The following is a 461,373-nucleotide window of genomic DNA, read 5'->3' as shown; positions in this document are numbered from 1 at the left end:
GACGCCAGCGGCGCGACTGGGTTTCGTCGGGTCGGGTCATGACTGCTCCTGTTGATCGAGCGGGAATTCGGGATGCGTGGTCATCCGGCGGCACCGAGGATGGCGGTGGCGGCTCGCAGTGCCAGTTGACCGCGGACCGGATCTGTCGCGGTGCGCCCAGGGGCGGTGGTCGGCGCCGAGCCGGTGTCGCGGAGGGCTTGGCTGATGGCTCGGCGTTCGCCGGATTCGAAGGAGCCGAAGGTGCGGCGCAGCAGGGGGAGGGTGGCGACGAACTGGTCTTCGTTGAGATCGCGGAGCCATTCGTCGATGCGGCGCAACAACTCTCGGTCGTGGACAAGGAGGAGGCCGCGGCCGCCGAGGAAGCCGTCGATCCAGGCGGCCTTGGCGGCGGGGGTGTTGCCGATGGACAAGGCGGCGGCGAGGCGGCGGGCGGAGTCGGCGTCGTCGATACGTTCGGCGTCGCAGAGCAGGCGCACCGCGCGGCCGCCGATCGCGCCGTGCACATCGTCGCGGTCGGCGATGCGTTGCAGTGTCGCCAGCCATTCGGTGGTGGCGTGTTCGTCGTCGCGGGTGCTGATGGCGGTGTGCGCGGCGTCGATCTGGGTGCGCAGGGCCTGCGCCGCATCGGTGTCGAGGCCGGTGACGGCGCCGGGCAGGCCAGCGCAGATCCGCACCAGGAGACCGTCGGCGACATGCGCGAGGGCCTTGGTGTCGGTGCCGCGGACATCGCCGTAGCGCAGGGTGCGGGTCAGGCCGGGTAGGGCGCCGAGCAGGTGGGTGACGTCGTGGTCGAGTGCGGCCGCCGCTTCCAGCCTGATGATCAAACCTTCGGTGGCACCACCCAGGTCGGCGAGCAGGGCCATTTCCAGTGCATCGGCCAGCGCGGTGACGGTGACGTCGTCACGGCCGGCGGTATCGAGGATCTTGGTTTCCGCCGCGGTGCGCAAAGTCGTGCCCCAGATCGCGGCTTCGACGATGCGGACTTCGAATTCCGGTTCCCAGCGCAGCGTCCAGGTCTCCCGGAAGGTGCCGGTGCTGCGGACCTCACCGGTTGTCGGAGTGCCCCAGCCGATGCCGAGCAGGCGCAGGCGGTGCAGCAGATGCGAGCGCTCGACGTCGCGTTCCTTGCGCAGGTCGAGGTCGATGTTTCGGGCGAGTGCCTCCTGCTTGAGCCGCAGGGTTTTGCTGCGCGCCCGCAGATCGGCGGCCAAGGGGACCGTCGGGGTGTCCTCGGGGACGCTGCCGAGCGTTTCGCCGACCACGAGCTCGTCGATGACGAGGCGCAGCATGGTCTCGTCGCCACCACACATCACCGACCGCACGGCCTCGGTGACTTCGGACAGTCCGGGCAGCGGTCGGCCGCGCAATGCCGCCAGGGTGTCCGCCAGTCGCACCGCCTCGATGATGTGCGCACTGGAAACCGGCAGATCGTGCTTGCGCAGCACCCCGGCGACCTTGGTCAGCCAGCGCGCCACCGGCCGCTCGGTTTCGGTGAACAGATGGTGATACCAGCCCGGCGAGGTGACACCTGCCCCGTAGCCCGAGCCGGCCGCCAGCCGTGAATGTGTCCACGGCACCCAGGTCAACGCCGCCTTGGTCTTCGGTAACCCCTTGAGCAGCCGCATATCCGGAGCCGCGGGACCGAGCGGTTCGACCAGTGCTGGAGCATGCCAAGCGCCACACACCACGGCCAATCGCTTCGCGCCGCCCTTGAGTGTCTGCCGCATCACCTGGCGCATATGCGCCTCGCGGACCAAGGTGTGATGGTCGACGATCAGTGGCGCGATCGCGGCGTCATGTCGTTCCACGGAAGCCGGTAGCTCGAATCCGATTGCCGCCGAGGGGTTCTCCGCAGGCTTCGGATCATCGGCCGGTATCGCAGCGGTCGGCTGAGCCGTATCGCTCGGCGGTGCTGATGGGTCGTCACCGGGCGATGCGTCCAGCTCGGTGTGGGCGGCGTCCTCGCGCAGAGCCGCCATCGCTTCGGTGATCGCGTCGAAAGCCGCACTGTCGGCGACAGATTCGACGACGGCGTCCCACCAGCGTTCGGCGTCGTCGTAGCCTGCGGCGGAAGCCAGGGCGGCCAAGGGGTCGGAGCCGCCGCCGCGGGTGTCGTCCTCGGTGGCGAGGACGTTCGTGGCCGGGAGGTCGCAGAAGCGGACCGGGACGGCGTGGTCGACGCCGTAGCGCATGGCCTGCCACTCGGGGGAGAACACCGCGAACGGCCAGAATGCCGCACGCGCAGGCGAATCCGGGACATAGGCGAGCAGCGCGACCGGTGGGGTCATCGTCTCGGCGGCGACGAACCCGACGAGCGGATCGGCGTCGGCGGGACCTTCGATGAGGATCGCGTCGGGCCGGAACTCTTCGAGCGCGTGGCGCAGCGAGCGCGCGGACCCCGGCCCGTGGTGACGAATGCCGAAGACCCTCGTCACCGGGTCGGTATCCGCACCCGTGCCCGCACTCCTGCCCGCCGGATCGGTCGGCATGCCGACGTCGGGCGTTGATCGGGCGTCGCCCTTGTTGTCACTCATCGAAAACCCCATGTGTGCTGTGTGTCCGTCCTCCCCGGCGGTGGGTGTCAGCCGGCGATTTCGCGGCAGGCTCGGTAGAAGTCGGCCCAGTCGGGGCGTTCCCGGACCACGGCCTCGAGGTATTCGGTCCAGACCACGGTGTCGGCGACCGGGTCTTTGATCACTGAGCCGAGGACGGCGGCGGCGATGTCGGAGGCGCGCAGGACGCCGTCGCCGAAGTGGGCGGAGAGGGCGAGGCCGTTGGTGATCACCGAGATCGCCTCCGCGGTGGACAGGGTGCCCGAGGGGGATTTGAGTTTGGTGCGGCCGTCGGCGGTGATGCCGGAGCGCAGCTCGCGGAAGACCCGCACCACGCGGCGGACTTCCTCGGCGGCGGCGGGGACGGTCGGCAACTCCAGTGCGGCGCCGAGCTGTTCGACGCGACGGCTCACGATGGCGACCTCGGAATCCTCGTCGGCGGGCAACGGCAACACCACGGTGTTGAAGCGGCGGCGCAGCGCCGAGGAGAGATCGTTCACGCCGCGGTCGCGATCGTTGGCGGTGGCGATCACGTTGAAACCCTTGGCCGCCTGCACTTCTCCGCCGAGTTCGGGGACCGGCAGGGTCTTCTCGGACAGGATGGTGATGAGCGCGTCCTGCACATCCGAGGGGATGCGGGTGAGCTCCTCGATGCGCGCGATGGCGCCGGTGCGCATGGCGGTCATCACCGGAGAGGCGACCAGGGCAGCGTCACTCGGTCCTTCGGCGAGCAGCCGGGCGTAGTTCCAGCCGTAGCGGATCGCTTCTTCGGCGGTGCCGGAGGTGCCCTGGACCAGCAGCGTCGATTCACCACTGATAGCGGCCGCGAGATGCTCGGAAACCCAGGTTTTCGCGGTACCGGGCACACCGAGCAGGAGCAGCGCCCGGTCGGTGGCGAGGGTGGCGACCGCGACCTCCATCAGCCTGCGTGGGCCGACGTATTTGGGGGTGATCACGGTGCCGTCGTCGAGGGTGCCACCCAGGATGTAGGTGACCACCGCCCAGGGGGACAGTTTCCAGGACGGCGGGCGCACGCGGTCGTCGGCGCGGCCGAGGGCAGCCAACTCGTCGGCGAAGGCCTGCTCGGCGTGGGGGCGAAGCAGGGTGGTGGACGGTTCGATGGTGGTCATCGCAGCTCCTCGAGCATGGTGGCGCGGTCGGTGAGATCGTGGGCGAGTCGGTGGAAAGCCTGTTGCCAGGCGGGGTCTTCGGTGGTGTCGGCGAGCGCGGTGATCCGCGAGGCCAGCGCGACCGGCAGGTGGACGCTCGCCGCGGTGAGCAGCGCCCGGTCGGTGTACACGCCCGCATTGGCATGCGGCGCACGCGCGGTGGTGCGGGCGCGCTCGCCGAGCAGGCGCAGCACGTGGGTGGCCACCTGGGCCGGCCATGGGTGATCGAGGCCGGGCAGGATCGCGTGCAGTTCGTTGAGTTGGTGCGCGTCGAGGTCGAGCACGTGCTCGATCCGGTCGGCGGCATCGAGCAGGGTGAACAGTTCGCGTCGCCGGAGCACGGCCTGCTCGGTCGGGGTCGCGTGGGCGAACAGCGCACGGGCCCACCCGGTGTCGCGCTGGGCGAGCGTGGCATCGACCCAGCCGTCCACGATCGCCTTGGCATAGCGAGGCGGCAGGGACAGGGTCAGCGCGGTGCTCGCGGCTTCGGCTTCGGTGGTGTGCACGATGGGAGCCCACGCCGTGAGCGGCGTCGCGGCGATCGCCTGGTGCAGGGTCGTGATCGTCGAATCGGGCGTGTCCCACCGCAGTTTCGCCTGGTCGGTCGCGTCGGTGATGCCGTCGCGCCGAGCCTGCGCGTCGAGTTCCGCGGGCACCGCCACCTCGACGGTGCCATCGCCGGCCACCCGAATCCAAGACGCCACCAGGGCCGCCATCCGCTGCCCGAAAGCGGCGTCGGGGAGCTTGTTCAGCAGCGTGGTCGCGGTCCGCCGGACATCGCCGCGCCGATCGTCGAGTGCCCGCTCGAGCAGCGCTTCGTCCGCTGAGCTCAGCCCATCGGCGAGCAACGCCAGCAACTCCGCCTTGACCGGCCACGACTCCTTGGGCCACGCCGAGGTCAACACGGCGAGGGCGGACGCCGGATCATCCCGGCGAATTCGCGTGAACCAGTCCTTGCGCTCCCCGGATGTTCCGAACAACCACACATCCTGTGCCATAACCGCACCCGCGTCGTTGGTGGCCGGCGTTTGCGTGCGCGAGGTGGATGTCTCGCTGGGGAATTCGTCGACAAGTTTCGCCCAGGCCGGATTACGGGCGGCCAGCCATCGTCCGCGGCGGCCCGTCAAACGGAGCAGCGGCGCTCGCAGGGCGGCGTCGGAGGCGGCGGCGGACAGCGCCTGGACGCACAGCACATCGGGCAGTCGGAAGTCGAAGGGTGTCGCCGCGGCGAACCACTCGGGCAGGAACGGCGATTTGTCCGCGAGGAGACGGCTCAAGCGGTCGGCGGCCGGTCGTGGCAAAAGCGGGCGCGAATCATCGACGGCGGGTTCGGGTTTCGACGCGGTGCGGGGGAGTTGTCCGCCGCGCAGATACAGGTCCTGGAGGGCGGCGGTGTGGAGCAGCCGAGTGGCCGGTTCGCCCGCGTGCTGCGGAACGGCGGTGGCGACCGCGGCGTCGAGGTGGACGCCGTCGGCGCTGCGGCGGGCGGTACCGAGCAGGGCTACCGAGACCAATTCGGCCAGTGCGGGAGTCGGGGTGGTGTCGGTGGGGAAATCGGTTTCCAGATCGCTCACCTCACCACCGGAGAACACCGAGACCGGGTCGAAGCCGTCGGCTCGCCACTCGCCGCACACCGTCACCGGATGACCACCCGCGACGGCGATCAGCCGCCACGGGCGCACCCCGGCGGGCAGCGGTAGCGCGGTGCCGTCGGCGGCGACGAGCTGCCAGCCGTTCTCGTCGAGCACCGGCACGACATCGGTGAGCAGCGCCGGCCACGCGCGCAGCCATGGGTCGTTGCTCAGGCCCGCGGCGTAGGCATCCAGCGCGGCATCGATCGTGGTGCCGCCGACAGCGGGAATGGTGGTGAACGGCTCTGGCACACCGTGGCGGGTGCCCCACTGGGCGCGCAGGGACGCCGCGCCGGGGTAGTAGTGCAGTTCGGCGTCCACCTCGCTACCGGGGGCAGGCACCTCGCCGGTGAAATTCGGGGTGGCGAAGGAATGCTCGATGAGCAGGGCCCATCGTCCGCTGCTTCGCCCGCGCAACCAGGTACGCCGGGTGTGCAGGCGTTCCTCTTCGCTCACCCGCATGCCGAGCACCAGCCAGCGGTCCCGCACAGCGGGTTCGGTCAGGACCGACTCGGCCGTCGTCGGATAGCCGACATGCGTTCGAATACCCGCTTGCAGCGGCTCGGGGAGCGCGTCGAGCCGGCGATGGGCGAGCACTAGCAGATGCAGGCGGGCGTACTCGCGCAGGAGCAGCTCGGGCCAGTGCTCGGTGGTGACGACCGCGGTGGGCAACCTGCGCAGGGTCTCGGCGATGCGGGGCGCCTGGGCATCGACCATCCGTGCCGCGATCGCCTCGTAGGCGGCGTACGAACGGTCGGTCTGGGCGAGGCCGGTCCGGATCTGGTCGGTCAACCAGACCTCCAGTTCGGTGAGCCCGGCGGCGACGCGGGTCCGTCGTTGCTCGACGGTCGCCTGCGACGGCGTGCTCGCGGCCTTGGCCTTCGGCGGCGCGGCGGCCTTCGCGGCCCGCCCCGCCAGCCATTCGGCCGCGAAATCGGCGGGGGCGTCCCGGCCGGGCGTCTGGCCGCCCGACCACGTGAGCAGCAGCGACAACGTGTGTTTACAGGGGAACTTGCGGCTCGGGCACGAACACTTGTACGCGGGTCCGTCCAGGTCGACGATCGCCTGGTACGGCTTGGCGCCACTGCCCTGGCACAGCCCCCACACCGCGTTGTCGGCGGTGCCGGTTTCGCGCCAGCGACCCGCCAGCTTGCGTGCGGCAGCCAGCGAGCTCGCGTCGGGCGCGAGCGCACGGACCTGGTCCTCGGTCCACGGCGTGCGTTGCTCGGTCATCGGTTCCCCCGTTCTCTGTTCGCCGAAATATCTACCCCAACCCACCGACAACTAGCGGTCGTGGCGGCGAAGAACCTCGAAAATGCTGGTGCTGTAGGTATTTCGTGCGCCAGCCCTTGCCGTCAGCGGTGATGTCTGGCATTCTGATCTGTTCGGCACCGCCCGGACCGCCCGCGCTACTCGACGCAGCGTAACGCGGGTGTGAACACCTCATCGAGCTGCCCGCCGGGGTGGGCGAGGGGTGGACATCGAGGGCCGTCGTGGTGCCGCGATGGCCATTCCACTCCCGCGGGCAGATTCGCTGAGGCCCCGTGCATCTCCTGGGCGAACGTCCGGCGATCGGGTAGCGTTTCCAGCACAATCGTCGCGTTGCGCGCGGGCGCGAAGGGGGAAGTCTCGGAGTGTGCTCGGATCGGATCGCCGAGGTGGTCGCGCGCGAGCTCGCCGCCGACCCGGCAGTGGAGGAACGGGTCGCCGATTGCGTGCTCGCCGCGCTCAGCGCTGTCGACAGTGACTCGGCCGCAACGGATTCCGGTGACACCGGGGTCTTCCTGCGGTCGATCACCGTCCAGGGTTTCCGAGGCATCGGGCCCGCGGCCACGCTGCGATTGAACCCAGGGCCAGGCCTGATACTGGTGGTCGGGCGCAACGGCAGCGGGAAGTCGAGCTTCGCCGAGGCCGCGGAATTCGCCTTGACCGGCGGGAATCGCCGCTGGGACGGCCGCTCGACCGCATGGCGGGAGGGGTGGCGCAACCTGCACGAACCCGATACCGCCCGGATCGATGTCGAACTGCTCACCGCGGGCGAGCAACCCCAGGTCACAGTCGGCACCAGCTGGGACCCGAATGCCGAACTGGTGCAGGCACAGTGGACCGAACGTCGTGGCTCCGCACCGGCCGTCGGCATCGACCCGCACGGCCGCAGGCAGCGGCTCGATCTGTACCGGCCGTTCCTGTCCTACAGCGAACTCGGCGCGCTCGTGGACGGGAAGCCGAGCGACCTGTTCGACGCGCTGCATCGCCTGCTCGGCCTCGACGAGTTGGCCGCCGCGGCCGAACAGATCCGGCTGCGCAAGCTCGAACTCGAACGCGCCGTCCGGGATTCACGCCAGTCCCGCGCCGATCTCCTCGTCGATCTCGCCGAAGCCGACGACGAACGTGCCCGCGACCTTGCCGACCTGCTGCGCACGCCGGAGCCCGACCTCGACGCGGTGGCCGGGGCGGTGGCCGACTCGGTCCTCGGTATCGACGGACCCGAAGGTCTGCGTGCGATTCTGCGGCTGACCCTGCTCGACACCGCTCAGGTTGCCGCGACAACCGACCGGCTCGCCGAAGCGGCTGGTGCGGTGGCGCGCTACGCGACCTCCGACGCGGAGGGTGACCTGCGAGTCCTCGAATTGCTCACGCGCGCACGCGAACACGTCGGGGTGGGCGGGCAGTGCCCGTGCCCGGTCTGCGGACGGGGTGACCTCGACGTGGAGTGGCTCGCGGCCGCGGACACCGAAATCTCGCACCGAAGTGCGGAACTCGCGGCATTCCGGGCAGCGCGAACGGAGTTCGATACGGCCCTCATGGCAGCCCGAGCGCTGCCGACGAGTGTGCCGATCGAGGTCGCCGACGCCATCAGCGCGCGCACGGCGGCGTACTCGACCACCGGCCGCGCGAATCCTTACCGAGAACATGCCCGACCACTCGCCGGGAGCGCGGATTCGCTGAGTAAACAGCGCGAGATCGTCGGGCAACTCTGGTCGGAATGGGCCGCGCTCGCCGCGGTCGACTACGACGATCAGCTCCCGGCTCGACTCCGCACCACCCATGCCGCGCTGGCAGCGGAACTCGGTGCTCTACAAAGGGATACGCGGACCGAATTGGAGCGACTCGACGCGGTGTGGTCGCCGCTGGTTCCGCGCATTCTCGCCTGGCTCGACCCCGCTCGTGCCGTCGCCGACCACGCGAGCGAACTCCGCGTGGTGAAGAAGGCGGCCGACTGGCTCAAGGCGGCAACGGCGACGATCCGTGGGGAGCGGATGCGGCCACTGGAGACCACGGCGCGCTGGGTGTGGAGCACGCTGCGACAGCAGAGCAATGTGGAGCTCGGCGCGATTCGATTGCAGGGCAGCGCGGGCACGGCGCGGCGGGTGTTGCTCGATGTCACCGTCGACGAGGTGGACGGTGCGGCGCTGGGGGTGATGAGTCAGGGGGAACTGCACGCGCTCGGGCTCTCGCTGTTCCTGCCGCGAGCTACGGTGGCGCACAGTCCTTTCCGGTTCGTGATGATCGACGACCCCGTGCAGGCGATGGATCCGGCGAAGGTCGACGGGCTGGCCAGGGTCCTTGCCGAGGTGGCGGCGTCGCGGCAGGTGGTGGTGTTCACCCATGACGAGCGACTCGCCGAGGCGGTGCGCAGGATGCAGCTCGACGCGACGGTACTCGAGGTCCAGCGGCGCGAGCGTTCGATCGTCGAGGTGCGGGTGACCGGCGACCCGGTTCGCCGCTATCTCGACGACGCCCGATCACTGCTGCGCACGCCACAACTGCCCGCCGCCATCGCCGACGAACTCGTTGCCACCTGTTGTCGTTCCGCGATCGAGGCCGCCGGCTTGGCGAAAGCCCGCCAGGAACTGCTGGCGGCGGGCCTCGAACACGGGGAAGTGGAGCGGCGCGTGCGCAATGCCCACACCACCCGCGCCATGATCACCCTCGCCATCATGGGTGTCGGTGCGCGGGTCGACGACCTGAACAAACACCTGAGTGCGGTCGGTGGACGCTGGCTGGTGGGTGTGCTCCGTGACGCGACGGCGGGCGCCCATGTGCCGATCGATCGGCCGATGCGCGAATTGATCAGCGACACCGAACGATTCATCACCTGGCTGCGAGCGCACGAACCTGCCGTGGTGCGCACGTGAATCGTCGTGGCAGGCCTGCCCGCGCGAAGTTCAGTCCGCGGCCCTCGGTGGCACAGCGGCTGGAAGCGGCCGAGAATCTGCTGGACGGTTCGGTGTCGGACGCCGGTGGGGTGTGGTCGCGCGCGGTGGCCTGGATTCTGCGGCTCGCGCTGGAGCAGGCGGTTGATCAGCTGTGGGCACAGGTCGCGCCCGAGTTGATGCGTTGTCCGATGCGTGCGCAGCTGCTCGCGTTGCGGGTGTACGCGGGGCCCGAGACCGCCGGGCAGGTCGGTGCGTTGTGGGCGGCGCTGTCGCGGGCGGCGCATCATCTCGACTACGAGATGGCGCCGAGTGTCACCGACCTGCGGCGATGGCGGGATCAGACCACTGAGCTGGCGCGGGTGTTGGAGATGGTGCCGCTGGCACATCAGCCGTTCGGCTGATCCGGCAGGATGACGGTATGGGTGAAGTGAAACTGTGTCCGTGCCGTCGTGGTGAGCCGTTCGATGGCTGTTGCGGGCCGATTCTGGCGGGGGACAAGGCCGCGCCGACGGCGGAGACGCTGATGCGGTCCCGCTACACCGCCTATGTCGTCGGCGATGTGGACTATCTGCTGCGGTCCTGGCATCCCAGCACCCGCCCCGCCGTGCTAGAGCTCGACCAGGATCAGCGGTGGCTGTTTCTCGAGATCGTCGGAACCCAGCGTGGGGGGCCGTTCGACGACAACGGAACCGTGGAGTTCATCGCCCACTACAAGCTCGACGGCGTGCGGGACGCGATGCACGAGATGAGTACCTTCGTCCGGGTCGACGGGGCGTGGGTCTACCTCGACGGGACGTTCCAGGCCTGAAGCGCGATACTGCTCACGTGCCCCGTATCGCGATCGAGTACTGCACCCAATGCCGCTGGCTGCTCCGCGCGAGCTGGATGGCGCAGGAACTGCTGACCACGTTCGCCACCGAACTCGGTGAAGTGGCGTTGGTTCCCGGTCAGGGCGGCATCTTCCGGATCACCCTCGATGGGGAACAGCTCTGGGAACGCAAGGCGGACGGCGGTTTTCCCGATATCGCGATTCTCAAGCAGCGGGTGCGCGACCGGATCGCACCTGATCGCGACCTCGGCCACGTCGACCGCCGCGACTGACACCTCGGCCGACCGCTGCCAGCCTCAGCCGCAGCCGCCACCACCGCAGCAACCGCCACCGGCCGGACGTGGTGCGGGCGCGGGAGCGGGGGCGGCGCCGCGTCCTGCCGTCGCGAAGGTGGTGAGCAGTTTGACGGTGTCGTCGTGGCCCGAGGGGCACGTGGCGGGGTCGGCGGACTGCGCCATCGGCCGGTTGACGTCGAACGTGTCGCCGCAGGAACGACACCGGAAGCTGTAGTTCGGCATCGGCACAGTGTAAGCAGCATCGGCGCCCGAAGGATCGGCAGTCGATCACTTTGTCGTACCGTGGAGTAACTGTTACCTGGGGAAATGGCGTGGAGCCGCGCGTTCGGGCGGTGCGCACGTACTCTCGTATGAAGTCACCAGGTGCTGCGGCCCGCGGGAGCAAATGCACAGGCACCCGTGGATCGCGCCGGCTAGGAGGTGTGCGATGAGCATTCAGCCCGATCTCGACCACGATATGCGGACGCACGAGGCCGACCCACTGGCCGATACCGAGTACGGACTGGTCGGCGGAACCTGGGACGGGCCGGTCGCCGTCTGGCGCAGCATTCCCTACGCCACCGCACCCGCCGGACCTGCCCGATTCGCCAAGCCGGAGCCCCCGAAGCCCTGGGACGGCGTGCGCGACTGCGTGGTGTTCGGTGACATCGCACCGCAGGCCATGGGCGCGATGGTGCCGGTCGACTCCGACCTGCAGATGGGCGAGGACTGCCTGTGGGTCAACGTCTGGTCGCCGCGGCCCGAGCCGAGTACCGACGAACCACGCCCGGTGATGGTGTGGTTGCACGGCGGCGCCTACTGCCTCGGCACCGCCGCCCAGACCATCTACGACGGGCGCAAGCTGGCCGAGGCGGGCGACGTGGTGGTCGTCTCGGTGAACTACCGACTCGGGGTGCTCGGCTTCCTCGATCTGTCCTCGTTCGGTGAGCAGTTCACCGCGAACCTCGGCCTGCACGATCAGCTCGCCGCGCTGGCGTGGGTGCGCGACAACATCGCCGCCTTCGGTGGCGATCCGGGCAATGTGACGCTGTTCGGTGAGTCCTCGGGCGCGGGATGCGTGACCGCGCTGCTCACGTCGCCCGCCGCGGCCGGTCTGTTCCACAAGGTGATCGTGCAGAGTCCGCCCGCCACGACGGTTTTCGGGAAGGAACGGGCCGCGGTCGTCGGCCGCCGGTATCTGGAACTGCTGGAACTCGGGCCGGGCGAGGCGAATCGGTTGCTGGAGTTGCCGATCCAACAGCTCATCGAAATCGGCGCGGTGCTGTTGGACGAGGTGCCGACCAAGGAGCCGGGCAGGCTCGCCGCGGCACCGGTCGTCGACGGAGATCTGTTGCCGGGCTACCCGATCGACCGATTCCAGCAGGGGCGCTCGCATCGGGTGCCGTTGCTGATCGGCACCAATCGTGATGAGGCGTCACTGTTCCGGGTACTGCGCTCACCGATCATGCCGGTGACGCCCGATGCGGTGAACGCGATGCTGCGCGATGTCGCCGCATCGCATCCGGAGATGTCACCCGAGCGGATCGCCGAGATCACTTCGGCCTACCCTGATCTCACCAAAACCCGTGGGGCGCTGGCGATGTCGACCGACGCGGCCTTCCGAATGCCCGCGGCCTGGGTGGCCGAGGGTCATGCCCAGCATTCGCCGACGTGGATGTACCGCTTCGACTACGCGACCCCGATGTTGAAGGCGGCCAGGGTCGGAGCGGGGCACGCTACCGAATTGCCTTATGTCTTCGGCAATTTCGGCACCTTCAACCACGACCCCACCTTCTGGCTCGGCGGCCGCAAAGCCTCGGTCGCGGTCTCGGGCCGGATGCAGCGCCGCTGGCTGGCCTTCGCCGAACACGGCGTCCCCGCCGCCATCGACGGCTCCAAACACTGGCCCCACTACCGCCCCACCGCCCGCACCACCCTGCTCATCGACACCATCGACCGCGTGGTCGACAACCCGGACGCCGACCTGCACACCGCCTGGGGCGACCAAGCCGTCGGCTTCAGCTAGCGGCGACGACGGCCGGACAGCACAACGCCGGGTCACCCGTCGAGAGAATCGGCGGTGACCCGGCGTCGGGCCGATCAGACGTCGGTGGAGAAGCGGATGCCGCCGTCGGGGATGACCACGCCGGGCCACACCCGCGCACCACGCAGGAGTTCACAGCGCGCGCCGACATTGGCACCGTCACCGATCACGCCGTCGCGAACCAGCGCGCGAGGGCCGATGCGGGCACCGAAGCCGATGATGGAGCGTTCGACCGTCGCGCCCGCCTCGACCACCGCGCCGTCGAAGATCACCGCACCGTCCAGCCGCGCGCCCGCGCCGATCTCGGCACCGCGCCCGACCACGGTCCCGCCGATGAGCAGCGCGCCCGGTGCCACACCCGCGCCGGGATGGACGAGGGACTCGCCGCGCTGGCCGGGGAGAGCGGGAGAGGGGGCGATACCGCGGACCAGGTCCGCGGAACCGCGCACGAAGTCCTCGGGCGTGCCCATATCGCGCCAGTAGGAGGCGTCGACGTGGCCCTGGACGCGGGCGCCCTCGGCCAGGAGCGCGGGGAAGACCTCGCGTTCCACCGAGACCGGACGACCCGTGGGGATCTTCTCGATGTATTCGCGGCGGAACACGTAGCAACCGGCGTTGATCTGGTCGGTCGGCGGATCCTGGGTCTTCTCCAGGAACGCGGTGACGCGTCCGTCCGCGTCGGTCGGCACGCAACCGAAGGCGCGCGGGTCGCTGACGCGGACCAGGTGCAGGGTGACGTCGGCGTTGGTCGACTCGTGGGTGTCGAGGATCGCACCGAGGTCGGTACCGCCGAGCACGTCGCCGTTGAACACCATCACATTGTCCGCGCGCAGCTTGGGCAGCACATTGCGGATACCGCCGCCGGTGCCCAGCGGCTCGGTCTCGGTCACGTACTCCAGGTCGAGGCCCAGTTCGGACCCGTCACCGAAGTGATCTTCGAAGACCTCGGCCTTGAAGGACGTGCCGAGCACCACGTGGGTGATCCCGGCCTCGGCGATCCTGGCCAGCAGGTGGGTCAGGAACGGCAGCCCGGCCGTCGGCAGCATGGGCTTGGGCGCCGAGAGGGTGAGCGGACGCAGCCGCGTGCCCTGTCCGCCGACGAGGATGACCGCGTCGGTGCCTGCATTGCCTGCCATCGAGTTTCCCCTGTTCACAGTGGACCGGTGCCTACTCAGGCGCCGGTTCGCGCTTGCTCACGCAGCGCCGATCGAACCGCAATCTTGGAGCGAACCGCAAGTCCGGCCCGCAACGCGCCCCGCAACGGTGCCTGCCACCAGTGCGGATGCCGGTCCGCCTGAAAGCGGTAGGCGCTGGCGTGGTGGGCGGGCAGCATCAGCTCGGGATGCTTGCCCGCGGCGTGACCCTTGGCGTGGGTCACCTCGGCGTCCGGGACGAATACATTGTGCCAGCCCGCCTTGCCCATGCGGTCACCGAAGTCCACGTCCTCCATGTACATGAAGTAGCGCGAGTCGAAACCGTCGATGCTGTCGAAGGCGGCGCGGCGCACCAGCAGGCAGGAACCGGACAGCCAGCCGACCACGCGCTCGGAGATCTGCTCGTTCTCCTGGCGGTAGCGCACCGACCACGGGTTCTTCGGCCAGACCGAGCCCAGAACGGCGTGTCCGGCGCCGTCGGCGAGCCCGGGGACACGACGTGCCGACGGGTAGATGCTGCCGTCGGGCTCGCGAACCATCGGCCCGATCGCGCCCGCGCGCGGCCAGCGTTCGGCGGCGGCGAGCATCTTGTCGATGGAGTCGACGCCCCAGCGGATGTCCGGATTGGCCAGGATGACGAATTCGACCGACGGATCGATCTCGGCGACGGCCCGGTTGATGGCGCCGCCGTAGCCGATGTTGCCGCCGGTGTGCAGCAGCGTGACGTGCGCGTTGGCCTCGGCGACGAGTTCGGGGACGCCGTCGGTCGAGCCGTTGTCGGCCAGGATCACCTGCGGCTTCTCGCTGGTGGCGTCGGCCAGGGTGGTGATGAAGTGCTCGAGGTGCTCACCTGGTGAATAGGTCACCGTGACCACGGCGAGGCCGGCGGGGGCTGGAGATTCGGCTGCGTCGTTCACGAGAGCGGAGCCTAGTCGGACAACCCGCTCAGTGTGTCGGTGAGTGCGATACGCCAGGGCCGCAAGGGGGTGAGACCGGCAGCATTCCAAGCCGCGGGCGAGAGTACCGAATACGCCGGGCGCGGTGCGGGTCTGGGGAATTCGGTGGACGCGCAGGGCAGCACGCGAGCCGGGTCGGCGCCCAGGTCGGCGAAAACCGCCGCGGCGAGATCGAACCAGGTGGCGGTGCCGGAATTGGTGGCGTGCAGCACACGGGGTGCGTCGGGGCGGGTGCTCAGTTCCAGGAGCGCGGCGGCCAGGTCGGCGGCGCTGGTAGGGGAGCCGAGCTGGTCGTTCACCACGGTGACGGTGTCGCGTTCGGCTTCCAGCCTGCGCATGGTCGCGACGAAATCCCCCTCGACACCGGCGTATACCCAGGCTGTACGCACAACCTGTGCGTCCAGCGCGAGCACGGCCTGCTCACCGGCCAGCTTGGACCGGCCGTAGACCGTGCGCGGTCCGGTGGGGTCGCCTGGTTCGTACGGTGTGTGCGCAGTCCCTGGGAAGACGTAATCGGTCGATACGTGGATAAGCCGCGCACCGGCGTCGGCACAGGCGGTCGCGAGCACCGCGGGCCCGGTCGCATTGGCGGCGAAAGCGGCCTCGACATCGGTTTCGGCGGCGTCGACCGACGTATAGGCCGCGCAGTTGATCACCACAGCACCCGGAGTGAGGACAGCGTCGACGGCAGTGCGGTCGGTGATATCGAGTTCGGCCCGCCCGAAGCCGCGCGCCTCGGGGGCCAGACGCAGGATCTGTCGCCCCAGCAGACCGCGTGCGCCGGTTACGATCAGGTGAGCGGGGGCGGGGAAATCGGCGTTCACGCGGCAAGTCTGGCACGCCGGGACACCTGCGGTTGGGGCCGAGTGTGGTAACTGTTGGTTAGCCTGACGACAAGGCGGTGTTTGCGGGGGGAAGAGCGGACCGGGTGCGGAGTTCGTCGAGAGGATGCACGAGTGCGAGAGTCGACAAGGCCGGTCAGCGCGTCTGCGGGCACCTTCGGTGCGGCCAAACTGATGGTGGCGATCTCGGCGGTGCTGGTGCTGTGCCTCACCGGATTCGCCTGGCGCAGTGTCGACAACCTGATCGCCAACATCGACCGGATCGGTGGCCTCGGGCTCGGCGGTGAACGTGACGGCGCGGTCGACATTCTGCTGGTCGGCGTCGACAGTCGCACCGACGCGCACGGCAACCCGCTCACCAACGCCGAACGCGCCATGCTGCACGCGGGCGACGAGGTGGGCACCAATACCGACACCATCGTGCTGATCCGCGTGCCCAACGACGGCCGCTCCGCCACCGCGATCTCCATCCCGCGCGACGCCTACGTCGACGTCGGCGGTGGCCAGGGCAAGGCCAAGATCAACTCCGCGTACGGCGCGACCAAGGAGACCGAACGCGCCGAACTGCTCGCCGACGGCAAGTCCGAGGCCGAGGCCGAACGCGCGTCGACCAAGTCGGGCCGCCAGGCGCTGATCAAATCGGTGGCCAATCTGACCGGCATCACCGTCGACCACTACGCCGAGGTGAGTTTGCTGGGCTTCGTGCTGCTCACGAACTCGGTCGGCGGGGTCGAGGTGTGCCTGAATCAGGCGGTGGACGAACCGATGTCGGGCGCGGACTTCCCGGCCGGGCCTCAGCGTCTCGACGGTGCGGAGGCGTTGAGCTTCGTGCGTCAGCGCCATGATCTCGAACGCGGTGACATCGACCGGATCGTGCGTCAGCAGGTGTTCATGGCGCAACTGGTCGGCCAGTTGCTCAATGCCAGGATCCTCGCCAATCCGGGCAAGCTCAGCGAGATCAGCGAGGCGGTCGGGCGCACCGTCGTGCTCGACGACGACTGGGACGTGCTGGCTTTCCTGCAGCAGCTCAAGGATCTGTCCGGCGGCAAGGTGGCATTCGAGACGATCCCCGTCTCCGATCTCAACAGCATGACCTCGGCGGGGGAGTCGGTGGTCAAGGTCGATCCGAAGACGGTGCAGCGCTTCGTCGCCGGGCTCATCGGCGAGGAGGAGGACAAGCCCGCCGACGCACCGAAGCTCGACCCGTCGACGGTGACCGTGAGCGTGCTCAACGCGGGCGGCGCCACCGGGCTCGCGGGCAAGGTGTCGACGGCACTGACGGGCAAGGGCTTCAAGGAGGGCACGGTCGGCAACTACGCCGGTGGCAGCGTGAGCTCGAGCCGCGTGCTGGCCGCCGACGCCGACGATCCGAAGGCGGCGGCCGTCGCCGAGGCACTCGGCGGCCTCACCGTGGTCGCGGATTCGTCGCTGTCCGCGGATACGGTGAGCGTGGTGCTGGCAAGCGACTACTCTGGTCCCGGCTCGGCCGCGGCGAGCATGTTCGATCTCGACGCGACATCCTCCGCGACCGCGGCACCGATACCGCCCGCCCCGCCGATCGACGCAGGCCAGAACGGACCGAAATGTGTGAATTGACCCATGCGTGAGCCGAACTCGACCCTGACCGACGCCCTCCTCGACCCGATTCTCGAACGTGATCCCGCCGGACCACGTGTCACCTGGTACGACGACGCCACCGGTGCCCGGATCGAACTGTCGGGGCTGACGTTGGCCAACTGGGCCGCCAAGACCGCGAACCTGATCCGCGACGAATTCGCGCTCACCCCCGGCGCCAGAGTCGCGGTGCTGTTGCCCGCGCACTGGCAGACCGCCGCGGTGCTGCTCGGATGCTGGTGGGCGGGCACCGAAGTGGTACTCACGCCCGATCCCGATGCCGACCTCGCGCTGGTCACGCCCGACCGGCTCGACGATGCCGAGGGTGTCGGCGAGGTGGCGGTGCTGTCGCTGGACGCCATGGGGACGCCGGTGCGTGAGGTGCCGGTCGGTGTCACCGACTTCGCGACCGCGGTGCGGGTGCACGGTGATCAGTTCCTGCCCGGTGGTTTTCGCGCCGCGCTCGACGGCCTCTCAGTGCCCGAAGTTCTCACCGCGGCACGGAAATCTGCTGCACTGCAAGGGTTCTCCTCTGGCGATCGGGTGTTGTCGAGTACGCCGTGGGAGACGGTGCAGGAAGTGATCGACGGCTATGTCGCGGTCCTGTTCGCGGGAGCTTCGCTGGTGCAGGTCGTCAATCCCGATCCGGGTGCGATCGAGCATCGGGTCGTCACCGAGAAGGTGACCATCCGGCGCTAGCTCCTACCCAGGTATAGGTTCGGGTCCTCCTCGAGGACGTGTCGGGTGTCACACCCTGTCCGTACTGTGGAAGCCAGTCTTCGACTTCAAGGACAGGGGCGGCGATGATGGCGCAGTACTGGGTTCGATGGTCGGCCGAACACGGGTTGCCGCGGGCGATCCTGCGATGGCACGTGCGTCGTGGCGATCCGTTCGCGACGTTGCTCAGCGGCCGGCAGGGATTGCACGACCCCTATCCGCTGATCGATGAACTGCGCGGGTCGGGTGGAATGATCAAGACGCCGCTGTCCGTCGCCGCGTTCGATCACGCACCCGTTCGCGCGATTCTGCGTGACCCCAGATTCGGCGTTCGGCCCGCCCTCGGCAACGATCTGCCCGCGCCGTTGCGCAAGCTCGCCGAGCGGGTCACGCTGCCACCCAATCCGGTTGAACCACCATCGATGCTGGTGATCAACCCGCCCGAACACACGCGCATGCGCAAGCCGGTGGCCTCGGCGTTCACCCCGCGCGCCATCGCCAGGCTGCGAGACCGGGTGGAGGTGGTCACGGCCGAACTGCTCGACGCGATGCCCGCGAACGGCTCGGTCGACCTGATCACCGACTTCGCCGCCATGGTGCCGATCGCGATCATCGCCGAGATGCTCGGCTTCCCCTCCGCGAACCGCGACAGGTTCCTCGCATGGGGCGACAAGGTGACACCGCTGCTCGATATCGGCACGCCGTGGCGGTCCTACCGTGGCGCGATGAGCGCGATCGAGGACATGGACGAGTTCCTGGCCGAGCACATCGCCACGCTGCGCCGCGCACCGGGCGAGGACATCCTGTCCACGCTGGTGAGCTCGGGCGAGCTGAACCTGGCCGAACTCCAGGCCGGTGCGAGTCTGCTGATGGGCGCCGGTTTCGAGACGACAGTCAACCTGATCGGCAACGCGGTGGCCGCGCTGTCGGCGCATCCCGATCAGCTCGCGCTCGCGCAGGACGACCCCGACCGCTGGCCCGATGTGGTCGAGGAGACGCTGCGGTTCGATCCGCCGGTGCAGACCACCGCGCGCCAGGCGCTCGAGGACGTCGAGATCGCGGGCGGTCGGGTGCGGGCGGGTACGACCGTGATCTTGTCGCTGGCCGGGGCCAACCGCGATCCCGCCGTCTTCCCCGACCCGCACCGGTTCGATATCGACCGGCCGAATCTGCGGGAGCACGTGGCGTTCAGCAGCGGCATCCACGCCTGCCTGGGCGCGAGCCTGGCCAGGATGGAAGCGGTGCACGCCCTGCGCGCGCTCTACACCCGCTACCCGAACCTGCGGTTGCGCGGCGAACCGATCCGCCGAAACCTGTTCACACTGCACGGTTTCGAGCACATGCCGGTCGATCTGGGTCCGGTCGCGCGAACGTCGGCGCCCGACGACATGGCCGGGGCTTCGCGTCCGGCGTGAGTTACGTGCTCGCGCGCCAGCGGTAGCGGGTCTTCGGGCGACCGGCACGGCCGTAGTCGGCCCGCCGCTCGGCCAATCCGTCATCGGCGAGCTTTTCGAGATACCGCCATGCCGTGATCCGCGAAACACCGACGGCCGCAGCCGCATCGGTGGCCGTGATGCCGAATTCGGTCGAGCGCACCGCCCGTGAGACCTCCTCCAAGGTGTGCTGCACAACGCCTTTCGGCGCACCGGCCTTCTGGTCGGCGGTGCGCAGCGCACCGAGCGCGCGGTCGATGTCGTATTGGGACAGCGCGGCTTCGCCCGCGGGCAGCGCGGTGTTGAAATCGCGATACCGTTCCAGCTTTTCGCGGAAGGCGGCGAAGGTGAACGGCTTGAGCAGATACAGCACCACACCGTGGGCCACCGCGCTGCGCACCATGTTCAGCTCGCGCGCCGAGGTGATCGCGATGACATCGGGGCGCGGCGTGAGTCCGTTGAGCGCGGCAGCCACATCGAGCCCGCTGATATCGGGCAGGCCGATGTCCATCAGCACCAGATGGAACGGATTGCCGTCGGCGATCGCCTCGGCGGCGACCCGCAGCGCGTCGCGTCCGGTGTGCACGAGCGCACCGGTGACGAAACCGTCGAGCCGCTCGAGATAGGCCCGATGGGCCTGCGCGATCAACGGCTCGTCCTCGACGATCAAGACCCGGAGCATGGCTTCTCCCTCAGCGGAATGCGAACGATGACCGCGCTGTGTGGTGCGGCCGTGGTGGTGATGGTGCCGCGATGTCGATCGACGAGGCGGTGCACCAGAGCGAGGCCGAGGCCCGCGTGGTCGGATTTCGTGGTGTAGCCGCGTTCGGCGGCGCGCGAGAACATCTGGGCCGACATGCCGGGGCCGCTGTCGGACACCCGGACCCACAGCGCGCCGTCGCGATGACACACCGACACCTCGACGCGCTTGTCGACGGTGCCGGCCGCCGCGTCGATCGCGTTGTCGATCAGGTTGCCGACCAGGGTCACGGTCTCGTGGGCCGAGAGCGGATCGGTGGAGTCCAGCGCGGTGTCCTCGCTGATGGACAGGCTCACCCCACGCTCGGCGGCCTGGTCGACCTTGCCGAGCAGCAGCGCGGCCAGTGCAGCGTCGCCGACGGCGGCCAGCAATCGGTCGATCAGCACCTGCGAGAGCTGCAGTTCCTCGGTCGCGAAGGCCACCGCCTCGTCGGGACGGCCCAGCTCGACCATGGTGACCACGGTGTGCAGCCGGTTGGCCGCCTCGTGTGCCTGGGCCCGCAGTGACTCGGCGAAGCCACGCACCGAGTCGAGCTCACCGAGCACCGCGCGCAGTTCGGTCTGATCGCGGATGGTGAGCACGGTGCCGATCTCGCGGCCCTCCCAGCTCACCATGTCCTGGTTGACCAGCAGAATGCGGTCGGTGGTCACGTGCGTCTCGTCGCGCACCACACCCTCGCTCATCTGCTGCAGCGAGACGGGCAGATTTCTGCGGAACACCGGGCCGTCGGGCAGATCGAGCAGGGTGCGCGCCTGATCGTTGACCACCTCCGCGGCCTCGGCCTGGGCACCGAACACCACCAGACCCTCGTGCACGGAGTGCAGGACCGCGTCGTGATGCTCGTAGAGCGCGCGCAGTTCGTCGGGGTCGAGACCGTGGGTCTGGCGCCGCAGCCTGCGGCTGATCAAGAACGCCGACAACGCGGCCAGCGCGAGACCCACCGCGGCCACCCCGAGGATCAGGGGCAGCTGGGAGGCGACCTGGGTGCTGATCTTGGCGCGGGTGACCCCGGCCGAGACCAGCGCCACCACCCGGCCGTTGTCGTAGACCGGGGTCACCGCGCGGATCGAGGGACCGAGGGTGCCGGTGAAGGTCTCGGTCAGCGTCTGGCCCGCCAGCGCGCCGTCGATGCTGCCGACGAACGGCTTGCCGATCAGATCGGGGTTGGTGTGGGTGTAGCGGGTGCGGTCGGGTGCCATCACGACGATGAAGTCCATGCCGGTGGCCGCTCTGATCCGCTCGGTGGTCGGCTGCAGCAGGCCGCTCGGATAGGGCGAGTTCACCGCGGCCAGCGTCGATGGCGACCGTGCCACCGTCACCGCGACGTCCCTGACCTGCATCTCCGCGGCCAGATCATGGTCGCGCCTGGCATCGAGCACGGCCAGGATCGTGCCGACGGCGATGAGCAACGCCAGCACCACCAGCTGCCATACGAAGGCCTGTCCCGCGAGCGACAGTCGTCCTCGTCGCACCTCTTGCCTCCGACCTGGATTTCTCGACGTTATGCACTGATATGAAACTTATGGACCAAAGTGACGGCCGTCACAATAGTTGCTCATGCTCGTCGGCATGAGTGATACCACCGCAGCGCGGAAACGCGACCATACCCACTGGCTGTACATCGCGGTGATCGTCGCGGTCGTGGCCGGCGTCATTGTCGGCCGGGTGGCCCCGGAATTCGGTCAGTCACTGGCGCCGCTGGGCACCGTGTTCGTGAACCTGATCAAGATGATGATCGCACCCGTCATTTTCTGCACGATCGTCCTGGGTATCGGTTCGGTGCGCGCGGCCGCCACCGTCGGCAAGGTCGGTGGCCTGGCCATCGGCTATTTCCTGGCGATGTCGACGGTCGCGCTCGGCATCGGGCTCGTCGTCGGCAACCTCATCGATCCGGGCGAGGGACTGAATGTCGGCGCCTCGGGAGCGGGTGCGCAGTACGCCGATCAGGCGCACAGCGCGGGCGGCACGTGGGAGTTCATCCAGAACATCGTGCCCACCACGCTGGTGTCCGCACTGACCGCGGGCAGTGTGCTGCAGGCGCTGTTCGTCGCGCTGCTGGTCGGGTTCGCGGTGCAGGCGATGGGTGATTCGGGCGCGCCGATTCTGCGCGCGGTCTCCCTCGGTCAGAAGCTGGTGTTCCGGATCCTGTCGATGATCCTGTGGCTGGCGCCGATCGGCGCGTTCGGCGCGATCGCGAATGTGGTCGGCCGCACCGGTTGGTCGGCGGTGGTGCAGTTGGCGACGCTGATGATCGCGTTCTATCTGACGTGTCTGGTGTTCGTGTTCGGTGTGCTCGGCGTGATCCTGCGGTTGGTCTCGGGCGTCTCGATCCTGAAGCTGTGCCGCTACCTGTCGCGGGAGTATCTGCTGATCGTGGCGACCTCGTCGTCGGAGTCGGCGCTGCCGCGACTGATCGCCAAGATGGAACACGCCGGCGTGGAGAAGACCACCGTGGGTGTTGTTGTGCCGACGGGCTATTCGTTCAACCTCGACGGCACCGCCATCTACCTCACGATGGCCTCGATCTTCATCGCCGACGCCATGGGCAAGCCGCTGAACCTCAGCGAACAGATCGGCCTGCTGCTGTTCATGATCATCGCGTCCAAGGGCGCCGCGGGTGTCACCGGTGCTGGTCTGGCCACCCTCGCAGGCGGCCTGCAGAGTCATCGCCCCGACCTGCTCGACGGTGTCGGCCTGATCGTCGGCATCGACCGCTTCATGTCGGAAGCCCGTGCGCTGACCAACTTCTCGGGCAACGCGGTGGCCACGCTGCTGATCGGCACCTGGACCAAGACCGTCGACGTCGACCGGACCAAGCGCGTGCTCGACCGCGAACTGCCGTTCGATGAGGAGACGATGGTCGACGACCATGAAGTCGACCGTCCCGTCGACATCACGAAACCTGTTCCGGCGCAGCCGGTCGACGCGCGGTGAGACAGGCGAAAGGCCCCGCGACGAGAATTCGCGGGGCCTTTCGCCGGGACCTGAGGCCATGGCCTGGAAACAGGCGAGCTAAATTCTGGACCACTTGCCCGGGTTGAGGTGGAACTGCACCAGGGCGTTGGCGTGTCCGTGGCCGAGGCCGTGTGTTGACTTCAGGCCGCGACGAGTGGGCTTTCGGTCGAGCTCACGCGACGCTCGCGGATCAGCAGCACACCGGCGAGCGCGACCAGGACCGCGGTGAAGCCGTGGACACCGAACGCGGTGGCGGTGGAACCCTGCCAGCTCAGGACGGTGGCCATGTCGCCGAACGGGGTGAGCGAGGTGGCCAGCATGGCGACGCCGAGCGCGAAGCGCTGCTTGGTGGCCAGCAGACCGAGGATCACCAGGCCGCTGACGATGTCGCGGACGCCCTTGAGGTTCAGGAACGCCACCGCGTCGCCCTCGGGCACGGCGGGTAGGCCGAAGCCGGCGGCCGTCGCCTCCGGGGCGATCAGGTAGTTGATGCCGATGTAGATGATGAAGAGCCCGCCGAGCAGGGAGAGGCCGGTGGCGATGCGCGAGGTGGTCATGAGGTGCTCCTGAATCTTTCACTGTGCTCTAAAATCTAGCGGCGCTAGGTGTTGGGAGAACCATAACCCAGCCTCGCTATCTTGTCTAGCGCTGCTAGAATTTCAAGTATGAGTACGCAGCAACGCAAGGAACGCGAACGCGCCGAACGGCATCAGCGGATCATCGACGCGGCACGGGAGATGGCCGAAGCGGACGGCTGGGACGCGGTCACCATCCGAAAGCTGGCCGACCGCATCGAATACAGCCAGCCCGTGCTCTACAGCCACTTCGCGAACAAGGCGGCGATCGTCGGCGCCGTGGCCCTACAGGGCTGCGTCGAGTTCGCCGAGCAACTGAAGCTGGCCAGGGAGGCGGCGACCACCCATTCCGAGGTGGTCGCCAATGTCGCCCGCGCCTACCTCGACTTCGCCACCGACAACCCGGCCCGCTACGACGCCATCTTCGAGCAGAAGACCGACCTCGAGTTCGGCCTCGACGCTCCGCAGCCCCTGCGCGACGCCTTCGCCGGTCTGGAAGCGATGTTCACCCCGTACGCCGACGGTGACGACCTCGGCGCCCGCACCGAAGTCGCCTGGGCCTCCCTGCACGGCCTCGCCACCCTCGAACGCAACGGTCGGTTGCGCCCCGAACTCCGCGAACGGCGCATCGCCCTCCTGGTAGACGGGGCTGTGTAGAAGGAGCGCTGGCGCGCTCGAGGCGGGGCCCTTCGGGCCCCTGATCTTCCCTCCCTCCGGGTACTCCTTCGTCGCACCCTCCGGTCAGTCCAGATCAGGGCGGGCCCCGCCCTCGAGGGACATTCGGCGGATAGGTGAGTGAGCACTCATCGGCGCGACGACCATTTCCGCGTAGGTTGGAGCAGGATGGCGGGCGTGCGAAGGGACGGCAATGGCTGAAGTCATAGTGGTCGGGTCGGGGCCGAACGGTCTCGCCGCGGCGGTGATCGCCGCTCGTGCCGGGTTGTCGGTGCGGGTACTCGAAGCGCAGGATCAGGCGGGCGGTGGATCGCGGACGGCCGAGCTGACGCTGCCGGGCTTTCATCACGACATCTGTGCCGGTGCGCATCCGATGGCATTGGCATCACCCTTCTTTCGCGCGTTCGACCTCGAAGCGCACGGGGTGGAGCTGCTCGCCCCGACCGTCTCCTACGCACACCCGATCGATGGTGGGATCGCCGGATTGGCTTGGCGCAACATCGAATCCACGGTCGCCGATCTCGGGCGCGACGGCCGTGCCTGGCACAACCTGTTCGCGCCGCTGGTCGAGCACTGGTCCGATGTGGTCGACCTGGCCATGTCGGATCTGCGACACCCACCACTGCGGGTCGGCACCGGCATCAAGTTCGCGACCCGCCTGCTCGAACAGGCATCTCCGCTGTCGGACAACCGTTTCCACGGTGACGTCGCGCCCGCCCTGTTCAGCGGTGTGGCCGCGCACGCCATCACCTCACCGCGGGCGTTCCCGGCGGTCGGTGCTGCGCTGCTGCTCGGCACCCTCGCGCACGCGGGCGGCTGGGTGATCCCGCGCGGCGGCAGCCAGGCGATCCCGAACGCGATGATCGCCGAGATCGAAAAACTCGGTGGCGAGGTGATCACCGGGCACCGGGTCGACGACTTCGCCGAACTCGCCACCGCGCGCGCGGTGCTGTTCGACACCTCGCCCGCCGAACTCCTGCGCATCGCCGGCGACCGTCTGCCGTCGCGATACCGCAACAGCCTCGGCCGTTTCCGGTACGGCAACGCCGCCTGCAAGGTCGACTTCGCACTGTCGGGACCGGTGCCATGGGCCGCGCCGGGCGCTGACCTGGCAGGCACGCTGCACCTGGTCGGTACAAGGGCCGAGGCCATGCACGCCGAACATCAGGTCGCCACCGGCACATTCGCGGATCGGCCGTTCGTCCTGACCATCGTGCCCGGCGTGGTCGACCCCACTCGGGCGCCCGAAGGTCAGCACACGCTGTACACCTACGCGCATGTGCCCAACGGATCCGATCGCGATATCAGCGACCAGGTGATCGACCAGGTCGAACGCTTCGCCCCCGGCTTCCGCGACCTGATCCTCGCGAAACACGTGACACCGGCGGCTTTCATGCCCGACCACAACGCCAACTACATCGGCGGCGATATCTCGGCGGGCGCGATGACCACGCGCCAGACCCTGTTCCGCCCGCTGGCTCGCTGGAACCCGTACTCCACTCCGATTCCGGGCACCTACCTGTGCTCGTCGTCGACCCCACCGGGGCCCGGCGTTCACGGGATGTCGGGCTTGCACGCGGCGCGACACCTGCTGCGCAACCGTTTCGGCATAGTCACCGACCCGCTCGACCTGTTGCGCGGCGAGGCACCCGCCTACCGGTAGGGCTTCGTCGGCGCGTCGTTGACCTTGTCGGGCTCGAACACATCGGGCTCGAGGTAGATCGTGCTCGTGTTCGGCACGGCGGCGTGAATACGGTCGTCCGCGGCGTCGATCGCCTCGGCTACCTGCGTGATGTCGAGCCCGGCGTGCAGCGCGATCTTGGCGTTGATCAGCAGATCCTGGGGCCCGAGGTACTGGGTCTGAATCCGGATGACGCGCTCGATCCGCGGATCGGCCAGCAGCGCCGACCGAATCGCGGTGTCGTCCTTGGCCGTCGCGCCCTCACCGATCAGCAGGCTCTTGGTCTCCACGATCAGGATCACGGCGTTCACGCCGAGCAGGATGCCGATGCACAGGGTGCCGACGCCGTCCCACACCGCGTTGCCGGTGATCATCGACAGACTCACGCCTGCCAGCGCGAAAAGCAGACCGGTGATCGCGCCCGCGTCCTCGAGCAGCACCACCGGCAGTTCGGGATTGCGGGTGTTGCGGATGAAGTGCCACCACGAACTCTTGCCCTTGAGCAGCGCCGACTGCTTGCGCGCGGTGACGAAACTGGCGCTTTCGAGAATCAACGACACACCGAGGATCGTGATCGCGACCCAGGCCGACGTGATCTCCTCGGGGAACCTGATCTTGTGGATCGCCTCGTTGATCGCGAACAAGCTGCCCATCACGAACAGCACCAGCGCGACGACGAACGAATAGAAGTACCGGTTGCGCGAATACCCGAACGGATGCAGCGTGTCCGGCGGCTGCTCGGCCCGGTTGCGTCCGACCAACAGCAGGGCCTCGTTGCCGGTGTCGGCCACCGAGTGCACCGCCTCGGCCAACATCGACGACGAGCCGGTGATGAACGCACCGATGAACTTCGCGACCATGATCCCCGCGTTCGCCCCGAGCGCGGCGAGGATCGCGACCTTGCTGTCTCCACCCTGCTCGGCCATACCGGGCACCGTACCGTCGGAATCCACCCACACTCCTGACCTCGGACCCGTGTCGGCGGCCCTTGGCTCGGTTACGTCGTGCGGTAGAGGTCTGGTTCGAGGTAGATCAGGCGGGCGGTGGGGACGGCGGCGCGCACGCGCGTCTCGGCGGCGTCGATCGCCTCGGCGACTTCGGCGATGTTCATGTTCGGTGCGAGGGCGACCTTGGCGGCGACCAGCATCTCCTCCGGGCCGATGTACTGGGTCCTGATGTGGATCAGCGAGGTGATCTTGGTGCCGTCGACCAGGTTCTCGCGGATGGCACGACCCTGGTCGGGGGTGGCGCCTTCGCCGATGAGCAGGCTCTTCATCTCGATGATCAGCACGATCGCGATGACGCCGAGCAGGACGCCGATGCACAGGGTGCCGATGCCGTCGAAGATCGGGTCGTCGGTGACCATGGTCAGCCCGACGCCACCGAGGGCGAGCACAAGACCGACCAGCGCGCCGGTGTCCTCGAGCAGCACCACCGGCAGCTCGGGGCTGCGCGAGTTACGGATGAACTGCCACCAGCTCGCAGTGCCCTTGAGTGGCCGGGATTCGCGTACCGCGGTGAGGAAGCTGTAGGTCTCCAGGCCGATCGCGATCACCAGGATCACGACCGCGACGATCGGCTGATTCAGCTCCTCGGGATGCTGGACCTTGTGGATGCCTTCGTAGATCGCGAACACCGAGCCGAGGGTGAACAGCACCAGCGCCACGACGAACGAGTAGAAGTAGCGGTTGCGGCCGTACCCGAACTGGTGCAGCTCGTCGGCGTCCTTGGCGGCGGCGCGCTGCCCGAACAGCAGCAGGCCCTGGTTCGAGGTATCGGCGACCGAGTGCACGCCCTCCGCCATCATCGACGCCGACCCCGTGATGAACGCGCCGATGAACTTCGCCACCGCGATTCCCGCATTGGCCACCAACGCCGCGACGATCGCTTTCCTGCCACCACCAGCCGACATGCCGGCCCGCCCTTCTGCTCACTGAACACGACTCGCCACAGCCTAGTAGGGGCGAGGGTGAAAAGGAGGTGTCGGTATCAGTTGTCCCCGACGCAGGCGCTGAAGAGCTGGGCGGGGCCGCGGACCGCGCGCGCTTTGATGTCGGTGTCGGCGGCCGAGATCCAGGCCGCGCCACCACGTTCGATGGTGAGAGTGCGTCCGTTCTCGGCGAGTTCGATCGTGCCCGCGGTGCACAGCACGATGCCGGGCCCGGCGTCGGCGAGCACCACCGGCTCTTCCTCGGTGCCGAGGTCGAAGCGGCACAGCGCGAATTCCGGTGCGGGCGTGCGATACCGGATGCCACCGTCGCCGCCGGGTTCGGGTTCGATCACCGGCAGGTCGAGCGGCTCGAAGTCCAGCACCCGCAGCAGCTCGGGCACGTCGACGTGCTTGGGGGTGAGTCCGCCACGTAACACGTTGTCGGAGTTGGCCATGATCTCCACCCCGACCCCACTCAGGTAGGCGTGCAGATTGCCGGCCGCGAGGAACAGCGCTTGACCCGGTTCGAGGGTCAGCCGGTTGAGCAGCAGCGCGGCGAGTACCCCCGCGTCTCCGGGGTAGACCTCGGCCAGTTCGAGCGCGGTGCGCACCTCGGCGGTGAATCCGCGCGCGCCCTTGCCGGACAGGTACTGCACGCACCCCTCCAGCACCGTGGGCAGCAGCTTCGACAGCGCGGCGGGCGGCAGCGTGATCCAGGTGGTGAACAGCGTGCGTAGTCCGGCCGAATCAGGCTGGGCGGCGAGCAGTTCCGCGTACACGTTGAGGCCGGGCACGTCGAGTGCGCGCAACAACTCGACGGTGCGGTGCGGATCGCGGAACCCGGCCAGCGCCTCGAAACGTTCCAGTGCGACAACGAGTTCTGGTTTGTGGCTGTCGTCGCGGTAGTTGCGCAGTGGCGAATCCAGTGCCACCCCGGTGCGGTTCTCCCGTTCGAAACCGGCTTGCGCCTGCGCCGAACTGGGGTGTGCCTGCAGCGACAGTGGTTCCTCGGCGGCGAGGATCTTCAGCAGGAACGGCAGCCGGGTGCCGAAAGTATCGGCCACCGTGCCCAATTCGCCGACGGGGTCGGCGCTGAGCACCTCGAGCAGCGAGCGTCTGCCCGTGTCCGTTTTCACGTGCGCGGGATCGGCCGGGTGCGCGCCGAACCAGAGTTCGGCTTCCGGATGGGCCGATGGCACCGGTCTTCCGCACAGCTGAGCGAGCGCGGTGCGCGACCCCCATGCGTAAGAACGCAGCGCACCAACGAGTTCCTGCACTAGTAGCGTCCCCCGTCATATCGATCCGGTTCGGGCGCGGCGGTACCGCGCGCACCGGTCAGTCGAAGATAGGCCGCGGCCATGTCGAGCCGTATCGCGAGCACTGCCAGCTGCTCGAGCTCACTGCCGTGTCCGCCCCCCGCGGCGGATTCGGCGGCAGTCCGTTCGATCGCGGCACCGGGGTCGGCGAGCCGGGATTGCAGCACGTCGACGTCGGCATGGACCAGATCGGCGTCGACCAGGCCCGCGCCCGCGCCTTCGAAGACCGCGAGCTTGCGCCGGGCGGCGGCCTGATCGGGATGCACGCTCAAGGTCAGCACCCGCACTCGGTCCACCGGGGCGGGTCCGTCGAGTTCCTCGTCGTGGAACAGCGGATCGAAACCGGGCGCGGTGCCACCGGTGGCCGCGGTCAGGCGCCCGACCGCGGCGACCGCGTCGGCGAGATCGGCGGCCGTCGCCAGCTTGCCCGCGGATTGCAGCAGCACCTCGGCACCGTGCCCGGCCAGTTCGACCGCGGCGGGCGAGTCGCCCGCGAGGACGACACCGACACCGAGCATGCGCGCGGCCAGCGTTTTGGCGGGGTTGTTGAAAACCTCGTTGGTCGGGCCGTCGCGCAGCGCTTCGGCGTCGAGCATGTCGGCCAGCGCGGTGAGGTCGGGTGTGGCCGGACCGCTGCGCTGGGCGTCGACACCGCGCAGCACCGCGATCCCGACCGCGAGGAAACGCAGCAGCCGGTTGTGATCGAGCACGGGCACCCTCGGTTCGAGCACGATCGCGCGACCGGCGGCGACCGCGCGCAACGGACCCTCGTTGGGCGCCGCGATCACCACTTCGGCACTGCGGCGGATGGCTCGGTCGACGGCGTCGATGAGCCGCGGATCGCCCGCGTCGTCGCCTGCCACCAGGACCACATCCAGCGGGCCGACCCACGGCGGCACCGCGGTGACGGGCACGATCGGCAGCCCGGCCCGATCACCGAGCGTGGCGATGAGCAGCCCGGCCGCGCGTGCGGCGCGACCCGAGCCCGAGACCAGCACCAGACTGCGCGGGCGCAGGTCGGAGAGCCGTTCGATGAGCGAGGTTTCGGCGACCGCGGCGGCCGTGGCCCGCACCTGGGCGCCGCCCGAGGCAGCCGAGCGCAGGGCGCCGCCGGTGTCGGCCGCCGCCAGCGACTCGGCGTCGTCGAGGTCGAATACCGGTGTTCCAGCGATCATCGCCGAAGCCACCTCCCCTCATCGCGCTGTGTCGTCTGTGACTCCACTATTCCAGTAGGGCTCCGGCAATGCTCGTAATCCGCCGTCGCCGAATACCGGGCATGTGATTCCACTGGTACTGGTTTCATCTTCCCAGTCAGGCGCGGACGATGCTCAGGATCTCGGTCACGAGTGCGTTTACTTCGGCCTGCGATCCGGCCTCGACATTGAGTCGAAGTAGCGGTTCGGTATTCGAGGCGCGCAGGTTGAACCAGGCATGGTTGCCCAGGTCGACGGTGACCCCGTCCATCCGGTCCACCGACTCGGTGCGATCGGCGAAGGCGGCCAGCACGGCGGCGGTGCGGTCGGCGGCGTCGGCGACGGTCGAATTGATCTCGCCGGAGGCGGCGTACACCTCGTAGGCGGCCATCAGATCCGAGACCGGGCGGTCGCCCTCGCCGAGTGCGGCCAGCACGTGCAGCGCGGCCAGCATGCCCGAATCGGCGCCCCAGAAATCGCGGAAGTAGTAGTGCGCCGAGTGCTCGCCACCGAACACCGCGCCGGTCGAGGCCATCTCCTGCTTGATGAACGAGTGCCCGACCCTGGTGCGCACCGGCTTGCCGCCGAGCTCTTCGACCAACTCCGGTACCGCGCGCGAGGTGATCAGGTTGTGGATCACGGTGGCGCCCGGTTCCTTGGCCAGCTCACGCTGCGCGACGATGGCCGTGATGGCCGAGGGGGACACCGGTTCGCCACGCTCGTCGACGACGAAGCAACGGTCGGCGTCACCGTCGAAAGCCAGGCCGATGTCGGCGCCACTGGAACGGACCAGCGCCTGCAGATCGACGAGGTTCTTCGGGTCGAGGGGGTTGGCCTCGTGGTTGGGGAACGAGCCGTCGAGTTCGAAGTACAGCGGCACGATCGTGACCGGGGCGAGGGTGCCGAGCACGGCGGGCACGGTGTGGCCGCCCATGCCGTTGCCCGCGTCGACGGCGATGGTGAGCGGGCGGATCTCGTCGAGGTTCACCAGTTCGCGCAGGTAGTCCGCGTAGTCGGCGAGTAGATCGGTGCTGGTCGCGGTGCCGGGTGTGCCGTCGTGGGCGGGCACGCCCTCGATCACCTCGGCGGCGATGGTCGCCAACCCGGTGTCCTGGCCGACCGGCAGCGCGTTCGCGCGGCACAGCTTGATGCCGTTGTACCGGGCCGGATTGTGGCTGGCGGTGAACATGGCGCCGGGACAGCCGAGCTTGCCCGAGGCGAAGTAGAGCTGGTCGGTGGAGGCGAGGCCGATGTGCACGACATTCAGGCCCTGGGCCTGCACGCCCTGCGCGAAAGCTTCGGCGAGAGCGGGGGAGGATTCGCGCATGTCGTGACCGATCACGACGCGCTCGGCGCCTTCGGTGCGCATCAGGCGAGCGAAGGAAGCGCCAACGTCGCTGACGAACGCCTCGTCGATCTGCTCGCCCACCACCCCGCGGACGTCATAAGCCTTGATCACGGCATTCACGAGTTCGCCAGAGCGCGCGAGGGTCGTCATGGCGACAACCCTAGCGGCCCGAGGCGTAAACCTGGCCCGATGGGTCGGTCGATGGTGTCTTTACGGATCGGGTAGGACGCGCAGATGGCCGCGGCGGCCGGTGCGCGTGGTGCGCGCGGCGGCGGGGGCGTTGTCGCGGTAGCCCGGCTGGTCGGGTTCGGCGGGGCGGCGGCGTAGGCCTGCTTCGCGGACCGCTTCGGCCAGGGCCGTCAGATCGTCGTCGTCGGGAGTGCTCGACGAGAAGCCGCCTTCGTGGCGGACCAGTTCCCAGCCCTTGGGCGCGGTGATGCGGCAGGCGTGCGTTTCGCAGAGATCCCAGGAATGTGGTTCGGCGACGGTGGCCAGGGGTCCGACGACGGCGGTCGAGTCGGAGTACACATACGTCAGTGTCGCTACAGCCGGGTTCTTGCAGCCGGGTCGGCAGCAACGACGCATAGGGATCACGACGTCGAGATTAGCCCTCCGCGCCCCGAAAGTGGATACGGACACGCCCTAAAGGGGCGCAGTCGCGTATGCGTTCGACAGTCTTGCGCACGGCCGGAGCCAAGGCGGAGGTACGCCTATTCGGGCTCGGGATCGATCAGGTCGGGATCGACGCCGAGATAGGTGGCGATCTGCTGGACGAGGACCTCGCGCAGCAACTCGACCAGATCGTCGGGGTCGGCCGCCCGCAATTCCAGCGGCTTGCGGAACAACACCACCCTGGCGCGGGTGGCCGCACCGTGGCGGTCGACGCCTGCCGGGATGAGCCGCGACAGCGGCACCGGACCATCGGCCACGACCTCGTCCGGCCAGGTGACCGAATCAGGATGCAGCGGACGGATTTTCGGTACATCGTCGACGGCGATATCGAGCTTGGTGAGGCGATCGTGCCACCGAGTGTCCAACGGGGCGAATGCCTCGAGCACGAGTCGATCGAATTTCTGTCCCCTGGTGCGCCACGCGGGCACCGTGGGCGGGAGCATGGGGCCGCGGACTCCGCGGCCGCGGCGGGTCACCGAACGAGCGGTGGGTGCCGGAGAATGACGCCGGGAACGTGCCATGGGTCTTCACCTCTCTCGCCTGCACCGCGTGGACAAAGGGCGTTCGCCCGGAGACACCGACGTACTGCGCCTGCGTGGCTCCGGGCCAGGCCTGGAGAGAGTCTACTTTCGAACAGTCACTTAACCGATTCCGCGCTTCAGCCTGCGACGCTCTCGTTCCGAGAGACCGCCCCAGATGCCGAAGCGTTCATCATGTGCCAGTGCGTATTCCAGGCACTGGTCACGTACTTCACAACCCAAGCAGATTCGCTTGGCCTCACGCGTCGAGCCGCCCTTCTCGGGGAAGAACGCCTCGGGGTCGGTCTGAGCGCAGAGGGCACGTTCCTGCCACTGCTCTTCGATCGACTCGAACATTTCGTCGAAGCCCGTAACGACCAGACTCAGCCGGGGAGCCGCGACTTCGCTTACCACGTCCGGTTCCTGCCAGCTCGAGTCAGCGCAGACAGCGTGAGCTGCGCCTGCTGTGGAATCGGTCGGCGAGACCAGATCTTCGGTCATCGTTCCGCCTCCTCACTATGTGTTAGCGCAGAATGTTTCTTTCCGTCGGATCAGATGCAACCCCGACGGCCCAACACCGCGACGTAGTCTCGCGGGCTTCCCCGAGCCTGCCTTCCGGCGAGGTGGAACCCTCTCGCGAACTTTCCGCTGCGCTATCTCGTCGCGCAGTGGCCTTTTCAGGCGAGTTGGAACCCTCTCGCAAACGCCCCCGCGCTATGCCTTCTCGCGGTGACCGGAATGACATGTCTGTGATTAGACACGCCGCACTTGCCGGTGGTCAACCCGCCGTCACCCTTCCGTTACACTCCGGACCCGCCTTTCGTGTTGATCTTGTTATGTGCCGTGGCAAATGACCAGCAACTTCACTGGAATTCGCCGCGAAATACCCGGGCAACCGTCACCACTAGGCTGTGACCCTGTGACTGCACAACACTCCGTGCGCGAGCCCAAGATCGCCGTTCTCGTCGGCGGCGTCGGCGGTGCCCGGTTCCTCCAAGGCGTCCGGCAGCTGCTGCCCGAAGCCGACATCAGCGCCATCGTCAATGTCGGTGACGACGTCTGGATGCACGGCCTTCGCATCTGTCCCGACCTCGACACCTGCATGTACACCCTCGGCGGTGGCATCGATACCGAGCGCGGCTGGGGCCACGCCGACGAAACCTGGCATGCGAAAGAGGAGCTGGCGAAATACAACGCCCAGCCCGATTGGTTCGGCCTTGGCGATCGCGATATCGCTACCCACCTCATTCGCACCGAAATGCTGCGTGCCGGATATCCGCTGTCCGCGGTCACCGAAGCGCTGTGCAATCGGTGGCAACCGGGCGTGAAGCTGATCCCGGCTACCGACGATCGCTGCGAAACCCACGTGGTGGTCAGCGATCCCGACAATGCTGGCGAACGTCGCGCGATCCACTTTCAGGAATGGTGGGTGAGGTATCGCGCGGCGCTCCCGACCCACGGATTTGCCTCGATCGGCGCCGAGCAAGCGTCTCCGGCGCCGAATGTGACCGAAATCATAGCCGCCGCTGACGCCGTGTTATTGGCCCCGTCCAACCCCGTGGTGAGCATCGGCGCGATCCTCGCCGTGCCCGGAATCAGGGGCGCGCTGCGCACCACCGAGGCCAAGGTGATCGGGCTCTCGCCGGTGATCGACGGAAAGCCGTTGCGCGGCATGGCCGATGAGTGCCTGTCGGCGATCGGCGTCGAATCCACCGCCGAAGCGATCGGCCGCCACTACGGCGCCCGCTCGGCCACCGGCATCCTCGACGGCTGGCTGGTGCACTCCACCGACTCCGCCGAGGTGCCCGGCGTCGAGGTGCGCAGTGTGCCGCTGTTGATGAGCGATCCGGCGGCGACCGCTGAAATGGCGCGCGCCGCACTGGAATTGGCGGAGTGAAGGCATGAGCATGCCGGACAGTGGCAGCGTCGGCGCGTTGCCCGACCATGCCGCCGACGAGCTGCGGATACTTCCGGTGACCGGGCTGCCGGAGTTCCGGCCGGGTGACGACATCGCCGAACACCTTGCGGCACAAGCACCCTGGCTCACCGACGGGGACATCGTCGTGGTCACCAGCAAGATCGTGTCGAAGGTGGAGGGTCGCATCGTCGCCGCCCCGCTCGACCCGGAAGAGCGCGACACCGCTCGTCGCAAGCTCGTGGAGGACGAAGCCGTTCGAGTGCTCGCGCGCAAGGGCCGCACCCTCATCACCGAGAACCGGCTCGGCATCGTGCAGGCGGCTTCCGGTGTCGACGGCTCCAATGTGGCCGAGGGCGAATTGGTGCTGCTGCCCATGGATCCCGACGGCAGCGCGAAATCCCTGCGCACCGCGCTCGCCCAGCGGCTCGGCATCGACGTGGCCGTCGTCATCACCGACACCATGGGCCGGGCCTGGCGCAACGGGCAGATCGATGCCGCCATCGGCTCAGCCGGACTGCGCGTGCTCCACGACTACGACGGCGCCGTCGACGGGCAGGGCAATGAACTGCACGTCACCCAGGTGGCCATCGCCGACGAACTCGCCGCGGCCGCTGACCTGGTCAAGGGCAAGCTCGGCGGTGTCCCGGTGGCGGTGGTGCGCGGGCTGGCCACCGACGACGACGGGTCGACCGCGGCGGCGCTGCTGCGCGGTGGCGTCGACGACCTGTTCTGGCTCGGCACCGCCGAGGCGATCGAACAGGGTCGCAAAGAGGCTGTGCCGCTACGTCGTTCGGTACGCGCGTTCGTCGACGAACCCGTTGACCAGGAACGGATCCGCGCCGCCGTCGCGGTCGGACTCACCGCGCCTGCGCCGCACCACACCCGCCCGGTGCGCTTCGTCTGGCTGCGCACGGCGACCCTGCGGGCTCAGCTGCTCGAGGCCATGGCCGATAAGTGGAGCGCCGACCTCACCGCCGACGGGCTCGACCCCGACCGTGTGCGGCGTCGAATCGCGCGCGGTCGCATCCTTTTCGACGCGCCGGAAGTGATCATCCCGTTCTGCGTGCCCGACGGCGCCCATGACTATCCCGATGCTCGTCGCCAAGCCGCCGAGCAGACGATGTTCACGGTGGCCGTCGGCGCGGCGGTGCAGGGCCTGCTGGTGGCGTTGGCCGCCGACGGTCTCGGCAGCTGTTGGATCGGCTCGACCATCTTCGCGCCCGAGATCGTCCGCGAGGTCCTCGGCCTGGACGAGGACTGGATGCCGTTGGGCGCCATCGCGATCGGGCATCCACGGGAAGTACCCGCACCGCGCGCCGTCGGCTCGGCCGGCGCGGGATTGGTGGAACTGTGACCGCGGAATCGCTGCATGCCTCGGCGACCGAGTTGCTCACCCTATGGGAGCCCGACACCGGCGCGGATCACTCACTGCGCGAAGCGATTCTGGCCTTCCTCGGCTCGGCCCCCCGCGGCTGCCTGCGCGAACACGCGCCCGGCCACATCACCGCCTCGGCCATCGTGCTGTCCCACGATCGCCGCGACATCCTGCTCACCCTGCACCCGCGCGTCGGCCGCTGGATCCAGCTCGGCGGGCACTGCGAACCCGACGACAAGACCGTGCAGGACGCCGCGCTGCGCGAGGCGGTGGAGGAATCGGGCATCCCCGACCTGGTTCTCACACCCGGTCTCCACGGTGCGCAGGCGCACCCGATCACCTGCTCGCTCGGCGTGCCGACGCGCCATCTCGACCTGCTCTTCGAGATCGTGGCACCGCCGGACGCGGTCCCGGTTCGCAGCTCGGAATCGACCGATCTGCGGTGGTGGCCGGTCGACGGGCTACCACCGGGCGCCGATGTGCTGCTTCCGGTCAGAGGCCGAATGTAAAGGCCCCTGAAAAGGTCACTGACCTGTAACGACGGCGACCGTGCCCTGTTCGGGCACGGTCGCCGTCGGCGTTCTCGGACCGTCGCAGCTTTACAAATTGGTGAATTTGTCTAGACAACGGACGCATCCGGACATATCGTCTGTGACAGAGAGTTACGCACATCACAGATGTGAGATGTGCCTCAGAACTGGAGACGATGATGTCGACCGATGCCAACGCGCCCGTGCAGCGGGTAGCGCCGCCGCAGTGGCGAGATTCCAAGCGATACCTGTGGCTGTGGGGGTTGTTCGCCCCGACCGGCCTGTTCACGATCGGGATCCCCCTGATCTGGGTGATCAATCAGTTCGGTTGGCATCGCCTGGCCGAAGTTCCGTTCTGGCTCGGCCCGATCCTGATCTACATCGTGATCCCCCTGGCCGACCTGTTCTTCGGGCCCGACGGCGACAACCCGCCCGACGAGGCCATGGAGTACCTGGAGAACGACAAGTACTACCGGTACCTCACCTACCTGTACCTGCCGTTCCAGTACGCGTCGCTGATCTTCGCCTGCTACATCATCACCGCGCCGAACCTGCACTGGCTCGGCTTCCCCGGGGGCGCCAACCTCGTCGACAAGATCGGTATCGCGATCAGCGTCGGCATGATCGGTGGCATCGGCATCAACACCGCGCACGAACTCGGCCACAAGAAGGTCGAACTGGAGCGCTGGCTGTCTCGGGTCGCGCTGGCGCAGTCGTTCTACGGGCACTTCTACATCGAGCACAATCGCGGTCACCACGTGCGTGTGGCCACCCCGGAGGATCCGGCGAGTTCGCGGCTCGGCGAATCGTTCTGGGCCTTCTGGCCGCGCACGGTCCTTGGCAGTCTGAGCTCGGCCTGGCATCTCGAGAAGGACCGCCTCGGCAGGCTCGACAAGAGCCCGTGGACGCTGCGCAACGACGTGCTCAACGCCTGGGCGATGTCGGTGGTGTTGTGGCTCGGGCTGATCGCGGTGTTCGGCGTCGAGGTGCTGCCGTACCTGATCCTGCAGGCTGTGATCGGATTCAGCCTGCTCGAGTCGGTGAACTACCTCGAGCACTACGGCCTGGTCCGGCAGAAGACGCCGAGCGGACGCTTCGAGCGGCCCGCGCCGGAACACAGCTGGAACAGCGACCACATCGTCACCAATATCTTTCTCTATCACCTGCAGCGGCACAGCGATCATCACGCCTACCCGACCCGGCGGTATCAGACGCTGCGCAGCTGGGACGGTGCGCCGAACCTGCCGAGCGGCTACGCCAGCCTGATCCTGATCGCCTACTTCCCGCCGATCTGGCGCAAGGTGATGGACAAGCGCGTGCTCGCGCACTACGACGGGGATGTCACCCGCGCCAATATCGAACCCAGGCGCCGGGAGCAGCTGCTGGCAAAGTACGGAACCGAGGTCGGATCGTGAGTGCCTACAGATGTCCGGTGTGTGACTACGTCTTCGATGAAGCCAAAGGCGCCCCACGCGAAGGATTTCCGCCTGGCACACTGTGGGCTGCCGTCCCCGATGACTGGTGCTGTCCGGACTGTGGGGTGCGGGAGAAGATCGACTTCGAGGCGGTAGGAGAATCGGTGTGACCGACTACAAGCTGTACCAGTGCGCGCAGTGCGGTTTCGAATACGACGAAGCCCAGGGCTGGCCCGATGACGGCATCGCGCCCGGCACCCGCTGGGACGACATCGCCGACGATTGGACCTGCCCGGACTGCGGTGCCCGCAAGTCCGACTTCTTCATGGTCGAGATCGAACGTTCGTGAGCGTCGCGGGTACTCCGCGCACCGGTTCGCGCATCCCGTACCAGGAGGCCGCGCGCGAACTGCTGCGCACCTCGGTCCTCGACGGGATGCGCGAACTGCTCACCGAGCGTGACTGGTCCAAGGTCACGCTCGGTGACGTCGCGGCCAGGGCGGGGGTGAGCAGGCAGACGCTCTACAACGAATTCGGTTCACGCGCGGGGCTTTCGCAGGCTTACGCGTTGCGCCTGGCCGACGACCTCGTCGACCATGTGCGCGAGGCACTCGACGTCAATGTCGGCGACGCGCGTGCCGCGATCCAGGTCGGGATGACGGGTTTCTTCCTCTCCGCCGCGGGCGACCCCTTGGTCCGCTCGCTGCTGAGCGGCGAGATGAAGCCGGACCTGCTGCGCTTGATCACCCTCGACGCGACCCCGCTGCTCGAGCACGCCTCCGCGCGCCTGACCGAGGTTTTCGTGCACAGCTGGGTGAACGCGACGCACGCCGAGGCCGATGTGCTCGCGCACGCGCTCGTGCGCATCGCGCTGAGCTATATCCCGAATCCGCCGGTCCCCGAGCGAAACGCCCCCGCCGAGATGAGCGCACTGCTCGGTCCGTATGTGGAGGCGATTGTGCAGGTGCGAGGCATGCGCGTCCCGTCGAGTGAGCTGGATCACTGAGAGAAGTCACGAGCTCTGATTCACTCCTATGTAACCGTCACCACGTTTGAGGATGTGCCGCTGTGTAACGCACCTATGGTCTGTCAGTATTCACATCGGTCGGCGAATGGTCTTTTTGTAGCGGAGCATGTGTGCAAACGGTTGGCAAACCGGTGGGTTTTCGTGATCCCAAACGGTATCTCTGGGCTTTAGGGCTGATCGCCCCGGCGTGCGCGCTGCTGCCCTCCCAACTGGTGTTCTGGACCAAGGCCGAAGTGTTCTGGTGGATCGGCCCCGTGATCGTCCTGATCGCCATCCCTGTGCTGGACTGGATCGTCGGTGAAGACGGCAACAATCCCCGCGACGAGGACTACGCGGCGCTCTCGGCCGATCGCTACTACCGGTGGTGCACCTACCTGTTCCTACCGATCCAGTTGATCAGCCTCGGCGTGGCCTGTTTCATGTGGACGAGCCCCGAGCTGGCCCTGGTCGACAAGCTCGGATTGGCCGCCACGGTCGGCTTCGTCAGCGGCATCGGCATCAACGCCGCGCACGAATTGGGCCACCGGGTGGAGAGTGCTGAAAAATTGCTGTCGAAGATCGCGCTCGCCCAGTCGGGGTACGGGCACTTCTTCGTCGAGCACAATCGCGGCCACCACGCCCGCGTGGCCACCCCCGAGGATCCGGCCAGCGCCCGCATGGGTGAATCGCTGTGGGAGTTCTTGCCGCGCAGCGTGATCGGCGGGTTCCGGTCGGCCGTACACCTCGAGCGCGCGCGCCTGTGTCGACAGGGTCGCGGCTGGTGGAGCGCCCAGAACAACATCCTGCAGGCCTGGGCGATGACGGCGGTGCTGTTCGGTTCGCTGACGCTGGTCTTCGGCCCGGCGATCGTGCCCTGGCTGATCATCCAGGCCGTGATCGGCTTCGCGCTGCTCGAGACCGTCAACTACGTCGAGCACTACGGGCTGCTGCGCGCGCGCAAGCCCAACGGCCGCTACGAACGGTGCTCCCCGCGCGACAGCTGGAACTCCGATCGCCTGGTCACCAATATCTTCCTGTTCCATCTGCAGCGCCACAGCGACCACCACGCGAACCCGGGGCGCCGCTATCAGACCCTGCGCAGCACCGAAGAAGCGCCGCAGCTGCCCGCCGGGTACGCCACGATGATCCTGCTGGCCGCCGTTCCGCCGCTGTGGCGTGCGGTGATGGACCCCAGGGTCGCCGCTCATTACGACGGCGACCTGAGCCTGGCCAATGTCGCGCCCGAGAAGCCGCGGCGGTTGCTGGCCCGATACCGCGCCGCGGCCTGAGGCTCGACTCGACGGAGCGGGGAACCCGCGCGGCCCCACCCGGTAACCTAGCCAACGTGACGACCTCAGAACTCCCCGCGCGCACCGAGCTCACCCCCGACGTCCGCAACGGCATCGACTACAAGGTGGCCGACCTCTCGCTGGCCGAATTCGGCCGCAAGGAGATCCGCCTCGCCGAGCACGAGATGCCGGGCCTGATGGCGCTGCGCCGTGAATACCACGACGTCCAGCCGCTGAAGGGCGCGCGAATCTCCGGATCGCTGCACATGACGGTGCAGACCGCCGTCCTGATCGAAACCCTCGTTGCCCTCGGCGCCGACGTGCGCTGGGCCTCCTGCAACATCTTCTCCACCCAGGACCACGCGGCCGCCGCCATCGTGGTCGGCCCGAACGGCACCACCGACGCGCCCGCCGGTATCCCCGTCTTCGCCTGGAAGGGCGAGACGCTGGAGGAGTACTGGTGGGCCGCCGAGCAGATGCTCACCTGGCCTTCCAAGGACGGAGCGCCGCTTCACGCCAACATGATCCTCGACGACGGTGGCGACGCGACCATGCTCGTGCTGCGCGGCGCGCAGTTCGAGAAGGCCGGCGTGGTCCCGCCCGCCGACGCCGACCACTCCGCCGAGTACACGGTCTTCCTCGACCTGCTGCGCGAGAGCCTCGAGGCCGACAAGACCAAGTGGAGCACCATCGCCGAGTCGGTCAAGGGTGTCACCGAGGAGACCACCACCGGCGTGCTGCGCCTGTACCAGTTCGCCGCCGCGGGTGAGCTGGTGTTCCCGGCGATCAACGTCAACGACTCCGTCACCAAGTCCAAGTTCGACAACAAGTACGGCACCCGCCACTCGCTGATCGACGGCATCAACCGCGGCACCGACGTGCTCATCGGCGGCAAGAAGGTGCTGATCTGCGGTTACGGCGACGTCGGCAAGGGTTGCGCGGAGTCGCTGGCGGGCCAGGGCGCGCGCGTGCAGGTCACCGAGATCGACCCGATCAACGCGCTGCAGGCGCTGATGGACGGCTACGACGTGGTCACCGTCGAGCAGGCGATCGGCGACGCCGACATCGTCATCACCTCGACCGGCAACAAGGACATCATCACCCTCGACCACATGAAGGCGATGAAGGATCACTCGATCCTGGGCAACATCGGCCACTTCGACAACGAGATCGATATCGCGGCGCTCGAGCGTTCGGACGCGACCCGGATCAACATCAAGCCGCAGGTCGACGAGTGGACCTTCAAGGAGTCCGGCAAGGCGATCATCCTGCTGTCCGAGGGTCGTCTGCTCAACCTCGGCAACGCGACCGGCCACCCGTCCTTCGTGATGAGCAACAGCTTCTCCAACCAGGTCATCGCGCAGATCGAGCTGTGGACCAAGCCGCAGGAGTACGACAACGAGGTCTACCGCCTGCCCAAGCACCTCGACGAGAAGGTCGCCAAGATCCACGTCGAAGCCCTCGGCGGCACCCTGACCAAGCTCACCAAGGATCAGGCCGAGTACATCAACGTGGACGTGGAAGGCCCGTACAAGCCGGACCACTACCGCTACTGATCACTGACAACGGTGGCCCGTCGAACCCACTGGTTCGACGGGCCACCGGCGTGTCCACGTCGGCTAGCCGATGATCAGACCCGTACAGAAGATGTTGTGTTCGCTGCTGATACCGAGCAGCGCGCACATCACCGAGTTGAAGGCCGCCGATGACCCCGCGTCGGGGCCCGCGGTCGGGCTGCCGGTCTGTGCGGATGCGGTGCCGCCGGTGAGAGCGGCGGAGATGGCCAGCGCGGCGATGGTGGTGCGAACGATCGTTTTCATAGCGGGATCCTCGTCGGCCGCGCGGGGTCGGACCAGACGGCAATTCTGGGGTGGTCGACGGGTAATCTGCTGCGCATGGGCGTACTGATTGCGGTCGAAGGGCTCGATGGTGCCGGCAAACGGACTTTGATCGATGGGCTGATCGCCGACTTGTCCGCGAAGGGTTTGCGGGCGGACAGTCTGGCCTTTCCGCAATACGGGCACTCGATCCACGCCGATCTCGCGGCAGAGGCGTTGCGCGGGGGCAACGGCGACCTGGCGGGCTCCATCAACGCGATGGCGATCATGTTCGCGCTCGATCGGGCCGCGGCGCGAACCGAACTCGTTGACCTGTTGAGCGGCAACGACATCGTCATCCTCGACCGGTGGGTGGCCTCCAACGCCGCCTACTCGGCCGCGCGGGCTCAGCAGGACGCCGATGGTGAAATCGTCTCGTGGGTGGGCGATCTGGAGTTCGGCAGACTCGAATTGCCCGCGCCGGATCTCACCGTCCTGCTCGACGTGCCCACCGAGGTGGCGGCCGAACGGGCCCGTCGCCGTGGCGAACTCGACGGCACGCGTGCCCTCGATGCCTACGAACGGGACGGCGGTCTGCAGCAGCGCACCGGCGAGGTCTATCGTGAACTCGCCGACCGCGACTGGTTCGGCCGGTGGTGGATATACCGATCCGATGACGATAGGCCCGCGTTACTCACCCTCTGCTCGGAAATCTTTTCCGGATAAGGTTGGATACGCGACGGGTTCGCACCATTAATGGCGTGGCGGCCCGATCCTGGCCTGGGAGATGACAACATAGGACTATGAAGCCCAAGATTCTGGTCGTCGACGACGATATGGCACTCGCTGAGATGCTGACCATCGTCTTGCGCGGGGAAGGGTTCGACCCGCATGTGGTGGGCGACGGCACACAGGCCCTGTCAGCGGTGCGGGAGATCCGCCCCGATCTGGTTCTGCTCGACCTGATGCTGCCCGGCATGAACGGCATCGACGTATGCCGGGTGCTGCGGGCCGATTCCGGCGTTCCGATCGTGATGCTCACCGCCAAGACCGACACGGTCGACGTGGTCCTCGGCCTGGAGTCCGGTGCCGACGACTACATCGTCAAACCGTTCAAGCCGAAGGAACTCGTCGCCCGCGTCCGAGCGCGCCTGCGCCGCACCGAAGACGAGCCCGCCGAGCTGCTCTCGATCGCCGATATCGTCATCGACGTGCCCGCGCACAAGGTGACTCGCGGTCCCGGTCAGATCTCGCTCACCCCACTGGAGTTCGACCTGCTGGTCGCGCTCGCGCGCAAGCCACGTCAGGTGTTCACCCGCGAGGTTCTGCTCGAACAGGTGTGGGGTTACCGGCACGCCGCCGACACCCGCTTGGTGAACGTGCACGTGCAGCGACTGCGCGCCAAGGTCGAGAAAGATCCTGAGAACCCGGAGATCGTGCTGACCGTGCGCGGGGTCGGATACAAGGCCGGACCGCCGTGATCGGTCACTGCGGGGCGCCGCTGTGACCACTGGTCCAGTGGCGCAGCTGCGGCGGTGGGCGACTCCGATCATGGCCTGGTTCCAGGCCGTCGGGACCGCACTCGGCCATCTGTGGCGCCGTTCGCTACAGCTGCGAGTCATCGTTTCGACGTTGACCCTGTCGCTCATCGTGATCACGATCCTCGGGGTCGTGCTGACCGGTCAGATCACCGACCGTCTACTCGAAGCCAAGATCAACGCGGCTGTCGAGGAGATGGATCGTGCCCGCAGCACGATCGAGAACAAGATGTCGGGCGTGCAGTCCGGGATCAGCCAGGACCAGCAACTCGCCGACGCGCGCGCGGCCCTGTCGAGCCGTGGCGGCACCGGTCAGTCCACCGGCGCCGCGGGCAGTTTCGTTTCCGCGCTGGCGATGGTCGGCGGCACACCGCCGCACGAGATCCAGGCGGGCCCGCTCGGCGAGGTGCCACAGGAGCTGCGCCGGTTCGTCCAGCGCAACCAGGTCTCCTACCAGTTCACCACCGTCGCCGACCCCGACGGCTACCGCGGGCGCGCGCTGGTGATCGGTAGTCCGAGCGCCGAGGTCGCGACACTCGAGATCTACCTGATCTTCCCGCTGGCCAGCGAGGAATCGAGCCTGTCGCTGATGCGCGGCACGATGCTCATCGGTGGCGTGGTGCTGCTGGTGTTGCTCGCCGCAATCACCGCCCTGGTCACCAGGCAGGTGGTACTGCCGATCCGGTCGGCGGCGCGGATCGCGGGCCGATTCGCCGACGGCCGACTCAAAGAACGCATGCTGGTGCGCGGCGAGGACGACATGGCGCGGCTGGCGCAGGCGTTCAACGAGATGGCCGAGAGCCTGTCGAACCAGATCACCCAGCTCGAGGAATTCGGCAATCTGCAGCGCCGCTTCACCTCCGATGTCAGCCACGAACTGCGCACCCCGCTCACCACGGTGCGCATGGCCGCCGACCTCATCCACGGCTCCAGCGACGATCTCGATCCCGCGCTCGCGCGCAGTTCCGAACTGCTCGTCAACGAGCTCGACCGGTTCGAGGGCCTGCTCAACGATCTGCTCGAGATCTCCCGGCACGACGCGGGTGTGGCCGAACTGCAGGTCGAATCGTTGGACGTGCGGATGTGCGCGCGGGCCGCGATCTCCACGGTCCGCCACCTGGCTCGTGACGCCGAGATCGAGGTCGTGATCGACCTACCGGAGGAGCCGGTGGTCGCCGAGGTCGACCCGCGCCGCGTCGAGCGCGTGCTGCGCAATCTGCTCGCCAACGCGATCGACCACTCCGAGGGCAAGCCGGTGCTGATCCGCATGCGCGGCGACGCCGAGGCCAACGCCGTCGCGACGGTGGTGCGCGATCAGGGCATCGGGCTGCGACCGGGCGAGGAAAAGCTGGTGTTCAACCGATTCTGGCGCTCGGACCCCTCGCGCGTGCGTCGCTCGGGTGGCACCGGGCTCGGCTTGTCGATCAGTGTCGAGGACGCGAATCTGCACGAGGGCAGGCTCGAAGCATGGGGCGATCCGGGTGTCGGCGCGAGCTTCCGGCTGCTGCTCCCGATGGTGCGCGGCCGCAAGCTCGGGCAGAGCCCCCTTGCCCTGGAACCGATGCTGCGCAAGGTCCCGGCGCTGCCGGAAATCGAACCCGCGGGGCCGACGGTTGTCGAGGTGCCCGCTGCCGAGGTGCCCGTTGCCGAGTCCACCGGAGCCGAGCCGACGATCGTCGAGCCCGACGGACATGAGATGGTCGAACCACTCGACACCGAACCCTCGGTGGGGGAGCCCGGCATCGAGCCGCCTGCCGCGAACGACCGGACCAACGGTCGCGGCGCCGTCCCCGCTGACAAGTCGATGCCCACCGAGACCCGAGACGGAGAGTCATGACCAGTGCGCGTGGTGATCGTCGGCACGGTGCCGCACTGGTCGCGGCGGTACTGGTCGGCCTGATGACGCTCACCGGGTGCGCCAGCCTGCCGGAGTCCTCCGCGCCCCAGGCGCTCGGCACGATCAACCGCGCCCCCACCTCGGAGGGCCCGACCCCGCCGATCTCCGGCCGCGACCCGGACCTGCTGCTCAGCGACTTCCTCACCGCCAGCGCCGATCCCACCAGCAGGCACGCCGCGGCCCGTCAGTACATGGCCCCCGAGACCGCGGGCAGCTGGAACGACGAGGCGAGCACGACCATCGTCGACGACCGCCCCGACACGCTGCGCGAGTCGCGGTCGGGCGACAAGGCCAGCTACGTGCTGCGCGCCCGCAAGGTCGGCGAGCTCGCAGGCGACGGCGGTTATCGCGCCACCGAGGGCACCCTCGAGAACAAGATCGAGATGAGCAAGATCGACGGCGAGTGGCGGATCACCGAGCTGCCGCCGGGCGTGGTGATGGACAACGACGCCTTCGTCAAGTCCTACCACCGCTACGTCCTGCACTACATCGACCCGGGCAATTCGCTGCTCGTCCCGGATCCGCGCTGGATCTCGGTACCGCGCGCCCAGCTCACCGAGCAACTGATCGGCATGCTCGCCGAGGGACCGCAATCGGCGATCGCTCCGGTGGTGCGCAACGAGTTGGCGCAGCCGGTCTCGCTGCGCGGCCCGATCACCAAGGCCAACAACGAACCGGGCGATGTCGGTGTCGGTATCGGCGGGGTGCGCATCGACTTCGCCGGAATCGGTGGGCTCGGTCAGCGCGAGCGTGAACTGCTCGCCGCGCAGGTGGTGCTCACCCTGTCCGGCGCCGAGATCCTCGGCCCGTACGTGCTGCTCGCCGACGGCAAACCACTCGATGACCGATACGCGGCCAACGGCTGGTCGGTCGCCGATGTCGATCAGTACAGCGCCTCGGCGCCCGGCCAGAACCGGATCGGCCTGCACGCTCTGCGTAACGGCACCCTGGTGCAGGTCACCCCCGACGGCATCGTCACGCCGAGCGGTTCGTTCGGCGAGGCGACCAACCTGCAGTCGGTCGGCATCTCGGCCGACGGCCAGTTCGTCGCCGCGGTCGCCGACTCCGGCAAACCGGCGCCCGAGCCTGCCCGCACCCTGCTCATCGGCAACTACGGCGCAAGGGCGTTCGCGGTCGCCGAGGGCGCAAGCATCGCCCGCCCGTCCTGGACCAGCGACGGCGGCGCCGCGTGGACGGTGATCGACGGTGAGCGGGTGATCCGCGCGGTCACCGATCGCGCCACCGGCAACGTGTCCACCGAAGACGTCGACATCACGGCCATGGTCGAAGGCCCCGACGCCCCGCGGACGCCGATCAGCGAGGTGGTGATCTCGCGCACCGGCGTGCGGGCGGCGCTGATCGCCGACGGCAAGGTCTACGTCGCGGTGGTCGAACGGCGCCCCGACGGCAAGTACGCGCTCACCTCCCCGCTGCCGCTGGCGCTCGGCCTGAGCACGCGCGCGGTCTCGCTGAGCTGGGTCACCGGCGACACGATCATGGTCGCCCGCGAAGGCAACGTGGACCCGGTCTTCACCGTGTCCATCGACGGTTCCCAGTTCAGTGCCGTGACCTCGCAGAACCTCACCCCGCCGGTCCGGGTGGTGACGGCGGCCCCGGCCACGCAGTACGTGGCCGATTCCCGGGCCGTCCTGCAACTGCAGACCGCCGATCCGACCCGCAACGACCGTTTCTGGCGTGAGGTACCCGGATTGACCGGAGAACAGGTTGTGCCGGTCCTGCCGAGTTGAGTGTGTGTCAGTACCCGCTGTCATACTCGCTCGCTATGAAGGCGCTGCTGGATCTGATCCTGCCCGACCGGTGCGGTGGCTGTGGTGTGCTCGGCGAGCAGTGGTGTGCCCAGTGCGCCGCCGAGCTCGGTCGTGACCCCGTCCGGGTTCGGCCACGCGCCGATCCCGGCGTGCCGTGCTGGGCGCTCGGGCCCTACGCGGGCGTGGGCAGGCGGGCGGTGTTGGCGGCGAAGGAACACGGCAGGCGCGATCTGACCGCCCCACTCGGCCTGGCACTGGCCAACGCACTGGCCCGCTTGCGCGCTCCTGACCGCCCGCTGGTGCTCGTTCCCGCGCCGACCAGATCCGCGGCGGCCCGCCGTCGCGGCGGCGACCCGGTGGCCAGATCCGCGGCGATCGCGGCACGGTGGCTGATCGATTGCCGTACCGCGCCGCTGCTGCGGATGGGTCGAGGGGTGCGCGATTCGGTGGGTTTGACGCCGCAGCAACGCATCCTCAATCTGCGCGGCAGGATAACGACTGTTCCCGATCTGGACGAATGGGTCACAATCGGTGCGAAAGCGCAGGTGGTACTGGTCGACGACGTGCTGACCACCGGTGCTACCGCCTGCGAATCGATACGTGTTCTTAGCCGAATCGGCATAGTTCCGCGCGCGGTTTTGGTGACCTGCGCGGCTTGACTGAGGAAAGTTCGCGTGAACAGTGGCGGACTTGCCCGTGGCGGACTAGCGTCGCGGGCACACACCGAATACGGCGCCGGAGACGGCGGGCCGCAGGCGGAAGCGCCGCGAAATCACGCAGGCTCACGCGAAGGCGCCGGTTCGAAACCAGCTTTGGGAGGTGGTGCCGCGGAGACAGGTGCCGGGCGATTCCCGATCGGCACAGCTCAATCCCGCCGCCCTACAGTTCGTAGTTGTGCGGCCATATCCGGGAGGTACGCGTGACGACTTCTTCACGGGCAACAGTGCAAGATGCTGAACCCACGGCACTGATCAACGGTGCCACCGAGACGACCGATTCCGAGACACCGAACGCCGAAGTTGTGGTCTCCGGTCGTAACGTCGAAATACCTGACCACTATCGAATCTACGTCGCGGAGAAGCTGTCTCGGTTAGAGCGCTTCGACCCGTCGATCTTCCTCTTCGATGTGGAACTGTTCCACGAACGCAACCGTCGTCAACGCAAGGCCTGTCAGCGCGTGGAGATCACCGCGCGCGGCCGAGGACCGATCGTGCGCGCCGAGGCCTGTGCCGACAGTTTCTACGCGGCGCTCGAATCGGCCACCCAGAAGATCGAGAGCAGGCTGCGCCGGACCAAGGACAAGCGGCGCGTCGTGCACTACGGCGACAAGACGCCGGTCTCGGTTGCCCAGGCCACGGCCACACTGGTCGACGAGTCGCTGTTCACCCCGCCGGACGGTTCCGCTGCCCACGACCACGATGAGACCGCCGACGACGCCGGGCCCGGCCACATCGTGCGCACCAAGGTGCACACCGCGACACCGATGTCGGTCGACGACGCCCTCTATCAGATGGAACTGGTCGGGCACGACTTCTTCCTGTTCCACGACAAAGAGACCGACCGCCCATCGGTGGTCTATCGCAGACACGCCTTCGACTACGGCCTGATCAAACTGGCCTAGCACTGTCACCGTTCCGGGCATCCGCCACAAGCGGGTGCCCGGAACTCTGCTCAGCCGCCGAAGGTTTCGCGATGCACGGCCTCGGCCAGTGCGCGCCCCGCACGCCAACCGAACCGTTCGAGGTCGGGCACCTGCTGGAATTCGCGCACCGGCCCCACACACAGCCAGGCAACCGGCTTGATCGCGGCGGGCAGGCCGACGAGCTCGCGCAGGAATTCCGGGTCGTAGAACGACACCCAACCGACCCCCACCTGCTCGGCGGTCGCCGCGAGCCACAGGTTCTGGATCGCCAGCACGGTCGAGTACACCCCGGTCTCCGGTACATTCGCCCGACCGAGCACCTGCGGCCCGCCACGCGAATCATCGTGGGTGACAACAACACCCGTGCCGCTCTCGATGATCCCGTCGATCTTGATCGGCGCGAAGGTCGCCGCCCGCTCGGCAGGCAGCGACGCTTCGAACTCGACCCGTCTGTCGGCCACGTGCTCGGCGAAACGGCGCAGCGTGTCCGCCTGACGGACTACGACGAAGTCCCACGGCTGGGAGTTCCCGACGCTGGGCGCACGATGCGCGGCGTCGAGAATCCGCAGGAGGGTGTCGTCGTCGATCGGCTCGCCGGTGAATTCGGCGCGCACATCACGACGCAGACGGATCGCGTCGTAGACGCTCAGTTGATCGGCACTCACGCCGACCATACAACCGCAACCGGGTCAGGCCATCGTCCGGCGGGCCAGCTTGCGGCCGGTGGCCAGCGCGGTACGCAGGCCCTGACGACGCCCGGTCACCGGGTCGATCGAGGGGGTGGTCCGGCCGGCGAACAGCCGCTCGGACTTGGTCTCCGGCGCGTCGTCGGTGGTGTGGCGCAGGTACTTGTTCGGCAGCGAGAGCTTGAGGATGGTGCGCCACGACTTGAAGTACTGCACCGGCAGCGAACCGGTGGTGTAGGGCAGGTCGTACTTCTCGGCCAACTCGCGCACCCGCACCGCGATGGCGGCGTAGCGGTTGCTCGGCAGGTCGGGGAACAGGTGGTGTTCGATCTGGTGGCTGAGGTTGCCGCTCATGAAGTGCAGCAGCGGTCCGCCGCTGATGTTGGCACTGCCCAGCATCTGGCGCAGGTACCACTCGCCCTTGGTCTCGCCCTCGATGTCGGCCTTGGTGAACTTCTCGGCGCCGTCGGGGAAATGTCCGCAGAAGATGATCGCGTTGGTCCACACATTGCGCACCACGTTGGCGGCGACGTTGGCGGTCAGGGTGGTGAGGAACGCCGGGCCGGTGAGCAGCGGGAAGACCACGTAGTCCTTGGCGGCCTGCTTGCCGATCTTCTTCAGCACCAGCGTGCGGTCGGCCTCGAACTGCTTCCACTCGGGAGAGTCCTTGTCCCACTTCTTCTTCGCGACCTTGCCCAGCTCGAGGTGCTGGATCGCCACGCCGTACTCGAACAGCGCCTGCAGCAGGAAGTTGTAGATGGGATTGCCGAGGTAGAACGGCATCCAGCGCTGGTCACGGGTGACGCGCAGCAGGCCGTAGCCGATGTCGTCGTCCATGCCGAGGACGTTGGTGTACTTGTGGTGCAGGAAGTTGTGGGTGATCTTCCAGTGCGCCGAGGGCCCGGCGTTGTCCCATTCCCACGAGGTGGAGTGGACTTCCGGATCGTTCATCCAGTCCCACTGCCCGTGCATGACGTTGTGCCCGATCTCCATGTTCTCGATGATCTTGGCGGAGCCGAGCAGGGCGACACCGGCCAGCCAGGCCGGGGGCAGGAAGCTGGCGAACAGCACCGTACGGCCGCTGATCTCGAGGGCTCGCTGTAACCGGATGACGTTGCGGATATAGCGCGCGTCCGCCGCGCCGCGGGAGGATTCGATCTCCCGGCGGATCGCGTCGAACTCCGCACCTAGTGCTTCGACATCCGCCGCGGTGAGGTGCGCGTATTCCTTGACATCCGAGATCGCCATGGCGGCTACACTACCGTAAGTTACGAGAGCGTAGGTTGGTGAATTTCGGGGCGAAATGTGTGATAAGTCCTATTGCGTAATCGAAACGCAAATGTTATCAGGCGTGTCGGGCCATGCGGCGAGCGGCTTTGTCGCGCAGCAGGCCACGCTCGCGCACAGCCCGTTCGCCGAGCGCCCGCTTGGCCTCGCGCAAGGCCAACTTCTCCTGCCTGGCCCGCGCCTTGAGCGCCATTTTCGCCTCGCGCAGCACTTCTTTCTCGTGCCGTGCCTTGATCTCGAGCGACACCTTCGCATCGTGCATCGCCGAGCGCAGACCGAAACGCTTACCGGTCTCCGGGTCGACCCGCAGGCTGTCGGGCAGCGAGATGCCGGCGAACTTGCGCTCCGATGACGTCTCGGGCGCATCGTCGGCGGTGCGCTTGAGGAAGCGATCCGGCAGTGCCAGCTTGTGGATGGTGCGGAAGGCCAGCAGGTACTGCTTGCCCAGCGATCCGGTGGTATAGGGCAGGTCGTACTTGTCGCACAGCTCGCGCACCCGCACCGCGACCTCCGAATACCGGTTGCTCGGCAGATCGGGGAACAGGTGGTGCTCGATCTGGTAGCAGAGGTTGCCGCTCATGAACGCCATCACGGGGCCTGCCTTGAAGTTGGCGCTGCCCAGCATCTGACGCAGGTACCAGCCGCCCTGGGTCTCCCCGTCGAGATGCTCGACGGTGAACTTCTCCGCGCCGTCGGGGAAGTGCCCGCAGAAGATCACCGCGTACGACCACAGGTTGCGCACCAGATTCGCGGTGGCGTTGGCCTTCAACGTCGACTTCCACGCCGGCCCGGTCAGCGCCGGGTACAGCACGAAATCCTTGGCGACCTGACGGCCCGCCTTGCGGTAGAACTCGATGTCCGGCGCCGAGGTGTGGGCGCTCATCGGAATCCCGGCCAGCTCCTTCTCGATGCCGAGATCGTGGAGTGCGATCCCCCACTCGAAGGTGGCGGCCAGCAGCAGATTGGCGGCGGGCTGAGCCAAATGCAGTGGGCGCCACTCCTCGTCGCGCGTCATCCGCAGAATGCCGAAACCGAGGTCCTCGTCCTTGCCGAGGACGTTGGTGTAGGTGTGGTGCGAATAGTTGTGCGCGCGCCGCCACTGCGACGAGGTGCCCGTCATGTCCCACTCCCAGCTGGTGGAGTGGATCTCGGGGTCGTTCATCCAGTCCCACTGGCCGTGGCTCACATTGTGGCCGAGCTCCATGTTCTCGATGATCTTGGCGACCGAGAGCATCGCGGTACCGCCGAGCCACGCCCACCGGTTACGGCTGCCGAACAGCACCGCTCGCCCAGCGACCTCGAGTGCGCGCTGGGCCGCGATCGTGCGACGGATGTACTTCGCGTCGCGTTCGCCGCGAGAGGTCTCCACCTCGCGGCGAATCGAATCGAGTTCTTTCCCCAGGGTCTCGATGTCGGCCGCCGTCAGATGGGCGAAGGCCTGAATATCGGTGATGGCCACCCGGGGTCCTCCTGTGTTGATCTGGCGGCTGGCGCCGCGGGTTCTCGGCCTGTTCCCTCGATCTTCACTCCCGGCGGGCACTCCTTCGTCGCACCCTCTGGTCAGTCCAGATCGAGGCGGCCGAGAACCGCGCGCTGCGCGCCGTGGTTCTCGCCCTGTGGCCTCAGCTCTGCTGAGCTGTGAGTGGTCCTAAGTTGTGGTCGCCGGAGGCTGATCGAGGTCGAAGGCCTGAGCGATGGTCGTCGGTCAATGATTATGGCCGACGCATACTCCGAGGGTACCCGGTACCGGGTACGTCAATCGGTTAGATGTCCAGCGTGCAGTCGCCCGCGGCGGCGGAAATGCAGGTTTGGACCTTGTCGCCCGGCTGGCGTTCGTCGCCGTTGCGCAAATCGCGGGCGTGTCCGGCGGAGAGAGTGACCACGCAGGTCTGGCAGATTCCCATCCGGCAGCCGAAGGGTAGCTGCACGCCGACGGACTCACCGGCTTCGAGCAGGCTGGTCGCGCCGTCGACGGTGAGGGTGCGTCCGGTGGTGCCGAAGGTCACGGTGCCGCCCTCGCCGGTCGCGGAGCGTTCCACCTCGAAGCGTTCGATGTGCAGCTTGTCGGCCACACCCGCGTGCTTCCAGTGGTTCTCGATCGCGTCGAGCATCGGGGCGGGTCCACAGGCCCAGGTCTCGCGTTCACGCCAGTCGGGGTAGAGCTCGTCGAGGCTGGCCAGTGAGAACAGGCCCTGCTCATCGGTGAGCTGCAGGTGGGAGACGAAGCTGGGGTGCTTGTCGTGCAGGGCGCGCAGTTCGGCACCGAACATCACATCGGCGTCGGTCGGCGCGGAGTGCACGTGCACCACATCGTGGACACCGTCGCGGCGGTCCATCGTGCGCAGCATCGACATGACCGGGGTGATACCGCTGCCCGCGGTGAGGAACAACACCTTCGCCGGCGGCGGCTCCGGCAGCACGAATCCGCCCTGCGGCGCGGCCAGACGAACGATCGTGCCCTCGGCCACCCCGTTGACGAGGTGGCTGGACAGCTTGCCTTCCGGCATCGCCTTCACCGCGATGGAGATGAGTCGTTTGCCGCCCTCACCGGTCCAGTCGGGCGGGCAGGTGAGCGAGTAGGAACGCCAGTTCCAGCGGCCGTCGATCAGGATGCCGATGCCGATGTACTGCCCGGGCCGGTACTTGAAATCGAAGCCCCAACCCGGCTTGATCACCAGGGTCGCCGAGTCGGCGGTCTCTTTGCGCACCTCGACGATGCGCCCGCGCAGCTCGCGTGCCGACCACAACGGGTTGGCCAGGTGGAGGTAATCGTCGGGCAGCAGCGGGGTGGTCACCCGGGCTACCGCGCCGCGCAACACATTCAGCTTGCCGCCGCGATCGGCGACCTGCGCCGCCGGTGCTTCGAGCCATTCCCGGAACTTGTCGATGACCATGCTGTGCGATGTCTCCCTGTCATGCATCCGGCCACCGTGGGGTAGCCCGCTCGCAGCTAGGTTACGGCATCGTAGGTTCAGCGCCAGTTGTGAACAGTGAGCAACCGTGCCCGCCCGCGGCCAAAAGTTACAACAGCTCGAGCAGGAACGGCACTTCCTGGGGTGCGTACCAGGCAAGCTGGTGGTCCTCGGCGTCGCCGAGCACGAACTCGGCGTCGGTGTCACCGAGGTCGGCGGCGTCGATGACGTCGACGGCCTTGGCCACCTGCGGCTCGGCCTCGGCCAGGTCGACATGCACCGCGGCGACCTGCTTGAAGGTGATCGGCCCCGACAGCTTCACCACGGCATCGTCGAGATCCGGCCGCAGCTTCGCCCCCGCTACATCCGCCGCGATCACCGCGCGCCGGTACACCGGGCTGCCCGGGTCGGCCGTTTCGCCATCGACGTCGTCCACATCGTCGCGTTCGGCGCCGATCAACCGCATGGAGGCCCGTGCGGCTTCCTGCATCGCCACTTCCGCGAGTTCGTCGTCGTCGCCCGCGGCGTAGGCCTCGCGCAGCGCGGGCGTCACGGCGAACGCGGTCGCGCCGAGCGGGAGCAACTGCTGCTCGTCGACGAGTTGGCGCAGGATCGGGATCGTCGCCGGGATGTAGACGCGCATCGTGTCGTTCTCAGAGACAGGCACCGAGCAACTCCTCCATCGATTCGTGCACCGAGGCCGCGAGGACATCGATATCGGCCATGGCGTCGCGGTCGGCGTTGAGTCCGTAGAAGACCTGACCGTCGTACGAGGTGAGTCCGAAGCTCAACGTCTGATTGCGCAGCAGCGGCGATACCGGATACATCTCCAGCATGCGCGCCCCGCCGATGTACATCGCGGTCTGTGGTCCCGGCGCGTTGGTGATCACCAGATTGAAACTGTTGTCGGCGAAGGTACTCGCCGCCCGCACACTCATCGCGTGCAGGCTCGCGGGCGCGAATCCGGCCAGGTGCACGAGCGTGCGCGCCCTGACTCCGCGACGCTGCCTGCCCGCGGCCTCGGTGGCGTGCGAGATGTGGGACAGGCGCATCGTCGGATTCGGTTCGCCCACCGGCAGATCGATGAGGAACGAGGACACCTCGCTGGCCGGGGTCAGCTGGTTGTCGCCGTCGACGTAGACCGACATCGGTACCACCGCACGCAGATTGGTCGACTCGACCAGCGCCTCGTTGCGCGAGAGCAACCAGTTGCGCAGCGCCCCGGTGACCACCGCGAGCACCGTGTCGTTGATCGAGCAGTCGAAATGCCTGCGGATCGTGCGGTAGTCCTCCAGGTCGGTGCGCACCACGTCGAAGCGCCGGCTGCGCGAGGTGCGGGCGTTGAGCGGACTGTCCGGCACGCCGCCCGAGGTCGCCGCGCGCACCACATTGGCCGCCGCCTTCACCGCCATCTGCGTACCGCGCACCACCCCGAACGCGTTCGACCCCGCGTCGCGGATCACGCTGTAGGCCTCGCGCGGCTGCGCGGCCAACTGCGACAGCGCCCCAGCCAGCAGTTCCACATCGGAGGGTTCGCGCGGTGCCCGCCAGGCGTCGTCGGCCAGTTCGCGCGGTAGTGGCGAGTTGTCGAGGATCACGTGCCCGATTTCCAGGGCGGTGTCACCGTCGACGAGCGCCGAGTGCGACTTGGTGAACACCGCGGCGCGCCCGTCGGCGAGCCCTTCGATCAGATACATCTCCCACAGCGGTCGCCCCTGATCCAGGGGACGCGACGCGAGCCGGGCGACGAGATCGTAGAGCTGGGAGTCGTTGCCGGGACCGGGTAGCGCGGAGCGCCGGATGTGATAGCTGATGTCGAAACGGCTGTCCTCGACCCAGACCGGTCTGCCCATGGACAGCGGGATCTCGCGTACCTTGCGGCGGTAGCGCGGCACCATCGGCAGCCGGGATTCGACCAGGTCGACGAGGCGTTCGTAGTCCAGAACCTGGCCCGCGGTGTCGGGGGAGGAATTGTTCAGGATCGCGAGAGAGCCGATGTGAATCGGGTTGCTGCTCGATTCGAGCCGATAGAACGACGCGTCCTGCGGCGTCAATCGCGTGATCACGCGCTCCGAAGCTCCTTCCGGTGCCGTAGCACGCTTCGCGCGGCATGGCGCTGATCGGGCACGCGCTACATCCTACGTCACGGCAGGTGAACAGCAGTGCCGGGCAACGAGGCTCGCCGGGCGTCGTGACCTGGGGCAATGACTGCGGCGGTACTCGGGCACGGGTCCACGCCGCCGGGTACGGTGGTCTGCGGACTACCATCGCCGTTGAACACAACTCCGACCAGAGGACTGACGAGACCCGTGCCTGCGCTGACACTGACGAGGTTGCTACGGATTGGTGAAGGTCGCATGGTCAAGCGGCTCTCGAACCTCGCCGATGAGGTCATCGCGTACGGCGACGAGATCGAGGCGTTGACCGACGCCGAGTTGCGCGCCAAGACCGATGAGTTCCGCCAGCGCTACGCCGACGGCGAAACCCTCGACGACCTGCTGCTCGAGGCCTTCGCCGTGGCGCGTGAGGCGTCGTGGCGGGTGCTGAACCAGAAGCACTACAAGGTCCAGATCATGGGCGGCGCCTCGCTGCACCTCGGCAACATCTCGGAGATGAAGACCGGTGAGGGCAAGACCCTGACCTGTGTGCTGCCCGCGTACCTGAACGCGATCTCCGGCGACGGCGTGCACGTGGTCACGGTCAACGACTACCTCGCCAAGCGCGACGCCGAGTGGATGGGCCGCGTGCACCGCTTCCTCGGTTTCGAGGTCGGCGTGATCCTGGGCGGCATGACCCCCGCCGAGCGTCGGGTGGCCTACGCCGCCGACATCACCTACGGCACGAACAACGAGTTCGGCTTCGATTACCTGCGCGACAACATGACTCACTCCCTGGACGATCTCGTCCAGCGTGGGCACAACTTCGCCGTGGTCGACGAGGTCGACTCGATCCTCATCGACGAGGCCCGCACCCCGCTGATCATCTCGGGCCCGGCCGACGCCTCCTCGAAGTGGTACGCCGAGTTCGCGCGCATCGCGCCGCTGCTGAAGAAGGATGTCCACTACGAAGTCGACATCAAGAAGCGCACCATCGGCGTGCACGAGGCGGGCGTGGAGTTCGTCGAGGATCAGCTCGGCATCGACAACCTCTACGAGGCCGCGAACTCGTCGCTGGTGAGCTACCTGAACAACGCCATCAAGGCCAAGGAGCTCTACCAGCGCGACAAGGACTACATCGTCCGCGACGGCGAAGTGATCATCGTCGACGAGTTCACCGGCCGCATCCTGGTCGGCCGCCGCTACAACGAGGGCATGCACCAGGCGATCGAGGCCAAGGAGAAGGTCGAGATCCAGCCGGAGAACCAGACCCTGGCCACGATCACCCTGCAGAACTACTTCCGCCTCTACAGTCGGCTGTCCGGCATGACCGGTACCGCCGAGACCGAGGCCGCCGAGCTGCACTCGATCTACAACCTCGGCGTGGTCCCGATCCCGACGAACAAGCCGATGATCCGCAAGGACCAGGCCGACCTGATCTACAAGTCGGAAGAGGCCAAGTTCGCCGCGGTCGTCGACGATGTGACCGAGCGGCACGAGAAGGGCCAGCCGGTCCTGATCGGTACCACCAGCGTGGAGCGCTCGGAGTACCTGTCCAAGCAGTTCACCAAACGCGGTGTGGCGCACAGTGTGCTGAACGCGAAGTTCCACGAGCAGGAAGCCCAGATCATCGCCGAGGCCGGTCGTCCCGGCGCGGTGACCGTGGCCACCAATATGGCCGGTCGTGGTACCGATATCGTGCTCGGTGGCAACGCCGACATCATCGCCGACATCCTGCTGCGCAAGCAGGGCCTTGACCCGGTGAACACGCCCGACGAGTACGAGGCCGCCTGGCACTCCGCGCTCGAGCAGGTCAAGAAGCAGACCGAGGACGACGCCGAAACGGTTCGCGAGGCCGGTGGTCTCTACGTGCTCGGCACCGAGCGCCACGAGTCGCGTCGTATCGACAACCAGCTGCGTGGTCGTTCCGGCCGTCAGGGCGACCCGGGCGAGTCCCGCTTCTACCTGTCGCTGGGCGACGAGCTGATGCGCCGCTTCAACGGTGCCGCGCTCGAGTCGATCATGACGCGCCTGAACCTGCCCGACGATGTCCCGATCGAGGCGAAGATGGTCTCCAAGGCCATCAAGAGCGCCCAGACCCAGGTCGAGCAGCAGAACTTCGAGATCCGCAAAAACGTGCTGAAGTACGACGAGGTCATGAACCAGCAGCGCACCGTCATCTACGGCGAGCGCAACCAGATCCTGCGTGGCGAGGATATGGAGGGTCAGGTTCAGAACATGATCACCGACGTGACCACCGCCTACGTCGACGGTGCCACCGCCGAGGGCTATGTCGAGGACTGGGATCTGGACAAGCTCTGGACCGCCCTCAAGACCCTCTACCCGGTGACCCTGGATTACAAGGAACTCGCCGGCGAGACCGCCACCGGCGACGCGGGCGAACTCACCCGCGACGAACTGCGCGAGATGCTCCTCGAAGACGCCCACAACGCCTACGAGAAGCGCGAACAGGAAATCGACGGCCTCGCGGGCGAAGGCGCCATGCGCAACCTGGAACGCCAGGTGCTGCTCTCGGTCCTGGACCGCAAGTGGCGCGAACACCTCTACGAGATGGACTACCTCAAGGAGGGCATCGGCCTGCGCGCCATGGCCCAGCGCGACCCGCTTGTCGAATACCAGCGCGAAGGTTTCGACATGTTCGCCGCCATGCTGGACGGCCTGAAGGAGGAGTCCGTCGGTTTCCTCTTCAACCTCCAGGTAGAGGTCCAGCAGCCGCAGCCCGAAGGCGTCTCCATCGACAAGGGCCTGCGCTCCCCGGTCGGCGCCCGTCCCCAGGACACCCCCGCGGAAACCCAAGCCCCCCCGGCCTTGCGCGCCAAGGGCATCACCGACCAGGCCCCCCGAGCCATGAACTACTCGGGCCCCGCCGAAGACGGCCACGCCGAATCTCATTCCGACGCACAGGAATACGGCGGCCAGCAGTCGTCCGGCACCCGCCGCGAACGCCGCGAAGCGGCTCGCACCGACTCGAAGGGCAAGCGTCGCCGCTGATTGCAGCCACTGACGCAACGAGGGCTCTCACAATTCACGATGTGGGAGCCCTCGTTTGTTTGGTTTACCGGCTCATATCGACGCCTTACATGCGCTTCCGTAGATTCTCGATCCATCTGCGGGTGCGGAGTGTGTCGGGGTGGTCGGGTCCGAGGATGCGTTGGTGGTCGGGGAGCAAAAGTTCGAATTCGGCCAGTGCCCCAGCCAGGTCCCCTGTTTCCCCGCGCCAGGCGGCGATGTTGTTGCGGGTGCGCAGTGTGTCGGGGTGGTTGGGTCCGAGGATGCGTTGGTGGTCGGGCAGGAGGAGTTCGAAGGCAGTCAGTGCTCCGGCCGGGTCCCCTGTTCTCCCGCGCCAGGCGGCGATGTTGTTGCGGGTGCGCAGTGTGTCGCGACTGTCTGTGGCTGGGAGTTCGGGTAACAGGGCAGTCCAGCGGGTGAGGTTGTCGACGGGGCGATCGCTTTTCATGGCGTTGACCAGTGCGACTGCTTCGCTCGCACGTCCGCCCAGCGCGAGATGTCGGGCGCCTGCCTTAACGCGGTAGGCCAGCATCTGAGTAGATCCTTGGGGTGCAAGGCTATTGGCGATTGCTAAGTGCGCTGCCGTGAGGTCGACCGTGATGTGCTCAGCAACAGGCCCGCTGAAAGCCAGGTGCGCCAAGCCAATTTGCTCTTCAACGGAATTCGGTGCAGTGCGCGCGATCAGCGAGCCGAGCGAAACGATCAGGTCGCGGAGTGTGGACTCGGAGATCTCGGTCGCGCCGAGTCGGATCAGCGCGGACCTGGCGACTTCGAAAGGAAGCACCGGCCCGACACCGACGGCCACGAGTACCGCGAGCAACTGGCGGATGATGGGGGCGGAATTTTTGGATGGGGTGCCGTCGCTTGCAGGGGCGGAGGAGTCATCGATGCGTTGCGCGACGGCGCGGGCCAAGACCGAATCGTCTGCACTGGACCAGTTTTCGGGGAGCTGGGAAATCTCGGCCAACAACCGGGAGATCAGCCAGCCACCAGCAACCGGTGCGTCCGAAACCGTCGTTCCCGCAAGATCTTCCTTGGTGATGCCCTGCCGCACTTCGACAGTCGCATCGACGACAGCTCGCACAGAAGGCAACTCGACGGTGACCCGGTGGGCGCGCGCGAGTCGCGGATCGTCTTCTACCTCCGTCCCTGCCCGAACACCGACGATGACGCACAGGTGCCGTCCGGCTTCCTCGGTTGTCATCGCCGAAATCGCGTTCAGCAGTGCATCGCGGTTGCCGTGGTCGGGCTGATCGAGTCCATCGACAATGATGTGCACCGCACGTCTGGTCGGGACCGTCGCGACCGGCAACATCACGAGCCGTTCGAGCGCGCCCAAACTCCGCTGTTGGATGTCGGAGAGCGTCGCGGCGACCTGCTCGGCCGCCTCGGCGAATCCGGGAAGCATGCGCGACAGTTGTGCCGCGAGTTCCTCGGCCACCGATAACGGACTGCTCGCCGCATCGAGGAAAACCGCCGCGCTCACGTACTTCTCGGGAATGAATTGCTGCGTCGCGCGAATGAGAACGCCCATGATCGCGGACTTCCCCGACCCCGCAGGCCCGACAACGACGCGCAAGCGGGGCGGCTTGTGGTTGACGAGCTCAGCGACGACCTCCTCGGTGTTATCCGTCCACGCCAAGTCCCTGGTCAGCTGGTCGACCAGGTCGGCCGACGGCCGCCCCTTCAAACAGTCCGCCCGCGCCTCGTTGGGCACCAGCCACAACCCAGGGTCACCACCGCGCGTCGGTAGCGCCGCGCCCGACATCGTGAGGCTCAGATGTCCAGGTTGCTGTCTCGGGCAGCCCGATGCGATCGGCGCCCGCAGCGCATCGACAGTGACCAGGTAGTTGCCGTGCCGATCACCATCGCGAAGCGATTTGATGATGGTGCGGGTGAAGCAGGCGTCGAAAGCAGGCTCTTCGTCGGCAGAAGCAGTCAGCAACTCCATGCGAGCGGCGTTTCGTGGAATAACGTCCAGCCATCGGCCCGCGCCCTGACTGATCGCTTGCCCGGACGCACATGCGTCAACAATCACGATGAGTCCGTCGATTTTTGACGAGTCTTTCGGCTTGAGTCCCACTTTTATTCGGCTGCCGAGGTTGATCGCATCATCGTCGTCCGGCGATTCGGGCGAGTCCGTCGCCAACAGGAAGTACTCCCCGGCGATATGTTTGCCGTGCCCGATGAAGCTGATCAGCAGCGTGGCCTCCTGCCGCGCAGCGGCATCGAAGGCTGCGGAAATCGCCGTACGGAGCTGCTCGTGCCCTGGGTCGAGCAGAGGCCCGCCATCGTCGGTCGCCGAGACCCATCCTCCATTGGAACTCAGCTCAGCGAGCAACTCCTGTGCCAGTACGTCGATGCCGCCGATCCGCGGCAGGTTCGAGCATTGCGACGCCACCACCAACGCCAGCCGTCCACCCATCCCACGAACCTAGCGCTCCTGCCGCGGCACTGCTCCCGCTAGCTGAAACAGAACGGCTGGTTCATATTTCACCTATCAGTCGCCGGCTCCGGGGCATCCCGAACAGTCGTTAAGCGTTGTCCAGCGCATCCAAGGTGATCGCCAACGTGACCGGGGTGTCGAGTACGAGCGCGGTGCGGTGCACCCGATGCGGCATGTACCGCATCCCCGACCAATCGAGCCGGTACTCCTCGATCCGGTCGATCCGGCTCCAGCTCTTGTCGAAATGGACGATCAGATAGACCGGAATTCCGGCGCGCGCATAGAGCTGGCGTTTGACGCCGGTGTCGGCATCAACTGTCGCGCGCGAGGCGATTTCGGCGACCAAGGAGATGTGCTCGCGCACAGTGTTGACGTCGTACGGCTCGCAATCGCGGACGAAGATATCCGGGTAGCGAACATTGAGCCGTTGGTCGGCAGGCGCGTCCTCGGTATCGGCGAACCGAACCGCCACGTCGGACCCTACCCGCAGGCACGGCCCCGCCGGGTCGCGCGCGTTCTCGATCGCCGCGGCGAGGCGGCGCACCACCAGACTGTGAGCCTCGCTCTGAGCCATCGCCCGAACCACTAGCCCGTCGACGATCTCGAAGTCCCCGAAGGTGGTGCTGAGCGAATCGGGCTCGGCCCCGAGAAACTGCTCGGTCGTGATGCGCTGCGGCTCGTCTGGGTGCGCTGCGGTCATGGTCAGCTCCTCGTCCTCGACAGCACAGACGAGCCTACTGTGACAATCCCGCCAATCGTGTGTTCGTCGCTCACCGCCCACGCTGCGACTTCGGCAAGCTTCTATGCCATTGAGCCTCGCGGTTGATGGCCCGCCCAGTTCAGGGCCTACATCTGACTCTGTAGATATGCGATCCATTTCTGGGTGGTCAGGGTGTCGGGGTGGTCGGGTCCGAGGATGCGGTGCTGGTCGGGGAGGAGGAGTTCGAAGGCGGTCAGTGCCCCGGCCTTGCCCCCCGCTCGCCCGCGCCAGAAGGCAATGTTGTTGCGGGTTCGCAGGGTCTCGGGGTGGTCGGATCCGAGGATGCGTTGGCGGTCGGGGAGCAGGAGTTCGAGTTCGGTCAGTGCCCCAGCCGGGTCCCCTGATTGTCCGCGCCAGTAGGCGATGTTGTGGCGGGTGGTGAGGGTGTCGTCACTGTCAGTGGTCGGGAGTTCGGGTAGCAGGGCAGTCCAGCGGGTGAGGTTGTCGATGGGGCGATCACTTTGCACCGCGTCGACCAGTGCGACCGCGTCACCGGCACGTCCGCCCAGTGCGAGGTGTCGGGCACCGGCTTTGGCTCGGTAGGCCAACATCTGGGAAGACCCTTGGGGCGTAAGGCTGTTGGCGATTGCTAGGTGGGCTGCCGTGAGGTCGACTGTGATGTGCTCAGCGACAGGCCCGCTGAAAGCTAGGTGCGCCAGTCCGATTCGTTCATCGTTGGTACTGGGCGCCGCTCGCACGATCAGCGAGCCGAGCGAGGTGATCAAGCCTCGGAGGGTGGGGCGTGAGATAGCGTCGGATCCGAGATTGCCGAAGGCCGCGTGGGCGACTTCGATGGGGAGCACCGGTCCCACGCCCGCTGCCGCGACGATTGCCAGAAATTCATGAACGCGTTCGGTGGAGATGACGGAATGCTCGGGCAGGGCTGACGCGTCCTCGATGCGCTGACTGATAGCGCGCGACAAGGTGGAACTATCGTCAGCCGACCATTCGGGCGGGAGCTGGGAGATTTCGGTGAGCAGTCGAGCGATCAGCCATCCGCCGACAATGCTGCCGTGCGGCGATGTCACGGCCCCAATTTCGGTTCTCGCCAAATCCTTTCGCTGCTGTGCGACAGCCTCCATGACCACCTGGGTTGACGGCAACCCAATTCGCACGGTCGATCCGTGTCCCAATCGCGGATCGACCTCGACCCCGGTTCCTTCTCGAACACCGACGATCACACACAGGTCGGGCAGTTGTGCGTTCGTAGTCATTGCGGAGATCGCGTCGATCAGCGACTCACGGTTACCGATGTCTGGTTGATCGAGTCCGTCGATGATGATGTGGAACGGCTCGTCGGTGCGCACTGCGGCCAACGGCAGCGTGACCATCCGGTCGAACGCGCCCAACGAGCGTTGCTGATTCTCGGTCAGTGTGCGAGCTGTGGTCGCCGAAGCCTCCTTGAATCCGTCGAGCGTACGGGTCAATTGCGTGGCGAGTTCCTCGGCAACAGACTCGGGCCCACTCGCCGCGTCGAGAAAGACCGCGGCGCAGATGAAATCGACCGGAATGGTCTTGCGTTCGGTCGCTCGAATCAGCATCCCCATGATCGCCGACTTGCCCGACCCGGCAGGTCCGATCACCAGCTGTAGGCGCTCGGGTTCCCCGGTGACGATCTGGCGCACGCAGGCCCGAACCTCCTTGGTGATGAACAGGTCTCGGGTCAATTGATTGACATGACCGGCTGACGGACGCCCGGTCACCGCGTCTGCCCTGGCCCAGTTGGGTACCAGCCATAAGCCCGGGTCGCCACCAGCCGACGCCAATGCCGCACCGGACAGCGTGAGGCTCATATGCCCGGGCTCTTGCCTCGTGCAGTTGGCGGCACTCGCAACGCGCTGACGAGCATCTGACTCTCGCCCCGCGGATCGCCGGTGCGCAACGCATGGATCGCGGTGCGGGTGAAGCAGGCGTTGTAGGCGGGTTCGTCTCCAGCGGAAGCCGTGAGCAGCTCCATGCGGGAGGCATTGTGGGGAATCAGAGCGAGCCACTGTTGCCCGGCACGGTTGATCACCCCGCCTGATTGACAAGCATCGACGAGGACGATGAGTCCGTCCAGGCCCGTCTTCCCGTAGAGGTTGAGCCCTTCCTTGACCTCGTATCCGAGATCTAGCGCCGACTTTCCCGTCGGCGTCATGGCGGGCGAGTCGGTCGCCAGTAGGTAGTACGCACCGGCTGCGTCATTGTTGAAGCCGTGGCCGACGAAGCTGATCAGCAGCGTCGCTTCCCGCTCGGCAGCGGCAGTGAACGCCTGGTCAAACGCATCGCGCAGTTGACTGTGGGTCGGATTGACCAGTGGTGCCCCGTCGTCGGTAGCCGACGCCCAGCCGCCGTGCTGGCTCAGCTCGCTGAGCAACTCTCGCGCGAGCACGTCGATGTCGTTGATCCGCGGCAGTTCATCGCATTGCGACGCCACTACGAGCGCAAGTCGTCCAGCCACCCTGAGCAACCTAATCGTTGCGTGACCATATCGGTGATGTGCCAGGTCAAAACCTATCTGCCGGTATCGTTTTCGTGAGCCGATAGAGCTGGCGACGACGGACTGACCAGGGCAGAATCTGGGTGCGCAGCAACCTACACAATCTGGGGGATTAGACGTGTCAGAAGTTGTCCTCGTTCATGGAATCGCGCAGGAGCCGTACGACGCGGAGCTGCTCGAAAACAAGTGGATCCCCGCTATGGCACAAGCCCTGCGTCTCGTCGGGCAACAACGTCTTGCCGACCAACTGTGGTGCGATGACCGGCGAGGCGTAGTCGAAACGCGAATGGCCTTCTACGGGAATGCGTTTCTCGGGGCAGGTGCCCAAGGTGCTGCTGGACCGATGGACCTCACCGGCGCAGAACTCGACTTCGCCGAACAGCTTGCACACGAGTGGCTCACCGCTGCGGCTGCCTCGGCTCCCGATCCCGGCGACCGGGCTCAGGCGCGGATACAGCTAGAGATCCTCGCCGACGACACCGCTCAGCCCCAGGGCGTCGGAGCCGCACTTCGCCCGGCAATCAACGCCCTCACTCGCCTGCGCTGGTTCGCTCCCACCGGCTTCAACTTCGCCGCTCGGTTCGTCGTCGGCGCACTCGGTCAAGTCACCAAATACTTCACCGACCCCGGCATCCGCGAGTTCGCCCAACAGCAGGTTCTCGAACACATCGGCCCCGAGACCCGCCTGATCATCGCCCACTCGCTTGGCTCGGTCGTCGCCTACGAAGCGCTGCACCGCATCGACCATCCTGTCGCACTCCTGACCGCAGGATCACCGCTCGGTCTGCAGTCGATCATCTACCCACGATTGAACCCGAGCCCCGCCGAAGTCCCCCCGACGATCACCAGTTGGGACAACATCGCCGATCGCGACGACATCATCGCAACGACTCTGGACTTGGCTCCGCTGTTCAAGGTTTCCAGCAGCGGCATCTCGCCGACCCGCACCGTCGTCGACAACGGCGCGCAGCCACACAGTGCCGTCGAATACCTCACCAGGGAGTACACCGGCAAGGTGATCGTCCAGGCATTCTGCTAGCAACAACGGTTGCAGCCTCTTCCGGCGGATCGTCACTCGATCCCCTGGCAGATCCGCGGTGGAAGTCCCGGCGAATCGGTGTCCGTGGCCGCTCGCGACCAACCATCCGGTGCTACCTCTCACTGGCCGGTCTATCCTGCCTTTACCGACTCCGTACGCAGCGGTGCGTGACCCCAGAGGGCGGACAGCGGAAGCGACAGAATTCGGTCACCGTACGAGAATCCTTTGGTCCCCAAGTGGAGGACGATTCCGGCGGTGAAGCGGTCGCCGAGTTTGTCGCGGAGCCAGGTAAGGTGGCGGGCGTCGTCGGAGTGGGGGGAGGCGGAGGCTTTGACTTCGATGGCGTAGATGCGACCGTCAGGGGTTTCGAGGATGAAGTCGATTTCTCGGCCGTCGCGGTCGCGGTAGTGCATGATCTCGAAGGCGTCGCAGGTCAGGCTTTTCAGTTTCAGCAATTCACTGAAGACGAAAGTTTCGACCAGTGCGCCGAGGCTGCGCTGTCCTGGACGGCGGAGGGTGTCGATATCGGTATTGGTGAGGTTCGCTGCTATGCCCGAGTCCGTGAGAAAGACCTTGGGGGCCTTGGTCAGTCGGGTGACGAGGTTTGTCGACCAAGTCGGGGCGCTCGCAGTCAGGAATACGGTTTCGAGGTATTTCAGGTAAGTGCGGATAGTTTCGCCGGCAAGGGTAAGTCCGTTGCCCACATCAGTGGCGACAAACGGGCTGCCTGCTCGGGCGGCGATCATCGCCGCGAGTCGCGGTAGAGCCTGGGCGTGCCGGATGTCGGCGAACTCGGTGATGTCGCGTTCGATGATCGTGCGCAGGTAGCTGTTGAACCAGCGTCGCCGCGAGCTGGCGTTGCGCATGCCGATCACTTCGGGGAAGCTGCCGGTGATGAACAGTTCGAGGTAGTCGTCCCGTGTCCAGGGTGAGGTTTCGCCGACGAGTTCGGCAGGTCGACCGAACCCGGTGTGTAGGAAGTCCGCACCGCCGCTAGTTCTTTCGGTCATCGACAGCGGCCAGAGATCCACAAAGGCGGCACGGCCGGCAAGTGATTCCGACAGCGTCGGCACGGTCAGAAATCGAGTTGAGCCCGCAAGGACGAACTGTCCGGGTGTGCGGTTCTGATCGACTCTGCGTTTTACCGCCAGGATCAGGCGTTCGCCGCCGCGCTGCACCTCGTCGATGATCAGGGGCCGCTCGCCGTTGTCGACGTAGGTGACGGGATCGGCTAGGGCTGCCGCGAGTTCTTCGGCGTCGTCGAGTGAGCGGTAGGTGCCGCCGTGTGCTGCCTGGAACATTTCGAGCAATGTCGTTTTGCCCGCCTGCCGTGGACCGTTTACCACGGTGACACGGAGGTCCCCGACTGCATCGGCGAGCTGTTCGGTCGCGGCACGTGGGACGAGTTCCAACACAGTTATCCCCTTCGGCGTCTAGCTCGACCAACACGGAAAATCAAAGCTTTGACCAGCCTACATGCAATCTGCCGACCATATAACCAGTATTTTGCCGATCATTTATCTACAATCTGCCGCGTCCTTATTCGTAATCTGCCGGGCTCCAATCGGCGTTCTGCCGCTCTCAGGGCGCACCGAACAACCCGTCCACGTCGGCGTGTGCCTTCTCGGCGGCCGCCTGTGCATGTACTATTGCATGCATGGTTGCCTTGCAGATTCGAGATGTTCCTGAGCCGCTGCGTGATCAGTTGGTGGCGCTGGCGCAGCGGCGGGGGCAGTCGTTGCAGGCTTTTCTCTTCGATCTGGTTCGCGACGAGGCCCGCCGGCAGGACAACATCGCGGTGCTCAAGCAGTTCAGTCCTGTGACGTGGGATGTTGCGTTCGCCGCGCGGGATGTAGTGGTGGCGCTGGATGCTGAACGCGCTGAGCGGGATTCGGTGCTCGGCGGGCCGGAGATCGTGGAGTGATCGTGGTCGATGCTTCGGTGTTCGCCCATGCGCTGTTGAATCCCGATCCGCTCGGTGACAGCTGTCGCGAGGCTCTCGAAGCTGATGACCGGTGGATCGCGCCTCAGCACTGGACCGTCGAGGTTCTCTCGGTGATTCGCCGTTTCACCCGTGCGGGCACGATCAGCACCGAGCAAGCGGCCCGAGCGGTAACGGCCGTGGAAAAACTCGACCCGGAAGTCCCTGTCACCCGCGTTCTCGTTCGCAGGATCTGGGACCTACACGACAACCTGACCGCCTATGACGCTGCCTACGTCGCGGCCGCGGAAGCCTACGGTTGCGAACTACTCACCACTGACTCGCGACTGGCGAACGCGCCAGGGGTCAACTGCGCGGTGCGTGTCCTGACGGCACCGGCGGGTGCTTCGCCCCGATAGACAATTTCAACTAGCCCGGTGGATCGGGTGGACGCGGGAGAGGGCGCGTTTGGCTTCGGCCAGGGAGATCATCTGGTCTTCGTCGTCGATTTCGGCGACGGCTGCTTCGGCCCATTCCCGGAGGAGGGTGGAGACGCCGACGCGGCGTTCGTCGGCGAGGGTCTTCAGTCGGCTGTGCAGGCCCAGAGGTAGGCGCATCGACGTGGTCACCATGATGTCTTCGTTGACAGGAAGGCGTGGTGGGGCATCGTCGGTGGGCTCGTCGGAGAAACTCAGCCGATCCATGAAGTCGGCGAGTTCTTCTTTGCTGGACGGGAGTCCCTGCTCGCTCATGATCGGTTCCCACTTTCCCACTGCTCGAATTGCGCCAGTTCCTCGGCGCGCAGCGTGCGTGCGCCGATGATCACCCACGTCCAGTCCTCCCGCTGTCGCATCACCACGATCAGCGGGCGGCCTGCCGTGGTGCGCCCCCACACCGTCAGGACGGTCACCTGGCCGTCGTAGGCCGGGCGTGGCCACCGTCGTGACGCTGCGAGGACCTGCCGAACCTCGCTGGGTTCGATGCCGATCAGGTGAGCGATCGCCCAATCAGGCCACTCGAAACCCATAAGTCCATAATACGCATGTAGTAACTCCATGTGAAAGCACTGAGTATCGGTTCGCTACTCTCGCGGTAACCGCAGTAGTCGAGAACGGGAGGCCGCGGTGTGTGAGGTGAGGCGGCCGCTATCGGCATCGGAGCGCTGGTTCTGGCTCGTCGATCAGCTGTCACCGGCGAATTGTGTCGTCCGCTTGCGGGTGCGGGGCTCGATCGGCGCCTACCGCCTCGAAGACGCCACGGACGCACTGCTCGCGGAATTCCCGCTGCTGCGAACCACGGTGGTCGACGGCCCATGTTTCGCCCCGTCCGCCGACCCGCACCTGCCGGTCCTGCACCGCATTGTCGAAGGCCCCGACGAGTGGCGCACGATCTTCGACGAACAGCTCGGCGAACCCATCGACCTCGCGACCTCGCCCGGACGTCTCATCGATTTGGCTTGGCGCCCAGGTACTTCCGACGAACACCACGACCTGATCCTCGTTCTGTCCCATGTCCTGCTCGACGGCCGTTCCATGGCGGCACTGGCCTGGCGAATTCTCGCCTACGCCTTCGGATCTCCCGTCCCCGTCGCCGCCCGCCCACCGATCCCGGCTGCCGACGACCTCATCCCGCCCGCGTACACCGGCCCGCTGCACTGCCTGCGCACCAACATCACCGGCCAACTCACCGCGATGGCCCGCCGCCCGGCCGGCCTCCCCGGCACGCCACCGCCGCTACCGATTCGACGGACGCGCACGGTGATTCGCACCGTCGAGGGCGCTGCGCTCACCGAACTCCGCACCCGCTGTCACCAGTACGGCGTCACCGTCAACGCCGCGCTGGCCGCTGCCCTGGCAGATGCGCTGGGCGAACTCGCTCCCCGAACCTCCGGCGTCGCGGGCATCGGCATCCCGGTAGACATCCGCTCCCGCCTACAGCCCCCAGCGGCCGACGACGAGCCCGGTATGTTCACCGCGGTAGTCCCCACCTTCGTCCCCTACGGCCCGATCCATTCGCTCTGGGACGCAGCCCGCGTGGCGAAAAGCCAACTGAACCAACGCTTATCGAAGAAGAACGACCTCACCGCCCTGGCCGCCATCCGTTACGGCTGCCCCCGCACCCTCGAATCCGGCAGGCGCACCATCGAATTCATCGACCGCCGCGCCCCGTGGAACGTCACCCTCAGCAACCTGGGCAGACTGTCCCCTCCCGAAACCCCTGAGCCGCTACACATCACCGCGCTCACTATCGCCGGAACCAACTCCTGCGCCAGCGCCCTGACAGTCGCCGTAGCCACCCTCGACACCACGATGTCGATCACCTTCTGCTACGTCGACACCATGCTCCCGCGAGCGACCATCGAATCCCTCGCCGACCGCACCATCCGCTCGGTCACTCGATGAGCCGACAGTTGTCAACGCGTGCGTACCGAGTTCTCGAACGGCCGACCTGACAACGCGTTGTGAATACTCGGGCGAGATGCCGCGTGCTCAGGCGAGCAGCTCGTCCACAAGCTTCCGCAGGGCCGCCCGGTCGGGCTTGTTGGTCCGCCCGCTGACCGGAATTCGATCCACCACCACGATGTCGTCGGGGACGGCTGAGGTGTCGATGACCTGCGGCAGTCGTTCGTGAAGCAGTGCGACGACATCTCCGGCGTCCGGGTCGACCACCACCGCGAGCACGATCCGCTCATCGCCGATCTCGTCCGGTAGACCGACCATGATCGCCTCGCGCACCCCGTCGATCGCGGTGATCAACGGCTCGTACAGCCCGGGGTAGATGTTGGTCTTCCCCCGGATCATCATGTCCTTCTTGCGACCGGTGAGGACGAGGTCCTTGCCGTCCCAGCGTGCGAGGTCGCCGGTCGCGATCTCGGTCATGGCTTCCGCGCCGAGATATCCGTGACACAGGTTCGGGCCGGACAGCACGAGTTCACCGTCGTCGGCGATCCTCGCCTCCACTCCCCGCACCGGCGTTCCGAGTAGATCCCCGTCGTGTGCGAGCTTGGCGGCACCGGTCGCGACCGCTACGGGCAGGATCTCGGTCATCCCGTAGATGGCGAGAAACTCGGTGTCGGGCAACGATTTCTGTGCTCGGCGAAGCAGAGACGAGGTGACGGGAGCTCCGCCGAGTGCGACCTGACGCAGGTTCGGCGGCACCGGGAGAGTGTCGGTTTCGATCGCATCGAGGGCGACAGCCAGATCGGCCGGGGTATAGAAAGCGTGCGTGGCGCTGCGCAGATTCCGGGTGAACCGGATCGGGTCGATATGTGTGCCGAATCGCGGATAGCGCGGCATCGCCCACCGTGCCCCCGCCATCAGCGCGGGTAGCCCCATCATGAGTTGCTCGGTGTGCAGGAAGGCGCCGGGTGCGAGGCTGGTCTTTCCGCCCATCGCGGACAATCCGGCACTCAGCGAAGCGCGGGTGTGCACAACGGCTTTCGGCTCCGCTGTGGTGCCGGAGGTGAAGACGATCAACGCCGCCGCATCCGGCGCTGCGGCGGGCAGTGCGGTCTCGCGCGCGTCACCGGTGAACCGCCGCAACGGAATCGACCCGAGCGGTGTGCCGGGCAACCACACCCCGCTGTGGATATGCCGTACATCGAGCGCGCCGAACCGCGGCAGTTCCAGCCCCCTCCTGCGTCCGAACCGGGACAGCGGCCCACTTACCGCATACAGCAGCGATTCTGTTGCAGCCCAGGCTGGTTCGACCATCCCGACACGCTTGGCGAAAAGTTCGGGACCCACCCCGGGATCGACGAACACGACGGTCCCACCCGCCGCGATCACCCCGAAGATCAACATCACCGACGACACGCTCGGTCGAATGGAGAACAGCATCCGGTCGCCCGGTACGAACCCCGCCTCGCCGAGGTTGTGCGCCACCCCGCCGACGGTCTCCACCAGTTCCCGGTAGGTGAGCGCACGCTTGCCGACAGTCCCGAGGGCCGACGCGTCCGGAATCCGTTCAGCCTGCGCGGCAAGCCTGTCGAGAAAGTCGGTCACCGGTGCTCCCCTCCACTGTCAGCGGCGTTCACCGAATATCGACCACCTCGGGCCGATACCGATGATCGGCATACCAGGCCAGAGTCTTGCGAATACCCCAGGCCCGCACCCGCCGATTCGAGCCGTACACCCGCACGTCCCGGCGCAAACCATAGTCGGTGGTGATCGTGCGCACCGCGTTGACCAGTGCCCGGTCCTCGTGCAGATCCTCGATCGCGGTCCGCGGAAATCCGCCTGCCGCACCATACAATTCGGCGGTGATGGCCATATTGCACCCCGGCGTCATCACATACGGCCCGAGATACTTCGGATCCCGATTGCCCGAACGCACCTTGCCGAAGGTCGACGCCACTTCCAAGGCCACCCGAATGATCGTGCGGTCGATCCACGACACACCTTCGTCGGTGCGCGGAATCAGCTGACCGCTGACCAGCCGCAACCCCGAGTCGAACCCGGCCTTGATCCGTCGCGTCCAGTCGGAGGCGGGCAGGCAATCGGCGTCGGTGCGGGCGAGGTAGGTCGCGCCGTGCGACATCGCGTGCCGCATACCGGTATCGGCCGCGGCGCCGGTACCCTTCTGCTGCTCGTCGATCACCACGATGCGTGGCATCGGATGCTTCGCAGCGAAGGCGCGGACCACTTCGGCGGTGCGATCGGTCGAGTTGTTGTCGACTACGACCACTGTGAAGTCTGTGTCCTGTTGCGCTGCAATGGCATCCAGTGTCCTACCGATGCCGAGTTCCTCGTTGAAGGCGGGAATCACCACCCACAGATCGCTCACACTTCCTCCAGCAGCCGATCGAGCCCGCCGACCTGGTCGACCCAGCGGTGGAAGTTGTCCAAGCCCGTCGCGAACGGCACCGTCGGCTGAAAGTCGAGTTCCCGTGCGGCGCGCGAGATGTCATAGGTCGCCGTCCGGGTAACCAGCGCGACCGCGTACCGCGAGAGCGGGGGAGTCCAGCGCTGCGCGACCGCCGGTATCCGCCACAGTGTTTCGATCGCCGCCAACGCCCCACCGAGCACCGGTGCGGGCACCGCGCCACTCGGTCCGGCCAACCCGAACCGCTCCGCCACAACAGCCAATGTCGGCCACACCGACACCGGCTCCGCATCGGCGACGAAATACGCGCGCCCACCGACATTGTCGGCCTCCAGCGCGCGAGCGATAGCGTCGACGAGATGGTCGATGTAGCACAGCGAAGCCCGAACATCGCGCCCACCGGACAGATCCGGCAACCGCCCCGCTCGCAACTTCGCCAGAATCTGCACGATCGGCCCACGCCGATCCCCGGGCCCCCACACCGCCCGTGGCCGCAACGAGCACGTCGTGAACCCCGGTGCATCAGCCTTCAGCACCAATTGCTCAGCCAGAGCCTTGGTTTCGCAATAGCTGTTCAGAAACCGCGATGGATAGGGCACGGTCTCATCGATCCCCACCTGGTCCCCACCATCGGGCGCCATCAACGCACTCGGACTCCCGATGAACACGAATCGCCGCACCCCGGCCGCCGAGGCTTCCTGCATCAGCCGATCGGTGCCCGCCACATTCACCGCGAAAAACTCCGCGGGCCTACCGAATTCGCCGAGCAGAGCGGCCGCGTGCACAACGGCACGCACCCCCGACACCGCCGCCGCCAGCGCAGCCGCGTCCGCGAGATCGGCAACCGCCACCTCGACGCCATCCGGTGCCGCCGCCGAATCCCGGACCATCGCCCGAACCGGCACCCCACGCGCCACCAGCCCGCGCGCGATCGCCCCACCGACGAACCCCGTCGCGCCTGTCACCAGCACAGTCATCGCGCCACGCCGTACCTTCGGCGAACTCGCGAGCCGACCAGTGCCGCCGTACCGAGCCTCGGCCCGCCGGTCGCGCGCATGCCCGGCCCGAACCCACCGCCGCCCGGCGCACCGATCACCGCCGCGCCTCGCCCAACGTCTTCCACCAGGTAGCCCCGAACAGCATGGTCATCACGGCCGCACGCCGACCCGAGATCCCTTGCTCGGCAGCCACTTCCCGAGCCGCCGGAATCTGCGCCGCATGCACCCCGATGCTCAGCACCACATCGATCCAGAACGCCACCCGCAGCCACCGGGCCCGGAACGGCCGCACCACGCCGACGATCAGGAACACCCACCCGACCACCGGAATCGACCGCAAGGCCAACACCGTCGCGCGGCTCGGCACTCCCTCCGTGGCGTCGGATGACACCGCACGATGGCGACCAGGCCCCGGCACGCTCTCCGGATCCGGAACAACATGCAGAGACCGCGTCACCGCACACCAACCCCTCGATAGGTCACGGCCGCCGCGGTGGGTCCACCATCGGCGGCGACGAACAACAACGGCCGATCAGCCAGTCCCGCATCGCGTGCCGCGACAAACGCGGTGGTCAACGCGGAAGTGTGTGCGTCCCCGGCGAACTCATCGGTGACCACCGCGCCGACGCCCAGCTCGGCGGCCAATGCCTCGGCGAAGTCCGCCGTCGGTTTACCGCAGAGCAGCACCACCTGCCCGGCGTCGATCCCGTCCGCGGTCAGCGCGTCTCGCGCCGCGATGGCGGCATGTTCGACCAGTTCCGCTGTTCCGGCGCGCAATTCGACTGTCAACGAAGACCGCCCCTGTGTACCCATCGCAGACAACTTCACGTACCCCTGCGGGTCGGACGGCTCGTCACCGGCGCTCACATGGACTCCGCCGAAACCTGCGGCCTCGGCGTGATTCTCGAGGACGAAAGCGGCACCGACCGGCTCGAACGCGAACTCAGCGTCAGCCAGGCCCGACGGATGCGCGTCCCCCGACACGACCACCACATGCCCGGACGGCAGATCGGCGAGCAGCGAAGCGGCCACGCCCACCGCGTTCACCACCCCGCACGCGCCATTCATCAGATCGAACGACAGACACGGCACGTCACCGCGCCGATAGTCCAACCCGATCCCCGCGGCCTGCTGGATCAGCGCGGCGACCGCCGGTTCCACGAGGTTCGCATCGCGATAGATCCCCACATTGATCAGCGCGTCGACCTGCTCGGGCCGACAACCGGCGCCGGTCAACGCGTCGCGCGCGGCATCTGCCGCCTGTCCTACCGAGCTGACCCCGCCGCTGCGCGTCGTGGCAGAAGAAATGATGATTCCCATACTGTCCTATACCCGCAGATCGCCGATTGTCACCGACAAGAATCCGGCGACCACCCCGGAAGCGGCCGGTACGAGCAGTACCTTCGACCCCGGCGCGATCAATCCCTGCCGTAATGCGTCGTGCAACACCACGAAATGCGAGGTCGACGCGGTGTTGCCGTACCGGTCCAGCACCGCGAGCCCCGGTGGCATCGCCGCGTCGAATTCGCGCTCGGCGATCTTGTTGATCAACTCCACCGCAGGCCCGCTGAATTGATGATGGATCAGGTAGTCGTAGCCCTCCGCGGCGAAGCTCGATCCCCGCGCGGCGAGGAACTCCTGGTGCCGTGAGGTCCACAGCAGATACCGGGACTCGTTGTGCATCGCCCGATTGTCGGTGTAGAGCGCGACGCCCGGCCCTTGATCGCTGGGCATCCCGAGGCACAGCTTCGCGAACGCGGCGCTGGTGTTGAGTTCCACATAGTCGAGCCCAGGCCCGTCGGTGCCGTCGAGCACCACGGCCGCACCGGCGTCGCCGACGGTGAGCGAGGCGAACTGCGGGTCGTACTTCTGCGAGATCTCCCGCACCGCGGTATCGGCGATCGGCGTGATGCATTCCCCCGACACCACCATGCCGCGACGCACCGCGCCGGATCGAATCATCCTGTCCAGCAGCAGAACTCCGGTCATCATCCCGGCGCACGCATTGGACACGTCGAAGTGGATCGCCCTACTCGCCCCGAGCGCGGTCCGCAGCATCAGAGCGAAGGACGGTTCCAGGCAGAAGTCCTCGCCGCGGGTGCGGGTGATCGAGCAGGAGATGATCACGTCCAGATCGGCGGCGTCGTAGCGCGAATTGTCCAGCGCGCTGCGGGCGGCGGCCATGGCGATGGTGAACGAATCCTCGGATTCGCCGCGCACCCTGCGCGCCCTGACCCCGCTGACCTTCTCCAGATCCAGCGGTGCGTCGATCGCCAGTTGCTCCAGTAGTTCCGCCGTGGTCACTTCCGTGGCCGGCAGATACGCGCCGACAGCTTCGATCGTCGATCTCATCATGCTTGTTCACTTCCAGATATCGCGTGATGCACAGATCACCACCAGCGCATCTCGCCGATCCTAGCCACAGACCTTCACTAATCGGGCCGCCTCGATTAGATTCTGCCGGGGTGTGGAGCTCCGCCCGACGCCATGAACTAACCCTACTCGCCGCAGGTCAACCCTGGCTGCCTGGATTACTGCTGCTGGGACGGCTCGCGCGGCCGATCCGCAAGGTGCCAGAACTCGGCTGGTTCGTCGCCGATCCGCTGGTGGCGCGCCAGATCTACAACGACAGCACGCATTTCAGCATCGTCTCCGAAGGCGCCGCCGGACACTGGTGGGCGCAGGTCATCGGCGACTGGGTCGAGGATCTTTTCGAAGGCCCCGGCCATACCGACCTGCGGACCAAGGTGCGCGACCTGTTCACCCTCACCCACACCGATGCCCTGGTCGAGCGGGTGATCGGTGCCGACCTGCGTGACCTGCGCGAACGTCTCGCCGCGGGGGAGACCGTCGACATCGCAGCCCGCGCGCAGATCCTGGTCGGCCGCAGCGTCTCCGACCTGGTCGGCATGCGTCCCGAGGACATCGCCGCGGCCATCGGCGGCGACGCCACCGATTCCACCGACGACGACGCCCTGTTCCTGCGGCTGTTCCATCACGTCGAAGAGCTGGTCAACCTGGGTTTCGGCACCATGGCGTCGACCACCCTCGATCCCGTCGCGCTGGCTCGCGCCCGTGAGCTGGCCGGGCAGCTCGCCGTCAACGTCCCCGATGCGTACGCCCGCGCCGACCCCGACACCACGCTGGGCCGCTGCCGCGAACTGGGCCTCGACGTCGAGCACGCGGGCGGTCTGGCGATCCTCATGGCCGTCGCGGGCACCGATACCCTCGCCAGCGCGATGACCAGAATGGTCGCGATCATGCACGACACCGATCAGCACCGCGCGCTGCTCGCCGCCCCTGACCGCCTGCCCGACGCGGTCCGCGAGACCCTGCGCGTCACCAGTCCGGCTTATCTCGTGGGACGCTCGGTGACCGCGGACGTCCGGGTGGCCGACCGCGATCTGCGCGCAGGCGAGCACGTCAAAATTCTCACCTGGACCATCAACAATGCCGCGGGTGAGTTCCGTGTCGACCGCGACTACAACCCCGAGACCCGCCAGCTCTGGTTCGGCGGTGGCCGCCACCTCTGCCTCGGGGCGCAACTCGTCCACTCCGAACTCACCGCGCTACTCGAAGCACTGACCGCCGCCGGTCGCCCCTGGGAGATCGTCGAACGTCGTTACCGCCGAAAGGTTTTCATTCCCACCTACGAAAAGCTGCGCATCCGTCTCGCACACTGATCGGCACAGGGCGGAGTGGTGAGCTGGCTCGCGTCCTTCCAGGTCCACCTGCGGAGACGCTCACCGCGGAGTCAGGGTGCCTTCGCGCATCGTGGCGATGCGGGTGCAGGCGGTGTCGAGGAGGGGTTCGTCGTGGCTGATCAGCAGGACGCCGAGGTTGTCGGTGGCGTGGGTCATGACCAGGCGGATGATGCTGGCGGTGGTGGCTGCGTCGAGCATGGCGGTGGCCTCGTCGAGGATGAGGTAGCGGGGGTGCTGGGCGAGGGCGCGGGCCAGGCAGGCGCGTTGGAGTTGGCCGTCGCTGAGGGCGTGGGGGCGGCGTTCGAGGAGGTCGGGGGTGAGGCCGACGGTGGTGGCCATGGCTGCGAGATCGGGGGGTGGGATGCGGCGGATGCGTGCCGGTTCGGCGATGATCTGAGCGACGGTGAAGTGGGGATTCGTTGCGGCACGGGGGGATTGGAAGACCATGGCGATGGCACCGCGGGCTCGTCGGGGTGTCTGCCCGTCGACGGTGACCGTCCCGGAGGTGGGCGTCAGCAGTCCCGCCATGGTTCGAGCGAGTGTGGTCTTCCCTGAGCCCGAGTCGCCGGTGATGCCGACGATCTCGCCCGGGGCCACCCGCAGGTCGACCCCGCGGATGACGGGTTGCGCGCCGTAGCCGGCGGTGGTGGAGTCGGCGATCAGCACCCGGACCTCCGCTGGCGAATCATGCGCTCGCGCTGCGGAATCCACTGCGTCGGGCCACCCGCGTAGGGGCAGATCTCGGACAGATTCGTCAGCGTTCCCGGGGGATGGGGGAGTGGGCGCAGGCCGCGCTCGGGCAGGGCGGCGAGCAGGTCGCGGGTGTAGTCGTGCCACGGATCGTCGAGCACATGCGCGCCGGGGCCGACCTCCATCAGGCGTGACGCGTACATCACCGCGACGGTGTCGGCGATGTCGGCGCGGATCAGATGCCCGAGATCGTGCGTGATCAGCAGGACCGCGGCACCGCCATCGGCGCACTCGCGCAACAGTTTTCCGATCTGATCAGTGCGTGCGCGATCGAGCCCGGAGGTGGGTTCGTCGGCGATGATCACGTCGGGGTCGCCTGCCAATGCGGTTGCTATGGCCGCCCGTTGGGCCATGCCGCCGGAGAGTTCGTGCGGGTACAGGTCGAGTGCGGTGGGGGAGAGTCCGGCCCGTTCGACGAGGTCAGCGGGGGTGTGCGCGGTGCCGAGTGCCGCGATCGTCTCCGCGAGCTGGGAACCGATGGTTCGGACGGGGGTGAAGTAGGTGCTCGGCGACTGAGGGACCAGGGCGATGTGGCGACCTCGATAGGGGTGATCGCCGGTGAGGATGTCGATCGATCCGTCTGCTGAGTCCGTCCGGCCCGAGTCGGTGGGTTCGCGGTCACCGTCGGAACGGACGGGGCCGGTGTTTCGATGGAAGTCGCGGCCCACCAGGCGAATGGTCCCGGTCGTGATGGCCTCGCGGGGTAGCACTCCCATCACCGCACTCGCGACAATCGACTTCCCACAACCGGATTCGCCGACGAGCGCGGTAATCGCGCCCGCCGCGATGTCGAGGGACAGGTCGGTCACCGCGTGCACCATGTCGCCATGACTTACCGGAATTCGCACGGTCAGCGCGTCGATAGCCAAGCGGATCCTGGTCACCCGGCGTCCTCAGTCGTGGCAGCGCGGCGCCGGCGGGCGCCACATCCTGACGGCGGCGATTGTCGTCCCGCATCCCGGCGCGCGGAATCGGACCTGTGACGTCTCATCGCGGCATCCTCGAAGGTTTCGGCGGGGCAAGTAACCCGCGCAGTGACGACCCCGCGACAGCGACCGCCACCGTCGTCAGCACCAGGAACCCCGCGGGAAACACCAGCGTCCACCACCCGCCCAGCAACAGTGACGTACGCGCTTCCTCCAGCAGTGTGCCGAGGCTGGGTTCGTGCGGTGGTAGTCCGAACCCGAGGAACGACAGCGTCGACTCATGCCAAATCGCGTGCGGCAGCAGCAGAACCACCGCGATCAAGGCTTGCGGAGCGACAGCGGGCAGGAGATGTCTGCTCAGCAGGTGAGTGCGACTCGCACCCGCGAGCACCGCCGCGGACACGTACTCGCGTTCACGCAGACTCAAACTCTCCGCGCGCACGATCCGCGCCACCTGCACCCAGTGGGTGAGCCCGATCGACAACACCACCGCCACCGCGTTCCCCCGGAACAGCGCCACGATCACAATCCCGAGCAACAGATGCGGCAGCGCGTTCGCGGTATCGGCGAACCGCATCAACACCCGATCCACCCACCCACCGGCCAGCGCGGAGACCGCCCCGACCAGCACCCCGAGCACCGTCGACACCGCCGCCGCACACGCCGCGACGATCAGCGAGGTCCGTAACGCCGCGGCGATCCGCACGAACAGCGACCGCCCCGCCGAGTCGGTTCCGAACCACCACTGCCCAGACGGCGCCTGCCGCGCACTCGCGAAATCGGTCAGCCGGTCATCGACCCCATCGACCCACGGCACGATGACGGCATACAGCACCACCGCCACCAGCACCGACAGCGCGACAGACAACCGCCGCTCACCCATCGGCGCGCACCCGCGGATCGAGCAGCACCACCGCGACATCGGCCAGCAGCGACCCGAGCATCACCGCGCAGGTCGTGCCGACGGTGAGTATCGCCAAGAGCGCCATGTCCAGATCCTTCGCGGACTGCACGAACGCCCCCGCGATCCCCGGCCACGAGAAGATCTCCTCCACCAGCACCGCCCCCACCACGACCTCCGGCAGTCGCGCGCCGAGGATCGTCACGAACGGGGCCAGCGACGACGGCAGGATGTGGTTGCGGGTGATCGTGGCGGTGTCGATGCCGCGCGTGGCCGCCCCGGCCGCGAAGTCCTCACCGCGATTGCCCGACACCGATTCCCGCACGGCCAGCAGTAGCCACGGCACCTGAGACACGGCCAGCGCGGCGGCAGGCAACACGAGATGCCGCACCACTTGGCCGAACCCGACCTCGGCCCCGGCATCGGTGAGCCCCGCGGGTGGCAACCAGCCGAGTCCCACCGCGAACACCGCGATCGCGGCCAGCGACACCACGAACGGTGGCAGCCCCTGCATCACCAAGCACGATCCGGTGACCAGCCGGTCGACCAGCCCCCCACGATGCATGCCGGCCCAGACGCCCGCACCGAGCGCGACCACGATCGCCGCGCTCATCGCGACGACGACCAGCAGAACTGTCCACGGAATCCGTTGGGCGAGCAGGGTACTCACCGGCTGCGCGAACCCGCGCGAGACACCGAGGTCGCCGCTGAACAGGTCGCCGATCCACCGGCCGTACAGCTGATACCACGACGCGTCCAGTCCGAGTTGATGCGTGAGCAGCACCCGATCCGTCACGCTCGTCGACTCGTAGCGCGCGCCTAGGTACCCGACCAGCGGATCGAACGGTGACACCGCGGCCGCGGCGAACAGGGCGGCGGATACGGCGGCGAGCACCGGAATCAATGTCACCAGGCGCCACCCGATCATCGCGCCGAGTCCGCGTCCGCGACAGCGGCTGCGCCCCATCAGCGGGTCCACGTCTGTAGCGACCACCACGGTCCCCAGGTGACGCCGTGCGCGTGCGGCTCGAGAATCGGTCCCGACATCTGCCAGGACGAATCCTTCACCACATAGGTGTGATCGAGATGCACCAGGAACACGTGGCTCGGGTCCTGGGCGTAGCGGCTCTGCACCTCCCGGTACGCTGCCGCTCGCACGGCGGGATCCGTGCTGCGCCTTGCTGTTTCGAGCTGCGCGTCGATCGCGGGATCGGCGTGGCGGCCTGCATTGTCGTACGGGCTGCTCGCGCTCGGGTCGAGTAGTGGTGAGTGCAGGGTGTTGTAGGCCTGGGTGTCGGGATCGTAGGGCTCGCTGCCGCCACCGAGCAGGATTGCGGCCTGCGCGATACGCGGCTCGATCCGATCCCAGGAGAGCGCTTCGAGATCCACCTCGATACCCACGCGCCGAGCATCGGAGGCGAAAGCCATTGCGAGGTCGCGGCGCAACGTGTCGGTCGAGTTGTACATCACTGTGAACCGGGCGCGCACACCATTTTTCGCGCGCAAACCATCGGCGCCTGTTCGCCACCCTGCGCCATCGAGGATCTGCTCGGCGCGCGGGCGATCGAAGGCGAAAGAGACGGCTGGGTTGTGGGATTCGCCGTAGATGTCGGCGAAAGGTGTGTAGGCCGGGCGCCCGTAACCACCGAGAATATTGTCGATCATCCCTTGGCGGTCCACGGCGTAGTTCAGTGCCAGCCGGACGGCGGAGTCCCCGGCGACGGGATCGGCCTCTGGCATGGATACCCCACGCCAGTCCGCGGAAGTGTTGGCCTGCACAGTCATGCGCTTGTCGAAGGTCGCAGCCAGCAACGGCGGCAGTGATGTCCCGTCGAGTTCACCGCTGGCCATTCGTTGCGCACGGGTGTTGTCGTCGGGGACGTAGAGAACCGTCAGCTTCTTCACCGAAGGCGCACCACCCCAATAACTCTCGTTCGCCTCGAACACCGCCCGCGTCGGCTCCAACGCAGTGAGTCGATAGGGGCCGGTACCGATCGGGGCGGCATTGAGCGGCGACTCGGTCGCGGGCCCGGGCGTCGCGACGGCCTCCGACGGAACGATCCCGATCAGCAGCTTGGCAGGGAACGCGGCATAGGGATGACGCAGGGTGAACCGCACCGACAGCGGGTCGACGGCTTCGACCCGCTCGATCATCGAAAACGACGACCGCACCTCCGAGGCGGACGCCGGATCCAGAATCGCCCGGTACGTTGCCACCACATCCTCGGCGTCGAATGCCGACCCGTCGCTGAACCGCACCCCGGGGCGCAGCGGCGCCGTCCAGACGGTGGCATCGGTATCAGGCGTCGGCGGTTCCGTCGCCAGTGCGGGCGCGAAGCCGGGCATCCCGGTGCCGCCGGTCAGCCGGAGCAGTCCGTCGTAGATCTTGGCCCCACCGGCCGCTCCGTAGCCGGCCACCGGGTTGTATCCGCCCAGTTCGGCGGCATCAGCGAGGATCAAGGCGTCGGTGGACCCGCTGTCGGGCGCGCCGCACGATGTCAACGCGATCGCGCCCGCGACCCCCACAGCGACCAGCGGCCGAACGCGCATCCATCATCCCAACTAATGTTTATCTGAACAGATGGACAGATAATAGTCGCGTGCGGTGCCGTCGTGTCCACTCGGCGATTAAGCTGGCACCGCCATGGGAGAGCCACGCACACCGCACGGGTCACCGGTCGAACTCGGCCGTCGCGCGATCGGCGATGTCGAGATCCGGGAATGGGCGCAACGCTTCGACCTGCTGTCCGACCCGGGCCGCCTGGAAATCCTGCTGTGTCTGCACCGCTCGCCCGGCATCAGCGTCGGCGAACTGGCCGCCGCCATCGGCCGCAACGAGAACGCGATCTCCCAGGCCCTCCGCGTGCTGCGCCACGAGGGCTGCGTCACCTCGAGCCGCGAAGGCCGCTCGGTCACCAACCGGCTCACTGACCCGATCATCCACGAAATTCTCCACACCATCGGCGCCAAACACTGACTCGTTCAAGAGAATTCGGCGACGACCTCGTTGCGGACCGAATTCCTGCTTTCAGTTGGCCGAGCCGGGGCGAACGATCATGAGGACGACCACAGCCGTCCAGAGCAGGTTGTAGATACCCGCGAGCATCGACAGCACACGCAGGCGCCTGCCGTCGTCGGGCTTGTCGAGGGCATCGCGCTGCATCGGAACGATCTGCACGGCGAGCAGTCCGCCCGCGATCGCGGTGGTGATCATCGCGATGGTGATCCAGATTTCGTTCATCCGGCCCTGGACCGTGGCCAGCACGATGCCGATCACCGGCACGATGATCGCCAGTTTCGCGTAACTGCGGGTGATCCGGTGCATGGCGACCGCCACCGATTCGCTGCGGATCGCTTCCGGGTCCGGTCCCGCTACCGGCGCGTATCGAGGAAACAGACTGGCGGCGACCGCTGAGCCGCCGACGAAGACGATGCCCGCGAGCACATGCACGGACAACAGGACGTGTTCCATTACCGACTCCTCCGACCTTCAATGTGACTGAAGCCTAGCTCGAGCTTCAGTCACATTGAAGGTTGGATTCGTCACGCCCGGGGTCGAGGGGGGATCTGCCCGGCGAACGCGTCGACGATCGCTACGCCGACCTGCCGCAGAATCGGGTCGGATTCCGCACCGAACAGCTCAGTGTCCACCCGCGCCACCGCCTTCCGTGCCTCGGCGAGCAACTCGGTCCCCGCCCCCGTCAACTCGATCGCCGACGCCGACCCGGCCCTGGCCGTCCGATCCTGCACCAAACCTGCCCCTACCAGGCCCTTCACCGCGGCATGCACACTCTGCACACTCGTCCCCGACATCCGCGCCAACTCACTGAACGACGCTCCCGGCACCCCATTGATATGCCCGAGCAACCCCAACCGGGCCACCGTCAGATCCAACGCCCCCAACTCCGCCCCCAACGCCGCTTCCACCCGCCGCGACATCGTGATCACCAAAATGCTCGGGCTCATCGTCGGCGGTCCAGGACGCTCGTTCTCGGTGGTCACCACCTCATTTTCGCGCACGAGACCGCGATCGTCGTGTTCCGGGCGGTGTACGGCGCGAAACAGTTTCGGGCCCAGCGGAGTTCGCTGGGCCCGAATCCGTTGCGGGATTACTTCAGGGCGACGCGGGTTCCGTCGGAGAAGGCCGAGTCGTGGAATTCGATCGCGGTGGGGACTGTGCCCACCGGGACGTCGAAGACGAGGACCATCGAGGTCTTGTTGCCGGGGTTGATCTCGGCGGAGAGCTGGTCGTTGACATTGATCTCGGCGGTGGTGTCGTTGGCGAACTCGCGGCCCTGATCGTCGATCAGCTTCTGATTCGAGCCGAAGTAGCTCTGGGCGACATTCGAAATATTCGCCACATCGACAGAGACCAGAATGAATTCACCCTGCGCGGTCTTCTGCAGAAACTGATTGTCGCCGACGGTCGTGACCGGCGGATCCACCTTCGTCACCGTGAATCCGAACTTGCCATCGCGCACCTCGGTGCCGGCGGGCGCCGCGACCGATCTGCTCTCCTCGACCTTGGCCACCTCGTTGGCTGCCGTGCCGATCAACGCCACACACCCGCCGAACAGGACGAGAACGGCAAGGGCGAACCCGCCGAGCACCCACGGCCACACCTTCTTCTTGCGCGGCGGCTGCGGGTAGTAAGGCTGTTGCGGGACATGGGGATTGGCGGGGTACTGGGGATTGGTCATGATGATCTTCCTCTTTCCGGGGTGATGACGGCACGACCGATCGCGGCCTGAACGGGCCGTGGGGTGCGGGACTGTGAATCGACGAATGGCGCTGCGAGATCTGTTGTCTCACAACAATGTTGGTTTCTTGCGGGCGGGCTTCTTGACTGTTCCGCTCCGTTGCAAATGACGCTACACGCCCGCAACGTCGTTAGCAACAGAGAAACAATGTTTTCACTGTGGACGTTGAAGTAGTGTTTACTGACGTCGGGTTATGTCAACGATGGTGTGTAAGGTTTGACCTTGACCAGAGGAGACCGATGTCGAGCTCGAGCCCTACTGTCGCCGCCGCTGAGATCTCCCGGCTGGCCGGTGTCACCCGCGCCACTGTGAGCAACTGGCGTCGCCGGCATGCTGATTTCCCCGCGCCGGTGCCGGGGGGTTCCGAAACACGGCCGCTGTTCGACCTCGCGGAGGTGCAACAGTGGTTGCGCGGACACGGGGTTACTGCGGCGGATTCGCCGGTGCAGCGGCTGCGTACCGTGCTGCGCTCCGAGGTCGCGCCCGAGGAGGTCACGGGGTTGATGGCATTCGTGGCAGACCCGGCACGCAAGGCCAAGGGGGCAGTGCGGGAGGCAGTCCGTGCGGCGATCGAGGAGGTCGGCGTGCAGCAGACCCTCGCGGTGCTGGCGGAACGTGGACTCGACGGGCCGAGTACCGGTATCTACCCGACTGATCAACCCGTCGCCGCGCTGATGGCCGACGTGCTCGCCGCGTCCGCGTCGCCTGCCCCGCGCTCGGTGTTCGATCCGGCGTGTGGTGGTGGCACCCTGTTGCTCGAGGCGTCCCGGATCGGCGCCGAGAAGCTCGGCGGTCAGGACATTCTGCCGGTCCAGGCGAGTCGCACGGCCGCTCTGCTCAGCACGCTCGCTCCGAAGGCCGAGGCGGATATCCGCGCGGGCGACGCCTTGCTCGCCGATGCGTTCACCGATGTCGAGTTCGACGCGGTGCTGTCGAATCCACCCTATTCACAACGTGATTGGAGTGCCGACGAACTGGCGCTCGATCCGCGCTGGGTGTATTCGGTACCCCCGCGCAGCGAATCCGAACTCGCCTGGGTGCAGCACGCCATCGCCCATCTGCACCCCGGCGGCACCGCGGTCGTGCTGCTCCCACCCGCCGTCGCGGCCAGGTCTTCGGGTCGCCGGATTCGCATGGAACTGTTGCGGGCGGGCGCATTACGGGCCGTGATCGCCTTGCCGCCCGGCGCGTCGACTCCGCGACAGGTAGGGCTGCAACTGTGGGTTTTGCGGCGACCGGGCGTAGGGAATCCGAAGGACACACTGCTCTTCGCCGACACCACCCGCCTGCCCGATCATGGTGGGGATCAACCCGATTGGCAGGTGCTCGCCGAAACAGTTGTCAACGCGTGGCATGCCTTCGACAAGGGTGCGGACGCCACAGTCCCCGATGTGACCGCCGTGGTCCGGGTGATGGACGTCCTCGACGACGACGTCGACCTCACACCTGCCCGCCAGGTACGCGCCGCCGTCGACCCCGACAGCGCCTCGGCCTCGGCCCGCGCGGCCATCGGCCACCTCGGCGAGAACCTCACGGAGCTGCATTCCGTCGCCGACGCTGTGCGCGAATGGGATTCGGCGCCGGGCACCGTGTGGCGATATGTGGCCGTCGGCAACCTGATCGCAGGCAAAGCCGTACGCATCGTCACGAGCAGCACCGACGCCGTCGCCGGCGACGCCCCCCAACGCCCCGTCCTCACCGGCCACGACCTGCTCAACAGCCGCGCCCCCTCCGGCCTCACCGCCCCCGGAGCCCCCGTCGGCGACCCGATCGAAGAAGGCGACGTCCTGGTCTCGCGCCTACGCGACGACCACGGCGCCGCCCAGGGCACCCGCGTCGCCGAAGGCACCGACATCGGCGCGGTCCCCGCCCCCGGCGTCCTCGTCTTCCGCACCGACCCCACCCGCATCGACCCCTGGTTCTTCGCCGGCTTCATCGGCAGCCCCGACAACGCCGCCGCCATGTACGGCACCACCACCATCCGCCTCGACCCCGCCCGCCTCCGCATCCCGATGCTCCCGCTCCCCGCCCAGAAGCACTACGGCGAAGGCTTCCGCCGCCTCCATCAACTCCGGGTCACCGCACGCTCGACGGCCGAGGCTGCCCACCGCGCCGCTGATCTCATCGCCACAGGGTTGACAGCCGGTGCACTCGAGCCGGTCGGCAGGCTGTGAATGCCCAGACCGCGCCTTCGATCGTGCGGGTGGTGCCTGCCGCTGGAACGTATTCTGTACCACAGTGATCCGAGTGGCTGCCGGCGTGTAGGGCCGCCGATGTCCCAGGAGCCCCGATGAAGCCGCAACCCTCAGGTGCCGTGATTGCTCTCAGGACGCTGGCAGCCGGCTGGTTCTGTTTCGTGGTCATCGCGGCCGTGGCCAGCGCATTCTACCCGTCGAGTTCAGTTCACGAAGGTGACCTCGTCGAAAGCTTGACAGCTCTGATGCTGGGCGTAGTCGTAGTGGGATTGGTCCCGGCAGCCGGAGTGCTCATCCACGAACGGTCTCTGGCGCGCAGGAGCCGACCGGGCTCACCCCGCCGATTTTCGCCCCGCCCAGCGCCTCCACAACAGTTGATCCAGCCCTCGCCGCCCATGAACGTGCACTCGCCACAGTTGCCGAGCCGATTACAGCCCCATTGGAATCGGCTCAACCAGGCATGGAACGTGATCGCCGAACTGCAACGTCAAGGTTGGGTCGATGCGGACAGCACGCGCGGTGTTCCGCAATCGATGGCCCGTCTGCACCAGTTGGGCGTCGCGGACGGCATGACCGACAACCTCGGCGGACGAAGGTCGACTGCGGTTGAGCAGCAGCTCAGTCGTCTCGCCGACCTCCTGGTGGCCCTGGCAGACGAAGCAGTCGACCACCAAGCCACGATCAGCGCCACGGACTTCGCTCCGACCACCCTGACAGCGGCCGCCCAGCGCCTCGCCGCAGACAGCGCGGCCTACCGCGAACTGATGGAACTCGGCGGAGTGTGGGCGCTCGAGTAGCTCCGTTGTGTTCTTGGCTGTTCCAGGAAGACCACGCTCGTGAGGAGTAGGAACATTTCTCGAGCACCTGCGAGCCGGGTTCTGATGCATCAACTGGCTCGACGATCTCCCGGCGGGGCGCAGTATTGTGCGGGGGTCTTGTCGGGCGGTGGGCTGGAGGTTCCGGGTGCGGGAGGTTGTCGACGGGCGGTACGAGATCACCGGGGCGTTGGGGGCCGGGGGGATGGGGGAGGTGCTGTTGGGTTATGACGTGGTGCTGGATCGGGCGGTGGCGATCAAGCGGATCGCGGTAGGGCAGTTCGCTTCTCGGGGGGATTTGGCTGGGGAGTTCGTCGCGCGGTTTCGGCGGGAGGCCAGGGTTACGGCGCGGATTCGGCATCAGGGGGTGCCGCAGGTATTCGATGCGGTGCTCGATAAGGACGCTGACAGTGTGTATTTGGTGATGGAGCATATCGAGGGGGTGACGCTGCGGGACTATTTGGCCGGGGCGGGGGAGTTGCCGATCGAGTGCGGGGTTGCTGTCGCGGCGCAGATCGCGACGGTTTTGTCGCATGCGCACGTGTTGCCGGTGGTGCACCGGGATTTGAAGCCGGCGAATGTGCTGGTGGCGGTGGACGGCACGGTGAAGGTGATCGACTTCGGGATCGCGGCATTGCTCGATGGGAGTACGAGTCGAATCACTCGGACCGGGTCGGTGCTCGGGACGGCCGCGTATATGTCGCCGGAATTGGTGAACGGGCAGGACGTGGGGCCGCGGGCCGATCTGTATGCGCTCGGGTGCATCATGCACGAGATGTTCAGTGGGCGAGCAGTATTCGAGGCTCGGTCGGAGTTCGACACGCACAATCGGCATCTCTCGGAGGCGCCGACGCCCTTGCGTGTGTTGCGCCGCGAGGTGCCCGGGCAGATCGAAGAGCTGGTCTTGGAGTTGCTCGCGAAGGATCCGGCGGACCGGCCCGCCACCGCGCATGCTGTCTACGACCGCCTGCTGCCGTTCCTCCCAGGGCCAGGAACGCCTGAAATCCCCGCTTCAGCTGGATATCCCGATCCGACAAGGATCTTCCGCCGCCCCAACCCACCCGCCGACACGGCACCCACGGCGCCACGGCCCGCACCGAGCAAGCCCGCGGCCGCGACGAGCGGACTCGTCGACATCGCCGCCCGCTACCGCGAACTGTGCGAGCTCGGCCGATTCGCCCAGGCCGCGCAAGCGTTGGTCACCGTCGTCGACGAGGCCGAGCAACGCTACGGCCCACACAGCCCCCAACTCGGCGAACTGCACCGCGACATCGCCACCGCCTTCGCCCACAGCGGCGAACACCGCCGTGCCCTGGTCGAATGGGAGCGCGTCGAGGCGATCGAGCTGCGCGCGGGCTCGACAACCGGCAGTCGGATCTGGCGGGCGCGGGTCGCCGCGATCGAGTGTCGCGCCACCCTGGGAGATGTCACCGCATCCACCGCGGTGGACGACCTGTACCGATTGTTTCGTGAAATACGTTCCGTCGAAGACGAATTCAGTGATGATGCCGTGCACATTCGGCTCGCGATCGCGGAACTGCTTCCCGCAGTGGGCGATCGATCGCGCGCGCAACGGTTCCTCGACCAGCTGCGTAGCGACCTCGAAGTGCTCCGGCCCGCGCAGGATCCGGTACGTCGGCGAGTCGAGCAACTGATCGCGGACCTCCAGCGCTGACAGGTCCAGTCGTCGGCGCCCACCGCACCGCATCAGGGTGCTCGGCGCAACTGACCTGTCCGAGCAGCCGAGTATGCTCCTCGCATTCGCCGACGGGGGATCGCGTCGGCTGGCGGTGCGGCCGTTGACCAGGCGGTTCGCACGAAAGGGGAGTGGGTCGGGTGCAGTGGTTCGGCAGAGTCGGTTGGGTCGTGGGACTGCTGGCCGGCGTCTTCGGCGTGCTACTCGGTGCGACCGGTTACTTCAGCGGAATCGGCAACGCGAGTACCGCCGAGATCGTCCTCGCGGTCGGATTCCTGGTGGCGGGGACCGCGCTCGCGGGCGTCTCGATCTGGCAGCTCGTGGTCAGCGACCGGCACAAGCGTCGAACCTTCACCCATGACAGCAAGCGTGGTGTGCACCCGTACGGGTACGGTCCGCCCTCGCAACCTCGCCCGGAAACACCGGCGAACCCCTACCCGCAAGTGCCATACCTGCCTCAGGCGTCCCCGCAATTGCATTACACCCCACCATCAGCCCCGATCGCACCCACCGTCGCCCAGGCCCCCGACTGGCAGACCCGCACCCGCACCGCCCACCACTGGCTCCCCACCGGCATCCCCTATGCGAGCGCACCCACCAGCGTCCTCGGTTCCCCCGCCGACCTCGACCGCGACAGCTCCGCCACCATCCCACTCCGCGTCCGCGATGCCGTGCGCGAAACGGTCGCCATCGAAGGTCCGATCGAACGAAATCAGTTGGTAGCGCGGGTCGCCCAACGATTCGGTGTGCACAAACCGTCGGAGAAACAGCAGATCTGTGTCCTGGGCGAGGTGCCGGAATCACTCATGCGCGCGACATCGTTGGGCGTTTTCGCCTGGCCGTCGGATCTGGACCCGGCAACCTGGCGAGGCTTCCGGTTCACCCCGCCGACCGTATCGCCGCGCACCATCGACACGATCTGCGCCGAGGAGATCGTCAACGCGATAACCCAGGTGGCGCATCGCAATCGTTGTACTTTCGACGAGATCGTCTGGGCGACGCTCACGCAATTCGGGCACGAACGCACCGGTGCTGCGGAGGACCGCATCGAGGCCTGCCTGACCGCGGCGGTGCGGCGCGGACGCCTCGCCCGCGACCCCGACGGCCGCTACCGCGCACTGACCTAAGCGGGCAGCGCGGGCAGGGTTCGCTCGTGGGTGACCTCGGGGGAGACCGTGATGATGTCGCAGGCGGCGACGATGCGATGGGGCAGGTCGGTGCCGAGGTGAGTGAGGCTGGGGGTGACGATCGCGGCGGCTTCGGTGGTGGTGATCACGTCGAGCAGGCGGCCGATCGGGTCGGCGGTGCGATCGCTGAAGACCACGGTCTTGGTGAAGCGGTAACCCAGACGCTCGGCTAGCGAACGGATCTGCGTTTCGTCCCAGGACTGGGCGACACCGGAGATGTCGCGGCGCAGGTATCCGATCGCCGGTGGCTTCATGTGCATGACGGTACCGGCGGACAGTGTCGTGGTTGTGAACGCGAGCGAACGCGAGTCGAATTCGAAATCTGAACGAGATCTATTTCGGATTTGGATCCGCCGGGCCCGAGGGCGTGATCTACTGCTCGCCACCCGGGCGAATCAGCGCCTCGACGACGTCGAGGGCGTCCGGTGTACTGGGAGACAGATGATGGTGGACAGAAGAGTGCAGCGGGTGGCCGCGTGTGCCGCCGCGGCAGGGCTGGCGATGGCGGCGTTTCCCGGATCAGCAGCGGCCGCTCCGGGATCGATCACCTGGGACGACGGCAACAGTCGCTTCACCCGGACGGTGTCGAACACCAACCCGGTCGTCGGCGACACGATCACCGTGACCACGAAGTTCGAACGCACCGGCATTCCGGTGGAATACATCTACTCGATCAAGGACCTGCGCCCGGCGTGCCTGTCCCCGGTCGCGGGCTCGGCGAAGATGTCGGGCGACGCGGTGTCGATCGACACGTCGTCCTCGGACTGGATCCGGGCCGAGTTCGGCATCACCAAATACCCGGTGTACCCGAACATCTCACCGAAATCGCAGACCTTCGAGATCCAGTACAAGGTCGGCGTGAACTGCGCCCGCGATACCGCACTGCCGACATCGATGCACTACGGCGGATCGCTCGGGGACGGCACCTATCAGGCCAAGGGGCCAGCCATCACGGTGTCGAGCGACGCCGTGTCCAGCACCACCATCACCGAAGTATCGGGTGCGCAGGTCGGCAAGGCCGTGACGCTGGAGGCGAGCGTGAGCCCGGCCGCAGCGGGCGGCACCGTCCAGTTCAAGGCGGGCGACAACGTGCTCGGCGACATTCCCGTCGGCGCGAACGGCAAGGCGAGCATCGTCTGGACGCCGGGCGCCGCCGGTTCCTACAGCATCGGCGCGGCCTTCTCCGGGCGCAGCGGCGTGGCGAGTTCGTCGACCACGAAAACGGTGACCGTGGCCGAGGTGCCGACCGACGGTGGCGGTGGTGGCGGCGGCCTCGATACCGGGTCGTTCAGCTTCTAGCGGGCCTGCCCGGCACGGAATCGGTTGCTACCAAGCATCATTGGAGATGAGAGCGGTCAGCAGCGTGCGAATCGCGGCGACCCGCCGTTCCGTGCCGGGCAGCTGATCGAGCGCGCATTCCGGATCGGCGGGTGGACCGAGGTGGGTGCAGCCGCGCGGGCAGTTCTCGATGGCGCCCGCGAGGTCGGTGAACGAGGCGATCACGTCGTCCGGGGTGATGTGGGCCAGGCCGAACGAACGCACGCCGGGAGTGTCGATCACCCAGCCGCCCTCGGGCAGCGGCAAGGCCACCGACTGGGTGGAGGTGTGCTTGCCCTTGCCGACCCCCGACACCTCGCCGACGGCCCGATAGGCATCGGGCACAAGACGATTCACCATCGTGGACTTGCCGACACCGGAGTGCCCGATCAGCGCGGTGAGCCGGGTGTTGAGGATTTCCAGCACCGGCTCCATCGGATCGTCGATGCCGGCATAGCGGATCTTGAGATCGAGGCCTTCGAAGGCGGAGGCGAATTCGGATTCCGAGACCAGATCGCGCTTGGTGAGCACCAGGATCGGTTCCAGCCCACCGGCGTACGCGGCCACCATCGCCCGCTCCACGAAACCCGTGCGCGGCGGTGGATCAGCGAGTGCGACCACGATGAACAACTGCTGTGCGTTGGCCACGACGATGCGCTCGAACGGATCGGTGTCGTCGGCGGTGCGGCGCAACACGGTGCTGCGCTGGCTCACCCGCACGATCCTGGCCAGGCTGTCGGGCTTGCCGGTGAGGTCGCCAACCACGTCGACCTGATCGCCGACGACGATCGGGGTGCGGCCCAGCTCGCGGGCGCGCATGGCGACGATGCGCCGGTCGGCGTCACCGTCGAGCACACACCCCCAGCGGCCGCGGTCGACGGCCACCACCATGGCGGCCTCGGCGTCGGCGTGCTGCGGACGGGTTTTGGTGCGGGGACGCGACGACTCCTTGCCCGGGCGCACCCGGACGTCGGATTCGTCGTAGCTGGCCGATGATCGCCCCTGGCGGCTCAGCGCGCCACTCCCTCGCCGGATAACGCGGGCGCCAGCATCTGCTCCCACAGCGCGACGAAGGTCGGCAGGGTCTTGGCGGTGGTGCCGATGTCCTCGATCTCGATGCCGGGCACGCGCAGGCCGAGAATCGCACCGGCAGTGGCCATTCGGTGATCGGCGTAGGAATGCCACTGACCACCGTGCAGCGGGGTCGGCACGATCTCGAGGCCGTCCTCGGTCTCGGTGACATTGCCGCCGAGGCGATTGATCTCAGCGGAAAGTGCTGCGAGACGGTCGGTTTCGTGCCCACGCAGGTGGGCGATGCCACGCAGTCGGGACGGCGAATCCGCCAGCGCGGCCAGCGCGGCGACGGTAGGGGTGAGTTCGCCGACGTCGTGCAGGTCGATGTCGATGCCCGCCAAGCGATCCGGGCCGTGCACGGTGAGGACGCCGTCGAAGATGCGGGCCTCGGCACCCATCCTGACGAGGATCTCGCGGATCACATCACCGGGCTGGGTGGTGCCGCGCGGCCACATCGGGATGCTCACCTCGCCACCGGTGACCGCCGCCGCCGCCAGGAACGGGGTGGCGTTGGACAGGTCGGGCTCGATATCCCAGTCGACCGCGCGGATCGGGCCGGGTGCCACGGTCCACGTCTGGGCGTTGCCGGAGTCCGCGGGAGTCTGCACGGACACGTCGGCGCGGCGCAGCATCTCGACCGTCATCTCGATGTGCGGCATCGACGGCAGCGACTTGCCCGCGTGGTGGACGGTGACGCCCTCCTCGAAGCGGGCAGCGGAGAGCAGCAGCCCCGAAACGAACTGCGAGGAACCCGAGGCGTCGATGGTGACGGTGCCGCCGCGCAGCGCGCCGGTGCCGTGCACGACGAACGGCAGCGCGTCACCGTCGACATCGAGGCCGAGCTTGCGCAGCGCGTCGAGGATGGTGGTGAGCGGGCGCAGCTTCGCCTGCTCGTCGCCGAAGAACGCGACATCACCCGAGGCCAGTGCGGCGGCGGGCGGCAGGAACCGCATGATGGTGCCCGCGAGCCCGCAGTCGACGGCGGCGCTGTGCAGGGGCGCGGGGGTGATCTCGAGGATCTCGGCGTCGCCGGCGATCTCGGTGCCGAGGGCGCGCAGGGCACCGATCATCAGATCGGTGTCGCGGCTGCGCAGCGCACCGGTGAGCGTGGACGGCCCATCGGCCAGTGCGGCCAGGATGAGCGCGCGGTTGGTGATGGACTTCGATCCGGGCAGGGTCACGGTCGCGTGGACGGGGACCTCGATATGGGGCGCAGGCCAGAAACTCACGTCCCCATCTTCGCTTATGTGCGGTTCGAACACACCGGTGGTGCGAAGTTCGGCGTGGAGGGCGTCGCTGACAGGACTTTTTGTCGGTCCCCGGGCGTATCTTGACGACTATGTGTGGACGATATGCGACGACCACGAATCCGGGCCGGTTGGCGGCCGAACTGGACGCTGTCGACGAGACGGGGCTCGACGAGCCGGATGCCGCCGTCAGCTACAACGTCGCGCCGACCACCCAGGTGCTCACCGTCGTCGAGCGGCACGCGCACGGCGAACCCGACGACGACCCGCGCCTGCGGATCCGGCGGATGCGCTGGGGCCTGATCCCGCACTGGACCAAGGCCGCCGAGCCGGGCCTGCCCGCCAAAGGCAAACCGCTGTTCAACGCGCGCGCCGACAAGGCGACCACCGCGCCCTCGTTCCGCGATTCGGCCAAACACAAGCGCTGTCTGGTACCGATGGACGGCTGGTACGAGTGGCTGGTCGAGCCCGCGCCGACCGGCAAGGGCAAAGCGGTGAAGCGGCCCTTCTACATGTCGCACAACGACGGCTCGCTGCTCTACATGGCCGGGCTGTGGTCGGTATGGCGCGATCGCAGCGCGCCCGATGCCGAACCGATCATGTCGTGCACGATCCTGACCACCGACGCGAGCGGCGAGCTGGCCGAGATCCACGACCGGATGCCGTTACCCATGCCGCGCGCACACTGGGACGCCTGGCTCGACCCGGACCACCCCGCGCCCGCCGACCTGTTGCGACCGCCCTCGCAGGCGGAGCTCGCGACGATCGTGGCGCGTCCGGTCTCCACCCTGGTCAACAACGTGCGCAACAACGGACCGGAACTCCTGTTGCCCGACGGGACCAGCGACATCGACCGGTGAGGTCGACGATCTCGCGCAAGTTCGCGATCGCCACCTGCGGCACACCCCGGTTCCGCCGCGGCCGGGCGGAAGGTCTCCGCCCGGCCGCGCGCGAGTGCTCAGAGTGAGCAGGGCACCGAATCGGTGGCGATGTTCAGCCCGCACTTGATGATTCCGGTGACCAGGTCGATCACCTCGGTGGCAACCCCGCCGCCGAGCTTCTCCGACTTCTCGGCCCTCTCGTCGGTTTCCGGCGCGGCCTGCGGCGAATTCTTCGGTGTGGTGCCCTGGCCGTTGAGCGGGTAGTCGCCGGGTTCGGCCTGTGACGGCGGAACAACCTGTGGAACCGCGGTGGCCGGAGCCAGGGCGGCGGCGCCGAAAGTGATTACCAGGGCACCGGACAGGGCGGCGATCGTCGAACGTGCGGACATTTTTCGCATCACATCCTCAGGTCGAATCGGTCGTACCGGGCGCAGAATGCGTCGCAGTGAATTCGGAACGAGCCGCCGAACGGATTGCCTCAGCTGGTGATCGGGGCGGTGACGGCCGCGCAGGCGCGCACCAGATCCGCGGGTGCCAACTCGATCTCTAGCCCGCGCTTGCCCGCACTGCACAGCACCCGATCCCAGTCCAGCGCGGAGGCGTCGACAACAGTGGGCAACTTCTTGCGCTGACCCAGCGGCGAGACCCCGCCGAGCACATAGCCGGTAGTGCGCTCGGCCTTGGTCTTGTCGGCCATGGTCGCCTTCGACGCGCCCAACGCGGCGGCCGCCGCCTTCAACGACAGCCGGGTGGGCACCGGCAGAACGGCCACCGCCAAGGCGCCGGATGAGAGTTCGATCACCAACGTCTTGAAGACCTGCGCGGCCTGCACTCCCAGCTCGGCGCCGAGCGCGTCGACGGCCTCGTCGCCATAGGACTCCGCCCGCGGATCGTGGGAATAGGAGTGGACCTGATGCGCGATACCGCGGAGTGCCTTGATCGCCGGAGTCGACATAAGCGGTCACCCTAATCGCGACCACACCCCGTTCGGCAACACATTCGCGCGCGGGGTGGGAACACGAATGCGGGCGGGCATGTTGCACACCAATGACAAGCCAACGCGGCCCGAGATGACGTGAAGGAGAGAGATGACACTGCTGCTCGAGGAGCGTCCTGTCCTGCCACGGGGTGCGCGATTGCCGATCGATTCCGTCGTGCCGGTAGATTCGGTGACTACGGCGATCGAAGGGATTGGTGTGACGAGCGACGACGGCGTGGTGCCAGGCGAGTCCGGCACAGAAGTCGACGAAGCCGAGCTGGCGGCCCGGTTCGAGCGCGATGCGCTCCCGATGATCGACCAGCTCTACGGCGCTGCCCTGCGCATGACCAGGAACCCGGCCGACGCCGAGGACCTGGTTCAGGAGACGTTCGTCAAGGCGTTCCAGGGGTTCAAGTCCTTCCGGGAAGGCACCAATCTGCGTGCCTGGCTGTACCGGATCCTGACCAACACCTACATCAACTCCTATCGCAAGAAGCAGCGTCAGCCCGCGCAGTACCCGACCGACGAGATCACCGACTGGCAGTTGGCGGCTACCGCCGAGCACTCCTCGGTGGGCCTGCGCTCGGCCGAGGTCGAGGCGCTGGACGCGCTGCCCGACGACCAGATCAAGTCCGCGCTGCAGCAGCTGCCGGAGGAATTCCGGATGGCGGTGTACTACGCCGACGTCGAGGGCTTCCCGTACAAGGAGATCGCCGACATCATGGGCACCCCCATCGGTACCGTGATGTCCCGGCTGCACCGCGGTCGCAAGCAGCTCAAGGGCCTGCTCGCCGACGTGGCGCGCGAACGTGGATTCGACCGTGGGGAACGCCAGGAGGTAGTCAAGTGAGTGACGATCCCGATCTCGATATGGACTGCACCGCGGTCCTCGCGGATGTGTGGCTCATGCTCGACAACGAGTGCGATCAGGCCACCCGGCAGCGCCTGCAGGAGCACATGGATCACTGCAGCCCCTGCATCGAGGCCTACGGCATCGAGGAGAAGATCAAGGGTCTGCTCAGCCGCAAGTGCGGTGGTGAGCACGCGCCCGAGGGTCTGCGCGACCGGCTGAAGCTGGAGATCCACCGGTCGATCACGGTCACCAGGATCGAGACCACCGAGGGCTGATCGGCCCGAAACGACAACAGCACGCTCTCAGTAGCTACTGAGGGCGTGCTGTTGTCGTCTGTGCGCAGCGGCACGACTCAAGCGTTAGGACGCTTGCCGTGGTTTGCGGCGTTGCCCTTGCGGCTGCGCTTCTTACGTCCACGCTTACCCATGAGAGCTCCCTTCTATGTCTGGTCGAAAGCCATTGTTTCATGTGTGGTTGGCTGTAGCTTCGGCGGATACGAACGAAGGGGTGCCATGCCTGAAGAAGTGCGCGCGGAGATGGTCTCGACCGTGCTCGCCGTCGAGGTCACCGTGGGCGATCACGTCCAGGTCGACCAGACACTGGTGCTGCTCGAATCGATGAAGATGGAGATTCCGGTGCTCACCGAGGTCGAGGGTGATGTCACTTCGGTCGACGTCACCGCCGGCCAGGTTCTCCAGGCAGGCGACCTCATCGCCACCATCGCCTAAGTCACCCCGAGCAACGAAGCGGTAGATCCAGCGTGGCAACACTGAGCGAGCTCCTGGCCGAACACACCGACCTTCCCGGCATGGCCGTGGACCATCTGCAACGGGTGGTGGGCGATTGGCAGTTGCTCGCCGACCTCTCGTTCTCGGATCTGCTGTTGTGGGTGGGCGCGGGCCCGGTCGTCGATGGTTCCGATGTGGTGTGTGTGGCCCAGATCCGGCCGACGACCGCACCCACCGTGCATCTCGAGGACAAGGTGGGCACCACCGCGTCGCGCACCGATTTCCCGCAGGTCTTCGATGCCCTGCTCAGCGGTGACACCGCGCGCACCGACGCCGAGGTGGAGGTGAGCGGGGTCTATCACCCGAGCCCGGTGCACGCGGTGCGCGAAGCGATTCCGGTGCGCTGCGGCGACGATGTGATCGCCGTGCTCAGCCGCGATTCCGACCTGGCCCGTTCGCGGGTACGCAGCACCCTCGAAACGGCCTATGTGTCGTGCGCCGACGATCTGTGCCAGATGATCGCCGACGGCAGCTTTCCGGTGCCGGAGGACCGGGCGGCCACGCACTCCAGCCCGCGCGCGGGTGACGGTTTCATCCGCCTCGACACCGAGGGCATCGTCGTCTACGCGAGCCCGAACGCGCTCTCGGCCTATCACCGGATGGGCATGCAGGCCGATCTCGTCGGCCAGGATCTCGCGGTGACCACCCGTTCCCTGATCACCGATCCGTTCGACGCCCAGGAAGTGGTGGCCGATATCCAGGCCGCGCTGGCCGGGCGAACCGGGCGCCGGATGGAGGTCGAAGCCCGCGGGGCGACAGTGCTGTTGCGCACGCTGGTGCTGCGTCCCGGTGGGGAACTGGCCGGGCCCGCGGTGCTGGTGCGCGACGTCACCGAGGTGAAGCGGCGCGACCGCGCGTTGCTGAGCAAGGACGCCACGATTCGCGAGATCCACCACCGGGTGAAGAACAATCTGCAGACCGTGGCGGCGCTGCTGCGGCTGCAGGCCCGCCGCACCGAGAACCCGGAAGCCCAAGTGGCGCTGACGGAATCGGTGCGCCGGGTCACCTCCATCGCCTCGGTGCACGAGATGCTGTCGATGTCGGTGGACGAGGAAGTCGACCTCGACGAGGTGATCGACCGACTGCTGCCGATCATGGCGGATGTGGCGACCGTGCACACCGCGCGGATCAAGGTCCGCCGCGCGGGTTCGCTTGGTGTGTTCTCCGCGGAGCGGGCGACACCGCTGGTGATGGTCTTGACCGAACTGGTGCAGAACGCGATCGAGCACGCCTTCGACGCGGGTGAGAACGGTACCGTGACGATTCGCTCGGAACGTTCGGCACGCTGGCTCGACGTGATCATCTCCGACGATGGTCGTGGGCTGCCGTCCGGGTTCAGTCTGGAAGGTTCCGACCGGTTGGGATTGCAGATCGTGCGCACCCTGGTGACGTCGGAACTCGGTGGTTCGATCGGCTTGCATCCCGGTGCCGATGTGGGCACGGACGCGGTGTTGCGGGTTCCGCTCGGCCGTCGGACCGGGCGCTGAAACCACTCGAAAAGCCAAGGTGGGCAACAATAAACCCGGCACCGCGAAGGTGCCGGGTTCTCACACATGCGTTACCGAGCCGGGGCTGATGGCCCGGCAACGCCAGTCCGTCGACTCAGACGGAGGTACGCGTACGGGTGCGCGCGTTGCGCCGCTTGAGCGCGCGACGCTCGTCTTCGCTCATTCCACCCCACACGCCGGCATCCTGTCCGGACTTCAGGGCCCATGACAGGCAATCGGCCGTGACGGGGCAGCGGGCGCAGACCAGCTTGGCATCGGCAATCTGCGCGAGCGCAGGACCACTGTTACCCACCGGGAAGAACAGTTCGGGGTCCTCATCGCGACAGATGGCCTTGTGGCGCCAGTCCATTCCTCTGCTCCTTTGCGAGGGCGCCACAAAGGGCGCCTGTAGTTAGTGGATCGTTCACTTGTGCGACTCGAATGTTTCCGCACGGTTGCTTGTGAATGCTTTCACGATCACCGTAGATGTCAATAGGTCTCCGGCGCACCGTGGGGGAGATCACGCTCTAGGTCCCCGCTAGGGGAACCTGCCCGGTCCTTTGTACTCGCGTCTCCGGGTTTTCGCAGCGCAACCAGGAGATTTTTCTTGACGTTCGAGTGTCAGGACGGCTTGGGGGCCACCACGTCCAGCACGCCGGGGACAGATGTGAAATGCACCATCTTGCGTTTTCCGATGAAGTCGCCATCGATTTGCAGGCCGATCTCCTCGGCCGTCTCGATTCGCACGGACGACACGTCGTCGGCGCGGAAAAGCATGGGCGACTTCGGGTTTCCATTCTCCGCGAGCAACTGCCGGGCAAGCAACAGGGTGCGCGGCACACTCATCGACCGCACCGCGAACACACCGAGGCCCGATTCGAAGGCTGTGGTGGGATTCGTGCGAATCGGACGGTCCTCGAGATAGGTCCACGGACTCGAATTCGTGACGAAGGCGTAATAGACCTCCTCGACCGGATCTCGTCCCGGTACCTCGACGGTGGCGCTCGGATCCTGACGCCTGGCCCGGAAGAACTGACGCACCGTGGTGCGCAGATAGCGCGCGGGCGTCGCCTTGCGGCCCTTGGCGCGGGCGGCGTCGATCGACTCGCACACATCGGCGTCGAGGCCGACGCCCGCGCTGAAGGTGAACCACCGGTCGTCGGCGAGGCCGAGGCCGATCCGGCGGTCGGCATCGCGGGCGAGCAGATCGATGAGCTGGTTGGTTGCTGTCACCGGATCGGGGGAGATGCCGAGTGCGCGGGCGAAGACGTTCGCCGAGCCGCCGGGGATGATCCCCAGCCGAGGGCGCCAGACCTGGTCGTCGCCGACCTGGGGCACCGGCAGGAAGCCGTTGATGGTCTCGTTGACCGTCCCATCGCCCCCGTGCACGACGATCAGGTCCATTTCCTGGGTCGATGCCCACTGGGCCAGTTCGGCCGCGTGGCCGCGATGCTGGGTGTGTGCAACGGTCAGCTGCGTTCGGCTCTCCAGGGCGTGTGCGAGCAGATCCCGGGTGGCCGGGGTCGTCGAGGTGGCATTGGGATTGACAATGAGCAGCGTCCGCACAGTGCCTCAGGGTAACGCGCCTCGGCGAACAACCGGCGCGCGCCGCCGACCACGACACGTCGTCGTAGGCTGGGGCACGTGGCAGAGCAGGACGTGACAGACGATGGACCCTCCGAAAGCGCGAAGGTGTCGACCGGTATTCCGATGACGGTGCGGATCGCCGGTGGGCTGGTTTCCCTGGAGGGGCTGGCCGGGGTGGTGACCGCGATCGTGCTGATCGTGCGGGCGCTGACCGGGCACGATCAGTCCGAGGCCAGCGGGGTCGGCACCGCGCTCTGGTTCGGGGTGCTGTTCGGTGGAGTGCTCGCGGCGGGCATCGGGCTGCTGCGTGGCAAGCGCTGGGGTCGGGCAATCGCGGTCATCGCGAATGTGTTGTTGCTGCCGGTCGCCTGGTCGTTGCTGACCGACTCGCATCAGCCGCTGTGGGGGAGTTTGCTCGGACTCGTCGCCGTCGCCGGATTGGCCACCCTGTTCGCCCCGGCCACCAGCCATTTCATGGCTCAGGAGTACGGCGAAATCCCCGAGGACACCGAGCGCCCCTAGGTCGTCGCCGCGCGTAGTGCCTCGCGGCACAGGTGATCGGCTCGACGGGTGGTCTCCGGCTGCCGGAAACCTTGGGTGAGGGCCAGTACCTGGGCGCAGGCGGTATCGAGGTCGATGCGATGGCCGACCGAGACGAACAGCGGCTTCACGTCGTCGCGAGTGCGCAGCGCCCGGCCGACGACCTCGCCGTCGATGGTCACCGCACTGGCATCACCGCGGCGCGGGCCCGGTGCGCGGTATTCACCCCACCCGGATTTGGCGACACCGATGGTCGGAATTCCGGTGAGCAGCCCGACGTGACAGGCCAGTCCGAATCGCCGGGGATGTGCCAAACCTTGTGCGTCACACAGAAGAAGATCCGGTGTGGCAGTGAGTTTTTCCAATGCGCTGACCGTTGCGGGCAACTCTCTGAACGCGAGAAGTCCCGGCACATAAGGGAATTCCGAAATGCCGTGGGCGACTGCGGATTCCACTGTTTTCATGGTGGCGATGTCGATAATTACCGCGGCGGTCGCGACCGTGCCGTCTTCGGCGTACGCCGAATCGATGCCGGCGGCCGTCGAGAATCGCGGCGGCGCGATATTTTCCGCGGACACCAGTGGACGCAGTCGGTCCTGCAGCGCTATCGCCTCGTCGGGTGTCCGCGGCCAATCGTGGGGTAACGCGATACGCACGGTTCAGCTCGCGGGGGTGGGCGGCGCCGTCGGTTCGGTGCGGACGGTCAGGTTGTGGCCCCAGATGGAGTGGGCGTCGTGGTCGAAGCCGAGCACGCTGACCGCGCCGGTCGACATCGCGAACCGGCGGCCCTCGCGCACCGCGAACTCCGCCCAGCGCGCGATCAGCACCCGCGAGAAGTGCCCGTGACCGACCAGGATCACGTCGCGCAGTGGCAGCTCCGGCTCGACTCGGGCGAGGATCCGGTCGGCCCGCGCACCCACCTGCTCGGCCGTCTCGCCGCCGGGGACGGGTGCGGTCCACACGGTCCACCCCGGCACGGTTTCGCGGATCTGGGCGGTCGTGATGCCCTCGTACTCGCCGTAGTTCCACTCGACCAGGTCGTCGTCGACCTGGATCGGGGACAGCCCGGCCAGCTCGGCGGTGTGCCTGGCGCGCAGGCGGGGGCTGGTGAAGCAGAGCGGATCGCGCAGCTCGAGTGACTTCAGGACCATCCCGGCCGCGAGGGCCTGGGCTTCGCCCTGCTCGGTCAGCGGCAGGTCGGTGAAGCTGGTGTGCTTGCGCTGACTCGACCACTCGGTTTCGCCGTGGCGTAGCAGGACCAGGCGGGCATCGGGTGTGGACATGGGTCCATCATGGCAGTGCGGGCTCAGCCGAGCGCGTAGAGCTGTCCGCCGCGGCGTTCGAAGACCGTGGTGCCGAGGACAGCGGTGGAGATGGTGTCGCCGCGGTAGTCGGTGCGCTCGACCGGGATCCGGGCGACGGTCGCGCCGTTGCCGCTGTCCACCGCGAGTTGCCCGCCTGTGACCGGGACCAGCAGCCTGCCCGCCATCAGCGCGGGGGTGCCGATCGCGTCGGGAACCGTCCAGACCGGCTGCAATGTGCTGGAGCTCAGGGCGATCAGGCTGTTGCCGGTGAAGACATAGATGGCCGAGCCGAGGCGGGTCACCGTGGTGCGCTCGTCCCAGGGGGCGGCGAGCTGATGGGTCGCGATCTCGTTGCCGGTGCCGTCGTGCACGGCGATCCGCGCGGGCAGGCCCAGGCCGGTCGCGGTGGGTTCTGTCGGCGGGTAGTAGACGGCGATCTTGTTGTCCGACACCGCGATCACCCGCATTTCGGGGGAGTCGGCGCCCGGTGCGGTGAGCACTCGCGAGCCGTGTTCCTCGGGGGCCGTTGACTCCTTCGGCGCGGGATTGAGCACTGTCAGCCGGTCGGTCATGTCGCCGGGGCAGCGTTCGAGCACCGCCAGGCGCGAGGAACTCGACGCGGCCGACCGCAGCGCACAGCCGTTGCGCGGCTGGGTGTTCGGATTCACCGGCGCGTCGACGTAGCCGTACTCGAGGGTGCGCACCAGATCCGAGCGCCACATCTCCAGCCGGTCTTCGCCGAGCGCCAGCAGGTAGGTGCCGTCACCGGAGAGCTGGATCTTGTCGTCCATGTAGCTGCTGCGCGCGACCCGGCGCGTACCGGTATCGGCCTCGAGCATCACGGACTGACTGCAGCCACGCTGATCGCGATAGGTGGCGATCACGGTGCCGAACTGCGATTCCACTCCGCACAGCGGCATGTCCCGGCGGTACCACCACAGCTGTGTGCCGGTGATCGGGTCGCGTCCGCTCACGGTGCCGTGGTCACCGGTCACGACCACATTGCCGGAGGTGAGTGCCCGCCTGCTCGACTCGTCGGCGGCGTGCCATTGCTCGCGCAGGGTGGTCGGTAGTTGCGTTGCCGCGGTAATGGTGGGGGCGGGGGAGGCCGCGGTGATCGAGTCGGTGCCGGTGGCATCGGCGCGTGCCCAGACGACGAACGCCGCCACTATGAGAGTGACGGCGATTGCGATTACTACGAAGATGTCGGCGCGCGTCCGCCGTTCGGGTGCGAGCACGGTCGCGAGTGTATTTGCCGTGGCGGCTGCGGTGTGCGCGGGGGCGGCGGATTGGGGCCGTCTCAGGTGCGCCGTGTGGTTGTGGGAGGGCGGTGTGGACTGCCCTCCCACGGTGTTCGGGTCAGGCGTCTACGGTGGCCGGTGCGTCGGACGCTTCCGCGGGCTTGCGGCGGCGCCTGCGGCGGGCGGGCTTGGCGGCGTCGTCGCCCTCGGTGGGGGGCGATTCGGGGGCGTCGGAGGCTTCGCTGGTGCTCGACTCGGTGGTCGCTGCTTCGCCTGCTTCGGCGGGCTTGCGGCGGCGGCGCCTGCGGCGGGCCGGCTGGTCGCCGTCTGCTGCGTTGTCGGCGTTGTCCGGTGACTCGGTCGTCGACTCGGCGCCCTCGGTGATGGGGGTGCCTGCGCGGGTGCGGCGACGGCTGCGCGAGGACTTGGGGCGCTCGGTGCGCTCCTCGACTACGGCGTCGTCGTCACGGGTGGGGGCGGCCGCGGGCTTGCGGATCACGCCGGTGATTCCCTCGGGGATGCCGAGCTCGGCGTAGAGGTGCGGCGAGCGGGAGTAGGTCTCGGCGGGGTCGGCCATGTTCAGGCTGAGCGCCTTGTTGATCGACTCCCAGCGGTGCAGCTCGTCCCAGTCGATGAGGGTGATCGCGACGCCGGTGCGGCCTGCGCGGCCGGTGCGGCCGATCCGGTGCACGTAGGTCTTCTCGTCCTCGGGGCACTGGTAGTTGATGACGTGGGTGACGTCGTCGATGTCGATACCGCGCGCGGCGACGTCGGTGGCGACGAGCACGTCGATGCCACCCTTACGGAACTTGGTCAGCGCCTTCTCACGGGCGATCTGGCCGAGGTCACCGTGCACGGCACCGACATTGAAACCACGCTCGGCGAGATCGTCGGCCACCTTCTGCGCGGTGCGCTTGGTGCGGGTGAAGATCATCGTCGCGCCACGGGATTCCGCCTGCAGCACGCGCGCGACCAGCTCGGCCTTGTCCATCGCGTGGGCGCGGTAGACGAACTGCGCGGTCCGGTCGTGCACCGCGGAATCGTTGGCCAGCTCGGCGCGGATGTGCGTCGGCTTGGTCAGGAAGGTGCGGGCCAGGGTGATGATCGGGCCCGGCATGGTGGCCGAGAACAGCATCGTCTGACGCTTGTCGGGCACCATCGACAGGATGCGCTCGATATCGGGCAGGAAGCCCAGGTCGAGCATCTCGTCGGCCTCGTCGAGGACCAGCACGCCGATCTTGCCGAGGATCAGGTGATTCTGGTTCGCCAGATCCAGCAGTCGACCGGGGGTGCCGACGACCACGTCGACGCCGTCACGCAGCGCGGCGATCTGGGTGTCGTAGGGGCGGCCACCGTAGATGGCGGAGACCTTCAGCGAACCCTGGTGGTTGGTCAGGTACTTGCTCGCGTTCTCCAGGTCCTTGGTGACCTGGATGCACAGCTCACGCGTCGGCACGATGATCAGCGCGCGCGGGGTGCCGTCGAGCGGGGTGGTGCCGTTGTCGGCGGTGGCGATGCGGTGCAGCAGCGGCACGCCGAAACCGAAGGTCTTGCCCATGCCGGTGCGGGCCTGGCCGATGAGGTCATCGCCTGCCAGTGCCAGCGGCAGGGTGAGTTCCTGAATCGCGAAGGTGCGTTCGATCCCGATCTCGCCGAGCGCGCGCACGATTTCTTCGCGCACGCCCAATTCGGCGAAACTCGGCGGGATGTGGGTGGTGTCCAGTTCGGCCGTCAGGAGCGTTTCGGCGACGCCGGGTTCCTGTTCGACAGTGATCTTGCTCAGTGTTCGTGCCTTCCTCGTCATTGCATCTCGCACGCACGAGGTGGGGCGGGCCGGTCGGCCCGCGACGACCACATATCCGCCTGTGATACTCACCGGGCCGGCGCCGGATACCATCGCCGACCAGGCACTATGGCTGGCCGTCGAGACGGTGTCATCGGCGCGGCGCTGCGGTGATGCGGATTCGTTGCGCGCACATTTTCTCGACATTGCTGTCTGTGGACATCGCCGCTGTCCGCCCGCGCTGTGCGCCGGTGGAGTGCCTTGCCGCGGAGTTCTCCGGGCGTAGAAACTAGCGTTGTCCAAGGAGATTGTAGCGTGATATTCTGCGCAATCCGAATTTCGACGTAGTCGAATGTCGCGCGAATACCGGCTCGCCACGGGATTACCTGGCACTGGTGGTGTGTCGCAGCACAATTCATGAGTGCCGGATTTTCCGCGTGTCCGCGGGTGTAATCGAACTCACTGGTACCGGCGGTACCGCGTGTGAGACATTTCTTGGCGTGAGCATCACCGACACCGTCACCACTGCCGCGCGCAACGCGTGGGCGCTGAGCTTCGGCGCGGGCATCGAGCCCGTCGACCCGGCGCCTTCGACCGTGCTGTGGGACGAGCCGCACCGCCTGCTGCGTCGCTACGATACCGAATTCCATTCTGCCGCAAGCGATTCCGCGGTGTTGTTGGTGCCGCCGCTGGCCGCGCCCGCCACCTGCTTCGACCTGCGCCGCGATCAGAGCCTGGCCCGCTATCTGGTGGAAACCGGCCGCGCGCCCTACCTGGTCGACTACGGCGACATCTCTTTCGCCGATCGCGGCATGGGCTTCGAGGACTGGGTCACCGACATCCTCCCCGAGGCGATCCTGCGCGTGAGCGCCGATCGCGGTGGTGCGCCCGTCGATCTCATCGGCTGGTCCATCGGCGGCATGTTCTCGCTGCTCACCACCGCTGCGAATCCGGAGCTGCCGATCCGTTCGGTCACCGGGGTAGGCCCGCCGCTCGACTACGACAAGATGCTCGGCATTCCGCAATTGCGCGTCGCCGTGAGTCTGGACCGCGGTTGGGGTGCCTCCGCCCTCGTTCGGGCCGCGGGCGGCATTCCCGCCCCGCTCACCAAGCTCGCCTATCGCATCGCCGCCTACGACCGTGAACTGGCGCGTCCCGGGTTCATCGCACGGAATATCACCAATACCGAGACCCTCGCCAAAATGGAATCGATCGACCGATTCCAGGCCGCCATGCCCGGCTACCCCGGCCGCTTCTACAACCAGCTGTGGGGCCGGATGATGCTGGCCAACGACATCGGCAACGGCAAGCTCGAACTGGCCGACCGCACCATCGAACTCGCCGACGTGCGCGTGCCGGTGCTGCTGATCGGCGGCGAATCCGACGTGATCACCCCCAAGGCCGCCGTCGAGGCCGGACTGCGCACGCTGTCGGGTTCGCCGTCGGTCACCTACGAGGTCGTGCCGGGCAGCCACCTCGGCATTCTCACCGGACCGCAGGCCCGCGAAACCACCTGGTCCCACCTGGACAAATTCCTGGCCGAACGCGATTGACCATCGATCGGGACTATTCTTGACAGTCATGGGAACCCAGACCTCTGCCGCGCCCGAATTCTTCTCGACCGAGCCGCTCGCCGCGGACCATGCGGGGGTGACGGAGCTGTTCGCGGTCCTCGCCTACGGTGAGCTCTCAGCGTTCTATCGGCTCGCGGAAGAGGCGAAGCAGGCGCCGTCGCTGCGCGGGCGAATCGGGGTCGCCAAGATGGCCGCCGCCGAGCTCGCGCACTTCGAGACCCTCGAAGCGGCGCTCACCGAGCGTGGCGCCGACGCCGAAGCCGCGATGGCGCAGTACCAGGGCGCGCTGGACTCCTACCACGCCTCCACCGACCCCTCCACCTGGCTCGAGTCGATGGTGAAGTTTTACGTCGCCGACGGCCTTGCCGCCGACTTCTACACCGAGATCGCGGGTGCGCTGCCCGTCGAGGTTTCCGATGTGGTGCGCGACGTCCTCGCCGAGACGGGGCACTCGCAGTTCGTGGTCGACGAGGTTCGCAGCGCCGTGGCGGCCAGCCGCTCCGAGCGCGACCGGCTCACCCTGTGGGGGCGCAGGCTGCTCGGCGAGGCGATCACGCAGGCGCAGTTCGTGATGGCCCAGCGCGACGAACTCGCCGAACTGGTCCTCGCCGCGACGGGCGACCTCAACGGCATCGCGACCCTGTTCGACCGCATGCAGGAACGCCACGCCGCCCGCATGGCAGAACTCGGTCTCTGACCGCCTTACCGCGACCTGGCCGACGGCTCAGCTGTCACTCGCCCGCCGCGCGCTGCACCAAGCGCAATTCCGGTGTGCGAGCGGCAGTTTCGCGCGGTAGCCAGATGACTACCCGCTGGTCATTTTCGGCGGATAACGTCTGCACCGTGTAGGTGAGGGTGCCTCGGGTCGGGTGTTCCAGGCCGAAGAGGGTGGGCAGGTCCTCGGCCAAGCGGTGGGGTTGCCAGCGGCGGGCGAAGTCGGGTTCTTCGCTCAGGGTGCTGATGACTTCGGCGATACGTTCGTCGTCGGGGCGGCGCAAACGGGTTCTGGCCAGCTGGTCGGCCAGTTGGTCAGCGAACTGTGGCCAGTCGGTGACCGTGGTGCGGGCCAAGGGATGGCGGAAAGCCCACAGGGCCAGGTTGACCAGGTCGGGGTTGTCGAGCAGGCCGAGTGGGGTGACGAGGTCTGCCCAGGCGGTGTTCCAGGCGAGCACGTTCGCGCGGGGACCGAGCGCGAAGGCCGGGGTGGGGGCGAGTGAGTCGAGCACGCTGCGTAGTGCGGCGGGAACCTGGTCGAGGACCGGGTCGAAAACAGTACTCGGGCACCGTGATTCGCTGCCCGTGGTCAAGGCCAGCCAGGTGAAATGGGCCCGCTCGGTGTCGTTGAACCGCAGCGCGGTGGCGAGTGCGTCGACCACCGCCATCGACGGGTTGGTGTCGCGACCCTGCTCGATGCGGGCCAGGTAGTCGGCGCTGACACCGGCCAGCACCGCGACTTCTTCGCGGCGCAGACCGGGGGTGCGGCGCCTGCCGCCACCGGGCAGGCCGACGTCCTGCGGGCGCAGCTCGCCTCGCCGTGCGATCAGAAGTTCCGCGAATGCCGACCGGGCACCAGGGTGATCGGTGATACCTGCGCCTACCATATCTCGATCCTGCCTGTTCGTGGGATTTTCAGCCACGCCCTGCGGGGTCCAGGATAACCGCGGTCTGGTTAACGGACCGCAGTCCGGTCAAGGTGGATCCATGACCTCCTCGACACAGACCCAGCAGCTGAAGACCGGATCCTGGGCCCTCGATGCCGCCCATTCCTCGGTCGCGTTCACCATTCGTCACCTCGGGATCGCCAAGGTGCGCGGCGGCTTCACCCGCTTCCGGACCGAGTTCGTCGTCGACGAAACCGGCGCGGCCACCCTCGGCGCCACCATCGAACTCGACTCCTTCGACACCGGCAACGCCGACCGCGACGCCCACATCAGGCAGGCCGACTTCCTCGACGTCGCCAACCGTCCCACTCTGAGTTTCCGTGCGACACAACCGGTTCGGGTCGGCGAAACCTTCACCGTCACCGGCGAGGCCACCCTGGGCGGTGTCACCCAGCCGCTCAGCCTCGACGTCGAATGGGGCGGCCTCGCGGACTTCCCCGACGGCACCCGCCACGCGGGCTTCTCCGCCACCGGCGCCATCAAGCGCACCGACTTCGGCGTCGGCGTCGCCATGCCGGGCATGCTGTCGGACACCGTGAAGATCGAATTGGAGATCCAACTGATCGAGCCCTCCTGACTCGTTCGCTCAGAGCGCAGGCGGCTGTGACACCCGTGTCGGCGGCCTGCACTAGCCTGGAGCTGACAACACAGGACTCTTACGTTCGGAGGTTGGCCGTGGAGGTCAAGATCGGTATTTCGGATAGCCCGCGAGAGCTCGTCATCAACAGTGCGCAGAGCCCTGACGAGATCGAGGCGCTGGTGTCCGATGCGCTGAGCGGCTCCGCCGGCGTCGTGTCGCTCACCGACGAGAAGGGCCGCAAGTTCCTGATCCAGGCCACGAAGGTCGCCTACGTGGAAATCGGCTCCCCGGCCACCGGCCGCGTGGGTTTCGCCACCGTCTGAGCCGCGATACGAGAAATGCCCCGTCATCTTCGAGATGACGGGGCATTTCTCGTAGTTCAGAGGTCTTGCGAATACGCGCGCTGGGCGGCGGTCAGCGGCACGTGCTTGAGGCCGCCCCAGGCGAGGGACACCGTGGTGTCGACGGCTTCGTCCTTGGGGACCGGGCGATCGGCTTCGAGCCAGTAGCGCGCCGAGAACTGGCTCGCACCGACCAGACCGACGGCCAGAATCCGTGCGCGATACGGGTCGAGACCCGAGTCGTGGGCGACCAGATCGAACACCGCGTCGACACAGGCCTCGGTGGCCTGCTCGACCCGGCGCTGCACCTGCGGTTCGCTGGTGAGGTCGGATTCGAACACGAGCCGGAAGCCCTGCATCTCGTTGTCGACGAAATCGAAGTACGCGGCGACCGCGGCCCGCACGCGCTGCTTGTTGTCGGTGGTGGAGCGCAGCGCCTGGCGCACACTCGACACCAGGATGTCGACGTAGTTCTGCAGCACGGCCAGGTACAGCTCGAGCTTGCTGGCGAAGTGTTGGTACAGCACCGGCTTGCTGACCCCGGCCACCTGGGAGATCTCGTCCATGCCCGCCGCGTGGTAACCGCGCTGGACGAAGACTTCGCTGGCGGCGAGCAGCAACTGCTGGCGGCGCTCGTCGCGGGGGAGTCGGGTGCCGCGCTTGGCCGGGACCGTCTCCGGCACCGATCGGCGCGAGGGCATGCGGTCCACGAGGTCAGTCATCTCGGCTTTCTTGGTCGACTTTCCCGGCCGCCAGGGTGTGCGGTCCGGTTATCCCACGAACGATACTCGCACGGTGTTCGCCCTGCGTCTCGCCCCGGAAATGTAGTACCAGTCCACGGAGTTCGCCGGGCCGTAACCGGACGAACTCCTGCGGCCGCCCGCACAGCCGATTTGCGCACTGTGAGAATCTGATGACGTGAACGACCGACCGGACGACCAACCCGGCGGCGGCCGCGATGTCGCTCGCTCCACGCAACCCACCGAGTCCGGTTCTGTGACGGCGGCGCCAGAAGGGCGCGAACTGCAGGTCTACGACCCGCTCGGGCTCTATCAGCCCGCCGACCGATCCCGGCAGCCGTTGCGCGCCCGCTGGGACCCCACCGACCACGACAACGGCCGCCAACGCAGCCCGCAGCGTGATGCGAAGAAGCAGAGCGCGCTCGGCCGATTCGTCTCCGCCTACGGGTGGCGTGCCTATGCGTTGCCGGTGCTGCTCGCCATCACCGTGCTGGTCGTGGTCGACGCGGTGCGCACCGGCCCGATCACGGCGCCCCTCGATCCCGGCTTCGGCGCGCTGAGTCCGAAGGTGGCGCAGTCCGGCATCATCGGCGCACCGCCAGGCGACGGAAAGTTCCCCGCCGATCTACCCCTCGGTGCGCTGCCGGAGGGTGGCGAATACGTCGAGCGCGCGGCGGGCACCTGGCATGTGGTGCCCGGCACCAGCGCCCAGGTCGGCGCGGGCACCGAGCGGGTGTTCCGCTACACCGTCGAGGTCGAGGACGGCATCGATACCTCCCCGTTCGGTGGTGACGCCGCCGTGGCGAAGATGGTCGAGACCACCCTCGCCAATCCGAAGAGCTGGACCAACGACCCCAAGTTCGGCTTCCAGCGCATCGACGCGGGCCCGGCCGACTTCCGCCTCTCGCTCACCTCCCGCGAAAGCACCCGGGCCGCTTGTGGTTTCGAGATCCCGATCGACTCGTCGTGCTACAACGCCGACCTCGACCGGGTGGTGCTGTCGGAGGTCCGCTGGGTGCGCGGTGCACTGGCCTTCGACGGCGACATCGGCTCCTACCGGCAGTACCTGATCAATCACGAGGTCGGCCACGCCATCGGCTATCACGGCCATCAGCCGTGCGAGGTCGACGGCGGTCTGGCCCCGATCATGATGCAGCAGACCTTCGGCACCAAGAACAACGACATCGCGCTCCTCGACCCCCACGGTGTGGTACCCGCCGACGGCAAGAGCTGCCGCTTCAACCCCTGGCCGTACCCGCGCGGATAGGGGGCCCGCCCATGCGGGAACATGGGTGGGGAAGAACAGCGCGGCGGGTCTTGTTGTAGTCAGCAGAACGGCCATCGGTTCGTAGCCGCACTAGATACAGGAGTTCTCACGTGTCTTCAAACGGGACGTTGCCGCCGCTCGTCGAGCCCGCGGCGGAACTGTCCAAGGACGAGATCGCTCGCTACAGCAGGCATCTGATCATCCCCGATCTGGGTGTCGACGGTCAGAAGCGGCTGAAGAACGCCAAGGTCCTGGTGATCGGCGCGGGTGGCCTCGGCTCGCCCGCCCTGCTCTACCTGGCCGCCGCCGGTGTCGGCACCCTCGGCATCGTCGAGTTCGACGAGGTCGACGCCTCCAACCTGCAGCGCCAGATCATCCACGGCGAATCCGACATCGGCCGCCCCAAGGCCGACAGCGCCCGCGATTCCATCCTCGAGATCAACTCCGGGATCGACGTGCGGCTGCACAAGATCCGCCTGGAACCGGAGAACGCGGTCGAACTGTTCGCCGAATACGACCTGATCGTCGACGGCACCGACAACTTCGCCACCCGCTACCTCGTCAACGACGCCGCCGTCCTCGCGGGCAAGCCCTACGTGTGGGGCTCGATCTACCGCTTCGAGGGGCAGGTCTCGGTGTTCTGGGAAGACGCACCGGACGGGCGCGGCATCAACTACCGCGACCTGTACCCGGAGGCCCCGCCGCCGGGCATGGTCCCGTCCTGCGCCGAGGGTGGCGTGCTCGGTGTGCTGTGCGCGTCGATCGGTTCGGTGATGGTGACCGAGGCGATCAAGCTGATCACCGGTATCGGTGAGACGCTGCTCGGCCGCCTGATGGTCTACGACGCACTGGACATGAACTACCGCACCATCAAGCTGCGCCGCGATCCGCAGCGCGAGCCGATCACCGAACTGATCGACTACGACGCGTTCTGCGGTGTGGTGTCGGAGGAAGGCACCGCCGCCGCGGCCGGGTCGACCATCACCGCCGCCGAGCTCAAGGATCTGCTCGACGCCGACAAGATCGAGCTGATCGACGTGCGTGAGCCGGTGGAGTGGGACATCGTCCACATCGCGGGCGCGACCCTGATCCCCAAGGATCGCATCCTGTCCGGCGAGGCGCTGTCGGAGCTGCCGCAGAACAAGCCGATCGTGCTGCACTGCAAGACCGGTATCCGTTCGGCGGAGGCGCTGGCCGCGTTGAAGCGCGCCGGTTTCGCCGACGCGACACATCTGCAGGGCGGCGTGGTGGCGTGGGCCAAGCAGGTCGATCCCTCCCTGCCCGTGTACTGATAGCTGGTGGTTTGCGACCTCGCCGCGTGTTGCGGTGAGGTCGCGAAGTGGAGTGTCACAGCGTGCCTTGGGGCACCTCCGGTGATCGCGGGGTTACGGTACGGCCGTGACCTCAGTCGAACCTCCCGAGCATGTGCGAGCCACATTCGGGCTTCGCGAAGTGACGCCGGTTTCCCTGGAGGACTGGGACGGTGGCTGGCGCATGGGTGATGTGGTACTCAGCCCCGTCGCCGATCACGCGCGGGCCGCGTGGTCGGCGAAAGTTCGTGAACACCTCGCAGTGGACGGGCTGCGCGTGGCCCGTCCTGTCCGCGCCACCGACGGTCGCTATGTTGTCTCCGGATGGCGCGCCGACACCTTCGTCGAGGGTGTTCCCGAGCCGCGCCACGACGAGGTCGTCTCGGTGTCGCTGCGATTGCACAAGGCGACAGCGGAATTGGAACGTCCGCGCTTTCTGGTCCAGCCGCCCGTCGCCCCCTGGGTCGACGTGGACGTTTTCGTCGCCGCCGACCGCGCCGCCTGGGAATCGGTCCCGCTGCGCACCCTGCGCGCGGGCGGTGTTCCCATCGCCGCCACTCCCGACGGTCAGCGCTCCCTCGAACTGATCGGCCAACTCTCCACCCTGCGCAAACCGGTCCGCAGCCCCGACCAACTCGTCCACGGCGACCTCTTCGGCACGGTGCTGTTCACCGGCGCCCACACGCCCGGCCTCACCGACATCACGCCGTACTGGCGCCCCGCCACCTGGGCCGCCGGGGTCGTCGTCGTGGACGCACTGGCCTGGGGCGGTGGCGACGACGGCTTACTCGACCGCTGGGCCACCCTGCCCGAATGGCCCCAGATGCTGTTACGCGCGTTGATGTTCCGTTTGGCAGTCCACGCCCTGCACCCTCGCTCCACCCCCGAAGCCTTCCCTGGATTGGCGAGGACGGCCGACATGGTCCGTTTGGTGCTGTAGGGGCCGAATTGCACGCCTCGCCGCCATGCGCCTGACCTGGAAGACTGATCGCCGAGGACACCTGGGGTACCGATCTGCGGCTCGGTGTGGACATGCGCAGAACTCGCCAGCAAACCCCCGGCACCACGGACGTTGTCGTGTAAAAGCTGAGTACACTGCCTGTGATTTCGATGTCCGGGATCAGGTACGGCGTTTACGCTTGACCTCAGGGGTGTTCTTGTGCGCGAACGCAAGGGAGCAGATGACGACCATCGCGAAAACGGTGCGGTATCGGGAGCCGACGCCGGCTGACCTGCCCGACATCCAACTGATCGATGGCGCGGCATTTCCGTCCGAGCGCTACCCCTTCTTCGTCCTTCGCCAGCTGCTGCAGGCCGACAGCTCCCGCAGCGTCGTCGCCATCGAGCCCGGCAGTGACCAGGACGACGAGGTGGTCGGGTACGCGATGACCATCATGGGCGAAGGTTCGAGGGCATGGTTGCTCAGCCTCGCGGTCGCTCCCGATCGGCGCGGTCATGGTTACGGGCGTGGGTTGTTGAGGCACAGTATTGCGGTGTGTGAGGAAAAAGGGGACGCGGACGAGATCTGGTTGACCGTCGATCCGCAAAACGTCACCGCGTACAACCTGTTCAAGGACTTCGGTTTCGTCCTGCGTGTGCACGACGAACAATATTTCGGCGAAGGCCATCCACGCGACGTGCTGGTCTACAAGCTGCGCAGGCTGTCCGATCTGCCACCGGTCGGTGCCGACGAAAACGGTTACCCTAGAACCTGATTCAGATCGGCGCGACGCGGGAGCACGACATGACGAGGGGTGGAGGGTCGTCATCGCAGCACGATTCGGTCAGCGACGCGATCGAGGACCGCGCGGAGGACTATGCCAAACGGCTGGATTCGTCCGAGCTCGCTGAAATCGATAGCCGGAATGATCTCGACATTGTCATCGAAGCCTTACTCGACGATTCCGAGCTGCTGGTCCGCGGGCGGTACAGCAACAAACTGCGTTTCGGCCCGCTCTACGAGCAGGCGTCGAATGTGGGCCCCGACGACGAGCCGTGGCGGATACGAAAGCCACTGATCGCCGGACTGATCGCAGCCGAGGTCGAGTTCCGCGGGCCACTGCGGTTGAGCCCGACTCAAAATGCACTCCTCGCAGGTCAATTCGAAACGCTGGCCGCCGCGCTGGCCCGCGCAGAGTTGCCCGCGCACGCGGTGCGTGCCTGGACCGGCGCGATGGAGCTGTACCGCCGTGCCCACAACTCCGATGCCGAGGATCGGTGCGGACTCGAACTGGCGCGGGTTCGCCGCGCCACGTTGGCGCCGGGCTGGAAGCGCGGCGTCAGCACTACCGCGGACCTACTGTGCGGCTACGGCTATCGGCCGTTTCGGCTGCTCGGCTGGGTGGTCGCGCAGATCGCACTGTGTACCGGCATCGCCGTACTGTTGGCAGGGAGCAAGCCGTTGGCCGACGTTGTCTACCTGGGGGTACTGACCTTTCTGAATCCGCTCGATCCGAACAATGTCACGGGCATGGAACCTCAGGCGAAAGTGCTGTTCGCGGTTGAGGCGTGCCTGGGCGCGGTCTCGATGTCGGTGTTTTTCGCGTTGCTGGTCCGTCGGTGGTTTCGGCTGTAAATCAATTGCGGCCAACCGAATTGGCGCCGCGTGCGGCGTAGTACGTCGCCACGTCGATCCGGCGTTGAATTTGCTCGACGCGGGCGGTCCACTGTTTGGACAGGCCCGCCGCGGTCTGCAGGTCCCGCCACGGCGCCCGCATCGCAGTGGGGACCTGTGCGCCCGGCATCCACAGGTGGGTCAGGTGTTCGAGCACCGGAGCGAGGATGGCGACCTGGCGACCATCGTCGAAAGCCTCGGCCGACCGCACCCTCGCGTCGATCACCGTGAGCAGCCAGTCGTGGACGGCGACATCCTCGCAGAACCGCAGGGCATCGGGGAGATCGGTGGCGTCTTTTACAGTGACCCGCAGTGTCCTCGACTCCTTGTCCTCGACGCGCAGTGATACCGCGGGGCCGGTGCTGCCACCGATGACGGCGCTCCAGCGCAGTCGCGTCGTCGGTGCCCGCAGCGGCGGCCGCTGATCCAGCAGCGTCGAGGACCTCAGGTCGTCGAGATGCCTGGCACAGATCGAACTGAGATCCAGAGTGGTGTCGCCCCGCGGGGCGAAATAGCCTGCCGCCAGCTCTTTGTCGGCGACCGAGTGATCGGGCAGTTCGCCGATGATCTCGGTGACCCCGATGCGACCGATGTAATGCGACCACGGCATGCGCTTCTTCTGCTGAGCTCGCACGACCGTGGTGTGCGAGGACAGCTGCGCGATCCGCCCGCCCACCAGGATCGCGGTCGATGCCACCGTTCCCACGACCCGAGCGGTCGCGCTCGCCGTCGCACTCCAGCCGAGATGACAGTCGACGCCGGTTGCGCGACGCGGTGAGAAGGCAAGGGGGCACGGTCGTTCGCGACGAACGACGGTAGCGCCGGCGACCGTTGCCAGCAATTCGTCGGTGGACAGACTGTCCAGGGTCAGCGAATGCGGCAGCAGACCGGTGCGGATCTCGCCGAGCACCACGACCGGGGTGCGAGGTCGTGACGTGGCGCGGCGCGGTAGGGCAGGCGCGGACACGATCAGGACCCATCCAGCAGTAGATGTCCCACGCGCTCGACGACTTTGGTTGGTATCGGCACCTGCTCGGCCCTGCCCTGGGCCGCTACCAGAGCGGCGACGTCGTCATCGGGCGCGAGGTGATCGAGGATGACCCGTACCGCCGACTCGATCACCAGGTAGCGCTTGGGCAGCATCGACAGCGTCCGGTAGGCCGTGAACGGCGCCGCGCCCGCGTTGAGCTGTATCACCGGCGGTAGGTCTTGCCAGCGGTCGGGCCAATCCCGATCGGGGGACCACAGCTGCGGATCGAGCACGGGCGCACCGTGATAGCGCAGCATGCCCAGTCGCACGAGCTGCCACACAGCGGCCAGGAACGGGCAGGACCAGCGTCGCGCTGTCTCGTCGCGGTCGTGCCACAACTCCACGTCGAGGAAAATCGAGTGCTCGCCACGGCCGTACTCCTGCGGCGGTCGATACGGTTGCGGATGCATCGCCGCACGCGACGTGCCGAGCTGTTCACGACGTCCGTTGCACAGCCAACCGAATTCGGTGGTCGGTGGTCGGCCTCCGGTGGCAACCTCCTCGTCCTCCGGTTGGGCGATGAGCCGCGCCGCGACCATCTCCGCGACCGGTATCGGTGTGCCGACAGCGACCCCGCCCGCGAACACCGGAGCCTGGTGGCAGCCCGACTCCCGGGCCAGATAGTCGATGGTCAGGCCGGCGTCGTCGGCGGCACCCAACAGTCGGTCGAGTACCTCCGCCGGTTCGAAACGGGGCTGGAAGTAGTCGTCGGTGAGATAGCAGGTACTCACTCGCGTGTTCGATCCGAATTCGACCTTCGCCGACTCGATGAATGCGGCGACCAGCGGGACCGCGCGTCGGAATTGGGCGCGGACCATGTCGGTGTCGTCGATGATCTCCTCGTGCCGGAAGTGGCAGATCTCGATCGACAGGTGGGCCATGGGCAGCGGTGTGATGTCGGCCTCCTCGGAAGCCTCCCGATATATCGGTGAACTCATCTGCTCGTATCCCAGGTCAGCGAATCGGTCAACCGCCGAGCCAGATTCGTGTACGCCTCGACCGTCGCGGGATTGGCGAGCCTGGCGCCGACGTCGGCGTCGAGGATGAGCTGTTCGCGCCACTGCAGCATCGGCTCGATCGGAGTCTGGCCCAGCACCATGGCCGCGCCGATACCGTTTATCGTCGCCAGTTCGCGCAGAGCGTTGGCCTGCTCCTTCAGCCAGGTCGCTTGCGCTGGGTCCACCGCGCGGGTCGAGTCCGACTCGGCGACCGCGGTGCGCACGCAGCGCATCGAGGCCATCAGCTCCTTCTTGTCGTGACCCCACATCGTGGCGGCCTCGATCAGCCCGTGCGATCCGTGCACCAGACCACCGGCGGCCAGCACATGCTGGCGAGTCCAGCGGTGGAAGACCAACCAGCGATGAGTGTGGTTGCGTAGCACGGTCGATGCGGTGGCACGCAACGCGATCTCCAGCGCGACCGAGCGTCCGGCGCTGAGATCGACTATCACCACGTCGAATTCGGTCAACAGATTGGCGAGCAGGAGTGCGCCGAGTTGCACACTCGCGTCATCACAACCGAATTCGCCGCCGCCTACGTCGCCGGGCAGCAGCGTCAGACTGCCTGCTCGGGGCGGGTTACGGCGCAGCTGGGGGCGATCGGTGTCGCGGCCGACGTTGAGCCGCGCAGGCTCGCGGGTGTGTCCGAGCAGATAGGAATGCAGCCCGTGGCCCTCGGTGACACCGCGTTCGGCGCCACCGATTTCGAACAGCGCGCCCGCCGTCGGAGAACCGAAATCGAAGTCGACGTAGGCCACGTCCAAGCCGCGCAACCACAGCCGATAGGCGATGTTGCAGCTGGTGACCGAGCGCCCCGTGCCGCCCTTGTCGGAGGTCGCGAAAACTAGGATCGGTGCGGGGTCGTTTGCGCTCATCGGGTGGCGTCCTCCCGGGCGTAGGCGAGCGCGTTGAGTCGCAGCAGTGCGTCGGTGGCCAGCGCCTCGGCGGTGTGCGGGCGCTTGCCCATGATCTCGCTCGCCCGGGTGAGCGATTGTTCGATCGCCTCCAACTCCTTGTATCGCGGCGAGTCGACAGAGTCGCTGACCTGGAGCGACTCCTGGATGAACAGGTGGTCTGCCTCGCTGATCTTGCCCAGCGCCGTATTCCTCATGCTCTGCGAAGCCAGCGGGGGACCGGCATAGGTGTTGTGTGCGACGACCAGGCATTCCATCATGCGTTCGGTCAGAAACCATGACGGCGCGGCGTCGACGATATCGCCGTTCGGGCCGAGGTTGTCCCACAGACCCACGGAACGACCACTGGTGATCGCCCTGGTCTGCATGTGCTCGAGTGCTGATCCGGCGAGCTCGAGCAGCTCCTCGCGGGTGGCCACGTCGCGTGCCAGCCGGGCGGCCTGCAGGCAGCGTTTGAGTAGCAGAGTGGTGTAGTCGCTGACGTGGTAGCCGATCATCTGACCGGCTTCGACGGATTCGGAACCCTTGAGCGTCAACAGGAGTCCGGGATGGTGCAAGCGGTCGGCCGGGTCGTCGGGTACCGGACGACTGATTATCCTGCCGCGCTCGGCCAGCTGGCGCAGCACGGCGACGGTGCGCTCCAGATCGGTGGTGGACTCCTTCTCCAGCAGATCCTGGATGAGGAACGCGGTCACGGCCAGGCTGTAGTAGTCCGACTGCTTTCCGTCGGACGTGCGCCATGGCAAGTCCTCCAGCGGCCACCGTCCGGTGCCGAACCGCGAGATCGTCGACCAGTACCGCTGAGCCAGTTCCGCGCGACGTTTGAGCGACTCGACCAGCTGGACCTGATGCGGCTCGAAGAGATCAGGTTCGGAAGTTCGTTGGGAATACAGGTCTTTGATGCCGTCGAGCGCGACGAGGGTGAAATAGAGATAGGGCTGGGTGGCCGCGTTCCCCGGCTGGGTGGCGATCCGGGCCGTGACGTCGGCCCTGGCGCCGACATTCGCGCCGATCCCCCACGTCCAGCCGCATTCGAAGGCCCGGTTGTCATCACGCAGGTCGATACCCTCCGGGTGACCACTGCGCACGTCGGTCTCGGCCTGCACGCGAATCGTGCCGAGCGCGGAGGAGAAATCGGCGATGATCTCCTTCACCGGGGCGCCGGTCTGGTTGACCAGGTTGAGGATCTCTTGCCCGGCCGGGGAGGAGAAGTGCGGCGTGTCCATCACGAAACTTCGGATCAACCCGACCATCGCGCAGGTCAGCCGGGTGCTGACCTGCGGTATCAACGCTTTGACACGATCGTTGAGCCGACGAGCCTCGCGTCGCACCTCGTGCTCGAGGTATCGCTCGATGCCACGCAGAAAGCGGAGCGAGGCGATACACAAACTCAGCGACATCGAATACGAGTCGACCACCTCGAGCTCACGCTGCGCCGCCGTGGGTTCCCCGAAGCCCGCGTCCCGAAAGTAACTCCCGCCTGAGAATGTCGGCTCCCCATCGGCGTCGGTATACGCGTCGAAGAACTCCTCGAGCTTCGTCACCAGCGCGCCGCCGACCCGGATGTCGTCGCCGAGCACTGCCATCACGGCGGCGACGTCGTCGGCGGTCGCGATGCTGTCCGGGTCGAGGGCGAAATTCGACAACTCGCTCGACGGATACAGCAGACACATCAACTGCTCGGCATCGCTGACCGAATTGCGGCCGTCTCGTCCGCCCCAGACCCACCTGTCCTCGTAGAACGAGGTCCGCAGGTGCGCGCGCCAGAGATCCAGAAGTTGTTGCCGCGGTCGTATTCTCATCGATGTCCCCTCGGTACAGCCAGGCTCCGCCAGTATGCAGACTCGATGGTGGTGATGTCATCGGTTGTGTCGTAATACGTTTCGACGTTTTCTGCTGTTCAGGTCGGGGGTGTTTCCCTCGAAGTCGGGCACTGGGCGGACGGCGATGAGGACCGCGCCGATGCCGTCGGCCAGGGAGGCGAAAGGGCCCGCACGGGGCTGTAGGGGCTACTCCGGGGCGGGCGGGCGTCCCTCACGCAGCCGGGCGACTTCCGAGCGCGCGAATTCCACCCGCGGTGTCGAGGCGCCGTGATCCGCGGCCAGGGCATCGGCCAGATCTGAGATCGCGTCCAGCACGAACCCGTGCCGTGTGCGGGCTTTGCGGTCCGCACCGGTGTGTCGAAATGTCCGCCGCTGCTTGGTGTTACCGCAGGCGGCGGCGGATTCGGCAGCGGTCACCGTGTCGGCTGCCACCTCCGGGGCGAGGATCGCGGCCAGGAAATCGCGTTCGCGCGCGACGGTGAGCCGGAACACCAGCGCCGCGACGATCAGCGCGACCACCATCAGCGCTGCGATGAGGCCGAGCGCGACGGCGGTATTGCCGCCGCTGAAGTTGCCCTGCGCATCCCACAATCCGTGCAGCAGCATCGCCGTCGCCATCAGCAGCAGACCTAGGCCGACGCGGCGTGGCTGCGCGGGCCTGCCGAGCAGATACACCAGCCCGGCGCAGAAGACCGCGGTGTAGATCATGTGGCCGGTGGCGCCGGTGACCACCCGCAACAGCACGGTCCCGAGCGAGGCGTCGACCTGATCGGCGCCGAACTGGGACGCCCCGGAGTTCAGGCCGTAGGAGATGTCCTCGAGGATCTCGAAGCCGAGGCCGAGGAACGCGCCGAGGATGAATCCGTCGAAAGCGGTACGTACCAGCCGCGGTGCCAACGCGATCAGCAACAGCAGTCCGAAGCCCTTGGCGGTCTCCTCGGTGAACGGCGCGGCCAGCGCAGGCCCCCAGTCCAGCGCGAAGGCGTGGCCGAACACCTTGCCGTAGATGTTGATCAGCGCGGTGTTGGCGTAGGACGCCATCGCCCAGGTGGCGGCGAAACCACCCCAGACGAAGGCGGCCGCGAGCAGTTTCAGCGGCTGGCGGGCGTAGCGGTCGATGTGATGGGTGAACCACCAGAAGATCGCACCGTAGATCCCGAAGATCGCCGCGCTGACCAGGATTGCCCGGCTGTAGGCGCCGTAGGTGCGCCCGATCATGGCGGCGAACAGCAGCGCACCGGAACCGACGAGCATCAGGTAGACCCAGAACGCGAGGTTGCGCGGCTGGTAGAAGGTGAACGAGCGGCCCCAGCCGGAATCCTCGATGGCCAGGATCCGCGCGTCGGCGAGATCGGTGGTGGAGCTGGTCATCACGACGCCTTTCCGGTATGGGCGAGGGTGGCGATCATTGCGCCGACATCGGTGAGGATGTCCTGGCCTGCTTGCTCCGGGCCGAGCGCGATGACTTCGACGCCGGTCTCGTCGACCACGAACGCGGCCAGCACGCCGTCCACCCCCGGGGTCGCGTACCTGGTCATCACGCCGGACTCGCCGCTGCGGGTGGTCACCGCCACCGGGTCACCGGTCGCGGTGAGCGCGCTGCCCAATTTCCGCTGGGTACTTTCGATCTGATCCAGCAACGCCGCCGCGTCACCGGCGAATATGCCGGTCCGCACGGTGAACTGGGCGCCGCCGCGGGTCAGCACGGCGTCGGCGGGGTAGCCCTGCCCGGTCGGTTCGTCGCCGACGCGCTCGCCGTCCACCAGCGACCAGCCACCGGCCGCGGTGAAGGTGAACCCTCCGTCCACGGCGATCACCTCCCCGACAGCGGTGACGTCCTCGACCGGGATGGCATCGTCGATACGTGGCAGCACGACGCCTTGCAGGAAGGCCAGTGCGAGCACTACCAGCGCGGGCAGCAGGGTTCGCCGATCCATGCCCCACCAGCGGCGATCCACCGGCACCCACCGATCGCCCGGATCGAAATTCTCTGCCGAGTGCACAGCCTCGGCTTGCGCGTGCGTTCCCATCGGGCCTCCGTTCAGGATTCGCCACACGATAGCTGGATAGCTTTCGGTGAGCGAGACGGAACGGAACCCGATGGGAACGCACAGCGGAAAGCCACGCTCGGGGAGGCTGTTCCGAGCGTGGCTTTCCGTGGGTGGGTTCTACACGTTGGCGTAGGCGAGGGAGGGCATCTTCTCGGTGGCGAAGGAGGCGCGCAGGTAGCACCACCAGGTGACACCGGCCATCACCAGGAAGGCGCCCGCATAGGCCCAGAAGGCAGGTGCCATCGTGCCGAAGTTGATGTTGGACAAGCGAAGTGCCTGCTGCAGGATGAATCCACCGAAGGCACCGACCGCGCCGATCACGCCGATCGCGGCACCGGCTTGACGGCGAGCCGACGCCTGCGCCTCGGTGATCTCCATGCCGTGTTCGGCGGCGTACTTCTTGGCGGTGGCACCGAAGATCGAGGGGATCATCCGGTAGGTGGAGCCGTTCCCGATGCCGGTGAGCACGAACAGCAACAGGAACGCGGCGAGGTAGAGCGGGAAACTCTTCATCGACAGCGCCGTCATGATCAACGCCACCGCGACCGCCATGCCACTGAAGACGAACACCGTGATGCGGGCGCCACCGACCTTGTCGGAGATCCACCCGCCGACCGGTCGGCTGAACGAGCCGACGAAAGCGCCGAGGAAGGCCAGGTTGCCGACCATGCTGATCCAGCTGATCGAGGCCAGGTGCGGGAAGTTGGCCTTGATCAGGGTCGGGAAGGCGAACGAGAAACCGATGAACGAACCGAACGTGCCGATGTAGAGAAACGACATGATCCACGTGTGCGGGTTGGTCAGCGCCAGCTTGTAGGACTTCCCGTCGGCCTTGGCGGAGACGATCGAGTCCATGTACCGCAGCGCGCCGAACGCGGCGATCAGGATGAACGGCACCCAGACCAGGATCGCGAGGGTGATGCCGAACCGGTAGCCCGCGGCGTCCTTGGCGAGCAGATGCGTGCCGAAGGTGATCAGCAGCGGCGCGACCAGCTGTGTTTGCGCCACACCGAGATTGCCGCCCGCGGCATTGATGCCGAGCGCGGCACCCTTCTTACCCTCGGGGAAGAAGAACGAGATGTTGGCCATCGAGGACGAGAAGTTGCCACCGCCGACACCGGCGAGCGCGGCCAGCAACAGGAACACCCACATCGGGGTGCCGGGCTGGTTGACGAAGTACGCCAGGCCGAGGGTCGGGATCAGCAGCATTCCCGCACTGAAGACGGTGAAGGCTCGACCGCCGAACTTGGGGACCGCGAAGGTGTACGGGATACGCAAAGTCGCGCCGACCAGGGTCGGGACCGAGGTCAGCAGCAGCGCGTTGGCGACGGCGGTGGGGTTTCCCTTGCCGAGGCCTTCCAGGAAGGTGAACCCCGCGGCGCCCATGGCGGTGACGATGGAGCCGAACAGCACCCAGACGCTGAAGCCGAGGTTCTCGGCGAACACGGAGAACCACAGGTTCTTCTTGGCGGTCTTCTCACCACCCGATTCCCAGAACTTCGCATTGTCGGGTTCCCACTGGGTCAGCCAACGACCCTTCTTCTGATATTCGAACGACGGAGATTCCGTCGCCTGGCCGGTGGCGGCGATTGCGGTCATCGGCTTCCTCTCGATCGAGCGCGTGTGCGGTGTCGAGATAAAGGTAGGAGCCGGTTGTTGCGTGACAATGGCCTCAGGTGACGTTCCCGGCAACTACGGCTCACCGCGCGAATTCGCACGTGGTGACAGCCCGGTTACCTGGAATTAGGAACCGCGACAATTCCCAGCTCAGCGGTCCGGGTATTCGGCGATGAGCGAGCCGAGGAAGCAGTTGGCGGCCTGCACGGCGCGCTCGGCGTCGCCGTCGATGACGGCCTGCACGAGTTCGGCGTGCTCGGTGTCGTAGGCGTCGTCGGATTTCGCGGTGCGCGCGTGGATCACCTGTTCGATGATCGGCAGCAGCGAATCGTAGAACTCCAGGTATACCGCGTTGTGGCTGGCCACGACGATCGCACGGTGCAATTCGACGTCGGCGGCGATGGCCACCGGGTCGGGTTCGGCCCAATTCCGGTTGCTGCGTTCGGCGAGCAAGCGCTGGAGGGTGGCGATATCGGCGTCGTCGCGGCGGCGCGCGGCCAGACCCGCCGCGGTGGTGTCGAGGGCCTGGCGCAGTTCGAGGATGTCGCGTTCGTGCGCGTCGGCGAAGTACTTGCCCAGGGTGCCGCCGACCTCCGAGGTGGCGATCACATAGGTGCCCGAGCCCTGACGGCGTTCGAGCATGCCTGCGTGCACGAGCGCCTGGACGGCTTCGCGCACGGTGTTTCGACCGGTCCCGGTGAGCTCGGTGAGCTCGGGTTCGGTGGGGATTCGCCGGCCCACCGGCCAACGGCCGGAACGGATTTCGGCCCGAAGCTGTTCGGTGACCTGGGCGATGAGGCTGGTACGCCGGACGGGTTGCACGTCCGCAAGGGTACTGGGCTGTTCCGCCTCTCCGGGACTTCAGGCCAGACTTGTGCGCGGGGTGACCTGGGTCGGCGGCCGGCGGGATGTCGGCTGTGCGTCAGCCCGTTCCCGGTGAGTTACCCATGTTCTCGCGGGAGATCGCTCACAGTCGCTTGGCAGCAGTCATCGGGTCATCCTATGATTCTCGGGTGCCGCCGTTCCGTGATTTCCAGCCAGCTTCTGGCGCCGGGTCGACCTCTGTGGACGACCGGCGTGGTGGCGTCGACCCGTCTCCGGAGATCACCGAGCGGTCGCTGATCGAAGGTCGGCTGCTCGTTCTGGCGGCCATCATCATGTCGGCGCTGACGTTGCGCGCCGCGGTCACCGCGTTCAGTCCGCTTGCCGAGACGATCGGTGCCGAGATCGGGTACGGGACGGGGATCGTCGGGGTGTTCGGCATGTTGCCGACCGCGATGTTCGGTCTCGCCGGGCTCGTCGCGCCGCTGTTCGTGCGCCGGATCGGGCTCGAGCGGACCGTGTTGGTGGCGATGCTGCTGGCCGGTGCGGGGTCGCTGGTGCGGGTGTTCGCCACCGGGACCGGCGGACTGCTGGCGTTCTCCGGGGTGGCGCTGCTCGGGATGGGTATCGGCAATGTGGTGATTCCGCCGCTGGTGAAGCGGTATTTCGGCGATCATCTGGCGGCGATCAGCTCGCTCTACATCGTGATGGTGCAGCTCAGTACTGTCATTCCGGCGTTCGTCGCGGTGCCGGTGGCCGAGGCGCACGGCTGGCGGATCTCGATGGGTGTGTGGGCGATGGTCGGCTTCGCCGCCGCGATCCCGTGGTTGGTGGTGCTGCGCGGTCGGCGTGGTCGCGACACGGTCGACACCACCGCCCTGCCCACGCAGGCACCCGAGACCGGCAAGGTCTGGCGTTCGCCGGTGGCATGGGGGATGGCGGGCATGTTCGGCATGACCTCGCTGACCACCTACGCGATGTTCGCCTGGCTGCCCAAGATCCTGTCCGACGCGGGCGCGAGCGCCGGTTTCGGCGGCAGCATGGTCGGCTTGTTCGCGCTGATCGGCCTGATCCCGGCGCTGGGCGCGCCCACGATCGTCTCCCGGATGCGCAATCCGTTCCCCGTCGTCGTCGGGTGCATGGTGCTGTTCGCGACCGCCTTCGTCGGCCTGCTGGTGGCGCCGATGCAGGCACCACTGCTGTGGGTGGTGCTGCTCGGCCTCGGCCCGTCCACCTTCCCCATGGCGCTGACGCTGATCAACCTGCGCACTCGCACTCCCCAGGGCTCGGCGGCGCTGTCCGGCTTCACCCAGGGTGTCGGTTACGCGATCGCCTGCACGGGCCCGCTGCTGTTCGGCATGCTCCACACCTGGACGGGCGGTTGGCTGGCACCCTTCGGGCTGTTGGCCGTCGCTCTCGGTGTTCTCCTCGTCGGTGCCTGGCAAGCCTGCAAGCCGCGCATGCTCGAAGATTCTTGGTAACGCGACGAACTTCTCACCGTCGGTCGCCTGCCGAAGTGCGGCGTGCGTGACTCTGGCCTAAAGTCGCTGGCAAGAGGCGCAGCTCACACCCTCACCGGCGAATATCCCGATTTCTCGCTGCTTCCTTACGCGCGGAAATCGTTGCGACACATACCCGAAACAAAAGGGCTGATCTCACCTTCCTGATCGGGGGAAGGTGAGAAACCGTTGATTCAAGCGACATTTCCCGCAGCATTTCGGCAATACCCCTTTCCTATCGTTGGGCCATCGCACTTTATGGGAGGCCCATCTTGAGCACGCTGAAGCGGAACCACGACATCGACAACTGGGATGCCGAGGATGTCGCGGCCTGGGAAGCCGGTGGCAAGGACGTCGCCAAGCGCAATCTGATCTGGTCGGTGATCGCCGAGCACATCGGATTCTCGGTGTGGTCGATCTGGTCGGTGATGGTGCTGTTCATGCCCACCGACAAGTACGGCATCGACGCGGCGGGCAAGTTCTTCCTGGTCGCCATGCCCACCCTGGTCGGCGCGTTCCTTCGCATTCCCTACACCGTCGCCACCGCCCGCTTCGGCGGCCGCAACTGGACGATCTTCTCCGCGTTCCTGCTGCTCATCCCGCTGCTGCTGACGCTGTACTTCGTCAACCAGCCAGACACCTCCTACACCACGTTCCTGATCGTGGCCGCGTTCGCCGGCTTCGGCGGCGGCAACTTCGCCTCGTCGATGACCAACATCAACGCCTTCTACCCGCAGCGTCTCAAGGGCTGGGCGCTGGGCATGAACGCCGGTGGCGGCAATATCGGTGTCCCGGTGATCCAGCTGTTCGGCCTGCTGGTGCTGGTCACCCTCGGCGGCGACTACGCCTCGGTGATCTGCGCGATCTACCTGGTCCTGGTCGGTGTCACCGCAGTCGGCGCCGCGTTCTACATGGACAACCTGACCAACCAGCGTGCCGACCTGTCCTACATGGTCAAGGCCCTGCGGGTGCCGCAGTCCTGGGCGATCGCGTTCCTCTACATCGGCACCTTCGGTTCGTTCATCGGTTACAGCTTCGCCTTCGCCCAGATCCTGCAGATCAGCTTCAAGGCAGGTGGCGACACCGCCGCCCAGGCCGCCATCCACGCCGCGTCGATCGCCTTCATCGGCCCGCTGCTCGGTTCGCTGGCCCGCCCCTACGGCGGCAAGATGGCCGACCGCATCGGTGGTAGCAAGGTCACCATCGTCACCTTCGGTGCCATGATGGCCGCCGCGCTGCTCGTGATCGCCGCCTCGACGATGGCCGACGGCAACAAGGGTGTTGCCACCGGTGCCACCATGACCATGCTGGTCGCGGGCTTCATCGCCCTGTTCGTCCTGTCCGGTTTCGGCAACGGTGCCGTCACCAAGATCATCCCGTCGGTGTTCGAGGCCAAGTCCAAGAGCCTGCCGTTCTCGCGAGTCGAGCAGGCGGCCTGGTCGCAGAACACCTCCGGTGCGCTGATCGGCTTCGTCGGCGCCATCGGCGCGCTCGGCGGTGTCGGCATCAACATGGTGTTGCGCAGCTCCTACGCCAGCACCGCCTCGGCCACCACCGCGTTCTGGGTGTTCCTCGCCTTCTATGTGGTCTGCGCGGCCGTGACCTGGACGGTGTTCCTGCGCCGTCCGCGCCTTTCCTCCGACTCCGCTGTGGTGGTCGAGGCCGAGTCCCTGGTCCTCGAGGCCGAATCGAACGCTTCGTCGGCCAATTCGTCGGCTCGCTGACAACCGACCACTACCAAGGAGGTCACTCTCATGAACAGCACTCGCAAAACAGCGGTCGTGGTCGGCCACGGCATGGTCGGACACCGTTTCGTCGAAGCCCTGCGCTCGCGCGACGAGGCAGGCGTGTGGCAGGTCGTCATCCTGTCGGAGGAGAAGCTGCCCGCGTACGACCGCGTCGGCCTGTCCTACTACGTCGGCAACTGGAACACCGATGAACTGGCCCTGCCGGGCAACATGTACGACGGCGACGCACTGGTCGACCTGCGACTCGGCCAGCGCGGCGAGTCCATCGACCTCGAGGCCAAGACCGTCACCAGCACCAGCGGCGACGTCATCGCCTACGACGCCCTGGTCATGGCGACCGGTTCCTACCCGTTCGTGCCGCCCGTCCCGGGCCACGACCTGCCCGAGTGCTTCGTCTACCGCACCATCGACGACCTCGACGGTATCCGCGCCGCCGCCGAAGCCGCCGGTCCCGGCGCGCACGGTGTGGTCGTCGGTGGCGGTCTGCTCGGTCTGGAAGCGGCCAACGCGCTGCGTCTGCTCGGGATGACCCCGCACGTCATCGAGTACAACGGCCGCCTGATGCCCGCCCAGGTCGACGCCGGCGGTGGCGCGATCCTGGAGAAGCTCGTCACCGATATCGGTCTCAATGTGCACACCGGGGTCGGTACGGCCAAGATCGTCTCGATCGAGGAGGAGGGCGCCGACAACGTCACCGTGCACCTGTCCAACGACGCCGAGATCAAGGCGTCGCTGGTGGTGTTCTCCGCCGGTGTCCGCCCGCAGGACGCACTGGCCAAGGCCGCGGGCCTCGCGATCGGCGCGCGCGGCGGCATCCTCACCGATGTCAGCCTGCAGACCTCCGACCCGAGCGTCTACGCGATCGGTGAATGCGCCGCGATCGAGGGCGTCTGCTACGGCCTGGTCGCCCCCGGTTACACCACCGCCGAGATCGTCGCCGACCGCCTGCTCGGCGGCGCCGGCGAGTTCCCCGGTGCGGATATGTCCACCAAGCTGAAGCTGATGGGCGTCGATGTGGCGTCCTTCGGTGACGCGCACGCCACCACCGAGGGCGCGCTCGAGGTCGTGCTGCACGACGCGGCCAAGGGCACCTACGCCAAGCTGGTCGTCTCCGATGACGCCAAGACCCTGCTCGGCGGCATCCTGGTCGGCGACGCAAGCCAGTACGCGGCCCTTCGCCCGCTGGTCGGCCGCCCGCTGCCCGCCGACGCCGCCGCGCTGATCTCCCCGGCCGGTGCCGAACTCGGTGCCGACTCGCTGCCCGACGACGCCCAGATCTGCTCCTGCAACAACGTCAGCAAGGGCGCGATCTGCGGCGCGATCGCCGAGGGCGCCTGCGACATCCCGGCCGTCAAGAGCTGCACCAACGCCGGCACCTCCTGCGGTGGCTGTGTGCCGATGCTCAAGAAGCTGCTCGAGCAGTCCGGCGTCGCGCTGTCGAAGGCGCTGTGCGAGCACTTCTCGCAGTCGCGCGCCGAACTGTACGACGTGGTCGCCGTCACCGGCATCCGCACCTTCTCCGAGCTGATCGCCAAGCACGGCAAGGGCTCGGGTTGCGATATCTGCAAGCCGACCGTCGCCTCGATCCTGGCGTCGACCTCGAGCGAGCACATCCTCGATGGCGAGCAGGCCGCGCTGCAGGACACCAACGACCACTTCCTGGCCAACCTGCAGAAGAACGGCACCTACTCGGTCGTCCCGCGGATGCCCGGTGGCGAGGTCACCGCCGACCAGCTGATCGTGATCGGCGAGGTCGCCAAGGAGTTCGGCCTCTACGTCAAGGTCACCGGTGGTCAGCGCATCGACCTGTTCGGCGCCCGCGTGGAGCAGCTGCCGCTGATCTGGAAGCGCCTGGTCGACGTCGGCATGGAGTCCGGCCACGCCTACGGCAAGTCGCTGCGTACCGTGAAGAGCTGCGTCGGTTCCACCTGGTGCCGCTACGGCCAGCAGGACTCGGTCGGCATGGCCGTGTTGCTGGAGAAGCGCTACCGCGGTCTTCGTTCGCCGCACAAGATCAAGCTGGCCGTCTCGGGCTGCGCGCGTGAGTGCGCAGAGGCCCGCGGCAAGGACGTCGGCGTGATCGCCACCGAGCACGGCTGGAACCTCTACGTCGGCGGCAACGGCGGCCTGGTTCCCAAGCACGCGGTGCTGCTTGCCGGTGACCTCGACGACGAGACGCTGATCAGCTACATCGACCGCTACCTGATGTTCTACATCCGCACCGCCGACCGCCTGCAGCGCACCGCGCCGTGGCAGGAGGCACTGGAGGGCGGCTTCGATTACCTCAAGGCCGTCGTGTGCGACGACAGCCTCGGTATCGCGGACGACCTCGAGGCGGCCATGGCCAAGCATGTCGAGGGCTACAAGGACGAGTGGGCCGCGGTCCTCGAGGACGAGAACAAGCTCTCGCGCTTCGTCTCCTTCGTCAATGCCCCTGACCAAGCCGATCCGACGATTTCGTTCGACGACAGCGGCGAACGCAAGGTACCTGTGCTTCTCGGTCTTCCCGGCATGCCCGTCGGTGTTGCGTCGGACACAGCACCGGCTGGGAAATAAGCACTTAACGCTGCGGAAACAGGGTGCCTGTACCAATAGGTAAGGCTCTCGGAGGAGGAACCGATGACCGTTATCGACACACCCACCATCACCACAGAGACCGCGACCTGGACTCAGGCCTGCCGACTCGATTTCCTGATCCCGGGGCGCGGCGTTGCGGTCCTGCTGAAGGGCGGCCGTCAGGCGGCCCTGTTCCTACTCACCGACGGCACGCTCGCCGCCGTCGGCAACATCGATCCGTTCGGGCGGGCCGCGGTGATGTCGCGCGGCATCATCGGTGATCGTGGTGGCATCCCTGTCGTCGCGTCGCCGCTGCTCAAGCAGGCTTTCTCGCTGATCGACGGCCGCTGTCTCGACGACGAGTCCAAGTCCCTGCCGGTGTATTCGGTCCAACTCGACGGCGGCGTCGTCGCGGTCTCGAACGAACCGGTGCAGACCCCATGACCGCTCCCACCGACAGTGGCCCGTGCCTTGCCGGCTTCACGATCGGCGTTACCGCGGCTCGCCGCGCCGAGGAATTCAGCACCCTGCTCACCCGCAGGGGCGCGACGGTCACGTCCGCCCCGGCGATTCGCATCATTCCGCTGGCCGATGACACCGAGCTCGAACGTGTCACCGAACTGCTGATCGCCGATCCGCCGCAGATCACCGTCGCCACCACCGGCATCGGTTTCCGCGGCTGGATGGAAGCGGCCGAGGGCTGGGGTCTGGCCGAAGTACTGCGCGACACCCTTGCCTCGACCCGCATGCTGGCCCGTGGCCCCAAGGCCAAGGGCGCGATCCGCGCCGCTGAACTGCGCGAGGAGTGGTCGCCTGCCTCGGAGTCCTCGGCCGAGGTGCTCGATCACCTGCTCGCCGAGGGCGTCGAAGGCGTCCGCATCGCGGTGCAGCTGCACGGCGCGACCACCGAATGGGAGCCGGTTCCCGACTTCTGCGAGGTGCTGCGTTGCGCGGGCGCCGACGTGGTTCCGGTGCCGGTATACCGGTGGGAGCCGCCGACAGATCGTGGGCCGATGGACACGATGATCGAATCGATCATCTCCGGCAGTCTCGACTGTGTCACCTTCACCAGTGCGCCCGCCGTGGCGTCACTGTTGATGCGCGCCAAGGAAACCGGGCTCTTGGAGTCGGTGCTGCACGCGTTCCGTGGACGGGTGCTCGCCGCCTGTGTCGGCCCGATCACCGCGGCCCCGCTGGAAGAACTCGGTGTGCCGACGACGATGCCTGCCCGTGCTCGGTTGGGTGCGCTGGCTCGCCATGTGGCAGAAGAACTTCCGCGCCGCGCGAGCCGGATCTACGCGGCCGGTCATCTGGTCAGCGTGCGGGGTGGCTGCGTGGTCGTCGACGGTGAGGTGCGTCAGTTGGCGCCCGCGCCGATGGCGTTGATGCGGTCGCTGGCCCGTCAGCCGGGTCGGGTCGTTTCGCGCGAAGATCTGCTGGCCGCGCTGCCCGGTGGCGGTGACGACACCCACGCGGTGGAGACCGCGATCGCGCGACTGCGGGCAGGTCTGGGCACTCCCAAGGCCATTCAGACCGTGGTGAAGCGCGGATACCGGCTGGCCTTGGACGCTGCCGACTGCTCCGATACTCCTGCTGTGCGGCAGTCTGTGCCGCCGCCGCATCCCTCGGGGATCGGGACGCCTGCTCGGTCGCCGCGGCCTGCCCAAGCGATCGGGGTGTGGTGAGTGCCGGGGTGCCGGGCGATCCGGCTCTGGTGCTCGTCGCGCACGGCACCCGTAGTGCGCGTGGCGTGGAAATGATCGCGGCGCTGGCCGATGCGGTGGCTGCCGAACTCGGTGTCGCGGTGTCGTCGGCGCCGAATGCTTCGCTGCGGACTGCCTTCGTCGATGTGCTCGGGCCTTCGCCCTCGGAGGTTCTGCGCGATCTCGACGGGCCCGCTGTTGTTGTGCCCGCGTTTCTCGCTTCGGGGTATCACGTGTACCAGGACGTTCCGCGTGAGGTTGCCGAGAGTGGGCATCGCGCGGTCGCTGTGACCGATGCGATGGGGCCGGATCCGGCGTTGACCCGGGTGATGGCGGTGCGGTTGCGTGCGGCCGGGTGGAAGCCTGGGGATGCGATTGTGTTCGCGGCTGCCGGGTCTTCGGATTCGCGTGCGCGCCAGGATGTTCGGCGGGCCGCGGGGATGCTTGCCGAGCAGCTGGGTGCGCCGGTTCGGATCGCCTACGTGGCCACCGGGGCGCCTCGGGTGCCCGAAGTTGTTGCCTCGCTTCGGGAGTCGGGTTCGAAACGGGTGTTCATCGCGTCTTATCTGTTGGCGCATGGTCTCTTTCACCAGCGGTTGCATGATGCGGGGGCCGATGGGGTGGCTGAGCCTATCGGTGTGCATCCGGGGGTTGTTCGGTTGATCGTCGATCGGTATCGGAGTGCGGCTCGGGAGCTGGTCGGCGTTCGCTGACGCCGATCGCGCACAGCGGGCCGGTGTCGGCGGCTGCGGCTAGAGTTGGGCCCGACTTCACAACCAGGGGGCACAGCTCGATGTCAGATTCGTCCGCAGGCCAGGGCTATCCATCCCAGGATGACGGGCTGACGGCGTATCCGGACGCGCCGAGCCAGGCCGTACCGCAACCGCCGTACGGTCCGGTGCCGGGTGCGGCGGGATCGCCGCCGCCCTATGCGCCGCCCCCGCCCTGTGGGCCGGGTGCTCCGTATCCCGTGCCGGGTGGTGCGTATCCGCCGGTGGATGTCGCGCCGCGGGTTGTTCCGCAGAGTGTGCAGATCGCGTTCTACGTGATGCTGGTGGGGGCGGTGGTCACCTTGCTCAGCATGGCCTACTCGCTCACCATGCTCGACCAGACTCGCAGCGACGCGCTCGACGCCTCGGGTGGTGTGTTGCGGGGGAACGAACTCGATCTTCTCGTGTACGCGAGCGTCGGTGGGGCCATCGTGAGTTCGCTGGTGACGGCGGGGTTGTGGGTGTGGATGGCGTTCGTCTGCCGGGCGGGCAAGAACTGGGGACGGATCACGGGGTCGGTGTTCTTCGGGATCAACGCGCTGTTCTACGTCGTCGGCACGGTGATGGCGTTCGTCACCTCGACGGCGGGGATCGCGCTGGTGTTCAGCACGGTCACCCTCGGCATCGGACTCGCCGCGGTGATCCTGCTGTGGAACGGCATGTCCTCGACCTTTTTCGCACCCCGGGCGCCGCAGGGCTACCAGCCCTACCCCGGCTACCCGCCTACTGCGCGGTACTGAAGTTCGCGCGGTAGACGCTCGGCGGAACGCCCAACTGGCGAACCATGTGCTGGCGCAACGATTCCGCCGACCCGATCCCGCTGTGCCTGGCGACCTGTTCGACGGGCAATGTGGTCGACTCCAGCAGTTCGCGGGCGCGGTGGAGGCGCTGACTCAACAACCATTTCTGGGGGCTGAGGCCGGTTTCCTCGTGGAATCGGCGGGTCAGGGTGCGCACGCTGGTTCGCGCGTGTTCGGCCAGTTCGCGTAGCGACAGGGGAGTGTCGAGGCGTTCGAGCGCCCAGGCTCGGGTGGTCGAGAGGGAGAGATCGTCGTCGGCGGGGAGCGGGGTATCGACGAACTGAGCCTGGCCGCCTGCCCGCACGGGCGTCACCACGGCTGCCCGCGCTGCCGCGTTCGCCACGGTGGCGCCGTAGTCGGCTCGGATCAGGTGCAGGCACAGGTCGATTCCGGCGGCCGCGCCCGCGGCGGTGGTCACCGGACCGTCCTCGATGAACAGTGCGTCGGTGCGCACCCGCACGAGCGGATGGTCGCGGGCCAGTTCGTCGGCCAGGCCCCAGTGCGTGGTGGCGGTGCGCCCGTCGAGCAGCCCGGCCTGGGCAAGCACGAAGGCGCCGCTGCAGATCGAGGTGACCAGGACGCCGCGGTCGACGGCCGCGCGCAGCGCCTGCAGAGTCACCGGGTCCGCGTCCGTGCGGCTGCCGGTACTCGGCACGATCACCGCGTCGGCGCGGTCGAGGACATCGAGTCCGTGCCGGATCACCACATCGAATCCGCCCGGGGTCGACGGCAGCACCCCGGGCTCGGCCGTGCAGACCACCACCCGATAGCCGGGTTCGCCGTCGATCATGACCGAGCCCATCAGTGTTTCCGGCATCGACAGATCGAAGGATTTCACCGGGGGGACGGCAACCACCGCGATGGTCTTCATGGCCTGATCCTTGGGGTAGCTGGCATTCCGGCCACTAGTCTAGCCATCGCGTGCACGGCATCGTTGGGTGTGCGGGCGGAACTCCTTCGGCCGCATCGAAAGCTGTTGTTGTGAAAGGGAATTCACATGTCCACTCATGTAGTGATCGGCCGGGGCGCGACCGCCACCGCCAGCGCGTTGTTGCTCACCGAAGCCGGGGATCGGGTACGGATGGTGAGCCGAAGCGGGCTCGGCCCCACCCATCCCGGCGTGGAACTGATCGCTCTCGACGCCAACGACACGACTGCCTTGGCCGAGGTCGCGACCGGCGCGGCCACTGTCTTCAACCTGGCGATGCCCGCGTATCACACCTGGCCGGAGACCGTTCCGCCCTTGTTCGGTTCAATCCTCGCGGCGACGGAAACCGTGGGCGCCGACCTGGTCATGCTGGGAAATCTGTATGGCTACGGCCCGGTAGACGGTGTCGTCGACGAAAGCGCACCGCTGGCCGCCACGGGCAGTAAAGGCGCGGTCAGAGCCAGGATGTGGATCGAGGCGCTCGTCGCGCACGAGGCCGGCCGGTTGCGCGTCACCGAAGTGCGCGCGGGTCAATTCCTCGGCGTGGGAGCGGTGTCGGTGTTCTCCCTGCTCGTTCAGTCCGCGGTCCTGGCGAGCACCCCGGCCGAGGTGCCGCAGGAGCTGGACCTCCCGCATTCCTTCACCGCGATCGGTGACGCCGCGGCCACCTTGGTCGCGGTCGCGCGCGACGATCGGTCGTGGGGGAGGGCCTGGCACGCGCCCGTGATCACCACGACCGTCCGCACCGTCGCGAACAGGCTCGCCGCGTTGGCCGGCGCCGCGACGCCCGAACTCGCGGTGCTCACCGACGAGGAGATCACCGAACTCGCCGAACAAGATCCGTTCTGGGCCGAACTGTTCGAGACGAAACACATGTCCCATCGCGAGTTCGTCGTCGACGATTCGGCGCTGCGGACCACCTTCGGACTCACTGCGTCGGCACTGGACTCGGTGCTCGCCGAGGTGGTCGCCGCCGACGCGGCCGCGCGGGTATCCGTGCCCGACACGGGGTAGATGCCGTAGGTTTGCCGGGAAACCAGTCAACGGTTGCTTTCGAATCCCGGGAGGCACGGTGCGGCAAGGTGAGGGTGGTATCGGCGCGGTCGATGCCGTGATGGCGGCCGATGCTGCGCCGATACCCCTGTCGCCCGGGCAATTACGCTGGTGGGTAGCTCATCAGCTCGCGCCCGACGTACCTGCCACCATCGCCCTGTATCTGGATCTGCGTGGGCCACTGGACATCGCGCGCCTGCGCACCGCGATGCGGTCGGCGGCAGCGCGACTGCAGTCACCGCACGTGCGTATCCGACTCGTCGATGGCACGCCACGTCAATACCTCGACCCGACTGTCTTCGGCGAACTCACCGAGACAGACCTCACCGCGGTCGAAGCGCTTTCGCGAATGGAGGCGGATCGCCGGGCTCGGCTGGACCTGTGCGAGGACGCGATCACTGTCGCGGTGTTGTACCGGGTGGGCCCCGAACGGAGCTTTCTCTATCTGCGCAGTCATCACCTGGTGCTCGACGGTGTCGGAGCGGCGGCCCTGCTGCGGCTCGCGGCCGAGAATTACTCGCGGGGAACGGATCTCGGCCAGGGTGACGTGTTGTCCATCGGGGGCTTGGTCGACGCCGATCGGCTCTACCGCGACTCCTCCCGTGCGGTCGCGGATCGGGAGTACTGGGCGAAAGAGGTTGCGGGGCTGCCCGATCCGATCGGCATCGCGGGTGTCGCCGCGCCCGCGTCGGCCGATCCGCATCGGGTGTCGGCCTGCCTCGACGAGCGCACCGCGAACCTGCTGGCCACTGCGCGGCAGCGCTATTCGGCCAGCTTTCCGGAGTTGACCGCCGCCGCCTTCGCCGCCTTCCTCGCGCGCATGTCGAGCGCCGACCAGGTCGTCCTCTCGCTGCCGGTGGCCGCCCGGCCCACGGCGGCCCTGCGTCGTTCGGCGGGTTCGGTCTCCAATGTCGTGCCCCTGCGACTACGCGACCTCACCACGACAACAGTCGAAGACCTGATCGGCCAGGTGCGGTTGCGGGTGATCGGAGCCCTGCGCCACCAGAGCTACCGCTATGAGGACATCCAACGCGACCGCGGCGAAACCCACTTGGCCCGAGGTGGTTTCGGCCCGGTGATCAACCTCCTCGGCTTCACCGCCCCCTTGACCCTCGGCCCCGTCACCGGCCACGCCCACCTGCTGAGCCTCGGCCCCGTCGAAGACCTCCTCGTCAACGGCTACCAACTCGGCCCCGACAACACCACCGCCACCATCGACTTCCAAGCCAACCCGGCGCGCTACGACGCCGCCACCCTGGCCTGGTACCACCGCCTGTTCCTCGACTGGTTCGCCACCTTCCTGGCCGCCGAACCATCCCATCCCATCCGTGACCTGACCCCCGAATCCCAGGCGCCCCAGCACGTGCGACCGCCCGCCACTGACGCACCGACTTCGACGTTGGGCGAATTGTTCAGTCGCTTCGATGGAACGGACAACGTCGCGGTGGTCGACGGTGCCAGGTCGATGACCTACCGGGAACTCGGTGAGTCGGCGGCGCGGTGGGCCGGGTTGCTCCTCGCGCACGGGGCGAGGCCGGGGAGTCCGGTGCTCACCGCGATTCCGAGGTCGCTCGAGTCCGTGCTCGCTGTGCGCGCCATCGCGGCGGCCGGTGCTTGCCTGACGCCGATCGATGTGGGCGACCCGAGCGAGCGGATCGCCCGGATCATCGACGCGTCCGGTGCGGTGCTCGGCGTGACGACTCGGGCCGCGAAACCCGTGATCACCGGTCGATCCGCTGACCCTGGCGGGCCCGGAGTCACCTGGCTGACCCTCGATTATTCGGACACCCTGGCGCGGATCGCCGATCAACCCTCGGCGCCGATCCTCGACGCAGACCGTGGCACGCGAGCGACCACCGCCCACCCCGCCTACCTGATCCATACCTCGGGGACGACGGGGAAACCCAAAGGCGCCGCGGTGACCCATCGAGGCCTCGGCCCGCTGACGGCCCACCTTCTCGACCGCTATCGGTTGTCGTCGAATTCGACAGTGCTGCACGCTCATTCACCCGCGTTCGACGCGCACCTACTGGAACTCCTCGCAGCCTTCGCCGCAGGTGCTCGTCTGGTGGTCGAGCCGCCCGCGGTTGTCGCGGGCGCGGAACTGGCCGAGCTGATCGTGATGCACCGGGTCACCCACCTGCTCACCACGCCGGCCGTCCTGGCGACGCTGCGCCCGGAGACGGTGCCGAGTCTCGCGGTCGTGGTCGTCGGCGGCGAAGCCTGCCCGCCGGAACTGGTCGCCACCTGGGCAACCCGGGTCCGTCTGCACAATGGTTACGGCCCGACCGAGGCCACGGTGATGGCCACCCAGTCGGCGCCACTGGTGGCGGGGGAACCGGTGACGATCGGCGCACCGCTGCCGAAAGTGTCCGCGCTGCTGTTGGATTCAAGCCTGCGGCCCGTTCCGGCAGGTGCGCGCGCCGAGCTGTACCTCGGCGGACCCTGTGTAGCGCAGGGCTACATCAACGATCCCGCGAGCACCGCGACACGTTTCGTCGCGGACCCACGAGGTGGCGGCGAACGCGTCTACCGCACCGGCGATCTCGTCGGTCCCCGTGCCGACGGTGGCTACGAGTTCCTCGGTCGCATCGACACCCAACTCGCCGTCCGCGGCCGCCGCATCGAACCGGCCGAAGTGGAAACGGCCCTGCTCGCCGACCCCACCATCGCCCACGCGGTAGTCGACATCGCCGACGCGGGCACCCCCGTAGCCCGCCTCATCGCCTATGTCGTCCCCACCCGAGCCCACGGCTGCGAGCACATCCCCTTCGACAGTGCCGCCGTCCTCGCCCACCTGCGCACGGTCCTGCCCGCCGCTCTCGTCCCGGCAGCTCTGATCACCCTCGACCGGCTCCCGCTGACCGCCAACGGAAAGCTCGACCGCGCAGCTCTTCCTGCCCCGCCTGCCATCGCCTACCGCGCTCCGGTGACCCCACTCCAACACCTGATCGCCACCACCTTCGCCGCCGCCTGCGACCTCGATATGGTCGGCGCCGACGACGATTTCTTCGCGATCGGTGGCAATTCCCTGACAGGCGTGAGTGTTTCGGCGGAACTGGCGGCGTCGACGAACACCCCGATCACGGTCCGCTGGCTCTACACCGCTCCCACAGTCGCCGCCCTCGCTCACCGCATCGAGACCTACCGCACCGATGCGGACCCTGGCGCCGACGCCCTCGCCACCGTCCTGCCATTGCGCACCGAGGGCCTGCACCCGCCCCTGTTCTGCATCCACTCGGCCGTCCCCCTCGCCTGGTGCTACACGGGTTTGGCCCGCCACATCACTGACCGTCCCGTCTACGGATTGCAGGCCCCCACGCTGTCCACGGCTGCGCGAGGATCCGAGGCGCCGAGCCGCCCCGCGCGACCATCCGACGAGGTGACAGCCGACCGCCCGCCCGCGCTCGCCGCGCTGACTGTCGATTTCCTCGCCGACACCTATGCCGCCGAAATCGCCCGGCTACAGTCGACGGGCCCCGTCCACCTCCTCGGCTGGTCCCTGGGCGGCCAACTGGCTCACGCCACCGCGGTCCGCCTGCGCGCCAACGGCCGCGACGTGGCCACTCTCGCCATGCTCGACAGTGTCGTCATCCCCGATCACGCCGACCCGCCCCCGCGACCGCGCATGCGCGACCTCCTCACCCACTTGCTCGGTGACGAGCCCGACGACGCCGACAGCCTTCCCGATCTCTCGGCGGAGCAGGCCGCGGCCGAATTGGCCGACGCCGGAGCATCTCTGGGCACCGGCCTCACCGCCGAGCAACTGACAAACCTGCACGAGGCCTACGCCGACGGAGTCCGCCTCTCGCACGGCTACCGCCCCGGCCTCTTCGACGGCCACCTCCTCTACTTCTGCGCCACCCAGGGCATGACCGCCTTCCTCGACGCTCAGATGTGGCGCCCCTTCGTCACCGGCCGTCTCGTCGAACACCCCGTCGACACCACCCACGCCCAACTCACCAACGCCGACGTCGTCGCCCACATCGGCCCCATCCTCGACCGCCACCTGCGCGAGGTCGAAACCGCGACGGCCACACCATGACTATCCTGCGCTCGACGAGAGGCCAACGCACCGCCGCCACCTGGTGGTGCGTCTACGACGACCCCGCCCGCTGGGCCGCCGAACATCCACGCACCGCGCCCCTGCTCGACTGGTTCGCCGACACCCTGATGCGCCACGATCCCGCGCAGGGCAGGCCGGGCCCCGTCTGCCCCTTCGTCAAACCCGCTGTCGCACAACACACCTTGTGGATCGCCGAGCCGGCGGACACCGTGGAGATCACCCACACCATCGACGACGCCTTCGACCTCTACCGCACCCTCGACCACACCGCGGCGGTCCTCACCGTCTTCCCTGCCCTCGAAGACACCACCCGCATCGACGCCGCCCATGCCGCCCGCAAGAGCGACATCGTCCGCGCCGGCGCCATGCTCGGCCAGTTCTATCCCGGCTGCCCGGTCGCGGGGCTGTGGAACCGCGACTACCGCCCGCTGCACGCCCCACTGCCGATGCTGGTGATCCGCCCGATGACGAACACCGATTTCCCGTTCCTCGTCGGCAAGCCGGAATGGCTCTCGGCCTACTTCGATCGGCACGCACCCGGGCTCCCACGCAAACTCCGCGCCATGATTGCGGAGCGGATGCACGTCCCCGACGCGGGACCCGCCTCGATCACCGACCTGCGCGCACATTTTCTGGATGAACACGCACAATAGGGACACGAACCGCCCAATGCCGGACATTAGCGGGGTCATGCGGCACACTACGTCGCATGCGTCGGCTTGTGTGCTGTCTGCTCGTCCTGCTCGGCTGTGGATTGGTCGTCTCGCCTGTGGCGTCGGCGCAATCGGGAATCCTCGACGTCCGCCCCCTAGGTGGCAGACAGTTCGAGGTGGTCGTGCATTCCGCGGCGATGAACCGCCCGATCACGCTGTGGATGTCGCACCCCGGTGCCGGCGCGCCCGCGCTGTATCTGCTGAACGCGGTCGACGGTGGCGAGAGCGGCGGGCCGTGGATGCGCCGCACCGATGTGGTGGACTTCTTCGCCGACAAGCCGGTCAATGTGATCGTCCCGATCGGCGGCCGGGCCAGCATGTACACCGACTGGCAGCGCGATGACGGCGCGCTCGGCCGCAGCAAGTGGACCACCTTCCTGACGAACGAACTGCCCCCACTGCTCAACGACCGTTTCGGCATGACCGGTGCCAATGGCATCGCGGGCCTGTCGATGTCGGCCACCTCGGCCTTGAACCTGGCGATCGCGGCCCCCGGCCTGTATCGCGCGGTCGGCGCCTTCAGCGGTTGCACGCAGACCAGTAACCCGCTCGCCGAGACCCTGGTCCGCGCCCAGCTCGCCACGTTCGGTGCCGACGCCACCAACATGTGGGGCGCGCCCGGCGACCCGACGTGGGCGGCCAACGACCCGACCCTGCACGCCGACCGACTGCGCGGTACCGCCATCTACCTGTCCTCGGGCAACGGCGCTCCCGGCCCGCACGAGGCCTTCAACGATCCGAGCATCGCGGGCAATGTCGGCGTCCTGCTCGACCGTCTGCTGGTCGGCGGCACCATGGAAGCCGTCGTCGGCAGCTGTTCGAGCCCGCTCGCGGGCCGCCTTGCCCAGCTCGGCATCCCCGCCGATGTCCGCTTCCGGGCCGCGGGCACCCATGCCTGGCCGTACTGGCAGGACGACGTCCACGATTCCTGGCCCATGTTCGCGGCGGCCCTCGGCGCCTGAGTTCCTGTCGGCGCCTCGGCGCCCAGTGAGCCGATGGCACAAAAGTTCGGTAGATGTGTCGAAGCGCGGTGCTCGGCTCCGACCAGCGGGTGAAGCAGCCACTCACCCAAGGAGCACATCATGTCCGTCCACACCTTCCTCTGGTTCGATGCCGACGCCGAAGCGGCGGCCGAACTCTATGCCGCGACCGTGCCGAACTCGCGCATCGTCGAGGTCACCCGCCAGGGCGACGGGTCGGCGTTCATCATCGACCTCGACCTCGACGGTCAGTCCGTCATCCTGATGAACGGCGGCCCCGGCCACCCGCACACCGATGCCGCGTCACTGCAGGTGATCGTGGATACCCAGGACGAGATCGACCGCCTCTGGGACGCGCTGTCACAGGGCGGCGGAACACCCGGCCCGTGCGGCTGGCTCACCGACCGGTTCGGGGTGTCCTGGCAGGTCGTCCCCGCCGTGCTGGCCAAGCTGATGGGCGGTGCGCCCGACCGGGCCATCGCCGTCGGCACCGCACTGCGAACGATGTCCAAGCTCGACATCGCCGCCTTGCAACAGGTCTACGACCAGGCCTGACAACGCGAACGGCCGCCGCGGGGAGTTCGCGGCGGCCGTTCACGCGGATGGGGCTAGCCGGCCGAGCCCGACAGCAGCCCACCCAGCTCGGCGGAGCCGGTACCCGTCCCGCCACCGGGTGGGGTGGGCTTCGGTGCGACCGTGATCGTGACGGTCTTCGAGCTGATGAGCTCCTGTACCGCCTTGATCTCGTGGGCACCGGTGGTCTTCGGCGTCCAGGTGATGGTGGCCTTGCCGTCGGCCACCGAGACCGGTTCGCCGATCTTGGTGCCGTTGTCGGTGAAGGTCACCTTGAACAGGAACGAGGTGGCCGTGACATCGGCGGTGACGGTGTAGGCGGTATCCACGTAGTGCGTGCTGCCGCTCACCGCGATCCCCTGGACGAGCGCGGACGCCTGCGGTGCTGCCAGTACGGCGGCCGCGGCCACCGCGGTGAATGCCGTGAGTCCGAAACCGGCACGCCGCGCCTGGTAGATCTTCATGATGGTCTCCTGTTCGCGCTGATGATGAGCGCGACATTAGCCACCGGATCTGCCCGCGTCCCGGAAACTGAAATACTGATGTTTAAAATATGAGGGCCGGTTGCGTCGCAGGTGGCGAGCTAATTCACCCGGAGTGGATGAGGCAGTCCCGGTGACCGGCCGCGACACTGGAACCATGTCGACGTCCGGTCCGCTGCGCTACCAGTTCGTCATCGAGGGCGAGCTGTCCGAGCGTGTCCTCGCGGCTTTTCCCGAACTGCGCCCCAGCTCGCATTCGCCGACCGGAACCACCACCCTGTTCGGCCTCGTCGACGACAGCACCGCCATGCGCGGCGTGATGGCCCGGATCGACACCTTCGGCCTCACGCTGCTGAGCATGTCCCAGTTGCCCGACTGAGCGTTGGCCGACGAGTCGACGTCGATCTGATAACGAGCACCCTGACTTACCCTCACCAGCAACCGAACAGCGGCCGTTTCGCCTACCGTCGATCACGGCGGAGGTCGGCCGCCGCGCGGTGAACAGCGTGTTCAGGAGGGTTGAGATGGCTTCGTCGTCGGGTTCTCTGGACATGCGCAGCGGCAGCTCGGTGATAGCTGCGACCGGTCCGTGTGCCGGTCTGCCCGAGTTGTCGTTCGCGCCTGTTCGCTGCAACGAGGCCTTCAGCCGATTGGATCGAGCCGGGGCCGCTGCCGGACACACGGTGCTGCTGTGTGGACCGGCGGGCAGCGGCAAGACCGTCGTGCTGGTCGACTGGGTGCGCCGCAGGTGCGCGGCCCGCGTCGCGTGGTTGACCGTCACCGAACAACCCGGCACCGACCTGATGGCCGAGATCGCGCGAACCCTCGATCCCGGCTCGGATTCCGTCTCGGTCGGCGTGCTGCACACACCGCTGGACCGCGCCGCGAACCTCATCGCCGCGACCGCCGACATCGAGTCGACCGTGCTGGTGATCGACAACGCCCACCTGCTCACCGACCCGCTGCAACTCGCCGGCCTCGAATATCTGCTCACCCACCTTCCCGCCCAGGTCACCGCGCTGATCGCGAGTCGCTTCGACCCGCCGCTGCGCTGGCACGCCCTCGATCTGGCAGGCAGGCTCACCCGGATCGGCGCGCCCGAACTCGCACTCTCCCCGGACCGGGTCGCCCAGCTGCTCGCCCAGCACGGCTGCCGACTCGACGACGCCGACCTCGCCGTGGTGCACAACCTCACCCGCGGCTGGGCCGCGCTGGTCCGCATCGCGGCGATCTGCCTGTCGGCCAACGGAACCGACCGCGATACGGCCCTCACCGCGCTGGCCCGCCCCGCGCACGCGGTCGCCGACTTCCTGGTCGCCGAACTGCTCGCCTCCCTACCGGCGCCGACACTGGAATTCCTGCTCGCCACCGCCGTTCCCACGCAATTCTGTCTGCCGATGGCGGAAGATCTGGTCGGTGCCGACGCCGCGCGCATCCTCGACGAACTGCTGCGCGCCAACTTCCCCCTGCACACCGTCGCGGACGGGGGTCGGCTCTGGCACACCTATCACCCGCTGTTGCGCGCCTATCTGCTCGCCGAGGCGGCGTACACGAGGCCGGATCATCTGCCCGCCTGTCATCGCCGGGTGGCGGCCTGGTTCACCGCGGCCGCGATGCCGGGGCCCGCGCTCGAGCACGTCCTGGCCGAACCCGGCGCGCCCGGGCTGGTGCCCTTCCTGCGGGACCGGGGTCTGCGCATGGTCATGGAAGGAAACGGCCACACCCTCCTGGCCGCCATCGAAAACTATGCCGAGAACGACACTTTCGTGCGGTTGCTCCGTGCTGCCGTCGCGGTGGAGTCCGGCGATATCGCCGCCGCCGAGGTCTATCTCGAAGCCGCCCATGTCGGGCCGCAATCGGCGGCCGGGGTGGTGTCCGCCGAGTGGGCGGCCGCGCTCGATCACGCCGTGAGCGCGGGAGTCGCTGTGCTGGTCGGTGATTCGTCCTCGATGCGCTGGCCGCTGCCGTCGGTGACCGGACAGCCCGACCTGGACTGCTACGCCGCGCTGTACTGCGGCATCGCGGAGATCTACGGCGGCGAAATCGACAGTGGCGCAACCTCTGTGCGCCACGCGATCGTGCTCGCCGAGCAGGCCGGACTCGGTCGCTTCGCGGTCCGCGCCAGGACCGCGGCGGCCGTGGTAGCCGGGATGGCGGGCCGGATCGGTGAGTTACGCGCGCTGGCCGCCCAGGCGATCGACTGCGCGCAACGCTACGAACTGGCCGGTGCCGCCGATATCGCCCCCGCCAGGGTGATCGCCGCCTTCGGCGCCTACCAGCAGGGTCTCGAGGTCGAGCGACCGCTGCCGAGCCTGCCGTGGGTCGCTGCCGACGAGACGATGGTGCCCGCGCCGGTGCGGCAGGCGGTGATCACGACCGGCGTGCTGATGTTCGACGCCGCCGCGGATCGCTGTGCCGCCGCTCTCGCGCTGAGTAAGCAGCTCCAGCGCCTGCTCGACGAATCGCCGACGCTGCACGGCACCGGCGAACTGGTCACCGATGTGTTGTGGCTGCTACTGCGCGTGCAGGCCAGGGCCGAGGCGCAGCAGTTGGTCGATCACGCGACGCGGGTACTCGGCCGGACCCCGGAGATGGCCGTCGCCGAAGCGGGACTCGCGCTCTACGCGCATCGCCCCGCCGTCGTGCTGACCGTACTGGAACCGGTACTCGCGACCGAGCACCTGTCGTCGCGCTCGCGGATCGCGGCATGGCTGCTGGTCGCGGTCGCCGCCGACCGCCTCGATCGCCCTCGCAGAGTCGACGAGGCCTGTGAACAGGCCCTCGCGCAGGCGGCGACGGAGCAGCTGACGCGCCCGTTCCTCGACGTGCCCGCGGCCGCCGAACTGCTCGCCAGGGTCGGTGCGCGCTTCGGTCAGTACGTGGCTCTCGTCGACCGGATCCGTGCCCATCGCGGCGCCGCCGCCGGCGCACCGCAACTCACCGACACCGAACTCGTTGTGCTGCGCCAACTTCCGTCCGGCATGACGGCGGCCAGTATCGCCGCTGATCTCGGTGTCTCGGTGAACACCGTCAAGACGCACCTGCGCGGCATCTACCAGAAACTCGCCGTGAACGCGCGCGCCGACGCCATCGCCCAGGCCCGCGCGCTCGGTCTGTTCTGACCTCAGTCCGGCGCCTGGAGGGCCGGGAACCAGACATCGGTGAGCACCGCCGCGGCCTGTTCGGCCGAGACGTCGATGGTGCCCTGCATCGCCCAGCGGGTGAAGAACCGCTCGAGCTGGGCGACGAGCAGTTCGATCCGCAGCCTGCCCTCGTCGCGACGGTGTTCGGGCCAGCGGGCGAGATAGGCGGGCATCGTGTCGGCCAGGGACATGATGCCCTCGCGCGCCACCGCACGGAATTCCGGTTCGAGTGCGGTGGCCTCGTCCCACGCCGGGAGCATGTCCCTGTTCGCGAAGAACCAGTCGATCGCACGAGACATCCAGTCCGCGAACGCCGCTCGGGAGCCGGTGGTGAGCACCCGGTCCAGGTCGGCGTAGAAATCCCGCACGCTGGCGAGGGTGCCGTCCTGCGCGATGGCGCGCAGGACCTCGCCCTTGCTCGTGAAGTGCAGATAGAACGTCGCCCGGCTGCAGCCGACGGCGGCGGCGATATCGTCGACGCGCACAGCGGAGTAGCCCTGCGTCTCGAACAGAGTGCGCGCGGTCTCGACGATCCGGGCCGTCGTCAGGCGCTTCTGTTCCGCACGCAGCGAGCCGCGGCGGGCGGGTTCGGTCGTCATCGGCTCATCTTAGACGGTCTGCTCATTCACTGGACGTGATGTCCAGCGAGACGTTATCCTGTGGTCCACGTCACTCGGCATGGTCAACGATGACCGAGGCCGCTCAGGAGTTGTGCATGGATACACCCGCATTGCCGAAGGTGTGCGTCATCGGCGCCGGACCTTCGGGTATCACCGTCGCGAAAAGGCTTGCCGAGAACGGTATTCCGTTCGACTGCTACGAGGCCTCCGACGAGGTCGGGGGAAACTGGTACTTCAAGAACCCCAATGGCATGTCGGCTTGCTATCAGAGCCTGCACATCGACACCTCCAAGTACCGCCTGCAGTTCGAAGACTTTCCGGCACCGCCGGATTGGCCGCACTTCCCGCACCACTCCCAGCTGCTGCAGTACTTCAGGGACTATGTCGACCACTTCGGCCTGCGGGAGCGAATCAGGTTCAACAGCCTGGTCGTCACGGCCGAGCGCGACGACGCGGGCCTGTGGCTGGTGACCACGGCGGCGGGCGACACCGGGGTCTACGACGCGCTCATCGTCTGCAACGGCCACCACTGGAACCCCCGATTCCCGGACTACCCCGGCGAATTCGACGGCGTGCTCATGCACAGCCACGCCTACAACGACCCGTTCGACCCGGTCGACATGCGTGGCAAGCGGATCGTGGTGGTCGGCATGGGCAACTCCGGGCTCGACATCGCCTCGGAACTGTCCCAGCGGTTTCTCGCTTCGAAGCTGTTCGTCTCGGCTCGGCGCGGCGTGTGGGTGTTGCCCAAGTACGTCAACGGTCGAGTGGGTGACCGGGCGTCGATGCCGGCGTGGATCCCCGCCAAGATCGCGCTCAAGCTCAAACAGCGCTTCGTCCGCAAGAACCGCGGCGAGATGTCGACCTATGGTCTGCCGACGCCCGATCACGAGCCGTTCGAGGCGCATCCCTCAGCCAGCGAGGAGTTCCTGCACCGCGCAGGCTGTGGCGACATCGAGTGCAAACCCGCCATCACCCGATTAGACGGCGACACTGTGCATTTCGCCGACGGGACCAACGAGCAGGTCGACGTGATCGTGTGCGCCACCGGCTACCACATCAGCTTCCCGTTCTTCACCGATTCGGCGCTGATGCCCGACGCGGCGAATCGGTTCCCGCTGTTCCAGATGATGATGAAACCCGGCGTGGACAATCTGTTCTATCTCGGTCTGGCCCAACCCATGCCGACGCTGGTGAACTTCGCCGAGCAGCAGAGCAAGCTGGTCGCCGCCTATCTGACCGGCCGCTATCACCTGCCCCCGCGCGAGCAGATCGCCGAGGTGCTCGGTGCGCAGGAAGCCGAACGCAGTGGGCGCTACTACGATTCGCCAAGGCACACCATCCAGACGGAATTCGAGCCGTATGTGCGCTCGATGAACAAAGAGCTCGAGCGCGGTGCGAAACGTGCTGCCGCCGCGGGTCACAGCCTGCCGGTGCCCGCTCGGGTGACGGCCGAGGTGGCGCGATGAGCACTTCCTCGGGTTTCTGCCGTGACGAATTTGCCGGTGTGCGGGCGGCATTCGACGAACACCTCGACTCCGGCGCCGAACTCGGTGCTTCCCTGTGCGTCACTGTCGACGGCGACCCGGTCCTCGACCTGTGGGGTGGTCACGCCGACGAGGCGAAGACCACGCCCTGGGGTGCCGACACCATCGTCAACGTCTTCTCTGTCACCAAGACGATGACGGCGTTGTGTGCCTTGCTCCTGGTCGATCGCGGCGAGCTCGACGTCGACGAGCGGGTGGCCCACTACTGGCCGGAGTTCGCCGCAAACGGCAAGGGCGACATTCTGATTCGCCATCTGCTGTCACACACCTCCGGCGTCTCCGGCTGGGACCGGCCGATCGAGCTCACCGACCTCTACGACACCGAGGCCGCCGCGGCCCGGCTGGCGACGCAGGCCCCGTGGTGGGAGCCGGGCTCGAAGTCCGGCTATCACGCACTCAACTACGGCCACCTCATCGGCGAGGTGGTCCGCCGCATCACCGGTCGTTCGCTCGGCAGATTCTTCGCCGACGAGCTCGCCGGACCGCTCGGCGCGGACTTTCACATCGGCACCGGCCCCGAACACGCCGACCGGATCGCGACGCTGATCCCGCCCCAGCTGCCCGAATTCGATCTGGCCACCCTCGATCAGGACAGCGTGCTGATCAAAACCCTGACCAGCCCGCTCCTCGATCTCGCCGCCACCAGCACGCCCGCATGGCGTGCGGCCGAGAACGGTGCGGTCAACGGTCACGGCAACGCGCGGTCGGTGGCCCGAGTGCAGTCGCTGATCGCCAACGGTGGCGAACTGAGCGGCAAGCGGTTCCTCTCGCCCACGACCATCGAGCTGATCTTCCGCGAGCAGGCGGATGGCGTCGACCTGGCGATCCTCACCCCGCTGCGGTTCGGCATCGGCTACGGGCTGCCGCGGCCACAGACCTTCCCGCACCTCCCCGACGGACGGGTCTGCTGGTGGGCGGGTTACGGCGGCGCGATGGTGGTCAATGATCTGGATCGCCGAATCACCTTCGCCTACACCATGAATCGGATGGCGATCGGTCTGATCGGCTCCGATCGGTGCGACAGCTACTTGAAAGCCACCTTCGACGCCGTAGGAGGCGCCCGATGACCATGCGCGCGATGCAATTGACGGCCCCGGGCACCCTCGAGTTGCGCACCGTACCCGTGCCCGAGCTCGGACCCGGCGATCTGCTGCTCCGGGTCGGCGCGGCCGGGATCTGCCACTCGGATTCGTTCGTGCTCGGCCTGCCGTTTCCGATGAGCGAGAAGCCGCTGACCCTGGGTCACGAGATCGCGGGGACCATCGAGGCGCTCGGCTCCGCGGTGGACGGTCGCAGTATCGGCGAGCGCGGGATCGTGTACCTGTGCTGGTCGTGCGGTGAATGCCGGGAATGCTTGCGCGGCAACGAGAATGTCTGCCTGGCCGCCGGCCGCACCGCGATGCCACCGTGTCCCGGCCTCGGACCCGACGGCGGCATGGCCGAGTACGTGCGCATCCCGGCGCGCTCGTTCGTGCCGATCGCCGACGAACTGGACTTCGCCCACGCCGCACCCCTGGCCGACGCGGCGCTCACACCGATGCACGCCATCCGCGGCGCCACCGACCAGCTGTGGCCCGGTGCCACCGCGGTCGCCATCGGTATCGGCGGACTCGGACACGTCGCGGTCCAACTGTTGAAGACCCTCACCGAGACCACCGTGATCGCGGTCGACGTGGACGCCGACAAACTCGCCCTCGCCACCGAATGCGGCGCCGATCTCGCCCTGAAGGCCGACGAGAACACCGCGGCCACCATCCTGGAGCTCACCGGTGGCCGTGGCGCGGAGGCGGTGTTCGACTTCGTCGGCTCGGACGCCACCGCCACTCTCGCCGTCCAGACGGTGGCTCCGAACGGCGCCTATCGGATGGTCGGTCTCGCGGGCGGTGTCCCTGGCATCGACTCGGGACCGGCGGGCGGACCCGGTCTGCCGTGGGGCGCCACCGTTCGAAAGTCGTACGGCGGCACCAGAACCGACCTCATCGACGTGGTGGCGCTCGCCGCCGCGGGCAAGCTTCGCGCCGAGGTCGAGCGATTCGATCTGGCCGACGCCCGCACCGCCTTCGATCGACTCGACGCCGGCGCGATCCGTGGACGCGCCGTCCTCATCCCTTGATGGAGAAGAACATGACCAACGCTGTAGACCCACAGGAATTCGTGGCCAAGGTGGCCGCGGGCCTCACCGCGCCCGGTGCGCCGTTCGAGCTGACTGTCGAACCCGTTCTCGGCGTGCCGATTCCGGTCTTCGCCGGGCGCCGCGCCAACCTGCGCGAACTGCTCGAACACTCGCTGCGCTGGGGCGATCGCGATTACCTCGTCACCGAGGACCGCCGGATCTCCTTCGCCGAACACGCTGCTGCCGCAGGGGCTCTGGCCACCGCGCTGGCCGCCGGATACGGCGTACGCAAGGGTGATCGGGTCGGCATCCTGGCCGCCAACGGCCCCGACTGGGTGATCGCGTTCTGGGCCGCACAGTGCCTCGGCGCGATCCCGGTCGGCTACAACGCGTGGTGGGCACCGCCGGAGATCGCCTACGGGCTCGACCACACCACGCCGACCGTGCTCATCGCGGACGCGAAAAGGGCCGCGCTGCTCACCGAAACGGGCACCGATCTGCCGGTACTGACCATGGAAGCGGATCTACCCGCCCTGATCGCCGAGTTCGGCGGCGGCGAGATCCCCAGCACGCCGATCGACGAGGACGACCCCGCCGTCATCCTCTACACCAGCGGTACCAGCGGCAGGCCGAAGGGCGTGGTCCATTCGCAGCGGAACATGGTGGCGATCAGCGACTACCACCGCTACACCGACGCCATGATGGCCGCCTTCATGGGGCAGGAGCCCGGCGACGCACCCAGCGATCGGCGCTACCTGGTCACCGCGCCGCTGTTCCACATCGCCAGCCTGCACAACCTGGTCATCCCGCGACTGCTGACCGGTGCGGCGGCGGTGTTCCCGCACGGCGCTTTCGAAGTCGGCCGGGTACTGAGCCTGGTCGAGCGCGAGAAGGTCACCAACTGGGCCGCGGTGCCGACCATGGCTTCGCGACTGCTGGAACATGAGGTGGACCGACACGATCTGTCCTCGCTGACCGCGCTGTCGTTGAACTCCGCGCCGACCTCGCCCGCGTTGCTCGCCGCCCTGCGCGCGAAGATCCCGTCCCTGCAGTTCTCGCTGACCACCAGTTACGGCCTGACCGAGAGCGGGACCGCGGCGACCGTGGCCACCCCGCTCGACCTGGCCGCGGACGACGCCTCGGTCGGCAGGCCGATCGTCGGGGTCGCGGTGGAGATCCGCGACCCCGACGGCAGGGTCCTCCCCGACGGCGAAGAGGGTGAGATCTGTATCCGCAGCCCGTATGTGATGCTCGGCTATTGGAACGATGACACCGCGACCGCGGCATCGATCGACGACCAGAGATGGCTGCGCTCCGGCGATTTCGGCACGATGAACAACGGCAGGCTGACCGTGTCGGGTAGACGCACCGACCTGATCCTGCGCGGTGGCGAGAACGTGTACCCCACCGAGATCGAGAACGTGCTCGTCGAACACCCGGCCGTCAGCGACTGCGCGGTCTTCGGCGTCGCCCATCCCGATCTCGGCCAGGAAGTGGCGGCGATCGTCGTCGCCGAAGCCGGGGCGGTGGACCCGGAGCAATTGCGCGCCTTCGTCGCCGAGCGCCTCGCCAAGTTCAAGGTGCCCGCCCGCTGGCGGATCACTTCGGATGCGCTGCCGCGCAACGCGACCGGTAAAGTCACCAGGCGCGAGCTCGCGATCTAGGGGGTCAGAAATGTTCGACAGCATCATCAAGGGTGGCCGTTGGTTCGACGGCACCGGTGCCCCGTCCGCGGTCCGCCACCTCGGCATCACCGACGGCAAAGTGGCACAGATCTCGGAGACCCCTCTCGACGAAACCGGTTGCGCCCGCGTCGTCGACGCGACCGGCAAATGGGTGGTCCCCGGCATGATCGACATCCACACCCACTACGACGTCGAGGTCCTGCTCGACCCTTCACTGTCGGAATCGGTACGCCACGGCGTCACGACGGTGCTGCTCGGTTCGTGCTCGCTGTCGACGGTGCACGTCGACGGTGAGGTCGCGGGCGACCTGTTCGGCCGCGTCGAGGCGATCCCGCGCCGGCACGTGGTGCGCGCGATCGAGGAGAACAAGAGCTGGCACAGCGCCGCCGAATACGCCGAGGCACTGGACGCACTGCCGCTCGGGCCGAACGTGGCGTCGTTCATCGGGCACTCCGACATCAGGGCCGCGGTCATGGGCCTGGACCGGGCCACCCGCAAGGAGATCAAACCGAGCGACGACGAGATCACCGCGATGGCGGCCAAGCTCACCGAGGCGCTCGACGCCGGGTTCCTCGGCATGTCCTCGCAGCGGCTGCTCTTCGACAAGCTCGACGGCGAGGTGTGCCGTTCGCGCACCCTGCCCTCGACGTATTCGACCAGGTCCGAGCGCGCCAGGCTCAACAAGATCCTGCGCTCGCGCGGGCGGGCGCTGCAGGGCGGACCCGATGTGAACCGGTCCGACACCATGATCGCGATGGCCGCGGGCAGCATCGGTCTGTTCCGCAAGCCGCTCAAGGTGAGCCTGCTCTCCGCAGCCGATATCAAGGCGATTCCCGGTGTGGCCAAGATCTTTCCGCTGATGGCCAAGGCCGTGAACGGTCTGCGGGGCGACTTCCGCTGGCAGCATCTGCCGGTGCCGTTCGAGGTGTACTCCGACGGTATCGACCTGCCCATTTTCGAGGAATTCGGTTCCGGCGCAGCCGCTTTGCACCTGTCCAACCACATCGACGACCAGCTGCACCTCATGCAGGACGAGGACTATCGGCGCGCGTTCCGCAAGGACTACGACAAGAAGTACGGCCCGCGCGTGTGGCACCGGGACTTCTTCGACGCCGACATCGTCGATTGCCCCGACCCCACCGTGATCGGCAAGACCTTCGGCCAGGTGGGTGTGGACCGCGGTGGCGTGCACCCCGTCGACGCCTTTCTCGACCTGGTCGTCGAGCACGGGTCCAAGCTGCGCTGGCGCACCACCATCTCCAACCACCGGCCCGAGGTGCTCAACACCCTCGCCGCCGATCCCGGTGTGCAGCTGGGCTTTTCGGATGCGGGCGCGCACCTGCGCAACATGGCCTTCTACAACTTCGGCCTGCGTCTGCTGCGGCGGGTCGCCGATGCCGAGCGCGCCGGGAAGCCGTTCATGACCATCGAGCACGCGGTGCACCGCATCACCGGTGAACTGGCGGACTGGTACGGCATCGACGCCGGTCACCTGCGCGTCGGTGACCGTGCCGACGCGGTCGTCATCGACCCGGCGCACCTCGACGACACTCTCGACGCCTACGCGGAGAACCCGATCCCCGAGTTCGACAACCTCTCGCGCATGGTCAACCGCAACGACGAAACGGTCACCGCGGTCTTCGTCGCAGGACGGTACGTCTTCGGTGACGGCACCTCGGACGCCGCACTCGGCACCGAGCGCACCGGCCGCTTCCTGCGCGCGAACTGACAGTGCCGACCGCCCATCGCACCGCCCGCGCGGGTCGGTGGGCGGTCTTCTCGTCTCGATCTGCGACAGTCATTCGACGCACATCAGCGAGAGGACTCGACATGTCGGACGAGAAGCGGATCGCCTGGGGCAAACCCCGCCACCCCACCGACGCCGACCGCGACGCGCTACGGCAGGACCTGCTCACCCGTGCCCGCGCGGTGCGCAGCGACGGCTGGGCCGACCATCGCACCGAGTGGTCGGCCGGGCAGGTCGCGGTTGTCGCCTACGTGCTCGGCGATGCCGAGGTGCTGGCCGAGTGCGAGGAGAACGAGGGGACGGTCCTGAGCCGGTACGCCGCCGACCTGTTCGGATTCATCAAGGGACGTAAGGACATCGAGGCTGGCTTGGTCGGCACGCAGGAGTGGTTCGAGACCGTGCGCAAGGCGCTGGGCCCCTAGTCGGAGCGGTTTGCACGAGCGGTGCAGACCTGTCGTTCGCGGCTCCGGCTCCGGTCGCGGCGGATTCCGCGCTGATGTTGTCAGGCCGTCGCGCTGGTGTGGTGCGCGAGGATGCGGTCGCGCAGGGTCGAGGCGCCGAGTCCGGTGAGGTCATCGCAGTAGGCGTCCCGCCCGGCCATCGCCATGGTGAGCGCGATCGTGGTCCCGCTGACCAGCGGCCCGGTGCCCGTGGCGAACGGTCCGTCGGTGGCTTCGAGGCGAAGTCCGTCGATGAGGGTGCGGCCGGGGACGGTGAAGTCGCGGCTCGCGAAGAACTCGGCGACAGCGGTGGTGGCCTCGACCGACGGCGTGTGGCTCAGGCCGAGTGGTCGGCGGATGTCCTGGGCGTGGACGATGACCTCACCGAGCCAGGCCGCCGTGGGACCGGGGGCCGAGGTGGTGCTGGGGATGATCGCCCGGAACCGTGCGAGAGTCTCGGCAGGCGTCCTCCCGAGATGCTCGGCCTTGCGTCGTTCGTTGTGTTCGTCGAAGTCGAAGCGGGCGCCGAGAACACTGGCCACCCAGCGCACCCGGCCGACGCTCGCCGCGGCCGTGAGATGGGCGAGCACATCCTCGACAGTCCAGGATCCGCACAGCGACCCTCGGCCCCACTGCTCGGCGTCGAGGTCGGCGAGGTCGTCGGCCAGGGCGGCGCGCTCGGCGTGCGCCATCGCCCACAGCGCGGCACGGCCGCGATCAGCAGAACCTACGGGCTGGTCAGGCATGGAACCTCGATTCGGGGCACGGGCGATCGCAGATTACCAGCGGTCGGGGGTGACCGGGGCGTCCCAGGCCTTGGCGAAGCGGGTCTTGTCCTTGGCGTCGACTTCCTTGCGGCGGTAGACGATGTAGGGGCGGGTGAGGTAGCCGATGGGGGCGCTGAACATGTGGACCAGGCGGGTGTAGGGCCAGGCCGCTACCAGGGCCAGGACGACGAGGCCGTGGAGCTGGAAGGTCCAGGGGACGCCGACCATCAGGCCCGGTTCTGGGTTGATCGAGAACAGGCTGCGGAACCAGGGGGAGACAGTGGTGCGGTAGTTGTAGGTGCCCCACAGCAGGTTGGATCCCCAGGTGTTGAGCAGGCCGGTGACCAGGGCCAAGGTCAGCAGCGTGTACATCATGACGTCGTTGCGGCTGGTGTTCTTGCGCACGGCGGGGATGGCGATGCGGCGGTAGCACAGGATGGCGACGCCGAGCACGACCATGAGCCCGGCGACGGAACCCGCACCGACCGCGACGATGTGATAGGCGTGCTCGGAGATGCCGATCGCGGCGGTCCAGGACGCGGGGATCAGCAGTCCCATCACATGCCCGCCGAACACCCCGAGCATCCCGAAGTGGAACAGCGGGCTGCCCAGCTGCAGCAGCTTGGACTCGTAGATCTGCGAGGACCGGGTGGTCCAGCCGAACTGATCGAAGCGGTAGCGCCAGATATGGCCGAGCACAAAGGAAGTCGCGGCGATGTAGGGCAGGATCAGCCACAGGCCTTCGGGCAGGGGGATGGTTGCGTTCATCGGCGGCCTTCTGTTGCTTCGAAGAGGGCGGGGTCCATGGCGAAGGGTTCGAGGCCGACCTCTTCCTCGGGCGGACCCTGGGCTGCGAGTTCGGCGATGCGTCTGCGGTCGGCGGTGGTGACCGGGGGCAAGGTGGTGAGGACCGCGCCGAGAACGCCGCTGTAGGGAGAGTTGTTGTCGCCCAGCGACAATCGCAGTAGTTCCATCACCGGCACGTGCTCGCCGAGCAGGCGTTCGCCGCCGATCGGGTCGACGGTGGCGGCGAATTCCAGCAGCACCGGCAGGTGGTCGGGCAGTTCCTCGTCGCCGAGCTCTACGCCGGCCTGCCGGTAGGCGTGCTTGAACCGCAGCAGCGCCATCCCGCGTTTGCGCGTGTCGCCGAAGGCGTAGAACGTCAGGTGCAGGCTGGCGCGGCGTCGCATGTCGAAGGTCTCGACGTAGCTCTGGGCCACCTCGATCGCCGGGGTATCGCGCAGGTAGGCGAGTATCTCGGCGAAGTGCGTCTGCACCTGCTCGGGCAATTGTGCTGCGGCATCGGACAATTGCTCGAGCATGCCCAGGGTCTGCTCGCCCGGGTAGTCGAGCAGTAGCGCGGCCAGCCGCCACACGACCCTGCGGTCGTGCTCGGGCATCGCCGTCACCGGTTCGGGCCGTTTGCGAATGGAGAGCAGACTCATGGCGCGACACCGCTCACGGGTGAGTCGGCGACGGCAGCGCCGTTGCTGCCGTTGCCGTTACCGGCGCCGTTGCCGTTACCGGCGCCGTTGCCGTTACCGGCGCCGTTGCCGGTACTCCCGTTGCCGTTCGTGGTCGGCACGAGTCCGCTGGTGCTGCGCCCATCCCAGTTGAGCAGGTTGATCCGGCCCGACTTCTCCTCCGGCGCGGCCTGATTGGGGTCCGACAGCGAGAACTTCTCGACCACCTGGTCGAACGCGGTCATGCCGGGTCCGCCGTCGGTGTCGAGACTGCACCCGGTGGCCAGCGAATCCAGTTCGTGCGCCTTGGAAGTCGCGCCCGTCGGGATCACGTACCGGTGTTCGTACTTGGCGATGGCGAGCAGCCGGTACATCGCCTCGATCTCCTCGGGCTCGAGACCGATCGACGGCGCGATATCGGCTTCGGGTTCCTCGCCGAGGTTCACCGAACGCATGAACGCCCGCATGCCCGCCAACCGCTGCAACGACGAGCGCACCGGCCCGACCTCACCGGCGGTGAACAGTTCGGCCAGGTATTCCACCGGAATACGCAGCGCGTCGATGGCGCCGAACAGGTTGCGCGCGTCTTCGCCGTCGTGACCGGTCTCGGTGAGCACATCCACCACCGGCGACAGCGGCGGCACATACCAAACCATCGGCATGGTGCGATATTCCGGGTGCAGCGGCAGCGCCAACTGGTAGTCGACGATCAGCTTGTAGACCGGCGAATCCTGGGCGGCCTGAATCCATTCCGGCGAGATGCCCGCCTTCTCGGCTTCGGCGATCACGCGCTCGTCGTGCGGGTTGAGGAACACGCCGAGTTGGGAGGTGTAGAGATCCTGCGGATCGGTGACCTGAGCCGCTTCGAGCACCGCGTCGGCGTCGTAGAGCATCACCCCGATGTAGCGCAGCCGCCCGACACAGGTCTCCGAACACACGGTCGGGATACCGACCTCCACGCGCGGGTAGCAGAAAGTGCACTTCTCCGCCTTGCCCGTCTTGTGGTTGAAGTAGATCTTCTTGTACGGGCAGCCGGTGATGCACTGCCGCCAACCACGGCATTTGTCCTGGTCGACGAGCACGATGCCGTCTTCCTCGCGCTTGTAGATCGCGCCGGAGGGACACGCCGCGGCGCACGAGGGATTCAAGCAGTGCTCGCAGATGCGCGGCAGGTAGAACATGAAGGTCTCTTCGAACTCCAGTTTCACCTTGGTCTCGAGCTTACCGAGGATGGGGTCCTTGCCGACCTGCTCGGGACCCGAACCCAGGTCGTCGTCCCAGTTCGCACCCCAGGTGACCTTGGTGTCCGCGCCGGTGATCAGCGATTTGGGGCGCGCGACCGGGGTGGTGTCCATGGGCGGTGACGACAGCAGGTTGTCGTAGTCGTAGCTCCACGGCTCGTAGTAGTCGTCGACCGTGGGCAGGTCGGGATTGGCGAAGATGTTCATCAGGCGCTTGAACCGCGAGCCCGACTTCAGGGTCAGCTTGCCGCGCTTGTTGAGCGTCCAGCCACCCTTCCACTTCTCCTGGTCCTCGTACTGGCGCGGATACCCTTGCCCCGGACGGGTTTCCACATTGTTGAACCAGACGTACTCGGTGCCGCCACGGTTGGTCCACGCCTGCTTGCAGGTGACCGAGCAGGTGTGGCAGCCGATGCACTTGTCCAGGTTCATGACCATCGCAAGTTGAGCCATTACGCGCATGGTTAGTACTCCACTTCTTGCGATCGGCGGCGAATAGTGGTGACCTCGTCACGCTGGTTTCCGGTGGGGCCGTGGTAGTTCAGGGCGAAGGACTGCTGGGCGTAGCCGCCGATCAGGTGCGAGGGCTTGATCAGCACCCGGGTGAGCGCATTGTGGATACCGCCGCGCTTGCCCTTGGCTTCGGCGGTGGTGTCCTGGGCGCCTTCGATGCGCGGCACGTCGACCGCGCGGTCCTGGGCGTGGTACATGAAGACCGTGCCCTCGGGCATGCGATGCGAGACGATCGCGCGGGCCACGACAACGCCGTTGCGGTTGATCGCCTCGATCCAATCGTTGTCTGCCACCCCGATCTTCTCGGCGTCGATGTCCGACATCCAGATCGTCTGACCGCCGCGCGAGAGCGTCAGCATGTGCAGGTTGTCCTGGTAGGCCGAGTGGATCGACCACTTGGAGTGCGGGGTCAGGTAGCGCACGGTGAGCCCGTTGCCGCTCACGTTGCCGATGCTCGGCTCCGCGAACAGCGCCGACATGTCCAGCGGCGGACGGAAGATCGGTAGTTGCTCGCCGAGTTCGATCATCCAGTCGTGGTCGAGGTAGAAGTGCTGGCGACCGGTGAGGGTGTGCCACGGCTTGAGCCGCTCGACATTGATGGTGAACGGCGAGTACCGGCGACCACCGGACTCGCTGCCCGACCATTCCGGCGAGGTGATCACCGGAACGGGTCGTGCCTGGGTATCGGCGAACGTGATCCGTTTGCCCTCGGCCTCTTTGGCGAGGTCGGCCAACTCGGTACCGGTGCGACGTTCCAGTGCCTCGAACCCTTCGACCGCCAGGCGACCGTTGGTGGTGCCCGACAGCGACAGAATGGCCTCGGCGGAGTGGGTGTCCTTGGCCAGCGAGGGCCGACCCGCCGCGATGCCGGAGACGATGGTGCCGTTCTGCCCGGCCAGGTACGCCACCTCCGCCTCGGGGAAGGTGGTGACGCCCTTGGTCGTCAGACCCAGCTTCTCCACCAGCGGCCCGAGCGCGGCCAGCTTCTCCGCGATCTTGGTGTAGTCGCGTTCGATCTCCACGATCTTGGGCATGGTCTTGCCCGGAATCGGTTCGCACTCACCGGCTTTCCAGTCCAGCACCTTGCCCCCGGCCTGGGCGAGCGCATCGGGGGAGTCGTGCTGTAGCGGCACCGCGACGATGTCCTTGCGGGTGCCCAAGTGCTTTTCGGCAAGCCAGGAGAAACCGCGCGCGATCCGGTGGAACGCCTCGAAGTCGGTCTTGGCCTCCCATGGCGGGGAGATGGCGGGGGAGAACGCGTGCACGAAGGGATGCATGTCGGTGGAGGACAGGTCGTGCTTCTCGTACCAGGTGGCGGCGGGGAGCACGATGTCGGCGAACAGCGTGGTGCTGGTCATCCGGAAGTCCAGTGCGAGCAGCAGATCCAGCTTGCCCTCGGCGCCTTCCTCGCGCCATTCCAGTTCCTGCGGGCGCACGCCGGTCGCGTCGGTGGTCTGGAGATTGGATCCGCAGCCGAGCAGATGCTTCTGGAAGTATTCGTTGCCCTTGCCCGAGGAGCCGAGCAGGTTCGCGCGCCACACAGTGAGCACGCGCGGGAAGTTCTCCGGTGCGTCGGGGTCTTCGCAGGCGAAGCGCAGGTCGCCGGATTTCAAACCGTCGACGACGTGCTCGGCCGGGGTCTTGCCCGCCTCGGCGGCCTCGTCGGCCAGGTCGAGCGGGTTGCGGTTGAAGGTCGGGTAGCTGGGCATCCAGCCGAGACGACTCGCCAGGGCGATGTTGTCGGCGGCGGTGCGACCGGCGAACGTGCCCTTGCCCAGCGGCGACGCGAACGAGTCCGAGGTGAAGGGGTCGTAGCGCCACTGATCGTTGGTGAGGTACCAGAACACGGTGCCCTGCATCTGGCGCGGCGGTCGCTGCCAGTCCGACGCGGAAGCCAAAGTCGCCCAACCGGTTACGGGACGGCACTTCTCCTGGCCGACGTAGTGGGCCCAGCCGCCACCGTTCTTGCCCTGACAGCCGGTGAGCAGCGTCAAGGTGAAGAAGGCGCGGTAGATCTGATCGGAGTGGAACCAGTGGTTGGTGCCCGCGCCCATCAGGATCATCGAGCGACCGCCGGAACGCTCAGCGTTGTCGGCGAATTCGCGGCCGATACGGGCGGCCTGCACGGCGGGGACGCCGGTGATGGCCTCCTGCCAGGCCGGGGTGTACGGCGACGAGGCGTCGTCGTAGCCCTTGGCCCACTCACCCGGCAGACCGTCACGGCCGACGCCGTACTGCGCGAGCAACAGGTCGAACACGGTGGTAACCCGCTTGCCCGCGACGATTTTCGTCGGCACGCCACGGATGATCGACCCGGCGACATCGGTGTCGAAACGCGGCAGCGCGATCGTGACCGGTGCGTCGTCGGAGTGACCGAGCAGGGTGAGCAGCGGGTCGACACCCTCGAGGTCGAGATTCCACTTGCCCGCGTCGGCCTCGCCGAAGCGGTGACCGAGAGAACCGTTGGGCACCACGGGATTTCCGGCCTGGTCGAGCAGAACCGGCTTGTGCTCGACGCCTTCGCCGGTGTGGCCCAGGTCCGCGGCGGTGAGGAACTTGCCGGGAAGCGCTGCTTCTTGTCCTCCGGAGTCCTGATCGGCCGCCTCGTCGAGGCAGATCAGGTACGGCAGATCGGTGTAGGACTTGATGTAGTCGGTGAACATCGGAGTCTGCTTCTCGATGAAGAACTCCTTGAGCACCACGTGCCCCATCGACATCGCCAGTGCCGCATCGGTTCCCGGCCGCGCGGCCACCCATTCGTCGGCGAACTTGGTGTTGTCGGCGTAGTCGGGGGAGACCACCACGACCTTCTGGCCGCGGTAGCGCGCCTCGGTCATGTAGTGCGCGTCGGGGGTTCGGGTCACCGGGACGTTGGAGCCCCACATGATGAGGTAGCCCGCGTCGAACCAGTCGGCCGACTCCGGCACATCGGTCTGGTCGCCGAACACCTGCGGCGAGGCCACCGGCAGATCGGCGTACCAGTCGTAGAACGAGAGCATGTAGCCGCCGATCAGCGACACGAAACGCGCGCCGGTGGCATGGCTGACCATCGACATCGCGGGGATCGGCGAGAAGCCGGCCACGCGGTCGGGTCCGTACTGCTTGATCGTGTAAACATGTGCGGCAGCGGCGATTTCGGCGGCTTCCCACCATTCGGCGCGCACGAACCCACCCTTGCCGCGCGCCATCTTGTAGGCCTTGGCCTTGACCGGGTCCTCGACGATGGACTCCCACGCCAGCACCGGGTCCTTGAGCTCGGTCTTGGCCTTGCGGTACAGGTCGAGCAGCGTGCCACGCACATATGGGTAGCGCACGCGGGCCGGGGAGTAGGTGTACCAGGAGAACGAGGCGCCACGGGGGCAGCCGCGCGGCTCGTACTCGGGCTTGTCCGAGCCCACCGACGGGTAGTCGGTCTGCTGGGACTCCCAGGTGATCACGCCGTCCTTGACGTAGATCTTCCAGGAGCACGAGCCGGTGCAGTTCACGCCGTGGGTGGAGCGCACCACCTTGTCGTGCGACCAGCGGTCGCGGTAGAACTCGTCGGCATCGCGGCCGCCGACCTTGTGCACCGATCGGTTGTCGGCCGACACCTCACCCCGCTGGAAGTACTTACCGAGGTTCAGCAATGTGTCGCCGAAATCGGGCGACGGACCTTGCGTGCGCGAATTAACCACGACGCCCCCTTCGAGTGCGTGAAATCGGGCTGTTGGGGAAAACTGTAAGGAGGCCGACTCCTTCGGCAAAACGAACTTTTCACATCCGGATTCGGGCCCCGGTGAGCTGTGAGGTCGGCGCAATGTCGTGGTCACGGGGCAGGTGCGTGGTGGTTGCCGCGATCAGCGGCTCACCAGGGTGAACGAGCCGCGAGCTGGCCGAACGCGGTGATCGAGTGGTGCGCTCGGCGGGCGACGGTGATGCTTCGGAAACGACGGGTTCTCCCGCGGTTTACATTTGTTTACACATCCGGTGTGCCCGCTGAACAGCGCTGATGTGACGCCACACACATCTATGGTCCGACCGCGTCGGTAGCGGACGCGGTGATCGAGTCGTCGGCGGTGGCGGCGCGGGCTCGTCGGCAACCGGACGCGGTGAACGTCGACCGGCGGCGTGGGCGTCCGCGGCGAGAGTGGTTCCGGTCGGGCGGCCGTGGCCGAGCCGCGCGGAATCTTATAGCACTCCTGAACGGAAAGATTTGAAATCCTTTTAATTCGGTTCAGCGCACCGAATTTCGTGATCGAACGAACAGTTGCCGAACGTTAACTACCCAAATGGCGCGGCGCCAATATAAAGAAACGGCATCTTTTCCGGTCGGCGGATGGTTCGGGGTTGAATAGTCGTCCAGGATGGGCCCGTGCAGACAGGGAGGGATGGGGTGCTACCGAAGCCATCGATCGACGGGCCCGACGGGCCACCGAAACCGCCGACACTCGGCGGGTTGCTTCGGCGACTTCGCGACGATCGGCGGATTTCGAGGGAGAAACTCGCCTTCGCGGCGGGGGTGAGCTCGAGTTACATCACGCATCTGGAGAGCGGGGACCGCGACCGGCCGACGCGTGCGGTGATCGACGCGCTCGTGCGCTACCTGCACCGGATCGCACCGGTGAGCGATATCGAGCGCAGGCATCTGTTCGATCTGGCCGGTCTCGCCCCGGTGGACAATCCGACCGTCGACGATCTGCGCGCCGAGATCAGTGCCGAGATGCGTCGGACATTGTCGCTGCAGGAACCCGATCTGGCGGCCTATGTGGACACGCGCTGGAATGTGCTCGCGGGCAACGAATCCTATGATCGCGCGTTTCCCGGTCTGGTCTCCGACGTCAATATTCTGCGCTGGTTCTTCGGCAATCCGCTCTCGCGCAAGGTGATGGTGGAATGGGAGAAGGAGTCCGCGCTCACCGTGCACTGGTTGCGCGGGCTGATCGGCCAGCAGGGCGGCGGTGAGTGGGCAGGCGAGTTGCTCGACGAACTGGCGCAATACCGCGACTTCCGTCGTATCTGGGACGACGGCGACACCGTATACGGCCGCGAGCACACCGCCATGCGGCTGTGTGATCTGCACACCGGCGAGTACTACACCGTGGACGTGCAGCTGTTCCGGCTCGACTCCGTCGCCCATCCCGGCCGCATCCAGTACTACCTGGGCGTTCGTGGTCCCGACCACTAGATCCCGGCGACCGCCACCGAATCGGTCACCGATGGCGCGCAGGCCGTGACCAGATCCGCCAGCGCCGCGGCCACCTGCTGGGGATGGGTCAGCGCGCAGCCATGGCCCGCACCTGCCACCGTGCGCACATCGCTCGCGCCCGGCAGTCCGGCCGCCAGCCGTGCGCACTTGTCGACGGTGCTGCTGTGATCGTGTTCGCCGCGCAGCACGAGAGCGGGCACGCTGATCTCGCCGAGCCGCCCGTTGACCGAGTCGCGGCCGATCAGGCAGGCGGCCGCCGGGCGGATCGCGGTGCGATCGGCGGCCAGCCAGCGGGTGATCCACCGCTGCCAGATCCGCGGGTCGGTGCCACCGATCAATCGCGGCGCGAGTTCTTGCGCCAGCGGCCGCAACGCGCCGGTACCGCACCATTCGTCGAAGAAGTTCTCGTAATAGGCCTCGTCGTCCCTGGTGCACGCGTCGGACTCGGTATCGAGCAGCGCCAGCCCGGTGACTCGTTCAGGGGCGAGCAAGGCCATGCGCAATACCGCGTAACCGCCCTGGCTCATGCCGCCGACAACGGCGCGCTCGATGCCGAGTGCGTCGAGTACCGCCAGACCGTCGGTGGCCAGATCCCAGTAGTCGAAGCGTGGGTTGTCGCCGTAGCCGGTGCGGCCGTGACCGCGGGCATCCCAGGCGACGACATTGATGTCGGTGTGCGCCAGGGCATTTCGGATCGGGTCGAACATGGATTCGTCCATGAGGAATCCATGAGCGAGCAACAGCGTCGGACCGTGGCCCGCATCGGTGCGGAAATGGATGTTCACAGAATCGGAGTGCACGAAGGGCATGTTCGGAACATACAAGCGGATCAGTCGATTTCGCCCGGATGCGGACCGATTGCGGGGCCGCCTGTTCGGTGCAGTGCCGGTCCTGTGAATTCACTGGCGAGTGTATGTCCCTCGCTGGGGGGAATTATTTGTGCGCGCCCTGTGGACATGTCTGTTCATGGCGGATTGGATAGGAGAGCAGACGATATTCGGGCTCGAATCGAAATCGGGGACAGTGATGAGGGTGACGGAACAGGGGCAGGACGCCCATATAAGTCTGGCGGCCGCGGGCGACAGTGTGTCGGCGACCTTCGCGGTCTGCGACGCGGAGGGCAGGGCGATCTGGTACGGCCCGTTCATCGCCGCCGACCCCGACCATCCGCGCGGCGACCAGCTCGCCGCCGCGATGGCAGCCGCGGGCCGCGCGATCTGGCTGGCGGGGCGAGCCCGCGAGGACACCGGGGTGGCGAAGGTGACCTTGCACCTGTCGGTGAGCGAGGAAGGACTCGACGCCGTCACCCTGGCGTGCACCGCGTCGATGGCCGGTCTGGCGCTGGAACTGGTTGTCACCGAGGACAACCCGGCACTGGATTGGTGCCAGGCGTTCGGCAGGCTCGACTGGTCGGCGGGCCCGTTGACCGATCTCGTCGATCCGGAGGTGCCACCGACGATGCCGGCACTCCGGGCGATCACCGGCGGCCTCGACCAGCAGACCGAACCACAGGAAAGGCTCGACATGCACGAACCAGCACTCGATCCCTCGATGGAACTGCGCTCGGCACTGGAAAGTCTGCTGCTGCACGACGCCGTCGGCATGGACGCCACGATGCGCCACGCCGTCGCGGCCATCGTCCACCTGACCGTGGACACACCACACGGACCGCCCACGGACGCGGAGGAATTCCTCGGCCGATTCGACGCCTCGTGGTTGGTGGCGTCGTGGCTGGGCCACGACACCGAGCTGTCGCTGATCGCCACCCTGTGCGCGGGTGACATTCCGGCGCTGTCGTGGTGCGAGCTGATGTTCACCACGACCTTGGCACCGTGGTCGACCAGCCCCGTCGCGGTGCACGCGCGACGGGTGTTTCGCGAGGGCGCGGGGCAGTCGGCGGGCTCGGCGGAATTGCGCGCGGTCGGAAGGTGAATCGCCCGGACCTCGGCGAGTCCTAGCGCTCGACGACGGTGACACCGAGTTCGCGTAACCGGGGAAGGACTTCCGCGGGAAACAGAGCTCTCGGAAGGATCAGCGGTGTGGTGCCGTAGTGCACGACCGCGCAGTCCGCGCGCAGGACGACCTTGGGGACGAGCGAATACGGCGCGCGCAGCATGAACGTTGACCCCGCCAGGACGACCGCGTCGGTGCCGAACTGCGCCGCGAGGCCGCTCGCCACCGGCAGCATTCCCTGATACTGGCGCAACGCGTTCTCCGACGGCCGACGCATCCAGAACCAAATCGTCAGCGCGCCGAGGGAGACGAAGAGCAGCGCCGTCAGCGCACCGGGAACCCCGTATTCCAGTCCGCCGAACGCTCCGGCCTCGGCCAGCAGGAAAGCGATGGCGAGCAGACCCTGGACCCGCCGCCACGGCTCGAGGCGTCGCGCGACGGTGAGGCGGCGGGCGGTATCGGCGGCGATCACCGTGTGCACTTGGGGATGTGGGAGTCGAGGAAAAGGTGGCAACGCGGACGGGCGGGTGGTGGGCTGGTGATCGACGAGCCGGCGTAGTTGCGCGAGCAGCGCGTCGGGGAACAGCGGTCGCGGTAGGGCGAGGTGTCGATTGTCGAAACTCAGGGTGACGATGTGGCGGGTGGCGCCGATGGAACGGATGCGGTCGTAGCCGATCCGGCTGCGCGACGAAGCCTCCGCCAAGTCGAGGGCGTCCGCGCCGAGCGTGATGGCGCAGCTGCCCGTCGTGACATCGGACCGGGACAGGCTCCGGAACTGGCGGTGGAGCGAGAAATACGTGACGGCCACCACATACACGACGACCGCACCGTTGCCCACCACCATCGATGCCCAAGGCAGGCCAAGCCAGAGCAGCACGATCGTGGTCGTAGGCACTGCGATCGCGAGGAAGATCCCGATGGATCGTGGCGCCGCCCGCAGCGCGTTGTGTCGGGCGAGCTGCGCTGCTGTGCCCGGCGTCAGTGCGAAGGATGCGTCCGGGGCGTCCAGGCCTGGGATCTCCGGTGCGAGCTGGTCGAACGCGTCGATGTCGGACTCTGCGACGGTCGGCGGCATCGACTGGACGAGTGGCGGTGTCGGCGGATCTGTCTGCTGCGGGGCGGAGTCGAGGCTTGGCCCCTGGTCGTTCATGGAGGCAGACTAATCGGTCGTTGACTGGGTCGCAGGACGAGGACCGCGGTGCTCGATCACGTCGAATCGACGGCGCTGCCGGGATGGGTCATCGGTGGGGTCGGCCGACCTCGATGTCGGCGAAGGAGCTCACCCAACGATGGGGTGGGCGTGGGGGGTTGGGTTCGCCGGGGCGGTGGACGCCGATGGCTTGCCAGCCCGCGGTGACGGCAGCATCGAGTTCGTCGGGGTGGTCGGAGAGGAACAGGATTTCCGGTGCGGGGACGCCGATGCGGGCGGCGATGGAATCGTAGGAGGAGGGCTCGCGTTTGGGGCCTGCGCTCACCAGGTCGAAGTGGTCGATGATGAGGTCGGACAGGTCGCCTGCGTCGGCGAAGGTGAACCAATCGCGTTGATTGCGTTCGGATCCCGAGGAATAGACGTACAGCCCGAAGCCGTTGGCGTGCCAGGCTTTCAGTGCGGGTGACACGTCGTCGAAGAAGCGGCCGTGCAGGGCGCCCGCGCGGAAACCCTGCGCGCAGATCGCACCCTGGGCAGTCTTGAGTGGCTCGGCTTTGACGTCGGATTCCAGCCAGCCGCAGAGGATTTCGGCGACACGGTCGGTGTCCGCGTCGGGTTCACCGGCGAGTTCTCTGGTGGCCGCAATCACCGAATCAGCTGTGCCGTCGTGGTTTTCAACCAGCCACGCGGGTAGGTGGGCGCGGGTGTAGCCGTAGAGGTCGGTGCGGACCGCGTCGGTGGGGCTGGTGGTGCCCTCGATGTCGAGGACGATCGCGCGGGTCATGCGAGCAGTTCGTCGAGTGTCGGGAAGCCTGCGCTGATCTTGTCGCCGGTGAAGTCGCCGACCCAGCCGTCGGCCTCCTCGAAGAAGCGCAGGGCGATGAAGTCGGGGGTGGTGCCCATGTCGAACCAGTGCAGGGTGCCCGCGGGGACCGAGAGCAGGTCGCCCGCTTCGCAGACCGTCGCGAGCACGGCGTCGCCCACGTGCAGGTAGAAGCAGCCGCGGCCGGCGGCGAAGAAACGCACCTCGTCCTCGGCGTGGCGGTGCTCGTCGAGGAACTTCGCGCGTGCACCGGCGGCGACGGCAGGCCACTCCGGGTTGTCGGCGTCGGGGTGGATGCGGGCGACATCGATGTGCTGGTAGCGGCCCGAGGCGTTGAGTTCGGCGATCTGCGGGCCGTAGTGGGCGAGCAGGGCATCGGAGGCGGTGACCGCGGCGTCGGCGAGAACGTCCCAGTGCGAGTAGGCGATACCGTGCCGGGCCAGCTCGGTGCCGATCTCGGCGGGGTCGCTGGTGCGCACCCGGACGTCGGCGGCGTTGTCAGCGGCCATCACTTGCAGCAGGGTCATGTCGGTCCGATCTCGAGGGGCATGGCGTCGGTGCGCCCGGTGCGGGCGATCAACTCGCACAGGGCTTCCAGGCATTCGGCGCGGTCACGCGCCTGAGCAAGAGTGTCACCCCAGGTGGTGATCCCGTGTCCGGTGATGAACAGAATCGGTGGGGCATCGGGGTTTTCGCGCAGATGGGTTTCGATGTCGGCGCCGATCCGCGCGACCTGCTGCCAGTTCGGGAACACCGGGATCACGACCGTCGACGGATCGGCCAGACCGAAACCCTTGAGCAGTTCGAAACCGCTGATCCGCAGAGGGATCACCGCGTCACCGGGTCGCGCGGAAGTGGTTGCCAGCGCGGTGGCGAACGGGGAGTGCACGTGCACGACCGCACCGGCCGGGCGGGTGCGGTAGACGGCGGTGTGAATGCTGGTCTCCGCGGACGGTTTCCGGGTCTGGCCCGGACGCGGCGTGGTGTCGGCGATCGCGACGAGCACCGTATCGTCGGCGCTCAGTTCACCTTTGGACAATCCGCTGGCGGTGATCAGCGCGTCGTCGCCACGGCCGGGTTCGGTTTGCTCGATCCGCACCGAGATATTGCCCGCCGTGCCAGGCATCCACCCCCGGTCATAGAGCTGGCGTGCGGTCGCGGCGATCGCCCGACCTTGTTCGGCGAAAGCCCGCGCGCCGTACCCGTGCACTCGCACAGTGGGCGGAACTGTTCGGCCATGGGTGTCGAAGGAATCCGAATTGCGGTAGACCACACCGTTTTCCGTGACCACGGCGGTGACGAGGTCGGTCGGTGTCACGTCGAAGGCCGGGTTGAACACCGCGGTGTTCGCCGGTGCGGTCGCGACCCCGCCGAATCCGGTGACCTCGGCAGCGGTCCGCTGTTCCACCACGATCTGCGCGCCGGTCGCCATCGCGGTGTCGCGGGTGGATTCCGGGGCGACCACGATGAACGGGATGCCGTGGTGGCGGGCGGCCAGCGCGAGGGAGAAGGTGCCGATCTTGTTGGCGACGTCGCCGTTGGCGGTGATCCGGTCCGCGCCGACCAGTACCGCGTCCACCTGACCGGTCGCCATCGCCCAGGCGGCGGCGGAGTCGATGGTCAGCCGGTGCGGGATGCCCGCCTCGGCCAGCTCCCATGCGGTGAGTCGGGCGCCCTGTAGCAGTGGGCGGGTCTCGTCGACGATCACGTCCGCGACGGCGCCGCGCTCGTGCAGCACCCGCATCGCGCCGATCGCGGTGCCCACCGCACTGGTGGCAAGGCGGCCGGTGTTGCAGTGGGTGAGCAGTCGTAGCGGCTGCGCGCCACAGAGATGTTGCACCAGGTCAGCGGCGTGGGTGGCGGCGGCCAGGTTGACTCGCCCGTCCTCGGCGAGCATGTCGAGGGTCTCGGCCAGCACCGCGTCGGCACCGTCGGCGATCCGGCCACGCACCCGGTCGACCGCCCACGCCAGATTGACCGCCGTCGGCCGAGCCGCGGCGATTCGATCGGCCTCGGCCTGCACCGCGGCCACATCGACCACGCCACCGGTCCGAATGACTGCTTCGTCGACAACGCCCTCGGCCGACTCGTCGAGCACACCGTCCGGCGCGCGTGTCGGGTCGTGGCGAGTGTGTGCCCGGGTCGCGATCACCACACCGAAAGCGCCAGCGATACCGATCGCCGGGGCCCCGCGGATGGCGAGGGTGGTGATCGCGTCGATGATCTCGTCGACGGTACGCAGACGCAGTTCCCGCACCTCGTGCGGCAGTCCGCGCTGGTCGATGGTGACGAGCGCACCGTCGTCCCAGGTCAGGGAACTGTCGTCCATCCGCGGTCCTCACTGCGTGGCAATTCTGGCTGGTAAACGGTATCCGACCTGGTAGGAGCTCGGTCTCCGGGGCAGCTCGGTCCGTCACTCCGCGGCGTACTCGGCCTCCCGTTCCACCGCGTCGATCGTGCGCTGTGGCACCTGGATCGGTCCGGGCGTATAAGTGATAGCCCGCAGCACGCCGGTATAGCGGAACGGTCCCCGGCGCTCGCGCAGTTCCCACGAGACCGGACCGCGCGCGTCGACACCCACCGAGATCCCGGTCCACGGCGCCATGCCGACGAGCTGCACCTGGTCGGTGAGCTCGGTGAGTGGGGTGCCGTCCACCTCGATCACGAAGTCCCAGCGCAGACGTGGTCGGACCGTGGCGCGCACGGTGATCTCCCGCGCCCCGACCGGCAGCGGCGCTCCCGTCGACGCGTAGCGCCCGTAACTGTTCACACCGAGCACCACCTCGCCGTCCTCGATATAGAGCAGATATCCGCCGAGCGGATCGCCGTGAGCGACCAACACCCCCTCGTCGCCGAGTTGATAGCCGGTCTCCGGCCGGTCCGCCGGTGACGCGGCGGCGGTCAGGTCGGCGGTGATGGTGAAGTCGCGGAAGGCGATGAGGCGTTGGGAGCGGTAGCGCTCCAGGGTGGGCGTGCCGGGCAGGAGTCGGACCGGAGCGGCGAAACGGGCCTCTTCCGGGCGACGGCGAAACAGGTCGGCGCGGGTCAGCAGCGGGAAAACAGTGTTGGCCCAGGCTGATTCGTCCCAGGCGGCAGCGAGTTCGGCAGCCTTGTCAGGGTATTGCGCCGAAAGGTCGTGTAGTTCGGTGGGATCGGCGCGCACGTCGAACAGCTGCCAGTTCGGTGCGTCGATGTCGGCATCGGAATCGTGCAGTGACAGCAGCTTCCAGCCGTCACGGTAGAAGCCACGGTGGCCGGTCATCTCGGAGTACTGCTCGGTGTGCCGCGTCGGCGCTGTCCGGTCGCGCAGCAGCTCGGCCGCGGAGACGCCGTCGAAGTCCTTGGCGGGCAAACCGTTACGCACCGTCGGGCGATCCAACCCCGCCAACTCGAGCAGGGTCGGCGCGAGATCGGTGACATAGGCGTACTCGTGGCGGATGCCGGAATCGGTGTCGGCGCGCGGCAACCCCTTCGGCCATGACACCACCAGCGGCACCCGCACACCGCCCGCGAAGGTCTGCCCCTTGTAGAACCGGAACGGTGTATTGGATGCCTGACCCCACCCACGCGGGTAGTGCACGCCCAGCTTCGCGGTGCCGATCAGGTCCTCGTCGTGCGGGACATCGCCCACCCAGTCGGGATCGTCGACGTGGGCGAACTCGGCGAAGTAGGAGCGGGTGCCCTCCGGCCCGCCCTCGGCGGTGCCGCCGTTGTCGGAGGTGAACACGATGATGGTGTTGTCGAGTTCGCCGAGGTCATCGAGCAGGTCGACGATACGGCCCAGGCTCTGGTCGATGCTGTCGACCATGCCCGCGTACACCTCCATGTACTTCGCGTAGCGCCGCTGTTCGTCAGCCGACAGCGAATCCCATTCCGCCGCTTCGTAACCCGGCTCGGTGTTGCGTGGCTTCTGTTCGGTACCCGGCGGGAACAAGCCCTCGGCCAGCTGCTCGGCGAAGCGCCGCCTGCGCAGTTCGTCCCAGCCCTGCGCGTAGCGACCGCGATACTTGGCCTGGTCCTCGGCCTTGGCCTGGAGTGGTCCGTGCATCGCGACGTGGGCGAAGTACAGGAAGAACGGCTTCTGCGCGTCGTGCGCGCGCAGGTCCTTGATGTAGGACAGCGCCTTGTCGGTGAGATCGTCGGTGAGGTAGTAGCCCGCCGGATATTCCTCGACATCCACCACCGAGCTGTCCGATACCAGCTGGTTGGGGTGGTAGAAGGAGTTCAAACCCTCCAAAGACCCGTAGTAGCGGTCGAATCCACGGTTGGTCGGCCAGGAGTCCCGATGGGCCGACGGGTTCATCGTGGCATCGCGCACCAGATGCCATTTGCCCACCGCATAGGTGGCATATCCGTTGCCGCGCAGGATCTCCGGGAGCGTGAGCACATCGTCGGCCAGTTCGAGGCGCAGGCCGGGATAGCCGGGATCGGCATTGGCGACGAAGCCGAAACCCGCACGGTGGGAATTGATCCCGGTCAGCAGCGCCGCGCGCGACGGCGAGCACAGCGGCGTCGTGTGGTAGTTCGAGAGGCGAACGCCCGTGGCCGCGAGACGATCCAGGGTGGGCGTCTCGATCTCCGAGCCGAACGGGCCGATATCGCTGTAGCCCATGTCGTCGACGAGCACGACAACGATGTTCGGCGCACCGGCGGGCGCGGTGGGCGGATAGGTCCAATCGGGGGTCGACTGCGCCGACGTGCGACCGGCCGAGCCGCCGAAGGATTCGTAACCGCGAGCATGGGGTGGAACAGGCATTCCCGCAGTAAAGGCCACATATCCGCTGGTCACCAGGGTTAAGTGCACGGTGCGTCGAATCGGTGACCGGTGCGGCGCAACTTGTTAGCGTCACTGCCTGCCCTTCCCCTGTGGTGCGCTGTGCACCCTCCTCGGCCCGCCGCGCGGGCCGATGCGTCTACGAGGATCTTCACGATGAGCTCAACGCCAAGTGGCTTCGGCCGCCGAAACTTCCTGCGCACCAGCGGTATCGCCGCCGCCGCTATCTTCGGTGGTGCCGCACTGGCGGCCTGCACCTCGGCGGTCTCGGAACAGAAGGCAGGCGGCGACGGCGCGACTCCGGTGCGCGGCGGCACCCTGAAGGTCGGCATCCGTGAGGATCTGGTGCCCGCGAACCTGCTCACCAACACCGCGGCGACCCCGGTCGTGATCGGCCTGGTTTACGAATCGCTGATCCGGTACCCTAACGACAGCCTGGAGCCACAACCATTACTGGCGAAGTCGTGGCAGCTCGCCGCCGACGGCCGATCGCTGAGCCTGGACCTGCGCGACGACGTGAAGTTCCATTCCGGGCGCCCCTTCACCGCCAAGGATGTGGAGTTCTCGCTGCGCACCTACGCCGACGCCAAATGGTCGGCGCAGCTACGTAGTTCAGCAGCGGCCGTGACCGCCTTCGACATCGTCTCGCCGACGCGGATCGTCTTGCGCCTGGCCCACCCGCTGAGCAACATCTACGACCTGCTCGACACCGTCCCGATCCTGGACAGCGACACCGCCGACAAGCTCGGCACCGGCGACACCTACATCGGCACCGGGCCGTTCAAATATGTTCAGCGCATCCCGAATTCGCAGCTGATCTTCGAGAAGAACCCGGACTACTGGGTTCCCGAGCGCCCCTACCTCGACCGGGTCGAGGTCTCGATCATCCCCGACCCGAACGCGCTGCTGAACGCGCTGAAGTCCGGTCAGATCGCCGCGGCCCGCGAACTCGGCTTCCGCGATGCCGAAAACCTCGGCAAGAGTGGCGGATTCACGGTGCACAATCTGGAGGGCGCCGAGCTGCAATCCTATGTCGGCGTCAACGTGACCGAACCGGCGCTGGCCGACCTGCGGGTCCGCCAGGCGATCGCCTACTCCCTCGACCGCGAACGCATCATCGACGAGGTGTTCCGCGGCGCGGGTTATCCACTGAACGTGCCGTGGCCCAAGAGCTCGCCCGCCTTCGACGAGTCCCGCAATACCAGGTACAAACGTGACATAGACAAGGCGAAGCAGCTGCTCGGCCAGGCCGCCAAGCCGCCGAAACTGCCACTGACCTTCGCCCCCGGCTACGGCGAGGTCGCCCAGATCGTGCAGGCCAACCTCGCCGACGTGGGCATCGAGGTCGAACTCGACCCGGTCGACGCCGCCACCTTCGTCAAGCAACTCACCGGCCAGCAGTTCCGTGGCCTGTGGGTCACCGACCATTCGTGGGCGCAGTTCGTCCCGTCGACACTCACGGTGAGCGCCTACCCGTTCAATGCCCGCCGCAATGCCTCGCGCTACGAATCGCCCGCCTACACCGCGGCCGCCGACACCGCATGGCAGCTGCCGCAGGGCACCGGGCCCGAGGCGGTGCGCGCCTATCAGGCCGTCACCGACCAGCTGCTCGAAGGGCTGTTCCTGATCGAGATCGGCGTGCGTTTCCAGCAGTACTCCACCGTCAACAAGGTGCACGGTTTCGCCTGGACGAAGCGGCGCGAACCGGTCCTCACCGACACCTTCCTGTCATGACGCGCTATCTACTGCACCGCCTCCCGTCGGCGCTGCTGGTGCTGTTCGGTGCCTCGGTGCTGATCTTCTTGTTGCTGCGGCTCGTCCCTGGTGACCCGGCCACCATCCTGGCGGGCAACGACGCGACACCGCAGGCCATCGAGGTGATCCGCCACCAGCTCGGCCTCGACCGATCGATCCCGGTGCAGTATGTGCAGTGGCTGAGCGATCTGTTCACGCTCGACCTCGGTCGCTCCTACATCATCGGCGGTGAGATCACCGATCTGGTCGGCCGTGGACTCACCAACACCTTGGTCCTCACGGTGAGCGCACTGCTGCTGGCCGTGCTGGTGAGTCTGATCGTGTCGGTGGCGTCGGTGCTGTGGCCGAGCCGCTGGCTGAACACCGTTGTCGCCGCGGCCAATACGATCGCGGTCGCGCTGCCGACCTTCGTCGTCGGCCCGCTGCTCGTGCTCGTGTTCGCCGTCGTGATTCCGGTGCTGCCCGCGGGCGGGGTGCCGCCGGACGGATTCATCGCCAGGCCCGATATCGCGGTGCAGTATCTGCTGCTGCCCGCGATCTGCCTCGCACTTCCGGTGTCGGCGGCACTCACCCGTTTCCTCACCGAAGCGCTGCGCACAGAGCTCGCGAAACAGTATGTGCTGACAGCGCGTTCGCTCGGTGTCGGACATCGCGAGATCGTCACCCGTGGCGCGCTGCGCAACGCACTGCCGACCATGCTCACCGTGCTCGGCATCCAGACCGGGCAGCTGCTCGGCGGCGCGGTGCTGGTGGAGGCGGCCTTCGTGTGGCCGGGGATCGGGCAGCTCATCGAGCAGGGGATCAGCCGGCGTGACTATCCGCTCGTGCAGGTGCTCTTGCTGCTGTCGGTGGCGGTGTTCGTGGTGATCCAGCTGATCACCGATGTCGCCCACGCCTGGCTCGACCCGCGGATCCGCATCGGAGGACGGGCATGACGATCGGGAACCCCACTGTCGCGGTGGATGATTCACCGCGAACTGATGGCCCGCTGCATGCGCTGCGTCGTGGGCAAGGCCTGGTCGGGGTGCTGCTGGTCGTCGTGGTGGCGCTGGCCGGAGTGTTCGCCGGAGTCCTCAGCTCCTACGATCCGCTCACCCAGATCCCCGGCGCCAACCTGCTCGGGCCGAGCGCGCAACACTGGCTCGGCACCGACCACCTCAACCGGGACGTGGCCGCCCGGGTCCTCGCGGGAATCCGGATCGACCTGCTGATCGCCCTGCTCGCGGTGCCGATCGGCGCGGTGATCGGTGCGCTGATCGGGCTGGCGGCCACGGTACACCCGCTCGCGGACGTCACCGCCCAGCGGGTTTTCGACCTGATCCTGGCCTTTCCCACGCTGATCCTGGGGATCGCGCTCGCCGCGATCACCGGGCCCGGCTGGCACGCCGTGGTCATCGTGATCATCGCCGCCGAGATCCCGATCTTCGGTCGTCAGATCCGCACGGCGGTGCTGGCCGTGCGCGAGCAACCGTTCGTCGAAGCCTCGGAGGTGATCGGCGCCGACACCTGGTGGACGTTGCGAAAGCACGTGCTGCCGCATGTGATCGAACCACTCGGCGTGCAGTTCGCGCTGTCGCTGTCGGTAGCGGTGTTCATCGAAGGCGCGATGAGTTTCATCGGCATCGGCGTGCTGCCGCCGCAGCCGTCGCTGGGTGGTCTGATCGCCGCCTCGATCGCCAACCTCGACGCGAATCCGTGGATCGCGATCGGACCGTTGGTCGTGGTGGCGGCGTTGACCCTGGGATTCCTGTTGATCGCCCAGGCATTGGGCCGGGCAAGGAGATTGGCGTGAGCGCACAACCTGACCGGACCGACCCGGTGCTCGACATCGACGAGTTGACAGTCGGATTCGGGGACAAGACGGTCGTCGACCGGGTGAGCCTACGGGTGCACCGGGGTGAAGTCGTTGCCCTGGTCGGTGAATCCGGCTCGGGAAAGTCGCTCACCGCGCGATCGGTGCTCGGGCTGCTGCCGGGAACCGCGCGGGCGGGCGGGTCGATCCGGCTCGCGGGAACGCAGGTCGTCGGTGCCGCTGAATCCGTGTTGCGCGACCTGCGCGGAACCAAGGCCGCGATGGTCTTTCAGGAGCCGCAGACCGCACTGAACCCGGTGCAGAAGATCGGCACCCAGCTCGCGCAGGCCCTGCGTGCGCACGGGGTGACCGACAAGTCGGTGGCACGTGCCAAGGCGCTCGAACTGCTTGCCGCCGTCGATATCCCGGAACCGGAGAAGCGGCTCGACTGGTATCCGCATCAGCTCTCCGGCGGGCAGAAGCAGCGGGTGGTCATCGCACTCGCCCTGTCCGGCGAGCCAGAACTGCTCATCGCCGACGAGCCGACCACCGCACTCGATGTCACCGTCCAGGCCGAGATCCTCGACCTGCTGCGCTCCCTGCAACGTCAGCGTGGCACGGCGATCCTGTTCATCACCCACAACCTCGGGGTGGTCGCGGAAATCGCTGATCGGGTCGTGGTGATGCGCGAAGGGCGGGTGGTCGAGGAGCAAACTGTGTTCGGGCTGTTCGCCCAACCCGGGGAGGAGTACACCCGCACGCTGCTGACAGCAGTGCCACGGTTGCCCGCGGTGTCCGCGCGAGGTGGAGATCCAGAACCTGTCGCAGTCGAGCGTGAGGCTGTCGTCGTCGTCGAAAAGGGCGGTGGGCGAGGTGAATCCGACTACCGTGATGTGCTGCGGATCGACGATCTTTCGGTGGTATATCCAGGACGGCACGGCAGCGCGTCTTTCCCTGCGCTGCAGGATGTTTCGCTCACCCTCGGTCCCCGCGAAGTCCTCGGGGTCGTCGGTGAATCCGGGTCCGGCAAGAGCACCCTGGGGCGTACCGCGCTCGGACTCGTACCGGCAACCTCGGGACGAGTTGAGCTGCAGGGTGTTTCGCTGGCCGGCTTGTCACGGCGTGAGCTGCGCGGACTCCGCAAGCACGTCGCGCTGGTGCATCAGGATGTGAGTGCCTCGCTCGATCCCCGGCGCAGTATCGCCGACGCGATCGCCGAACCGTTGCAGGTGCATCGGGCGGCGACGGGCGCGCTGTTGCGGGCCAAGGTCGGCGACCTGCTCGAATCGGTGCGGCTGCCACGGGATTACGCGCAGCGCAGGCCGGGGGAGTTGTCCGGCGGGCAGCGTCAGCGGGTGGCGTTGGCTCGCGCGCTGGCCTTGGCGCCGCGGCTGCTGGTGGCCGATGAGCCCACCAGTGCGCTCGATGTGTCGGTGCAGGCGCAGGTGCTCGACCTGTTCGCCGACCTGCGCGCCGAATACGGCTTCGCCAGCCTGTTCATCAGTCACGATCTGGCCGTGGTGCACCAGGTCGCCGACCGGGTACTGGTGCTGCGGCAGGGCCGGATCGTCGAAACCGGCGAGGTGCGCGCGGTATTCGCCGCACCGGCTCAGGAGTACACCCGCCGCCTGCTCGACGCGGTGCCCGTTCCCGATCCGTCGACGGCTCGGCGTGGGCGGGCCGGATCCGCGGCAGACGCGCTACTGAGCATCGGGGCATGACGTGGACGAGCCGCCGGTAGCGATACCGGCGGCTCGTCGACACACGTAATTCAGTGATGGCCGGGGCGGCGCTGCTGATCCCGCCGATCGTCCTGGCCTGCTCGCGTGGTCCCTTGCGAGTCCTGCTGCCCCTGCTCCTGCCGCTGCTCCTGCTGCTGGCGCGGCATCTGCTTGGGCATTTTCTTCGGCGCTTTCCTAGACTTTTCAGCCATCTCCACACGGTCCTTTCCGAGGGATAAAGGATTAAGCCTTCAACGCACTGTCCGACGCAATCCACCTCGCGTGCGGGGCGTCCCACGCCTGACTCGACCAACAATAAGCACCATTACTGTCCGGCGATAGACCTGCGCCGAAAATAGGTTTCTGACCTGGGTAAATGCGGCGTGTCAGACAGGCTGGGCCATTCTTTTGGCGTCGTGGACAGCAATTCGATCAGTTTCACGACCGGCACCGAACGGCGACCAATTTTCAGTTCAACTACGAGGGAAGGGGAAGGAACTCGACGGTTGATCCGTCGGTGGCATTCGGGGGGACGATTACCAGGCCGTCGCGGTCTATCAGGCCGGCGAGGTGGGCGGTGCGGACGGTGGGGTCGCCGAACCAGCCGCCGGTCGGGGCGTGGCGGGCAGGGGTGACGCGGTGGACGGGGGCGGTGATCTCGGCGGCGTTGTGGAGGGGGCCGAGGATCTTTCGAGGCAGGGGGGCGGCAGTGCGAGCGGCGACGATGGTGGGGGTGAGGGTCAGCAGGACGGCGATGGCGGCGAAGGGGTTGCCGGGGAGCCCGAGAACCGTGGGGCCGGTGGGGAGTTCGGCGACGATGGTGGAACCGCCTGGGCGCAGGGCGAGTCGGGGGACCAGGAGGCGAGCCTCGGCTCGGGCCAGGGCGGTGCGGAGTTGGTCGGCCGCGCCGCCGCCGGTGGCGCCGACTACGACGAGAAGATCGAAATCGGCGGTGTCGGTGAGCATGTCGTCGAAGCTGTGGGCGGTGTCGCGCAGATGGACCCGGTCGACGACGCGAACGCCGCAGCCCGCGAGGAGATCTGGCAGGACAGGGCCGATCGAGTCGCGCGTCTGGCCGGTCTGAAGCGGGCCGGTACTGCGAATTTCGTCGCCGGTCATGACAATTCGCGCGCGCACCGGTCCGCGAACCACGCCGGTGGTGACTTCGACCGAGGCCGCGGCCGAGCGGAGGGCGGCAGTGACTCGGGTGCCTGCCGGGGCAACGAGATCGCCGATGTTCCTGTCCTCACCGCTCTTTCGGACGTCACTGCGCAGGGGAGTGTCGGGCAGGCGGGTGAGTTCGTCGTCGGTGACGGTGGCGAATTCGTCACGCAGGACCGAGGTGGTGCCGTCAGGGACGTGGGCGCCGGTGGCGATACGCACCGCTTCGCCTGGTTGGAGCCCTTCGGGCCTTGCGCCGCCGGCGAATCCGACGTCGCGGCGCAACTGCCATGGACCGTCGCCGCAGACGGCGTAACCGTCCATGGCGGAGACGTCGAAGCGGGGAAGTGGGCCCGCTGCGGTGATCGGAGCGGCCAGTGCGGCCCCGGGGACTTCGCTCAGCGCGGCCTCGTAGGCGACCAGGGGCGTCAGGCCGGTGCCGATGCGTTCGCGCGCCTCGGTGAGGTCGAGGCGGGTCGACGCACGGCCTGCGGCCAAGGTTTCGCGGGCGCGGCGGACTTCCTCCTCCGTATCGCAGTCGGCGATATCCGGTAACTCGACCAGGACGGTCTCGGCGGGCACGATGGCCTTCATCGGCTGGTTCACCAGCGAATCCAGTCCGGCCAGCGCCGCCACCAGCGCACTGCGCCGCCATACCCCGACGAGATACTGCGGACGGCCGGAAGCATCGGTCGCGAAGACGGCGTCGGCAGTGGATTCGGTGGCGCCGCGCAGTAATTCGTGGACAGTCGCCTCGGTGAGAAACGGCATGTCGGCAGCGAGCACGACGATCAGGGGCGCGGCGGAGCCGAGTGCGGTCAGGCCGGTGCCGATCGCCGCGACCGGCCCGGAACCCGGCGGCACCTCACGAACCTGCCGGAACCGGGAATCGAGGTCGGGGCGATGCGGCCCGACCACGACGACCTCGGCGCAGTCACGCACCGAATCCAGCGCCGCGTCGAGCATCGACCGCCCACCGATCACGATCGCCGGTTTGTCGACCCCGCCCATCCGACTGGCGCGCCCACCCGCGAGCACAATGGCATCGGCGGCGGTCATCGGCTGATCCTGGATCGCATAATCGGCACGAACGCCATGCTAGTGGGCCGCTTTGTCGACGCTCGGACGCTCGAGCGGGTGAGCGCGGTTGACTGCCCGACGTGAGGTCAGAGTCTTGCCGACCGAAGATCGACTCGGCCGTCGACGATCGGGACGCCTTCTTCGCCGAGGAGGCGGAGTTGACGCGCGGCCAGGTGGGCGGCGGGGCGGCCGGACGCGCCGATGACGCGGTGCCAGGGGAGGTCGGCGGAATCGGTGCGCATGATCCAGCCGACCGTGCGGGCCGACGACAGCCCGGCCGCGGCGGCGACGTCACCGTAGGTCGAGACACGGCCCGGCGGGATCGCGGCAACGAGTTCGCGGACCTTCTCCACCTGTTCCTCCGTCGTGACGGCCATCGGGCTACAGGACCTCGGCGATCAGCGCGGCCGTCTCGGCGGGCCGGGCTTGCGCGACCATGTGATCGCAGTCCCAGACCTCGGCGGTGAAGTTGTCGAGGTGAGCGGTGAGGGCGGCCAGGAATTCGTCGGTGACGTACGGGGGCTGCACCTTGGCTGCGCGCACCAGCACGGTCGGCAGGTCGGCGGGCGGCAGCACGAACGGTCGTGCCAGCTGACCCCAGTACGAGGTGATCGCGGGCTGGAAGATGCGCCAGCCGACCCGGCCGCCCTCGGTGGGCACGAGGTGTTCGGCCAGCTCCCGTTCCAGCACCTCGGAATCCATCTCGTCGGGTCCCCACGCGCTGACCTGTTTGTCGGAGCGGGCTTCGGCCAGGTCGGTGTAATCGGGGGAGGCGAGGTTGGCGAGGGCGACCTGTTCGATCAGTTTCGCGTCGATGCCGATGGCGGGATCGAGCAGGACGAGCGCGCGCACCAGGTCGGGATGTTGCCGGGCCAGGTGGATGCCTGCGGCGCCGCCGAAGGAGTGGCCGACCACGACGACCGGGCCGTCGGTCTCGGCGCGCAACAGCTGCGCGAGGTCGGCGACGATCGTTTCGAGATCCCACGGCGGCAGCGAAGTGGAGCGGCCGTGTCCGCGCAGGTCGGGGGCGATGATCCGGGCCTGGGGCAGGTATTCGGTGGCGAGGGTTTCCCACCGGTTGCCGTGGCCGGTGAGACCGTGCAGGGCGAGGACGAGGGGACCGTCGGCGGGGCCGAAACGGTACACATGAAGCGACGACACGACTGCCATTCTGGCCGGTCGGGCACGGTCTCGCAGCGTGTCCCGCCGGTGGGGGTGCGCCGGTGTGTCGGACTGGTCTGTTGCAATAGCCGATGTGGTGCGATCGGATAGCTCGGTGCGACTCGTGCGCCGGACAACGCGGGCGCCCCGGCCGCGGGCCTGGGGTGCGTCCGTCTCCGCGCTGTTCGCCGAGCAAGCCAAGCCCGCGCCGCCGCGTCCTGGGTGGCGGCCGTGGCAGGTGCTCGGCGGGCCGGGCACGGGCAAGACCGCGCTGCTCGTCGACCTGGTGACAGCGCGGATCGTCGATGGCGCCGACCCGGAGTCGGTGCTGGTCCTCACCCACACCAAGCACGCGGCGGCCGCCTTGCGCGACGCGATCACGCATCAGCTGGGCCCGGCCGCGGGCGGTATCCCGGGCGCGAGCCGGGAACCGATGGTGCGCACGCTGCACTCCTATGCCTTCTCGGTGCTGCGCCGGCATGCCGACCTGCACGGCAACCCGCCGCCACGGTTGCTCACCGGCGCGGAACAGGACGCGGTGCTGCGCGAGATGCTGCGCGGCGACCTCGCCGATATCGAAGAGGGGGCCGGTGGACTGTGGCCGCCGCGGTTGCAGCCAGCGCTGGCGCTGGGCGGGTTCGCCGAGCAGCTGCGTGACCTGATGCTGCGCGCTACCGAGCGCGGACTCGGGCCGGAGGACTTGATGGCGCTCGGGCGGGCACACGACAACGATGCGTGGGTGGCGGCCGGGCGGTTCTTCCAGCGCTATGAACAGGCGTCGATGCTGCGCTGGTCGGTCGGTGTCGCCGCGCCGGAGGCCACCGCGCCCGCACTCGATGCCGCGGAACTGGTCGGTGCGGCCCTCGATGCCCTGGCAGGTGATCGGAATCTGCTTGCCGCCGAACGGGATCGGATCCGCTACCTGCTCGTCGACGACGCGCAGCACCTCGATCCGCAAGCCGCGACGCTCGTGCGCGCGATCGGCAGCGGCAGCGCGAGCGCCGTCGTCACCGGTGACCCGGATCAGGCGGTGTTCACCTTCCGCGGCGCGGATTCGCACTTCCTCACCGACCTCGACACCGTCCCCCAGCGTCGAATCATCCTGCGCCACAACCATCGCAGTGGTGCGCCGATCCGATTGGCGACCGCCCGCATCGCGGCGAGGCTGCCGGGCAGCGCGCGACACCGGGTCCTGCCAGGGCAGGAGAACGAACCTCCCGAACCGTCGGAGCAGCCCGCGGTCGGCGACGAATCAGAGAAATGGACAGCGCGGGAGCCGTTGCCGCCCGATGACGAACCGCCGCCCGATGACGAGTGGGTGCCGCCGGAGGACCTGCCCGTCGACGAGTCGAGTGTGCGAGTACGGGTGTTGTCGACTCCGGCGAAAGAGGCGGCGCTGATCGCCGATCATCTTCGGCGCGCGCACCTCACCGATGGAATCCCGTGGTCGGCGATGGCGGTGATCGTGCGGTCGGTGCCGTTGTCGCTGGCGCCGTTGCGGCGGGCGTTGCTGGCCGCCGGGGTACCGGTGCGCAGGCCCGCGGTGGCCGAGCCGTTGGCGCGTCGGCGTGGGGCGGCGTGGATGGTGCTGGCGCTGCGGGTGTTGTTGGCGGGGGATTCCTCGCGGCCGGGTTCGCGGCGGGCGATCGACGCGATGTTCTCCCCGGATGACGCGATGGATCTGCTGTCCGGACCGCTCGGTGGGGCCGATCAGATCGCCTTGCGCCGGTTGCGTCGTGGCGTGCGGCGCAGCGTGCTCGAGCTGGAGCGAACAGGCGCGCTGGCCGAACCTCTCGCCGATGGTGCCGATCAGTTCCTGCTCTGGGACGAGGGCGCGCCACCACCGGAAATGCCTGAGCCCGAACCGGATCCGAGCGATGAATGGTTGCCGCCGCCGGACCCGGAGGATCCGCTGCGACCCGAACCCGAACCGGCTTGGGACATCGCCGAGCGCCTGCCCGATGACATCGACCTCCTCGATGCCGAGAATCCGCCTGCCGCGAGAACAGTCGTCGAACCGGTGCGGTCCGAACCCGCGCGAGTCGAACCGGTGGTGCCGCTGATCGACCAGTCCTCCGCCGAGGTGCTGCGTGACCTGATCGTCGGGGTGGGCGAAGAGCGACTGCTCGACGGACTCACCGAAGTCGAAGCGGCGCCGCTGCGTCGGGTGCTGGGTGCGGTGGCGAAGGCGAAGCAGACCCAGGCCAGAGGCCAAGGTCTCGAAGACGTGCTGTGGACGTTGTGGACGAGTTCGCGGCTGGAGCGACGCTGGTTCCGGCAGTCGCGGCGCGGTGGCGCCTCGGGGATGCAGGCCGACCGCGACCTCGACGCGGCCGTCGAATTGTTCGATGCCGCTGCGGGTTACGTCGACCGGCTGCCCAAAGCGAGCATCGACGGGTTCGTCGAATACCTGCTGCACCAGCAACTTCCGCAGCAGGGTAGGCCGCTCACCGCCGAGGGCGACGCGGTGACACTGCTCAGTGCGCACGCTGCCGCTGGCCGGGAATGGGACGTGGTGGCGGTAGCGGCTGTGCAGGAAGGGATCTGGCCGAATCCACGTTCCCGAGGCACGCTGTTGCACACCGAGGATCTCGTCGACCTCGTCGCCGGGGTCGATCCGAGTGCGACGGTGAGCCGGGCCGCGCCGATCCTGGCCGAGGAACGCAGGCTGCTGCTCGTGGCGTGTAGTCGAGCGCGGCGGTCGCTGCTGGTCACCGCTGTCGAATCCGCGGCGGGAGACCAGGATCTGGTGCCGTCGCGGTTTCTCACCGAACTCGTCGGCGATGACGACAGCGGCGAACCGGGTGCGCTGCCGGTCGCCGATCCAGGGCGCGCGCTGGTGATGCACGCGTTGGTCGCCGAGCTGCGCGGGGTGGTGTGCGATCCAGGGGCCGACTCCGAGCGTCGCGACCGGGCCGCACGTCAGCTGGCGCGGCTCGCCGACGCGGGCGTGCCCGGCACCGACCCCGGCGACTGGTACGGCACCGCCGAACTCAGCTCGCAGCGCGAACTCTGGGACGACGACGATTCGCCGATCGGGCTGTCACCGTCGACGGTCGAATTGTTGCGCACCTGTCCGCTGCGGTGGGCACTGGAACGACACGGCGGCACCGACGGCGACAACCCGCACGCGGTGAAGGGCAATCTCGTGCACACGCTCGTGCAGGCGCTGGCGGGCGACGTGCCGGAAGCGCAGGTGCGGGCGGCGCTTGACCAGGCATGGAAAACGGTCGACCCGGCCGACGGCTGGCATTCGCGCCAGGAACTGCGCCGCACCGAGACGATGCTGGAGACCTTCCTCTCCTGGGTACGCACCACGCGCGGTGAGCTCACCCAGGCCGGGGTGGAGGTTCCGGTGGACTGTGTGCTGCCCGCGCGTACGGAAAGTGCACGCGCCGTGCGGATTCGGGGCCGGATCGACCGGCTGGAGCGGGATGCGCAGGGGCGCTTCGTCATCGTCGATGTGAAGACGGGCAAGACGCCGGTCAGCGCGAAAGCCGTCGCCGACCACGCGCAGCTGGCCACCTATCAGGTGGCGGCCGCGCACGGTGCGCTCGAGGAGGAATCGGAGGAGCCGACGCCCGCGGTCGACCCCGGTGGTGCGCGATTGGTGTATGTCGCCAAGCCGAGCACGAAAACCGGTGCCGCGGAACGAACGCAGAGCCCGCTCGACAATGACGGACTCGAGCAGTGGCGCACCACCATTCACGATGCGGCCGACGCGACGCGCGGACCCGGCTATCTGGCAGTGCGCAACGACGGGTGCAGGCATTGCCCGGTCGCGGGCAGCTGCCCGGTGCAGGACACCGGACGGCAGGTGACCGACGAGTGAGTGGCGTGCGCGTCACCCCGCAGCGGTTGGCCGACGCGCTCGGCCTGCCACCCCCCACCGATGAGCAGTCGGCGGTCATCGCCGCCCCACCCGGACCCACCTTGGTCGTCGCGGGCGCGGGCGCCGGTAAAACCGAGACGATGGCCGCGCGCGTGGTGTGGATGGTGGCCAACCAGCTGGTCGCCCCGGACGAAGTACTCGGGCTCACCTTCACCCGAAAAGCCGCACAGCAGTTGACCTCTCGTATCCGGACGCGACTGGCCCGGTTGGCGGGCGCGCCCCTGCTGCGCGAGATCGACCCAAGTGGCGCGTTACGCACGATCGTGGCCGGGGCCGAGCCGGAGATCAGCACCTACCACTCGTACGCGGGCAGACTGCTCACCGCGCACGGGCTGTTGCTGCCGGTGGAACCCTCGGCGGCGCTGCTCACCCAGACCCAGCTGTGGCAGCTCGCGCACGAGGTGGTGCGGTCATGGGACGGCGACCTCGACACCGACCGCACGCCGGTCTCGGTGACCGAGGCCGTGCTCGCCCTGTCCGGCCAGCTCGCCGAACATCTGGTGGAGCCCGAGCAATTGGCCGAGGCGCACGCGGAACTGGAGAAACTCGTCTACACGCTGCCCGCGGGCCCCCGTCAACGCGGCGGGCCGAGCCAGGCGCTGGTCGGCGTGGTGACCGCCCAACGTGAGCGCGTCGCACTGCTCCCGCTGGTCGGCCAGCTCGCCGAGGCACTGAACCGCCGTGGCGCACTGGATTTCGGCTCCCAGATGTCGTTGGCCGCGCAACTCGCCGTCGACCACCCCGAAGTCGCCGCCGCCGAACGCGCGCGATTCAAACTGATCCTGCTCGACGAATACCAGGACACCGGGCACGCCCAGCGCGTCCTGCTCTCGGCGCTGTTCGGCGATGCCGACGCGGTCCGACAAGATCGACCGAGGCAACCGGTTCGGATTCGGGGTGACGCACCGCCGACGCGAGCGCACGAGGCCGATGCCCTGTTCGCGGTGGACGACCAGGATTCGGCGCAGTTTCGTGGCGACGGACGCGGCCGCGCCGACCCAGGCGCGGCCGACCGGTCGCCCGGTGTCGGTGACGTGCTCGGTGCCGGTGGGAGTGCGACAGGAGAATCCTCGCAGGCCCTGGCGGTGACGGCGGTGGGCGACCCGATGCAGTCCATCTACGGGTGGCGCGGTGCTTCGGCGGCCAACCTGCCCAGGTTCGCCACCGATTTCCCCGCCGCGCCAGGAGTTCCCGCGCCGGTGCTGCCGCTGCTGACCAGTTGGCGGAATCCGCCCGAAGCACTGGCGTTGGCGAATCTGGTGGCCGATCCGTTGCGGATGGTGGCGCGCGCGGCCGGTGGGGCGACGGTGGACGCGTTGCGGGCAAAGCCGGGATCGGATGCGGGAGTGGTCGAGTTCGCGGTCACCGAAACCATCGCGCAGGAACGGGACTGGATCGCCGAGCGGATCGCGCGGGAGTGGGCGACAGCGCGGGAGAACGCGGCGCCGCCACCTACCTCGGCGGTGCTGATCCGGCGCAACGCCGATGCGGCGCCGCTGGCCGAGGCGCTGCGTGAGCAGGGGTTGCCGGTGGAGATCGTCGGGCTCGGTGGGTTGCTGGCGACGCCGGAGGTCGCCGATATCGTTGCCACCCTGCGGTTGATCGCCGAACCGGGGACCGGGAGTGCGGCGGTTCGGATTCTCACCGGGGCCCGGTGGCGGATCGGGGTGACGGATCTGGCCGCGCTGGCGCGCCGTGCGCAGATGTTGTCCATCGGCAGCGGCTCGGGTGCCACCGACGCCATCACCGATGCCGCCGGACTCGCGACGGCGCTGCGTGAGGTGGCGCCCGAACCGACCGAAAAGGCGGGTCTGGCCGATGCCATCGCCGATCCCGGGGCGGCGGACCAGTATTCGGCGGCCGGGTTCGCGCGGATCGCCGCCCTGAGCGAGGAGCTGGCCGCACTGCGCGAACGCAGCGGGCAGCCGCTGGTGGAGCTCGTCGCCGATGTCGAACGCACCATCGGCGTCGGCGTCGAGACCCAGGCCAGACGCGCGATCGCCGGTGGTGGCGCGGGCCGCGAGCACCTCGATGCCTTCGCCGAGGTGGTCGCCGGCTACGCGGCCGATTCCCGGGCGTCGCTGAGCGGCCTGCTCGCCTTCTTCACCGCGGCCGAATCGGTCGAAAACGGTTTGGAGCCAGGTGAAGTGGAGGTCGCGCGTGATCGCGTGCAGGTGCTCACCGTGCATGCCGCCAAGGGCCTCGAATGGGAAGTCGTCGCCGTGCCCCACGTGAGTGCCACGGTGTTCCCCTCGACGACCGCGCTGAGCACCTGGCTCGGCGCGCTCACCGAACTCCCCACCACCCTGCGCGGCGACCGCGCCCAACCGGACGCGTCCGAGGGCGTGCCCGTGCTCGACCTGAGCGCCGCGGGCGACCGCTCCGAACTCGAACACGCGATCGCCGACCACAAGGACGCGCTCAAGAGCCGCCGACTCGACGAAGAACGTCGCCTGTTCTATGTCGCCCTCACCAGAACCGAACGGGTGCTGCTGGTTTCGGCCTATTACTGGCCCGAGACCGGGACCTCGCAGAAGGGCCCGTCGGACTTTCTGCTCGAACTCAAGGAAGCGAACGAGAACCCGGACAACGCGGCATATGGTGTCGCCACCATCGCCCGCTGGGACGACAAGCCGCCACCGGACGCGGTGAACCCCTTCGCCGACAACCCGCCGACCGCCGCATGGCCACGCGACCCACTCGGCAACCGCCGCGACCCCATCGAACAGGGCGCCGCCTTGGTGCGGGAGGCGCTCGATACATTGCGAAGTGGCGCAACGGATTCCGGTCCTGCCTCGGAGGGGTTGCCCGCGGACGACTCGACCCTCGAGGACGACCCAGAAGGCTGGGTCAACGACGTCGACGCGCTCCTGGCCGAATTCACCGCCGCCGAACTCGCCGAACAACAGGTGGAACTGCCCGGCCAACTCCCCGCCACCGCCCTCGTCGAACTCCGCGCCGACCCCGCCCGCCTGGCCGCCCGCCTGCGCCGCCCACTCCCGTACCCCCCGAACCCGATGGCGCGGCGCGGCACCGCATTTCACGCCTGGGTGCAGGCCTGGTTCGGCACCGAACAGCTGCTCGGCCTCGACGAACTCCCCGGCGCCGCCGACAGCGCGGGCGAACTTGGCCGCGCCGACCAGGAACTCGCCGCCATGCAGGCCGCCTTCCGCCGCTCATCCTGGGCGCATCGCAACCCCGTCGACGTGGAAGTGCCGTTCGAAACGAGCATCGCCGGTACCGTGATTCGCGGCCGCATGGACGCCGTCTTCGCCGAACCAGGCGGCCGCTGGATCGTGGTCGACTGGAAGACCGGCGCCGAACCCGGCCCCGCCGACGAACCCGCCGTCGCCATGCAGCTCGCCGTGTACCGCCTCGCCTGGGCCCGCCTGATGGCCACCCGCACCGGCGAGACCGAGGCCAGAATGCTCCAACGCGTCAGCGCCGCATTCCATTACATCCGCTCCGGCCGCACCATCGCCCCCACCCAGCTGGCAGGCCCCGCCGAACTCGAGCGCCTCATCCGCGACGCCGCACCGGAAAACATCGACACCGATCCACACGAGAACCGATGAGCCGATAGTGTTGCGATCGCCGAAGTAGACAAGGCCGGTCACCCGGCGGCGCAGCGGCCAGGCCGAAAACCCGCGGCGCCAGCCGCCGAAAACACAGGAGCAGCATGTTCGGTGACACGCGCAACCCGGTGGGGTTGAGTAGTAGTCCCGACTACGCCCTGGTCGGTCTGTTGCGGATTCCGGCGGCGCAGTCGAGCCCGTGGGTTTCGCTCACGCGCCGCGTGCTGTTCGCGATCGCACTGCTGTTCACCGCCGCGACCGTCGTCTATGTCGGCCGCCACGGCTACCGCGACAACACCGGCGACGAGCTGTCGTTCCTGGACGCGATGTACTACGCGACGGTTTCACTGTCGACCACCGGTTACGGCGACATCGCCCCGGTGACCCCGTCGGCACGGCTGGTGAACATCATCGTCATCACCCCACTGCGCGTCCTGTTCCTCATCGTGTTGGTCGGCACCACCCTCGGCGTGCTGACCGAACGGTCGCGGCAGGCATTCAAGATTCAGCGATGGAGGCACACCGTGCGTAATCACACCGTCGTCGTCGGCTACGGCACCAAGGGCCGTACCGCGATCGATGCGATGGTCGGTGACGGGGTGCAGGTGTCCGACATCGTGGTCGTCGATACCGACCCCATCGCGCTGGAGGCCGCCGCCGCCGCGGGTCTGGTAACCGTGCACGGTTCGGCGACCAAATCCGATGTGCTGCGGCTGACCGGCGTACAGCGTGCCGCCGCGGTCGTCGTCGCCACCAACCGCGACGACACCGCCGTGCTGGTGACGCTCACCGCACGCGAGCTGAACAAGACGGCCAAGATCTCCGTGGCCATCCGCGAAGCGGAGAACACCCACCTGGTCCGCCAGTCCGGTGCCGACTCGGTGGTGGTGTCCTCGGAGACCGCGGGTCGATTGCTCGGTATCTCCACCACCACACCGACGGTCGTGGAGATGATGGAGGACCTGCTCACGCCCGAGCAGGGCTTCGCCGTCGCCGAACGTGAGGTGGAGGCGGGCGAAGTGGGCGGATCGCCACGTCACCTCAGCGACATCGTGCTCGGTGTGGTGCGCAACGGCGCGCTGATCCGGGTCGGCGAACCCGAGTCCGACGCGCTGGAGGGCGGCGACAAACTGCTCTACATCCGCCGCGCCGGGAAGTAGCTGCGCGTAGCCGCGCCTTCGCCGCGGCCGCGCGCGGCTGAGGATCGCGGCGCCCGTTATGCTCGGCGTTGTGTCGTTCCGGCTGAAAGACGTTCCGCTGCTGTCACGTTCCACCATCGATCGGGCCGAGCACGCCCGGCTCGATCCCGGCGCGCTGCGCGAAGGGTGGGGGAAAGCAAAGATCCTGCGGGTCGATGCGCGTGGAAAAGTGCGGGTGGAGGACGGCAAGATCGTCCTCGACTCGGCTGTCGCGGTGGCCGAAGGGCCCGGTGAGGGTGCGGTGTTCCTCGGCGTCGTCGACGGCAGTCACCTGTGGGCGCTGCGTGCGCCCGAACTCGACGGCACGCTGAAGGACCTGCGCACGCTCGGCGCTGTCGACGACTTCACCGCCGAACTGCTGTCCACCGCGTACGCGCTGCTCAACTGGCACGATCGGGCGGGCTTCCACGGTGGCGACGGCACGGCCACGATGTCGGCGCGCGGCGGTTGGTCGCGACTCACGGCCGCGGGCGAGGAAGAGTTCCCGCGGATCGACCCTGCCGTGATCTGCCTGGTCCACGACGGTGCCGATCGCGTGCTGCTGGCCCGTCAGCAGAGCTGGCCGGAGACGATGTTCTCGCTGCTGGCAGGCTTCGTCGAGGTGGGCGAATCGCTGGAGCACTGTGTGGAACGCGAGGTCCGCGAGGAGGTCGGCGTCGACCTGCGCGATATCCACTACCTCGGCAGTCAGCCGTGGCCGTTCCCGCGCTCGCTGATGGTCGGCTTCGCCGCGGTCGGCGACCCCGCCCAGGAACTCGTGTTCTCCGATGGCGAGATCGCCGAAGCGCACTGGTTCACCCGCGACGAGGTCCGCGCCGCGCTGAAGGTCGGCGACTGGTCGGCGCGCGAACCCGGCGTACGACTGCTCGTGCCCGGATCCATCTCGATCGCGCGATCGATCATCGAGTCCTGGGCGGACTGACTGGCGCGAATCAGGCCTGCTGGGCGGCCAGCGACTGCTTGACCGCCGCCAACGACGGGTTGGTCGCGGTGGAACCGTCGCGGTACTTGATCGTCGGCACGACGTGGTTGCCGTTGTTGACGCTGCCGACGAACTCGGCCGAAGCGGGATCGTCCTCGATGTCGATCACCGTGTAGGTGATGCCCGCCTCGTCGAGCTGGGTCCGCAGGCGTCGGCAGTAGCCGCACCACGTGGTCGAGTACATCGTCAGGTCTGTGGTTGCTTCAGTCACGCGATGTGCAACGTCGCGGGGTCACGCTGTGTTCCCGCGGCGGACTGTGACCGGCGGTTGTGCGGGCATCGGGATTCTTGTCGGGGGGCGCTGTCATGATGGTGCGCGTGCCAGTACTCGATCTCGCCGCCCTCGACCCGGAACAGGCCGCCGCGGTGCGGGCACCACGGGGGCCGGTGTGCGTTCTCGCCGGTGCGGGGACCGGTAAGACCAGGACGATCACGCATCGGATCGCGCATCTGATCGCGGGTGGGCATGTGAAGGCCGACCAGGTGCTCGCGGTGACGTTCACGGCGCGGGCGGCGGGGGAGATGCGCAATCGGTTGCGCACGATGGGGCTCGGCGGTGATGCCGGTCAGGTGCAGGCGCGCACCTTCCACGCCGCGGCGCTGCGGCAGTTGCGCTATTTCTGGCCGCAGGTGGTGGGCGATGTGCCGTGGCGGCTGATCGACAGCAAGTTCCCGGTGGTTTCCCAGGCCGCGCAACGGGCGGGACTACGCGCCTCCACCGAAATGGTGCGTGACCTGCTCAGCGAGATCGAATGGGCAAAGGCCTCACTGATCGCGCCGGAGGACTATCCGGCTGCGGCCGCCCGCCATCATCGTGACGCGCCGGTCGATGTGGCCAAGGTCGCCGAGGTGTATCAGGGCTACGAATCCGCGAAAGCCTCCGCCGACGGCCTGCTGCTCGACTTCGACGACCTGCTCCTGCACACCGCGGCCGCGCTCGAGGACTACCCGGCCGTCGCCGACGAATTCCGTGGTCGCTACCGCAGCTTCGTCGTCGACGAGTACCAGGACGTCACGCCGCTGCAGCAGCGAGTGCTCGACGCCTGGCTCGGGGAACGCGACGACCTCACCGTCGTCGGCGACGCGAACCAGACCATCTACTCGTTCACCGGCGCCACCCCGTCCTACCTGCTCGATTTCTCCCGGCGCTTCCCCGACGCCACGGTGGTCCGGCTCGAACGCGACTACCGGTCGACGCCCCAGGTGGTGTCGCTGGCCAACCAGGTCATCGGTGCCGCGCGCGGACGCATCGCGGGTACCCGACTGGCCCTGATCGGCCAGCGACCGGCGGGGCCGGACCCGGAATTCGCCGAGTACGTCGACGCGCAGGCCGAGGCCACCGCTGTCGCGGGGCAGATCCAGAAGCTGATCGCCAACGGAACGCCCGCGTCGGAAATCGCGGTGCTGTATCGGACCAACGCACTGTCGGAACCGTTCGAACAGGTGCTGACCGCGCGTGAGATCCCGTTCCAGGTGCGCGGTGGCGAAGGGTTCTTCCACCGTCAGGAAGTCCGGCAGGCGGTGGCGGCGTTGCGTACGGTCGACGCGCGCGACGACCTGCCCGACGAGGCGCGCAGTGGATCGTCGCTGATCACACTGGTACGGGCCGCACTCGCGCCGGTCGGGCTCACCACGGAGGAACCGGCCGGTGCGCAGGCGAAGGAACGCTGGTCCTCGCTGCTGGCGCTGGTGCAGCTCACCGAGGAACTGGTCGGCCACGACGACGAGATGGACCTCACCGCACTGCTGCGCGAGCTCGCGACCCGCGCCGAGGCCAAACATCCGCCCACCGTCGACGGCGTCACCCTGGCCTCGCTGCACGCGGCAAAGGGCCTCGAATGGGACGCCGTGTTCCTGGTCGGACTCACCGACGGCACGCTGCCGATCTTCCACGTGCTCGGCAAGAAGAACGGATCCGTCGACGAGGCAGGCCTGGAAGAAGAACGGCGGCTGCTCTACGTCGGTGTCACGCGGGCACGCGAACATCTGAGTCTGTCGTGGACCCAACGGCGGATCCAAGCCAGCGGCGACTCCCGCCCGGTGACCCGCTCGCGGTTCCTCACCGGGCTGATCCCGGACAGTTCGCCTGCCACCCGGATCGCCGTCGAGGTCCCGAGTTCGGCCGAGGCCAAACGGCCGCTGTGCCGCGTGTGCCTCAAGCCACTGCTCGGTACCTACGCCACCATGCTCGGCCGGTGCAAGCGGTGTCCCGGCGAAGCCGACGCGCAATTGCTCGAGGCGCTCAAAGAGTGGCGCGCCGAGAAGGCCGAAGTCCTGCGCAGGCGCGACTTCGTGGTGTTCACCGACACCACCCTCACCGCCATCGCCGAACAGCTGCCCGCCGATGATGCCGCGCTGGCGGCCATCGCGGGAATCGGCCCGCAGAAGATCAAGGACTACGGCGCCGACGTGCTCGCCATCGTTGCCTCACGGTTGCGAGCGACGGCACAAAACCCCAGGTAGAAAATAAGTTGTTCGGTTCTCGATCATTGCCTATGGTGGAGAACACGCACCGAGAGTGATCCCGGTGCGTGTTAATTGTTCACACACGAGTTCAGGAGGGAGGCAGACACATGAACACGAATACGAACACCACGTTCGAGGCGACGACCGATCGCGTCCTGGTGAACGAATTTGTCATGTCCGCCTCCCGGGGGGTCCTCGCTCTGCAGGGGACCGGCCTGTCCGGCGGCGATGCCAATGCCGTGCCGATGACTGTCGTGCATCAGCACACTCCGATTCGTCTCCAGGACAAGCCCAGCGTGGGTTGGCAGCCGGCCGCCGTCTCGGCACCGGCAGCGCTCGCCGATGAAGCCGGTTACGCACCGGCGTTCATCGGCGCAATCCGTCTCCGCGTCCACCCAGCGACCGTGATCAGGCTTCGACAGAAATGTCGAAGTAGGTAGGGGATACCTCCCAGACCTCCTGGCCACGGATCGCGAGAAGCGAAAATCCGTGGCCATTTTTGTTTCGGCTCTCAGCCGTAGGCACCGGGTTCGCACACCGAACATTCGACCGCTGCAAACGAGCTGAAGGAGAACGACGTGTTCACCGCCCAGGACTGGCCGACGGCCACTGCTGACGTGACATGCCGAACCGTGGCGCAGAGCCCTCGCGTCCGCGAGGTCAACAAGACTCTGCCGTGTAGGGGAGGAAACCCGGATCTGTGGTTCGCCGAGAGCCCCACCGATCTCGAGCAGGCCAAGGAACTGTGCGCGGCCTGCCCGATCCGCAAGGGCTGCCTGACCGCGGCCATCGATCGCGGCGAGCCGTGGGGCGTGTGGGGCGGTGAGATCTTCGACCAGGGTGTCGTGATCGCCCGCAAGCGCCCCCGTGGTCGCCCGCGCAAGGTCGCGATCATGGCATGAACCCGGGAAAAGGGTTGTACCGCAAGCGAACCGCTCACCTCGTCATGGTGAGCGGTTCGTTTTGCGTCAGGAGGCTTGTTCGGCGCGGAAGCCCGGCACCCAGGTGCGTACCAGGTTCATGAAGCCGAGTTCGGCGTCGAGTTGGGCCAGGATGCCGACCGAACCACCGAGCACGCGGAAGACGGTCAGGTATTCAGCCGGAAGTTGCAGGGCGCGAGCGGTCTTCATCTCCGGACTGGAGAACTCCGAGGCTGTGCCCGCGACCCGCTGCATCCAGGCGCGGGTGAAGTGGAAAGTGTCGGTGCGAATCGGGTCGCTGAACGGGCGCAGGTACGCCTCGATCTCCTCGTGGGTCACCACACGTCCCGGAATGACCCAGCCGTGCTCGTAGAGCAGCTCGGTGAGCGCCGCGTGTTCATCTGCGACGGCCAGGGCCAGCATCCGGCCCAGGATCTCCGGGAAGCCGTCGGGCATCGGCGCACAGGCGCCGAAGTCGAGCACGGCCAGGGTGCCGTCGGGTCGGATCAGGAAATTGCCGGGGTGCGGGTCGCCGTGCAGGAGGCCGACCAGTTCGGGGGAGCTGAAGTGGAAGGTCCCCATCAGCTCGGCGATCCGGTTGCGCTGCGCCAGGGTGCCCTCGGGATCCTCGGCGCCTGCCCTGATCAATGCCGATACCGGGGTGCCGTCGAGCCATTCGGTGACGATGACCTTCGGGGAACCCGCCACCACCTTCGGGACCGTGATGGTGGGGTGCCCGTCGAACGCGGCGGCGAAGCGGCGCTGGTTGGCGGCTTCGATGCGATAGTCGAGTTCCTCTTCGGTGCGTTCGGTGATCTCGGCGAGCAGCGGCTTCACATCGGCACCGGGGATCACCGACGAGAGCAGCCCGGTCATCCGGGACAGCGTTTTCAGATCGGCGCGCAGCGCGTCGTCGGCGCCGGGATACTGCACCTTCACCGCCACCGCGCGTCCGTCGGACCACACCGCACGGTGCACCTGACCGATGCTGGCCGAGGCCGCCGGGGTGTCGTCGAAGGAGGTGAAGCGTTCCCGCCACTTGGTGCCGAGCTGCTGGTCGAGCACGCGATGTACCGTCTCGGCGGGCATCGGCGGCGCCGCGGCCTGCAGCTTGGTCAGCGCCTCGCGGTAGTGCTCGCCGAATTCCTCGGGGACGGCGGCTTCCATCACGCTCAGCGCCTGCCCGAACTTCATCGCGCCGCCCTTGAGCTCGCCGAGCACGGTGAACAGTTGCTCGGCTGCTTTCTGGTTCAGGCTCGCGTTGATCTGCTTCTTGTCACCGCCGACGAGCTTCTTGCCGAATCCCACGGCGGCTCGTCCGGCGATGCCGAGCGGAATCTTGGCCATCTTGGCATTGCGGCTGGAACTGCGGCGTACGAGTTCGGACACGATACCCATCATGGCCGAACTCGCGGGGTGTGTGCCATAAGAATGCTCACACCGGCCGGTGCGATGCATGTCACCGTGACGCTTCCGGTGCGCGCGCCGTCATGCTCCGGCAGCCGCAGTCCTGATGCGGTAGCCACGGTCGACGCTGGATCTCGTGGGTATCGAGGTCCAATTCCACGGTGGCGTCCAGCGTGCGCGGTGCGCGCCGCGGGGAGCACGCGATGATCGCCTCGAGTTCGCCGAGCGCCAGCGCGGTGGTGGCGGCGAGGCCGGCTGGGGAAGCGTGCCCGGTGCGGCCGAGTAGCTGGGCGGCCAGGTGCGGCCATTCGGTATCGAATCCGGCCCGCGTCAGATCGGCACAGCGCAGGCAACTGGTCTCGCCGGGCAGTACCAGCGGACCGACAACACCGACCCCGTCGCGAACCCGCACCTGCAGATGCGGCACCCGGCGCAACACCAGATCCACCGACAGACCGGGGTCGATCATCAGTGCGTCGGTGAGCACCACCAGATCGCCGGTAGCGGCACCGACCGGAGTGTCGGGCCGATACTCGCGTGATCGCGTCGGCCGAAAGCCCATGCGCCGCAATCCGATCGCCACGGCATCGGAGAGCGGGCCGAGGCCGTGCACTGTGATGCCACGGATCTTGCCCAGTTTGGGTTCGGGTTCCAGGAGCAGGCCGGCGCGCTCGATCGCGGTGAGCATGTCCATGGTGCGATCGGGACTGATCCCGAATTCACCCGCACGCCAGATGATCTGGGGCCGCGACTGCAAGCCGTCGAGCAGCCGAAGGAAAGCGAGCACGGTCCCGGTGTCGTGGTCGGTGGTTTCCAGCAGCAGCGCGCGTTCGGGATCCCAGCCGAGCTGGACTGTGCCGGACGGGCGAACCAGGGTGGTCACTCGCGGATGGAGCATCGGTCCGCGCAGGGGAGAGGAGGTCGTCATGCCAGAAGTATCGGCACCCGGCCGCACCGCAACTCGCGCCGAAAGCGTAGTTATCCACAGGCTTTCGGCGTGTCGGTACGTCGACTTCCCACTGTGAACAGCCTGTGTACCGCGGGTCAGCGCCCTGATTCCGGACGAACATTAGCCACGGAACCGTGTTGCGCCACCGAGATCGAAACTTTCTCACCGACCTCGGTGGCGCAACGGATCAGGACTTGCCGGTGCTGGCATCCGGGTCGGAATCGCCCTCGTCACGCGGGGTTTCGGCGGAATCGGTCTTGTCGAGCTTCGCCGCGTCGCGCTCGCGCGCCTCGGTCTCGGCCAGCTGAGCCATCGGATCGTCGAAAGCGCCTGTGCCGCCGCCGATCACCGAGTCGATGAACCCGGCAGGCGAGTCGAGATCGGTGGAATCGGGCAGCAGGTCGGGGTGCTCCCACACCTTGTCGCGCCGCTGGATCCCCGCATCGGTGGTCAGCCGCCGCCACAGCGCCGACGCTTCACGAACCTTGCGCGGTCGCAACTCCAGCCCGACGAGCGTGGCGAAGGTCTGCTCGGCGGGCCCACCGGTCGCCCGACGGCGACGCAGCGTCTCCGACAGCGCGCTCGCGCCCGGCAGACGTTCACCGACCGCATCGGTGACGACGACGTCGACCCAGCCTTCGATCAGCGCCAGCAGTGTCTCCAGGCGCTCGAGCGCCTGCTTCTGCTCGGGCGTGGTCTGCGGTTCGAACGTGCCCTGGGAGAGCAGTTCCTCGAGCTTGGACGGGTCGCTCAGCGACATCGGGTCGATGCCCTGTGCCGCTTCCTCGATCGCGGAGAAGTCCATCTTGATGCCGCGCGCGTAGTCCTCGACGGCGCCGAGCACCTGCTGACGCAGCCACGGCACATGCGCGAACAGCCGCTGGTGGGCGGCCTCACGGGCAGCCAGGAAGACCATGATCTCGCTCTCGGGCTGCTCGAGACCCTCGCTGAACGCCGAGATCGCGGTCGGCAGCAGCGCCGCGGTACCGGCCGGACCCAGCGGCAGACCGATATCGGTGGAGGTCAGCACCTCCTTGGCCAGCTGGCCAAGCGCCTGGCCGAGCTGGGAACCGAACGCCAGCCCGCCCATCTGGCCGAGCATGCCGACCATCGGCCCGGCGAACTGCTTGGCTTCCTCCGGCAGCTGCGCGGTCCACATGCCCGAGATCTGCTCGGCCACCGGATCGCACAGGCGCTTCCAGGTGGGCAGCGTCTCCTCGATCCAGTCGTTCGGGGTCCACGCGACCGTCTTGGTCGCGCCCGCGGGCAGCACGGTGGCGCCGTCGAGCCACAGTTCGGCCAGGTGCGACGCGTCGGCCACCGCGGTGGTGGTGCCCGCGGCGATCGGGGCGATGGTGGAGCCGAGCTGCTGGCGGGCCAGTCGCTTGGCGACGTCGTAGTTGACCGGGCCGGACTGCGCGCCGCCGGGGCCCATGCCCTGGCCCATGCCGCTGATCATCTGCCCGAGCTGGCTCAACATCTGGCCCAGCTGCGACGGATCGAATCCGCCCGCGCCGCCCGCTCCGAACCCGAACGGATCGTTTCCGCCAGGTCCGTTGCCCTCGTCGCGACGCTTGCCGGACTCGTCGTCATCGCCGGTCGAGAAGCCGAAGGGGAGATCGCTCATACCTCTTACGTTACGCGGGACCCCTGGGGCCTCGGTGTTCGCGCATCGCGAAATCGCCCGGTATCGACCACGCCGTAAATGCGTGCCACTGCCGTCGGTGACGGTCGCTGATCACTACTGTGGTCCGAGTGAATCGTCGGATCCTCACCCTGATCGTCGCCCTCGTTCCTGTCCTCGTGCTCGGCGTGGCCGGCAGCGTGGTCACCGTGCCGTTCGTCGCCCTCGGTCCCGGCCCCACCTTCGACACTCTCGGTCAGGTGGACGGTAAGCCGGTGGTCGATGTCACCGGCGCGCCACTGGATCCCACGAGCGGGCAGCTCAATATGACGACCGTTTCGGTGCGCGACGGGTTGAACCTGTTCGAGGCGTTCGGGTTCTGGGTCAGCGGTGAGCACGGCCTGGTGCCGCGCGCCGAGGTGTACCCGCCCGGCGTGTCGCGCGAGGAGGTCGACAAGTCCAATCAGCAGGACTTCAAGGATTCCGAGAGCGACGCCGAGGTCGCCGCGCTGCACTACCTGAAGCTGCCGACGGTCGTGCTGGTTCGCGGGCTCGGCGAGGAAGGCCCGGCCAACGGCGTGCTCGAGGTCGGTGACGAGTTGATCAGCATCGACGGCACCCCGATCGCGACGCCGAAGGACGTGATCGACATCGTCGGCACCAAGGCTCCCGGCGCCACCATCAGCGTCGTCTACCGTCGCGGCGATACCGAGCAGACCAGTTCGATCACCCTGGCCCCCCGCCCCGGCGACGAGGCCAAGGGCTATCTCGGCATCACGCCCGGCGAAGGTGGACGTCCGCCGCTGCAGGTCGAGTTCAACCTCGCCGACATCGGTGGACCGTCGGCCGGACTGATGTTCAGCCTCTCGCTGATCGACAAGCTCTCACCGGGCGAACTCAACGGCGGCAAGTTCGTCGCGGGCACCGGCACCATCGACCAGGAGGGCAAGGTCGGCCCGATCGGTGGCATCCAGTACAAGATGATCGCCGCGCGTGAGGCGGGCGCGGAAACGTTCCTCGTCCCCGCCGACAACTGCAACGAGGCCGGTCAGCGCGCCCCCGAGGGCCTGCGCCTGGTGAAGGTCGACACCCTCGACACCGCGATCACCTCCCTGTCGGAGATCAACGCGGGCCGCGAACCCGTCAGCTGCGGGTAGTCACTCCAGCGTGTGGTGCAGGGCCTCGATCAGGGTCGGTGCCAGGTTGGGGTAGGTACGCAGGTCGAGATCGCCGAAGCCGTCGTCGTCCTCGGGGCGGATCTGCAGCAGGCACAGCGTGGCGCCCTGGCGCAACACCCCGGCGATGAGCCGGGCATCGCGGCGCCCCGGATGCGCGTGCGCGGCTGCGCGCCCGGCCGCGTCGGCCGCCTCGTCGTCGGCGAGCAGCGGTACCAGCGCCTCGTCGAGATCGCTCTCGGCGTCGGGCGGCAGCACCACGATCTCCTGCACCAGGACACAGCCTTCGACCGCGGGCGGCCAGGTGGTGGTGGCCAGGAATTCGTCCAAGGCCATCGACCCGCCGGTGATGTCGTCGGGGAAGGCTTCCTGGGCGACGGGGGTCAGTTCGCTGCCGTTGTCGAGCTGGTCCTGCAGGTCGGGTTCAGCCGCGGCCAGGTCGGCGGTCGGCACCAACGCGAACATCTGCGGCGGGTTTCCCCAGCCCTCGGCGTCGGCGAACTCGACGACCTCGCGCACACAGCGGGCGAGGAGAACTTCGGCGTGCTCGTCTTCGGTCACTCGCACATCCAATCATTTTCGGCCCACGCGCTTGCACGGTGTCCGATTTCCGTAGAGTGGGCGCCAACGGTCCGGCAACGGATCACCCCGCAACATTCGGACTGCGGTGACTTCGCCGATCACGGCGTGGAACCGCCGGAGCATGGAGAGTGGCACCGTGGGCATGCGGCCCCCCACCGGCTTACCTTCGTTGTCCCGACGCAGCCGTGTGCTGCTGGTGACGGCAGTCGTCCTCGCGGCGCTGCTGCTGCTCGGGCCCCGCTTCACCGATGCCTATACCAATTGGTTGTGGTTCGGTGAGGTCGGTTATCGCAGTGTGTATCTCGGCGTGTTGCGCACGCGGTTGATCCTGTTCGTCGTCGTCTCGTTGCTCGTTGGCCTCGTGGTCTGGGCGGCCCTGCTGCTGGCCTATCGGTCGCGGCCGGTGTTCGTGCCGGTCGCCGGGCCCAACGATCCGATCGCGCGTTACCGCACCACCGTGATGAGCAAGCTGCGCCTGTTCGGTGTCGGCATCCCGGTGCTGCTCGGCGTGCTGTCGGGGCTGGTCGCGCAGTCGAATTGGGCGACGGTGCAGCTGTTCCTGCACGGTGGCGAGTTCGGTCAGCAGGATCCGCAGTTCGGACTCGACATCGGTTTCTACACCTTCGATCTGCCGTTCTACCGGATGGTGCTGAACTGGCTGTTCGTCGCGGTGGTGATCGCGTTCTTCGCGAACCTGGTCACTCACTACGTGTTCGGCGGCCTGCGGCTGGCCGGGCGTGAAGGCACCCTCACCAGGGCCGCGCGTGTGCAGCTCGCGGTGATCGCGGGGATCTTCGTGCTGCTCAAGGCGGTGGCGTACTGGTTCGACCGGTACGACCTTTTGTCGAGTACGCGCAAGGAGCCGACGTTCGGCGGTCCGTCGTACACCGACATCATGGCGGTGCTGCCCGCCAAACTGATCCTGCTGTCGATCGCGGTGATCTGCGCGATGGCGTTCTTCACCGGGATCGTGTTGCGCGATCTACGCGTACCCGCGATGGCCGCGGCGCTGCTGGTGCTGTCGTCGATCCTGGTCGGTGCGGTGTGGCCGATGGTGGTCGAGCAGTTCTCGGTGCGTCCCAACGCCGCCGAGAAGGAAAGTCCGTATATCGAGCGCAATATCCAGGCCACGCGCGAGGCGTACGGGATCACCGACGACAAGGTCGAGTACCAGAACTACAAAGGTAGCTCCACGAAGAACCCGCTCGAGGTTCCCGCCGACGCCGCGACCATCGGCAACGCCCGGCTGCTCGACCCGAATATCCTCTCGCCCACCTTCACACAGCTGCAGCAGCGCAAGAACTTCTACGGCTTCCCCGAGTCGTTGGACATCGACCGCTACAACCTCAATGGTGACCTGCAGGACTACATCGTCGCCGCGCGCGAGCTGCACCCGGCCGCGCTGTCGGGCAACCAGAAGGACTGGATCAACCAGCACACCGTCTACACCCACGGCAACGGCTTCGTCGCCGCGCCTGCCAACCGGGTGAACAAGCCGCAGTCCGAGGCGCAGAGCGCCGCGGGTGGCAGCGATTCGGGTTATCCGCTGTTCATGGTGAGCGACCTGTTCACCAAGGTCGAGGATCAGCAGATCAAGGTCGACCAGCCGCGCATCTACTACGGCGAGCTGATCGCCCAGACCGATCCCGACTACGCCATCGTCGGCACCGCCGAGGGCCAGGCTCCGCGCGAATACGACTCCGACGAGGCGCAGTTCACCTATGACGGCAGTGGTGGCGTGGCGATCGGGAACTGGTTCAACCGGCTCGCTTTCGCGGCCAAGTACGCCGAGCGCAACATCTTGTTCTCCTCCGCGATCAGCGAGGACTCCAAGATCCTGTTCAACCGCGGTCCGCGTGACCGGGTGCAGAAGGTCGCACCGTGGCTGACCACCGACGGCAATGCCTACCCGGCGGTCATCGAAGGTCGAGTCAAGTGGATCGTCGATGCCTACACCACGCTGGACAAGTACCCCTACGCCCAGCCGACCTCGCTCGACGGCGCGGTCGAGGACAGCATCGACAAGAAGACCGGGCGCGTGATCCCGCGCAAGGAGGTCAGCTACATCCGCAACTCGGTGAAGGCCACCGTCGACGCCTACGACGGCACCGTCACCCTGTACGAGACCGATACCGTCGACCCGGTGCTCAAGGCTTGGCGTGGAGTGTTCCCGGACGCGGTGAAGCCGCAGAGCGAGATCTCGCCCGAGCTGCGTGCGCACTTCCGCTACCCGGAGGACCTGTTCAAGGTTCAGCGCGACATGCTCACGAAGTACCACGTGGACAACCCACGTGAGTTCTTCACCAACAACGCGTTCTGGTCGGTGCCCAGTGATCCGACGATCGAGGGCGGCACGTTCAACCAGCCGCCGTACTACGTGCTGCTGGGTGATCCGAAGACCACCAAACCGGTGTTCAACCTGACCTCGGCGATGGTCGGCTACAACCGGCAGTTCCTCTCGGCCTACATCTCGGTGCGCTCCGATCCCGAGAACTACGGCAAGTTCACCGTGTTGCAGTTACCGACCGACTCGCAAACCCAGGGTCCGCAGCAGACGCAGAACTCGATGACCACCGCCGACGCGGTGTCGCGAGAGAAAACCCTGCTGTCGAACTCGAACAAGATCCGCTACGGCAACCTGCTCACGCTGCCGGTGGCCGACGGCGGCATCCTCTACGTCGAACCGTTCTACAACGAACGCAATACCGGTTCGTCGACGTTCCCGCAGCTGCTTCGCGTGCTGGTGAGTTATCGCGACGCGGCGGGCAGCGTGAAGGTCGGGTACGCGCCGACGCTGGCCGAGGCCCTCAACCAGGTGATGCCGGGTGCGGGCTCGCTGGCGACACCGTTCGGTGGCGATCCGTCGGTGAAGCCGAAACCGGGCGTGAGCCCACCGGTCGACCCGGGCACCGTCACTCCTCCCGTCGGCGGCACCACACCGCAGCCGGGGACGACACCGCCTGCGGGTGCGCCGACCCAGGAGGCCGCGGCCGCCGAGCTCAACCGCAAGATCGAGGCGGTGCGGACGGCGATGCGAACCGGCAACTTCACCGAATACGGTAAGGCGCTGGATGAACTGGACGTCGCGATGAAGGCGTACCAGGACGCCGCAGGCCGGTAACCACGAGACAGCAAGAAAGGCCCCGTCGCGATGACGGGGCCTTTCTTGTGCAGGGGGAACGGTGGATCAGCCGCCGATCGAAGCGATCAGCGGAGCATTGGCGGTGAGGAGGTCCTGGTACTGACCCGCGACACCGTACTGGTCGGCCAGCGCCTGACCGGCGGCCTTGGCCTGGTCGACGGCGACCTGGACATCGGTCTCGGCCTGGGCGGGCAGCTCGACCGGCAGTTCGACGGCGGGCTCCTCGACCACCTCGGGCTCGGAGGCGCCCGACTGCAGGAACTGGCCGCAGTGCGGCCACGCGCCGACGCCCTGGCTGGCGAGCACGTTCTCCGCGACGCGGATCTGCTCGTCCTTGCTCGCGTTGTGCGCCGAACCCTGGCCGCCGTTGGCTGCCCAGGTGCTCTGCGAGAACTGCAGGCCGCCGTAGTAGCCGTTGCCGGTGTTGATACCCCAGTTGCCACCGCTCTCGCACTGAGCGACGCCGTCCCAGTTGTAGGCGGCGGCGGAGGCGGTGCCGCTGGCGAGGCCGAACGGAACGGCAACAAGGGCGCCGGCGATGGCGGCGACGCCAAGGGCGCGGGTGCTGAATTTCCGGGTCTCAGTCATGAGAGAGACGCTAACCAATGAATCGATGCCGATCACATCTTGATAACGAGCGGATTCTGTGAATGGAATAGACGTCTTATCAATGTTTACGGGGCATGGCCAGTGGGAATAGCTAGATTCCGGTCAGTCTGTTATTGGGTCGTTATGTGTTCGGTATCACCCGGTAATAGTGACACCGGTCACCGAAACTCAGCGCAGACGCGTCGCGTTGCTGATATATGTGATCGCTGCCACATTCGAAGGTTGCAGGCGTTGTGTCGCTAGGTGGAATGCGGGCTTCTCGGCGTAAAAACCCCCACTGACCTGACGATTTGGCACCTGCACTCACCTGTGTGTAATGTTGTGTTCACACCGACGCGGGGTGGAGCAGCTCGGTAGCTCGCTGGGCTCATAACCCAGAGGTCGCAGGTTCAAATCCTGTCCCCGCTACAAAACGAAAGGCCCGGAACCACTGGTTCCGGGCCTTTCGCGTTGTTCGGGTTATGCGTCCAGGTCGCTCGCGACGAGTTCGGCGATCTTGTCCAAGGTCGGTTGGTCATCGCTGGTGATCACGACCTCCGCGCCCTGCCCTGCGCCGAGAGTCATGATCATCAGCGCGGAGCCCGCGTCTACCGGGTCGCCGCCCGTGACCGCGATGGTGACAGGAACGCCTGCCGCGCCGACCGCTTCGGCGATCAGGGCAGCGGGGCGAGCGTGCAGGCCGACCGAGGAGCCGACGGTGACGGTGGTGCTGGCCATGGGATATCTCCTTGTGTGAATGGATTACGCGGTGGTGAGGACGGGGGCGACGGTCTGCTTGCGGGTGAATTCCTTGGCGAGGGTGACGCAGGCCGCGGCGACGAGCGTGCCCGCGACCAGCGACACCAGGAACCAGGCGAGATGCCCGATCGCGAAGAACACGAAGATGCCGCCGTGCGGTGCGCTCAGGGTGACATCGGTGGCCATGATGAGTCCGCCGGTCACCGCCCCGCCGACCATCATCGACGGCAGCACCCGCAGCGGGTCGGCCGCGGCGAACGGGATCGCGCCCTCGGAGATGAACGAGGCGCCGAGCAGCCAGGCGGCCTTGCCGTTCTCGCGTTCGGCCTCGGTGTAGAGGCGCGGGCGCAGGACGGTCGACAGCGCCATCGCCAGCGGCGGCACCATGCCCGCGGCCATCACCGCGGCCATGATCCGCAGCGTCGCGGTGTCGGTGACCGACAGGCCCGCGGCGGCGAACGAGTAGGCGGCCTTGTTGACCGGACCGCCGAGGTCGAAGCACATCATCACGCCCAGGATGACACCGAGCGCGATGGCGGACGTGCCGGACAGGCCGTTGAGCCAATCGGTGAGGCCGTTGGTCACGGCGGCGAGGGGCTTGCCGAGCAGGACGAACATCAACATGCCGACGATCGCCGAGGCCAGCAGTGGGATGACGACCACCGGCATCAACCCGCGAGCCCAGATGGGTATCGGCAGCTTGCTCACCCAGAGTGCTGCGAAGCCGGCCACCAGACCGCCGACCAGACCGCCGAGGAACCCCGCACCGACGAAGACCGCGATCGCGCCCGCCGTGAAACCCGGCGCCAAACCGGGACGGTCGGCGATCGCGAAGGCGATGTATCCGGCCAGCGCCGGGACCAGGAAGCTGAAGGCGAGCGAGCCGATCTGGAAGAGCACGGCACCGAAATAGGTGGCCAGACCACCGTCGGGCAGGTCGGTGATCGAATTGTCGAGCACGATCGTTTTCGCGCTCTCGGAGATCTCGTAGCCGCCGAGCAGGAAGCTCAGCGCGATCAGCAGACCGCCCGCGGCGACGAACGGGATCATGTAACTGACGCCGGTGAGCAGGATCTGGCGCAGGCGAGTGCCCCAGCCGATGCCCTTGGCCGCCGTCTGCGAGGGCGCGGGTGCGGCGCCGCCGACGGTGGCAGCGCCCGGATCACCGCTCGCCGCAACGGCTTCCGCGATCATCTTGTCGGGCTCGTTGATGGCGCGTTTGACGCCGGATTCGATCACCGGCTTGCCCGCGAAGCGGCCACGGTCCTTCACCCCGACATCGGTGGCGAAGATGACGGCGTCGGCGTCGGCGATCGTGGCCGGATCGAGTGCGCCGCCGCCGCTCGAGCCCTGGGTTTCGACTGCCACGTCGACTCCGGCGCGTTCGCCCGCGGCGACCAGGGAGTCAGCGGCCATGTAGGTGTGGGCGATGCCGGTGGGACAAGCGGTGACCGCGACGATCTTCTTCGGTGCCGATGAACCGGAAGCGGGAGCCGCATCGAGATCGCTTGCGCCGGTCGACGAATCCGTTTCGCCGTCGGCGGGCACACTGGATCCAGTCGTTGATCCGGCAGGGTTTGTTGATCTCGTCGCCGCTTCGCCACTCACCGCAGCTGCGGTGGAAGATGTTGCGGCGTTTGGTGTTTCGGTAGCGGCTGGTGAGGGATTGATGACGCCGTCGACGAGGGCGACCACATCTGCCGGGGTCGAAGCGGCGCGTAGATCGGCGACGAAGGCGGGCCGGACCAGCGCGCGAGCCAACGAAGACAACAGCTTCATGTGCTCCGCGCCCGCGCCTTCCGGGGCGGCGATCAGGAAGACCAGGTCGGCGCGACCGTCGGGGGCACCGAAGTCGACCGCGGGGGCGAGTCGGGCGAAGGCCAGCGATGCCGTGGTGACAGCGGCCGACCGGCAGTGCGGAATCGCGATGCCGCCGGGGAGGCCGGTGGCCGATTGCGATTCCCTGGCCAGGGCGGCCTCGGCCACCGTGCCTGCGTCGGACGCGCGGCCCGCCGCGGCGAGCTTGTCCGCGAGCGCGGTGATCACCGCGCTCTTGTCGGCGCCGAGATCGGCGTCCAGTGCGATCAGGTCGGGAGTGATGATCGAATCGGCCATCGTCGTGTCTTTCCGGAGTGGGGGTGGAGCAGGGGGTTCGGTGGGCGGCGAGAGCGGTCAGTCGGGTCCGGCTGCGGTGGTCAGGAGGTCGGCGGTGACGGCATCGAGCAGAATGTCCGCGGGGCCGGGTAGTTCGGTGCCGGGCAACGCGGTGGCGGCGCTGCCGTAGGCGACGGCGGTGCGGAGGCGGTCGGCGGGGGAGGCGCCCGCCAGGTCGGCGAGGAGGTAGCCGGCCAGGGCCGAGTCACCCGCGCCGACGGTGCTGCGCGGGACGATCGGTGGTGCCGCGGCGAACCACGCGTCATCGGCGGTGACCAGGACCGCGCCTGCCGCGCCGAGGGTGGCCAGGACAGCGCCGACCCCGCGGTCGACCAGGGTGGCGGCGGCTTCGGCCGCGGCCGTGGGGTTCTCGAGGTCTATGGCGTCGAGGCCGGTGAGCTGTGCCAGCTCCTCGGAGTTCGGTTTGATGAGATCCGGTGTGGCACCGACGGATTCGTCGAAGAGGGCGAGCAGGGGTGCATCGGAGGTGTCGACGGCGACGCGGGTACGGCGAGTTCCGTTCGGCGATGACCGCACTGCGGACAACGTCACGACGAGCTGCGCATACCAGTCGACGGGTACACCCGGTGGCAACGACCCCGACAGCACGATCCACTCGGCCTCCGCGGCCAGCCCGACGAGCAGCGCGGTGAGTTCGGCCAGGTCTCGCGCCGTCAGCGGAGAGCCCGGCTCATTGATCTTGGTCGTGGTGCCGTCGACTTCGGCGATGGTGAGATTCACCCTCGGCCCACCCCCCACCGACACCGTGCGGAATTCGATTCCCGCCGTGCGCAATCCGTGCACCACGGGGTCGTCGTCGGCGCCAGGGAGCACGGCCAGGACCGGCGCCCCGCTCGCGGACACCACCCGTGCGACATTGACCCCTTTACCGCCGGGGTGCGAGGTGACGCTCGCCGCGCGATGCACCTGCCCGCGCCGCAACGGCTCGGTGAGGGTGACCGTACGGTCCACACTCGGGTTCGCGGTCAGTGTGACGATCATGCGAGCACCACCTCGATTCCTGCGGCGACCAGCTCCGCGTGCGCGGTGGCCGGGATGTCGGTATCGGTGACCAGGACGTCGATATCGGTGGTACTGCCGAAGCGAACGAAGTCCTCGCGCCCGATCTTGCTCGCGTCGGCGACCACGACGACCCGGTCGGCGGCGGCGATCATCGCGCGTTTCACGGCGGCTTCCTCCGGATCTGGGGTGGACAGCCCGTGTCGCACGGTCAGCGCGTTGGTGCCGAGAAACGCGACATCGACGCGCAATTCGCCGAGCAGCTGCAAGGTCTCGGCGCCGACGGCGGCCTGGGTGACCCCGCGGACCCGCCCGCCGACCAGGTGCAATCGCACGCCGGCGAACCCGGTGAGCCGTGCGGCGACCGGCAGCGAGTGGGTGACGGCGACCAGATCGACGTCGACCGCCATCGCCGCGGCTACCCGTGCGGTCGTGGTGCCCGCGTCGAACAGCGCGCTGCCACCGGCGTCGGGCAGGTACCGCTGCGCGAGTTCGGCGATCCGGTCCTTCTCCGCGGCGCGGATGCTGTCGCGCTCGGCGGTGCCCGGTTCGAAGGTGGTGAGCGCGCCGGAGCCGACCGCACCGCCGTGCACCCGACGGATCACGCCGAGCCGATCGAGGACCGCGAGGTCGCGGCGCACGGTTTCGGTGGTGACCCCGTACCGGTCGGCGAGTTCGGCGACGGAGACGCGCCCGCGATGCCCGATGAGGGTCGCGATCGCCTGCTGCCGTTCCTCGGCGTACATGGTTCCTCCGGTTTCAGCGAATCTGTACTCATGTTGTTTTATGCCCACTTGTGTGGGTTTGTCAATCGTTTTTGGTGATACGAGTCACAATCGTTGTCCGCGCCTATCGACTGAAAGGTGGCTACGACCACGCCTCGGCAAGCGCGGTCGGGTATCACCGCGCACGATCACCCCCGTTGCGGAGGACGCAGGAGGGTCAGCAGTGTGGGTTCGGCCCGCGACTGTGCTGTCGCTGGGGTTTCGTGCGCTCGGATGAACCGTTCACGCGCGCGGAGATCGCCCGCGCGCAGCGGCCCGCCGATTCAACGGCGCGCACCGTGCGGCGGCGATGAGGTTCAGTCGAAGCCGAGATCGCTGGTGAGTGGATCGCGCAGGGCGCCCTCGGCGGCCCGCAGTCGATCGGTGACCGAGGTCAGCAGATCCATCGAGTCCTGAGAGAGTCCGAGCGCGAGCCTGGTCAGGTGGCGGATGGCATCGCTGTGAAAGCGGTCGGCGAGGAGAGCGTCCGGGTCGGCGGGCGCAGCCGAGTGTTCGACGACGGTCACGGCAGGGGCTCTCACAATCTCGTATTTTCGAGTATGACGCACCTTACATCTACCCTGCGGTCCGTGAACCCCGGTCGGCGTGCGAAAGTGCAGCAATGAGTCAGTTCGCCGACTATCAGAACGAGATCTACCTGGCCGCGCTCGGTGGGATCCAGCCCGAATTTCCCATGGATTACGCGACGCTGGAGCGCAAAGCTACTGCGGCACTGCCCGATTCGTTGCTGAACTACATCGCCGGTGGGGCGGGCGACGAGCTCACGCAGCGGCGTAATGCCGAAGCGTTCGCGGATTGGGGGCTGGTGCCGCGGATGCTGGTCGGCGCCACCGAGCGCGAACTCGCCGTGACAGCGTTCGGCCACACCTTCGCGAGCCCGCTGTTCCTCGCGCCCGTCGGGGTGATCGGTCTGGTCGGCGAGCAGGGCCACGGTGATATCGCGGTGGCGCAGGCCTCGGCGCAGACCGGTGTCCCCGCGATGTACTCGACGCTGATGGAGGATCCGCTCGAAGACGTGCGCCCGCACGCGGGCGAGACGCCCTCGTTCTTCCAGCTCTACACGCCGAAGAATCGTGAGCTCGCCGAGAGCTTGGTGCATCGCGCCGAAGCCGCGGGCTACGCGGGCATCACCGTCACCCTCGACACCTGGGTGCCTGGTTGGCGTCCGCGCGACCTGGCCAGCGGCAACTTCCCGCAGTTGCGCGGGCATGTGCTGAAGAACTACACCAGCGACCCGGTCTTTCAGAAGATGGTCGGTTCCGATGACCCCAAAATGATTGTCCTGCACTGGATCGCGACCTTCGGAAACTCGCTGACCTGGGAGGATCTCGGCTGGCTTCGGTCGATCACCGATCTGCCGCTGATCCTCAAGGGCATCTCCCACCCCGAGGACGCGCGCAAGGCGATCGACCTCGGCGCCGACGGCATCTACTGCTCCAATCACGGTGGGCGTCAGGCCAACGGCGGTCTGAGCGCCCTGGAGACCTTGCCCGGGGTCGTGGACGCCTGTGCCGAGCGGGTGCCGGTGCTGTTCGACTCGGGAGTGCGCTCGGGTGCCGATGTGGTCAAGGCGCTCGGACTCGGCGCGACGATGGTCGGGCTCGGTAGGCCGTATGTGTACGCGCTCGCGCTCGGTGGGGTGCGCGGCCTGGTGCATCTGCTGCGCAGCTACGCCGCCGAAGCGGACCTGTTGATGGCAGTCAACGGCTATCGCGATGTGGCAGCGGTGCGCGCGAACATTCGGCCGACGACGCGCGGAAACGCCACCCTCGGCTGACCGGTGGCAGGCCAGAAAACCTGTCATGAGAGGGGTTTTGGGGCCGCGATGGCGGCTCGGGCGTGAACTTGTCGGTGCCGTGCGGCATCATCGGTGCGACCGACCACGCTGTAGCACCAACCCCCGGAGTCCACCATGTCCTCGCCGAGCACGAAGTCCGCATCCCGCCGATCAGCACCGCCGGACCTGTCCGACGCCGAGCTCGCGCGAATCGCAGGCGAGCTCGCCGAGGGTAAACCGCCGATGGTGTGGTTCACGGCCGCCGCTGTCGGTGTCGCCGAAGGGAAGTCGGGCAAGGTCGTCGCGCTCGGCGACCCGTCCGTCGGCGACTTCCTGCAGGTGCGGCCGACCGGTTCCAAAGATGTGCTCTCGTTCGGCCCGAGCGAGGTGACGCTGACCAAGCCGGCCCGCGGGACTACGGTAGCGCCGGGCGGATCCGCACGGACCAGCCCGGAGAGTGTCCCCGCGCCGAGCAACCGAAAGGACAACACTGTGACCCAGCCGTCGACCCTGCCGAGCACCGCTACGCCCGCGCCGAGGTCGCTCGCCCCGGTACCCGAGGACGCCGCCAAGCCCGCCCCGGCCGCGCCGCGACCGGCGAAAGCTCCGGTGGCGCGCAAGACCAAGGTGCCCGAGGTGACTGTCACGCTCACCGGAACCGCCGACGGTGAATGGACTGTCGATGTGGTCAACGGCAAGAAGCGCAGTGTGAAGGGCATGGCCGTCAGCAGCGCGGCCGTCGCCCAGGCCGCGAAGATCCTGCACCCCGAGGTGGAGGAAGTGGTGGCGGGGATTCTCGAGGCCGCCCGCGAGGCCCAACAGGCCAAGGTCTCCCAGTTGCAGGCCGAACTGGAAGCCGCCCGGAAACTGCTGGAGGAGCTGGGGGACTGAGCGGTTCGCGGGGGAGGCAGGACGGCCTACCGGGCGACTCGCAGAATTCGGGGTGAGGCGGGACTGTCGTGGAAGCTCAGGCCGAGGCGGTATTCCTTGGCGTGGTACATGGCGGCGTCGGCGGCGCGGATGAGGTCGTAGATCGTCTTCTCGGTGGGGCGGGTGGTCACGCAGGCGACGCCGATGCTGGCGGTGATGGGGATTTCGCCGCAGCTCAGTTCGAAGGGGCGGATGAAGGCGCCGAGTAGGTGTTCGGCCAGGACGGCGGCTTCGGCGCGGGTGCGCGGTGCCAGGATGACGAACTCGTCGCCGCCGTAGCGGGCGGTGAGGTCGGCGCTGGTGGTGGTGCGGCGGATGCGGGAGGCGGCGTTGGCGATGAGTTCGTCGCCGACGGCGTGGCCGTAGCTGTCGTTGACCATTTTGAAGCCGTCGAGGTCGATGAACAACAGGCACAGCGGTTTTCCGGCCCACTGTTCGCGATACCGATGGGGTGCGCGCAGCAGGGCGGCGCGGTTGAACAGGCCGGTGAGCAGGTCGTGGTCGGCTTGGTATTGGGCGCGGCGTTCGCTGCGCAGGCTGCGGCCGATGGCGCGTTCGCTGCGCACCAGCACGCCGATCAGCAAGAGGGTGAGCAGCGAACAGATCACCACGCGGTCGCCGACCCCGAGATCGGCGCCGACCACGCTGATCAGTGAGGCCGCGACCAGTGCCACCGCGATCATCCCGGCCCGCTGCCGCGATCGATGCGGATGCACGTCCTCGGCGTCGCGGAGCGCGCCCATCGTCGGCTGCACCGCGGCCAGCCCGGCCAGCAGATACGCCCACTGCTGTGGCACCAACGCGATCTCGGGATCGACTGTGATCGTGCCTGCGACAGTGAGGCTTTCGATCAAACCGCCGACGAGTACCGCGATCAGCGCCGCCTGCAACAACCGCAACGAGGTCTCCGAGCGGATCACCGTCGCCAGCGAATGCGCGAGCACGGTCGCCAGCAGGGCGTGGATCACCGGGTAGCTAGCGGCCAGCGCGGTATCGACGAACCCGGTGGTGTGCCGCAGGATCGGCGAGATCAGGAATGTCCACGAGGCCAGCAGCGCGCTGAGGCCGATGAGCGCGGAGTCCAGCCACAGGTCACGGGCACGGCGGAGCCTGCGCGGCTGCAACCAGCCGACGGCGGCGAGTCCGAGACACAGCGAGGCGGCCAGCGTGCACAGATCATCGACCGGGTGCCAGTTCGGGTGCAGCCCGGGCGCGCGGATCGCGGCACCGGCGGCGAACAGCGGAACCGAGGCGGCCAGCAGGTACCAGGGCAGCCGGTGCGTGGGTCGATGGCTGTACACGCCGTACCCGATCATCGCCAGCGACCCCGCGACGATCAGGACCAGTAGCAGAAACGGCAGCGCGCGCCCACCCGCCAACGGCGCGATCAGCACGGCCCCCGCCGCGCCGAGCAACACCACACACCATCGCAGGCTCCCGTAGCGTGTCTCGCTGATGGTCATCAGCCCCCCTCGATCTTGCTGCGCACGCGACGAGCGCCGATCGAAAGTGGGGCCGGTGAATCACTCGAAGTATCGGCCGAGAGCACCGAGTGTTGTTGTCCGAGCAGCATCCCCAGCCGGCAGCGCCGACGCTCAAAACCTTGACAACTCAGTCGATCATGACACGTGCACGGCCTTGCTGTCGATGTGTTGCGAGCATTGCCGGATACCGATTCGGCACCCGGTGCCCCTCGGTTGTTCGCCGCGGTGTTCGGTGGTGGCATCGTCGCGGGAAGTGGAAGGGAAGTACGGGTGGAGAAGTGGATCGCCCCGGGCCGGGTCAACATCATCGGCGAGCACACCGACTACAACGACGGCTTCGTGCTGCCCATCGCGCTGTCGCTCGCCGTCGTCTGCGGGGCCGAGCCGCGCGGTGACGGACTGGTGCGGCTCGCCTCGGCGCAGCGGCCCGGCGAAGTCGTCGAGGTGCGAGTGACGGACCTTGTGGCGCAACGGGATCGGCTGCCCAGCTGGGCGCGCTATCCGCTGGGTGTCGTCGACGAGTTCGTCCGCGGCGGCCATCGGGTCACCGGGGTGAACCTCGAACTCGACGGCGAGGTGCCGATCGGTGCGGGGCTGTCCTCGTCGGCGGCCGTGTGCTGCGCGGTGACGATCGCGCTGCGCGATCTGTTCGCGCCCGAACTCACCGACCGGCGCATGGTCGAGATCGCCAGGGCCGCGGAGAACGGTTTCGCCGGCGTACCGACCGGGCTGCTCGACCAGTCCGCCTCGATCCTGTGCACCGCGGGCCATGCCATGTTCCTCGATGTCCGCGCATTCACCGCAATGAAACCCGCTGCCACCGAACAGATTCCGTTCGACCTGGACGCAGCGGGTCTCGCGCTGATCGTCGCCGACACCGGCCGGCCGCACGACCTGTCCGACGGGGGATACGCCGAGCGCAGAGCGCAGTGCGAAGCCGCCGCCGACGCGCTGAACCTGCCCGCCTTGCGCGACGCGACCACCGAAGAACTTCCCCGCCTGCGGGATCCACTGCTACGGCGCCGCGCGGCCCACGTGGTCAGCGAGAACGCGCGGGTACTCGCTGTCGTCGACACGCTGCGCTCCGGGGCGGACCCACGAACGATCGGCGAGGTGCTCACCGCCTCACACCGATCACTGCGCGATGACTTCGAAGTCTCGGCGCCCACACTGGATCTCGCGGTCACCGCCGCACTCGACGCGGGCGCGCACGGCGCGCGAATGGTCGGTGGCGGTTTCGGCGGCAGCATCATCGCCCTGGTCGACCACGCCGACCACGTCGCCGAACACATCATGAAGCGCTTCGCCACCACGGGTTTCGCTCCACCGCGTGTCTTCACCGTCGAACCCGCCGCGGGCGCACACAAACTGAATTGAACAAGGTGCCGTGACGGGATTCATGCCTGCGTGGCGCCGGGGATCCCGTCCTGCACGACGAAACTCGCACGCGTGCTGATCGGTGCGCCCGGTCGGGTGACGTAGGGAACAACGCGGAAGTCGGTGCGCCACTGGCGATGATCGATGTCGACGCGGGCATAGCCGCGCTGGCGGTTGTAGAACTTGATGTCCGGGTTGGCGGCCAGCAGGGCTCGGCCCGCGTCGGTGAGGTCGGCGCCGTCGCTGCCGGTGCTGATCGAGGTGCCGGTGAATTCGGTTGCTACCACGGCAGATTCGGGATCGGCGTAGTCGCGGCGTAAGTCGGCGACGTAGTTCTCGTGGCGGTCGCCGGTGATCACCACCAGGTTGTCGACCTCGTAGTCGGTGGCCGCGCCCAGCACCGTATTGCGGTCGGCGACGTAGCCGTCCCACGCGTCCGTGCCGAGGAGGAGGCCGGGGCCGGGGTCGTAGTCGGACTGGGCCATGGCGACCTGGTTGCCGAGTACCTGCCAGCGCGCGGTGGACTCGGCGAACCCGTCGACGAGCCAGTCCCGTTGGGCCGCACCGAGAATGGTGCGGTCGGTGGCGAAACGATCGGCGCATCCGACCACCGCGGAGCCGTCGCCGCAGGCCTGAGGGGACCGGTACTGCCTGGTGTCGATCATGGTGAACTCGGCCAGATCGCCGAACCGGTAGCGGCGGTGCAGGTGGATCGACGGGCCCGCGGGCAGCTGGGCCAGGCGCATCGGCTGGTGTTCGTACATGGCTTGGAAGGCAGCGGCTTTACGGCGCCGGAACAGTGGTGGGAGGCGATACACGTCGAGTCCGAGGCCGGGATTGTCACCGGCCCAGTTGTTGTCGAGTTCGTGGTCGTCGAAGGTGACCAGCCAGGGAAACGCCGCGTGGGCGGCCTGCAGTGGCGCTTCGGCCTTGGCCTGGGCGTAGCGCAGCCGGTAGCCGGTGAGATCGACTGCCTCGTCGGCGAGCTGGGCCGGCAGGTGCGCGCCGCGCCGGCCCAGCACCCAGGAGGATTCGTAGATGTAGTCGCCGAGGTGGACGACGAGGTCGAGGTCTTCGGCGCTGAGGTGTTCATAGGCGGTGTAGTAGCCCGAACTCCACGACTGGCACGACGCGAAGGCGAACCGGAGCCGCTCGGTCGGGCTGTCGAGGGCGGGCGCGGTGCGGGTGCGCCCGACCGGTGAGATCGCCGAGCCTGCCCGGAACCGGTAGTAGTACCAGCGATCCGGTGCCAGCCCGGCGACCTCGGGATGCACACTGTGCCCGAACTCGCGGGTCGCCACCGCCGAGCCCCTGAACACGACTTTCGTGAACCGTTCGTCCTCGGCGACCTCGTAATCGACGGTAACCGGGGCGACCGTCATCCCGCCGTACCCATCGGGTGCGAGCGGATCGGGGGCAAGTCGCGTCCACAGCACCACCCCGTCCGGGGTCGGTTCGCCGGAAGCGACGCCGAGCGAGAACGGTTCGCCGAGCCGACGGGGCGCGGCGAACCTCGCACTGCTCACCGCCGACACCCCGACCAGGGCGGCGATCGAACCTGTCACGCCGCCGCGCAGGAGTTGTCGACGAGACAGGGGCATAGTCGGATCCTTTCACCGCTGAAAGGAAACCTACCCGCCGATTGTGTGCGGTTCCTGGCCCGCGGTCAGCCGTGCGCTATACCTCGGCGCGAGCGGCGAGTCCCAGGGCGACGTCGATGAGCAGGAAAACGAGCACACTCACCCCGATCAATGGAACGAACCAGCCGATCGCGACCGCCGCGGCCACCGCGGGCACGGTGATCCACCGCGAGGTGCGGCGCAGCACCCCACGGCGCGGCGGGACGGGCAGCGCCGCCTGTCGCGCCGGGCGACGATGCCACCACATGCGGTAACCGAGCACGATCACCGTGGCGAGGCCGATCATGATCGCGAGCAACAGCAGCTGGTTGACCAGGCCGAACAGCAGACCCATGTGGAAGGCGATGCCCCAGTTGGTGAGCTTGGCCATCAGCGGCCAGTCGGCATACGCCAGCCGATCGGTGACCGTGCCGGTCTCGCCGTCGACGGCAAGGGAATCGATGGAGTAGGTGCCGGGCAGGCGCAGTTCCTTGATCCCGAACGCCTGCTCCGGCGTCGCCGGTATCGCGATTTCGGCGCCCTGGGTGATGCCGTTTCCGCGAGCCACCTCGTACACGCGATCGAGTTGGGTGATCCGGGCCGTCGGGTCGACGGGCGCCGGTGCGGTGTGGCCCGCGCTGTGGTGCTCGCTCGGAGCGGAAGCACCACCCGACTGGGTGCCCGGCAGGGCGACGCTCACCGCGGGGGTGGTCCAGCTCAGTCCCTCGCGCAGCTTCGTGACGTTCTCACCGGCATAGGTCGACCAGGTCATGCCCGTGGCCGAGAGCAACAGCACCACCGGCAGGATCCAGAAGCCGATTGCCCCGTGCCAGTTCATCTTTCGACGCCTGGTCTGCGACAGATCCGGCTTCAACAACCACCGCACGGACCGGCGATCCCGCCGCTTACGCACCCGATGCACCCACAGCACCAGCCCGAACAGCGCGATCACCCACAACCACGACGCGGCCAGTTCGCTGTAGAGCCTGCCGGGCTCGCCCAGGTGCAGGCTGCGATGGAACTCGCTGAGCCAGGTGCGCAGCGGCAGCGCGCCACCGCTGCCGTACACCACGGACTCGCCTACCGGCCGTGCGGTGTGTGGGTCGACGAACACCGACAGCCGCTCGGAATCGCCGAGCGCCGGGTCGTTGAACAGGACACGAGTGGTGTCGCCCGCGTTCGGGGCGGGGGCGACGGCCACCAGTGTCAGGTCAGGACGAGTCGCGACGGCCGCACCGACCTGCTCGGACAGGGCTCGAGCGGGTCCGGTGGTTTCGACCTGCAACAGATCGCGCGAGACGAACCCTTCGATCGTCGGCGCGATCGCGTACAGCGCGCCGGTGAGCGCGGCGATCAGGATGAACGGGGCGACGAAGATCCCCGCGTAGAAGTGCAGGCGCATGGCCAGCGGATAGAGGCGGAAGCCCCGGCGGGAGCCGGAACGCGGACTGTCACCGGGGACCGGTGGTGCCGAGGGCGTGTTCTCCTCGGCCGGACGAGTGTCCGTGATGCTCATGCTGATTCATTTCTGCAGGTCTGGAGACCCGGTGCGCGCGGACATGTCCGGCCGTCCGACGACAGCCGCGACCAGCTCACGGAGCGAGAGCTGGGCGCAGCGGTGGCGTCGGTACAGCGAGCGGTCGACAACATCGAGCGGTCGACGACTGAGCGGGGTGCGCGATGCGTGCGAACAGCGCACGGCGAAGATCCGTGCACCGGGTGAGGGAGAGTTCAGAAAGGAATCGCGAGCGGGGGAGCGCGGGTGCGTAGCGACTGCGTGGCGAAGATTCGCAGGATGACGCGGTCACGGTGGGCCAGGCGCAGCGGCGCCGGGTCAGGGACGCGGGGAGTGCGGTAGCGCAGCGGCAGGATCCGCGCCAGGACGGTGCTGCCGATCCGGTATGCGGCTTCGGCGCCGACGATCACCGCGGCCGCCAGCAGCGCGGCAATGGTGTGGGCGGTGAGCATGCCGAGTCCGAGGGAATCGTCGGCCGAGTGCGAATGCCCGGACCAGCTCATCGCGGTGTGCCCGATCAGCTGACCACCGAGCAGTACTGCCGCCAACCCGACCGCGCCAGTGCGCAGTGGACCCACTCCGGCGACGAGCGCGCCGACAACCGCCGAGGCCGCCGCCAGCAACACGATCGCCGTGCTACCGGGCAACGACCCACCGGCAGCCAGCCCGTGCGCGGCCAACGACAGCGCCCATGACATCGAGCCCGCGCAGGCGCCACGCAGCCGCGCGCCGACAGCACGCGACGGCGCGCACGCCTGCTCGAACCCGATGATCACGCGCTGATGATAGACGACCGGTATCGGCCGCTCTGGTCAGTCGCCGAACGAGCTCAGTCCGCCTCGACGGCCATCTCGACCAGCGGCTTGCGCAACAGTTTGCCTGTCGCGTTGCGCGGCAGCTCGTCGACGAAGATCACCTCGCGCGGCACCTTGTAGCGGGCCAGGTTCTCGCGGACGTATTCCTTGATCTCCTTGGCGTCGCGCTTGGACTCGGGGCCGGGCACCACGATCGCACGCAGCCGTTTGCCGTAGTCGTGGTCATCGACGCCGACCACCGCCGCCTCGAACACGTCGGCGCGCCCGGCGATTAGGTTCTCCACTTCCAGCGGGAAGACATTCTCACCACCGGAGACGATCATGTCGTCGTCGCGGCCGTCGATGTAGAGCAGGCCGTCGGCATCGAAATGGCCGACGTCGCCGCTGGACATCATCCCGTCGACCATCTCCTTGGTTCGCCCGTCGGTGTACCCGGTGAACGCGAAACCGTTGTCCACGAAGATCGTGCCGGTGACATTCGGCTCGGTGATCGGCTTGCGGTTCTCGTCGAGCAACACGATCCGGATACCGACCGGCGCCTTGCCCGCGGTGGTCGGCGCCTTGCGCAGATCCTCCGGGGTGGCCACGGTCATCACCGCGCATTCGGTGGAGCCGTAGAGGTTGTAGAGCGAATCACCGAAGTAGTCGAGGGTGCGGGTCACCACGTCGGGCGCGATCGCCGAGCCCGCGGCGAAGATGACCTTCATCGTCGACGGGTCGTACTTCGCCAGGATCTGCTCGTCCAGATCGAGGATGCGCTGCAGCATCGTCGGCACCACGACCAGCGAATCCGCCTGGTACTTCACCACATTGGCGAGCGTCTGCTCCGGATCGAACCGGCGCTGCTGGAAGACGACCCGGTTGCCGAGCGCGAGCCCGAGGGTGAACTGCGACAGGCCGGTGCCGTGGAAGATCGGCGCCGCCATGATCATGGTGCCGTTGTTGGGCAGCGGTACCCGGTCCACGAACTGCGCCGACGCGAACGGACTCACCTTGTCGCGCGGTGCGCCCTTGGGGGTGCCGGTGGTGCCGCTGGTCAGGATCACCATGCCGCCGGGCTTGCTGGGTGCGGTGACCGGCGTGGTGGAACGGTCCGCCGACAGCGACGCCACGGTCGGGATCGACGGATCCACCCCGTGCGCTTCGTCGACCCAGGTGAGCACCCGCGGGATCTCGGCGGGAATGGCGCTCATCAGGTCCATGAACTCGCTGTCGTGCAGCACCGCCTTGACCTTCTCGCGGGCGGCCACATCGGCGAACTGCGGCTTGGCGAAGCCGGTGTTCATCAGCACCGCGCGCACACCGAGCTTGCCAGCCGCGAGCAGGCTCAACACCATGCCGCGATGGTCGCGGGCCAGCACGGCGATCACGTCGCCCTCGCTGATCCCGTTCGCGCGCAGGCCGCGGGCGAAGGCGCTGGACTGCGCGTCGAGTTCGCCGAAGGTGATCTCACCCAGTTCGTCGACGATCGCGCCCGCCTGCGGCCTGCTCTGCGCGGCGTGCATGACCACGCCGGCGAACGGGCCGAACTTCGAGACGTTGCGAAACGATCGGGCAGCGTGGTCGAGGCGCAGCGGATTGAACAGCTTGCGATCCACCATGACCTTGACGCCGAGCGCGAAGTCCCCGGCACGTCGGGCGGTGGTTCCAAGAGACAGAGACATCGAACAGCCTTCCGGCAGACCGAGCCCACGTGCAACCGCAGGCCGGACCGCGTCTTCGAGATCCAGTGCTGGTGCTCACACTAGCAAGCGGTCCGGCCGCGTTGTCTACTCCGCGGTAAGTTCGGCCTATCCCTGTGAGACCTCATAGTCGATGAGGGTGCGGCGCACGATCTTGCCGGTGGCGTTGCGGGGCAGTTCATCGAGGAAGATCACCTCGCGCGGCACCTTGAACCTGGCCAGGTTCGCCTTGACGTGCGCCTGGAGTTCAGCGGCCTCGACGGTCTGGCCCTCTTCGAGAACGACGAAGGCGCGCAGGCGTTTTCCGAATTCGGGATCGTCGACGCCGATCACCGCCACGTCGAAGACCTCGGGCCGCTCGACCAGCAGGTTCTCGACTTCCTGCGGATACACGTTCTCGCCGCCGGAGACGATCATGTCGTCGTCGCGGCCGTCGACCATGAGCAGGCCCGAGTCGGTGAAGTGGCCCATGTCGCCGCTGGACATGAACCCGTCGATGATCTGCTTGTGCCTACCGTCGGTGTAGCCCTCGAACGGCGCGCCACTGCGCACGAAGATCCGGCCGCGGGCGCCCGGGGTCTTGACCGGCTTGTCCTGGTCGTCGTAGAGGCGGACCTCGCAGGTGATCGGCGAACGGCCGACCGTGCCCGGCGCTTCGGCCAGCTCGGCCGGGTTCGCGATGGTCGCAATGGCCACCTCGGTCGACCCGTAGAGGTTGTAGAGCACCGGTCCGAAGGCCTCGGTGGCCTTGATGCACAGCTCCGGGGTGAGCGCGGAACCGGCGAACAGGATGACCTTCAGCGAGGACAGGTCGTACTTCGCGCGAACGTCGGCGGGCAGCTCGGTCATCCGGTGCAGCATCGTCGGCACGCACACGAGCATCTCGACCTTGTGCTCGGCGATCGCGGCGAGGGTGGCCTCGGCGTCGAATCGGCGGCGCATGACGATCTTGTTCGACAGGATCGTGTTGACCAGCCAGGTGCCAAGGCCCGTGCTGTGGAAGATCGGCGACACGATCATCGCCGTGCCCCGCCTGGGGAAGGGCACGCGGTCCACGAACTGCGCGGTGGCCATCGGCGTGACCTTGGTGCGCGGGGCGCCCTTCGGCAGCCCGGTGGTACCGCTGGTGAGGATGATGAAGCCGCCCGGCTTGCTCGGTGCGGGCAGATCCTCGGTGCTGTTGTTCGCGATGAGGTCGTCGAATGTCGTTGCGCCCGAAGGGAGTTCGGTGCCTTCGTCGACCCAGGTGAGGTAGCGCGGCAGATCGTCCGGCAGTGCGTCGAGCAGGTCTAGGAACTCGCTGTCGTGCAGCACCGCGCGCACGTTCTCACGCGCGCACACCTCGGCGAACTGCGGTTTGGCGAAGCCGGTGTTCATCAGCGCGATCCGCGCGCCCAGTTTGCCCGCCGCGATCATCGACATGATCAGGCCGCGGTGATCGCGGGCCAGCACGGCGATGACCGTGCCCTCGCCGATGCCTGTTTCGCGCAGGCCGCGGGCGATGGCGGTGGACTGTTGATCGAGTTCGCGGTAAGTGAGCTCACCGCGCTCGTCCACGAGGGCCACCTGATCGGGGGCGACCCGGGCCGAATGGCGCACGAGGGTGGCCTGCGGGCCGTAGATCTTGGATTCCTTCATCGTCCGCAGGGTCTCGAGCGGCGTCTTGGGGTCGGAGACCCCGCGTGCGCGCAGCACGCCGATCGCCTTCACGCTTTCGAGCAGATGTGACACGTTCACTCGACTACCTCCGCTGCATTGATCAATCGACGCTCACCGTATCAGTCGATGTGCCTTGCATCACAGTAGTCTAACCGGGCAATTGGGACATCTCCACAAGATCAGCGCTGAGCTGCCGCCAGCACCGCGAGGAGCGGGACGAGCCTGCCCTCCGGCACCTCGAAGCGACCCATGCCCGCGGTCTGTAGCCAGCCGACGGCGGCCAGCTGGCGCAGATGTTGGTAGATCTCGGGCGAGGTGCCCAATTCCGCGATTGCGGCGAGATCGGCGGCGGTTCTGCGGCCGTAGACGATTTCCTGCAGCAGGCGCAGGCGAACCGGATCGGCAAGCGCGGCAAGGCAATTGGCCGCCTCGATGGTCCAGACGTCACCGACGATGGCATCGGTGGGGTACTGGGCCTGCCAGTCGAAGCGCTCGCCGGTGGGCAGTTGCAGCGCACCGGCCAGCAGCACCCCGCCGGTGCGTTTCCCGGCGTCGGCGAACTCCTGCCGCAGCCGTGCCACCGCCCACGGCAGCTGTGCGTCCTCGGGCTGCGCGCTCTCGAGCGCGGCAACCCGGCGTTCCAATTCTTCGAGTCGGTCGACCAGATCGTCCACGCCGGTCAACCTACGCCACACCGAAGCTGTTGCGCTGCTTCATCGAAACTCCCGACGCACCCCGGGCCCGTGTGGTCCCAGGGTGCGTCGGGCGGTGGATCAACGCGTGACAGCGCCGAACGACGGCTGCTGGATGGTGCCGAGCTGGTAGGCGAACCCGTCCGGGTGTGCCTCGGAAACCGGTACCGACCAGCGGTGCCACAGGTTGCCGTATACCGCCGCCACGATCAGCCCGCCGCCGGTGTTCAGCGGTGCGGTGCGGATGGTGGTGTCGACCGGCACGTCCATGTGCTCGGTCAGGACCGCGGTGCCGCTCTGCCCGGTGGACAGATTCAGCCACATGACCTCGAGCTTGGCGCCACCCTGGTTGGGCGAGATGGTGCCCGGCCCGCCGAAGAAGCCGAAGCGGAAACCGTCGACATCGAGGGCGATACCGGAGCCGTACACGCCCGGTCCGCCGCCGTTCTGGCCGATATCGGAGGTCGCGGGGATCTGGAACGGCTGCGCGGGCAGCGCGACGTCGACCGTGCCGTCGGCGGTGAGCTTGTCGAGGGCGGCGAGTGCGCCCGGATTGTCCGCCACCGACGTGCGCAGCTGCGACACGGCCGAGGCCACATCGACAGTCTGTGGTGCCGGGTCCGCGATCGCGGGACCCGCGAAAACAATGGCGACGGCGGCCGAAGTGACGGCTACCGCGGTGGTGAGGCGACGCATGAAACTCAGATGATGCATAACCAGCTCTCCTCGAGTTTTCCTGGTGCAGCTTTCCCTGGTAATTCGTCCGCTGTGTGTCGGTCGGGGAATGCGGAATATCAGCCGCCGACCACCCGTGCACCGTACCGACAGCAGATGTGGGGTTTGTCACTACCCCAAGGAAAGTCGAGTTCAGGACCACGGGAGATCGGCTACGGCATATTCGCGATCTCTACTTTGTAGCCGCGATACAGCTCGGGTTTCGCGGTGAGGACCGGCATGTCCAGATTCTGCGCGGTGAACACCACGGGCGCGATCAATGGCCAGTCGAGATGGTCGTCGACCATCGGCACCGTGGTGCCGATGCGGATCGCGGTGGGTGCGTCGAGTTCGGCCCAGCGCACGGCGACCCGATTGTCGAGCAGGCGCCCGAGTTCGTCGATGTTGTCGACGGCGCGCATCGCGGCCATCAGACTCACGGTGGGCACCACCAGAATTCGACGCTGCTGGGTGAACTGGCGCATGAGCACCTGCCCGAACAGCGGCGACAATGCCAGCGAGGTGAGCGCGGTGTGATCGGCAACGCTCACTGGCGACTGTCCAGCGCGCCCATCAGCTTGGTCAGTTTGGCTTCCGCCTCGGCGATGTCGTCCGTGGAATGCTGGGTGATCCTGGCATCGAGCCTGCCCAGGATCTGTTCGCGGAGATCATCGTTGAAGTACGCGGGGGGCAACGCCCCGTGCCGCAACACCTCAGCGGGTACCACCGCGACCAATTCCTTGCCCTCCCGCGTCACGATCACCGGCCGTCCGCTCGCGGACACCCCGTCCAGAACACTTCCCAGCTGACCACGTAACTCGGTCAGCGGCACGCTGTCGTAATCGGCCATAGTCAACTGTACATCGCTGTGTACAGTCTCGCCGCGCTGCGCGCGAAGCTCGTCAAGTAGTGAACGCCGACGCCCCGTCGGAATGGGAGTCCGGCGGGGCGTCGTGTTCACCTGATCACTCAGGCGACTTTGCGGGCCGGTTCGCTGCGGTAGCGGGTGACCGGGCCGTCGATGCCGAGCAGGCGCCAGGTCAGTTTGGCGACCGGGTTCATCAGGCCGCTGTTGGTGGCCAGCGCCCGCACGTCACCGAAGATATTGCGCATCATGGTTTGCGATTCTTCGCTGCCCCAGTAGGCCTCGCGCATGACCTCCGCCGGAATGTCGAACTTCTCGACGAATTCCTTCGGCGGCGTCATGATCATGTCCAGCATCACCCGCATGGCGATCGGGAATGCCACGGAGAGCACCGATTTCGTGATCGGGTTCATGCCGGGCACATTCCGTCGCAGGTATTCGTGAGCGAAGGAGATGTGCCGGGCTTCCTCGGCCACATGGATCTGCATGACCCGCTGCACCATGGGATGCAGATCGACGCCGGCGCGCAGCAGCGACTTCTGCAGGTGGTCGATCGGTTCCTCGCCGCCGAGGATCATCGTGAAGAACAGCTCGGGGAAGTATTTCACCGCGGGCCAGATGGCCATCGTCAGTTTGCGATCGATGGTGCCCATGCCGATCACATCGCGATAGCCGATGCGATTGATCATTTCCTGGAACATCATCGTGTGGTTGCACTCTTCGGCAGCCTCGTGCGTGATGTACCGGAATTCGGGGTCACCGTTGGGGACCGAGACCAGGTACTGCATCAGCCCACGGATCAGCAGCTGCTCGAAGTCGAGGCCGACCTTGGCGATACCGGCCTGGCGCCACATGCCGATGGCGATCTGCTTCTCGATCGGCTGAGCCTTGTACCAGGGGTGACGGCCCAGCGGGTCCTCGTCGGGCATGATCCAGCGCGGATCGTCGCTGTGCACGGCGAACTCGGGGGACTCCCAGTCGATGTCGACGTAGGGGTCGAAGTGCCGGTTGACCGATCCTTCGGACAGGTTGCGAAGGATCTCGTGGTACTCGGGATCGGTGGCGGTGTTCTTGATTGTCGACAGCATCAGCGGTGTCTCCTTCGGTGTGGCGCAGGTTCCACGTTATATGAGACTCGGAGTCCCACACAACCCCGGGTGGGTCGAATTCGCTCCTGCGACGCGATCTACCAGCACCGACGTAAGATGAAACGTCGTAGGACACGCCGAACGGTTGACCGGTCAGCCAGCGCACCTGGCTGAGGAAGCGAGGAATCCGATGGCTCGTTCGACTCCCGCACAGGCCGTCTGGCCGACCCTGCACGTCGATTCCTGGTCCGATACCCGCGACACCCTGCACATGTGGTCGCAGGTCATCGGCAAACTGACAATGGCGGGGACACCGCTGGTCAACCACTGGTGGAACGTCACGTTCGCCGTCAGCGCGCGCGGGATGGCCACCGGTGCGATTCCCGTCGACGGCCGCCTGCTCGACATCGAATTCGACTTCGTCGACCACGAACTCGTCTTGCGCAGCAGCGACGGCCGCCACGCCACGATCGCCCTGCGCCCGCGCACGGTCGCCGACTTCTACGCCGAACTCGGCCATGTGCTCGGTCGGCTCGACATGGTGGTCGATATCGAGGCCTCACCCAACGAGGTCGACCCGGCCATCCCCTTCGCCGAGGACACCACCCACCACTCCTATGACGCCGATGCCGTCCACCTGTTCTGGCAACAGCTCGTCCAGATCGAGCGAGTCTTCCAGTTCTGGCGTGCCGGTTTCGCCGGGAAATCCAGCCCGGTGCAGTTCTTCTGGGGTTCCTTCGACCTGGCCTGTACCCGTTTCTCCGGCCGCCCCGCACCGCTGCACCCCGGCGGCGCCCCGAACTGCGCCGACTGGGTGATGGAAGAGGCCTACTCCCGCGAATGCGCCAGCGCCGGCTTCTGGCCGGGTGGTACCGAAGGCACCTTCTACGCCTATTCCTACCCGGCCCCCGACGGCTACTCCGCCCGCCCCGCGGGCCCCGACGGTGCCCAGTGGGACACCACCCTCGGCGAATTCGTCCTCCCCTACGATGTGGTCCGAAATTCTCCCGACCCCGACGCCACCCTCCTGCACTTTCTCGACACCACCTACACCTCCGCGGCCGATCTGGCCGACTGGGACCGGCCCCTCCTGGAAGTCGACCCGCACCGCCTCGACCGCAGACTCCACATCGCCGACACGACCGAGCTCTGACGCTGTGTCGCGCCTTCGGTCGGCCGGTCGGCTCCACGGCATCGAATAGCGCCGGGCGATGTGTGCGCGGATCTGGCTACCCGAGTCGGATCAGACCGGGACGCCGCCATAAGTCCTGCGGTGCTTGGCTTCGAGGAAGGACAGCCCGCCGAAGGCGATGAGGCCGACCGCGATCAGCATGAGCAGCCAAGGGCCGAAGGGATTTCCGGCGAAATCGTGCAGTACCGCGTCGACACCCTTGGCGGCCGCGGCGTCATAGTTCACCGCTGCCACGATGGCGGCGAAACCGATACTGATCACGATCGCGCCCCGAGCGAGATAGCCGATCCGACCCAGCCAGATCGCGGCCTGCCGCATACCGTGCGTCATCCAGCCCATCCGAAGGTCCTCGGCGAAGTCCAGGCGCAGACCGCGCATCGTCTGCCAGATACCGAAGGCCAGGATGGCGACACCGATCAGCAGCACGACCACCTGTCCGCCGTTCCAGCTCAGGATGCGACCGGTCAGATCGCGGGCCATCGCATCACTCGGTGTCGGCGTGCGGCCGTGCATCACGAACCGCAAGGTGCCCCAAAAGGCAAGGGCGTAGACGATTCCGGAGATCACGGCATAGGCGCGGTGTCCGCCCGAATAGGTCCGCCCCGCACCGGCCACCTGCACCACGCGCCAGACGACCAGCGCGGCGAAGCCGAACACGAGGATCCACAGCAGCAGATAGCCGAACGGCTTCGCGGCGATCGCGGCCAGTGCCCCGCTGCCGTCCGGCTCGTGCTCGGCCGTTCCGATCGCCAGCATGAAAGCGAGAATGCCGATCACGACGTAGGCGATACCACGTGCCACGAAACCGAATCGGGCGACAGCCTCCACGCCACCGGAACTGGTGGATCTGCGCGGTGCCCGTTCATAGGACCGGCGGCCCCAGCCCCGACTTCCCCTCGACCGCGACCGTCCGCGCCGTCCGGCTCCGACCCGATCACGTCGCCGATAATTGTTCGCACTTCGAAATATGCTCATGGTCTTCCTCATCTCTCCACCCGCCGGATTGCCCACTTCACGGCGTTTAAACAGCATGAGGAGAATCTCGAAGCGGTGAGATCTGCTGCCTGGCAGGCGAATAAGAAAATCCGGTGCGAGTCAGCTATCGACTCGCACCGGATTTGTTGTTGTCTACCAGCTCACTTCAGTTCGGCGCTGGTCTTTCCGAGCACGCGGCGAGCCACGATCAGCTGCTGGATCTGCTGGGTGCCTTCGAAGATGTCGAGGATCTTCGAGTCGCGGGCCCACTTCTCGAGCAGGGTGCGCTGGGAGAAGCCGATGGTGCCGGCCAGTTCCACTGCCTTGAGGGTGACGTCGGTGCCGGTGCGACCCGCCTTGGCCTTGGACATCGAGGCCTCGAGGGAGTTCGGCTTCTTGTTGTCGGCCATCCAGGCGGCGCGCAGCGAGAGCAGGTACGCCGATTCGTAATCGGCTTCCATGCGCAGGAATTCGGCGGCCGCGGCGGACTGGTTCATCGCGGGGGTGTCGTAGGAGATCTCGACACCCGCCTCGGTGAGGATGGCACGCAGTTCCTCGAGTGCGGCGCGGGTGACGCCGACGGCCATGGCCGCCACGAGGGGTCGGGTGTTGTCGAAGGTCTGCATGACCCCCGCGAAACCCTTCTCCACGTTCACTTCCGGCGAGCCGAGGATGTTGTCGGCGGGGATGCGGCAGTCCTGCAGCAGCAGCACCGCGGTATCGGAGGCCTTGATGCCGAGCTTGTGCTCGAGCCGCGCCACCGACAGGCCGGGAGCGTCACGCGGGACGACGAAGGACTTGATCGCCGCGCGACCCAGGCTCTTGTCGACCGAGGCCCACACCACGATGTGGGTGGCGCGCTGACCGCAGGTGACGAAGATCTTCTCGCCGTTGAGCACCCACTCGTCGCCGTCGAGGGTGGCGGTGGTGGTGACGGCGGCGGAGTCGGAACCGAAGGACGGCTCGGTGATCGCCATCGCGGCCCACACCTTGCCGAAACGCGCCAACTGCTCGTCGGTCGCGACCGCGGCGATCGCGGCATTACCGAGTCCCTGGTAGGGGATGGTGAGCATCAGGCCGACGTCGCCCCACGAGGTCTCGAGGGAGTTGAGCAGTGCGGACATGTTGCCGCCGTTGGCATTCGCGGACAGATCCACGTCGGCATCGTCGTTACGACCGCCCGCCGCGCCACCGATCTTCTGGGTGCCGGAGTCGGCGAGCCCTTCGATCATGGCGGCCATCGTGTCGAGCTCGACCGGGTACTCGTGCTCGGCGAGGTCGTACTTGCGGGAAATGGGACGGAAGATCTGCGAGGCGACCTGGTGGGCCTGGTTGGCGCTCGCCTTCAGCTTCCTCGGGAGTTCGAGATTGATCATGAGAGGGCTCCTACGAAGTGAGAAACGGGCCTAGACCAGCACGATGCCTTCGGCGACACCGACGGAACGAAGGTCGCGGTACCACCGCTCGACCGGGTGTTCCTTGGTGAAGCCGTGGCCGCCGAGCAGCTGCACGCCGTCCAGACCGATCTGCATGCCCTTGTCGGTGGCCAGCTTGCGGGCCAGCGCCGCCTCACGGGCGAACGACAGACCCTGTTCCGCGCGCGAAGCACCACGCAGGGTGACCAGGCGCAGGCCGTCGAGTTCGATCGCCATGTTGGCGACCATGAAGGCCACCGCCTGACGATGCGAGATGGGCTCGCCGAACGCTTCGCGCTCGTTCACATACGGGATCACGTAGTCGAGCACGGCCTGGCCGGTGCCGATGGCCAGCGAAGCCCAACCCAGCCGGGCGAGCTGCACGGCGTCGCCGTACTCGGCCGCGCGGGTCTTGGCGTCGCTGTCGCCGAGGATCGCCTCGGCGCCGACGGCCACGTTGTCCAGGATCAGTCGGCCAAGGCCCGCGGCGCGCAGACCCATGCTCGGGTCGGCTTCCACGGACAGTCCGGCAGTGTCGGACTCGACGATGAACAGCGCGGGGCGCCCGTCGAGTTCGGCTGCCACGATGAACAATTCGGCGTCAGCCGCGGCCGGGACCAGGCTCTTCACACCGTTGAGCTTGTAGCCGCTCGGCGAGCGAACGGCCTTGGTCTGCAGCGCGAACGGGTCGAACAGGGCGCGCGGCTCGTTGATCACCACGGACGCCTGCGGTACCGCGTCGCCGGTGAAGGCGGGGAGGTAGGTCTGCTGCTGGGCGTCGGTACCCCACTGTGACAGTGCGACGGTGACACCGCTCGGCGCCAGAATCGGCAGCGCCAGCCCCATGTCGCCGTGCGCGAGCGCCTCGGCCACCAGCGAGTTGGTGACGGCGCCGCGCTCGGAAGCCGCGCCTTCCAGCTCCTCGGGCACGTTGATCAGGGTGATGCCGAGTTCGGCGGCGCGCTCGAGCAGATCGCGCGGCGCCTTGGCGGCGTTGTCGGCGTCGTAAGCCGCGGGGCGCAGGATCTCGCCCGCGAAATCACGCACGGTCTCGACGATCATCTGCTGCTCGTCGGATGGGGTGAGGTCGAAATAGTCCTTGGTCTTGGACTCGTTGTCGACCAGGCGCTTGGGCTCACCGCCGCCCGCGACCTTCGCGAAGGTACGAGTGGCCGCGCCCAGGGTGCGGAACCCGGTCTTGGTGCCCTCGTAGGTGACTCGCTCGATCGGCTTGCGCAGGTTGTACTTGCCTGCGAGCTCCGACCCGGTAATGGTCGTCAAAGCACGCATCGCGGCGCCCATCCAGTCCCGTTTGGGCTGGGTGAGACCGACCGCGGACGTGTCGTTCGGACGTCGCTTCGTCGCGCTGTCTCGAGTGCTCATCATCACCTGATTTCCTCGGCTGTCGGGGTACCTTCGACCCCACCATCTTACTCTGCGGTAAGTCTATCTTACTCAAGAGTAAGAAGTGTGCTGACCCATCGGGGAATCGCAGACCTCTGTCACGCTGGACAGGTGCCCGTCATCGCGTCGGTTTTCGCTCTCGTTCTGCTGGTGACCTCGGGGCGTTATGGCTACCACCGCGACGAGTTGTACTTCCTGGCCGCGGGTCGGCGGTTGGACTGGTCTTACCCTGACCAACCGCCGTTGTCGCCCTTTCTGGCCAGACTCATGGCTGCGGTCGATCCCGATTCGTTATGTGTCATGAGATTGCCTGCCATCGCGGCGGCCACCTTCGTGGTGGTGTGCGCGGGGTTGATGGCGGGGGAGCTGGGTGGTGGGCGCGGGGCGCGGGCGCTGGCTGCCGGTGCGGTGGCGAGTTCGGCGCTGATGCTGGGCGTGGGGCACCTGCTCGGGACGACGGTGTTCGATCTGGCCGCCTGGTCGCTGATCTGTCTGCTGGTGTGCAAGCTCGGGCGGGATCGGCGATGGTGGCTGGCGATCGGGCCGGTCGTGGGGATCGGATTGCAGAACAAGGTGTTGTTGATCGTGCCAGTTCTCGTCTTGGCGGCGATGCTCATGGTGACGGGGAAACGAGAGCTGTTCATCACCAAGTACTTCGGGTTCGCTGTCGGTCTAGCGCTGGTGCTGCAGCTGCCATATCTGTGGTGGCAGGCGCGCAACGGGTTCCCGCAGTGGGAGCTGAGCAGGGCGATCGCCGGTGGTTCCTCGGGAACGTCGGATTCGCCGATCATGTTCGTGCTCTTGCAGTTCGGGCTGATCGGGGTGTTGCTCGTGCCGCTGTGGGGGTATGGGTTGTGGCGGTTGTGGAACTCGCCGTGGCGTGCGTTCTCGCTGACCTACGCGGTGCTGTTCGTGGTGTTTCTCGCGACCGGGGGCAAGGCCTATTACCTCGGCGGGATGTATCCGGTGCTGCTCGCGGCGGGTGCTGTCGGGCTGTGTCGATGGCTGGGAGATGACCGAAAACGTTGGGCTGCAGTCATTTCCGTGGTGACAGTTAACGCGGTGCTGTCGGCGCTGATGTTTCTGCCCGTACTGCCGGTCGCGTTGCTGCGCGACTCGCCCATTCTCGCGATCAACTACGACGCGGGCGAAACCATCGCCTGGCCCCGGTATGTCGAACAGATCGCCGCCGCGCACCCACCGGGCGCCCCCATCCTCACCGCCAACTACGGCGAGGCGGGCGCGATCGAGCGCTACGGCTCCGAATATGACCTGCCCACACCGCATTCCGGCCATAACGCCTACTGGTGGTGGGGACCTCCGCCGGACTCCGCGACAGAGGTCCTCACCGTCGGCATCGACCGCGAACGACTCACCGAACTGTGTTCGATCGTCGAACCCGCAGGCACTCTCGACAACGGCCTCGGCATCGATAACGACGAACAGGGCGAGCCGATGTTCCTCTGCCGCAACCCGATCCGGCCTTGGTCGCAGCTCTGGCCACAGCTGCGCACGCTCGGCTGAGGAGACTCGACCGGCACGGACCGCGGCGAATCTGGGCACGTGGCGTCGATGCTAGGACACAGGGCCCGAGCCGGACCGGGTCTCCGCAGGGATCTAGAGGCTGTGACGGTCGAGGAAGCTGGTCAGTAGTTTCTCCCATTCGTCGAGACGTTCGGCCATGACAACATGGCCTGCTTCGATTTCCGCGTACTCGGCGCCGGGGATCCCCGCGGCGAGCGCACGCGAATTGGCCGGGTCGACGAGGATATCGGCGGTCGCGGCGATGACGAGGGTCGGGACCGCGAGGGTGGCGAGATCGGCGGTGGTGTCGAGGGTTTCGATCAGGGCTGCCTGTCGGCGCGTGCCGCCAGGGATCGAGACTGCGGTCTGCTGGACCATCTCGTCGACGGTCGCGGCCGGAAGGCCGTTGACGAAATCGGTGGAGAACCCGGTGAGCAGGACCAAGCGGGCGAAGGATTCGTGCTCACCCCGGTCGAGGAGGTCCTGCCAGGCCTGTACGGCCAACCGGGCTCGATTGTCGGGTGCGGCCAGACCGGCGGTGAGCAGGAGACCGGTCACGCGTTCGGGATGACGTGTGGCAGCGCGCACGGCCACCGCGGTGCCGAGCGAGAAACCGACGATGGTGAAGGTCTCGACACCGGCGTCGACGGCGGCCGCTACCAGGGCATCGGCGAGGCCATCGAGGGTCAACGGGGTGTCGTCGCCCGGATAGTCCGGGGCGACCACGGTGTGCCCGGTCGCGAGCGCGGGGATCACGGTGCCGAAGTTGCTCTCGATCGAGCCACCCCCGCCGTGTGCGAGAAGGATGCCGGGGCCGGTTCCGTGGATGCTGGTCTGGAGCGGAATTGTTGTCATACGGGCGACGTTAGGGATTCACATGGGTGTGAAGGTCAAGCCGAAGGTGCCGGTGGTCACATGCTGATCGGCGAATTGGCGCAGCGCACCGGGGTCGCCACCCGGCTGCTGCGCTACTACGAGGAGCAGGGTCTGCTGCATCCACGCCGCGACGGCAACGGCTATCGCAGCTATCCGGAATCCGCGCCAACGACGGTCGCCCGGATCAGAGAACTGCTGGCCGCGGGATTGAACACCGATGACATCGCGCAGCTCATGCCGTGCGCAGAGGACGACGGACCAGTCCAGGCCTGCGAGATGTCGGTACGGATCATGGCCGACCGATCCGTCGAATTGGACCGCCGCATCGCCGATCTCGATCGCCAGCGGTCCCACCTCGCCGCGCAGCTCGACGCGAGTCTCGCCATCGCCGCAGGAGCCACCGTGGCACGTGGCGGCAACTAGCCGATCGGCCCCGACAACGGCGAGTATCCACGCGGCCACGCGTCTGTGTCTATTCGCGCACGTAGTAGCGAAGGGTGAGATAGGCCGTGACGGCGGCGAAGACGATGCCGACGGGCGCGATCGTCAGAGCTACCACCGCGATGTCGTCTCCGGTGATGCGTGGGAAGACGTTGCTGTCGAACAGCGGGCCCAGCGCCCGGTCGATCACCAGCGGACGCGCGATGACCAAGCCGAGGACCGCGAGTACCGAGCCGACGAAGGCGGCCGCGACCGCTTCGAGCAAGAACGGTAGCTGGGTGTACCAGCGGGTCGCGCCGACCAGGCGCATGATGCCGACTTCCGTGCGCCGGGTGAACGCGGCGATCTGCACCATGTTCAAGACCAGCAGCATCGCGGCCAGCGCCATCACCAGCGCCAAGCCGAACGCGGCATTGCGTAACCCGTCGAACAGGCTGGTCAGCCGGTCGACGAACTCCTTGTCATTGGCCACGATCCGTACACCAGGCCGGGTCGCGAAGCCGTCGTAGATGTGCTGGTACTGATCGGCGTCGGTCATCTTCACCCGCAACGAAGCGGGCAGCGGTGAGTCGGAGATGTACTGCACCATTTCCGGCTGATCCGCGAACAGCTTCTTCGCCTCCTCCAGCGCGTCGGCGCGGTTGAGGAACTGCACGCTCTCCACGCCCGAGGTCTGCTTGAGGTCGGCGAGCAGTGACTTGCACGGGTCGGCGGCGCAGTCGGGATCGGTGTCGGAGACCGCGTCGTCGAGGTAGAAACGCACCTCGAGGCGGCCGATGAAGAAGTTCTCGGTCTTGTCGGCCATCCGCACCGACAGCATGCCGCCGCCGAGCATCATCAGCGACACCGCCGTGGTCAGAATCATCGCGATGGTCATCGTGAGATTGCGGCGCAGGCCGTCGACGACCTCGGTGAACAGGAAACTCAGTCGCATTATCGACCCACCCCGTAGACGCCGGTCGCTTCGTCGCGCACGAGTCTGCCGTGGTCGAGTTCCACCACCCGCCTTCGCATGGCGTCGACGATGTGATTGTCGTGGGTGGCCATCAGCACCGTGGTGCCGACGCGATTGATCCGTTCCAGCAGGGCCATGATGTCGGCGCTGGTATCGGGGTCAAGGTTGCCGGTCGGCTCGTCGGCGAGCAGGACCAGCGGCCGGTTGACGAACGCGCGCGCGATCGCGACCCGCTGCTGCTCACCACCGGACAACTCCGAGGGCAACCGCTGCCCCTTACCGCCGAGGCCGACCATATCGAGGACCTCGGGCACCGTCCGCTCGATGAACTGACGCCGCTTGCCGATCACCTCCAGCGCGAACGCGACGTTCTGTTCCACGGTCTTCTGCTGTAACAGCCGGAAGTCCTGGAACACGCAGCCGATCCGCTGCCGCAACTTGGGCACCTTCCGCCCCGGCAGCCGGTCGACGCGGAAATCCGCGACCCGGATCTCGCCCGAGGTCGGCGCCTCTTCCTTGAGCAGCAGTCGCATGAAGGTCGACTTGCCCGAACCGGACGGGCCGATGATGAAGACGAACTCGCCTTTGTCGACATCAACGGAAACATTGTCCAGCGCCGGTCGTGTCGAGGTCGGGTACGACTTGCTCACGTTGCGCATGGTGATCACGGGGAGCCAGTGTAACCAGCAACGGGACCGGTTCAGCCGGTCCCGTCGCGCCGATCAGCGTTCGGGTGCGGGATTCACCCAGGTCGGAACGGCATTGAGGAACGATGTCGAGCCGTCCGGCGTCGTCTCGGTCGGCTTGACGAAAACGTAGACGACAAACGTCGACAGCCACGCCGCCATCAGGATCGCTGTGGACTTACGTGGTTTCACTGATTCCCTCCTTACGCAGGGCCGCGGCGACGCGTACACGCAGTTCGCGGCCCACTTCGAATTGTTTGCCTGGCAATGTGCGGGCAACCATCCGGATGTTCATCACTTCGAGCGAAAGGTCCTCGACACCCATCACCGACGGCTCGTCGAGCAACAGTGGATTCAAGCGCTGATCCTGGTAGGCCTTCTGGCACACCTCGTGCAGGATCTCGTTGATCTTGGTGATGTCGGCCTGTGCCGAAACCGGCACGTCGATCGCGGCACGCGCCCAGTCCTTGGACAGATTCGTGACCTTCACGATCTGCCCGTTCGGGACGATGATCACTTCGCCGTCGGAGTTGCGCAGCGTGGTGATGCGCAGGGTTACGTCCTCGACGGTGCCCTCGGCCAGCTCGGCGGAACCGGTGACCGAGATCTGAACCACGTCACCGAAGCCGTACTGACGTTCGGTGATCAGGAAGAACCCGGCCAGAATGTCCTGGACGATGCGCTGCGCACCGAAACCGAGCGCGGCACCGAGCACCGCCGCCGGCGCGACCAAGCCCGTCACCGAGAAGCCGAGTCGGCGCAGTACCTCCATACCGACCAGCACGTACCCGATGGTCAACACGACCCAGGTGACCACTTGAGCCAGCGCGTGGCTGTGCTTGGCCGCTTCGGTGCGGACCAGGGCGTCGCTCGTCTGGAACCCCGAGTCGATCCTGGTGGTCACCCGGTCGCGCAGAAACGCGGCGAACCGGCCGAACAGCATCGCGCCAACGATCAGCAGGACGATTTCGAGCCCGCTGGAACGCAGCCAGTCGGTGACCTCAGTTCCAGTGTTCATCGCGACGACGCCGCTCTCCCCGCCGACCCGCTCGAGGGGCGTCGGGGCTCGCGCTGGCACAGTTCCGGATCGCTCGAACACACACCGGAAAGGTTACAACGCGGTCACAGTGTCAGGTCAAACCTGAACACGCCCGGAGTGGGCGAGCCAATAGCTGGCTACGCGTCGTCCTGATCCCGCATCCGCCAACGGATCCCGGCTTCGATGAACCCGTCGATGTCACCGTCGAGCACCGCGGTGGGGTTGTTGACCTCGTGGTTGGTGCGCAGGTCCTTGACCATCTGGTAAGGGTGCAGTACGTAGGAGCGCATCTGGTTGCCCCACGAGGCGCCCTCGTTGGTCTTGAGCGCGTCCATCGTGGCGCGCTCCTCCTGGCGCTTGCGTTCCAGCAGCTTGGCCTGCAGCACGCGCATGGCCGAGATCTTGTTCTGCAGCTGCGACTTCTCGTTCTGGCAGGTCACGACGATGCCGGTGGGGATGTGGGTCAGGCGGACCGCGGAGTCGGTGGTGTTGACCGACTGGCCGCCGGGGCCCGACGAGCGGTACACGTCGACCCGGATCTCGCCCTCGGGGATCTCGATGTGGTCGGTGGTCTCCACGACGGGCAGGACCTCGACCTCGGCGAAGGAGGTCTGGCGGCGGCCCTGATTGTCGAACGGGCTGATCCGGACCAGGCGGTGCGTGCCCATCTCCACCGACAGCGTGCCGTAGGCGTAGGGCGCCTTCACCGCGAAGGTGGCGCTCTTGAGGCCTGCCTCTTCGGCGTAGGAGGTGTCGTAGACCTCGACGGGGAACTTGTGCCGCTCGGCCCAGCGGATGTACATGCGCATCAGCATCATCGCCCAGTCGGCGGCATCGACGCCGCCGGCGCCGGACCGGATGTTGACCAGCGCGTCACGCTTGTCGTACTCGCCGGAGAGCAGGGTGCGTACCTCCATCGCCTCGACGTCGACGCGCAGTGCCGCGCGCTCGGCATCGGCATCGGCGGTGGCTTCGGCGGCGGCCGCGTCTTCTTCGGCCTCGGCCAGCTCGTAGAGCACCGGGAGGTCCTCGAGACGCTGGCGCAGCTCCTCGACACGGCGTAATTCGCTCTGCGCGTGCGAGAGCTCGCTGGTCACCTGCTGGGCGTGCTCCTGGTTGTTCCACAGCTCGGGATCGGCGGCCTGGTGCTCGAGTTCGTCGATGCGGCGGCGTAGCTCCTCGACATCGAGGACCGACTCGACCGTCTTGAGCGTGGTGTCGAGTTCGGCGAGGTCGGCGATAACGTCAGGATGCACGATGTCCTAGGCTACCGGTCCCTGCCGACAACCCGTGCTCTCGGTCAGCTTGCAATGGCACGGAGGCCGCCGGGGCGACGTCCGACCAGCTGGTCGAGGGCTGTCGCGCTTGCCTCGTCGGCGGGGAGCAGAACATAGAGCGACTGGTCGTCGTCGATGGACAGATCCAGTGATTCGTAGGCCAGGCGCAGCGGGCCGGCCTCGGGATGGCTGAGGCGGTCGATCCCACCCGACGACGGCAGTCCCGGCAGGGTCGCGAGGCGATCGGTGAAGGCGCTCCCCGCGGTGACGGTGAGTTCGTCGACCAGTGTTGCGACCATCGGGTCGGCACGGAACGGGCCCTGTTTGAGCGAGGCGACCAGCTTGTCGGCGGCGGCGTCCCAGTCCGGGTACAGCTCGCGGGCGCCGGGATGGGTGAACACGAATCGGGCCGAGTTGGCGGGTTCACCGCGCTCGAACAGCCCACTCGGCGCCATCAGCTTTCGATAGCCCTCGGTGCAGGCCAGGATCTCGGTGCAACGGTTGGTGATCGCGGCGGGCGCGGGCTCGAGCTGGGCGAGGACGGCCAGGATCGTGGGACGCACCGTGCGGTGGGGACCGTTCTCCGCGGCGCCACAACTGAAACCGGACACGCCTTTGCTGAGTTGGTGCAGGTGAACGCGTTCGCGAGGACTCAACCGCAATGTCTCGGCGAGCGCGGACAAGACCTGGGCGGAGGGATGGCTGTCGCGGCCCTGCTCGAGCCGGATCAGGTATTCGACACTGACGTCGGCCAACATCGCGACCTCCGCGCGGCGCAGGCCCGGCGTGCGCCTGCGATGTCCGGCGGGCAGCCCGACCTCGGCGGGGGAGACCGCTTCGCGGCGGGTCCGCAAGAACAGCCCGAGTTCGTTGTCGCTCACCTCATCGACGGTACCCAGCCCGGCGCACCGGAGAGTGGCCGTGCCACTACCACTCTCAGCGTGGTCTCCCTACGACCCTCGCGGTCGGCGAGATTCGGTCGTACCGGCTGATCGGGCCGGTTCGACGACAAGGAGAACATCGTGTCCACACTGAAGCTCGCGATCATCATCGGCAGTGTCCGCGAAGGCAGGTTCGGCCCGGTGGTGGCGAACTGGTTCGCCCAGCAGGTCGACGACCGCTTCGAGGTCGATGTCATCGATCTCGCGCAGGCCGATGTGCCCGCCGCTCTGCCCGCGGTGCCGCCCCTGCTCGACCCCGACCCTGTGCGCCCGGTCGGCATGCACGACCTCACCGACCGACTGGCCGCGGCCGACGCCTACGTCATCGTCACCCCCGACTACAACCGCAGCTACCCCGCCGCACTCAAAGCCGCTATCGACTGGCACTTCACGCAGTGGGACGCCAAGGCGATCGGTTTCGTCGGCTACAGCGGCGGCTCCGGCGGGCTGCTTGCCATCGAACACCTGCGCCAGGTCTTCAACGAACTCAATGCCCACACCGTCCGCAATTACGTCTCCTTCCCGCGCTACTACATGCTCTTCGACGAGAAGGGCCAACTGCACGACCCCCAGGAGCCCGCAGGAGCCGCCATCGCCCTGCTCGACCAGTTGCACTGGTGGACAAGCGCTCTGGTCGCAGCAAAGTCAGCCCAGGTCCCAGCCTGACCAGGCGCTACGGCTCGTTCTCGCACGCCAGGCAGGGTTCGGGTGGCGGCGGCGACGCGGCCGGCCGGGTCGCGAACTCGATCGCATCGGCTCCCCGAATACACTCCCACCGTGGCTGCCTACTCCGCTGACCTGGACCTTGCCCTGCGACTGGCCGACGAGGCCGACGCGATCTCACAGGACCGCTTCGGCGCCGTCGACCTCAGAGTCGACGCGAAGCCCGACCTCACCCCCGTCTCGGACGCCGACCTCGCGGTAGAGCAGATGATCCGCCGCGTACTCGCCGAGGAACGCCCGGGCGACGCCGTGCTCGGCGAGGAATTCGGTGGCGACGCCGAGTTCAGTGGCAGGCAGTGGGTCGTCGACCCGATCGACGGCACCAAGAACTTCGTCCGCGGGGTGCCCGTGTGGGCCAGCCTGATCTCCCTGCTGGAAGACGGCGTTCCGGTGGTCGGCGTGGTGAGCGCGCCCGCACTGGGCAGGCGCTGGTGGGCCGCCGCCGGTTCGGGCGCGTGGGTGCAGGTCCACCCCGGTGCGCCCAAGCCGATCTCGGTGTCCGCGGTCGCCGACCTCGACAACGCGAGTCTGGCTTTCTCCAGCCTGGCCGGCTGGCACGAGCGCGGCCTGCGCGAGAAGCTCATCGACCTCACCGATGCGGTCTGGCGGGTCCGCGGCTACGGCGATTTCTTCAACTATTGCCTGGTCGCGGAGGGTGCGGTGGACATCGCCGCCGAGCCGGAGGTCTCGCTGTGGGACCTGGCCGCACTCGACATCCTGGTCCGCGAGGCGGGCGGGGTGTTCACCTCCCTGGACGGACGCCCCGGCCCGCACGGTGGCGACGCCGTGGCTACGAATGGGTTGCTCCAGGACGAGGTCCTGGCCCGTTTGCGGGGGTAAATCGAGTTATCCACATGTGCGCAACTTCGGCATTCGCCGCCGTCGGCTCCGGTCGACGGGCTGCGCGCCCGGCGCTCGCTCGTAGGATGGCCCGGTGAGCAATTCCGGCGCCACAGCCCCCGATGTCGAAGACTTCCCGCCCGAAGACTTCCCCCCCGACGAGTCGTACCCGTCCGACGGCGGGTACGACTTCGCCGACACCGGCGACTTCCACTTCGATGATCTGGCCCCGGCCACCCCCGGCCGGGTCGCAGCTCCCGACCACGCCGAGACCGCCGACGAAGTGCTCCGCCGCGTCTTCGGCTACGACAGTTTCCGCGGTGACCAGGCGGCCATCGTCGAACAGGTCGTCGGCGGTGGCGACGCGCTGGTGCTGATGCCGACCGGTGGCGGCAAGTCCCTCTGCTACCAGGTCCCTTCCCTGGTGCGCGATGGCGTCGGCGTCGTCGTCTCACCGCTGATCGCGCTCATGCAGGACCAGGTCGACGCGCTGAGCGCCCTCGGCGTGCGGGCCGGCTTCCTCAACTCCACCCAGTCGCCGGATCAGCGGCGGACCGTGGAGGCACAGTTCGTGTCCGGCGATCTGGACCTGCTCTATCTGGCGCCGGAACGCCTGCGACTGGAAGCCACACTGCGGCTGCTCGACCGCGGCAAGATCGCCCTGTTCGCGATCGACGAGGCGCACTGTGTCTCCCAGTGGGGCCACGACTTCCGGCCCGACTACCTCGCACTGTCGCTGGTGCACGAGCGCTGGCCCGATGTCCCGCGCATCGCGCTCACCGCGACCGCCACCGAGAAGACCGCCGCCGAGATCGTCGAACGCCTGGATCTCGGTGCCGCGAAACAGTTCGTCTCCAGCTTCGACCGGCCCAATATCCAGTACCGGATCGAATCGAAGAACCGCGCCGACCGTCAACTGCTCGACTTCATCCGCGCCGAGCACCCCGGCGACGCGGGCATCGTCTACTGCCTCTCGCGCAATTCGGTCGAGAAGACCGCGGCCATGCTCAACGAGAACGGCATCCGCGCGGTGCCCTATCACGCGGGCCTCGACTTCCGGACCCGCGCCGAGAACCAGTCCAGATTCCTGCGCGAAGACGGCCTGATCGTGGTCGCCACCATCGCCTTCGGCATGGGGATCGACAAACCCGACGTGCGGTTCGTCGCCCACCTCGACCTGCCCAAATCGGTGGAGGGCTACTACCAGGAGACCGGCCGCGCGGGCCGCGACGGTCTGCCGTCGACGGCCTGGATGGTCTACGGCCTCAATGATGTTGTGCAGCAACGCAAGATGATCGATTCCAGCGAGGGCGACGCCGCGCATCGCAGGCAGCTGCAACTGCACCTGGACGCCATGCTCGCCCTGTGCGAGACAGTCGGCTGTCGTCGCGCGCGCCTGCTCAACTATTTCGGCCAGACCGGTGGCACCTGCGGCAACTGCGATGTGTGCCTGAACCCGCCCGAAACCTGGGACGGCACGGTGCCCGCCCAGAAGCTGCTGTCCACGGTGCTGCGGCTCAAACGTGAACGCGGACAATCCTTCGGCGCCGGCCACCTCGTCGACATCCTGCTCGGCAAGACCAACCAGAAGATCACCCAGCACCGGCACAACGAGCTCTCGGTCTTCGGCATCGGCACCGATCTGCGCGATACCGAATGGCGCGGTGTGGTCCGGCAGTTGCTCGCGGGCGGTCTGCTCGCTGTGCAGGGCGAATACGGTGTCCTCGCACTGACCGACGAGAGCAACGAGGTGCTGTTCGAGGGCAGAAAGGTGCTGATGCGGCGCGAGCCCGAACGCGCCGCCCGCCCCGCGCGCGCCTCGAGGTCGGCCAAGGCGACCGTCGACCTGCCCGCCGCCGACGTCGGATTGTTCGAGCGTCTGCGGGCCTGGCGGGCGGCCACCGCGAAGGAACAGGGTGTGCCCGCCTACGTGGTGTTCCACGACGCCACCCTGCGCGAGATCGCCGCGCGCAAGCCCGCCGACCTCGCCGCGCTCGGCACCGTCGCCGGTGTCGGCGAGAACAAGCTGGCCCGCTACGGCGAGGGGGTGCTGACCACACTCGGCGAGGAATAGGGCGCACCCGCCGCGTTCGCCGCCCACAACGGTGTACACGCGCGGCGGAAAGGAACCCGCACCGAATCGGACGACGCCGAGTTACTGTCGAGTCATGGCGAATGGTGAAGGCTCCGACAGCGAATCGTCGGGCAGCAGCCCGAGCGCGGGAGGCGATTCTCCGACCCCCCCGATGCCGCACCGTCACATCGACCCGGTCGTCGCGCCCACCCTGCTCGGCGTCCACCACGCCGTGATCCACCGCGGCAGGCCACGGTGGTCAACCATCGCGCTGATCGCGGTCTTCACCGCCGCGTTGGTCCTCTACCTCGTGCTGAGCCCGGGCTGACTTCCGCGCCCACCGAGCGCCCGCGTTTCGACAAATTCCCATACGCCGCTGTCGGATTCAGTGCTGTCTCACCGACGGTCGTACTCCGCTGATCGCGGGGTGCGTCGGACGTTCGATCGTGCGCTCGCCCAAACGTCGTCGACCCGACATCCGATTCCGGAAATTTTGCGATGCCACGCACCAGCGCGGGCCGACATCCGCATGTGAGTTGTCGTAGCCGCAGGTCAAAGGGATACCGGCAGTTGACGACCCGGCGCACCGTTGCCGAGCGGGACCGATCACTCCAGATCGGCCCGAGCTCGAGGAGGCGACGGCAATGGTGCGGTGGACTTGGGGCAAGCGGGTGGTGTGCGCCGCGATAGTGGTCACCGGGTTGGCGTGCGTGCCGGCACCCGCCGGTGCCGACCTACCGGCTCCGCCCGGTCTCGACGTCGCACGGGCGCTCGGCACGCCGACCCTGCCCGGCATCTACGGCCCCGCCACCGCGGTGGTGGTCCTCGGTTACGGCCTGACCGAGGAAGGGACGATGCGCGAGGAATTGGTCCGACGCCTGCGCGCAGGTCTGGCCCAGGCCGTGTTCGCGCCCTGGTCGCCGATCATCGTCACCGGCGGCAATCCGCGAGCAGGCCTGTCCGAAGCCGACGCCATGGCCGACTGGCTGGTGGCCGCGGGCATCGACCAGGACCGGATCATCCGTGAAACCGAGGCCGACTCGACAGTCGCCAATGCCCGCAATACCGCGGCGATGCTGACCGAAAGGGGGCTGCGCTCGATCGTCCTCGTCACCTCCGAGGACCACATCGCCCGAGCCAGAGGCGCTTTCGCCGACGCGGGCGTGTTGGTTGTCGGCGACCTCACGCCCGACCGGGCCCAGTGGGACACGGTGCCGCTGCACATCGGCCGCTTCGGCCCCGCGCCCTCGGCCGGATGACGCGCACCCTGCCCATCAGCTATGGCTGTGACCGATCATCGCCGCCTGTCGACCGCGTGATGAGTAGTCGCGGAAATCTCGCCAATCACCCCGAGAACCCACCCCCGACCTCGTAACGTCGACCCATGATGCTCCACCTGTCCGACAGCGACATCCTCGCCGAGCTCGAGCCGACGGCCGAAGCCAATCTCAACGACCACCTGTCCAAGGCCAAGATGTGGCACCCCCACGACTATGTGCCGTGGGACGAGGGCCGCAACTTCGCGGCCATGGGCGGCGACGACTGGGATCCCGAGCAGTCGCGACTGAGCGAGGTCGCCAAGGCGGCGATGATCACCAACCTGCTCACCGAGGACAACCTGCCCTCCTACCACCGCGAACTCGCCGACACCTTCGGCTTCGACAATGCCTGGGGAACCTGGGTCGGCCGGTGGACCGCCGAGGAGAACCGCCACGGCATCGTCTTGCGCGACTACCTCGTGGTGACGCGCGCCGTCGACCCGGTCGCCCTCGAAGAGGCCAGGATGGCGCACATGACCGCGGGCATTGCCAAGCCCGAGAAGGGCTCGCAGTTCCTCAAGGGCGTCGCCTATGTCACCCTGCAGGAACTCGCGACCAGGATCAGCCATCGCAACACCGGCGCCCTGTGCAACGACGCGGTCGCCGATCGCATGCTGGCCCGCATCGCCGCCGACGAGAACCTGCACATGGTCTTCTACCGCAAGCTCTGCGCCGCGGCCCTGGACCTGACCCCCGACGCGGCCATGCAGGCCATCACCGATGTGATCCTGCGTTTCCAGATGCCGGGCCTCAACCAGCCCAACTTCCGCCGCAACGCGGTCATGCTCGCCAAGCACGGCGTTTACGACCTGCGCCAGCACCTCGACGTCGTCCTGCGCCCGACGCTGCGCACCTGGCGGATCTTCGAGCGCACCGATTTCGGCCCCGAAGGCGAGATCGCGCGCGAAGAGCTGCACACCTACCTGCTCGATCTCGAGGTCAAGGCGGCCCGTTTCGAGGAGCAGCGTGACCGAGCCATGGCCAGGGCGGCAGCAAGGGTCTGAGTCGGCCTTCCAGTTGCCCGGAGAGGCCGCAGGTGTGAGACCTCGTAATTTGGTCATGGGCGCCAGCGGGTTCCTCGGTTCACATGTGACCCGGCTCTTGGTAGAGAGCGGTGAAAGTGTCCGAGTGATGGTTCGCGAGTCGAGTTCGTTGCGGGCACTGCACGGCCTCGATGTCGAGTACGTGATCGGTGATGTCGAGGATCCGGAAGCGGTGCGTGCGGCGATCCAGGGCTGTGCGGTCGTCTACTACTGCGTGGTCGATGCCCGCCCTTGGCTTCGCGATACCGATCGGCTCTTCCGGACGAACGTGAGGTGCTTGCGTTCGGTGTTGGAGGTGGCGTCGAAGGCGGATCTCGTGCGCTTCGTTTTCACCAGTTCGGTAGCCACATTGCCGATCGGTGACGGGGTCATCGCCGAGGATTCCGGACCCCACAACTGGGGGAGCCTGGGCGGTGCCTATGTGCGGTCACGCGTCGAGGCCGAGGACCTGGTCCTGATGTATGCCCGCGAACGCGGTCTGCCCGCAGTGGCGATGTGCGTCGCGAATACCTACGGGGCTCGCGATTACCTGCCGACCCCGCACGGCAGCTTCGTTGCCGCCGCGGCACGGGGAAAGCTGCCGGTGTATGTGCGCGGCGCGGGTGCCGAGGTGGTGTGTGTCCGTGATGCCGCGCGAGCGCTGATCCTGGCGGGGAAGCGGGGACGGCCGGGTGAACGCTATATCGTGTCCGCCGGGTACCGCAGCACGCGCGAACTCCATGACTTCGCCGCCTCGGTGACCGGTGCGCAACCGGCGAAGTTCGGGATACCGCGCCCGGTGCTGACCGTGGCCGGAACGCTAGGTCAGGTCATCGCCTTGGCCACTCGCAGAGACATCCGCGTGACCCGGACGACGATGCGGCTGATGTACACGATGACCCCGCTCGATCATTCGAAAGCCGTGCGCGAACTCGGGTGGACGCCGCGGCCGATCGAGGAAGCGATCACCGAGGCCGCGAAATTCTTCACGACCAGGGTCTGAGTCAGCCATGGAATAAACCGCTGGCGCCGTCACTTACAGTTGACCGTTATGAAGGAGAAAGGCCGGAAGGTCATCGCGACCAACCGCAAGGCCCGGCACAACTACACGATCCTCGACATCTACGAGGCGGGGATCGCGTTGGTCGGCACCGAGGTGAAGAGCCTGCGCGAAGGCAAGGCCTCCCTGGTCGACGCCTTCGCGACCGTCGACCACGGTGAGGTCTGGTTGCGCGGTCTGCACATCCCGGAGTTCAGCCACGGCACCTGGACCAACCATTCGCCGCGTCGTACCCGCAAACTGCTGCTGCACAAGCGCGAGATCGAGCACCTGGTCGGTAAGTCGCGCGAGGGCAACCAGACGCTGGTGCCGCTGTCGATGTACTTCTCCGACGGCAAGGTGAAGGTGGAGCTCGCGCTCGCCAAGGGCAAGCAGGACTACGACAAACGTCAGGATCTGGCTCGCAAGCAGGCCGAGCGCGAGGTCACCAGGGAGGTCGGTCGGCGGGTCAAGGGCATGCGTTAGTGCTCTCCGTCGCGCTCGCCCTCGTCGCGGCGGCGGGCTACGGAGTCAGTGACTTCTTCGGCGGGATCGCGGCACGCAGGGTCACCGCGCTGCGGGTGGTCGTGGTGTCCTACCCGTTCTCGGTACTGCTGGTCTTGCTGATCGCGCCGCTGGTGGGCGGCCGTGCCGACACCGCCTCGGTGCTGTGGGGCCTGGCCGCCGGGGTGGCCAGCGGGTTGGCGGTGTGGTGGTTCTACGCCGCGCTCGCCGACGGACCCATGGCGGTCGTGTCGCCGGTGACCGCGGTGCTCGTCGCGGGCATTCCGGTCATCGCCGGATTCTTTCTCGGCGAACGGCCCGGCACGCTCGCGATCGCGGGCATCGCCCTTGCCCTGGTCGCGGTGGTGCTCGTCAGCCGTGAGGCACCCGACGACACCACCGAGGAGATCACCGGCGGCAGGCAACTGCGCTTCACCCGACGGGTCGCGCTGCTCACTATCGGGTCGGGCGCCGCCTTCGGATTCGCGTTCTACTTCCTGCACGAAACCAGCGCGAGCGCGGGTCTGTGGCCCCTGCTCGCGCAGCGCGCCGCGGCAACCGCGGTGGTGTGGACATCAGCGCTGGCAGCAGGCGAATTCCGCGGCCTACACGGCGAACCGATGCGCCTGGCGTTGGCGATCGGTGTGCTCGACGTGATCGCCAACGCCGCGCTGCTCTATGCCTTCCACGGCGCGATGCTGTCGGTGGTCAGCGTGATCGGCTCGCTGTATCCGGCGGCGACCGTGTTGCTGGCGATGGTCCTGCTCGGCGAACGCATCAGCGCCACCCAGAAGGTAGGCATGGCGCTGGCGCTCGCGGCGGTCGCCATGATCGCCGCGACCTGATTCCTACAGGCGCGTGCATGGCTCCTGCAGCTTGAGTCGACCCAGCGTCTTGCCTTGATAGCCGATACTCACCGCCTTGGCTCCCATCGGCGCCTCGCGGTCCGGTTCGAACACCGTCGACCATTCCGTGCCCAGATCCGGTTCGGCCGCACCCGCCGGGTGGATCACGACCATGCCTTCGCCGTCGGGTTTCATCGCACCGACGCTGCGCCGCAGGCCCGCGCGGGTGAGTTCGCCGTTCGCCGCCGCCGTCGTGAGCAGGGCTTTGAGCGGGTAGGTGATCGCCCAACCCAGCGAGTAGCCGAAGTTGGCCGGTTCCCCGGTGATCGCCTCGCGGGCGTGCCTGGCACCCACGCTGTCACCGAACCAGCTGTCGACGGGGGTCGTGTAGTTGTAGAGCGCGGTCAGCGCCGGTGCGGCCGCCGACTGCAGCAGCGCCTGGTTCCAGGTGGGCACCGAGCCGAGGAACCGGCCGGTGAAGCCCGACTTCACGAGCTTGCCCACGATCTCCGCGGTCTCGGCGGGCCCGGTGGCCAGCATCACCAGATCCGGTGCCGCCGCCAAGACCTCTTCCACCGGTCCGTCCTGATTGCCGACCTCGGCATTGGGCCCGGTGTCGATGCGGTCGGCGATGGTCGCGTCGTTGGCCAGCGCCCACTTCAGCGCCCCGCTGGCGTAGTCGCCGCCGTAGTTGCCGCGATAGGCGACGACGGCGATATTGCTCGGCGCGTAATGGTTTTCGGCGAACCAGTCGAGCCCGGTCACCGCTTCGGTGCAGTAGGAGTAGCCGGCGCTGAGCACCAGATTGCGGTCGGCGCTGCGATAGTTCCAGCCCGACCACTGGGTGGCCGCCGTGCTCACCATGTCGTCGGCGTCCATCTGATTCAGCATCGCGACGGTCTGCGCGGTCCCGAAACTCATCGACAGCGCGAGCACGTTCGGCTCGATCTCGGTGTACGCGTCGCGATGTGTGCGCGGATCGTAGGAGGTGTTGCGGGCGTAGGTGCTGATGTCGATGTCGTAGCCGCCGATGCCGCCCGCCGCGTTCACCTGCTTCCAGAACGCCAGTTGACCGTCGTTCATCGCGGCACCGAGCGGGGTGAACGGCCCGTTCTCCAGATCCGACAGCACCCCGAGATAGATGCAGCCGCGATCGGTGTTCACCGAACCGGGACACGGCGTGCTGGTGACGCCCGGCGCGGCGGTCGACTCGCCCGACGAGCAGGCCGCGGCCAGCACGAGGCTCGCGACAGCCGGGATCGCCGCGAACCGACGCAGTCCACGCTGACTGGTGAATGCCATGAGGTAACTCCTTGCTCCAGTCGCCCAGGACATTTCACAGTTCCGGTGCAGCCGAACGAGAACAGTACCCGTCACCACCGGCGGTCCCACCCGGATTCGCCGAGGCCATCTGGCAGTGTTCGCTACAAGATCACTTCGGCGACACCGCGAGCTGGCAGAAATAATGGGAAGATCTCACGCCGCGCCGGTGTTAATATGACTTGCCCGCACGGTGCGGGCACGTACGGGGCTGAACGGTTTCGACTGCGTACGTTGATTCAGGGGAAGCGTGTCGGTGCAGGCAAGAGACCACCGTAAGCGTCGCTGCAACCAATTAAGCGCCGATTCCAATCAGCGCGAGTACGCCCTCGCTGCCTAAGTAGCCAGGTCGTCTCTGTCAGTCCGGGTCCGTCCCTCGACCCGGGTACTGGCATCAGCTAGAGGGAATTACCGTTCGGCTCGGTCGCGGAGTCGAATGGGACATCTAACAGCGACTGGGATCGTCATCCAGGCTTGTTCGCGAGACTTGGAGATCCGAGCAGAGACATAGCGAACTGCACACGGAGAAGCCCTGAAGACGCGGCGGAGGACCCGGGTTCGATTCCCGGCAGCTCCACCCAGAGCCCCTCACCTGACACGCAGGTGAGGGGCTTTTTCGTGCTCACTGACCGGTGCGCGATTGGTACACCATTTTCTGAATCCAGTTTTCTATGTACTATTCGAGCATGGAATCCACGGTGCGGACCGACGCGCTCTCCCGATTCGGCTACGCCCTCTCGGACTCGACCAGGACCAAGATTCTGCTCAGTTTGCGGAAGGAACCGGGGTATCCGTCGGAGCTTGCCGAGGCGATCGGGGTGTCGCGTCAGATTCTGTCCAATCATCTGGCCTGTCTGCGTGGGTGTGGGTTGGTCGTCGCGGTTCCCGAGGGGCGACGTAGTCGGTATGAGCTGGCCGATCCGCGTATCGGGCGGGCCTTGGACGATCTGGTCGGGCTGGTGCTGGCCGTCGATCCCGCCTGCTGTCCGGCGACGGAAGCGGACGGTTGCTGTTGATGGACTCGATCGGGATGTCGTCGACGGCGGCGCCGAGTGCGGTGCGCAAAGCGTTGCTGGCGACGCGGATTCGATGGTTCGTCGCGGCGACGATCAGCTACAACGTGGTCGAGGCGGTCATCGCGCTGACCGAAGGTGCGCGGGTGTCGTCCACCGCGCTGATCGGATTCGGGCTCGACTCGGTGATCGAGGTGGCCTCGGCGGCCGCGGTGGCATGGCAGTTCGCCGGTCGTGACCCGCAGGCGCGGGAGAAGGTGGCACTGCGGGTGATCGCGTTCTCGTTCTTCGCGCTGGCTGCCTATGTCGCCGTCGATGCTGTGCGCTCGCTGCTCGGAGTCGACGACCCGCGGCATTCGGCGGTGGGAATCGGTCTCGCGGCGGCGAGCCTGGCGATCATGCCGGTGCTGTCCGCCGCGCAGCGGCGAGCGGGGCGGGAGCTGGGGTCCGCGTCGGCGGTGGCCGATTCGAAGCAGACCCTGTTGTGCACCTACCTGTCTGCGGTGCTGCTCGTCGGCTTGCTGCTCAACAGCCTGTTCGGCTGGTCGTGGGCCGACCCGCTCGCGGCTCTGGTCATCGCGGTGATAGCGGTCAGAGAGGGTCTCAACGCCTGGCGGGGCGAAACATGCTGCGCGACAACACCGACCGTCGCGGAGGCCGACGATTGCTGTGCTGGTGGAGATCGGTGCGCATGACGGCGATCTGACCATGTTGCCGCTGGTCGGACCACGCGACGGGGAGACTCTGTCGCCGCGAGCAGATCGCGCGATCGGACTCCGACCTGATCGGCGAGACCCTGGTGCAGGCCCGTGCGAACCGGCCACGTAGAACTGAGCGAATGACGCGGTATGCATACAACTCGGGGGCGGGCACGCTGGTCGCCACCTGGGGGACCGGTCGGGGTGACGTCGCCGAGACGATCGCCGAGGTGCCGGGGGCGGAGCACGGGGTGCAGCTGGCGGCGGCGCTGGCGAGTCTAGCGCGTTTTCAGTGGCGGACTTATACCCATCCGGCGACCGCTGCCGGGGATCCCGATATCGAGAACGGGGAGGCGTGGCGGCGGGCCGAGGAGCGCAATCGCTTCGCGAAGGTCGAAGACGCACTGCGCACGCCCAACCTGCCCGACGACGACGGGTTCATGCTGGTCTTCTACAGCCCCATCGAGGAGTCCGCGCACCACGTGGGCCGCCTGCTCCACGCGATCGGTGACGCGAGCCTGGTGGATCGGGTGGTGAACGAGGTGCTCACCGAGCAGGCGGCGATCACGGCCGCGGAACTGGGTGATCTGGCGGGTCGAGCCAGGCAGGCCGTCGAACTGACCCGGCCGGAGATCTCGCCGGTGCAGGTGCACGCGGCGGACAGCCTGCTGCGCGCCAACCCATTGGGCACGATCGACCTGTTCACCGAACTGGACCCGGCCGCCGCGTCGGTCGCCGCCGCACACTGGCTGCGGGCCGCGGCGACCGTGGCGGGCGAGATCACGGGCCTCGAGCCGGTGGACGTGGTCGCCGAGGCAGACGACATCGAGGCACTCCAGGTCGAAACGCCGACCGTGGTCTTGGAACGGCTCGGCGAGGGGGAGACGCCCACCCAGGTGGTGGTCGACCTGATCGCCGATGCCATCGCCGTCTCCGAAGGCAAGGTTCGCGACTTGGACGGAATCATCGAAGCCGCGCGGGAAATCGAGGAACGCGACGAGGCCGACGATCCGGACGTCTGGACCGACGGCTACCGGATCTGTCGCCTCGACCCCACTCGCCCCGCGATCGACCTGCTGGAAGACCTGCTCGGCGCCATCCGGGGATGTTGGCTGGTCTTCAGTGAAGCCGACAGCGGCGCCACCTTCGAAAACGCCGTTCGAGCCGAAGCGGACGCCGACACTTCCCGCTTGCAGTAGCTCCCGACTCACTCAGCGTGCGAACTATCCGCCCGCGCGCCGACGGAACGTCCGCTTCCCACCCGCCTGCGCGTGCGTCCCACGCACTTTGGCGTCATTCTGTGCGGCCCCACCCACGGTGGAGTGGCCGTTCTTCCGCTCGAGCGCCTCGCGGAACTTCCGCTTGGTGGCCTCTTCCGGGGTTTCGTTCGCATCACCGGACTGTTCGGCGGAGACTTCCTGTTCATCGGACATCCCTACAGCCTGCCACCTCAGCGCACCTTCGCACACCATCGGCAGGACCTACGCCCGGCCCGCGACGGCACCTCGGTACGATCCAGTCGATGCGGGGCAGGCCAGGAGGGACGTGGCTTTGATCGAAGTATGGGGTGCGCGGGTCGCGGTTCGGTACGCGGACGGGCGGTTGGTGACGACGCCGCTGCGCGCGGACAACGAGATCGCGCTCGATGTCGGCGTGGCCGAGCTGGCCAGGATCGCGCTGGCGACCACCGAGGACGGGCAGATGGCGTTGCTGCTGTTCTTCCGGTCGGCGCAGTTCGTGGTCAACGGTGCGCCGACGGAACGTCATCCGGTGCCGGTGTTCCTCGAAACCGGTTTACGCGAACAGGCGCAAGCGCTGACCAGGGCGGTCGAACGCGATCTCGTCAGCTTGCGGAGGGTGTTCCCGCCCCGCCCGAATCTTGTTCCACCGCAACCTGTTCAGGGCGCGAACGGCCGACAACGTCCCGATGTGACGGCGGCAGCACGCCGCATGCGCCACGCGGGCAATTCCTTACGTGAGATCGACATCCTGCACGGCTGTGCCCGCCCCGACGAGTACGTACTCGAACTCGCGCAAGCCGGCCACGAAGGCGCGCCCGGCCTGGTCGCGATCACCACCCTGCGGCTGTTGTTCGTCTCCGCATGGGCGGTGTACGAATTCCCGGTCTCGGTCCTCACCGGGGCCGAAGTCCTCATCGATACCGGACATGTTGCGACCCTTCGGGTTTCGGGCGCGGGCGCCGATCTGGACTTCGTCGACTGGGAACCCGTCGACTTCACCCGCGTCACCGAGGCAGTCCGCTTGGCGTGCGAGATCGAGCACGTCGACGGGTCCATCGCCCAGTCCATGCCCTCCTCGGCCGACCTCTTCGGCGAATGGCAACTGCTGGTGGAACGGCGCAAACTCGGCATGGTCTCCGACGAGCCGTTCCGTCGTCAGGCCGTGGGCATCATGCTGACGATGCCGGGCTGAACACCGGCGCACCCGCGTGCAGGGCCACCCGCCGCCACGGACTCGACGGCCGCAGGTGCAGCCCCGCGATCATCCGCCGACGTTCGGCCACTTGGCTTTTCGCGGCCGACAAATCCTGCGTGGCGGCCCAGAAGATCGCCCCGGTGAGGAACCCGTCGCCGAACTGTCGCCAGTTGCGATAGTGCTGACGCGCCCGATCCAGCCCGGTCAGCATGTGCTCCCACGCCTCGTCCTCGGTCAGATAGCCCGCCGTGCACGCGGCGCGGGCGATGAAGACCAGCCGTGCCAGATCCCATGCGGTGGCATCGATCTGCAATGGCGTCGGCAGACTGTCGGTGATGCCGAGTTTGATGGCCTGCAGCCACGCGTCGTAGTCGCGGTCGATTCCCGCAGGCCCGCGATAGCCACGGAAACCCGAGAGTGTGTGCAGGAATTCGCGATGTTCATCGGCCAGGCCGGACCGGTCGACCCGGCCGGTATCGCTCGCCGCCGTGACGGCGAGCGGATGAACGAGTTCGAACAGCGGCGCGTGCATCCCGGCCAGCAACCGGCGCGCTGTGTCATGGGCGTCCTCGGCATTGTCGACACCCCACGACTCGTGCAGTCCCTCGATCGCGGTCTCCCGCCGCGTCGACGCACTGTCGGGCTCCTCCGGCAGAAACGCGACACCGTCGCACTGCGCACCCCAACTGCGCCCGTAATACGCACCGACGGCCAAAGCCCTGATCCGGTCGTCATCAACCGCCGCCCCGGACCATACGTCGGGCTCGATGTCGATGTCGGCGCCGGGAAACCCTGCCACTCGCGGCCGTCCACCCTGCACTGATGCTGTCGGTTGCATGTGGCACCCCTCTGCCGAGCGAACGTCGTGCCGCCAAATCTTACGGGGTCGGGTCGGGCCCTCCTCCGGGTGGAGACATCCAACGTGTCGGTGGGTCGGGCTAGCGTCGACGGGGTGGCGGAATACCGGGAATGCGCAGCACGGCTGGACCGAGCGGTGGTCTGGTCGCGAAGCATGCCCGCCGACGTCGGTCCCGTCACGGTGTTTCCCGACGGTTGCATGGACCTGATCTGGACCGAGGGCACGCTGATGGTGGCAGGTCCGGACAGTCGTGCGTTCCTCGCTCCGACCGCGCGGGCGCGGGAATTCGTCGGCATCAGGTTCGCGCCGGGCACCGCGTCCACGTTGCTCGGGATTCCGGCGGTAGAACTGTTGAATCAGCGGGTCGATCTGACAGAGATCGCACCGTCGCGCACTGCCCGCGAGTTCGTCGATCGCATCGACAACGCGCCCGACCGCGTTGCGGCCCTGGAGGCGGTCGCATTACGATTTGCCGCCGACAACGGCCCTGCTGACCCGGCGCTCACCGCCGTCGTCGACGCGTTGTCGGCGGGCGCGACGGTCGCCGAAACCGCCGCCCAGACGGGCATGTCGGCCCGGATGCTGCACCGGCGATCCCTGTTCGCGTTCGGCTACGGGCCCAAGATGTTGGCCCGTATTCTGCGTTTTCAACGTGCGCTGGCGGCACTTCGCACCGGAATTCCCGCCGCGCAAACCGCCGCCCTGACCGGCTTCGCCGATCAGGCACACCTGTCCAGGGAGGTCCGTGACCTGGCGGGATGCTCGGTGCGCACCCTGCAAACCCGCTGATCGGGCGGTCGGCCGCCCGGAAAGTCTCATTCGGCACAGCGTGGCGGAAGGATTAGGCTCACTAGTGCACGCCCCGTCGCAAGTGCTCAGCCCGAACACCGACGAGAGGATGTGACCTGATGATCGATGAATCCGTGTACTCCGCACTCCGCATCGAGGCCGAACGAGACGAAATCCGTCGGCTTGTCGTCGGCGCGGTCATCGTCCGCCATCAGCGAGTGCTCATCCTGCGCCGCCGACGATCGGATTTCCTGAGTGGCCGTTGGGAGTTGCCCAGCGGCGTCGTCGAGCCGGGTGAGGCTCTCGACGAGGCGCTGGCCCGCGAGGTCGCGCAGGAGACCGGGCTGCAGGTCACCGGAGTGAGCGACTACCTCGGCGATTTCGACTACCTGACCGGCGATGGCGCCCGCACCAGGCAGTTCACCTTCGTCGTTGACGTGGCCGCGACCGGACCGGTGACACTCACCGACCACGACGCGCACCTGTGGACCAGGCTCACCGGAGAACCGCCGGTCAGCGACGAGGTCCGCGAGATGCTCGGCCGTTATCAGCGGCGTCAGCGCGACCCACACGACTGGTCGTCCTATTCGGCGGGCAACGGCGCGTAGAGGTCGATCCCGTGCCCGTCGGGGTCGGCGAGCGAGGCGTATCGCTGACCCCAGAAGGCGTCCCACGGCGGAAGTTCCCCGTGATAGCCGACGTCGACGAGCTCGGCATAGAGCTTGTCGACCTCGGCCGGATCGGCGCAGCGGAACGCCAGACTGCCGCGGCCGGGACCGGTCGGCGGCTGCCAGTCGGGCGCGAATGAGGCGATCGTGGCCTCGGTGTCCAGCGCCAGCCGCAGGCCACCGCCGAGCACGGCCTCGGCATGCCCCTCGGCTTCGGCACCGTCGGGGAAAACCAGTCCCAGCCTGCGGTAGAAGGCCACCGAAGCGGCCATATCGGAAACAACAACGGACACGACATCGAGCTGTGGAGTCATCCTCGCAGCCTAAGTGCGCGCGCCCAGCGAAGTCTTGAACGAATCGGACGTCAGCGCGCGGGCACCGGCACCAGTTCCGCGATCAGGTTCCCGATCAGGATCTGCAGGTGGTCGCGAATGCCACGCACCACCTCGATCGGCTGCCCGGCCGGATCCGACAGCACCCAGTCGCGATAGCTGATCCCGGGAAAATACGGACACACCTCGCCGCACCCCATCGTGACCACCACGTCCGAGAGCCCGACCGCATCGTCGGTGAGCGGTTTGGGCCGTTCGCCTGCGATATCGATCCCGATCTCGGCCATGGCCGCCACCGCGATGGGGTGCAGCGCGGGCGCCGGATCGCTGCCTGCGGTGCGCACCTCGATCCGGTCACCGGCCATGGCGCGCAGGAACCCCGCCGCCATCTGTGATCGGCCCGCGTTGTGGACGCAAACGAACAACACTGTGGGAGTGTGGGCCATGGTCGCCCTTTCGGCGCAGGGGCGAAGTGCTTGTGGCGCTTCGGGTATCACCGACCATCATTCCATCCGGGCCCAGCGTGGGGGCGGGGGCGGGTGAACCGGCGACACTGTTGTCCGAGCAGTGTCCGCTTCAGTCGAGTGTGCCGAGCACTCGGTTCACGTAGTCGTTGGCGAAGACTCCGGTGGGGTCGAACCGGCGGCGCACCGCGGTGAAGCGGTCCCATTCCGGGTAGCGCGAACGCAGCGTCTCGGCGGTCTGGAAGTGGCGTTTGCCCCAGTGCGGCCTGCCGTCGTAGGTGTCGAACACTGCCTCACACGCGCGGAAGTAGGGCTCCCACACCATGCCCTGATACTGATGCACCGCGATATAGCACGTCTCGCGGCCGCTCGCGGGGGAGAGGAAGGCATCGTCGGGCGCGACCCAGCGCACCTCGATCGGCATCGGTGTACCGAATTGCCTTCCCAATTCCAGGATCTCGCGAATCGCCTGCGCCGCGTGCGCGCGCGGAATCGCGTACTCCATCTCGTTGAACTTCACCAACCGCGGCGTGGAGAACACCCGGTAGGAACGGTCGACCTGCCGGTTGTTGCTGCCCGCCAGCGTGGCCGCGCGATGAATCATGGGGATGGCGGCGGGAATTCGCCGACCGAGCTTGCACAAACCGTCGTAGACGTGGTTGGCGATCAGGATGTCGTTGACCCATTCGTTCACCGTGCCGCGCGGTTGTTCCGGCGCCTCGGTGCGAGTGAGGGCCTTGGTCATCGCGGTACCGCTGTGCGGGAAGGCGAAGAACTCGAAATGATCACTGCCGTCGGCGAATTCGTCGATATCGGCAAGCACCTCGGCCAGCGCCACCGGTGTCTCGACGCACTCCAAGACGAACGACGGCTCGAGCTGCAAGGTGGCCGCGGTGACCACGCCGAGCGCACCCACGCTGACCCGCGCCGCCTTCCAGCCGTCGGGATCGGTCTGCGCGTTGAGCTCGGTCCGGGTGCCGTCGGCACGCAGCACCTCCACCGAGTGCAGTGCCGCGGAGATATTGCGCAGCCGGGAGCCGGTGCCATGGGTGGCGGTGGCGGTCGCCCCCGCGAGGCTCTGCGTATCGATGTCGCCGAGGTTGGGAAAGGCAAGGCCGTGCTCGTGCAGCAGCGGGCTGGCCGCGTGCAGCGAGATTCCGGCTTCCACCCGCACCCGCCCGGTGGCGGTGTCGACGTCGAGCACCTTGTCCATGCCACCGAGGTCGATCAGCGTGCCATCGGTGAGCACCGCATCGGTGAACGAGTGCCCCGACCCGGCGACGCGCACGGTCCGCCCCGCGGCAGCCGACTCGGTCACGATCGCGGCCAGTTCCTCGACGTCACGCGGCGCGGCGACGACGGCGGGTGTGCAGCGCTGCTGGCCTGCCCAGTTCACCCAGGTGCTCTTGGTCATGTGTCCAACATTAGAGGATGGGGTGTGACGCGCGCTACTGCACGGCAGAGTTACGGCTCAGCGACGGCGGCCGAGGCAGCCTGCGGCCTTGGCCTGCTCGACCTCCTCGTTGGTCATCGGCGGGACGAGCAGCGGCCTGCGCGGCACCGCGTCGGTGCGCACGCCGTTGAGCGCGATGGCCATATACCGTTGCCACACTTCGGAATTGACCGGCCCCGCGAATTCCGCGAGGGAGTTCACCATATGGATCAGCGCGAAGAAGTCGGTGGTGGCGATGTCGGTGTCCACCGCGCCCGCGTCGCGTGCGCGATCGATGATCGCGGTGACCGAGGGGTGGATCCGGTCGCGCAGCTCGGCGAATCGGGCCGGATCCTCCTCGAGTTCGAACATCACCTCGCCGAACCCGCGGTTGGTCGCCAGATGTTTGCACGCGCTCTCGAAGAATTCGACGAGTCCGAGCCAGGCGTCAGGATTGCCGAGGGCCGCGTCGGCCGCGTCGGCGAAATCTTTGACGTGCTGATCGAAGACCTCGGCGATGAGTTCCTTCTTGTTCGCGAAGCGCCGGTACACCGTGCCGACCCCGACACCGGCACGCTCGGCGACGTCGTCGAGGGTGATCTCGAGGCCGTGATCGGCGAACAGTTCTCGGGCGGCCGCGACGATGCGTTGCTGATTGCGCGCGGCGTCGGCGCGCAGTCTGCGGGGTGGTGTGGCAGTCGTCGTGGCGTGATTCACAAGAAGATCCTATCAATTCGGGGATTAAGTGGAGGTCGTTTCTCCGTTAATCTGGTAGCTTCGAATGAAGCGGAGGCGGTACCTCCGATTGTGCCACCGAAAACCCATCCGCAGCCTTACAAGGGGAGTTATGACCACCACACTCGACACCGGGCCGAAGAGCCCCGCGGACGCAGGGCGTCGCGGCTCGCACGCCCTGCGCTGGTGGGTGCTAGCCGTACTCGGCATCGCCCAGCTGATGGTCGTGCTCGATGCGACGATCGTCAATATCGCCCTGCCCGCGGCCCAGGCCGACCTCGGCTTCGGCGACGGTGACCGGCAATGGGTCATCACCGGTTACGCCCTCGCCTTCGGCAGCCTCCTGCTGCTCGGTGGCAGGCTCAGCGACCTGTTCGGTCGCCGCAACACCTTCATCGTCGGCCTGGTCGGCTTCGCGGTGGCCTCGGCCGTCGGCGGCGCCGCCACCAGCTTCGAGATGCTCGTCGCGGCCCGCGTCGGCCAGGGTGTGTTCGGCGCGCTGCTCGCGCCCGCCGCGCTCTCGCTGCTCACGGTCACCTTCACCGAACCCAAGGAGCGGGCCAAGGCATTCGGCATCTTCGGTGCCGTGGCCGGTACCGGCGGCGCGATCGGCCTGCTGCTCGGTGGCGTGCTCACCGAATGGGCTTCGTGGCGCTGGGCGATGTATGTGAACCTGATCTTCGCCGCCGTCGCGCTCGTCGGCGCCGTGCTGCTGCTCGCCAAGCACGTCGCGACCTCGCGGCCCAAGCTCGACTGGACCGGCACCGTCGCCGTCACCGTCGCGCTGTTCAGCATCGTCTACGGCTTCTCCCACGCCGAGTCCAACGGCTGGAGCGACCCGGCGACGCTGGCCTTCCTGATCGGTGGCGCCGTGCTGCTCGCGGCCTTCGTGTGGATCGAGACCAAGGTCGCCCACCCGTTGCTGCCGTTGCGCATCGTCGCCGACCGCACCCGTGGCGCGTCGTACATGACCGTGTTCATCATGGGTATCGGCATGTTCGCGATCTTCCTGTTCCTCACCTACTACATGCAGCTGACCCTGGCGTACACGCCGATCGTGACCGGCTTGGCGTTCCTGCCGATGGTGGCGGGCATGGTGGTCTCCTCGACCACCGCGCCGTCGTTGCTGCTGCCGAAGGTCGGACCCAAGGTCGTCATCAGTGGCGGTTTCCTGGTCGCCGCGGCGGGCATGTTGTGGCTCACCCAGATCGGGCTCGACTCGGGGTATGTCACCCACATCCTGCCCGCGCTGGTACTGCTCGGCCTCGGCCTCGGTGGTGCGATGTCCGTCGCGTTCCAGGGCTCGACCGCGGGTGTGCAGCACGAGGACGCCGGTGTCGCCTCGGCGATGGTCAACACCAGCCAGCAGGTCGGCGGTTCTATCGGCACCGCGCTGCTCAGCACCATCGCGGCCTCGGCGATGACCGACTACGTGTCCGCGCACCAGCCGGGCCCGCTCACCATGGCGCAGGGCGCGATCGAGAGTTACACCACCAGCTTCTGGTGGGCGACGGCCACTTTCGTGCTCGGTGCGATCGTGATCGGCGTGCTCATGCCGAACACCGTGCCCGCCCCGGCCGAAGGGGAGCCGGTGCTCGCGCACTGATCTGAAATCCTCGCGAGACGATGGCCCGAACCGACAATCGGTTCGGGCCATCGTCGTTCGTCGATGAGGTCTGCTGAAAGTTTGCCGCGACCGCACCGCGCGCATCGGTGTCGGTGGGTCTCGATACCATGAGCAACGACCACCACACGGTTCGGCCAACGGGAGGGGAACGCATGGCATCGCCGCCGCCGGCGCTCGATCCGGCCGTTCTCGCGGCGATCTCGGTGGGCGGCGGACTCGGCGCTACCGCGCGTTTCGGCGTCGGCCACTGGTGGCCGACGCCCGTCGGCGGTTTCCCGTGGTCGACATTGACGGTGAATGTGGTCGGCTGCTTCGCGATCGGCGTCCTGATGGTCGTGGTCACCGAACTGCGGAAAGCACCGAAACTGCTGCGGCCGTTCCTGGGAATCGGTGTGCTGGGCGGCTTCACGACTTTCTCCACCTATAGCCTCGAGATTCGTAGACTCGTCAACACCGGCGCGACGGGCACGGCGGTGTCCTATCTCGGTCTGTCGGTGCTCGCGGGGCTCGGTGCGGTGGCGATCGCCATGATCGCGACCCGGTGGGTAGCGCGGAGGGGGACCGCATGAATTCGACGACGGAAGAGGGCGAGCCGATGGTCGAGATGTGGGTTCTCGCACGGGGAGGCGCGGCATGACGGTGGCGCTGGTGATGGCAGGCGGGATGCTCGGTGCGCCCGCCCGGTACCTGATCGACCGGCAGATGTCGGCGCGGTTTCCGACTGGGCTGCCGTGGGGGACGCTAACCGTTAACATTGTCGGTTCGGCGTTGCTCGGGGGTTTGATCGGCGCGAGTGCGGGCAGTGCGCTGCTGGCATTCGCGGCAACCGGCTTCTGTGGTGCGCTGACCACGTTCAGCACGTTCGGGTACGAGACGATCCGTCTGGTAACCGAGGGCGCCTATGTGTATGCCGTGGGCAACGTCGTGATCAGCGTCGCGGCGAGCCTGGCCGCGGTGTACGCCGCGGCGTCCCTGACCCAGTGGTTGTGCGCATGATTCTCATGACCAGCCGCGCGCAGCCGACACGGAAGGGAACACCCACCATGGCCCACGATCGCGCCGGACGGCCCGCCCGCCCGACCGACCTGGTGGACATCGCTCACCTGGTCACCGCGTACTACAGCCTCGTCCCCGATCCGGACGAGCCGAGCCAGCAGGTGGTGTTCGGCACCTCCGGCCACCGTGGGTCCAGCGAGGACGGCGCGTTCAACGAGGCCCACATCATGGCGATGACGCAGGCGATCGTCGAATACCGCGCCACCCGCGACATCAACGGTCCGGTCTACCTCGCGCGCGACACCCACGCGCTGTCCGAACCCGCGTGGACCACCGCGCTCGAGGTCCTGGCAGGCAACGACGTGACCGCCGTGATCGACGCCCGCGGCCGCTACACCCCCACGCCCGCGCTGAGTCATGCGGTGCTGAACCACAATCGCGGCGGCACCAAGCACCAGGCCGACGGCATCGTGGTCACCCCCTCGCACAACCCGCCGCGCGACGGCGGCTTCAAATACAACCCACCGCACGGTGGCCCCGCTGACACCAAGGCCACCGACGCCATCGCCGCCCGCGCCAACGAACTGCTGCGCGGCGGCCTGGCCGAGGTCAAGCGGGTCTCCCTCGATCAGGCGATGAACTCCCACGTGCAGCGCTACGACTACCTCGACCAGTACGTCTCCGACCTGCCGAACGCGTTGAACCTGGACGCGATTCGCGGTGCGGGCATCCGCATGGGCGCCGACCCGATGGGCGGCGCGAGCGTGGACTACTGGGAGGAGATCGGGCAGCGTTTCGATCTCGAACTCGAGGTGGTCAACCCGTTCGTCGACCCCACCTGGCGTTTCATGACCCTCGACAGCGACGGCCAGATCCGGATGGATCCGTCCTCGCGCCACGCCATGGCCGCGCTGGTCGGTATCAAGGACGACTACGACATCTCCACCGGCAACGATGCCGACGCCGACCGGCACGGCATCGTCACCCCCGACGGTGGCCTGATGAACCCCAACCACTTCCTGGCCGTCGCGATCGAATACCTGGTCGCGAACCGGATGTGGTGGGACGGGCTCACCAAGATCGGCAAGACCGTGGTCACCTCGTCCATGGTCGACCGGGTGGTCGGCGTACTCGGGCGGGATGTGTACGAGGTGCCGGTCGGGTTCAAGTGGTTCGTGCCCGGATTGTTCAGCGGCAGTCTGGCTTTCGGTGGTGAGGAAAGCGCGGGCGCGTCGTTCCTGCGGATGGACGGCACCGTGTGGACCACCGACAAGGACGGCATCCTGCTCGCCCTGCTCGCCGCCGAGATCGCCGCCGTCACCGGTCAGACCCCGTCGGCCAGATACGGCGAACTCGAACGTCAGTACGGCAGCCCCGCCTACGCGCGCATCGACGCCGCAGCCACCAGCGAACAGAAAGCAAAGCTCGCCCACCTGACTCCCGATGCCGTTACCGGCACCGAGGTCGCGGGCGAGGAGATCACCGGCATCCTCACCACCGCGCGCGGCAACGGCGCACCGCTGGGCGGGCTGAAGGTGACCACGGAGAACGCGTGGTTCGCCGCGCGTCCCTCGGGCACCGAGGACAAATACAAGATCTACGCCGAATCGTTCCTCGGCCCCGAACATCTCACCCAGGTACAGGCCGCGGCCGAGGAGATGGTGAACCAGGCGCTGGGCGAGTGAGCGCTCCGACCAAAGTTCGGCTACCCGCCGAGATCTGGGTACTGATCGCGGCGGCGTTCGTGATCGCGCTCGGCTTCGGCCTCGTCGCACCCGTGTTGCCGCAATACGCACGCGAGTTCGGGGTCGGCATCGCGGCGGCGTCGGCGATCGTGAGCGCGTTCGCGTTGATGCGGTTGCTGTTCGCGCCCGCCAGCGGGCGGCTCGTGCAGAAGCTGGGCGAGCGGCGGGTGTATCTGGCCGGCATCGTGATCGTCGCGGTGTCGACCGGGGCGTGCGCGTTGGCGCAGACGTATTGGCAACTGCTGGTACTGCGTTCGCTCGGCGGCATCGGGTCGACGATGTTCACGGTGTCGTCGATGGCGTTGATCATCCGGGTGTCACCGCCCGCCGCGCGTGGACGGGTTTCGGGTGTCTACTCCACCAGCTTCCTGATCGGCTCGTTGTTCGGGCCACTGGTCGGCAGCAGCTTGGCGAGTTTCGGGCTGCGCGCGCCGTTCCTCATCTATATGGCCGCGCTGCTCGTCGTGTGTGTGATCGTGTTCGCCGGGCTGCGTGAATCGCCGGTGCTCGCTCCCGTAAACGGTGCCAAGCCCATCGAATTCACCTTCCGGCAAGGATGGGCCGAGCCCGCGTACCGGGCGGTGCTGCTGTCGAGTTTCGCTGGCGGGATCGCGGTGTTCGGGGTGCGGATGGCGTTCGTGCCGTTGCTGGTGGTGGAGACCCTGCACCAGGAAGTCGGCATGGCAGGCGTCGCGCTGACGGTGTTCGCCGCGGGCAATGCGGCGGTGCTGTTCCTGTCGGGTCGGCTCTCGGACAAGTTCGGTCGAAAACCCTTCCTGATCGTCGGGTCCGTCATCTGCGCGCTCGGCACCGGTGCGCTCGGGTTCGCGCCGAACATCGGGTGGTTTCTGGTGGCGTCGTTCATCGCGGGGCTGGGGTCCGGGATGTTCAGCCCCGTGCAGCAGGCGGCGCTGGCCGATGTGATCGGTTCGCGGGCTCGTGGTGGTCCGGTGCTGGCCGCGTTCCAGATGTCGGCCGATCTCGGTACCGTGCTCGGCCCGATCGTCATCGGCTGGCTGGCCGAGCGCACCTCCTTCGGAGTGGGCACGGCGGTCACCGGTTCGATCCTGGCGGTGTCGGCCGCGGTCTGGCTGGTGACTCCCGAGCCCTCGCGGATCATCCATCCCGAAGATCCCGAGCACCCCGACCACGCGGGTGACGGCATCGACCCGCAATGCAGCTGCGATGGCAGTCCCGACGGTGTGCCGGTGGTGCGTGACGGCATGGTTCCCGCTGGTCGACCCAGCGATTACCGCAAGCCGCAGTAGCAGGTCAGCGTCATTTCGGCCTGCCCGGGCGGCGCGCCGCCCGCGACTCGAGGCAGAGTGGACGGGTGAGCACAGCCGGTTCTTCGCACAATCCGCGTCCCGTTTCCAGCAACACCACCTACGCGCTGGCCGCGGTGGCGGTCGTCCTCATCGGACTGATCGTGTTCGCTGTCTACAAGTGGAGCGCGGAACCGCCGCCCGCCGTCCGCAACGAGGGCTACGGGCCCGTCCGCGAGGCCGCCGTGCAGGTGAGTGCCACCCCCGAGGGTGTCATCCGCCTCGGCCGCCCCGACGCCCCGAAGACCGTCGACATCTTCGAGGATCCCATCTGCCCCGCCTGCGGCGCGATGGAAGCCGCCTTCGGTCAGGAACTCGCCCAGAAGATCGACGAAGGCAAGCTCGCGGTGAACTACCACCTCGTCACCTTCCTCGACCCCCAGTCCAAGAGCAAGGACTACTCCACGCGCGCGACTGCCGCGAATCTCTGTGTCGCCCAAGCGGGTTCGGGCCCCACCTACAGCAAGTTCCATGAGGCGCTGTTCACCGAGAAGCAGCCCGAAGAAGGCGGCTCCGACCTGAGCAACCCCGCCCTGGCCACCCTCGCCACCGAATCCGGCGCCCCCGAATCGGTCGCCGCCTGCATCAACAACGGCACCCAGTCCGAGGCCGCCAAGACCGCCGCCGCGAAGAACCTCGCCGACCTAGACGCCCGCACCGGCAACAAGGCCGCCACCCCCGCGATCTACGACGGCACCACCAAGATCAACTGGCAAGACGAGAACTGGGTAGTGAACCTGGCCCCGTAAGCCCCCGCGTGAGGTTCGGCACATCCTACCCCTGACCAGCCGATCCTCTCCGCCCCACGCACCCCCGGCCACCCACCCACAGCCCCACATTTTCGCCGCCTACCAGCCGATTTGTTCTCTCTCAGACGCATGGTGTAACTTCATTCAGGCAGCAGCGAGAGCCGCTGCAACAACTGAACACGGGGCTATGGCGCAGCTGGTAGCGCACCACACTGGCAGTGTGGGGGTCAGGGGTTCGAGTCCCCTTAGCTCCACAGAAATAGCAGGTCAGGTCCGGTCTTAGACCGGGTCTGACCTGTTTTTGTGTCTGGCCCCGCGTTTACCGTCGTTTGGTCCCGACATGAATTAGCTGAAGCGTGGTCATATGTCCCGCATCGCAGCCAGAGCTGCACGTGCGGCCGCAACCACTAGCGGCCACTCTGAATCGCCGAGGTATGTGGCATCCGGTGCGTTTCCTAGGCGGCGAATCAAGGGGTCGAGCACCTGGTCCAACTCGATCAGTCGGTCGACCTCTGGTGTATCTACGAGCACGGTGCCGATCCTGCTGCGAGGGTCGGGCACTACTACGCAGTCGTCGTACAAGATACTCACGTTCACGTCCAGGTCGTCGTAAAAATTCTCTTGTGGGAATTGACGATTTATCCAGACTCGCCTTTGATACTCCGGATCGGCGAATGATGCGAGTGCTTCTATCACGGACTTGCGCATCTCGGGATATTGAACATCGGTCAAGGTTGATCCCAACTGCTCCGAACAGCCGTATCGCTCAATGGTATGTCGACACTGCTTCCCGGTTCGCTACGAAAGATCGCGCTGAGCGAAACGGAAGAGGAGTTCGCCGAAACCACGGACTTTTCGGCGACCGGTGCTGTTCAGGCGTCCAGGAAGTTGGCTACCTGGACGGCGAAGGCTTCGGCGTGCTGGAACAAGAAGGCATGTCCGGCATGCCCGTATCCGAGCAGGGTCGCGTTTCGAGTGTGTTCGGCGGCGACGTAGGACACCACGGCCGGTGTCATGATGTCGTGCAGGCCGGTGGCATACAACACCGGCTGGTCGAGGTTATCCAGGTCTGCTCGTACCTGATCGAACGGAAGAGCCATGTTCTCGACGATGGCGGTGAGCTGGCCCCTGCCCGCTGCCTCGGAGACGCCGGGCCCGTCGGTGGCCAGCCTGGTGTCGATCCTGGCCAGGTATTCGTGCCCGGCGGTGCGGCCGGTGTCGGTGTCAGGGAAGAACAGCCACACCAGGTCCTCGACGGTGACCTCTGGTTTGGTCATGGTGGCGAATACCTTCTCGTTCGGGCCGGGTGCGCCTGGGATCTGCCCGCCGGGGTTGCTCGCGGCCAGGACCAGTCGGCGGACCAGGTCGGGTCGCCGCAGCGCAACCCGGTGGGCGACCGTGCCGCCCAGGGTCCAACCGAGCAGGTCGACCTGGGTGAGTTCGAGCGCTTCGATGAACTCGATTGCGCCGCCGGCGAATTCGTCGACGGACTCACGCGGCCTACCGGTGGTGTAGCCGACGCCGACGTTGTCGAACACGATGACGTCGTGGTCGGCGGCCAGGTAGTCCAGCAACAGTGGGTCCCACCAGTCGATGGTTGCGCGGACCCGGTTCAGCAGGACCAGCGGAATGCCGCCGCGTGGGCCGAAGCGCCGGTAGGTGAACCGGGCAGACGGAGCGTCCACGGTGAGATTCTGGACGGTGTCCGACAGATACGTGCTCATGGTGAGCGTCGCTTTCTGTTGTCGTGGGTGGGTCAGGCGGGAAGCCTGTTGAGCTTGCGGAGTTGCTGATCGAACAGTCGGGCGGGCACGAAGCGGCGCATGGTCGCGACCTGAGCCGTCCGGCCGACGGGGTAGCGCAGCTTCGGTTTGGTGTCGGTGGCCGCCGAGACGATCGCCTTGGCGACGAGGGCGGGGTCGTCGCCGGTCTTGACCGCGTCGGCCATGTATTCCTCGAAGACCTGACGATGGGTGGCATAGACGTCGAGGGGTTGGTCGGGCCGCACACTGTTGGTGTCGAAAGAGGTAGTGGTCCAAGCGGGTTCGATCAGCAGCGCGCGGACGCCGTATTCGCGGACCTCGTGGTCGAGGGACTCGGTGTAGCCCTCGACCGCGTACTTGGAGGAGGCGTAGACGGCCATATAGGGCTGGGGCATGATTCCGACGACGGAGGAGATGTTGAGGATGCGCCCGCTCCCTTGCGCGCGCAGGTGCGGCAGCACCGCGTTCGTCATACGGATGACGCCGAAGACGTTGATATCGAACAGATTTTGCGCCTGCTCCGCCGAGCTTTCCTCGGCAGCGCCCGCCGAGCCGATTCCGGCGTTGTTGACCAGGACATCGATCCGACCGAACTTCGCGATCACCTTCGTTACGAGCGCGGCGACCGATTCGTCACTGGTGACATCGAGGTCGAGGAAACTCACCCCAACGGGCGGGGTCGACATGCTGGTGTCGCGGCCGGTTCCGACTACCTGGAATCCCGCGTCGACCAGGGCGATCGCGGCTGATTTTCCGATGCCGGAGGATGCGCCGGTGACGAGGGCAACTGGGCGTGTGGTGATCATAGTGTCTCCTGAGATCGGGGGATTGGTTGTGCTGTAACGAGATTCGTGTGCCAGCACGAGTCAGTGGGTTGTCCGAGCTTGGCTAGGTGGTCGCGACTTCTTGCGGGTAGAGGACCGATGGATCGGCGGCGAGCCCGGCCTTGACCTGTCGGGTCAGGTCGTCGGCGAGGACTTCCAGGGCGTCGGCCTCGATGCCGTCGAGGGCTTGCGAGGCGACGCTGTGCGCAGACGTTTTGGGGGCGTCGATTCCTGCGGTCAGGTCGGTGTCGACGTAGCCGACATGCAGTCCGGTGACGCCGATGCCACGTGGCCGCAGCGCCAGGCGCAGGGCGTTGGTCTGCGACCAAAGGGCCGCCTTGGACGCGGCGTAGGCATCGGTGCCGGGGACTGCGATCCACGACAACGCCGAATGGATGGTCAGGATGTGGCCGCCGCCGTTGCTTTCCAGAATTGGGGCGAGGGCGCGGGTGACGTGCAATGATCCGAAGAAGTTGATATCGAATTCGCGGCGGATCTCGGCGATCGGCGAATCGAGGAACGAGGAACCGAGCGCGGTTCCGGCATTGTTGATCAAGATCGTGACGTCGGGTGCTTGCTCGGCCAACGCTGCCGCGGCGTCGGGATCGGTGAGCTCGAGTGCGAGGGGGATCGCGTCCGGGTGAGTGATGGTTTGGGGATCGCGGGCGGTGGCATAGACCTTGCCGGCGCCACGTGCGTAGAGCTGCTCTACGAGTGCCTTGCCGATGCCGCGGCTGCCGCCGGTGACGAGTACTACCGAATCCTTGATGCTGGTCATGAGCTGAACTCCCTGTGGAAACCGATCTGTTTCCAACAGCGTAAACCGATCGGTTTCCAAAATGCAAGAGGGTGGGTACTCTGAGATTTATGACCGACCCGACCCTGCGGGCAACACCCGGTTCCGCCGCTTCTCGTGACCGGTTGCTGGACGCCGCCGCGCAGCTGTTCCACGAACAGGGCGTCCACATCGGTGTCGACGCGTTGTGCAAGGCCGCCGGTGTGTCCAAGCGTTCGATGTACAAGCTGTTCGACAGTAAAGACGAGCTGATCGCCGCCAGCCTGATCCGCATTGCGCCCGACTATCAGGCTGCCCTGTTGCCGGCTGATGATGTCGGGTCACCACGCGAGCGGATATTGCATGTCTTCCAACGGTTGGAATATTTGGAGCCGGTCCAAGATTTTCGCGGCTGCCCCTACGTGGCGGCGGCGGTGCAACTCAAGTCGCCCGAGCACCCGGCGAGCCTGGTCGCCCGTCAGCAGAAGGATGGACTCACGTCGTTCTTCCAGTACGAGGCCGAACGCGGCGGCGCACACGACCCCGCCCTGCTCGCTCGGCAGCTGACTCTCGTGTTCGACGGAGCAAGTGCGCGGTCCGTCGTGCAAGCGCACGGGCTCGACGGCCTTGCCGTTGAGACCGCTGCGACACTGCTCGCCGCTGCGGGTGTCGACGATGGACGGTCAGGGGCTCGGAGTGGGGAGCTTGTGTAGCCGCGGAGGGCCTTGGGCAGCGGATCACAGATTCGACTCGCAATTCACGCTGACCGAGGCGGAGAAGTCGGCGGCAGCCGAGGCTCAGGCGACATTCGATGCGAACCCGCTCTACTCGCGGCCTCCTGAGTCCGTCGGTACGTTTACAGCACAAGTCCTCGACGCCGACGCGCCGCTCGACGTCGGCATCTCCCGCGCTTGGTCCTGTCGGTCATGTGGGTTCGATACTCGCGATGAGTACTACTGGGTCGAGGACGACCTCTGGCAGCAGGTCGCTACCCGACACGGACCACTTCCTGTGCATCGGTTGCGTCGAGGAGCGCCTGGGTCGAATGTTGTGCGCGAGCGATTTCCCCGACGTACCGATCAATACGCGACCCGGCCGGCACCGAACCGACAGACTGAAGGACCGTCTCGCGCAACGGTGACGTGAGTACACCCCCTCGCATCGCGTTCGGGACGAGGGTCCGGCACGTGCAACCGTGCGGCGCGTCGGCCGGCGGCTTGGTGTCGAGGAGGATGGTCACAGGTTTGCGGCTCGCAGTTCCACCTGAAGTGGCGGCGGCTCGAATTCGATGACATTGCGACCCTGCGTTACGTGGGGACGTACCTATATGAAAGCCATCGGCGACGGTCAGTTCAGGTGCGGCTCGCGATCCTGGGTGAAGTTTTCGAGGGTGAAGTCGATACCCGTGAGCCGAGCTGATTCGCCCCACAGCCGACGCTGCGTTTCCACATCGTAGGATCGCGAGGAAGACGACGTGATGCCCGGCTTGCCCTTCATCCCCAACAATCCGGTCGGGCCGTAGAATTCGCCGCCGGATACCTCGGGGTCGGTGGCGGCGCGCAGCGAGGCCAGCGCGCCTTCCGCTGCGGATTGCACCCACCGCTGCATCATCCAGTCGTACGGGCCCTTGGCCATGAACGCCGGCAGGCGTATGTGATCACCGAACGCGGTCTTGGCGGCTCCCGGGTGTGCCGCCACGGCGATCGCCTCGGCTCCGGCCTCGGCGAGGCGGCGCTGCAATTCGTAGGTGAACATGATGTTCGCCAGCTTGGATTGGCCGTAGACGGCGAGATGTCGGTACTTGCGGCGGGTGAAGTCGAGATCGTCGAGGGCCAGGGTGGCGGTTTTGTGTGCCAGGCTGCTCACCGAGACGATTCGCGCGCCGGGAACGGGGGCGATTCGATCCAGCAGAAGGCCGGTGAAGGCGAAGGGGCCGAGGTGGTTGGTGGCGAACGTCGCCTCGAAGCCATCTGTCGTGTCGGTGCGGTCGGGGAAAGCGGTTCCCGCATTGTTGACCAGCAGATCGATGCGCTTGTGCTCGGCGCGAACCAGCGCGGCCGCTGTGCGCACCGAGGCCTGTGACATCAGATCCAGTTCGACAGTGTGCAATTCGGCGTTCGGTGCGGTGCAGCGGATCCGGCGCATCGCGTCGGCGGATTTGACGGGATTGCGGCAGGCCAGTACAACAGTGGCTCCGCGCTCGGCGAGCGCGCGTGCCACTTCGAATCCCAGACCGCCGTTGGCTCCGGTGACCACCGCTGTCCGTCCGCTCTGGTCCGGTATGCGGGCTTCGGTCCAAGCTTGTTCTCTTCCAACGGAACTCACGTGATTCTCCTACGGTGTTGGATCGGCGTCCGCACAGTGGACTCAATCGCAACGACGGGAGGGAAAGCTGTACGACTGTCCAATTCTTGGTGAATGTCATCCGACGTGATGTCCGTTGGGTCGGTTCGGTAGGAGCGCGCAGCGTTCGTCCGTTGTACCGTCACACCTGGTCGATCTGTCGCAAGCGTGAGGGAACAGTCATCGTGGATGAATACGCGCTGCGACGAGAACGGCGGGGACTATCCGTTCGGGACCTCGGCGGAAATTTCGGCGCGGGCGATGGGCGCGCGCGATGAAAGTTCCCGCGCGCGATCGAGTTCGGTTCAATCCGTTCAGCACAGAATTTCGTCGCGATCCCTACCCGTTGTACCGTCGATTGCGCGAGAGCGAGCCGGTGCACCGAACATTTCTGGGCGTGTGGGTGCTCACCTCGTACGCGGATGTTCGCGCGGTCCTACAGGACAGTTCGTTCAGTTCCGAGCTCGGCCCGAGCCTGGTCACCGCGAAGGCCGAGAGGCTGGGACGGCCTCGCAGCACAATGACGGAGCTACTGGGTAGCAGATCATTGCTGTTCACCGACAATCCCTACCACGCGCGGTTGCGTGGTCTGGTGAACCGCGCGTTCACCGCGCAGACCGTGGCCGCGTTGCGTCCGCTGGTCGCCGGTGTCGTCGGTGATCTGGTGCGCGCCGCCGATCCCGCCGCCGGATTCGATGTGATCGCCGATGTCGCGGCCCCGTTGCCGGTGCGGGTGCTGTGCGAATGGATGGCGCTGCCACCGGCTCTCCATGACCGGGTCGGTCCGTGGACCCACGCTATCTGGGGCCTGCTCGACCCGGGGATGATGACGGCGGCCGATTTCGACCGGGTGCACGAGGTCGTCGAGCAGTTCGTCGAGGCGTTACGCGAGGTGCTGGTCGAGCGCCGTGCCCGCCCCGGCCCTGATCTGATCAGCCGCCTGCTCGCTGCCCGCACCGCGGACGGTGACGCTTTGAGCGACGAGGAACTGGTCTCGGTCTGCGTCATGTGCTTCGTCGGCGGCCTCGAGACGACGACCTCGCTGATCGGCAACGGCGTACTGGCATTGCTGCGTCATCCGGAACAGGCCGCGCACCTGCGCCGCGACCCACGACAGGCCGCGGCGGCCGTGCGAGAGACACTGCGCTACGACCCGCCGCTGCAATCGACCAAGCGGCTGGTCACCGCCGACACGGTGATCGGCGGCGCCGCGATCACGGCGGGCGATCAGTTGCTGCTGTGCCTCGGCGCGGCCAACCGCGACCCCGCTGTCTTCGCCCGGCCGGACGAGTTCGACCTGACCCGCTCCGGTGCGGGCCACCTCCGTTTCGGACACGGGATTCACCGATGTCTGGGCGCGGTGCTGGCGAATATTCAAGCCGAGATCGCGTTCGAGCATCTTTTCGGTCACCTGCCTGAACTGGCCTTGATCGACGAAGAAGTGCGGTGGCAGGAAGACACCTCCCACGTCCGAGGTCTGGCGCGACTGCCGGTGCGATCGCGCGCCTGACCGCTCAGCGAAATCGGCGTGGTCCGAGCGTGATTCGGACTAGTTGTCACCCGATGGCAAGGCTGTGTTGTGCCGCGTGGCAACGCATCGTCGCCGATCGTCGTCAAGCTGACGAGCCTTCACCCCGTACAAACACCAGAGTGAGCGACGCATGCGCGTAGACGGTCGGATATTCATCGCGGCGGCAACCGTCAAAGTTCCACTCTCCCAGAGGGTTGTCGCGGCGGGGCAGGACGGGACGAGCGCAATCGCCACGTTGCCCCCCGCCGACCTCGGCCGGACCGCGCAATCCCTCGCCCTCGAGGCAGCTTCGGAAACGCTGCGTTCGGCGGGCCTCACCGGCTCCGACATCGCACTGCTCGCGCACGCGTCGATCGCCGACGGAGACTACGACGGTTGGACTATCGCACCGCGGCTCGCGCGACTCCTCGGTGCGAATCGTGCTGTCGCATTGAGTGTTCGACAGATGAGCAACGGTGGAGCGATGGCCGCGCAGTTCGCCGTCGCGCAGATGCTGACCGAACCCCGGATGGAGCACGGCCTGGTCGTCACCGCCGATCTGGCGGCTCCGGACGTGGCGCAGTGGGAAGTCGATATGCATGCCGTGCTCGCAGATTCGGCCACCGCCATGGTCCTGACCCGCACCCCCCGCGCGCTGTCGGTCCGGTCCATGGTGTCGTACGGGGCTTCCGAGGAGGAAGCGTGGTACTTCGAACGCTCCGAACACGGGGTCATCTCCACGGGCCCGAACGTATTCCGCACTCGCCGGTGTGTCCGTGCCGCGATCAACGACGCGTGCGCCGACGCGGATATCGAGCCCGACGATCCGAGGCTGAAGGTCACCGTCCTGCCCAGACTGAACTCGTCGTTCATCGTCAGCACCTTTCACGGGCTGGTGCCGACATCGGAAGTCGTCAATCTGGTAGATGACACCGGGCATTTGTTCGCCGGGGATCTCACGGCGAATGTCGGACATCTGCTGTCCGAGCGACCACTCGCCCCGGGCGACTACGGGCTGGTGCTGAATCTCGGCGTCGGTGTCACCGTGACTGCCATGGTGGTGCGGGGGGAATCGTGCGGTTAGAAGATGTCACCCGATAGACAGATTCGATTCTACTTCCCAACCCCGCTCGGTCGTGCTCCGACACAACGCTTTTCGTTGTAGACACCAAGCTCGAGATCGGGACGTGACATGCTCTCAACACAGGGCACCAGATGCGGGTAGCCGGTCGACTACACATCACGGCGGCAGCGGTCGCGCTACCCACCGGATGTGAGTCACTCAGCGACGCGGTCGCGTCGGGCGCGATCACGACGGAACAGGCCGCGGCATCGGACACCGAGAAGCTCTGGGTCACCGAAGCCGGGCAGAGCGCCGAATCACTCGCCCTCGCCGCCGCGGCGGACGCGTTGACCGAAGCGGGTCTGTCGGGTTCGGATATCGGTCTGCTGACCCACGCCTGGATGATCGACACACCCGACGATTGGAAGACGGCATCGCGGCTGGCTCGACTGCTCGGCGCCAAACACGCGATCGCGTCGAGCACCCGTCAGATGAGCAACGGCGGAGCCGTCGCCACGCAGTTCGCACTGGCCCAGATGCTGGCCGAACCGCGGATCGACAACGCCATGGTGGTGACCGCCGACGCGCTCGGTCCGGGCGAGAACCGACGGTGGCAGATCAGTGATTCCGGTGCGGCACTCAGTGATTCGGCTACTGCCCTGATCCTGGGCCGTAGCGGCGGCTCGCTGTCGGTGCAGTCGATAGTGTCGCGTGGCTGCCCGGATCAGGAAGCCTTTTTCGACGGCTACAACCCGCTGGCGATCGGCCAAGAGGTTTCCGAGGCCTCGAAGAACGCCTTCTCCGGCCCGTTCGCGTTCCGCCTGCGCGGACGCGTGCGCACCGCCATCCAGCAAGCGTGCGCCGACGCCGACCTCGCCGAGGAAGATCCTCGGCTGACCGTGACCGTGCTGCCGAGGATCAACTCGACGGTCACCGCGGCGCTCACCGAAGGACTACTGCCGACCGAAGAGATCGTGCATCTCTCGGCGCAAACCGGTCACCTGTTCGCGGGTGATCTCATCGCGAATCTGAACTATCTGCGCACCCGACGGCCGCTCGCCGCAGGCGAATACGGCCTGGTGATCAACATCGGACTCGGATTCACCGTCACAGCCTTGGTGGTGTGCGGTACGGAGGAGAAACAGCATGGCCGAGACAGCACGGACACTGATCGAGTTATTGGACTCACTGCACCGCAGTGATTTCGCCGTTACCTTCGTCGATTCGAATATCACACTGGCGCACCGCGATCTGCCGTCGTCGGCGCATCCGGTCATGTGCGCGCTGCGTGAGGCCGGGGCAGGCGAGGGCGATGTCGTCGGCCTGCTGATGCCGACCTGCCCGCAATGGCTCGTCGGCTTCTTCGCGGCGGTCGGAACCGGCGCCGCCGTGACCGCACTGCCGCTGCCGCCGCTGGTGCTCGACCCCGCCGCCGTGGCAGGCCATCTCGCGCAGATCGTGCGTGCGGGCGGCTTGGAACACATCCTCGCGGCGGGCATCGGGCTCAAGGTAGCCGCGGAACTGGCCGCACAGGTGCCGGGGCTGCGCGTCATCGACATGGACCGGCTGCCCGCGGCCGCCGAGAATCTGGACTGGTTCCCCGCTGACCAGGACACAGTGGCCGTGGTGCAGTTCAGTTCCGGCAGCACGTCACGTCCCAAAGGCGTCCGCCTGACGCACGGCCAGTTCATGACCGGTGTGTCGGCCATCAATACGCACATCTCGACTACCGCCGATGATGTTCTGGTGCAATGGGTTCCGTTGTTCCATGACATGGGCCTGGTCTCGCTGATGTGCTCACTGCTGACCCCGAACAACGCGCATCTGTTCAGCGCGCTGACCTTCATCAAGGATCCGGCCGCCGTCCTGCGGCGCACCGCTGAGGTGGGCGGCACCATCACCAACGGGCCGAACTTCTCCTTCGACAAGCTGATCTCCGCCGCCGACGAGGCGTTCGGCTCGCAGTCGGTGGATCGGCCGCTGGCTCGGTGGCGGCTCGCGCTCAACGGCGCCGAACCGGTCCGTCCGCACACCGTGCGGCAGTTCGCGCGCACCTTCGGTCCGCTCGGTGTCCCGGAATCCACGATGTTCCCCTGTTACGGGATGGCGGAGGCCACGCTGGCGGTCACCCTGCCCCGAGCGGGGACGGTCCCGCGCATGCTGACCGTCGACCGCAACGACCTCGTGCCGGGCAGGCCCTATCGACTGGCTGCCCCCGACTCTCCCAACGCGCGTGACCTGGTCAGCGTCGGCGTCCCCGTTCCCGGAATGGCGTTGCGCATCACCGGACTCGACGGCACACAGTTGCCGGACGGACATGTGGGCGAGATCCGAATCCAGGGTCCAGCGGTCACCTCCGGCTACCTGCGCGACGACGAGGTCACGGCGGCGGCCATCGAAGACGGCTGGCTGCGTACCGGAGACCTCGGACTGCTGGAGAACGGTGAATTGATCATCGTCGGCCGCGTCAAGGAAATGATCATCGTCGGGGGTCGCAACTTCTTCCCCGATGACGTCGAGGAGACCGCACGCCGGGTATCCGGCGTCTACAAGGGGCATTGTGTCGCGGTTGCCGACTCCGATGCCGAACGAATCATCGTGGTGGCCGAGAGCGATCACGAGGCCGAGACACCGGAGGGCGACGCCGTGGTCGCCGACATCAGCAGCGCGGTGTCGCGCGCACTGGCACTGTCCGCGGTGTCGGTGCTGCTGGTTCCGGCCAGAACTCTTCCGCGCACGACGAGCGGCAAATGGCAGCGGACGCTGGTCGCCGAACTCGCGCGCGCCTATCTGTCCAGCCGAATCCCCAGCACTCCCGTTGCTTAGAAAGTGAGTTCGTGATGACTCAGTCCCTGACCGAACAGACCACCGAGATCGCCCAGGTGCTGCGCGAGGAGCTGGCGCGGCTGCTCGAATGCCCTGCCGACAAGGTCGATCTCAGTGTCCGGCTCACCGAACTGCCCGGCGTCGACTCGATGCGGCTCGTGCAGACCGTCGTCGCGTGCGAGAAGCGGTGGAAGATCGTGCTCGACGAGGACGAACTGGTCGAGGTCCGCACCGGCGATGACCTACGCGACCTCATCGCCCACACGTTGGCATCGGCATGACCGCCTCGGTCGACAACGGCACGACCGCGACGAATTTCCGATTCCCGGACACCACGGACCAGAGCCGGTTCGAAGCGGTGTGCCAGAATCTGCGCGAACAGGCGCCCGTGGTCTGCGTCGACCTGCCGGACGGCCTGACCGCGTGGGTGATCACCCGCTACGCCGACGGCAAGCGGGCGTTCATGGACCAGCGACTGGTGAAGGACCTGCGCAACCTCACCGATCCCTCGCACGGGCTCGCGGGCACCAGGTACGCCGAGGACGTCTTCGCCGTCGAAGGCCGTCATATGCTCAACAGCGACGGCGTCGACCACGTCCGCCTGCGCAAAGCGGTGGGCAACGAACTGTCCGCGTCGGCGATCGCCCGGCGCAGGTCCGAAGTCGAGCAGGTGTGCCGGGAGCTGGTGCGCGACTTCCGTGCCGAGGACACCGTCGACCTGATGAGCGCCTACGCGCAGCCGGTCCCGGAAATCGTCATGGCCAGGGTGCTCGGCATCGAGGACGACACCCTGCGCGCCGCCGCGGTATTGAGCCGCAAGCTGGGGGAGCGGGCCGACCCGGCGTCACCGGAGATGCGCGGGGTCTACCACGACCTGCTCGACATGATCATCGACTGCACCCGCGATCCGGCCGCCGCGCCGGACGGCACGGTTCTCGCCGCACTGCACCGGGCCCACGCGGAGAAGACCATCAGCCGTCGGGAACTCCTGTCGACGGTCGCGATGCTGCTCGGTGCCGGCATCTCCTCCACCGCCATCGCGATCGGACACAGCGTGTCCACGCTGCTCGGCACAGCCGAGGCCCTTCGCGGTCTGCTGGCCGACGAAGGTGAGGCCGCGGTCCTGGTGGAGGAGCTGTTGCGACACCACCCACCGTTCCCGTTCTCGCCGTGGCGTTTCGCGCGGGAGGCGGTGGAAGTGGCCGGCGTGACCATCCCCGCCGGGGCGGTCGTGTTCATCCTGCTGGCCGCGGTCAACCGCGACTCCACGATGATCGAGGACGCCGATGCGCTGATACCGCACCGGCAGGACCGCAACGGCCATCTCACGTTCGGCTATGGTCCGCACTTCTGCGTCGGGGCCCATCTGGCCCGCACCGAGATCGCGATCTCGCTGTCGGTGTTGTTCGAAGAACTGCCGCGGCTTCGCCCGGTCGCCGATGCGGCGCAACCGCCATGGCAGGGTCTGCTCTTCGATCGCACACCGTCGACCCTGCTGGTTCACCCGGGAATGACGTCATGACCTCGATGCTGCACACCTCGTTCATGCAGGAATCGACGCAGATGGCGCGGGAGCACGGACCGGTCTTCACCCGTGAGTTCTTCAACCTGCGGTTCACCTTCGTCACCGGCGCCGACCTCGTCGCCGAGCTCTCCGACGACCGCCGGTTCGAGAAGCATGTGCTGCCCGCGCTGGAAGTGGCCCGGCCGATGATCGGCGACGGACTGCTCACCGCGTACAACCACGAGCCCAACTGGGGTAAGGCGCACGACCTGCTGATGCCCGCGTTCTCGCAGGCGGCGATGCGGACCTATCACACGCTCATGCTCGACGTGTGCCGCCAGCTGACCGATGCGTGGGACCGGGCCGCGGGCATCGAGGCCGTGCACGTCACGGACTCGATGGCCAAGGTGACCCTGGAGATCATCGGACGGGCCGGATTCGGCTATTCCTTCGGCTCGTTCGAACGCACGACCACGCATCCGTTCGTGCTCGCGCTGGAGGACGTCCTGAACCACGGCCAGCGGCTGGTCACCCGCCCGCCGATGGCGGGTGGTTTCCTGGGAAAGCGGGCCGCCGAACGCAACGAGGAGAACATCGCCTTCCTCAACGGCGTCGTCGACGAAGTGATCGCCCACCGCGCCGGTGGCGATCACGGCAGCGATCTGCTCGGGCTGATGCTCGACTCCGATGTGCTGGATCCGGTGAACGTCCGCAACCAGGTGCTGACCTTCCTCGCGGCCGGTCACGAGACGACCTCGGCGGCGATGTCTTTCACGCTGTACTACCTGGCCGCCGACCCCGAGATCCTGGAGAAGGCTCGTGCCGAGGTCGATGCGGTCATCGGCGCCGACGAGCCTGCGTTCGAGCAGGTAGCCAAACTCAGGTACCTGCGTCGGGTGGTGGACGAGTCGCTGCGGTTGTGGCCGACCGCGCCCGGCTATTCGCGCATGGCCAAAGAGGACACCACCCTGGGCGGCCGCTACCCGATGCCCGCCGGCGAGCCCTTCTTCGTCCTGTTACCAGCGCTGCACCGCGATTTCGTGTGGGGCGACGATCCCGAGACATTCGATCCGGATCGCTTTCTCCCCGAGCGGATTCGTGCGCGACCGGCGCACGCGTTCAAACCGTTCGGCACCGGGGTGCGCGCCTGCATCGGCAGGCAGTTCGCCCTGCACCAAATCGTCCTGGTGATGAGCAGAGTGCTGCAACGCTACAACCCGACACTGCCGTCGGATTACCGATTGCGGGCGTCGGAGGGGCTCACGTTCTCCCCGATCGGACTCACCCTCGACCTGCGGCCGCGCCAGGACGGTCGATGACCTCACCGATGCGGGTGATCGCCGGCGACTCGACGATCATTCCGGCGCTGTGGCGGGGTCGCCGCCGGTGATGGCGCGGTAATCGTCGATTCGGTGCCCGGTGCGCCAAGGGCGGGCCGCGCCCGACGCGCACCAGCGCCACCACAGCGACGGATGCTTCAGCACGATCGGGAGCACCGGTAGGGGATCGAAGTAGTTCATTCGCTGGATCGCCTTGCCGTCGCGAAGGATCATGCGGTCGACGTTCGGCCATTCGATGCGGTGGCGTCCCACGTGCGCCAGCAGTCGGAACTCGATGAAGACCACGTCGTCGTCGCCCCGCCACCGATCGACGTGCGCCCGCAGGTCGGGGAGAAATCGCCATATCTGGGCGAATTCTCGTTCTGCCGCCGCGATACCGTGCATCGGCGGTGACAGCGGCTGGGTCAGCACCACGTCAGGATGCAGAATCTCGGGGATTCGGGCCACGGACGGCCGATCCCAGAAATCGATGAAGTTCGCGACGAACTGTTCGGCGGACATGTGACTCCCCTCGTCGGCCTGACGGTAGCGAATTTCCGCGACACTCCGCGACCACCCAGAGTTGGATATCGCGGATCTGCAACCCGTTCACCCAGTCGTGGCCTGCATGCGCCATGCTTGTCTCGTGGTTATCGCGTCTGATGTCGTCCCCGTGCGTGGCAGTGAGTACTCGGTCCTGTTGCGTCGTATCAGGGCGGCGGACCTGCTCGACCGGCAGGTGGGGTACTACGGGTGGAAGAGTGCGCTGACCGTGGGGGCTTTCGTTGCTGGTTGGGCGGCGTTTTTCGCCATCGGTGACTCGTGGTGGACGCTGCTGGTCGGGGTGTTCTTGGCCGCGGTGTTCTCGCAGCTCGCGTTCCTCGGGCACGATGCGGGGCACAAGCAGATCTTCGCCGGTCGCAAGGCCAACTATCTGTACGGCTTGATCGCGGGCAATCTCCTGATCGGGCTGAGCATCGGCTGGTGGACCAGCAATCACAACCGGCACCACGCCCATCCCAATACCGAGGGTATGGACCCGGACGCGATGGGCGTGCTGGCGTTCTCCGGTGAGCGCGCGAAGGCCGGAAAGGGTTGGCGCCGTTTCATTTTCCGCTATCAGGCGTGGTTGTTCTTCCCGCTGTTGCTGCTCGAAGGTGGCAGTCTGCACTGGAAGAGCGTCGTCGCGGTGTTCCGCTGGCCGATCCCGAACCGTGTCTGGGAAGGCGTGTTGCTCGCCGCCAACTTCATCGGCATCCTGTCCGCGGCGTTCCTGGTGCTCTCACCGGGTAAAGCGCTGGTGTTCATCGCTGTGCAGCAGGGCCTGTTCGGTCTGTACATGGGCTCCACCTTCGCCCCGAACCACAAGGGCATGGAAGTGCTGCCCGACGGCGACAACACCGACTTCCTACGCCGCCAGGTGCTCACCTCCCGCAATGTGCGCGGCAGTTTCCTCGTCGACACCGCGATGGGCGGCCTGAACTACCAGATCGAGCACCACCTGTTCCCGTCGATGCCCCGCGCCAATCTGCGCCGCGCCCAGCCGATGGTCGCCCAGTTCTGCGCCGAGATCGACGTTCCCTACTGCGAGACCGGCTTGTTCGAGTCCTACCGCCAGGCGATGGCACACCTGAACGAGGTCGGCCGACAGGCTGCGCGCTAGCTAGTCGCCGATCGCCGCGAGGTAGGCGGCGGTGAGTTCCGCGAGCACCCCGTCGTCGGGAAGTGGCGCGCCGCGCAGATGGGTGGCGCGCAGTTCGTCCATGAATCGGTCCCACATCGGGGGCCCACCCGCAGCCAGCAACTCGGCGCGCACGGTCAGCTCCGGCGCCGTGTGCAACCATCGCGCGCCCCACGCGCCCAGCGCGGCCAGCACCGGAACGAGCTGAATCGCGGCCTCGGTGAGGTGGTATTCGACCTTCTGACGATGGCTGGGGTCGTCGTCGCGAGTGAGCAGACCCGCGGCGACGAGTTTGGTGAGCCGCGCGGCGAGGATGTTCGAGGCGATGCCCTCGATGGACCCGGTGAGCAGCTCCCGGAAGTGCGTATGCCCGCCGAACATGATGTCGCGCACGATGATCAGGCTCCAGCGGTCGCCGAGGAGCTCGACCGTCAGGTTGATCGGGCAGCCCGACTTGCCCGGCGGCACGGGTAACTTTTCCTGAGCAACTGGTTGCGACACAGGATCAGTTTAGGCTACGTTGTCACTGCTTGCATACTGCAATCAGAAAGGGCACCCCGATGGCTCAGATGGTTCGTGTTCAGAACTTCTCTATTTCCAGCGACGGGTACGGCGCGGGGGAGGGGCAGAGTGCCGAGCGTCCCTTCGGCCACGCCAACCCCGCTGACCTCATGTCCTGGGCGGGCGCCACCGCGCACTGGGTGAACCGCACCGATCCCGGGGGCACCTACGGCCTCGACGACTACATCATCCGCGACTTCGCCTTCAACATCGGTGCGGAAATCATGGGCCGCAACAAGTTCGGCCCGCAGCGTGGCCCGTGGGAGAACCACGACTGGCAGGGCTGGTGGGGCGACAACCCACCGTTCCACACCCCGGTTTTCGTCCTCACCCACCACGAGCGCCCGTCGTTCACCCTGGCCGACACCACCTTCCACTTCCTCGACGCCACCCCGAAGGACGCACTCGCCCAGGCGCTGGACGCCGCCGACGGCAAGGACGTGCGCATCGGCGGCGGCGTCGCCACGGTTCGCCAGTTCCTCGCCGCCGACCTCATCGATGCGATGCACATAGCCGTCGCACCGGTGGAAATCGGTGCGGGCGAACGATTCTGGGAAAGCCCCGACGAATACACCGACCGCTTCCACCTCGAGCAGATCCCCAGCCCCAGCGGCGTGGTCCACCACTTCTTCTGGCGCCGATAAGTACCAGCTGACCTGCGATTACCTCAGAGGCGGGGGTCGGTGGGGATGGATTCCATGGCGAGGATCGCGAAGACCAGTTCGTGGACTCGCCACAGGGGCTCGCCGGTGGCGACGGCGTCCAGGGCGGACAGGCCGAGGGTGTGTTCGCGCAGGGCCAGGGTGCGTTTGCGGCTGAGGGTGCGGTCGCGCAGGCGGGTGAGGTTGGTGGGGGTGGTGTAGTCGGGGCCGTAGATGATGCGCAGGTATTCGCGGCCTCGGCATTTGATGCCTGGTTGGGCGAGTTTGCCTTTGGCGCGGTGGGCGAGGCCGGCGTGGGGCTTGATGACCATGCCTTCGCCGCCCGCCGCGGTGAGCTCGAGCCACCAGGTGGTGGCTTCGGCTTCGGCGGCGGGGTCGGACAGGTCGACGATTCGGCGGGCGGTGGGGCGGAAGGTGACGGGGTCGGCCGCTACCATTCGGTCGCTGATGTCGAGGTGCCAGCCGTGGTCGCGGTCGGTGTAGGTGGCGCCTTCGGAAGCCAGGAGGGCGAACGGGGCGATCTGGACATCGTCGAGACCTGTTGTCGGCCAGCAGTATCGGCGATAGGCGGTGGTGAACCTGTCCGCGTTCTCGGCTCGGGTGACAGTGCGGTCGCGCAGGCCGCCGAGGTCGAGCCCACGGGCGAGTCCGGCATCCAGTGCCGCGACAGCGGACGGAAGCGCGGACCGTGCGGCCGCGCCGGCGGCCGCGTACTGGGTGCGGATCAGCCCGGCAGCCTTGGCCGACCAGGGCAGCAGCTCGCAGTCCAGGAGCAGCCAGTCCGATTCGAGTTCGTCGAAAAGTGGTGCGACGGACGCACGGACGCGGGCCAGCAGGGTTTCGGTCAGTGTCGAATCGTTGAAGAACGATCGGCCGGTACGGGTGTAGATCGCACCGGAACATCCGTCGCCGACCCCGAAACGGCCTGCCGCCTGATCGCGGCACACGAGCACCACGGCCCGCGACCCCATGTGCTTCTCCTCGCACACCACCTTGTCCACGCCCGCCGCGCGATAGTCGGCGAACGCCTCCGTGGGGTATTCGAGATAGCCATCGACGGTCGACGTCGACGGCGGCGACATGGTCGGCGGCAACCACAGCAACAGCCGAGGGTCGATCGCGAACCGGCTCATCACTTCCAGCGCGGCCGCCGAGTTCTCGGCATCGACGATCACTGTGCCGTGATCGGTCCGGATGTGCCTGCGCCCGGTGACGTCGGCGAGATCGAGAGTCTCGTTGTCGCGGGCGGATTTGGCGTCGGCGAGCGGCCTGATCGGCTCGTAGTACACCTGTGCGGCCGCCACCGCGACGAATGTCTTCTCCGGGTAGCGCATCGCCGTCAGCTCGCCGCCGAACACTGCACCGGTGTCCAGGCAGACGGTGTTGTTGATCCACTCCACCTTCGGCGTCGGCACGTGCCCGTAGACGACCGTCGCCGCACCGCGATAGTCCCGTGCCCACGGATAGCGCACCGGCAAACCGTATTCGTCTGTCTCCCCGGTGGATTCGCCGTAGAGACAGAAGTCGCGCACGCGCCCGGACGCCCGACCGTGGTACGCCTCCTTCAGCCCCGCGTGCGCCACCACGAGACGACCACCGTCCAGTCGCAAGTGGCTCACCAGGTCATGAATCCACTGCGCCGCGGCGGCGACGAATTCCGGTGTCTCGCTGTCCAGTTGCTCGAGTGTTTCCGCCAAACCGTGCGAGACCGTGACGTTCTTGCCACGCAACTTCTCGAGCAGCTTCTGCTCGTGATTACCCGGCACACACAGGGCGTTGCCACTGGCGGTCATCCCCATCACCAACCGCAGCACGCCCGGCGAATCGGGCCCGCGGTCGACGAGGTCGCCGACGAATACTGCCTGACGCCCCTCCGGATGCGTGGCGTCGACAGGACGGCCCGCCTCGTCGCGAACCAGTGTCCATCCGAGTTCGCCCAGCAGCGTTTCCAATTCGGCTCGGCAGCCGTGCACATCGCCGATGATGTCGAACGGACCCGTGAGTTCCCGCCGATCGTTCCACGCCTTCTCGTAGGTGATCGTCACGTCGGCTGGGTCACGCACGACGTGCACCTTGCGAAATCCCTCACGGCCGAGCTCGCGCAGCGAACGCCGCAGATCCTGACTCTGCCGCTTCAGGACATTGCGCCCGAAGTCGCGATCGGTGCGGCCCTGAGTACGTTCCCACGCCACCGCTTCGGGCGTATCAATGACTATCGCGACCGGCAACACATCGAAAGATCTTGCCAGCGCGACCAATTCGGCCCGCGCGTGCTTCTGCACATTGGTGGCGTCGATCACGACGCGCCGCCCGGCGCGCAGCCGGATCCCGGCGATGTGGCCGAGCGCGTCGAAGGCGTCCTTCGTCGCGGTCTGGTCGTTCTCGTCGTCGGCGACCAAGCCACGGAAGAAGTCCGAGGACAGGACCTCGGTGGGCTTGAAGTGCTCGCGGGCGAACGTGGATTTGCCGGAGCCGGAGATACCGATGAGGGTGATGAGCGACAGTTCGGGGAGGTCGATGTTCATGTCAGGCCTTCCGGAAGAGCGCGAGCTGGGTGGGGGAGCCGGTCCGCGAGTCGGGGTCGCCGACCGGGCGGATGTCGACGGTGTAGCCGAAGGTTGCGCCGACACGGGCGCACCAGGCGGCGAATTCCGTACGGGTCCACTCGAATCGGTGATCGTCGTGGCGGTGTCCGTCCAGGGATTCGTAGTGCACGTTGTACTCCACGTTCGGTGTCGTCACGATCACCGCGCCGGGTGCGGCATGTCCGAAGACGGCGCGTTCGAGGGCGGGCAACCGGGACTCGTCGACGTGTTCGATCACCTCCATGAGCACCGCCGCGTCGAAGCCCTGTAGCCGGTTGTCGTGGTAGGTCAGCGCGGACTGGATCAGCGTGATCCTGGCGCGCTGCCGGTCCGACATCCGATCGAACTTCAAGCGGCGCTCGGCCATGGTGAGTGCGGCACTCGAGACATCGGCGCCGACGATCTCGGTGAACCGCGCCTCGGCTTGCAGCGCGAGCAGCAAAGCCCCTTGGCCACAACCGAGATCGAGTACACGCGATGCGCCGGTCTCGGCGAGCGCGGCGAGCACCGCTTCTTTGCGGAGCTTCACCAGCGGCGTACGGCGCTCGGCGGCTTCGACGCGTTCGACCGCATCCCCGGGGATCTCGGCATCGTCGACCACCTCGTCCACCGAGCGCAGACGTTCCAGTGCCGACAGCATGAGTGTCCGTCGACCGGCCAGATAGCGCCGCGCGATCAGCTCACGATCAGGATGGGTACCGAGCCAGCCCCCGCCCGCGCGCAACAGCTTGTCGACCTCGTCGGCATCGACCCAATAGTGTTTGGCGTCGTCGAGTACCGGCAGCAGCACATAGAGGTGGTTCAGCGCCTCGGCCAGCCGCAATGTCCCGGCCAACCGCAGGTGGGTGTAGGGCGAGGAGCCCCATTCCGGGAACTCGGGGTCGAGCGGTTCCGACGTGGTCGACACCGTCCAGCCCAGCGGGGCGAACAGCCGTTCGACGATCTCGGTCCCACCCCGACACGGCACCGCGGGCATCTCGATGTCCAACGGAATCGGCGTCTCGGCGAGCTCGGCCCGATCCCGGCTCGTCCCGTTCAGCGCCGACCGGAACACCTTCCCCAACGCCACCGACAGCAGGCTCGACGCCACATACGGCCGATCGTTGACATAGCGCCCGAGCGCGGAACCGTTGTGCCCCTTGGTCGGTCGTGCCAACTCGACGGGATCGACGTCGAGCAGCAGCGCGACCGTGCAGCGCTCGGCATCGGCCTGTGGATAGAAAACGTGTGCTGTGCCGCCGGTGGTCGTGAACGACTGGACTCGGTCGGGGTGTTTCACCAGCAGATAACCCAGGTCGGTCGCCGGGGCGTGGGTCGTGGAGATCGTCAACAGCACAGCTAGATCCTGTCACGGACACGCTACCCATTTTGCGGACGTGATTCCGCGCTGGGTGATAATCGCAGGACAACGCCGGTGTTCGCTGGGAAGGTGGATCGATGACTGTTCTCGCGCTGATCTTCGTCGGAATCGCGGTGCTGATGCACGGCTACATCTTCGTGATGGAGTCGCTGCAGTGGACCCACCCGAGGACGAGGGCGACGTTCGGGATATCGGCCGCCGAGGCCGAGGCCACCAAGGAGATGGCGTTCAACCAGGGCTTCTACAACCTCTTCCTGGCGATTGTCGCGGCGGTCGGGATGGGTTTCACCGCGTTCGGTGACGCGGGAGTCGGCTTGGCGCTGGTGCTGGCCGGTGCGGGGTCGATGGTCGCGGCGGGGGCAGTGCTGTTGCTCTCCTCGCCCGACAAGGCCCGACCGGCCGTCATCCAGCTCGCCGCGCCGCTCATCGGCTGCGTCGCGCTGATTTTCGCGAACCTCTGATCACTCGAAGGCGAACAGCGGCCCGATCACGACGACGACGGCCGCCGCCCAACCGCCGTAGACCGGGACGTAGCGCGTCTGCCACCGTTCCAGGTCGACGAATCGGCGTGTGCCACGCAGGAATCCGACGCCGAGACGGCCCGACCACACCAGGTTCACCAGCAGCACCACATTCAGGCCGAGCGCGACCACCTTGTTCGGGGTGGAGCCGAATTCGGCGATGCGGGTGAGCATGGCGGCCAGCATCATCACGTCGACGACGAGTGCGGTGACCACCAGCAGCAGTTGCAGGCGATCGAAGAACCCGGGTGGGGTCAGTGGGTCGCGGGCGGAGATCGTGTAGAGGATCAGGCCGAGGACAAGGACGAGGATCAGGTCCATCAGGATGAGCATCTCGCGGTCGATATTCGTCAGGCTGCGGGTGGACGCGAGGGCGACGAGCAGCGCGAACAACATGACGATGGTGAGCGGGGTGAAGACCCGGGTGAGCACCGGCGCGATGTTCTCCACGACGTTCTGCTTCGCCTCGACCAGCCAGGCGGCGACGATCACCGCGCCCGCGGCACCGAAGGGTAGCAGCCAGTCCTCGATCACCGGTTCGATGTCGAGGTCGAGGGTTCCGAATACGCCGGCCGTGAGCCCGATCAGCACGCCGCCGCCGAGCGCCAGCAACGTCACATAGACGAACCATTCCCCGGTGAAACGGATGAAATCCATCCGCCGTCGTTCGGAGCGCCAGTCACCGCCCGTGTACGCGAGGCCGACCACCAGCCACAACAGAATCGGCGCGTGGATCGCGGCGATGATCTCGGTGGCCCCTTCGGGCTCGAACGGGTAGAGGTTCAGGACCAGTGCGGTGAGCACGAAAGGCACGAACACGATGGCGGCCACCCGCAGGGAGATCTGCCGCTTCCATGCGAAATAGCCTGCCAGGAAGGGTAATACGAGCAGGCTGATGTTGCGTCCAAGGACGGACTCGTCCAGCCAGGTGAGACCCGATTTCACCGCGAGCGCCGACGCGACGGCGAGGGCGAGAACCACCATCAGCTCGCGCCTGCCCGCGCCGCTCTCGGACTCCTCCGGCACCAGAACCAGTTGCTTCCAGAGTCTTTCGGAATGTTCGCGCGCGAACTCCCGTGAGATCGCGTCCATGCTGCCCATCCGTTTGACCGCGACGAGAAAGGCTTCGTCCCCCGACAGCCCCGCGGCTTGCAGTGTGGAGATCTGTTCGCGCAGATGGTCTTCCATCTCGTCGACATCGGCGAGCGAAATGGCGCGGTGCCGCTGGACGTATCCGCGCCACTGGTCGATGAGAACCTGCAACTCCATCACGCCCATCCCTTCGCCGGCGGCTGGACGGCACTGCGCCAGACTTGGTCGAGCGCCTCGGCGACCACGGTCCACTGCGCCTGCCGTTCGGCGAGTGCGGCTCGGCCCGAATCGGTGATGAGGTAGTGCTTACGGCGGCGTCCGCCCTCGGACACCCGCCACGTCGAGGACACGTGCCCGAGTCGTTCCAGGCGGTGCAGCAGCGGATACAGCATCCCGTCGGTCCACTGCATCCGGCCGTGCGACAGCTTGTTGACCTGCTCGAGGATGGCATAGCCGTACGACTCACCGTCGGCCAGAATCCCCAGCACGAGCGGTGTTGCCGAGGCCGCCACCAGGTCCTTGTCTATGCGCATAGCGCTCCTATACCTAGAAGATCTAGGCCATAACCTAGCAGATCTAGGTATCAGGGTGTAGATGTTGCCACCTAGGGTTAGGAATGCTTTCAACCGCCTAACGGCCGTCCTCGGCACCCCGATGAAGTCAGCACAGACGCGCTACAGCGCGTAGGGGACACGGAATCGAGGAACCATGAAGAACGCAGTTCGGATGAGCGCGCTGATCGCCGTCGCCGCGGCAGTGGTCGCAGGCTGCAATGACGAGAGTGGTTCGGGGACAACAATTTCGACCTCCCGCGCAGTTGCTGCCTCGTCGACCGCCGACGCGCCGGGCACCAAGGCTCCGGTGGCGTCCGAGGAGACATCCGCACCCCAGCCCGGCGCCACCATCGCGCCGGAGCCCGAAACACCGCCGGTCACACAGGCTCCCACGATCGTTCCCGCTCCCGGCACCACCTCGCCCGCTTCCGGAAACAACATCAGTGGACCGGGGCGCTGCATCGATACCTCCTCGGCCGGTGTGCAGAACGCGCTCGCGAGCCTGTCCGGTAGCTGGGTCGCCGGGCAAGCCTCCGCCAACGAGCCGGGTAGCTGCGGTGAGCTGCTATGGGTCCGCGCCATCGGCGGCAATTCGGCGGGCGCGCCGATTCATGTGCTGTTCTTCCACGACGGAAAGTACTTGGGCACAGGAACTTCGGAGCCGTACGCGTTCACCCAGGTGGTGGGTTCGAACCTCACTTCCGCCACCGTCGAATACCGCTGGCTGGCAGGAGACGAACCCTTCGCCGCGCCCCAGGGCGGACCCGCGACGATCACCTACTCGTGGACCGGTTCGAATGTCGTGATGAGCGGTCCGCTGCCGTCGCAGGTCACCCAACCGCACCGCTGATCGAGACGAGTCGCCCACCGTGTGGGCGACTCGAAAGGTCAGTGCTCCGGATGCAGCACCAAGACCGTGATCTCGCTGGGCGCGAAGACCCGCAGTTGCGGACCCCAGAAGCCGGTGCCGCGACTGGTGTAGAGCTGGGTGTTGTTCGCGTGGCGGCTCAGGCCCGCGACCACCGGCTGGTCGAGCCGGACGAGATAGTGGAACGGCCAGATCTGCCCGCCGTGCGTGTGACCGGAAATCTGCAGCGCGACACCCGCCGCGGCGCTGTCGGCGATCTGTTTGGGCTGGTGGGCCAGCAGGACGACCGGCAGCGAGGGGTCGGCTCCCGCGAGCGCGGCAGGCAGATCAGGGCCGTGACCGGGCAGGCTCTTGCCGGTCGGGTCGTCGATGCCTGCGATGACGAGTCGGTCGCCGTCGCGGGTGAGGACGGTGTGCTGGTTGTGCAGCGGCTGCCAGCCGAGCGAGGCCATGTAGTCGATCCAGCCCTGGGCGTCGCCGAAGTACTCGTGGTTGCCGGTGATGTAGAACCGGCCGAGTGGGGCCTCGACCTTGCCGAGCGGATCGACCTGAGTCTGGCGTTTCGCGACCGAACCGTCGGCGAGATCACCGGCGTGACAGGCGATATCGGGCTGCTGCGCATTGACCACCTCGACCACACGCTCCGACCAGCGCCGCCGATTCAGGGCCGCGTAGTGGGTATCGGTGACGACCACCACGCGCAACCCGTCGAGTCCCTCGGCCAGGCCACGGATCGCGACATCGACAGTGCGCACCCGCGGCACCCGACGCGCCTCGTACACACCCCACCCGACCAGTACCACCGACGTGACCAGCACCCCGAACGCCACGATCCGGGCACCGTCCACCCCGGCGACAGCCAGCGCGCCCCGCGCGAACAGCCCGATCACCGACCAGGAGAACACCACCCACAGCACCCCGAGCAGGGTGTCGCCGACGATCACCGCCGGGTCGGACTGCGCTGGCCCGTGCCCGAGGACCATCGCCAGGGGCAGGCACAGGAATCCCGCCACGAACACCGCGGTCCCGAGCCAGAACAGCGTGCCGCTGCCACCGGTCGGTCCCGAGACCAGCGTCCACCACGGCAGCCCGAACAGCAGCGCGGCGACCAGCAATATCATCATCAGGCGTACGGCGAACTTCACGGTGGTCCCGTCTGGGCAGGGCGGCCGGGCGCGGCCGCGAATCGACTTCCCAGAGTAGCGCTCGCTGTCCGGCCACCTTCGGCTGCGAATCCCGCGACCTCCGACGATGGCCTGGTCGCAGGGGTGCGGGTCTCGATCACCGGCACGAAGCGGGCTGCGTCACTGCACAATTCGATGTCCCCCCGGGATCAGGGGCGCGCTATGCTGCCGGACAGGGCCCCGCCAGCAGCTTGCACAGGCGCGGTGGGTCGAGTGGGGAAGCGGCGCGGCCGCACAAAGGGAAAGGTCTACACCGATCATGCGTGGCGTAATTGTGGGAGGGGCGCAGGAGCGCCGACACCGATCCGGAGTGTTCCGGCGGGTCATGGTAGGCGCGGTGGTGATGGTGCTGCCGTTCGGCGCGTCGGTCGCGCCCGCGGCCGCCGATGCCGACCCGTCCGCCATCGACTTCCGGGTGGACACGTCGATGGGGGAGATCAACACCAGGATCATTCGCGCGGCCGACGGCAATACCGATCGGGTGGTCTACCTGCTCGACGGCGAGCGTGCCGAGGACGATCTCAACGGCTGGGAAAAGCACACCGACATCCCGGCGAAGATAGCGAAGTTCAACATCAACGTGGTGATGCCGGTCGGCGGGCAGTCCAGCTTCTACGCCGACTGGGAGCAGCCGAGCAGCTTCAACGGCGTCAACCCCGACGGGTCGATGCTGCCCAGCGCCGACTCCGGTTCCGCGATCGGCGGCTGGGAGGACACCCAGGGCAAGACCACCAGGTACATGTGGGAAACCTTCATCACCGAGACCCTGCCGGAGGCCATGAAGTCCCGGCTCGGCTTCAGTTCCACCCGCAACGGTGTGGTCGGCCTGTCCAGCGGTGGTAGCGCGGCGATGTTGATGGCGGCCTACCACCCGGAGCAGTTCACCTACGCCGGGTCGCTGTCGGGCTACCTGCACATGTCGATGCCCGGCATGCGGGAGGCGCTCGGTGGGGCGATGATCGCCAGCGGTGGGTACAACATCGAGGCGATGGCACCCGCGGGCAGCGAGAAGTGGAAGCGGATGGACCCGTACGGGTTCGTCGAGAAACTGATCGCGAACAACACCCGCCTCTATGTCTCCGCGGGCAGCGCCAAGCCCGCCGACCAGGACCTGTCCTCGGTCGACGCGATCACCCAGGGCATGCCGCTGGAAGCGATCGCGCTGGCCAATACGCGCTCGTTCGAAAAGCGTGTCACCGCACTGGGTTACGAGAATGTCAGCTACGACTTCCCGGAGATCGGCATCCACAACTGGGGTACCTGGGAACAGGTCGCCATCCGCCTGATGCCGGACATGGCGCGCAATATCGGCAAGCCGCTGCCCGCGGGCGCGACGCCGCCCGCCGGTGGCGCACCGCCCGCCGATGGGCCACCGGCCGGTGGTGCACCCGCTGGTGGCGAGCCGCCGAAGTAGCCTCTGCCACAACCGAAACCGCCGCTACTCCTGTTCGGGTAGCGGCGGTTCGCGTTTCCCGGACGTCAGCTGGTCTTGATCGGGGAGTCGGTGGTCAAGCCCCAGCGGGTTTCGGTGTGGACGGTGATGTCCGCCGGTGGGGCGGCGACGGTCCGGGTGAGGCGTTGGAGTTCGCCCCAGTCACGGGTCCAGTCGTCGGCCAGGTAGGCGGGGATGGTGCGTGACTGCATGAGCAGGCCCGTCCAGCCGAGGGGGCCGCCGCCGGTGTCGCCCTGCCAGGTCTCGGAGACCTGGGCGTTGAGCTTGTCGGGCTGGATGCGCCAGATCGGCATCTCGGCGACGCCGTTGCGGTGATCGAACGGACGCTGGCACGGGAATGCCAGTCCCACATGCCAATCCGCGAGGATCGGATCGGAGGTGCCGACGACGGTGTTCAGACTCGACAGTTTCGGCAGGCGCGGTGGGGTGATCGCGAGCCACTGCATGGGGTCGGGCTCCGCCGCGTCGACGACCAGTCGAGTTGCCGTAGTGCCCGCGGGGATTCGATCCAGTGCGACCGGGAGGTTGCGCCAGCCGGGAGCGCCACCGACTGTCGGCGGAATCAGATCGCCGAGGGTGGTGGTGGTTCCGTCCTCGGCACGTCGAGCGAACTCCACCCGTAGCCGCTGCCCTGGCATGCGTGAGCCGTCGGGCGCTGTGGACTCGATCCGCCCGGCCACTGTCAGGATCACCACTCGATACGACGGATTCTGCTGTGCGGCAGCTAGATCCAGCCGATACCACTGCGTCGTCAGCTGGGTGCGTTTCGGCTCGCCGCTCGAGTAGCTGCCGAGGACCGGCGTCCGTTCCGGAGCGAGTCCGAAGGGCAGTGCCGCCGTGCTCCCGTTCACCCCGGTGACCGTGGGCCCGGAGGTGCCCGGTGCTCCCGGCGGGCCCACATTCGGGCCGCTCGGGGGTGCCCCGGTGGGACCGCCTGGTGCAGAGCCGTTCGCGCCGCCCGGCGACCCGTTGGTGCCTGGAGAAGCGCCGGCACCCGGGCCTGCGCCGGGTCCGCTGCCGCCGGGGCCAGGGCCCGAACCTGAAGGCGGGGCCGAGGATTGGCCGGGTCCGGGGTCAGGGGCGAGGCTGCCGATACCGTTCGGGGTGAAGCCGGTGTTCTCGGCGGCCAGCCCGTCGGCGACGGTGCCGCTGTACGGGGTGAGCAGCGAGTCCGCCGTGTTGGTCTCGACGAGAACGTCATCGGCCATCGCGCACCGATCACCCGCCAAGGCGCGAAGATTCGACAACCCGACCGAGTAGGCCGGGTACTGCGAAACAGCCGCAGAGGCAAGCGATCCCACTTCGAACAACACCATGGCGGCCGCGGCGATCGTCAGTGGCGCGACGGCGGGGATTTTGCGTCGAGGGACACCGTCGGTGTTCGGGGTGCCGCGTACGTCGTCGGCATCGTCTCCCATATCGACGGCATCCGCCAAGGGCGCTCGGTAGTACTGGCGCAAGGCGGTGACGAGGACGGCGAACGCCGCGGCGAGGAGCAGGGTGGACAGGTCGATGCCGCCGAGGGCGGGGGCGCGGTCGGGCCAGGGGACTCCGTAGCCGGAGACGTACCACCAACCGTTCGAGCCGGTGAAGCTCACGGCGAGCAGGAACAGCACCGCGGCGGCGAACAGGGTTCGGAGATAGTTCCGGCCGACGCGGATCAGCGCCACCGCGGTGATCGCGGCGAGTGCGGCGGCCAGGCCCGCGTAGACGCCGAAGTGGTGGGTCCACTTGGTGGGGGTGAACATCATCAGCAGCAGGGCCGTGCCGACCACGGCGAGGATCCGGGTCACCGGGCCACGGGCGGTCGCGGGGATGCGGCCGTGGCGCAGGGTCGCGACGATGCCGACGGCGAGGCACAGCAGCATGGCGAGGACGCCGAAGCGCCGCGCCAGGGAGCCGTCGGGGTTCACCGACAGCAGGGAATCCCAGCGTGTGCGTTCCTCGAACCAGGACAGGTCGGGACCGACGAGCTGACGGACGCGGGTGGCTTCGAGGACGGTCGAGAAGGTGTGGTCGGCGAAGACGACGACTAGCACGAGGGTGCCCGCGGCGACGATCGGCGCCAGGAGCGCGGTGTACCGCAGGAACGTGACTCCGCGCGCGGCCTCGCCCGAATCCGGTCTGGCGCGGGCGATGATCGTTCGGAGTACCGGACGCGAACCGGCCAATAGCGCTGCCACGCAGATCAATCCGGTGGGGCCCGCCGCGAGGGAGAACGCGGCGACAAGTACCGCGACGGCGGCGGGCAGCAGGCGGCGGGTGGCGATCGCGCGTTCCATCGAGCACCAGGTGAGCAGGGCGCCGACCGCGATCAGCGGTTCGGGGCGCAGGCCGTTGTTGTAGGGCAGCCAGATCGACAGGAACACCAGCGCCGCCGTCCAGCGCGCCATCCGGCTCGAACTCACCCCGGAACCGAGGCGCGGCAACACTTCCCGGCTGAGCACCAGCCAGCACACGAACCCGGCGAGCACGGCGGGCAACCGCATCCACAGCCCGGTCTCGCCGACCCGGGTCATCTGCGCGAGCACCTCGTACGGCCACCCGAACGGCGCCTCGGCGACCTGGAACCACCGGTAGTAGTTGGCGGTGTAGCCGGCTTCCTTCGACGCACGCGCCATCGTCAGGATGTAGCCGTCGTCAGAACTGTTGGCGCCGATCACATGCCAGACGGCCAACGTGCCCGCGACCACCGCATCGAGACCGGTGAACCGCCACCAGCGTGCGGGCAGAACGCGCCGCGCACGGCGTCCATCGCGAGTGTCGCCGCGGTGCAGGCAGATCAACGCGAGCAGTGCACTCAACACCGCCCCGATGATCGCCGCCAGCTTCGGGCCACTCGGACTCGACGAGAACCGCGCATCGATCTCGGCATGCAGCCGAGCATCTCCCATCCGACCGCGATCCAATTCGGTGAAGACCCCGACCACCTGCGGCCGCACGTCGGCGTCCACAGTCGTCTTCATCGCCGACCCGTCGGCCCGAGCCATGCCGGTGAGCTCGGCGGTCGTGCTCGTCGCGGTGGAGACCACGGTCAGCGCGCCGCATCCCGCCGCCCGCCCATTCCCGGGCGCAGCACCTGGCATCGCCGCTCCCGGATCGCTCGGACCAGTCGGCGGGTTGGTGGTCGACGGCGGTGCATCGCCGGGCCGATTCGGCCCAGCCGAGCCGGAAGGGGGCGCGCTCCCGGCGGGAGGGCCGCCGCCCGGCGGAGTGCTTTCACCGGCGGGAGCGCCGGTCGGTGGGGCAGCTCCTGCGGGAGGGGGTTGCGGGCCTTGCTGGCCCTCAGCGGCGGAACCGGGTGCGACCCCCTGTGCACCTCCTGCGATGTCCGCGATCGAGGTACTCAGCAGCAGCTTGTCGCGCAGCACGACGGACAGGGTTCGGCCGACTCCCGGCCGGTCCTCGATCCGCGCGACCAAACCCTTCGACCCCGCACGCGGCGCCTGCGCGGGAACCGTGGACAGCACGGTCCCTCCGGTGAAATCGCGTAACGCCGTGCACGGAATGCTCAGGTCGAGCGATAACGGCACGTAGTCGACGAGCGGGGCGCTGAGTTGCATCGACTGGGGCTGCGGCCAATCCAGGCTCGCACGCTGTTGCTGAACAGGCAGCAACGGAGTCGCCACCGCCAGCACCACACCCAGCGCCCCCGCCGCGATCCCGATTTTCTGTACTCGGCCGAAGCCGGAAGAATCTCCACCCACAAGCGATGATGCTAGCCACGGTCGGGTGTGGGGTGTCGGTCAGCGCGGTCGGCGCAGTTCGGTGACGGCGATGCGTGCCGCCTCACCGATCGCGGCATCGACCACTGGCAGCATCGGGTCGGCCCGGGCGGCGCGGGTGAAAACCGCTACCGCCACCGGTGTTTCGCCGGGGAACTCGATGACGGCGACCTCGTTGCGGATCACGCCGATGGTGCCGGTCTTGCCCGCGACGAGCACGCCGCGATGCGGGAATCCGGCGGCGATCCGGTGCGGCCAGATCTGCTTGCTCATCACCGTGCGCGCGAATTCGGCGCTCGCCGTGGACAATATGTCCCCCGCCCACAGCTTCCACAGGAACCTGGTCATCTCTTCGGGCGTGGTCGCGCTGGCGTAGGAGGGGTCGTAGGCGGCGACGGTCCATGCCTCGTCGTTGTCGGCCAGCGCCGCGAAAGCCTCTGCGGTGCTGTGGGTATCGGTATCGCGGACCAGACCGCGGTGCTGATCGGCGGTGCCGCCGACGATACGGGTATCCGCCAGATCCAGTTCGTGCACGAGCTCGCCCACCGCGGCGAGGCCGACCTCGCCGAGCAACACATCGGCGGCGGCATTGTCGGACACGGTCATCATCGACGTCGCCAGATCGCGGCGGCTCAACGTCACCGGATCATGCAGTGCCGCAATGCCGGTGGGGCCCGGCGTGCAGTCGGCGGGGTCGATGGTGAGTCGGCCCGCGGGGTCGATCAGGCCGCGATCGACCTGTCGCAGGAACGATGCCAACAGCAGCAGTTTGTACACCGACGCGATCACCACCCGGTCGTGACCGCCGACGGAAACCTCGCCGGGGGAGCCGTCGCAGCGCCGGGCGTGCAACCAGCCGACACAGCCCGCGTCGGCGAACACGGCACGGATCCGGCTGGTTGCCGAATCGGGCCGACTGTCCACTTTCGCCGCATCGAACGTGCTCATCGCAACCGCTCCCGATAGAGAACTCGATCCACGGCTTCGGCCTGGGCGCCGGCATCGGCTCGGCGAATCACCCTGACCCGCACGGCAATCGACTGCGGCGCCAACGTCAACCACGCCACCCCTGGCGTCGATGTCGGCGGTGACGCGGTGACGCCGAAGCTGGTGCCCGCGGCGACGGCGGCCAGTACCGCCCGATCGTCGGGAGCCGCGAGCGGTGGGGCGTCCAGCCCGCGTTCGCGCAGCAGATCGGTGATGCTGTCGAAGGCGGGCGGGTTCGCGGCGCGCGGTGGGTGGGCGAAGTTCAGCCCGGCGAGCATCGGGAAGATCGGCCGCTCGGCGGTGGTGGTGCGGTGATCGGCGGGCACCACCAACCAGCGCGGCAACTTCATCACCGGCCCGGCCTCCACCCCGTCGACCAGCGCCGGATGTTCGATCACCGCCACATCGCAGACACCGGCCCGCACCTCGGCGACGAGATCGACGGTCGTGCCGAGCGTCGTCGCCACGCTGCCACCCGCCGCGCGCAGGCTCGTGACGCACGCGGCGACCAGTCGGTCGGGCAGCGCGCTCGTCGCCGCGAATCGCACGGTCCCACTGAGCTGGGCGATCCGCTGTGATTCGGCGAGCAACCGGTCGGCGTCGTCGACGAGTAGCCGAGCGCGCGGCAGCAGGTGCCTGCCCGCGGTGGTGAGCAACGCACCCTGGTTGGTGCGGTGGATGAGTTCGACGTCGAGATGCTGTTCGAGGCGGCGCAAACCCTGCGACAGCGGAGGTTGGGTCATGTCGAGCGCCGCTGCCGCCCGCCCGAAATGGCCCTCGTCCGCGACAGAGACGAAGAACCGGAGGTGGCGGATCAGATCCATATCGGCCATTGAACCAGCGCGCCTGCGGTGACTCGGCCGATCCGCCGCGACGAGCTGGTCGGGATCTGCCTTTCGCGTCGACTTACCGCCACTGACCTGTGGTGATATCGAGTGCGACTCGTCCAGGCCGCTGTCCGATATTGGCCCCGAAGCGGCCCGCGATGATGTTGTGCACCGGTGACTTCCTCCACACTGACACCCCGCTTCCGGACCCGGATCGCCGCCGTCGCGCTGGCGATCTCGGCCGTGACCTTCACCGCCTGCTCGAGCAACGGCGCCGAACCGGCGCCGAGCACTTCGGCCACCGCGCCCGCCACCGCGTCATTCGACGATATGGAGACGAAATACGGTGCCCGACTTGGTCTATCGGTCGTCGACACCGGCAGTGGTGCGACGGTCGCCTACCGGGAGGGTGAACGGTTCCCGATGGCGTCGACCTTCAAAGGTTTGGCGTGCGGCGCTCTCCTACAGGCGCATCCGCTGTCGACCGGCTATTTCGACCAGGTCATCCACTACACCGCGGCCGACATCGTCGTGAACTCACCGGAGACGGAGAAGCACGTCGACACCGGCATGACCGTCACCGCCCTCTGCGACGCGGCGATCACCCAGTCCGACAACACCGCGGGCAACATGCTGCTCCGATTGCTCGGCGGCCCGGAAGGGTTCACCGCATTCCTGCGCACCCTCGGCGACTCCGTCTCGCGCCTGGACCGCTGGGAGCCCGAGCTCAACACCGCCGTCCCCGGCGACGAACGCGACACCACGACTGCCACCGCACTGGTCGCGAACTACCGCGCCCTCGTCCTCGGCACCGCCCTCCAAGAACCCGAACGTGCCCAGCTCGCCACCTGGCTGAAAGCCAGCAGAACCGGTGCCAAGCGCATCAAAGCGGGCCTGCCCGCCGACTGGATCGTCGGCGACAAAACCGGCTCCCCCGCCTACGGCTCCGCCCTCGACGTAGCCATCGCCTGGCCACCCAATCGGGCCCCGCTCGTCCTCGCTGTCCTCACCACCAAACCGGATCAGAACGCCGAACCCTCCAACGAACTCGTCGTCGAGGCAACGAAAGCCGCTGTAGCCCAGCTCAACTGATACGCCAGCCCGACGCCACCGACCGCGCGCAACGCTGCGGATCATCACCGGCTCCTACGAATAATGCTGTGAGCAAGGGAATTCCGTAGCCGAGCGCGGCGGGCGGGAGCGGTCCGGTCGCGACCAGACCAGCGAGTCCGTGTCCGATGGCCCAGCTCTGTGTGGCCAGATCCAGCGGATCCATATCAGCCTCGAACCGGCCGATCGACCTGGCCGAGTCGGCTGCCCGTACGAGGCGGTCCAGGGTGGCGTCGGCGGCGTTCGCGTCCTCGAGTGCGAAACCCGCGTCGAACATCACCCGGTAGAGATCGGGATTGGCTAGGGCGTTGGCGAGGTAGGCGCTGCCGAGAGCGGCCAGATCGTGCACCGGATCCTCGGTGACCGGCACCTCCGCCAGCCGCGCCGCCAGTCGGGTGAACCCCTCCTGCCTGACCGCGCGCCACAGCCCGTCCATCCCGTCGAAGTAGGTGTAGACGGCCATCGTCGATACCTCGGTACCCGCGACGAGGCCGCGCAGCGTGACCGGCTGTCGTTCGCGCAGCAGCTGTGCCGCCCGATCGATCAGCATCGACCGCACTGCGGGATTCTTCGTCCTTGCCATGGCATCAGATTACATATCAATGCTATGTTATAGGCATGACGGTGGAACTGATGAACCCGGACGGGCTGCCCAAGCCGGAGGTATATCGGCAACTCTCGATCGCGACCGGGTCGCGGCTGGTCTTCCTTGCGGGGCAGGTCGCGCGCGACGGTGCGGGGAATCCGGTCGGCGAAGGGGACTTCGCGGCCCAGGTGGAGCAGGCGTACCTCAATATCGGTACCGCGCTCGCGGCGATCGGTGGCTCGTTCGACGACGTCGCGAAGCTGACGATCTATGTCGTCGACTGGAGTGCGGACAAGTACCCGCTGCTCGGTGAGGGTGTTGCCAGGGCGGCGGCGAAACTCGGTGTCGATCCGGTCAAGCCGATCACGTTGATCGGGGTGGCCGCGCTCGGTGAGCCGGATCTGCTCGTCGAGGTCGAGGCCACCGCCGTGCTCGACTGATCGGGGTTGCCACGCCCGGCGGTGAGGGCTCGCGGAGTTATCCGCGCGGGGTCTCCCAGAATGGGTGTCCTCACTTTCTGATGAGACGGATCCCGATTGCAGTGTTGAACTTTTCGCAATTCGCGACGCCCTCGCCGGCACGACTTCTTCGATGACGGTGCGACGGCGGTGGATCGCCGTGCCCGTCGCTGCCGTGGCCGCGCTGGTTCTGGTGGCGTTCGGTGTCCGCGATACCGAGACGTCGTGGTCGAGTGCGTGGGCGACCGCTGTCCAGTACCCGATCTACCAGAACTGGTCGGCGATGGGGTTCTCTGATCAGACTGTGCGACAGGTGATTCGACTGTCGCAGGAGGGGCCGGAAGTCAGAGTCAGGCTGTCGAACCGCTACGGCGAGTACCCCCTTCCGGTCGCGGCGGCGACGGTCGCCGCCAGTGCGGGTGGGGCCGCCGTCGTCCCGGAATCGGTGCGGGGGTTGACCGTTGGTGGGCGGTCCAGCTTCGTGATCGCACCGGGTGGTGAAATGGTCAGCGATGCAGTGCGATCCGTGGGCGCACAGGTCGCGATAACCCTGTACTTCGCGCAGCCCACCGGCCCCGCGACCCAGCACGGCCAGGCGCTTGCCACCACCTACCGAGCGAACGGCGATCACGCCGCCGATCCGTCGGCCGCGCCCTTCACCGATACCTCCCAGTCCTGGTACTACCTGGCAGGCGTCGACACCCTGCGATCGAGCACGGATGACGTCACCGTGGCCTTCGGTGATTCGCTGACCGACGGCTACCGCTCGACCCCCGACACCGACCAGCGCTACCCCGACCAACTCGCGGCAGTAGGTCACCACGGACCGGTGGTCAATGCCGGAATCAGCGGAAACAGGCTGCTCACCGACTCGACCGTGCTCGGTGACAGCGCACTGGCCCGCTTCCGCCGTGACGTCCTCGACCAACCGGGCGTCGGCACCGTCGTCGTCATGATCGGGATCAACGACATCGGTCTGTCGGGCAGCACGGGCCCGGACGGTGTCGTCTTCCCGCCGGTTTCGACCGACCAGCTCATCACCGGATTCCGCGACTTGATCGCGCAGGCGCGAGCGAAAGGTGTGCGCATCGTCGGCGCGACGATTCTGCCGTTCGCCGGTTCGGCGTACTTCTCGCCCGAGCGGGAGCGATTGCGCACGGAAGTGAACACTTGGATCCGGGAGTCGGGTGCCTTCGACGCGATGGTCGATCTCGAACAAGCGTTGGCCGCACCCGGTGATCGCACCCGCCTGGCCGACGGTTTCGACAGCGGTGATCACCTGCACCCCAATGATTTCGGCTACCGCGCCATCGCGATGGTGATCGCACCCGCGCTGGCCACGTGATCACTGTCTCGCTCCTGCCGCCCCGACCAGGCCCGATGCTGACCCGCGCCCCAACGGCCGGTGAACCATGTTCGGTCGAGTGGCAGGTCGGGGTAGCGCTCTATATGCTCGACCCCGACTTCGAAACAGGCTGCCTGGCTGCGTGTTTGATCGACCACTGATGGCTGGGGGCCTGTGAGTACCGCGGAAGCACTGCCGATGGCGCAGACAGTAACCGCACCGGGAAAGTCCGGTGACAGCGCTGGATCTGTGGTGCTCGGCGCCGGGATGGCGGTGCTGGCGATCGCCGCCGTGACCGCGGTGTTCGCGCCGCGGGCCATCGGCATCCCGATACTGGCCGCCGCAGGCGCCGCGGTGCTGATCGGTTGCCCGGCGATCTGGTACGCACTGCGCCAACGCGCACAGGCGCGCGCGAGTCTGGCCACCGCCGAGCGAGCCGAACAGCAACTGGCCGCCACGGTGGCCGAGGCGAGCGCACGGCTGACCCAGGCCGACGAGCACACCGCCTCCTACGCCTGGGAAGCCCAGGAGAACTCCCGGCGGGGCTCGGCGGCACTGGCCGCGTTCGCCGGCGCCGCGGGCCGCATCCAGGCGATGACCACCTCGATGCTGGCCGAACTGCGGGAGATGGAACACCGCCACGCCGATCCGCGGGTGCTCACCGACCTGCTCCACATCGACCACCGCACGGCGCAGGCGGGCCGCCTCGCCGACAGCATCGCGGTCCTGTCCGGCGCGCGCACCGGCCGTCGCTGGGCCAAACCTATTGCGATGGAATCGATTCTGCGCGGCGCGATGGGTCGCGTCGCCGGGTATCAACGCGTGCGCCTGCGCGCGATCGCCGAGATCGGCATCGCGGGCCACGCCGCCGAAGGCGTGATGCACACCCTCGCCGAGCTGCTCGACAATGCCTGCAACTTCTCCCCGCCCACCACCGAGGTGCACGTGTACGCCGCGGAAGTTCCCGCGGGTGTGGTGATCACGATCGAAGACAGCGGTCTGATCATGAGCGATTCCGCGCTGCGCCGCGCCGAAGCCGCTGTCTCCGGACGCGATCATCAGGGCAAGGGCACCGACCTGGCCTCGCTGTCGGGTACCAGGCTCGGGCTCGCCGTCGTGGGGCACCTGGCCCGCAAACACGAACTCACCGTGTCGTATCGACCGTCGGCGATCGGCGGCACCGCGGTGGTCGTCGTCATCCCCCGGGAGCTCACCGCTCGTGCCGAACGCCGCAGTCGCGCGGCGCTCACGGCCCCGCGGGTCGCCGAGACCACGTTGAGCCAGTTCGACAGCCCCATCCCCCGCAGGACCGACACCGGCACCATGGATTCGGGCGCCGTGGACACGGGCGCCTTGGACGCGGTGCAACCCCTCGGTCAACACGCGCGACCGGAGCCGAACGGCACCACGCCCTCGCTGCCCAAACGTCGCAGGGGAGACACCCTGGCCCAGGTCCACCCCGAAGGGCTCACCCCCACACCCATCACCGAGGCACCGCCTGCCAAACCCACCTCGTTCGGCGCCTTCCAGCGTTCCGCGCCGGGCCGCAACCTCACCAGCCACGAACCGGGCAGCGCCGCCGCGGCTCCCGACCCACAGGAGGACCGATGACCACCACCGCCCCCGCGAATCTCGGCTGGCTGCTCGAGAAGCTGCTCGCCCGCACCCCGCGAGCCAGGCACGCCCTGCTGCTCTCTGGTGACGGCCTGAAGATCTGCCACACACCGGAACTCGATGTGGATCGCGCCGATCAGCTGGCCGCGATCGCCGCCGGGTTCCAGAGCCTGGCGCACGGGGCATCCGTGGAGTTCGGTGACGGGCGTGGCGGAGTTCGCCAGTCGATGACCGAGTTCTACGGCGGCATCCTGTTCGTGGTCGAGGCGGGACGCGGCGCGCACTTAGCGGTGGTCGCCGCCGAGGACGCCGACGCCGGTCTGGTCGGGCACACGATGCACGAGCTGGTCGAACAGCTCGGTGAGCACCTGGCGGCCCAGCCCCGGCGCGGAGCGATCGAGTGACCAGGGCAGGTCGCGACGACGATCCCGATCGTTTCTATACGCTGACCGGCGGCCGGGCACCCGCGACCGAGGACTTCGACCTGGTCACCCTGGTGGTGAGCGAGTCGGCGCCCAGCGCGGGGATGTCCTCGGAACAGGTCGGGATTCTCGACCTGTGCCGGGCACCGACCGCCGTGGTGGAGATCGCGGCCGAGCTGCGCCTGCCCGTCGGGGTCGCCACGGTAGTGCTGTCGGACCTGCTGGCCGCGGGCAAGATCACCGTGCGCCCACCGCTGTCGGCGGCGATGTCGCTGGATGCTTCCACCCTCGAGAAGGTGCTCGTTGGACTTCGCAAGCTCTGAGAACGTGCCCGAGCGGGCTCGAGCACCGCTGCACAGCACGGCAAAGCACGGGTTGAAGATCGTGGTCATCGGCGGATTCGGGGTCGGCAAAACGACACTGGTGCGTTCGGTGAGCGAGATCAGGCCACTCGACACCGAGGCCACGATGACCGACGTGGGCACCGACGTCGACGACACCAGTGGCGTGCCGGGCAAGTCGACCACCACCGTCGCCTTCGACTTCGGCCGCATCACCCTCGACGAAGAACACGTGCTGTATCTGTTCGGAGCCCCTGGGCAGCAACGATTCTGGTTCCTCTGGGACCGGCTGTTCGCGGGTGCGCTCGGCGCGATCGTGCTGGTGGACCAGCGCCGGATCAGCGACTCCTGGTACGCGATCGACCGACTCGAGCATCAGAACACCCCGTTCGTGGTGGCCTGCAACGATTTCGGTGATTCCCATTCTCCTGACACGGTGCGCGCGGCACTGGATCTGGATCCGGCTGTGCCGTTGTTGATGTGTGACGCGCGCTCGCGCGAATCGAGCAAACAGGTACTGATCGCACTGGTCGAACACCTGTATTCCGCTGTCCCACAGGGAGAACCCGTCGCATGAGCACACCGACCGGCGCCTGCCCGATCACCGGCGCGGTGCCGTTGAGCGGCCCGGAGTTCCACATCGAACCGCACGAGGTCTATCGGCGGATGCGCCGCGATCACGGCCCGGTCGTCGAGGTCGAGCTGCCCGGCGGGTTTCCGGCGTGGCTGATCATCGGCTATCGCGAACTGCACCAGGTGACCAGCGATCCGCTACTGTTCCCGCGCGATGTGTCGCTGTGGAATCAGTGGGGCCGGGTGCCGGAGGACTGGCCGCTACTGCCGATGATCGGGCGCCCCATGCCCTCGATCTATTTCACCGCGGGCGCCGAACACCGCAGGCACCTGGCGATGGTGGAACCGGCGCTGGACGCGGTCGACCACTTCGAATTGCGCAGGGCCTGTGAGGAACTCGCGGATCGACTGGTCGACGGATTCTGTGGACGCGGCAGCGCCGACCTGGTCGCCGAGTTCGCGGTGCCGCTGCCGGCCCTGGCGCTGGCGCGCATTCTCGGCCTGCCCGACAACGACGCGGCAGACCTCGCCTTGACGATGAAGCAGCTCGCCGACGGTGGCGCCGACGCCCAGGCCGGGCACGCCCGTTTCGGCGAACACATGGCACGGCTGGTCGCGGCCAAACGGGCCCGTCCCGCGGGGGATCTGGCATCGCTGATGCTGGCCGACCCCGAGCCGTTCACCGACGAGGAGTACATGAACGACCTGATGGCGATCGCCGCCGCGGGTCACCTCACCACCGCCGACTGGCTCGGCAGCTCGATGCGGTTGATGCTCACCGACGACCGGTTCGCGAACGCGCTCGGCGGTGGCCGACGCAGTGTCGGCGAGGCCATGAACGAGGTGCTCTGGGAAGAGGGACCGACCTCGATCCTGGCAGGCCGGTGGGCCGCGCGCGACACTCGGCTCGCCGACAAGACGGTCAGAGCGGGCGACATGCTGCTGCTCGGTCTGGCGGCCGCCAATCTCGATCCGCATGTGCGCCAATCGTTTACCGACGGTGGCTCGGTGCCCACCGGCAACAACGCCCACTTCGCGTTCAGTTACGGCGAATACCGCTGTCCTTTCCCGGCGCAGCAGATCGCGGAGATCATCGCCAGGACTGGGATCGAGGTGCTGCTCGACCGGCTCCCCGATGTCGACCTCGGTGTGCCCGTCGACCAGCTCACCCGACGACCTTCGGCTTTCCTTCGGGGCATGACCGCACTGCCCGTTCGTTTCACACCGGTTCGACCCGTCGGAGGTTTTTCGTGAGTGCACCTTGCCCCTTTGCCATTGATCCCATGGTCGGTGACCTCAACGGGGAGACCGCCCGCCTTCGCGAGCTCGGCCCGATCACCCGGATCGACCTGCTCGGCGTGCCCGTCTGGACCGTCACCGATCACGCGGTCGCGCGTCAGCTGACCACCGACACCCGCCTGATCAAGGACATCAACGCCTGGTCGCTGTGGACCGAGGGCGTGGTGACCAACCAGTGGCCGCTGATCGGGATGGTCGATGTCGACCGTTCCATGTTCAATGTCGACGGCGCCGAGCACCGCAGGCTGCGACTCAAGACCGCGCAGGCACTGGCCCCGCGTCGGCTGGAGGAACTACGTCCGGTGATCGAGCAGCTCACCGCCGAACTGCTCGACGACCTCGAAGCGGCCGGTGCCGACGGCGCGCCCGTCGACCTCAAGGAGGTCTTCGCCTACCCGCTGCCGATGCGCGTGGTCGGCGACCTGATGGGCGTCGCGCGCAAAGACCACGCGCAGCTGCTCGACTGGTACAAGAAGTTCTTCTCGGTGATGACCCCGCAGGACGAGCGCCTGCGCGTGATCGGCGACCTCGACGTGTACTTCACCGACCAGGTCCGCCAGAAGATCGCGAATCCGGGCGACGACCTCACCTCGGCGTTCATCACCGCCGACGAGGGTGGCGAGCCGCTCACCGAGGAAGAGGCGATCGGCAATATCAAGGCCCTCGTCGCCGCAGGCCACGAGACCACCGTGAGCCTGATCATCAACACCGTGCGCGCGCTGCTCGGCGAGCCCGAGCAGCTGGCGAAAGTCCTGGCCGGCGACGTGGAGTGGAAGCAGGTGATCGAGGAGTCGCTGCGCTGGGACGGGCCGGTCTCGCACCTGCTGATGCGCTTCGCTACCGATGACATCACCGTCGGCGACATCGTGATCGCCAAGGGTGAGGGCGTGGTGATGTCCTACCGTGCCATCGGCCGCGACACCGCCGTGCACGGCGAGACCGTCGACGACTTCGACGTGACCCGCGCGACGGCCAACCGCCACTTGGCTTTCGGCTACGGCCCGCACATCTGCCCCGGTGCGGCCCTGTCGCGTCTGGAAGCCGCGATCGCGCTGCCCGCGCTGTTCGCCCGCTTCCCGCAACTGCGACTTGCCGTGCCCGACAGTGAGATCGGCAATTTGCCGGTGCTCACACAGAACGATCTGGCCGCGTTGCCGATCCTCCTGAGCTGACCGGCGACGCGTCGCGCCCGGTGGTCCTTCACCGGGCGCGACGCTTTTCTCCTACAGGCCAAGATCGCGGCCGATCAGTTCCTTCATGATCTCGTTGGAACCCGCCCAGATCTTGGTGACCCGCGCGTCCATCCACGCCCGGGCGACGCGGTATTCGCGCATGTAGCCGTAGCCGCCGTGCAGCTGCACGCAGGCGTCGAGCACCTCGTTCTGTACCTGCGCCGACCACCACTTCGCCTTCGCGGCATCGACCGCGGACAGCTCACCGACAGCGTGGGCGGCGATGCCCTGATCGACGAATGCCTGGGTCACTTCGACTTTGGTGACCAGTTCGGCGAAAAGGAACTTGTTGTACTGGAAGCTGCCGATCTGCTGTCCGAAAGCCTTGCGCTCCTTGGCGTACTGCAGCGTCTCGTCCAGGATCGCGGCGGCATGCGCGAGATTGGAGACCGCGGCGCCGATGCGTTCCTGCGGCAGCCGCTCCATCATCGCGATGAAACCGCGGTCGAGCTCGCCGATCCGGTTGGCGTCGGGGACCCGAACATTGTCGAAGAACAGTTCGGCGGTATCGGATTCGGGCTGACCGACCTTGTCGAGCTTGCGTCCGCGGGTGAAGCCGTCCATGCCGGTCTCGACGGCGAACAGGGTGATGCCCTTGGCCTTCTTCTCCGGGCTGGTGCGGGCGGCGACGATCACGAGATCGGCGTTGAAACCGTTGGTGATGAACGTCTTCGAACCGTTGACGATCCAGTCGTCGCCGTCGCGCACCGCGGTGGTCTTCAGCGCGGCCAGGTCGGAACCGCCCGACGGCTCGGTCATGCCGATGGCTGTGATGATCTCGCCGGTGCAGAATTTCGGGAGCCAGCGCTGCTTCTGCTCGTCGGTGGTGAGCTCAACCAGGTAGGGCGCGCACACGTCGTAGTGGATGCCGAACGAGGACGACAGCGCCGCGCCCGCCTTGGCCAGCTCCTCGCCGAGCACCGCGTTGAACCGGTAGTCGCCCGCGTCGCTGCCACCGAATTCCTCGGGCACACCGAGGCCGAGGTAGCCCAGTTCGCCTGCCGCGAGCCAGGTTTCGCGATCGATAGCGCGTTCTTCGACGAAGCGTTCGGCATTCGGCTCGATCGAGCGCTTGACGAACTCGGCGACCGATGCGCGGAAGGCGTCGTGGTCGGAGGTGTAGATGGAGCGCTTCATGGTGTCCTTTCGGTTCACGCAACAGGAACAGGCGGAAGGGACACGGCCCTGGCGGCCCGGAACGCACTCTCGGCATCGGGACGCGCAGCCGCTTCCTGGAGTTGCCGCTCCAACGCCGTCTGCTCGATCACGTCACCTCTCTGCACCGATTCCTACAGTGTATGAACCGAGCAACGTCTGTCAATATGTTGCACTCCGGGCACAAAGCGGGCACAAAAAACTCCCCGGTCACCATGACCGAGGAGTTCTCTCTGTAGCCCCGACGGGATTCGAACCCGCGCTACCGCCTTGAGAGGGCGGCGTCCTAGGCCGCTAGACGACGGGGCCAGAACAACAGCTCACCTGCGTGAGCCGCGCGGACATACGATAGCCGACGACCTGGTGATCGACCAAAACGGGTGGTTGACCGGGCGGTTGTCGCAGGGCAGGGTGGGGCCATGACCAGCAAAGAGCTGCGCGGCGGGATCGAGATGAGCAATCTGGATCAGCCGCTGTTCGACGGGGCCGAGGCGACCAAGCGGGATCTGGTCGACTACCTCGAGTTCGTGGGGGAGCGGCTCGTGCGGGTGTTGCGTGGGCGGGTGCTGTCGGTGGTGCGGGTGCGGCCGGGACAGGAACCGTTCATGCAGAAGAACCTGCCGAAATACACCCCGGACTGGGTGCCGCGGGCGACCGTGTGGGCGGAGAGCTCGCATCGGGAGGTCACCTACGCGTTGGGTGATGATGTGCGCACGTTGCTGTGGTTCGGGAACCAGCGAGCGGTGGAGTACCACCCGTTGTTGTTGCCGGTGGACCACAGCGCGGGGCCGACGCACCTGGTGCTGGATCTGGATCCGTCGCCGGGGCAGACGTTTCGAGACGCCGCGGCGGGCGCGCAGCTGATCCGGGCGGCGCTGCAGGCGGATGGTCTCGCCGGTGCGGTGAAGACCAGTGGTGCCAAGGGTTTACACGTGTTCGTGCCGGTCGAGCCGGGCGTCGCCATCGAGGACGCGGCGGCCGCCACGCGCGCGATCGCCGCTCGCGCCGAGCGTATCGATCCCACGGTGGGAACCACGGCGTTCATCCGCGAGGACCGAGCGGGCAAGGTCTTCCTCGACTCCACGCGAGCAGGTGGTGCGACAGTGATCGCGGCCTACAGCCCGCGCATCCGGCCGGGCGTCCCGGTCTCGTTTCCGTTGCGCTGGAACGACATCGACTCGGTGACGCCCGCGGACTTCACCCTGCGCACCGCCCCCGAGCTCCTCGGCGACACCGACCCATGGGTGACGGAAATGCCCGCACCACAAGCCCTTCCGGCCGATCTGATCGCCGAAGGCCACACCATCCCGATCGCCCGAGTCCAGGCCATGCACGAAGGCAAACGCCGGGCCCGCGCCCGGCGCACCGAGTAGCGGCCTGTTCGCGGGTTGCAGCGATGTCGTAACGCCCTGTCGCGCCATCGAATCCGTCAGTGCGAGAGATCTCAGCCGCCCAGCGACGCGACGCCTGCCTGGGCGAACTTCTCGTCGAGGTCGCCGCTCGGGGCCCCCGCCACGCCGATGCCCGCGATCGGGGCATTGTCGGCCTTCACCGGGGCGCCGCCGCCAAGGAAGAGGGTGCCGTCGATGTCGGCCAGGTGCGGGGCGGACTCGAGGCGCTTGGCCAGCTCGGTGGTGGGGGCGTTCCACGAGACGGCGGTGAAGGCCTTCTGCTGGGCGGCGGCGTAGGACTGCGGTCCCGCACCGTCGCCGCGCAGGGTGACGATGACATTGCCGTTGCGGTCGACAACCGCGACGCTCACGCGCTGGTTCTCCTTGGCGGCGGCGTCGAGAGCGGTCTGCGCGGCCTTGGTGGCGGCGGCGATCGACAGGTGAGTGGACTGGGCCAGGTTGGCGTCGGCGGCGTCGACGACGACGGGGGTGCGGGTCGCCGGGTCCTGATCCTGCGCCTGGACGGTCACGACGCCCACCACGCCGGCGGCGACGACACCAGCGGTGGCGCCGGCGATGATGAGACGGTTGCGGGTGCTGGACTTGGCGGACATGGCTGCTCCTGGATGGATCTCGGCCGGTCGGCGGTCTGCCGTGGCCTGTTGATATCCATCCTGTTCGCTCGGCGGCCCCGCCGAATCGGCGTAGTGGCTGCACTCCGCGGCCGGATCGGACGACACCCGGGTCAACCGATCGGATGACCCGCGCGGGTGATCGTCAGGGGAGAATCGGAGTTCGCCGAGGCCGAGCCCTTTCCGGCCGTCTCGATCTGGACCGACCGGAGGTGCGACATGACCCAGTTGCTCGGCGCCCAGCGCGACGACACGCGACTGCTCGCTGTCATCGTCCACAGCGCCTTCTACGTGCTGCTCGCCGCTTCGTTGCTGCGATGGCTGATCCGGCACAGCGAGACCCGTTCGACACCGCTGGTCGTCGTGCTCGCCGTGGTGATCGCGGTGCTGTACGCGCTGAGCGAGTTGCGGCAGTCGGGTCGGCTGGTGTGGTTCGCCCTGCTGGTGCTGACCTGGTCCGTACTGGTCGTGCTCGCGCCGAGTTTCGCGTGGTGCGCGGTGCCGCTGGTGTACACCGGGCTGCGGATTCTGTCGGTACGAGCCGCGGTGATCCTGGTCGTCGCGCTCACCGCACTGGTGGTGGTCAGCCAGGTGCGCATCGCGGGGTGGCTTGACCCGAACCTGGTGCTCGCCCCACCAGCCGTAGCCGCGGTGACGACGGCACTGTTCGTCGGGATGCGTCGTCAGGCCGAACGGCAGAAGGCTCTCATCGACGACCTCGTGCGAACCAGGAAGGAACTCGCCGCCACCGAGCGCAGAGAAGGCACCCTGGCCGAACGCGAACGCCTCGCGATGGAAATCCACGACACCCTGGCCCAGGGCCTGTCGAGCCAGCGCATGCTGCTGCAAGCCGCCGACCTGGTGTGGGACACCGATCCCGAACTCGCGCACACCCACCTGCGCTCGGCCGCCGAGATCGCCGAACGTGACCTCACCGAGGCCCGCCGCTTCGTCCACGACCTTGCCCCCGCCGACCTCGCCGCGAGCGGATCTCTCGCCGTCGCCCTCGCCGCGATCGCCGAGCGCGAGACCACCGGCACGCTGACGGTCCGCTGCCATATCGAGGGCCCACCGAGTCCACTGCCTCAGCGAGTGGAGGCGACGCTGTTGCGTATCGCCCAGGGCGCGCTGGCCAACGTGCGTGAACACGCCGCCGCCACTACCGCCACGATCACCCTGACCAGCCTCGACGACCAGATCGTCCTCGATATCGCCGACAACGGACGCGGCTTCGATCCCGATGACGTCGCCGAGCCCGCCGAGCATCGCGGGCACGGTCTGCCCGCGATCCGCGCACGGGTGCGTCAACTGGGTGGCACCTGCACGATCGAATCCGCCCCCGAGGACGGCACTGTTCTGACCGCCGCGATTCCGCTCGCCCTCAGCACACCGACAACCGACGACTAACATCGGCGGCTGTGACCACCGTGCGCTTGCTGATCTGTGACGATCACGCGGTAGTCCGCGCCGGCCTGCACGCGCTGTTGTCGAGCGCCCCCGGCATCGAAGTCATCGGGGAAGCAGCCGACGGACCGACCGCGGTCGCGCTCGCGGCGAGTCTGCTCCCCGACGTCGTCCTGATGGACCTGCAACTCGGCGTCGACATGGACGGCATCGAAGCAACCCGCCGCATCACCGCCCAGACCCCAGCCCCGCACGTGCTGGTCCTGACCACCTACGACACCGACGCCGACATCACCCGCGCGATCGAGGCGGGTGCCACCGGCTACCTCCTCAAGGCCGAACGGCCCGAGGAACTGTTCGCCGCCATCCACGCCGCCGCGAGCGGGCAGACGGCCCTGTCCGCCCCGGTCGCCGCCAAGGTGATGGCCAAGATGCGCAATCCCGGCCCCACACTCACCGCACGCGAGCGTGACATCCTCGGCCAGCTCGCCCACGGCCTCGGCAACCGCGAGATCGCCCGCGCACTGCACATCAGCGAGGCGACGGTGAAAACCCATCTGGGTCGTATCTACGACAAACTCGGCGTCGACACGCGCGCGGCGGCGGTCGCGGTGGCCACCGAGCGGCGTCTGCTCGCCTGAGGAAGCGGCCTAACCTACGCGGGATTCAGGGTGGCGGCGCCGAAGGACACCTGGAAGCGCTCGCACCAGATACTGACCGACTTCACCGTCGACAGGTCGGTCCCGGCGGGCAGTTCGTAGTTCTGGTTCCCCTCGTTGCCCTTCAGTGAACCGAGGTCGATGTGGTTGCCGTCGTCGAAGTTGTGCCAGTCGTCGACGATGACCGGCTGATCGGTGAGCCAGACGCGCAAGGCGGGACCGTCGGAGGTCTTCAGGTCGACGATCCGCAGCACAATGGTGCCCTCTGACGTGCGCTGGAGCTGGACGGTGCCCGAGGTGTCGTGCTCGTGGGAGAGCAGGATGCCCTCGGCGATCACCGGCGGTGGCGCACCGTCCACCGCGACGATCGGTGCCTCGTCGACGGTCACAGTGGTGAACAAACGCCATGGCTGGAACAGATACAACCCGACAGTCACCGCCGCGATCAGGCCGATGCCGATGACGGTGAACAGGGTCCGACGAGTGCTCATTGCGCCTCCTTGTGACCCATCATCCCCGGCGCGACATCCACAGGGTGCCCGAATTGCCGGAGAAGAAACGTGACCGGGCTCTCTTAATCGTTATGAGCCCCGTCACATCGAGGGGCCTTAACCACAGTAATGTGATTACGGATTTATTACGGCCGACCTGCGAGGAACACTGTTCCTTTGGACAACGCCCGCTACAAACAGCGTCGTGATCGGTACGTGATCTCAGCGAGCATTCCAGCTACATTCGATCACGGCTTGAACAACAACCGAGCCGAATCGAATCGTTGAACGCCAGAAAGCCTGCCCCACGATTCGAGGATCCCCGACACGACTGAGGGGCAGGGACGCGGTAATTTCCAGCACCGAGTCGGTGGGCGCAGACAGGAATGCTTATATGTCTTTCAATCGCAAGTTCACCACCCGTGCCCTTGGTATTGCCGCTGTTGCCGGCGCGATGATCGCCGTTCCGGCCGGTCTGACCACCGCAACCGCTTCGGCGAACAACTGGGACGCCGTGGCGCAGTGCGAGAGCACAGGCAACTGGAACATCAACACCGGTAACGGCTACTACGGCGGCCTGCAGTTCTCGCAGAGCACCTGGGAAGCCTACGGTGGCAACGGCACCGCCGACAACGCCAGCCGTGAAGAGCAGATCCGCGTGGCCGAGAACGTGCTGGCCGCGCAGGGTCCCGGCGCCTGGCCGACCTGCAGCGCCTACCTGTAAAAGTGCGCTGATGTAAGACTTTCCTTGTCGGGAAACGAATTACCCGCTATTCGATGCACACATCGAATAGCGGGTTTTTTCGTTGTCGAGTGAATCCAACCGATATACCGTGAGTGATGCGGCGAGCATGCGCGAATCCGTCGGATCGGCAGGGTCGAGACCGGTGATTTCGGCAATTCTGCGCAGTCGGTAGGTAAAGGTATTCGGGTGCACGTGAATCAGTCGTGACGCCGTCTTGCGGTCGGCGCCGTGCACGAGATGCGCTTCCAGTGCGTCGATCAGGTGCGGACTGCTCAGGAGCGGAATCACCCGCTGCGCCAGACGTTCTCGGGCCGGGCCGGGGCGGGTGAGCTGATATTCGAGCAGCAGATCGTCGAGTCGATAGCAGCCGCCGGGCTTGCCGCGCAGTCGCGCCAGCTCGGTCAGTTCGGTCGCGTCCTTGGCCGCCGCCGGAATCGCCGCACGGCTGACACCGGAGAATTCGGCCAGATACACCGGCACACCGAACTGGGTGCGCAGCCGGTCGGCGAGTTCGTCGAACTTCGCCGCGTCCCCGATGTCGGTTTCGGAACCGTGACTCAGCAACGCGATGCCGTGGGTGCCGTCGAAGGTGGCCGGGGTGGTGGTACCGGTGAGTTCGTCCAACGCACGCTGCAACACCCGGATCCGGCGCCGGGTCACCAGATTGGCCGCCGTGCCGACACGCGGTGGCTCGCTCAGATGGATCGCCAGCACGGTGTACTGGTCGGCGAGGACGGTGTCGGCGCGGGCCGCGAGCTCCTCGGCGGGCAGGCCGCGTACCAGCGCCGAACACAGCTCCCGGCGCGCCTCGCGTTCGGCGTGGTAGATCGACTGCTCGACCTCGGTGTAGGTCTCCACGACCGAAATATTGATGTGGCGCAGCAGGTCGAGCAGTCGGCAGCCGACCCGCGCCATCTCCGCGGTCTCGGTGGGCAGGGCCAGCGACAGGGCCTCCGCGAACACCGACTGCGCCGACCCGTGGATCGCGCCGATCAGCATCGGCAGTGGCAGCCGGTCCTCGGCGTGGCGCTCGGCGACCGGGCCGACGAACGCCGCGACCTCGGCGTAGGTGAACTCCCGATCGGCGCCGATCGCCTCGAGCACCGCCCGACCGCACGCGTGGATGGTCGGCAGTACTTCCGCGGTGAAGTGGCCCTCGGGCAGTTCGGCAGGTGCGTTGGCGCCCAGACCGGCGGCGAGCATGCGCTCGGAGATCTGTGGCCATCGCGTCAGCAGGCGAGCGGTGAGCGCGGGCAGCGCGGGGAGTTCGGAGACGGGGTGTTCGGCGAGCATGGCTCGATTGTGGCCGACGACAGGAGCGAGCAGGACCTTCCGATCGAAAACGACCAGACCTTGGCTTCCGCGCCAATGTGGTCCAGAGTTTCTCGTTGTCCGGTGCAGTGACAGCACTGTGGCCTGGGTCATAGATTCGCAGAGCGCGTCCGAGCTGGTTCGCTCGACGCGGATCTACGGAAGTGACTCCCAATGAATGCAACGATGCATCCCCTTCGGCGTGCGCTGTGCGGTATCGGCATCGCCTTGGTGCTGACCGCGGCCTCGGGCCCGGCCACCGCGACACCTGCCCTCGAGCCGACAATCGGCTCACTGGCCGACCATGTGAACGCCGGCACAGTGGCCGCCGCCGACGGCCGCACCCCCACCGCCGTCGCCGACACCGGCAGCGCCTCGGGCAGCAGCTCGGGTTCGGCGGGCAGCCGCGCCTCCGACGCGGTCGGCGAGGGCCCCGAGATGTCGGCCTATCTGCCCGCCTTCGCCTACGGCCTGCTCCATCCCGACGCCGCACCGCCCGGCGCCAATCGCTGGGGCTGCAAGCCGTCGGCGCGGCACCCGCGCCCGGTGGTGCTGCTGCACGGCACCTGGCTCAACGCCTACGACACCTTCTCCTACCTCTCACCGCGCCTGGCCGAGGCCGGGTACTGCGTGTTCACCCTGAATTTCGGCAAATCCGGGCTGCTCGAGGTCGGTGGCCTCGGCGCCGTGCTGCCGGGCCGTTTCGGGGTGGGTCCGATGGCCGACTCCTCGCGTCAGGTCGCCACCTTCATCGAACGGGTACGCGCGGCGACCGGGTCGGACCAGGTCGACATCGTCGGCCATTCCCAGGGCGCGACCATCGCGAACCATTACCTGAAGTTCGAGGGCGGGCTGGGCAAGGTCGCCGAGCTGGTCAGTTTCGGCGGCACCCATCACGGCACCTCGCTGCTCGGGATCGCCACGCTCGGCCGCATGATCAACAACGCCGGCATCGACATCATGGGCTTCTACCGCCCGATCATCGGTGCGTCCAATGTCGAACAGGCCGTGGGCTCGTCGTTCTACACCAGCCTCAACGCCACCGGTGACACCGTGCCCGGCGTCGCCTACACCGTGGTCGGTTCCCGCTACGACGAGGTGATGAATCCCCTCGACCTGGGCTTTCTGCGGGCCGGGCCGGACGCGACCGTCGACAACATCGCCCTGCAGGACGGCTGCGAGCAGGACGTCTCCGACCACCTCACCATGATGTATTCCCCGCGCGCCGCCTCGATCGCGCTGCGGGCCCTCGATCCGGAAGGCAGTCCCACCTTGGCATGCACCTTCAATCCCTGGTTCTTCGGTGGCGGCGGCAGCCTGTAACCGTCGACGCAGCTGCCCGTTCGCCGCGTGCCCTGCGCACGCACTTCGCGTTCGGGCAGTTGGCGCTGCGCATGCTCGCCGGCCTGCCGATCGGCGAGCGACAAGAAGGTGTCAACGGAACGAACCAGCCTGTGCCACAGCGATTCCGAACATTCGCACCTGCTCGTTGATGCCGCGATCGCTGTCGAATGTTGAGGCCGTACTCCCGCGGAGGAAGGTGGCCGGTCGTGGTTGCGCGGTGGACGACGTCGATTCGGTCCGGCTGACGGTGACGAACTTGTCCGTCGAGCTCACAGGTCCGCCACGTATCGGTCGTCGTCGGGATCGGCTTCGACCGCCGCGATATAGACGTCCAAGCGGCGCCGCAACTCGTGCACGGCCAACTCCTGCGCCGCCACCAACTCGTCGATCGTCACGCCACCGGCCGACGTCACGGTCGGCCGGAACGCACAGAGATCGCCACGGTTCGCCTCGATCAGCATCCGCTCCGCGGCCCGCTCCTGCTTGTCGATCGCCGCCCCACGACGCCGGTTCCTGGTGTCCTCGTCGAGCCGATGACGAGCGATGGCGGCGATCAACGAGTGCCGCCGCCGATCGGCCCCCTCGACCTCTTCGGCACCGTGCCGCCGAGCCACCTCGACATCACCCGTAGCGGCCGGTTCCGCTTCCCGCGCGCGGGCTTTCTCGACACTCTCGAGATACTTCTCCTCACCATCGGCGAGCAGCAATCGCGCCTGCGCTTCGAAAGCCGCGGCCGTCCCCCGCAATCCGGCTCTGGCGTGCGCACTCACCTGAAACACCATCGCCGCGGCGACAGCGAGCTGCCGCGCTGCGTCGTTCCTCGAAGGTGTCATCCCCGCATTCCTCACTACCGGGCCGATTCGCGGGCCGTCGAGAACATAGATGCGCCAGTTGCCCGCAACGGTTCGCCGCGAACCGATCGCCGACCGGATGGCATCAGTGTCGGTGAGGGGTTTCACCGACGTCGTCGCCACCACGGCGGCGTCGGTGGAGTAACTACCGCCCCTGGGAGTGCCGGCCGCGCCGCTGCTCGTCGAGTGGAGCCGCAGGGGGGTTCCACCCGGCACCGCGGCGCGCCCTCCCAGGGTGCAGCTGAACCCGATTGCCGAGGCGAGCACTGTCGGCAGTCGGGTTCGGTTGCCGTGCGTCGGAACCCTCGACGATCAGCTCAAACCCGCGATGATCGCTGCCCGCACCGGATCACCGGCGGACAGGCCCTTGGCCACCCGGCGCCACGCATTGCGCCCGGCCGTCAGCGAGCAGCGCACGGCGTCGGTGACCGCCGCTGTGTGCGTGTCACCGAGCGCCGCACCCGGCAGCAGCGAGATCTCGAGATCCTCGGACATCGTGAGGGCCCTGGTGACGACCTGACCGGTGAGCGTGCCGTCGTCCTCGGCGTAGAGGACGACCAGCAGTTCGGTGCGCTCGGCACCCAGGCTCACCGCCACCCGCACGATGTCGCCCGCCACGGCCCTGGCGCCGAACGAGTGCACCGAGATTCGCGTCTGCTCAGCGCCCGCTGGTGCGCGGGTGAACTCGATCCCCAACTCCCGGTCGAGTTGTTTCTGCACCGCGTGGGTTGTCTCACCCTCCGACGATGCGGCGAGCGGTTGCACACTCCAGCCGTGCACCGCCATCACGGCCCGGCGCGCACTGAGGGAGGTGGGTTCGTCGCTGAACTCCCTTGTGCCGCTGCGTAACACCCGCTCGGCGATCCGTGCCCCGGCGGCGGCGGACTCCGCGTCGACGGCAGTGTCGTCGGACTCGGCGAAGGCGATCAGCACATCGATATCGACGGGCAGGCCCACGCGGTCCGCGTCATGATCCGGCGCCATCACGCTGTCTCCTCGTTGTCCCGATCGCGGGCGTCGAGCTGCGCACGCACGGCATCACGCAGCAACTTGGCGCCCGCCGCGCGTAATCGCTTGACCTTCTCCTGGCTGAACCGCAGGTCCCTGGCCACCTCGCCGGTGGTCTGCACATCGGTGTAACTGCCGTCCGCGGCGATCACGAAGGTCGCCCGGAGCACAGCGGCGGTCTCCTCGTGTGCGATCGAGGCCAGTGCGTCCTGCAGGACCGCACGGTCGGCGAGCCGGTTCTCGGCATCTCCGCACCGGTGGTCCTCGAGTACCAGGACAGCGGATTCGTAGTCGACCCGCTGGCCGGGGTGGCGCTTCTCGGCCGTGCGACTGCGCCGGTCCTGCAGCACTTGCCACTGAAGCTTCTTGAGCACCAACGCTTTCCAGTGCCGGATCCGCTCAGCGGGCAGTGTCGCGGTGAGCTCGACCATCGTGTCCTGGGCGACGTCTTCGAAGTCGCTGCGCATGTCCGGGTCGATCCGTTCCAGGACGTAGCGCGCCTTGGCCGCCGCATAGCTCGACATGGTGACCAGATCGGCGCCGAAGATGTGGTCGACGACCGCGGGGCGCAAGTGTGCGGGGACCTCGCTCCACGCGGCGCCGAGCCATCGGTCCAAGGGCTCCGAACCCAACAGATACTCCCACTCGGCCGGCGACGGGCAAACCACGGCTCGCGCGATGGACGCCGTCGATCGTACCCGCGCCGCAGGCCGGGCCGACAGCCGCGGACGGCGGAGCGCGGTCAGTGATCGACCATGTCGCATCGCGGCGCCTCCTCCTCTGGCGTCGATGGGGGCTCGGTGTACAGATGCGGTTGTCGCCCCGACCGGTTCGCGAGGCAGCGTCAGGCGGGGCAGGCCGGGGAAGCGACCATGAACGAGAACGCGATCTGGCAGTACCAGGCCTTCTCGACCTTCCACTTCCCGCCGTCGGCGACGAAGTTCACGATGAGCGGATACGGTGGGCCGTTGTTGATCGAGGCGGTGCCGTCGGCGAGCATGCCCGGTGGTGCGGTGCGGGTACTCGTGATGGTGATCGAGATGGTGGCGCCGCCCTGGCGGGGTGCGTCGGCGACTCGGTTCGGCAGCTCGGGGTCGCTCTCGATGCCCTGGATGAGTTCCAGCTTCTCCGCGTTGGACACCGTCGTGTCGAGCAGGCGCCGCATCAGCAGCCCGATTTCCTCGGCACGGGGCAGCGGTGGCACGGAAACCTGTTGCGCTGCCGCCGTTGTCGGCGCCGGGACGGCGTCCTCGGCGGCCGAACAGCTCGCCGCGAGCCCGATCACCGCGAGCAGGGCCGTCGCGATCGAGTGGCGTCGGGCGATGGGTCGTCTCGACAACGTGGTCCCCTGGGTCGATCGGTGGTGTGCTGGGATGCCATCGTATCGGGAGGGTCGGGTGATGCCCGGCGGGAGACGGGGGACAGATGACGGTCGAATCGACCGCCCAGCCGGCTGACGCGCTGTCGACCGATGACGCGGTGCTGATCGAGCTGACCGGCGCGCCGCAACGGTGGCTCGCGCTGTGCCGCGATGCCGTGGCCGCGGGGCCGGAGGCCGCGGGCCGACTGCTCGCGGCCCGGCGGGAGACGGGTGTGCTGGCGCGGCAGTCCTTGGCGCGGTGGAAGGACCTCGCCGCCGCCGACGATCTGCTCGAGGAAGAAGCCGAAGACCCTGACGCGCAGGGCCGCCGGATCACCGCGGACCTGTCCGCCGCGCGTGCGATGGCCGTGCTGGCGCAGGCCCTGACCGGTTCGATCGACATCGGGAACGCGTGCGAGGTGTTCCTCGACCACGCCGAACGCGCCGGTCTGATCTCGGTCGGCACCCAACTGCTGCCCGCGGGCATTCCGATCACCAGTGAGAACGCGCCGCTCGGCGATATCGTGCGGCATCTGCTGGGCCAGGGCGGGCGGTCGGCGCGCGGATACGCCATCATGGTCGCGTTGGAGTTGGCCGGGCATCGACTTCCCGTGGTGCGCAGCAGCCGGATCAGCGTGCTCTTCCTGAACTTCGGCGGTGGTGGCGAGGTGGGGGTGCTGCGCCTGGACCAGGTTCGTGGCGGGCCGAGCGGCCTGCATCCCGACCCGGCGCGAATGGGGTTTCTGCAAGCCGACAGTAAATTCACCGACAGTCTCGAAAAGGCCTGGCAGATCAGCCGATTGGCCGCCACCGACGCCTGCGTGTTGTGGTCGGTCTCGATCCGCGGCGGCGCACCGGCCAACGACATCAACGGTGCGTCGATGGGAGCGGCGATCGCGGTCGCCCTCGACGACCTCGCCCCACGGCATGCACTACTGCGCAAGCTGCGCCCCCGGCGACTCGACCCGGAATGCGCGGTGACCGCCGGGCTTTCGGGCGCCGACCTGACGGCGGTCGGCGGCTACGCGGGCAAACTGTCCGCGGCGCAACGCTCGTCGCTGCGCGTGGTGGTGGCCTCGGCGGCCTATCGCGAAGCCGCCGATGAGGCACCACAGAACTATGCCGACCGGATCTCGGCCGCGCGCACGGTCACCGAGGCGATCGCGAGAACCCGCACCCGGGCAAACCTGGCGCTGTGGATGGTTTCGGTCGCGGCCGCGCTGGCCGTGCTGCTCGCGGCGGCCTCGGTGACCGAACTCGTCGGGCTGCGAATCGAGAACGCGGCCGCGCGGGCGGAATCGAATTCGCGCCTGTTCGCCGGTGTCGCGCGCGGCGGCGGCAACCTCAATCCCGCACTGTCCCAACAGATCGCGCTCGCCGCTTACCGCACCGCCCCGACCGAGGAAGCGCGCTCGGCACTGTTGGAGAACACCGCGACGAACGCGCCGATCCGGATCAGCCCGGGTGTCGTCCTCGGCCGCGGCGTTGTCTTCGATGTGGACGCACCGCGTATCGCGACGACCGCGCAGGGCGACGTGATCGCGATCGGCGAGGGCGACGGCACCGTGGAATTGGTTCGGGTGAACGACGCGGGTATCGACCGGTGGCCGCGATTCGCCACCGGCAGCGGCCACATCCGCGACATGGCGATCAGCGCTGATCACGCATGGTTGGTCGTCGCAGGCGATCTGGGGTCGGCCCTGTGGAACATCGCCGATCCCGCCGCCCCGCGCGCGGTAGCCCAGCTTCCCCTCGCGGGGCGGTTGCCCGCCTCGGTCGCGCTGAGCCCCGACCTCGGGTTCGTCGCCATCGGTACCCACAGTGCGACGGTGTCGGTCTGGCACCTCGGCGACGATCCCGCGCACCCGGTCCCGTTGCCGACGCTGTCGATCTCGGGACAGCGTGCTGAGGTCGCGCTGAGTGATCGCAGCCTGGTCGTCGCGGCGCCGTCGCTGTTCGGCGGAATCTGGACGACCACAGTGCGCGGCTGGAACACCGCGACCCTCGACCGCGACCAGGCACCGGCGTTCGACCGTCGCGTCGAACGTCCCGGCGGTGCGGAGGCGCGGTCGGTCGAGTTCAACGCCGACGGCACCGTGCTGGCCGTCGGCCTCAATCCGGGTGAGGTCGCGCGCTGGCTGGTCGGCGCGACCACCCTCGAGCCGATGCCCGCGGTGACGAGGGGCGCCAACGAATACATCGACGTGTCACTGGCCCCGGACGGCCGATCCGCGGTGATCGTCGGCGGCGATACCAGAGCGCGCATCCGTGATCTGGACACCGGTGAGGTCGCGGTCACGTTCCCCATCGACATGGTCGCGAGCGCGCGCCTCCTCCGCGGTGGAAGATCGCTGGTCACCACAAGTTTCGACCACGCGGTACACGTGTTCGAGCTACCGGGTCCGGTCGTGTCGACCAGTCCGCTGACGCTGTTCCGGTTTCCGCTCGACCAGCCCGTCCTCCCGCGGGATCTGTTCCCGCACCTGCGAACGCTGGCCCGAACGCCCTTCGCCACCGACCGGGCGCCCCTCGACGGCGACCCCGCGGGCCTGGTCGACGTCGTCGCGATCGGCGCGGACAGAGCCAGAGCGGCGACCAGAACCGAATCCACGATCCAGGTGTGGGACATCACCGATTCGGCGATTCCGCGCCGTGTCGGCACCCCGCTCAGCGCGGCCGGTGTCGACATCCGCGCCATCACCTTCAGCCCCGACGGCACCCTGGCCATCGGCCACAGCATGACCCAGACCGTCGAAATCTACGATGTCACCGGCGAACCCAGGTTGCGGTCGAGTATCCGATTCGGCCGCGGCTACCCGACCTCGCTCGCCTTCAGCCCGGATGGCAGCCTGCTCGCCGTCGGCAGCCACCGCACCGGCAATGTCAGCGTCTTTCCGACCACGCCCGCCACGGCGCCGATCGCCGAACTGTCCGATCTGCCGACCCCGGGACAGACCATCTCGCTGGCCCTGAGCTCGCGTGGCACCCTCGCGGTCGGCACCCTCACAGGCGCCTTCGTCTACGAGCTCGGCGAGCCGGGCACCGCGCCTCGTGCCCTCACCGCGCCCGCGGGCGCCAACGGCTCCGCCGGTTCAGTTGCCTTCGACCCCGACGGAACCCGGCTCGCCATCGATGACATCGTGAGCGGCACCATCCTGCTCTGGGACTACACCGACCCCGCGCAGCCCACGGCCTACGCCACCATCGCCCGCGGCCAGCGCCACCGTCAACCCACGATGCTGGCCTTCGCCGCGGACGGCGCCATCCTCACCGAATCCGCGGTCGACGGCACCCTGCGTCAATGGCGTACCGATGCCGCCGCCGAGGCCGACCGCATCTGTGCCAGCGGCACCACCTCGATCACTCCCGAGGAATGGGCCGACGCGCTGCCCGGTCATGCCTATGTGAATACGTGTCCGGCGAACTGATTCATCGCGCCCGATATGCCTATTTCGCCTTTGTATGTGACAGTGTGTAGCGGTGCCCCTATTTCTCGGGGCAAAGGAAATGTGGCCTTATCGGATGTCGTCATCCGAATCTCATCGAGTTCTCAGATTTAATGGAGAATCATTGGGTATCGCGCGAAAATGCCAGTTGTGGGCGGTGTTGTGGCCCAACTGTTATCAGCGTCACTAAATCGGAAAAACCCGTAACCCGTCGCGTTCCGGCCTCGATAGGCCATTCGTAAGCCAGCTCCGGCTGGGCCTATGCGAGAAACAGAGGAATTACTATGATCCCCGTTATCATCGACACCGGTAGCGCTGCCCTCGGCGGCCTCTTCAATACCCTTGGTGCCGCTCTGAACGGCCTGGTCGACACCCTGTGGACCGGTTCCTTCGGCGGCTGAATCAGCCCCATGGGTCGATGAAACGACCTGGTCCTCGCCAGCGGGTGACCGACGAGAAGGCCTCGCATCCGATGGATGTGGGGCCTTCCCTCGTCGGTGGGTGTCAGTGGGTGTGGGGAGCCTGCTTGGACAGGTGCTTCGGGCCGTGCGAGTCGGCGCACGGGTGGGAGTCGCGGTTGCCGATGTCGAGCAGCTTCGGGCTCGCGTGGTCGACCTGCAGGGTGACGTGCTCGATGTGGTGGTCGTGGTCGAGCATGTGCGCGATGTCCTCGCGGACGGCGTGGCAATCGTGGCCGGGCTGCACGAGCACGTGTGCCGACAGCGCAGGGGATCCGGACGTGATCTCCCAGATGTGCAGGTCGTGCACCTCGGTGACGCCGTCGCGTGCGGCCATGTCGCGGCCGACCTGCGCGGGGTCGAGGTGTTCGGGCGCGGCCTCGAGGAAGATCCGGCTCGACGCCTTGATCAGCCCGATCCCGGCCTTGATCATCAGCGCCACCACGATCAGCGTCGCGACCACGTCGGCCTGGACCCAGCCGGTGAGGATGATGACCAGACCGGCGACGGCGGTGGCGATGAACGCGAACAGGTCATTGAGAATGTGCTGGTAGGCGCCCTCGACATTGAGACTGGTGCGATCGGCGCGGCTGATCATCCAGGTGGCGAGCACGTTCACGGCGACGCCGACCAGCGCGGTGATCAGCACCAGCCAGCCGTGCACCTCCGGCGGCTCGAACAACCTGCGAATGGCTTCGTAGCCGAGCCAGAGTGCCAGCAGGAGCAGCGTCAGCCCGTTGGCCTGGGCCGACAGGATCTCGGCGCGCTTCCAGCCGAACGTCATCCGCCCGGTCGCCGGTCGCGCCGCGAGCCTGATCGCCCACAGCGCCAACGCGATCGAGGCCGCATCGGTGGTCATGTGCGCGGCATCGGAGAGCAGTGCGAGCGAATCGGCGATGATGCCGACGATCACTTCGCCGATCAGGAAGGTGACGATCACCGCCAGCGCCCCGGCCAACCAGCGTCGATCGCCCTCGGCCGATATCCCGTGGTCGTGCCCGTGCCCTGCGCCCATCGCGTTCCCCTCTCTGTGGTCCGATCGAACGCAATCATATGCACGCATCGCTATGTGTGCAATCCGTTCTTGATCCAGCGTGATCGTCGCTGGTCACCGGATGTTGCCGTAGCGGATGTCAGCCTATGCCTGAGCGTACGGTCGCAGTGCTGCGCGCCGAATCACTCCCGAGAGTGAGGTGCGGCGGCCTGTTTCCCGACACACTGGGACGTCGTGGGAGTACCTCAGGAACATCCGTCGCCGCTGGACGCGCTGGTCGCCGCCGTCGTGACGGCCGCGACCGTCGTGCCCGCACTCGTTGTCGAGGCATCGTGGTGGGTTATCGGGCTCTCGGTCCTCGCGTCGGCGCCGGTGTTGTGGCGGCGTCGGGCTCCGGTGGGTGTGCTGTGCGTGGTCGGGCCCGCGATCACCACGCTCGGCTGTGTGCATGCGCTGCCGGTGCTGCCGTTCGGCACGGTCGTCTGTGTGTACACGATCGCGGCGTACTGTTCCGCGGGCCAACGGCGGATGACCTTCGTGCTGGTCGCATTGGGAATTCTGGTATCGCTGCTGGTGCCACGCGAGACCGCTGACTCGTACGCCTATGCCGCGATGTCGTTCATGACGGCGTGGGCACTCGGGTCGGGCGTGCGCGCGAAGCAGGCGCAGATCGACGCACTCGCCGAACGGACGCGACGTCTCGACGACGAACGCGACGCCGCCGTGGTTCGCGAGCGGCTGCGGATCGCCCGGGACATGCACGATGGGCTCGCCCACACGGTGGGTGCGATGATCGTGCGCGCCGAGACCGGTCCGCTCCTCGATCGGGCGGATGCCGACGCGGCCTTCGCGGCGATCGCCGACAGCGGGCGTGCTGCCTTGCGAGAACTGCGCCACAGTATCGGTGCGCTCCGTGAGGACGATCCGCCGCATCAGCCGGGGGTGGCCGCCATCGCCGACCTCGTCGCGCTCGCCGAACAAGGGGGTCTGGTCGCCCACTTCACCGAACACGGAGCCCGCGTGCCGATCTCACCGCAAGCCGATGCCGCCGCGTATCGGATCGTGCAGGAGGCACTGACCAATACGGGCAAGCACGCGAAGGCGACCCGGGTCGATGTGGCTCTGAGCTGGTCGTCGGGTCGGCTCGGGGTTCGCATCGCTGACGACGGCACCGTAATGGAACGTGCGCGGGTGGGTGACACCGACACGACGGGCTTCGGTTTGATCGGGATGCGGGAACGGGTGCACGCGTGCGGTGGCCTGTTACGGGCGGAGCCGACGCGTTCGGGGTTCGTGGTGTCGGCCGATCTGCCACTGGCACAGGGGAGTTGACGATGCGAGTGCTCGTCGTCGACGACCAGGAATTGTTCCGCACCGGGTTTCGCCTGATCCTGGAATCCGAACCCGATATCGAGGTGGTGGGGGAGGCCTCCGATGGGGTGGAGGCAGTGACGGCGGCCCGCCGACTCGCGCCCGATGTGGTGGTGATGGATGTGCGGATGCCGCTGCTGGACGGGGTGGCCGCAACCGCGCGGATCTGCGCGGATTCCGCAGCGAAAGTGCTGGTACTCACCATGTTCGATGTCGATGAGTACGTCTATGCCGCGTTACGAGCGGGAGCGAGCGGGTTTCTGCTCAAAGATGCGCGCAGGGCCGAATTGATCGGTGGGGTAAGGGTGGTCGCCGCCGGCGAGGCGCTGCTGGCCCCTTCGGTGACACGGCGGCTGATCGCCGAGGTAGCCGGACGCGCGTGCGCGCACCCGGAAGCGTCCGCGCAGCTGGCCACGCTGACCCCGCGGGAACGCGACATTTTGCGAGAACTCGCCGCAGGCCGTTCGAACACCGAACTCGCGGCCCGGTTGGTCGTCACCGAACACACCGTGAAAACCCATGTCAGTTCCGTTCTTTCGAAGCTGGGCCTGCGCGATCGGGCGCAGGCGGTGGTCTTCGCCTATGAATCCGGGATGGTGTCTCGGGGGGACAACCAACTACCGGGCGGTGCGAGGTGATCTCACTCGTGTGAGGGAGGCAAGTCCGCTCGTGCGGGCGATGTGCGAAAGCCCTCTCCACCGCGACGATTGGCCGGTGACATCTACTGAAGAGGCTGTGCGCGAGAGGTTCTCCGGACGACCCGGTCGGCGAGCGCCCGGTCGAGTGTGGCTTGTTTGGTTGGCTGCGACCGTGAGCTCGGCGGTGCTGTGGAGTATCGGAACCGGCCTGCATCCGATCCCCGGCATCGCCCTACTCGCCCCGCTCCCGGTGCTGTGGCTGGCTCCACGGCAGTCCGCTCCGGCGGTGTACGCGGCGGCGGTGTTGTCCTGGCTCGGCGGCAACGCCAGGTACTGGTCCTATTTCACCGAGACTCTGCAACAACCCAGGGTGACCACTGTCGCCCTGTTATTCGGCAGCGCACTCGCCTTCGGGGCCTGCGTGGCACTCTTTCGGAAACTGCTGATGCAGGCCAGGTTCGGGTGGGCTGTGCTCGTGCTACCCGCCGCCTGGACCGCCGCAGAGTTCCTCTTCGGCATGGTCGGCGTGTTCGGCGCGTGGTGGAGCATCGGGTACTCCCAGGCCGGAGTGGACCCGATCGTGCGCGTCGCCGCACTGACCGGGGTGTGGGGGATCAGCTTCCTCGTGCTCGCGGTGTCCAGCGCGATCGGCACGACGATCGCACCCGGCATCCGAACGTCACGTCGGCTGTCGGTAGTGGGCGCGACGGTCGTTGTCCTGGCCGCCTTCATCGGCGCAGGTCTATGGTCGTCCGCGTCGGCAAGCCGCGGACCGGTGACGCGGGTAGGGCTGGTCGCTCTCGCGCAGCCGCCGATGTACGTCCCGGTCGCGTCGCCCGATGGTGCGCGGATGATCACCGAGGCGGTCACCGCCGTCGACCAGCTCGCAGATCAGGGTGCCGACGTCATCGTGTTCTCCGAGAAGGCCTGGCATGCAGAACGATCCGACCTGTTCCTGTTGCGCGACCCGCTCACCGCGGTAGCCGCTCGCCGCGGCGTCGACGTGGTCGTAGGCCTTGAACTCGAGCAACCCGACGGCACTATCAACGCCGCCATCGCCTATCCGGGCGAAACCATCTATGCCAAGCGGCATCTCGTTCCCGGGCTCGAATCCGAACTACTGGTCGGTTCGGTACCGGTCCAGATCCCCGGCCGCTCCTGGGCGCTGGCGATCTGCTTCGACCTCGACCGCCCGGCTCTCGTTCGCCAGAACCGTGCCGAGGGCGCGACGCTCATCCTGGCTCCCGCACTGGATTTCAGCGTCGACCACTGGCTACACAGCCGGATGGCAGTAATCCGCGCCGCCGAATCGGGTATCGCGATCGCCCGCTCCGCCCAACTCGGCGAGTTGACCGCCATCGACGCGCGGGGCACCGTTCGGGCATCGGTGCGCACCGACATCACCGAAACCCACACGGCGCTAGCCGACGTCCACACCGCAGGCGATCTCACTCCCTACGTTCGCTGGGGCGACTGGTTCGGCGCACTGTCGATCGCACTGACCGTGGCCTGTGGACTCGCCGTACTACGTCGCCCAGCGCCGCTGCCGAGGAGACCTCCTGAATTCTGTGATCAGTCCTGATCGGGCCAGGTATCGGCGACGACCAGCCGGCCCACCGCCAGCAGCAGCGCGTACTGCGCGGCGATCACGCCGGTCGGATAGGTCGGCCAGAACGACACCGCCCCGGTCGCCTTGTCGATGACGTACACCGAGCCGCCGATCGGCATCGGCCGATCCGGTGGCGCGTGCAACGGCTGCACCGCGAAAACGGTGAAGCCGTCGGCGAATTCGTCGATCTGTCGGTCGTGTCCCGGCTGGTCGGCTGGTAAGTGCTCGGCCGCCACTCGCGTGGCCTCGGCCAGGTCGACCGGCGTCTGCGCGTCGGTCGGATATGCATGGATGTCCACGTTGTTCGCTCCTCGCGGACGATTGTCGTCGCCCCGCCTCCGATCGTGCTGGACTTCGCTCGAATGCGCGAGCCTCGCGACGACCGGGCCCGGAAGCGGAGCGAGCCCGGCGTCCCTGCTCCCCCCTCCTGGAGCAGGCCCGGCCGGGCTCGCAAGAACTACCTTCCGGCACCGGCCCAGCAGGATCCTGAAGAGTCGCTTAACGCGCGGCGTTGTCATCGGCGCGGTCCGCCGCGATATCCCCATATGACGGACAACTCCTGCGGTGCGCGCTGTGCGCGCCTGTGTACCAGGGACGGGCTGGCCGAGGTGGTGGCCACCGATCGCGGCCTGCTGCACTGGCGGGCGATGCGCAGTCTCGGCGATGCGGGCCTGGCCGAGCACGCGGTCCAGGAGACCTTGCTGCGCGGCTGGCGGTCCTGTCAGGACTTCGACGGTCGCAAGGGCAGCGTGCGGACCTGGCTGCTGGCGATCGAACGCAATGTCATCATCGACATCATGCGGGCCCGCGCCATCCGGCCCGGAGATGTGGGCTGGGACGACATCACCGAGGTGTCCGTCGGTGGCGGGCCGGATTTCGCCGACGGCTTGGTCGACGGGCTGCTCGTCGACCAACTGCTTGCCCGGCTCCCGGAGTCTCAGCGCGCGGCGGTGACCGAGGTGATCCTGCGCGACCGTGGCTACCGGGAAGTCGCCGCGGATTTCGGTGTTCCGGTCGGGACCGTGAAGACCCGGGTGCACTACGCGCTGCGCTCGCTGCGGCAATTGCCAGAAGTTGCCTGAGATCGGCCGCTGGTCGCCCCTCTCGGCATCCGGCCAGCGTCCTTTCATGCTTCCATCCAGTTGCATTTCGGTAACTGTGCTTGCCCTGTGGTTGCCAACGTTGCAAGAGTGAACCACTGGGTTTGGTGTTACCAGGTGTTACCAATGGGAAGGGAGGGGTGCTCCGGTCCCGGAGCGCCGACCGAACATGCAACCAAACATCATCAAGGCCGGAATCTGCTCTACCGTCTCCGCCGCGGTGGTGGTGTCGCTGTCGGGTTTGGTCCCCGTGACCGCCCACGCCGCCCCTGAACCGGCGACCAGCGAGCAGCTCGCCGGTAAAACGATCTTCCTCGACCCCGGTCATCAGGGGACGGCCCATTCGGAAGACCTGAGCCGCCAGGTCGACAACGGACGCGGCGGCACCAAGGACTGCCAGACCACCGGGATGACCTCGCTCAACGGCATTCCCGAACACACCATCAACTGGGACGTCGCCCAGCTCGTGCGGGCGTCGCTGCAGGCACTGGGTGCCGAAGTGGTGCTGAGCCGCGCCGACGACACCGGGTGGGGCGGCTGCGTCGACGATCGCGCCCGCGCCGCCAACCAGTCCGGCGCCGACGTGGCGGTGAGCATTCACGCCGACAGCGCGGGCCCCGACCAGCACGGATTCCACCTGATCGTGCCGCAGCTCCCGATCCCCGACCCGATCGCCGACAAGGCGCAGTCCGGCGGTGGGCGACTCGTGTCGAGCGCGGTCCGCGACGCCTACCTGGCGGCAGGCTTCTCGCCCGCGAACTATGCCGGCGTCACGGCAGGTCTGCAGACCCGCGAGGATGTCGCGGGACCGGCGCTGACGCAGGTGCCGATGGTGTTCGTGGAGATGGGCAACGGTGCCAATGTCGACGACGCCGCACGCCTGGAATCGCGCGAAGGTCAGCTCGAGCACGCGGTGGCCATCACCACCGGCGTCGTCGGGTTCCTGCTGAACAAGCCGATTCCTTCGTTCGCCGTGGCACCACTGCCCGGTCGAGTGCCGGTCGCGACCACGACCCAGACACCGAAAAACGCACCCGCTCCCGACCCCGAGACGCCCGCGCCGACCAGCCAGGCGCCTACGCCGAGCGCACCTGCACCGGCTGCGAGCCAGGACGGTGACGCCGCACCGGCTCAGCCTCCCGCCTCGGCGTCGACCACGACGACGGCGGCCCCCGGAGCGGGAGCGCAGGCTCCCGTACCCGACCGGGCACCGGCTGATCCGCCCCGGTTGCCCAGCGGCTCGAGCGGCGACACGCCGCCGTCGGAGGATCAGGCCGACCCCACCGGGCAGGCGGCTCCCGTGCCCGCACCGGTCCCCGCACGTGCCCCGATCGCGGCACCGGTGCCGGTAGCCCCCGTCCGCACCGCGGCCCCCGGCGCCCCGGCCCCCAAGGCAGCCCCCGAGGCACCGTCCACCACCACGAAGAACCGCGGCGCCACCCCGAGAACCCAGTCGACGCCCGAGGAATCCGAGCTCGATCTGAGCACTCTCGGCGGCCCGATCACCGCCGTCATGACGCTCCTGATGCCCCTGGCCCAGGCCCTCGGCATGGACGAATCAACCATTCCAGGCCAGCTGATCAACCTGGCATACACACTGGTAGGCATGGTTTTCGGGCCTTCCTGACAGTTCGCGGCACCCACGCCGCCCACTCCTGATCCAGGGGTGGGCGGCGTGCTGTGTGGCGGTGGGGAGGTGGCACCATGGACCCGGTGATTCCTGTGGTGATCGTGGCCGGATTTCTTGGCTCGGGGAAGACGACCCTGCTCAACTACCTGTTGCGCAACAATCGAGGGACTCGCATCGGGGTGGTGGTCAACGACTTCGGGGCGGTGAACATCGACGCGATGCTGGTGGCCGGGCAGGTCGATGCGATGGTGTCGCTCGGCAACGGGTGCGTGTGCTGCGCGGTGGACGTGTCCGAACTCGACGATCTGTTCGCGCAGCTGGCGCAGCCCCGTAGTGCGGTGGATGTGATCGTGGTGGAGGCCAGCGGACTGGCCGAGCCGCGCAACCTGATCCGGATGGTGATCGCCAACCCGAACCCCCGGATCGCCTATGGCGGGTTGGTCGAGGTGGTCGACGCCGAGCAATTCGCCTCGACCAGCGCGCGACATCCTGAGTTGGTGACACACCTGCGGATGGCGGATCTGGTGCTGGTGAACAAGGCCGACCGAGTCGCCCCCGAGGCACTGGCCGGTTTACGCGAACAGATCGCCGGGTGGGTCGGTCAGGTGCCGGTCTACGCGACAACGCACGGCCGGATCGATCCGGGTCTGTTGTTCGATGATCGCGTGCCGGAACAGCCGACAGTGGCCCAGCAGTTGAGCTTCGATTCGTTGCTCGATGATCACGACCATGATGACCCCGACCACCGGCATCTCCACGATGACTACGTGTCGGTGTCGTTCACGAGCGAGCGCGCCTTGAATCCCCGTGCGCTGGTGGATTTTCTGGAAGACCCGCCATCAGGCCTGTTCCGCGCCAAGGGATGTGTGGCGTTCGCGGTGGCGGGCGAACGACGTAAGTTCGAGGTCCACTTGGTAGGCAGACACATCGTCTTCACCCCCGGCACCTGGGCGCGCGGCGAGCAACGTGTCTCGAGCCTGGTGCTCATCGGTGCCGGACTGGACGCTGACACGGCACTGAAACGCTTGCACGACACCATCTTCGATGGCGAGACGCTCTTGGACGATCAAGCGATGCTCGGGATCTGGCGCTACACCCAGCAGTGAAGTGCGCTCAGCCCGGAGATGGTTGTCACCGCACCGAGGGCCGCGGCGGTGGTCAGCCGCAGGCGTTGACCCATTCCGAAAGCCCGTCGGCGAACAACTGTCGCTTCCAGATCGGCACCTCGTGCTTGATCCGGTCGACGAGTTCGGCACACACCGTGAACGCCTCGGCCCTATGCGGTGCGGCCACCGCCACGACGATGGCCAACCCGCCGATCGTGAGCGGCCCGATCCGATGCGTCGCCGCGACCGGAAGTCCGTGTGCCTGGGCTACTTCCGCGCAGATCGCGTGCAGGAATCGCTGCGCCTGCGGATGTGCGGAGTACTCGAGCGAAGTCACCGCTTGCCCGCCGTCGTGGTTGCGCACCTTGCCGGTGAACACCACGACAGCGCCGAATTCCGGCCCCTCGACAGCTTTTTCGACGGCAAGGGGCTCGAGATCCTGATCGCTGATCGTCGCCAGGCGCACCGCACCGAAGTCACTCATGGTTGCCGCCTCCGGCTACTTGCGCGAGCAGATGATCCAACAACGGTTCCAGCACGGCGATGCCGTCCTTCACCCCACCCGGGGAACCCGGCAGATTGACGACAACCGTGCGTCCGGCAAGACCCGCGACACCGCGACTCAGCGCGGCCAGGGGGAACTTCGCGGTCCCACGCTGCCGGATGGCGTCGGCGACACCGGGCAGTTCCCGATCGAGCACAGCGCGGGTGGCTTCGGGCGTCGCATCGGTGGGGGAGGCGCCGGTCCCGCCGGTGGTGACGACGAGCGCGGGCGCCCCGCCGAGGGCGTCGGTCAGCCCCGCGGCGATCTCGGCGTCGGCGTAGACGAGTGGTCCGCGAACCGAGAACCCCTGTGCGGTAAGCCATTCGGTGAGTACCGGGCCGGTGGTGTCGGTGCGTGTGCCCGCCGCGGTGCCAGTGGACGCGACTACGACGACGGCCGTCCTCGAAACATTCTGCGCATCAGCGGATTCCGGTTCGGCGTCGGATCGATGCTCCGGCCGCACCCAATGCCCGTGCTTCCCACCTTCTTTGGTGATCAGTCGAACCCCGTTCATCACCGCACCGGGATCCACGGCCTTCACCATGTCGTGCAGCGTCAATCCTGCGACGGCGACAGCGGTCAAGGCTTCCATCTCGACGCCGGTCGGCCCCTTCGTCTTGGCGGTCGCCTCGACAGTGATCGACGTTTCGGTGAACCCGAACTCCACCTTCACCGACGACAACGCCAGCTGATGACACAGCGGAATCAACTCGGAAGTCTTTTTCGCACCGGCGATTCCGGCCAACCGCGCCGTGGACAGCACATCCGCTTTGGGCATACCCTCGGCCCGCACCAGCGCGATCACCTCGGCGGTGGTCTGCAATTCGCCTGCGGCGACAGCGATTCGGGTGGTGTCGGCTTTCGCGCTGACATCGACCATGCGCGCCCGACCCTCGCGGTCGACGTGGGACAACTCGCTCATAGGGACAAGATTCGCACAGGGACGCCCGCGTCCAACGAGGTGACCTCGGCGGGCACGTCGATGAGCACATCGGCCCAGGCCATGCCCGCGATGAGATGTGAGCCGGGCCCCGAGATCACTTCCACCCCGTCCTCGGTCACCAGACCGCGCAGGTATTGGCGACGACCGGCAGGGGAGCGGACCGAAGTGAGCAGGGTCGCCTCGCGGCTCACCACTTCCGGCAGACCCGCCAGCGCGCGCACGGCCGGTCGCGCGAACACGGCGTACGACACCATCGTGCTCACCGGATTGCCAGGGAAACTGAGCACGGGGACCTCGTCGACCACCGTGTACCCTTGCGGACCGCCGGGTTGCACCGCGACCGAGCCGAAGGTCCCGCCGAGCGGACCCAGCACATCCTTGACCACCTCGAAGTCGCCCTTCGAGACGCCACCGGAGGTGAAGACCAGGTCGGCGGCAGCGGTCGCGGCGCGCAGCACCGAGGTGAACACCGCGGGGTCGTCGGTGCTGTGCGCGACCTCGACCACCTCGACACCGTCGGCCCGCAAGGCCGCGGCCAGGGCGATGCCGTTCGAGTTGTAGATCTGCCCCGGAGCGAGCGTGCTGCCCGCGGGCTGCAGTTCGTCACCGGTGGTGAGGCAGACGGCGCGTAATCGACTCAGCACCGGCACGGTCGGGAGGCCGACGGCAGCCAAGGCCGCGATATGCCGGGGCGCGAGCACCGTGCCCGCCCGGGCGACAAGCTCACCCGCCCGCACATCGGTACCGGCCTCGCGCACGAATTCACCACGCCCACGGCCACGTTCGACCACGATCCGACCGTCACCCGACTGCACATCCTCGACCGGCACCACACAATCGGAACCGGGCGGCATCGGCGCACCGGTCATCACCTTCACCGCCGCACCGGCGGGCAACGCGTCGGCGCCCGGCTTACCCGCCGCCACCACGCCGACCACCGGCAGCGTGACCGGCATGACGGCCACATCGGCCGCGCGCACCGCGTACCCGTCCATCGCCGAGTTGCGGAACACCGGCAGATCGATCGGCGACACCACATCGGCCGAGAGCGTGCGGCCGAGCGCCTCGGGTACCGGCGCCTGCTCATCGGGGCGGTCGGCGAGGTGGGCCAGCAGCGCGGCGATGGTGTCGCGGTACTCGTCTACGCTGCGCGCCGACGCGGTAGCGGGCCGGGGAGTCATGCTGCCAGCTTAATCGCCGCCGTTGGAGCCGGTCATGGTCGCGTAGCTCACGATGACGGACTGTTCGCGGTGAGCTGACGAGTTCGCGACGAATCGGCCCGGCGGACGGAATTCGTCGGGCCCGACGGGTCATACTGTAGAGATGACGCTGGTCCAGATGGGGATACCCGCCGTGCGATCGGAGCGGCCGTCTCTCGACGGCAGGCCCGAGACGCCGTTCCTCGTCGACCGCTTCGGCCGGATCGCCCGCGACCTGCGGGTATCCATCACCGAGAAATGCTCGCTGCGCTGCACCTATTGCATGCCCGAAGAAGGCCTGCCGCCGATCCCGCGCGAGGAACTGCTCACCGCCGACGAGATCGTGCGCCTGGTCTCCCTCGCGGTGCGCGAGTTGGGCGTGCGGGAAGTGCGGTTCACCGGCGGCGAACCACTGATGCGCCGGGAGCTGGAACAGATCATCGCGGGCTGTCACGCGGCGGTGCCCGGCACACCGCTGGCCATGACCACCAATGGGGTGGGTCTGGAGCACCGCATCCACAAGCTGGCCGCGGCCGGTCTGACCAGGGTCAATGTGTCCCTCGACACCGTCGACCGGGCTGATTTCACCCGCCTCACCCGCCGTGACCGGCTGGAGTCGGTACTCAGCGGCATCCGAGCCGCGCGTGACGCGGGGATGGCGCCGGTGAAGGTCAACGCCGTGCTGATGCGGCACAACCTGGCGGGCGCGGCCGACCTGCTCGCGTGGTGCCTGGCCGAAGAGTGTGAACTGCGATTCATCGAGGAAATGCCACTCGATGCCGACCACGAGTGGGCCCGCGATCACATGGTGACGGCCGCCGATCTCCTCGACGTCCTCGGCGAACGCTTCACCCTGACCCCCACCGCCCGCGCCGATCCCTCGGCCCCCGCCGAGAAATGGCTGGTCGACGGCGGGCCTGCGACCGTCGGCATCATCGCCACGGTCACCCGCAAGTTCTGTGACAGCTGCGACCGCACCCGGCTCACCGCCGACGGCATGCTGCGCTCGTGCCTGTTCAGCGATCAGGAGTTCGACGTGCGCAACGTGTTGCGGGCAGGCGCCGACGACGACGAGGTCGCCGAGCTGTGGCGCGGTGCGATGTGGCAGAAATGGGCCGGTCACGGTATCGACGCCGCCGGTTTCGTCCCCCCGGAACGCACGATGGGAGCCATCGGTGGTTGAGGTCCGCTATTTCGCCGCGATCGCCGACGCGGTCGGCAAGAACACCGAATCCCTCGACCTTCCCGCAGGCGCCACCGTCGCCGACCTGCGCGCCACCCTCGCCGCCACCTACGGCTCCGACATCGACAGCCTCGTCGGTGTGTGCGCTTTCCTCATCGGCGACGAACTCACCCGCGACCCCTCGGCCATGCTCCGCGACCGAGTGGACGTCCTACCCCCCTTCGCCGGCGGCTAGCCTTGCACTAGCGCCACCAGGTGTCGAGGGGGGTTACCGGGACCGTGCGCTTGTGGCGGGTGTTGGTGAAGATCGTTTCGAGACGGGTCGCCACCTCGGGAGTGACGTCCTTGCCTTCGAGGTAGTCGTCGATCTCGGAGTAGCGCAGGCCGAGTGCGTCCTCGTCGGCCAGGGCGGGGCGATCGTCCTCGAGGTCGGCGGTGGGGACCTTGGACCAGATGCTCGCGGGGGCGCCGAGTTCTTGCAGCAGGGCCGCACCCTGGCGCTTGGTGAGACCGGTGAGGGGGGTCAGGTCGACACCGCCGTCGCCGAACTTGGTGAAGAACCCGGTGACCGCTTCGGCCGCGTGATCGGTGCCGACCACGAGCAGGCTTTCCTGGCCCGCGAGGGCGTACTGGGCGACCATCCGCTCGCGCGCCTTGATGTTGCCGCGCACGAAGTCGCGTAACCGCTCGTGATCCAGTGCGCCGGCGACCTCGATGCCGATCGCGTCGGCGCTGGGGCGAATGTTCACCACGACCGTGCGATCGGGGTCGACGAAGTTCAGCGCGGTCTGCGCGTCGTGCTCGTCGGCCTGCACGCCGTAGGGCAGCCGCACCGCGAGGAATTTCGCCTCGACACCGTCGGCGCGCAGCTCCTCGACGGCCAGCTGGCACAGCCGACCGGCCAGCGCGCTGTCCTGCCCACCGCTGATCCCGAGGGCGAAACCCTGCGCCGGGGTGGTGGCCAGGTAGTCCTTCAGGAAGTCGACGCGCTGCCGGACCTCCTGCTTCGGCTCGATCTCGGGCAGCACACCCAACTCGGCAATGATCTGTTCACGCAGTGTCCCCATGCCGTCTCACTCTACTTGGGGTGCAGGCGAAATGACGCGGCGAACGAACCATTCCCAGTTGTCACCGATCTGTTCGCGGGTGTAGCCGAGCACCTCGACCTGGTGGATGATCAGCGCCGCCGACAACGTGGACAGCAGCGTGTCGGCGATCAGCGGAACCTCACCATCGACGCCTGCCGCACGCAGCAGCAGCATGACGTGCGCTTTGTGCAAGTTGTACGGTCCGCCGTCGAAACGCCCGTTCTTCTCCGCGGCCTGGTGCAGATCGCCCTCGACCTCGATATCGAGCAGCCGGGTCCGCCCGAACGCGATCAGCCGTTCGACCGGGCCCGCCTCGGGCCCCAGCGGCGCGGGCCCGAACATGAACGCGGCTTGGAACTTCTGTTCGGAATGATCCAGCAGCGCCAGCATCAGTCCGGTCCGATTGCCGAACCGGCGAAAGACCGTGCCCTTGCCGACGCCTGCCCGCTTGGCGAGGGCGTCCATCGTGAGTCCGTCGACGCCGTGCTCGCGCACCAACTGCTGGGCGGCGTCGAGCAGCAGTGCGCGGTTGCGGGCGGCGTCGGCACGTTCGACGGGCTCCGCACTGCCGGGCAGCGGCCGTCCGATCCCCAGCAGGGACGGCTCGTCCGACCTGGCTGTGCCATAGCTCACGCCACTCACACGTCCTCCGCGGGAAGTATTCGGACCGGGGTCCGGTTAATGTCGGGTGAAACCTTGATCATTCCACTGAGTACACCAGGAGTCGCCATGAGCGAGACCCGCATCCTTACTCTCGTCGGCAGCCTGCGCGCGGGCTCCATCAATCGCCGGCTGGCCGAGGCCGCGGTGCAGACCGCGCCCGCCGACGTCGACGTCACCATCTACGAGGGTCTCGGTGAGATCCCGTTCTACAACGAAGACCTGGATGTGCCCGATGCGGTACCCGCGCAGGCCGAGGCGCTGCGTGCCGCCGTCGCCGCGGCCGACGCCGTCCTGCTGGTCACCCCCGAATACAACGGCACCCTGCCCGCCGTACTGAAGAACGCCATCGACTGGGCCTCGCGTCCGTACGGCGCCGGTGCGATCAAGGGCAAGCCGGTGGCCGTCGTGAGCGCGTCGATCAGCCCGAACGCCGCGGCGTGGGCGCACGGTGACACTGTCAAGTCCGTCGGCGTGGCGGGCGGCGTCGTCGTCGAGTCGGCGCACGCGCAGTTCGCGACCATCGGCGAGCGTTTCGCGCAGGCTCATCCGGCAGAGGACGCCGAAGCGCTGACCCAGCTCGGCGCGACGGTCCACCAGTTGGTCGCCGCGGTGAACGGCACCCTGATTTCGGCGTAAGCTAGGCGTTCGGCAGGGGCGTCGCATCCATCGCGGTTGCGACGCCCCTTTCGCTGTCCCCGGAGTTTGCTGAAGACTCGCCGGTAGATGAAATTGTGATCTGAACCACCGTTTTCCCTGCTGGCCGGGCACCGGTCCTGGGACTTACCGCGTGGGAATTACATCCGTGCGACTCGCAACACCTTGTGTTGTTCCCATCTGTCGGACACTAGGTGTAGTGTCTGTCGTACTGGAAGACGGTGTGGAGCACCACTGATCGGGCCCAAGGGAAGGGGTTGCGAGCAGGGCTTTCTCCGCCAGATCCAGGAGTTTGCGCAGCATCACCCGTTCGTGCATTGCATACGGATCACAGGCTGTGGATCAGGCATAGGAGAGAGGGACTTCCATCATGACCATCACCGTGTACACCAAGCCCGCTTGCGTGCAGTGCAACGCCACCTACAAGGCTCTCGACAAGGTCGGCGTGGACTACGACGTCATCGACATCTCTGAGAACGACGAGGCGCGCGACTACGTCATGGCGCTGGGCTACCTGCAGGCGCCGGTCGTCGTCGCGGGTGAGGATCACTGGTCGGGCTTCCGTCCCGATCGCATCAAGTCACTCGCCGTCGCGGCTGCCTAGCTCGCGCCGGTTCGCCGGTAAGGAGGCGCCATGCCCGAGCAGATGACTCCGGGCGGGCTGGTCTACTTCTCCAGCGCTTCGGAGAACACCCATCGTTTCGTCGAGAAGCTCGGTCTCCCGGCAACTCGACTTCCACTACACACCACCGCTGAATCGCCGCGGATCGACGAACCCTACGTGCTGATCACCCCCACCTATGGTGGTGGTCGCCACGTCATGGGCGGACAGCGTCCCGACAAGGACCTCGTTCCGCGGCAAGTCGCCAAGTTCCTCAACGACCCACACAACCGCGCGCTGCTGCGCGGCGTGATCGCGGCCGGAAACACGAACTTCGGCGATACCTATTGCGTTGCAGGAGACATCATCTCGCAAAAATGCGGGGTGCCGTATCTGTATCGCTTCGAACTCATGGGAAACGCTGAGGACGTCGCGCGCGTCCGAGAGGGATTGGGATTGTTTTGGCAACAGCAACCACAGCACCGGCAGGCAAGTCAGCACGCCTAGAGCAGTCGGCGGTGCGCGGCGAGACCGGCGAGGTGATGGACTACCACTCTCTCAACGCCATGCTGAACCTGTACGGCCCCAACGGCGAGATCCAGTTCGACAAGGATCGCGAGGCCGCACACCAGTACTTCCTGCAGCACGTCAACCAGAACACCGTCTTCTTCCACAACCTGGACGAGAAGCTGGACTACCTGGTCAAGGAGAACTACTACGAGTCCGAGGTGCTCGACCAGTACGGTCGCCCCTTCGTCAAGAAGTTGTTCCAGCAGGCCTACGCCAAGAAGTTCCGGTTCCCGACCTTCCTCGGCGCGTTCAAGTACTACACCTCGTACACGCTGAAGACCTTCGACGGTAAGCGCTACCTGGAGCGGTTCGAAGACCGCGTCTGCATGGTCGCGCTCACGTTGGCGGCGGGCGACGAGGTGCTCGCGAGCAACCTCGTCGACGAGATCATCGACGGCCGCTTCCAGCCGGCGACTCCGACGTTTCTGAACTCCGGCAAGAAGCAGCGCGGCGAGCCGGTGTCCTGCTTCCTGCTGCGCATCGAGGACAACATGGAGTCCATCGGGCGCTCCATCAACTCCGCGCTGCAGCTGTCCAAGCGCGGCGGCGGTGTCGCGTTGCTGCTCAGCAACATTCGTGAGCACGGCGCCCCGATCAAGAAGATCGAGAACCAGAGCTCGGGTGTCATCCCGATCATGAAGCTGCTCGAGGACTCGTTCTCCTACGCGAATCAGCTGGGTGCGCGGCAGGGCGCGGGCGCGGTGTACCTGCACGCCCACCACCCCGACATCTACCGCTTCCTCGACACCAAGCGCGAGAACGCGGACGAGAAGATCCGCATCAAGACACTGTCTTTGGGTGTGGTTATCCCCGACATCACCTTCGAGCTGGCGAAGAAGAACGAGGACATGTACCTGTTCTCGCCGTATGACGTCGAGCGCATCTACGGTGTGCCGTTCGCCGATGTGAACGTCACCGAGAAGTACTACGAGATGGTCGACGACAAGCGCATCCGCAAGTCGAAGATCAAGGCGCGTGAGTTCTTCCAGACCATCGCCGAGCTGCAGTTCGAGTCGGGCTACCCCTACGTCATGTTCGAGGACACGGTGAATCGGGCCAACCCGATCAAGGGCAAGATCACCCACTCGAATCTGTGCTCGGAGATCCTGCAGGTCTCCACCCCGTCGGAGTTCAACGACGATCTGTCGTATTCCAAGGTGGGCAAGGACATCTCGTGCAACCTGGGTTCGCTCAACATCGCCAAGGCGATGGACTCGCCCGACTTCGGTCAGACCATCGAGACCTCGATCCGCGCGCTCACCGCTGTCTCGGATCAGACGCACATCTTCTCGGTGCCCTCGATCGAGCAGGGCAACAACGAGTCTCACGCCATCGGCCTCGGGCAGATGAACCTGCACGGGTACCTGGCGCGTGAGCGAGTGCACTACGGCTCCGAAGAAGGTATCGACTTCACCAACATCTACTTCTATACCGTTGTCTACCACGCGATTCGGTCGTCGAACCTGATCGCCAAGGAGCGCGGCACCGCCTTCGGTGGGTTCGCCGACTCCAAGTACGCCAGCGGCGAATACTTCGACAAGTACACCGAGCAGGCCTGGGTTCCCAAGACCGACAAGGTGATCGCGATGTTCGCCGACGCGGGCGTGCGCATCCCCACCCAGGACGACTGGCGTCTGCTCAAGGCCTCGGTGCAGGAGTTCGGCATCTACAACCAGAACCTGCAGGCCGTCCCGCCGACCGGTTCGATCTCCTACATCAACCACTCCACCAGCTCGATCCACCCGGTGGCGTCGAAGATCGAGATCCGCAAGGAAGGCAAGATCGGCCGCGTCTACTACCCGGCCCCTTACCTGGACAACGACAATCTCGAGTACTACGACGACGCCTACGAAATCGGCTACGAGAAGATCATCGACACCTACGCCGCGGCCACCCAGCACGTGGACCAGGGCCTGTCGCTGACCCTGTTCTTCAAGGACACCGCCACCACCCGCGATATCAACAAGGCTCAGATCTACGCTTGGCGCAAGGGCATCAAGACGCTCTACTACATCCGCCTGCGCCAGATGGCCCTCGAGGGGACCGAAGTGGAGGGCTGCGTCAGCTGCATGTTGTGAGCTGAGCTGACGACAAAGGGCGGTCTCCCTGGGAGACCGCCCTTTTCGCGTCAGGGGGCAACGCTGAAGAGGTCGAAGCAGGACCACCCGCCTCGGAACCACTGGCCGGTCAGCTGCCAGGTCGACGGGTAGGTGCCGTCGGCGTAGCGCAGCCGGAGCCCGTACCGGCATTTGCCGATTGTCGTGCGGGTGAGGTTCTGGATGATCGTGCGGTGCAGAAAGGACGCGCCGAGCCAGGCGAGGATGCCGTACAGGACGGCCGTCGTGCCGGAGGCGAGGTACCAGGCGGTGGCGCCGATCGCGGCGTGCAGTGTCATGTCGATGAGAAAGGCGGGAACCACCCCGGTCTCGTCACCGCTGGAAGTGCGTGCGGTGAGCGGGAATTCGTCCTTCGCGCGCGTGCGTTCCCGTGTGTCGGGGGCCGGTCGGCGGACCGCGTCGCGCTCGTATCCGCTGTACCTCGGCGGTGCTGCGTGGCTCATGTGGCTCAGCGTGCTCGACACCGCTTAACAAGAACCCGCTGCTGACCTTGCCGACCTGATCAGTGACTCTCGACGACCTCGAACGAGCCTTGCGGCCACCCTCGTCCTAGGTTATGGTCAATTCGACTAATATTGAAGGCGGGAACATGAACGTGCTGGATCTCGTTGCGACGCTGCAGCAGCCGTTGTTCACGCTGCTCGGAACGGCGGTGAGTTGGACCGAGGTGCTCGGGTTCGGTAGTGGTGCGCTGTGCGTGTGGTTGGTCGCGCGCCAGCACATCGCGAACTGGCCGATCGGCATCGCCAACAATGTGTTCTTCATTCTGTTGTTCACCCAGGCCGGGCTTTTCGCCGATGCGGGATTGCAGGTGGTGTTCATCGCGCTGGCCGGGTACGGGTGGTGGACGTGGGTGCACGGGTCTTCGCACACGCACACGCAGCCGCTGCCCGTCCGTCGCACGACGCGGGTCGAATGGATGGTGCTCGCGACCTGCGGGGTGCTCGGCACCGCCGCGATCACCGTGCTGCTCGACACCGCCACCGAGTCCACCGTGCCGTTCTTCGACGCGCTGACCACCGCGTTGTCGCTGATGGCGACCTACGGGCAGTGCCGCAAACGACTGGAATCGTGGTGGTTGTGGATCGCGGCCGACATCGTCTACATCCCGCTCTATGCCCACAAGGAGCTGTTCCTGACAGCGCTGTTGTATGTCGGATTCCTCGCGCTGTGCGTGCGTGGGTTGATCGCTTGGCGGCGCGATGTTGTCGAGGAGCAGGTGGTGGTCGCGGCATGACCCGATATGGGCACGGGCTGGTGCTCGGCAAGTTCTATCCGCCGCATGCGGGTCATCACCACCTGATTCGCACTGCCGCCGCCCGCTGTGACCGGCTGACGGTGCTGGTCTGCGCCTCGTCGGTGGAGTCGATCCCACTCGCCGACCGCGTGGCCTGGATGCGCGAAATACATTCGGAGCCCGAGATTTCCGTAGTCGGCGCGGTTGACGACGTACCGATGGACATCACCGATCCTGCCATCTGGGATGCGCACATGGCGGTGTTCTTCGCTGCTATTGCTGACCCCGTCGACGCGGTCTTCACCTCGGAGGCCTACGGCGAGGAGCTGGGCAGGCGCTTCGGCGCCGACGCGATCTGCGTCGATCCGAGGCGACTGCGCCATCCGATCTCGGCGACCGAGATCCGCCGAAATCCGCTCGCGCACTGGAACTTCCTGTCCCCGCCGGTCCGCGCCGCCATGACCAAGCGGGTGGTGGTGCTCGGTGCGGAGTCGACCGGGACGACGACCGTCGCCCGAGCGCTCGCCGAGCACTACGGCGCCGGTTACGTCCCCGAGTACGGCCGCGAATACAGCGAACAAAAGCTGGCCGCGCTGGGTCCGGCCGGGCACTGGTCCGACGTCGAGTTCACGTCGCCGGAATTCCCGCTGATCGCCGCGTATCAGCAGGCGGCCGAGGATCGCGCGGCCCGCGACACCGGCCCGGTACTGATCTGCGATACCGATGCTTTCGCCACCACCATCTGGCACGAGCGCTATCTCGGTCACGCCCATCCCCGCATCGTCGCCGAGCACCGCCAGCATCTGTGGCTGCTCACCGATCATGTCGGCGTCCCGTTCGAAGACGACGGTCTCCGCGACGGCGAGCATCTGCGGCCGTGGATGACCGACCGCTTCAGCGACGAACTCGCCCGAACCGGACGGCCGTTCACGATGCTGACCGGTCCGCACGAGCAGCGTCTCGCCACCGCGGTCGCCGCTGTCGACACGCTGCTGGCCGAAGGTTGGGCCATCGCGGACCCGATGCCGGAGCGTGTCACAAGTGAACGGGCGTGCACTTAGTCCGCCGCCCGGTACACGGATGCGGGTGCGTCACAGCCGAGGTGCGTGCTCGTGGTGATCGGCACAAGTCTTGGCCGACGGCGGCCCGCGACAGTCGCGCACCTTGTTAACGTGGCCGCGTTTTGCGATGCACGGTGAGAGGGAACGGATGAAGCGCGCGCTCATGACGGTAGCGGCCGGGGGATTGGCGCTCGCGGCGCTCGTCGGATGTTCGAGCGACGAGCCCGCGGAAGCGAAGGTGCTGTTCGAGCCGTGCACCGGGGTTGCCGTGGACGCGCTGCAGAAGGCCGGCGTCGACCCCGCGACGAAGATCGCCGCCGGTGCCCCGTCCGCGGGCTGGCAGACCTGCGAGTGGACCGGCGCCGCCGCCCACCTGAAGGTGTTCTCGACCTCACGAACCCTGGCCGAATTCGAAAAAGAGTCAGGCACAACAGCTTTCACCGACTACACCGTCGCAGGCCGCACCGGCCGCCGCCTGGCCGCTGCCGCTGCCCCCACCTCCTGCGACGTGCTCTTCTCCGCCGACCAGGGCGTGATCCGCATGGTCGTGGTGAACAGTCTCGCCCAACAGGCCGCCGACCCTTGCGCCACCCTGCGCCACATGGGCGAATCGATCGTTCCGACCTTCCCCGCGTAAGCCGACAACCCACGCCCGGCGTTGGTTATCCCAGTGCCGGGATCACCTCGCGTTCGAAGAGTTCGATGCCGGAGGTGTCGTAGGCGGCTTCGGGGAAGTTGAGGATGGCGTAGGTGAGGCCGAGATCTTTGACCTCCGTCAGGCGTTCGATGATCTGTTCGGGGGTGCCGACGGCTGCGCTGGTGGCGAATTGTTCGTGCACATAGGTTTTCGCCTCGTCGGCGCCAAGAAAGGGGGTGAAGCGGTCGATGACGGTCGAGAGTCGTTCTTGCACTTCGGTTTCGGTGGTGCCGACGATGGCGTTGAAATTGGAGCTGCGGGTGATCGCCGAGAAATCGGTGCCGACCTCGTCGCAGTGTCGGCGCAGGATGTCGGACTTGCGGGTGAACTCTTCGGGGTTGCCACTGAAATTGGTGTAGTCGGCGTACTTCGCCGCGATGCGCAGCGTCTTCTTCTCGCCGCCGCCCGCGATCCAGATCGGAATGCCGTTCTCCTGCAACGGGCGTGGGTGCACGATGGCGTCGTCGACCTGGTAGTACCGGCCGTCCAGGGTCGCGCGCCCGGTCTGCCAGGCCTGGCGGAAGATCTGCACGCCTTCGTCGAGGCGACCGAGACGTTCGCCCGCGGGTGGGAAGCCGTAACCGTATGCGCGCCACTCGTGTTCGTACCAGCCGCCACCGATGCCCATCTCCACCCGACCGCCCGAGATGAGGTCGACCGTGGCGGCCACCTTGGCGAGGTAGGCGGGGTTGCGGTAGCTCACGGCGGTACACATCTGGCCCAGCCGCACCCGGGACGTGGTGGCCGCGAACGCCGCCATCAACGACCACGCCTCGTGGGTCGCCTCGTCGGTGGGAACAGGTGTGGTGTGGAAGTGGTCGTAGACCCAGATCGACTCCCACTCGGAGCCCGCGTCGAACCGTTGGGCCAGCTCGCGCATCACCGACCACTGGTCGGCCGGTTCGATACCGACCAGATCGAGCCGCCAGCCCTGGGGAACGAAGATGCCGAAGCGCACAGGTTTTCTCCTGGTGTGAGTAGAACTCGAGCGGCGCCACACGCCGCGGCTGTCGCGCTCCACTGTTCCACTTCTGCGCGCTCAGGCAACTGTTCCGCGCGCACCGCGCTGAACCCTGGACCGGCCCTTATCTGCCGAACATCGTCAACGACCGGCTCGACGTGCACCTGATTCCGGGCGATCTGGATCAGGCGGTCGGGTCGCCGTAGGAGGCGGCGATGTCCTTGCTGCTCGGCCAGCGGCTGTAGGTCGGGGACTGGGGCCAGCCCTCGGGGCTGTCCTGCCATTCCTCTTGGCGACCGTAAGGGAGCGCGTCGATCAGGCCGAAGCTGTAGGCGAGTTGCTCGGTGCCGCGGCCATCGGTGTGCCAGCTGCGGTAGACGGTGTCGCCGTCGCGCAGGAAGGTGTTCACGGCGAAGCCCGCGTCGGGGGCCGCGCCCATGTCGGTGCCGAACGGGCTGTCGGCCGTCGAAAACCAGGTCATCGTGTTGCCAACGCGCTTCTTGTAGGCGAGCACCTCGGCTATCGGCCCCTGCGTCACGATGACGAATCGCGCATCGTAGCCATCGAGGAAATCCAGCCGCGCGTACTGCGCGGTGAGTCCGGTACAGCCGGGGCACTGCCAGGTGTTCCCCGGCGTCCACATGTGGTGATAGGTGATCAGCTGCGAATGTCCGTCGAAGATCTCGGCCAGCGAAACATCGCTGCCGTCTTCGGCTTTCAGCGTGTAGTCGGGCAGGCGGACGGCGGGCATGCGCCTGCGCTGGGCGGCGACGGCGTCGAGTTCGCGGGTCGCGGCCTTCTCCCGGATCCTGAGCTGATCGAGTTCGGCCTGCCAGGTGTCCTGGTCGACGACGGTGGGCAATGCGGTCATGATGGGCCACCCTTCAATGTGTACGGTGTGCACATTTGATATGTTCACACCGTATACTTCATGGAGAGGGAGTACAAGGGTTGGCCTATCACCACGGTGACCTCGCGGCGGCTCTGGTCGAGGCGGGGCTCGAACTCACCAGGGCCGGCGGACCCGACGCGCTGACGATCCGCGAAGTCACCCGCCGGGTCGGCGTCACGCCGAACGCCGCCTACCGGCACTTTCCCGACCGGCAAGCCCTGTTGCGCGCGGTCGCGGCGGCGATCGAAGCGAGAATGGCCGAGGGGATGGAGCGCGTCCAGGCGGGACCGCGGGCGAGCCTGCGGGCGGTCGGTCTCGGCTATATCGGCTTCGCGCTGGGTGAACCGGGCTGGTTCGCGGTCGCGTTCTTCGGCGCCGGTGACACCTCGCCCGAGTCGGTCGTCGATTCGCCCGCCTACCTCGCCCTCGCCGATGCGCTCGACATGATGGTGCACGTCGGCGACCTCGCTCCGGCGGCGCGCCCGGGCGCGACCTGGAGCTGCTGGTCCACCGTGCACGGCTTCGCGGAACTGGCATTGCGCGGGCCGCTGCGTCATCTGGACCGCGCCGAGCTGTGGCAGCTCGCGGAGCAGGCCGTCGACACCGTCGTGGCCGGACTCCCGCACTCGGTGTGAGTGGTGTCACTGTGACCAGTGGTACGCGAGATCGGGGTGAACCGAACGCGCCCCGCATGTAGTCTCTTGGTGGAAGGGTGTGCCCGAGTGGGTACTCCAGGTGATCCGCGGAGCGACGATCCGTGGCGACTGTGAGGAGGTGGGGTTGCGATGCGCAACGAACCCCCCAGTCGAAGGCCGCGCGGCGTCACCCCTTCGTCCTCGCACTGAAATCTTGCTGACCTGGTAGGTCCGGCTGGTGCGTGATGGGCCCGGCGGTGGACGCCACGCGGTGTGAACGTCAGCCACCGTTCCACTCATTTCGCATTCTGTCGCTGTGCCGCCCGGATGCGCGTTGTTACGCCAGAGGACTCCTCCATGTCGAACATCGATCTCATCGAAACCCGTCACGTACCCACCGAACCCGTTGCGTCGGAAGCAGTTTCGCCGCGCCGCACACCGGTCGAAGACCATGCGGTGACCGAGGCGCTGGAGATCCTGTCCGAATCGGTGCGCGATATCGTCGCGACCCACCGGGTCACCTGCGGTGGTCTCGACTGGCTCGAGAACCGCCCGCCGCACGTCATCGCCGACGCGCTGGCCCGCATGGACGCCGTGCAGGCCGGTGTCGTGTTCCGGCTGCTCGACAAGGAGCGCGCGCTCAGTGTGTTCGAAGAGCTCGAGCCGGTCGACCAGCAGCAGATCCTGCAGGGCCTGCGCGAGAAGAGCTTTCGCGATCTCGTCGAGGCGATGGATCCCGACGACCGCGCCCGCATGCTGCACGAGGCACCCGCCAAGGTCGCCAAGAAGGTACTGGCCGGGCTGAGCCCGCGTGAGCGCCGGATGACCGCCACGCTGCTCGGCTACCCCGAGGGCTCGGTCGGGCTGTACATGACGCCGGAAGTCGTTGCGCTGCCGGACAATCTGACCGTCGCGCAGGCGCTGGGTTGTGTGCGCGCCAAGGGTGGCAACGCCGAAACGGTCTACACGCTGCCCGTGGTCGATCGCGGTCGGCGCCTCACCGGCATCGTCGAACTGCGCGAACTGGTGCTGCATTCCCCGGACGCGATGGTGTCCGAACTGGTCGTCACCGAACCGCCGTACGTGCGCGCCACCGATGCCGCGGAGAAGGCCGCCCGGCTGATGAGTTCCACCAACCTCATCAACCTGGTGGTCGTCGACAGCGAGGACCGGGTGGTCGGGCTGCTCACCATCGATGACGCGATGGAGGTGCTCGAGGCCGCCGACAGCGAGGACGTCGCCAAGCAGGCCGGTTCGGCGCCGTGGGAAGGCCACTACATGGCCGCCAAGGTGTTCCAGCTGGCGCGCTACCGGGCGCTGTGGCTGACGCTGCTGCTGTTCGCTGCCACGCTGACGGTGAGTGTCACCGACATGTTCGCCTCGACCCTCGAGCAGGCCGCCAGCCTCGCGCTGTTCATTCCGCTGCTGATCGGGGCGGGCGGCAACGCGGGCGCGCAGGCGGCGACGGCGTGCGTGCGCGCGCTGGCGGTCGGCGAGGTGCGCGTCTCGGATCTGTTCAAGGTGATCTGGCGCGAATGCCGGGTCGGGCTGGTGCTCGGGAGCATGCTGGCCGCCGCCGGGCTGCTGATCGGCACGGTGTTCGTCGGGCCGAAGATCGCCGTCGTCGTGGCCATCACACTGGTGGTCATCTGTGGCTGGGCGGCGACCATCGGCGGCACGATGCCGTTGCTGGCCAAGAAGTTTCGCATCGACCCCGCAGTGGTGTCGGCGCCGATGGTGACCACGCTGGTCGATGCGACCGGGCTGATCATCTACTTCACCACCGCGAAGCTGGTGCTGGGAATCTGAAGCTGGTGCTGGGAGTCTGAAGCTGGTGCTGGGAATCTAACGCTGCGGAAAGAGCGTGAGCGTCTGCGCCATGACGTCCTTGGCGACGGCGTCGGTGGCGGCGACCACCTCGACAACTGGGATACGCCTGCCGAACGCGGTGGATTCGGCGGGCAGTTCCGGGCCGACGGCCGCGGTGTAGATCGGGATCGAGCTGTCGTACACCGAGACCGAGCGGTGCACGGTGCGGCCGTCGATGCGGTCTTCGGTGCTGTTGGCGGCCAGGTAGTCGGGCACGCGGTATTCGTAGCTCACGGTGATCTTCTCGCCGCGATAACCGAACAGGCACTGGGTGAGTCGCTGTTCGTCGCCGGGCACCGCGCCTGCCAGTCTGGCGCGGACGGTGCACGGGTCGGCCCCGAGCAGCACGGTCGGTGTGGTGTCGGGGGAGGTGCCCTGCGGCGGCGACTGACGCCAGCGGTCGATCATGCCGGGCATCAGTTCGTCGGCGACGGTGCACGGATTCTTGCCCGGTGTGGACAGACCGAGGTAGAAGGCCGCGCTCGACGGGAACTGGGCGGTCGCCCCGCAGGCGCGTGGTTCGCCGGTATCCCGGTCGGGGACCGTGCGAACGTTCGTGTCGCCGATCTGCCTCGTGATGCCGCGGCCGCCGGTGGACAAGGAGCTCAGCAGGGTGGCGTGCCAGGTCAGCGTCGAGCCCTCACCGGCTTTGTCACTGCCGATGATCGCCCGGCACGAATCCAGGCCGACGGTCACGCTCTTGACCTCGCCGAACTGCGCCAAGGTTTCGCGCGGCAGCAGCGCGCAGACGTCGACCTGACGGGTCGCCTGGGCCACCTCGGCGCGCTGGTTCTGATCCTGGGGGACCTTCGACCAGAACTCGGCGGGCTGGGCGGGAATCACCGGTGCGGGCGGTGACGGCAACGTCCCGTAATCAGGTGGGCTGCCCGCGTCGTCACTCCCGCAGCCGGCGCACACGAGCAACGCGGTAGCGGCCAGCGCCATCCTGCGAAACATCCGCACCCCTGTCCTCGGTCGATCCGGACCCGGACCCGCGCCCGACCACCGAGTCTGCCCGCGGCGGCAACCCTCGCGCAAACATCGCGCGAGGTCGTTCTCAGAACGTTGTCGTCACCGCACCAGCGGTCACGGTGTCAGCGCACCAGCGGCAAGGTCTCGCGCATGACCTTCTCCGCGATCGTCGAGTCGGCCGTGACCGAGACGGTCGGCACGCGTCGACCGAGCAGTGCGTCGGTCGGCCCCGGTGCGAGCCCGGGACCGACGACGGCCGACAGCGACGCCAGGCCGGCCTGGGCGGTGTCGAATCGGTACACCTGGCGGGCGCCGACGGTGAATGCCGGGGTGTCGTCGATGATGGAGCGTTCCTCGTTGTAGTCGTAGGTGACGATCGCGTCGCGCCCGTCGACGCTCAATCTGCACGTGGTGACACCCTGATCGGCCGCGGGCACGCGGACACCGAGCAACGGCGCGACCGCGCACGGATCGGCCCCGGTGATCACGGCTCGATCCGAATCCGGCGAGGTCCCCTGAGCCGGCTCCTTACGCCACTCGGTCAACGCGATCCGCAACAGCGCCTTCGCCGACGCGCACGCATCCTGGGGTGCCCGCACGCTGAACGACAGATCTGCCCCCGCCACGAACCGCGCCCACGCCTGACACGCCCCACGCACCTGCGGGTCGGCCGAGGCCGCGGGTTCGTCATTGAACAGCACCCGCACATCCCCCATCGACTCCTCCTGCACCGGCCCGTCCATCCCCGGCTCACCCTCGAACATCACCCCGGTACTCCAGGTCGCGTCGATCCCGGTGAGATGACCCTCGACAGCGATACTGAGCCGACATTGGTTCGGATGCACGTTCTCGACATCGCGCACGGTCCCGAGGGCTCCCAGTGCCGCGCGGGGCAGCAACGCACACACATCGATCGCCCTGACCTTGCGCAGCACAGCGATCCTGTCCTGATCGGAAACCGCTGCGGTGGACCAGAATCCGCCTCGCGGCATGGAGTCCGGTGCGGGTTCGCTCCCGCAGGCGACCAACATCAGCACCGCGGTGCCGAGCAGGATCAGCTGTCGCACCTTGCCGAGCATCGACAAATCCCCCTCGCGCGAGACGACTCCCGCTCCTGTGACCCGCTTCGGATCCAGTGTGCCGGATTTGCCACCCCTGACCCGCACCGGGCCGGACGCGTCGGCAGTGGCACCGCTCACCGGCAGAACCGAGTGCGCACACGCATGTGGCGAATCACTGGCGATGCGATGGTGGTGCGGCGGCGATCGTGCCGCACAATGGGGGCCGCGTGTGCGGTGTGGGTGTTCGGCCGGTCGGGTCGGATTCCGCGCGCCGCAACACAAGCTGTAGTGCTCCCCGAGGTTGTCACCCACTACGAGTAGTGTTCGGGGTGAAGGGCCTCGTGCACGGCGGCGAGTGCGGGTCATCAGGTCTGGCGGAAAGGTGTGGAGGCGGAATGAAGCTCATCGATCGGGCGTCGGCCATCAATTGGAATCGGGTACCCGATGAGAAGGATGCCGAGGTCTGGGATCGGCTGACCGGCAACTTCTGGTTGCCAGAGAAGGTCCCGGTGTCCAACGACATCCCGTCGTGGAACACCCTCACGCCCGACGAGAAGCAGCTCACCATGCGGGTCTTCACCGGCCTGACGCTGCTCGACACCATCCAGGGCACCGTCGGCGCGGTCTCGCTGATCCCCGACGCGATCACCCCGCACGAGCAGGCGGTGTACACCAACATCGCGTTCATGGAGTCGGTGCACGCCAAGAGCTACAGCTCCATCTTCTCCACCCTGTGCTCCACCAAGGAGATCGACGAGGCGTTCCGCTGGTCGGAGGAGAACCGCAACCTGCAGCGCAAGGCCGAGATCGTCCTCGGCTACTACAACGGTGACGATCCGCTCAAGCGCAAGGTGGCCTCCACGCTGCTGGAGAGCTTCCTGTTCTACTCCGGCTTCTACCTGCCGATGCACTGGTCATCGCGGGCCAAGCTCACCAACACCGCCGACATGATCCGCCTGATCATTCGCGACGAGGCCGTGCACGGGTACTACATCGGCTACAAGTACCAGAAGGGCCTCGAGCTGGTCTCCCAGGCCGAGCGCGACGAGCTCAAGAACTACACCTTCGAGCTGCTCTTCGAGCTCTACGACAACGAGGTCGACTACACCCAGGACCTCTACGACGAGGTCGGCCTCACCGAGGACGTCAAGAAGTTCCTGCGCTACAACGCCAACAAGGCGCTGATGAACCTCGGGTACGAGGGCCTGTTCCCGAAGGACGAGTGCGAGGTGAACCCGGCGATCCTGTCGGCGCTGTCACCCAACGCCGACGAGAACCACGACTTCTTCTCGGGTTCGGGTTCGAGCTACGTCATCGGCAAGGCGATCAACACCGAGGACGAAGACTGGGAGTTCTGAGCGAACTCGACTTACCAACGGCGGCGGAGCTTTTCCGCCGCCGTTGCGCTGTCGCCGGGCCTGCTGTAGCCATAGTGTCGTGCCGATGAGTGACGAGATCATCCCGTTCCGCCTCGAGATTCCGCAGTCCGATCTGGAACACCTGCGGTCGCGTCTGAGCGACGCCCGGTGGCCCGCCGAGCAACCCGGCGCCGAATGGAGTCGTGGTGTGCCGGTCGCGTATCTGCGTGAGCTGGCCGAATATTGGCGCACCGCTTACGACTGGCGAGCGGCGGAGGCGGAGCTGAACAAGTTCGCGCAGTTCGTCACCGAGATCGATGGCCAGCGCATCCATTTCCTGCATGTCCGTTCGGCCGAACCCGACGCCACCCCGCTGATCCTGACGCACGGCTGGCCGGGCTCGGTCGTCGAATTCCTCGATGTGATCGGCCCACTCACCGACCCCGCGGCCCACGGCGGCGATCCGGCCGACGCCTTCCACGTGGTGATCCCGTCGCTGCCCGGCTTCGGTTTTTCCGGGCCGGTCATCGAGGAGGGGTGGAACCCGGCCCGTATCGGTGCGGCGTGGGTGGAGTTGATGAGCAGGCTCGGTTACGAGAGCTACGGCGCGCAGGGCGGTGACTGGGGAGCGTTCGTCAGCCCGGAAGTGGGACGCGCGGGCGGGGACAAGGTGATCGGTGTTCACGTCAACGCGGCGACCTTCGGGTTCATCCCGTTCGGCCCGGTCTCGGAGGAGGAGAAGGCGAGCATGACCGCCGCCGAACTCATCCGGCTGGACCGCCTCGCCCACTTCACGAGCGAGGGCAGCGGCTACTTCCGGATCCAGGCGTCGCGCCCACAGACACTGGCCTACGGCCTGCACGATTCGCCGATCGGCCAGCTCGCGTGGATCGTGGAGAAGTTCAAGGAGTGGACGTTCCCGGCCGCCGACCTGCCCGAGGCCGCGGTGGATCGGGATCGGTTGCTGACCAACGTGATGTTCTATTGGCTCACCGGCACCGCGGGTTCATCGGCCGCCCTGTACTACGAGGCCACCTACACCCGGTCGCGGCACAGCACGCCGTCGACCACGCCGACCGGGGTCGCGGTCTTCGCCGAGGACGTCGCGATCCGCCGCTACGCGCAGGCAGGCGCACACATCGTGCACTGGTCGGAGTTCGACCGGGGCGGCCACTTCGCGGCGCTGGAGGTACCGGACCTGTTGGTTGCCGACATCCGTACGTTCTTCCGCGGACTGCGCTGAGTCATGGTGGCCGTAGCGAGGGGTCGCCGCAGCTTCGTCGCCGGGCGGCGCCGACCCCTCGTCGGCGCCGCCGCGTTCGCTCAGCCGAGCGCGGCCAGGCCGCGACGGTCGATCTTTCCGGTGGGGGTGCGCGGCAGTTCGTCGACGAACACCACGTCGCGTGGGGCTTTGAAACGGGCGAGGTGGGTTTTCACGTAGGTGCGGACAGTGTCGGCGTCCAACTCGGCCACGGGGACGATGAATGCGGCGAGCCGCTGGCCGAATTCCTCGTCGGGCACACCGATGACGGCCGCTTCGGTGATCGACGGATGCCGGTAGAGCAGGTCCTCGATCTCGCCGGGGAAGACGTTCTCGCCGCCGGACACGATCATGTCGTCATCGCGTCCGTCGATGAAAAGCCTGCCGCCGGAATCGAAGTGACCGAGATCGCCGGTGCTCATCAAACCGCCGCGCAGCTGCTTGGACCCGCCGCCGGAATAGCCGTCGAAGGCGATGGTGTTGCCCACGTAGACGGTGCCCACCGCGCCGGGCTCGGTGATCCGGGTGCCGTCGTTGTCGTAGAGCGCGACGGTGATCCCGACCGGCGCTCTACCGACGGTGCCCGGTGCGGCGATCCAGTCCTGCGGGGTGGCGATGGTGGCTGTGCCGGTTTCGGTGCAGCCGTAGAAGTTGTAGATCACGGGACCGAAGGTGCGGATCGCCCTCGTGCCCAACGATGAGGGCAGCGCCGCCCCGGCGGTGAACACGATCCGCAGGGAGCTGGTGTCGTTGGCGGACAACAACTTCGGGTCGAGATCGAGAACGCGACGCAGCATGGTCGGCATCAGCACGACCATATCGGCGCGATGTTCGGCGATCTGTGCGAGCGCGCGGGCCGCGTCGAACCGCCCGTGCAGCACGATCGTCGAGCCCAGATTCAGCGAGAGGATGAACTGGGACAGCGCGGTGCCGTGGAACAGCGGTGCGCACAGCAGTACCGTCTGCCCGCGTCGCAGGGGCACTCGGTCCACGAATTGCGCGGCAGCCAAGGGTGATTCGACTCGCCGCGGAGCGCCCTTGGGGGTTCCGGTGGTGCCGCCGGTGAGCAGGACGAAACCACCCTGCTGTGCGGGCGTGCCTATCGGTGCGGCCGTGGAGCGAATCTCGTTGTCCAGCAGACTGATCCGCTCGGGAAGGCCCTCGGCCATCGCGGCGAAGGCCGGGTCGAGAACCAGTGCGCCGACTCCCTCACGGTCGAGCACGTCACGCAGCTGTGCCGCGCCGAACCCGGTATTGAGCAACACCAGGCGAGCGCCGAGTTTCGCTGTGGCAGCCATCGATTCGACGAGCCGAACCCCGTCGGGGCAGAGCACGCCGATCGTGTCGCCCGCGCCGAGGCCCTCGGCGTGCCAGGTGGCGGCGAGCGCGTCGGTGCGCCGGTCGAGCTCTCGATAGCTGATCCGCTCGTCACCACAGATCAGCGCGACTCGCTCGGGTGTGCGCCGCGCCGAGGATCGGATCCCACCGGCGATCGGACCGAACGCGCGCATGGTGCGGGCGGTGCGCATGATCTGCGCGGGGTGTCGTGGATCGATGATCCCGGCCCGGGCCAGGGCGCGGACCTGGCGTAGCGAGGTGGCGGCGGCGCTCAACATACCCGCGGCCCCGGATCGGCGCCCGCGGCCACCGCGAGCAACCAGGCGACGGTGCCGAGTTCGGGAACGATCTCGGCACTGATGTGCTCGGAGAACGGCACCCGGATCATCCGCATGTCCACCCCGCGCGCGCAGTAGTCGGCGGCGATCGTGTCGATCGCCAGTTCGGCGGGCAGCAGTTGGTCGGTGGTCGAATGCCACATCAGCAACGGCATATCGGGGGTGTTCTCCGGCTTGCCGAAACTCGCGGCGGACAGGGCGGGTAGCGCGGCGGCCAGTGCGGCCGCGGGGTCGGTCAGGTACTCCGTCATCGGGCGAAGCAGGGTGGTCGCCACCGAGGTGTAGAGGCAGCGTTCCCGCAGATCATCGACCACGCGGTGGCCTTCCGGAGTCAGGTATTGCCGCAGTTGGGCGTCGAACTCGGGGTACTCGCGGGCCAGTCCGAGGACGGCCAACCAGCCGGTGAAGTTGGCCTGCGGCTGCTGTCCCGAGATCGCGAACGGTGCGATCGCGACCTTGTCGCCCGGGATGCCGCCCTGCACACTGGCCTTGATCTCGAGTTCGGGAGCGTAGTGGCGGCGCTGCTCGGCAGCCGATGCGGAGGCGTTGCCGCCACCGGAATAGCCCCACAGGCCCACCGGTGCGGCCTCGAGCCCGAGCCCGCCGCGCTTGGCCGCGCGGATGCCGTCAAGGACCATCCGGCCCTCGCTGGGCGACATGATCGTGTTCTCTTTGCCGTCGAAATCGGTGACCACCACCGCCGCGCCCGCCGCGAGGAACTGGCCCATGATTGCCACTTCCTTCTGGATTCCCGCGCGCAGGGTGTAGGACGGATTGCACTGCTGGCCGAGGCTGTCGATCGCCTCCTGATACGAAATCAGCGGGCGCGCACCGGGACCAAGCCACGGGATGCCCGGCACCAGCACGGTGGTCGCGGTGGCGATCGGGTTGTCGTGGACGTCGGAGCTGCGCAGCAGCAGTTGTGTGGTGTGTACGGGGGCGGGAATTCCGAGGACGTGGGTCTGCACGACCCGGCTGCGGATGACATCGCCGTTGGCGTAGCCGGCCAGATCGGCCGGGTCGGCGTACCAGGGGTCGTGCTGCGGGGTGGGAATCGGCACGACCGCCGGATACACCTGCGCCTCGTTCGGCAGGGGCGGCAGTTCGAAGTCCTGCGCGCCCGCCGGGCCCGCTGCTACCAGCGCCGTCATCGCGAGCAGGGGCAGGGCTCGGGCGCCGAGCCGTTGGAGCCGGGGCGACCGGCAGGTGGCCGTGCTGCGCTGCATGGCATCTCCTTCACTAGGTGATGCTGATTACAGCATGATGCCTTGTTGAGAACAAGAGTTCTTGTTTATATTCGGCAATCTGTAGGCTGAGCTGCGTGACGTCGACCGACAAGAGCCAAGCCCGCTCCCGGCGCATCCAGGGCCTGGACGCCGAACAACGCCGCGCGCGCAGACGTGAACAGATCCTGGCCGCCGCCTTCGACCTGATCGCCGCCGACGGCTACGTCAACACCGCGATCGAGCAGATCTGCCAGACCGCCTTCGTCGGCAACAAGGCCTTCTACGAACTTTTCGACAGCAAAGAAGACTGCTACCTGGCGCTGCTGCAGCAGCAGACCGAACGCGCCCAGGACATGGTCGCCGCCGCGCTGGCCGAATCCACCGGCGACCGCGACGCCGCGGTCGCTGCCGTCCTCGGCGCCTTCGCCCACTCGATGGTCGACGACCCACGCGTGGCGAAGGTGACTTTCGGTGAGGCCAGCGGCATTTCGGCGAAGGTCGAACAGCAGCGCCGCACCAACCGACGCTGGGCCGCGCATTTCCTCGAAACCCTGTGGCGCGAATATGAATTCGTGCCCCCCGCGGGCATCGGCATCGACCTACCCGCACTAGCCGTCTCCGCGATCGGCGGCCTGTTCGAAACCGTCGCCGACTGGCTCCACACCGAGGCCGGCGCGACGGGCGAAGTCGACGTCCTGATCAGAGATCTCACGGCTTTCATCAAGATCGTGCACCTGGGCTTGGCCGCCGCCGCTTCGGAGCGCTGACCCTGATTCGATCCGACAATGTGTCGCCGAACGGCGGCCGGTAGTCAGTCGGTGACGTAGCCGTTGAGGCTGTTGCGCAGGTCGGTGAGGACTGCGCGGGCGGCGGTGAGACCTGTTGTGTGCCAGATCTTGTCGTCGACCGCGAAGACCCGCTTGTCGGACGCGGCGCCGAGTCCTTCGAACTGCTCGGATCGCAGGACCTGTTTGCCGTGTTCCTCGCCGTCGGGGCCGTCGAACATCACGTAGATGACGTCGCCTTCGGCTTTGGTGGCGAGGTCGGCTTCGGTGAGGTCGAAGGAGGGGCCGCGCTGGGCGGTCGGGCGCTGGACGCCGACGTCGGAAAGGACTTTGGCCGCGAAGGTTTCGGAGCCCTGAACCTGGGTGGTGTCGGCGGTGAAGCGCAGCACCGAGGCCTGCGACTGGCTCGCGTTCAGCGCAGGGCCGAGATCGTGCGCTTCGGTGAGGTAGTTCTGCAGGGCGGTGTCGGCGGCGTCGTCGCGGTTCATGCCCGCGGAGTAGGCGGCGAAATCGGATTGCCAGCTGCCACCCGCGCCGATCAGCACCGTGGGGGCGATCTTGCTCAGTGCGTCGTATCCGCCGGCGGCCGGGGCGAGGTCGCCGAGGATCAGGTCGGGCTTCAGCTCGGCGATCCGGGCGGGGTCGGGCTGACCGATCGGGCCGACGCTCGGCACCTTCACCACGCCGTAGCCGAGGTACATCGGCTGCGAACGATCACCGTCGAGGGTGACCGCGCCCGCGACCCGCTCCCACAGGCCGACCGCGCAGGCCGCGTCCAGTGCGGAGGTGGTGAGGACGACGATGCGTTGCGGGTCGGCGGGAACCTGCGAGACCCCGGCGGTGTGGGTGACCGTGCGGGTCGCGCCCGAACCCGCGTCGGGCGCGCTCGGGGCAGGGCACGCGGTCGCGGTGTCGCGATCGGCGCCGACCACACCCGCACCCGCGATGTTCGTGGTGGTGCGGATGATCGTGCTCGCGTCATCGTGTTTCTCCGCGCACCCCGCGGTGAGCACGGCGGCGCACAGCAACGCGGCGGCTACGACGAAGCCGCGCGAGCGGACGCGCCCGCCCGGCTCGGCGGTGCGACGGAATCGGGTGCGGTTTCGGGCGCTCGCCAGCATGCGCACGAGGGTACTGCGTGGCCACCGGTAGGAGTGTCGCGGGCCGAGCTACCGGCGGCTCGCGCGCCGGAAGCCGATGGCCGCGGGCACGGCGAACAACAGGAGGGCGGCGCCGGACCAGGCCAGGGTGAGCAGCAGGGGCCGGGCGATGGGACCCTGATCGGATAGGCCGCGCATGGCGTCGACGGCGACCGACATCGGCTGGTTGGCGACCACTGGCTGAATCCAGGTCGGGAAGGCGACGAGCGGTACGAATCCGGTGCTGAAGAACATCATCAGCGAGGCGAGGATCGTGATTCCCTCGACCAGCGAGGCCTTCGCGGAATAGACGGCCACGGCGGTGACCATGGTGGCGAAGGCGAGTCCGAACACCACGGGGATCGCCAGGAATACCAAGGCGGCCAGTGGGCCGTGGTGGAAACGGAAGCCGAGCAGGTAGCCGACGATCAGCACCGCCACGGTGCCGAGCAGGATGCGGCAGCCCTCGGCGAGGATGCGCGAGATCAGGCCGGAGGCACGATGCACGGGCAGCACCCAGAATTTGGCCAGCAGGCCGGCGTCGCGTTCCCGGCCGAGTAGCACGCCACTGGCGACGGCGCCGGACAGCGCGCCGACGAGGGCGACCATCGGCACCGAGCCGTAGAGGGCATCGTCGCCGGTGAACTTCTGGATCTGGCCGCCCACCACGATGTCGAGCATCACCAGCAGCAGACACGGGATGAGCAGGGTCTCCAGCAGCGTGACCGGGTTGCGTGCCCAGCGCACCAGCAGCCGTTCGGTCTGGATCAGCGTGTGCCGCAGCAGCGACGCCGCTGAGGTCTCGAGTTGTTCTGCCATCAGGCCCTCCTGGAACTCAGCCGGATGGCCACCGGCGTGCAGATCGCCACCATCGCGGCAAGCCAGAGCAGCGACGGGGTCACCAGCGACCAGGTCACCGTCCCGGCGTTGCCTTTGGTGTCACCGGCCAGCGCGCGCAACACGATCGCGAACTGGGAGACCGGTTGATTGCGGACAAACCACTGGATCCACTCCGGGAACTGGCTGGCCGGGGCGAGACCGGTCGAGAGCATGCCGAAAATCAACGGGGGTAGTAGCAGTGCCTGCGAGGTGGCTTCGGGGCTCTTGGACAGCGTGCCGATCACATCCGCGCCGAGGGTGAACGCGAGTCCGATGAGGATCGAGAACGCCAGATATCCGAGAGTGTGCGCGGCGTCGAGCCGGAACCGGAAACCGATCACATAGCCCGCGGCGATCCCCGCGGCCAACGAGATGAGCAGCCGGAACAGGTTGGCCGACATCCGCGCCGCGACCGGAACCAGCGGGCGCAGCGGCATCGCGCCGAAGCGGCGGTTGAGGCCGGCCACGGAATCGGTGGCCGAACGGAACGCCGCCGAGATGGCGGTGAACGCGGCGGCCTGCAGGATCACCAGCGGCATCATGTACTGGGCGTAGCTGCTGAAACCGTTGCCGGAGAACGTCATCACGGTTTTCAGCGGAATGTAGAAGCTGGCCGTGAAGGCCGCGGGTGCGAGTACCGAGGCGAGGAACTCGCCGGATTTGATCGAGGGCACGATCAGCCGGGTGCTCAGGACCCACCACTGCTGCACCGTCTGCGGTGTCGCGCGCGCGGAGGTGTTCCAGGTGGCGGCGGTCATGCCGTGGCCTTCGATTCGTCCTCGTTCGAGGCCAGGTGGCCGGTGAGCTGCAGGAACACATCGTCGAGCGAGGGCCTGCGCAGGGCGATGTCGACGAGTTCGACCGCGGCGTTGTCGAGTCGGCGCAGTGCCTCGGCGAGCGTTTTGGCGCCGTCGGGCGCGGGGATGGTGATGCGGTCCGATTCGGGAGTGAGCGCGACCAGGTTCTCCGCGGGAAGCAGCGAGCCGAGCGCGGCGACGATGGTCGGCAGCCCTTCCAGATCCAGCGGCACGATCTCGCAGTAGCTGCCGCCGGTGCGATGTTTCAGCTCGTCGGCGGTGCCGGAGGCGATCACCACGCCGTGGTCGATCACGATGATCTGGTCACTGAGCGCGTCGGCTTCCTCCAGGTACTGGGTGGTGAGCAGGGTCGTGATGCCCGCGGTCTTGAAGCTGCGCACCAGGTCCCAGACGCCCTGCCTGCTGCGGGGGTCGAGGCCGGTGGTCGGCTCGTCGAGGAACACGACATCGGGTCGCACCACCAGCCCGCAGGCGATGTCGATGCGGCGCCGCATACCGCCCGAGTAGGTGCCGACGCGCCGGTTCGCCGCCTTCTCCAGATCGAATTCGCCGAGCAGTTCGCGGGCCCTGGCCTGCGCCGCCGGTCTGCGCAGGCCCATCAGTCTGCCGAACATGACGAGGTTCTCGTAGCCGCTGAGCATGTCGTCGAGCGCGGCGTATTGGCCGGTCAGCATGATGCGTTTGCGGACGGCGGCCGGGTCGGCGACGACATCGTGCCCGGCGACCACGGCGGTGCCGCTGTCGGGGGTGACGAGCGTGGACAGGATGTTCACCATGGTCGTCTTGCCCGCGCCGTTGGGGCCGAGGATTCCGAGCACCTCGCCGGGGGCGGCCACGAAATCGACACCGCGCAGGGCGTGCACGTCGCCGAAGGACTTCTCGATCCCTTCGACCACGACACCGCCGGTGCGCGGGTTGCTCTGCACGAGAGTGTGTTCGACGCTCATATCCGGTCTCCTGCTTCCAAGTGGTCATCGAGCAACGGCGAGATCACCGACAGTGCATAGGGATTGGTCAGGTCGTCGTGGGTCACGTCGACGTCGTGGTTGGTGATGGTGCCGGTGACATAGGGCCGCCAACCGTCGGGTCCCATCCATTCGGCGGGATCCACGGTGGCGCTGAAATAGACGATGTCGCCGTGGTAGATCGGGCGCTGATAGCCGGTCCGCGTGCCGGCGGAGGCGTTGTAGGAGCCCGCCATTCGTGCGATGGTGGCGGCGTCGATGAGTTCTACGCCGCCGAGTCGGGCGGTGATGAGCTCGGCCGCTTGTTCGGCGGACGATTCGGCGGGGACGTCGTCGATGCCGAAGATGGCGCCGAAGGTGTTGATGAAGGCGCCCGGCGAGAGGCGTTCGATGGTGTCGCCGTCGATGTCGGCGGTGTCGGTGTCAAGGAGCGCGACGACGCCGACCTGCTCGCCTTCGGCTTGCAGTTCCACCGCCATGGCCTGGACGATGAGTCCGCCGAAGGACCAGCCGAGCAGGTGATAGGGGCCGCTCGGCTGCACTGCGCGGATCTCGCGCACGTAGCGCTGGGCGAATTCCTCGATAGAGCGCGCGGAGGGTTCGCGGCCGCTGAGGTCGGGTGCCTGTAGTCCGTAGATCGGGCGGCCGGGCCGTAGTTGTTCGGCGAAACCCAGGTAGCTCCAGGACATTCCGGAGGAGGAGTGGACGCAGAAGAGGGCGGGTCGGTCGCCGTCGGGGCGAATCGGCAGCAGCACATCGAGACCCAGACCGGTCGGTCCTGGTTGCGTGGACGCTGTCATGGCGGCGGCTTCGTCGGCCGAAGCAGTCTGGGCCGCAGGGGTTTCGGCGAATCGTGCTGCCGTGTCGAGTGCCTCGACCCACAGCTGCGCGAGTTCGGCGACATCTTCACGCGCCAGAAGCTCTGCCGCGTAACCGAAATCGGCCTGAAGGCGGTTGCCGACGACCATGGCGTTGATGTCGATGGCGGACATGATCGGCACGGTCGGATGCTCGGCCGCCGCGAGATCGCCGAGCGCGTCGGTGGGTAGCCAGCCGAGGCCTTCGAGGCCGGTGGGTGTGTCGACCGAGGTGTGTCGACCGAGGTAGTTCACGCAGATCTGGCCGGGCAGGCGGCTCGGGAGCTGTTCTGCTGCTGCAGGATTCAGGTAGCGCAGCAGGCCGAATCCGATGCCTTTGTCCGGGACGGCGAGCAGGTCGTGCTTGACCTTGCGGATGGCCGCGCCCATGGCCGGTCCACCCGCCAGCGCGTCCGAGATATCGACGTCGGCGAGATCGAGCCGCACCGGGTACAGGTTCGTGAACCAGCCGACGGTCCGGGACAGATCGGCGCCCGGCACCACTTCCTCCTGTCTGCCATGGCCTTCCAGACGCAGCAGCGCCGAGGGCTCGTCCACGCCTCTGCGCGCACGCCAGCGCACCAATGCCAGGGCCAGGGTGGCGAACAGCGCGTCGGTGACGCTGCCATGGAACAGACGGGGCAGGGTGGTGAGCAGGGCGGTCGTGGTGCTCTCGTCGACCTCGATGTCGAGGCGCCGGACCGTCTGCGCCTGATCTGTGGCGGGATCGAGGTGGCGGGAACCGAGCAGCGGGTCGGGGCCGTTCACCACCTGTTGCCAGTACGGGAGTTCGGCCAGGCGTCGTTCGGAGTGGGCCTGCTCGGTCAGGGCATGCGACCAGCGCCGCATCGAGGTGCCGATCTCGGGCAGGATCGGGGTGGCGCCTGCCGACACCTGGGCCCAGGCGGCGATCAAGTCCTGCACCAGGATTCGCCACGACACGCTGTCGATCGCGAGGTGGTGGGCGACGATGATCAGGCGTCCGGGTTGGGTGTGCGAGCCTGCGTTGCCGACCGGATCCAGCCACACGAACTGCAGGACGACGCCGTCGGCCGGGTGCAGGCGGTTCATCGCGGAGTCGAGTTCGGTCTGGGCGTATTCGCGCAGGTCGATCGAGTCGGTGGGGTCGAAGGCTGTGCGGTGGACGAGTGCGTCGACGTCGATCGAGCCGGGGTCGGCCACGCGCAGCCGCCAGTCGTTCTCGGCTGCCCACAGCCGGGCTCGCAGCATGTCGTGTCGGTCGATCGCGGCGGTGAGTGTGGTGACGAGTCGCGCGCGGTCGATGCCGACGGGCAGTTCCAACACGGCGGTTTGGGCGAACCGGTCGAAATCGCCGCCGCGTTCGATCATGTACCGGACGATCGGGGTCAGTGGGAGGTCGCCGTTGCCGCCGCCGGGCAGTTCCGCGAGTGCCACGAACGTCTCGGCGGCATCCACGGCCGCGCCGAGTGCCGCCACCGTGCGGTGTTCGAAAACCTGCAGCGGTGTGCAGTGCACGCCGCGCAGCTTCGCCTGGGTGACGAGCTGGATGGCGAGGATGCTGTCGCCACCGAGGGCGAAGAACGAGTCGTCGACGCCGACCTGTGCGCGGCCGAGCAGTTCTGCGTAGACCTCGGCGAGCACCTGTTCGGTCGGTGTCTGCGGTGCGCGGTAGGGGGTGTCGTCGGTGACGAACACCGGCTCCGGCAGCGCTTTTCGGTCGAGCTTGCCGACTGCGTTGATGGGGATCTCGTCCAGCACGATGAACGCGGCGGGGACCATGTAGGCGGGCAGGGTGTCGGCGGCGAGGGCGCGGATGTGGGCGACATCGAGGTCTGTGCCGGGCAGACGCACCAGGTACGCGGCCAGCGCGGTGGACCCGGTGGGGCCCGGAACACCCAGTGTCACTGCGAGATCGACGCCGTCGATGGCGCTGAGAACCGCGTCGATCTCGCCCAGTTCGATGCGCTGGCCGCGCACCTTGACTTGGAAGTCGGTGCGGCCGAGATATTCCAGTGCCAATCCGGTAGGTGGACCGGCGAGATTGTCGGATCGAGCGGAGGTGTAGGTACGATTCCACCGCACCAGATCGCCCGTGCGATACAGGCATTCACCGGGACGCCCGAATGGGTTGGCGACGAATCTGGCCGCCGTCAGGGCTGGCCGGGCGTGGTACCCCCGTGCGAGGGCGGTGCCTGCGAGGTACAGCTCACCCGCGACACCGACCGGCACGGGGCGGAGCCGGTCGTCGAGGACGAGCGCCGCGGCACCGCGAACAGGGGCGCCGATGGTGACCGGTTCCGTGGCAGACAGCGGCTCGGAACCCGTTGCCCAGATGGTGTATTCGGTCGGTCCGTACAGGTTGATCATTGTCCGAGCACCGGCACCGCCGCACCAGCGCGCGACCAGATCGGGGCCCACCGCCTCGCCCGCGACCGCGAGCACCCGCAGGCTCGATACCTCGGCGGAATCGATGGTGGCAAGTGCCGACGGCGTGATCACCATGTGGGTAACCCCTTCGGCGGCGATCAGTTCCGCCAGCGGTGCGCCGCCGAAGATATCCGGCGGGGCTATCACCGAGGCGCCGCCGCAGCCGAAGGCCATGAGTGCCTCGAAGATCGACGCGTCGAAACTCGGGGAGGCCACCTGCATCACTCGGGCGTGTTCGTCGAGAGTGAGGTCGGTGCGCTGGGAGGCGACCAGGTCGGCCAGGCCGCGGTGGGTGACGGTGACGCCCTTCGGGGTACCGGTGGAGCCGGAGGTGTAGATCATCCAGGCCGGGTTCTCCACCCTGATCGGGACCGGGAGCTCCTCGGTGGTGAGGTCGGCGTCGTCGGTGGCGTCGAGGCGGGTGGCGAAGTCTGCGTCGTCGAGGATCAGCCAGCGCGTGGTGTCGGAGAGTTTCGGCAGATACTCGGCGAGCGTGATCCCGACCTGGGCGCCGGAATCGGTGAGCATGTGGTCGATGCGGTCCGCCGGATGTTTCGGGTCGACCGGCAGGAACGCCGCGCCGACTTTCGCCGCCGCCCAGATACCGGTGTGGAGTTCGGCACAGCGTGGGAGACCAAGGGCAACAACGGTTTCCGTGTGTGCACCCGCCTCGATCAGCAGCCTGGCCAACTGGTTCGACCGGGCGTTCAGAGCGCGGTAGTCGATCGTGGTCTCGCAGACCAGGGCGGGTCGGTCGGGGAAGGTTGTCGCAGTGGTGGTGAGCAGTTCGGCCAAGGTGGTCGTTGCGGCGGTGGCGGGGCCGTGCACCGGAATCAGTTCCGCGCGTTCGGATTCGGCGAGGATGTCGATATCGGCGAGGCGGATGTCGATGTCGGTGAGGACGGTGGTGAGCACCTGCCGCCATCGGGTCGCGAACGCGGTGACCGTGGTCGCGTCGAACAGATCCGTGGCATAGGTCAGGACGCCTTCGATGCCAGCGGGTCCTGTTTCGCCGAACCGCTCGCGCAGGTCGAGGGTGAGGTCGAAGGCCGAGGAACGGCGGTCGAAGTCCTCGACTTCGAAGCGCAGGCCGGGCAGTTCGAGCACCGGTTCGATGAAGTTCTGTAGCGACAGCGACACCTGGAACAGCGGGTGGTGGGCGGTCGATCGGGTCGGGTCGAGTGCGGTGACGAGCTGCTCGAACGGCACGTCGGCGTGACCGAAGGCGTCGAGATCGGCGGTGCGGACGGTGGCGAGTAGTTGTCGGAATCCGGTGCCGGGGTCGACGGGCGTGCGCAGGGCAAGGGTGTTGACGAACATGCCGACCAAGTCGTCCAGCGCGGCCTCGCCGCGCCCCGCGATCGGTGTGCCGATGACGATGTCACCGGTGCCGCCGAGTCGAGCCAGTAGTACGGCGAGGGCGGCGTGCACCACCATGAAGACGCTGACGTTGTGCGCGGCGGCGAATTCGACCAGCGCGCGGTGTGTTTGCTCGTCGATGGCGAAGTCGACGTCGTCGCTGCGCATCGTCTGTACCGCCGGCCGGGGGCGGTCGGTGGGTAGCTCCAGCGCATCCGGTGCACCCGCGAGGGTCTCGCTCCAATAGCGGATCTGCCGCGCTGCGACAGAATCCGACCCGCTGCCGAGCAGCTCGCGATGCCACAGCGCGAAGTCCGCGTACTGCACCGCGAGCGGGGGTTGAGTGGATGTGCCGCCCGATACCCGTGCCGAGTACGCGGCCACCAGGTCGGCCGCCAGCGGCGCCATCGACGCCCCGTCCGCGCTGATGTGATGGACCACGAGAACGACAACATGCACTGGCGCGATGCCGACACGGCTGTCGAGGCGGAACAGGCCGACGCGCAGTGGTGCCTGCCGGGTGAGGTCGAAACCGGTTCCGGCCAGTTCGTTGATTCGATCACGCAGGGGCGCACCGTCTTCGGTGTCGATCAGTGGCATGGCGGGGGTGGCGGTATCGATGCCGACGATGACCTGGCGTGGGCCTTCGGCGTCGGCGGGGTAGCGGGTGCGCAGGCTTTCCTGGCGTTCGACCACGTCGGCGAGCGCTCGGCGCATGGCCTCCACATCCAGGTCTCCGGTGAGGCGAAGGGCGATCGCGATGTTGTAGGCCGACGAGTCCGGGTCGAGTTGGTTGAGTACCCACATGCGCTGCTGGGCGGGGGACAGGGGGATGCGGTCGGGGCGCAGGCGTGGGGCCAACGCGGGTCGGCCCGGACTGCCCTCGGCGGCGGGAACGACCCGGGACGACAGTTGGGCCACGCTCGGTGCGTCGAACAGGTCGCGTAGGGCGATGGTGGAGCCGAGCGCCGAATTGACCCGCGCCACAACTTTTGTCGCGCTCAGCGAGTTGCCGCCGAGTTCGAAGAAGGACTGGTCGACGCTGACCCGTTCGCTGCCGAGTACGTCGGCGAACACCGCGGCGACGGCCTGTTCGATCGGCGTGCGTGGTGCGAGATAGGACTGCTGGGCGGCCGAGAAGTCCGGTATCGGCAGGGCCTTGCGATCCAGTTTGCCGACGGGTGTGAGCGGGATGTCTTCCAGCACAACGATATAGGCGGGCACCATGTAACCGGGCAGTTCCGCCGCGACCTGTGCGCGCAGTCGTTCGGTATCGAGTTCGATGCCCGGTACGGAAACCACGTAGGACACGAGCACAGTGGCACCCGCCGGTCCCTCGCGTCCGATCGTCACCGCGTAGTCGACCTCATCGGCGCGCGAGAGCACCGCGTCGATCTCGCCGAGTTCGATCCGCAGGCCACGGATCTTGACCTGGAAGTCGCTGCGGCCCAGGTATTCCAGGGTGGGTTCGTCACCCGCGACCCAGCGCACCATGTCACCGGTCCGGTACATCCGCTCTCCGGCGGCGCCGAAGGGGTTGGCGACGAACCGGCTCGCGGTCATCTCGAACCGGTTGAAGTAGCCGCGTGCCAGTGCGGGCCCGGCCAGATACAGTTCGCCCGCGATGCCGGTCGGCACCGGCCGCAACCAGCTGTCCAGCACCACCAGCGCCGCACCGCGAATCGGTCCGCCGATGGTCACCGGCTCGCCCGCGACCAGTTCGGCGGGTCCGCTCGCCCAGATGCTGAACTCGGTGGGGCCGTACAGATTCACCATCCGCCTACCCACGGCCCATTTCTCGATGAGCTCGGGGGTGGCCGCCTCACCGGCCACCGACAGCACCCGCAGATCGGTGAGATCGGTGGGTTCCATCGTCGCCAGCGCCGACGGGGTGATCACCGCATGGGTGACCCGTTCGGTGCGCAGCAGCGTCTCGAGTTCGCTGCCGCCGTACACCTCCGGCGGCGACACGACCAGGCGTCCACCCGCGGCGTGCGCGGTCAGCATCTCGAAGACGGAGGCGTCGAAGCTGGGGGAGGCGACTTGCAGTGCGCTGGCGGTCGGGTCGAGCGCCAGCGTTTCACGCTGGGCGGCGACGAGATTGGCGATGCCGCGATGGCTGAGCAGAACCGCTTTCGGCTTGCCGGTGGAACCGGAGGTGTAGATCAGGTACGCGGTGTGGTCGATATTGATCAGGCCGCCGCGTTCGGCGTCGGTGATCGGCGCGTCCGATACGAGCATCGCGCGGCGCATGGTGTTCAGGTCGTCGAGCAGCAGCCAGTCGATGGACCCGGGCAGGTCCTCGCCGGTGGCGGTCACGGTGACACCGATCGGGGCTTTCGAATCGGTGAGCATGTGCTCGATCCGGTCCACCGGGTAGCTCGGATCCAGCGGGACGAAGGCCGCCCCGGTCTTGGCCAGCGCCCATACGGCGACCACCGATTCCAGCGACCGGGTCAGCGCGAGCACGACGAACACCTCGGGGCCGATCCCGCGACGGAGCAGGACCCGGGCGTATCGATTCGACCAGGCGTCGAGATCGCCATAACTCATCCGCAGCTCGCCCGCGCTGACCGCGATCGCGTCGGGATCGATGCGCGCGCCTGCGGTGAGGATGTCGGGCAGTGTGCGCATGGGCAACGACGGCGGACCGTGCACCGGTGCGAGTGTGGCGAATTCAGCTTCGCTACAGCTCTGTAGTTGCGACACCAGGACGTGCGGATTCTCGGCGAGTTGCGAAAGGAGCCGGACAAACCTGTCCAGGAGTGACTGTGCCGCAGTGGATTCCAGCTGGTCGGCCATGAATTTCACGGTGATGCGCAGGGCATCGCCCGCACCGGCCTCGCCGCGCAGCGGAATCACCATGAGGTTCAACGGATATGGTGTCGCGTCGGTGCCTTCGACGTCGAGCACCCGCATGCCCGCGATGTCCAAGGCCTGCGACAATGCCTCGCGATCGATGGGGTAGGACTCGAAAACGGTGAGCGTGTCGAACAATTCGGCCAGCCCGACAACGCGGTGAATGGCGGCGAGGCCGACGTGCTGGTGGTCCATGAGCCGCACCTGTTCGGCCTGCACCCGGGCCAGCAGGTCGCGAACCTGCTCCGACGGATCCAGCGTCACCCGCACCGGGACGGTGTTGATGAAGAGCCCGACCATCTCCTCGACACCGGGCAGTTCCGGCGGCCGACCCGACACCGTGGCGCCGAACACCACATCGGTGCGGCCGGTGAGCATGGCCAGCAGCATCGACCAACCCGCCTGGACCAGGGTGTTCACGGTCGCGCCCGCGTCTCGGGCGGCGGACTCGAGTACCGCGACCGTGGCGGCGGACAGATCCCGCGAGAGCATCGCGGTCTCGGTCGACTCGATCCCGGCGAGCGTGGGGACAGCGCGAGTCGGGGTATCGATTCCGGCCATGGCCTGCTTCCATGCCGCGAGCGATGCCTCGGTGTCCTGCTCCTCGAGCCAGGACAGGAATTCGCGGTAGGACCGGGCGGGCGGCAGGATCGACGCGTCGCCCGCGGTGACGTACAGGGCCAGCAGTTCCCGAACCAGCAGCGGTGTCGACCAACCGTCCAGCACCAGATGGTGATTGGTCATGACGAGCCGGAAGGTCTCCTCGGCGGTCCTGATCAGGGTGAAGCGCAGGAGCGGGGGGCGGGTCAGGTCGAAACGGGTCAATGCGTCGAGCTCGATCACCCGGTCGAGTTCCTCGGCGCGCTGTTCGTCGTCGATCGCGGTGAGATCCACTTCGTGCCACCGGATCTCGGCCGCGGAAAGGACCAGTTGGCGTGGGCCGTCATCGGTTTCGACGAAAGCGACGCGCAGGTTCTCGTGCCGATCGATCAGCGCCTGCGCCGCGCCGCGTAGGCGGGCGGCATCGACGGTGCCCGCCAGGGTGAGCAGCGATTGGACCGTGTAACCGTCGGCGGTGTCGGAGTCGTAGAGCGCGTGGAAGAGCAGGCCGTACTGCAGTGGCGAGAGCGGCCAGACGTCGGTGAGCTTCGGGTAGGCGTGCTCCCAGCGTTCGATCTGGGGTTGATCGAGGGCGACGAGGGCGAAATCAGAAGGGGTGCGGCCACCCGCGTCGCCGGTTCCGGCATGGTTGACCAGCGCGTACAGGGCCTGCGCCCACAGGTCGGCGAACTCGCGCACGTCGGCCTCGTCGAGCAGCCTGCTCGCGTAGGCCCAGGTGACCTCCAGTCCGGCATCGGTCAGCACCGCGTTGATGTCGACGACGGCCGCCAGTGGGGCCCGGTCGTCGTTGGTCGCGGCGAAGCGTCGCGGTACCCATTGCCCGTCACCGGTCACCGCCCTGCCGAGATAGTTGAAGCTCAGCTGCGGTGTGGGTGCGTCGGCCAGCGCCGCGGCGGTCTCGTCGTTCAGATAGCGGAGCAGGCCGAAGCCGACACCACGATCGGGGACCGACCGCAACTGCTCCTTGGTCGCCTTGATCGCCGAACCCGCCGCCCTGCCACCGGCGAAGGCGTCGCCGAGGTCGATGCCGGTCAGGTCGAGCGCGACCGGGTACACACTGGTGAACCAGCCGACCGTGCGCGCGACATCGGCACCGGGCAGCAGGGATTCATCGCGGCCGTGGCCTTCCAGCGTCAGCAGCGCGCCCGCGCGGTCACGCCAGCGGGACACGGCCATCGCGAGCGCGGCGAGCAGCACATCGTCCGCGCCGCAATGGAATCGCTCGGGCACCGCGTGCAGGGCGGCGTGCGCGATATCCGAGGGCACCGTCGTCTGCCACTGCGCCATGGTGGCGACCACGTCGAGGGCCGGGTCGAAGGAGTCCGGGGGTGGGTTCGCGCTGCTGGCGCTCTGATCGTCGGCCCGGGCGAACGGCGGGTCGGGGGTCGCCAGGATTCGTTGCCAGATCGGCAGTTCGTCGAGACGTGTCGTGGCGTTCTCGGCCTGGCTGTGCGCCCAGCGGCGGAAGGAGGTGCCGACGGGGTCAAGCTCGCCGCCGAACGCCGCGGCAGCCAAGTCCGGCAACAGGATTCGCCATGAGACACCGTCGGTGACCAGGTGGTGCAACACCAGCCAACACAGCGGGGTGGCGTCGGCACGTTCGACAAGGACGAACCGGGCCACCGCACCCGCGGCGGGATCGAGCAGATCCGCGGCGTCCTGTAGCGCGCGGTCGACTGCGTTATCGGCTTCGATCGCAGTCTCGGCATCGGTCTGGACCACGGCGATCAAAGTCGCGGCGTCAACCGAACCACGGTCGGCGACAACCCATTCCCAGCCGTTGTGCGCCCGGCGCAGCGAAGAACGGAGCAGGTCGTGGTGGTCGAGCAGGACCTGGAGCGCCGCCGCGAGCCGCGGGCGATCGAAGCCGTCGGGCAGCCCGATCAGCACGGCCTGCCCATAGCGTCCCCAGGTGTCCGCGTGCTCGACCATCGCGTGCACGATCGGGGTGAGTGCCACCGGGCCGACACCACCGCCGGGCAGTTCGTCCACCACGTGGACCTCGGTGTCGTCGGCGACAGCCGCCAACGCGGCGACAGTCTTGCGTTCGAAGACATCACGGGCGCTGAACGAGATGCCCGCGGCCTTCGCGCGCGAGACCAGCTGGATGGACACGATGCTGTCGCCGCCGAGGGCGAAGAAGCTGTCGTCGACACCGACCGCGTCGAGTCCGAGCACCTCGGCGAACAGGACTGCCAGGGCTTGCTCGCGCGGCGTGGACGGCGCCCGGCTCGCCACCGCGCGGGCACCGAAATCGGGCGCGGGCAGGGCCTTCCGGTCCACCTTGCCGAGCGGTGTCAACGGTATCCGGTCGAGCACCATCACGACAGCGGGCACCATATAGGCCGGAAGTGTCTCGCCGACAGCGGCTTTCACCGCCTCGGGATGGGTGTCGGTACCCGACTCGGCGGTGACATAGGCGACGAGCGCGGTGGCGCCGGTCGGCGAATCGACGCCGAGAGTGATCGCGAAATCGATACCGGGCAGCCGCTGCAACGCGGCATCGATCTCGCCGAGTTCGATCCGATATCCGCGCACCTTCACCTGGAAATCGCTGCGGCCCTGGTATTCCAGACAGAATCGGCCCTCGGTGTCGGTCCAGCGCACCAGGTCGCCGGTGCGATACATCCGTGCGCCGGCTGCGTGCGGATTCGCGACGAACCGGCTCGCGGTCAAGCCGCAGCGCCGGTGATAACCACGCGCGACACTGGGGCCCGCGAGGTACAACTCACCTACGGTGCCCGCCGGTACCGGGCGCAGCCAGGGGTCGAGCACCAGGCCGGACACCCCGCCGACCGGGCTGCCGATCGTCACCGGGGCGCCGGGGACCAGCGGTTCGCTCAGCGTGGTGGTGACGGTGGTTTCGGTGGGCCCGTACCCGTTGATCAGCGAGCGACCGGCCCACTTCGCCACCAGTTCCGGTGGGCACGCGTCACCGCCGACCACGATCGTGCGCAGCGCGGGCAGCGTCGCCGGATCGAGCGAACCGACAACGGCCGGCGTGACATTGAGATGGGTGACGCGATGCGTGCGCAACACCTGTGCCATGTCCTCGCCCGCGTACGCCGACGGCGGCACCACCGCCAGGGTGGCGCCCGCGGCCAGGGTGACCACGATCTCCTCGACGGAGATATCGAAACTCGGCGAAACAGCGTGGGCGACAACGGAGTCGGACTCGACCCCGAATCCGGCACCCGAACTCGCGGCGAGATTGGCCAGGCCCCGATGCGAGACCAGCACGCCCTTTGGCAGTCCGGTCGACCCGGAGGTGTAGATGATGTAGGCGATCTGATCGGGGTGGATCGCGGCGGTTCTGTCGGCGTCGGTGATCGGCGCGCCATCCTGGGCGGCGAGCTTCGTGACGGTGGCTTCGTCATCGAGCGAGAGCCACTCGACCTTGTCGGGCAACGGCTTTCGCGCCTGCCCGACGGTCACACCGGTGACGACACCGCTGTCGTCGATCATGTGCTCGATCCGGTCGTCGGGATAAGTCGGATCGATCGGGACGAACGGCGCGCCGGTCTTGGCCACCGCGATGGTGGCGAGCACCGACTCCGCCGAACGTGGAACAGACAGCGCGACCGGGTGTTCGGGGCCTGCTCCCGCGGCGATCAGCAGGCGGGCCAGGCGATTGGTGTGGTCGTCGACTTCGCGATAGCTCAGTGTGTCGTCGACGCCCCACCGCAGCGCCACCGCGTCCGGGTCGATCGCGGCGCCCGCGGCGAGGATCTCGGGCAGGGTGCGCGTCGCGACGCCGACCGGACCACGCGCGGGCACCGAGACCGCCTGCTCGGCCGCCGAGATGACGGGCACCGTCGACAGCGGGGCGTCCGCCCCGGCGACGAGGAAACGATGCAGGAACCGGAGGAAGCGCTCGTGATGCCCGGCCAGCTCGGCGTCGCTGTACAGGTTCGCGTTGCCCTGCAGGTCGATGTGGGTGCTCTCGCCGCCGACGCCCGGATACAGGTTGACGAACAGATCGTCGATCAGACCGGAGGTGAGCACATGGAGCCGCCCGACGACCGGGCCGAGCGCGATCTTGGTGTCCACCATCATGAGATTCACGGCGGGCCCGAACGACGCCGCCTCGTCCATGGCCCAGCCGAGATCGCGGACGATGTCCTCCTGGCGGTACCGCTGGCGTCGCAACGCGCCGGTCAGCTCGCTCTGCACAGCGAGGATCGCGGCCCCGACCGTGGTGGTGGGCGCGAGGCTCACCCGCAACGGAACGACATTGGCGAGCATGCCGCCCGAGCGACGCAGGATTGCCGAGGTCCGTGCGGAAACCGGCAGGCTGAGGACCACTTCCTCGGCACCGGTCATCGCGGCGAGATAGGCGCCGAACGCCGCGACCACCGTCGGCGCGACACCCGAATTGACGGACGCGGCAACGGAATCCAGCAGGGCGCCGGTTTCCGGGGGCAGTGCGCCCGAGACCCGGTTCGGGTGGGCGTCGACCTCGGCGTCGCGGCCGGCGAGCGTGACCGGGTCGGCCAGTGCGGCCAGGTGCTCGCGCCAGTATTCGCGGTCGGTCGTGAAACGGTCGGAGGTGCGGTAAGCCTGATCGGCTTCGACGATCCTCTGCAACGGCTCGGCCTTGGTCGGCGGCAGCGCACGACCCTCGAAGGCGGCGTTGTAGAGCTCGCCGACGCGCTGCACCAGCGCCAGCGCGCCCATTCCGTCCAGCACGATGTGGTGCATGCGCGCGTACCAGAACCAGCGATCCTCGGCGACGCGCAGCATGGCAAGGCGGACCAATCGGTCGCGCATCACATCCAACGGCGCGGTGTACTCGGCGCGCATCCACGCGTGCGCCGCCGCTTCCGGGTCGGGGTGCTCGCGCAGATCCAGTTCGGCGATGCCGTCGTCGAGGGTCAGGTCGACGAGCTGATGGGGATCACCGTCGATATCGACCAGCCGCAGGTACCCGGTGCCGAACTCACGACCGGTCCGCTGGACCGCGGCGGTCAGCATCGGGAGGTCGACCGCGCCGGTCAGTTCGACGTACTGGGCGATGGAGATCGGAGTGTCGCCGGCGATGTGCTGGGCGAACCAGATGCCGCGCTGGGCGGCGGACAACGGAAACGGGCCTTCGGGTACGACGGCATCGGAGGTGTGCGAAGCGGGCTGGATCATCAGCTGACCTGCGTTCTCACGTCTGGAGTTGGGCGTTCACCGTTTCTCCCCGACAGTCGGGTAGCACCTGGTGGGTAGTACTCGCCGCGGCGTACTGCGCTCTATGTTCATTCTGGACCTGTTCGGAGCGCATCGGAATGGGTTCAGCAGACTGCGCGCAGTTCGGTGACCGCGAGCGGCGCGTCGGAGCTGACCAGATAGCGCTGCAGGGTCGAGCGGTCGTCGAGCACCAGCCAGTCGCCTGCGTCGTCGAGCTCGGCCAAGCGGGCCTTGGTCGTGATCCCGAATCCGGCGCCGGGGGCGGTGGCCGCGCCGTCGGTCAGCGTCACCGGGATCGCACCGATCTTGCGCACCGCCGCGTCGGCGACGACCGACTCGATCCGCGGATCGACGGCGAGGGCGATCCGGTCGCCCGCGTCGGCGCCACGCCCGAGCAGCAGTCGGGCCAGGCGGTTCGCCCAACGGTCCAGGTCGGCGTCGGCGAGTCGGCCTGCCGCGATCGGGGCGCCGGAACGGCTGCGCATCGGGATGACGTTGCTGGCGGGCGCGGTGACCATGGTGCTCATCGGGATCCCCTTGAAGGCGTGTCGGGTGTTTTGGGTACACCTCTAATGTCGTCTTCGGGAGGCAGATCCGACAGCAACCCCAGCGTTGGTGCGTCGACTCCAAGGGGGATCGATTACCACCCCTAGGTGGGCGAACCACAGCGCCGTCGCGCGGCTGTCGCTGATGACGCGCCGGGCACCGAAAAGTCGTCGCCGACAACCATTGCACCCACGCGACCTGCGGAGGAAGATCGGGAACGCGAACTACGGCGCGCCGAATACGACACAGAGTAGGACCCGCGCGGAATGCTGCGGCAGCACGGTTTACGATTCACTCCAACGCATGTCTGCTGCTGTTCGTTCCTAAAGACGCGGCGGTTCTGCGAGTGACGTACAGGCATCTTCAGGAGGATCAGTGACTGCGGTAGAGCCCAGGCCAGTCCCTCAGTTGGAAGCGACTCGACCGTATCCGGCCCGGACCGGGCCGAAGGGCTCGTTCCTCTACAAGGCGGTCACCACCACCGACCCCAAGGTGCTCGGCACCATGTACCTGGTGACGGCGATCAGCTTCTTCATGATCGGCGGCCTCATGGCGCTGCTCATGCGTGGTGAGCTCGCGCGTCCGGGTCTGCAGTTCCTCTCGCCGGAACAGTTCAACCAGCTGTTCACCATGCACGGCACGATCATGCTGCTGTTCTACGCGACGGCGATCGTGTTCGGCTTCGCCAACATCGTCCTGCCGCTGCAGATCGGCGCCCCCGACGTCGCCTTCCCGCGACTGAACGCGTTCAGCTACTGGCTGTACCTGTTCGGCGCCTCCATGGCGACCGCGGGCTTCGTGACCCCCGGCGGCGCGGCGGACTTCGGCTGGACGGCCTACGTGCCGCTGACCGACATCCTGCACTCGCCCGGTGTCGGCACCGACCTGTGGATCCTGGGTCTGGCCGTGTCCGGTCTCGGCACCATCCTCGGTGGCGTCAACATGCTCACCACCGTGGTCTGCCTGCGCGCACCCGGTATGACCATGTTCCGCATGCCGATCTTCACCTGGAACATCGCGGTCACCTCGGTCCTGGTGCTGCTGGCGTTCCCGCTGCTCACCGCGGCGCTGTTCGGTCTGGCCTACGACCGTCACCTCGGTGGTCACATCTACGACCCGGCCACCGGCGGCATCCTGCTCTACCAGCACCTGTTCTGGTTCTTCGGCCACCCCGAGGTCTACATCATCGCGCTGCCGTTCTTCGGCATCGTGTCGGAGATCTTCCCGGTGTTCAGCCGTAAGCCGATCTTCGGTTACACCACGCTGGTCTACGCGACGCTGGGTATCGCGGCGCTGTCGATCGCGGTGTGGGCGCACCACATGTACGCCACCGGCGCAGTGCTGCTGCCGTACTTCTCCTTCATGACCTTCCTCATCGCGGTCCCGACCGGTGTGAAGTTCTTCAACTGGATCGGCACGATGTGGAAGGGGCAGCTGACCTTCGAGACACCGATGTTGTGGTCGATCGGCTTCCTGGTGACCTTCCTCTTCGGTGGTCTGTCGGGCGTCATCCTGGCCTCGCCGCCGCTGGACTTCCACGTCACCGACTCGTACTTCGTCGTCGCGCACTTCCACTACGTGCTCTTCGGCACCATCGTGTTCGCGACCTTCGCCGGTATCTACTTCTGGTTCCCGAAGATCACCGGTCGCATGATGGACGAGCGGCTGGGCAAGTGGCACTTCTGGACCACCTTCGTCGGCTTCCACACCACCTTCCTGGTCCAGCACTGGCTGGGTGCCGAGGGCATGCCGCGTCGTTACGCCGACTACCTGCCGTCCGACGGTTTCACCACGCTGAACACGATCTCCACGATCGGTGCGTTCATCCTTGGCTCGTCGATGCTGCCGTTCATCTGGAACGTCTTCAAGAGCTACCGCTACGGCGAGGTCGTCACGGTCGACGATCCGTGGGGTTACGGCAACTCCCTCGAGTGGGCCACCACCTGCCCGCCGCCGCGCCACAACTTCTACGAGCTGCCGCGCATCCGGTCCGAGCGTCCCGCGTTCGAGCTGCACTACCCGCACATGGTCGAGCGCATGAAGGCCGAAGCGCACGTCGGCTGGGGCTCGGGTAAGCACAGCACGCACGTGTCCGAAGGCGCGCTCGCGAAGAAGTAAGACACCACGCAACGATAGGGTGTGCACCTGCTGACGAACCAGCAGGTGCACACTCTTTTTGTGGGTAATCGAACGGAGCAGATCGACTTGGCCGACACCACAGTTCTCGTGACCGTCACCGGCCCCGACCGACCGGGCGTCACCTCGGTGCTGCTGGCGACGTTGTCCCGGCATCGGGTGAGCCTGCTGGATGTGGAGCAGGTGGTCATCAGGGGCCGCCTCACCCTCGGGGTGCTGGTGTCGTGCCCCAGCGACCCCGAGGCGTTGCAGGACGAGCTCGAAGAGGCGATGAACACCGTCGGCATGCAGGTCGACGTGTCGGTCGACGCGCAGATCGGCAAGCCGCCGATGCCGTCGCACGCGGTCGTGGTGCTCGGCGCCCCCGTCACCGCGCGGGCGTTCAGCGCGATCTCCCGCGAACTCGCAGGCCGCGGTGCCAATATCGACTCGATCCGTGGCATCGCCGACTACCCGGTTGTCGGCATGGAACTGATGGTCACCGCCACCGACACCACCGCCGAAGGCGATGCGGCGCTGCGTACCGCGCTGGCCGAGGTGGCGGTCGCCGAACGGGTCGACATCGCCGTCGAACGGGCCGGGCTGGCACGCCGTGCCAAGCGCCTCATCGTGTTCGACGTCGACTCCACGCTGATCACGGGCGAAGTGATCGAGATGCTGGCCGCGCACGCCGGCGTCGAGGAGCAGGTCCGCGAGGTCACCGAAGCCGCGATGCGCGGCGAGATCGATTTCGCCGAATCGCTGCGTCAGCGGGTGGCCACCCTCGAGGGTCTGGACGAGTCGGTGATCGAGGAGGTCGCCGACCGGATCGAGCTCACCCCGGGCGCCCGCACCACGATTCGCACCCTGCGCAGGCTCGGCTTCCACTGCGGTGTCGTCTCCGGTGGGTTCCGGCAGGTGATCGAGCCGCTCGCGCACGAACTGGAACTCGATTTCGTGCAGGCCAACACCCTGGAGATCATCGACGGCAAGCTCACCGGGCGGGTCGTCGGCGAGATCGTCGACCGGGCGTTCAAGGCGACCGCGCTGCGCAAGTTCGCGGCCGAGGCGGGCGTGCCGATGGAACAGACCGTCGCGGTCGGGGACGGCGCCAACGACATCGACATGCTCAACGCGGCCGGGCTCGGCGTGGCATTCAATGCCAAGCCCGCGCTGCGCGAGGTGGCCGACACCGCGCTGTCGCATCCCTACCTGGACGCCGTGCTGTTCATCCTCGGCGTCACCCGCGACGAGGTGGAAGCGGCCGACGCGCGCGACGGTGGCGTGCGCCGGGTTCCCCTGCTCGGCCGTTAGCGATTCCACGCGGAGTCAGGGTCTCCACGACTCCCGAACGCCGCGCGACGGCGTCATTAGGCTGGCGGACGGACTGGTGTCGATCGAACGGGTGTTGTGGCATGGGTAGTGGGTGGGAAACCGAGGCGCAGGTCCGCGACGAGGCGGCCGAATTCGCCGCTCGGCATGCGGAACTGGCGCGGGGTTACGGCGGCAACGGTGACCCGGGCGACCCCGCGATGGTGCAGGCGATGCAGATGGTGTTGCACATTCCCAAGGCCGACCCGCCTGCCCGCAGTGCCCTGCTGGAAGCGGCGGCCGCCGCGGCGGTCGCGGTGTGCCTCGACCCGCGTTCGGGGCCGGGCGGGGAGTGGGAACCGCGGTATCTGGCGTGGAAGCGGTCGCGGATCAGGAAGGTCGCCCGGCGGGCGCGTGGTGCGCAGTGGGTGGCCGCGGGCGACGTCGACGGGGTGACGGTCGATGTCGACGGCGCGCAGGCGCGCGCGTTCGTCCCCGGCCCGGTCGGGGAGATCGATCAGCGCATCCGCAGACTCCAGATCGGCGGTACCGACCTCGACCACGATGAGCCGGGCCCGGTGGATCCCAGGTCGCCGGTGCTGTGGGTGAACGCGGCGCTGGAGATGTCGGTGGGTAAGGCCGCCGCACAGGTCGGGCACGCGAGCATGCTGCTCGCGGGTGCGTTGCCCGTGGCCGCAGCGGCAGCGTGGGCCGACCGCGGGTTCCGGTGCGCCGTGCGCGACGCCGACGAACAGCGGTGGGCGGAGTTGGTGGCCGAGGTGAACGCGGGTCGTGCGGTGGCTGTGCGCGACGCCGGTTTCACCGAGGTGGCGCCCGGCTCGATGACGGTGATCGCGGTGCCCGCACGGGAGTGATCGCTGCGCCACGCGCGGGCTGAATCCGACAGTTGGGCCGAATCCGACAGTTGGGAGGCGGATTTCGCGACTCGCCGCGCCAACGCGGTGTGCTGCCGGTGCCGCACGGGTATACGTATCCGATAGCCAGGCCACATCAAGGCACAGGGAGGTTCCGCGATGACGACATTTGTGGTGATCCTGATCGTCTGGGTGGTGCTGTCGGTGCCCTTGTCGTTGATCGCCGCGCGGATGTTGCGCAGCGAGGTTCGCAACGCGGGTGACCCGTCGACGACCGGGATCGACGAATCTCGCACGGGCCGGTCGCTGCGCTGAGAGCCCGCGTGGGCCAAGATGGAGCGCGTGTCGCAACCCGATCCCGATCTGCTCATCGACTTCTCCGACGTGACCATCCGCCGCTCGGGCCGAACCCTGGTCGGCCCTGTCTCTTGGCAAGTAGAGCTCGACGAACGCTGGGTGGTGCTCGGCCCGAACGGCGCGGGCAAGACCTCGCTGCTACGGATGGCCGCCGCCGAACTCCATCCGACCTCCGGTACCGCGAATCTGTTGGGGGAGACGCTCGGTCGCGTCGACGTCAGCGAATTGCGGCCACGCATCGGCTTGTCCTCGGCGGCGGTGGCCAGCCGTATCCCGGTGGACGAGAAGGTCAGTGACCTCGTGGTCTCGGCCGGTTACGCGGTGCTCGGCCGCTGGCGCGAACGCTACGAGGACATCGACACCGAACGCGCTGTAGACATGCTCGAAACCCTTGGCGCCGAACACCTTTCCGACCGCACCTACGGCACCCTGTCCGAAGGCGAACGCAAGCGGGTGCTCATCGCGCGTGCCCTGATGACCGATCCGGAACTGTTGCTGCTCGACGAACCGGCCGCGGGCCTCGACCTGGGTGGGCGCGAGGAACTCGTCGAGCGTCTCGGCGATCTCGCCGCCGACCCCGACGCGCCCGCGATGGTGCTGGTGACCCATCACGTCGAGGAGATCCCGCCCGGCTTCACCCACGCGCTCCTGCTCAAGGAGGGCGAGGTGGTCGGCCAGGGGCTGTTGGGCGATGTGCTCACCGCCGAGAATCTGAGCAACGCGTTCAGTCAGTCGATCGCCCTCGACCGGGTCGACGGGCGATGGTTCGCGCGGCGGGCTCGCCGTTCAGGCGGTCACCGGCGCCGGAACTGAACCGCGGCTCGATGCGCTGATACACGGCTTTATAGCTGGTTGTCGCCGTTTCCGGTAGGGCGTCCGACAGGTTGGGGATCTCGACGCACCGCCGACCAAGCGGGCGTTAGGGTGCTGAGAGGTCGGCTGCGCTCGAAAGCGGTAGCCGGGTGCGCCGGGAAACCGGTGCGGTGTCGGTCGCCGAGCAGTCGGTTCGGTGGTGGAGAGGAACGGTATGAGTGAGTCCGGGGTCCCCGCGCGGGATGCGTCGACCGTGATGCTGGTGCGGGACGGCGAGTCGGGTATCGAGGTGTTCCTGCAGCGCCGGGTCAAGGCGATGGCGTTCGCGGCGGGGGTGACGGTGTTCCCCGGCGGTGGTGTCGACGGGGCCGACGGGACGGCCGACATCGCCTGGACCGGCCCCGAACCCGCCTGGTGGGCAGAACGTTTCGCGACCGACGCACAGACCGCGCAGGCGCTGGTCGCCGCCGCCGTGCGCGAGACCTTCGAAGAATGCGGCGTGCTCCTGGCCGGACCGACCGCGGATTCGGTCGTCGATGACTCGGCGCGCTATCGCGAGGCGCGGGGCAAGCTGGAACGCCGTGAATTGTCGCTCGCCGATTTCCTCGCGGCCGAGGGCTTGGTCCTGCGCGCCGATCTGCTCCGCCCGTGGTCGAACTGGATCACCCCCGAGGCCGAACCCCGCCGCTACGACACCCGCTTCTTCGTCGCGGTGCTCCCGAAGGGCCAGATCGCCGACGGCGCCACCACCGAGGCCGCCCAGGTGATCTGGCAGACACCGCAGGACGCACTGGCGAGCTGGCGTGCGGGCGAACACGTGCTGATGCCACCGACATGGTCGCAGCTCGACGCGTTGTGCGGGTTCGCCGACACCGCGGCCGTGCTGGCCGCCGACCAATTCATCGAGCCGATCATGCCGCAGTACGCGCCGGGCGAGGGCGGGCGCCCGTTGTCGAACTTCCCCGACAACGAACGGTATTTCGACGAGCTGCCGCGGTTGGGTGCCTTCGGCGGCCGGTAGGTTTGCTGCCATGGCCGAATTCGTGACCCTCGAGCTGCCCGCCGAGCCGACCACCCGTGGCGTTGCGCTGCTGCGCATCGATCGTCCGCCGCTGAACCTCGTCGACGCCCAGCTGGCCCGTGAGGTGGCGGCCGCGGCGGCCACGGTGGCCGACCATCCCGCAGTCTCGGCGTTGATCGTCTACGGCGACGAACGGGTGTTCAGCGCGGGCGACGAGATGGCGGAGCTGGCCGCACTCGACGCCGGACAGGCCGCCGCTATGGCCGCCGATCTGCAGGCCGCGCTCGGCTGTCTCACCCGGGTTCCCCAGCCCACGGTCGCCGCGATCACCGGCTACTGCCTCGGCGCAGGCCTCGAACTCGCGCTCGGCGCCGACCATCGGATCGTCGGCGACAACGTGAAACTCGGTCTGCCGCAGATCAAAGCGGGCCTGATCCCGCTTTCCGGTATCCGCCGGCTCTCGCTGCTGATCGGCGCGAGCCGGGCCAAGGACCTCGTCTACACCGGTCGTTTCGTCGACGCCGAGGAAGCCGCGAAGCTCGGTCTGGTCGATGAGGTCGTCGCGCCCGACGATGTCCTCACCGCCGCCCGCGCCTGGGCCGCCCAGTTCGTCACCGCCGCTCCCCGCGCCCTCGCCGCCGCCAAGGCGGTCTTCGAATCCGGACCGCACGGCCACTCGACCGCCGTCACCGAATGGTCGGCCCTGTTCGACACCGACGACGCCCGCACCGGCACCCGAACCTTCGCCGCGGAAGGCCCCAACGCCGCCACCTTTACCGGGCGGTAGCTGGGTCGCCTCGCCGAGCTCTCGGCCGCAGCCGCGGCGGCGTACCAGGCGTGCGAATTCGCGCCGCGCCGGGTGAGGTGGCTGGGGAGTTACCGGCGCCCGCGCGAGACGGACACGCATGAAGTTAACGCCCGTTCTGTGTGTCCGCGGCGAGCCGGTTCCGCGTGAACGAAGGGCCGTCGCTCGTCCCAGCAGCAGCGTGCCAGGGCGCACATATTAGGCTGGCCTGCATGACGGTCCATCCCGACGACCCGGCGCCGAACCCCCACGCCACCGAGGCCCAGGTCGAAGCAGCGCGTAAAGACACCAAACTCGCCCAGGTCCTGTACCACGACTGGGAAGCGGAGACCTACGACGACAAGTGGTCGATCTCCTACGACGAGCGCTGTATCGCGTATGCCCGCGGCCGGTTCGACCTCGCCGTCGGCCCTGCCCCGCTGCCGTACGAGCGTGCGCTCGAGCTGGGCTGTGGCACGGGATTCTTCCTGCTCAACCTGATGCAGGGTGGAGTCGCCAAGTCCGGTTCGGTCACCGACCTCTCGCCCGGCATGGTGAAGGTCGCGCTGCGCAACGCCGAGCACCTCGGCCTGGACGTCGACGGTCGCGTCGCCGACGCCGAGACCATCCCGTACGACGACGACACCTTCGATCTGGTCTGCGGCCACGCCGTGCTGCACCACATCCCGGACGTGGAGCTGGCGCTCAAGGAGTGCCTACGCGTGCTCAAGCCGGGCGGGCGCTTCGTCTTCGCCGGCGAGCCGACCACCATCGGCAACATCTACGCCCGCCGCCTCGGCCAGGCCACCTGGAAGGTGACCACCGAGATCACCAAGCTGCCGTTCCTGGCCGGCTGGCGCCGCCCGCAGACCGAGCTGGACGAGTCCTCGCGTGCCGCCGCGCTCGAGGCCGTCGTCGACCTGCACACCTTCGACCCGAGCGATCTCGAGAAGATGGCGAAGTCCGCGGGTGCCGTCGACGTGAAGGCCACCACCGAGGAACTCGCCGCCGCCCTGTGGGGCTGGCCGGTGCGCACCTTCGAGGCCGCAGTCCCCGACGAGAAGCTGACCATGCCGTACCGCCTGGCGCAGTACCGCGCGTGGCTTGGCCTGAGCTGGCTGGACGAGAACGTGCTGCGCAAGGTCGTGCCGCGCGAGTTCTTCTACAACGCGATGATCACCGGCGTGAAGCCGGACGCGGCCAAGAAGTAGGTGGGCTACCGCTTCGGCCGCGACGACGTCGCCTATCTGGGCAGCGCGGCCGGTCGTGCCGCGCTCGCCGAGGTCGACCGGCTGGAGCTGACCCCCGCGACGCACCTGCGCGATATCGAGCAGGTGCGTCGCTCGCACGGTGATTTGGCGCCCGCGCTGATCGAGACCGTGCGATTGCGGCGCAAGGCGGTGGTGAAGCTGCCAACGGCGGGGGAGTGGTTGTTCACCGACGACTCGCTGCAGCAGGCCACACCCGCGCTGGTGGCAAGGCATCGGGCCGCTCGGTTGGCCGGTCGCGCGGTGCACGACGTGACCTGTTCGATCGGTGCGGAACTGTCCGAGTTGGCGGCGGTCTGTCCGGCGGTGGTCGGCAGCGATCTCGACGATGTCCGCTTGGCCATGGCCGCCCACAATCTCGGAGCCGTTGGTCGAAACATCGTGTTGGCCAAGGCCGATGCCCTCGTCCCGACCACTCGCGACACCGTGATCATCGCCGATCCGGCTCGTCGGGCTGACGGTCGCCGTACCTACGATCCCGCGAAACTCCAACCCCCACTGCCGGATCTGCTCGCCGCCTACGCGGGCCGCGATATCGCTGTGAAGTCCGCCCCCGGCCTGGATTTCGACCGCCTCGGCTGGGACGGCGAAGTGGAGGTCGTCTCCCTCGACGGCGCCGTGCGCGAAGCCTGCCTCTGGTCACCCGGCCTCACCGAGCCCGGCGTCACCCGTCGCGCCACCGTGCTCGACTCCCGAGGCGGCACAACAACTCTCACCGATGCCGCCCCCGACGACATCCCCGATCGCGCACCCGGCGACTGGATCATCGACCCCGACGGCGCCGTCGTTCGCGCGGGCCTGGTCCGCCACTACGCCGCGAAACACGGCCTCTGGCAACTCGACCCGCAGATCGCCTACCTCACCGGCGACACGGTCCCCCCTGGCATGCGTGGCTTTCGCGTCGAAGGCCGCTTCGAACTCCGCGAGAAAACCCTCCGCCAGGAACTCGCCCGGCGTGACTGCGGCTCCTTGGAAATCCTCATCCGCGGCGTCGATATCGACCCCGATGCCCTCCGCAAGAAACTCAAGCAGCGCGGATCGACCCCGTACACCCTGGTGATCACCCGAATCGGTCGTGCGGGCGTGGTCTTCCTCTGCCGAGCGGTCGCGGCCGGGCGCTGAAGCTCACTTGTCGGTGCCCGCGCTTAGCCTGACCGCACAGACCACGAGAGGTGTGCGCCATGGCAGATGCGGTAGTCGAAACGGAATTCCCCCGTGGGATCGGCAAGGTAGCGACTCGCGAGCTCGCCTCGCACGGCTGCACCACCTACGCACACCTCACGAAGGTCAGTGCGAAAGAACTACTCGCCATCCATGGCGTCGGGCCCAAGTCCCTCCGCATCCTCGGCGAGGAACTGACAGCGCGTGGCCTCTCGTTCGCCGACTGAGGTATTGGCTCAGGCTTCCATCTTCTTCATTACCCGCTGCACCGTGAGCCAGGTGCGGGTGGTGATGTCCTTGCCGTAGGTCTTCTCCAGGCGGGCCATGAAGTCGGGGGTCTTGCCGGTGCTGTTGTCGACGACGGTGAGGAAGGCGCGAGCCTTGCGGTCGTAGCCGATGACGCGGGTGAGTGTGTCGTCGTCGAAGGCCTTGGTGTCGGCTTCGCGCATCTTCGACTTGAAGAATGTGACGGTGAGGTAGGAGCCGCGTTCGTGGGGTAGGCCTTCGAAGGGGTCGCGGTCGAGGAGTGCGCGCAGTTCGGGACGGCTGCGGATGATAGTGCCGCCGGGGATGCCGAGTTCGGCGTTGAGTGCCTGCTGGATGCGGGCTTCGAGGTCGGCGGGGTCGTCAGCGGTGCGAAAGACGACATTGCCGCTCGTCAACACCGAGGCGACCTTCTCGAAGCCGAGCCCCTCGAACACCGCGCGCAACTTCTCGTTGCGCATGTTCGGGTTGGTCGGCATGATCCCGCGCAGCAGCGCCGCATAGCTCTCCACGCCGCTGACCGTACCGACCCCCACCGACAGAAACCGTCGCAACCCGCGACCGTGTCGATCCTCAGGACTGCGCCGCGGCGTTCTTCTTCCGCTCGATATCGGCCAGCGCCGCCATGTACGCCTCGCGCTCCTCGGCGCTCGCATCCCACGCGACCTTGCGGTTCTTCACGACCTTGGCGGGCGCGCCGACCGCGATGCTGTAGTCGGGCACATCCCCACGCACCACGGCGTGCGCACCGAGCACGCACCCACGGCCGACCCTGGTGTCGCGCAGCACGGTGACCTTGGCGGCGATCCAGGTGTCGGGGCCGATGCGCACGGGGCTCTTCACGATGCCCTGGTCCTTGATCGGCATGTTGATGTCGTCCATGCGATGGTCGAAGTCGCAGATGTAGCACCAGTCGGCTACCAGCGTCGACTCACCGATTTCGATGTCGAGGTAGGTGTTGACGACGTTGTCCTTGCCGAACACCACCTTGTCGCCGATCCGCAGCGAGCCCTCGTGGCAGCGAAGGGCGTTGCCGTCGCCGATGTGCACCCAGCGGCCGATCTCCATGCGCGCGAAGTCCGGGGTCGCGTGGATCTCCACATTGCGGCCGAGGAACACCATGCCGCGCAGCACGATATGCGGGTTGGCCAGGCGGAACTTGGCCAGGCGGTAGTACCGCACCAGGTACCAGGGGGTGTAGGCGCGGTTGGCGAGCACCCAGCGCAGCGAATCCCTGGTCAGGAATCGGGCCTGCTGCGGATCGCGGCGGCGTGATCCACGCCAGCGCGCGCTCAGCGGCGCGCCCCACATGCTCGTCACGAACTACTCTCCCGTCATGATCCGCCGGGCCTGCCCCGGGGATTCGGTCATCGGGTACACAGAGTACTTTCGCAGGGCACACTTACCGTGCCATACCCCGATTAAACAGGGAGATCAGCAGGTGCGAACTCGGACTCGCGTCGTTGCCTCGCTCGCTGCCGCCGGTGTGGTGGCGCTGGCCGGGTGCGGCACCGATGTGGACGACATCACGGTCGGTGCCGGAAAGGGCTGGCCCGCAACGCATCACGATGGCGGCAACGCGAGCAGTAGCCCGGTGTCGGGTGCGGACTCGGTGTCACTGAGCTGGTCACGTCCGGTGGGTGGCCCGATCGCCCAGCCGTTGACGATCGGCGCCGACGGCCAGATGTTCGTCACCACGAGCACTGGTAACTGTGCGATTTTCTCCTTCCAGATGCTCACCGGCCGCAAACGCTTCTGCAACCCGCTCGGACCGTCGACGATCGAAGCGCCGACCGTGCTCGACGGGGTCAGCAATGTCTATGTCGGTGACGACGGCGCGGTGAATTCGTTCAACTACCTCGGTCAGCCGCGGTGGCGCACTCCCGTCGCGGGCGTTCCGGTGGCGATCCAGTTCACCGGCGACGGCAACGTGCTGACGGTGACCCAGTCCGGTCAGGTCGACGTGCTCAGCCGCCAGACCGGCGGCCGTGTGGTGCCGACGGTGCAGCTGCTCGGCGAACCCGACTTCCTGAAGTACCCCGGCCTCACCCGCCCCGCCTCGGGCGACGGTCTCGATGACTGTGGGACCGGCGGCCCGCGTTGCGCCGTCGCCAACACCACCGCCGTCGACCCGTCGACCGGCCGTTTCTTCGTCACCGTCTGGGAGCCGGGCAAGCAGGCCGCCGCACTGCGCGCGATGCGCTACGCCGACGGCACCGTGACCCAGCAGTGGAGCGCCGAGGTCCTCACCGGCGGCAGCGCGACCAGCCCCGCCCTCTCCGCCGACGGCGACACCGTCTACATCGGCGACAACAGCAAGCGCCTCATCGCTCTCGACACCGCCGACGGCGCCACCCGCTGGGTTCAGCCCCTGCCGTGGGCTCCCCGCGGTGGCATCTCCGTCGCAGGCGATCTGATCATCCCCGCGGGCGACGACGGCTATCTGGCGGCGTTGCGCGACAACGACGACAAGGCCGAAATCGTCTGGGAGCGTAAGGATCTGGCACTTCGCGGCTCGGCCGCCCAGACCGCGGGCGACATCGGCTACACCGTCGCCGCCATCGGCGCGGGCCTGAACCTCATCACTTTCGACACCACCACCGGCAACACCATCGATTCCGATCCCCTCCCGGCTGCGACCGGAACCACCACCGGTACCTCGATCGGCCCCGAAGGGGAAGTCGTCGTCGCCACCCGTCTCGGCGAGATCTTCGCCTTCACGCCGGACGCCTGACCGGGTTCACGTCAGTACGGGTTCGCCCGGTCCTGCCAGCGCGCGTCGAGTTCTGTCGCGCGCTGCCGAGTGAAGGAGATGCGCGCGGGGTCGCCGTCGGCGGTGTAGCGCTGGTCCGGGTTCGCGGCGAGCCAGTCCAGCCAATAGGCCGAATCGAACGGGACCGCACCCCGGCCCGATCGGATGCGCGGCACCGCCCCGGGGTCTACCGCGCCGTACGGGGCCGGGGCGGGGTTGGAGCCCACCAGCATCACGGCGTCGAAGCGGTAGGGGGTGCCGTCCCAGGTGCCCGCCGAAGCCAGCGCGTGATCGCGGGGAAAGACACCGAGTGGTAGCGCCATGGTGCGCACGGTGGCACCGGGCGCGGCCGTGGTCACCGCGCGCACGTTCTGCACCAGTTCGCGTTGCACATTGTCGGCGTCCAGGCTCGCGAGATTCGCGTGATCGGCGGTATGCGCGCCTATTTCGTGGCCGTGGGCGATCAGCCATGGCAGCGCGCGCGGGTCGCCGCCGAAGGGCTCGTTGTTGACGTAGAAGGTGGCCACCGGCCGGAAGTCCGGGTAGCGGGCGCCGAACTCGGCGAGGATGCCCGCGGCACTGTCCGGGGCCACCGCGCCGGAGTCGGTGAAACTGAGTTGGCTGCCGGTGGAATCGTCGAAGGTGAGCACCACCGGGTGGGTACCGGCAGGCAGGTCGAGGTCGCCGGAGATGTATTGCGCGGCGGTCACCGGGCGATAGTTCTCGCGGTACAGCCGTTCCAGTTCGTCGCGGAACTCAGCCGGGGTCTGGTCGTATTCGCCTGCTGGGTTCGGGGCGATCTGGTGATACATCAGGACCGGGACGAATCCCAGTTCATTGGCGGCGATCTCGGCCGGATTCGGCGGTGCCGGTCTCGCTGTCGTCGTGGGGGCGGCCGATGGACGTGCCGAAATCGCTTCGTCGTCCACGGCGGTACAGGCCGTGAGTGCGGCCGCCAGCGCTGCCGCCGACGCGAGCCACAACATTGTGTTCGAACCGCCCATCATCAATGCGATATTACGCGGCGGCGACGGATTACAGTCGATCTATCGATACTGAGTACACCATGTCGGAACTGCGAAATAGTTGGCGCGTCAATGGTTTTGGAAGGCGGTGTTGACGTTGGGATTGCAGCTCCGATCGGCCGATCGACGGCGATGGATGGCCCCTGTTATCTGTGTTGCCCTCGCGGCGCTGGTCGTCTCGCTGGTGGCCGGCTTCGCGCTGAGTAGATCCGCCGAGTTGCCGTCCGCGGACACCGTGCCGCCGACGCTGCGGATGACACCGCCCGAGCCCGTGAGCTCCTATCGCGCGCCGGTCGTGGTGCGCGGCACCGCCGTCGACGCGGTTCGGGTGTCCATCGGACCGGATTCGGTGGTCCCCGCCGCGGACGGGACATTCGAGCTCTCGGTGCGATGGGCCCCCGCGTTCGAGGTCGTCGCCGTGGACGCGCACGGCAATCAGGCGGACAGCACCCTGGTCACGACGAGCACGCTGCCGCGCATGCGCGCGGTGCACGTCACCGCGCACGCCTGGTCGCATGACGGCCTGCGCGAAGCGGTCCTCGACCTTGCCCGCGAAGGCCGTATCGATACCGTGCAGCTCGATATCAAAGACGAGGACGGCGTGGTCGGTTACGCCTCCCAGGTGCCGCTGGCCCGCGAGTCCGGTGCCACGGAGGGGATCTACGATGCCCCGGCCGCTCTCCGGCAATTGCACGACATGGGTCTGCAGGTAGTCGGCCGTATCGTCGCATTCCGTGATCCGACGCTCGCGAGCTGGGCCTGGCACAATGGTCGGCCCGATTGGGTGGTCCAGAATCCGTCCGGGCAGCCCTACTCCAGCCACTACGGCCCCGTCGCCTTCACCAACTTCGCCAATCCTGAAGTGCGCCAATACAATATCGCTCTCGCGGTGGAAGCCGCACAGCTCGGCTTCGACGGCATCATGTACGACTACGTCCGTCGCCCCGACGGCAGCCTGAACAGCATGAATTTCGCTGGACTCACCACCACACCCGCCACCGCGGTCGCGGACTTCCTCGCCGAGAGCCGCTACCCCGTGCACCTCGCGGGCGCACACCTGAGCGCCGCGGTCTACGGAATCGCCTCCACCCGCCCCGACGAGATCGCCCAGGACATCCCCCTCATCTCCCGCAGCGTCGATTTCGTCGCACCGATGATCTACCCATCGCATTGGGGCCCCGGCGAATACGGCGTAGCCAACCCCAACGCCCAGCCCTACGACATCATCTTCCGCTCACTCCAGGACTTCCGAGCGGCCACCGCGGGCACCGGTGCGAAGATCGCCCCGTGGCTCCAGGACTTCAGCCTCGGCGTCACCTACGGCGACGCCGAACTCCGAGCCCAGATCGACGCCACCCGAGACGCGGGCATAGACAGCTTCTTCCTCTGGAACGCCGCCACCCGCTACCACGGCGGCGGCCTCCACCCGGCCTGAGCCGAACTACTCGACCGGCTCCGGAGTGCCGTCGGCCTGTTTCGGTGCCGCGGGCACCCACTCGCGCAGCGGTTGCACCACCGAGCCGTAGAAGGCGTCGGTGGCCGTGGTGACGCTGGCGATGAAGCTGGCCGCGGTACCAGAGCGCTTGTTGCCCATAGGGAAGGTCTGCTCCAGGCTGAACGAGACGATCGGACTGGTGCGACCGTCGATGAGCGACTTGGGGGTGGTGCGGACGGTGTCGAGGAATTCACACGTCTCGTTGCCACGTTCGGCGAAGACAGCTTCGACCTGGACGCGGTCTGGCGCATCCGTGAGCTGCTTGGTCAGCCATGACACGCGGCGGGCTTGGGTGCCCTCGTCTGGTGCGGCGATGGTGGTGCGGCAGCGGACCTTGTTGGTCCGCACATCAGCGATGACGATGAGGTCGCCCGCGGTGTCGGGGATCCGCAGGACGGCCTCGAACGAACCGTCGGTGGCCAGCCGTTCGGCGACGGCGGCGGCGCGCACCGCCGGATCGGAGTGGAACTTGCGGGCGAGGACATGCTTGACCTCGACGCCGAGTTCGGCGGTGAGCCGCAGCGCGAGATGTCTGCACAGTGAGACCCACGTGTCGGCCACTGTCAGAGCTTTCGCGTCGCCCGCCCGCAGCGTCCCCTGGGTGACGGCATCGCGGATGGTGACCCAGTGCCTACCCATGTCGACGAATTCGGCTGCGCCCGAACGGGGATGGTCGAGGAAGCGCAGGAACTCGGCGAGAATCCAGGCCTGCAGTGCGTCGTCGATACCACCGTGAGTGGCGAGCATGCGCGCCTCGTGGGCCACTTCGGCCCACGACAGATGGCGCAGTGCGACCTTGGTCAGCTTGCGGCGGTCGACTTGGACGGGCAGTTCACCCGGACCGGCGGGAATGTCGTTGGACAGGCTGACGACCGCGTCGTACTTCTTTCGCCGCGCGACGTCGAGGTAGCTTTCCAATTGGTCCCGCCGGAGCTTGCCGCTACCGGTCTTCACTTCCAGCAGACCGGTCCACTGCTTGGCGCCACGACTCACCTTCAACACCGCGTCCGGGATGACCTTGGTGTCCCCGGATTCGTACTGCACCTCGAAGTAGCCCTCGAAAGCCCCTGCGGGCGCGCCCATCCGGGCACAGATGGCGCGGGCGAACGGGCGTACGGCCTGCATGGTGGCGATGAGCGCGGAGGTGGTGCGTCGCTCCTGCTCCTCACCCGCACCCACCCCGATGACCGAGAACAAGCGAGCGGGCTGCCAGGCGTCGGATTCGGCCTGCCGGAATTCGATCGGTTTGGTTTTGCGCACCACACGTCTGGTGGTCGCCACGCCACGAGTCGGTGCCTGCACTGCCGGAGCTTCGGAGACAACGACTTCCGGCTCCGCTGTCTCCACGGCCGCAGGTTCGGCGTTCTCGACCGCGACACCGAAATCGGTCGCGAGCCCGCACAGTCCTGAATCCCACCCTTGCCCGACGGCCCGAACCTTCCATGCGCCGTCACGTCGGTACACCTCGCCGAACACGAACGCCGACTCCGTGTCCGCGTCGGCGGTGAGATATTCGGCCAGCGAGTGCCCGGCGGGATCGATGACGTGGAACGCGAGTTTGCCCAGCGCCCCGAAGGTACCCTCCCCGACGCTGCCCGCCAGCGCGATGGTGTGCACGTGTGCGGGAACGGCCGACAGGTCGATCGAAATCCTGGCCTGCTTGCCTTCCTCGGTGGCGCTCGTCCCGAGGAAACGCACTGAGCCGTCCGATGATTCGGTCTGGTTGTAGAAGACGAAATCGGCATCGGATCCGACCCGCCGGTCGACACCGAGTAGTAGTGCGGAAGCGTCGACCTCGATGTCGGGTTCCGGCCAGCCGATCACGATGTCGACGCGGTCGACATCCTCGGGAAGCGGAATGTTCTGACCCTTGGACAGCAGCGGAGACGACACAGTGGCGATTCACCCTTCGGAGGTCGGCGATCAGTCGCAAGGCTGATGCAGCCGACCCACTCGCTGACCCCCTTGCCGCGCACCGCGATTCCGTGACGGTGCCGAGGGTTGTCGGCGACGGACACTACGCTGTTACACAGATCACGTTTGGGTGGTCAGGTGAATGGTAAAGGGATCTACTTCGGATCTCGTTCCGGCAGTGGGCGTTCCACGATGTCGGGGCGGCCGAGGGAGGTGCGGACTCGGCGTTTGGCGGTGGAGTAGACCTGGGCGGTTTCGGCGGCTACCACGTCCCAGGCGAAGTCGGCGGTGAGGCGGTCTCGGGCGGTGTGGGCTCGGGACTGGGCAGTGGCCGGGTCGTCGAGGACGGCGCGGGTGGCGTCTACGAGGCCGTCGATGTCGGCGGGGGCGAAGGACGCGCCGGTGACGCCGTCGATGACCGCTTCGCCCAAACCGCCTGCGGTGGAGGCGATCAGGGGCACGCCTGCGGCGGCGGCTTCGAGGGCGACGATGCCGAAGGGCTCGTAGCGGCTCGGCAGGACGATGGCGTCGGCACCGTGCAGCCAGCCGAGTAGTTCGTCGTGGCCGAGGCTGCCGACGAAGTGGACGGCGCGGGCGACGCGGTGCACGCGGGCGCGCTCGCGCAGCCATTCGAACTGGGTGCCGACACCGGCGATGGTGAGGGTGGTGCCGGGGTGGGCGCGGCGGATGCGGGGCAGGGCGGCGATCGCGTCCTGCACGCCCTTCTCGTATTCGAGGCGGCCGACATAGAGCAGCCGCGGCGGGCCGGAGCGTGGCGCGCGGGGACGGAAGGTCCACGACCCGACGTCGATGCCGTTGCGGATCACCGTGATCGGGGCCAGTTCGGGTCCGTAGAGCCGTTCCACCTCGTCCTGCATGGAGGTCGAGCAGGTGATGAGCTGATCGGATTCATTGGTCAGCCACCACTCCACCGAGTGGACCTGCTTGTTGACCCGGCCCGATACCCAGCCGCTGTGTCGCCCGGCCTCGGTGGCGTGGATCGTCGAGACGAGCGGCACGTCGTAGTACTCCGCGAGCGCGATCGACGGGTGCGCGACGAGCCAGTCGTGCGCGTGCACCACATCGGGCATCCAGCCCTCGCCGACGCCGGGCTTGCCGAGTGCCACCCCGGCACGCACCATCGCATGCCCCATGGCCAGCGTCCAGGCGAGCATGTCCTCGCCGAAGTCGAAACACGGCGGGTCCTCGGCCACCGCGACGACGAGCACACCGTCGGCGATGTAGGAGTAGGTGGGGTGGGTGACCGGATCGGTTCCCGTCGGCCGGCGGGCCAGCACAACGACCTCGTTACCGGCCGCGGCCAGCTCGACGGCCAGGTGATGCACATGCCGACCGAGCCCACCGACCACAACCGGCGGGTACTCCCACGACACCATCAAAATCTTCATACGAATCCTTCAGCGGCGGCCGACGGGACGGCGGTCGGCAACCGCCGCGCGTCCAGACCAGGGAAGAATCCGTCGGCCATCGCCCATCCTGCCGCGAGACGGGTCGCTTTGGCGAACTGTCCGGCGCCGATCGCCTCGGCGAGTTCGCGGACCGCGTGCGCGTGTTCGTGTGCGCGATCGCGGGCGTATCCGGCGGCGGAGTCCTTGCTGACCATGAACGCCCAGTCGCTGGACACGGTGAGAATCGCCTCGCGCAGCAACTGATCGGCGACCGGATCGCGCAGGGAACCCTCGCGGCGCACCTTGTCGAGGGTGTCCAGCGCCAGGCGAACGATGTCGGCATTGAGCTCGACGAGGTCGGCGACCTGGTCGCCTGCCCACACCCGCCAGTCCTTGCCCGAACCCCACGAGGAGTCGTTGAGCTGCACAGGTTCGCCGACGTAGCCCTTGTCGCGGGCATCGGCGAGGGTGCCGACATTCACGCCCGCTTCGGGCAGCGCGCGCAGCACCTGCTCGAGCCACTGCGGCCCCTCGTGCCACCAGTGCCCGAACAGTTCGGTGTCGAACGCGGCCACCACGAGGGCGGGCCTGCCGATCCGGGCGGACTCCTCGATCAGCCGGGCGCGGACGGTCTCGACGAAGTCGGCGACGTCGCGGGTGACCGCTTCGGCCGCCAGATCCGGATCGTAAGGGGCCTTGTCAGGACCGTCGACCGTCTTACCGGTGACGCGCGAGGGCTTGAGACCGGTCGCGTGGTCGTAATGGTGGAAGTCGCGGTAGGCGCTCTGGCCGGGGTAGCCCTGTTTCGGCGACCAGACCCGGTAACTCACGGCCAGGTCGCGCCCGAAGGCGACCACGTCGGAATCGCGTACCGGCCTGCCGAGCGAGGTGTCACCGCGCAGCGACGGACCGTCGACCATGAAGTGGGTGATGCCCGCGGCGTCGTACCCCGTTTCCATGCCGGGGGTGTAGCCGCATTCGGGTGCCCAGATGCCGGTCGGTGTGGTGCCCCAGCGCAGTCGCGCGTCGGCCAGGCCCTCGGTGAGCTGGAACTGGCGAAGGCGCGCGTCGAGCAGCGGCTGGAAGGGGTGGGCCAGGGGTCCGCCGAGCAGTTCGATCGCTTCGGCATCGATCAGCGAACGCCATACCGGCGAACCGCCGTGCTGCCAGTTCTGTTCGAAATCGGCCAGCGCCGTCGCGGCGAGCCGATGTTCGTGACGACCGAGCGCCACATTGCCCGACATCGACGCCTCGTCGGCGCGCAACTGCCAGTTACCCAGCCAGTGGTGCATGCCCGCGAGGCAGTGCGGATCGTCGAGCTGCGCGGCGAGCACGGGCGTGATGCCGAGGCTTAGCAGGTGCGAACGCCCTTCGGCGGCAAGGTTTTTCAGCACCTTGACCAGGGGCAGATACGACGCGGCCCAGGACTGGTAGAGCCATTCCTCGCCGACCGGCCAGCGCCCGTGATGGGCGAGCCAGGGCAGGTGGGAGTGCAGGACCAGCGTGAACTGGCCCGGCACGGCGGAGCGGGAATCGTTCAACGCGTCGCCTTCTCGGCGATCGCGACCAGGTCCAGGCTCGCGTCGATATCGCCCGCACGCAGGTCGAAATCGTCGATGGTGACGGCGGCGACGTCGGCGGTGAGGTCGGCGGGCCATGGCTCACCGGCCAGTGCGCGCTCGATCTGGGCGTCGATGAACGACCCACCGTGCTTGGCGTCGAGGGCTTGCAGGCTCGCGCCGTGGTGCACGCCCAGCATCTCGGCGACCGTGAATCCGGCGTCGACCAGCAGTTCGGTCAGCTCGGCGGCGTTGAGTTCGCGGGTGTGGAACGGGTTGAGCGGGGTGTCGCGTCCGGGGGAGAAGGTGATCCGATTCGGGGTGCTGATCAGCAGCACGCCGCCGGGGCGGAGCACCCGCAGGCATTCGCGCAGGAACTGTCCCTGGTCCCAAAGGTGTTCGATGACTTGGAAATTCACGACGACGTCGACGGACTCGTCCTCGAGGGGCAGGGCGGCGAGGTTGCCCTGGATCATCTCCACGCGCGGGTAGCGCGCGCGAACATGCGCGACAGCGCTCTCGTCGTAGTCCAGACCGGTGACGCGTGCCGCCACGCCCGCGATCATGTCGGCGCCGTAGCCCTCGCCCGAGCCGGCCTCGAGCACGATCTTGTCGGTGCAGCGGTCGAGCAGGCGGGCATAGGCGATCTCGTGCCGACGGAACCAGTAGTTCTCCTCGGCGATGCCGGGCACCGTCCGCTCGCCGGTCAACGGCAGTGGTTCATGTGTGGCGGCCGCGGGTGCGGCAGGGATCACAGCCTCGCTCATTGGTCCGAGGTTACTGGTACCGCCGGTTCACGCAGGAGTCAGGGACCTCTTGCGCGGATAGGTTACCCACGGGTAACTTAGCGTAGGGTAGTGTTCCGATCTGAGCTAGATATCTCACACGGACGTACGGCTGAGCTCGTGCGGCCCCACCACTCACGTGTCCCCAGAAGGAGGTCGACGAAGACCGATGCCGAACATCGTCGTACTCATCAAGCAGGTCCCCGACACCTGGTCCGAGCGCAAGCTGACCGATGGTGACTACACCCTCGATCGCGAAGCCGCCGACGCGGTCCTCGACGAGATCAACGAGCGCGCCGTCGAGGAAGCGCTGTTGATCAAGGAGGCCCAGGGCGGTGAGGTCACTGTGCTGGCCGCCGGTCCCGACCGCGCCAACGAGGCCATCCGCAAGGCGCTGTCCATGGGCGCCGACAAGGCCATCCACATCAACGACCCGGCCATCCACGGCTCCGACGCCGTGCAGACCGCCTACGTGCTGGCCGCCGCTCTCGGCCAGGTCGAGGGCGTCGAGCTGGTCATCGCCGGTAACGAGGCCACCGACGGCCGCGCAGGTGCCGTGCCCGCGATCATCGCGGAGTACATCGGCATCCCGCAGCTGACGCACCTGCGCAAGCTCACCGTCGACGGCGACAAGATCACCGGCGAGCGCGAGACCGACGAGGGTGTCTTCAAGCTCGAGGCGTCCCTGCCCGCGATCGTCTCGGTCACCGAGAAGATCAACGAGCCCCGCTTCCCCTCCTTCAAGGGCATCATGGCCGCGAAGAAGAAGGAAGTCCTGGTCTTCACCCTGGCCGACCTTGGCGTCGACCCGGAGACCGTCGGTGTCGCCAACGCGGGCACCCAGGTCACCGGTTCCACCCCGAAGCCGGCTCGCACCGCGGGCGAGAAGATCGCGGACGAGGGCGAGGGCGGCAACCAGATCGCGTCCTACCTCATCGGTCAGAAGATCATCTGATCCGGCGCCGTCCGAGACTTGTAAGGAGAAAGAACTAATGGCTGAAGTACTTGTGCTCATCGAGCACGCCGACGGTGCCGTGAAGAAGGTCAGCACCGAACTGCTCACCGCCGCCCGTGCGCTGGGCGAGCCCGCCGCCGTCGTGACCGGCCCCGCCGGTACCGCCGACAAGCTGGCCGCCGCGCTGGCCGCCGGTGGCGCCGAGAAGATCTATGTCGCCGAGTCCGACGACATCGAGGGCTTCCTGGTCACCCCGAAGGTCGACGTCCTGGCCGGCCTGGTCGATTCCGCCGCGCCCGCCGCCGTGCTGGTCGCCGCCTCCGCCGAGGGCAAGGAGGTGTCGGGCCGCCTTGCCGCGCGCATCGGCTCCGGTCTGCTCGTCGACGTCATCGGCGTCAACGCCGACGGCTCGGCCGTGCACTCCATCTTCGGTGGCGCGTTCACCGTCGAGGCCAAGGCCACCGGCGACGTGCCGGTGATCTCGATCCGTCCGGGTGCCATCGAGTCCGCTCCGCAGGCCGGCGCGGGCGAGCAGGTCGTGGTCGAGGTTCCGGCGCAGGAAGACGGCGTCGTGAAGGTCATCTCGCGTGACCCGATCGTCGGTGGCGACCGCCCCGACCTCGCCGAGGCGAGCATCGTTGTCTCCGGTGGTCGCGGTGTCGGTTCCGCCGACAACTTCGCGGTCGTCGAGGCGCTGGCCGACTCGCTGGGTGCCGCTGTCGGCGCCTCGCGTGCCGCCGTCGACTCGGGCTACTACCCGGGCCAGTTCCAGGTGGGCCAGACCGGCAAGACCGTCTCGCCCCAGCTCTACATCGCCCTCGGCATCTCCGGCGCCATCCAGCACCGCGCAGGCATGCAGACCTCGAAGACCATCGTCGCTGTCAACAAGGACGAGGAAGCACCCATCTTCGAGATCGCCGACTACGGCATCGTGGGCGACCTGTTCAACGTCTCCCCGCAGCTGACCGAGGCCGTCAAGTCCCACAAGGGCTGACAACCTTCGGTTGAGTTGACCTCGGCCCGCGAAACCTGTTCCCGCGCACGCGCGGACAGGCTTCGCGGGCCGTCGGTGTTCGTGCCTCGATCGAGATCCCGTCGGCCGACCTTCTGATGGTGTTGCCGCGACGTTTGACCCGCACGGTCGGTGTCGGCAGGCTGGGTTGATGTCGTTGGGACGCGTGGTGTTGCCGGTCGAGGTCGAGGAGACGGTTCGGACCGTGTTCGGACAGGCCGGTGCGCGGTGGATCGATGGATTGCCCGGCGTGGTGGCGGATTTGGCGACGCGCTGGGGGCTGTCGGAATTGTCCACGCCGTTTCGGGGTGGCACTCATGCCTATGTGGCGGCCGCGCAGCGTGCGGATCGGTCGTGGGCCGTGCTGAAGGTGCCGATGGTGGACGAGGAGAATCGCGCCGAGGCCTCCGCGCTGCACGTCTACGCCGGTGACGGGGCTGTCCAGTTGCTCGACTTCGACCCGGACAGTGGTGCGCTGTTGCTCGAACGGGCGCGTCCTGGAACGGAATTGCTGAACCAGCCGGGGTTTCCGAGTCTCGAGGGGCGACCGGAGAACGCCGCGAAGGTCGCGTTCGCGTGTGGACTGTATCGAAGACTGCGTCGGCCCGCGGGCGCTGTCCCGGTGGGCTTTCCGCCGTTTCCCCTCGCCACTGAGGTTGTCACGGGTCTTCGCGGACGGCTCGATGAGCCGAATTCCGCATTGGTCGAACTGCTTTCGGACCAGTTGCGCGATCATGTCGACCACTGGTGCACCGAACTGGCAGAGCCCGACGGCCCCCTGCTGATCGTCAACCGCGACACCCATCTCGGCAATATCGTTGCCTCCGAACGTGAACCATGGCTGCTGATCGACCCCAAACCCTGCCTCGGGGAGGCAGCCTTCGACGCGGGCTTCCTGCTGATGATCCAGATCCAGTCGAATCCGACGCGGGACCACGCGAACACCGTCGTCGCCACCACCGCCGCAGCACTGGCTGTCGACCCCGATCGTGCCCGTGGCTGGGCCCTGGTCCGAGCTGTGGAAGAGATGGCGTGGGCGATCGAGGACGAGGACCACGACATGCTCACGCTGCATACCGCCGTGGCTCACGCACTCCTCGGCGCACCGCTGAATCTGCCCGCTCGCCCTTGACCGTGGCCGTACTCGGCAGCTAGCCGATCAGCGATTGCGGCGGCCGTTCCAGCGGGAGGCGGATGTTGTTGCCCAGCTGGATCATCTGGGGATCGTCGGAGTGTACGACCGGGGACCGAGTCGACCGTCAGAGGTCGGCGGGGAGGATGCGGAAGGAGCGCATGCCGGGCGTCAAAGGCTCGATCGCCCGAAAGTCTCGCTGGTCGAGCGTGAAAATGCTGTTGGTGCGGTACTTGTCCGCGAGAGCGACGCCGACTGCATCAGCCAGATCGAGCCGCAGAGCCTCGTACTTCGCTCGAACCGACTGCGCCGCATCGAGATCGACGTGTTTGAGTTCCGCGAGCTTGTACCTGCCATCGATCAGCCGTCGCATCAAAGCATCGGTGACCTGCATCGCGGCGTCGAAGCCGAGGTCGCGATGCACCAGATGGTCGAGTTCGGTGAGTACCAGGGGTGAAATCAGCAAGGTCTCGGACTCCATCACCTGAACCGACTGCGCGTGCTCGGCCTGGCCCTTGTCGAAGGCAGCGAACAGTGCAGAGGTATCGGCAACGACGATCATCGCCGCGACGACCGCGACTTGATGTGGTCGTAGACGGCGTCGTTCATCTCCTCGGCAGTGCGCGACTGTCCACTGTCGAAGACCGGCAGCGGCCCATCGAGTTTCGGCCTCTCGGACGCGTCGAGCAGCATGGCGATCCCCCGTCGAATGAGTTCCGCCTTGCTCACCCCGGTCGCGGCTGCTTCGGCGTCGAGCCGGACCTCGATTTCCTCAGGGAGGTACACGGTCGTCTTGATCACACCATATAGGGTACCACCCGTTATCGTTGGTGTAGGGCGTCGAGCAGGGTTTGCACGATCGGATTCTCGCGGGCGTCCTCGCGCAGGACGGCCGAGACCGGGATGCGTAGGCGGTGGTCGGTGAGGTCGAGGGTGAGTAGGCCCTTGGTGGGGCCTTCGTAGAGGATCGTCCAGGATTCGGGGCGGTTGAGCAGTTCCATCGTGGCAGTGTGGTCGGGGGGGATCGGGGGGCCGAAGGTGGGGCCGGTGGGGAGGTCGGCGAAGGCTGAGCGGATCAGTGTGTGCAACAACACTTGTTCTTGTTCGGGCGGGAGCAGCAGGGGGTAGGGGCTCAGGTCGGCGAGGGTCACCTCGCCGCGGCCGGCCAGTGGATGACTGCTCGAGATCGCGATCACCAGGTCCTCGACCCACAGTTGCTCCACCGCGAGACCGGGCTGGTCGACGCTGCCACGGATCAGCGCCAGATCGCAGTCGCCGTCGGCCACCGCGGTGATCCGCTGACGGAACGGTTTGATCACGTACTCGATCTGAGCGTCGGGGTGGGCGGCCCGTGCGGTGGCGATCGCCGACAGGGACGGTGCCGCGAAGGACATGTTGGCGGCCAGGCGAATGCGCGGTCCGGTGGTGCGAACGGCGGCGCGGATCGCCGATTCCAGGCTCAGCATCTGCTTGGCCAGTGGCAGCAGGCGCGAGGTCGCGTCGGTGGGGACGACGGCGCGGGTGGTGCGCTCGAACAGTTGCGCGCCGAGGTCACGTTCGAGTCTCGCGATCTGATGGCTGATCGCGGACTGGGAGATGAAGCAGCGGTTGGCCGCGCGACTGAAACTGAGCTCCTCGCAGACGGCCACGAAGTAGGCCAACTGTCGAAGTTCCACCAGGTACCTCCCATTGATTAGTTATACAGATAAGAGTCATCTTCATTATGCGCCCAGGCAGTGGAAACATCTACGTTCCGCATCGCGTTTACTCATAGGAAAGGGTTAATTACCGATCTAGAACGCGATCTTGGAGCGAGCGATCATGGAACACACAGACGTCGTCATCGTCGGCTCGGGCTTTGGAGGCCTGGCCGCCGCCAAGCAACTGGCCAAGTCACGAGTCGGTGTCGTGCTGATCTCGAGCACGCCCGAACACCTGTTCCAGCCGCTGCTGTACCAGGTGGCGACCGGCGTGCTCGCGCCAGAGGAGATCGCGCCGCCGATCAAGAACGTACTGCGCCGCCACCCCGAGATCGACGTCCGCCTCGGCAAGGTCACCGGCATCGACGCCGACAACGCGGTCCTCACCTACGAGACCGCCGACGGCCCGCGGCAGATCGCCTACGCCTCGCTGATCGCCGCCACCGGCGCCAGCCAGAGCTACTTCGGCCGCGACGACTTCGCCGAGAAGACCTTCTCGCTCAAGACCATCGATGACGCCCAGCGCCTGCGCGACCAGATCGCCCACGTGTTCGCCCTGGCCGAGAACGCCGACGAGGTGACCAGGCACCGGCTGCTCAGCTTCGTGGTGGTCGGCGCGGGCGCGACCGGCGTCGAGGTGGCCGGTCAGATCAAGGAACTCGCGAAAAGGCACTTCCACCAGCAGGTTTCAGTGACCCTGGTCGAGGGTGCGGGCGAGGTGCTGCCGCCCTTCGGTGGCGGGCTCTCGGAATACGCGAAGCGCTCGCTCACCGACAGCGGTGTCGAGGTGCTGCTCGGCACCTTCGTCACCGATATCGACGAGGGCAAGGTGACGGTCAAGGACAAGGAGGGCATGGAGCGCCGGATCGCCGCCGAGACCGTGGTGTGGTCGGCGGGCGTGCAGGTCGGCGGCTTCGCGACCCTGCTCGCCGATGCCACCGGCGCCGAGACCGACCGCGCGGGCCGCATCCTGATCAACCCCGACCTGACCGTCGGCGGGCACGCCGACATCTACGCCATCGGCGACATGACCTCGCTCAACGGTTACCCCGGCCAGTCGCCGGTCGCCATGCAGGAGGGCCGCCACGCCGCCGACATCATCCGTCGCAAGAAGGACGCGGGCACGCCGTTCGTCTACTGGGACAAGGGCAGCATGGCCGTGATCAGCCGCTTCAGCGCGGTGGTGAAGCTCAATGAGCGGATCACGTTCAAGGGCACCATCGCCTGGGCGATGTGGTTGGCCGTGCACCTGATGTACCTGGTCGGCTTCCGCAATCGCTTCGCAGCGGTGGCGGGGTGGCTGGTCGCGTTCATCGGGACCGCGCGCCCCGGCTTCGACGAAGCCGAGCGCGCGGAGCCCGATCGTCGGAAGGCCGATCGCGTGAAGGCCGATCGCGTGGAAACTGAGGCCGCGAAGGCCGATCGCACGGATGACAACGCCGCGGTGACCGACAAGGAACGGGTGAACGCCTGATCCAGCCCACGAAGCGGCCCGTCGAGGAATCGGCGGGCCATTGTCGTCCCGCGACCCCCGAATTGCACGATCGCGTACCGGGTTCAGCGTCGAAATCGATCGCGGTCGGCTAGAAAACCGCAGGTGGGCGAACGATGGGCAGCGGGTCGGTAAACGCCCGGTGTGACCCCCATCTCGTTCACCGAGCTGGCATCGACACGACACTGAGGTGTCGTTCCGATGCCAGCTCGGACTGGCTTCATCAGCAGTATGAACATTTCGTCCGTGTTGACCGCCCCGGCGCCGGACTCCGGGGTGGGGAAATCTCGGTACTCCTTGATCGTCGCGTCTGACGCCGAGCACCGGGAAGCCGCGCAGCGACTGCGCTACCAGGTGTTCGCCTCCGAACCAGGGTTCCAGATGCCGGCCAACAGCGCCGGCCTCGATGCCGACAAGTTCGACGAGCACTGCGACCACCTGCTGGTTCGAGACGAGTTCTCCGAACAGTTCGTCGGCTGCTACCGCATGCTGCCGCCGGACAAGGTCGACGCGGCGGGCGGCTACTACACCGCCACCGAGTTCGATCTGACCCAGCTCGATCCCACGGGCCACCGGATCGTCGAGATGGGCCGGGCCTGCGTGGTGCCCGATCACCGCAACGGCTCGGTGCTCACCCTCATGTGGGCGGGCATCCTGCACTACATCCAGCTCACCGGCTACGACTGGGTGATGGGCTGCGTGTCGGTGCCGATGCAGGATTCGCCCACCGATCCGGCCGGGGTGAACGTGCGCGGCGTGCGCGATCAGTTGCTGGGCCGTCACGCCTGTGACCCCGAGCGTCGCGTGCACCCCTACAACCCGGTCGTCGTCGACGGGTTGTCCCTGGACCAGATGACCCCGCCGAGTCGTCCCAAGATGCCGCCGCTGCTGCGCGGCTACCTGCGCTTGGGCGCCGAGATCTGCGGCGAACCGGCACACGACCCCGATTTCGCCGTCGCCGACTTCGTCGCGCTGCTCGGCATGGAAACCATCAACACCCGGTACCTGGAGCGGCTGCAGAGTGCGGCCGCCAATTTCGACGGGAAGTAAGTCCATGGTGTTCGACGCGCCGCTCGCAACGCACTCTCATTCGTGGATGCCGTCGAGCCCCTGTGGGTCCGGCTGTATCGAGCCGATCGACGAGGTCGGCACCGCCAGGATGTTCGCCCGCCTGGCCGGTATCGCCGGGCTGGTGCTCAGCTTCCCGGTATTGACCATGGCCACCCCGAAGTCGCGCCGCGAACAGGTGCAGCGCCGCTACGCCAGGGCGGCACTGAGTTGCCTCGGGATGCGGTTGCGCATCATCGACAACCGCTCGCCCGAGCAGGCCTCGTCCGAGGGCTTCGCCGACACCGGGACCGCGGTGATGATCGTGGCCGGGCACATCGGCTGGGCGGATGTGGTGACGCTGGCCGCGGTGCAGCCGGTCAGCTTCGTCGCCCGTGCCGACATGGTCGAATGGCCGCTGCTGGGCAAACTGGCCAAGCTCACCCGCGTCATCCCGATCGAGCGGGCGCGACTGCGTGAACTGCCCGGTGTGGTGGCGCAGGTGGCCGATCGCCTGTCCGCCGGTAACCGCATCGTGGTCTTCCCCGAGGGCACCACCTGGTGCGGCCGGGCCTACGGCTCGATGCGGCCCGCCATGTTCCAGGCCGCCGTCGACACCACCACCCCGGTCCAGCCGGTGCGGCTGCGTTACCTGGACAGCGACGGAATGCCGTGCACCGTACCGGGTTTCGTCGGCACCGACACGTTCGCCGATTCCGCGAAGCGGGTGCTGCGCAGTAAGGGCATGATCGCCGAGATCGTGCTCGAGCCGCTCGAACATCCCGGACTTGATCGTCGGGATCTGGCCCGGCGCTGCGAGTCGGCGGTGCGTGGGACCGACCGCTCCCGCCACGGCGTGGCCGACATCCAGTGGATCGAAGCGGGCAATACCCGCGTGCAGGACCCCTCGATGGGCGAGCAGGAGCAGGTTCGCCGACCGGCGAGGGCTACTGCCCGGTAACCGTTCTCTCTGGCGACACCGACGAAACCGGAGGCCGTGTTCGCGGTCTCCGGTTTCGTCGGTGTCGCGCCGGGTGAATCGTCACGGGTGCGCAGTCGGGCGTCGAAGGTGACGTATCGGGCGAATCTGAAAACTCACGTTCGCTCGTAGGCTGTTCGCTCTGCCCATGACCTGCCGGTGGGCTGTGTACCATACTGGCCGGTCGCCGTTACCCTTTTGACTGTGAGTTGAAACGACTGAATTGCCACTCCATCAAAATTGATGAGATATTTGCGGTACCGTCACGCAGGATTTTTCCGATACCCCCGTGTAGCCGAGAGTCCAAGCGACGTTCGAGATGTGCGATCGCAAGGGTGATCCATGGTGAAGGGAAGCCTTTCCGGTGACTGAGCAAGCTTCTGGCGTCCGTAGACGCACCGCGCGCGGAATCCGCCGCGCACCCGTGTCGTCCACGCTGCCTCGGCTGCTGCTGGCCGCCGTCGAGCGTGCCCCCGAGGTGCCCGCGCTGCGTTTCGACGGACAGACACTCACCTACACCGAACTCGACCAGTGGTCCTCGCGCCTGGCCAGGGTCCTGATCGCGCGCGGCCTCGGTCCCGGTGACCGCTTCGTGCTCGCGCTGACCCGCTCGATCGAGTCCGTGGTCGCGGTCTGGGCGGCGGCCAAGACCGGTGCCACCTTCGTGCCCGTTGACCCGCGCTACCCGGCCGAACGGGTAGCCCATATGCTCGCCGACTCCGGTGCCGGGTTCGGGCTGGCCAAGGCCGCGGACGCGGCGCGGCTGGACAGGGGCATCCAATGGTTGTCCCTCGATTCCGACGAATTCCGCGACGAGCTCGCCGCCGCGTCGGATGCCCCGGTGAGCGCGGGCGAACGTCTGCGCAGGCTCTCCCCGGACGATCTCGCCTACATCATCTACACCTCCGGCTCGACCGGCGTCCCCAAGGGCGTCGCGGTGACGCACACCGGCCTGGCCGGGCTGTGCGCCGAGCAGGTCCGCCGCTTCGGTATCACCGCCGATTCGCGCACGCTGCACTTCGCCTCACCCAGCTTCGACGCCAGCATGCTGGAGTTGCTCCTGGCCGTCGGGGCGAGCGCGACGATGGTGATCGCGCCGCCCGAGGTGTACGGCGGCGACGAACTGACCGACCTGCTGCGTGCCGAACGGGTGACCCATGCCTTCATCACCCCCGCGGCCCTGGCCGGTCTCGACGCGGCAGCGCTGCCGGAACTCACCGCGCTCGCAGTCGGTGGCGAGGCCTATCCGCCCGAGCTGATCGCCAGGTGGGCACCGGGGCGCGCGTTCTTCAATGTGTACGGGCCGACCGAGACCACGATCGTCTGTGCGATGAGTGAGCGGCTGACGGCCGACGACGTGATCACCATGGGCGACACGATCCCCGGGATGACGGCGTTGGTTCTCGATGCCCGGCTGCACCCGGTCCCGGATCGGGTGCCCGGCGAGCTCTATCTTCGCGGCGACGGTCTGGCCCGCGGCTATCACGATCGGGCCGGGCTCACCGCGAGCCGGTTCGTCGCCGACCCGCTCGGGCGCGGGCGGCTCTATCGCACCGGTGACCTGGTGCAGTGGGTTCCGGTGCCAGGTGGGGTCGGCCTGAAGTTCCTCGGTCGCACCGACGCGCAGGTGAAACTGCGTGGCTTCCGCATCGAACTCGGCGAAATCGACGCGCTGTTCGCGGCCGATGACACGGTGCGCTTCTCCGCGACCCTCATCCGCACGCTGCCCAGCGGCGAGAGTGCGCTCGTTTCCTACGTCGTCGCGGCCGCTGGGACGACCATCGACACGGCCGCATTGACCAGGCAGGCCGAGCAGCACCTGCCCCAGCACGCGGTGCCCGCCGCGATCGTCGTGCTCGACGAGGTGCCGTTGACGCCGGTCGGCAAGCTCGACCACCGGGCCCTGCCCGCCCCCGAGATGGCGGCGCGCGAGTTCGAGGCGCCGCGCACCGGGACCGAGGAGACGGTCGCTGCCGTCTTCGCGGAGTTGCTCAGCACGGATCCGATCGGGCGCGGCGACGACTTCTTCGCGCTCGGCGGCAATTCCCTGCTCGCCACCCAGCTCGCGGGCCGCCTCGGTGCGGCGGTGGGTGTGCGGGTGCCCGCTCGCACCGTTTTCGAACACGGCACAGTGGCCGAGTTGGCGACCGCCCTCGACGCGCTGATCGGTGACGCGTCGGTGCGGGTGCCGCTGACCCGGCGCGAACGTGGTGCGCACGTACCGCTGTCGCTCGCGCAGCAGCGCATGTGGTTCATGGCGCGGCTGGATCCCGACTCCAGTGCCTACAACATCCCGGTCGCGCTGCGCCTGTCCGGCCCGCTCGACACCGCGGCGCTCACCGCCGCCCTCGACGATGTCCTCGAACGACACGAGGTGCTGCGCACGGTGTACCCCGAGCACGAGGGTGCGGGCTTCCAGCAGGTGCTGCCGGTGGAGCAGGCCGGTCTCGACGTGGCGGTCGACCCGATCGCGGAGTCCGATCTGCCGGGCGAACTGGCCCGGCTGACCTTCGGCGGGTTCGATGTGTGCAGGCGAGTTCCCTTGCGCGCGGCCATGTTCCAGCTTTCCGCGACCGAGCACGTGCTGGCGGTGGTCGTGCACCACATCGCCACCGACGGTTTCTCGCTCGGACCGCTGACCCGCGACCTGATGACCGCCTATGCCGCCCGTGCCACCGGTGCGGCGCCGGATTGGGCACCGCTGCCCGTGCAGTACGCGGACTACACGCTCTGGCAGCTGGAAATGCTCGGCGCGGCAGACGATTCCGACTCGCTGCTGGCCGCCCAGCTCGGGTTCTGGCGCACCGAGCTCGCCGGTGCTCCCGCTCTGCTCGAGCTGCCCACCGACCGGCCGCGTCCGCCGGTGGCGGGCACTCGTGGCGCCGCACAGGATTTCGCGGTCTCCGCGCAGGTGCATCAGGCGCTGGAAACCCTTGCGCGCGAACACAATGCCTCGCTGTTCATGGTGGTACGGGCCGCGCTGTCGGTGCTGTTGGCCCGAGTCGCGGGCACCGATGATGTCACCGTCGGCGCACCGGTGGCGGGCCGTGGTGAACCCGAGCTCGACGATCTCGTCGGCATGTTCGTCAACACCGTCGTGTTGCGCACCCGTATCGATGCCGCCGAATCCTTCGCGGCCCTGCTGGGTCGGGTTCGCGATATCGACCTGGCCGCGTTCGCCCACGCCGATGTGCCGTTCGAACGTCTTGTCGCCGAACTGGATCCGCCGCGCACCCAGGCCCACCACCCGCTGTACCAGGTGGCGTTGTCGTTCCAGAACTTCGGTGCCACCCGCCTGGAACTGCCCGAGTTGACGGTGTCGGCGGTGGATCTGGGCGAGGAGGCCGCGCCGGTCGACCTGCAGCTCACCGTCGTTCCGCTCGAGGACAGCGACGGGCCCGCCGGACTGCGCTGCTCCTGGCGCTATGCCACCGACTTGTTCGACGCGTCGACGATGGAGACGCTCGGTGCGCGCCTGGCCGGACTCTTGTCCGCGGCCGTCGCCGCACCGCACCGGCCCGTCGGCGACCTGCCGTTGCTGACCGCGGCCGAGCTGACCGAGCCGCAGGGTGAGCTGCGCCTGGTCCCGGAGCCGACGCTGCTCGACGAATTCCAGGCCCGCGCCCAGCACCGTCCGGACGCGCCCGCGGTCACCTTCGGCGAGGTGACGCTGAGCTACGGCGAGCTGGGTCGCCGCGTGAACCGGCTGGCCCGCCTGCTCGTCGCCGACGGTGTCGGTCCGGGAAGCACTGTGGGCGTGGCGATTCGGCCGTCGATCGAGCTCGTCGTCGCGATGTACGCGGTCTTCGCGGCCGGTGGTGCCTATGTGCCACTCGATCCCGATTCGCCCGCCGAGCGCCGCGCCGACATTCTCGCCGCCGCGCAACCGGTCTGCCTGCTGACCACCGCGGCCGACGCGATCGTGGCGCCCGGACTGCCGGTCATCTCGGTGAACGAGGTCGCCGACGCGGACTTCTCGGACACCTGGCTGACCGACGCCGACCGGCTCCGTCCGCTGCGCACGCTCGACCTGGCGTATGTGATCTTCACGTCCGGCTCGACGGGCAAGCCGAAGGGCGTCGGCGTGCCGCATTCGGCGATCGTCAACCAGGCGGCGTTCATGGTCGGCGAATACGGGGTGCGGGAGTCCGACACTGTCCTGCAGTCGATTCCGTTCACCTTCGACGCCTCGATGATCGGTTTCGCCACCCCCTTGCGCGCCGGCGCGCACATGATCGTCGCCGCCTCGCAGGGCCTCACTGATCCGGCCTATCTGGCCGAACTCATCGCGCGCCACCGGGTCACCGGCACCACCATCGTGCCTTCGGTGCTGCAGATGCTGCTCGATGCCGCACCGACCGGCGTCCTGCGTTCGCTGCGCGCGGTCTGGGTCGGCGGTGAAGCCCTGCCGAACGCCACCATCGAACGCTTCACCACCGTCACCGCGGGCCGCTTGCACAATCTGTACGGCCCGACCGAGGCCACGGTGTCCATCACCGGCGCCGATGTGACCGAGATCGGCGACGGCATCGTTCCGATCGGCTTGCCGCACTGGAACTCTCGCGCCTACGTCCTCGATGCCCGCCTGCAGCCGGTACCCGTCGGCACGCCCGGCGAGCTGTACCTGGCCGGTGCGCAACTTGCCCGCGGCTACCTCGGCAGCCCCGACAAGACGATGGAGCGATTCGTCGCCGACCCGTACGGCCCGGTCGGCGAACGTATGTACCGCACAGGCGATCTGGTACGCAGGCTCCCCACCGGTGACCTGACCTACCTGGGCCGCACCGATGTTCAGCTCAAGCTGCACGGCCTGCGCATCGAGCCCGGTGAGATCGAGGCGGCGCTGCGCACGCACCCGGCGGTCGCGGGTGCGGCGGTCGCGGTGCACCACGAACAGCTCGTCGGTTACGTGACGCCCTCGGGCGTGGACACCGCCGAGGTGCTGGCGACGATCCGAACCCTGTTGCCGCCGTACATGATCCCGCACCGATTGCTCGCATTGGAAGAGTTCCCGCTCGGCGCGACCGGCAAGCTCGACCGCAAGGCGCTGCCCGCGCCCGCCGTGGAGATCCGCGAATACCAGGCACCCGTCACCGCCGACGAGCAGATCGTCGCCACGGCGATCGCCACGGTGCTCGACCTCGAGCGGGTCGGCCGCGACGACGACTTCTTCGTCCTCGGCGGCACCTCACTCGCGGCGATCCGGGTGCGCGCCGCGCTCGCCGAGCAGTTGGGCATCGAGGTGCCGCTGCGCCTGCTGTTCAGTTATCCGCTGGTCAGCGACCTGGCACTGGCCGTGCGCGATGAGTCATCGGCCTCGGCCGCAGGCCCCGACCCGGCCGTCGACGCGATCCTCGACCCGTCGATCGACCTCACCGGTTGCGCGCCCCAGCGCACCGGCGAACCGGCCACACTGCTGCTCACCGGCGCCACCGGTTTCCTCGGCAGCTTTCTCCTGCGCGAACTCCTGGAACAGACCACGGCGACCGTCTACTGCTTGGTCCGTGCCACCGACGACGAGGGCGCCGTGGATCGCGTCGTCTCGACGGCAGCGAAGTACCGCATCGACCTGACGCCCCACCTCGGCCGAATCATCGGCGTACCAGGCGATCTAGCGCAACCGAACCTCGGCATGGACCCCCTGCGCTTCGCCGAACTCGCCGCCAGAGCGGACGCGATCTACCACAACGGTGCGCTGGTGAACCACCTCGAACCGTATGCGCGGATGCGGGCGGCCAATGTCTGCGGCACCACCGAGGTGTTGCGCCTTGCCACCACCACGCGGGTCAAGCCGATCCACTATGTGTCGACGCTGTCGGTGCTGGCGGGGATCCCGCAGGACAACGGTGTGCCCGCCGGGTTGCCCGGTTACGCGATGACCAAGTGGGTCGCCGAGCAGCTCGTGCACACCGCGATCGAGCGCGGCGTTCCCATCGCCGTCTACCGTCCCGGCCTGATCACCGGCGATTCCCGCACCGGCGTCGCCCCGGCCGAGGACGCCTGGTGGACGATGTTGCGCGCCATGCTCGTGCTCGGGGTGGCTGTCGATGTGCGGGCGATCGGCATCGAGATGGCGCCGGTCGATCATGTCGCGGCGGGGATCGTTCGCCGGTCCCGCGACGCCGGGGCCGTCGGCAATATCTTCCGGGCAGCCGGTGCGCAGGTACCGCTGCAGGTCGTCTACGAGGAAATCCGCAGCCGCGGTTACCGTTTCGACTTCATCGACCCGATGGAATTCGGTCTGCAGCTGTCCACCGCGGCCGAACGCCAGGACGCCGACCCGATCCTGGCCAGGGCGTCCGCGTTGAGCGGCAACTACGCGGCCGCGATCGCCCAGGCGAATCCGGCGACGGTACTGAGTGCGGTGGAAGCCGCGCCTGTCGAACCGTTCCGCGGGCACCCGATCGAATTTCCCGCGGTCGACGCCAAGGCCATCGCCCGCTACTTCGATCACTACATCGAGATCGGTTTCTTCCCGAAGCCCGAGGCGGAGAATCTCACCTCTGCGTGACGTCGGTCCCGCAGGAGCACACGCTCCTGCGGGACAGCGCATCACTTCGCGTAGTCGTAGAACCCGCGTCCGGTCTTGCGACCCAGCCGACCCGCGTCGACCATCCGGCGCAGCAGCGCGGGCGGGGCGAGGTGCGGCTCGGCGAACTCGGCGTACAGCGACTCCGACGCGGCGAGGGCGATGTCGAGGCCGACGGTGTCGAGCAGCGTCAGCGGGCCCATCGGGTAGCCGCAGCCGCCCTTCATCGCCGCGTCGATGTCCTCGGCGGTGGCGTAGCCCGACTCGAGCATCCGGATCGCCGAACACAGGTAGGGGATGAGCAGCGCGTTGACGATGAACCCGGAGCGGTCACCGGCCTGCACGGCCATCTTGCCGAGGGTGTTCTTCACGTAGTCGGTGACGGCCGCGGCCGTTTCCGGCGCGGTCACCAGGGTCGAGATGATCTCGACCAGCGGCATCACCGGCACCGGGTTGAAGAAGTGCACGCCGACGACCCGCTCGGGCCGCTCGGTGGCCCCGGCCACCTTGATCACCGGGATCGAGGAGGTGTTGGTGGCGAGGATGCCCTCGGGCTTGACGATCTTGTCCAGCTTGCCGAAGATCTCGTACTTCAGCGCCTCGATCTCCGGCGCCGCCTCGATCACCAGGTCGCGATCGGCGAACTCGTCCATGTCCAGGGTGACCCGCACCCGCGCGAGCACCGCGTCGGCGTCGTCCTGGGTGATCTTGCCCTTGCTGACGCCACGGCCGATGGAGGTGGCGATCCGCTGCCGCGCGGCCTCGGCGAACTCGGGCTTCGTCTCCAGCACGAGCACGGAGCTGCCCGCCTTGGCGCACACCTCCGCGATCCCCGCGCCCATCGTGCCGCCACCGATTACACCGATCAACTCCACTGGAGAACTCCCAACATCGCATTGCCCTGGCTGTCCCGGGGATTATTTCACCCCGGGTTGGCACTCAGTGCCACAGGCTGTCGGAACGTGAGCTATCGCACCGGCCGGACGCGACCCTGACCAGGTAATTCGTCAGTCGAGCCGACTCACTTACTCGCCGGATACACCGCGTCGACTTCGACTTCGACCAGCCACCCGGCGACCGGCAGACTCGCTACTTCCAGGGCGAAGCGGCTCGGCCGTGCCGCGTTGCGGACCAAGGGTGCGGCCGGGGCCGCGGTGCCGAGGGGGACCAGCTCGGTGTCGCCGGTGGTGAGGTTCGTGTTGGCGAAGAATTGGCGATAGGCGCGGTTCCAACCGGCGTAGTCGGCGCGGTCGGTGCCGGGGGCATTGTCGAGGAACACACGCATGGTGATGACGTTGTCCAGGGTCAGGCCCTGGGCTTCGAGATTCTCTCGAATTCTGGCCAGCACCGACATGCCCTGTGCTTCGGTGACGGTGACGCCCGCGGGCAGTTTCGCGTCCGCGAATTGCTGTGTGTCGATGAAGGATTCGGGACTACCGGCGGGAGCCGCCTTGTTGGTCGCGGTGGGGCCGAGGCCACTGGACTTGTAGACGGCGGCGTCGGCGGCGATCGTCACGCCCTGGGCGATCATCGGATTCGCCTGTCCTGCTTCGAGAACCGATGTACTAGGTGCGCCGGGTGGCTTCGACTCGGCAGGCTCGGCGGAACAGGAGGTGAGGGCGAGCGCGGCGAGGGTCGTCACGGCCAGGGCGGTCGTTGTCTTCATGGTCGATACTCCTTGTCGGGGTGCGGGATTCAGGCGGCGACGCGCGCGTGCAGGGCGGTCACCACATCGCGGGCGGAGGTGAAGGCGCCGTGCTGCCAGGCGATCGCGTTGGACAGGTGGTCACCGGCGAAGTAGATGCGCTCCACGGGAGCAAGGAGTTTCGTGTATTCAGGGGTGGCCTCGCCACCGTGGGAATTGCTGCCTGACCAGCCGACCCACGCGCCCTCGGAGTACTTCGTCCGCCGCCAACTGCCGGAGAACGACGAGGCGATGTCGCGGCGGTACCTGTCGCCGTGAATCGCCGCGCCCTCATCGACGGCTTTCGCCACCCGTTGCCGGTGCGACAGTGATTCGAAGGCTTGATGCCGCTTGCCGGTGTTGTAGTAGCCGACCACCACGCCACGGTCACCGTTGTAGTGGTCGTAGGGGAACATGATCTGCGCGATGTCCTTGTCGGTGTTGCTCGCGCCGCCGTAGATCCGGTCGTCGAGCTCCCACCAGCGGCGCGAGTATTCGATGCCGAGCTTGCCGGAGGACACCGGGATCGCGGCCTTCAGCGCGGCGAGTACATCGGCGGGCAGGTTGTTGGCGAGGCGGCCGACGAGATTGGGCGGCAGCGTGCAGACGCAGTAGTCGGCATCGAGGGACTTGTTCGCGCCGTCCTGAGTGTATTCGATCCGCACACCGTCGGGAGTGTTCTTCATCGCCGACACCTCGGCGCCGAAATGGATTCGCTCGTTGCCGATTTCGCGCTGGAAGGCGGTGTAGATGCGGTCCATGCCGCCGACCGGGGTCATCATCATCATGGCCTGGTCGTAGCCGAATTCGAAGCTGAAGTTGCGGCCGAGACCGCTGCGGATCGTGTCGGACATGGGGAACGGCTTCGGCTGTTCGCCGAAGTTCAGGCCTGCGCCGGGTTCGGCGGTGTAGCCGCGCCGGGTCGAGCCGAGATAGCGGCCGTCGCTGGAGAGATCGCCGAAATCGCGCAGAAACGACGACAGCGCTTCCTTGTCCGCACCGGAGAGCACATCGTCGAGTGCGCCCCGCGACGCGGCTTTTTGCAGCAGCTCGGACATGTAGCCGTACATATCGGCTTTGGCCGCGCGGTACTGCACCGACTGTCCGGAGATCGAGGTGCTGCTCTGGTAGTTGACCAGGGTGTTGGCATTCTGATTGCCGAACGGCTGGATCTCGACGCCGAGTTCGCGACAGTAGTCAAGGGTGATGTGGCCCTGGGGAATTCGCGTGGCGCCCAGGTTGAAATAGTGCCCCTCGGCGAAGGTGCAGCTCTGGGTTTCGCCGTTGAGATCGGTCTCGGTGGTGCCGTTGCGCACCGACCACACCCGCCCACCGGCACGCTTGCGCGCTTCGAGCAGCGTCACGTCGTACCCTGCTTTCCCCAGCTCGTAGGCCGCACACAGCCCCGCGGGCCCGCCGCCGAGGATCGCCACCTTCGCCCCACCCCCGGCCTTGCCGATGAGGTCGCCCATGGCAGGCGAGCGGAACGACACCTGCGCCGTCGCGGGCGCGAGGCCGAGGGTCGACATCGCGCCGTAGGCCAGGCCCGCACCACCGGTGATGCCGAGACTCTGCATGAATGATCTTCTGGTGACTGCCATCGGTGAGCTCCGTCCGCCGCGCTGTTCGTTCTGCGACAGCCTCCGTCGACGATGGGTCGGTGCCGCTACGCCGTGGAAAACGTTCACCGATCAGCGAGTGAGACCGGCGCGGGCACTTTCTCGCTCGGTGCGCACCGCGCCGACTCGTGCCCGCAATACCGCCGAAACGAGCTCTGGATACTCTCGCCCGCACTGACAAAGCTGGGAGGTGTGTGGTGACGGCACTGGCCGACGCGGTCGCGCGGTCGTTCGCGGCTGGGGAACCCGAGCGACCCGCGGTGTCGCCGTTGCGTGCGCTGGGGCGCAGACAACTCTCGGGTCCGGCGTTGCTCGGCCAGTCGATCGCCACCACCGCGCCCGCCGCGTCGATGGTGTTGTTGCCGGTCACGATGCTCACCCACAACGTCGCGCTGCCCGGCCTGGTGACGATCGTCGTCGCGACCCTCGTCATCACGCTGATCGCGTACTGCGTCGCGCAGTTCACCCGGCGCCTGTCCGCGGCGGGCGGGCTCTATACCTTCGTCAGCCATGGCGCCGGACCGCGCGCGGCGCTGACCTGTGGTGTCGGGATGCTCGTGAAGTACCTTGGCAGTGCGTCTCTGACGATGTATCACGGGTCGCAGACTGCGCTCGCCTTGGCGGCGCAACTCGGAATCACGCTGCGCGGCTGGCAGATCGGGGCCGTCTATCTCGGCATCGCCGTGCTGGTCGGGGCGGTGCTCGTGCGGGGTGTGCGGTTCGCCGCGCTCGCGATTCTGGCCGTCGAGGTGTGTTCGCTGGCCTTCATCATCGGCCTCATGCTGGTGTCGGGGCCCGCGGTGGCGATCACTCCGGCCGCTCCGAATGTGCCCGCGGTGCTGGCGATCACGATGTCGGCGCTGTTCGCGCTCGCCGGCTTCGAGAGCGCCACCTTCTTCGCACCGGAGACGCGGCGTCCGCTGGTCACCGTCACCCGCACCGTGCTGCTCACGCCGGTGCTGTGCGGGGCGCTGTTCATCTTCGCGTCGTGGGCGGCCTGGTCCGGGCACGCGGGGGCAGTGGTCAACGCGTATCTGCACGGCACCGCGAGTGGGTCGAGCCTGCTCGTGGTGATCCTGCTCGACGCGGGGCTGACGTGTTCGTGGCTCGGATCGTCGATGGCTTCGTCGAATGCGGCGTCGCGGCTGGTGTATTCGATGAGCGTGGAGGGTGTGCTGCCGCGGATTCTGAGCCGGGTCGGCGCGCGATTGCGGACGCCGCACGTGGCGTTGGTGGTGATCGTCGGCATCGTCGCGGCAGCCGGGTGGGGTTTCGTCGCTGTCGACGGTGTGCCCGCCGCGGCCAAGACCGTCATGCGCACCGCGCTCGCGCTGGCCTACATCATGGTCGCGGTGTGCGCTGTGCTGTTCCTCGGCCGTATTCGCGAGCTGAGCCGGGTAGACCGCTGCGCCGGGTGGATCGGCAGTGGCGTGCTCGCCGCGGTCCTCGTCTGTCTCACGGTGTCGGATGCGCGCGACGGTGTGGTGGTCGCGCCGGCGACGGCGCTCGCGGTGCTGCTGGTCGGTGCCGCCTGGTACCGGTATCTGCGGGATAACCGGCCCGAAAGTCTCACGGCCATGGGTATTTTCGACAGTCCCGAGTCCGCTGATGTGCTGCCGGGTGCCGGGGTGTTCGCCGTCAACGCCCGCGGCGCGATGGCCCTGGTAGGGGCGGACCGCGGCGAACGGTGACAACGACGACCCGCCGCGACGGCCCGACCGGACACGAGCCGAGGGCCGTCCAAAAGGCTCTCGCCCTGCTCGAAGCGGTGGCGCGTTTGGGCTCTGGTGCCACCGCGAAGGACATCGCCGCGCAGACCGGCATCGCCCCCGCCACCGCGTACCGCCTCCTGAACCTCCTCGTCGCCGATGGCTACCTGGTGCGCATCGAGGACCTGTCCGGCTTCGCTCTCGGCCGCCGGACCCGCGAACTCGCCGGCGCGGCCACTCCCGAGCCCACCGCGGGCAACCACCGGATCCTCGGCGAACTGCGCGCCCAGCTGCGCTTCGGCATCCACCTCGCCTCCTTCGCCGAGGGTCGGATCAGGATGATCGACAAGGACCCTGACCACGAGCTGAGCGGTGAGAAGGTGCTGGTCAGCTATCCACACGCCTCCGCGATCGGCAAGATGCTGATGGTGCGGCACCCCGAATTCGCCGCCGATAGGCCGCTGCGCAAGGTCACCACCTGCACCATCACCACACCCGCCGACCTCGCCGCGGAACTGCGCCGAGTCAGCGCGCACGGCATCGCCGTCGAGGTGAACGAATGCCGCCTCGGCCGCAGCGCCGTCGCCGTCCCGATTCGCACCGCCGACGGCACCATCACCGGCGCCCTGGCCGCGATCGGGAAGACCGGTCGCCTGCCCGTGCACGACCGCGACCTCATCGACCTGCTCACGTCCGCGGCTGATCAGCTGACCCTCTGACCGAACAGCAGCAGGCCCGGCGATTCGGTGGAATCGCCGGGCCTGTTACGCAGGCAGCGGGTCTATCGAACCGGCGTCAACTCCGGTTCCGCGGGTTGCGGTTGTCCGCGACCGAGGATCGAGTGTCTGCGGCCGTAGGCGAAGTAGACGATGACACCGAGAGCCATCCAGATCACGAAACGCAGCCAGGTCTCGATCGAGAGGTTGACCATCAGCCACAGGCAGGCCAGTGCGCCGAGGATCGGGATCACCGGGACGAACGGGACGCGGAATCCGCGGGGCAGATCCGGGCGGGTGCGGCGCAGCACCAGCACTCCGATCGCCACCATGACGAAGGCGACCAGCGTGCCGATATTGACCATTTCCTCGAGCGTGCCGAAATCGACGAATCCGGCCAGCAGCGCGCAGACCACACCGACGAGCACGGTCAGCCGAACCGGCGTGCCCTTCTTGCCGGTCTTGGCCAGACCGCGGGGGAGTAGACCGTCGCGGGCCATGGCGAACAGCACCCGCGTCTGGCCGAGGAACATCACCATCACCACGGTCGACAGCCCGGCGAGGGCGCCGATGGCGATGATGTTCTTCACCCAGGTGTCGCCGTGGATGGCGAAAGCCGTGGCGAGTGTGGCATTGCCGTCGGCGAGTTCGGTGTAGGACACCATGCCGGTGAGCACCACCGAGACCGCGATGTAGAGCACCGTCACGATCGCCAGCGAGGCCAGGATGCCGCGCGGGACGTCGCGCTGTGGGTTGCGCGTCTCCTCGGCGGTGGTGGCGACCACGTCGAAGCCGATGAAGGCGAAGAACACCAGGCTGGCCGCGGCGAGCAGGCCGTACCAGCCGTAACTGGTACCACCCGAGCCGGTGAGGAAGGCGAACAGCGACTGGTGCATCCCCTCGGCCTTGGCCGACGGTTGCGCGGGCGGGATGTAGGGCGTCAGATTCGAGGGCTTGAAGTAGGTCGCGCCGACCACCAGCACCAGCGCGATCACACCCAGCTTGATCGCGACGGCGATGGCCGAGACCCGCGACGACAACTTGGTTCCGGTGGCCAGCAGCACGCCGACCACCGCGATGATCAGCACCGCGCCCCAGTCGAAGGTCACCGAGCCCAGATGCACCACCGGAGCCGACGACCCGAGCACCTCGCCGAGGTACTGCGACCAGCCCTTGGCGACCACGGAGACCGCGAGCGCGAACTCCAGGATCAGATCCCAGCCGATGATCCAGGCGATCACCTCACCGAAGGTGGCGTAGGCGAACGTGTACGCGCTGCCCGCCACCGGCACGGTCGAGGCGAACTCCGCGTAGCACAGGGCCGTGAGCCCGCACGCGATCGCGGCGAAGACGAAGGCCAGTGAGACCGCCGGTCCCGCCACCGTGCCCGCGGTGCGCGCGGTGAGGGTGAAGATACCGGCGCCGATCACCACCGCGACACCGAAGACCGTCAGGTCCTTGGCCGTCAGATCTTTCTTCAGCTTGGCATCGGGATCATCGGTATCGCGGATCGACTGCTCGACGGACTTGGTGCGGAACAGGCCGCTCTTGCTCGCCATCAGAGCGACCGCGGGATGGCGTCGAGGCGGCGTTCGGCGAAGCGGTTGGCGGCGGCACCGGTCCCGATCCCCTCGGTGACGGCGGCGGCGATGATCTCGCGGCAGCGCGGGTAGATGTCGGCGACCTCGGCTTCGACCTCGGCCTGCGCGGCGCCGCGCAACTCACCGGCCACCTGGATGAGGCCACCGGCGTTGGCGACGAAATCGGGCACCCAGAGAATTCCGCGATCGGTGAGCGCCTGCTCGATCTCCGGTGTCGCGAGCTGGTTGTTGGCCGCGCCGCAGATCAGCTTCGCCTCGATCGTCGCGGCGCTGTCCGCGGTGAGCGTGGCGCCCATGGCGCACGGGGCGTACACGTCGACCGGGGCGGTGGACACCGCCGACAGCAGCCGAACGGCGGGCAGTTCGTCGGTGACGCGCCGCAGCGCCGCCTCGTTCACATCGGTCACGCAGACCTCGGCGCCGTCGGCGAGCAGCAGAGCGGTGAGTTCGCGGCCGACCTTGCCGACGCCCTCGACGCCGACCGTGCGACCGGCCAGTGTCGGTGCGCCCCACACGAATTCGGCACCCGCCCGCATCGCGTGGAACACGCCGAGCGCGGTCAGCCGAGCGCTGTCACCGCTGCCGCCCGCGCCGACACTGCGGCCGGTGACATGGCGGGTGTGCCTGCCGATGACATCCAGATCGTCGGTGTCGGTGCCCACGTCGCCGGCGGTGATGTAGCGCCCGCCGAGGGTTTCGACGAAGCGCGCGTAGGCGGCGAGCAGGTCCTCGCTCTTCAGCGTGGCCGGGTCGCCGATGATCACCGCTTTGCCGCCACCGAGATCCACCCCCGCCGCCGCGGCCTTGTAGGTCATGCCCCACGACAGTCGCAGCACGTCCTGCAGGGCCGCGGATTCGTCGGCGTACGGGTAGAAGCGGGTCCCGCCGAGGGCGGGGCCGAGTGCGGTCGAGTGGATGGCGATGATCGCCTTCAGCCCGGACCTGTCGTCCTCGCAGAACACCACCTGTTCGTGGGCGCGGGCGCTGAGCTCGTGCGATCGGCCGAAGACTCCTGCCTCGGTGTGCGCAACGGTCACTGTCGATTTCCTTTCCGGTTACCGCCGACACGGGTTGTGCCCGAATACGGCGGTGCTGTCGTGCCGCGGGGGTGCGCGGCAGTGTTGTGCCGCGGAATGCGGCGATGTTCTGCTGTCAAGGGGATGCGGCGGTGTTGCTGCGCCACAGGTGTTTCGGTGCAGCGCTCCGGTCGCGCCGATGTGGGCGACGGGTGTTGTGGTCGCAGGTTCCCGGTCAGTACTCGATGCCGAGCTCGCGGAGCCCGGCGCGGTACAGCTCGACGTTGCCGAGTTTGATGTCCTCGTAGCCGCGCACCACATCGGGCAGTGCGGCGGCCGCGGCGGCCGTGTCGTAGTTCTCGGTGGTCAGTCCGTCGGCCAGTCGGCGCACCATGTCGGTGTAGTGGGCCAGCAGTTCCCGTTCGACCTTGCGGACGTGGGCGTAACCGAAGGGATCGAGCTTGGTGCCGCGCAGGAACTTGCCCTTGGCCAGAACCTTGAGTGCCACATGTGATTTCGGCCGGAGGCCGATCTTCTTGTCGCGGCCCATCGCACGCAGCATCGGGGGGTGCAGCTTGTAGGTGAGCTTCTCGCCACCTGGCACCTGGGCGCGCACGTCGGCGAGGAAGTCCGGGTCCACGAGCAGCCGGGCCACCTCGTACTCGTCCTTGTAGGCCGTGAACTTGAACAGTCCGCGCGCGACAGCCTCGCTGAAATCGGTGCGCTCGGTGACGGAACGCTCTGCCGCCCAGACGGATTCGACAGTTTCGACATAGCGGTGTGCCACCTTCGCGTTCTGGTAGCCGATCAGCTGAGCCGCTCGTAGTTCCACGAGCCGCCGCACCTCGCCCTCGAAGCTGGTGTGCGCCAGCAACTCCGCGGGCACCACCGGGGGAGTACGCCGTGGCCGCCCGGTCTCGACCGCCGCGGCGAACGCCGCCGGATCCGCGACGGCGACCCGCCCCCACCGGAACGCCGCGACAGTGGCATCGACCGCGACACCGTTGATCCGGATGGCCTCCTCGATCGCCGCGACGGGCAGGCGAAGCCCGCCGGTCTGGACAGCCGCGCCCACGATCAGGAAGTTGGCCGCGGCCGTGTTCCCGAACAGGGTCAGCGCCGCCGCGAGCGCGTCGAAGTGACTGATCGAATGCGTCGCCGTGGCAAGGCGATCCAGCAGCGTTTGCGTCGTGGGGTAGGTGACCGACTTGTCGAAGACCATGTCGCCGGTCGGGGTCTGGCTCGTCGACGCCACGGCCACGGTGCTCGCCGCGTCGCCGTACTGGAGGTAGCGGGGATCGGTGGCGGTGAGCAGGTCCACGGCGAGCAGGCAGTCCGCGCTGCCCGGGGTGAGCCGGTTGGCCGGCTCCAATTCCGTTGCGGCGAAACGCAGGTGGGACAGCACCGGACCGGCCTTCTGACTCAAACCGATCTGGTCCAGGCTCTCCACCTCGTACCCGGCCCGCAGGGCGGCGGTGGCCAGCACCTGGTTCACCGTCACGATGCCGGTGCCGCCGATTCCGGCGATCAGCACGTTCTGCGTGCGCTGCGGCGCGCCGAGTCCGGGATCGGCCACCACCGGGGGAGTGCTGGGCTCGCGCCGCGCGGCTTCGGCCTTGTCGGGGACGACTTCCACCGTCACGAATGACGGGCAGTCGCCGTCCAAGCAGCTGTAATCGGTATTGCACGAGGTCTGATCGATGCGGGTCTTGCGCCCGAATTCGGTCTCGACCGGTTGCACCGACAGGCAGTTCGACTTGGCGCCGCAGTCACCGCAGCCCTCACACACGGCCTCGTTGATCACCACCCGGGTGTTGCGGACCGGCAGCGTGCCACGTTTGCGCTGCCTGCGCGCATCGGCGGCGCAGTGCTGGTCGTAGATCAGGACGGTGACACCCTCGATCTCACGCAGCAGTTTCTGCGCCTCGTCGAGCCGGTCGCGATGCAGGAGCACCGTGCCCTTGGCCAGCGCGCGCTTGTTGTGCCGCTGCGGTTCGTCGGCGCAGATGATGATCTTGCGGACACCCTCGGTGGTGAGCTTGTGCGTCAGTTGCGCGACGGTGAGCCCGCCCTCCACGTCCTGGGCGCCGGTCATCGCGACGACCTCGTTCCAGAGCAGCTTGTAGGTGATGTTCACCCCGGCCGCGACACAGGCCTGAATGGCCAGCTGCCCGGAATGGAAGAAGGTGCCGTCGCCGATGTTCTGGAACAGATGCGGCACGTCGGTGAACGGTGCCTGCCCGATCCACTGGCTGCCCTCACCGCCCATCTGGGTCAGCCCGGTGACCGCGCTGTCGGTGCGCCCGGACATGGTGACCAGCGTGTGGCAGCCGATACCACCGCCGCCGATCGACCCGTCGGGCAGGGCGGTGGAGCGGTTGTGCGGGCAGCCACTGCAGAAGTAGGGCGTCCGCTTGGCCGAGAGGACTTCCAGCGGAAGTGCGGGCGGCGCGGCTCTTTTCAGCTCGACGTGCCCGCGCAGCACCCGGCGCAGCGGGGCGAGCAGTCGCCCGGCGGTGAGCTCGCCGTCGACCGGCATCAGCCGCGCGCCGCGCTCGTCCTGTTTGCCGAGCACGCGCGGCGCGGCCGGGGTTCCGTAGAGGATCTCGCGAACCTGCGTTTCGATGAACGCGGTCTTGTCCTCGACGACGATCAACTGTTCGAGCCCGCGGGCGAACTCGGTGAGCGCGGCGGTGCCGAGCGGATACGGCATGCCGATGCGCAGCAGGCGGATTCCGGCCCGGTGCATGGTCGCCTCGTCGACTCCCAGATCGAGCAGGGCTTGGCGGACCGCGTCGAAAGTGGTGCCGGTGGCCGCGATGCCGACCTTCGCCTCGGCGGGGTTCACCTCGATGACGTCGAGGGCGTTGGCCGCGCCGTAGGCGTGCACCGTCGCCCAGCGCGGACCGTACAGGTCCGCTTCCGCGAGCACGCTGTCGGTCGGCGCCGCCATCGGCCGTTGCCGGTAGACGAAAGGTGTTCCCTCCCACTGCACTTCGGGCACTGTCACGGTGAGGTCGGCCACGTCCGCGTCGACCGTCCACGCCCCGTCGGCGACATCGGCGACGATCTTCAACGCCACCACGCAGCCCGAGGCCCGTGACATCGCGATGCCCTGCATGCCGAGGGTGATGATCTCCTCGGCATTACGCGGGAACAGGACCGGCACACCCATGGCGGCCAGCGAGCGTTCGCTCACCGCGGGCACCGTCGACGACTTCGAGGCCGGATCGTCGCCCACCAACAGCAGCACGCCGCCGCGCGGGTTCACGCCGTACATGTTGGCGTGCCGGATGGCGTCGGTCGCGCGGTCGACGCCGGGGCCCTTGCCGTACCAGACGCCGACCACGCCGTCGTGGGTCGGCCGACCGGCGGGCAGGTCGGCCTGGCTGCCCCAGACCGAGGTGGCGGCCAGTTCCTCGTTGAATCCGGGGACGAAGGTGATGTCGTGCTCGGTGAGCACCTCCGGCATGCCCAGCAGCATCTTGTCCACTCCGCCCAGCGGGCTGCCCTGGTAGCCCGAGATGAACGTCGCGACGCGGCGACCGGCACGGATATCTCGCACGTGCTGTTCCACCAGCAGCCGGGCGATAGCTTGGACCCCGGTCAGCAGCACCGGGCCCGCGCCGGAGCGGTAGCGATCGGCGAGGTCGTAGGGCGCTGCCTGCTCGGCCGGCGGTCGGGCAGTCGCACAGACGACGGTGGTCATGACGCCTCACCACACTTTCCACAACCCAGATCGTGAGCTGCGCAACGAAGGAAACTTGCTATCGGTGCTGCGAAATGTGCCGTGGAGAGGCAATCGGTGTCAACAGTCAGTCAAAAAGTTGATCAATCTGATCAATAGTGATCTGGGCCACTGGGTCGGATGTGTCAATCTGCTCGAGGTCGGGAGACCTGGGTCACAGTCAGGGCTGGTTCGCCCGGTTCGTCAGATGCTCGACCAGCGGCAGGCTCCGATACCCGATGGGGGTAGCCAGGGCGAGCATGGTCTCGGTGTGGGTCACGCCGTCGATGGCGTGCACCCGCTGGATGATCTCCAGCAGATCCTGCTGCGACTGGGCGGCGATGCGGACCAGCAGGTCGGCGCGACCGGTGGTGGCGTGTACTTCGAGCACGTGCGGGAAACCGCGCAGCGTCTCGATGATCGGATCCATCTTGTTCTGGTCGAGTTCGATGCCGAGGAACGCGTGCACCGCGAACCCGATCGCCTGCACGTCGATATCGGGTGGATACCCGCGCACCGCCCCCGACGATTCGAGCCGCTTCATCCGCGCCTGCACGGTATTGCGCGCGACCCCGAGCCGCTGCGCCAGCTCGAGGATCGGCGCCCGCGGGTCCCGTGCCAGCTCGGCCAGCAAGGCGGCATCGAGCGCGTCGAACTTGATGGTCATGGGCGCATTCTGACATGACCGAATCAGCCGGGCCGGTAGCCGCCGATGAACTTCCCGCTCCCGCGGCGTCTTATCACCATGACCGCACATGTGCTCGAAACCGACGAAGCAGACCTCACCTACGACCTGCACGGTCCGCTGCCAACGGCGGACGGTCGCCCACCGTTGATGCTGATCGGTCAGCCGATGGACGCGAGCGGGTTCCGCGCGCTGGCGTCGTACTTCCCCGACCGCACCGTGGTCACCTACGACCCGCGCGGGCTCGGGCGCAGCGTCCGCAAGGACGGCCGGACCGAACATCTGCCCGCCGCCCAGGCCGCCGACGTGCACGCCGTCATCACCGCGCTCGGAGCGGGCCCGGTCGAGATGTTCGCCAGCAGCGGCGGCGCGATCGGCGCGCTCGCCCTGGTGGCCACGCATCCCCGCGATGTCACCACCCTGGTGGCACACGAGCCGCCGCTCATCGCCCTGCTCCCCGACGCGGCCGCCGCCCAACGCGCCCGCGCGGGGGTCCGCGACGCCTATGAGGCGAAAGGGTTCGGGGCGGGGATGGCGGCCTTCATCACGATGACGTCCTGGTCAGGCGAATTCACCGACGAATACTTCGCCCAGCCCCCGGCGGACCCGGCCATGTTCGGCCTGCCCGCCGAGGACGACGGCGCCCGCACCGACCCGCTGCTCTCGGACACCTCCTGGGCGTTCAGCGACTACCGCCCCGACATCGCCGCCCTCACCGCCGCCCCGACCCGCATCGTCGTCGCCGTCGGCGAGGAATCCCTCGGCCTGGAAACCGCTCGCACCTCCGACGCCGCTGCCACCCTCCTCGGTCAGCGGGTCACCGTCTTCCCCAGCCACCACGGCGGATTCATCGACGGCGAATTCGGCTACGCCGGTCAGCCCGAAGCCTTCGCGGCCAAGCTGCGCGAAGTTCTCGACGGCACCGCCTGACGGCGCGAATCCCGCACTCCCGCCGCTCCCGTCGACCGAGGTGGCCCCGGTCGGGGAGGGGTGGGTTCAGCCGTGCAGGGTCGGCCGGTAGACCAGTTCCTGGATATCGCCGTCGAGCGTGCGAGTCTCGAGCAGTTCGAGGTCGAAGTCGGCCGCACCCCGGAAGATCGGGTCGTCACCGGTCTGTCCGGTGATCACCGGGAACAGCGTCACCTGCACACGGTCGACGAGCCCCGCCGCCATCAGCGCCCGGTTCATCGACAAGCTGCCGTGTGAGCGCAACGGCACGTCGGACTCCGCTTTGAGCCGGGCGACGACATCGACCGCGTCACCACGTGCGATGGTCCCGTCCGGCCAGTCGAGCGGTCCCGCGAGCGTGTTCGACACCACCGTCGCCGGGAGATTGCGCATCCGGGTGACCCAGGGGTCGCGCACTTCCTCGACGTCGCCCGCGGCCATCATCTCCGCGAACTCCCGATAGGTGTTGGGCCCGAAGACCATTCGCTGTTCCGCGTTGAACAGGGCCAAGCGATGGTCGAGCAGTTCGGGTCCTTGTTTGCCCCAGTACCCACCCCAGTCACCACCGTTGACGCTGCCGTAGCCGTCGAGGCTGGAAAAGACGTCGAAGGTGTAAGTGGTCGCCATCGGATTCTCCTTGGTCGTCTGCGGGATGTATTGATGCAGACGAGGCCACCCGGGAAAACTCATCGCGTGGCGCCGCGCTCCCGGCGCTACGGCCCCAGGAGGGTGACCGCTTGCAACGCGAGATGCAGTTCGGCGGAATGCACCGGATCTGCAGTGTCGCGTCCGGTGAGGTCGCGAATCTTGCGCAGACGATAACGCACCGTGTTGCGGTGACAGTGCAGCTCTTCGGCGGCCGCCGCGGTCGAACCACGGCAGCGGTACCACGCGTCGAGCGCGGCGATCAGATCGTCGCGTTCGGGCGCGGGCAGTCGAAGAACGGGCCCGAGGATCTGGGTGGTAGCGCGCCGACTGGCTTCGGGCACCGTGACGAGCAGGTGCGCGACGGGCTCGCTCCCGAACCGGACGACGGTGTGCCCTCCCGGTCGGACGCTGCGGGCGGCCAGGCGAGCCTCGGTCAACGCGCCGGGAATGGCGGTCGGGCTGGTGAACGGGGTACTGATGCCGATCCGTCCGGCGACGAGTTCGGCCAGCGCGGCAGCGGCCCGTTCGATCGCCGGCGGTGTCGCCGAGGACAGCAGCCCGGTGTGCGAGTCGATCTGTGAATCCCACACGGACCTGGCACCGAGATCCTTCAACGCGCCGTCCAATCGGCCGGGCAGGGTGGCGCCGGGATCGGTGGTCTCGATCGACACGACCGCGAAGGTGCCGTGCTCGGCCAGACCCAACCGGCGCAACGCGGTCATGGTGTGGGCGGGATTGTCGGAGTGATCGTCGAAAAGCGTACGGATCAAACGACTCTGGGCCTGCGCGTCGACGTGCGCGAGCATGATCTCGGTCTCGCGATAAGCCTCGACCGCCGCGTCGGAGAAGGTGTCGATCAGTTCCCACAGTTCGGTGGCGAGGTCGTGCAGGCGCGGATCGCCCGGACCGCCGGACCGGGCGGTGAGTTCCTCCCAGGCCAAGCGGCCACCGAGCCGATAGGCGTGCAGCAGCGCGGCGATCGGGACCCCGCGCTCGGCCTTGAGCCGTCCGACCGCGCGCGCGGTCTGCAGCCGCGGCGGCTCGGTTCCGGACAGGGCGGTGATGATCGCGGTGAGGTTGGCCAGGCACGCCTGCTGGAGTTCCTCGGCCGTCAGCAGCCCCGGATCGGCATAGGAACGGTCCGCACCCGCGATGCGAGCGACCAACTCCTCGGCCATCGCCTCGACCGAGTCGAGCAGTTGCTCAGCCGGCCCCAGGCTCGCAGCTGCGGTGGTCGGCGGTGGTGCGGTCATCGCTTCAGCCTAGTGATCTGTCGTGATCCACGCCACCACGAAGTTGTGCATGAGCACATCATGCCAACTGGTTGGTCTGGTAGCAACCGCGCTTACTAGGCGTCGATGGCTAGATCGTCCAGGTATCCTATGAGCCGCATCACGGGTTCTTTGTGCTCGGGCACAACCAGGGTGGGGGGCGATCCGCAACGGGCGCACATGGTGCCCGCCGGGTCGGCGGCGACAGAATTGATCCATCTCGTCCGCTGCGCCGTGGACCCGTCCCAACAATTGTGGAGGATCGCAAGTGGTCACCAAGAAGGCAGAGCCCGCACTCGCCGCGGTGGATATCGCGTTGTCCGAACTCGTCGAAGGCGAGAAGAAGTGGGCGGCCACCTCGCTGGCAGGCAGGCGTGCGCTGCTGGATCAGGTGCGCGAGCTCACCGGGCGGCACGCTCAGGAGTGGGTCGACGCGGCCGTCGGCATCAAGGGTCTCGCGGCGTCCTCGCCGTTGGTCGGTGAGGAGTGGATCTCGGGACCGTATGTGATGGCCGCCGGACTGGGCGCGCTGTCGAAGACGCTCGACCTCCTCGCCCGTGGCGAGAGCCCGCTCGGCAACGCCACCTTCGGCATCGCGGGCGACCGGATCACCGTCGATGTGCTGCCCGCCAGCCCGTTCGACGCGTTGCTGCTCAACGGATTCAGCGCACAGGTGTGGTTGCAGCGGGGCGTCAGCAGTGCCGCCGCGCGAGCGAATGCCGGCCTGGCCCAATTGGATCCGACCCGAACGCACGGGATCGGCGCGGTGCTCGGCGCGGGCAACATCACCTCGATCGCGCCCTTGGACGTGCTCTACGAGCTCATTGCGCACAACCGGGTCGTCGCGCTCAAGCTCAACCCGATCACCGAGCCGATGCTGCCGGTGTTCACCGAGATCCTGGCCCCGCTGATCGAGCTCGGCGCGGTACGGCTGTTGACCGGTGGCGCCGAGGTGGGCGGCTACCTGATCGACAACGACCTCGTCGACCACGTGCACATGACCGGCAGCGCGCGCACCCACGACGCGATCGTCTGGGGCACCGGCGCCGAGGCGGCCGAACGGAAACAGGCGGGCACACCGAAACTGACCAAGCCGATGACCAGCGAACTCGGCGGCGTGTCACCGACGATCGTGCTGCCCGGCGAATGGAGCGCGGCCGACATCGCCTTCCAGGCCGAACACGTCGCGACCCAGCGGCTGCACAACGGCGGCTACAACTGCGTCGCGGCCCAGGCCATGATCATCTCGGCCGACTGGGCGCAGAAGGATCAATTCCTCGCCGCGGTGCGCACCGCGCTCGCGACGGCGCCCGCCCGCCGCGCGTACTACCCGGGCAGCGACGATCGTGTCGCGAAGGCCCGCGAGTCCTATCCCCGGGCCGAGCGCCTCGGACCGAGCGGTGAGCGGCTGCTGGTCACCGGGCTCGCACCCTCCTCGGACGAGCCGCTGCTGGCCGAGGAGTACTTCGCGCCGGTGCTCGGCGTGGTCGAATTGCGTGGAACCGGACCGGAATTCGCCAGGGCGGCGGCCCGCACCGCCAACGACGCGTTCGTCGGGACACTCGGCGTCAACGTGATCGCCAAGCCCGACACGATCGAGCAGCTCGGTGCGGCCTTCGACGAACTGGTCGAGGACCTGCGCTACGGCACAATCGCGATCAACGCGTGGACCGGTGTCGGCTACCTGACGTCGACCGCGTCCTGGGGCGCCTTCCCCGGCCACACCATCGACGACGTGCAGAGCGGCATCGGTGTGGTGCACAACGCGTGGCTGATCGACCGGGTGGAGCGCACCGTCGTGCGCGGCCCGTTCCGGCCGGCACCGCGGTCGCTGCTGCACGGCGAGTTCGCGATCTCGCCCAAGCCGCCGTGGTTCGTCGGCAACAAGACCGCGGCGAGCACGGGCAAGCTGCTCGCCGGATTCGGCGCCGACCCCGGCTGGCTGCGCCTGCCCCAGATCTTCGCTTCGGCCCTGCGCGGCTGAGCCCGACTTCCGTGGAGAATCAGATGAACAACAGCATCGCCGATTACGTCGTCGTCGGCACCGGTTCCTCGGGCGCGGTGCTCGCCGCGCGGCTCAGTGAGCGCTCGGCCACCAGCGTCATCGCACTGGAAGCCGGGCCGGAGGACAAGAACCAGGCCGTCCACATTCCGGCGGCCTTCTCCAAACTGTTCCAGACCGACCTCGACTGGAACTACCTGACCACCCCGCAGCCCGAACTCGGTGACCGCCAGGTCTTCTGGCCGCGCGGCAAGATGCTCGGTGGTTCGTCATCGATGAACGCGATGATGTGGGTCCGCGGTTTCGCGGCCGACTACGACGCATGGGCCCGCGCCGCGGGCCCGGACTGGTCGTTCGCGAACGTGGTCGAGTACTTCCGGCGCATCGAGTCCGTCGAGGACGCCGCCGAACCCGACGAAGGCCGCGCCGGACCGCTGCGGATCTCGCACCAGCGCAGCGCGCGCCACTGGACCGAGGACTTCCTCGCCGCCGCCGAGCACGCCGGGTTCAAGCGGGAGCGTGCCAATCTGCCGCAGCCAGAAGGCTTCACGCAAACCATGGTGTCGCAGAAGCGCGGCGCCCGCTGGAGCACGGCGGATGCTTATCTGAAGCCCGCGCGCAAGCGGCCGAACCTGACGGTGCTCACCGGTGCGCAGGCGACTCGGATCCTGTTCGAGGGCACCCGGGCCGTCGGCGTCGAATACCGCAAGGACGGCACCACCCACACCGTGCGCGCAGGCAAGGAGGTGGTGCTGTGCGGCGGGGCGATCAACAGCCCGCAGCTGCTGCAGCTGTCCGGTGTCGGCGACCGGGAAGAGCTTCGCCGCCACGACATTCCGGTGGTGCACCACCTGCCCGAGGTCGGCCGCAACCTCACCGATCACCTGATCTCGTTGCTCGGCTTCGCCGTCGACTCCGACACGCTGTTCGCCGCGGAGAAGCCGTTGGAGCTGCTCAACTACCTCGCTCGGCGGCAGGGCATGCTCACGTCCAATGTCGGTGAGGCGTACGGCTTCGTGCGCAGCAGGCCCGAACTCGAACTGCCGGACCTCGAGATCATCTTCGGGCCCGCCCCGTTCTACGACGAGGGCATCGGTGTCGCGCCGGGCCACGGCATCGCGCTCGGCCCGATCCTGCTTCAACCACGCAGCCGCGGCACGATCACGCTCACCTCCGCCGACCCGACGGCCAAGGCGCTCATCGACCCCAGGTACCTGTCCGACCCGGACGGTGCCGACCGCGCCGCAATGCTCGCCGGGCTGCGCATCGCGCATCGCATCGTGACCGCCGAGCCGCTGGGTTCGCGGATCGGCCGATTCCTGCAGCCGAAACAGGAACTGCCGACGGTCGAGGAAACCCTCCAGGACGCCCTCACCTGGCACTCCCACACCCTCTACCACCCGACCAGCACCTGCCGCATGGGCACCGACGCCGCCAGCGTCGTCACCCCCGACCTGCAGGTCCGCGGCCTCGACGGTCTGCGCGTGGCCGACGCCTCGGTGATGCCGACCATCATCCGTGGCCACACCCACGCCCCCGCGGTGGTCATCGGCGAGCGAGCGGCCGACCTCCTCCGCTAACGACCGCACCTTCTGCCAAGGAGGTCGGTTCGGTTGGACTAGAGCTCGACCATTCCGTAGTCGGCGATCCCGGCGCTCAGCACCCGCAGGTGGTCGTCGGCCGCGCCGAATGTCTGGTCGATGGCGGTCAACCGGGCGAAGTAGTGACCCACCGGGTATTCGGCGGTCATCCCGATGCCGCCGTGCATCTGGATGGATTCCTGCCCGATGTGCTTGGCGGACAAACCGATCTGCAGCTTCGCCCGCGACGCCACCACCGCGTCGACCCGGCCGTCGGCAAGACACGCCGTCGCGTACAGCGCCATGCTGCGGGCCGCCTCCAGCGAGACATACATGTCGGCGGCACGCTGGGTGAGTGTCTGAAACTTCGACAGCGTCACCCCGAACTGCTTGCGAGTCCGCAGATACTCGGTCGTGAGCCGCAGCGATTCCTCCATCGCACCCACCGCCTCGGCACACAGAGCGGCCTGAGCGCCGATGACCGCCCGCTCGATGCGCGCCGTCGAGTCGGTGTCGTCGCCGAGCAATTCGGCTGTGGCACCGGTGAACTCGAGCTGCGCGCCACGCCCGCCGTCGTGAGTCCGAAACGGCCGCCGCAGCAGACCGGCGACGTTCCCGTCGACGAGGAACAGCCCGGTACCACCGTTGGGCAGCGCGGCGCTGACCACGAGCCGGTCGGCGCAATCGCCGTGCGGCACCGGATTCTTGACTCCGCTGATCGACCACGAATCACCCTGCTGGACAGCAACTGTGGTGATCTCAGCGGACGGCCACCGCCGGCCGGGTTCGCTGTGCGCGAAGGCCAACAGGACCGTGCCCGCAGCGACCTGCGACAACACCTCTTTGCGCTGCCGCGATGTACCCGCCTCGGCGACCAGGCCGCCCGGCAGCAACACGCAGTCCAGGATCGGTTCCGGCGCCAGCCGTCGGCCCACTTCGGTCATGACGGCCATCGTCTCCACCGGACCCGCGCCCATGCCGCCGTCTTCCTCGGCGAAGGAGAGACCGAGCAGGCCGAGCTCGGCCAGCTTGCCCCACACATCCCGGCTCCAGCCGAGTTCGGTGCGAACCATCGCGTTCCGCTTTTCCGCGTCGTAGCTGCGGGAAAGCAGTTCCCGGGTCGTGTCGCGCAGCATCTGCTGCTCTTCATCGAGTTCGAAATCCATGGCGATGACTCACTATCTGCGTTCAGAGGCCGAGGATCGTCGAGGAGATGATGCTGCGCTGCACCTCGCTGGATCCGCCGTAGATGGACGTCTTGCGGTAGTTGAGATAGGCGGCGGTGCTGCGCTGGGCCCAGTGCGGGCTCGTGATATCCGCACCTGCCGCGTCGGGCAGCGAATCCGGCCCGGCGATATCGACGAGGATTTGCGTCGCCGCCTGCTGCAGGTCGGTGCCACGCAGTTTCAGCACCGACGACGCCGGATTCGGCTTGCCGTCCGACGAACCCGACACCACCCGCAATTGCGTGAGTTCCAATGCCAGCAGGGCATTTTCGATTTGGGCCAGCCTCGCGGCGAAGAGTGGGTCCCCCAGCAGTGTGCCGCTGCCGAGCTCGGTCCGCGCCGCGTGTTCCTTGGCCAAGGCGAGGACGACTTTGGTTCGCCCGACCGCGGTGATACCGGTGCGCTCGTTGCCGAGCAGGAACTTCGCGTAGGCCCAGCCCTGATTCTCCTGGCCGACCAACTGATCCGCGGGCACCCGGACGTTGTCGAAGAACACCTCGTTCACTTCGAAACTGCCGTCGATCAATTCGATCGGTCGCACCGTGATGCCGGGGGAGTTCATGTCGATCAGCAGGAACGAGATACCCGCCTGCTTCTTCGGTGCGTTCGGGTCGGTGCGGACCAGGCAGAAGATCCAATCCGCGTACTGGCCGAGCGTCGTCCAGGTCTTCTGGCCGTTGACGATGTAGCTGTCACCGTCGCGCACCGCCGTGGTGCGCAGCGAGGCCAGATCTGACCCGGCCTCCGGCTCGGAAAAGCCCTGGCACCACCAGATGTCGAGATTCGCCGTCGGGGGAAGGAAACGCCGTTTGAGCTCCGGCGATCCGAACGCCGCGATCACCGGGCCGACCATGCTCACGTTGAACGTCAGCGGTTCCGGGACCGAGGCGAGCTGCATCTCGTCGTGCCAGATGTGGCGCTGCGTCGGTGTCCAGTCCTGGCCACCCCACTCCACGGGCCAGTTCGGCGTCGCGAGCCCGTGCGCGTTGAGGATGCGCTGGCTGAGCACGACCTCGTCGCGGGTGAGATGCTCACCGTGGCGCACCTTCGTACGGATCTCGGCGGGGATCTCGGTTCGGTAGAATTCCCGCAGCTCGTCGCGGAACGTGATTTCGTCGGCCGTCAATGCCAGTTTCATTGTCAGACAACCTCGAACAGTCCCGCGGCGCCCATGCCGCCGCCGACGCACATCGTGATCACGACGTATCGCACGCCGCGTCGCTTGCCCTCGATCAGCGCGTGCCCGACCAGTCGGGCACCGGTCATGCCGTACGGATGGCCGACCGAGATGCCGCCGCCGTCGACGTTGAGTCGTTCGGGATCGATCCCGAGTTCGTCGCGGCAGTACACGGCCTGCGAAGCGAATGCCTCGTTGAGCTCCCACAAGCCGATGTCGTCGACGGTGAGATCGTGGGTTTTCAAAAGCTTCGGGATCGCCAACACCGGACCGATTCCCATCTCGTCGGGCCCGCAGCCCGCCACCGCGATGCCGCGGTACAGGCCCAACGGTGTCAGGCCCCGTCGCTGCGCCTCCGCGGCTTCCATCAGGACCGAGGCCGACGCGCCGTCGGACAGCTGTGAGGCGTTGCCCGCGGTGACGGTCGAGTGCGCGGTCACCTGGCCGTCCGGCAGCACCGTCCTGAGCCCGGCGAGGCTCTCGAGTGTTGTTGTGGCGCGGTTGCCTTCGTCGCGGGTCAGCGTCACCTCTTCGAGGCGCACCTCACCCGTCTCCTTGTCCGTCACCGTCTTGACGGTCGGCAGCGCGACGATCTCCTGATCGAACCGCCCGGCCTCCTGCGCGGCCGCGGTGCGCTGCTGCGACAGCAGCGCGAACTCGTCCTGGCGGTCCCGGCTGACGCCGTAGCGCTGCGCGACGATCTCCGCGGTGTGCAGCATCGGCAGGTAGATGGCCGGCTTGTGCTCGACCAGCCACGGGTCCGCGGCGCGGTAGCTGTTCTGATGCTCGTTCTGCACCAACGAGATCGACTCCACACCGCCGCCGACCGCGATGTTCATGCCGTCGGAGACGATCTGCTTGGCCGCGGTGGCGATCGCCATCAAACCCGACGAGCACTGCCGGTCGATCGTCATGCCCGACACCGTTTCCGGCAATCCGGCGCGGATCACGGCCTGTCGGGCGACATTGCCGCCGGTGGATCCCTGCTGCAACGCGCACCCCAGGATCACATCCTCGACTTCTCCGCCCTCGAGTCCGGCACGCCGCACGGCGTGCGAGAGCGCGTGCGCCGCGAGCGCCTGTCCCTGGGTGTCGTTGAACGCGCCGCGGTAGGCCTTCCCGATGGGCGTGCGTGCCGTCGAGACGATGACTGCTTCTCTCACTACGAACTCGGCTTTCTCGAAAGGTGATCGCGATCTCAACTCTAGGTATAGTTGAATCTGGCGTCATATTCAACTAGTGGTCCACTGCTCGGGCCACACACGCCGAGACCTGCGTAAAACTAGGGAGATTCATGGCCGACATCACGGCACTACCGGTAAGCCCCACCACGTTCGACCAGCTCGAGGAGTTGCTCGGCAAGGAACTCGGACCCACCGGCTGGCACGAGGTCACGCAAGAGCGCGTGAATGCCTTCGCCGACGCGACCGGCGATCATCAGTGGATCCACACCGATCCGGAGCGTGCGGCGACCACGGACCTCGGCGGCACCATCGCCCACGGCCTCTACAGCCTGTCGCTCGGGCCTGCCCTCTCGGCCGAACTGCTCCGGTTCTCCGGCTTCGCGCACAGCCTGAACTACGGCTACGACAAGGTGCGGTTCCCCGCTCCGGTGCCCGTGGGTTCCCGGATTCGGCTGCGTGTCACGGTCACTGCCGCCGAGCGGGTGGCGGGCGGAATCCAGGTGACGGCAAGTCATGTGGTGGAGCGGGAAGGCTCGGACAAGCCGGTCGTCGTCGCCGTTTCGGTGGCGAGAGTGGTTGAGAAGTCCTGATGGCCAATGTCTTCGACCCCGTCAGCCGGCACGCGGACGCCGATCCGGACGCCGTCGCAGTGCGCGGCGATATCGCCGCGTCGGGCGAACGCGCGGTGTGGACCTACGGGCAGCTGAGATCCGCGAGCCTGAACTACGCGGGCTCGCTGCTGGCAGCCGGAATCGTGGCAGGGGACCGGGTGCTGCTGGTCGCGCCGTCGGTACCCGAATTCATCGTCGCCTACATGGGAATTCAGGCCGCAGGCGGCATCGTGGTCCCGGTGAACACGATGTCCACGCGTCATGAGATCGAGTACGTTCTCGCCGACGCCGGGTGTTCGCTGGTCATCGCGTGGCACGGAGTCGTAACGGCGGCCGGTGATGCCGCGTCAGCGCTCCGAACACCGCTGCGGATACTGCGTCCCGGGGCAGCGGACGGCACTGCTGGGGCGCAGGTCCAGGATCGGTATCCGGCCGAAACCGCGGCGATCCTCTATACGTCGGGCACGACCGGGCGGCCGAAAGGCGCGCGGCTGACCGTGTCGAACTTGCTGTCGGCAGGGGAGATCGGGGCGGCGTGCAGCCGCGGATCGAGTGCCGATCGGACCGGTACCGGCCTGCCGCTGTTCCATGTGTTCGGGCAGGCCTCGGTGATGATGGCGACCTTCAGCTGCGGCGGTTCGCTGTCGCTGCTGTCGCGTTTCGACCCCGCCGCGATGCTGGCGATGGTGCGCGCCGACCAGCTCACCATCATGGCCGGGGTCCCCACGATGTGGAACGCCATGCTGCACGCGGCCGGTGACGCCGACCCGCGCGACTTCGCCCAGCTCCGGGTCGCGGTCTCCGGCGGTGCCTCGCTACCGGGCGAGGTGGCGCGGGCATTCGAGGCACGGTTCGGCTGCACCATCCTCGAGGGCTACGGGCTCACCGAGACCACGGCACTCGGCACCTTCAACGACATCGACCGCGGCGCGAAGATCGGATACACCGGCGGTGCCGTGCCGCGCACCGAGATCCAGGTGCGCGACGGCGACGGGCGCGAATGCCCCACCGGAGCGGTCGGCGAGGTGTTCGTCAAAGGCCCGACGGTGATGAAGGGCTACTGGAATCGGCCCGCCGACACTGCGGCCGTACTCGCCGAGGACGGGTGGTTCCGGACCGGGGACCTCGGTGAGATCGACGCCGACGGTGATCTGCGCATCGTCGACCGAGTGAAGGACCTCATCATTCGCGGCGGCTACAACGTCTACCCCGGAGAGGTCGAGGAGGTGCTCTACGCGCATCCCGACATCGTCGAAGCCGCCGTGGTCGGTGTACCGCACGACCACTACGGCGAGGAGGTGGCCGCCGTGGTCGCTGTCCGGCCCGGCTCCGAGCTCGCGGCCGAGGAGGTCGCGAGCTGGGCGCGAGAACGACTGTCCGCCTACAAGATTCCTCGCATCGTCCAGTTCGTCGATGCGCTCCCGAAAGGGTCGACGGGCAAGATCCTGAAGCGATCCATCGACCGCGAAGCGTTGCGAGAGGTGATCCCGAACCCCGCCGCGAGTTGACGGCGAGCATCGCCCGCGTCGGCATCACACGGCAAGGGCGGTGCGCACCGTGCTGCTCGATGACCGCGGCGGTGTTCGGTGTGTGGAGGTCAGTTCGGCCCGGGTCGCGCGGAGGCGGCGGTGAGGCTGCGAACGAGCAGGTCGATGACCGCTCGCTTTTCCGCGTCGTCGCGCCGATGGGTGAGGAGCCCCTCGATGACGAAGGTGCCGATGGCGGACGTGGCGGCGAGGTCGGTCTCGGCGACTCCGGCCGCGCGGAGGTTGTCGGCGAACAGTGCGTCGGCCAAATGGTGGAAACCGGCGTGCCAGGCATCGATGGCGGGGGAGGTCGCCACGCGGGCGTGCACGGTGTTGACGAGCCCGTGCAGTTGTTCCAGCTGGTCGACCACCCACAGCAGCCGCTCGTTCAACGAGAGGCCGTCGATCTGCGTGTAGGTGGCGAGTGCCTCGGCCAGGATGCGGTCCAGGACCGCGATGAGCAACTCGTCCTTGTCCTGGAAGTACCAGTAGATCGTATTGACAGTGACCCCCGCGCTTTTGGCGATCCGCCCCGTGGACGCCGACTCGAAGCCGTCGGCGATGAGCAGGCGTTGCGCGGCGGCGATGATCTCCTCGCGCTTCTCCTCGCGGTCCTGCGGGCGTCGATTCCTTGGCACCTCACCACTTTATCTTGAACGTCGCTCAAGAACGAGTTACGCTTCTTGAGCGACGTTCAAGAGATCACGAGATGAGGCTGGTTCCCATGGACCCCGACACTGCGGCCGACGAGCTGCGCCTGCTCGACACCGGCGGCCTGCTTGCCCTGTTCACCACGCTGGAAGCCCCCACGATCGCCGAGATCGACGGCGAGTACACCGCCGCTCTGCTGGCCCAGCCGAACCTGTTCGCTGTGGTGACCGGAAAGGTGGCCGTGGGCAACCCGCTCGGACCGTGGCTGTGCAAGGCCTTCCGGCCCGTCGATGAGAACAGCGGGCGCGGCTACAACACTTTCGGCGAGTTCGGCCAGGTCAAGCAGCGTTATCCGATGCGCACGCTGTTGGCCCCGTCCCGCTATGACGGCGCTCCGGCCTACACGCTCATCTATCGTGCCTACGCCTCGATGTGCGGGTCGATCCACATGGTGGACGAGGTGCGGCGTGCCGCGCCCGGTGTCTACCTGGGCATGGGCACCTGGGGATTCACCGACGCTCAGCGCCGCGTCCCCCGGCCCTTCCTGCTGACCGGCCCGGTCGGCTCCTACCGCGGCGACATCGGCAAAGCCCGGCTCTCCTTTACGCCCGGCCCCCGCGAGCTGCCCGGCCCGCCCGCCTGACACCGCTCACCTGTCCGTCCCCTCCGAATGAAGGACCCCATGACCACATCCCCCCGCACCGCGCTGATCACCGGCGCGTCCGCAGGCATCGGTGCGACGTTCGCCCACCACCTGGCCGCGAGCGGCTACCAGCTGCTGCTCGTTGCCCGCCGCGCCGATCGTCTCCAGGAGCTCGCCACGCAGCTGACCGAACGCCACGACGTGCGCTGCGAGGTGTTCGCCGCCGACCTCACCGACCCCGCCGCACCCGCCGCGATTGTGGACTACGCCGACCAGCAGGGCTTGGACATCGACGTCCTGATCAACAACGCGGGACTGTCGGGCAAGACCGCGTTCGCCGACACCCCATGGGACGCCCTGGCGGGGGAGATCCAGCTGATGGTGACCGCCCCGACCGAGCTCGCCCACCGGGTCATCCCCGGTATGAAGAACCGCCGCTGGGGCCGCATCATCAACCTGTCCTCCATCGCGGCGTTCGCCCCTCCCGGCGCCAGCCTGCTCTACACCGGCATCAAGTCCTACGTCCTCAATACCTCGCAATCCCTCGACATGGAACTCAAACCCCACGGCATCCATGTCACCGCCCTGTGCCCCGGCCTCACCCACACCGAATTCCACGATGTGATGGGCACTCGCGACAAAGCCGACCACCTGCCCCGCATCCTCTGGCAGCAGCCCGACGCCGTTGTCACCGAGGGCTGGAACGCGGTGATGAAAGGCAACCCGGTGTGTGTCCCCGGCATCGTCAACAAGATCTCCGCCGCCGCCATGAAGCCCCTGCCCACCCGCCTCGGCTACCTCGTCGGAAAGACCTTCAACCCCTTCAAGAACAACTGAAGTCGCTCACGCGGGCATTCGACGCTTCCGGTTCCTACAGCACGATGACGGCGCGCCCGAACGCCGATGGGTCCTGGATCTTCGATGGCGAAGAAATGCGCAGCACTCTGCGACCGTCCGAAGACGGATCGTCGATGTCCGCGCTGTGGGAACGTGACCCAGGCACGGGCACCTGGATCCCGTGGATGCGCATGAACTTCGCCGCCATCGAATGATCCTCAGAAGGGCCGTAACCAGCCCAGGCTTTCTCGAAGTAACGCAGGAGAGGCCCCGGCGCGCTGGCGCCGGGGCCTCTCCTGCGTTACTGCACTTGCTGGTACTGCACTTGCTGGTACTGCACTTGCTGGTACTGCACTTGCTGGTACTGCACTTGCTGGTACTGCACTTGCTGGTACTGCACTTGCTGGTACTGCACTTGCTGGTACTGCACTTGCTGGTACTGCTACATCACTTGCTTCATCGCACCGCCGACGGCCCGGCCGACTGCACCGGATTCTCTTCTCCGCCAGGCGGGGCGGTCGAACCGTTCCGGGCAGCTCGCCTGCCCGGCCCTCTGACTTTGCTGAACGACAGCGACTGTATACGCCAACTTCGAGAATGTCTACATCCACCACGATAGTTTTTTTGCATCACACGGCGAGCGGGCTCGACGCCTTGCTCCCGGCAGGAATCGAACCTGCGACGGGACTGCAGGCGCTTGGCGGGTGTGGATGTCTCGATCCGCGACTTGTCGGCGTACATCCGGCCGAGCAGAGACCCTTCACGCAGGCATCAGGCGCTTTCGGCTGCTGCGGCGCGGCCGGTCTGCCTGCCGGAGAACAAACAGTTGCCCAGGAAAGTGCCCTCGAGTGCGCGGTAGCTGTGCACGCCGCCGCCACCGATCCCGACAGGATGAATTCCTTGTCGATGATCTTCTTGTTGAGTACGAACCAGGAGTAGTCGTGACCCGACTGCATGATCAGCTCGAGCGTGCCGAAGGTGTCGATACTGGGAATGGCGGGACTGTTGACACCGCTGTCGAAGCCCGCGGTCCGTGTCCAATCCTCGCGGGCCGAGTCCAAGGAATCCTTGATCCCGATGAGCCGTTGCTCGAAGGAATCGATGAAGAACAACCCTCCCAGCGACCAGTGCGCCTGTCCGCCGAGGGAGGCTTCGGGTTCCTGGTCGAGCAGCAGGACCCGGCGACCCGCCGCGGCGAGCTAGGGCCGCTCAGGGCACCCCGCGAGCGCGTCCGGCGCGTCAGAAACTGTGAGGCCGACCCGATGACGCAGGGCGGTCGCGTCTTCGTGCTGTCCGTCGCGGGAAAGGCCTTCGGCCAGGCGACAAACCATCCCGAACAGTCGCCGCCGATCGTCGTCGTCAGCATGACTGTGGACCCCATATGATGCCCGCTCGCACAGGGGCAGTGCGCCCCGCCGCAACCTGCTCGCTTCCACCAGAAGACCTTGTCGGGCACAGTAGTCGGCGGCGGCGAGCAGGTATTCGATCGCTGTGACCGCGGTCGTCGGGGTGCTGCCGAGCAGGGCGTGACCGGCAAGCGCCACCAGTTCGGCCCCCTCGTTCACCGAGGTGCCGATGCGAGAACCGACGTGCTCGACTATCTGCCAGTGCAGCCGAGTCCGCCGGATCGGCGCGATGTCACGATACAGTTCCTGTCGGAGCATTTCGTCGGCGAGCATAATGCTGCCCCTGCCGTTGGAGCGGATCAATCCCGCCGTCAAGGCCCGATCAGCGAGATCGACGACTTCGAGTGCGGCGATCCTTGTCAAGACGGACAAGCTGTCCACATCGATCGGCGAATTCAACACAGCCATGTGGCGCAGGATGTCAGCCGCCCCCGAGGGCAGTCTTTCGGCCCGCTCCATAAGAACGCCCCTGATTCCCGCGGGAGGCTCGGCGGGAAGCGGATACTCCGCGCCGTATTCAACCCACAACCTGATGAACAGCGGACTCCCGCCGGTGCGTTCGTGCAACGCGCGCACCGTGGCGTCACTCGGGTCGAGCAAACCCGCCACTCGGGCGATTTCGCGCGTGCCCGCGATATCCACCCCGTTCAGTTCCACCCGCTCACTCATCGCGTCGACACCACGTCCCCCGGCCGATCGCATTCCGGCGATTGCTTCCGAGCTGCGCACGGTCACGATGATCAGAATCGGCTTGTCCGACAACCACGTCACCAGTTGCCGAAGTCCCTGCAGGGTGGGCAGATCCGCGCAATGCGCACCATCGAGGAAAATGACGACGGGGTTGCTCGTGACCAGTTGTCCACACCGCTCGGATACTCGGCGCAGGACGGTGAAATGGTCACCGTCGGTCGGGGCCGAGGCGTCGAGTTCGGCGAGAAGTTCGCGGATCGGCCAAGCTGGCGGCGCACCGTCGACCTCGGGACAGGTCGCGTACGCGGTGGTCCAGCCCTGCGCCTCCAGTTCGGACCGAATTCCGTTCGACAGCACGGTCTTACCCGATCCGGATTCGCCCGCAACCCACACCATTCGCGGACCGTTCTGGCGAGCGGCCTCGGCGGAGAGCCGGAGCGCGGCGACCTGATCGGGGTAGAAGCTGGGGTGCAGAGCTTCGGCTGGGTCCGGGTGCGCCCGAGTGCATTCGGAGGTCATGAGGACCGGTGCACTGTCGGCGACAATCGGGCTCGCTGTTCCCGCCAGTATCGCCTGCTCCGCAATGATGAGCTTGTGACCGGGGTCGATGCCGAATTCGGTGCGCAGATGATCCCGGGTACGTCGCAATGTCGCGAGGGCGTCTACCTGGCGCCCCAGCCGGTACTGGGCCAGTGCGAGCATGCGAGCGCTTTCCTCCCGTCCGGGATCGTCGTGCAACTGGCGCGGCAGTGTGGCGACGATATCGAGGTCCCTACCGAGTTCGTAGGCCGCTTCGGCGCGCAGTTCCACCGCCGTCGCGTGCAACTCGGTCAGCTGCGAGACCTCGGCCGACGCCCACGAGACGGTCGCGAACGATTCGAAAGCGGGTCCGTGCCAGCGGCCCAACGCGTCGTCTAGCAACCGGTGCCGTTCTGCGGCCGAGAGCCGACTGCCGTGCTGGCGCATCAGGCGTTCGTATCGTTGCATGGCCCTTTCGAATGACCATGCGTCGACGCCGTCGTCGCTCAGCATCAAGGCATAACCACCGCTTTCGGACACCAAGACATTGGATGGCGCCCGGGGCAACCGCGCCGGTTCGAGTAATCGACGCAAATTGTGGACCTGGACCTGAAGTACCGAGGCCGCCTGCGGCGGCGGGCGACCTTCCCACACGTCCTCGATGAGACGATCCGTTCCGACAACCGCTCCTCGCGCCGTGACCAACCTGCCGAGCAAAGTGCGCTGATGTCCGCCCTTGATTCGCGCGGCGCGTTGATCCAGCAAAACTCGCAACGGACCCAATACCTGTACTTCGATTTCCGTCATTCGCGACGACCTCCGGTCACAGTATTACTACTAGGGTTTCCGAGTATTAGACCGTAAAGTACCGGCGTTCAGTGGGGCTGACAATCCGACCGTATCGAATGTGTTGCGCGACACAGTGTTATGAGGTTTGTCGACACTCACGGCGGGGCATCGGCGAAACCGCACCGCTCGCAGAATTCTCCCCTCGGTTCAGGGTCGAGCAATCGCCAGCATTGTGCACAACGCCGGAACGCAGTCCGGTCGGAAGCGATCCCCCGCAACACAGTGATGTGTTCGGCATCTACCGAGAGCCAAACCCCCGCAACGATTCCCGTCCGCTCACCGACATCGAGAGCGTGCGCTGCGCAACGGGCAACTACTGGGCAACGGCGGCAGTAATCCAAAGCATGTCGTGGATCACCGTGCGGTGGCAACCTCGGCCGAAACACCCAGGGCGCGATGTCCGAACACGCGGCTTGTTGCCTCCAAGACATGTCTTACTCCTCCGGCGAGAACCTCCATTGATGTGCCCAAAGTATTGCCGGATATGTCCTGTGTCCATTCTCGGAGTAGTGCGAAAGTAGCGCGGAACCACCTCGGCAGATCGACAGAAGAGAATCAGAAGGAGCAAGCATAATAATAATTCTCGACCGAGAGAAAGGAATTACGTGCAAACTCCCCGAGGTGCCAACCCTCCCCCCGCTCTGCCCAGCGACGTATACGCGCCGGACCAGGTAACCGACGACCGCACCGAAAGTGCGGTCGGCGCTCCTGAACCCGATCGACCAGGGCTTTATCGAGATTGCGACGGCGACCTGTGGCTGAAAACCGGTCAGGGCTGGCGGCTGTGCCTGCAGCGCGACGTGACGGTCGACCCCGCGTCGGTGTGGCAGTGGATCGACGGACACGTCCGCGACTATGCGCCCTTCGTCCCGATCTTCCCGGTATGAACGCCGCTACGATATTGCCGACCGGTAGCGGTCACGCCCGGAGCGTCGACGGGACCGAAGCACTGCGGTGCGAGCAGCGGTGTCGACCCGCGCGCAGGAGCGAAGGCGCCGTACCGCGGCGACCCACGCAACCAGCGAGCCCGAGGGGCGCGGACCAGCCGCCCGGAGTCCCCGCAGCGCGCGGTCGGCGTGTGGCATCGGATCTCCGAGCAGCGCCACCACGGAGGGTGGCGAATAGGCGGTCAGCGACTTCGGAGCGTACCGGGTCGACCTTGTCGAGACGTCGTCGCGATCGCGGTGCATCAGCGGCGATCGCCGCGCAGGTTCAGGAGGACGTGTGAACTCGCCGGTGGTTGTCGGTATCGACGGTTCCTCCGCTTCACTGGAGGCTTTGCGCTGGGCGGTCGACTACGCCGACGGTTGCCGCGCGCCGCTTCGCCTCGTGTACGCGAGCGGCCTGTCCATGAGCCACGGTCCCCGCACCACCGAGCGAGCCTTCAGCGAGCGGGCACTGAATGCCAGGAGTGCCGAAATCCTCGCCGAGGCGGAGAAATTGGCGCTCGAGAGCACCGCGCAGCCCGGACGAATCGAGATCGCCACCACGGTGGCCGAGCACGAGCCCGCGGTTTCCCTGCTCGCCCATGCCCGCGGGGCGAACATGCTCGTCGTCGGCGCGCAGGGAATCGACGCCATCGAACGTGGCGTGCTCGGATCTGTGAGTGTCGCGGTGGCGGACCGGGCCGACTGTCCGGTCACCATCGTGCCGACAGCTCCCCTCGGGCATCCGTCACCAGGGCGGCTGCCCGTCGTGGTCGGCGTCGACGGGACGCCCTCCGGGAAGCCGGCGCTGGAATTCGCGTTCGCCGAGGCGCGGCGGCGGGTCGTCGGGGTCGTCGCGGTCACCGCGTGGTTCACCTCCTTCCGGCACTCCTCGCGCCGAGAGGCGCGTGCGCACACGATCGCTCGACAGGCACGCGTGCTCGCCGACCCTGTCCTGCGCCACCCCGCGGTACCGGTAGAGCGGGTAGTCCTCGAGGGCCGCCCCGCCCGTCACCTGTTACACGAGGCCGACGGCGCGCAATTGCTGGTTCTCGGTCGGCGCAGCCCCACGCCTCCGGGTGCGGTGACCCATGCCGTGCTGCCCTGGACCCCGGTGCCGGTGATCATCGTCGGCCGACCGCGATAAAGCGCTTTTGCCATGGTCGGCCTCGCAACGTTCGAAGGGAAAACGCGTCTACCGTGGCTGACGGTCCCGTTGCGGATGCCTCGGATGAGTCGCGCCGACGTGGAGTCGCCGTTCTGACGCGTGCGCTCCATGCCTGCTCTGGTGTGCTGGCAGACCCGTTGTGGGAGGCATCGGGGGAATATTCGACACCGTCGCTCGGGTTGTGGATCGTGGGTAAATCGTAGAAAAATCGTAGAAAGCAGGGGTGGACCCCGAAGATGACCAGGTCAACGGTGGTATAGGCTTTGTCGGTCATGAAGTCGGCTTATTCGGGTCCGGTCAACGGTGCGCCCAAGACGGTCTACCTCGATCACGCGGCGACCACTCCGATGTTGCCTGCCGCCGTCGAGGCGATGACGGCTGCCCTGGGGACGGTCGGCAACGCGTCGTCGCTGCACGGGTCGGGGCGGGCGGCGCGGCGGTCGTTGGAGGAGGCGCGCGAGTCGATCGCGGCTGATCTGGGTGCTCGACCGTCCGAGGTGATCTTCACTTCCGGGGGTACCGAGAGCGACAATCTGGCCGTCAAGGGGATCTTCTGGGGGCGCCGGGCGGCTGATCCGCGACGCACCAGGATCGTCACCAGCGCGGTCGAGCACCATGCGGTGCTCGATGCCGTCGAGTGGCTCGAGAAGCACGAGGGCGCGCAGGTCAGCTGGTTGCCGGTCGACGCTGAGGGTGTCGTCTCGCCGCAGGTGTTGCGTGAGGTGCTCGCCGCGCATGCCGACGAGGTGGCGCTTGTCAGTGTGATGTGGGCCAACAACGAGGTCGGGACCATCGAGCCGATCGTCGAATTGGCCGCTGTCGCACAGGAATTCGACATCCCGATGCACAGTGACGCCATTCAGGCGGTGACCCAGATCCCGATCGATTTCGCCGCGAGTGGACTGGCCGCGCTCAGCGTGGCCGGGCACAAGGTGGGCGGTCCGCACGGGATCGGGGTGCTGTTGCTGGGCCGGAACGTGCCGTGTGTGCCGCTGGTGCACGGCGGTGGACACGAACGTGACCTGCGCTCCGGCACCTCCGACGTGGCCGCGGCGATCGGGATGGCCGCCGCGCTGCGCGACGCCGTCGGCGAGCTGCCCGCGCGCACTCAGCAGTTACGCGTGCTGCGCGACAAGCTGATCACCGGGGTCGAGACGGCGGTGCCCGACGCGATGCTCAACGGTCCCGCGCAACGACTGCCCGGCAACGCCCACTTCACGTTTCCCGGTTGCGAGGGCGACTCGCTGCTCATGCTGCTCGACGCCGCCGGTGTCGAATGCTCCACCGGTTCGGCCTGCAACGCGGGCGTCGCCTCGCCCAGCCATGTGCTGATCGCGATGGGTGTGCAACCGTGGCAGGCGCGCAGTTCGCTGCGCTTCTCGCTCGGTCACACGTCGACCGAGGCCGATGTCGAAACACTGTTGACCGTGCTCCCGCAGGTCATCGATCGGGCCAGGGCCGCGGGCCTGGCCGGCGCTAGAGGAGGTGCCCGATGAGAGTTCTCGCCGCAATGAGTGGTGGTGTCGATTCCGCGGTGGCCGCGGCGCGGGCCGTGGACGCGGGCCACGAGGTGGTCGGGGTGCATCTGGCGCTGTCGGCGAACCCGGGCACGCTGCGCACCGGGTCGCGTGGTTGCTGCTCCAAGGAGGACGCCGGTGACGCGCGTCGCGCCGCCGATGTGCTCGGCATCCCGTTCTACGTCTGGGATTTCGCCGATCGCTTCAAGGAAGACGTGATCGACGATTTCGTGGCCGCCTACGCCGCGGGCGAGACCCCGAACCCGTGTCTGCGCTGCAACGAGAAGATCAAGTTCTCCGCGCTGGCCGACCGCGCCGCCGCTCTCGGTTTCGACGCTGTGGTCACCGGGCACTACGCCCGCCTCGACGAGGGTGTGCTGCGTCGCGCCGTCGACGCCGACAAGGACCAGTCCTACGTGTTGGCGGTGCTCACCGCCGAGCAGCTCGCGCGGGCGATGTTCCCGGTCGGTGACACCCCCAAGCCGCGGATCCGCGAGGAAGCCGCCGAGCGTGGGCTGGCGGTGGCGAACAAGCCCGACAGCCACGACATCTGCTTCATCCCCTCCGGCGATACGCGCGCGTTCCTCGGCGCCAAGATCGGCATCCGCCCCGGTGCGCTGGTCGACTCCGACGGCACGGTGCTCGGTAATCACGAGGGTGTGCACGGATTCACCGTCGGCCAGCGCAAGGGCCTCGGCCTGAGCCACACCGCCGCCGACGGCAAGCCGCGCTACGTCACCGGGATCGACCCCGATTCGGGCACGGTCAAGGTCGGTTCGGTCGAGGACCTGCAGGTCGACAGCATTTCAGCCGACCGCGCAATCTGGACTTCCGGCGTCCGGCCGACCGCGCCTGTCGAGTGCGTGGTGCAGGTTCGCGCGCACGGCGGCACCGCGCCCGCGGTGGTCGAGCCCCAGGGTGACGGCTTCGTCGCCCGCCTCGGTGAGCCGCTCACCGGCGTCGCCAAGGGGCAGGCCATCGTGCTGTACCTGCCCGATGCCGACGGTGGCGACACCGTGATCGGCAGCGGCACAATCAACGGCACCGACCGCGCCGCGGCAATCGAGTCCGATTCGTCGGTGGCGTCAGCCTGATTGTGACCACCGATCCATAGGACACGAAAGGTGTTGAGCGCGTGACGTTGCGGCGTGGTAGTGAGCCGTCCGATGACCCGGCCACAGCGGAGCCGGTCGACTTACTCGCCGGGGCGTTCGCCACCGGCGTCGGTTCCTGGCCGGGCACCGATCCACTCGAAGCGGCGACCACCATCATCGGTGAACTGCCGGAACTGCCCCACCTCGTCGAACTTCCCGAACGCGGTATCGGCGCCGACATGATCGGGCGCGCCTCCGCGCTCCTGGTCGACCTGCGGTTCGACGCGACCACCCGCGGCTACCGGCTAGCCGACCGACCGGGTGCGGTCTCTCGCAAGGCCCGCGATTTCGTGCGCGTAGATCTCGATGCGATCGAGGAAGCCTGGGAGACAGCAGGTCTCGTCGGTTCCGGTCGAGCGATCAAGATCCAGTCGGTGGGACCGCTCACCCTCGCCGCCGAAGTCGAACTGCCCGGCGGTCATCGCATCCTCACCGATCACGGTGCGCTGCGCGACCTCTCGGACTCGCTGGCCGAGGGCTTGGCCCTGCACGCTGCCGAGATCGGCAAACGGCTCGGAGCGAAAGTGGTTGTGCAACTGGATGAACCGCAGCTGACGACGGTTCTCGATGGATCGCTGACCGGCCCGAGCGTCCTCAACACCGTCCGCGCGCTTCCCGGCCCCGAGGCGATCCACTTCCTCGACGTCGTGATCAACGCTCTCCCGGGCCCGGTCATCCTGCACACCTGCGCCTCCCGCCCCGCCCTGCCCACCTTGCGCCGCACCGCGGCTACCGCCCTGTCCTTCGACGCGGCCGCCATCACCACCGCCGATTTCGATGAGATCGGCGAAGCCGTGGACTCCGGCAAGAAGCTGGCCCTCGGCCTCGTTCCTACCGAACCGCCGACGAGCCAACTCACCTGGCGCACTGTCGCCGAACCCGCGGTCCGTCTCGTGGATGACCTCGGCTTCCCTCGATCGGCTCTCACTCAAGTTCTCGTCACCCCCACCTGCGGTCTGGCAGACGCTCCGCTCACCTGGTCTCGCAAGGCCCTCGCCCTGGCCGCCGACGTTGCCCGCGCGTTCGCCGAAGACCCGGAGTCGCTCACCGTCGAGCGCGCGGAACAGTCGCGGTCGGGTCGGAATCATCGGTGACGTAGTCCCGGCCGCTCCGGCCGAAAACTCGTGCCCGTAAGGCCGCGACGTGCGGGAACGGTCGGCGGAAGTGTCGGTGGGCTCGACTAGGCTCCAGTGGGTGAGTGACAGCGACAGCGCGTTTTCTGTGAGTGTCGAAGCGGCGACGCCCGAGCAGCGGGTGCAGTGGCAGCAGCTGGCCGACGAGGTGCGTGGGCATCAGTTCCGCTACTACCTGCGGGACGCGCCGATCATCACCGATGGTGAGTTCGACGCCTTGCTGCGCGAGTTGCAGGCTCTCGAGGACGCACATCCCGATCTGCGGACTCCCGATTCGCCCACGCAGCTGGTCGGCGGTGGCTTCGCGACCGAGTTCACCGCTGTCGATCATCTCGAGCGGATGCTGTCGCTGGACAATGTGTTCGACTATGACGAGCTGCGCGCCTGGGCGAGCAGGGTGGAAGCCGAAACCGGGTCCGAGCTGCACTATCTGTGCGAGGTCAAGATCGATGGTGTCGCGTTGAACCTCGTCTACGAGAACGGCAAGTTGGTGCGCGGCGCGACTCGCGGTGACGGGCGCACGGGGGAGGACGTCACCCTCAACGCGCGCACCATCGAAGACATCCCCGCCGAGCTCACACCAACCGAGGAATTCCCGATCCCTGAGCTTCTGGAAGTACGCGGTGAGGTGTATTTCCGGCTCGAGGATTTCGCGACGCTGAACGCGCAGATCGTCGCCGAGGGCAAGCCGCCGTACGCGAATCCGCGCAATACCGCCGCCGGTTCACTTCGCCAGAAGAATCCCGCGATCACCGCTCAGCGTCGACTACGGATGATCTGCCACGGCTTCGGCCGCATCGAGGGCTACCGCCCGGCTTCCCAGCACGAGGCATACCGGGCACTCACCGCCTGGGGCCTGCCGGTCTCGGCGCACACCCGCCTGGTTAAGGGCATCGACGCGGTCATCGAGCGGGTCGGCTACTGGGGCGAACACCGTCACGACATCGAGCACGAGATCGACGGCCAGGTGATCAAGGTCGACGAGACGGCGTTGCAACGCCGTCTCGGTTCCACCTCGCGCGCCCCGCGCTGGGCCATCGCCTACAAGTACCCACCCGAAGAAGCCACCACCACGCTGCTCGACATCGCAGTGAACGTCGGCCGCACGGGCCGGGTCACCCCGTTCGCGGTGATGGCGCCGGTTTCGATCGCCGGCTCGACCGTCTCGATGGCAACCCTGCACAATGCCTCCGAAGTGCAGCGCAAAGGTGTGCTGATCGGCGACACCGTCACCATCCGCAAAGCCGGTGATGTGATCCCCGAAGTTCTCGGCCCCGTCGTCGACGCGCGCACCGGCGACGAGCGCGAATTCGTCATGCCGACGCACTGCCCCGAATGCGCCACCGAACTCGCCCCCGCCAAGGAGGGCGACGCCGACATCCGCTGCCCCAACCAGCAGCACTGTCCCGCCCAACTACGCGAACGCGTCTTCCATCTAGCGGGCCGTGGCGCCTTCGACATCGAAGCTCTCGGCTACGAAGCGGCCAACGCCCTGCTCACCTCGGGCGCGATCACCGACGAAGGCGACCTGTTCGCCCTCGACGCGCAGGATCTACTCGGTGTGCCGCTGTTCACGAAGCAGGACGGTGCGCTCTCGGCCAACGGCGCCCGCCTGCTCGAAAACCTGAACACCGCCAAGGACACTCCGCTGTGGCGGGTGCTCGTCGCACTGTCCATCCGTCACGTCGGCCCGACCGCGGCCCGCGCGTTGGCGGCCGAATTCGCCAGCCTCGAACGCATCGAATCCGCGACCGGCGAAGAACTTGCGGCCACCGACGGCGTCGGCCCCACCATCGCCGCCGCGGTCGCGGAGTGGTTCACCGTCGACTGGCATCGCGCGATCGTCGAGAAGTGGCGAGCGGCCGGGGTACGGATGGAAGACGAGCGCGACAGCTCGATCGAACGCAACCTCGAAGGTCTGTCGATCGTCGTCACCGGTTCACTGCAAACCTTCACCCGCGACGGCGCGAAGGAAGCGATCCTCGTTCGCGGCGGCAAGGCCGCAGGCTCGGTGTCGAAGAAGACCGCGTTCGTCGTGATCGGTGAGGCGCCCGGTTCGAAAGCGGCCAAGGCGGAAGAACTCGGCGTCCAGATCCTGGACGAAGACGGCTTCCGGCTGCTGCTCGATCGCGGCCCCGAGGCGGTCAGGGTCGAATCGGCCGAGGATCCGGTCGTGCAGGACTAGTCGATCGCCGACGCGACCAGCCCGGTCGACGTCAGTTCGGGGTGACGGTGACCGTGTTGCCGATCTGCGTCTTCATATCGAACGACGAGCACTGCCCGTTGCTCAGTTCCTGGGTGCGCAACGGCCGCTTCTTGATGTTGGTCTGGATCTCGACCGTCACGTCGGTACCGGCCATCGAGCACACCTTCGACACCGGCGCCTCGGTGTAGGACACCGACCCCGCCCCCTGACACGAGTTGGTCGAGTTACCGAGGAACACCCGTGCGGTCCCGTTCGGGCACGGATCAGCCATCGCACTGGGCGCACCGACCAGTGCCGCGGGCACGAGCGCCCCCGCAGTCACCGCAGCAACGACAACTCCGCGAACCATCACCCGAACCGCCATGACGTGCACCCATCCTCGCTGCCGAACACTGAACCCGCGACCGACCAGCCGCAGTGCCAAGCACCTTAGTGCGTGCGACCGGAACACGCCCAGGATGGGAGTGGCTGTTCGGCGTATCCGACCCGGACTGGCGCGGATAGCTCGACTGGCCTGCCGCGTCGGCGGGCCCCGACGTCCCCTAGTCTTGCGAAGAATCTCGGAGAGGCGGATCCTTGCTGCGCAGTTTTCAGGTGACCAATCATGGATCGCTGGCGGAGGCTCAGCAATTGCGCCTGACCAAGGGGGCGGGGCCGTTGGCGGTGCCGGTCACCGCTGTGCACGGGGTGGCGGCGTCCGGGAAGACGAGCCTCATCGACGCGCTCGGGCAGATGCGGGACGCGGTCCTGAATTCGGTGAGTGGGTGGGATCCGTATGCGGGTCCGGTGCGGCGACCGCATCTCGGGTTCGCGGATCGCCCGTCGGAATTCGTAGCCGGGTTCGTGGCCGAGGGTGTGCCGTATACCTACGGGTTCCGGCTCGACAACGCCGATGTGGTCGCGGAGTGGTTGTACACGCATCCGCGCTCACGCAAGCGGATCGTGTTCGAGCGCAACGGCGACGAGGTCAAGATCGGGCCGATGTTCGAGGCTGCTCGGTATGGGGTGGCGGCGCTGGTGCCGTTGGTGCGGCCGAATGCGTTGCTGTTGAGTCTGGCTGGGCAGATGTATGCCGAGGCGCTGGTGCCCGCCTATCGGTGGTTCGCCGCGAATCTGACTGTGCAGCAGGGCGATGTCGACACCGACGCGCTCGCGCACGATCTCGGCAGCCACATCTCCCGATCACCCGACAACGCCGCGCGCCTGTTGATGCTGCTACGCACAGCGGATCTCGGGATCGAGGATCTGCTCGTCGCCGAACACGATCCGATGTACGCCGACTACCTGCGTGACCTCGATGCCGAAATCGGAGCGCTGGCAGGTCATCTCGACCATCCCGAGCAGATCCTGGTCGACCGCGAACTGAGCACCCTGCGCGCGGCGCGTGACGCGCTGTACCGGCGCATGGTCGACCGGCGCGGAGCCGGTCTGAGCCTGGTGCACGAGGGTATCGACGTCCCGTTCGAACTGGGCGACGAATCCACCGCCACCCGCTCGCTGCTGCGCGTGCTGCCCGCCATGCTGGAAGCACTCGACACCGGCCAGGTGCTCGCCGTCGACGACCTCGGCGCCGGCCTGCCGGTCGAGGAGACCGACCGCCTCGTCCAGCTGTTCCAGAACCCGGAAACCAATGCCCGTGGCGCACAACTGATCTACACCACCGCCAACCGCGCGCTGATCGACCGCGGCAACGGCCGCTCCCAGCGCACCCGCACCGCCGTGTGGCAGCTGCGCCGTGAGCGGGGCGTCAGCGAACTCGCGCCGCTGTAGAACGGCGATCGCCGCCGACCCCAGCGGCGGCGAATTGCCCGGAATCGCCGGGGCTAGCATGGGCGCATGCTCGAAGTGGTGATGGCGGCAGCGCTGGTGACGATGCTGGTGGTGACGATCGGTGCCGTTGTCGCGGGGCGCAACCGTGGGGGTGGGTCGAACCTCGAGCGGGGGTCGCTGGCAGTGACCGGCGTCAGCCCGCTGCCCGCGATGACCGGCGAGCACTACGTGACGATCACCGGCACTCTCACCGGCCCCACGGTCGCCGACAAGATCGTCTACCGCCGCTTCGCCTGGGACGCGGCCCACTGGCCCGCCATCGGTGACCACCTCGCCGTCGTGTACGCGCCACGCAACCCCGACGACTGGTACCCCGACCATCCCGGCCAGCGCCCCTACTTCGGCTCATGAACAACCTCACCGGTCCCGCGAGGGACGGGTGAGTCGAAGCTCACAAGCGTCCAGATGGGATCATTTCGGGATGTACGGCATCGAAGACCAGACCACCGGACTGCTGATCCGCCCTGCTCACCCCGACGATTACGACGCGATCGCCGCGCTGACCGTCGAGGTGTACGTGGGCGACGGCTATGTCACCGAGGGCGACGGCTACGTTCGGGAGCTCGCCGACGTCGTGCACCGTGCGGCCGAGGCCGAGGTGCTCGTCGCCGTGCACGACGGTCGGGTGGTCGGTTCGCTCACGGTCGCCGAGCCCGGCACGCCCTATGCCGAGATCGCCCTGCCCGGAGAACTCGAGTTCCGGATGCTCGCGGTGTCGAAGCAGGCGCGTGGTCTCGGAGTGGGCACGGGACTGGTTCGCGCTGTCATCGACAAGGCGCGATCGGGCGGCTACGAAGCGGTCGCGCTCACCACGATGTTCTCGATGGTCGACGCCCACCGCATCTATGAGCGGCTCGGCTTCGTCGGTGTCCCCGAACGTGATTGGGCCACCCACGACGGCCTGCAACTGTTCGTCATGCGCCTCGCCCTGAGCTGACTCGGTCAGTTCAGGACGGTCGCGACGATGCCTGCGAGGTAGCCGAGCCGCGCCACTTCCGACGGGCGGAAGTCGGGCCCGCCGGGGCGGCCGAGCAGCAGCGACCTGCCCGTGTTGCCCAGCGGTGCGGCGGCCAGTTTGGTGTCCATGTCGCGCCAGATCTCCGGGACCCAGTCGGCCTCGCCGTCGAGCCACATCGGCTTCTCGATGGGCATCCACGGAGCCGAACCCGCTTGTGTCTCAGGGGCACTCGGGCTGCCGACGATGCGGTAGGCACCCGCGGGGCCCATGCCGATGATCGTGGACCAGCCGACCCGCAGCACCCGGGGGCAGCCGTCGACGAGGACCTGGAGGCGGTCGTCGCGAGCGCTGGCGACCTGGTCGATCAGCTCGAGCTCGCGGTGGGTGTCGAGCACGCCGGAGTAGGGGCGAATGGAGTCGACGTGTACATCGCGCACCGATTCCGCGGCGGTGATCAGGGTGTCGGGCAGTGCGCCGGTGGGGACCTCGACGACGAGATCGTCGATCGCGAACCCGGCGCCGCGTTCCACGACATCGAGCGAGAGTATGTCCGCGCCGACCCCGCCGAGGGCGAGTGCGAGGGAGCCGAGGCTTCCCGGTCGATCCGGAAGTTGCACGCGGAGCAGGTATGACACGTGCGGTCCTTTCCTTGCCGGCCGGGGTTGTTCGACACGAATACCCGGTGAAGCAATACTTACACCCCCGTGCGCGGGTTCTCGACCCGAAGTATGACCCCATCCCCGCGACATGCGCGAACTTTCGTGCGAGGCGGGGTGCGTCCGACGGTCGATCGGGCCTACCCGCGCCTGTGCTGCGGCCATGCGCGGGGCTGTGGATTGCGGCGCGGCTGTGCCAATTAGGCTGTACCGATACTGCCCACCGAAGCCGAAAGGGGTCCCGCGGTGCCCGCAATCTCCCGCGACGAGGTCGCTCACCTCGCCCGGCTGTCCCGGCTGGCGTTGACCGACGCCGAACTCGACCAGTTCGCCGGTCAGCTGGATTCGATCCTCAGCCACGTGCAGACCATCACCGAGGTCGCCGCCGACGTCCCCGCCACCGCGTCGCCGAATCCGACGACCAATGTGACCAGGCCCGATGTGGTCACGCCCGGTCTCACCCCCGAGCAGGCGCTGGACCAGGCGCCCGCCGTCGAGGAACAGCGTTTCCTGGTCCCGCAGATTCTGGGAGAGGGCGAATGAGCGAGTTGACGCAGCTGTCGGCTGCCGAACTGGCGAGCAAGATTCACGGCGGCGAGGTGTCCTCCACCGAGGTCACCCAGGCGCATCTGGATCGCATCGGCAAGGTCGACGGTGAGCTCAACGCCTTCCTGCACGTCGCGGGTGACCAAGCTCTCGCCGCGGCCGCGGTGGTCGACGCCGCGCTCGCCGCGGGCGAGCCCCCGGCTTCGTCGCTGGCGGGAGTTCCGTTGGCGCTCAAGGACGTTTTCACCACCACCGACATGCCGACCACCTGTGCCTCGAAGATCCTCGAGGGCTGGATGTCGCCCTACGACGCGACGGTCACCGCGCGGCTGCGCGCCGCGGGCATCCCGATTCTGGGCAAGACCAACATGGACGAGTTCGCGATGGGCTCCTCCACCGAGAACTCCGCCTACGGCCCGACCCGCAACCCCTGGGACACCACCCGCATCCCCGGTGGTTCCGGTGGCGGTTCGGCGGCGGCGCTGGCCTCGTTCCAGGCGCCGCTGGCCATCGGCACCGATACCGGTGGCTCTATTCGTCAGCCCGCCGCGGTCACCGCGACGGTCGGCGTGAAGCCCACCTACGGCACCGTGTCGCGCTACGGCCTGATCGCCTGCGCGTCGTCGCTGGATCAGGGTGGGCCGTGTGGTCGCACCGTGCTCGACACCGCGCTGCTGCACGAGGTGATCGCCGGGCACGACCCGCGTGACTCCACCTCGCGCAAGGCCCCGGTGGCGCCCGTGGTCGAGGCCGCCGAACAGGGTGCCAACGGTGACCTGACCGGTGTGCGCGTCGGTGTGGTGCGCGAATTGCACTCCGACAGTTACCAGTCCGGCGTCATCGCCTCCTTCGACGCCGCCGTCGCGCTGCTGAAGGAACTGGGCGCCGAGGTGATCGAGGTGTCGTGCCCGAGCTTCGAGTACGCGCTGTCCTCGTACTACCTGGTGATGCCGTCGGAGGTGTCGTCGAACCTGGCGCGCTTCGATGCGATGCGCTACGGCCTGCGCGCGGGCGACGACGGCAGCCACAGCGCCGACCAGGTGATGTCGCTGACCCGGGAAGCCGGTTTCGGCCCAGAGGTCAAGCGCCGCATCATGATCGGCACCTACGCGCTGTCGGCGGGCTACTACGACGCCTACTACGGTCAGGCGCTCAAGGTCCGCACGATGATCGCGCGTGACTTCGACGCCGCCTACGAGAAGGTCGACGTGCTCGTCTCGCCGACCAGCCCGTTCACCCCGTGGAAGCTCGGCGAGAAGGTCGACGACCCGCTGGCCATGTACCTGTCGGACCTGTGCACCCTGCCCACCAACCTGGCGGGCCATCCCGGCATGTCGGTGCCGTCGGGTCTGTCGGCCGACGACAACCTGCCGGTGGGTCTGCAGATCATGGCGCCGGCGTTGGCCGATGACCGCCTGTACCGGGTGGGCGCGGCCTACGAGGTGGCGCGCGGCGCGTTGCCGACGCCGAGCGGGATCTGAGAACAGCTGTTCCGAAGCGGGGCGCGCTGGGCTGAGAAGTCCTGGCGCGCCCCGTCTTTCGTTCGGGACTCAGGCCACAGCCCGGTCGGCGACCCCTCGCGTCATCGCGCCGAAGCCCGCGCGCAGGTTCTTGCCGAGCGCCAGCGTCACCACGGGGCTCAGCCAACCGGCAAGGGTGAAGCGGGACTCGTAGCGGCATCGGTCGGCACCGAGCGGCACAACGGTGTGCGAGCGCAGGCTGTGCAGGGCGCCCAGCGGCACCGGCTTCATGGTGTAGCTGAACTCGACGCCGGGAGTGTGGGTGCGGATCCACTCGCGCTGCGGTCGGCGGTTGGCGCCCAACTGGACCTGCATGTCGATGGTCGAGCCCGGCTCGAGGGTGCTCGACGCCTCGTAGCAGAAGGTGTTCCACTCGCCGTAGCGCTCGAAATCGGTGAGCACCTCCCACACCTTGGCGGCGGGGGCGTCGATCTCGATCGTTTCGTCGATGACTAGAGACATGTCTGAAAGTTAGGACATGTTCTAGTTTTCGGCAACCGGACCGAGCCTCAAGCGAACCGGCGACGCACCTTGCGGAGCGCGTCGATGATCACGGCCGAGGCCGCCGTCACCGCGAACAGGCCGAGGACCGTGCGTGCCAGCGGCCAGAGGTTGGGGCGGTCGGCCGGGTCGGTCTGGGCGAAGACGTTCTCGACCACCGGTGCGCCGTACTCCTGCCTGCGCGAGTTCACGTCGACGGCCGTGAACGCGATATCGGCCATCACGCTGCAGCGGGCTCGGGAGAACTCGTCGTCGCGCAGCCCACAGGAGGCGTGGATGCGCCGGTTCAGTGCCGCGTCCACCGAGCGTCGCGCCCATGCGCCGAGGGGTTCGTCGAGCCGCTCGGCGTAGCGCAGCACGTCGTAGCCCAGGTCGTGCGCCTTGCAGGCCGACTCGAACTCGGCGGGCAACGTCACCGGCGAGGAGCAGTCACCGTGCGGGTTCACCAGCAGGCCGTCCTGCTGCGCGGGGTCGTAGCCGAACTTGAAGCCGAAGTCGCGGGGAATGAGCGAGGTGGCGTCCGGGCTGTCGTCGGTGAGCGCGCGCACCGCCGCGGCGGCAGCGAGATTCTCCGTGCCACTCGGGGTGGTGCCCATGGCGCCGGGCGCCGACATGACAACGGCCGCGGCCATCGCCAACCCGGCCGTGCACAGCGCGACACCGCTACGACGGCGGTGCTGCGCGGCAGCGGGGGACGGCGCGGAGGCGACGGAATCTGCGGTACGGGCCGTGGCGTCGGCGGGTACCGGGCGAAGCGGGGTGTTCATGGCCTCCGACGGTAAGGAGCGGGTCTCGCGGTGGGAATCCCGCTGCGGACCGGTTTATCGGGGCGCGCGGGTGGCAGACCCGGCGCCGGGGTCACACCAGGGTAGGGGGTCGTATTCGGTTCGTGGGTATGAGGTCCGCTGACCGGACGGTTCGTAGTCTCAGTGGCATGACCGCACCACTGCGCCCCGCCGCGCGACAAATCTCCGCGCAGACCTGGTTCGACTTCGCAACGGTGCTGGTCGCGCTGATTTTGTACAGCATCGCGTGGCCGACGCTGTTCGTGACGCACGAGGTCTCGCCGGTCGTGGCGCCGATGCTGGCGGCACTCGCGGCCTTCCCGATCCTGTTCGTGCGAGTCAATCCGGCGCTGGGGTGGGCGATCTCCGCCGGGGCCGCGCTGCTGTTCTCGATCGGCCTACAGCCGGGCGCGGACAACGATCTGCCGTTCCAGGTCGTGCACGTCATCGTGCTGTTCGTGCTGCTGTTCGCCGTGGCATTTCGAGCCGCGGTGCCGATCGTGGTCGTCGCGTGGGCGGCCACCTCGATGCTGTTCGCCACGACCATGCCAGGCTCGGAGTCCGGTCCGCTGTGGGGCTGGGCGATGGGGTTCGGGGCGCTGGCCCTGTTCGGCTATCTCGTGCGGATCCTGCTGGCCTCGCGGCGCAAGCTCGAGCGGCAGGAAGAGGTGACCGAGCTGGAGCGCGCGCGTCGGGCGATCCTCGAGGAGAAGGCGCGCATCGCCCGTGACCTGCACGATGTGGTCGCCCATCACATGTCCATGGTTGTGGTGCAGGCGCAGACCGCGCCGTACCGGATCGCCGATCTCGACCCGGCCGCGAGCGCCGAATTCGAATCCATCGGTGCCACCGCTCGCACCGCGCTCAACGAGATCCGCGGCCTGCTCGGGGTGCTGCGCAGTGACGGCCAACTGCCCGAACACGCGCCGCAGCCGCGCGCCGCGGACGTGCCCGCGCTGTGCGCATCGGCCGCGCGCGCGGGGATGCCGGTCGAGTGGAGTGTGACCGGCGATCTGGCCTCGGTGCCGGACACGACCGGGCTGGTGGTGTATCGGGTCGTGCAGGAGTCGATGGCCAACTGCGCCCGTCACGCGCCGGGGGCGGCGGTGCACGTGGCGGTGGCGGTCGATCCGGGTGTGGTGAGCGTGAGCGTGCACAATGCCGCGACCGCCACGGTGGCGCTGCCGAGTGCGGGCGGCGGTCACGGCATCGACGGCATGCGCACCCGCGTCGGCGCGGTCGGTGGTGAGCTCACCGCGGCGCCCACCCTCAGCGGCGGGTTCGAGGTCTCGGCGAAACTGCCGACGCTGTAAGCGTGTTCCGGCCATTAGGGTGGTGGCGTGGCTATTTCCGTGTTGATCGCCGACGACCAGGCGATGGTGCGCCAGGGGTTCGGGGCCCTGTTGGGTGCGCAGACCGATATCAGCGTCGTCGGCGACGCACCCGACGGGAAGGTCGCGGTGGCCGAGGCCAAGCGGCTACGGCCCGATGTGGTGCTGATGGACGTACGGATGCCGGAGATGAACGGTCTCGACGCCGCGCGCGCGATCCTCACCGCGAATTTCGATCCGCCGGTGCGGGTGCTCATGCTCACCACCTTCGACATCGACGACTACGTCTACGAGGCGCTCAGCATCGGTGCGAGCGGGTTCCTGCTCAAGGACGCGCCCGCCGAGGAGCTGGTGCGCGCGGTGCGGGTGGTCGCCGACGGTCAGGCGCTGCTCGCCCCGACCATCACCCGCAGGCTCATCGCCGACGTCACCCGCAGGCGCAATACGGTGCGGGTAGCCCCGGCCCCCGCGCTCGGCACGCTGACACCGCGCGAGCGCGAGGTGCTCGAACTGGTGGCGAAGGGCTTGTCGAACACCGAGATCGCCTCGGCGCTGTTCGTGGCCGAGCAGACCGTGAAAACCCATGTCTCCAAGGTGTTCTCGAAGCTCGGGCTGCGCGACCGCGCCCAGGCGGTGGTGCTGGCGTATGAATCCGGCCTGGTCGTTCCCGGCTGAGCCGGTGCGCTCAGCGCGGGCAGACGCCGCCGCGCAGGTTCGGCAGGTGCCGGGCCAGCAGCAGTGCCATCCGGTCGAGCAGCGCGGTGGTGTCGTCGAACGAGCCCGAATCGGCTTGTGCCGCAAGGGCTACCGCGAGCTGACCACTACCGACGGGCACCAGCCCGAACTGGCGCACCGTGTAGATCCCGGTGACGTCGTCCGGGCCCCAGCCGCCCTTGAACTCCGTGTCGTCGAGCAGGCCGAGACCCCAACCCTGATCTTCGGTGATCTCGCCCATCAGCGAAGTGACGATCTCGCTGTTGGGCAGGCACGGCAGCCGCGAGGCGAACCGCACCTGGTTGGCCAGCGACCATTCGGTGCCACCGAAGGCGGTGTCGTCGAGTTCGGTGTGGGTGCCCGACTTGCCGGTGGCCGTGTCGCCCGCCTCGTCGAGGATCTGCTGCACGGCGTCGGCGGCTTCCGGTGCGTCACCGAGGGATTCCCACAGACCTTCGGCGGCGTCGTTGTCCGACACCGTGATCGCGGCTTGCGCCATCTCGAAGATCGACTGGTCGGAATCGTGGCGCAGGGCGGCGACCGCGAGCGGGACCTTGATCGTCGACCAGGCGGTGCCGGTGCTCCAGTCGCCGTAGACCGTCATCCGGCCGCCACCGACGGGCATCAACGCCATTCCCACCTGCCCCGGCAGCTTCGACTGCAAGAGGGTGAATTCCGCGGCAAGCGAATCGGGCAGGCCGATGGAAAGTCCCGGATGCCAGGCGTCTTCGCTGTTGACGGTGGCCGTGGGCGCGCTCACCGCTGTCGGGGTGCCCGGTGTGGTACACGAGGTGGACAGTGCGGCAGCCGCCAGCACCCCACAGAGCAGCAGCCTGCGAGAGACAGCCGCCGTTCCGGTCGACTTCACCACCGAATCCTCCCCACCACCCACCGCGCGTGCCTCGGCGGTGCAAACTTCTCGTCGAGCGCGTCCGGAAACTCCCGGACGACTGGTAGTAAGTTTCACCGATTTTCGGCGAGAATTCGAATGAGCGTGGTCACACGGTCGGAAGGGGGTCGTTGTGCACGACATCGGTGAGGTGTTCGCCGGGTTCACCATCGAGGCGATGTTGGGCCAGGGCGGCATGGGCACGGTATATCTGGCCCGGCATCCGCGCCTGGACCGGCTGACCGCGCTCAAGCTGCTCAACCGGGATCTGTTCGCCGACGAGCGTGTTCGGGCGCGGTTCGAACGTGAGGCCGATCTCGCGGCCGGGCTCGACCATCCCGGCATCGTCACCGTTTTCGACCGGGGGACCGAGGGTGAGCAACTCTGGATCAGCATGCAGTACGTCGACGGGATCGACGCCGCGACCGTCGATCCGATGGCGCTGCCGCCGGAGCGGGCCGTGCAGATCATCGAAGGGGTCGCCGACGCACTGGATTACGCGCACGGCAGGGGAGTGCTGCACCGAGATGTGAAGCCCGCCAACATCTTGCTGGCTCGCTCCACCGGTGGCGCGGGCGAGCGCGTCTTCCTCACCGACTTCGGTATCGCCCGGCTGCGTGCCGACTCCACCCATCTCACCCAGCAGGGAATGTTCACCGCGACACTGGCTTACGCGTCGCCGGAACAGATGACCGGCGCCGAACTCGACCACCGCTCCGACCAGTACTCGCTGGCGTGTTCGCTGTACTGGTTGTTCACCGGCTGGGCACCCTTCGACCACGCGGACCCGAACGAGATCATCCGCGGAACCCTCTACGCGCCACCACCGCCGCTGGCACTGCGCCGGGCGGGACTACCGCCGATCATGGACGCGGTGCTCGCGGCCGCGATGGCGAAACATCCTGCGGCACGGTTCGATTCGTGCACCGCGTTCGCCATGGCGGCCCGCCAGGCGCTGACCTCCAAGACTCCACCGGTCCTACCGCGCCCACCCGCCAACCCGGTCCCCGTGTACTACCCGCCTGCTCCACAGCAAGGACCAGCCGCGCCCTTCGCTCAGCCCGGCATGGCGGCACCCGGCTATCCGCCCGTCCAGCCTGCGCCACAACCCAATTGGCAGCCGCCCTCCCGGCCCTTCGGAGCCGTCCCGCCGATGGCCGCGCGACCGGCCGCACCCAGCGCTGCTGCGCCGCGGCCTGCCCCGCCGATGGCTGCGCAACCGGCTGCGCCAAACGCTGCTGCACCGCCTGGAGAGGCGCCGCCTGTCGGCCGGCGCCAGGTCGCGGGTCCCGTTGCCGCACAGCCGGATGCGCGACAGACCGCCGTGCCGCCCGGGGTGCAGGCCGCGGTGCCTATGTCGGCTACTGAGGCCGGAGGCGCGGCATCGGCTGCGGTAGCGCCGTCGGTAGGTTTCCAGCAGTCGGCTTCGGAGGCCGTCGAAGCCGCGACTCCGGTGCCCGGCAGCGAATCCGGAATACTTTCCAGCCCTGTGTCTGTCGACAAGCCGTCGTCCACGGTGGCGCGGTCGGGCAGCGCACAGGCGCCCGTCGGCCAGGATGGCGACGAGGTCTCCGCGACTGCGGCGACTGATGTGATGTCAATGGGTGATGCGGGCGAGTTGGCCGCGGCGAACGCGGCAGCCCTGACCGAGGTGACTTCGATCTCGGGGGCGTCGAACGCGGCCTCAGCGGGACCTGTGCCGCCACAGAACGCCGCGGGGCAATCCAGCCAGGCAATCCAGCCCGGCAGCGCAATCCAGCCCGGCAGTGTGCCGGGTGGTCCCGGGCCGCAGCCCGGTTCGGGGCAGCAGGGCGGCGCGGTGCCGCTGGGGCATCCGGGGTATGGGGTAGCCCCGCATCGGGCGCATTGGGTGGTGCCTCGGCGGGTGTCGGGGGTGCGGCGGTTCGGGTGGGTGGCGCTGGTGGCGTTGGTGCTGGTGCTGGTGGCGTTGGTTGTCGCGTTGGGTGTGGTGGTGTTCTCGGGGGGCGAGGACGATCTCGACGCCGAGGGTGGTGCGAGGGGTGGTGCGAACGTGCCGCCGAGTTCCGTGGCGGAGGTCGCGGATTCGTTCGCGGAGAGCCGGGATGTCTTTCCGACGTTGGTTCCGCAGGGGGAGAACAGTGAGGGCGTGGGGTATCGAGGGGCGCGGTGTGTGGGGGTGCGCAGTGTCAGCGAATTGGCGTGGAAAGAGTCTGCGCTGCAATGGACTCCGATCACTACCGCGTGGCAGTGCGATCGGGTGGACAACCACGCCGGTGCGGTGAGTTACCTGGTGCTGGAGTACGCGAACGCCGGGCAGGCTCGGTCGGTGGTGCAGGCGCTGCCAGGGGCAGCTCGTGATGTGGGCGACAAGGACGGGGTGCCGGTCTCGTTGCAGCGGTGGGCCGTCGGTGACCCGGGGAACGCGCGAATGCAGACCGCGTACCAGGTCGTGAGCTTCCCCGACGACGAAGATCGCGCGAATTATCTTGTCGTGGTGAGTCGCCGAGGAAGCAGCGGCACCGCCGGAGCCCCACGCCCCTCCGCGCAGGACGAGGTCATCGCGTGGTGGGAAGAACTGCCGCTTTGACGGTCTCGCCGTCGCGGCGCCGGTCCCGTTGGCCCGGCGCCGCGGCGACAAGACTTCAGTCCACGGCCAGCGCCGCCACGATCGGCATCCTGGATGCGCGCAGGGCAGGCGGAATCGAACCGAGCAGTGCCAGGCCAAGGGCGACCGCGCCGTAAACCGCGATCAGCGGGCTCGGGCGGTAGATGATGTCGATCGTCATCGCGTGGCCGATCGCCACGGTGGCCAGGTACTGCACTGCGACGCCGACGACGAGTCCGATTGCCGCGCCGATGAATCCGATGCCCGCGGCTTCGGCCAGCACCGAGCGCAACAGGAACTTGCGGTTGGTGCCCATGGCTCGGAGCACTCCCAGTTCCCTGCGTCGCTCCAGGACCGACAGCATCAGCGTGTTCAGCAACGCCACCGTCGCCACCAGCACGACGATCCACAGAATCATGTTGCTCATCGCAGCACCCTGCTGGACGCTCGAGGAGATCGCGCCGACCATGTCGGTGCCGGTGTCGACATGGAGCTCCCGTGGCACCATCGCGCGGACCGCGGCTTCCACCGCGTCCGGGTCGGCGCCCGGCGCGTAGTGGATCGACAGGATCGTTTCGCCGGGCCGCTGGTACCACTCCCGCATCTGGTCGAGATTCATCATCACCACACCGGAGACCGCGGTGAAGTACGGAATCACTTGCAGCACAGTGGTTTTGCGCTTGCCAGATGGGGTTGGCATGGTGATCTCGTCACCTGCGGTGAGCGACAGTGAACGCGCGACGTCGCGCGTGATCACCACGCCTTCGCGGCGCTCCATCTGATCGATCACCGCCCGGTCCACCGCGCCGAGCCGGGTGTCGGACGTGCTCGGTGGATAACCCTGCAGCATCACCCGACCGCTGCCGATGGTCGCGAAGGCCATCTGGCCGGGGTTCACTCGCTCGACACCCGGCACGGTCGCGACCCGATCGGCCAACCCGTCGGGCAGGACGGGGCCGGTCGGGAACTGTTCGATCGGGCTCGGGCTCACGTAAAGGTCTGTCTCGCCGAGACTTTGGAACGAATCGGTCGCCGACTTCACCATGTTTCCGGACGCCCCACCGAGGGCGACCACCGCCGCGACTCCGATCATCACGGTCATCGCGGTAGCCCACACGCGGCGTGGTGCGCGCTCGAGCGAGGTCGCCCCGAGCGCGCCCGGCGCACCGAACCAGCGAGCGATCGCCGCGGCCCCGTGCACGATCGGCCCGGTGGCGGCGAAACACAGGAACACCGCCGCGGTGAACGACGTCGTGATCGCGGCCAGTGACAGACGCCCGAGGTCGAGGAAGGCGACGACCACCGCCGCCGCACCCAGGAGCAGCCCCGCGGCCAGCGCGACCCACCGCAGTACCGAACCGGTGGCCGCCGAATCGCTGGCCTCCACCGGCGCCAGCGCCTCGACCGGGGCCACCTTGTACACCTGCCGCGCGGCGATCGACGCCGCCAGCACCGTCGCCACCACACACGCGATGATCGCCGCGGGCACCGCGTAATTCGGCACCTGGAACTCGGTCCGCGCCTCGACCGACTGCACGATCGCAACGGGCAGCCTGTCGATCGCGAACCGCCCCATCAGCGCGCCGATCCCCGCGCCGATCGCCCCACCGATCAGCCCCAGCATCGCCGCCTCGACGAGCAGATCCCGCACCATCGGCGCACGCTTGCCGCCGATCGCCCGCAACAGCGACAGCGTCGGCCTGCGTTGTGCCACCGCCATACTCATCGCGTTGTAGATCAGAAAGGTCGACACGATCAGCGCGGCCGCCGACGACATCAGCGTGGAATACCGCATGATCTGGATCGCGCCACCGGCCTGCGCGGTGCGCAGACTCGGCTCGGCCACCACGGCCCGCCCGTCCACCGCTTCGGTGAGCGCGGTGCGCAGCGCGCCCACATCGGTGCCGGGTTCCACCACGATCTGCACTGAATCGAGCTTGCCGACCCGGTCGGTGAGAAATTGGATCAGCGGCAGCGGGCCCGCCACCACGTGGCCGCTGTTGAGCCGGTCGGTCGCCTCGGAGTCGAGAACGGCGGCCACCTTCGCGGTGCCGGCCCCGATCGGCACCGGATCACCCTCGCGCAGGCCCATGGCCGCGCCGACCAGCACACCGCGCTCGGTGCTGACCAGCTTGGCGGTGTACTGCGACATCGGCCCGGCCAGATCACTGCCGAGCGCGCCGATCGTCTGATCGGCCCCGATCAGCAGTGCCCGATCGGCGCCCGCACCCAAGGTCGCACGCAACATCGGCACCGCTGCCGCCACCCCGGGCGTCGCGGCGATCCCCGGGAGCAGGGACTGTTCGAAACCCGCGTCGGTGATGCCGGTGACCTCGAGCTCGGCCGTGCCTGCCAGACCCTTGGTGAGCTTGTCGACCGACCCGGTCACCGAGCCGGAGATACTCAACACCGCGACGATCAACGCCGCCGATACCCCCATCACCGCCCCCGACAACATGGTGCGGCCGGGATGGCGGAGCAGCTCACCGAAGTTGAACAGCCGCAATCGATCCCATGCCGCGGCGATCATGCGTCCACCCGTGCGCCGGCCAGCTCGTCGGCACCGATCTGCCCGTCGCGCAGGGTGATCACCCGGTCGCAGTAGTCGATCGAGTTGCTGTCATGGGTGACCATCACCACCGAATTGCCCTGCGCCGTAATGTCGCCGAGGAGAGCGAGGATCGCGGCACCGGTCTTGGAGTCGAGGTTGCCGGTCGGCTCGTCGGCCAGGATCAGCGGCGGATCCATGATCAACGCCCGCGCCACCGCCACGCGCTGCATCTGCCCACCGGACAGTTCCGCGGGCCGATGTTGCGCCCGATCACCGAGGCCGACCAGGTCGAGCAGTTCCAGCGCGCGTGGCTTGGCCTTGCGTAACCCGGTGCCGTCCAACAGCTTCGGCACCGCCACATTCTCCCATGCCGTCAAGGTGGGCAGCAGGTTGAAGAATTGGAAGACGAAGCCCACCTGTTCGAGCCGGAACGCAGCCTGCTTGTCTTCGTTCAGATCGCCGATCTCGGTGCCGCGGAAGCGAATCGAGCCCGCATCGGGGCGGTCGAGCGCGCCGAGCAGATGCAGCAGGGTGCTCTTGCCCGAGCCCGACGGCCCGATGATCGAGGTGAACTGGCCTGCTTCGATGCGCAGGCTCACCTCGTCGAGCGCGCGGACTTCCTGATCGCCGACGTGGTACTGCTTGACCACCCCGGTCAGCTCCAGCATCGGTTGCTGTGATGATTCGATATCTGGCATAGCTTGTCCCCCAGAGAGTTTCGGTCGTCAGCGGGCGAGTGCGCGGTCGCGGGTAGTCTGCCCGATCACCGGGCGTGCGTCGAGAAGTGCCCGCAGCCCTGGTTGTTCGGCGGCCAGTTCGAGATAGGCCTCCATCGGGGTGCGGCCGTCGATCTCGGCCAGCTCCAGTTTGACGTTCAGATGATTGTCCCAGCGGTTGGCCAGTGCCAGCAGCAGACCCTCGACGCCACCGAAGAGCCGGTCGAGCTCGGTGATGCCTGCCAACAGCGCGGGGTCGTGTGGGTCGATCGCGGCCCTGGCGAGCACGGTGTGCACGATCTCGGTGCGGTGGTGCAGATCGGTCCAGGTCATGGGCTTCACCTTCCGTGAGCGGGTGAACCTCACGCTACGGCCGCTGAGGGGCCCGATCGTCGTGCCCCGGACC

The 461,373-nt window shown here is 67.5% G+C and carries 409 protein-coding genes, 3 tRNA genes, 1 other RNA gene and 2 pseudogenes (1 of these 415 cut by a window edge); 208 read left to right on the top strand and 207 right to left on the bottom strand.

Annotated features, from left to right (window positions below; all coding sequences use genetic code 11):
* The 4 genes from ACLJPD_RS04375 to ACLJPD_RS04360 all read right to left on the bottom strand — a co-directional run.
* A protein-coding gene (locus tag ACLJPD_RS04375) for a VWA domain-containing protein (protein ID WP_410870409.1) crosses the window boundary here: on the bottom strand, positions 1-40 show its beginning. It extends 1,121 nt beyond the left edge of the window; 40 of the gene's 1,161 nt are visible here — the first part of the coding sequence; the start codon lies at positions 38-40; its stop codon lies off the left edge, out of view.
* A gap of 40 nt (positions 41-80) precedes the next feature.
* Entirely contained in the window at positions 81-2,489 is a 2,409-nt protein-coding gene (locus ACLJPD_RS04370; RefSeq protein WP_410871921.1) for a DUF5682 family protein, read from the bottom strand.
* A gap of 92 nt (positions 2,490-2,581) precedes the next feature.
* On the bottom strand, positions 2,582-3,682 hold the full coding sequence (locus ACLJPD_RS04365; RefSeq protein WP_410870408.1) for an ATP-binding protein: 1,101 nt from the start codon (positions 3,680-3,682) through the stop codon (positions 2,582-2,584).
* Entirely contained in the window at positions 3,679-6,585 is a 2,907-nt protein-coding gene (locus tag ACLJPD_RS04360; protein WP_410870407.1) for a DUF5691 domain-containing protein, read from the bottom strand. The genes ACLJPD_RS04365 and ACLJPD_RS04360 overlap by 4 nt, the downstream gene beginning before the upstream one ends.
* Positions 6,586-6,986: 401 nt before the next feature.
* On the opposite strand from ACLJPD_RS04360, the gene ACLJPD_RS04355 reads away from it, so the two are divergent.
* Genes ACLJPD_RS04355 through ACLJPD_RS04340 form a run of 4 tightly spaced genes read left to right on the top strand, consistent with a single transcriptional unit; the run spans position 6,987 to position 10,613 of the window.
* Positions 6,987-9,491: an AAA family ATPase gene (locus ACLJPD_RS04355; protein ID WP_410870406.1), complete on the top strand. Its 2,505-nt coding sequence runs from the start codon at positions 6,987-6,989 to the stop codon at positions 9,489-9,491.
* The gene (locus ACLJPD_RS04350) at positions 9,488-9,913 is read left to right on the top strand and encodes a hypothetical protein (protein WP_410870405.1); all 426 of its coding nucleotides are present in this window, start codon (positions 9,488-9,490) and stop codon (positions 9,911-9,913) included. Before ACLJPD_RS04355 ends, ACLJPD_RS04350 begins: the two co-directional genes overlap by 4 nt.
* 17 nt (positions 9,914-9,930) lie before the next feature.
* Complete coding sequence (locus ACLJPD_RS04345) at positions 9,931-10,320, top strand: YchJ family protein (protein ID WP_410870404.1); 390 nt, start codon at positions 9,931-9,933, stop codon at positions 10,318-10,320.
* A 17-nt stretch (positions 10,321-10,337) separates the two neighbouring features.
* A complete protein-coding gene (locus ACLJPD_RS04340) occupies positions 10,338-10,613 on the top strand; it encodes a SelT/SelW/SelH family protein (protein ID WP_378847524.1) in 276 nt (91 codons plus the stop codon).
* A 24-nt stretch (positions 10,614-10,637) separates the two neighbouring features.
* On the opposite strand, the gene ACLJPD_RS04335 is transcribed toward ACLJPD_RS04340, so the two are convergent.
* The gene (locus ACLJPD_RS04335; RefSeq protein WP_410870403.1) at positions 10,638-10,859 is read right to left on the bottom strand and encodes an FmdB family zinc ribbon protein; all 222 of its coding nucleotides are present in this window, start codon (positions 10,857-10,859) and stop codon (positions 10,638-10,640) included.
* Positions 10,860-11,094: 235 nt separating this feature from the next.
* Here ACLJPD_RS04335 and ACLJPD_RS04330 point away from each other — a divergent pair, with 235 nt between their 5' ends.
* Positions 11,095-12,642: a carboxylesterase/lipase family protein gene (locus ACLJPD_RS04330; protein WP_410871920.1), complete on the top strand. Its 1,548-nt coding sequence runs from the start codon at positions 11,095-11,097 to the stop codon at positions 12,640-12,642.
* A 74-nt stretch (positions 12,643-12,716) separates the two neighbouring features.
* Here the strand turns inward: ACLJPD_RS04330 and ACLJPD_RS04325 are convergent, their stop codons facing one another.
* From ACLJPD_RS04325 to rfbD, 3 genes are read right to left on the bottom strand one after another with little or no spacing between them, the layout of a single operon-like run.
* The gene (locus ACLJPD_RS04325) at positions 12,717-13,796 is read right to left on the bottom strand and encodes a sugar phosphate nucleotidyltransferase (protein WP_410870402.1); all 1,080 of its coding nucleotides are present in this window, start codon (positions 13,794-13,796) and stop codon (positions 12,717-12,719) included.
* A 35-nt stretch (positions 13,797-13,831) separates the two neighbouring features.
* Complete coding sequence (locus ACLJPD_RS04320) at positions 13,832-14,731, bottom strand: glycosyltransferase family 2 protein (protein WP_410870401.1); 900 nt, start codon at positions 14,729-14,731, stop codon at positions 13,832-13,834.
* An 11-nt stretch (positions 14,732-14,742) separates the two neighbouring features.
* Complete coding sequence (rfbD, locus tag ACLJPD_RS04315; RefSeq protein WP_410870400.1) at positions 14,743-15,594, bottom strand: dTDP-4-dehydrorhamnose reductase; 852 nt, start codon at positions 15,592-15,594, stop codon at positions 14,743-14,745.
* A gap of 192 nt (positions 15,595-15,786) precedes the next feature.
* On the opposite strand from rfbD, the gene ACLJPD_RS04310 reads away from it, so the two are divergent.
* From ACLJPD_RS04310 to ACLJPD_RS04300, 3 genes are all read left to right on the top strand, one after another.
* Positions 15,787-17,208, top strand: a complete 1,422-nt coding sequence (locus ACLJPD_RS04310) for an LCP family protein (RefSeq protein WP_410871919.1) — start codon at positions 15,787-15,789, stop codon at positions 17,206-17,208.
* A gap of 3 nt (positions 17,209-17,211) precedes the next feature.
* Positions 17,212-17,925: a TIGR03089 family protein gene (locus ACLJPD_RS04305; RefSeq protein ID WP_410870399.1), complete on the top strand. Its 714-nt coding sequence runs from the start codon at positions 17,212-17,214 to the stop codon at positions 17,923-17,925.
* 104 nt (positions 17,926-18,029) lie between these two features.
* On the top strand, positions 18,030-19,358 hold the full coding sequence (locus tag ACLJPD_RS04300; RefSeq protein WP_410870398.1) for a cytochrome P450: 1,329 nt from the start codon (positions 18,030-18,032) through the stop codon (positions 19,356-19,358).
* 1 nt (position 19,359) lies between these two features.
* Here ACLJPD_RS04300 and ACLJPD_RS04295 read toward each other — a convergent pair whose 3' ends face one another.
* Entirely contained in the window at positions 19,360-20,058 is a 699-nt protein-coding gene (locus ACLJPD_RS04295; protein WP_410870397.1) for a response regulator, read from the bottom strand.
* Entirely contained in the window at positions 20,043-21,608 is a 1,566-nt protein-coding gene (locus ACLJPD_RS04290; protein WP_410870396.1) for an ATP-binding protein, read from the bottom strand. The genes ACLJPD_RS04295 and ACLJPD_RS04290 overlap by 16 nt, the downstream gene beginning before the upstream one ends.
* A 97-nt stretch (positions 21,609-21,705) precedes the next feature.
* On the opposite strand from ACLJPD_RS04290, the gene ACLJPD_RS04285 reads away from it, so the two are divergent.
* Positions 21,706-23,070, top strand: coding sequence for a cation:dicarboxylate symporter family transporter (locus ACLJPD_RS04285; protein WP_410870395.1), 1,365 nt, complete (start codon positions 21,706-21,708; stop codon positions 23,068-23,070).
* 78 nt (positions 23,071-23,148) lie between these two features.
* Here ACLJPD_RS04285 and ACLJPD_RS04280 read toward each other — a convergent pair whose 3' ends face one another.
* Both ACLJPD_RS04280 and ACLJPD_RS04275 read right to left on the bottom strand, forming a co-directional pair.
* Complete coding sequence (locus ACLJPD_RS04280; RefSeq protein WP_410871918.1) at positions 23,149-23,235, bottom strand: DUF4287 domain-containing protein; 87 nt, start codon at positions 23,233-23,235, stop codon at positions 23,149-23,151.
* A complete protein-coding gene (locus ACLJPD_RS04275; protein ID WP_410870394.1) occupies positions 23,232-23,648 on the bottom strand; it encodes a DUF4267 domain-containing protein in 417 nt (138 codons plus the stop codon). Before ACLJPD_RS04275 ends, ACLJPD_RS04280 begins: the two co-directional genes overlap by 4 nt.
* A 108-nt stretch (positions 23,649-23,756) precedes the next feature.
* On the opposite strand from ACLJPD_RS04275, the gene ACLJPD_RS04270 reads away from it, so the two are divergent.
* Together ACLJPD_RS04270 and ACLJPD_RS04265 are read left to right on the top strand one after the other, a co-directional pair.
* Entirely contained in the window at positions 23,757-24,323 is a 567-nt protein-coding gene (locus ACLJPD_RS04270) for a TetR/AcrR family transcriptional regulator (RefSeq protein ID WP_410870393.1), read from the top strand.
* A gap of 211 nt (positions 24,324-24,534) precedes the next feature.
* Positions 24,535-26,004 (top strand): phytoene desaturase family protein, encoded by a 1,470-nt coding sequence (locus ACLJPD_RS04265; RefSeq protein ID WP_410870391.1) that lies wholly within the window; start codon positions 24,535-24,537, stop codon positions 26,002-26,004.
* On the opposite strand, the gene ACLJPD_RS04260 is transcribed toward ACLJPD_RS04265, so the two are convergent.
* The 8 genes from ACLJPD_RS04260 to ACLJPD_RS04225 all read right to left on the bottom strand — a co-directional run bounded on the left by ACLJPD_RS04260 (position 25,995) and on the right by ACLJPD_RS04225 (position 33,356).
* Complete coding sequence (locus ACLJPD_RS04260) at positions 25,995-26,948, bottom strand: cation diffusion facilitator family transporter (protein ID WP_410871917.1); 954 nt, start codon at positions 26,946-26,948, stop codon at positions 25,995-25,997. The two genes, ACLJPD_RS04265 and ACLJPD_RS04260, sit on opposite strands and share 10 nt — an antisense overlap.
* Before the next feature lie 71 nt (positions 26,949-27,019).
* Positions 27,020-27,934, bottom strand: coding sequence for a cation diffusion facilitator family transporter (locus ACLJPD_RS04255; protein ID WP_410870390.1), 915 nt, complete (start codon positions 27,932-27,934; stop codon positions 27,020-27,022).
* 77 nt (positions 27,935-28,011) lie between these two features.
* A complete protein-coding gene (gene manA, locus ACLJPD_RS04250; protein WP_410870389.1) occupies positions 28,012-29,229 on the bottom strand; it encodes a mannose-6-phosphate isomerase, class I in 1,218 nt (405 codons plus the stop codon).
* On the bottom strand, positions 29,229-30,443 hold the full coding sequence (locus ACLJPD_RS04245; protein WP_410870388.1) for a tobH protein: 1,215 nt from the start codon (positions 30,441-30,443) through the stop codon (positions 29,229-29,231). Before ACLJPD_RS04245 ends, manA begins: the two co-directional genes overlap by 1 nt.
* Before the next feature lie 136 nt (positions 30,444-30,579).
* A complete protein-coding gene (locus ACLJPD_RS04240; protein ID WP_410870387.1) occupies positions 30,580-31,959 on the bottom strand; it encodes a phosphomannomutase/phosphoglucomutase in 1,380 nt (459 codons plus the stop codon).
* Between the two features lie 60 nt (positions 31,960-32,019).
* On the bottom strand, positions 32,020-32,394 hold the full coding sequence (locus ACLJPD_RS04235) for a DUF3499 domain-containing protein (RefSeq protein ID WP_410871916.1): 375 nt from the start codon (positions 32,392-32,394) through the stop codon (positions 32,020-32,022).
* Positions 32,395-32,519: 125 nt separating this feature from the next.
* Positions 32,520-33,002, bottom strand: a complete 483-nt coding sequence (locus tag ACLJPD_RS04230) for a metallopeptidase family protein (protein ID WP_194826429.1) — start codon at positions 33,000-33,002, stop codon at positions 32,520-32,522.
* 120 nt (positions 33,003-33,122) lie between these two features.
* The gene (locus tag ACLJPD_RS04225) at positions 33,123-33,356 is read right to left on the bottom strand and encodes a WhiB family transcriptional regulator (RefSeq protein ID WP_133733920.1); all 234 of its coding nucleotides are present in this window, start codon (positions 33,354-33,356) and stop codon (positions 33,123-33,125) included.
* A gap of 580 nt (positions 33,357-33,936) precedes the next feature.
* On the opposite strand from ACLJPD_RS04225, the gene cofD reads away from it, so the two are divergent.
* The 9 genes from cofD to ahcY all read left to right on the top strand — a co-directional run bounded on the left by cofD (position 33,937) and on the right by ahcY (position 42,087).
* Positions 33,937-34,896, top strand: coding sequence for a 2-phospho-L-lactate transferase (cofD, locus tag ACLJPD_RS04220; protein ID WP_410871915.1), 960 nt, complete (start codon positions 33,937-33,939; stop codon positions 34,894-34,896).
* A gap of 10 nt (positions 34,897-34,906) precedes the next feature.
* A complete protein-coding gene (locus ACLJPD_RS04215) occupies positions 34,907-36,271 on the top strand; it encodes a coenzyme F420-0:L-glutamate ligase (RefSeq protein WP_410871914.1) in 1,365 nt (454 codons plus the stop codon).
* Entirely contained in the window at positions 36,268-36,801 is a 534-nt protein-coding gene (locus ACLJPD_RS04210; RefSeq protein ID WP_410870386.1) for an NUDIX hydrolase, read from the top strand. The genes ACLJPD_RS04215 and ACLJPD_RS04210 overlap by 4 nt, the downstream gene beginning before the upstream one ends.
* A gap of 200 nt (positions 36,802-37,001) precedes the next feature.
* Complete coding sequence (locus ACLJPD_RS04205) at positions 37,002-38,237, top strand: alkane 1-monooxygenase (RefSeq protein WP_410870385.1); 1,236 nt, start codon at positions 37,002-37,004, stop codon at positions 38,235-38,237.
* Positions 38,234-38,407 carry a rubredoxin gene (locus tag ACLJPD_RS04200; RefSeq protein ID WP_410870384.1) on the top strand — a complete coding sequence of 58 codons (174 nt, stop codon included), beginning with the start codon at positions 38,234-38,236 and terminating at the stop codon, positions 38,405-38,407. The genes ACLJPD_RS04205 and ACLJPD_RS04200 overlap by 4 nt, the downstream gene beginning before the upstream one ends.
* Positions 38,404-38,586 carry a rubredoxin gene (locus tag ACLJPD_RS04195; RefSeq protein WP_266292625.1) on the top strand — a complete coding sequence of 61 codons (183 nt, stop codon included), beginning with the start codon at positions 38,404-38,406 and terminating at the stop codon, positions 38,584-38,586. The genes ACLJPD_RS04200 and ACLJPD_RS04195 overlap by 4 nt, the downstream gene beginning before the upstream one ends.
* Positions 38,583-39,242 carry a TetR family transcriptional regulator gene (locus ACLJPD_RS04190; protein WP_410870383.1) on the top strand — a complete coding sequence of 220 codons (660 nt, stop codon included), beginning with the start codon at positions 38,583-38,585 and terminating at the stop codon, positions 39,240-39,242. The genes ACLJPD_RS04195 and ACLJPD_RS04190 overlap by 4 nt, the downstream gene beginning before the upstream one ends.
* A 152-nt stretch (positions 39,243-39,394) precedes the next feature.
* The gene (locus ACLJPD_RS04185; RefSeq protein WP_410870382.1) at positions 39,395-40,531 is read left to right on the top strand and encodes an alkane 1-monooxygenase; all 1,137 of its coding nucleotides are present in this window, start codon (positions 39,395-39,397) and stop codon (positions 40,529-40,531) included.
* A 56-nt stretch (positions 40,532-40,587) separates the two neighbouring features.
* On the top strand, positions 40,588-42,087 hold the full coding sequence (ahcY, locus tag ACLJPD_RS04180) for an adenosylhomocysteinase (RefSeq protein ID WP_410870381.1): 1,500 nt from the start codon (positions 40,588-40,590) through the stop codon (positions 42,085-42,087).
* A gap of 63 nt (positions 42,088-42,150) precedes the next feature.
* Here the strand turns inward: ahcY and ACLJPD_RS04175 are convergent, their stop codons facing one another.
* Positions 42,151-42,351 carry a hypothetical protein gene (locus tag ACLJPD_RS04175; RefSeq protein ID WP_410870379.1) on the bottom strand — a complete coding sequence of 67 codons (201 nt, stop codon included), beginning with the start codon at positions 42,349-42,351 and terminating at the stop codon, positions 42,151-42,153.
* 75 nt (positions 42,352-42,426) lie between these two features.
* Here ACLJPD_RS04175 and ACLJPD_RS04170 point away from each other — a divergent pair, with 75 nt between their 5' ends.
* The 6 genes from ACLJPD_RS04170 to hpf all read left to right on the top strand — a co-directional run bounded on the left by ACLJPD_RS04170 (position 42,427) and on the right by hpf (position 49,173).
* Positions 42,427-43,074, top strand: coding sequence for a dTMP kinase (locus tag ACLJPD_RS04170; protein WP_410870378.1), 648 nt, complete (start codon positions 42,427-42,429; stop codon positions 43,072-43,074).
* A 77-nt stretch (positions 43,075-43,151) separates the two neighbouring features.
* The gene (gene mtrA / locus ACLJPD_RS04165) at positions 43,152-43,829 is read left to right on the top strand and encodes an MtrAB system response regulator MtrA (protein WP_056813049.1); all 678 of its coding nucleotides are present in this window, start codon (positions 43,152-43,154) and stop codon (positions 43,827-43,829) included.
* Between the two features lie 70 nt (positions 43,830-43,899).
* Positions 43,900-45,723, top strand: a complete 1,824-nt coding sequence (gene mtrB / locus ACLJPD_RS04160; RefSeq protein ID WP_410871913.1) for an MtrAB system histidine kinase MtrB — start codon at positions 43,900-43,902, stop codon at positions 45,721-45,723.
* Positions 45,720-47,531 (top strand): MtrAB system accessory lipoprotein LpqB, encoded by a 1,812-nt coding sequence (gene lpqB, locus ACLJPD_RS04155; protein WP_410870376.1) that lies wholly within the window; start codon positions 45,720-45,722, stop codon positions 47,529-47,531. The genes mtrB and lpqB overlap by 4 nt, the downstream gene beginning before the upstream one ends.
* Positions 47,532-47,566: 35 nt before the next feature.
* On the top strand, positions 47,567-48,211 hold the full coding sequence (locus tag ACLJPD_RS04150; protein ID WP_410870374.1) for a ComF family protein: 645 nt from the start codon (positions 47,567-47,569) through the stop codon (positions 48,209-48,211).
* A 260-nt stretch (positions 48,212-48,471) separates the two neighbouring features.
* Complete coding sequence (gene hpf / locus ACLJPD_RS04145; RefSeq protein ID WP_410870372.1) at positions 48,472-49,173, top strand: ribosome hibernation-promoting factor, HPF/YfiA family; 702 nt, start codon at positions 48,472-48,474, stop codon at positions 49,171-49,173.
* A gap of 50 nt (positions 49,174-49,223) precedes the next feature.
* On the opposite strand, the gene bluB is transcribed toward hpf, so the two are convergent.
* From bluB to ACLJPD_RS04115, 6 genes are all read right to left on the bottom strand, one after another.
* Complete coding sequence (gene bluB, locus ACLJPD_RS04140) at positions 49,224-49,868, bottom strand: 5,6-dimethylbenzimidazole synthase (RefSeq protein ID WP_410870370.1); 645 nt, start codon at positions 49,866-49,868, stop codon at positions 49,224-49,226.
* 15 nt (positions 49,869-49,883) lie between these two features.
* Positions 49,884-51,128 carry a fatty acid desaturase family protein gene (locus ACLJPD_RS04135; RefSeq protein WP_410870367.1) on the bottom strand — a complete coding sequence of 415 codons (1,245 nt, stop codon included), beginning with the start codon at positions 51,126-51,128 and terminating at the stop codon, positions 49,884-49,886.
* 97 nt (positions 51,129-51,225) lie between these two features.
* Complete coding sequence (locus ACLJPD_RS04130; protein ID WP_410870365.1) at positions 51,226-52,626, bottom strand: fatty acid desaturase family protein; 1,401 nt, start codon at positions 52,624-52,626, stop codon at positions 51,226-51,228.
* Positions 52,627-52,930: 304 nt separating this feature from the next.
* Entirely contained in the window at positions 52,931-54,088 is a 1,158-nt protein-coding gene (locus tag ACLJPD_RS04125) for a ferredoxin reductase (protein ID WP_410870363.1), read from the bottom strand.
* Positions 54,089-54,188: 100 nt separating this feature from the next.
* On the bottom strand, positions 54,189-54,722 hold the full coding sequence (locus ACLJPD_RS04120; protein WP_410871912.1) for a DUF6912 family protein: 534 nt from the start codon (positions 54,720-54,722) through the stop codon (positions 54,189-54,191).
* 10 nt (positions 54,723-54,732) lie between these two features.
* The gene (locus ACLJPD_RS04115; protein ID WP_410870361.1) at positions 54,733-56,145 is read right to left on the bottom strand and encodes a WS/DGAT/MGAT family O-acyltransferase; all 1,413 of its coding nucleotides are present in this window, start codon (positions 56,143-56,145) and stop codon (positions 54,733-54,735) included.
* A 243-nt stretch (positions 56,146-56,388) separates the two neighbouring features.
* Between ACLJPD_RS04115 and secA the strand changes: the two genes are divergently transcribed.
* On the top strand, positions 56,389-59,187 hold the full coding sequence (gene secA / locus ACLJPD_RS04110; protein ID WP_410870359.1) for a preprotein translocase subunit SecA: 2,799 nt from the start codon (positions 56,389-56,391) through the stop codon (positions 59,185-59,187).
* 85 nt (positions 59,188-59,272) lie between these two features.
* Here secA and ACLJPD_RS04105 read toward each other — a convergent pair whose 3' ends face one another.
* The 4 genes from ACLJPD_RS04105 to ACLJPD_RS04090 form a co-directional block, all read right to left on the bottom strand.
* Complete coding sequence (locus tag ACLJPD_RS04105; protein ID WP_410870358.1) at positions 59,273-61,630, bottom strand: tetratricopeptide repeat protein; 2,358 nt, start codon at positions 61,628-61,630, stop codon at positions 59,273-59,275.
* 109 nt (positions 61,631-61,739) lie between these two features.
* The gene (locus ACLJPD_RS04100) at positions 61,740-62,351 is read right to left on the bottom strand and encodes a Uma2 family endonuclease (protein WP_410870357.1); all 612 of its coding nucleotides are present in this window, start codon (positions 62,349-62,351) and stop codon (positions 61,740-61,742) included.
* Between the two features lie 146 nt (positions 62,352-62,497).
* The gene (locus ACLJPD_RS04095) at positions 62,498-64,204 is read right to left on the bottom strand and encodes a tetratricopeptide repeat protein (protein WP_410870356.1); all 1,707 of its coding nucleotides are present in this window, start codon (positions 64,202-64,204) and stop codon (positions 62,498-62,500) included.
* Positions 64,201-64,851, bottom strand: coding sequence for a hypothetical protein (locus ACLJPD_RS04090; RefSeq protein WP_410870355.1), 651 nt, complete (start codon positions 64,849-64,851; stop codon positions 64,201-64,203). Before ACLJPD_RS04090 ends, ACLJPD_RS04095 begins: the two co-directional genes overlap by 4 nt.
* 157 nt (positions 64,852-65,008) lie before the next feature.
* Between ACLJPD_RS04090 and ACLJPD_RS04085 the strand changes: the two genes are divergently transcribed.
* Complete coding sequence (locus ACLJPD_RS04085; protein WP_410870354.1) at positions 65,009-65,929, top strand: hypothetical protein; 921 nt, start codon at positions 65,009-65,011, stop codon at positions 65,927-65,929.
* 131 nt (positions 65,930-66,060) lie between these two features.
* Here ACLJPD_RS04085 and ACLJPD_RS04080 read toward each other — a convergent pair whose 3' ends face one another.
* Positions 66,061-67,275 carry an ATP-binding protein gene (locus tag ACLJPD_RS04080; RefSeq protein WP_410871911.1) on the bottom strand — a complete coding sequence of 405 codons (1,215 nt, stop codon included), beginning with the start codon at positions 67,273-67,275 and terminating at the stop codon, positions 66,061-66,063.
* A 311-nt stretch (positions 67,276-67,586) separates the two neighbouring features.
* Here ACLJPD_RS04080 and ACLJPD_RS04075 point away from each other — a divergent pair, with 311 nt between their 5' ends.
* Both ACLJPD_RS04075 and ACLJPD_RS04070 read left to right on the top strand, forming a co-directional pair.
* A complete protein-coding gene (locus ACLJPD_RS04075; RefSeq protein ID WP_410870353.1) occupies positions 67,587-67,853 on the top strand; it encodes a hypothetical protein in 267 nt (88 codons plus the stop codon).
* A gap of 2 nt (positions 67,854-67,855) precedes the next feature.
* Positions 67,856-68,269: a type II toxin-antitoxin system VapC family toxin gene (locus ACLJPD_RS04070; RefSeq protein WP_410870352.1), complete on the top strand. Its 414-nt coding sequence runs from the start codon at positions 67,856-67,858 to the stop codon at positions 68,267-68,269.
* A gap of 6 nt (positions 68,270-68,275) precedes the next feature.
* On the opposite strand, the gene ACLJPD_RS04065 is transcribed toward ACLJPD_RS04070, so the two are convergent.
* Together ACLJPD_RS04065 and ACLJPD_RS04060 are read right to left on the bottom strand one after the other, a co-directional pair.
* The gene (locus ACLJPD_RS04065; protein WP_410870351.1) at positions 68,276-68,602 is read right to left on the bottom strand and encodes a hypothetical protein; all 327 of its coding nucleotides are present in this window, start codon (positions 68,600-68,602) and stop codon (positions 68,276-68,278) included.
* Positions 68,599-68,877 (bottom strand): hypothetical protein, encoded by a 279-nt coding sequence (locus tag ACLJPD_RS04060; protein ID WP_410870350.1) that lies wholly within the window; start codon positions 68,875-68,877, stop codon positions 68,599-68,601. The genes ACLJPD_RS04065 and ACLJPD_RS04060 overlap by 4 nt, the downstream gene beginning before the upstream one ends.
* A 106-nt stretch (positions 68,878-68,983) precedes the next feature.
* On the opposite strand from ACLJPD_RS04060, the gene ACLJPD_RS04055 reads away from it, so the two are divergent.
* Positions 68,984-70,252, top strand: a complete 1,269-nt coding sequence (locus ACLJPD_RS04055) for a phthiocerol/phthiodiolone dimycocerosyl transferase family protein (protein WP_410870349.1) — start codon at positions 68,984-68,986, stop codon at positions 70,250-70,252.
* Between the two features lie 87 nt (positions 70,253-70,339).
* Here ACLJPD_RS04055 and ACLJPD_RS04050 read toward each other — a convergent pair whose 3' ends face one another.
* The 6 genes from ACLJPD_RS04050 to ACLJPD_RS04025 form a co-directional block, all read right to left on the bottom strand.
* Positions 70,340-71,854, bottom strand: coding sequence for a class I adenylate-forming enzyme family protein (locus tag ACLJPD_RS04050; RefSeq protein WP_410870348.1), 1,515 nt, complete (start codon positions 71,852-71,854; stop codon positions 70,340-70,342).
* A 28-nt stretch (positions 71,855-71,882) separates the two neighbouring features.
* Positions 71,883-72,635, bottom strand: coding sequence for a glycosyltransferase family 2 protein (locus tag ACLJPD_RS04045; protein ID WP_410870346.1), 753 nt, complete (start codon positions 72,633-72,635; stop codon positions 71,883-71,885).
* Positions 72,632-73,651, bottom strand: coding sequence for an NAD-dependent epimerase/dehydratase family protein (locus ACLJPD_RS04040; RefSeq protein WP_410870345.1), 1,020 nt, complete (start codon positions 73,649-73,651; stop codon positions 72,632-72,634). Before ACLJPD_RS04040 ends, ACLJPD_RS04045 begins: the two co-directional genes overlap by 4 nt.
* Before the next feature lie 115 nt (positions 73,652-73,766).
* Positions 73,767-74,063 (bottom strand): hypothetical protein, encoded by a 297-nt coding sequence (locus tag ACLJPD_RS04035; RefSeq protein WP_410870344.1) that lies wholly within the window; start codon positions 74,061-74,063, stop codon positions 73,767-73,769.
* 62 nt (positions 74,064-74,125) lie between these two features.
* A complete protein-coding gene (locus ACLJPD_RS04030) occupies positions 74,126-74,992 on the bottom strand; it encodes a hypothetical protein (RefSeq protein WP_410870343.1) in 867 nt (288 codons plus the stop codon).
* Positions 74,993-74,998: 6 nt separating this feature from the next.
* Entirely contained in the window at positions 74,999-76,027 is a 1,029-nt protein-coding gene (locus tag ACLJPD_RS04025; protein ID WP_410870342.1) for a 3-oxoacyl-ACP synthase III family protein, read from the bottom strand.
* Positions 76,028-76,137: 110 nt separating this feature from the next.
* Here ACLJPD_RS04025 and ACLJPD_RS04020 point away from each other — a divergent pair, with 110 nt between their 5' ends.
* Positions 76,138-77,355, top strand: coding sequence for a cytochrome P450 (locus ACLJPD_RS04020; protein ID WP_410870341.1), 1,218 nt, complete (start codon positions 76,138-76,140; stop codon positions 77,353-77,355).
* 60 nt (positions 77,356-77,415) lie between these two features.
* Here the strand turns inward: ACLJPD_RS04020 and ACLJPD_RS04015 are convergent, their stop codons facing one another.
* From ACLJPD_RS04015 to ACLJPD_RS03995, 5 genes are all read right to left on the bottom strand, one after another.
* The gene (locus tag ACLJPD_RS04015; protein ID WP_410870340.1) at positions 77,416-78,042 is read right to left on the bottom strand and encodes an ABC transporter ATP-binding protein; all 627 of its coding nucleotides are present in this window, start codon (positions 78,040-78,042) and stop codon (positions 77,416-77,418) included.
* Positions 78,036-78,947: an ATP-binding cassette domain-containing protein gene (locus tag ACLJPD_RS04010; protein ID WP_410871910.1), complete on the bottom strand. Its 912-nt coding sequence runs from the start codon at positions 78,945-78,947 to the stop codon at positions 78,036-78,038. The genes ACLJPD_RS04015 and ACLJPD_RS04010 overlap by 7 nt, the downstream gene beginning before the upstream one ends.
* Positions 78,948-79,113: 166 nt before the next feature.
* On the bottom strand, positions 79,114-79,935 hold the full coding sequence (locus ACLJPD_RS04005; protein ID WP_410870338.1) for an ABC transporter permease: 822 nt from the start codon (positions 79,933-79,935) through the stop codon (positions 79,114-79,116).
* A complete protein-coding gene (locus ACLJPD_RS04000) occupies positions 79,928-80,959 on the bottom strand; it encodes an ABC transporter permease (RefSeq protein ID WP_410871909.1) in 1,032 nt (343 codons plus the stop codon). The genes ACLJPD_RS04005 and ACLJPD_RS04000 overlap by 8 nt, the downstream gene beginning before the upstream one ends.
* Entirely contained in the window at positions 80,920-82,503 is a 1,584-nt protein-coding gene (locus ACLJPD_RS03995) for an ABC transporter substrate-binding protein (RefSeq protein WP_410870337.1), read from the bottom strand. The genes ACLJPD_RS04000 and ACLJPD_RS03995 overlap by 40 nt, the downstream gene beginning before the upstream one ends.
* Before the next feature lie 94 nt (positions 82,504-82,597).
* Between ACLJPD_RS03995 and ACLJPD_RS03990 the strand changes: the two genes are divergently transcribed.
* Positions 82,598-82,930 carry an ArsR/SmtB family transcription factor gene (locus ACLJPD_RS03990; protein ID WP_266292545.1) on the top strand — a complete coding sequence of 111 codons (333 nt, stop codon included), beginning with the start codon at positions 82,598-82,600 and terminating at the stop codon, positions 82,928-82,930.
* A gap of 51 nt (positions 82,931-82,981) precedes the next feature.
* On the opposite strand, the gene ACLJPD_RS03985 is transcribed toward ACLJPD_RS03990, so the two are convergent.
* The 3 genes from ACLJPD_RS03985 to ACLJPD_RS03975 form a co-directional block, all read right to left on the bottom strand.
* Positions 82,982-83,425, bottom strand: a complete 444-nt coding sequence (locus tag ACLJPD_RS03985) for a hypothetical protein (RefSeq protein ID WP_410870336.1) — start codon at positions 83,423-83,425, stop codon at positions 82,982-82,984.
* 71 nt (positions 83,426-83,496) lie between these two features.
* Entirely contained in the window at positions 83,497-83,955 is a 459-nt protein-coding gene (locus tag ACLJPD_RS03980; protein ID WP_410870335.1) for a MarR family winged helix-turn-helix transcriptional regulator, read from the bottom strand.
* Between the two features lie 107 nt (positions 83,956-84,062).
* Positions 84,063-84,653, bottom strand: a complete 591-nt coding sequence (locus ACLJPD_RS03975) for a DUF4352 domain-containing protein (protein WP_410870333.1) — start codon at positions 84,651-84,653, stop codon at positions 84,063-84,065.
* A gap of 299 nt (positions 84,654-84,952) precedes the next feature.
* Here ACLJPD_RS03975 and ACLJPD_RS03970 point away from each other — a divergent pair, with 299 nt between their 5' ends.
* The 4 genes from ACLJPD_RS03970 to ACLJPD_RS03955 all read left to right on the top strand — a co-directional run bounded on the left by ACLJPD_RS03970 (position 84,953) and on the right by ACLJPD_RS03955 (position 90,546).
* Entirely contained in the window at positions 84,953-86,887 is a 1,935-nt protein-coding gene (locus ACLJPD_RS03970; RefSeq protein ID WP_410870332.1) for an N-6 DNA methylase, read from the top strand.
* A 116-nt stretch (positions 86,888-87,003) separates the two neighbouring features.
* On the top strand, positions 87,004-87,705 hold the full coding sequence (locus ACLJPD_RS03965) for a hypothetical protein (protein ID WP_410870331.1): 702 nt from the start codon (positions 87,004-87,006) through the stop codon (positions 87,703-87,705).
* Positions 87,706-87,871: 166 nt separating this feature from the next.
* The gene (locus ACLJPD_RS03960) at positions 87,872-89,398 is read left to right on the top strand and encodes a serine/threonine-protein kinase (protein ID WP_410870330.1); all 1,527 of its coding nucleotides are present in this window, start codon (positions 87,872-87,874) and stop codon (positions 89,396-89,398) included.
* 191 nt (positions 89,399-89,589) lie between these two features.
* Complete coding sequence (locus ACLJPD_RS03955; protein WP_410870329.1) at positions 89,590-90,546, top strand: DUF3320 domain-containing protein; 957 nt, start codon at positions 89,590-89,592, stop codon at positions 90,544-90,546.
* On the opposite strand, the gene ACLJPD_RS03950 is transcribed toward ACLJPD_RS03955, so the two are convergent.
* Positions 90,543-90,860, bottom strand: a complete 318-nt coding sequence (locus ACLJPD_RS03950; protein WP_410870328.1) for a hypothetical protein — start codon at positions 90,858-90,860, stop codon at positions 90,543-90,545. The two genes, ACLJPD_RS03955 and ACLJPD_RS03950, sit on opposite strands and share 4 nt — an antisense overlap.
* 190 nt (positions 90,861-91,050) lie before the next feature.
* Here ACLJPD_RS03950 and ACLJPD_RS03945 point away from each other — a divergent pair, with 190 nt between their 5' ends.
* Entirely contained in the window at positions 91,051-91,905 is an 855-nt protein-coding gene (locus ACLJPD_RS03945; protein ID WP_410870327.1) for an Ig-like domain-containing protein, read from the top strand.
* A 27-nt stretch (positions 91,906-91,932) separates the two neighbouring features.
* Here the strand turns inward: ACLJPD_RS03945 and rsgA are convergent, their stop codons facing one another.
* The gene (gene rsgA, locus ACLJPD_RS03940; protein ID WP_410871908.1) at positions 91,933-92,958 is read right to left on the bottom strand and encodes a ribosome small subunit-dependent GTPase A; all 1,026 of its coding nucleotides are present in this window, start codon (positions 92,956-92,958) and stop codon (positions 91,933-91,935) included.
* Positions 92,934-94,226, bottom strand: coding sequence for a 3-phosphoshikimate 1-carboxyvinyltransferase (aroA, locus tag ACLJPD_RS03935; protein WP_410870326.1), 1,293 nt, complete (start codon positions 94,224-94,226; stop codon positions 92,934-92,936). The genes rsgA and aroA overlap by 25 nt, the downstream gene beginning before the upstream one ends.
* Before the next feature lie 110 nt (positions 94,227-94,336).
* Between aroA and ACLJPD_RS03930 the strand changes: the two genes are divergently transcribed.
* Positions 94,337-95,104 carry an SOS response-associated peptidase gene (locus tag ACLJPD_RS03930; protein ID WP_410870325.1) on the top strand — a complete coding sequence of 256 codons (768 nt, stop codon included), beginning with the start codon at positions 94,337-94,339 and terminating at the stop codon, positions 95,102-95,104.
* Positions 95,105-95,202: 98 nt separating this feature from the next.
* On the opposite strand, the gene ACLJPD_RS03925 is transcribed toward ACLJPD_RS03930, so the two are convergent.
* Positions 95,203-95,514 carry a hypothetical protein gene (locus ACLJPD_RS03925; protein ID WP_410870324.1) on the bottom strand — a complete coding sequence of 104 codons (312 nt, stop codon included), beginning with the start codon at positions 95,512-95,514 and terminating at the stop codon, positions 95,203-95,205.
* An 89-nt stretch (positions 95,515-95,603) separates the two neighbouring features.
* Positions 95,604-96,080, bottom strand: coding sequence for a Cys-tRNA(Pro) deacylase (ybaK, locus tag ACLJPD_RS03920; protein ID WP_410870323.1), 477 nt, complete (start codon positions 96,078-96,080; stop codon positions 95,604-95,606).
* A 133-nt stretch (positions 96,081-96,213) separates the two neighbouring features.
* Here ybaK and ACLJPD_RS03915 point away from each other — a divergent pair, with 133 nt between their 5' ends.
* The gene (locus tag ACLJPD_RS03915; RefSeq protein ID WP_410870322.1) at positions 96,214-96,954 is read left to right on the top strand and encodes a sigma-70 family RNA polymerase sigma factor; all 741 of its coding nucleotides are present in this window, start codon (positions 96,214-96,216) and stop codon (positions 96,952-96,954) included.
* Positions 96,955-96,974: 20 nt separating this feature from the next.
* Complete coding sequence (gene rsrA, locus ACLJPD_RS03910) at positions 96,975-97,232, top strand: mycothiol system anti-sigma-R factor (RefSeq protein ID WP_378633441.1); 258 nt, start codon at positions 96,975-96,977, stop codon at positions 97,230-97,232.
* A gap of 77 nt (positions 97,233-97,309) precedes the next feature.
* Here the strand turns inward: rsrA and ACLJPD_RS03905 are convergent, their stop codons facing one another.
* On the bottom strand, positions 97,310-97,384 hold the full coding sequence (locus ACLJPD_RS03905) for a 50S ribosomal protein bL37 (protein WP_022597109.1): 75 nt from the start codon (positions 97,382-97,384) through the stop codon (positions 97,310-97,312).
* Positions 97,385-97,469: 85 nt separating this feature from the next.
* Between ACLJPD_RS03905 and ACLJPD_RS03900 the strand changes: the two genes are divergently transcribed.
* Together ACLJPD_RS03900 and ACLJPD_RS03895 are read left to right on the top strand one after the other, a co-directional pair.
* Positions 97,470-97,685, top strand: coding sequence for a biotin/lipoyl-binding carrier protein (locus ACLJPD_RS03900; RefSeq protein WP_410870321.1), 216 nt, complete (start codon positions 97,470-97,472; stop codon positions 97,683-97,685).
* Positions 97,686-97,717: 32 nt separating this feature from the next.
* Positions 97,718-99,232, top strand: a complete 1,515-nt coding sequence (locus tag ACLJPD_RS03895; RefSeq protein WP_410870320.1) for a sensor histidine kinase — start codon at positions 97,718-97,720, stop codon at positions 99,230-99,232.
* 115 nt (positions 99,233-99,347) lie between these two features.
* Here ACLJPD_RS03895 and ACLJPD_RS03890 read toward each other — a convergent pair whose 3' ends face one another.
* Together ACLJPD_RS03890 and ACLJPD_RS03885 are read right to left on the bottom strand one after the other, a co-directional pair.
* Positions 99,348-99,602 (bottom strand): WhiB family transcriptional regulator, encoded by a 255-nt coding sequence (locus ACLJPD_RS03890; RefSeq protein WP_022567051.1) that lies wholly within the window; start codon positions 99,600-99,602, stop codon positions 99,348-99,350.
* Positions 99,603-99,853: 251 nt separating this feature from the next.
* Complete coding sequence (locus tag ACLJPD_RS03885; protein WP_410870319.1) at positions 99,854-100,798, bottom strand: diacylglycerol/lipid kinase family protein; 945 nt, start codon at positions 100,796-100,798, stop codon at positions 99,854-99,856.
* Between the two features lie 144 nt (positions 100,799-100,942).
* Here ACLJPD_RS03885 and ACLJPD_RS03880 point away from each other — a divergent pair, with 144 nt between their 5' ends.
* Entirely contained in the window at positions 100,943-101,341 is a 399-nt protein-coding gene (locus ACLJPD_RS03880) for a hypothetical protein (RefSeq protein WP_410871907.1), read from the top strand.
* Here the strand turns inward: ACLJPD_RS03880 and ACLJPD_RS03875 are convergent.
* From ACLJPD_RS03875 to ACLJPD_RS03860, 4 genes are all read right to left on the bottom strand, one after another.
* The gene (locus ACLJPD_RS03875) at positions 101,338-101,937 is read right to left on the bottom strand and encodes an endonuclease V (RefSeq protein WP_410870318.1); all 600 of its coding nucleotides are present in this window, start codon (positions 101,935-101,937) and stop codon (positions 101,338-101,340) included. The two genes, ACLJPD_RS03880 and ACLJPD_RS03875, sit on opposite strands and share 4 nt — an antisense overlap.
* Positions 101,938-102,018: 81 nt before the next feature.
* Positions 102,019-102,642 carry an acid phosphatase gene (locus ACLJPD_RS03870; RefSeq protein ID WP_410870317.1) on the bottom strand — a complete coding sequence of 208 codons (624 nt, stop codon included), beginning with the start codon at positions 102,640-102,642 and terminating at the stop codon, positions 102,019-102,021.
* A gap of 23 nt (positions 102,643-102,665) precedes the next feature.
* Complete coding sequence (locus ACLJPD_RS03865) at positions 102,666-103,901, bottom strand: hypothetical protein (protein ID WP_410870316.1); 1,236 nt, start codon at positions 103,899-103,901, stop codon at positions 102,666-102,668.
* Between the two features lie 121 nt (positions 103,902-104,022).
* Positions 104,023-105,708, bottom strand: coding sequence for a DEAD/DEAH box helicase (locus ACLJPD_RS03860; protein ID WP_410870315.1), 1,686 nt, complete (start codon positions 105,706-105,708; stop codon positions 104,023-104,025).
* Positions 105,709-106,187: 479 nt separating this feature from the next.
* Here ACLJPD_RS03860 and ACLJPD_RS03855 point away from each other — a divergent pair, with 479 nt between their 5' ends.
* On the top strand, positions 106,188-107,240 hold the full coding sequence (locus tag ACLJPD_RS03855) for an alpha/beta fold hydrolase (RefSeq protein WP_410870314.1): 1,053 nt from the start codon (positions 106,188-106,190) through the stop codon (positions 107,238-107,240).
* Positions 107,241-107,268: 28 nt separating this feature from the next.
* Positions 107,269-107,958, top strand: coding sequence for a ferritin-like fold-containing protein (locus ACLJPD_RS03850; RefSeq protein ID WP_410870313.1), 690 nt, complete (start codon positions 107,269-107,271; stop codon positions 107,956-107,958).
* A gap of 34 nt (positions 107,959-107,992) precedes the next feature.
* Here ACLJPD_RS03850 and ACLJPD_RS03845 read toward each other — a convergent pair whose 3' ends face one another.
* On the bottom strand, positions 107,993-108,862 hold the full coding sequence (locus tag ACLJPD_RS03845; RefSeq protein ID WP_410870312.1) for a helix-turn-helix transcriptional regulator: 870 nt from the start codon (positions 108,860-108,862) through the stop codon (positions 107,993-107,995).
* A gap of 100 nt (positions 108,863-108,962) precedes the next feature.
* Between ACLJPD_RS03845 and ACLJPD_RS03840 the strand changes: the two genes are divergently transcribed.
* Positions 108,963-109,499 carry a YceI family protein gene (locus ACLJPD_RS03840; RefSeq protein WP_410870311.1) on the top strand — a complete coding sequence of 179 codons (537 nt, stop codon included), beginning with the start codon at positions 108,963-108,965 and terminating at the stop codon, positions 109,497-109,499.
* Positions 109,500-109,597: 98 nt separating this feature from the next.
* On the top strand, positions 109,598-109,825 hold the full coding sequence (locus ACLJPD_RS03835) for a DUF3107 domain-containing protein (protein ID WP_410870310.1): 228 nt from the start codon (positions 109,598-109,600) through the stop codon (positions 109,823-109,825).
* A 56-nt stretch (positions 109,826-109,881) separates the two neighbouring features.
* Here ACLJPD_RS03835 and ACLJPD_RS03830 read toward each other — a convergent pair whose 3' ends face one another.
* Positions 109,882-110,565: a TetR/AcrR family transcriptional regulator gene (locus ACLJPD_RS03830; RefSeq protein WP_056812916.1), complete on the bottom strand. Its 684-nt coding sequence runs from the start codon at positions 110,563-110,565 to the stop codon at positions 109,882-109,884.
* A 196-nt stretch (positions 110,566-110,761) separates the two neighbouring features.
* On the opposite strand from ACLJPD_RS03830, the gene ACLJPD_RS03825 reads away from it, so the two are divergent.
* The 5 genes from ACLJPD_RS03825 (at position 110,762) to ACLJPD_RS03805 (ending at position 115,735) form a co-directional block, all read left to right on the top strand.
* Positions 110,762-111,850, top strand: coding sequence for a DUF3152 domain-containing protein (locus ACLJPD_RS03825; RefSeq protein ID WP_410870309.1), 1,089 nt, complete (start codon positions 110,762-110,764; stop codon positions 111,848-111,850).
* 110 nt (positions 111,851-111,960) lie between these two features.
* A complete protein-coding gene (moeZ, locus tag ACLJPD_RS03820) occupies positions 111,961-113,142 on the top strand; it encodes an adenylyltransferase/sulfurtransferase MoeZ (protein WP_410870308.1) in 1,182 nt (393 codons plus the stop codon).
* A 106-nt stretch (positions 113,143-113,248) separates the two neighbouring features.
* Positions 113,249-114,100: a TIGR02569 family protein gene (locus ACLJPD_RS03815; RefSeq protein ID WP_410870307.1), complete on the top strand. Its 852-nt coding sequence runs from the start codon at positions 113,249-113,251 to the stop codon at positions 114,098-114,100.
* 241 nt (positions 114,101-114,341) lie between these two features.
* Entirely contained in the window at positions 114,342-114,875 is a 534-nt protein-coding gene (locus ACLJPD_RS03810) for a GNAT family N-acetyltransferase (RefSeq protein ID WP_410870306.1), read from the top strand.
* 29 nt (positions 114,876-114,904) lie between these two features.
* A complete protein-coding gene (locus ACLJPD_RS03805; RefSeq protein ID WP_410870305.1) occupies positions 114,905-115,735 on the top strand; it encodes a hypothetical protein in 831 nt (276 codons plus the stop codon).
* A 1-nt stretch (position 115,736) separates the two neighbouring features.
* Here ACLJPD_RS03805 and ACLJPD_RS03800 read toward each other — a convergent pair whose 3' ends face one another.
* The 8 genes from ACLJPD_RS03800 to ACLJPD_RS03765 form a co-directional block, all read right to left on the bottom strand.
* Complete coding sequence (locus ACLJPD_RS03800) at positions 115,737-116,741, bottom strand: SCO2521 family protein (RefSeq protein WP_410870304.1); 1,005 nt, start codon at positions 116,739-116,741, stop codon at positions 115,737-115,739.
* A gap of 2 nt (positions 116,742-116,743) precedes the next feature.
* The gene (locus ACLJPD_RS03795; protein WP_410870302.1) at positions 116,744-117,742 is read right to left on the bottom strand and encodes an SCO2522 family protein; all 999 of its coding nucleotides are present in this window, start codon (positions 117,740-117,742) and stop codon (positions 116,744-116,746) included.
* Positions 117,739-118,677 (bottom strand): SCO2523 family variant P-loop protein, encoded by a 939-nt coding sequence (locus tag ACLJPD_RS03790; protein ID WP_410870301.1) that lies wholly within the window; start codon positions 118,675-118,677, stop codon positions 117,739-117,741. Before ACLJPD_RS03790 ends, ACLJPD_RS03795 begins: the two co-directional genes overlap by 4 nt.
* Positions 118,674-120,518, bottom strand: coding sequence for an SCO2524 family protein (locus ACLJPD_RS03785; RefSeq protein WP_410870300.1), 1,845 nt, complete (start codon positions 120,516-120,518; stop codon positions 118,674-118,676). The genes ACLJPD_RS03790 and ACLJPD_RS03785 overlap by 4 nt, the downstream gene beginning before the upstream one ends.
* A 207-nt stretch (positions 120,519-120,725) precedes the next feature.
* Positions 120,726-121,910 (bottom strand): PrsW family intramembrane metalloprotease, encoded by a 1,185-nt coding sequence (locus tag ACLJPD_RS03780; protein WP_410870299.1) that lies wholly within the window; start codon positions 121,908-121,910, stop codon positions 120,726-120,728.
* A complete protein-coding gene (locus tag ACLJPD_RS03775) occupies positions 121,910-122,569 on the bottom strand; it encodes a hypothetical protein (protein ID WP_410870298.1) in 660 nt (219 codons plus the stop codon). The genes ACLJPD_RS03780 and ACLJPD_RS03775 overlap by 1 nt, the downstream gene beginning before the upstream one ends.
* Positions 122,570-122,707: 138 nt before the next feature.
* A complete protein-coding gene (locus ACLJPD_RS03770; protein WP_410870297.1) occupies positions 122,708-124,189 on the bottom strand; it encodes an MFS transporter in 1,482 nt (493 codons plus the stop codon).
* A 168-nt stretch (positions 124,190-124,357) separates the two neighbouring features.
* On the bottom strand, positions 124,358-125,029 hold the full coding sequence (locus ACLJPD_RS03765; RefSeq protein ID WP_410870296.1) for a FadR/GntR family transcriptional regulator: 672 nt from the start codon (positions 125,027-125,029) through the stop codon (positions 124,358-124,360).
* Positions 125,030-125,364: 335 nt separating this feature from the next.
* Between ACLJPD_RS03765 and ACLJPD_RS03760 the strand changes: the two genes are divergently transcribed.
* The 7 genes from ACLJPD_RS03760 to ACLJPD_RS03730 all read left to right on the top strand — a co-directional run bounded on the left by ACLJPD_RS03760 (position 125,365) and on the right by ACLJPD_RS03730 (position 134,045).
* Positions 125,365-126,510 (top strand): MFS transporter, encoded by a 1,146-nt coding sequence (locus tag ACLJPD_RS03760; protein ID WP_410871906.1) that lies wholly within the window; start codon positions 125,365-125,367, stop codon positions 126,508-126,510.
* A 287-nt stretch (positions 126,511-126,797) separates the two neighbouring features.
* A complete protein-coding gene (locus tag ACLJPD_RS03755; RefSeq protein ID WP_410871905.1) occupies positions 126,798-128,252 on the top strand; it encodes a nitrate/nitrite transporter in 1,455 nt (484 codons plus the stop codon).
* Between the two features lie 30 nt (positions 128,253-128,282).
* Positions 128,283-130,832: a nitrite reductase large subunit NirB gene (gene nirB, locus ACLJPD_RS03750; RefSeq protein ID WP_410870295.1), complete on the top strand. Its 2,550-nt coding sequence runs from the start codon at positions 128,283-128,285 to the stop codon at positions 130,830-130,832.
* 63 nt (positions 130,833-130,895) lie between these two features.
* Positions 130,896-131,276, top strand: coding sequence for a nitrite reductase small subunit NirD (nirD, locus tag ACLJPD_RS03745; protein ID WP_410870294.1), 381 nt, complete (start codon positions 130,896-130,898; stop codon positions 131,274-131,276).
* Positions 131,273-132,517, top strand: coding sequence for a uroporphyrinogen-III synthase (locus ACLJPD_RS03740; RefSeq protein WP_410870293.1), 1,245 nt, complete (start codon positions 131,273-131,275; stop codon positions 132,515-132,517). The genes nirD and ACLJPD_RS03740 overlap by 4 nt, the downstream gene beginning before the upstream one ends.
* Positions 132,511-133,248 carry a sirohydrochlorin chelatase gene (locus ACLJPD_RS03735; protein ID WP_410870292.1) on the top strand — a complete coding sequence of 246 codons (738 nt, stop codon included), beginning with the start codon at positions 132,511-132,513 and terminating at the stop codon, positions 133,246-133,248. The genes ACLJPD_RS03740 and ACLJPD_RS03735 overlap by 7 nt, the downstream gene beginning before the upstream one ends.
* Positions 133,249-133,328: 80 nt before the next feature.
* Positions 133,329-134,045 carry a hypothetical protein gene (locus tag ACLJPD_RS03730; protein ID WP_410870291.1) on the top strand — a complete coding sequence of 239 codons (717 nt, stop codon included), beginning with the start codon at positions 133,329-133,331 and terminating at the stop codon, positions 134,043-134,045.
* On the opposite strand, the gene ACLJPD_RS03725 is transcribed toward ACLJPD_RS03730, so the two are convergent.
* Positions 134,029-134,976 (bottom strand): GlxA family transcriptional regulator, encoded by a 948-nt coding sequence (locus ACLJPD_RS03725; RefSeq protein WP_410870290.1) that lies wholly within the window; start codon positions 134,974-134,976, stop codon positions 134,029-134,031. The two genes, ACLJPD_RS03730 and ACLJPD_RS03725, sit on opposite strands and share 17 nt — an antisense overlap.
* Positions 134,977-135,102: 126 nt before the next feature.
* Between ACLJPD_RS03725 and ACLJPD_RS03720 the strand changes: the two genes are divergently transcribed.
* The 5 genes from ACLJPD_RS03720 to ACLJPD_RS03700 all read left to right on the top strand — a co-directional run bounded on the left by ACLJPD_RS03720 (position 135,103) and on the right by ACLJPD_RS03700 (position 142,400).
* Positions 135,103-136,047 (top strand): NAD-dependent epimerase, encoded by a 945-nt coding sequence (locus ACLJPD_RS03720; protein WP_410870289.1) that lies wholly within the window; start codon positions 135,103-135,105, stop codon positions 136,045-136,047.
* A 58-nt stretch (positions 136,048-136,105) separates the two neighbouring features.
* Positions 136,106-140,131 carry an amino acid adenylation domain-containing protein gene (locus ACLJPD_RS03715; protein ID WP_410870288.1) on the top strand — a complete coding sequence of 1,342 codons (4,026 nt, stop codon included), beginning with the start codon at positions 136,106-136,108 and terminating at the stop codon, positions 140,129-140,131.
* Entirely contained in the window at positions 140,128-140,805 is a 678-nt protein-coding gene (locus ACLJPD_RS03710; RefSeq protein WP_410870287.1) for a DUF6875 domain-containing protein, read from the top strand. The genes ACLJPD_RS03715 and ACLJPD_RS03710 overlap by 4 nt, the downstream gene beginning before the upstream one ends.
* A 56-nt stretch (positions 140,806-140,861) precedes the next feature.
* Complete coding sequence (locus ACLJPD_RS03705) at positions 140,862-141,827, top strand: alpha/beta hydrolase (protein WP_410870285.1); 966 nt, start codon at positions 140,862-140,864, stop codon at positions 141,825-141,827.
* A gap of 120 nt (positions 141,828-141,947) precedes the next feature.
* Entirely contained in the window at positions 141,948-142,400 is a 453-nt protein-coding gene (locus tag ACLJPD_RS03700; RefSeq protein WP_410870284.1) for a VOC family protein, read from the top strand.
* A 53-nt stretch (positions 142,401-142,453) separates the two neighbouring features.
* On the opposite strand, the gene ACLJPD_RS03695 is transcribed toward ACLJPD_RS03700, so the two are convergent.
* The gene (locus ACLJPD_RS03695; RefSeq protein WP_410870283.1) at positions 142,454-142,882 is read right to left on the bottom strand and encodes an Ig-like domain-containing protein; all 429 of its coding nucleotides are present in this window, start codon (positions 142,880-142,882) and stop codon (positions 142,454-142,456) included.
* A gap of 175 nt (positions 142,883-143,057) precedes the next feature.
* Between ACLJPD_RS03695 and ACLJPD_RS03690 the strand changes: the two genes are divergently transcribed.
* Complete coding sequence (locus tag ACLJPD_RS03690; protein ID WP_410870282.1) at positions 143,058-143,279, top strand: hypothetical protein; 222 nt, start codon at positions 143,058-143,060, stop codon at positions 143,277-143,279.
* A 145-nt stretch (positions 143,280-143,424) separates the two neighbouring features.
* Complete coding sequence (locus ACLJPD_RS03685) at positions 143,425-146,022, top strand: LuxR C-terminal-related transcriptional regulator (protein WP_410870281.1); 2,598 nt, start codon at positions 143,425-143,427, stop codon at positions 146,020-146,022.
* A 2-nt stretch (positions 146,023-146,024) separates the two neighbouring features.
* Here ACLJPD_RS03685 and ACLJPD_RS03680 read toward each other — a convergent pair whose 3' ends face one another.
* On the bottom strand, positions 146,025-146,642 hold the full coding sequence (locus ACLJPD_RS03680) for a TetR/AcrR family transcriptional regulator (RefSeq protein ID WP_410870280.1): 618 nt from the start codon (positions 146,640-146,642) through the stop codon (positions 146,025-146,027).
* Between the two features lie 116 nt (positions 146,643-146,758).
* Between ACLJPD_RS03680 and ACLJPD_RS03675 the strand changes: the two genes are divergently transcribed.
* From ACLJPD_RS03675 to ACLJPD_RS03650, 6 genes are all read left to right on the top strand, one after another.
* On the top strand, positions 146,759-148,132 hold the full coding sequence (locus ACLJPD_RS03675; RefSeq protein ID WP_410870279.1) for a flavin-containing monooxygenase: 1,374 nt from the start codon (positions 146,759-146,761) through the stop codon (positions 148,130-148,132).
* Entirely contained in the window at positions 148,129-149,277 is a 1,149-nt protein-coding gene (locus ACLJPD_RS03670; RefSeq protein ID WP_410870278.1) for a serine hydrolase domain-containing protein, read from the top strand. Before ACLJPD_RS03675 ends, ACLJPD_RS03670 begins: the two co-directional genes overlap by 4 nt.
* A gap of 2 nt (positions 149,278-149,279) precedes the next feature.
* Positions 149,280-150,323, top strand: coding sequence for an NAD(P)-dependent alcohol dehydrogenase (locus tag ACLJPD_RS03665; RefSeq protein ID WP_410871904.1), 1,044 nt, complete (start codon positions 149,280-149,282; stop codon positions 150,321-150,323).
* 11 nt (positions 150,324-150,334) lie between these two features.
* Complete coding sequence (locus ACLJPD_RS03660) at positions 150,335-151,987, top strand: class I adenylate-forming enzyme family protein (protein WP_410870277.1); 1,653 nt, start codon at positions 150,335-150,337, stop codon at positions 151,985-151,987.
* Positions 151,988-151,997: 10 nt separating this feature from the next.
* Positions 151,998-153,737 carry an N-acyl-D-amino-acid deacylase family protein gene (locus ACLJPD_RS03655; RefSeq protein ID WP_410870276.1) on the top strand — a complete coding sequence of 580 codons (1,740 nt, stop codon included), beginning with the start codon at positions 151,998-152,000 and terminating at the stop codon, positions 153,735-153,737.
* 101 nt (positions 153,738-153,838) lie between these two features.
* The gene (locus tag ACLJPD_RS03650) at positions 153,839-154,177 is read left to right on the top strand and encodes a hypothetical protein (RefSeq protein ID WP_410870275.1); all 339 of its coding nucleotides are present in this window, start codon (positions 153,839-153,841) and stop codon (positions 154,175-154,177) included.
* An 80-nt stretch (positions 154,178-154,257) separates the two neighbouring features.
* Here ACLJPD_RS03650 and ACLJPD_RS03645 read toward each other — a convergent pair whose 3' ends face one another.
* From ACLJPD_RS03645 to ACLJPD_RS03625, 5 genes are read right to left on the bottom strand one after another with little or no spacing between them, the layout of a single operon-like run.
* Positions 154,258-154,941: a maleylpyruvate isomerase family mycothiol-dependent enzyme gene (locus tag ACLJPD_RS03645; RefSeq protein WP_410870274.1), complete on the bottom strand. Its 684-nt coding sequence runs from the start codon at positions 154,939-154,941 to the stop codon at positions 154,258-154,260.
* 33 nt (positions 154,942-154,974) lie between these two features.
* Positions 154,975-155,730 (bottom strand): respiratory nitrate reductase subunit gamma, encoded by a 756-nt coding sequence (narI, locus tag ACLJPD_RS03640; protein ID WP_410870273.1) that lies wholly within the window; start codon positions 155,728-155,730, stop codon positions 154,975-154,977.
* On the bottom strand, positions 155,727-156,407 hold the full coding sequence (gene narJ, locus ACLJPD_RS03635) for a nitrate reductase molybdenum cofactor assembly chaperone (RefSeq protein WP_410870272.1): 681 nt from the start codon (positions 156,405-156,407) through the stop codon (positions 155,727-155,729). Before narJ ends, narI begins: the two co-directional genes overlap by 4 nt.
* The gene (narH, locus tag ACLJPD_RS03630) at positions 156,404-158,119 is read right to left on the bottom strand and encodes a nitrate reductase subunit beta (RefSeq protein WP_410870271.1); all 1,716 of its coding nucleotides are present in this window, start codon (positions 158,117-158,119) and stop codon (positions 156,404-156,406) included. The genes narJ and narH overlap by 4 nt, the downstream gene beginning before the upstream one ends.
* Before the next feature lie 11 nt (positions 158,120-158,130).
* Positions 158,131-161,853, bottom strand: coding sequence for a nitrate reductase subunit alpha (locus ACLJPD_RS03625; RefSeq protein ID WP_410870270.1), 3,723 nt, complete (start codon positions 161,851-161,853; stop codon positions 158,131-158,133).
* A gap of 677 nt (positions 161,854-162,530) precedes the next feature.
* On the opposite strand from ACLJPD_RS03625, the gene ACLJPD_RS03620 reads away from it, so the two are divergent.
* Entirely contained in the window at positions 162,531-163,343 is an 813-nt protein-coding gene (locus ACLJPD_RS03620; RefSeq protein WP_410870269.1) for a helix-turn-helix transcriptional regulator, read from the top strand.
* On the opposite strand, the gene ACLJPD_RS03615 is transcribed toward ACLJPD_RS03620, so the two are convergent.
* The gene (locus ACLJPD_RS03615; protein ID WP_410870268.1) at positions 163,340-164,173 is read right to left on the bottom strand and encodes an alpha/beta fold hydrolase; all 834 of its coding nucleotides are present in this window, start codon (positions 164,171-164,173) and stop codon (positions 163,340-163,342) included. The genes ACLJPD_RS03620 and ACLJPD_RS03615 overlap by 4 nt on opposite strands.
* Positions 164,174-164,390: 217 nt before the next feature.
* On the opposite strand from ACLJPD_RS03615, the gene ACLJPD_RS03610 reads away from it, so the two are divergent.
* Positions 164,391-165,296, top strand: coding sequence for a hypothetical protein (locus ACLJPD_RS03610; RefSeq protein ID WP_410870267.1), 906 nt, complete (start codon positions 164,391-164,393; stop codon positions 165,294-165,296).
* 22 nt (positions 165,297-165,318) lie between these two features.
* On the opposite strand, the gene ACLJPD_RS03605 is transcribed toward ACLJPD_RS03610, so the two are convergent.
* From ACLJPD_RS03605 to ACLJPD_RS03585, 5 genes are all read right to left on the bottom strand, one after another.
* Positions 165,319-166,467 carry a hypothetical protein gene (locus tag ACLJPD_RS03605; RefSeq protein WP_410870266.1) on the bottom strand — a complete coding sequence of 383 codons (1,149 nt, stop codon included), beginning with the start codon at positions 166,465-166,467 and terminating at the stop codon, positions 165,319-165,321.
* An 88-nt stretch (positions 166,468-166,555) separates the two neighbouring features.
* Positions 166,556-167,251: an acireductone synthase gene (gene mtnC, locus ACLJPD_RS03600; RefSeq protein ID WP_410870265.1), complete on the bottom strand. Its 696-nt coding sequence runs from the start codon at positions 167,249-167,251 to the stop codon at positions 166,556-166,558.
* Complete coding sequence (locus ACLJPD_RS03595) at positions 167,248-167,817, bottom strand: 1,2-dihydroxy-3-keto-5-methylthiopentene dioxygenase (RefSeq protein ID WP_410870264.1); 570 nt, start codon at positions 167,815-167,817, stop codon at positions 167,248-167,250. The genes mtnC and ACLJPD_RS03595 overlap by 4 nt, the downstream gene beginning before the upstream one ends.
* Positions 167,814-169,619, bottom strand: coding sequence for an S-methyl-5-thioribose-1-phosphate isomerase (mtnA, locus tag ACLJPD_RS03590; RefSeq protein WP_410870263.1), 1,806 nt, complete (start codon positions 169,617-169,619; stop codon positions 167,814-167,816). The genes ACLJPD_RS03595 and mtnA overlap by 4 nt, the downstream gene beginning before the upstream one ends.
* Before the next feature lie 84 nt (positions 169,620-169,703).
* A complete protein-coding gene (locus ACLJPD_RS03585; protein WP_410870262.1) occupies positions 169,704-172,046 on the bottom strand; it encodes an arylsulfatase in 2,343 nt (780 codons plus the stop codon).
* A gap of 174 nt (positions 172,047-172,220) precedes the next feature.
* On the opposite strand from ACLJPD_RS03585, the gene ACLJPD_RS03580 reads away from it, so the two are divergent.
* The 4 genes from ACLJPD_RS03580 to ACLJPD_RS03565 are packed head-to-tail and all read left to right on the top strand — an operon-like array spanning position 172,221 to position 177,332.
* Positions 172,221-173,798, top strand: coding sequence for an ABC transporter substrate-binding protein (locus ACLJPD_RS03580; protein ID WP_410870261.1), 1,578 nt, complete (start codon positions 172,221-172,223; stop codon positions 173,796-173,798).
* Positions 173,795-174,754, top strand: coding sequence for an ABC transporter permease (locus ACLJPD_RS03575; RefSeq protein WP_410870260.1), 960 nt, complete (start codon positions 173,795-173,797; stop codon positions 174,752-174,754). The genes ACLJPD_RS03580 and ACLJPD_RS03575 overlap by 4 nt, the downstream gene beginning before the upstream one ends.
* On the top strand, positions 174,751-175,611 hold the full coding sequence (locus tag ACLJPD_RS03570; RefSeq protein WP_410870259.1) for an ABC transporter permease: 861 nt from the start codon (positions 174,751-174,753) through the stop codon (positions 175,609-175,611). Before ACLJPD_RS03575 ends, ACLJPD_RS03570 begins: the two co-directional genes overlap by 4 nt.
* Positions 175,608-177,332 (top strand): dipeptide ABC transporter ATP-binding protein, encoded by a 1,725-nt coding sequence (locus ACLJPD_RS03565; protein WP_410870257.1) that lies wholly within the window; start codon positions 175,608-175,610, stop codon positions 177,330-177,332. The genes ACLJPD_RS03570 and ACLJPD_RS03565 overlap by 4 nt, the downstream gene beginning before the upstream one ends.
* Positions 177,333-177,382: 50 nt before the next feature.
* Here ACLJPD_RS03565 and ACLJPD_RS03560 read toward each other — a convergent pair whose 3' ends face one another.
* From ACLJPD_RS03560 to ACLJPD_RS03545, 4 genes are all read right to left on the bottom strand, one after another.
* Positions 177,383-177,544 carry a hypothetical protein gene (locus ACLJPD_RS03560; protein WP_410870256.1) on the bottom strand — a complete coding sequence of 54 codons (162 nt, stop codon included), beginning with the start codon at positions 177,542-177,544 and terminating at the stop codon, positions 177,383-177,385.
* Between the two features lie 265 nt (positions 177,545-177,809).
* Complete coding sequence (locus ACLJPD_RS03555; protein ID WP_410870255.1) at positions 177,810-179,552, bottom strand: NTP transferase domain-containing protein; 1,743 nt, start codon at positions 179,550-179,552, stop codon at positions 177,810-177,812.
* Between the two features lie 107 nt (positions 179,553-179,659).
* Positions 179,660-179,950, bottom strand: coding sequence for an MGMT family protein (locus ACLJPD_RS03550; RefSeq protein WP_410870254.1), 291 nt, complete (start codon positions 179,948-179,950; stop codon positions 179,660-179,662).
* A gap of 4 nt (positions 179,951-179,954) precedes the next feature.
* On the bottom strand, positions 179,955-180,743 hold the full coding sequence (locus ACLJPD_RS03545; RefSeq protein ID WP_410870253.1) for an alpha/beta fold hydrolase: 789 nt from the start codon (positions 180,741-180,743) through the stop codon (positions 179,955-179,957).
* Positions 180,744-180,858: 115 nt separating this feature from the next.
* On the opposite strand from ACLJPD_RS03545, the gene ACLJPD_RS03540 reads away from it, so the two are divergent.
* The 4 genes from ACLJPD_RS03540 to nudC all read left to right on the top strand — a co-directional run bounded on the left by ACLJPD_RS03540 (position 180,859) and on the right by nudC (position 190,322).
* Positions 180,859-184,566, top strand: a complete 3,708-nt coding sequence (locus tag ACLJPD_RS03540) for an ATP-dependent helicase (RefSeq protein ID WP_410870252.1) — start codon at positions 180,859-180,861, stop codon at positions 184,564-184,566.
* Positions 184,563-188,201, top strand: coding sequence for an ATP-dependent helicase (locus ACLJPD_RS03535; protein ID WP_410870251.1), 3,639 nt, complete (start codon positions 184,563-184,565; stop codon positions 188,199-188,201). Before ACLJPD_RS03540 ends, ACLJPD_RS03535 begins: the two co-directional genes overlap by 4 nt.
* Before the next feature lie 104 nt (positions 188,202-188,305).
* Positions 188,306-189,361, top strand: a complete 1,056-nt coding sequence (locus tag ACLJPD_RS03530; RefSeq protein ID WP_410870250.1) for a potassium channel family protein — start codon at positions 188,306-188,308, stop codon at positions 189,359-189,361.
* A 58-nt stretch (positions 189,362-189,419) separates the two neighbouring features.
* On the top strand, positions 189,420-190,322 hold the full coding sequence (gene nudC, locus ACLJPD_RS03525) for an NAD(+) diphosphatase (protein ID WP_410870249.1): 903 nt from the start codon (positions 189,420-189,422) through the stop codon (positions 190,320-190,322).
* Between the two features lie 10 nt (positions 190,323-190,332).
* Here nudC and ACLJPD_RS03520 read toward each other — a convergent pair whose 3' ends face one another.
* A complete protein-coding gene (locus ACLJPD_RS03520) occupies positions 190,333-190,566 on the bottom strand; it encodes a mycoredoxin (protein ID WP_410871903.1) in 234 nt (77 codons plus the stop codon).
* A gap of 122 nt (positions 190,567-190,688) precedes the next feature.
* Here ACLJPD_RS03520 and ACLJPD_RS03515 point away from each other — a divergent pair, with 122 nt between their 5' ends.
* The 3 genes from ACLJPD_RS03515 to ACLJPD_RS03505 all read left to right on the top strand — a co-directional run bounded on the left by ACLJPD_RS03515 (position 190,689) and on the right by ACLJPD_RS03505 (position 193,750).
* Positions 190,689-192,845, top strand: coding sequence for a UvrD-helicase domain-containing protein (locus ACLJPD_RS03515; RefSeq protein ID WP_410870248.1), 2,157 nt, complete (start codon positions 190,689-190,691; stop codon positions 192,843-192,845).
* Positions 192,846-192,955: 110 nt separating this feature from the next.
* Positions 192,956-193,288 carry a hypothetical protein gene (locus ACLJPD_RS03510; protein ID WP_410870247.1) on the top strand — a complete coding sequence of 111 codons (333 nt, stop codon included), beginning with the start codon at positions 192,956-192,958 and terminating at the stop codon, positions 193,286-193,288.
* Between the two features lie 138 nt (positions 193,289-193,426).
* Positions 193,427-193,750 carry a WhiB family transcriptional regulator gene (locus ACLJPD_RS03505; RefSeq protein WP_410870246.1) on the top strand — a complete coding sequence of 108 codons (324 nt, stop codon included), beginning with the start codon at positions 193,427-193,429 and terminating at the stop codon, positions 193,748-193,750.
* A gap of 66 nt (positions 193,751-193,816) precedes the next feature.
* Here ACLJPD_RS03505 and ACLJPD_RS03500 read toward each other — a convergent pair whose 3' ends face one another.
* The 3 genes from ACLJPD_RS03500 to ACLJPD_RS03490 all read right to left on the bottom strand — a co-directional run bounded on the left by ACLJPD_RS03500 (position 193,817) and on the right by ACLJPD_RS03490 (position 197,751).
* Complete coding sequence (locus tag ACLJPD_RS03500; RefSeq protein ID WP_410870245.1) at positions 193,817-195,166, bottom strand: ABC1 kinase family protein; 1,350 nt, start codon at positions 195,164-195,166, stop codon at positions 193,817-193,819.
* A gap of 61 nt (positions 195,167-195,227) precedes the next feature.
* Positions 195,228-196,103 (bottom strand): TOMM precursor leader peptide-binding protein, encoded by an 876-nt coding sequence (locus ACLJPD_RS03495; RefSeq protein ID WP_410870244.1) that lies wholly within the window; start codon positions 196,101-196,103, stop codon positions 195,228-195,230.
* A gap of 208 nt (positions 196,104-196,311) precedes the next feature.
* Positions 196,312-197,751 carry a zinc-dependent metalloprotease gene (locus ACLJPD_RS03490; RefSeq protein ID WP_410870243.1) on the bottom strand — a complete coding sequence of 480 codons (1,440 nt, stop codon included), beginning with the start codon at positions 197,749-197,751 and terminating at the stop codon, positions 196,312-196,314.
* A 128-nt stretch (positions 197,752-197,879) separates the two neighbouring features.
* Here ACLJPD_RS03490 and ACLJPD_RS03485 point away from each other — a divergent pair, with 128 nt between their 5' ends.
* Positions 197,880-198,905 carry a PDZ domain-containing protein gene (locus ACLJPD_RS03485; protein ID WP_410870242.1) on the top strand — a complete coding sequence of 342 codons (1,026 nt, stop codon included), beginning with the start codon at positions 197,880-197,882 and terminating at the stop codon, positions 198,903-198,905.
* Here ACLJPD_RS03485 and ACLJPD_RS03480 read toward each other — a convergent pair whose 3' ends face one another.
* Positions 198,906-199,484, bottom strand: coding sequence for a PPA1309 family protein (locus ACLJPD_RS03480; protein ID WP_410870241.1), 579 nt, complete (start codon positions 199,482-199,484; stop codon positions 198,906-198,908).
* A 157-nt stretch (positions 199,485-199,641) separates the two neighbouring features.
* Here ACLJPD_RS03480 and ACLJPD_RS03475 point away from each other — a divergent pair, with 157 nt between their 5' ends.
* A complete protein-coding gene (locus tag ACLJPD_RS03475) occupies positions 199,642-202,626 on the top strand; it encodes a UPF0182 family protein (protein ID WP_410870240.1) in 2,985 nt (994 codons plus the stop codon).
* A 66-nt stretch (positions 202,627-202,692) separates the two neighbouring features.
* Here ACLJPD_RS03475 and ACLJPD_RS03470 read toward each other — a convergent pair whose 3' ends face one another.
* Positions 202,693-203,235: a transglycosylase family protein gene (locus ACLJPD_RS03470; RefSeq protein ID WP_410870239.1), complete on the bottom strand. Its 543-nt coding sequence runs from the start codon at positions 203,233-203,235 to the stop codon at positions 202,693-202,695.
* Between the two features lie 355 nt (positions 203,236-203,590).
* Here ACLJPD_RS03470 and ACLJPD_RS03465 point away from each other — a divergent pair.
* Positions 203,591-203,664: transfer RNA gene (locus tag ACLJPD_RS03465), tRNA-Met, on the top strand.
* 51 nt (positions 203,665-203,715) lie between these two features.
* Here ACLJPD_RS03465 and ACLJPD_RS03460 read toward each other — a convergent pair.
* The 5 genes from ACLJPD_RS03460 to ACLJPD_RS03440 all read right to left on the bottom strand — a co-directional run bounded on the left by ACLJPD_RS03460 (position 203,716) and on the right by ACLJPD_RS03440 (position 208,474).
* Positions 203,716-203,973, bottom strand: coding sequence for an HPr family phosphocarrier protein (locus ACLJPD_RS03460; protein ID WP_101466146.1), 258 nt, complete (start codon positions 203,971-203,973; stop codon positions 203,716-203,718).
* Between the two features lie 24 nt (positions 203,974-203,997).
* Positions 203,998-206,109, bottom strand: a complete 2,112-nt coding sequence (locus tag ACLJPD_RS03455; protein WP_410870238.1) for a fructose-specific PTS transporter subunit EIIC — start codon at positions 206,107-206,109, stop codon at positions 203,998-204,000.
* 57 nt (positions 206,110-206,166) lie between these two features.
* Positions 206,167-207,150, bottom strand: a complete 984-nt coding sequence (locus ACLJPD_RS03450) for a 1-phosphofructokinase family hexose kinase (protein ID WP_410870237.1) — start codon at positions 207,148-207,150, stop codon at positions 206,167-206,169.
* A complete protein-coding gene (locus ACLJPD_RS03445; protein WP_410870236.1) occupies positions 207,147-207,914 on the bottom strand; it encodes a DeoR/GlpR family DNA-binding transcription regulator in 768 nt (255 codons plus the stop codon). The genes ACLJPD_RS03450 and ACLJPD_RS03445 overlap by 4 nt, the downstream gene beginning before the upstream one ends.
* A 335-nt stretch (positions 207,915-208,249) precedes the next feature.
* The gene (locus ACLJPD_RS03440; protein WP_410870235.1) at positions 208,250-208,474 is read right to left on the bottom strand and encodes a hypothetical protein; all 225 of its coding nucleotides are present in this window, start codon (positions 208,472-208,474) and stop codon (positions 208,250-208,252) included.
* 80 nt (positions 208,475-208,554) lie between these two features.
* On the opposite strand from ACLJPD_RS03440, the gene ACLJPD_RS03435 reads away from it, so the two are divergent.
* Together ACLJPD_RS03435 and ACLJPD_RS03430 are read left to right on the top strand one after the other, a co-directional pair.
* The gene (locus ACLJPD_RS03435; protein WP_410870234.1) at positions 208,555-209,730 is read left to right on the top strand and encodes an alpha-hydroxy-acid oxidizing protein; all 1,176 of its coding nucleotides are present in this window, start codon (positions 208,555-208,557) and stop codon (positions 209,728-209,730) included.
* 135 nt (positions 209,731-209,865) lie between these two features.
* Positions 209,866-210,621 (top strand): DUF6319 family protein, encoded by a 756-nt coding sequence (locus ACLJPD_RS03430; protein ID WP_410870233.1) that lies wholly within the window; start codon positions 209,866-209,868, stop codon positions 210,619-210,621.
* Positions 210,622-210,647: 26 nt separating this feature from the next.
* On the opposite strand, the gene ACLJPD_RS03425 is transcribed toward ACLJPD_RS03430, so the two are convergent.
* Positions 210,648-212,123: a diguanylate cyclase gene (locus ACLJPD_RS03425; protein ID WP_410870232.1), complete on the bottom strand. Its 1,476-nt coding sequence runs from the start codon at positions 212,121-212,123 to the stop codon at positions 210,648-210,650.
* A 291-nt stretch (positions 212,124-212,414) separates the two neighbouring features.
* Here ACLJPD_RS03425 and galK point away from each other — a divergent pair, with 291 nt between their 5' ends.
* A complete protein-coding gene (gene galK, locus ACLJPD_RS03420) occupies positions 212,415-213,521 on the top strand; it encodes a galactokinase (protein WP_410871902.1) in 1,107 nt (368 codons plus the stop codon).
* 20 nt (positions 213,522-213,541) lie between these two features.
* Here the strand turns inward: galK and ACLJPD_RS03415 are convergent, their stop codons facing one another.
* From ACLJPD_RS03415 to ACLJPD_RS03370, 10 genes are all read right to left on the bottom strand, one after another.
* A complete protein-coding gene (locus ACLJPD_RS03415) occupies positions 213,542-215,122 on the bottom strand; it encodes an alkaline phosphatase D family protein (RefSeq protein WP_410870231.1) in 1,581 nt (526 codons plus the stop codon).
* Positions 215,123-215,198: 76 nt separating this feature from the next.
* On the bottom strand, positions 215,199-216,656 hold the full coding sequence (locus ACLJPD_RS03410) for a PepSY-associated TM helix domain-containing protein (protein ID WP_410870230.1): 1,458 nt from the start codon (positions 216,654-216,656) through the stop codon (positions 215,199-215,201).
* Positions 216,657-216,871: 215 nt separating this feature from the next.
* Positions 216,872-217,432, bottom strand: a complete 561-nt coding sequence (locus tag ACLJPD_RS03405) for a hypothetical protein (protein WP_410870229.1) — start codon at positions 217,430-217,432, stop codon at positions 216,872-216,874.
* A 53-nt stretch (positions 217,433-217,485) separates the two neighbouring features.
* Entirely contained in the window at positions 217,486-219,135 is a 1,650-nt protein-coding gene (locus ACLJPD_RS03400; protein WP_410870228.1) for an acyl-CoA synthetase, read from the bottom strand.
* Between the two features lie 126 nt (positions 219,136-219,261).
* Complete coding sequence (locus tag ACLJPD_RS03395) at positions 219,262-220,890, bottom strand: acyl-CoA synthetase (protein WP_410870227.1); 1,629 nt, start codon at positions 220,888-220,890, stop codon at positions 219,262-219,264.
* Between the two features lie 101 nt (positions 220,891-220,991).
* A complete protein-coding gene (locus tag ACLJPD_RS03390; RefSeq protein ID WP_410870226.1) occupies positions 220,992-221,486 on the bottom strand; it encodes an ArsR/SmtB family transcription factor in 495 nt (164 codons plus the stop codon).
* A gap of 99 nt (positions 221,487-221,585) precedes the next feature.
* Entirely contained in the window at positions 221,586-222,218 is a 633-nt protein-coding gene (locus ACLJPD_RS03385) for a hypothetical protein (protein WP_410870225.1), read from the bottom strand.
* A 173-nt stretch (positions 222,219-222,391) separates the two neighbouring features.
* Positions 222,392-222,769 (bottom strand): hypothetical protein, encoded by a 378-nt coding sequence (locus tag ACLJPD_RS03380; RefSeq protein WP_410870224.1) that lies wholly within the window; start codon positions 222,767-222,769, stop codon positions 222,392-222,394.
* On the bottom strand, positions 222,766-223,068 hold the full coding sequence (locus ACLJPD_RS03375) for a type II toxin-antitoxin system Phd/YefM family antitoxin (RefSeq protein WP_410870223.1): 303 nt from the start codon (positions 223,066-223,068) through the stop codon (positions 222,766-222,768). The genes ACLJPD_RS03380 and ACLJPD_RS03375 overlap by 4 nt, the downstream gene beginning before the upstream one ends.
* A gap of 119 nt (positions 223,069-223,187) precedes the next feature.
* Complete coding sequence (locus ACLJPD_RS03370; protein ID WP_410870222.1) at positions 223,188-224,171, bottom strand: AurF N-oxygenase family protein; 984 nt, start codon at positions 224,169-224,171, stop codon at positions 223,188-223,190.
* A 190-nt stretch (positions 224,172-224,361) separates the two neighbouring features.
* Between ACLJPD_RS03370 and ACLJPD_RS03365 the strand changes: the two genes are divergently transcribed.
* A complete protein-coding gene (locus ACLJPD_RS03365) occupies positions 224,362-225,324 on the top strand; it encodes a DUF5996 family protein (RefSeq protein ID WP_410870221.1) in 963 nt (320 codons plus the stop codon).
* 90 nt (positions 225,325-225,414) lie between these two features.
* Here the strand turns inward: ACLJPD_RS03365 and ACLJPD_RS03360 are convergent, their stop codons facing one another.
* The 3 genes from ACLJPD_RS03360 to ACLJPD_RS03350 form a co-directional block, all read right to left on the bottom strand.
* Positions 225,415-226,164: a DUF1206 domain-containing protein gene (locus ACLJPD_RS03360; protein ID WP_410870219.1), complete on the bottom strand. Its 750-nt coding sequence runs from the start codon at positions 226,162-226,164 to the stop codon at positions 225,415-225,417.
* A 335-nt stretch (positions 226,165-226,499) separates the two neighbouring features.
* Entirely contained in the window at positions 226,500-227,714 is a 1,215-nt protein-coding gene (locus ACLJPD_RS03355; RefSeq protein ID WP_410870218.1) for an acyl-CoA dehydrogenase family protein, read from the bottom strand.
* Positions 227,715-227,744: 30 nt separating this feature from the next.
* Positions 227,745-229,142 (bottom strand): acyl-CoA dehydrogenase family protein, encoded by a 1,398-nt coding sequence (locus ACLJPD_RS03350; RefSeq protein ID WP_410870217.1) that lies wholly within the window; start codon positions 229,140-229,142, stop codon positions 227,745-227,747.
* Between the two features lie 126 nt (positions 229,143-229,268).
* On the opposite strand from ACLJPD_RS03350, the gene ACLJPD_RS03345 reads away from it, so the two are divergent.
* A complete protein-coding gene (locus ACLJPD_RS03345; RefSeq protein WP_410870216.1) occupies positions 229,269-230,681 on the top strand; it encodes a glycosyltransferase family 39 protein in 1,413 nt (470 codons plus the stop codon).
* Positions 230,682-230,774: 93 nt separating this feature from the next.
* Here the strand turns inward: ACLJPD_RS03345 and ACLJPD_RS03340 are convergent, their stop codons facing one another.
* On the bottom strand, positions 230,775-231,536 hold the full coding sequence (locus tag ACLJPD_RS03340; RefSeq protein WP_410870215.1) for an alpha/beta fold hydrolase: 762 nt from the start codon (positions 231,534-231,536) through the stop codon (positions 230,775-230,777).
* A 60-nt stretch (positions 231,537-231,596) separates the two neighbouring features.
* Between ACLJPD_RS03340 and ACLJPD_RS03335 the strand changes: the two genes are divergently transcribed.
* On the top strand, positions 231,597-231,980 hold the full coding sequence (locus ACLJPD_RS03335) for a MerR family transcriptional regulator (RefSeq protein ID WP_410870214.1): 384 nt from the start codon (positions 231,597-231,599) through the stop codon (positions 231,978-231,980).
* A gap of 49 nt (positions 231,981-232,029) precedes the next feature.
* On the opposite strand, the gene ftsX is transcribed toward ACLJPD_RS03335, so the two are convergent.
* From ftsX to ACLJPD_RS03305, 6 genes are all read right to left on the bottom strand, one after another.
* Positions 232,030-232,932, bottom strand: a complete 903-nt coding sequence (gene ftsX / locus ACLJPD_RS03330; protein ID WP_410870213.1) for a permease-like cell division protein FtsX — start codon at positions 232,930-232,932, stop codon at positions 232,030-232,032.
* Complete coding sequence (gene ftsE / locus ACLJPD_RS03325) at positions 232,932-233,612, bottom strand: cell division ATP-binding protein FtsE (RefSeq protein ID WP_410871901.1); 681 nt, start codon at positions 233,610-233,612, stop codon at positions 232,932-232,934. Before ftsE ends, ftsX begins: the two co-directional genes overlap by 1 nt.
* A gap of 63 nt (positions 233,613-233,675) precedes the next feature.
* Positions 233,676-233,831, bottom strand: coding sequence for a hypothetical protein (locus ACLJPD_RS03320; protein WP_410870212.1), 156 nt, complete (start codon positions 233,829-233,831; stop codon positions 233,676-233,678).
* The gene (locus tag ACLJPD_RS03315) at positions 233,818-234,657 is read right to left on the bottom strand and encodes a mechanosensitive ion channel family protein (protein WP_410870210.1); all 840 of its coding nucleotides are present in this window, start codon (positions 234,655-234,657) and stop codon (positions 233,818-233,820) included. The genes ACLJPD_RS03320 and ACLJPD_RS03315 overlap by 14 nt, the downstream gene beginning before the upstream one ends.
* 158 nt (positions 234,658-234,815) lie before the next feature.
* Positions 234,816-235,934, bottom strand: a complete 1,119-nt coding sequence (gene prfB / locus ACLJPD_RS03310) for a peptide chain release factor 2 (protein WP_410870209.1) — start codon at positions 235,932-235,934, stop codon at positions 234,816-234,818.
* Between the two features lie 44 nt (positions 235,935-235,978).
* Positions 235,979-236,836, bottom strand: coding sequence for a helix-turn-helix transcriptional regulator (locus ACLJPD_RS03305; protein WP_410870208.1), 858 nt, complete (start codon positions 236,834-236,836; stop codon positions 235,979-235,981).
* Positions 236,837-236,977: 141 nt separating this feature from the next.
* On the opposite strand from ACLJPD_RS03305, the gene ACLJPD_RS03300 reads away from it, so the two are divergent.
* The 9 genes from ACLJPD_RS03300 to ACLJPD_RS03260 all read left to right on the top strand — a co-directional run bounded on the left by ACLJPD_RS03300 (position 236,978) and on the right by ACLJPD_RS03260 (position 245,262).
* Positions 236,978-237,562, top strand: a complete 585-nt coding sequence (locus ACLJPD_RS03300) for an NADPH-dependent FMN reductase (RefSeq protein ID WP_410870207.1) — start codon at positions 236,978-236,980, stop codon at positions 237,560-237,562.
* A gap of 111 nt (positions 237,563-237,673) precedes the next feature.
* Positions 237,674-238,459, top strand: coding sequence for a histidinol-phosphatase (gene hisN / locus ACLJPD_RS03295; RefSeq protein ID WP_410870206.1), 786 nt, complete (start codon positions 237,674-237,676; stop codon positions 238,457-238,459).
* A 94-nt stretch (positions 238,460-238,553) separates the two neighbouring features.
* A complete protein-coding gene (gene recQ / locus ACLJPD_RS03290) occupies positions 238,554-240,533 on the top strand; it encodes a DNA helicase RecQ (RefSeq protein WP_410870205.1) in 1,980 nt (659 codons plus the stop codon).
* Between the two features lie 94 nt (positions 240,534-240,627).
* Positions 240,628-240,861, top strand: coding sequence for a hypothetical protein (locus ACLJPD_RS03285; RefSeq protein WP_410870204.1), 234 nt, complete (start codon positions 240,628-240,630; stop codon positions 240,859-240,861).
* A 316-nt stretch (positions 240,862-241,177) separates the two neighbouring features.
* Positions 241,178-241,792 carry a YdcF family protein gene (locus ACLJPD_RS03280; protein ID WP_410870203.1) on the top strand — a complete coding sequence of 205 codons (615 nt, stop codon included), beginning with the start codon at positions 241,178-241,180 and terminating at the stop codon, positions 241,790-241,792.
* 125 nt (positions 241,793-241,917) lie between these two features.
* Positions 241,918-242,856 carry an acyl-ACP desaturase gene (locus ACLJPD_RS03275; protein ID WP_410870202.1) on the top strand — a complete coding sequence of 313 codons (939 nt, stop codon included), beginning with the start codon at positions 241,918-241,920 and terminating at the stop codon, positions 242,854-242,856.
* Between the two features lie 55 nt (positions 242,857-242,911).
* Positions 242,912-243,877, top strand: coding sequence for an NAD-dependent epimerase/dehydratase family protein (locus tag ACLJPD_RS03270; RefSeq protein WP_410870201.1), 966 nt, complete (start codon positions 242,912-242,914; stop codon positions 243,875-243,877).
* 48 nt (positions 243,878-243,925) lie between these two features.
* Entirely contained in the window at positions 243,926-244,399 is a 474-nt protein-coding gene (gene smpB, locus ACLJPD_RS03265) for an SsrA-binding protein SmpB (RefSeq protein ID WP_410870200.1), read from the top strand.
* Positions 244,399-245,262, top strand: a complete 864-nt coding sequence (locus ACLJPD_RS03260) for an EamA family transporter (protein WP_410870199.1) — start codon at positions 244,399-244,401, stop codon at positions 245,260-245,262. The genes smpB and ACLJPD_RS03260 overlap by 1 nt, the downstream gene beginning before the upstream one ends.
* 3 nt (positions 245,263-245,265) lie before the next feature.
* Here the strand turns inward: ACLJPD_RS03260 and ACLJPD_RS03255 are convergent, their stop codons facing one another.
* Positions 245,266-246,564 carry an ABC transporter substrate-binding protein gene (locus ACLJPD_RS03255; protein ID WP_410870198.1) on the bottom strand — a complete coding sequence of 433 codons (1,299 nt, stop codon included), beginning with the start codon at positions 246,562-246,564 and terminating at the stop codon, positions 245,266-245,268.
* Positions 246,565-246,789: 225 nt separating this feature from the next.
* Between ACLJPD_RS03255 and ssrA the strand changes: the two genes are divergently transcribed.
* The 4 genes from ssrA to ACLJPD_RS03235 all read left to right on the top strand — a co-directional run bounded on the left by ssrA (position 246,790) and on the right by ACLJPD_RS03235 (position 249,492).
* Positions 246,790-247,162, top strand: a transfer-messenger RNA (tmRNA) gene (gene ssrA, locus ACLJPD_RS03250).
* A 106-nt stretch (positions 247,163-247,268) separates the two neighbouring features.
* On the top strand, positions 247,269-247,598 hold the full coding sequence (locus ACLJPD_RS03245; RefSeq protein ID WP_410870197.1) for an ArsR/SmtB family transcription factor: 330 nt from the start codon (positions 247,269-247,271) through the stop codon (positions 247,596-247,598).
* The gene (locus ACLJPD_RS03240; protein WP_410870196.1) at positions 247,598-248,290 is read left to right on the top strand and encodes a cation transporter; all 693 of its coding nucleotides are present in this window, start codon (positions 247,598-247,600) and stop codon (positions 248,288-248,290) included. The genes ACLJPD_RS03245 and ACLJPD_RS03240 overlap by 1 nt, the downstream gene beginning before the upstream one ends.
* Positions 248,291-248,433: 143 nt before the next feature.
* Positions 248,434-249,492: a hypothetical protein gene (locus tag ACLJPD_RS03235; protein WP_410870195.1), complete on the top strand. Its 1,059-nt coding sequence runs from the start codon at positions 248,434-248,436 to the stop codon at positions 249,490-249,492.
* A 24-nt stretch (positions 249,493-249,516) separates the two neighbouring features.
* Here the strand turns inward: ACLJPD_RS03235 and ACLJPD_RS03230 are convergent, their stop codons facing one another.
* Positions 249,517-249,726: a DUF5302 domain-containing protein gene (locus ACLJPD_RS03230; protein WP_410870194.1), complete on the bottom strand. Its 210-nt coding sequence runs from the start codon at positions 249,724-249,726 to the stop codon at positions 249,517-249,519.
* A gap of 112 nt (positions 249,727-249,838) precedes the next feature.
* On the opposite strand from ACLJPD_RS03230, the gene ACLJPD_RS03225 reads away from it, so the two are divergent.
* A complete protein-coding gene (locus tag ACLJPD_RS03225; RefSeq protein ID WP_410870193.1) occupies positions 249,839-250,726 on the top strand; it encodes a hypothetical protein in 888 nt (295 codons plus the stop codon).
* On the opposite strand, the gene ACLJPD_RS03220 is transcribed toward ACLJPD_RS03225, so the two are convergent.
* A complete protein-coding gene (locus tag ACLJPD_RS03220) occupies positions 250,704-251,567 on the bottom strand; it encodes a DUF1266 domain-containing protein (RefSeq protein WP_410870192.1) in 864 nt (287 codons plus the stop codon). The two genes, ACLJPD_RS03225 and ACLJPD_RS03220, sit on opposite strands and share 23 nt — an antisense overlap.
* A gap of 114 nt (positions 251,568-251,681) precedes the next feature.
* Here ACLJPD_RS03220 and ACLJPD_RS03215 point away from each other — a divergent pair, with 114 nt between their 5' ends.
* The gene (locus ACLJPD_RS03215) at positions 251,682-252,377 is read left to right on the top strand and encodes a helix-turn-helix domain-containing protein (protein WP_410870191.1); all 696 of its coding nucleotides are present in this window, start codon (positions 251,682-251,684) and stop codon (positions 252,375-252,377) included.
* Between the two features lie 119 nt (positions 252,378-252,496).
* The gene (locus tag ACLJPD_RS03210; RefSeq protein ID WP_410870190.1) at positions 252,497-252,985 is read left to right on the top strand and encodes an NUDIX hydrolase; all 489 of its coding nucleotides are present in this window, start codon (positions 252,497-252,499) and stop codon (positions 252,983-252,985) included.
* On the opposite strand, the gene ACLJPD_RS03205 is transcribed toward ACLJPD_RS03210, so the two are convergent.
* The 4 genes from ACLJPD_RS03205 to ACLJPD_RS03190 all read right to left on the bottom strand — a co-directional run bounded on the left by ACLJPD_RS03205 (position 252,961) and on the right by ACLJPD_RS03190 (position 255,990).
* Positions 252,961-253,359 (bottom strand): VOC family protein, encoded by a 399-nt coding sequence (locus ACLJPD_RS03205; protein WP_410870189.1) that lies wholly within the window; start codon positions 253,357-253,359, stop codon positions 252,961-252,963. The genes ACLJPD_RS03210 and ACLJPD_RS03205 overlap by 25 nt on opposite strands.
* Before the next feature lie 50 nt (positions 253,360-253,409).
* The gene (locus ACLJPD_RS03200; RefSeq protein WP_410870188.1) at positions 253,410-253,823 is read right to left on the bottom strand and encodes an arsenate reductase ArsC; all 414 of its coding nucleotides are present in this window, start codon (positions 253,821-253,823) and stop codon (positions 253,410-253,412) included.
* Positions 253,824-253,953: 130 nt separating this feature from the next.
* Entirely contained in the window at positions 253,954-255,255 is a 1,302-nt protein-coding gene (locus tag ACLJPD_RS03195) for a D-arabinono-1,4-lactone oxidase (RefSeq protein ID WP_410870187.1), read from the bottom strand.
* Between the two features lie 57 nt (positions 255,256-255,312).
* A complete protein-coding gene (locus ACLJPD_RS03190) occupies positions 255,313-255,990 on the bottom strand; it encodes a TetR/AcrR family transcriptional regulator (protein WP_410870186.1) in 678 nt (225 codons plus the stop codon).
* 130 nt (positions 255,991-256,120) lie between these two features.
* Between ACLJPD_RS03190 and ACLJPD_RS03185 the strand changes: the two genes are divergently transcribed.
* The 7 genes from ACLJPD_RS03185 (at position 256,121) to ACLJPD_RS03155 (ending at position 262,704) form a co-directional block, all read left to right on the top strand.
* Complete coding sequence (locus ACLJPD_RS03185; RefSeq protein WP_410870185.1) at positions 256,121-257,614, top strand: MFS transporter; 1,494 nt, start codon at positions 256,121-256,123, stop codon at positions 257,612-257,614.
* Positions 257,615-257,787: 173 nt separating this feature from the next.
* On the top strand, positions 257,788-258,204 hold the full coding sequence (gene crcB / locus ACLJPD_RS03180) for a fluoride efflux transporter CrcB (protein ID WP_410870184.1): 417 nt from the start codon (positions 257,788-257,790) through the stop codon (positions 258,202-258,204).
* A 64-nt stretch (positions 258,205-258,268) separates the two neighbouring features.
* Positions 258,269-258,631, top strand: a complete 363-nt coding sequence (crcB, locus tag ACLJPD_RS03175) for a fluoride efflux transporter CrcB (RefSeq protein ID WP_266292201.1) — start codon at positions 258,269-258,271, stop codon at positions 258,629-258,631.
* A gap of 47 nt (positions 258,632-258,678) precedes the next feature.
* Positions 258,679-260,316, top strand: coding sequence for a phosphoglucomutase (alpha-D-glucose-1,6-bisphosphate-dependent) (pgm, locus tag ACLJPD_RS03170; RefSeq protein ID WP_410870183.1), 1,638 nt, complete (start codon positions 258,679-258,681; stop codon positions 260,314-260,316).
* Positions 260,313-261,644, top strand: a complete 1,332-nt coding sequence (locus tag ACLJPD_RS03165) for an MFS transporter (RefSeq protein WP_410870181.1) — start codon at positions 260,313-260,315, stop codon at positions 261,642-261,644. Before pgm ends, ACLJPD_RS03165 begins: the two co-directional genes overlap by 4 nt.
* Positions 261,645-261,709: 65 nt before the next feature.
* A complete protein-coding gene (locus tag ACLJPD_RS03160; protein ID WP_410870179.1) occupies positions 261,710-262,450 on the top strand; it encodes a DsbA family protein in 741 nt (246 codons plus the stop codon).
* Positions 262,451-262,631: 181 nt separating this feature from the next.
* Positions 262,632-262,704: transfer RNA gene (locus ACLJPD_RS03155), tRNA-Ala, on the top strand.
* A gap of 106 nt (positions 262,705-262,810) precedes the next feature.
* Here the strand turns inward: ACLJPD_RS03155 and ACLJPD_RS03150 are convergent.
* From ACLJPD_RS03150 to ACLJPD_RS03135, 4 genes are all read right to left on the bottom strand, one after another.
* The gene (locus ACLJPD_RS03150; protein WP_410870178.1) at positions 262,811-263,182 is read right to left on the bottom strand and encodes an SCO4402 family protein; all 372 of its coding nucleotides are present in this window, start codon (positions 263,180-263,182) and stop codon (positions 262,811-262,813) included.
* Between the two features lie 140 nt (positions 263,183-263,322).
* Positions 263,323-264,174 carry an alpha/beta fold hydrolase gene (locus ACLJPD_RS03145; RefSeq protein ID WP_410870177.1) on the bottom strand — a complete coding sequence of 284 codons (852 nt, stop codon included), beginning with the start codon at positions 264,172-264,174 and terminating at the stop codon, positions 263,323-263,325.
* Between the two features lie 32 nt (positions 264,175-264,206).
* On the bottom strand, positions 264,207-265,019 hold the full coding sequence (locus tag ACLJPD_RS03140; protein ID WP_410870176.1) for an oxidoreductase: 813 nt from the start codon (positions 265,017-265,019) through the stop codon (positions 264,207-264,209).
* Between the two features lie 82 nt (positions 265,020-265,101).
* Positions 265,102-265,815 (bottom strand): SDR family oxidoreductase, encoded by a 714-nt coding sequence (locus ACLJPD_RS03135; protein ID WP_410870175.1) that lies wholly within the window; start codon positions 265,813-265,815, stop codon positions 265,102-265,104.
* Positions 265,816-265,904: 89 nt separating this feature from the next.
* Between ACLJPD_RS03135 and ACLJPD_RS03130 the strand changes: the two genes are divergently transcribed.
* On the top strand, positions 265,905-266,525 hold the full coding sequence (locus tag ACLJPD_RS03130) for a TetR/AcrR family transcriptional regulator (RefSeq protein ID WP_410870174.1): 621 nt from the start codon (positions 265,905-265,907) through the stop codon (positions 266,523-266,525).
* 634 nt (positions 266,526-267,159) lie between these two features.
* Here the strand turns inward: ACLJPD_RS03130 and ACLJPD_RS03125 are convergent.
* Complete coding sequence (locus tag ACLJPD_RS03125) at positions 267,160-268,137, bottom strand: oxidoreductase (protein ID WP_410870173.1); 978 nt, start codon at positions 268,135-268,137, stop codon at positions 267,160-267,162.
* Between the two features lie 538 nt (positions 268,138-268,675).
* Here ACLJPD_RS03125 and ACLJPD_RS03120 point away from each other — a divergent pair.
* From ACLJPD_RS03120 to ACLJPD_RS03090, 7 genes are all read left to right on the top strand, one after another.
* Entirely contained in the window at positions 268,676-269,665 is a 990-nt protein-coding gene (locus tag ACLJPD_RS03120) for a cytochrome P450 (protein ID WP_410870172.1), read from the top strand.
* 151 nt (positions 269,666-269,816) lie between these two features.
* On the top strand, positions 269,817-270,749 hold the full coding sequence (locus ACLJPD_RS03115; RefSeq protein ID WP_410870171.1) for a 3-oxoacyl-[acyl-carrier-protein] synthase III C-terminal domain-containing protein: 933 nt from the start codon (positions 269,817-269,819) through the stop codon (positions 270,747-270,749).
* Positions 270,750-270,880: 131 nt separating this feature from the next.
* Complete coding sequence (locus ACLJPD_RS03110) at positions 270,881-271,930, top strand: hypothetical protein (protein WP_410870170.1); 1,050 nt, start codon at positions 270,881-270,883, stop codon at positions 271,928-271,930.
* A complete protein-coding gene (locus ACLJPD_RS03105) occupies positions 271,875-273,554 on the top strand; it encodes an AMP-binding protein (protein WP_410870169.1) in 1,680 nt (559 codons plus the stop codon). Before ACLJPD_RS03110 ends, ACLJPD_RS03105 begins: the two co-directional genes overlap by 56 nt.
* A gap of 14 nt (positions 273,555-273,568) precedes the next feature.
* Complete coding sequence (locus tag ACLJPD_RS03100; RefSeq protein WP_410870168.1) at positions 273,569-273,835, top strand: acyl carrier protein; 267 nt, start codon at positions 273,569-273,571, stop codon at positions 273,833-273,835.
* Positions 273,832-275,076 (top strand): cytochrome P450, encoded by a 1,245-nt coding sequence (locus ACLJPD_RS03095; protein ID WP_410870167.1) that lies wholly within the window; start codon positions 273,832-273,834, stop codon positions 275,074-275,076. Before ACLJPD_RS03100 ends, ACLJPD_RS03095 begins: the two co-directional genes overlap by 4 nt.
* Positions 275,073-276,377, top strand: a complete 1,305-nt coding sequence (locus tag ACLJPD_RS03090; protein WP_410870166.1) for a cytochrome P450 — start codon at positions 275,073-275,075, stop codon at positions 276,375-276,377. Before ACLJPD_RS03095 ends, ACLJPD_RS03090 begins: the two co-directional genes overlap by 4 nt.
* 36 nt (positions 276,378-276,413) lie before the next feature.
* On the opposite strand, the gene ACLJPD_RS03085 is transcribed toward ACLJPD_RS03090, so the two are convergent.
* Positions 276,414-276,899, bottom strand: a complete 486-nt coding sequence (locus tag ACLJPD_RS03085) for a nuclear transport factor 2 family protein (RefSeq protein WP_410870165.1) — start codon at positions 276,897-276,899, stop codon at positions 276,414-276,416.
* Between the two features lie 124 nt (positions 276,900-277,023).
* Here ACLJPD_RS03085 and ACLJPD_RS03080 point away from each other — a divergent pair, with 124 nt between their 5' ends.
* Positions 277,024-278,040 (top strand): fatty acid desaturase family protein, encoded by a 1,017-nt coding sequence (locus ACLJPD_RS03080; RefSeq protein ID WP_410870164.1) that lies wholly within the window; start codon positions 277,024-277,026, stop codon positions 278,038-278,040.
* Here ACLJPD_RS03080 and ACLJPD_RS03075 read toward each other — a convergent pair whose 3' ends face one another.
* A complete protein-coding gene (locus ACLJPD_RS03075) occupies positions 278,041-278,559 on the bottom strand; it encodes a winged helix-turn-helix transcriptional regulator (protein ID WP_410870163.1) in 519 nt (172 codons plus the stop codon). It lies immediately after the preceding gene.
* 59 nt (positions 278,560-278,618) lie between these two features.
* Here ACLJPD_RS03075 and ACLJPD_RS03070 point away from each other — a divergent pair, with 59 nt between their 5' ends.
* Positions 278,619-279,263 carry a dihydrofolate reductase family protein gene (locus ACLJPD_RS03070; RefSeq protein WP_410870162.1) on the top strand — a complete coding sequence of 215 codons (645 nt, stop codon included), beginning with the start codon at positions 278,619-278,621 and terminating at the stop codon, positions 279,261-279,263.
* A gap of 23 nt (positions 279,264-279,286) precedes the next feature.
* On the opposite strand, the gene ACLJPD_RS03065 is transcribed toward ACLJPD_RS03070, so the two are convergent.
* Together ACLJPD_RS03065 and ACLJPD_RS03060 are read right to left on the bottom strand one after the other, a co-directional pair.
* Positions 279,287-281,806: a polynucleotide kinase-phosphatase gene (locus tag ACLJPD_RS03065; protein ID WP_410870161.1), complete on the bottom strand. Its 2,520-nt coding sequence runs from the start codon at positions 281,804-281,806 to the stop codon at positions 279,287-279,289.
* A gap of 1 nt (position 281,807) precedes the next feature.
* Positions 281,808-283,202, bottom strand: coding sequence for a 3' terminal RNA ribose 2'-O-methyltransferase Hen1 (locus tag ACLJPD_RS03060; protein ID WP_410870160.1), 1,395 nt, complete (start codon positions 283,200-283,202; stop codon positions 281,808-281,810).
* A gap of 101 nt (positions 283,203-283,303) precedes the next feature.
* Here ACLJPD_RS03060 and ACLJPD_RS03055 point away from each other — a divergent pair, with 101 nt between their 5' ends.
* Positions 283,304-283,687 (top strand): DUF1304 domain-containing protein, encoded by a 384-nt coding sequence (locus ACLJPD_RS03055; RefSeq protein ID WP_410870159.1) that lies wholly within the window; start codon positions 283,304-283,306, stop codon positions 283,685-283,687.
* On the opposite strand, the gene ACLJPD_RS03050 is transcribed toward ACLJPD_RS03055, so the two are convergent.
* Both ACLJPD_RS03050 and ACLJPD_RS03045 read right to left on the bottom strand, forming a co-directional pair.
* Positions 283,688-285,025, bottom strand: a complete 1,338-nt coding sequence (locus tag ACLJPD_RS03050) for a permease prefix domain 1-containing protein (RefSeq protein WP_410870158.1) — start codon at positions 285,023-285,025, stop codon at positions 283,688-283,690. It abuts the gene before it with no gap.
* Positions 285,016-285,372 (bottom strand): PadR family transcriptional regulator, encoded by a 357-nt coding sequence (locus tag ACLJPD_RS03045; protein ID WP_410870157.1) that lies wholly within the window; start codon positions 285,370-285,372, stop codon positions 285,016-285,018. The genes ACLJPD_RS03050 and ACLJPD_RS03045 overlap by 10 nt, the downstream gene beginning before the upstream one ends.
* Before the next feature lie 175 nt (positions 285,373-285,547).
* On the opposite strand from ACLJPD_RS03045, the gene ACLJPD_RS03040 reads away from it, so the two are divergent.
* Positions 285,548-286,243, top strand: coding sequence for an LppP/LprE family lipoprotein (locus tag ACLJPD_RS03040; RefSeq protein ID WP_410870156.1), 696 nt, complete (start codon positions 285,548-285,550; stop codon positions 286,241-286,243).
* Positions 286,244-286,281: 38 nt separating this feature from the next.
* On the opposite strand, the gene ACLJPD_RS03035 is transcribed toward ACLJPD_RS03040, so the two are convergent.
* On the bottom strand, positions 286,282-287,385 hold the full coding sequence (locus ACLJPD_RS03035; protein WP_410870155.1) for a metallophosphoesterase: 1,104 nt from the start codon (positions 287,383-287,385) through the stop codon (positions 286,282-286,284).
* 385 nt (positions 287,386-287,770) lie between these two features.
* On the opposite strand from ACLJPD_RS03035, the gene ACLJPD_RS03030 reads away from it, so the two are divergent.
* Entirely contained in the window at positions 287,771-288,859 is a 1,089-nt protein-coding gene (locus ACLJPD_RS03030) for an alpha/beta hydrolase (protein WP_410870154.1), read from the top strand.
* A gap of 65 nt (positions 288,860-288,924) precedes the next feature.
* Here the strand turns inward: ACLJPD_RS03030 and ACLJPD_RS03025 are convergent, their stop codons facing one another.
* The 3 genes from ACLJPD_RS03025 to ACLJPD_RS03015 are packed head-to-tail and all read right to left on the bottom strand — an operon-like array spanning position 288,925 to position 294,443.
* Entirely contained in the window at positions 288,925-292,605 is a 3,681-nt protein-coding gene (locus ACLJPD_RS03025; protein WP_410870153.1) for an arabinosyltransferase domain-containing protein, read from the bottom strand.
* Positions 292,606-292,644: 39 nt separating this feature from the next.
* Complete coding sequence (locus tag ACLJPD_RS03020; protein WP_410870152.1) at positions 292,645-293,571, bottom strand: serine hydrolase; 927 nt, start codon at positions 293,569-293,571, stop codon at positions 292,645-292,647.
* The gene (locus ACLJPD_RS03015; RefSeq protein ID WP_410870151.1) at positions 293,568-294,443 is read right to left on the bottom strand and encodes a LysR family transcriptional regulator; all 876 of its coding nucleotides are present in this window, start codon (positions 294,441-294,443) and stop codon (positions 293,568-293,570) included. Before ACLJPD_RS03015 ends, ACLJPD_RS03020 begins: the two co-directional genes overlap by 4 nt.
* A 168-nt stretch (positions 294,444-294,611) precedes the next feature.
* On the opposite strand from ACLJPD_RS03015, the gene bla reads away from it, so the two are divergent.
* A complete protein-coding gene (bla, locus tag ACLJPD_RS03010; RefSeq protein WP_410870150.1) occupies positions 294,612-295,529 on the top strand; it encodes a class A beta-lactamase in 918 nt (305 codons plus the stop codon).
* On the opposite strand, the gene ACLJPD_RS03005 is transcribed toward bla, so the two are convergent.
* Positions 295,522-296,130, bottom strand: a complete 609-nt coding sequence (locus ACLJPD_RS03005) for a TetR/AcrR family transcriptional regulator (protein WP_410870149.1) — start codon at positions 296,128-296,130, stop codon at positions 295,522-295,524. The genes bla and ACLJPD_RS03005 overlap by 8 nt on opposite strands.
* Before the next feature lie 35 nt (positions 296,131-296,165).
* On the opposite strand from ACLJPD_RS03005, the gene ACLJPD_RS03000 reads away from it, so the two are divergent.
* The 8 genes from ACLJPD_RS03000 (at position 296,166) to ACLJPD_RS02965 (ending at position 303,357) form a co-directional block, all read left to right on the top strand.
* The gene (locus ACLJPD_RS03000; RefSeq protein WP_410870148.1) at positions 296,166-296,573 is read left to right on the top strand and encodes a RidA family protein; all 408 of its coding nucleotides are present in this window, start codon (positions 296,166-296,168) and stop codon (positions 296,571-296,573) included.
* 151 nt (positions 296,574-296,724) lie between these two features.
* Positions 296,725-297,936 (top strand): SGNH/GDSL hydrolase family protein, encoded by a 1,212-nt coding sequence (locus ACLJPD_RS02995; protein WP_410870147.1) that lies wholly within the window; start codon positions 296,725-296,727, stop codon positions 297,934-297,936.
* Between the two features lie 198 nt (positions 297,937-298,134).
* Positions 298,135-299,547 (top strand): ATP-binding protein, encoded by a 1,413-nt coding sequence (locus ACLJPD_RS02990; RefSeq protein WP_410870146.1) that lies wholly within the window; start codon positions 298,135-298,137, stop codon positions 299,545-299,547.
* Positions 299,544-299,954, top strand: coding sequence for a roadblock/LC7 domain-containing protein (locus ACLJPD_RS02985; RefSeq protein WP_410870145.1), 411 nt, complete (start codon positions 299,544-299,546; stop codon positions 299,952-299,954). Before ACLJPD_RS02990 ends, ACLJPD_RS02985 begins: the two co-directional genes overlap by 4 nt.
* Positions 299,951-300,295: a DUF742 domain-containing protein gene (locus tag ACLJPD_RS02980; protein ID WP_410870144.1), complete on the top strand. Its 345-nt coding sequence runs from the start codon at positions 299,951-299,953 to the stop codon at positions 300,293-300,295. Before ACLJPD_RS02985 ends, ACLJPD_RS02980 begins: the two co-directional genes overlap by 4 nt.
* Positions 300,296-300,347: 52 nt before the next feature.
* Positions 300,348-300,890, top strand: a complete 543-nt coding sequence (locus ACLJPD_RS02975) for a GTP-binding protein (protein ID WP_410871900.1) — start codon at positions 300,348-300,350, stop codon at positions 300,888-300,890.
* Positions 300,887-302,140 carry a cytochrome P450 gene (locus tag ACLJPD_RS02970; RefSeq protein ID WP_410870143.1) on the top strand — a complete coding sequence of 418 codons (1,254 nt, stop codon included), beginning with the start codon at positions 300,887-300,889 and terminating at the stop codon, positions 302,138-302,140. Before ACLJPD_RS02975 ends, ACLJPD_RS02970 begins: the two co-directional genes overlap by 4 nt.
* A gap of 29 nt (positions 302,141-302,169) precedes the next feature.
* Positions 302,170-303,357 (top strand): cytochrome P450 family protein, encoded by a 1,188-nt coding sequence (locus ACLJPD_RS02965; RefSeq protein WP_410870142.1) that lies wholly within the window; start codon positions 302,170-302,172, stop codon positions 303,355-303,357.
* A gap of 51 nt (positions 303,358-303,408) precedes the next feature.
* Here the strand turns inward: ACLJPD_RS02965 and ACLJPD_RS02960 are convergent, their stop codons facing one another.
* Both ACLJPD_RS02960 and ACLJPD_RS02955 read right to left on the bottom strand, forming a co-directional pair.
* A complete protein-coding gene (locus ACLJPD_RS02960) occupies positions 303,409-304,554 on the bottom strand; it encodes an acyl-CoA dehydrogenase family protein (RefSeq protein ID WP_410870141.1) in 1,146 nt (381 codons plus the stop codon).
* Between the two features lie 254 nt (positions 304,555-304,808).
* Positions 304,809-304,881 (bottom strand) — tRNA-Glu (locus tag ACLJPD_RS02955).
* Positions 304,882-304,991: 110 nt separating this feature from the next.
* On the opposite strand from ACLJPD_RS02955, the gene ACLJPD_RS02950 reads away from it, so the two are divergent.
* Positions 304,992-305,945 (top strand): DNA polymerase domain-containing protein, encoded by a 954-nt coding sequence (locus ACLJPD_RS02950; RefSeq protein WP_410870140.1) that lies wholly within the window; start codon positions 304,992-304,994, stop codon positions 305,943-305,945.
* A 71-nt stretch (positions 305,946-306,016) separates the two neighbouring features.
* On the opposite strand, the gene ACLJPD_RS02945 is transcribed toward ACLJPD_RS02950, so the two are convergent.
* Positions 306,017-306,577: a GlcG/HbpS family heme-binding protein gene (locus ACLJPD_RS02945; protein WP_410870139.1), complete on the bottom strand. Its 561-nt coding sequence runs from the start codon at positions 306,575-306,577 to the stop codon at positions 306,017-306,019.
* Positions 306,578-306,814: 237 nt separating this feature from the next.
* On the opposite strand from ACLJPD_RS02945, the gene ACLJPD_RS02940 reads away from it, so the two are divergent.
* Together ACLJPD_RS02940 and ACLJPD_RS02935 are read left to right on the top strand one after the other, a co-directional pair.
* Positions 306,815-308,002, top strand: coding sequence for a sensor histidine kinase (locus ACLJPD_RS02940; protein WP_410870138.1), 1,188 nt, complete (start codon positions 306,815-306,817; stop codon positions 308,000-308,002).
* 11 nt (positions 308,003-308,013) lie between these two features.
* Positions 308,014-308,640, top strand: coding sequence for a response regulator (locus ACLJPD_RS02935; protein WP_410870137.1), 627 nt, complete (start codon positions 308,014-308,016; stop codon positions 308,638-308,640).
* A 14-nt stretch (positions 308,641-308,654) separates the two neighbouring features.
* On the opposite strand, the gene ACLJPD_RS02930 is transcribed toward ACLJPD_RS02935, so the two are convergent.
* A complete protein-coding gene (locus ACLJPD_RS02930) occupies positions 308,655-309,149 on the bottom strand; it encodes a DM13 domain-containing protein (protein ID WP_410870136.1) in 495 nt (164 codons plus the stop codon).
* Between the two features lie 394 nt (positions 309,150-309,543).
* Between ACLJPD_RS02930 and ACLJPD_RS02925 the strand changes: the two are divergent.
* Positions 309,544-309,870: pseudogene (locus ACLJPD_RS02925) on the top strand (transglycosylase family protein); the annotation flags it as partial.
* Between the two features lie 42 nt (positions 309,871-309,912).
* Here the strand turns inward: ACLJPD_RS02925 and ACLJPD_RS02920 are convergent.
* Positions 309,913-311,187, bottom strand: a complete 1,275-nt coding sequence (locus ACLJPD_RS02920) for a PucR family transcriptional regulator (RefSeq protein WP_410870135.1) — start codon at positions 311,185-311,187, stop codon at positions 309,913-309,915.
* Positions 311,188-311,391: 204 nt separating this feature from the next.
* On the opposite strand from ACLJPD_RS02920, the gene ACLJPD_RS02915 reads away from it, so the two are divergent.
* Entirely contained in the window at positions 311,392-312,528 is a 1,137-nt protein-coding gene (locus tag ACLJPD_RS02915; protein ID WP_410870134.1) for an esterase/lipase family protein, read from the top strand.
* 290 nt (positions 312,529-312,818) lie between these two features.
* Here the strand turns inward: ACLJPD_RS02915 and ACLJPD_RS02910 are convergent, their stop codons facing one another.
* From ACLJPD_RS02910 to ACLJPD_RS02895, 4 genes are all read right to left on the bottom strand, one after another.
* Entirely contained in the window at positions 312,819-313,382 is a 564-nt protein-coding gene (locus tag ACLJPD_RS02910) for a hypothetical protein (RefSeq protein ID WP_410870133.1), read from the bottom strand.
* 330 nt (positions 313,383-313,712) lie between these two features.
* A complete protein-coding gene (locus ACLJPD_RS02905) occupies positions 313,713-314,384 on the bottom strand; it encodes a hypothetical protein (RefSeq protein WP_410870132.1) in 672 nt (223 codons plus the stop codon).
* Complete coding sequence (locus ACLJPD_RS02900; RefSeq protein WP_410870131.1) at positions 314,384-315,040, bottom strand: hypothetical protein; 657 nt, start codon at positions 315,038-315,040, stop codon at positions 314,384-314,386. The genes ACLJPD_RS02905 and ACLJPD_RS02900 overlap by 1 nt, the downstream gene beginning before the upstream one ends.
* A 212-nt stretch (positions 315,041-315,252) precedes the next feature.
* On the bottom strand, positions 315,253-315,747 hold the full coding sequence (locus ACLJPD_RS02895) for a hypothetical protein (RefSeq protein ID WP_410870130.1): 495 nt from the start codon (positions 315,745-315,747) through the stop codon (positions 315,253-315,255).
* A gap of 86 nt (positions 315,748-315,833) precedes the next feature.
* Here ACLJPD_RS02895 and ACLJPD_RS02890 point away from each other — a divergent pair, with 86 nt between their 5' ends.
* A complete protein-coding gene (locus ACLJPD_RS02890; protein WP_410870129.1) occupies positions 315,834-319,196 on the top strand; it encodes a WD40 repeat domain-containing protein in 3,363 nt (1,120 codons plus the stop codon).
* 522 nt (positions 319,197-319,718) lie between these two features.
* Here ACLJPD_RS02890 and ACLJPD_RS02885 read toward each other — a convergent pair.
* The gene (locus ACLJPD_RS02885) at positions 319,719-320,687 is read right to left on the bottom strand and encodes a cation diffusion facilitator family transporter (protein WP_410870128.1); all 969 of its coding nucleotides are present in this window, start codon (positions 320,685-320,687) and stop codon (positions 319,719-319,721) included.
* A 213-nt stretch (positions 320,688-320,900) separates the two neighbouring features.
* On the opposite strand from ACLJPD_RS02885, the gene ACLJPD_RS02880 reads away from it, so the two are divergent.
* The 3 genes from ACLJPD_RS02880 (at position 320,901) to ACLJPD_RS02870 (ending at position 324,257) form a co-directional block, all read left to right on the top strand.
* Entirely contained in the window at positions 320,901-321,998 is a 1,098-nt protein-coding gene (locus ACLJPD_RS02880) for a sensor histidine kinase (RefSeq protein ID WP_410870127.1), read from the top strand.
* Entirely contained in the window at positions 321,995-322,675 is a 681-nt protein-coding gene (locus ACLJPD_RS02875) for a response regulator (protein WP_410870126.1), read from the top strand. The genes ACLJPD_RS02880 and ACLJPD_RS02875 overlap by 4 nt, the downstream gene beginning before the upstream one ends.
* 172 nt (positions 322,676-322,847) lie before the next feature.
* Entirely contained in the window at positions 322,848-324,257 is a 1,410-nt protein-coding gene (locus tag ACLJPD_RS02870) for a nitrilase-related carbon-nitrogen hydrolase (RefSeq protein WP_410870125.1), read from the top strand.
* Here ACLJPD_RS02870 and ACLJPD_RS02865 read toward each other — a convergent pair.
* Positions 324,248-324,583, bottom strand: a complete 336-nt coding sequence (locus tag ACLJPD_RS02865) for a hypothetical protein (RefSeq protein WP_410870124.1) — start codon at positions 324,581-324,583, stop codon at positions 324,248-324,250. The two genes, ACLJPD_RS02870 and ACLJPD_RS02865, sit on opposite strands and share 10 nt — an antisense overlap.
* A 246-nt stretch (positions 324,584-324,829) precedes the next feature.
* Here ACLJPD_RS02865 and ACLJPD_RS02860 point away from each other — a divergent pair, with 246 nt between their 5' ends.
* The 3 genes from ACLJPD_RS02860 to ACLJPD_RS02850 all read left to right on the top strand — a co-directional run bounded on the left by ACLJPD_RS02860 (position 324,830) and on the right by ACLJPD_RS02850 (position 328,120).
* Positions 324,830-325,366: a sigma-70 family RNA polymerase sigma factor gene (locus tag ACLJPD_RS02860; protein WP_410870123.1), complete on the top strand. Its 537-nt coding sequence runs from the start codon at positions 324,830-324,832 to the stop codon at positions 325,364-325,366.
* Between the two features lie 187 nt (positions 325,367-325,553).
* Positions 325,554-327,011: an N-acetylmuramoyl-L-alanine amidase gene (locus ACLJPD_RS02855; protein ID WP_410870122.1), complete on the top strand. Its 1,458-nt coding sequence runs from the start codon at positions 325,554-325,556 to the stop codon at positions 327,009-327,011.
* A gap of 77 nt (positions 327,012-327,088) precedes the next feature.
* Positions 327,089-328,120 (top strand): CobW family GTP-binding protein, encoded by a 1,032-nt coding sequence (locus tag ACLJPD_RS02850; protein ID WP_410870121.1) that lies wholly within the window; start codon positions 327,089-327,091, stop codon positions 328,118-328,120.
* Between the two features lie 52 nt (positions 328,121-328,172).
* Here the strand turns inward: ACLJPD_RS02850 and ACLJPD_RS02845 are convergent, their stop codons facing one another.
* From ACLJPD_RS02845 to glp, 3 genes are read right to left on the bottom strand one after another with little or no spacing between them, the layout of a single operon-like run.
* Positions 328,173-328,604: a molybdenum cofactor biosynthesis protein MoaE gene (locus ACLJPD_RS02845; protein ID WP_410870120.1), complete on the bottom strand. Its 432-nt coding sequence runs from the start codon at positions 328,602-328,604 to the stop codon at positions 328,173-328,175.
* Positions 328,597-329,586 (bottom strand): bifunctional molybdenum cofactor biosynthesis protein MoaC/MoaB, encoded by a 990-nt coding sequence (moaCB, locus tag ACLJPD_RS02840; protein ID WP_410870119.1) that lies wholly within the window; start codon positions 329,584-329,586, stop codon positions 328,597-328,599. The genes ACLJPD_RS02845 and moaCB overlap by 8 nt, the downstream gene beginning before the upstream one ends.
* Positions 329,583-330,788, bottom strand: a complete 1,206-nt coding sequence (gene glp, locus ACLJPD_RS02835) for a gephyrin-like molybdotransferase Glp (protein ID WP_410870118.1) — start codon at positions 330,786-330,788, stop codon at positions 329,583-329,585. Before glp ends, moaCB begins: the two co-directional genes overlap by 4 nt.
* A 142-nt stretch (positions 330,789-330,930) precedes the next feature.
* Between glp and moaA the strand changes: the two genes are divergently transcribed.
* Entirely contained in the window at positions 330,931-331,989 is a 1,059-nt protein-coding gene (moaA, locus tag ACLJPD_RS02830) for a GTP 3',8-cyclase MoaA (RefSeq protein ID WP_410870117.1), read from the top strand.
* Positions 331,982-332,224 carry a MoaD/ThiS family protein gene (locus ACLJPD_RS02825; RefSeq protein WP_410870116.1) on the top strand — a complete coding sequence of 81 codons (243 nt, stop codon included), beginning with the start codon at positions 331,982-331,984 and terminating at the stop codon, positions 332,222-332,224. Before moaA ends, ACLJPD_RS02825 begins: the two co-directional genes overlap by 8 nt.
* A gap of 7 nt (positions 332,225-332,231) precedes the next feature.
* Here ACLJPD_RS02825 and nadE read toward each other — a convergent pair whose 3' ends face one another.
* Together nadE and ACLJPD_RS02815 are read right to left on the bottom strand one after the other, a co-directional pair.
* Positions 332,232-333,056, bottom strand: coding sequence for an ammonia-dependent NAD(+) synthetase (nadE, locus tag ACLJPD_RS02820; RefSeq protein ID WP_410870115.1), 825 nt, complete (start codon positions 333,054-333,056; stop codon positions 332,232-332,234).
* A 6-nt stretch (positions 333,057-333,062) separates the two neighbouring features.
* Complete coding sequence (locus ACLJPD_RS02815; protein ID WP_410870114.1) at positions 333,063-333,710, bottom strand: TetR/AcrR family transcriptional regulator; 648 nt, start codon at positions 333,708-333,710, stop codon at positions 333,063-333,065.
* Between the two features lie 96 nt (positions 333,711-333,806).
* On the opposite strand from ACLJPD_RS02815, the gene ACLJPD_RS02810 reads away from it, so the two are divergent.
* The 4 genes from ACLJPD_RS02810 to nrdE all read left to right on the top strand — a co-directional run bounded on the left by ACLJPD_RS02810 (position 333,807) and on the right by nrdE (position 337,643).
* A complete protein-coding gene (locus tag ACLJPD_RS02810; RefSeq protein WP_410870113.1) occupies positions 333,807-334,376 on the top strand; it encodes an NAD(P)H-dependent oxidoreductase in 570 nt (189 codons plus the stop codon).
* A gap of 388 nt (positions 334,377-334,764) precedes the next feature.
* Positions 334,765-334,998 carry a glutaredoxin-like protein NrdH gene (gene nrdH / locus ACLJPD_RS02805; protein WP_410870112.1) on the top strand — a complete coding sequence of 78 codons (234 nt, stop codon included), beginning with the start codon at positions 334,765-334,767 and terminating at the stop codon, positions 334,996-334,998.
* A 30-nt stretch (positions 334,999-335,028) separates the two neighbouring features.
* Positions 335,029-335,502, top strand: a complete 474-nt coding sequence (gene nrdI / locus ACLJPD_RS02800) for a class Ib ribonucleoside-diphosphate reductase assembly flavoprotein NrdI (protein ID WP_410870111.1) — start codon at positions 335,029-335,031, stop codon at positions 335,500-335,502.
* A gap of 35 nt (positions 335,503-335,537) precedes the next feature.
* Positions 335,538-337,643 (top strand): class 1b ribonucleoside-diphosphate reductase subunit alpha, encoded by a 2,106-nt coding sequence (gene nrdE, locus ACLJPD_RS02795; RefSeq protein WP_410871899.1) that lies wholly within the window; start codon positions 335,538-335,540, stop codon positions 337,641-337,643.
* Positions 337,644-337,693: 50 nt separating this feature from the next.
* On the opposite strand, the gene ACLJPD_RS02790 is transcribed toward nrdE, so the two are convergent.
* Entirely contained in the window at positions 337,694-338,125 is a 432-nt protein-coding gene (locus ACLJPD_RS02790; protein WP_410870110.1) for a hypothetical protein, read from the bottom strand.
* Positions 338,126-338,271: 146 nt separating this feature from the next.
* Here ACLJPD_RS02790 and pnuC point away from each other — a divergent pair, with 146 nt between their 5' ends.
* From pnuC to ACLJPD_RS02775, 3 genes are all read left to right on the top strand, one after another.
* On the top strand, positions 338,272-338,919 hold the full coding sequence (gene pnuC, locus ACLJPD_RS02785) for a nicotinamide riboside transporter PnuC (RefSeq protein ID WP_410870109.1): 648 nt from the start codon (positions 338,272-338,274) through the stop codon (positions 338,917-338,919).
* The gene (locus ACLJPD_RS02780; protein ID WP_410870108.1) at positions 338,916-339,980 is read left to right on the top strand and encodes an AAA family ATPase; all 1,065 of its coding nucleotides are present in this window, start codon (positions 338,916-338,918) and stop codon (positions 339,978-339,980) included. The genes pnuC and ACLJPD_RS02780 overlap by 4 nt, the downstream gene beginning before the upstream one ends.
* A 148-nt stretch (positions 339,981-340,128) precedes the next feature.
* Positions 340,129-340,617, top strand: coding sequence for a DUF3558 domain-containing protein (locus tag ACLJPD_RS02775; RefSeq protein WP_410870107.1), 489 nt, complete (start codon positions 340,129-340,131; stop codon positions 340,615-340,617).
* 25 nt (positions 340,618-340,642) lie between these two features.
* Here ACLJPD_RS02775 and ACLJPD_RS02770 read toward each other — a convergent pair whose 3' ends face one another.
* Both ACLJPD_RS02770 and ACLJPD_RS02765 read right to left on the bottom strand, forming a co-directional pair.
* A complete protein-coding gene (locus tag ACLJPD_RS02770) occupies positions 340,643-341,635 on the bottom strand; it encodes an LLM class F420-dependent oxidoreductase (protein ID WP_410870106.1) in 993 nt (330 codons plus the stop codon).
* A gap of 187 nt (positions 341,636-341,822) precedes the next feature.
* Positions 341,823-342,509 carry a DUF899 family protein gene (locus tag ACLJPD_RS02765; protein WP_410870105.1) on the bottom strand — a complete coding sequence of 229 codons (687 nt, stop codon included), beginning with the start codon at positions 342,507-342,509 and terminating at the stop codon, positions 341,823-341,825.
* Between the two features lie 80 nt (positions 342,510-342,589).
* On the opposite strand from ACLJPD_RS02765, the gene ACLJPD_RS02760 reads away from it, so the two are divergent.
* On the top strand, positions 342,590-343,165 hold the full coding sequence (locus tag ACLJPD_RS02760; protein WP_410870104.1) for a TetR/AcrR family transcriptional regulator: 576 nt from the start codon (positions 342,590-342,592) through the stop codon (positions 343,163-343,165).
* A 357-nt stretch (positions 343,166-343,522) separates the two neighbouring features.
* Positions 343,523-344,974: a magnesium transporter gene (mgtE, locus tag ACLJPD_RS02755; RefSeq protein ID WP_410870103.1), complete on the top strand. Its 1,452-nt coding sequence runs from the start codon at positions 343,523-343,525 to the stop codon at positions 344,972-344,974.
* 36 nt (positions 344,975-345,010) lie between these two features.
* Here the strand turns inward: mgtE and ACLJPD_RS02750 are convergent, their stop codons facing one another.
* Positions 345,011-345,991, bottom strand: coding sequence for a peptidase (locus ACLJPD_RS02750; protein WP_410870102.1), 981 nt, complete (start codon positions 345,989-345,991; stop codon positions 345,011-345,013).
* 137 nt (positions 345,992-346,128) lie between these two features.
* On the bottom strand, positions 346,129-347,205 hold the full coding sequence (locus tag ACLJPD_RS02745) for a hypothetical protein (RefSeq protein WP_410870101.1): 1,077 nt from the start codon (positions 347,203-347,205) through the stop codon (positions 346,129-346,131).
* Positions 347,206-347,462: 257 nt separating this feature from the next.
* On the opposite strand from ACLJPD_RS02745, the gene nrdF reads away from it, so the two are divergent.
* Entirely contained in the window at positions 347,463-348,425 is a 963-nt protein-coding gene (nrdF, locus tag ACLJPD_RS02740) for a class 1b ribonucleoside-diphosphate reductase subunit beta (RefSeq protein WP_056812336.1), read from the top strand.
* Positions 348,426-348,510: 85 nt separating this feature from the next.
* Entirely contained in the window at positions 348,511-349,668 is a 1,158-nt protein-coding gene (locus ACLJPD_RS02735) for an epoxide hydrolase family protein (protein WP_410870100.1), read from the top strand.
* A gap of 80 nt (positions 349,669-349,748) precedes the next feature.
* Here the strand turns inward: ACLJPD_RS02735 and ACLJPD_RS02730 are convergent, their stop codons facing one another.
* Positions 349,749-351,302, bottom strand: coding sequence for an AMP-binding protein (locus ACLJPD_RS02730; RefSeq protein ID WP_410870099.1), 1,554 nt, complete (start codon positions 351,300-351,302; stop codon positions 349,749-349,751).
* Positions 351,296-352,588 (bottom strand): lipase family protein, encoded by a 1,293-nt coding sequence (locus tag ACLJPD_RS02725; protein WP_410870098.1) that lies wholly within the window; start codon positions 352,586-352,588, stop codon positions 351,296-351,298. The genes ACLJPD_RS02730 and ACLJPD_RS02725 overlap by 7 nt, the downstream gene beginning before the upstream one ends.
* 95 nt (positions 352,589-352,683) lie before the next feature.
* Here ACLJPD_RS02725 and ACLJPD_RS02720 point away from each other — a divergent pair, with 95 nt between their 5' ends.
* Positions 352,684-353,355 carry a TetR/AcrR family transcriptional regulator gene (locus ACLJPD_RS02720; RefSeq protein ID WP_410870097.1) on the top strand — a complete coding sequence of 224 codons (672 nt, stop codon included), beginning with the start codon at positions 352,684-352,686 and terminating at the stop codon, positions 353,353-353,355.
* A gap of 44 nt (positions 353,356-353,399) precedes the next feature.
* On the opposite strand, the gene ACLJPD_RS02715 is transcribed toward ACLJPD_RS02720, so the two are convergent.
* The 6 genes from ACLJPD_RS02715 to ACLJPD_RS02690 all read right to left on the bottom strand — a co-directional run bounded on the left by ACLJPD_RS02715 (position 353,400) and on the right by ACLJPD_RS02690 (position 370,981).
* Positions 353,400-354,494: an ABC transporter substrate-binding protein gene (locus ACLJPD_RS02715; protein ID WP_410870096.1), complete on the bottom strand. Its 1,095-nt coding sequence runs from the start codon at positions 354,492-354,494 to the stop codon at positions 353,400-353,402.
* Between the two features lie 48 nt (positions 354,495-354,542).
* Entirely contained in the window at positions 354,543-355,331 is a 789-nt protein-coding gene (locus tag ACLJPD_RS02710) for an ABC transporter permease (RefSeq protein WP_410870095.1), read from the bottom strand.
* Entirely contained in the window at positions 355,331-356,149 is an 819-nt protein-coding gene (locus ACLJPD_RS02705; protein ID WP_410870094.1) for an ABC transporter permease, read from the bottom strand. Before ACLJPD_RS02705 ends, ACLJPD_RS02710 begins: the two co-directional genes overlap by 1 nt.
* Positions 356,146-357,156 carry an ATP-binding cassette domain-containing protein gene (locus ACLJPD_RS02700; RefSeq protein ID WP_410870093.1) on the bottom strand — a complete coding sequence of 337 codons (1,011 nt, stop codon included), beginning with the start codon at positions 357,154-357,156 and terminating at the stop codon, positions 356,146-356,148. Before ACLJPD_RS02700 ends, ACLJPD_RS02705 begins: the two co-directional genes overlap by 4 nt.
* Positions 357,153-370,415, bottom strand: coding sequence for an amino acid adenylation domain-containing protein (locus ACLJPD_RS02695; protein ID WP_410870092.1), 13,263 nt, complete (start codon positions 370,413-370,415; stop codon positions 357,153-357,155). The genes ACLJPD_RS02700 and ACLJPD_RS02695 overlap by 4 nt, the downstream gene beginning before the upstream one ends.
* Positions 370,416-370,558: 143 nt before the next feature.
* Entirely contained in the window at positions 370,559-370,981 is a 423-nt protein-coding gene (locus ACLJPD_RS02690; protein WP_410870091.1) for an AMP-binding protein, read from the bottom strand.
* Between the two features lie 394 nt (positions 370,982-371,375).
* On the opposite strand from ACLJPD_RS02690, the gene ctaD reads away from it, so the two are divergent.
* The 10 genes from ctaD to ACLJPD_RS02640 all read left to right on the top strand — a co-directional run bounded on the left by ctaD (position 371,376) and on the right by ACLJPD_RS02640 (position 380,932).
* Positions 371,376-373,118: a cytochrome c oxidase subunit I gene (ctaD, locus tag ACLJPD_RS02685; RefSeq protein WP_410870090.1), complete on the top strand. Its 1,743-nt coding sequence runs from the start codon at positions 371,376-371,378 to the stop codon at positions 373,116-373,118.
* Positions 373,119-373,199: 81 nt separating this feature from the next.
* Positions 373,200-374,429 (top strand): phosphoserine phosphatase SerB, encoded by a 1,230-nt coding sequence (gene serB, locus ACLJPD_RS02680; RefSeq protein ID WP_410871898.1) that lies wholly within the window; start codon positions 373,200-373,202, stop codon positions 374,427-374,429.
* Positions 374,430-374,530: 101 nt separating this feature from the next.
* Positions 374,531-375,301, top strand: a complete 771-nt coding sequence (locus ACLJPD_RS02675; RefSeq protein ID WP_410870089.1) for a peptidyl-tRNA hydrolase — start codon at positions 374,531-374,533, stop codon at positions 375,299-375,301.
* 159 nt (positions 375,302-375,460) lie between these two features.
* Positions 375,461-375,616 carry a hypothetical protein gene (locus ACLJPD_RS02670; RefSeq protein WP_410870088.1) on the top strand — a complete coding sequence of 52 codons (156 nt, stop codon included), beginning with the start codon at positions 375,461-375,463 and terminating at the stop codon, positions 375,614-375,616.
* A gap of 18 nt (positions 375,617-375,634) precedes the next feature.
* Complete coding sequence (locus ACLJPD_RS02665; RefSeq protein ID WP_410870087.1) at positions 375,635-376,471, top strand: ABC transporter ATP-binding protein; 837 nt, start codon at positions 375,635-375,637, stop codon at positions 376,469-376,471.
* Positions 376,472-376,685: 214 nt separating this feature from the next.
* Positions 376,686-377,492 carry an NUDIX hydrolase gene (locus ACLJPD_RS02660; protein WP_410870086.1) on the top strand — a complete coding sequence of 269 codons (807 nt, stop codon included), beginning with the start codon at positions 376,686-376,688 and terminating at the stop codon, positions 377,490-377,492.
* Between the two features lie 10 nt (positions 377,493-377,502).
* Positions 377,503-378,279, top strand: coding sequence for an enoyl-CoA hydratase-related protein (locus tag ACLJPD_RS02655; RefSeq protein WP_410870085.1), 777 nt, complete (start codon positions 377,503-377,505; stop codon positions 378,277-378,279).
* A gap of 230 nt (positions 378,280-378,509) precedes the next feature.
* The gene (locus tag ACLJPD_RS02650; protein ID WP_410870084.1) at positions 378,510-379,487 is read left to right on the top strand and encodes a class I SAM-dependent methyltransferase; all 978 of its coding nucleotides are present in this window, start codon (positions 378,510-378,512) and stop codon (positions 379,485-379,487) included.
* Positions 379,488-380,666 (top strand): THUMP-like domain-containing protein, encoded by a 1,179-nt coding sequence (locus ACLJPD_RS02645; protein WP_410870083.1) that lies wholly within the window; start codon positions 379,488-379,490, stop codon positions 380,664-380,666.
* Between the two features lie 59 nt (positions 380,667-380,725).
* Positions 380,726-380,932 carry a hypothetical protein gene (locus tag ACLJPD_RS02640; protein ID WP_410870082.1) on the top strand — a complete coding sequence of 69 codons (207 nt, stop codon included), beginning with the start codon at positions 380,726-380,728 and terminating at the stop codon, positions 380,930-380,932.
* A gap of 9 nt (positions 380,933-380,941) precedes the next feature.
* On the opposite strand, the gene ACLJPD_RS02635 is transcribed toward ACLJPD_RS02640, so the two are convergent.
* Together ACLJPD_RS02635 and ACLJPD_RS02630 are read right to left on the bottom strand one after the other, a co-directional pair.
* The gene (locus ACLJPD_RS02635) at positions 380,942-381,481 is read right to left on the bottom strand and encodes a DUF1697 domain-containing protein (protein WP_410870081.1); all 540 of its coding nucleotides are present in this window, start codon (positions 381,479-381,481) and stop codon (positions 380,942-380,944) included.
* A 61-nt stretch (positions 381,482-381,542) separates the two neighbouring features.
* The gene (locus tag ACLJPD_RS02630; RefSeq protein ID WP_410870080.1) at positions 381,543-382,289 is read right to left on the bottom strand and encodes an acyltransferase; all 747 of its coding nucleotides are present in this window, start codon (positions 382,287-382,289) and stop codon (positions 381,543-381,545) included.
* Positions 382,290-382,410: 121 nt separating this feature from the next.
* Here ACLJPD_RS02630 and ACLJPD_RS02625 point away from each other — a divergent pair, with 121 nt between their 5' ends.
* On the top strand, positions 382,411-383,703 hold the full coding sequence (locus tag ACLJPD_RS02625) for a PQQ-binding-like beta-propeller repeat protein (protein WP_410870079.1): 1,293 nt from the start codon (positions 382,411-382,413) through the stop codon (positions 383,701-383,703).
* Between the two features lie 11 nt (positions 383,704-383,714).
* On the opposite strand, the gene ACLJPD_RS02620 is transcribed toward ACLJPD_RS02625, so the two are convergent.
* Complete coding sequence (locus tag ACLJPD_RS02620) at positions 383,715-384,728, bottom strand: polysaccharide deacetylase family protein (protein ID WP_410870078.1); 1,014 nt, start codon at positions 384,726-384,728, stop codon at positions 383,715-383,717.
* A gap of 154 nt (positions 384,729-384,882) precedes the next feature.
* Between ACLJPD_RS02620 and ACLJPD_RS02615 the strand changes: the two genes are divergently transcribed.
* Positions 384,883-386,181 (top strand): putative glycoside hydrolase, encoded by a 1,299-nt coding sequence (locus ACLJPD_RS02615; protein WP_410870077.1) that lies wholly within the window; start codon positions 384,883-384,885, stop codon positions 386,179-386,181.
* A gap of 6 nt (positions 386,182-386,187) precedes the next feature.
* Here the strand turns inward: ACLJPD_RS02615 and ACLJPD_RS02610 are convergent, their stop codons facing one another.
* The 4 genes from ACLJPD_RS02610 to ACLJPD_RS02595 form a co-directional block, all read right to left on the bottom strand.
* Positions 386,188-388,134, bottom strand: a complete 1,947-nt coding sequence (locus ACLJPD_RS02610) for a TerD family protein (protein ID WP_410870076.1) — start codon at positions 388,132-388,134, stop codon at positions 386,188-386,190.
* Positions 388,135-388,310: 176 nt separating this feature from the next.
* A complete protein-coding gene (locus ACLJPD_RS02605) occupies positions 388,311-389,564 on the bottom strand; it encodes a glycosyltransferase family 4 protein (RefSeq protein ID WP_410870075.1) in 1,254 nt (417 codons plus the stop codon).
* Positions 389,561-391,105, bottom strand: a complete 1,545-nt coding sequence (locus ACLJPD_RS02600; protein WP_410870074.1) for a 1,4-alpha-glucan branching protein domain-containing protein — start codon at positions 391,103-391,105, stop codon at positions 389,561-389,563. The genes ACLJPD_RS02605 and ACLJPD_RS02600 overlap by 4 nt, the downstream gene beginning before the upstream one ends.
* Entirely contained in the window at positions 391,102-391,890 is a 789-nt protein-coding gene (locus ACLJPD_RS02595) for a class I SAM-dependent methyltransferase (protein ID WP_410870073.1), read from the bottom strand. The genes ACLJPD_RS02600 and ACLJPD_RS02595 overlap by 4 nt, the downstream gene beginning before the upstream one ends.
* Positions 391,891-392,077: 187 nt before the next feature.
* On the opposite strand from ACLJPD_RS02595, the gene ACLJPD_RS02590 reads away from it, so the two are divergent.
* The 3 genes from ACLJPD_RS02590 to ACLJPD_RS02580 all read left to right on the top strand — a co-directional run bounded on the left by ACLJPD_RS02590 (position 392,078) and on the right by ACLJPD_RS02580 (position 395,007).
* Positions 392,078-392,863, top strand: coding sequence for an electron transfer flavoprotein subunit beta/FixA family protein (locus ACLJPD_RS02590; protein WP_410870072.1), 786 nt, complete (start codon positions 392,078-392,080; stop codon positions 392,861-392,863).
* Positions 392,864-392,900: 37 nt separating this feature from the next.
* A complete protein-coding gene (locus ACLJPD_RS02585) occupies positions 392,901-393,857 on the top strand; it encodes an electron transfer flavoprotein subunit alpha/FixB family protein (RefSeq protein WP_410870071.1) in 957 nt (318 codons plus the stop codon).
* Between the two features lie 169 nt (positions 393,858-394,026).
* Positions 394,027-395,007, top strand: coding sequence for an aminoglycoside phosphotransferase family protein (locus tag ACLJPD_RS02580; RefSeq protein WP_410870070.1), 981 nt, complete (start codon positions 394,027-394,029; stop codon positions 395,005-395,007).
* Between the two features lie 127 nt (positions 395,008-395,134).
* Here ACLJPD_RS02580 and ACLJPD_RS02575 read toward each other — a convergent pair whose 3' ends face one another.
* Genes ACLJPD_RS02575 through ACLJPD_RS02565 form a run of 3 tightly spaced genes read right to left on the bottom strand, consistent with a single transcriptional unit; the run spans position 395,135 to position 396,683 of the window.
* The gene (locus ACLJPD_RS02575) at positions 395,135-395,569 is read right to left on the bottom strand and encodes a type II toxin-antitoxin system VapC family toxin (RefSeq protein WP_410870069.1); all 435 of its coding nucleotides are present in this window, start codon (positions 395,567-395,569) and stop codon (positions 395,135-395,137) included.
* Positions 395,566-395,808, bottom strand: a complete 243-nt coding sequence (locus ACLJPD_RS02570; RefSeq protein ID WP_400382334.1) for a ribbon-helix-helix domain-containing protein — start codon at positions 395,806-395,808, stop codon at positions 395,566-395,568. The genes ACLJPD_RS02575 and ACLJPD_RS02570 overlap by 4 nt, the downstream gene beginning before the upstream one ends.
* Before the next feature lie 20 nt (positions 395,809-395,828).
* Positions 395,829-396,683, bottom strand: a complete 855-nt coding sequence (locus tag ACLJPD_RS02565; RefSeq protein ID WP_410870068.1) for a LysR family transcriptional regulator — start codon at positions 396,681-396,683, stop codon at positions 395,829-395,831.
* Positions 396,684-396,828: 145 nt separating this feature from the next.
* On the opposite strand from ACLJPD_RS02565, the gene ACLJPD_RS02560 reads away from it, so the two are divergent.
* The 4 genes from ACLJPD_RS02560 (at position 396,829) to ACLJPD_RS02545 (ending at position 406,736) form a co-directional block, all read left to right on the top strand.
* Positions 396,829-398,181 carry an NAD(P)/FAD-dependent oxidoreductase gene (locus ACLJPD_RS02560; protein WP_410870067.1) on the top strand — a complete coding sequence of 451 codons (1,353 nt, stop codon included), beginning with the start codon at positions 396,829-396,831 and terminating at the stop codon, positions 398,179-398,181.
* Between the two features lie 249 nt (positions 398,182-398,430).
* Positions 398,431-399,249, top strand: a complete 819-nt coding sequence (locus ACLJPD_RS02555; RefSeq protein WP_410870066.1) for a GNAT family N-acetyltransferase — start codon at positions 398,431-398,433, stop codon at positions 399,247-399,249.
* A 46-nt stretch (positions 399,250-399,295) separates the two neighbouring features.
* Positions 399,296-400,207 carry a lysophospholipid acyltransferase family protein gene (locus tag ACLJPD_RS02550; RefSeq protein ID WP_410870065.1) on the top strand — a complete coding sequence of 304 codons (912 nt, stop codon included), beginning with the start codon at positions 399,296-399,298 and terminating at the stop codon, positions 400,205-400,207.
* A 382-nt stretch (positions 400,208-400,589) separates the two neighbouring features.
* Positions 400,590-406,736, top strand: a complete 6,147-nt coding sequence (locus ACLJPD_RS02545; protein ID WP_410870064.1) for an amino acid adenylation domain-containing protein — start codon at positions 400,590-400,592, stop codon at positions 406,734-406,736.
* A 41-nt stretch (positions 406,737-406,777) separates the two neighbouring features.
* On the opposite strand, the gene ACLJPD_RS02540 is transcribed toward ACLJPD_RS02545, so the two are convergent.
* The 3 genes from ACLJPD_RS02540 to ACLJPD_RS02530 all read right to left on the bottom strand — a co-directional run bounded on the left by ACLJPD_RS02540 (position 406,778) and on the right by ACLJPD_RS02530 (position 410,015).
* The gene (locus ACLJPD_RS02540) at positions 406,778-407,629 is read right to left on the bottom strand and encodes a 3-hydroxybutyryl-CoA dehydrogenase (protein WP_410870063.1); all 852 of its coding nucleotides are present in this window, start codon (positions 407,627-407,629) and stop codon (positions 406,778-406,780) included.
* 146 nt (positions 407,630-407,775) lie between these two features.
* Positions 407,776-408,420, bottom strand: a complete 645-nt coding sequence (locus ACLJPD_RS02535; RefSeq protein ID WP_410870062.1) for a Rid family hydrolase — start codon at positions 408,418-408,420, stop codon at positions 407,776-407,778.
* Positions 408,421-408,449: 29 nt separating this feature from the next.
* Entirely contained in the window at positions 408,450-410,015 is a 1,566-nt protein-coding gene (locus ACLJPD_RS02530; protein ID WP_410871897.1) for a flavin monoamine oxidase family protein, read from the bottom strand.
* 239 nt (positions 410,016-410,254) lie between these two features.
* Between ACLJPD_RS02530 and ACLJPD_RS02525 the strand changes: the two genes are divergently transcribed.
* Both ACLJPD_RS02525 and ACLJPD_RS02520 read left to right on the top strand, forming a co-directional pair.
* Positions 410,255-411,748, top strand: a complete 1,494-nt coding sequence (locus ACLJPD_RS02525) for an APC family permease (protein ID WP_410870061.1) — start codon at positions 410,255-410,257, stop codon at positions 411,746-411,748.
* Positions 411,745-412,485 (top strand): IclR family transcriptional regulator, encoded by a 741-nt coding sequence (locus ACLJPD_RS02520; protein ID WP_410870060.1) that lies wholly within the window; start codon positions 411,745-411,747, stop codon positions 412,483-412,485. Before ACLJPD_RS02525 ends, ACLJPD_RS02520 begins: the two co-directional genes overlap by 4 nt.
* Positions 412,486-412,547: 62 nt before the next feature.
* Here ACLJPD_RS02520 and ACLJPD_RS02515 read toward each other — a convergent pair whose 3' ends face one another.
* From ACLJPD_RS02515 to ACLJPD_RS02500, 4 genes are all read right to left on the bottom strand, one after another.
* Entirely contained in the window at positions 412,548-414,041 is a 1,494-nt protein-coding gene (locus ACLJPD_RS02515) for an APC family permease (protein WP_410870059.1), read from the bottom strand.
* Positions 414,041-415,120 (bottom strand): Glu/Leu/Phe/Val family dehydrogenase, encoded by a 1,080-nt coding sequence (locus ACLJPD_RS02510; RefSeq protein WP_410870058.1) that lies wholly within the window; start codon positions 415,118-415,120, stop codon positions 414,041-414,043. Before ACLJPD_RS02510 ends, ACLJPD_RS02515 begins: the two co-directional genes overlap by 1 nt.
* Positions 415,121-415,334: 214 nt before the next feature.
* On the bottom strand, positions 415,335-418,808 hold the full coding sequence (locus tag ACLJPD_RS02505) for an indolepyruvate ferredoxin oxidoreductase family protein (RefSeq protein WP_410870057.1): 3,474 nt from the start codon (positions 418,806-418,808) through the stop codon (positions 415,335-415,337).
* Positions 418,809-419,007: 199 nt separating this feature from the next.
* Positions 419,008-419,493: an Lrp/AsnC family transcriptional regulator gene (locus ACLJPD_RS02500; protein WP_410870056.1), complete on the bottom strand. Its 486-nt coding sequence runs from the start codon at positions 419,491-419,493 to the stop codon at positions 419,008-419,010.
* Positions 419,494-419,571: 78 nt separating this feature from the next.
* On the opposite strand from ACLJPD_RS02500, the gene ACLJPD_RS02495 reads away from it, so the two are divergent.
* Positions 419,572-420,441 (top strand): alpha/beta fold hydrolase, encoded by an 870-nt coding sequence (locus ACLJPD_RS02495; protein ID WP_410870055.1) that lies wholly within the window; start codon positions 419,572-419,574, stop codon positions 420,439-420,441.
* A gap of 66 nt (positions 420,442-420,507) precedes the next feature.
* Here the strand turns inward: ACLJPD_RS02495 and ACLJPD_RS02490 are convergent, their stop codons facing one another.
* Both ACLJPD_RS02490 and ACLJPD_RS02485 read right to left on the bottom strand, forming a co-directional pair.
* Complete coding sequence (locus ACLJPD_RS02490) at positions 420,508-421,086, bottom strand: dihydrofolate reductase family protein (protein WP_410870054.1); 579 nt, start codon at positions 421,084-421,086, stop codon at positions 420,508-420,510.
* An 86-nt stretch (positions 421,087-421,172) separates the two neighbouring features.
* Positions 421,173-422,360 (bottom strand): PucR family transcriptional regulator, encoded by a 1,188-nt coding sequence (locus tag ACLJPD_RS02485; protein WP_410870053.1) that lies wholly within the window; start codon positions 422,358-422,360, stop codon positions 421,173-421,175.
* 286 nt (positions 422,361-422,646) lie between these two features.
* Between ACLJPD_RS02485 and ACLJPD_RS02480 the strand changes: the two genes are divergently transcribed.
* Complete coding sequence (locus tag ACLJPD_RS02480; protein WP_410870052.1) at positions 422,647-424,362, top strand: aldehyde dehydrogenase family protein; 1,716 nt, start codon at positions 422,647-422,649, stop codon at positions 424,360-424,362.
* Positions 424,363-424,385: 23 nt separating this feature from the next.
* Positions 424,386-425,960 carry a GMC family oxidoreductase gene (locus ACLJPD_RS02475; RefSeq protein WP_410870051.1) on the top strand — a complete coding sequence of 525 codons (1,575 nt, stop codon included), beginning with the start codon at positions 424,386-424,388 and terminating at the stop codon, positions 425,958-425,960.
* 38 nt (positions 425,961-425,998) lie between these two features.
* On the opposite strand, the gene ACLJPD_RS02470 is transcribed toward ACLJPD_RS02475, so the two are convergent.
* From ACLJPD_RS02470 to ACLJPD_RS02460, 3 genes are read right to left on the bottom strand one after another with little or no spacing between them, the layout of a single operon-like run.
* Entirely contained in the window at positions 425,999-427,126 is a 1,128-nt protein-coding gene (locus ACLJPD_RS02470) for an acyl-CoA dehydrogenase family protein (protein ID WP_410870050.1), read from the bottom strand.
* Positions 427,127-427,148: 22 nt separating this feature from the next.
* On the bottom strand, positions 427,149-428,324 hold the full coding sequence (locus tag ACLJPD_RS02465) for an acyl-CoA dehydrogenase family protein (protein ID WP_410870049.1): 1,176 nt from the start codon (positions 428,322-428,324) through the stop codon (positions 427,149-427,151).
* Between the two features lie 2 nt (positions 428,325-428,326).
* On the bottom strand, positions 428,327-429,526 hold the full coding sequence (locus ACLJPD_RS02460) for an acetyl-CoA C-acyltransferase (protein ID WP_410870048.1): 1,200 nt from the start codon (positions 429,524-429,526) through the stop codon (positions 428,327-428,329).
* Positions 429,527-429,657: 131 nt separating this feature from the next.
* Here ACLJPD_RS02460 and ACLJPD_RS02455 point away from each other — a divergent pair, with 131 nt between their 5' ends.
* The gene (locus ACLJPD_RS02455) at positions 429,658-430,137 is read left to right on the top strand and encodes a MaoC family dehydratase (protein ID WP_410870047.1); all 480 of its coding nucleotides are present in this window, start codon (positions 429,658-429,660) and stop codon (positions 430,135-430,137) included.
* A complete protein-coding gene (locus ACLJPD_RS02450) occupies positions 430,137-431,666 on the top strand; it encodes an AMP-binding protein (protein ID WP_410870046.1) in 1,530 nt (509 codons plus the stop codon). Before ACLJPD_RS02455 ends, ACLJPD_RS02450 begins: the two co-directional genes overlap by 1 nt.
* Positions 431,667-431,755: 89 nt before the next feature.
* Here the strand turns inward: ACLJPD_RS02450 and ACLJPD_RS02445 are convergent, their stop codons facing one another.
* Complete coding sequence (locus ACLJPD_RS02445; protein ID WP_410870045.1) at positions 431,756-432,322, bottom strand: TetR/AcrR family transcriptional regulator; 567 nt, start codon at positions 432,320-432,322, stop codon at positions 431,756-431,758.
* Between the two features lie 86 nt (positions 432,323-432,408).
* Here ACLJPD_RS02445 and ACLJPD_RS02440 point away from each other — a divergent pair, with 86 nt between their 5' ends.
* Both ACLJPD_RS02440 and ACLJPD_RS02435 read left to right on the top strand, forming a co-directional pair.
* Positions 432,409-432,978 carry a hypothetical protein gene (locus tag ACLJPD_RS02440; RefSeq protein WP_410870044.1) on the top strand — a complete coding sequence of 190 codons (570 nt, stop codon included), beginning with the start codon at positions 432,409-432,411 and terminating at the stop codon, positions 432,976-432,978.
* Between the two features lie 39 nt (positions 432,979-433,017).
* The gene (locus tag ACLJPD_RS02435) at positions 433,018-433,815 is read left to right on the top strand and encodes an SDR family NAD(P)-dependent oxidoreductase (RefSeq protein ID WP_410870043.1); all 798 of its coding nucleotides are present in this window, start codon (positions 433,018-433,020) and stop codon (positions 433,813-433,815) included.
* Positions 433,816-433,849: 34 nt separating this feature from the next.
* Here the strand turns inward: ACLJPD_RS02435 and ACLJPD_RS02430 are convergent, their stop codons facing one another.
* From ACLJPD_RS02430 to ACLJPD_RS02415, 4 genes and pseudogenes are all read right to left on the bottom strand, one after another.
* Positions 433,850-434,023 (bottom strand): hypothetical protein, encoded by a 174-nt coding sequence (locus ACLJPD_RS02430; protein ID WP_410870042.1) that lies wholly within the window; start codon positions 434,021-434,023, stop codon positions 433,850-433,852.
* A gap of 808 nt (positions 434,024-434,831) precedes the next feature.
* Positions 434,832-435,014: pseudogene (locus tag ACLJPD_RS02425) on the bottom strand (FAD-binding protein); the annotation flags it as partial.
* Positions 435,015-437,237, bottom strand: coding sequence for a BTAD domain-containing putative transcriptional regulator (locus tag ACLJPD_RS02420; protein ID WP_410870041.1), 2,223 nt, complete (start codon positions 437,235-437,237; stop codon positions 435,015-435,017).
* 137 nt (positions 437,238-437,374) lie between these two features.
* Positions 437,375-437,710 (bottom strand): WhiB family transcriptional regulator, encoded by a 336-nt coding sequence (locus tag ACLJPD_RS02415; RefSeq protein WP_410870039.1) that lies wholly within the window; start codon positions 437,708-437,710, stop codon positions 437,375-437,377.
* A 174-nt stretch (positions 437,711-437,884) separates the two neighbouring features.
* Between ACLJPD_RS02415 and ACLJPD_RS02410 the strand changes: the two genes are divergently transcribed.
* The 6 genes from ACLJPD_RS02410 to ligA all read left to right on the top strand — a co-directional run bounded on the left by ACLJPD_RS02410 (position 437,885) and on the right by ligA (position 445,362).
* Positions 437,885-438,166, top strand: coding sequence for a hypothetical protein (locus ACLJPD_RS02410; RefSeq protein WP_410870038.1), 282 nt, complete (start codon positions 437,885-437,887; stop codon positions 438,164-438,166).
* Positions 438,167-438,503: 337 nt separating this feature from the next.
* Positions 438,504-439,352: a universal stress protein gene (locus tag ACLJPD_RS02405; protein ID WP_410870037.1), complete on the top strand. Its 849-nt coding sequence runs from the start codon at positions 438,504-438,506 to the stop codon at positions 439,350-439,352.
* 293 nt (positions 439,353-439,645) lie between these two features.
* On the top strand, positions 439,646-440,869 hold the full coding sequence (locus tag ACLJPD_RS02400) for a cysteine desulfurase family protein (RefSeq protein ID WP_410870036.1): 1,224 nt from the start codon (positions 439,646-439,648) through the stop codon (positions 440,867-440,869).
* Positions 440,866-441,984: a tRNA 2-thiouridine(34) synthase MnmA gene (gene mnmA, locus ACLJPD_RS02395; RefSeq protein ID WP_410870034.1), complete on the top strand. Its 1,119-nt coding sequence runs from the start codon at positions 440,866-440,868 to the stop codon at positions 441,982-441,984. The genes ACLJPD_RS02400 and mnmA overlap by 4 nt, the downstream gene beginning before the upstream one ends.
* Positions 441,985-442,031: 47 nt before the next feature.
* Positions 442,032-443,138 (top strand): methionine synthase, encoded by a 1,107-nt coding sequence (locus tag ACLJPD_RS02390; protein ID WP_410871896.1) that lies wholly within the window; start codon positions 442,032-442,034, stop codon positions 443,136-443,138.
* Positions 443,139-443,238: 100 nt separating this feature from the next.
* Positions 443,239-445,362 (top strand): NAD-dependent DNA ligase LigA, encoded by a 2,124-nt coding sequence (gene ligA, locus ACLJPD_RS02385; RefSeq protein ID WP_410870033.1) that lies wholly within the window; start codon positions 443,239-443,241, stop codon positions 445,360-445,362.
* A 31-nt stretch (positions 445,363-445,393) separates the two neighbouring features.
* Here ligA and ACLJPD_RS02380 read toward each other — a convergent pair whose 3' ends face one another.
* Positions 445,394-445,747: a hypothetical protein gene (locus ACLJPD_RS02380; RefSeq protein ID WP_410870032.1), complete on the bottom strand. Its 354-nt coding sequence runs from the start codon at positions 445,745-445,747 to the stop codon at positions 445,394-445,396.
* A 230-nt stretch (positions 445,748-445,977) separates the two neighbouring features.
* Here ACLJPD_RS02380 and ACLJPD_RS02375 point away from each other — a divergent pair, with 230 nt between their 5' ends.
* The 3 genes from ACLJPD_RS02375 (at position 445,978) to ACLJPD_RS02365 (ending at position 448,150) form a co-directional block, all read left to right on the top strand.
* Positions 445,978-447,153, top strand: coding sequence for an AAA family ATPase (locus ACLJPD_RS02375; RefSeq protein WP_410870031.1), 1,176 nt, complete (start codon positions 445,978-445,980; stop codon positions 447,151-447,153).
* A 66-nt stretch (positions 447,154-447,219) separates the two neighbouring features.
* On the top strand, positions 447,220-447,564 hold the full coding sequence (locus ACLJPD_RS02370) for a hypothetical protein (RefSeq protein WP_410870030.1): 345 nt from the start codon (positions 447,220-447,222) through the stop codon (positions 447,562-447,564).
* Between the two features lie 70 nt (positions 447,565-447,634).
* Positions 447,635-448,150: a GNAT family N-acetyltransferase gene (locus ACLJPD_RS02365; RefSeq protein WP_410870029.1), complete on the top strand. Its 516-nt coding sequence runs from the start codon at positions 447,635-447,637 to the stop codon at positions 448,148-448,150.
* Between the two features lie 5 nt (positions 448,151-448,155).
* On the opposite strand, the gene ACLJPD_RS02360 is transcribed toward ACLJPD_RS02365, so the two are convergent.
* Positions 448,156-448,806: an amino acid-binding protein gene (locus ACLJPD_RS02360; protein WP_410870028.1), complete on the bottom strand. Its 651-nt coding sequence runs from the start codon at positions 448,804-448,806 to the stop codon at positions 448,156-448,158.
* A gap of 267 nt (positions 448,807-449,073) precedes the next feature.
* Between ACLJPD_RS02360 and gatC the strand changes: the two genes are divergently transcribed.
* A complete protein-coding gene (gene gatC, locus ACLJPD_RS02355; protein WP_101466314.1) occupies positions 449,074-449,370 on the top strand; it encodes an Asp-tRNA(Asn)/Glu-tRNA(Gln) amidotransferase subunit GatC in 297 nt (98 codons plus the stop codon).
* Positions 449,367-450,854 (top strand): Asp-tRNA(Asn)/Glu-tRNA(Gln) amidotransferase subunit GatA, encoded by a 1,488-nt coding sequence (gatA, locus tag ACLJPD_RS02350; protein WP_410870027.1) that lies wholly within the window; start codon positions 449,367-449,369, stop codon positions 450,852-450,854. The genes gatC and gatA overlap by 4 nt, the downstream gene beginning before the upstream one ends.
* A gap of 69 nt (positions 450,855-450,923) precedes the next feature.
* Here the strand turns inward: gatA and ACLJPD_RS02345 are convergent, their stop codons facing one another.
* Together ACLJPD_RS02345 and ACLJPD_RS02340 are read right to left on the bottom strand one after the other, a co-directional pair.
* Complete coding sequence (locus ACLJPD_RS02345; protein ID WP_410870026.1) at positions 450,924-451,355, bottom strand: SRPBCC family protein; 432 nt, start codon at positions 451,353-451,355, stop codon at positions 450,924-450,926.
* Positions 451,356-451,402: 47 nt separating this feature from the next.
* Positions 451,403-452,161, bottom strand: coding sequence for a hypothetical protein (locus ACLJPD_RS02340; protein ID WP_410870025.1), 759 nt, complete (start codon positions 452,159-452,161; stop codon positions 451,403-451,405).
* Between the two features lie 167 nt (positions 452,162-452,328).
* Here ACLJPD_RS02340 and ACLJPD_RS02335 point away from each other — a divergent pair, with 167 nt between their 5' ends.
* Together ACLJPD_RS02335 and ACLJPD_RS02330 are read left to right on the top strand one after the other, a co-directional pair.
* A complete protein-coding gene (locus tag ACLJPD_RS02335; RefSeq protein WP_410870024.1) occupies positions 452,329-453,492 on the top strand; it encodes a sensor histidine kinase in 1,164 nt (387 codons plus the stop codon).
* 27 nt (positions 453,493-453,519) lie between these two features.
* Positions 453,520-454,185 (top strand): response regulator, encoded by a 666-nt coding sequence (locus ACLJPD_RS02330; RefSeq protein WP_410870023.1) that lies wholly within the window; start codon positions 453,520-453,522, stop codon positions 454,183-454,185.
* A gap of 10 nt (positions 454,186-454,195) precedes the next feature.
* On the opposite strand, the gene ACLJPD_RS02325 is transcribed toward ACLJPD_RS02330, so the two are convergent.
* The gene (locus ACLJPD_RS02325) at positions 454,196-455,092 is read right to left on the bottom strand and encodes a hypothetical protein (protein ID WP_410870022.1); all 897 of its coding nucleotides are present in this window, start codon (positions 455,090-455,092) and stop codon (positions 454,196-454,198) included.
* Positions 455,093-455,246: 154 nt separating this feature from the next.
* Here ACLJPD_RS02325 and ACLJPD_RS02320 point away from each other — a divergent pair, with 154 nt between their 5' ends.
* On the top strand, positions 455,247-457,682 hold the full coding sequence (locus ACLJPD_RS02320; protein ID WP_410870021.1) for a serine/threonine-protein kinase: 2,436 nt from the start codon (positions 455,247-455,249) through the stop codon (positions 457,680-457,682).
* 55 nt (positions 457,683-457,737) lie between these two features.
* Here the strand turns inward: ACLJPD_RS02320 and ACLJPD_RS02315 are convergent, their stop codons facing one another.
* From ACLJPD_RS02315 to ACLJPD_RS02305, 3 genes are read right to left on the bottom strand one after another with little or no spacing between them, the layout of a single operon-like run.
* Positions 457,738-460,230 carry an FtsX-like permease family protein gene (locus ACLJPD_RS02315; protein ID WP_410870020.1) on the bottom strand — a complete coding sequence of 831 codons (2,493 nt, stop codon included), beginning with the start codon at positions 460,228-460,230 and terminating at the stop codon, positions 457,738-457,740.
* Positions 460,227-460,949, bottom strand: a complete 723-nt coding sequence (locus ACLJPD_RS02310; RefSeq protein WP_410870019.1) for an ABC transporter ATP-binding protein — start codon at positions 460,947-460,949, stop codon at positions 460,227-460,229. The genes ACLJPD_RS02315 and ACLJPD_RS02310 overlap by 4 nt, the downstream gene beginning before the upstream one ends.
* Positions 460,950-460,976: 27 nt before the next feature.
* Positions 460,977-461,300, bottom strand: coding sequence for a hypothetical protein (locus ACLJPD_RS02305; protein WP_410870018.1), 324 nt, complete (start codon positions 461,298-461,300; stop codon positions 460,977-460,979).
* Between the last annotated feature and the right edge of the window lie 73 nt (positions 461,301-461,373).

Source organism: Nocardia sp. A7 (assembly GCF_046549215.1).
Taxonomy (GTDB): domain Bacteria; phylum Actinomycetota; class Actinomycetes; order Mycobacteriales; family Mycobacteriaceae; genus Nocardia.
This window is presented reverse-complemented; position numbering and strand designations above follow the sequence as displayed.

Coding starts and splice junctions, on each gene's coding strand:
- ACLJPD_RS04260 (WP_410871917.1), bottom strand. CDS start 26,948: ATGGCCGAGCAGGGTGGAGACAGCAAGGTCGCGATCCTCGCCGCGCTC.
- ACLJPD_RS03520 (WP_410871903.1), bottom strand. CDS start 190,566: ATGTACTCGACCACGTGGTGCGGCTACTGCCGACGCCTGCGGACCCAG.
- ACLJPD_RS03510 (WP_410870247.1), top strand. CDS start 192,956: ATGAACACGAATACGAACACCACGTTCGAGGCGACGACCGATCGCGTC.
- ACLJPD_RS03550 (WP_410870254.1), bottom strand. CDS start 179,950: ATGGCCGTCACGACGGAGGAACAGGTGGAGAAGGTCCGCGAACTCGTT.
- ACLJPD_RS03255 (WP_410870198.1), bottom strand. CDS start 246,564: ATGGCATTCACCAGTCAGCGTGGACTGCGTCGGTTCGCGGCGATCCCG.
- ACLJPD_RS02730 (WP_410870099.1), bottom strand. CDS start 351,302: ATGTTGAGCGCCGCCGCCACCTCGCTACGCCAGGTCCGCGCCCTGGCC.
- ACLJPD_RS03400 (WP_410870228.1), bottom strand. CDS start 219,135: ATGTCTCTGTCTCTTGGAACCACCGCCCGACGTGCCGGGGACTTCGCG.
- glp (WP_410870118.1), bottom strand. CDS start 330,788: ATGACTCCCCGGCCCGCTACCGCGTCGGCGCGCAGCGTAGACGAGTAC.
- ACLJPD_RS02910 (WP_410870133.1), bottom strand. CDS start 313,382: ATGACACCTTCGAGGAACGACGCAGCGCGGCAGCTCGCTGTCGCCGCG.
- ACLJPD_RS03195 (WP_410870187.1), bottom strand. CDS start 255,255: ATGACCAAGAGCACCTGGGTGAACTGGGCAGGCCAGCAGCGCTGCACA.
- ACLJPD_RS02650 (WP_410870084.1), top strand. CDS start 378,510: ATGACGGTCCATCCCGACGACCCGGCGCCGAACCCCCACGCCACCGAG.
- ACLJPD_RS04125 (WP_410870363.1), bottom strand. CDS start 54,088: ATGCATGACAGGGAGACATCGCACAGCATGGTCATCGACAAGTTCCGG.
- ACLJPD_RS03240 (WP_410870196.1), top strand. CDS start 247,598: ATGGACTCGATCGGGATGTCGTCGACGGCGGCGCCGAGTGCGGTGCGC.
- ACLJPD_RS04120 (WP_410871912.1), bottom strand. CDS start 54,722: ATGCGCGTCTACATCCCGGCGACGATCCCGATCCTGCGCCAACTCGTC.
- ACLJPD_RS02590 (WP_410870072.1), top strand. CDS start 392,078: ATGCCGAACATCGTCGTACTCATCAAGCAGGTCCCCGACACCTGGTCC.
- ACLJPD_RS03725 (WP_410870290.1), bottom strand. CDS start 134,976: ATGAAGACCATCGCGGTGGTTGCCGTCCCCCCGGTGAAATCCTTCGAT.
- ACLJPD_RS02860 (WP_410870123.1), top strand. CDS start 324,830: ATGACGGACAACTCCTGCGGTGCGCGCTGTGCGCGCCTGTGTACCAGG.
- ACLJPD_RS02305 (WP_410870018.1), bottom strand. CDS start 461,300: ATGACCTGGACCGATCTGCACCACCGCACCGAGATCGTGCACACCGTG.
- ACLJPD_RS03900 (WP_410870321.1), top strand. CDS start 97,470: ATGCCTGAAGAAGTGCGCGCGGAGATGGTCTCGACCGTGCTCGCCGTC.
- ACLJPD_RS03685 (WP_410870281.1), top strand. CDS start 143,425: ATGGCTTCGTCGTCGGGTTCTCTGGACATGCGCAGCGGCAGCTCGGTG.
- ACLJPD_RS02765 (WP_410870105.1), bottom strand. CDS start 342,509: ATGACCGCATTGCCCACCGTCGTCGACCAGGACACCTGGCAGGCCGAA.
- ACLJPD_RS03615 (WP_410870268.1), bottom strand. CDS start 164,173: ATGCCCTTCGTGCACTCCGATTCTGTGAACATCCATTTCCGCACCGAT.
- ACLJPD_RS02490 (WP_410870054.1), bottom strand. CDS start 421,086: ATGGCGACCACTTACACCTTCGACGTCTTTTCCAGCCTCGACGGCTAC.
- ACLJPD_RS02960 (WP_410870141.1), bottom strand. CDS start 304,554: ATGAAGCGCTCCATCTACACCTCCGACCACGACGCCTTCCGCGCATCG.
- ACLJPD_RS02995 (WP_410870147.1), top strand. CDS start 296,725: ATGACGGTGCGACGGCGGTGGATCGCCGTGCCCGTCGCTGCCGTGGCC.
- ACLJPD_RS04005 (WP_410870338.1), bottom strand. CDS start 79,935: ATGGGTGAGCGGCGGTTGTCTGTCGCGCTGTCGGTGCTGGTGGCGGTG.
- ACLJPD_RS03690 (WP_410870282.1), top strand. CDS start 143,058: ATGTCGACGTCCGGTCCGCTGCGCTACCAGTTCGTCATCGAGGGCGAG.
- ACLJPD_RS02535 (WP_410870062.1), bottom strand. CDS start 408,420: ATGAAGACAACGACCGCCCTGGCCGTGACGACCCTCGCCGCGCTCGCC.
- ACLJPD_RS03085 (WP_410870165.1), bottom strand. CDS start 276,899: ATGTCCGCCGAACAGTTCGTCGCGAACTTCATCGATTTCTGGGATCGG.
- ACLJPD_RS02750 (WP_410870102.1), bottom strand. CDS start 345,991: ATGTTTCGCAGGATGGCGCTGGCCGCTACCGCGTTGCTCGTGTGCGCC.
- ACLJPD_RS03450 (WP_410870237.1), bottom strand. CDS start 207,150: ATGATCGTCACACTGACCGCGAACCCGAGTGTGGACCGTACGGTCACC.
- ACLJPD_RS04235 (WP_410871916.1), bottom strand. CDS start 32,394: ATGCGTCGTTGCTGCCGACCCGGCTGCAAGAACCCGGCTGTAGCGACA.
- ACLJPD_RS03490 (WP_410870243.1), bottom strand. CDS start 197,751: ATGAGCGATCTCCCCTTCGGCTTCTCGACCGGCGATGACGACGAGTCC.
- narI (WP_410870273.1), bottom strand. CDS start 155,730: ATGAACGCAACCATCCCCCTGCCCGAAGGCCTGTGGCTGATCCTGCCC.
- ACLJPD_RS03115 (WP_410870171.1), top strand. CDS start 269,817: ATGCGCGTAGACGGTCGGATATTCATCGCGGCGGCAACCGTCAAAGTT.
- ACLJPD_RS02945 (WP_410870139.1), bottom strand. CDS start 306,577: ATGTCCGCCAAGTCCAGCACCCGCAACCGTCTCATCATCGCCGGCGCC.
- ACLJPD_RS03110 (WP_410870170.1), top strand. CDS start 270,881: ATGCGGGTAGCCGGTCGACTACACATCACGGCGGCAGCGGTCGCGCTA.
- ACLJPD_RS03355 (WP_410870218.1), bottom strand. CDS start 227,714: ATGATCAATCTCGAACTCCCGAGGAAGCTGAAGGCGAGCGCCAACCAG.
- ACLJPD_RS04095 (WP_410870356.1), bottom strand. CDS start 64,204: ATGAGCCTCACGCTGTCCGGTGCGGCATTGGCGTCGGCTGGTGGCGAC.
- ACLJPD_RS03790 (WP_410870301.1), bottom strand. CDS start 118,677: ATGAGCGCAAACGACCCCGCACCGATCCTAGTTTTCGCGACCTCCGAC.
- ACLJPD_RS02940 (WP_410870138.1), top strand. CDS start 306,815: ATGACCCAGTTGCTCGGCGCCCAGCGCGACGACACGCGACTGCTCGCT.
- ACLJPD_RS02455 (WP_410870047.1), top strand. CDS start 429,658: ATGGCCGACATCACGGCACTACCGGTAAGCCCCACCACGTTCGACCAG.
- narH (WP_410870271.1), bottom strand. CDS start 158,119: ATGGCTCAACTTGCGATGGTCATGAACCTGGACAAGTGCATCGGCTGC.
- ACLJPD_RS03495 (WP_410870244.1), bottom strand. CDS start 196,103: ATGACGACCTCCTCTCCCCTGCGCGGACCGATGCTCCATCCGCGAGTG.
- ACLJPD_RS04105 (WP_410870358.1), bottom strand. CDS start 61,630: ATGGGTGGACGGCTGGCGTTGGTGGTGGCGTCGCAATGCTCGAACCTG.
- ACLJPD_RS03645 (WP_410870274.1), bottom strand. CDS start 154,941: ATGCCTGACCAGCCCGTAGGTTCTGCTGATCGCGGCCGTGCCGCGCTG.
- ACLJPD_RS02690 (WP_410870091.1), bottom strand. CDS start 370,981: ATGAGCACCATGGTCACCGCGCCCGCCAGCAACGTCATCCCGATGCGC.
- ACLJPD_RS03605 (WP_410870266.1), bottom strand. CDS start 166,467: ATGAACGACCAGGGGCCAAGCCTCGACTCCGCCCCGCAGCAGACAGAT.
- ACLJPD_RS04330 (WP_410871920.1), top strand. CDS start 11,095: ATGCGGACGCACGAGGCCGACCCACTGGCCGATACCGAGTACGGACTG.
- ACLJPD_RS04265 (WP_410870391.1), top strand. CDS start 24,535: ATGGCTGAAGTCATAGTGGTCGGGTCGGGGCCGAACGGTCTCGCCGCG.
- ACLJPD_RS02725 (WP_410870098.1), bottom strand. CDS start 352,588: ATGCAGCGCAGCACGGCCACCTGCCGGTCGCCCCGGCTCCAACGGCTC.
- smpB (WP_410870200.1), top strand. CDS start 243,926: ATGAAGGAGAAAGGCCGGAAGGTCATCGCGACCAACCGCAAGGCCCGG.
- ACLJPD_RS03830 (WP_056812916.1), bottom strand. CDS start 110,565: ATGACTGACCTCGTGGACCGCATGCCCTCGCGCCGATCGGTGCCGGAG.
- ACLJPD_RS03200 (WP_410870188.1), bottom strand. CDS start 253,823: ATGGCCCACACTCCCACAGTGTTGTTCGTTTGCGTCCACAACGCGGGC.
- ACLJPD_RS04245 (WP_410870388.1), bottom strand. CDS start 30,443: ATGATCGCTGGAACACCGGTATTCGACCTCGACGACGCCGAGTCGCTG.
- nrdH (WP_410870112.1), top strand. CDS start 334,765: ATGACCATCACCGTGTACACCAAGCCCGCTTGCGTGCAGTGCAACGCC.
- ACLJPD_RS02585 (WP_410870071.1), top strand. CDS start 392,901: ATGGCTGAAGTACTTGTGCTCATCGAGCACGCCGACGGTGCCGTGAAG.
- lpqB (WP_410870376.1), top strand. CDS start 45,720: ATGACCAGTGCGCGTGGTGATCGTCGGCACGGTGCCGCACTGGTCGCG.
- ACLJPD_RS02550 (WP_410870065.1), top strand. CDS start 399,296: ATGCCGTCGAGCCCCTGTGGGTCCGGCTGTATCGAGCCGATCGACGAG.
- ACLJPD_RS03030 (WP_410870154.1), top strand. CDS start 287,771: ATGGTAGGCGCGGTGGTGATGGTGCTGCCGTTCGGCGCGTCGGTCGCG.
- pgm (WP_410870183.1), top strand. CDS start 258,679: ATGGCCCACGATCGCGCCGGACGGCCCGCCCGCCCGACCGACCTGGTG.
- mtnC (WP_410870265.1), bottom strand. CDS start 167,251: ATGACCCGCGCGATCGTCCTCGACATCGAGGGCACCACCAGCCCCACC.
- ACLJPD_RS03990 (WP_266292545.1), top strand. CDS start 82,598: ATGGGAGAGCCACGCACACCGCACGGGTCACCGGTCGAACTCGGCCGT.
- ACLJPD_RS03280 (WP_410870203.1), top strand. CDS start 241,178: ATGGTGCGGTGGACTTGGGGCAAGCGGGTGGTGTGCGCCGCGATAGTG.
- ACLJPD_RS02500 (WP_410870056.1), bottom strand. CDS start 419,493: ATGACCATCAAGTTCGACGCGCTCGATGCCGCCTTGCTGGCCGAGCTG.
- ACLJPD_RS03585 (WP_410870262.1), bottom strand. CDS start 172,046: ATGCCTGTTCCACCCCATGCTCGCGGTTACGAATCCTTCGGCGGCTCG.
- ACLJPD_RS03660 (WP_410870277.1), top strand. CDS start 150,335: ATGACCAACGCTGTAGACCCACAGGAATTCGTGGCCAAGGTGGCCGCG.
- ACLJPD_RS02705 (WP_410870094.1), bottom strand. CDS start 356,149: ATGACCGCCGCCACCTGGAACACCTCCGCGCGCGCGACACCGCAGACG.
- rsrA (WP_378633441.1), top strand. CDS start 96,975: ATGGACTGCACCGCGGTCCTCGCGGATGTGTGGCTCATGCTCGACAAC.
- mtrB (WP_410871913.1), top strand. CDS start 43,900: ATGGCCTGGTTCCAGGCCGTCGGGACCGCACTCGGCCATCTGTGGCGC.
- ACLJPD_RS03930 (WP_410870325.1), top strand. CDS start 94,337: ATGTGTGGACGATATGCGACGACCACGAATCCGGGCCGGTTGGCGGCC.
- ACLJPD_RS03385 (WP_410870225.1), bottom strand. CDS start 222,218: ATGCATCATCTGAGTTTCATGCGTCGCCTCACCACCGCGGTAGCCGTC.
- ACLJPD_RS03945 (WP_410870327.1), top strand. CDS start 91,051: ATGGTGGACAGAAGAGTGCAGCGGGTGGCCGCGTGTGCCGCCGCGGCA.
- ACLJPD_RS03370 (WP_410870222.1), bottom strand. CDS start 224,171: ATGCTGTCGACAATCAAGAACACCGCCACCGATCCCGAGTACCACGAG.
- ACLJPD_RS03130 (WP_410870174.1), top strand. CDS start 265,905: ATGACCGACCCGACCCTGCGGGCAACACCCGGTTCCGCCGCTTCTCGT.
- ACLJPD_RS04100 (WP_410870357.1), bottom strand. CDS start 62,351: ATGACCGCAGCGCACCCAGACGAGCCGCAGCGCATCACGACCGAGCAG.
- ACLJPD_RS03040 (WP_410870156.1), top strand. CDS start 285,548: ATGAAGAACGCAGTTCGGATGAGCGCGCTGATCGCCGTCGCCGCGGCA.
- ACLJPD_RS02905 (WP_410870132.1), bottom strand. CDS start 314,384: ATGGCGCCGGATCATGACGCGGACCGCGTGGGCCTGCCCGTCGATATC.
- ACLJPD_RS04370 (WP_410871921.1), bottom strand. CDS start 2,489: ATGCCGACCGATCCGGCGGGCAGGAGTGCGGGCACGGGTGCGGATACC.
- ACLJPD_RS04065 (WP_410870351.1), bottom strand. CDS start 68,602: ATGAGCGAGCAGGGACTCCCGTCCAGCAAAGAAGAACTCGCCGACTTC.
- ACLJPD_RS02845 (WP_410870120.1), bottom strand. CDS start 328,604: ATGAGTGACTTCGGTGCGGTGCGCCTGGCGACGATCAGCGATCAGGAT.
- ACLJPD_RS03365 (WP_410870221.1), top strand. CDS start 224,362: ATGGCTCGTTCGACTCCCGCACAGGCCGTCTGGCCGACCCTGCACGTC.
- ACLJPD_RS03435 (WP_410870234.1), top strand. CDS start 208,555: ATGAGTCAGTTCGCCGACTATCAGAACGAGATCTACCTGGCCGCGCTC.
- ACLJPD_RS03275 (WP_410870202.1), top strand. CDS start 241,918: ATGATGCTCCACCTGTCCGACAGCGACATCCTCGCCGAGCTCGAGCCG.
- ACLJPD_RS04075 (WP_410870353.1), top strand. CDS start 67,587: ATGGTTGCCTTGCAGATTCGAGATGTTCCTGAGCCGCTGCGTGATCAG.
- moaA (WP_410870117.1), top strand. CDS start 330,931: ATGACGCTGGTCCAGATGGGGATACCCGCCGTGCGATCGGAGCGGCCG.
- ACLJPD_RS02450 (WP_410870046.1), top strand. CDS start 430,137: ATGGCCAATGTCTTCGACCCCGTCAGCCGGCACGCGGACGCCGATCCG.
- ACLJPD_RS04255 (WP_410870390.1), bottom strand. CDS start 27,934: ATGTCGGCTGGTGGTGGCAGGAAAGCGATCGTCGCGGCGTTGGTGGCC.
- ACLJPD_RS03695 (WP_410870283.1), bottom strand. CDS start 142,882: ATGAAGATCTACCAGGCGCGGCGTGCCGGTTTCGGACTCACGGCATTC.
- ACLJPD_RS03045 (WP_410870157.1), bottom strand. CDS start 285,372: ATGCGCATAGACAAGGACCTGGTGGCGGCCTCGGCAACACCGCTCGTG.
- mtrA (WP_056813049.1), top strand. CDS start 43,152: ATGAAGCCCAAGATTCTGGTCGTCGACGACGATATGGCACTCGCTGAG.
- ybaK (WP_410870323.1), bottom strand. CDS start 96,080: ATGTCGACTCCGGCGATCAAGGCACTCCGCGGTATCGCGCATCAGGTC.
- ACLJPD_RS03985 (WP_410870336.1), bottom strand. CDS start 83,425: ATGGAACACGTCCTGTTGTCCGTGCATGTGCTCGCGGGCATCGTCTTC.
- ACLJPD_RS02775 (WP_410870107.1), top strand. CDS start 340,129: ATGAAGCGCGCGCTCATGACGGTAGCGGCCGGGGGATTGGCGCTCGCG.
- crcB (WP_410870184.1), top strand. CDS start 257,788: ATGGCATCGCCGCCGCCGGCGCTCGATCCGGCCGTTCTCGCGGCGATC.
- ACLJPD_RS03975 (WP_410870333.1), bottom strand. CDS start 84,653: ATGACCAATCCCCAGTACCCCGCCAATCCCCATGTCCCGCAACAGCCT.
- ACLJPD_RS03135 (WP_410870175.1), bottom strand. CDS start 265,815: ATGACCAGCATCAAGGATTCGGTAGTACTCGTCACCGGCGGCAGCCGC.
- ACLJPD_RS02780 (WP_410870108.1), top strand. CDS start 338,916: ATGACCCGATATGGGCACGGGCTGGTGCTCGGCAAGTTCTATCCGCCG.
- ACLJPD_RS02420 (WP_410870041.1), bottom strand. CDS start 437,237: ATGACGGAAATCGAAGTACAGGTATTGGGTCCGTTGCGAGTTTTGCTG.
- ACLJPD_RS02790 (WP_410870110.1), bottom strand. CDS start 338,125: ATGAGCCACGCAGCACCGCCGAGGTACAGCGGATACGAGCGCGACGCG.
- ACLJPD_RS04285 (WP_410870395.1), top strand. CDS start 21,706: ATGAGTGATACCACCGCAGCGCGGAAACGCGACCATACCCACTGGCTG.
- ACLJPD_RS03050 (WP_410870158.1), bottom strand. CDS start 285,025: ATGGGCGTGATGGAGTTGCAGGTTCTCATCGACCAGTGGCGCGGATAC.
- ACLJPD_RS04215 (WP_410871914.1), top strand. CDS start 34,907: ATGCCGGACAGTGGCAGCGTCGGCGCGTTGCCCGACCATGCCGCCGAC.
- ACLJPD_RS03445 (WP_410870236.1), bottom strand. CDS start 207,914: ATGTACGCCGAGGAACGGCAGCAGGCGATCGCGACCCTCATCGGGCAT.
- ACLJPD_RS04365 (WP_410870408.1), bottom strand. CDS start 3,682: ATGACCACCATCGAACCGTCCACCACCCTGCTTCGCCCCCACGCCGAG.
- ACLJPD_RS02700 (WP_410870093.1), bottom strand. CDS start 357,156: ATGAGCGTCGAACACACTCTCGTGCAGAGCAACCCGCGCACCGGCGGT.
- ACLJPD_RS04305 (WP_410870399.1), top strand. CDS start 17,212: ATGCGTGAGCCGAACTCGACCCTGACCGACGCCCTCCTCGACCCGATT.
- ACLJPD_RS02575 (WP_410870069.1), bottom strand. CDS start 395,569: ATGATCGTCGTTGCCGATACCTCTGCACTGTTCGCTGCCTTCGACAAG.
- ACLJPD_RS04150 (WP_410870374.1), top strand. CDS start 47,567: ATGAAGGCGCTGCTGGATCTGATCCTGCCCGACCGGTGCGGTGGCTGT.
- ACLJPD_RS03545 (WP_410870253.1), bottom strand. CDS start 180,743: ATGGCAGTCGTGTCGTCGCTTCATGTGTACCGTTTCGGCCCCGCCGAC.
- nrdI (WP_410870111.1), top strand. CDS start 335,029: ATGCCCGAGCAGATGACTCCGGGCGGGCTGGTCTACTTCTCCAGCGCT.
- ACLJPD_RS02890 (WP_410870129.1), top strand. CDS start 315,834: ATGACGGTCGAATCGACCGCCCAGCCGGCTGACGCGCTGTCGACCGAT.
- ACLJPD_RS03245 (WP_410870197.1), top strand. CDS start 247,269: ATGGAATCCACGGTGCGGACCGACGCGCTCTCCCGATTCGGCTACGCC.
- ACLJPD_RS03185 (WP_410870185.1), top strand. CDS start 256,121: ATGACCACCACACTCGACACCGGGCCGAAGAGCCCCGCGGACGCAGGG.
- ACLJPD_RS03140 (WP_410870176.1), bottom strand. CDS start 265,019: ATGATCACCACACGCCCAGTTGCCCTCGTCACCGGCGCATCCTCCGGC.
- ACLJPD_RS02315 (WP_410870020.1), bottom strand. CDS start 460,230: ATGATCGCCGCGGCATGGGATCGATTGCGGCTGTTCAACTTCGGTGAG.
- nudC (WP_410870249.1), top strand. CDS start 189,420: ATGCTCGGCGTTGTGTCGTTCCGGCTGAAAGACGTTCCGCTGCTGTCA.
- ACLJPD_RS02930 (WP_410870136.1), bottom strand. CDS start 309,149: ATGAGCACTCGTCGGACCCTGTTCACCGTCATCGGCATCGGCCTGATC.
- ACLJPD_RS03680 (WP_410870280.1), bottom strand. CDS start 146,642: ATGACGACCGAACCCGCCCGCCGCGGCTCGCTGCGTGCGGAACAGAAG.
- ACLJPD_RS03105 (WP_410870169.1), top strand. CDS start 271,875: ATGGCCGAGACAGCACGGACACTGATCGAGTTATTGGACTCACTGCAC.
- ACLJPD_RS03810 (WP_410870306.1), top strand. CDS start 114,342: ATGACGACCATCGCGAAAACGGTGCGGTATCGGGAGCCGACGCCGGCT.
- ACLJPD_RS03665 (WP_410871904.1), top strand. CDS start 149,280: ATGCGCGCGATGCAATTGACGGCCCCGGGCACCCTCGAGTTGCGCACC.
- ACLJPD_RS03555 (WP_410870255.1), bottom strand. CDS start 179,552: ATGACCGCCGCCGATGCCATTGTGCTCGCGGGTGGGCGCGCCAGTCGG.
- ACLJPD_RS04010 (WP_410871910.1), bottom strand. CDS start 78,947: ATGGTGCACGCGGTGACCGACCTGTCCCTCGACATCGCGGCGGGCGCG.
- ACLJPD_RS04325 (WP_410870402.1), bottom strand. CDS start 13,796: ATGGCAGGCAATGCAGGCACCGACGCGGTCATCCTCGTCGGCGGACAG.
- ACLJPD_RS03860 (WP_410870315.1), bottom strand. CDS start 105,708: ATGACGAGGAAGGCACGAACACTGAGCAAGATCACTGTCGAACAGGAA.
- ACLJPD_RS03995 (WP_410870337.1), bottom strand. CDS start 82,503: ATGCGCGTTCGGCCGCTGGTCGCTGTGGGGGTCGCGGGCGCGATCGCG.
- ACLJPD_RS03015 (WP_410870151.1), bottom strand. CDS start 294,443: ATGGCCGATATGGATCTGATCCGCCACCTCCGGTTCTTCGTCTCTGTC.
- nrdF (WP_056812336.1), top strand. CDS start 347,463: ATGAAGCTCATCGATCGGGCGTCGGCCATCAATTGGAATCGGGTACCC.
- ACLJPD_RS02365 (WP_410870029.1), top strand. CDS start 447,635: ATGTACGGCATCGAAGACCAGACCACCGGACTGCTGATCCGCCCTGCT.
- ACLJPD_RS02660 (WP_410870086.1), top strand. CDS start 376,686: ATGAGTGAGTCCGGGGTCCCCGCGCGGGATGCGTCGACCGTGATGCTG.
- ACLJPD_RS03090 (WP_410870166.1), top strand. CDS start 275,073: ATGACCTCGATGCTGCACACCTCGTTCATGCAGGAATCGACGCAGATG.
- ACLJPD_RS03805 (WP_410870305.1), top strand. CDS start 114,905: ATGACGAGGGGTGGAGGGTCGTCATCGCAGCACGATTCGGTCAGCGAC.
- ACLJPD_RS02435 (WP_410870043.1), top strand. CDS start 433,018: ATGACCACATCCCCCCGCACCGCGCTGATCACCGGCGCGTCCGCAGGC.
- ACLJPD_RS02990 (WP_410870146.1), top strand. CDS start 298,135: ATGGCGCAGACAGTAACCGCACCGGGAAAGTCCGGTGACAGCGCTGGA.
- ACLJPD_RS02665 (WP_410870087.1), top strand. CDS start 375,635: ATGGAGCGCGTGTCGCAACCCGATCCCGATCTGCTCATCGACTTCTCC.
- ACLJPD_RS03610 (WP_410870267.1), top strand. CDS start 164,391: ATGAGGGTGACGGAACAGGGGCAGGACGCCCATATAAGTCTGGCGGCC.
- ACLJPD_RS04025 (WP_410870342.1), bottom strand. CDS start 76,027: ATGATGAGATCGACGATCGAAGCTGTCGGCGCGTATCTGCCGGCCACG.
- ACLJPD_RS03230 (WP_410870194.1), bottom strand. CDS start 249,726: ATGTCCGATGAACAGGAAGTCTCCGCCGAACAGTCCGGTGATGCGAAC.
- ACLJPD_RS03570 (WP_410870259.1), top strand. CDS start 174,751: ATGACGATCGGGAACCCCACTGTCGCGGTGGATGATTCACCGCGAACT.
- ACLJPD_RS03890 (WP_022567051.1), bottom strand. CDS start 99,602: ATGGACTGGCGCCACAAGGCCATCTGTCGCGATGAGGACCCCGAACTG.
- ACLJPD_RS03430 (WP_410870233.1), top strand. CDS start 209,866: ATGTCCTCGCCGAGCACGAAGTCCGCATCCCGCCGATCAGCACCGCCG.
- ACLJPD_RS03850 (WP_410870313.1), top strand. CDS start 107,269: ATGGGAACCCAGACCTCTGCCGCGCCCGAATTCTTCTCGACCGAGCCG.
- ACLJPD_RS02555 (WP_410870066.1), top strand. CDS start 398,431: ATGAACATTTCGTCCGTGTTGACCGCCCCGGCGCCGGACTCCGGGGTG.
- ACLJPD_RS02530 (WP_410871897.1), bottom strand. CDS start 410,015: ATGCAGAGTCTCGGCATCACCGGTGGTGCGGGCCTGGCCTACGGCGCG.
- ACLJPD_RS02580 (WP_410870070.1), top strand. CDS start 394,027: ATGTCGTTGGGACGCGTGGTGTTGCCGGTCGAGGTCGAGGAGACGGTT.
- ACLJPD_RS03710 (WP_410870287.1), top strand. CDS start 140,128: ATGACTATCCTGCGCTCGACGAGAGGCCAACGCACCGCCGCCACCTGG.
- ACLJPD_RS03070 (WP_410870162.1), top strand. CDS start 278,619: ATGGCTCAGATGGTTCGTGTTCAGAACTTCTCTATTTCCAGCGACGGG.
- crcB (WP_266292201.1), top strand. CDS start 258,269: ATGACGGTGGCGCTGGTGATGGCAGGCGGGATGCTCGGTGCGCCCGCC.
- ACLJPD_RS02655 (WP_410870085.1), top strand. CDS start 377,503: ATGGCCGAATTCGTGACCCTCGAGCTGCCCGCCGAGCCGACCACCCGT.
- ACLJPD_RS03020 (WP_410870152.1), bottom strand. CDS start 293,571: ATGAGCACGTTCGATGCGGCGAAAGTGGACAGTCGGCCCGATTCGGCA.
- ACLJPD_RS03270 (WP_410870201.1), top strand. CDS start 242,912: ATGGGCGCCAGCGGGTTCCTCGGTTCACATGTGACCCGGCTCTTGGTA.
- ACLJPD_RS04040 (WP_410870345.1), bottom strand. CDS start 73,651: ATGACTGTGCTGGTGACAGGCGCGACGGGGTTCGTCGGTGGGGCGATC.
- ACLJPD_RS02885 (WP_410870128.1), bottom strand. CDS start 320,687: ATGGGCGCAGGGCACGGGCACGACCACGGGATATCGGCCGAGGGCGAT.
- ACLJPD_RS02675 (WP_410870089.1), top strand. CDS start 374,531: ATGGGTAGTGGGTGGGAAACCGAGGCGCAGGTCCGCGACGAGGCGGCC.
- ACLJPD_RS02475 (WP_410870051.1), top strand. CDS start 424,386: ATGAACAACAGCATCGCCGATTACGTCGTCGTCGGCACCGGTTCCTCG.
- pnuC (WP_410870109.1), top strand. CDS start 338,272: ATGAACGTGCTGGATCTCGTTGCGACGCTGCAGCAGCCGTTGTTCACG.
- ACLJPD_RS03285 (WP_410870204.1), top strand. CDS start 240,628: ATGGCGAATGGTGAAGGCTCCGACAGCGAATCGTCGGGCAGCAGCCCG.
- ACLJPD_RS04135 (WP_410870367.1), bottom strand. CDS start 51,128: ATGGCGATCTCGGATGTCAAGGAATACGCGCACCTCACCGCGGCGGAT.
- bluB (WP_410870370.1), bottom strand. CDS start 49,868: ATGGTCGGCGTGAGTGCCGATCAACTGAGCGTCTACGACGCGATCCGT.
- ACLJPD_RS02950 (WP_410870140.1), top strand. CDS start 304,992: ATGACCAGCAAAGAGCTGCGCGGCGGGATCGAGATGAGCAATCTGGAT.
- ACLJPD_RS03220 (WP_410870192.1), bottom strand. CDS start 251,567: ATGCAACCGACAGCATCAGTGCAGGGTGGACGGCCGCGAGTGGCAGGG.
- ACLJPD_RS02985 (WP_410870145.1), top strand. CDS start 299,544: ATGACCACCACCGCCCCCGCGAATCTCGGCTGGCTGCTCGAGAAGCTG.
- ACLJPD_RS03675 (WP_410870279.1), top strand. CDS start 146,759: ATGGATACACCCGCATTGCCGAAGGTGTGCGTCATCGGCGCCGGACCT.
- ACLJPD_RS03950 (WP_410870328.1), bottom strand. CDS start 90,860: ATGAAGCCACCGGCGATCGGATACCTGCGCCGCGACATCTCCGGTGTC.
- ACLJPD_RS03500 (WP_410870245.1), bottom strand. CDS start 195,166: ATGGGTATCGTGTCCGAACTCGTACGCCGCAGTTCCAGCCGCAATGCC.
- ACLJPD_RS03575 (WP_410870260.1), top strand. CDS start 173,795: ATGACGCGCTATCTACTGCACCGCCTCCCGTCGGCGCTGCTGGTGCTG.
- ACLJPD_RS02715 (WP_410870096.1), bottom strand. CDS start 354,494: ATGCTGGCGAGCGCCCGAAACCGCACCCGATTCCGTCGCACCGCCGAG.
- ACLJPD_RS03470 (WP_410870239.1), bottom strand. CDS start 203,235: ATGACTGAGACCCGGAAATTCAGCACCCGCGCCCTTGGCGTCGCCGCC.
- nirB (WP_410870295.1), top strand. CDS start 128,283: ATGAACAGCACTCGCAAAACAGCGGTCGTGGTCGGCCACGGCATGGTC.
- ACLJPD_RS03035 (WP_410870155.1), bottom strand. CDS start 287,385: ATGATGATATTGCTGGTCGCCGCGCTGCTGTTCGGGCTGCCGTGGTGG.
- moaCB (WP_410870119.1), bottom strand. CDS start 329,586: ATGAGCGAGTTGTCCCACGTCGACCGCGAGGGTCGGGCGCGCATGGTC.
- ACLJPD_RS02400 (WP_410870036.1), top strand. CDS start 439,646: ATGAAGTCGGCTTATTCGGGTCCGGTCAACGGTGCGCCCAAGACGGTC.
- ACLJPD_RS04270 (WP_410870393.1), top strand. CDS start 23,757: ATGAGTACGCAGCAACGCAAGGAACGCGAACGCGCCGAACGGCATCAG.
- narJ (WP_410870272.1), bottom strand. CDS start 156,407: ATGAGTCTGCTCTCCATTCGCAAACGGCCCGAACCGGTGACGGCGATG.
- ACLJPD_RS02310 (WP_410870019.1), bottom strand. CDS start 460,949: ATGCCAGATATCGAATCATCACAGCAACCGATGCTGGAGCTGACCGGG.
- ACLJPD_RS03235 (WP_410870195.1), top strand. CDS start 248,434: ATGACGCGGTATGCATACAACTCGGGGGCGGGCACGCTGGTCGCCACC.
- ACLJPD_RS03005 (WP_410870149.1), bottom strand. CDS start 296,130: ATGGCAAGGACGAAGAATCCCGCAGTGCGGTCGATGCTGATCGATCGG.
- ACLJPD_RS03205 (WP_410870189.1), bottom strand. CDS start 253,359: ATGACTCCACAGCTCGATGTCGTGTCCGTTGTTGTTTCCGATATGGCC.
- ACLJPD_RS03770 (WP_410870297.1), bottom strand. CDS start 124,189: ATGACCGCAATCGCCGCCACCGGCCAGGCGACGGAATCTCCGTCGTTC.
- ACLJPD_RS04205 (WP_410870385.1), top strand. CDS start 37,002: ATGTCGACCGATGCCAACGCGCCCGTGCAGCGGGTAGCGCCGCCGCAG.
- nirD (WP_410870294.1), top strand. CDS start 130,896: ATGACCGTTATCGACACACCCACCATCACCACAGAGACCGCGACCTGG.
- ACLJPD_RS02605 (WP_410870075.1), bottom strand. CDS start 389,564: ATGAAGATTTTGATGGTGTCGTGGGAGTACCCGCCGGTTGTGGTCGGT.
- ACLJPD_RS02965 (WP_410870142.1), top strand. CDS start 302,170: ATGGTCGGTGACCTCAACGGGGAGACCGCCCGCCTTCGCGAGCTCGGC.
- ACLJPD_RS03455 (WP_410870238.1), bottom strand. CDS start 206,109: ATGGCCGATTCGATCATCACTCCCGACCTGATCGCACTGGACGCCGAT.
- ACLJPD_RS03705 (WP_410870285.1), top strand. CDS start 140,862: ATGCGTCGGCTTGTGTGCTGTCTGCTCGTCCTGCTCGGCTGTGGATTG.
- ftsX (WP_410870213.1), bottom strand. CDS start 232,932: ATGCGACTGAGTTTCCTGTTCACCGAGGTCGTCGACGGCCTGCGCCGC.
- ACLJPD_RS04175 (WP_410870379.1), bottom strand. CDS start 42,351: ATGAAAACGATCGTTCGCACCACCATCGCCGCGCTGGCCATCTCCGCC.
- ACLJPD_RS04230 (WP_194826429.1), bottom strand. CDS start 33,002: ATGGCACGTTCCCGGCGTCATTCTCCGGCACCCACCGCTCGTTCGGTG.
- ACLJPD_RS03970 (WP_410870332.1), top strand. CDS start 84,953: ATGTCGAGCTCGAGCCCTACTGTCGCCGCCGCTGAGATCTCCCGGCTG.
- ACLJPD_RS02560 (WP_410870067.1), top strand. CDS start 396,829: ATGGAACACACAGACGTCGTCATCGTCGGCTCGGGCTTTGGAGGCCTG.
- ACLJPD_RS02970 (WP_410870143.1), top strand. CDS start 300,887: ATGAGCACACCGACCGGCGCCTGCCCGATCACCGGCGCGGTGCCGTTG.
- ACLJPD_RS03335 (WP_410870214.1), top strand. CDS start 231,597: ATGCTGATCGGCGAATTGGCGCAGCGCACCGGGGTCGCCACCCGGCTG.
- ACLJPD_RS02415 (WP_410870039.1), bottom strand. CDS start 437,710: ATGTCTTGGAGGCAACAAGCCGCGTGTTCGGACATCGCGCCCTGGGTG.
- ACLJPD_RS02710 (WP_410870095.1), bottom strand. CDS start 355,331: ATGGCAGAACAACTCGAGACCTCAGCGGCGTCGCTGCTGCGGCACACG.
- ACLJPD_RS03785 (WP_410870300.1), bottom strand. CDS start 120,518: ATGAGAATACGACCGCGGCAACAACTTCTGGATCTCTGGCGCGCGCAC.
- ACLJPD_RS02515 (WP_410870059.1), bottom strand. CDS start 414,041: ATGGCGAGCAAGAGCGGCCTGTTCCGCACCAAGTCCGTCGAGCAGTCG.
- ACLJPD_RS03000 (WP_410870148.1), top strand. CDS start 296,166: ATGACGGTGGAACTGATGAACCCGGACGGGCTGCCCAAGCCGGAGGTA.
- ACLJPD_RS04030 (WP_410870343.1), bottom strand. CDS start 74,992: ATGGGAATCATCATTTCTTCTGCCACGACGCGCAGCGGCGGGGTCAGC.
- ACLJPD_RS02485 (WP_410870053.1), bottom strand. CDS start 422,360: ATGACCGCACCACCGCCGACCACCGCAGCTGCGAGCCTGGGGCCGGCT.
- ACLJPD_RS02615 (WP_410870077.1), top strand. CDS start 384,883: ATGGCCCCTGTTATCTGTGTTGCCCTCGCGGCGCTGGTCGTCTCGCTG.
- ACLJPD_RS02915 (WP_410870134.1), top strand. CDS start 311,392: ATGCATCCCCTTCGGCGTGCGCTGTGCGGTATCGGCATCGCCTTGGTG.
- nadE (WP_410870115.1), bottom strand. CDS start 333,056: ATGGGGACACTGCGTGAACAGATCATTGCCGAGTTGGGTGTGCTGCCC.
- ACLJPD_RS04345 (WP_410870404.1), top strand. CDS start 9,931: ATGGGTGAAGTGAAACTGTGTCCGTGCCGTCGTGGTGAGCCGTTCGAT.
- ACLJPD_RS03580 (WP_410870261.1), top strand. CDS start 172,221: ATGAGCTCAACGCCAAGTGGCTTCGGCCGCCGAAACTTCCTGCGCACC.
- ACLJPD_RS03595 (WP_410870264.1), bottom strand. CDS start 167,817: ATGACCCTGCTGCAAGTGATGGCCGCTGACAACGCCGCCGACGTCCGG.
- ACLJPD_RS03870 (WP_410870317.1), bottom strand. CDS start 102,642: ATGTCCACACCCGATGCCCGCCTGGTCCTGCTACGCCACGGCGAAACC.
- ACLJPD_RS02430 (WP_410870042.1), bottom strand. CDS start 434,023: ATGGCGGCGAAGTTCATGCGCATCCACGGGATCCAGGTGCCCGTGCCT.
- ACLJPD_RS04275 (WP_410870394.1), bottom strand. CDS start 23,648: ATGACCACCTCGCGCATCGCCACCGGCCTCTCCCTGCTCGGCGGGCTC.
- ACLJPD_RS03700 (WP_410870284.1), top strand. CDS start 141,948: ATGTCCGTCCACACCTTCCTCTGGTTCGATGCCGACGCCGAAGCGGCG.
- ACLJPD_RS03655 (WP_410870276.1), top strand. CDS start 151,998: ATGTTCGACAGCATCATCAAGGGTGGCCGTTGGTTCGACGGCACCGGT.
- gatA (WP_410870027.1), top strand. CDS start 449,367: ATGAGCGAGTTGACGCAGCTGTCGGCTGCCGAACTGGCGAGCAAGATT.
- mnmA (WP_410870034.1), top strand. CDS start 440,866: ATGAGAGTTCTCGCCGCAATGAGTGGTGGTGTCGATTCCGCGGTGGCC.
- ACLJPD_RS03845 (WP_410870312.1), bottom strand. CDS start 108,862: ATGGTAGGCGCAGGTATCACCGATCACCCTGGTGCCCGGTCGGCATTC.
- ACLJPD_RS03720 (WP_410870289.1), top strand. CDS start 135,103: ATGTCCACTCATGTAGTGATCGGCCGGGGCGCGACCGCCACCGCCAGC.
- ACLJPD_RS03670 (WP_410870278.1), top strand. CDS start 148,129: ATGAGCACTTCCTCGGGTTTCTGCCGTGACGAATTTGCCGGTGTGCGG.
- ACLJPD_RS04225 (WP_133733920.1), bottom strand. CDS start 33,356: ATGTTCGAGTCGATCGAAGAGCAGTGGCAGGAACGTGCCCTCTGCGCT.
- ACLJPD_RS04060 (WP_410870350.1), bottom strand. CDS start 68,877: ATGGGTTTCGAGTGGCCTGATTGGGCGATCGCTCACCTGATCGGCATC.
- ACLJPD_RS02440 (WP_410870044.1), top strand. CDS start 432,409: ATGGACCCCGACACTGCGGCCGACGAGCTGCGCCTGCTCGACACCGGC.
- ACLJPD_RS03460 (WP_101466146.1), bottom strand. CDS start 203,973: ATGGCCAGCACCACCGTCACCGTCGGCTCCTCGGTCGGCCTGCACGCT.
- ACLJPD_RS02595 (WP_410870073.1), bottom strand. CDS start 391,890: ATGAGCGAGGCTGTGATCCCTGCCGCACCCGCGGCCGCCACACATGAA.
- ACLJPD_RS02620 (WP_410870078.1), bottom strand. CDS start 384,728: ATGATGGGCGGTTCGAACACAATGTTGTGGCTCGCGTCGGCGGCAGCG.
- ACLJPD_RS03740 (WP_410870293.1), top strand. CDS start 131,273: ATGACCGCTCCCACCGACAGTGGCCCGTGCCTTGCCGGCTTCACGATC.
- ACLJPD_RS03795 (WP_410870302.1), bottom strand. CDS start 117,742: ATGAGTTCACCGATATATCGGGAGGCTTCCGAGGAGGCCGACATCACA.
- ACLJPD_RS02670 (WP_410870088.1), top strand. CDS start 375,461: ATGACGACATTTGTGGTGATCCTGATCGTCTGGGTGGTGCTGTCGGTG.
- ACLJPD_RS02470 (WP_410870050.1), bottom strand. CDS start 427,126: ATGGATTTCGAACTCGATGAAGAGCAGCAGATGCTGCGCGACACGACC.
- ACLJPD_RS04300 (WP_410870398.1), top strand. CDS start 18,030: ATGATGGCGCAGTACTGGGTTCGATGGTCGGCCGAACACGGGTTGCCG.
- ACLJPD_RS03145 (WP_410870177.1), bottom strand. CDS start 264,174: ATGAGCACGTATCTGTCGGACACCGTCCAGAATCTCACCGTGGACGCT.
- ACLJPD_RS02345 (WP_410870026.1), bottom strand. CDS start 451,355: ATGTCTCTAGTCATCGACGAAACGATCGAGATCGACGCCCCCGCCGCC.
- ACLJPD_RS03560 (WP_410870256.1), bottom strand. CDS start 177,544: ATGGCTGAAAAGTCTAGGAAAGCGCCGAAGAAAATGCCCAAGCAGATG.
- ACLJPD_RS03100 (WP_410870168.1), top strand. CDS start 273,569: ATGACTCAGTCCCTGACCGAACAGACCACCGAGATCGCCCAGGTGCTG.
- ACLJPD_RS02340 (WP_410870025.1), bottom strand. CDS start 452,161: ATGAACACCCCGCTTCGCCCGGTACCCGCCGACGCCACGGCCCGTACC.
- ACLJPD_RS03515 (WP_410870248.1), top strand. CDS start 190,689: ATGATGGTGCGCGTGCCAGTACTCGATCTCGCCGCCCTCGACCCGGAA.
- mtnA (WP_410870263.1), bottom strand. CDS start 169,619: ATGGACGACAGTTCCCTGACCTGGGACGACGGTGCGCTCGTCACCATC.
- ACLJPD_RS02695 (WP_410870092.1), bottom strand. CDS start 370,415: ATGATCCAGCCCGCTTCGCACACCTCCGATGCCGTCGTACCCGAAGGC.
- ACLJPD_RS03425 (WP_410870232.1), bottom strand. CDS start 212,123: ATGACCATCAGCGAGACACGCTACGGGAGCCTGCGATGGTGTGTGGTG.
- ACLJPD_RS02810 (WP_410870113.1), top strand. CDS start 333,807: ATGAGCGAGACCCGCATCCTTACTCTCGTCGGCAGCCTGCGCGCGGGC.
- ACLJPD_RS03375 (WP_410870223.1), bottom strand. CDS start 223,068: ATGGCCGATTACGACAGCGTGCCGCTGACCGAGTTACGTGGTCAGCTG.
- nrdE (WP_410871899.1), top strand. CDS start 335,538: ATGGACTACCACTCTCTCAACGCCATGCTGAACCTGTACGGCCCCAAC.
- ACLJPD_RS03065 (WP_410870161.1), bottom strand. CDS start 281,806: ATGAACATCGACCTCCCCGAACTGTCGCTCATCACCCTCATCGGTATC.
- ACLJPD_RS03840 (WP_410870311.1), top strand. CDS start 108,963: ATGACCTCCTCGACACAGACCCAGCAGCTGAAGACCGGATCCTGGGCC.
- ACLJPD_RS02920 (WP_410870135.1), bottom strand. CDS start 311,187: ATGCTCGCCGAACACCCCGTCTCCGAACTCCCCGCGCTGCCCGCGCTC.
- ACLJPD_RS04360 (WP_410870407.1), bottom strand. CDS start 6,585: ATGACCGAGCAACGCACGCCGTGGACCGAGGACCAGGTCCGTGCGCTC.
- ACLJPD_RS03760 (WP_410871906.1), top strand. CDS start 125,365: ATGTCGGCGCTGACGTTGCGCGCCGCGGTCACCGCGTTCAGTCCGCTT.
- ACLJPD_RS03775 (WP_410870298.1), bottom strand. CDS start 122,569: ATGGGAACGCACGCGCAAGCCGAGGCTGTGCACTCGGCAGAGAATTTC.
- ACLJPD_RS03880 (WP_410871907.1), top strand. CDS start 100,943: ATGACGGTGCGGATCGCCGGTGGGCTGGTTTCCCTGGAGGGGCTGGCC.
- ACLJPD_RS04240 (WP_410870387.1), bottom strand. CDS start 31,959: ATGACGACCCTCGCGCGCTCTGGCGAACTCGTGAATGCCGTGATCAAG.
- ACLJPD_RS04335 (WP_410870403.1), bottom strand. CDS start 10,859: ATGCCGAACTACAGCTTCCGGTGTCGTTCCTGCGGCGACACGTTCGAC.
- ACLJPD_RS03415 (WP_410870231.1), bottom strand. CDS start 215,122: ATGCCCCTGTCTCGTCGACAACTCCTGCGCGGCGGCGTGACAGGTTCG.
- ACLJPD_RS03340 (WP_410870215.1), bottom strand. CDS start 231,536: ATGACAACAATTCCGCTCCAGACCAGCATCCACGGAACCGGCCCCGGC.
- ACLJPD_RS03315 (WP_410870210.1), bottom strand. CDS start 234,657: ATGAACACTGGAACTGAGGTCACCGACTGGCTGCGTTCCAGCGGGCTC.
- ACLJPD_RS03055 (WP_410870159.1), top strand. CDS start 283,304: ATGACTGTTCTCGCGCTGATCTTCGTCGGAATCGCGGTGCTGATGCAC.
- ACLJPD_RS03965 (WP_410870331.1), top strand. CDS start 87,004: ATGAAGCCGCAACCCTCAGGTGCCGTGATTGCTCTCAGGACGCTGGCA.
- ftsE (WP_410871901.1), bottom strand. CDS start 233,612: ATGCGCAACGTGAGCAAGTCGTACCCGACCTCGACACGACCGGCGCTG.
- ACLJPD_RS02505 (WP_410870057.1), bottom strand. CDS start 418,808: ATGACCACCGTCGTCTGTGCGACTGCCCGACCGCCGGCCGAGCAGGCA.
- ACLJPD_RS03410 (WP_410870230.1), bottom strand. CDS start 216,656: ATGAGCATCACGGACACTCGTCCGGCCGAGGAGAACACGCCCTCGGCA.
- ACLJPD_RS03780 (WP_410870299.1), bottom strand. CDS start 121,910: ATGACCAGCTCCACCACCGATCTCGCCGACGCGCGGATCCTGGCCATC.
- ACLJPD_RS03650 (WP_410870275.1), top strand. CDS start 153,839: ATGTCGGACGAGAAGCGGATCGCCTGGGGCAAACCCCGCCACCCCACC.
- ACLJPD_RS03730 (WP_410870291.1), top strand. CDS start 133,329: ATGTCAGATTCGTCCGCAGGCCAGGGCTATCCATCCCAGGATGACGGG.
- ACLJPD_RS02735 (WP_410870100.1), top strand. CDS start 348,511: ATGAGTGACGAGATCATCCCGTTCCGCCTCGAGATTCCGCAGTCCGAT.
- ACLJPD_RS02335 (WP_410870024.1), top strand. CDS start 452,329: ATGACCGCACCACTGCGCCCCGCCGCGCGACAAATCTCCGCGCAGACC.
- ACLJPD_RS02855 (WP_410870122.1), top strand. CDS start 325,554: ATGCAACCAAACATCATCAAGGCCGGAATCTGCTCTACCGTCTCCGCC.
- mgtE (WP_410870103.1), top strand. CDS start 343,523: ATGTCGAACATCGATCTCATCGAAACCCGTCACGTACCCACCGAACCC.
- ACLJPD_RS03095 (WP_410870167.1), top strand. CDS start 273,832: ATGACCGCCTCGGTCGACAACGGCACGACCGCGACGAATTTCCGATTC.
- ACLJPD_RS02465 (WP_410870049.1), bottom strand. CDS start 428,324: ATGAAACTGGCATTGACGGCCGACGAAATCACGTTCCGCGACGAGCTG.
- ACLJPD_RS03210 (WP_410870190.1), top strand. CDS start 252,497: ATGATCGATGAATCCGTGTACTCCGCACTCCGCATCGAGGCCGAACGA.
- ACLJPD_RS03530 (WP_410870250.1), top strand. CDS start 188,306: ATGTTCGGTGACACGCGCAACCCGGTGGGGTTGAGTAGTAGTCCCGAC.
- ACLJPD_RS02380 (WP_410870032.1), bottom strand. CDS start 445,747: ATGGCGGTTCGGGTGATGGTTCGCGGAGTTGTCGTTGCTGCGGTGACT.
- ACLJPD_RS02640 (WP_410870082.1), top strand. CDS start 380,726: ATGGCAGATGCGGTAGTCGAAACGGAATTCCCCCGTGGGATCGGCAAG.
- ACLJPD_RS02370 (WP_410870030.1), top strand. CDS start 447,220: ATGCTCGAAGTGGTGATGGCGGCAGCGCTGGTGACGATGCTGGTGGTG.
- ACLJPD_RS03120 (WP_410870172.1), top strand. CDS start 268,676: ATGACGGAGCTACTGGGTAGCAGATCATTGCTGTTCACCGACAATCCC.
- ACLJPD_RS03915 (WP_410870322.1), top strand. CDS start 96,214: ATGACACTGCTGCTCGAGGAGCGTCCTGTCCTGCCACGGGGTGCGCGA.
- ACLJPD_RS04310 (WP_410871919.1), top strand. CDS start 15,787: ATGGTGGCGATCTCGGCGGTGCTGGTGCTGTGCCTCACCGGATTCGCC.
- ACLJPD_RS02495 (WP_410870055.1), top strand. CDS start 419,572: ATGACCGCACATGTGCTCGAAACCGACGAAGCAGACCTCACCTACGAC.
- ACLJPD_RS03925 (WP_410870324.1), bottom strand. CDS start 95,514: ATGTCCGCACGTTCGACGATCGCCGCCCTGTCCGGTGCCCTGGTAATC.
- ACLJPD_RS04295 (WP_410870397.1), bottom strand. CDS start 20,058: ATGCTCCGGGTCTTGATCGTCGAGGACGAGCCGTTGATCGCGCAGGCC.
- ACLJPD_RS02850 (WP_410870121.1), top strand. CDS start 327,089: ATGGACCCGGTGATTCCTGTGGTGATCGTGGCCGGATTTCTTGGCTCG.
- ACLJPD_RS04170 (WP_410870378.1), top strand. CDS start 42,427: ATGGGCGTACTGATTGCGGTCGAAGGGCTCGATGGTGCCGGCAAACGG.